Raw genomic sequence first — 457882 nt, 5'->3', positions numbered from 1 at the left:
CTGGCAACGGAAATTAACCGTACGGCGGATAACTTTGTCGCCAATCCGACGCCGGCTGACGAAGTCGCTTTTTTCCAGCTCTCCGGCGGTAGTACCGGGACGCCGAAGCTTATCCCGCGTACCCACAACGATTACGACTACAGTATCCGCCGCAGCAACGAGATCTGCGGTATTAACGCCGATACGCGCTATCTCAACGCATTGCCAGCGGCGCACAACTATGCGATGAGCTCGCCGGGCTCACTGGGCGTCTTTCTTGCCGGCGGCCGGGTGATCCTCGCCGCCGACCCGAGCGCCACGCTCTGTTTCCCGCTGATTGAAAAGCATCAGATAAACGTCGCTTCTCTGGTGCCGCCGGCGGTCAGCCTGTGGCTGCAGGCTATTCATGAATGGGGCGGCAACGCGCAACTGCAATCTCTGCAGCTGTTGCAGGTTGGCGGAGCGCGCCTGTCCGCGACGCTCGCCGCGCGTATCCCGGCGGAAATCGGCTGCCAGCTGCAGCAGGTGTTCGGCATGGCCGAGGGGCTCGTTAACTACACCCGCCTCAACGATAGCCCGCAGCGAATTATCAACACCCAGGGTTGCCCGATGTGCCCGGACGACGAAGTGTGGGTAGCGGATGCCGATGGCAACCCGCTGCCGCGCGGCGAAGTGGGCCGTCTGATGACCCGCGGTCCTTATACCTTCCGCGGCTACTACAACAGCCCGCAACATAACGCGGAAGCCTTTGATGCCGATGGATTTTACTGCTCAGGCGATCTGATTTCGATCGATGAAGATGGCTATATCACCGTCCAGGGGCGGGAAAAAGATCAGATCAACCGCGGCGGCGAGAAGATCGCCGCTGAAGAGATCGAAAACCTGCTGCTGCGCCATGAGGCGGTGATCCACGCCGCGCTGGTCAGCATTGAAGACAATCTGCTCGGCGAGAAGAGCTGCGCTTATCTGGTGGTGACCTCGCCGCTGCGCGCCGTTGCGGTACGTCGCTTTCTGCGCGAGCAGGGCGTGGCCGAATTTAAATTGCCGGATCGCGTGGAGTGCGTTGCCGCGCTGCCGCTGACGCCGGTGGGCAAAGTCGATAAAAAACAATTACGTCAGTGGCTGGCCGAAGGCAAGCTGGGCTGAAGGAGAACAGAAAATGGCAATCCCTAAATTACAGGCTTACGCGCTGCCGGAAGCCAGCGATATCCCGGCGAACAAAGTTAACTGGGCCTTTGAGCCGTCGCGCGCCGCGCTGCTGATCCACGATATGCAGGAGTATTTCCTCAATTTCTGGGGCGAAAACAGCGCGATGATGGAGAAAGTGGTGGCTAATATCGCCGCCCTGCGCGACTTCTGCAAACAAAACGGTATTCCGGTGTACTACACCGCCCAGCCGAAAGAGCAGAGCGATGAAGACCGCGCCCTGTTGAATGATATGTGGGGGCCGGGGTTGACCCGCTCGCCGGAACAGCAGCAGGTGATTGCCGCGCTGGCGCCGGATGAACAGGATACGGTGCTGGTGAAATGGCGCTACAGCGCGTTTCATCGCTCGCCGCTTGAAGAGATGCTGAAAGAGACCGGCCGCGACCAGCTGATCATCACCGGCGTTTACGCCCATATCGGCTGCATGACTACCGCCACAGATGCTTTTATGCGCGATATCAAACCGTTCTTTGTCGCCGACGCGCTGGCGGATTTCAGCCGCGAAGAACATTTGATGGCGCTGAAATACGTCGCCGGCCGTTCCGGACGCGTGGTAATGACCGAAGAGCTGCTGCCGCTGCCGGCCTCCAAAGCGGCGCTGCGCGCGCTGATCCTGCCGCTGCTCGACGAATCCGATGAACCGCTGGATGATGAAAACCTGATCGACTACGGCCTGGATTCGGTGCGCATGATGGCGCTGGCCGCCCGCTGGCGCAAAGTGCACGGCGATATCGACTTCGTAATGCTGGCGAAGAATCCGACCATCGACGCCTGGTGGGCGCTGCTCTCCCGCGAGGTGAAATAATGGCGGCGCTGGATTTTCGCGGTCAGACCGTGTGGGTGACCGGCGCAGGTAAAGGTATTGGCTATGCCACCGCGTTGGCTTTCGTCGAGGCCGGGGCCAACGTCACCGGTTTCGACCTTGCCTTTACCGGCGAAGGCTACCCGTTTGCCACCGAAACGCTGGACGTCGCCGATGCCGACCAGGTACGCGACGTGTGCACGCGTTTGCTCAACGGCATCGAACGACTGGATGTGCTGGTGAATGCGGCCGGGATCCTGCGCATGGGGGCGACCGATCAATTGAGCGCGGAGGACTGGCAGCAAACCTTCGCGGTGAACGTTGGCGGCGCGTTTAATCTGTTTCAGCAGACGATGGCGCAGTTCCGTCGTCAGCGTGGCGGGGCGATCGTCACCGTCGCTTCCGATGCCGCGCATACGCCGCGTATCGGCATGAGCGCCTATGGCGCTTCGAAAGCGGCGCTGAAAAGCCTGGCGTTGACCGTCGGACTTGAGCTGGCAGGCAGCGGCGTACGCTGCAACCTGGTGTCGCCTGGCTCCACCGATACCGACATGCAACGTACTCTGTGGGTCAATGACGATGCGGAACAGCAGCGGATCCGCGGATTTGGCGAGCAGTTTAAGCTTGGCATCCCGCTGGGCAAAATCGCCCGCCCGCAGGAGATCGCCAATACCATTTTGTTCCTCGCCTCTTCTCACGCCAGCCATATCACGCTGCAGGATATTGTGGTCGATGGCGGCTCGACGCTGGGGGCGTAAATGGCCTGGAAACGAGAGCTCACGCTTGCGGCATTGAACGCCAGTAGCGAAAACACCATGGTGGCGCATCTTGGCATCGTCTACACCCGGCTGGAAGAGGGGCTGCTGGAGGCGGAGATGCCGGTGGATGCGCGCACGCATCAGCCGTTTGGCCTGCTGCACGGCGGCGCTTCCGCGGCGCTGGCGGAGACGCTGGGCTCGATGGCCGGTTGGCTGATGACCGAGGATGGGCAGTGCGTGGTGGGCACCGAGCTTAACGCTAGCCACCATCGTCCGGTCTCCAGCGGGAAAGTACGAGGCGAATGCCGACCGCTGCATCTTGGCCGCCAGAGTCAGAGCTGGGAAATTGTGGTGTATGACGAAAGGGGGCGGCGCTGCTGCACCTGTCGTCTGGGTACCGCGGTGCTAGGCTAAGAAGCCGCTATTTCCCCGGCTTGCGCTGCGCTGAGCCGGGCTACGGATCGGCGCCTTCTCCGGGCTAGCAAATCGCACAGTGCTGTAGCCCCGGTAAGCGGTAGCGCCACCGGGGGTTTTGAGGCCGCCACCCGACAAAAAAACGACACCGTTCACGGTAATCCTTTCATTTATTTTCCTGTCTTAAGTGATCCCGCTAGCAATGTGAGATAAATCTCCGCCGCGGTGCATCATCCGCGCTGTTTCGAAGTTGTTAAATTCTGCGTTGTGTTCTAGAAACAAACTGTAACATCCTGATTACCCTACCGGTGGACCACAACAATGAATAATTCAGGGAAATACCTTATCTGGACACTGCTCTCCGTGATCGGAGCCTTTGCCCTCGGCTATATCGCCTTAAACCGGGGTGAGCAGATAAACGCGCTGTGGATTGTCGTCGCGGCGGTCTGCGTTTATCTGATCGCGTATCGTTTCTACGGCCTGTATATCGCCAAAACCGTCCTCGGCGTTGACCCAACGCGAATGACCCCGGCGGTGCGTCATAATGACGGCCTCGATTATGTACCGACCGATAAAAAAGTGCTGTTCGGTCACCATTTTGCCGCGATTGCCGGCGCAGGGCCGCTGGTGGGGCCGGTGCTTGCCGCGCAGATGGGCTACCTGCCGGGGATGATCTGGATCCTCGCCGGCGTGGTGCTGGCCGGCGCCGTGCAGGACTTTATGGTGCTGTTTGTTTCGACCCGTCGCGATGGCCGTTCGCTTGGCGAACTGGTTAAAGAGGAGATGGGGCCGACCGCTGGCGTACTGGCGCTGGTGGCCTGTTTTATGATCATGGTGATCATCCTCGCGGTACTGGCGATGATCGTGGTGAAAGCATTGACCCACAGTCCGTGGGGGACATACACCGTCGCCTTTACCATCCCGCTGGCGATTTTTATGGGCATCTATATTCGCTACCTGCGCCCGGGGCGCATCGGCGAGGTGTCGGTGATAGGCCTGGTGATGCTGGTGTTCGCGATCATTTCCGGCGGCTGGGTGGCGGAAAGCCCGACCTGGGCGCCGTGGTTTGATTACACCGGCGTACAGCTAACGTGGATTCTGGTGGGCTACGGCTTTGTGGCTGCGGTACTGCCGGTCTGGCTGCTGCTGGCGCCGCGCGACTATCTCTCCACGTTCCTGAAAATCGGCACTATCGTTGGTCTGGCGATTGGCATCCTGATTATGCGCCCGACGCTGACCATGCCGGCGCTGACGAAGTTCGTTGACGGCACCGGCCCGGTATGGACCGGCAACCTGTTCCCGTTCCTGTTTATCACCATCGCCTGCGGCGCGGTTTCCGGCTTCCACGCGCTGATCTCCTCCGGCACCACGCCGAAAATGTTGGCCAACGAAGGGCAGGCCTGCTTTATTGGTTACGGCGGCATGTTGATGGAATCCTTCGTCGCGATTATGGCGCTGGTGGCGGCCTGTATTATCGATCCGGGCGTCTACTTCGCGATGAACAGCCCGATGGCGGTGCTGGCGCCGGCGGGGACGACTGACGTCGTGGCCTCGGCGGCGCAGGTAGTGAGCGGCTGGGGCTTTAGCATTACCCCGGATACGCTGAATCAAATAGCCAGTGAGGTCGGCGAACAGTCGATCATTTCACGCGCCGGCGGCGCGCCGACGCTGGCGGTGGGGATGGCTTACATTCTGCACGGCTCGCTGGGCGGGCTGATGGATGTCTCTTTCTGGTACCACTTCGCCATTCTGTTTGAGGCGCTGTTTATCCTGACGGCGGTTGATGCCGGCACCCGCGCGGCGCGATTCATGCTGCAGGATCTGCTGGGCGTGATTAGCCCCGGGTTGAAAAAAACCAGCTCGCTTCCGGCTAACCTGCTGGCGACCGCGCTGTGCGTCCTGGCGTGGGGCTACTTCCTGCATCAGGGGGTGGTTGACCCGCTGGGCGGTATTAATACCCTGTGGCCGCTGTTCGGTATCGCCAACCAGATGCTGGCGGGGATGGCGCTAATGCTGTGCGCGGTGGTACTGTTCAAGATGAAACGCCAGCGCTATGCGTGGGTGGCGCTGCTGCCGACAAGCTGGCTGCTGATTTGTACGCTGACCGCCGGCTGGCAGAAATCGTTTAGTCCGGATACCAAAGTCGGCTTCCTGGCCATCGCCAATAAATTCCAGGCGATGATCGACAGCGGTACCATTCCGCCGCAGTATACGGAATCGCAGCTGGCGCAGCTGGTGTTTAATAACCGTCTCGATGCCGGGCTGACTATCTTCTTTATGATTGTGGTGGTGGTTCTGGCGCTGTTCTCGATTAAAACCGCGCTGGCGGCGCTGAAAGAGGATAAACCGACGGCGAAAGAGACGCCGTATGAAGCGATGCCCGCGGATGCGCAGACCTTAACGGCGCAGGCGAAGCGCGCGCATTAACCTGTTTGCCGGGGGGCGCTAGCGCTGACCCGGCCTACCTTTCTTCTCCTCCCTCTCCCTGTGGGAGAGGGCTGGGGTGAGGGAAATAAGCGAGAAACTCATTATGTTCGACACCCTTTCCAAAGCAGGAAAATATTTAGGCCAGGCGGCGAAGATGATGATCGGCGTGCCGGATTACGATAACTACGTCGAGCATATGCGGCTGACCCATCCGGATCGGACGCCGATGACCTATGAAGAGTTCTTTCGCGAACGCCAGGACGCGCGCTACGGCGGCAAGGGCGGGGCGAAGTGCTGCTAGCCTTCTTTCGGTAAGTAGAGGCTGATTTTCTTTATGCATCACGTCGCATACTTCACCTGACAGCATTACGTCATCATAGCAATCGTGTTCGATTTCAATATCTTCCAGAACGTCGTCGGTTTCGTCGTCGATCTCTGCCATCTGTAAACGCAGGTAAGAGGCAAAACGCAACCCGTCGAGGCGGCGCGGGAAGGCCTCTGCCGGGCGACAGAGGCTTGCAGAAAATAGGCGATCAGGCGTTCAAGCCGCCATCCACGTCGAGCCCCGTACCGGAGATCTGCCCGGCGGCCGGGCTGGCCAGGAAGGTGACCGCCGCGGCGATGTCTTGCGGCTGGCCGTAGTGACCGACCGCAATCATCTGGCGCTGGGCTTCCGCCTGTTCCCCATCCTCCGGGTTCATATCGCTGTTAGTCGGCCCTGGATGGACAAGGTTAACGGTGATCCCGCGAGGGCCTAAATCACGCGCCAGCCCACGGGTCAGGGAGTTGAGGGCGGACTTGGTCATGGCGTAAACCGCGATACCCGGCATGGCTACGCGGTTGGCCAGACAGCTGCCGATGTTGATGATCCGTCCGCCATCGGACATATGCACCAGCGCTTCCTGGATGGCGATAACCACCCCACGAATATTGACGTTGATAAGGGCGTCAATGTCCGCCAGTGTCATGGATTCCAGTGGACCGCCGCGGGCGATGCCAGCGTTGTTGACCAGAATATCCAGTCCGCCGAGGGCCCGGGCCGCATGGGTGACGGCATCCTGAATGGCCTGCGCGCTGGCGCTGTCGGCCTGCACCGCTTCGCCGTACCGACCCAGGGCCTTTATTTCATCGGCGACCGCCTGGGCTTTATCGGCCGATTTTTCATACGTAATAACCACATCGGCGCCGGCGCGCGCCAGCGACAGCGCAATAGCGCGACCCAACCCACGGCTGGCGCCGGTAACCAGCGCCTTCTTACCTGTTAAATCGATCTGCATGATGACCTCGTTGCGAGAGTGGTGAGAATCATCATTAGGTATAGACGGTCGGGGTGATTAACGGCTGAAGTATTCCACCTTCTCGAACGCCGCGCGCAGAACGTCAGGGTTAACGTCATCGGCAGGCTAAAGCGCTACCCCGGTGGGAAGCAGTCCTTATAGGTGTTGGGCTAACCTGATGTTATGTCTGGACATCCAGATGGCTAATATTATTTGGTTTTATCTTATGCTTTTTACGCAGTTGTCAGGCATCGGCGGCTGTGAAAAATTCGTTAAATCAGAATATTAATTGCCCCGGGGAGGGTGATGAGCGTGAATCGCCTTGAGATGCATAACATTAGCCTGGCCTTTTCCGGTTTTCAGGCGCTGAGCAAGGTGGCGTTTACCCTTAAGGGCGGAACGGTGCATGCGTTGACCGGCGCCAACGGCGCTGGCAAATCGACGCTGATGGCGGTGTTGTGCGGGACGCATGCCGATTACGAAGGCGAAGTGGTGATCAATAACCAGCCGGTTAGCATTCGTTCGCCGCGCGATGCAAAGCAACTGGGAATTCATCTGGTACAGCAAGAGGTGGATGTTGCGCTGGTTCCGGGGTTGAGCATTGCCGAAAATATCATGCTGGACAGGCTGGCTGAGCCGGGTGCGGTTTTTCGCTGGTCGTATGTGCGTCAGCAGGCGCGCGACGCGCTGGCGCAGCTTGATATTGCGCTGGATGTTCGACGTTCAATCGATAGCTGTACCCTTGCCGAAAAGCAGCAAATTCTGCTGGCTCGCGCACTGTCGCACCATTGCCGTTTTTTGATTCTTGATGAACCCACCGCGCCCTTGGATCAGCACGAAAGCGAACGCTTATTTACGGTGATTCGTCGTCTGCAGCAGCAGGGGATCGGCGTGGTCTTTATTTCGCACCGTATTCATGAACTCAAAGCGATTTGCGACACCCTGACGGTGCTGCGCGATGGCCGTTTAATCGAAAGCGGCCCGATGGCGCAGCTCAGCGGCGAGCAGATCGTCGAAAAAATGCTCGGTCACGAGCTGAGCGATATTTTCCCGCCTGCGCGTCCGCCGCACGGCGCAGAGGTGCTGTTGCAGGTTGAGGGTTTGCATGACGAGGCGCTGTTGCAGGATATCTCGCTACGCCTGCATAAGGGGGAAATTCTCGGTATCGCCGGCTTAGCAGGCGCGGGGAAAACTGAACTCTGCAAAGCCTTATTCGGCGCCAGTAAAAGCCGCCTGCGCCACGGCGAACTTAACGGCCGGCCGTGGCGGCCGCGCGACCCGGCTGATTCCGTCCTCCAGGGCCTGGCGCTGGTGCCGGAAGAGCGGCGCAAAGAGGGGATATTCATCGATGAGGCGATCGCCATGAATCTGGCGGTCAGCGCCGATAACAGCTTTTCGCGCTGGAGCCTGTTCGGCCATCGGCAGGCGTGGCGGTGGGCGCAGGAGGTTATTGCCCGTATCGGCGTGCGCGCCACCGGGCCGGGGCAGACGCTGCGCCGTCTCTCCGGCGGTAATCAGCAAAAAGTGGCCATCGGCAAATGGCTGCGCGGCAGTGCAAACGTGCTGATTTTCGACGAACCGACGAAAGGGGTGGACGTGAAAGCGAAAACCGATCTGTTTCAATTGATTGATGGCCTGGCGCGGGAAGGACGGGGCGTGATTTACGCCTCCGGCGAATTTTCCGAGCTGGTAGGCCTGTGCGATCGCATCTGCGTGCTGTGGGATGGGCGCATTGTGGCGGAAATTCCCGGCGCCGAGGCGCGGGAAGAGACGATTCTTTATTACTCCACCGGAGGAGCGGCAGCGTGAGCAAGGCCCTGGCAGTCAACGCGACGGTATCGGGCCGTCAGCGATTTTTCGATTTTCTCTATAAATGGGGCATGTTGCTGACCGTGGTGCTGCTGGTTGGCGTCTTTGGTTTAGCCTCGGATAACTTTCTTGACCCGTTTAACATCATCAACATTCTGCGCTCCATCGCTATTGTGACGGTGATTGCCATTGGGGTGTCGATTTCGCTCACCATCGGCGGCTTTGATCTGTCGGTGGGGTCGACGGCGTCGCTGGCGAATGCGTTAGTGATTTCGTTGTTTGTCTGGCACGGCCTGAACACCACTGAAGCCATTCTGATCACCCTCGCGCTCTGTACGCTGGTGGGGTTATTCAACGCGTTTCTGATCGTAGTGCTGCGCATTCCTGACATGCTCGCCACGCTTGCCAGCCTGTTTGTGATTCAGGGCGTGGCGATGACCTACAGCTACGGCGGCTCGATCACCGAAAACATGGTGCTGCCGAGCGGCGAAATGGCCGAAGGCACGATCCCGGCAGCATTTGGCGCGCTGGGGCAGGTACCGACCATCGTCATTATCATGCTGGTGGTAACGCTAATCGCGCAGCTGGCGCTGTCGTTCACCACCCACGGGCGGCGGATGTACGCCATCGGTGGTAATCCGGAGGCGGCGCGGCTCTCCGGGTTGCGGATCACGCGCTATAAAGTAGCGGCCTACGTGATTGCTTCGCTACTGGCCGGATTGGGCGGCATTTTACTGGCATCAAGAATTGGCTCTTCCCAGGTGAACGCCGGCGGCGGTTACCTGATGGATGCGGTCGCGGCGGCGTGGATCGGCTTTTCGCTGGCGGGCTCCGGCAAACCGAATGCGTTGGGGACGCTGGTGGGAGCGGTGATCCTCGGCGTGCTTTCCAATGGCCTGGTGATGCTCTCGGTGCCGTATTACGCGATGGACATTATTAAAGGGCTGGTGCTGGCTGGCGCGCTGGCACTGACCTATTTTCAGCGCCGTACCTAACATTTTACAGGGTAAACAAAATGAAAAAGATAGCACTTTCTCTCATGGCGCTGGGCCTGCTGCAGTCGATGGCAGCGCTGGCGCAGACCCCAACGCCGGTTCCGGCGGCGATCGCGGAGCATAATGGCCCGATCCGCATCGCGGTGATTCGCAATCTCGGTTCTGACGATAACACCACCCAGTTTGTCGCCGGGGCGATTCAGGAAGGTAAAAAACTCGGTTTTAAAGTTAGCACCTTCCTGAGCAACGGCGATGACGCGAAATTCCAGGACTTCGTCAATCAGGCTATTAGCCAGAAATACGACGGTATTATTCTTTCCCAGGGGCGCGATCCCTACTCGACCGCACTGGTGAAAAAAGCGGTCGATGCCGGGATAAAAGTGGCGGTATTCGATACCGCGGTGCAGGGAACTATCCCCGGCGTGACGGTTAGCCAGCAGGATGACGCCTCGTTGACCGAGCTCTCTTTTGGCCAACTGGTAAAAGACTTCAACGGCAAGGCCAACATTATCAAGTTATGGGTGGCAGGATTCCCGCCAATGGAGCGCCGTCAGGCGGCCTACCAGACGCTGCTTAAACAAAATCCGGGGATTAAAGAGCTGGAGTCGATCGGCGCCGTGTCATCCGACGTGCAGGGCGACACCGCCAACAAAGTCGGCGCGATTCTGGCCAAGTATCCCAAAGGTAAAATTGACGCCATCTGGGGCACGTGGGATGCCTTTAGCCAGGGAGCCTATAAGGCACTGAAAGAAAACGGCCGTAGCGAAATCAAACTCTACAGCATCGATATTTCCAATCAGGATTTACAGCTGATGCGGGAAGCCGGTAGTCCGTGGAAGGTTAGCGTGGCGGTCGACCCGAAACTCATCGGCGCCACCAACGTCCGCTTGATCGCCAATAAAATTGCCGGGGAAAGTACCCCGGCTACCTACGATTTCAAGGCGGCGGCGATTCCGCAGGCGCTGCTGGCGGCGCAGCCGGGGGCGGTCAACGTGGCGTCGCTGGGGAAAATAATCCCTGGCTGGGGGCAGACCGAAGATTTTATTGCCCCGTGGTTTGCCACCCTGGAAGCCCAACATAAATAATCAAGCGATTAACTGTACTGGCGTACGCGGGCGATAAGTTCGTCCACGCTATCGATACGCTCGGCGATGACGATCAGCGCTTTGCCGAGCGTTATCGCGTGGCGCAGACATTCGTGGCGCATGGCCGTGTCCTGAATCGAATCGATATCGGCGACGTGTGAAAGCCCGACGCTGCGGCGTATCAGTTCGGTACCACAGAATCCAATGGCATCGCACCATACTTTTTTCAGGAATACTGAGGCGTAACCGGGGCAGGCCAGCGCCGCATCGCGGGTTTTCTCCGCCGCCAGCGCCTGGAAACGCTCGCTGAAGGTGTGCCATAAGGTCTGAATATCGTTGAGCCGCTGTTCGCGCGCGGCGGCGGCATCGCGAATGCCGAGATGGCCAGGCAGACCACAGTAGTTAAGCAGCAAGTTGCCAATGGCGGTGCCGACGTCAAAACCGATAGGGCCGAAATAGCCAAATTCGGCATCGATGGCTTTAAGGCTATTTTCAGCGACGAAGATGGAGCCACTATGAATATCGCCGTGCAGCAGGGCTTCGGCCTGTGAGAAAAAGCGGTGCTTCAGCGCCGCGACCGCCAGCTTAAGCTGAGCGTCCTCACGTAGGGCGGCAACCTCTGCTTCCAGCTCCGCCGGATAGTTATTGCGCTCGTGGATCTGATACGGATCGTTAAAAAACAGATCCTCGGTGATCTCGCACATTTCCGGATTGATAAATTGCGCCACCTGCGCTTTTTTCTCATGCGGATGGAGATAGAAATCGCTGGTGTGGAACAGCGCCTGCGCCAGATACTCGCCCAACTGGCGCGCCGCCTGCGGATAGTAGACATTGCCGATAAGCTCGCCGCGCCAGATGCGGTGGTCGGACAGGTCTTCCATCACCATCACCGCCAGGGCGGGATCGAAATGGAGAATTTGTACCGTATGTTGCGGGCTGTGTTGGTAGTGCGCGACCAGGGTCTGCGCTTCGAGGCGCGCGCGGTCAAGGGTCAGCGGCCAGGATTCGCCGACGCAGCGCACATAGGGCAGCGCCTGCTTAACAATAATTCGGCTCACGCCCTGAGCATCGAAAATTTTGAACACCAGATTGAGGTTGCCGTCGCCTACCTCCTGCGCCGACACCAGCTCAGACGGATCGTCGAGCCCGCCAAATTGTTGTGCGTAAGCCACCGCATCGCTGGCCGTGAAGGTATGGTATTGCGACATTGCCTCGATCCTCAAAAGTGCTGAATTAAGCCGTTCAGACGTCTATACATCTGGATTTCATCCTGACACAATGTGATACAACAACGCAACAGGGATTTAACGATATGCAGACACTACAGACCACCAGCCTGCGGGTAAGCGAAAATCAGCTTTTTATTCTCGATCAACAGGCATTGCCGCAGGAAAAACGCTGGCTGGCGGCGGATAACGTTGCGCTGCTGGTGGACCATATTCATGCCCTGCGGGTGCGCGGCGCGCCGTTGATCGGTCTTTCCGCCAGCCTGCTGTTGGCGCTGTTAGCCCAGCGCGGTCTTTCCCGCGACGAGCTTGCTCAGGCGCTGGAAACATTGCGTGCGGCGCGGCCGACGGCGGTCAATCTGATGAACAATCTCGATCGGATGAAGCAGGCGCTGGCGCAGGAAAACTATCCGCAGGCGTTGGAGAGCGAAGCGCTGCGCCTGATTGCCGAAGATAAACAGCTGTGCGCCAGTATTGCCGAAGCCGGTAATACACTGGTGACGCCGGGTAGTCGCTTGTTGACCCACTGTAATACCGGCGGTCTGGCGACGGCCGGCGTTGGCACTGCGCTGGGGGTTATCGCCCTGGCCCATGAACAGGGCAAAGTGGCTAACGTCTGGGTCGACGAGACGCGGCCGCTGCTGCAGGGCGGGCGACTGACCGCCTGGGAGCTGGGTGAACTGGGCGTGCCGTATCAGCTGATTACCGACTCCATGGCTGCCAGCCTGATGGCGCAGGGGCAGGTTGATGCGGTATGGGTCGGTGCAGATCGTATCGCCGCTAATGGCGACGTGGCGAACAAAATCGGGACCTATTCGCTGGCGGTGCTGGCTCACTATCATCGCATTCCTTTCTACGTGGCGGCGCCGCAAACCACTCTCGATCGCCACTGCCCGAACGGCGCGGCGATCCCGATTGAACAGCGTGCGGCGCAAGAGGTGACTGGCGTAAAAGGCAGCTTTGGCGCGGTGCAGTGGGCGCCAGAAAACGCGCCGGTTTACAATCCGGCCTTTGACGTGACGCCAGCGTCGTTAATCAGCGGTTGGGTGCTGGATAGCGGCGTGGTTACGCCACAGCAGGTGGCAGACGGTATCTTCGCGCCGGTGGCGTAACGGTTAACCTCGATAAGGAACAATTATGTGGCAAGAGCGACTCGCACAACTGGTGACCACCTGTCACTGGATTGGCGCGAAAGGGTGGGCGCCGGCAACCGGCGGCAATATGTCAGTACGCGAGGATGCGCGCTGGTGTTGGTTAAGTGAATCGGGGCGCGATAAGGGCAGCCTGACCTGCGACGATTTTCTTCAGGTAGATATCCTAAACAATAATGCGCCGTCGGGGCGGAAACCGTCGGCGGAGACCGGGTTGCATACGCTGGTCTATCGTCTGTTTCCGGAAGCGAACGTCGTGCTGCACGTGCATACCGTGCACGCTACGGTGCTCTCACGCCTTGAAACCGGCAATACTCTTCAGCTGCAGGGCTATGAAATGCAAAAAACGCTGAGCGGGCAGCATAGCCATCTCGATAGCGTAGCGGTGGCGATTTTTGATAACGATCAGGATATCGAGGCGCTGGCGGCGCGGATTGAAGCGTATGCCCGTAGTCATCCTTTACGTTATGGATTTTTGATCCGCGGCCACGGTTTAACCTGTTGGGGCAGGGATGTTAGCGAGGCGCGGCGTCAGCTGGAAGGGCTCGAATTCCTTTTCGAATGCGAGCTGCTGCGCCGCCGCTATGCGTAAAGGCGATTAGGGTAAGCGCGGGTAGGCATCGGCGATAGCATCGCCGGTGAACTGCGCTATCCAGCCTTCCGGATTGTCAAAAATGCGAATGGCGGTGAAATTCGGCTCCGACCCCATATCGAACCAGTGTGGGGTATTCGCCGGAACGGAGATCAGATCGTTCTTTTCGCACAGCACCTGAAAAACTTCATCGCCGATATGCAGGCAAAATAGCCCGGCGCCTTCGACAAAGAAGCGCACTTCATCTTCGCCATGGGTATGCTCATTGAGGAATTTTGCCCGCAGCGCCTCTTTCTGCGGATTATCCGCTCGCAGGCTAATGACATCCCAGCTCTGGTAACCCTTTTCAGCGACCAGTTTATCGATCGCGTGTTGATAGGCCGCAATAACGGTTTCAGCGGTTGGCGCCGGGCCCAGGTAGCGATCGGCCTGCCAGCGCTCGAAGCGCACCCCTTTTGCGCTCAATTGCTGCTGGATTTCATCGGCGTTGCTGCTGTGCCAGCGTGGATGGCTGGCGTCGTTAACGGAAAAAATAGTTAATGCGCTCATGAGGGAAGTTGCTCCGGGTCGATGTCGTCAAAACGCTGAACCTGTGGATGATGGCTGGCCGGGTCGCGGTCGCCGCGTACCAGTTGCAGGGTGCGGAAACCTGCCGCTTCGGCGGCGTCCAGCTCCTGATGAATATCTGAGAGGAACAGAATGCGCGCCGGGTTATGCCCCAGTTGCTCAGCGATAGTGCGATAGGATTGAACTTCGCGTTTGGCGCCGACCAGGGTATCGAAATATCCACTGAATAGATGAGTAATATCACCTTCGTCGCTGTAGCCAAATAACAATTTCTGCGCGGCAACCGAGCCTGAGGAATATACATATAAATCAATGCCCATCGCCTTCCATTTCTCCAGCGCCGGGAGAACATCGGGATAAAGATGGCCGGTAAAATCACCGTTCAGATAGCCGTCGCGCCAGATAATGCCCTGCAGCGCTTTCAGCGCCGTCGATTTACGATCCTCGTCCATGAAGCGGAATAGCGTATCGATAAGCTGGGCGGTGCTGGCTTCGGGAGAGGCGATTTCCGTACGCAGATTGTCGAGAATGGTACTGACCGGCTCGACGTACTGCTGCGCGTTGACAAACGCGGCCAGCCGCTCGCGGGCGTAGGGGAATAAGACGTTATGGACGAAGCGAATGTCGCTGGTGGTGCCTTCAATATCGGTCACGATAGCGCGGATCATGGTATCTCCAGGGTGGATAGTGCGCCGTGCTGCCGGTGGCGTCGGTTTGCCGCCTGCCTGCGGCAAGCGAAATAACGTTAGCATTTAGACGTCTAAGCGTCTTGATTGCCAAATATTAACATCGTGTTATAGTGGCTTCAACAACAGCATTACAATCGGAACAAAGAGAATGAGCAATAAGCCACTGATTCCTGAGAGTAAACTCCCTGCATTAGGCACCACCATTTTTACCCAGATGAGCGCGCTGGCGCAGCAGCATCAGGCTATCAATCTATCACAAGGTTTTCCGGATTTTGACGGTCCGCGCTATTTGCAGGAGCGGTTGGCCTGGCATGTCGCCCAGGGGGCCAACCAGTACGCTCCCATGACCGGCGTAGCGGCGCTGCGCGAATCCATTGCCGATAAAACCGCTGAGCTTTATGGCTATCGCCCGGATGCGAATAGCGAAGTGACCGTGACCGCGGGCGCGACCGAAGCGCTGTATGCGGCGATTACCGCGCTGGTGAGGGCGGGTGATGAAGCGATCTGCTTTGACCCGAGCTACGACAGCTACGCGCCGGCGGTAGAGCTTTCCGGCGGGGTGCTGAAACGGATTGCTCTGCAGCCGCCGCATTTCCGCGTTGACTGGCAGCAGTTTGCCGCCACGTTAAGCGACCGCACCCGTTTGGTCATTCTTAATACGCCGCATAACCCGTCCGCCACCGTCTGGCAGCGGGAAGACTTCGCCGCGCTGTGGCAGGCTATCGCCGGGCGGGAAATTTACGTTATCAGCGACGAAGTATACGAGCATATCTGTTTTGCTGAGCAGGGGCATGCCAGCGTACTGGCCCATCCGCAGCTGCGGGAGCGGGCTGTGGCGGTTTCTTCTTTCGGTAAAACCTTTCACATGACCGGCTGGAAGGTGGGGTATTGCGTGGCGCCTGCCGCCATCAGCGCCGAGCTGCGTAAAGTGCATCAGTATTTAACCTTTGCCGTTAACACGCCGGCTCAGCTGGCGCTGGCGGATATGCTGCGCGCGCAGCCGGAGCACTACCGCGAGCTGCCAGCGTTTTATCGGCAGCGTCGGGATCTGTTTATCGATGCGCTACGCGATAGCCGGCTGGAGATTTTGCCTTGTGAAGGGACCTACTTTCTGCTGGCCGACTATAGCGCAATTTCTGATCTTGATGACGTCAGCTTCTGTCGCTGGCTGACCACTGAAGTCGGCGTGGCGGCGATCCCGCTGTCGGTATTCTGCGCCGATCCTTTCCCTCATAAGTTGATTCGTCTGTGCTTCGCCAAGCAGCCGGAGACCCTGCTGGCGGCGGCAGACCGTCTGCGTCGGCTGTAGCTATTTTACCGTCCACGCCTGAGAAAATTGACGGTCGCCGAATATCTCGGCCAGACCGTTAATTTGCTTCAGGCGCAGCACTTCATCGGCGTCCATCCCCAGCTCTTTACTGATTTTGCTATTGCTCCAGCCGAGATTGGCCAGCTCGCGGACAATTTCCGACATCGCGTGGATCTGATGGCGTCCGCGGGCCCGGTTGTGGCGGATAGTGGCGGCCATCAGGGCATCGCGCGGGTGGCTGTTCGCCGTCAGACAGGTTACCGGCAAATACCCCTTGAGCTGCTTTTTCAGCGACACTTTATTACTGGCCAGTTCGTGGCGGTGAAAACCGTCAACGATGGTATAACGCTTTGGCTGCTGATGCTGCACTACAATAGGTTGCGTAAAGCCGTTGGCCTCCAGCGAGGTTAGTAACAGCCGCTTTTCCGGTGGTGCAAGATTGTTAGGGTTGTAATCATTGGGAACCACTTCTCCCTCTTTAACCCATAGCACGCAGTCAACCGGCTGGTTGCGAAAAGGACTATGGCGATGCAAAGCCTGGCGAAAGCGGTTCAGTGCGTCGATTTTCTCCTCTTCCGGCAGCGCGGCCAGATACTCTTCTATCTGGGTAATTAGTCGTTGTTGCATAACAGTCCCCATTGTTGGCGTTTTTTACTTATACGCTCACAGTAGTTTTTATAGCGGGTGGCTTTAGTTGGGCTAAAAGAAAGCTGGCGACACCAGTAATCATTATTCAATAACACCTTGCAGACGCGTCGCCACGAAGGGATATCCCGGGTGCCGATGTCGCCCTCCTGGCAATCGGGAATATCGTCCATTCCCTGTTTTTGATACCAATGCAGGTAGACCGCGATTTTGTTGCGATAGTGCTCGGCAGTTGGTCGCGGCATGCTATCCAGCAGAAACAGGGCATAACTCTTCCAGCTGTGGTGCCCGGGTTTATCGAGTTTACGGTGACCATAAAATTTGTTGTCATATCCGGCATAAATACCGCCGCTGTGCACGCCGTTTACGCGCTGGCAAATGGCTGCCCAACGCTCAGGTTCCAGTACGTGATACAGCCAGAGCCCCTGGCGCTGCTCGGGGCCAAAAGGTTCGCAAATCCGCATATAGCGTAGCGGCACCCCGGCCTGATACATCAGATCGTAAAGGGGGTTATAGGTATGGCCGCTTTTGCTAAACCACGTCCAGATATCGGCGGTTTTCCAGTCATAGATCGGATAGATGTACCAGGTATGACCGCCCGGCGCCGATGTTGTCCATGGCTTGTCGTCGGCAAAGCGCAGTTTGCGCTGCGATGAGATGGTCATAAAACGATTAAGCGACTCATCTGCCCGGATACCCACCATCATCGCCGCCGGGCGGTTTTGCGAAAACCAGTCGGCGAAATCGCGAACGAACTCTTCGAAGCTCATTCCGCTACGATAAAACGGGAAATAGCCGGGATCGGTAATGGCGTCAGCGGGGGGCTGGCGTACCCAGTTGACGCCAGGTTCCCAGCATTGCCACTCCGGCGAAAACTGAGTCAGTGAATTTTGCGTGGTGAGCGGTAGGGCAACCCAATAAAATTTTTCAATAACATCCCGGTATTCGGCGCGGATATTTTCGCAATGCTGAATGGTACAGGAAAATTGCGCCTCCCAATCGATAAACAGCACGCTGAATTTTTTTCCCATTTGCCGGGCGCAAAGCGCCGCCAGGTGCAGCATGGTGGTGGAGTCTTTTCCGCCGGAGAAAGAGATGCAGATGCGTGAAAAATTTTCTAATACCCACTGTATCCGCTGCAGGCTAGCCTGAAGAACGGACTCGGGTAATGGAATTTTTATTAATGACATTACCATTAATCCTTTAATGTGATAGGTACGCTTTTTCGGGTAGTGTAGAACACATTAATGGTAAGGTTAATATGTATTAGTAATGTTTCACCTGGTTCACAAATTGAGGTTCACAATATATTTGGTGTATGAATGTATTGTGAGGTTTATTCGTTTGTATTTTTATGTCTGCCGATAAAAGCAGCAAATTTAGGGTTGTTAAGTGATGAACGATTGTAAATCATGTATGCCTTGATTGGAGGCACGGGATTGGGCTGAATGATTTCATGAAAATCAAATGAACCTTTAAAGTATTCCAGGACATGTCTGGCCATATAACCAATAAAATCGCTTTGATGAATCATGGTTAAAATAGCTATCAATGAGTTGCTCTGGAACGCAATTCTACGATTGGTAAATATACTTTCATTCTTATTTTGAAATAATTTCACACCTGGATCATTAGAAATATAATAAGTGAAGCCCTCCTTCTCAATCGCTTCCTGTGTATTAAGCAAGGCTTTTCTTGGATGGTCTTTTCGACAAATCAAAACCACCTCAATCTCCTGAAATGGTTGACATACGACGCTATGATTTGAGATTGGTGTTAAACTATAAACCAGATCCGCTTTACGATAGGCCATCAAATCATCGGCACTCTCCGAAGATAAAAGAAGATCGCGATGCTCGATTTGTAGGTTTGGATCCTGATATAAATCATTGATCAGATCCATTGTACCTGGGGCAACAAGCAATTGTGGGCTATAAATAACAAATCTTTTACTTAATTCAGAATGATTGGCAATATTAATCGTTTTTTCTAATTGGTTGAGATTCTGTTCCAAATGATGATGTAAATTCACACCAACGGTCGTCGGAGTTATCCCCTTCCCGGAGCGGACAAATAACGGATCGTTTAATTGATTTCGTAACTTTTGTAGTGATTGACTTACCGCAGAAGGCGTTATAAACAGCGTTTCTGCCGCTTTACTGATGCTAAGGTGTTGATAAATACACTCAAAAATAACCAACAGGTTTAGATCGAATTTTTTTAAATCATAAAGGTTGGCCATGCTTAACGTCCTGTTTATGTTGCGTCGAGGCGAACGGATTACTATTACTTATCGTAATAAATTTGAAGTGATGCCGTGAATTATCATTACTATAGCTAAATATACAATTAACCCCTACTTAATGTATACCAAGCGATCGCTTTCCGCCAGATCCTTTTGTGTCCTTAAGCTTCTGGCGGAAATGCGTTATTTTTTACTGCTGCTTTTCACCCATCATCACCTGCAGTTTCTCTTTATCGGGTAATCCCACCACCTGCTGTAGCATGCTGTCTTTATTCATATAGTAAATAGCCGGGGTGGCGTTAGCGCCGAGGTCATCCATCAACTGCTGATTGATATTTAGCGTCCTCATCAAGTCCGCAGGGATATCTGCCGGGACGTTGAGCTTCATTTTGCCGTTGGACTGTTCGTAATCATGCCAGGTTTGCGCCGGGTTTTTGCTTGCCAGAATCGCTGCCGCGGTGGCCGGGCTCTCAGGTTTTATCACGCCGACCAATAAAGTACGCAGTTGCACCTTACCGGATTCAACCCACGGCCGCGCCTGTTGCCAGAACTGTTTACAATAAGGACAGAAAGGGTCGGCAAACACATAAAGGACGATGGGGGCCTCTTTTTTGCCTTCCAGCAGCCAGTTAGCGGACTCGAGTTTTTTCCACATCGCCTGTCCCGCCGGGGTATAGAGCTCTTTCTGGAAAAGCTGTTCGCTCAGATTGTTGCCGTTTTCGTCGTACATGTAGCCGGAAATGGCGTGTTTACCGTCGGGAGTGAGATAAATAGCAACGCCCATATCCTGATACTTCCCGAGCCAGCCTTTGACGCCGCCCGGCGCCTCAAAGGGCTTAATGATAGTAATACCCTGTTTTTCTATTGCTTTTACGGGGGCGGGGAGGTCTTCGGCATAGCTACATAACGGCAGCAGGCTCAGGAAAAGTAGTCGTTTTAACATGAGTATTCCTTTTAATTCAGAAGATAATGCGAAGTAGTGGTCAAACCTATCGCAGTCATAGATAAGACCTGCCGGGCGTTTGGTTGCCCTTTAGTTCGGCGAATGATGTAATCCCTCATGCTGTTACATTAAGGTGTAGAGCGCAACATATTGCCAGCCATTCTGGCGCTGAAGCTACCTGCGGGTATTTCAGGTAACGGGGCCGCCTGAGAGGGCGGCCTTTTTACTTTCAGCGAAATGAGGCGAAAAACGGAGAAAAACCGCGATCGCGAAGGCAGGTTCACAAAGTTGTCTTGTTACGGTTGTTAGATAACGCTTATTGATTTGATAATGCAAACGCATTGGTCGAGTCAGGAAAAATTCGTTAACTTAGACCTCAACAAAAACACGGAGGAAGTATCGATGTCTTTAATTAATACCAAAATCAAACCTTTCAAAAACCAGGCATTCAAAAACGGTGAATTCATCGAAGTTACCGAAAAAGATACTGAAGGCCGCTGGAGCGTCTTCTTCTTCTACCCGGCTGACTTCACTTTCGTTTGCCCGACCGAGCTGGGCGACGTGGCTGACCATTACGAAGAGCTGCAGAAACTGGGCGTAGATGTGTACTCTGTTTCTACCGACACCCACTTCACCCACAAAGCGTGGCACAGCAGCTCTGACACCATCGCTAAAATCAAATACGCGATGATCGGCGACCCGACTGGCGCCCTGACCCGCAACTTCGACAACATGCGTGAAGATGAAGGTCTGGCTGACCGCGCGACCTTCGTCGTTGACCCGCAGGGTATCATCCAGGCAATCGAAGTTACCGCTGAAGGTATCGGCCGTGATGCGTCTGACCTGCTGCGTAAAATCAAGGCTGCTCAGTACGTTGCTTCCCACCCAGGCGAAGTGTGCCCGGCTAAGTGGAAAGAAGGTGAAGCGACTCTGGCTCCTTCTTTAGATCTGGTTGGTAAGATCTAATTCGTTTTATTCCCGCTAATCAACGGGCGTACCCGCGCCCGTTTTATTCCAACACCATGATGCAAGCGCATTCAGGCTGCCTGATAAAGGCCGCTTGCATGATGATGTTTTAAGCCCAGGAGATAAAAATGCTCGACACCAACATGAAAACCCAGCTCAAGGCCTATCTTGAGAAGCTGACCAAACCTGTTGAGCTGATTGCCACGCTGGATGACAGCGCTAAATCGGCAGAGATCAAGGAACTGTTGGCTGAAATCGCTGAACTGTCAGACAAAGTCACCTTTAAAGAAGACAACACGCTGGCGGTACGTAAGCCATCGTTCCTGATTACTAATCCAGGTTCTAACCAGGGGCCGCGTTTCGCAGGTTCTCCTCTGGGACATGAATTCACCTCATTAGTGCTGGCGCTGCTGTGGACCGGCGGTCATCCGTCGAAAGAAGCCCAGTCGCTGCTGGAGCAGATCCGCAATCTTGACGGTGATTTTGAATTTGAGACCTACTACTCGCTCTCTTGCCACAACTGTCCGGACGTGGTGCAGGCGTTGAACCTGATGGCGGTGCTAAACCCACGCATCAAACACACGGCAATTGATGGCGGAACCTTCCAGAATGAAATCACTGAACGCAACGTGATGGGTGTTCCGGCGGTGTTTGTGAATGGTCAGGAATTTGGTCAAGGCCGTATGACGCTGACTGAAATCGTTGCCAAAGTGGATACCGGCGCGGAAAAACGTGCGGCGGAAGAGCTGAACAAACGTGATGCTTATGACGTTTTGATTGTTGGTTCCGGCCCGTCTGGCGCCGCGGCGGCTGTTTACTCCGCGCGTAAAGGCATTCGTACCGGCCTGATGGGCGAACGTTTCGGCGGTCAGGTGCTGGATACCGTAGATATCGAAAACTATATTTCCGTACCGAAAACCGAAGGTCAAAAGTTGGCCGGCGCGCTGAAAGCGCACGTCAGTGAATATGATGTTGATGTGATTGATTCACAAAGCGCGGCAAAACTGATCCCGGCAGCTGTCGAAGGCGGCCTGCATCAGATTGAAACCGCCTCCGGCGCGGTGTTGAAAGCGCGCAGCGTGATCATCGCAACCGGCGCTAAATGGCGTAACATGAACGTCCCGGGTGAAGACCAATACCGGACTAAAGGCGTAACCTACTGCCCGCACTGTGACGGCCCGCTGTTTAAAGGTAAACGCGTGGCGGTGATTGGCGGCGGTAACTCCGGCGTTGAAGCGGCGATCGATCTGGCGGGCGTCGTTGAACACGTAACGCTACTGGAATTCGCACCAGAAATGAAAGCCGACCAGGTGCTGCAGGACAAAGTACGCAGCCTGAAAAATGTCGATATTATTCTCAACGCCCAGACCACCGAAGTGGTTGGCGATGGCAGTAAGGTGACGGGGCTGCAGTACCGCGACCGCGTCAGCGGCGATGAGCATCATGTCGCGTTAGCCGGTATTTTTGTCCAGATCGGTCTGTTGCCGAATACCAACTGGCTGGAAGGTACGGTTGAGCGTAACCGCATGGGTGAAATCATCATTGATGCCAAATGTGAAACCAACGTGAAAGGCGTGTTTGCGGCCGGCGACTGTACTACCGTGCCGTACAAACAAATTATTATCGCCACTGGCGAAGGCGCGAAAGCTTCTTTGAGCTCATTCGATTATCTGATTCGCACCAAAACCGCATAATCATAAAAAGTTGTAAGACATTCCCTGCACACAGCAAAGAGGTGACCTTGTGGTCGCCTCTTTTTTTGCTTATTTCACCGTTCCGTTATCTCACGACCATTACCGGAATATGCGCATGACGGATGACGCTTGAGGCGTTTGAACCCAGCAAATGGGTGCTGATCGACGGATTGCGTGAGCCAATCACCACTACGTCAGCTTTTATTTCATTGGCCAGTTCATTAACCATATCGCGGACGTTGCCGAAACGCACATGGCTCTTAATACGAGAGGGGTCGATGCTAAAATGGCCGACCATGGTCTGTAAGCGGGTCTCCGCTTCATGCTGCAGATGCTCTTCAAAGCGGCGCAGATCGGCAGTAAAACGGCTCATGGTGAAACTCGATGAACCGGGTAACACGTGAAGCAAATGAATAATGCCGTCCTGTTGGGCGAGAAACTCTGCATGGCGGACAGCCTTGTCGCTCAGCTCCATTTCAAAGACATCAACCGGCATAATGATAGTTTTATACATATGCATTTCTCCTTGTTTGTCTGTTTCTATATCAACATATTATACAAGGATAATGTGGCATTCAGGTCGCAAAACTGTATGCCCCGTCACGGGATGAGGTAAAAATTTGTCATAGCGGGAGGGAAACAGAAAGAGGATGGCGAGGCATCCTCTGAATAAAGCGTCAAACGCCTCAGGCAGCGGGAAACTTAGCGATGGAATTCGCCTGCGGCTTCCGGCTGGTACAACAATTCCAGTACTTCCAGGTGTGCCGATGCGCCACCGGGTAACTCCCAGTGAATGGAGGTGCCGACTTTCAGCCCAAGCAGCGCCGCGCCAACCGGCGCCAGAACGGAAAGCTGAGTGGCGCTATCGGTCGCCTGAGCCGGGAAGACCAGGGTCCGCACGCGCTCTTCACCGCTGGTTAAATCGCGGAAGCGGACTTTGCTGTTCATGCTCACGACATCGTGCGGCATCGCTTCCGGCGCCAACATTTGCGCGCGATCCAGTTCGTCGTTCAGGGCATCGGCGACCGGCGAATTCGCGTAAGCCGGTTGCTCAAGCAGTCTATCGATACGTTCAGCATCGAATTCATTAATAATGATTGCGGGTCTGGTCATTGCATACTCCATGTTATCCAGGAACCTTTTCCGTAAAAGAAAACCCTCGCCGAAAGGGGCAAGGGTTAATGTCCCTTCATCATACTGAGACTTGCCTGATGTTTGAAGTGATTAAGCGCACATTCAGCGCATCGTGAGCAAAAGCAGATGAAGTGGACGATAAGATGGCTGGTCCTGCTATCAAGAACCCACTTTATCCAGCACAAACTGCTTCGCACAGTTGCCCGGATGCGGCTGAGGCAGGAACGAATCTGCGCCCAACGGGGCATTGATAGCGCCAGCTTTAATGGAAATTTGCATTTCCGTTAAATAAGCCGGGTTGCCGTCGCAGGTTAATTTAAAGGCTTTGACGTTTTGCGCGCCATACGCTTTGGCGACGGCGGCATCAAAATCGCTACGGCTAACGGTTTGTCCGTAGTGCTTCGCCAGGAAATCACCGATTGCGCTTTGCTTCACTTCGCCATTCAGGCGCACCATCGTGCCGAAGTAGTTATCCGGATCGAAGCCGAAACAGACGCCATGCTTGGCATACTCATAGCGTTCCAGACAAGAGTTCCCGCCGGAACCCGGCATCACGCTGTTCAGCTTATTCGCCATTTCCAGCGACAGCCCGGTTTCCGCCGCCTGGCATTTACGCCCGGCTTTGACTTCCGGCATATTGGGGATAGGGCGCGTCGCGCAGCCATAGCGCATCCAGCGGCGCTCGTCGACGCCGCGCGAGGCGATCGACTTCGGCAGGCCCGGCCACAGGCCATGTACCGTCAGAAAATCGGCTTTATTACGTTCGTCCTGCTGTAGCCGACACTCCTCAGGCTCATTACGGTTACTATCCAGCATGCTTTGACAAAAACCGGTTTGCCAGGACAGTGCCAGCACGTAACGATCGAAATCACCGTATTTCGTCGCGGTAAGCGGTTCTGCGCCAACCTGCGTTGCGCCGAGTAAAAGGGCAATGGCGACGACATCCTTCCTGAACATTTTTATTCCTGATAGTGGGAGATGATTAATTGCTGGGATTTATTAAAGCATAAAAAAGGCGCCTGCTGGCGCCTTTTCAGTGTGGTTTGTGGTTTATTGAATCGCGGCGCCGGGGACCAGAATCTCGGTGGCGATGATCACCACCAACAGACCGACGATAACGGGAACCGAGGTGCGTTTAACGACTTCGAACGGAGAAATCTTCGCCATTCCCGCCACCGCGACCACCACGCCGGAAACCGGTGAAATAGTGCGGCCCAGATTCGACGCCTGCAGCATAGGGATCGACAGGTAGGCCGGGTTGATGCCGGAAGAGTGGGCAAGTTTCGGGATCATCTCAACGAAGGCGTAAAACGGCGCGTTGCCGGAACCGGTGGTCATCGCTGCCAGCATGGTCAGGATCACCAGCACCAGCATCAGAATGATACTGGCGGAACCGAACGAGGTGGCTATGGAGATAAGACCGTCGATAAAACCGATAGTGCTCAGCCCCTGGGCAAATACGCCCGCCGCGACCAATAGCATGACGACGCTGGCGAAGGCGTCAGCCATGCCGCGATAGGCGGCCTCCAGCCCGGCGAAGACCTTTTTAGTATCGAAACTGCGCAGAAATTCCAGTATCGAAGCCAGTACCATACAGAGCACCAGAATAGTGATGATGTGTAGCTCTGGCCCCCATTTGCCGTCAAAAATCAGCACCCCGATAATCGGCGTGAAAGGCAAAATGGCGTACAGCGCCGGGGCGGTGGTGGTTATCTCATTGACGTCGAGCATCTCGTGTGAGGCGTTCTCTTTTTTATCGAGGTAGCGCTGCCAGAAGAAGTGAGCGATAGCCATACAGACGATAGCGGCAATCGAGATAGGTAAAGTGGTTTTGAAAGCGAAATCTATCAGCGGCATTTCGGCAGCTTTGGCGGCCAGCACGACGTCACCGGAGGTCGGCGACAGGATCAACGCGGCAGGGGAGGCGCAAATCGCCGCCGCGGCGCCGCGGCTAATGCCGACGTTGACCATTACCGGGAACAGCGTCGCCATCAGCAGCACGCCGAGGCCGGTCGCCGAGGAGACCGCCAGCGACATCAGACAGGCGAGGAAGTAGGCGGCAATCATCAACAGATAAGGCGAGTTAATATATCGCAGCGGTTTAGAGGCCAGTTTAACCACCATATCGTTAGCGCCGATATGGGTCATGTAGGTGGCGAAACCGCAGAGCATCATTATCATCATGCCGAGGTCGCCGCCGCGGCTCATGAGCAGTATTTTAATATACTCAAAGATATCGGTCGCGGTATAACCCGTGCTGGCGGCGCTAGCCGGGAGAACCTTATGCCCCATGATGGCGCTGGCGATAAGCAAGATTAAACCGCCGACAAACAGCACGCCTGTCGCAGAATAGCCTTTTATAATGTAGCGGGCGACGCCCACAATAACCACGACCCCGATAAGGATCTCAACAAGCGTAAGCATACTTTACCCCTAAGCCATTAACCCAAAGAATCTGCTGATATCTAAAGCACTACAAAAATTAAGTGAGGGAATGTGCCCAAAAAACGGGCAGAACTTGCTGACCCAAATCAATAAAATACTGAGAATTGACTAATCGGAACCCGTGGCGCGGCTAACATCACAAAAGTCGTCTACCAGAGTGAAGTTTTTGCCACGGCGCAATTCAGGATTTTACCTTATTCCGTTAACAGTCTATTAAGATTACATTTGTTACTTTACTTCGTTTTTAAAATTGAAATCGGTAATAGAGAAGTGTTGAAACTACGCCAATTTGCATTGTTTATTGTCGCGCTGTCCGGCCTGTTGCTGTCGTCCGGCTATGCTAATGCTTCGTTCTCGTCAACGATCCGTGATGGCTACAATACGCTGACGGACAATGTCGCACAAACCTGGAACGAGCCTGAGCACTACGATCTGTACGTTCCGGCGATCACCTGGCACGCCCGCTTTGCCTATGACAAAGAGAAAACCGACAAGTATAACGAACGTCCGTGGGGCGCGGGTTTTGGCATGTCGCGTTGGGACGATAAAGGTAACTGGCACGGCCTGTATCTGATGGCGTTTAAAGATTCCTTTAATAAGTGGGAGCCGATTGGCGGCTATGGCTGGGAGAAAACCTGGCGTCCGCTAGCCGATGACAACTTCCACCTTGGCCTTGGTTACACCCTTGGCGTAACGGCGCGCGACAACTGGAACTATATCCCGATCCCGGTGGTGCTGCCCCTGGCCTCGATTGGCTACGGTCCGGCGACGTTCCAGATGACCTACATCCCCGGTACTTATAACAACGGCAACGTTTATTTTGCCTGGGCGCGCATACAGTTTTAATCGTTATAACGTAGTGACAAAAGTGATAAGTTCTTTGTCTTGTTGAAAAACAATGACTAACGTAACTGTCGGCTATAAAGATAGAGACTTTTATCACTTTTTAAGAAAGTTACGCTGGACAAAAGGCATCACAATTGATGTACTGGTATCCGACACAGCATTAGTGTCGTTTTTTAATTTAAAGGTAATTTTGATGTCTAAGATTAAAGGTAACGTTAAGTGGTTTAATGAGTCCAAAGGATTCGGTTTCATTACTCCGGAAGATGGCAGCAAAGATGTATTCGTACACTTCTCTGCAATCCAGTCCAACGGTTTCAAAACTCTGGCTGAAGGTCAGCGCGTAGAGTTCGAAATCACTAACGGTGCCAAAGGCCCTTCTGCTGCAAACGTAATGGCTATCTAACCAACACGTCAGTAGAATATAAAAACCCGCTCATAGCGGGTTTTTTTTTGCCTGACGTTAACGGGCGGCTGACTGTGAAAACAGCCAGAATGCCGTCGCGGTCATGGCGAAAGAACCAAGCAGGTTGACGAGAACGTTTAGCAACGCCCAGCTGAAACGTCCCTGCTGGAGCAGAAACACGACCTCCGCGGAAAAGGTGGAGAAGGTCGTCAGGCCACCACAGAAGCCGGTGGTAATAAGCAGTTTCCACATCGGATCAACATGCGTCAGGCGATTGAACCACGCCAACCCGGCGCCGATTATAAATGCGCCCAGCAGGTTAGCGACTAGCGTGCCAATGGGAATTGCATGATGCATTGGGTTAAATTTCATGCCCAGCCACCAGCGCAACACGCTGCCGGTTCCGCCGCCAACAAAAACGGCTAAAAGGAGTTGTAACACGGTCATTTCCTGCTATTTGGTTAGGTAGAGGGTCGAGTGTAGCGCGACACAGGCGTTTTTGGCTATGGATTCGCAAGTGGGAGAAAGAGATGCGGGTAGCAGCAGGGCAATTCGCCGTCACGGCGCAGTGGCAAACTAATGCGCAGATCTGCGTTGAGCTGATGTGTCAGGCGGCAGACTGCGGCGCTTCGTTACTGGTCTTGCCTGAGGCGTTACTGGCGCGGGCCGATAACGATCCGGATATGTCGGTAAAATCAGCGCAGGCGCTGGACGGCGGTTTCATGCAGCAACTGCTGGCCGAAAGCCGGCGTAATGACTTAACCACGATATTAACGCTGCACGTGCCCTCTGCTGAAGGGCGCGCGAGCAATACGCTGGTGGCGATATGCCGAGGGGCAATTTGCGCACAATACCAGAAGCTCCATTTGTACGATGCGTTTAATATGCAGGAGTCACGGCTGGTGGATGCCGGTGAGCAAATCCCTCCTTTAATAGAGGTAAATGGGATGCGAATCGGCTTAATGACCTGCTACGATTTACGCTTTCCCGAATTAGCGCTATCGTTAGCGTTACAGGGGGCCGATGTCCTGGTGCTTCCGACCGCCTGGGTGCGTGGGCCTATGAAGGAACATCACTGGGCGACGCTGCTGGCGGCAAGGGCGCTGGATACTACCTGCTATATTATTGCGGCAGGCGAGTGCGGAACGCGTAATATCGGCCAGAGCCGGATTATCGATCCGCTCGGTACCACTATTGCCGGCGCCGCCGCTCAACCGCAGCTGATTTTTGCTGAGATATCCGCAGATTATATTCGTCAGGTGCGTGAGAATTTGCCGGTGCTGCGTAATCGCAGATTTGCGCCACCGCAATTATTGTGACGTTTTTTTAAACAAGGCTTGATTCACCTTGTTACAGATTGCTATTGTGTCGGCGCGTCAAATAGCCGTTAATTGTATGCGTATATGTGTATGATGGCGTATTCGCAGCTTGAGCTTGTATAGAGAAGAAGGTTAGCTATGGGTGAGATTAGTATTACCAAACTGCTGGTAGTCGCAGCGCTGATTATTTTAGTGTTTGGTACCAAAAAATTACGCACGCTGGGTGGAGACCTGGGTTCGGCTATCAAAGGCTTCAAGAAAGCCATGAATGATGACGATGACAGTGCCAAAAAGACCAGCGCTGAGGAAGAAGCGCCGGCACAGAAACTCTCTCATAAAGAGTAATTAATCACGGGCTCCCGATGAACGGGGGCGCGTCGCGGCCGGGTGTGAAGCTCTGGCGGCAAAGAGGCGGCAGCGTATTCGTTGTCGCCTTTTTTATTGCCGGTACTCTGGCGATGAAAAGATGAAACGAAGTGTGACAACGGGAAGTTGGAAGTTGGGGGGAACTGGAGAAATCAGGCCGCCGCGAACGACGGCCAGAGAAAGGCAGAGGTTATTTTACTTCCATACCTTTTGCCTGCAGATCGGCATGATAGGAAGAGCGGACGAACGGGCCGCAGGCGGCATGGGTAAAGCCCATCGCCATGGCTTCAGCTTTCATCTCTTCAAACTCTTCCGGGCTGACGTAGCGCTGTACCGGCAGGTGGTGGCGGCTCGGCTGCAGATACTGACCCAGCGTCAACATGGTAACGCCATGACGGCGCAGATCGCGCATCACTTCGATGATCTCTTCATTGGTTTCGCCAAGACCGACCATCAGACCCGATTTGGTCGGGATTTCCGGATGCGCTTCTTTAAAGCGCTCCAGTAGCTTCAGCGACCAGTTATAATCTGCGCCCGGACGTACCTGACGATACAGGCGCGGTACGTTTTCCAGGTTGTGGTTAAACACATCCGGCGGCGTCACTTTCAGGATATCCAGCGCGCGATCCATACGACCACGGAAATCCGGTACCAGCGTTTCAATTTTGATATTCGGGCTCTTCTCGCGGATAGCGCTGATGCAGTCGGCGAAATGCTGCGCGCCGCCGTCACGAAGATCGTCGCGGTCAACGGAAGTCACCACCACATAGCGCAGCCCCATATCGGCGATGGTTTGCGCCAGTTTTTGCGGCTCGTTGGCATCAGGCGTCACCGGACGACCGTGGGCCACATCGCAGAATGGGCAACGGCGAGTACAGATAGCGCCGAGGATCATAAAGGTCGCGGTGCCGTGGTTGAAGCACTCGGCAAGGTTCGGGCAAGAGGCTTCTTCGCACACGGAGTGCAGGCCATTCTTACGCATCGCTGCCTTGATCCCCTGAATACGGGACGAGTCAGCCGGAAGTTTGATTTTCATCCATTCCGGTTTTCTGAGCAGAGCTTCACGCTCAGTTGCCACGTTTTTCACCGGGATAAGGGCCATTTTATCGGCGTCGCGGTACTTAACACCGCGTTCCATCACAATGGGTTTACTCATAGCGTGCGTGTTCCAGTTGCGAGTCACGAAGGAAAGCGAATTAATTCAATCAAATGTTGTATTTATCAACTATTTTTGAACTAAGGACAGGCAGTATATCATTGATACGGGGTTGAAAGCAGCCTGGTTGCCCGGCAAATTGTAAAATAGTTGTTGTTTTATCCTTTTCCCTCGCGTGCGGTTAGCGGGAATAAGTTTGCAGAATAGTGTCGATAATCTCTTTCAGTAACGGCTCCTGGGCGCTTTGCCGGTTGTAATGTAGCGAGATATCAATGCGCTGGTCTTGTAACGGCGGGAAAGGCATCGCCTGTAGAGGCCAGATCTTCGCCACCAGCGCGAACATACTCTCAGGCGTCAGCCCCAGCAAATCGCTATTATTCATCATCGCCGCCTGAGTCAACAGGTTATAGCTGCTAAAACCGCACCTCCGTCCCCCGATGAATTCATCAAGTTGCCGATGCAGGGCAGGGTAGCGCTGTCCTTCCGGCAGCAGCAGCGCAAACTCAAACTGCTGTAGATTTTCCCGCGTCAGCGGAAGAGGCAAAATTGGGTGATTTTCGCGGCAAAACATAACAACCGGCTCGGAAAACAGCACCTGATGCGCAATGGCCAGCCCGCTATGGTTATAGGTATCGATTAGCAAATCAACCTGCCGCTGGTTGAGCTGGCTGGCGGCATCGGTAATCGCAATATTGTGCAGCAATACTTGAGGAAACCGCGCTTTTAACGCGTTGGCGATGGTTGGCATCACCAATGCGCCGATGGTCGGCGCGGTAGCGATGGTGAGCACGCGCTGCTGCTGCGAGCTGCTGCCCAAATCCAGCGCATTGAGAAAGGCTTCCATCCCCTGGCTGATATATTGATGCAGGTGAGTCGCAAAAGCCGTCGGCGTCACCCCCTGTCCTTTTCGAATAAAGAGAGGGTCGGGGAACAGAGCCCGTAGTTTATTGATCGACTGGCTAATGGCCGAAGGCGTGATATTGAGCACCTTCGCCGCATTGACGATGCCTTTATGCACGTACACGGCTTCGAAGATAGTTAACAGATTAAGATCGATATTACGCAGAATACGAAAGATCTGCCGATCTTCTGGCTGTTCGTTGTTTTCCAATGGGGGATGATTGTCGGCCACTCGCGGATCCGGTCGTTGGGTCATAGGCTTATTATAGCGGGCGATGATGTGGCGTTGCGTGACAATTGATTGCAAATGTGAAGTATTAATAAGGAGTTGCGCTCTGAAGGTTCAGAGCGCGGTGCGCATCAAGCGGCGACATATTCATGCGGTGGGTTGTTCAGCAGCGCCAGCAGGTTGGCGACCAGCCGCGGCGCGACGTTTTCTGTAGCGGCCTGCGGCTGCCACTGGCGCATTTGCGTCATCTCCATGCCGGCATAGCCACACGGATTAATACGCAGGAACGGCGTCAAATCCATTGCCACATTCAGCGCCAGCCCGTGGAAAGAACAACCTTTACGAATACGCAGCCCCAGCGAGCAGATTTTCTGTTCACCAACGTAAACTCCCGGCGCATCGGCGCGAGGATGAGATTCAATCTGATACTCCGCCAGCGTATTGACCACGGTCTGCTCCAGCAGCGTCACTAATTCGCGCACGCCGAGTTTACGCCGTTTAAGATTCAGCAAGACATACATCACCTGTTGGCCTGGCCCGTGATAGGTCACCTGGCCGCCGCGGTCGCTCTGAATGACCGGGATATCACCGGGTACCAGTACGTGTTCGGCTTTGCCGGCCTGACCCTGAGTAAACACCGGGTGATGTTCTACTAGCCAGATTTCATCCAGCGTCGTGTCGTCACGACTGTCGGTAAATTCATGCATTGCCTGCGAGATGGGTTCGTAAGGTTGCAGGCCGAGTTGTCGAATAAGAATGGTATTGTGCTGCAAAACAACGTCTCCGCCGAGAGGGATGACTTAAGTGGGGAGAGTATATCACAGCGAAAGAAGGAGAATTACCCGGCGCTTGAGGCCGGGTAAGGCGAGGGATTACAGCACCATCCGCACGATTTCGATATTGCCCAGCTCTTCGTACAGGGCTTCGACCTGTTCGATGTGGGTGGCGTTAATGGTGATGGAGACCGAGTGGTAGTTACCTTTGCTGCTCGGTTTTACTGACGGAGAGTAATCACCAGGCGCATGGCGCTGTACCACTTCCACCACCTGATCAACCAGCTCAGGCAACGCCTGCCCCATTACTTTGTAAGTAAATGGCGTAGGGAATTCAAGCAGTTCGTTAAGTTTGGTTTTCATGTCAGCTCCGGTGTGACGACTAAAATAATAACTCCCACGTGATGTGGGAGTTATCAGGTTTCTTTGATGAATAGTATATGGGGATAGAAATCACACTTTCAAGTGTTCAATTTTTAACCAAACCAGTGATGGAACATTAACTTAATGTAATCAATGATTTTGCCGAAGAAATTACCTTCCGGAATTTCCTGCAGCACCACTAACGGACGCTGATCGATAGTTTTGCCATCCAGCTGGAAGTTAATGGTACCGACCACCTGGTTTTTCTGCAGCGGCGCGTGCAGTTCGGTGTTGTTCAGTACATAGCTGGCTTTCAGGTCTTTCATGCGCCCGCGCGGGATAGTCAGATAGACGTCTTTATCTACGCCCAGAGAAGCGCGATCGCTATCGCCGAACCAGGCCGGTTCAGAGGCGAACTCTTTACCTGCTTTAATGGGGTTCACGGTTTCGAAGAAGCGGAAGCCCCAGGTCAGCAGTTTCTTGCTTTCGGACTCACGACCTTTGTAAGTACGCCCGCCCATCACCGCGGAGATCAGGCGCATCTGGCCTTCGGTAGCGGAGGCAACCAGGTTGTAGCCGGCTTTGTCGGTATGGCCGGTTTTAATGCCGTCGACGTTGAGGCTGTTATCCCACAGCAGGCCGTTACGGTTCAGCTGGCGAATACCGTTGAAGGTGAACTCTTTTTCACGGTAGATGGAATACTCATTCGGTACGTCGCGGATCAGCGCCTGGCCGATCAGCGCCATGTCACGCGCGGAACTGTACTGGCCGTCGGCGTCCAGGCCGTGAACGGTCTGGAAATGGGTATTTTTCAGGCCCAACGCGTTTACGTAGTTGTTCATCAGGCTGACAAATGCGTCCTGGCTGCCGGCGACGTAGTCGGCCATCGCCACGCAGGCATCGTTACCGGATTGCAGGTTGATGCCGCGGATCAGCTGCGAAACCGGCACTTGCATGCCCGGCTTCAGGAACATCAGGGAAGAACCTTTAAACACCGGGTTACCGGTTGCCCACGCGTCGTTACCCACGGTGACCAGATCGGATTCTTTGAATTTGCCCGCCTTCATGGCCTGGCCTATGACATAGCTGGTCATCATTTTGGTCAGGCTCGCCGGATCGCGGCGGGCGTCGGCGTTGTTTTCCGCCAGCACTTTACCTGAGTTGTAATCGATAAGAACCCAGGATTCAGCATCGATCTGCGGAGCGCCTGGGATCATGGTTTTCATATTCAGGTCATCGGCGCGGGCAGCGGTAGACAGTGCCGCAACGGAGAGGGCCGTAACGAGTAAACGAGCGGTGAAAGAGGTCTTCATGGTTAGAACAACGGCATCCGTGATGAAATTAAAAAAAGTGCCTTACTATAACAAATGCGTTTCGCAGCGGCATCCTACATTGCATATGACTTTGTTAACGACTTTTACATATGCGGTGGCGGGAGGTGCCGCGGCGTCACGTTTAGTTGGCGCGAGTAATAAATGATTGTAGCTGCGCTTCGTTTTGCAGACGCTGTTGTACCGTCGTCGCTTGCGACTTACTGGCAAATGGACCCAGTTGAATCCGCCATACGGCGCCGTTTTGCATCACACGGCCGGGAACGGCGAACTGTTGGCTCAGGCGCTGCTGATATTGCTGGGCGCGAGCCTGGTCGCTAACGGCGCCGACCTGCACGACGAACTCACCGCTGGTGCCGGCGTTTGGCGCGGCCACAGCGGCGGTTGCTGCTGCTGTTGCGGTCGCGGCAGGCGCGACGCTACCTTGAATCGAGCCAGGCGCGGTAACCGGCGCGCTGGGCGTTGCAGGCGTTGCGGCGACGGCGGCAGGCGCAGCAGTAGCGGGTTCGCTACCTTCCAGTACGCCATTATTCAGCGGCGTCGGCGCGCCGAGGAATCCACTACCGTTAACCGGCGCGCCCACGTTATCTTCAGGCTTAAGCGTTGAGTTGCTAATGGCATGAACGTTTGATTGGTCGGCCGGTGAGATGGCCGCGGAACCATCGCCATCAAGGTTTGGACGCGAAGGCAAGGCATAGGTCTGTTTGGCGACGGTGGTGCACGCCATACCTGGGCCGGATAACGCGCCGTCCTGAGAGACAATAATTGGATCGATACGAACTTTAGTATTGTTAGAAGTGTTCAGGCGGTCCGCTGAGGCGCGGGACAGGGAAATGACCCGGTCATTGCCGTACGGGCCACGATCGTTAATGCGCACTACGATCATCCGGCCATTGGCCAGGTTAGTGATACGCGCATAGCTTGGGATAGGCAACGTAGGATGCGCGGCGGTAAGCTGTGTCGGATCGAACGCTTCGCCAGAGGCGGTCAGGTTGCTGTTCGGTTCGGCATCATAAATTGCCGCCAGACCGGTCTGGGTGAAGTTAGCCGGATCCTGGACGATTTTATAGCTTTTGCCGTCGCGCTCATAATCCTGATTGGCCGTGGCATTCAGCGTTTCGAAATGCGGATCGGCGCCGCTGATTTCTACCGTCGGACCATTACAGACAGCCGGCTGCGGGACGCTAACCGTCTTCTGCTGAACGTCTTCACCTGAACATGCCGCCAGCAGCCCTGCTGCTATGCAGATCCCCAGCCATTGCTTACGCATTGCGAACCCCTTAAACGCTTTTCGACAACATTTTTCTGTGGGTATGGATCGACATAACGATACCAAACCCGGCCATCAATACGATTAGGGCTGAGCCCCCGTAGCTGACCAGCGGCAAAGGTACCCCCACCACCGGCAAAATACCACTTACCATACCAATATTTACGAAGACATAAACGAATAAAATCAACATTAAACCGCCTGCCATGACGCGGCCAAAGGTGGTTTGCGCCTGGGCGGCGATCCATAGTCCACGCATGATAAGCAAAATGTACAATGCCAGCAGGATCAACACCCCGATAAGCCCCAGCTCTTCCGCCAGTACGGCGAAGATAAAGTCGGTATGGCGCTCCGGCAGGAATTCGAGCTGCGACTGAGTACCATGCAACCAGCCTTTACCGCGTAATCCGCCGGAACCGATAGCGATTTTGGACTGAATAATATGATAGCCCGCGCCCAGCGGATCGGTCTCCGGATCGAGCAGCATCATTACGCGCTGACGCTGGTAGTCGTGCATCAGGAAGAACCACAAAATCGGAATGAAGGCGGCGACAAGTACCACCGCGATGCCGATTAAGCGCCAGCTCAGGCCGGAGAGGAACAGAACAAACAGTCCGGAGAGGGCGATCAAAATAGAAGTGCCGAGGTCTGGCTGCGCCGCAACCAGCAGGGTCGGCAGGAAGATCAGGACCAGCGCGATGGCGGTATTCTTCAGTGAAGGCGGACAGACATCGCGGTTTATGAACCGCGCTACCATCAGCGGCACGGCTATTTTAGCAATCTCCGAGGGCTGAAAACGCACAATACCGAGATCGAGCCAGCGCTGTGCGCCTTTGGAGATAGCGCCGAAGGCGTCTACGGCAACCAGCAAAATAATACAGAAAATATACAGGTAGGGCGCCCAGCCCTCATATACCCGCGGTGGGATCTGCGCCATCACGATCATAATCACCACGCCCATGGCGATTTGGCCGATTTTGCGCTCCATCATGCCTACGTCCTGGCCGCTGGCGCTCCAGATAACCAGCGCGCTGTAGGTGAGCAGCGCCAGCAGAATGAGCAGCATCGTTGGGTCAAGATGGATTTTATCCCATAGCGATTTTTTGTTCGGATTATCGGTCATTATTGATCCTCCCCCGCCGTCACCGCCGGGTTCTCACTCGGCAGATTGGTGTTGTTATCACCCAGCATGATGTGATCGAGGATCTGGCGCATAATGGTACCGACCGCCGGGCCGGCGCCGCCATTCTCCAGGATCATCGCCACCGCGACCTGGGGGTTGTTGTAAGGCGCAAACGCCGTCATGAGCTTGTGGTCACGCAGACGCTCGGAAATTCGGTGCGCGTTATAGGTTTCGTTGGCTTTCAGGCCGAATACCTGCGCGGTACCGGACTTCGCCGCAATCTTATACGGCGCGCTGGCAAAGTATTTGTGCGCGGTACCGTTGCCGCGGTTGGCAACGCCATACATTCCGTCTTTAGCGATTTCCCAATAGCCGGAATGAATATCGCCGACCGGCGGTTCATGCGGCTGAACCCACGGTACCTGTTTACCGTCTTCAAGCGTGCTTTGCAGCAGGTGAGGGACTTTAACCACACCGTCATTTATCAGGATCATCAGCGCTTTGTTCATCTGAATCGGCGTAGCGGTCCAGTAGCCCTGGCCGATACCGACCGGGATGGTGTCGCCCTGGTACCAGGGTTTCTTAAAGCGCTTGAGCTTCCATTCGCGAGTTGGCATGTTGCCGGAGCGCTCTTCCGCCAGGTCGACGCCGGTGTAGTCACCGTAGCCGAATTTACTCATCCATTCGGAAAGGCGGTCGATGCCCATATCATAGGCGACCTGATAGAAATAGGTATCCGCGGACTCTTCCAGCGCCTTAGTGACGTTCAGGTGACCGTGGCCCCATTTTTTCCAGTCGCGATAGCGTTTTTCCGATCCAGGCAGCTGCCACCAGCCGGGGTCGAACAGACTGGTATTGCGGGTAATGACGCCGGCGCTCAAGGCCGAGACGGCGACGTAGGGTTTTACCGTCGAGGCCGGTGGATAGACCCCTTGTGTGGCGCGGTTAACCAGCGGGGTATTCGGATCGTTGAGGAGTCCGGAATAATCTTTACTGGAGATACCATCGACAAACAGGTTGGGATCGTAGCTCGGGGTTGAAACCAGCGCCAGAATCGCGCCGCTGCGCGGGTCGGTGACCACTACCGCCGCGCGGCTGCCCGCCAGCAGCGTTTCGATATACTGCTGCAGCTTCAAATCAAGGGTTAAGTAGATATCGCGTCCGGCCTGCGGAGGCACTTCTTTTAACTGGCGAATAACGCGGCCGCGGTTGTTGACTTCAACCTCTTCATAACCGGTTTGCCCGTGCAGCACGTCTTCATAATAGCGCTCGATTCCCAGCTTACCGATGTCGTGGGTCGACGCGTAGTTAGCCAGCTTGCCCTCTTTATCCAGGCGATCGACGTCTTTATCGTTAATTTTAGAGACGTAGCCGATAACGTGGGTCAGGGCGGAGTTATAGGGATAGTAGCGGCGCTTGTAGCCTTTGACTTCGACGCCGGGGAAGCGGTACTGGTTTACGGCGAAGCGCGCCACCTGGACTTCATTAAGATTGACCTTCACCGGAATCGAGGTGAAGCGGTGAGAGCGCGCGCGCTCTTTTTTAAAGCCGGCGATGTCGTCGTCGGTCAGGTCGACGACGTCGCGCAGCGCATCCAGCGTCTGCTGCACGTTATCGACTTTTTCTGGCATCATCTCTAACTGATAGATGGTGCGGTTCAGCGCCAGCGGCGTGCCGTTGCGATCGTAGATAATGCCGCGGCTGGGCGGAATGGGGACCAGCTTAATACGGTTTTCATTGGAACGCGTTTGATAGTCGTTGAAACGGACAATCTGTACGTTGTAGAGGTTGGCAATCAGCACGCCGGTAAGCAACAAAATGCCCGTAAAAGCGACCAGCGCCCGGCGTACAAACAGCGAGGATTCAGCCGTATAGTCGCGGAAAGAATTCTGTAATTTCATTCGCTGCTTAGTCTACCCAGGTCATCATTACTCACGGTGGTAAGGGTGGTTAGTCGTAATGCTCCACGCACGATACAGGCTCTCAGCCACCAGCACGCGAACTAACGGGTGAGGCAACGTGAGCGTGGAAAGGGACCAACTCTGTTCCGCTGCCGCTTTGCAGGCCGGAGAGAGACCTTCCGGGCCGCCAATGAGTAAACTGACGTCCCGGCCATCCTGCTTCCAGCGTTCCAGTTCTCGCGCCAGCTGCGGCGTATCCCAGGGCTTACCGGGAATATCCAGGGTCACGATACGGTTCTTGCCTGCGGCCGCCAGCATCATTTCGCCCTCTTTTTCGAGGATGCGTTTGATATCGGCATTTTTTCCGCGCTTACCGGCAGGGATCTCTACCAGTTCGAACGGCATATCTTTTGGAAAACGGCGCAGATATTCGCTAAAGCCGGTCTGAACCCAGTCCGGCATTTTGGTGCCAACGGCCACCAATTGTAGCTTCACGCATTAACTCCAGAGTTTTTCCAGCTCGTACAGACGACGGCTCTCTTCCTGCATGACGTGAACCATCACGTCGCCCAGATCGACCACGATCCAGTCGGCGGCGGCTTCACCTTCAACGCCCAGCGGCAACATCCCGGCGGCGCGGGATTCCTGCACCACATGGTCGGCGATGGACATCACGTGGCGCGTAGACGTGCCGGTGCAAATAATCATGCAATCGGTGATGCTGGATTTGCCATGTACATCAATGGCGACGATGTCCTGACCTTTCAGGTCATCAATTTTGTCGATAACAAAATCCTGGAGTGCTTTACCCTGCAAGTGTTCCCCCTGGGTGCGTGAAGAGTGATAACAATAACGAGCCTGACAGTATACCCGAAGTCATGGCAATGTCGGGAGAAAAGTCAGCTTTCAGCCCTTGAAAGCGGGCTATCATCCCATCCCTTGCCGACGAATGCATCGCCATTTTTGTAAAACAATTTCTGTAAGATGCGTATAGCGGGTGTAGCCTGGCTGCGGAGAATAGCAGCCTGCTCGGGGCTGTCAATGGGCGGTCATGAATTCTTATTCCGCGCGCCACTGCGCCTGGCTATTTAATACCCGCAGGGTTGTAAAATCGTCGCGTCGTTCGATAAGGCTCCAGCAGCCGTGGGCGAGGGGAAAATGCCACATTGCTGAGGCAGGCATCTGCAATAAGAGTGCGATTAACAGGCTTAAAGCGCCCTGGTGGCCGACGATCAGCAGGTTATCCCGCGGCTGATATTGCCCGAGGGTGGCGACAAAAGCCGCGATACGCTGCGCGAAGGCCTGGAAGCTTTCGCCGTTGGTCGGCGCGGCGTTCTGCCAGTCTTTGCACCATGCGGCGTAGTTCTGCGGATCTTCTTTTTGCAGATCGCGATGGTGGCGCATTTCCCAATCGCCAAAAAACATCTCATTCAACGAAGGAATCACTTGCCGTGGGATTAGCCGACCAGCGAGCACCAGGTCGGCGGTATGCTGGGTTCTCTCCAGCTCGCTGCACAATACCAGCTCGAAAGGTACCTCCCGCAGACAGTCACCCAGCGAGCGCGCCTGCTGGATACCGCGTTCGGTGAGCGGGGTGGGAGCGTGACCGCTATACAGCCCGTCGACGTTAGCCTGCGTTTCGCCGTGGCGAACCAGCCATAATTTCATGATGCACTCCGTGGAAATCGCGTAGCGTAACGATATCCCCGCAGCGGGTTCTCAGCAATAGAGCTTCTGCTGGTGAATGTAGTCCAGCACGGCCGCGGGCAGCATATCGGCGCAGGAGACCCCCTGCTGCAGACGCTGACGAATCAGCGTGGCGGAAATATCGAACCACGGCGTTTCCGCCAGATAGATAGCGCCGGCGGGGCGGTTATGTAACAGCTCGATATCGTGGGTGAGATGTTTATCAAGCCATTGCTGATCTTCTTCGCGCTTCATCGCCAGTGGATATCCCGGACGACGGCAGACGATCAGATGGGCGTTATCGAGGATCGTGGCGTAGTTATGCCAGGTGGGGAAGGTCAACAGCGAATCCTGACCAATAATAAACGCCAGCGGTCGTTCGGGACCCTGTTCCTGTCGCCACTCCTGCAACGTTTGCGCCGTCCAGGACAGGGTATCGCGCCGCAGCTCGCGCTCATCGAGGACAAACAGCGGTTTATCCGCTATCGCCAGCTCGAGCATATGTACGCGCTGGGCGCTGGTGGCCTCCGGCTGCGGACGATGCGGCGGGACGTTATTGGGGACGATGATCACCCGGTTAAGACCGATCTGGTTCGCCAGAATTTCTACCGGCTTCAGGTGGCCATAATGCACCGGATCGAAGGTGCCGCCGTACATCGCCTGCAACTGAGTCATATCAACCATCAATGAAAACGTCCGCCAGTGCTTTATGGCAGAGCAGTAACGAAAGACTTTCCAGCTCGGGCCATATTGACTGGCCATAATCTTGTTTGAAGGTGAGCTCGGCGCGGGTTAATAACGTGACGGCCTGGCGCAGTTGCTCGGCGCTGAGGCGCGTGAGCGCGTCGCCAACCAGTTGACGGCGGTTCTGCCAGACCCGGTGTTTATCAAACAGCGTACGCAGCGGCGTATGCGCCGACTGGCGCTTCAGGTTCACCAGCAGCAGCAGTTCGCGCTGCAGCGTGCGCAGCAAAATGGCGGGTTCGCAGCCTTCAAGGCGCAGTTGCTGCAGGACGTGCAGTACGCGCTTGCTCTTGCCGGCCAGCAGGGCATCGACCCAGTGATATGGCGTGAAGTGGGCGGCATCATTCACCGCCTGCTCAACGCGAGGCAACGTCAGCTTGCCGTCAGGCCACAGCAGCGAGAGTCGCTCCAGCGCCTGCGCTAACGCCAGCAGATTACCTTCATAGCAGTAGCACAGCAGTTGGCTGGCGGCTTCATCTAATTGCAGCTTGTTCTGCTTAGCGCGGGCGGCCAGCCAGCGCGGTAGCTGCGCATATTCCGGCGTCTGACAGCTGACCTGTACGGCGCGGCTGGCAAGCGCGGTTACCCATGCTGCGTTTTCCTGGGCTTTGGTAAGCTTATTGCCGCGGACAATCAGCAGCAGATCTTCATGCAGCATACCGACCAGCGTGGCTAGCTGTTCGTTAATCGCCGCATTCGGACCGTTTTCCGGCAGAATAAGCAGAAGCGTCTGGCGGCTGGAAAAGAGGCTCAGCGCCTGACTTAAGGAGAAAAGGGCGGGCCAGTCGGTGCTGGCATCGATGGTCGCGGTGTGATGTTCGGTAAAGCCCTGGGCGGCCGCGGCTTCGCGGATGGCATCCTGGCTTTCCTGTAACAACAGCGGATCGTTACCAAGCAATAAATACGTCGCGCGCAGCCCTTCAGTGAGCTGCGCGCGGAGTTGTTCCGGGTACAACCGAATCATCAGTTACCCAGCGTAGTGGAAACGCGGTTGCCGGAGGTCGAGGCGGCCGGGGTTCCAGACACCGGTTGCTCAGCCTCTTTGGTGGCTTCGACATCCGCAACATGCACGCTCGGCAATTTGCGGATCAGCTGTTCCGCGGCCTTGTCGTACATCTCACGAACAATCATGTCCTGCTCGGCATCTTTCGCCAGCGCCGCCTGCGGGTTATCGAAGAATGAACGATAAACCTTGGTATTGATCGGGTAAATGTCATGACCCGGGATCAATACGGTGGCGTTAACGGTCAGCACCATCTGGTATTCAGCAGTACGACCATCCTGGAAAATGGATGCCGTATCTTTCTGAATGGATGAGTTACCAAGACGCAGGGACGGAACGTCCTTACGCAGCGTATCGGCATCGATCAGCTCAACGCCATTCAGACGCAGCTGATTACGTACCGCACGGCTTAACGGACCGTTCGGATCGCTTGACTGGAAAATCATAGTTTTCATTGTGGTTGGAACCTGCGTATTGCTACGCAGATGCCAGCCGCAACCGGCGGTGATTAACACCGCCAGAGATAACAGCATTGTTGCCAGATATCGCACGCTTCCTCCCGCGCTTAGCCAACGACCAGATTGAGCAGTTTGCCCGGAACGTAAATCACTTTACGTACGGTCACGCCTTCAAGGTATTTTGCGACCAGATGTTCCTGGCCTGCACGTTCACGAACCTGCTCCTCGGTTGCATCTACCGCAACGGTAATTTTACCACGAACTTTACCGTTTACCTGGACGACGACCAGAGTCGTGTTTTCAACCATTGCACTTTCGTCCGCTACCGGCCACGGCGCGTTGTCGATATCGCCTTCGCCGCCCAGTTCTTGCCACAGGGTGAAGCAGGCATGCGGAGTGAACGGGTTGAGCATACGTACGACTGCCAGCAGAGCCTCACGCATCAGCGCGCGATCCTGCTCGCCTTCCTGCGGCGCTTTCGCCAGTTTGTTCATCAGCTCCATCACCGCGGCAATGGCGGTATTGAAGGTCTGACGACGGCCGATATCATCGGTCACTTTGGCAATCGTTTTGTGCACGTCGCGACGCAGCGCTTGCTGATCTTCGCTGAGGCTTGCCACGTCCAGGGCGACAGCCGGGCCCTGAGAGGTATGCTCGTAAACCAGTTTCCAGACGCGTTTCAGGAAGCGGTTCGCGCCTTCTACGCCGGATTCCTGCCACTCCAGGGTCATTTCCGCCGGAGACGCGAACATCATGAACAGACGTACGGTATCCGCGCCGTAGCGTTCAACCATCACCTGCGGGTCGATACCGTTGTTCTTCGACTTGGACATTTTGCTCATGCCGGTGTACACCAGCTCGCGGCCCTGCGGATCGAAGGCTTTAACGATGCGGCCTTTTTCATCACGCTCAACGGTAGCGTCAATCGGTGATACCCAGTTACGCTCGCCGTTTTCGCCGACGTAGTAGAACGCATCGGCCAGCACCATGCCCTGGCACAGCAGCTGTTTGGCTGGCTCATCGGAGTTCACCATACCGGCATCGCGCATCAGCTTGTGGAAGAAGCGGAAATAGAGCAGGTGCATAATGGCGTGTTCGATACCGCCGATATAGATATCCACCGGCAGCCAGTAGTTCGCGGCATTCGGGTCCAGCATGCCTTTATCGTACTGCGGGCAGGTATAGCGCGCGTAGTACCAGGAAGACTCCATAAAGGTGTCAAAGGTGTCGGTTTCACGCAGCGCCGGCATGCCGTTAACGGTGGTTTTCGCCCACTCCTGGTCGGCTTTGATCGGGCTGGTGATGCCGTCCATGACTACGTCTTCCGGCAGGATTACCGGCAGCTGATCTTCCGGCGTCGGCATCACGGTACCGTCTTCCAGGGTTACCATCGGAATTGGCGCGCCCCAGTAACGCTGGCGGGAAACCCCCCAGTCGCGCAGGCGGTAGTTAACTTTACGCTCGCCAACGCCCATCGCGGCCAATTTATCGGCGATGGCGTTGAAGCCCGCTTCGTAATCCAGGCCGCTAAATTCGCCGGAATTAAACAGCACGCCTTTTTCAGTCAGCGCCTGCTCGGAGAGATCCGGCTCGGAACCATCGGCGGCGAGGATAACCGGCTTGATGTTCAGGCCGTATTTGCTGGCAAACTCGTAGTCGCGCTGGTCGTGACCCGGAACGGCCATCACCGCGCCGGTACCGTACTCCATCAGCACGAAGTTCGCCGCCCATACCGGGATAGCTTCACCGGTCAGCGGGTGAATAGCTTTAAAGCCGGTGTCGACGCCTTTTTTCTCCATTGTCGCCATGTCGGCTTCGGCAACTTTGGTGTTACGGCATTCGTCAATAAAGGCGGCCAGCGCCGGATTGTTAGCCGCAGCCTGCTGGGCCAGCGGGTGACCCGCAGCGACCGCCAGGTAGGTGCAGCCCATAAAGGTATCCGGGCGGGTGGTGTAGACGGTCAGCTTATCGGCGTAGTCGTTGACGTCAAAGGAGATTTCCACCCCTTCAGAGCGGCCGATCCAGTTGCGCTGCATGGTCTTAACGGTGTCTGGCCAGTGGTCCAGATTGTCCAGATCGTTGAGCAGTTCATCGGCATAGGCGGTGATTTTAATAAACCACTGCGGGATTTCTTTACGCTCAACCTTGGTGTCGCAGCGCCAGCAGCAGCCGTCGATAACCTGTTCGTTAGCCAGCACGGTCTGGTCATTCGGACACCAGTTGACCGCGGAGGTTTTCTTGTACACCAGGCCTTTTTTATACAGCTCGGTGAAGAATTTTTGCTCCCAGCGGTAGTATTCCGGGGTGCAGGTCGCAATTTCACGGCTCCAGTCATAGCCGAAGCCCAGCTTTTTCAGCTGGTTTTTCATGTATGCGATGTTGTCGTAGGTCCACGGCGCCGGGGCGGTATTGTTTTTCACCGCCGCGCCTTCCGCAGGCAGACCAAACGCATCCCAACCGATTGGCTGCAGGACGTTTTTGCCCAGCATGCGCTGATAGCGCGCGATGACGTCGCCGATGGTGTAGTTACGCACGTGACCCATGTGTAGTCGACCAGAAGGATAAGGAAGCATCGACAGGCAGTAATACTTCTCTTTGCTCTCGTCTTCAGTTACTTCAAATGTACGATTTTCGTCCCAGTGAAGCTGGACTTTCGATTCTATCTCTTCCGGGCGGTATTGCTCTTGCATGGCAGCCAGTGGTCCTGTTTTCAATACAGCTACAAAATGTAGCCAATGGATGTGTTATTTCAGATCGGCATAGCATAGCCCAAACGTCCACGTCAAAACAGCCTTTCGCACATTAACATCGGCAAAAGCGACGCAGAATTTTTCACGAGTCTGTGGCGCGGCTGGCAAAGCAAACCGCAGATAACGTCTATTATTAGAAGCAGTTAATCACACCGGAGGCGAAATGATGAACAAGGTTGCTCAATATTACCGGGAACTGGTCTCCTCGCTCAGTGAACGGCTGCGCAATGGAGAGCGTGACATTGACGCGCTGGTGAAGCAGGCGAGGGAGAAAATCACCCAGGCAGGCGATCTGACGCAGAGCGAGGTCGAGTCGCTGATCGCGGCGGTAAAGCGCGATTTAGAAGAATTTGCCCGCAGCTATGAAGAGAGTCAGGAAGACGACAGCGACAGCGTATTTATGCGGGTGATCAAAGAGAGTCTGTGGCAGGAGCTTGCCGATATCACCGATAAAACCCAGCTTGAGTGGCGCGAAGTATTTCAGGATCTGAACCACCACGGGGTCTATCACAGCGGTGAAGTGGTAGGTCTTGGCAACCTGGTATGCGAGAAGTGCCACTATCACCTGGCGGTGTATACACCGGACGTATTGCCGCGGTGCCCAAAGTGCGGGCACGATCAGTTCCAGCGTCGGCCATTTGAGCCGTAAACGCTAAAAGCAGCGATGCGCATTGCGCTGCGCATCGCTGAGTCATTACAGAACGGTATTGATTTCCGCAATCTTAAAGTATTGATAACCGCCCATCTCGCTGGCGTATTTATATGAGGAGTTGAGGACCATCTTGTTGGCGCTGATGGTGCCGACATCACAGGTATTAAATTTCAACCAACCGCAGCCGCGACCACTGTTAACAACCTTTTTCGCGGTCATGGTTAAGGTGCCGTTCGCCTGAATTAATGAGTAGTTATAGATATTGCCTTTCAACTGGGTGTCCAGCAGCAGATCGCCGGTGCTGTAAATCGTCCCTTCATTAGTAACATCATAATAAGTTGTCAGAGAGACATTGGCCGCGGTGATAGTACCTGTGTTACTAATCGTGCCATGATCGGTAGTAATATCAGCGGCTTTCATATAACCGTTGTTATTCAGCCAGTAGCTATGCGCGGTAATGGCGTTGGTGGCCTCCATGCGACCACTGGTGCTTTGCGCCAGCGTGCCGTTGGTTTGCATATCAATATTTTCACCGCTAATAGTGCCCAGGTTATAAATCTCACCGGTATTGGTGGTGCTATCCTGCTTCAGCGATTTCACGGCCACTTTACCCGTCGCGCTGATAGTGCCGGTATTTTTAAAATTGGTGCCAATAAAGTTTAACGCAGTGTTTTTACCTTTGATCGTCCCGTCATTGGTGAAATTACCTAACGACGTGGCGGTAATCTGCGCATCGGAAGTGATTTTGGCACCAGCGTTGTTGGTTATCGCTCCGTTGCTGGCGGCTACCAGACTGGACGTCGCGCTAATCGTTCCGCTGTTCTGGATATTGCCGCTGGCATTGAGCACCAGCTGCTTTGTTGAACTGATCGTGCCCTTGCTGCCGTTATTGAGAGCGCCATAGGTAGTAATCATGGTCATATTCTTGGTCGTCAGCGTACCGTTATTAGTGAAATTTCCAGAGGCGGCGATGCTGGTAAGGTAACCATTACTGGCGATGGAGCCATCGTTGGTCAGTAATCCATTGTTGGTGATAGAAAGCGTCGAGTTGGCGGTGATTGACCCTTTGTTACGCACGCCAAAGCCTAAATTGTTACCGACCATACTGATACTGTTGGCTTTGATGCCGCCCAGGCTACTGATATCAATACTGTATACCGGGCTGATCATTTGCAGGACGGTAGCGCTTTTACCTGCGCTAGTCATGGCGCCAGTGCTGTTGTCGAAGGTGAAGTTACCGCCGCCGACCGTGGCGTTACCTGCGTTGACCATGCCATTGATGGCGACGGCGTCAGCCAGCAATGCGGCATAGCTGGTGGAGGCATCCATGCCCTTCTCGCCAATAGTAATTTTGCCATCGGTGATGGTATAGCTGCCGATAGCGCCTTCATCGGTCATATTGACCTGGCCTGTGGTTAATACCGCCTTGTTGGTATTAACGAAACTACAACCAGAGCAGGTAATGCCATTGGGGTTGGCAATCACGACATCGGCTTTTAGTCCGGCGACCTCAATAAAACCATTCAGGGAACTGGCTTTATTTGAGGTGACTTCATTCAGGATCACCGATGCGCCGCCATTAGTCAGATTGTTGTTTTTAGCAATATTGCCAAAAGTCGCATGATTAATATCGCTGTCGCTGTTATTGAGTATTAAACCGTTGCTGCCAACGTTAAATTCACGATACAGGTTGTGCGAAACGCCTGCAGCATTCGGCGCTTCAATATCAACCACCGTTGCGCCTGATAGATGGGTGTAAGTCGACGGATCGGCGTATACCACCGTCGAGCTTAACGCTGCTGCTAAAGCAACATAGGTTAATTTAAACTTAAACATGAATTTATTCCTTTAAATATAGTGAAAAATAGGTTGTGTTAATACTTCCACTTCAATGAGAAACCCATATTGAATGAGTCACTACTAAAGTTATCTGGTTTACTTAGCGGTGTGCCGATGAAAAAATCATATTGTGTTGAGAATATATCACCGCGCAATCCGCTAACGGCACCTGAAATCACTTTTCCTTGCCGATATTGTTCACTGCCGATAATACGACCAATATCTAATCCTAAATAAAATTGCTGTTCCGGGCCGGCGATATCCCAGATGAAATCATTACTCCAGTACCAGCCCTGATTGCCGGAGAGAGTATATTCGCCATCAAATCCACGGACCGTCCAGCGGTTGCCAATATTAAATTGGTTGTCCGAAGAGAGGATGTCCGGGCTATATTGCGCATTAACATGCGGTGCGTAACTAAATTTATCGCCGGTTACATCGAATTTCATCAAAGCCTGCAAGTCGGCGTGCACGACGCGTGAACGCTTGCTGAACAGGCCTGCTTTTTCTTCTGGCGTGGCGACGGAGCTTAGCCATGGAAGGCGGCGTTGTAGCCCCAGACTGGCGGCGACGACTTTTTTATCGAAATAACGTTGCTGGCGTAGCGTCAGCTCCCATGTCGGGTTCTGTTTGCGCATCACCCCGAGCTCCTCACCGCCAAAGTAGTAGCGTGAAGCGCTTTTTGCGATGCGTAAATCCAGCGATGTCTGTTGCTGACGAGTATGCGACAGGAGTCGCGACAGCGTAGCGCTGTAGTAGCGGTTTTTACTTTTATAGTCCGTTTGCGACCAGGCGCCTTTGAACAGCTGTCTATATTGACTCTGCGAACCGTAAAGACTTAATGACCAGTAGCCGAAGGGGATCGAGTAATAAAGACTGCCATTCTGGTTGCCGTCATTATGCTGATTAAATTCAATATCGCCGCCGCCGGAGACATAGAAAATATCGTTGAGCGTGGTGACATCATACAAATAGAGCGCGCCCCCGGCCTGATAGCGGCCGCTGGCGCGGCTGCCAGCATCATCAACCCAGGCACCGACCTGCCACTTTTTATCCAGACGCCGCGTAAGCTGCAGATTGCTTTCCGCCTCCCGCTGTCCCGGCAAGATTTGCATATTCGCTGAACTTCCCGGCAGGCGAAGCAGGTTTTCCATCCCCTGTTCCAGGTCAGAGAGGCGCAGAATATCTCCCTCACGCGCGGGGATATTGTTCCAGATGCTGGTGGTTTGCTCACTTGCGGTTGACCAGAGTATTTCACCGATTTTGCCATAAGCCAGCTCGAGCCTTAATGCCCCTTCCGCCAATGATTGTTCCGGGATGGTCACCAATGAAGTGATATAACCCCGGGCGATTAACTCATTTTGTAATGCCATGGCGAGATGCTGAATGCCGTTAATCCCCAGACAACGATGCAGAGCCTGAGCTGTAAGGTTGTCCAGAAGCTGATGAGTGAGCTTCGGCTCGGCAGAATCGATATAAATATTATTGATGAGCCTGCAGTTTTCTTCCTCCGGAAAGGTGAGCGTTTGTCGGTCGGTATTAATTTGTGAAGCCTGGGCGGCCTGATACTGTGGCGTCAACGCCGCCTGACGCGCTTTATCCTGCTCGTTTTGATTCGTTGTGGCCGAGGCAATGGTGCTGGCAATAGCCTGATGCTGGCATAATAATAAAATTAGTAGGGCGTGAAGCAGATTGTGTTTATTAAACATGAAGCAAGATCCATTTGTTTCATTGAATGGGTGTGTCGTGTTTTTAAGCGCGCAGGTGCATCTTTAGAAAAATTATTTTTATTTAAGCGTAATGTTATGTAGAGAAATTTTCCCAGAAGCCGTTTTTAACGGGGGGGTATGTTAGCTGTGGCGGTAACGCTTAGCTATGCGAAGGAAACTGAATTTTATATGAATTAAACTAATTTAGAATGTGAATTATTGGGCGCGGCGGCTGATTCATTTACTGACTTAATAGAGATAGTCTTAAAATAAACCACTAATATATGTATGCAAATACCGCAGGGAAAGAAGGCGCGCACATGAGGTGCGCGCTGGGATTTTAGTGCAGGATTTTGGCGAGGAAATCTTTCGCGCGTTCTGATTGCGGGTTGGCGAAGAAGGCTTCTTTATCGACATCTTCGACAATTTTACCTTCATCCATAAAGATGACCCGGTTGGCTACTTTACGGGCAAAGCCCATTTCGTGCGTCACTACCATCATGGTCATGCCTTCGTTAGCCAGTTCGACCATGACATCCAGCACTTCGTTGATCATCTCCGGGTCAAGCGCTGAGGTCGGCTCATCGAACAGCATCGCAATCGGATCCATACACAGCGCGCGGGCGATCGCGACACGCTGCTGCTGACCGCCTGAGAGCTGCGCCGGATATTTTTCCGCATGCGCCGCCAGGCCCACGCGCTCCAATAATTTGAGACCCTTTTTACGGGAAGATTCTTTATCGCGATTAAGAACCTTAATTTGCGCCAGCGTCAGATTGTCGATGATCGACAGATGCGGGAACAGTTCAAAGTGCTGGAATACCATGCCGACGCGGGAACGCAATTTAGCAAGATTGGTTTTCTTATCGTTAACCTGAGTGCCATCAACGATAATTTCGCCTTGCTGGACCGGCTCCAGGCCGTTAACGGTTTTAATCAGCGTCGATTTACCGGAGCCAGACGGCCCGCAGACCACGACGACTTCGCCTTTTTTCACTTCGGTGGAGCAATCGGTCAGCACCTGAAAGTGACCATACCATTTTGAAATATTTTTCAGGGTAATCATTACACAGTCCTTTTCTTCAACCAACTGACCAACAGCGATGCGCTGAGACTAAATACAAAATAAACGGCGCCTGCGAACAGGATCATTTCCACCTGGGTTCCGTCGCGCTCGCCAATAGTAGAGGCGGTACGGAAGAAATCAGCCAGACTCAGGACATACACCAGTGAGGTATCCTGGAACAGCACAATCCCCTGGGTTAATAGCAGCGGGACCATCGCGCGGAAGGCCTGCGGCAGGATCACCAGCTTCATCGATTGCCAGTGGGTCATCCCCAGCGCCAGCGCGGCGCTTGATTGACCGCGGGAAATGCTCTGGATACCGGCGCGAATAATTTCCGAATAGTAGGCCGCTTCAAACATCGAAAATGCCACCATTGCCGAAATCAGGCGAATATCGGTTTTCGGCGACAGCCCCAGCACGTTTTGCAGGAATCCGGGAACGATCAGATAGAACCACAGCAGCACCATCACCAGCGGAATCGAGCGGAAAACGTTAACGTAAGTTTTGGCAAACCACGCCAGCGGCAGGAAGCTTGACAGGCGCATCACCGCCAGAATGGTGCCCCAAACGATACCGAAAATAATCGCCGTGACGGTGATTTTCAGCGTAATGACCAATCCTGCCAGCAGGTAGGGCATGGAAGGAACAATTGAACTCCAGTCAAAATCGTACATTATTTGCCTCCCATATTGCCCGGCAGACGAACTTTACGTTCAACCACGTACATCACCAGCATAATGACGGCGTTGATGAAGACATAGGCGAGGGTGATCGCGGTAAACGATTCCCAGGCGTGGGCAGAGTAATCCAGTAACTTGCCGGCCTGCGCCGCCATATCCGCCAGGCCGATGGTGGAAGCGATGGCCGAGTTTTTTACCAGGTTCATCATTTCCGAGGTCATCGGCGGCACGATAACGCGATAGGCGTTCGGCAGCAGCACGTAGCGATAGGTTTGCGGCAGGGTCAGGCCCATCGCCAGGCCGGCATTTTTTTGCCCGCGCGGAAGGGACTGTATCGCGGCGCGGACCTGCTCGCAGACGCGGGCGGCGGTAAACAGCCCGAGGCACAGCATTGAGGAGACAAAGAACTGAATATTGGGATCCAGCTCGGATTTAAACCACATACCGACGTTTTCCGGCAGAAACTCCGGAATAACAAGGTACCAGGTAAAGAACTGCACGATCAGTGGAACGTTACGAAACAGTTCGACGTAACAGGTACCAATCCCGGCTAACCAGCGGTTAGGGACGGTACGCAGAATGCCGAACAGCGAGCCGACAAGGAAAGCGATAATCCAGGCGCTAATCGACAGTGCGACGGTAACCTGAAAGCCGCTCCATAACCAGCCTAAGTAAGTGGTGTTGCCGAACGGGGCGGGTTGCAGGAATATTCCCCAGTTCCAGTCTATTGACATAAATAAACTCCAGAAAAAAAAGGGTAGCAGCGCTACCCTCGAAGATTGTTGCCCTGCTTGTTTCGGTATTCGCGGCGGCTGGGGAACGACCAGCCGCCGTATAGTCTGTCCGTGCGAAGGCAACAATCGGGAGGGCTACTTTGTCGAGCCCCTGTTTTTTTAATTAGTTAAGAGCTTTATCATTCGGTGATTTGAACAGCGCCTTCATGTCGTCGGACAGTTCGAAGTTCAGGTTCAGATTTTTCGGCGGAATCGGGTTCTTGAACCAGGTGTCGAACCATTTTGCCGCTTCGCCGGAGGTCTGCGCCTGGGCGACGGTGTCATCGACCAGCGTTTTGAACGACGCGTCGTCTTTACGCAGCATGCAGCCATAGGCCTCTTTCGATTGCGGCGTACCGACGATTTCCCAGTTATCCGGTTTCTTCGCTTTTGCGCGCTCGCCGGCCAGCAGGGCATCATCCATCATAAAGGCCACCGCGCGGCCGCTTTCCAGAGTACGGAAGGAGTCACCGTGATCTTTCGCGCTGATGATGCGCATGTTCATTTTCTTCTCGTCGTTGAGCTTATGCAGCAGCACTTCCGAGGTGGTACCGGAGGTGACGACCACCGCTTTGTCTTTCAGATCCGGGAAGTCTTTAATCGGGCCGCCTTTTTTCACCAGCAGACGGGTGCCGACGACGAAGATCGTGTCAGAGAAGGCGGCCTGTTTCTGGCGCTCCAGGTTGTTGGTGGTGGAGCCGCACTCGAAATCATAGGTGCCGTTCTGCAGCAGCGGGATACGGTTCTGCGAGGTGACCGGAATCAGCTTCACCTGCAGATCGGGTTTGTTCAGTTTTTTCTTGATGGCTTCAACGATAGCGTTGGAGTAATCCTGAGAGTAACCCACCACTTTCTGTTGGTTATCGTAGTAGGAGAATGGTACGGACGATTCGCGGTGGCCGACGACGATCACCCCGTTTTTGGCGATTTTATCCAGCGTGCTCTGACCTGCGGCCGGGGCGGCATCTTCAGCGTGCGCCAGACCGGCGGTCACTCCCATGACCAGCATTGCGGCGGCCAGTTTACGTAATTGCATATCCAACTCCTTATCCTTAACGCCAGGGACGCTAGTGATACCCATTGTGATTGTGTGTATGTGTTGTTATTCCAGTTAGCTCTGCCGTAAGGCGGCGCTTTCGGGAATCGTCTGCAATCTTAAAGTGCAGTATTTGTATGAGCTTGTTAGCATTTAGTTTGGCTTAATGTAAAGATTTTGATGCGTTATTGTTTATTTTTGCGAAGCACTCCGCACCATTTATGGGCAAAAATGGTTTGTTGCACCAACATGGCGCGAAGTGCGAACGCTTTCGGTGCAACCCCGGTGCAACCGCGGTCAAAATCGTCTACAGGGGGAAATTAAGCAATGGGCGTGCCAGATTGGCGCAAGTGAGCGTAAAGCTGGGAAGAGTCACCGGCGACAAACGCCGCCGGGAGTTGGCCGGGCGGCAGCCCGGCGGAGAAGGTTAGCGACGACGCTGGCGCAGGCTCATCACCAGCGCGGCAAAGCCGAAGAGGGCGGTTAACGCCCACAGCGGCCAGTTGCCGGTACGGGCATACGGCGTCAGGCCGGTGGTTGGCGTGACCTTAGTGGTCAACACCGCGCGGGTAAACTGCGGGATCATGTCCTGAATTTCACCACGCGGGCCGATAACGGCGGTAATACCGTTGTTGGTGCTGCGCAGCAGCGGGCGCGCCAGCTCCAGCGCGCGCATCCGCGCCATCTGGAAGTGCTGCCACGGGCCGATCGATTTACCAAACCACGCATCGTTGGAGATGGTCAGCAGGTAATCGGTATCCGGGCGGAAATTATCGCGGACCTGTTCGCCGAGAATAATTTCGTAGCAAATTGCCGCCGTGAGTTTCAGGTTATGTGCCACCAGCTGCGGCTGCACGTAAGGACCGCGGCTGAACGAGGACATCGGCAAATCGAAGAACGGCGCCAGCGGGCGTAAAATCGACTCCAGCGGCACAAATTCGCCGAACGGCACCAGATGGTTCTTGTTGTAGCGGTTGGTCGAGTCGTAGCTGTACGGATTATCTTTACCCAGCGTAATTATGGTGTTGTAGGTATCGTAGCGGTTTTGTTTATTGAGCCGCGCATCGACAATACCGGTAATCAGCGAGCTATTTTTGGCCCGCATCAGGTCATCAACCATGCTGAGGAAATGCTGCTGATTGATTTCCAGATCCGGGATCGCAGATTCCGGCCAGATAATCAGCTGCGATTTACCCATATGCGGCTGGGTGAGATCGAGGTAGGTTTTCAGGGTATTAACCAGCTGGTTTTCATCCCATTTCATCGCCTGCGGGATATCGCCCTGCACCAGCGAGACTTCCGTCGCGCGTGCCGGCAGCAACTGGTACCACTGAATGTAACGCAGCGGGAAGGGCAGGGCAAACAGCACCGCGGCGATCAGCAGCGGTTTCCAGCTGCGTTGCACAATAGCCAGCGCCAGCAGACCGCTGACCACCATTAACAGAAAGTTTATCGCCTCAACGCCCATCACCGGCGCCAGACCTTTCAGCGGGCCGTCAATCTGGCTATAGCCGAACTGCAGCCACGGGAAACCGGTCAATACCCAGCCGCGGAGAAATTCGGTAATTTGCCAGACCGCAGGCGCGGCGATGGCCAGACGGATCCAGTTGGTTTTCGGCCACAGTTTCGCGAGGAGCCCAGCGAAAAGGCCGGTATACAGCGATAGATAGGCCGCCAGGAGGGCAACGAGGAAAACGTTAACCGGGCCCGGCATGCCGCCGAACTGCGCGATGCTAACGTAAACCCAGTTAATACCGGTGCCGAATAGCCCAAGCCCCCAGAAGTAGCCAATCCAGGCGCTCTGTAGCGGGCGACGGTTAAGAGTGAGCGCCTGCAGACCAAACAGCGAGACGATGGCCGCCGGCCAGAAGTCGTAAGGTGAAAAAGCCAGCGTTCCGCTGGCTCCGAATAACAGCGCCAGCAGCAGACGTACGCGCTGGCGTTCAAGTAAAGAGGCAAATACCATTTAGGTTAATCGTCCCGTTAAATTAGTCTTCCAGCTTCGGCTGCGGCGCATCATCAGGAAGCTTTACATGGACCTGAATAATACGTCTGCTGTCAGCCATTGCGACCTTGAATTGGTAACCATCAATGTCAATCGACTCGCCGCGGGCCGGCAGATGACCAAAGGCCTGCATCACCAGCCCGCCGATAGTATCGACCTCTTCATCGCTGAAGTGGGTGCCGTAGGCTTTATTGAAGTCTTCAATCGATGCCAGCGCGCGTACCGTCCAGGTATGACGGCTTAGCTGACGGAAATCGATATCTTCCTCTTCGTCATACTCGTCTTCGATTTCGCCGACGATAAGCTCAAGGATGTCTTCAATCGTCACCAGGCCGGAGACGCCGCCGAACTCGTCGATGACGATTGCCATATGATAACGTTGCGAGCGGAACTCTTTTAGCATGCGGTCAACCCGCTTGCTTTCAGGCACGACAACCGCCGGGCGTAACACTTTTTCCATGCTGAAAGCTTCGGCGTCGCTGCGCATAAACGGCAGCAGATCCTTAGCCATCAGAATCCCTTCAATGTGATCTTTATCTTCGCTAATGACCGGGAAACGCGAGTGGGCGGATTCGATGATCACATCGAGGCACTCGTCCAGCGGCTGGTTGCGTTTCAGGGTAATCATTTGCGAGCGCGGGATCATAATATCGCGGACGCGCTGGTCGGCGATATCCATTACCCCTTCGAGCATGTCGCGCGTATCTTCATCGATAAGCTCGTTTTGCCCGGAGTCACGGATCAGCGCCAATAATTCATCACGGTTTTTGGGTTCACCGTGAAAAAGTTGGCTGAGTAAGAGGGAGAAAAATCCCTTTTTGCTGTTTACTGTGTCACTACTGTGTGAATTGTCGTCGCTCATGGCGTCGTATGGGTTCTCGTGTTGATTTAATTGTCGCTCGTCGCGCGTAAACTCAGCGTCGTACGGCATGTTTAGCCTGATGGCGCTACGCCTGTCAGGCCTTCGATACGCATGAATGTAGGCCGGATAAGGCGCTCGCGCCGTCATCCGGCAAGTTACTATTCAGCAATCTTCTCGGCAATGTACGGATCCTCATAGCCCAGAGCAAGCATTATCTCTGTTTCGAGGCCTTCCATTTCTTCCGCTTCGTCGTCTTCGATATGATCGTAGCCCAGCAGGTGCAGGCTACCGTGCACGACCATGTGCGCCCAGTGGGCCTCCAGCGGTTTTTCCTGCTCTTTGGCTTCCTGTTCAACCACCTGGCGGCAGATGATCAGATCGCCGAGCAGCGGCATCTCAATGCCCGGCGGGGCTTCGAAAGGGAAGGAGAGGACGTTAGTCGGCTTATCCTTGCCGCGATAGGTCAGGTTCAGCTCGTGGCTTTCGGCGACATCCACCAGGCGAATCGTTAACTCTGACTCTTCCTGGAATTGCGGGATGACGGCATCCACCCAGCGTTGAAAGAGGGCTTCGTCCGGTAGACCGCTGGTGTCTTCGCAGGCCAGCTGTAAATCGAGAATCACCTGACTCATTTTTGCTCCTGTTCCTGGGCTTCGCGTTTGCGCTCGGCGGCCAGTTCTGCTTTACGTTTTTGTTCGGCTTCTTCCCATGCCTCATAGGCATTGACGATGCGGGCGACCACCGGATGGCGAACCACATCTTCGCTGTGGAAGAAGTTGAAGCTGATTTCATCGACTTCCGCCAGCACTTCAACGGCGTGACGCAGGCCTGATTTGGTATTACGCGGCAGGTCAATCTGGGTAACGTCGCCGGTGATAACCGCTTTCGAGTTAAAGCCGATACGGGTCAGGAACATCTTCATCTGTTCGATGGTGGTGTTCTGGCTTTCGTCGAGAATGATAAAGGCGTCATTCAGCGTACGCCCGCGCATATAGGCCAGCGGCGCGACTTCAATCACGTTGCGCTCAATCAGCTTCTCGACTTTCTCAAAGCCGAGCATCTCGAACAGCGCGTCATACAGCGGGCGCAAATAGGGGTCAACCTTCTGGCTTAAGTCGCCCGGCAGGAAGCCAAGCTTCTCGCCCGCTTCGACCGCAGGACGAGTCAGCAGAATACGCCGAATCTCCTGGCGTTCCAGAGCATCGACCGCCGCGGCAACCGCGAGGTAGGTTTTACCGGTACCCGCCGGCCCGACGCCAAAGGTAATGTCGTGGTCGAGGATGTTGGCGATGTACTGCGCCTGGTTTGGCGTACGCGGTTTGATGACCCCGCGTTTGGTTTTGATATTGATGGCCTTACCGTATTCCGGCACGCTCTCGGCGCTCTGTTCGAGCACCCGGGCTTCTTTAATAGCCAGATGGATTTGTTCCGGTTCAATATCCTGAATCTGGCCGCGCATTGGCGCGGTATCGACATACAGGCTTGTCAGAATATCGGCCGCGGCGTGCACGCAGATCGCGCGGCCGGTCAGTTTAAAATGATTGTCGCGGCGGTTGATCTCAATCCCCAACCGGCGCTCCAGCTGTTTGATGTTGTCGTCAAACGGGCCGCACAGCGCTAACAGGCGGGTATTGTCCGCTGGCTCCAGGGTAATTTCACGGGTTTCTATGTTCAAACTGTTCCTCTTATTACGCGTGTTGCCGGAGGGCGTTCGTCATCCGGCCAATAAGGAAATTATTCACGTCACGGGAATATGGCGCAAGCATTGCTGTAGATATAGGGGCGAGGAGGGGAAATGCAAGGCCTGTCGGAACCGACAGGCCTGCGGGGATTACGGCTGATAGATGCCGACGCCCAGATCGTTTTCTTTACGCGTACGCGCAATGACCGACTCCGGCGACTCCACGACGCGCAGCCCCATCTCGTCTTCGGTGCGGACGATTTTGCCGCGTAATGAGTTAGTGTAGACATCGACGATTTCCACGTCGACGAATTTACCGACCATATCCGGCGTGCCTTCGAAGTTCACCACGCGGTTGTTCTCGGTGCGCCCGGAGAGCTCCATCAGGCTCTTACGCGACGTGCCTTCTACCAGAATACGCTGGGTGGTGCCGAGCATGCGGCGGCTCCATGCCATCGCCTGCTGATTAATACGCTCCTGCAGAATGTACAGACGCTGTTTTTTATCGGCTTCAGAGACATCGTCGACCATATCCGCCGCCGGGGTGCCCGGGCGGGCAGAGAAGATAAAGCTGTAGCTGACGTCAAAGTTAACCTCGGCAATCAGCTTCATGGTTTTTTCGAAGTCTTCCGTCGTTTCGCCAGGGAAGCCGACGATAAAATCGGAGCTAATCTGGATATCCGGGCGCGCTTCGCGCAGCTTGCGGATAATCGCTTTATATTCCAGCACGGTGTGGGTACGGCCCATCAGGTTCAGTACGCGATCGGAACCGGCCTGTACCGGTAAATGCAGGAAGCTCACCAGTTCAGGGGTATCGCGATAGACCTCGATGATATCGTCAGTAAACTCAATCGGGTGGCTGGTGGTGAAGCGAATACGATCGATACCGTCGATGGCGGCGACCAGACGCAGCAGATCGGCAAAGTTGCCGGTCGTGCCGTCGTAGTTTTCACCGCGCCAGGCGTTAACGTTCTGCCCCAGCAGGTTGACTTCACGCACCCCTTGCGCCGCCAGTTGGGCGATTTCAAACAGAATATCGTCGCACGGACGGCTCACTTCTTCACCGCGGGTATAGGGCACCACGCAGTAAGTACAATATTTGTTGCAGCCTTCCATGATGGAAACGAAGGCGGTCGGCCCCTCGGCGCGCGGTTCCGGCAGACGGTCGAATTTTTCGATTTCCGGGAAGCTCACGTCGATAACCGGTTTATGGTTGTTGCGCACCGCGTCGATCATCTCCGGCAGGCGGTGCAGCGTCTGCGGGCCAAAAATAATGTCAACGTAATGGGCGCGCTGGCGAATCAGCTTGCCTTCCTGGGAGGCGACACAGCCGCCGACGCCGATAATGACGCCGGGTTTTTTCTCTTTTAGCAGTTTCCAGCGGCCAAGCTGATGGAACACTTTTTCCTGCGCCTTCTCGCGAATTGAGCAGGTGTTGAGCAGCAGCACGTCCGCTTCTTCGGCCACTTCTGTGAGTTGATACCCATGGGTGGCATCCAGCAGATCGGCCATCTTGGATGAATCGTATTCGTTCATCTGACAGCCCCAGGTTTTAATATGGAGTTTTTTTGTCATCGACTTGCTCATGCTCAATTATAAAGACGGGTATAAGTTAAGAATTAGAATTCGTTTGCAGGGTACGCATTGTAATGCTTTGGTTGCCACCTGACCAGTGCGACCACGATCCCCGCAAGGCGCAAAAAATCCGGTAAACTTAAGGAAATCAGCTTTAAGGATAATTGCCATGACAATTCATGCAACAGATATCGCCATCGTCGGCGGCGGAATGGTCGGCGGCGCGCTGGCGCTGGGGCTGGCGCAACACGGGTTTTCGGTAGCGGTGATAGAAAAACACGCGCCTCCGGCCTTTGATGGCGCTGCGGCGCCGGATGTGCGTATTTCGGCGATCAGCGCGTCGTCGGTCGGCCTGCTCAAAAGCCTCGGCGTCTGGGAGGCGGTGCGTGGTATGCGCGCGCATGCTTATCGGCGACTTGAAACCTGGGAGTGGGAAAGCGCGCACGTTGACTTTAATGCCGCCGAACTGAAGCTGCCTGAGCTTGGCTATATGGTGGAAAATAACGTGCTACAGCTGGCGCTGTGGCAGGCGCTCGAAGCCCATCCGCAGGTGACCTTGCGGGTTGGCGTGACGTTAAGCGAGCTTAATCGTGAGCCGCAGGGCGTTTCGCTGCGCCTGAGTGATGAGAGCGTTTGCGCGGCGCAACTGGCGATCGGCGCCGACGGCGCGAATTCGCAGGTGCGCGAGCTGGCCGGCATTGGCGTGCAGGCGTGGCAATATCAGCAATCCTGTATGCTAATTAGCGTGCAGTGCGCCGACGATCCCGGCGATAGTACCTGGCAACAGTTTACCCCCAGCGGGCCGCGCGCGTTCCTGCCGCTATTTGATAACTGGGCGTCGCTGGTGTGGTACGACACCCCGGCGCGCATCCGCCAGCTGCAGGCGATGTCGATGGCCCAACTGCAGCAGGAAATCACCGCGCATTTCCCAAAACGTCTGGGCAGCGTGACGCCAATGAGCGCCGGCGCCTTCCCGATAACCCGCCGTCATGCGTTGCAGTACGTGCAACCGGGACTGGCGTTGGTTGGGGATGCGGCGCATACCATTCATCCGTTGGCGGGGCAGGGGGTCAACCTTGGCTATCGCGACGTTGACGCGCTGCTGGATATTTTGGCGGAAGCCCGCGGTCGCGGTGAAGCCTGGTCCAGCCTGCCGGTGCTGAAGCGCTATCAGGCGCGGCGCCGGGCGGATAACTTTATTATGCAATCCGGCATGGATCTGTTCTATGCGGGCTTTAGCAACGATTTAGCGCCGGTGCGCGTGCTGCGTAATATTGGCCTGATGGCAGCCGAACGTGCCGGAGTATTGAAACGCCAGGCATTGAAGTATGCATTAGGATTGTAGTAAGTCTATTCCCATGGGACTGCGGGCAGGTTTTGCAGTCCCCGGCGGGGAAATAGCCATCAGCAGAAAGCAAAAAAGCTCACCGAAGTGAGCTTTTTTGTTAATGAGTGGCTGGGGTACGAGGATTCGAACCTCGGAATGCCGGAATCAGAATCCGGTGCCTTACCGCTTGGCGATACCCCAATTGTCTGCTGGTGTTTCGTGTGCCGGACTCAGTCCGGTGGCCTTACAGCCTGGCGATACCTCAACAGGTTGCGTTCACAGAGGAACGTCTTTTGAATTTGGCTGGGGTACGAGGATTCGAACCTCGGAATGCCGGAATCAGAATCCGGTGCCTTACCGCTTGGCGATACCCCAACAAATTTTTACGGATTTACCGATGTTAACCGATAGTCCTGAATATGGTGGCTACGACGGGATTCGAACCTGTGACCCCATCATTATGAGTGATGTGCTCTAACCAGCTGAGCTACGTAGCCAAATTGTCATGCTGTTTCTTCGATGGCTGGGGTACCTGGATTCGAACCAGGGAATGCCGGTATCAAAAACCGGTGCCTTACCGCTTGGCGATACCCCAATACCGTCGCGGCTAACCGCAAATATCGAAGAAATATGGCTGGGGTACCTGGATTCGAACCAGGGAATGCCGGTATCAAAAACCGGTGCCTTACCGCTTGGCGATACCCCATCCGTGCAACGCTTTTTAGTGAATGGTGCGGGAGGCGAGACTTGAACTCGCACACCTTGCGGCGCCAGAACCTAAATCTGGTGCGTCTACCAATTTCGCCACTCCCGCAAAAAAAGATGGTGGCTACGACGGGATTCGAACCTGTGACCCCATCATTATGAGTGATGTGCTCTAACCAGCTGAGCTACGTAGCCATCTTTTTTTCGCGTTACCTTATCGGCGTTGCGGGGCGCATTATGCGTATTGGGCCTGCGAGCGTCAACCACTTTTTCAAGGAAAATCGTCGTAATGTGACTGTTTGGTTAGGTTGCGAACAGCATGCTGCAATAATCGGCAAGAATTGATTATTTATCGTTTTTATTTGCCAAATTCGGCATAAAAAAACGGACCCCGTAGGATCCGTTATTCGCCAGAATGGCTTACTTATAAGCCGACTGGTGGACGCCGACCGCGCGTCCTGATGGATCGTTCATGGTTTTGAACGCTTCATCCCACTCGATGGCTTTCGCCGAAGAGCAGGCGACGGACGGGCCGCCGGGGACGCATTCCGCCGCGCTTGGCAGCGGGAACAGCTCTTCGAAGATTTCGCGGTACAGATAACCTTCTTTAGAGGTCGGCGTGTTGTACGGGAAGCGGAAGCTCGCCGTCTCCAGCTGCTGGTCGCTAATCTGTTTTGCCGCCACTTCTTTCAGCGTATCAATCCAGCTATAGCCTACGCCGTCGGAGAACTGTTCTTTCTGGCGCCAGGCGACGCTGGCCGGCAGATAGGACTCAAAGCATTCGCGCAAAATATGTTTTTCCATTTTGCCGTTGCCGCACATTTTATCCTGCGGGTTGATGCGCATCGCCACATCGAGGAATTTCTTATCGAGGAACGGTACGCGGGCCTCTACCCCCCAGGCGGACATCGCTTTGTTGGCGCGGGCGCAGTCAAACATGTGCAGCGCCTGCAGTTTTCGCACCGTTTCTTCATGCAGTTCTTTGGCATTCGGCGCTTTGTGGAAGTAGAGATAGCCGCCGAATACTTCATCGGAGCCTTCGCCGGAGAGCACCATTTTAATGCCCATGGCTTTAATTTTACGCGACATCAGGTACATCGGCGTCGAGGCGCGAATGGTGGTCACGTCATACGTTTCGATGTGATAGATAACGTCGCGGATCGCATCCAGCCCTTCCTGCACCGTAAAGTGAATTTCGTGATGCACGGTGCCGAGGTGGTTTGCGACTTCCTGTGCCGCTTTCAGGTCAGGGGAGCCTTCGAGGCCGACCGCGAATGAGTGCAGCTGCGGCCACCAGGCTTCGCTGCGCTCCTGATCTTCAACGCGGCGTGCGGCGTATTTTTTGGTAATGGCCGAAATCACCGAAGAGTCCAGGCCGCCGGAAAGCAGCACGCCGTAAGGGACATCCGACATCAGGTGGCTTTTCACCGACTCTTCCAGCGCCTGACGCAGTTCGTTTTTATCCGTGACGTTGTCTTTTACCGCGTCGTAGTCGAACCAGTCGCGCTGATAGTACTGGCGAATTTCACCATCCTGGCTCCACAGGTAGCTACCTGCAGGGAACTCTTTAATCGTGCGGCAAACCGGCACCAGCGCTTTCATTTCGGAGGCGACATAGAAGTTGCCGTGCTCATCGTGGCCCATATACAGCGGGATAATACCGATATGGTCGCGGCCAATCAGGTAAGCGTCTTTCTCGCTGTCATACAGCGCGAAGGCAAACATTCCCTGCAGTTCATCGAGGAACTCCGGCCCTTTTTCCTGGTACAGCGCGAGGATCACTTCACAGTCGGAACCGGTCTGGAACTGGTAGCGGTCGCCATATTCGGCGCGCAGCGCCTGGTGGTTGTAGATTTCACCGTTGACCGCCAGCGCATGGGTTTTTTGTTGGTTATAGAGCGGCTGGGCCCCGGCGTTGACGTCGACTATCGACAGACGTTCGTGGGCGAGAATCGCTTTATCGCTGGCATAAACGCCGGACCAGTCCGGTCCGCGGTGGCGCATCAGGCGGGAAAGTTCCAGTGCCTTTTTACGCAGTTCGCCTGCGTCAGTTTTAATATCCAGTACGCCAAAAATAGAACACATAGCCTTCTCCGTTACCCTGTCATGTGGTGATGTTGTGCAGACCTCGTCTCTTGCAAGGTCTTAGTGCGTGTTAAAGAAAATGCCGTAAAGGAGAGTGGGGCGCAAGAGATTTACCGGCGGAAAAGTAAAAAGTGCAATACTGATTGTTGAATGTTGAAAAATGCGTATGTTTGTCGCAGATTTATTGATGAATGTTTAGCAATAAGCCATTTTCATTAGATGAATCTATTTTTAGCGGCGCTATAAATAAAAAACCACGTCCTGGGACGTGGTTTCGGCTCAAAAAACGTCGATTTCGGCGACCGACGGATAAATCCACGACGGGCGGAACGGCATGCTATCGATATCGTCCAGCGTGGAGACTCCGGAGAGCACCAGAATGGTCTCAAGGCCCGCCTGGAAACCGGCGAGGATATCGGTACGCAGGTTATCGCCGACGATCACCGTTTGCTCGGAGTGGGCCTGCATTTTGTTGAGCGCGGAACGGATAATCCACGGGCTCGGCTTACCGACATAAAACGGTTTCCGGCCGGAGATTTTTTCAATCCCCGCACAGAGCGCGCCGCAAGCAGGGTAGTAGCCGCGGCCGTGAGTATCCGGGTTGGTGGCGATAAAGCGCGCGCCGTTGGCGACAAAGAAAGCCGCTTTATGCATCATTTCCCAGTTAAAGGAGCGGGTCTCGCCAACGATGACGAAATCAGGATTAACGTCGGTGATGGTGAAGCCAGCCTTATACAATTCGTGGATGAGCGCGCCTTCGCCAACCACGTAGGCCTTCTTACCTTCCTGGCGACGCAGGAAATCGGCGGTGGCCATGGCGGAAGTGTAGAACGCGGTATCCGGCACTTCGATACCGGCGGTGGCGAAGCGGTTGGCCAGGTCCTGTCCGGTTTGCGAAGGATAGTTGGTCAGCATCACCAGCGGCATACCTTTATCCAGGATGCGCTTGATAAATTCAGCGGCGCCGGGAACAGCCACGTTATCGTGCATCAGCACGCCGTCGATATCACAAATTACGTTTTGAATGGTCATGAACAGTCCAACATCATTAACGAAAGGCGAAACTATAAAGCTGGATTAACTTTCCAGCAAATGCTGTAGCAGGATGCCGTTGAGCATCGCGCGCTTGACCAGCGCAAAGGCGCCGATGGCTGAGCGGTGATCGAGCGTCGAGCGTACCACCGGCAGATTGTGGCGAAACGCTTTCAACGCCTGGCCGTTGATACAGCTTTCAATGGCCGGTAGCAGCACCTTTTCCGCCTCGACGATTTCACCGGCAATCACCACTTTTTGCGGGTTAAACAGGTTGATAGCGATGGCGATGGTTTTGCCCAGATGACGGCCAACGTATTCGACCACTTCGCAGGCCAGCGCATCGCCTTTATTTGCCGCTTTGCAGATAGTTTTGATATTGCAGTCATCAAGCGTGATACGGCTTTGATAGCCCTGCTCAAGCAGATGGCGGACACGGTGCTCAATAGCGGCGTTCGCGGCGACGGTTTCCAGACAGCCGAAGTTGCCGCAGTGACAGCGCTCGCCTAACGGGTCGACCTGGATATGGCCAATTTCGCCAACGTTGCCGTTACGGCCGATAAAAATACGCCCGTTGGAAATAATGCCCGCGCCGGTACCGCGGTGTACGCGCACCAGAATAGAGTCTTCGCAATCCTGGCTTGCGCCAAAATAGTGCTCGGCCAGCGCCAGGCTGCGGATATCGTGGCCGACAAAACAGGTGACGTTAAAGCGTTTTTCCAGCGCTTCGACCAGCCCCCAGTTCTCCACCTGAATATGCGGCATATAGCGGATAACGCCGCTTTCAGGGTCGACCAGCCCCGGCAGAATGACCGAAATGGCGATAAGCTCGCGGATTTTGCGCTGACAATTTTCAATAAAGGTGGCGATGATATTCAGCAGCGCGTGCTCGAGCGTTTCCTGGGTACGCTCCGGCAGCGGGAAGTGCTCTTCTTCCAGCGTTTTACTGCTTAAATCATAAAGGGTCAGGGTGGCGTCATAGCGGCCTAGCCGCACGCCGATAGCGTTGAAATTGCGGGTTTCCGCGATGATAGAGATGGCGCGGCGCCCCCCGGTGGAGGCCTGCTGATCGACTTCTTTGATCAGGCCGCGCTCAATAAGCTGACGCGTAATTTTGGTTACGCTGGCAGGGGCAAGCTGACTTTGTTCCGCTATCTGAATGCGCGAGATGGGACCATGTTGGTCAATCAGCCGATAGACGGCCGCGCTGTTCAGCTGTTTTACCAGATCGACGTTACCAATTTGAGCTTGTCCGCCTGCTGTCATACTTTTACTTACTCAGTGACGACCTCGTTACCATTAACGATGGTCTTGATGATTTTATAATCGCGGCTGAAAGCGGTCAGGTTAGCGACCATACCCGGCGCAATGCTACCGAGCTGCTTGTCCACGCCAATCGCGCGCGCCGGGTAGAGCGTCGCCATACGCAACACTTCATCCAACGCCACGCCGCAATGTTCAACGAGGTTACGTACCCCTTCAATCATGGTCAGCGAAGAACCGCTGAGAGTGCCGTTTTCATCCACGCACAGACCATTACGGTAGTATATTGTTTTACCAGCAAAAATGAACTGGTCAATATTAGCCCCTGCCGGCGCGGTGGCGTCGGTCACCAGGCATAGTTTATCGCCTTTCAGCCGTTTCGCGTTACGCACGTTGGCGTAGTCGACGTGCATGCCGTCAACGATGATACCGCAGTAGACATCCGGCTCGTCGAAAATGGCGCCGGCCAGGCCCGGTTCACGGCCGGTAATATACGGCATGGCATTATAAAGGTGCGTCGCAAAAGTGATACCGGCGCGGAAACCGATTTTCGCTTCTTTCAGCGTCGCGTTAGAGTGGCCTGCCGAAACCACGATGCCGGCGGCGACCAGTTTACGGATCACTTCCGGCTCGACGCGCTCAGGGGCCAGCGTCACTTTGGTGATAACGTCGGCGTTGTCGCACAGGAAATCAACCAGCGCGGCGTCCGGTTTACGCACGTAGTCCGGGTTATGGGTGCCTTTCTTGACGATATTCAGCCACGGTCCTTCCAGATGCAGACCCAGCGCCTGGTTGGGGTGTTTTTGCAGGTATTCGCGCATGACGCGGATGCCTTGCTTCATCAGATCATCGCTGGAAGTAATCAGCGTCGGCAGGAAGTTGGTGCAGCCGGAACGTTCGTTCGCTTTCTGCATAATTTCCAGCGTTTCGACGGTGACCGCATCCGGACTATCGTTGAACTGCACGCCGCCGCAGCCGTTCAGCTGGACGTCGATGAAACCGGGGGCAATAATCGCGCCGTTGACCGAGCGTTGCTCAATTTCAGACGGCAAATCAGCCAGCGGACAGAGACGTTCGATACGGCCATTGGCGATAACAACCGCATGGTCATCGAGAATTTCATGACCGGTGTAAACCCGGCCCTGGGTTAATGCATACATTACGACCCCCGGTATATACGCCCCACCAGCTCAACTCGCACTGTTCTGGCGTTGCATACAAAGAAAAAGATGGTCCCACGCCAGGGCGCGGGACGGACTACATTACAGACCTTTAATATTTTCAGCTTCTAATTCGTTGAAATATTTCAGGGTCTTCACTTTCAGTTCCATCGTGGACGGCTCGTCGCAGACCACAACCGCTTTCGGATGCAGCTGCAGACAGGTGATGGTCCACATGTGGTTGACGTTACCTTCTACCGCCGCCTGCAGCGCCAGCGCTTTCTGATGGCCCAGCACCAGAATCATCACTTCTTCCGCATCCAGCAGGGTACCCACGCCCACGGTCAGCGCATATTTCGGCACCAGATCCACGTCGCCATCGAAGAAACGAGAGTTGGCCACGCGGGTGTCATGGGTCAGGGTTTTAATACGGGTACGGGATGCCAGAGAAGAGGCCGGTTCGTTAAACGCGATATGACCATCGTTACCTACGCCGCCCATGAACAGGTGGATTTTACCGTAGGAGCGAATTTTTTCTTCATAACGACGGCATTCTGCATCGATATCCGGCGCATTACCATTCAGCAGGTTGATATTTTCAGCTGGAATATCAACATGGTCAAAGAAATTGCGGTGCATGAAGCTATGATAGCTTTCCGGATGCTCTTTCGGCAGGCCAACATACTCATCCATGTTGAAGGTAACAACGTGCTTGAAGCTAACCTGGCCTGCTTTATGCATTTCAACCAGCGCTTTGTAAGCGGTAAGAGGCGTACCACCGGTAGGCAGACCCAGTACGAACGGACGGTCCGCGGTCGGTTTGAACGCGTTAATGCGGTTAACGATATGACGGGCAGCCCATTTACCTACTTGTTCAGCTGTTACCAGGGGGATCAGTCTCATTCTTCACCTCTATAGTTAAATTAGAACCTGGCGGATTGGCGCCAGCATACTATGAAGAGTATTGCAGCAACTGCGCCGACCGGGGTCAATCCGTGTTGATTTTTTGAATGATAAAATAAGTTTTCGATGTTAGCCAGTCAAAGGGAGGGGTGAATACGATATTTGGTGATTATAGTCACAAAAAATACCCGTTTAATTTGCGATACGAATTAATTTTTCACACACTTTGCCGGTAAGTGATAAATCCGACCTTGTTACACAATAAAAAAGTGGCTTTGAAATGAGCCTCATCGGGGTCTCATAGGGGGAATAAGATGAATATTTTAGGTTTCTTTCAGCGGCTGGGTAGGGCTTTACAGCTCCCTATCGCAGTGCTGCCGGTCGCGGCATTGCTGCTGCGATTCGGGCAACCAGATCTGCTGAACGTACCCTTCATCGCGCAAGCGGGTGGGGCAATCTTTGACAACTTAGCGTTGATCTTCGCCATCGGCGTGGCATCAAGCTGGTCCAAGGATAACGCGGGTTCTGCGGCGCTGGCCGGCGCGGTAGGTTATTTCGTGATGACCAAAGCGATGGTCACCATTAACCCGGAAATTAACATGGGCGTACTGGCGGGTATCATTACCGGTCTGGTCGCGGGTGCTGTTTATAACCGCTGGGCCGGCATTAAACTGCCAGACTTCCTGAGCTTCTTCGGCGGCAAACGCTTCGTACCGATCGCTACCGGCTTCTTCTGTCTGGTGCTGGCCGCTATCTTCGGCTATGTCTGGCCGCCGGTGCAGCACGCTATTCATGCGGGCGGCGAATGGATCGTCTCTGCGGGCGCGCTGGGCTCCGGTATCTTCGGTTTCATCAACCGTCTGCTGATCCCAACCGGTCTGCATCAGGTGCTGAACACCATTGCCTGGTTCCAGATTGGCGAGTTCACCAACGCCGCGGGCGCGGTCTTCCACGGCGACATCAACCGCTTCTACGCCGGTGACGGCACCGCGGGGATGTTCATGTCCGGCTTCTTCCCGATCATGATGTTCGGTCTGCCGGGCGCGGCGCTGGCGATGTATCTGGCTGCGCCGAAAGAGCGTCGTCCGATGGTCGGCGGTATGCTGCTGTCCGTCGCCATCACCGCGTTCCTGACCGGTGTGACCGAGCCGCTGGAATTCCTGTTTATGTTCCTGGCGCCATTGCTGTACCTCCTGCACGCAATCCTGACCGGTATCAGCCTGTTCATCGCAACGGCGCTGGGTATCCATGCGGGCTTCTCCTTCTCCGCGGGCGCTATCGACTACGTGTTGATGTACAGCCTGCCGGCAGCCAGCAAAAACGTCTGGATGCTGTTGGTGATGGGCGTGGTGTTCTTCTTCGTTTACTTCCTGTTGTTCAGCGCGGTTATCCGCATGTTCAACCTGAAAACGCCGGGTCGTGAAGATAAAACCGACGACGTCGTGACTGAAGAAGCTAACAGCAACACCGAAGAAGGTCTGACTCAGCTGGCGACCAACTACATCGCAGCCGTAGGCGGTACCGATAACCTGAAAGCTATTGATGCCTGTATCACCCGTCTGCGTCTGACCGTCGGCGACTCGGCGAAAGTCAACGATGCCGCCTGTAAACGTCTCGGCGCCTCCGGCGTAGTGAAACTGAACAAACAGACCATCCAGGTCATCGTTGGCGCGAAAGCGGAATCCGTGGGCGACGCGATGAAGAAAGTGGTGGCGCGTGGCCCGGTTGCCGCAGCGGCTGCCTCGACTGACAGCGCGCCAGCCGCCGCGCCTGTGGCCAAACCGCAGGCGGTTGCCAACGCTAAAACCGTCGAAGCGCTGGTTTCCCCGATTACCGGCGAAGTGGTTGCGCTTGAGCTGGTACCGGATGAAGCCTTCGCCAGCAAAGCCGTCGGTGACGGTGTCGCGGTGAAACCGACCGATAACATCGTTGTCGCGCCGGCGGCCGGTACGGTGGTGAAAATCTTCAACACCAACCACGCGTTCTGCCTGGAAACCGATAACGGCGCGGAAATCGTCGTCCATATGGGCATCGATACCGTCGCGCTGGAAGGCAAAGGCTTTAAACGTCTGGTTGAAGAGGGCGCACAGGTGAAAGCCGGCGAGCCGATTCTGGAAATGGATCTGGCGTTCCTCAACGCCAACGCTCGCTCGATGATTAGTCCGGTCGTCTGCAGCAACAGCGATGATTACAGCGCGCTGGTGATTCAGGCAACGGGTAACGTTGTCGCCGGCCAAACGCCGTTGTTCGAGATTAAAGGCAAGTAAGGCTCCTGAGTAGAGTTTTGCCTCAGCGGCGCAGCGAAACCTGCGCCGCTTTTTTTTGCAGCAAATACCCCCATATCCAACAACAGATACGTATTTTGCGTAACTAATAGTTGTCTCTGCGTCCTGCTTGTAAGATCATGTGCCGTTATACGTTGTTTACGCTTTGAGGAACCCGTGATGAGTGAGGCAGAAGCCCGCCCGACTAACTTTATCCGTCAGATCATCGATGAAGATCTGGCTACCGGTAAGCACACCACCGTTCATACCCGCTTCCCGCCGGAACCGAACGGCTATCTGCACATTGGCCATGCAAAATCCATTTGCCTGAACTTCGGCATCGCCCAGGATTATCAGGGTCAATGTAATCTGCGTTTCGATGACACCAACCCGGTTAAAGAAGATATCGAATACGTAGAGTCGATTAAAAACGACGTGCAGTGGTTAGGTTTCCACTGGTCCGGCGATGTCTGCTACTCCTCTGATTACTTCGATCAGCTGCATCAGTATGCGGTTGAGCTGATCAACAAAGGTTTGGCTTACGTTGACGAGCTGTCCGCCGACGAGATCCGCGAATACCGCGGTACCCTGAAAGAGCCGGGTAAAAACAGCCCATACCGCGATCGCAGCGTGGAAGAGAACCTCGCGCTGTTCGAAAAAATGCGCACCGGCGGCTTCGAAGAGGGCAAAGCCTGCCTGCGCGCCAAGATCGATATGGCGTCGCCGTTCATCGTGATGCGTGACCCGGTGCTGTATCGCATTAAATTTGCGGAACACCATCAGACCGGCAACAAGTGGTGCATCTACCCGATGTACGACTTCACCCACTGCATCAGCGATGCGCTGGAAGGTATCACCCACTCGCTGTGTACCCTGGAGTTCCAGGACAACCGTCGTCTGTACGACTGGGTGCTCGACAACATCAGTATTCCGGTGCATCCGCGTCAGTATGAATTCTCGCGCCTGAATCTCGAATACACCGTGATGTCCAAGCGTAAGCTGAATCAGCTGGTGACCGAGAAGCACGTTGAAGGCTGGGATGACCCGCGTATGCCGACTATTTCCGGTCTGCGCCGTCGTGGTTATACCGCTGAATCCATCCGCGAGTTCTGCAAACGCATCGGCGTGACCAAACAGGACAACACCATTGAGATGGCGTCGCTGGAGTCGTGCATTCGTGAAGATCTGAACGAAAACGCCCCGCGCGCGATGGCGGTGATCGATCCGGTTAAACTGGTTATCGAAAACTATCCGCAGGGCGCAAGTGAAATGGTGGCGATGCCGAACCATCCGAACAAGCCGGAAATGGGCAGCCGCGAGGTTCCGTTCAGCGCTGAGATCTGGATCGATCGCGCGGACTTCCGTGAAGAAGCCAACAAACAGTACAAGCGTCTGGTGCTGGGTAAAGAGGTGCGTCTGCGCAACGCCTACGTGATCAAAGCGGAACGCGTTGAGAAAGATGCAGAAGGTAATATCACTACCATCTTCTGTACTTACGATGCCGATACCCTGAGCAAAGACCCGGCCGATGGCCGCAAGGTTAAAGGCGTTATCCACTGGGTGAGCGCGGCGCACGCGCTGCCGGTTGAAATCCGCCTTTACGATCGTCTGTTCAGCGTACCGAACCCGGGTGCGGCGGATGACTTCCTGGCGGTAATGAACCCGGAATCGCTGGTCATTAAGCAAGGTTTTGCGGAACCGAGCCTGTCGAAAGCGCAGGCGGGTAAAGCATACCAGTTCGAGCGCGAAGGTTACTTCTGCCTCGACAGCCGCTATGCCACCGAGAGCCATCTGGTCTTCAACCGCACCGTTGGCCTGCGTGACACCTGGGCTAAAATCGGCGAGTAATGCTCGCCGTATTCATGAAACGCCGCGCCCTGCGGCGTTTTTTTATTGCAGAATCAGTGGATTAAAAACTGATATTTTTTCGATGCGAATTAATCTTATTAAAACTCAGTAATAATTACCCATCTCTTCCTGCCTGCATATTTACATTTAACCGTTTCAGCTTTCATCAATTATCAGTTTTTTTCCGATATAACCATGACTTATCGTTAAAAATACTGAGAAGTAAGTCTGTAACAAAACGACATAAATTATGTGCGCTTTGTCATAATCTTAAGCTTTGCTCTGCGAAAGAGATTGATAATTCGCGTCACGAAAAATAGTCTATCCATAGTGGTTTCGCGGCCTTTTAACCGCACCGCTTTTCAAATTTTTTTATTTTTTTAGCGAGCTGCCTTTGGCAATCGCAATTTTAAAACGTCAAAGAGGATATGCACATGCGTACGTTTAGTGGCAAACGTAGTACGCTGGCGCTGGCTATTGCCGCCGTCACCGCGATGTCGGGTTGGGTTGTGGCTCCACAGGCCAGCGCAGCAGGCTTTATCGATGATTCTACCTTAACCGGCGGTATCTATTACTGGCAGCGTGAGCGCGACCGTAAAAACGTAGAAACCGACAAATACGAAACTAACCTTTCTCATTCTACCTGGAACGCCAACCTGGATTTCCAGTCCGGCTACGCGGCCGACATGTTTGGTCTGGATATTGCTGCCTTCACCGCGATTGAAATGGCGGAAAACGGCGACAGCGGCCACCCGAACGAAATTGCTTTCTCCTCCAGCAACCGTGCCTACAGCGAAGATTATACCGGCGATAAGAGCGGGATAAGCCTGTATAAAGCGGCGGCTAAATTTAAATTCGGCCCGGCGTGGGCGCGCGCGGGCTACATTCAGCCGACCGGACAAACGCTGCTGGCGCCGCACTGGAGCTTTATGCCGGGTACCTATCAGGGGGCTGAAGCCGGGGCGAACTTCGACTACGGCGATAACGGCGCGCTGAGTTTCTCCTATATGTGGACGAACGAATATAAAGCGCCGTGGCATATCGAGATGGATGATTTTTACCAGAACGATAAGAAAACCAAAGTTGACTATCTGCACTCTCTTGGCGCGAAGTACGATTTTAAAAACGATCTGGTGCTGGAAGCCGCATTTGGTCAGGCCCAGGGCTATATCGATCAGTACTTTGCTAAAGCCAGCTACAAATTTGATATCGCGGGTTCACCGTTGAGCACCAGCTATCAGTTCTACGGTACCCGCGATAAAGTCAGCAACGGCGGCGTCAACGATATCTACGACGGCACCGCGTGGCTGCAGGCGATCACTTTCGGTTATAAAGCGGCCGATGTGCTGGATCTGCGTCTGGAAGGGACCTGGGTGAAAGCCGATGGCCAGCAGGGCTACTTCCTGCAGCGTATGACGCCAACCTATGCCTCCTCTAACGGTCGTCTCGATATCTGGTGGGATAACCGCTCTGACTTTAACGCCAACGGCGAGAAAGCGGTGTTCTTCGGCGCGATGTACGACATGAAGAACTGGGATATGCCGGGCTGGGCGTTTGGCGCGTCCTATGTTTACGCCTGGGATGCGAAGCCTGGCAGAATGGCATCCCCGGATGCTTACTACGATCCTAACTATCGTCTCAAAGAATCCGCCTACAGCCTGGATGCCATCTACACCCTGCAGGAAGGCCGCGCGAAAGGAACGATGTTCAAACTGCACTTCACGCAATACGACAACCACTCCGACATCCCAAGCTGGAGCGGCGGTTACGGCAACATCTTCCAGGATGAGCGTGACGTGAAGTTTATGGTTATCGCGCCGTTCACCATTTTCTGATGCCTGCGCGGCGGGCGTGAGCCTGCCGCCCCTCCGGGAGAATAACTATGAAAAAACTGCTGCTCATCGCCATCATGGCATCGGGTCTGGTCGCCTGCGCGCAGTCGCCAGCGCCGAAAGAAGATTCCAAATTGAAAGATGCCTATAGCGCCTGTATCAACACGGCGGAAGGTAATCCGGACAAGATCGAAGCCTGTCAGAGCGTACTGAACGTATTGAAACAAGAGAAACCGCATCAGCAGTTTGCGACGCAGGAAAGCGTCAGAGTGCTGGATTATCAGGCCTGTATTCAGGCGACGCGCACCGGTAATGACCAGGCGGTCAAAGCGCGCTGCGATAAAATCTGGCAGGAGATTCGCAGTAATAACACCACGAAGTAAAGCAGACGGTTAAGCGAAAACGGGCGGAGCGCACACTCCGCCCGTGGCTATTTTAACGCGGTATTTCCGCCGACTGATAGCCGCGGCTTAGACGCATGAACAGCATGGCGGTGGCGGCGAATCCGCATAGCGCCGCGCACATCAGCCACCAGCCCGGCGCGCTTTTATCACCGGTGATTTCGACCAGCGCGGTGGAAATAGCCGGCGTCAGCCCGCCAAAGATAGCGGTGGCGAGGCTAAATGCCAGCGAAAAGCCCACGGTGCGGACGTAAACGGGCATCACTTCCGTTAGCGCCGCCACCATCGCGCCGTTATACATACCGAAAAAGAACGAGAACCACAGCAGCACCAGCGTCATGCGGGTGAAATCCGGCGCGGCGGTGAGCCATTGCATCACCGGCCAGGTGGTCAACAGCGCCAGGATGGTAATTCCCATCAGCACCGGGCGGCGGCCTATCTTGTCTGAGAGCGCCCCGCCAATCGGTAACCAGATAAAGTTAGAAATACCGACCAGCATCGTGACCAGCAAGCTTTCGCGCGCGCTCAGATGCAGTACCGCTCTGCCGTAGGTTGGGGTATAGACGGTAATAAAATAAAAGGTGGTGGTGGTCATCGCCACCAGTAAAGTGCCCGCGCTGATGATGCGCCAGTTTTTAACAATAGTGGTCAGTATCTCTTTCGTATCGGGACGATGCTTACGCTGCAGAAACGCTTCGGTCTCCTGCAGCGAACGCCGGAGTACGAAAATCAGCGGGATAATCAGGCAGCCGATAAAGAAGGGGATGCGCCAGCCCCATTCTGCAATCTCGTCGTGACCCAGCGTTTCGTTCAGCGCGTAGCCAATCAGCGCCGCCATGACGATGGCCACCTGTTGGCTGGCGGACTGCCAACTGGTATAGAACCCTTTTTTCCCCGGTTTGGCGATTTCCGACAGGTAGACCGACACACCGCCGAGCTCGACCCCGGCCGAGAACCCTTGCAGCAAACGGCCAATTAAGACCAGCACCGGCGCCAGCACGCCGATGGTTTGGTAGCCCGGCACCAGCGCAATCAGTAACGTGCCGCAGCCCATAATCGCCAGGGTGACCATCAGCCCTTTGCGGCGACCGATCCTGTCAATATAAGCCCCTAATACCACCGCGCCGATGGGGCGCATCAGGAAGCCGGAGCCAAACACGGCAAAGGTGAGCATCAACGCCGCGAACTCGCTCTCTGCCGGAAAGAAGGTTCTGGCGATATAGGTGGCGTAGAAACCAAACAGAAAGAAGTCGAATTGCTCGAGAAAATTACCGCTGGTTACGCGGAGAATTGCGCCGAAGGTACCGGCGCGCGAGGTTGGTTGGGTCATAGGGTTTGCTCTCCATTGTCTTTATCTTGTTGTTATAGAGGTAAGAGGGAGCGGGTTAGTCGCCTGCGACTGCCGCCTGTTTTCCGCGCCGCTTCTCAATCGCCCACTTGAGTAACGCCGCACAGCGATAAAATCCGTGGGCAAATTTTCCGTAAGGCAGCGTTAAAAACAGCGCCATCACCACCCCGAGATGGATAGCGAGCAGAATGCCCATCCACGAGGTGTCCCGGCCCGCCAGTAGCGCGAGCCCGGTAAAACTGGTCAGTAGCAACAGCAGGATAAAAGCGCGATCCATCGGTTTTTGCCGCGCGTCGCCGTGCAGCGGCGAGCGGCGCAGATTCAGCCATAGCAAACCCGCAGGGCCTACCAGCAGCCCGATGCCGCCGAGCGTGCCCAGCAGTACCGGTACGCTAAAGAACGGGTAGGGCGCCTCCCAACCGGCGAGATAGTGATAGCCCGTGGCCACAACCGTGGCGGCGAAACAGAGCATGAAACCGTAGAAAGTGAAGTGGTGAAAACGGCGGCGCATCAGGGTGAAGGCGTCATCGGCCTCGTTACAGCCTTTACCGTGTCCGCCGTCGAGATATTTCAACGTCAGCGCATCATGTGAGGCCCTGGCGATATCGCCAGCCTGCGGTTGGCCCGGCGAGATCTCGCGCCAGAAACGAATCACCCCGCTCATCAGCAATCCGATAGCTACGATGAAAACCGAACCGAACATCCACGCCAGCAGGTTATGCGGGAAAATCTGGTAGAAATCACCGGCCAGCGGCGGGTGCAACAGAGAGCCTTTGAGCCCCAGCGCCAACAGTAGAAACAGGACAAGACCCGCGACCAGCGCCAGCACCGTGGCGATCCCCGCACGGCGATATAAACTGCCGAAAGCGGCGGGCCGGGCGTAATGTTGATAGGTTTCCAGCCGCACTTCCGCCATCGCTTTGGGAACATTAATCGCAAACTCGTGCGGCGGGGCATACTGGCAGGCGTGCAGGCAGGCGCCGCAGTTGTGGCACAGGTTCGCCAGATAGTTAATATCCGCCTTGCCAAATTCCAGACGCTGGGTCATGGCCGGAAATACGGCGCAAAAGCCTTCGCAATAGCGGCAGGCGTTACAGACCTGCATCACCCGTTCGACTTCCGCTTCCGGCTCGGTGATGATTTGCGCCTCGATGATCAGCTTTTCAAGCGACTTCATGATGTTTCTCCTGCTGTGCCGCCAGGGCGGCTTGCTGACCGGCAATGCGGCCGAATGTGGTGCCAATCGACATGCCTACGCCGGCGGTATAGCCTTTGCCCAGTACGTTGCCGGCCATCATTTCGCCGGCGACAAACAGGTTGCGGCTCGGCTTACCGGCAAAGTGGACGGCGGCGTGTTGATTGACGTACAGCCCGAGGTAGGTGAAGGTGATCCCTGGACGCAGGGCATAACCATAATAAGGCGGCGTATCGATAGGCCGCGCCCAGTGGGTCTTCGGCGGCGTCAGGCCGGAGGTGGTGCAGTTATCAAGACGGGTATGGTCGAACTGGCCTGGCGTACAGGCGGCATTGTAGCTGGCGATGGTCTGTGACAAACGTTCGCCGTCCAGCCCCAATTGGCGCGCCAGTTCTGCGATGGTATTGGCCTGGGCGCCCGGAAATACCGGCGGCATAAATTGTCCAACGGCTTTGCTGTCGATGATCGAATAGCCGATTTGCCCCGGCTGGTGGGCGACCAGACGGCCCCAGATGGCGTAACGTTTGGGCCAGAAATCTTCCCCTTCATCATAAAAGCGCTCGGCATCGCGGTTCACCACCACCCCCAGCGACACGCAGTCGACGCGGGTACAGATGCCGCCGTCATAGAGCGGCGCCCGGGCGTCAATGGCGACGCAGTGCGACTGTGAAGGATCGCCGATGATATCGGCCCCGGCATCGATCATAAATTTGAGCAGCACTCCCTGATTAAAACGGGTGCCGCGGATGAGAAAGTTGTCTGCAGGCCATTCGCCGCGCTCATTTTGCCCCCAGGCTTCGCGCAGCCACTCGCGGTTAGATTCAAAACCGCCGGCGGCGAGCACGCAGGTTTTAGCGGCGATCCGCTCAGTGCCTGCCAGCGCGGCGACGAATTCGCCATCACGTAATTCAAGCGCCTGTACCGGGGTGTTATAGCGGATCTGTACGCCCATCTGTTCGGCGCTGCGGTAATAGGCATTGACCAGGGCTTTGCCGCCGCCCATAAAAAAGGCGTTAGTGCGGGCGACGTGCAGGGCGCCGGATAACGGCGGTTGAAAGTTAACGCCATGGCGGCGCATCCAGTCCCGACAGTGCGACGAGGTGCGGATCACCAGACGGGCCAGCGCTTCGTTGGTATTGCCGTCGGTAACGCGCAGCAGATCCTGCCAGTATTCTTCTTCCGGATAGCTGTCGACTAAGACATCCTGCGGCGCATCGTGCATACAACGCAGATTACGCGTGTGCTGAGAGTTACCGCCCCGCCATTCCCGCGGCGCGGCTTCCAGCAGCAGTACGGATGCGCCTGCTTCCCGGGCGGTTAAGGCGGCGCATAACGCGGCGTTGCCGCCGCCAATCACCAGTACATCCACCATTATCGGCTCCATTACGCTTTGACTAATTGTTAAATTTGTAATGGAAATGTAAGGTGCAGGGGCGGCAGGCGCTATGGCGTAAAGCTAAAGGGGGGTTTAGTGTGTGTAAAGACTGGCGCCCGGCCAGTTGCCGGATTCAACTAGCTGGCGCATGACTTTTGCCAGCATTACCCGTGCCGCAAGGCCTGCCGGGGTGAGTTCGTCATCGGAAAGACTGACCAGAAAATTCGGTCGGCTAAGTACCGGATTATCGACGCCGATCACTCTTAGCGCCTGGCTGTCGAGATGAGAAATCGCCGCGCCCGGCTGCAGCGTGGCGCCGAGCCCGTCACGAACGGCGCGCATCAGCAGGGCCAGGCCATCGATTTCAGCCACCACGTCAACGTTGATGGCGTGCTCCTGGCAAATAGCGTCCAGCCTGCCGCGCAGGCCATGCCCCTGGCTTGGCATAATCAGCGGGATGGCGGCCAGTTGGTTCGGGGAGATGCTATCGCCGGGCAGCGGCGCCAGCACGTCATGGGCGCCAATCAGGAACAGACGTTCCTCAAGAATGGGTCGGGCGCTCCAGCGCAGGATCTTCTCTTTCTGGAAAACGATGGCTAAATCGAGCTGGCGGGTGTTGATCATCCGTTCCAGATTGCCGGAGAGGCTCTCCACCAGGTGCAGGCGGACGTCGGCGTAGCTTTCGCGCATGGCGTTGATAAAAGGTACGCCCAGTACAGAAGCGGTGCTCGGCGCCATACCGACGCTGACGTGACCGGAAAGGCGCGCTTCACGCGCGGCGAGAATGGCATCGTCAGCATGGCGCAGCGCCAGTTGCGCCTGCGAGTAAAAGGCGAGGCCGGCGCTGGTGGGCATTACGCCGCGCGAAGTCCGTTGCAGCAGGCGGATAGCGAGTTCATTTTCCAGACGCGCCATTTGCTGGCTGAGCGCAGAGACGCCAATATTCAGATCGAGCGCGGCGCGGCCCATACTGCCGGTTTCCACAATGCGGACAAAATAGCGTAGCTGGCGCAGCTCCATATTGACTCTCCGTACAAGGCGTTATGCTCTGACAGAATACGCATGCCGGTGGATTTCGCCCATAAAAAAGCCAACCTTGAGGTTGGCTTTTTACAACAAACGAGACGGGAAATTATTTATTCACCGCATCGTGGGCATGTTCATCTTCGCGGCAGTCGCCTTCCGCACAGTGGCCGTACAGGTACAGGCTGTGGTTGGTTAAGCGGATGCCGTGTTGCGCAGCAATTTCACGTTGGCGGGATTCGATAGAATCATCGCTGAACTCGATCACTTTGCCGCAATCGAGGCAAATCAGGTGATCGTGGTGGTGCTGCTGAGTCAGCTCGAATACGGATTTACCGCCTTCGAAGTTGTGACGAGTCACGATGCCTGCATCGTCGAACTGGTTCAGCACGCGGTAAACGGTAGCCAGACCAATCTCTTCACCCATATCGATCAGGCGTTTATATAAATCTTCCGCACTGACGTGATGGTTATCCGGTTCCTGCAACACTTCCAGAATTTTCAGTCGGGGAAGTGTGACTTTCAGGCCAGCCTTCTTTAATGCGATATTGTTGTCAGTCATGCGGAATCTGTCCTGTTGCTAAAGATCGGCTTCCTTCAAAGGGAAGCAATACAGAGAATCACCCGATGTAATGCGTCTCATTATAGAGCTGCAACTCTGAAATGAAAACTGCAACCATCGCGCCTTGTAAGCTGTCAAAAACGAATTACCAGCTACAAACTGTGTCACGTGACCTCGTGGAATCAGAGGACATTGTACAGATATGTGATGAAAAGTTAAAAACTTGTAGCTATTAGTTTGATTGCTTTTATCTATTAATTCAGCGCAGCTTAATAGCTGCGCTGTTTGATTCTTAGGCGTTTTTGATTTCTTCCAGATGCAGCTCTTCGGAAATCTGCTTCACCCACTTCTCAACGCGCTCGTTGGTCAGTTCCGGCTGACGGTCTTCATCAATCGCCAGACCTACGAAGTGATCGTCGTCTGCCAGGCCTTTAGAAGCTTCAAAGTGGTAGCCCGCGGTCGGCCAGTGGCCAACGATGGTTGCGCCGCGCGGTTCAATGATGTCACGAATGGTGCCCAGCGCATCGCAGAAGTATTCTGCGTAATCTTCCTGGTCGCCGCAGCCAAACACGGCTACCAGCTTACCGTTGAAGTCGATCTCTTCCAGCGTCGGGAAGAAGTCGTCCCAGTCGCACTGCGCTTCGCCGTAGTACCAGGTTGGGATGCCGAGCAGCAGAATATCGTGGCTTTCCAGATCTTCTTTGCTGCTCTTGGCAATGTCGTGAACTTCAGCAACGTCTTTACCGAGCTGCTTTTGGATCATTTTTGCAATATTTTCGGTGTTGCCGGTGTCGCTGCCAAAAAAGATGCCGATGATTGCCATGAGTAAAATAACCTCTTGAAACTTAATGATGTGGTAGTGGCATTATGCCTACAGTTAACGGCAATCATAGCAGAACAGGGAAGGGCGCGGAAACAGCAATAACGTCCTGGTGCACACTCTGCTACATGAAAGCGATTTTTTTGCGTTTTTCAGACTTCGCCCTGATTACGCAGGCAGGCCAGTTGGTGCATCAGCATCTCTTCGATAAGATCGCTGCGGCTCATGTTGCGGGCTTCCGCCAGCTCATTAAGCGCGTCGACCGCATCGGCGTTGAGCTTCAACTCAACGCGCTTCAAGCCGCGAACTTTATCGCGTTTGAGCTGATTGCGTTTGTTGATGCGCAGTTGTTCATCGCGCGAAAGCGGATTGGTTTTCGGTCTACCCGGGCGACGCTCATTTGCGAACAAATCTAATGTCGTTCGGTCCGTTTGTTCTTTTGCCATGATTCAGAGTGACTTCGGGGAAACAAGCTGCCGGGCTATAGCCGGCGCAGATAGCGCGCCATAATACATCAGGCGAACCGCCGCGCCAACGACCGCGGGCATTATGCCGCGCGGTCGGGCGTTTTTTAGCCACTCAGGCTTCAATTGTGCTCAGATAACGGCGAATTGCGCGTAAAACCGCCTCGGGTTTTTCCGCATGCACCCAGTGTCCGGCGCCGGCAATGACGTGAGCGCGGGCCTGCGGGAACTGCGCCAGCAGCGCGTCGCGGTATTCATCGGTGACATAAGGGGAGTTGCCGCCGGGAATAAATTGCGCCGGGTGCGGCCAGGCTGGCACCGTTTCCCAGCCGACAATATGCGGGTATTGATCCCACAGCGCCGGCACGTTGAAGCGCCACGCGCCGTCGACAAAGGATTTCAGCAGAAACTGAATGACGCCTTCTTCATTTATATGCTCGCGCATCACCTGCGCCGCCTGCTGGCGGGTGCTGGCGGCGGATTCGCTGACGGCGTTAATCGCCGCGAAGATCTCATCGTGACGGCGGACGTGATAAGCCACTGGCGCAATATCAATCGCCACCAGCCCGGCGATGCGATCCGGCGCCAGCGCGGTCAGCGCCATCACCGCTTTGCCGCCCATTGAATGGCCGATAAAGGTCGCTTTCTCTATCTGATGATCGTCAAGAGTATCCAACAGATCCTGCGCCATCGCGCGGTAGGTCATCTCCGGCGAACGCGGCGATAAGCCGTGGTTGCGCATATCGACCTGCAATATATCGTAGTCGGCGACCAGATCGCGGGCGAGGATCCCAAGGTTGTCCAGGCTGCCGAACAGGCCGTGTACCAGGACGATTGGGGATTTATTGTGCGGGTTTTGTGCAGATTGCGCTCGGCTATTTAATTTCATGGCAAAGTTCTTTTTTTCGCTCCGTCGGGTTAGGGTATTATGTTGGACATTCTGCCATTAGGCTGCAAGACCCGGAAGCATTCTGAGTTTTACCGCCATCCTGGTTTGACGCTATTCGCGGTTGGGATTTGTCCTCTATCTGATGCCTTTTGCGCAGTAGTGTGAAAGACAAAGGATAGTTAATCCCGACGACTTGTATTCAGAAACAAAGAAATCGCACTGGATTAAGATGAAAACAATCGAAGTTGATGATGAGCTCTACCGCTATATTGCCAGCCACACTCTGCATATCGGCGAGAGCGCATCCGACATTTTACGGCGCATGCTGAAATTTACCGCCGTTTCTCAGCCTGCATCTGGCGCGCCTGCGGCGAAAGCCGCGCCGGCGGCTGCTCCTGCGGCGGCGCCAGTCGTCGAAGCGAAGCCGGCCAACCCGGTTAAAGATAAAGTCCGCGCCATGCGCGAACTGCTGTTATCTGACGAATACGCTGAACAAAAGCGCGCGGTTAACCGCTTCATGCTGGTATTGACTACGCTTTACTCGTTAGACAGTAAGGCTTTTTCAGAAGCCACTGAATCTCTGCACGGGCGCACCCGCGTATACTTCGCCGAAGATTCACGGACGCTGCTGAAAAGCGGTAATCAGACCAAACCGAAACAGGTTCCTGGTACGCCGTGGTGGGTTATCACCAATACTAATACCGGCCGTAAATGCAGCATGATCGAACACATCATGCAATCAATGCAGTTCCCTGCGGAGCTGATTGAAAAGGTTTGCGGCACGATCTAGTTAATTAAACTTTGCACCAGAAGGATCAGGCAATGGCAATCGATAAACGTGCGGGTCAGCCGGCACAACAGAGTGATTTGATTAACGTCGCCCAGCTGACCGCTCAGTACTATGTGCTGAAGCCGGAAGCGGGTAATGCGGAGCATGCGGTTAAGTTCGGCACCTCCGGCCATCGCGGTAGCGCAGGGCGCCACAATTTCAATGAGCAGCATATTCTGGCGATTGCGCAGGCGATTGCGGAAAACCGCGCGAAAAATGGTATCACCGGCCCGTGCTACGTGGGTAAGGATACCCACGCTTTATCCGAACCGGCATTCATTTCCGTGCTGGAAGTGCTGGCGGCGAACGGTGTTGATGTGATCGTTCAGGAAAACAACGGTTTCACTCCGACGCCGGCGGTCTCCAACGCGATTCTGGTGCATAACAAAAAAGGCGGCCCGCTGGCGGATGGTATTGTGATCACTCCATCGCACAACCCGCCGGAAGATGGCGGTATCAAGTACAACCCGCCAAACGGCGGCCCGGCTGATACCAACGTGACGAAAGTAGTGGAGAACCGCGCTAATGAACTGCTGGCCGCCGGTCTGCAGGGTGTGAAGCGTATCTCTCTCGACGCCGCGCTGGCGTCCGGCCACGTAAAAGAGCAGGACCTGGTGCAGCCGTTTATTGAAGGGCTGGCGGATATCGTCGATATGGCGGCTATCCAGAAAGCGGGCCTGAAACTGGGCGTCGATCCGTTGGGCGGCTCGGGTATCGAATACTGGAAACGTATCGGCGAGCACTACAAGCTGGATCTGACCATCGTCAACGATCAGGTCGATCAGACGTTCCGCTTTATGCACCTTGATAAAGATGGCGCGATCCGTATGGACTGCTCTTCCGAGTGTGCAATGGCGGGTCTGCTGGCGCTGCGCGATAAGTTCGATCTGGCCTTCGCCAACGATCCGGATTACGACCGTCACGGTATCGTGACTCCGGCTGGGCTGATGAACCCGAACCACTATCTGGCGGTGGCTATCAACTACCTGTTCCAGCATCGCCCACAGTGGGGCAAAGATGTTGCGGTTGGTAAAACGCTGGTTTCTTCGGCGATGATTGACCGCGTGGTTAACGATCTGGGCCGTAAGCTGGTGGAAGTGCCGGTAGGCTTCAAGTGGTTTGTTGACGGTCTGTTCGACGGCAGCTTCGGCTTCGGTGGTGAAGAGAGCGCCGGGGCATCGTTCCTGCGTTTCGACGGCACGCCGTGGTCCACCGATAAAGACGGTATCATCATGTGCCTGCTGGCGGCGGAAATCACCGCGGTCACCGGTAAGAACCCGCAGGAGCACTATAACGAGCTGGCGGAACGCTTTGGCGCCCCGAGCTACAACCGTCTGCAGGCCTCCGCCACTTCCGCGCAGAAAGCGGCGCTGTCTAAGCTTTCGCCGGAAATGGTGAGCGCCGATACGCTGGCGGGCGATCCGATCACCGCGCGTCTGACCGCGGCGCCGGGCAACGGCGCTTCTATCGGCGGGCTGAAAGTGATGACCGACAACGGCTGGTTTGCGGCCCGTCCGTCAGGCACCGAGGACGCCTACAAAATCTACTGCGAGAGCTTCCTTGGCGAAGAGCATCGCAAGCTAATTGAAAAAGAAGCGGTAGAGATTGTCAGCGAAGTGCTGAAAAACGCCTGATTGTCCTATCAGCATCAGGCCCCCTGCGGGCCTGATTTTTTTCGCAAGGAATGCGATGAAATTACAACGGAAGTCCCTTTTTTTGTTCTGGGCGTGGATGGATCTCTTTTTCGTCCTGCAATTCTTATGGTGGAATATTTCCCACCGCCGTCTTCCTTTCTACGACGATCTACTGGCGTATCTTCAGCTGCTGCACACTTACGGCGCAGCGGCGGCCTGGCTGTACCCGCTGAATGTTCTGCTGATTATCAGCATTCCGCTGTCGATGATCCTATTTTTCCGTCAGAGCCGCTATGCGCTGTGGTTGGCCTGGGGGCAGGCGCCGCTCAGGCTGGTATTTATGCAGCCTTCGCTGTCGCTGGGTCTGTGGCTGATTCAAGCCGCCGGCGTCAGGAATTTAGCGATCCTGGCAGGCTTCCTGCTGCTCTCTGAAGGGCTGAAAATCGCCACTCTCTGGTACTGCAGAGGCGAATTTCAGGGCATAAAGCGATAGCCAATCCCGGTTTCGGTCTGCAGATGCTGCGGCCGCGCCGGGTCAACCTCCAGCTTTTGCCGTAAGTGCCCCATATAAATCCGCAAATAGTGACTGTGTTCGACGGCGTTAGGCCCCCATACCTGATTCAGAAGCTGGCGCTGGGTGAGCACTTTGCCCGGATTGTTCAGCAGCGCCGCCAGCAGGCGAAACTCGATGGGCGTCAGGTGAATTTCTTCACTGCCGCGCACGATACGGCGGGCGGGGATATCGACGCTAATATCGGCAAAACGCACCACCGGCTCATCGGCCTGCGCGCTGCCGTGACGGCGCAGCGCGACGCGTAGCCGCGCCTGCAGTTCACCGATGCCGAACGGTTTACTGAGGTAGTCATCGGCGCCGGCGTCAAGGGCGGCGATTTTGTCATGCTCTTCGCTGCGCGCCGACAGCACGATAATCGGCATTTGGCTCCACTGGCGGACTTCGCGGATAAAATCATTACCATCCCCGTCTGGCAGGCCAAGATCGAGGATCGCTAAATCCGGTTTGCGGGTGGCGGCTTCGATTAGCCCGCGCTGCAGGGTTTCGGCTTCAAATACGCGCATGCCGTCAGCTTCCAGCGCGGTGCGCAGAAAGCGGCGGATAGCGTGTTCGTCTTCGATGATTAAAACGTTAATCACAATTCCTCGGTTAACTCTTCCAGTTCTGGGGGCGCTTCTCGCGGCAGTGTAACACGGAAACAGGCGCCGCCCTCCGGACGGTTGCTGGCGGTAATGCTACCGTCGTGCACCTCGACAATGGCCTGGCAAATGGCCAGCCCCAGGCCGACGCCGGGGATAGCAGACTCTTTATTACCACGGGCGAATTTATCAAAGATAGCCTGTTCCTGGCCTGCCGGGATCCCCGGACCATTATCCCAGACTTCAATGATTAACTGCTGCCTATCCGCTTCGGCGTGAATGCCAATCTGCGCCTGCGCGCCGGCGTATTTATGCGCGTTCTCCAGCAGATTAATCAGCACCCGTTCAAACAGCGGGCCGTCAACGTGGACCAGCAGCAGCGGGTCCGGCAGCGTCAGCTGGATGCGCTGGCCGCCAAGCCCAGGCTCCAGCATACGCAGGGCGCTGCCAACAACCTCTTCGAGGGTTAACCACTCTTTGTGCAGATTAAAACCGCCGGACTGGATACGCGCCATATCCAGTAGATTATTCACCAGCCGGGTGGTGTTGAGCACGTGCTGGCGAATTTCGTTGGCCTGCGGCGCGTGCTTCGAACCTTCACTGGCCAGATCGAGAGTGAGGATCTCCGCCTGGCCGAACAGGACCGTCAGCGGCGTCCGCAGATCGTGAGAGAGGGCGGCCAGCAGTGAGTTGCGCAGGCTTTCGCGTTCGCTGGTCAAGCGCGCCTGCTCTTCGCTGGCGGTCAGGGTCAGGCGCTCAAGGGCGCTGGCCACCAGCAGGGTAAAGGTTTCCAGCAGTCGCTGTTGTTCCGGGATCATCAGCTGACGCAGATTTTCCGGTTCGACCAGCAGCAGCCCCCAGGTGCGGGCGGCGCTTTGTAGCGGCAGAATTTGATACGGTACGCCGGGGAGAGTGTCGGTGCCGGCCCCGGCTGGCTGGCCTTTATCAAAACTCCAGCGGGCAATCGCATCATCCCACGAGAAAACGCCGGATTGCTGGGTCATCGGCTGCAGCTGCCCGTTCTCATCCGGCAGCAGTAGTTGGCTGCGGGCCTGAAAAGTGGAAGTAATAAAGCGTTCGCTGGTAGCGGCGATATCTTCGCGGCTGCGTCCGACCGCCAGCGCTTTCGACATTTCATACAGATGCCGGGTACGTCGCTCGCGATAACGCGCCACCCGCGCCTGGTAACGCATCCCGGCGGTCAGATTGCCGATCACCAGACCAACGGTCAGCATCACGCCGAACGTCAGCAGATACTGGACGTCGGAAACCGCCAGCGTACCGCGCGGAGCGACAAAAAAGAGATCGAAGCTAATGACGTTGATAAAGGTCGCCAGCACCGATGGCCAGCGGCCATACAGTAGAGCGATTATCACCACACCCAGTAGATACAGCATCACCAGGTTGGCGGCCTCAAAGGCCATCAGCCACTGCATGGCAACCACGGTGATAATGGCGCACAGCGCCACGGCCAGCAGACAGCCCTTCAACTGCTGGCGCCACTTATCGATCGCCGTGCGGTTGTCGTTCGCGCGGGCGGGCAGAGAAGCCGGTTTTTCATCCAGCGCGATCACCACCAGATCGAGGTCCGGGGCGCGGCGCGCCAGACGGTCGGCAAATCCGGCTCGTTCCCACCAGCGTCGCTCCCCCTGGCGACCAATCACAATTTTGCCGAGGTTATGTTCGCGAGCGTAATGCAGTACCGCTTTTTCTTCCGATGGATCGGAGAGGGTGGCGGTTTCGGCGCCTAACTCTTGCGCCAGCTTCAGCGCCGCGAGGATCGCCCGCCGTTTGGCCTCCGGTAGACGGTGCAGCGAGGGGGTTTCCACGTATACCGCGTGCCAGACGCTGCCGAGCCTGGCCGCCAGCCGGGCGGCGGCGCGAACCAGTTTTTCGCTGCCGGTGTTGTGGCCGATGCACAGCAGAATGGCGTCGCGGGTGTGCCAGACTTTTTCCTGCCCCTGGCGGTCGCGCCAGGCGCGCATTTGTTCGTCTACCCGGTCGGCGGTACGGCGCAGCGCCAGCTCGCGCAGGGCGATCAGATTACCTTTGCGGAAGAAGTTTTCGATGGCGCGTTCGGCCTGGCCGCCAATGTACACCTTGCCCTCATTCAGGCGCTGGCGCAGATCGTCCGGCGGCAAATCCACCAGAACTACATCATCAGCGGCGTCAAAGAAGGGGTCGGGGACGGTTTCGCGCACCTGCACGCCGGTAATACCGCTGACCACATCATTGAGACTTTCAAGATGCTGGACGTTGACGGTGGTGAAGACGTCGATACCGGCTTCGAGCAGTTCTTCGACGTCCTGCCAGCGTTTCGGGTGGCGCGAACCCGGCGCGTTGCTGTGCGCCAGTTCGTCCACCAGGATCAGCGCCGGACGGCGGGCCAGCGCGGCATCAAGGTCAAATTCATGGACGTAGCGTCCGCGATGGGAAATGCGTTTTTGCGGGAGGGTGCTGAGCCCCTCCAGCATGGCGGCGGTATCTTTGCGGCCGTGGGTTTCCGCCACGCCGATCAGAATATCCAGCCCCTGAGCGCGCAGCCGCTGCGCTTCCGCCAGCATTGCCCAGGTTTTGCCCACCCCGGCGCAGGCGCCGAAAAACACCTTCAGCTTGCCGCGATGCGGCGCAGCGGTTTGTTGCAGCAGACGGTCGGGGTCCGGACGCAGCGGCTCGTCACTCATTGATTAATCCTTTAGGGCATCCAGCGCCATATTCAGTTGCAGTATATTTACCACAGGTTGACCGAGAAAACTGAGCAACGGTTTTTGCGTCGCCTGATCCACTAGCTGTTTCACCTGCGCGTCGCTGAGATTGCGCGCTTTAGCGACGCGCGGTACCTGCCACAGCGCCGCGGCAGGGGTCAGGTTGTTATCCAGCCCGCTGGCCGATGCGGTAACCAGCTCGACCGGCACCGTTGGGTTCGCTTGCGGGTTCGCGGCGCGTAACGCCTGTACCCGTTCGCTAATCGCTTTATCCAGCGCCGGATTGCTGACCGCCAGATTACTGCCGCCAGAGGCCAGCGGATTATCCGCCACCTCTGCCGTCGCGGAAGGGCGGCCGTGGAAATAACCGGCTGCGGTAAAGTTCTGCCCGATCAGCGCGGAGCCGCGCACCTCGCCGTCGATTTGGATCAGCGAGCCGTTAGCCTGCTGCGGGAACCACCACTGCCCTAAGGCGGTAGTCAACAACGGATACAGGCCGCCAGTGAGCAGGGTTAACAGAATAAATAGCACAAATGCCGGACGAATCAATGACATGGTAGTTTCCTCACACCAGACCGGTCAGGGTCAGCAACAGGTCGATGGCTTTAATACCAACGAAAGGCACAATCAGGCCGCCGAGGCCGTAAACCCACAGGTTGCGGCGCAGCATCGCCGATGCCGACAGCGGACGATAGCTCACGCCCTTGAGTGCTAAAGGGATCAGGCAGACGATAATCAGGGCGTTGAAAATAACCGCGCTCATGATCGCCGAAGAGGGCGAGTGCAGATGCATCACGTTCAGCATCGCCAGCTGCGGATAGGCGGCGGCGAAGGCGGCCGGAATAATCGCGAAATACTTGGCGACGTCGTTGGCGATACTGAATGTGGTTAACGACCCACGGGTCATCAGCATCTGTTTACCGATATGCACCACTTCAATCAGCTTGGTCGGGTTTGAGTCGAGATCCACCATATTGCCCGCCTCTTTCGCCGCCTGGGTGCCGGAGTTCATCGCGACCGCTACATCAGCCTGCGCCAGCGCCGGGGCGTCGTTGGTGCCGTCGCCGGTCATCGCCACCAGCCGTCCTTCCGACTGATACTGGCGAATCAGCGCCAGCTTGGCTTCCGGCGTCGCTTCGGCCAGAAAATCATCAACCCCCGCTTCGGCGGCGATGGCGGCGGCGGTCAGGCGGTTATCACCGGTGATCATCACCGTTTTAATGCCCATTTTGCGCAGCTGGGCGAAACGCTCTTTAATGCCGCCTTTGACGATATCTTTAAGCGAAATAATCCCCAGTACGCGCTCGCCTTCCGCGACGACTAGCGGCGTGGCCCCCTGGCGGGCGACCTCTTCTACCTGCTTATCGACATCGGCCGGGAAGTGGCCGCCGTTAGCTTCGATATGGCGGCGAATCGCGTCTACCGACCCTTTGCGGATCATACGTTGGTCGATGTTGATACCGCTCATACGGGTCTGGGCGGTAAAGGGGACAAATGTGGCGTGCAGCGACTGCAGGTCGCGTTCGCGCAGATTAAAGCGCTGTTTCGCCAGCACCACGATGCTGCGGCCTTCCGGCGTTTCATCCGCCAGCGACGACAGCTGGGCGGCATCGGCCAGCACGCGCTCTTCGACGCCGCGCGCCGGCAGGAATGCCGAGGCCTGACGGTTGCCGAGGGTGATGGTGCCGGTTTTATCCAGCAACAGTACGTCGACATCGCCGGCGGCTTCCACCGCGCGACCGCTGGTGGCGATAACGTTGGCGCCGAGCATTCTGCTCATCCCGGCGACGCCGATAGCGGAAAGCAGGCCGCCGATGGTGGTCGGGATCAAGCACACCAGCAGCGCGACCAGCACGGTAACGCTAACCGCATTACCGCTCCACGCCGAGAAGGGCCAGATGGTGGCGGTAGCCAGCAGGAATACCAGCGTCAGGGCGATCAGCAGGATCGTCAATGCGATTTCGTTCGGCGTTTTACGGCGCTGCGCCCCTTCAACCATGGCGATCATCCGGTCGAGGAAGGTTTCACCAGGGTTGACGCTGCAGCGGATCACCAGCCAGTCAGAAAGGATCCGGGTACCGCCAGTTACCGAGGCGAAATCGCCGCCGGACTCGCGGATCACCGGCGCGGATTCCCCGGTGATGGCGCTTTCATCTACCGAAGCGCCGCCTTCGATCACTTCGCCGTCGCAGGGGATAATGTCGCCGGCTTCCACCAGCACGATATCGCCTTTGCGTAACTCTTCCGCCGGGACGTGATCCATCGGGGCATCGTGCTGGGGCGCGCGCAGCTTACGGGCGAAAGCGGTTTTCTTCACTCCTTTCAGGCTATTGGCCTGCGCTTTGCTACGTCCTTCGGCCATGGCTTCGGCGAAGTTGGCGAACAGTACGGTAAACCATAGCCACAGGCTGACGGCGGCGGTAAAACCGGCGTGACCCGCGAGATACCCCACGGCCATGGCCATCGCCAGCAGGGTGGTCAGCACGCTGCCGATCCAGACGATAAACATTACCGGGTTACGCCACTGCACCGAGGGGCTGAGTTTTTTCACCGCATCCAGCAGCGCCTGACGCACCAGCGTCGGCTCCAGCAGGGCTAATTGTTTGCGACTCATAACAGGCTGCTCCGCATCGCTTAAAGTAAAGAGAAGTGTTCCGCCACCGGGCCGAGCGCCAGTGCGGGGATAAAGGTCAGGGCGCCGACCAGCAGGACGGTGCCGATCAGCAGGCCGATAAACAGCGCATCGTGGGTGGCGAGCGTCCCGGAGCTGGCTGGCTGAATTTTCTTATTCACCAGCGACCCGGCAATCGCCATCACCGGGACGATCACCCCGAAGCGGCCCACCAGCATGCAGAACGCCAGCAGCAGGTTCCAGAAGGTCGTGCCGGCGCTTAAGCCGCCGAAGGCGCTGCCGTTGTTGTTGGCCGCCGAGGTGACCGCGTACAACACCTCGCTAAAGCCATGCGGCCCAGGATTCAGCATGGCGCTGCGTCCGGCTTCGGTCATCATCGCCAGCGCGGTGCCGAGCAGTACCAGCGTCGGGGTCACCAGAATCGCCAGCGCGATCATTTTCATTTCGCGCACGTCGATTTTCTTGCCGAGATATTCCGGCGTGCGGCCAATCATCAGCCCGGCGATAAATACCGCCAGCATGACGAACAGCAGCATGCCGTACAGCCCGGAGCCCACGCCGCCGAAGACCACCTCGCCAATCTGCATCAGCCACATCGGCACCATGCCGCCCAGCGCGGTGAAGGAATCATGCATCGCGTTGACCGCGCCGCAGGAGGCCGCAGTAGTGACTACCGCAAACAGGCTGCTGGCGAGAATGCCAAAGCGGCTCTCTTTCCCTTCCATATTCAGGCTGCTGTCGGCGCCAAGGCTGAGCAGATGCGGATTTCCGCGGGTTTCCGCCCACATCACCACCGCCACGCAGACCACGAAAATCAGCGCCATCGCCCACAGGATGGCGCGCCCCTGACGGCGATCGCCGACCGCTTCGCCAAAGGCAAAACACAGCGCCGCCGGGATCAGGAAGATCGCCAGCATCTGCACCAGGTTGGTTAACGCCGTCGGGTTCTCAAACGGATGCGATGAGTTGGCATTAAAGAAACCGCCGCCGTTGGTACCGAGCATTTTGATTGCTTCCTGCGAGGCGACCGGCCCCATCGGCAGCCACTGGCGAACGCCTTCCAGGCTGGTGAATGGCTGATAAGCCTGCAGGTTCTGCGGCACGCCCTGTTGCACAAAGAACAGCGCGATCAGCAGAGAAAGAGGCAGTAGCAGCCACAGCGTAATGCGGGTCAGGTCGACCCAGGCGTTGCCGAGGGTGCTGACTTTTTGTCGCGCCCAGGCGCGGGTCAGTACGAAGATCACCGCAATACCGGTCGCGGCCGACAGGAAGTTTTGCACCGCCAGGCCCGCCATCTGGCTGAGATAGCTCATGGTGGTTTCCCCGGCGTAGGCCTGCCAGTTAGTGTTGCTGACGAAGCTTACCGCGGTATTCAACGCTAAATCCCATGACAGGTTGGGGAAGTGCTGCGGATTGAACGGCAGCCACCCCTGACACATCAGCAGCGCCATCAGCGCCGCGAGACCAATAGCGTTAAACAGCACAATGGCTATCAGGTACTGCCGCCAGTCCATCTCCTGGCTGCGAATCCCCGCCAGCCGCCAGATACCGCGCTCAACGCCGGCAAGTCCAGGAAGCGGAACATCGTTGATCATTCGCGCCAGCAGCGAACCGAGTGGCCGCGCCAGCACCAGCAGTACCAGCAGGAAGCTGGCGATAAGTAAGAACCCTTGCGCGGCCATCAGAACGCCTCCGCATGTATCAGGGCATAGACCAGATACGCCAGCAGCAGGAACACCAGCGTTACGCCGGCAATGATGCCTGTAGTCACTTTCCACCTCCGGGTGTGTCTCTTATTGATATACCGAGAGGGTAGGAATTTCGGCGCAAAGATTTCGCAAAAATCGCCGCGGGCGGTGTAAAAAAAGTATAAAAATGGCTAAAGGCACAATTTAACTAATGATTAGTATTAATTTAACTTTTTTGTAACTAAGTTACGCCGTGAATGTAAATTAAGTATAAATAAGTGCTTTTTAGTGGTCGGATGAGTAGTAAAATTACAACCAGCGCGGTACTATTTGTGCAGACAAACATTGTGACATTTACCGGCGTTGCTTGCCGGCCTGACAAAGGGGAGAGAAATTATGGCGTTGTACAAAGCTTATCCTGCTCACATTATCCTGATGCGTCGCGCTTTCGCCGTCGTGGCCGGGGTTGCTGCGCTGCCGGTGATGCTGTTCTGGAAAGATCGTGCCCGTTACTACAGCTGGCTGCATCGCGTATGGGCGAAAACCAGTGAGCAGCCGGTATGGATGGCGCAGGCGGAAAAAGCCGCGCACGATTTCTACTAATCCGCGCTGCTGCGACGAATATAAAACCGCCGGTTGACGACCGGCGGTTTTTTTTCGTCTGCTGTCTACACTTAGCTTTCACGCGCCGTGGCAGAATTGGCAGGTGCTTATTTTGCCGCAGCGCGTTATTTTGCCGGCCTGAGTGATGAGTTTTGCTTACGGAGAGTGAGGAGTTTTATGGCCACCCATCTGGTCTGGTTTCGCATGGATTTACGCCTTCACGATAATCTGGCGCTGGCCGCCGCCTGCCGCGACCCGCAGGCGCAGGTGCTGGCGCTGTATATCGCCACGCCAGAGCAGTGGCGCCAACATTATATGGCGCCGCGCCAGGCGGCCTTTATCGCCAGCCATTTACGCAGCCTGCACGCGGCATTAGCGGAACGCGGTATTCCGCTGCTGGTAGAAGAAGCGGACGATTTCGCCGCCAGCATCGAGCTGCTGACGCGCTTCTGTAAACAGCACCAGGTGAGCCATCTATTTTATAACTATCAGTATGAGTTTAATGAGCGCCGGCGCGACGCCGGTGTTGAGAAAAGCCTGACAGACGTTACCTGTCAGGGGTTTGACGACAGCGTGCTGTTGCCGCCGGGCAGCGTTATGACCGGCAGCCGCGAGATGTATAAAGTCTTTACGCCGTTTAAAAATGCCTTTATCCGCCGCCTGCGTGAAGGGCTGCCGGAGTGCGTGGCGGCGCCTAAACCACGCTCGTCAGCCGCCCGTCAGGCGCCGCCGCTGCCTGAAATCAACTATCCGCAAACGGCATTTGACACCGATCTGTTCGCGGCGGATGAAAAAACGGCGCTGGCTCGATTGCGCGCGTTTTGCCAGCAGCCGGCGGCGGATTACGATCAGCAGCGCGATTTCCCGGCAATAGAAGGAACCAGCCGACTGTCGCCGTGTCTGGCGGTAGGCGTACTGTCGCCGCGCCAGTGCCTGCATCGCTTGTTACGGGAGCAGCCCGGCGCGCTGGATGGCGAAGCGGGCGCAAGCTGGCTGAACGAGCTTATCTGGCGCGAGTTCTATCGTCATCTGATGGTTTACTACCCGAAACTGTGTAAAGGCCGGCCCTTTGTCGCCTGGACCGACAAGGTCGCCTGGCGCAGCAATGAGGATGAACTGCGGGCCTGGCAACAGGGGCAAACCGGTTTCCCCATCGTCGATGCCGCCATGCGGCAGCTTAACGCCACCGGCTGGATGCACAACCGCCTGCGGATGATTGTCGCCAGCTTCCTGGCGAAAGACCTGCGCCTCGACTGGCGGCAAGGCGAGCGCTATTTCATGAGCCAACTGATAGACGGCGATTTGGCGGCCAACAACGGCGGCTGGCAGTGGGCGGCCTCGACCGGTACCGATGCAGCTCCTTATTTTCGTATTTTCAATCCGACGACCCAGGGCGAGAAATTTGATAAGCAGGGCGAGTTTATTCGCCGCTGGCTGCCGGAACTGGCGGAAGTGCCAGAGAAAGCGCTGCATCAGCCGTGGCTGTGGGCGGATAAACAGGGGGTAACGCTGAGGTACCCGCGCCCGCTGGTTGACCATAAGCAGGCGCGGCTGGAGACGCTGGCGGCCTGGGAAGCCGCCAGATAGTTTCTACTCTACCGCCAGTTGGCGGGTTTTGACCTTCACGGAGTGATACAGCCAGATGACCAGCACCAGGCCGACGCAGGCCAGCGCGCCCCAGGTGATCTGGCTGAAGACGTCGATATAGGCTTCAATCGAATAGTTAACCGCGCCGGCGGCATCAAACGACGCCTGCGACGTCTGGTCGGCGATGACGCCGGCCAGATAGTTGGCGATCGCCCCGGAAAGCAGCATATAGATACCGGTCAGCACCCCGGTGACGCCGGGGATTTCGATCCGGGTGATTTGCGACATCGCTACCGGATCGATAAACAGTTCGGCGAAACCCATCACCGCCAGCCCCAGTACCATTAGCGGCATGGAGGAGTGGCCATACGCGGCCGACCAGCGGGCGCTTAAGGTCAGAATGCAGAAGCCAGCGCTCATTAGCCCGAGACCGAGGGCGAATTTTCCCCAGATACGCACGGTGCGGTTGCCCTTGATGTTTTCTTTGACCAGCCATGCCAGCACCATACCGCAGAGCATCACCGCAAAGGCGTTAACCGACTGGAACATCGCGGTTGGTACTTCATAGCTCATGACGTGGCGGTTCACGAAACGGTCGATATACAGGCTTATAGAGCTGCCGCCCTGCTGGGCGAAGGCCCAGAACAGCAGGCTAAAACCGGTGAGGACGATAATCAGGCGCAGCTCTTTGCGCTGTTTGTCGTTCTCCGCGCGCAGATAAATGCGCGCCAGTACCGCCAGGCCAATCACCGTCGCGACGATCAGCGCATACACCGACCACTCCTGCCAGAACAAGACGGTAATCAGCAGCGGCGTCGACACCAGCAAAACCAGCAGCCAGCCCCAGTTTGGCAGGACAAAGGTCCGCGCGCGCAGCGCCTCGCGGTTAACGCCGGTGGTATGGCGAAAGTGGCGACCGCCGCAGAGGAAAATGACCAGTCCGGCAATCATGCCGACTGCCGCCAGCGCAAAGCCCATCGCCCAGCTGTACTCTTCCTGCACGTAGCCGCAGGCGATAGGTGCGATGATCGAACCAATATTGCCCGCGGCGTACATCAGCGAGAAGCCGCCATCGCGGCGCGGATCGGTCGGCTCATACAGTTCGCCAAGCAGGCAGCTGACGTTGGATTTAAACAGTCCGTAACCGCAAACGATGATTGCCAGCGATAAATAGAGGAAGGTGGGGGCGACTTCGCTGGCGCCGAGCACCAGGTGACCGATAGCCATGAGTAGCGCGCCGAGCATCACCGCCATGCGGTTGCCGAGCAGTTTGTCGGCGAGGAAGCCGCCGAGAATAGGGGTGACGTAGACCAGGGAGCAGTAGGCGCTAAACAGAGTATAGGCGTGGTTATCGTCGTACTTGAGCTGGTTGGTGAGGTACAGGATTAACAGCGCCCGCATGCCGTAAAAACTGAAGTATTCCCAAATTTGCAGCGCAACGACGAAATAGATCGCCCGTGGCTGTGAAGTTTGTCTGTTCATGTAACGTTCATTTCCTGGCCGTAAAACGAAAGTCGATCTTTCTGCATGAATAGCGTTTGTCTGGTGTTATTCATGGCCTAAATGGCTTTCTGGTTATTTAATATGCTTTATAAGTGCATAAATATACACTAATGCGCGGTGAGGGGAAGAGGCAATTTGGGCGATTACGCGAATGGCTGAAATGGACCCTTTGGCGTCGCTATCGACGACTCGGGCGGATGTGGTTATGTTATAGGTTTGTGCAAACTGATTTTCTGATGGAGCGGCAATGAAAAATAGCGAACTGGAACAATTAATTAACGAAAAACTGAATAGCGCGGCCATCAGTGATTACGCCCCGAACGGCCTGCAGGTGGAAGGGCGGGAGACGGTGCGGAAAATCGTCACCGGCGTGACCGCCAGCCAGGCGCTACTTGATGAAGCCGTTCGTCTGCAGGCGGATGCGGTGATTGTGCATCACGGTTACTTCTGGAAAGGCGAGTCGCCGGTGATCCGCGGCATGAAGCGCAATCGGCTGAAAACGCTGCTGGCCAACGATATCAACCTTTATGGCTGGCATTTACCGCTGGATGCGCATCCGGAACTGGGCAATAACGCCCAGCTGGCGCAGCTGCTGGGGATCAATGTCATGGGGGAAATCGAGCCATTGGTGCCGTGGGGCGAGCTGTCTATGCCGGTATCCGGGCTGGAACTGGCATCGTGGATTGAAGCGCGATTAGGGCGTAAACCGCTGTGGTGCGGCGATACCGGGCCGGACAAAGTTACCCGCGTCGCCTGGTGTACCGGCGGCGGCCAGAGCTTTATCGATAGCGCGGCCCGCTTTGGCGTCGATGCCTTTATTACCGGCGAAGTGTCTGAGCAGACGATTCATTCCGCCCGTGAGCAGGGGTTGCATTTTTATGCCGCCGGCCATCATGCCACCGAGCGCGGCGGTATTCGCGCCCTGAGCGAGTGGCTGACGGAAAATACCGACCTGGACGTCACCTTTATTGATATCCCTAACCCGGCCTGATGAGAGAGAAAAAAGTGCAGCGAGCGCGTTGTTATCTATTAGGTGAAACGGCGGTGGTCCTGGAGCTTGAGCCTCCGGTGACCCTGGAGAGCCAAAAACGTATCTGGGGCCTGACGCAGCGGTTGACCGATCGCGAAGAGGTGGTTGAAGTGATTCCGGGGATGAACAACATCACCGTTGTGCTGCGTCGTCCGCAGGAGATGGCGTGGGAGGCGATTGACAAGCTGCAGCGCTGGTGGGAAGAGAGCGATGCGCTGGAGCCGGAATCCCGCGAGATCAGTATCCCGGTTATCTACGGCGGCGAGGCGGGGCCAGACCTTGGCGATGTCGCGCGCCATAGCGGGTTGAGCGAAAAGCAGGTGGTCGAACTGCACTCTTCGGTGGAGTACATGGTGTGGTTTCTGGGTTTCCAGCCGGGGTTTCCGTACTTTGGCGGCCTGCCGGAGCAGCTGGCGATGCCGCGTCGCGCCGAGCCGCGCGTGCTGGTACCGGCGGGATCGGTTGGTATCGGCGGATCGCAAACCGGTATCTATCCGCTGGCGACGCCTGGCGGCTGGCAGCTGCTGGGTCGCACGCCGCTGGCATTATTCGATCCAAAACGTGAAGAGCCGGTGCTGCTGCGTTCTGGCGATCGCGTGCGCTTTGTGCCGCAGAAGGAGGGGGTATGTTGAAATTTAACCGCGCCGGCATGTACACCTCGGTCCAGGATGGCGGCCGGGAAGGCCAGCGCCAGTGGGGGATTAGCCGCTGCGGCGCGCTGGATAAACCGGCAATGACCATTGCCAATCTGCTGGTGGGCAATGCGCCGGAGACGGCGGCGCTGGAAATTACGCTGGGTCAGGTCGATGTACAGTTTACCCGCCATTGCTGGTTCGCGTTGACCGGAGCCGCCTGTGAAGCGACGCTCGACGGCGCGCCGGTCTGGTTGGGCTGGCGAATGGAAGCGAAGGCCGGGCAGCGGCTGGTGTTGAAAACTCCGCAGCATGGGATCCGCAGCTACCTGGCGGTGGCGGGCGGTATCGACGTGCCTGAAGTTTTAGGTTCCCGCTCTACCGATCTGAAAGTCGGTATCGGCGGAATCGAAGGGCGCCGGTTGCAGGATGGCGATCAATTGAAGATTGGGAAATCCTCCCGTCGCTTTAGCGCCTCGCGCGGCGTTAAACAGCTGCCGATAGGCAATATTATTCGCGCGCTGCCGGGGCCGGAGTATCACGAATTCGACAGCGTGTCGCAGGAGTCTTTCTGGCGCTCACCGTGGAAGCTGAGTCCGCAGAGCAACCGGATGGGCTACCGCCTGCAGGGTCAGCCGCTCAAGCGCACAACCGACCGGGAAATGCTCTCCCATGGCCTGCTGCCCGGGGTGGTACAGGTGCCGCATAACGGCCAGCCGATTGTGTTGATGAACGATGCGCAGACCACCGGCGGCTATCCGCGTATAGCCTGCATTATTGAAGCCGATATGTACCAACTGGCGCAAATTCCGCTGGGTCAGCCGATCCATTTCGTCCCATGTTCGCTGGAAGAAGCGCTGAAAGCGCGCGCCGATCAGCAGCGTTATCTTGAACAACTGGCCTGGAGATTAAGCGATGAAAATTGATTTAAATGCCGACCTCGGCGAAGGCTGCGCCAGCGATAGCGCGCTGCTGCAGCTGGTCTCTTCCGCCAATATCGCCTGCGGCTTTCACGCCGGTGATGCGCTGCTCATGCAGCAGTGCGTGCGCGAGGCGCTGAAAAACGGCGTTGCTATTGGCGCGCACCCAAGCTTCCCGGACCGGGAAAATTTCGGCCGCACCGCGATGCAGTTACCGCCAGAGACGGTCTACGCCCAGGTGCTGTACCAAATTGGCGCGCTGGCGGCGATCGTGCATGCCCAGGGCGGCGAGCTGCGGCACGTCAAACCGCATGGCATGTTGTACAACCAGGCGGCGAAAGAGCCGCTTTTGGCCGATGCTATCGCTCGCGCGGTGCGCGATGCCGACGCCGGGCTGGTGCTGGTCGGGCTGGCGGGGAGCGAGCTTATCCGCGCCGGACAGCGCTATCAGCTGACGACGCGCCAGGAAGTCTTCGCCGATCGCGGTTATCTCGCTGACGGTAGCCTGGTGCCGCGCAGCCAGCCGGGCGCGCTGATTGAGAGCGAAGAACAGGCGCTGGCGCAAACGCTGGAAATGGTGCAGCACAACCGGGTGCGCAGCCTGAGCGGCGAATGGGCGCATGTGAAGGCGGAAACGGTCTGCCTGCATGGCGATGGCGCTCATGCGCTCGATTTCGCCCGACGCTTGCGCGCTGCTTTCGCAGGGCGCAATATCGACGTCAGCGCGGACATTGATTAATAGTCCGCCTTAGTATTATTAATAATAATTAAATCAAATAACTAACAACACTCACAACTCAACAGGACGTTATTATGCAAGAGGTGATATCCCTCTGGCCGCTGATCGGCATTGCCGTGATTGTGGTCGGTTTTCTATTACGCTTTAACCCGGTGCTGGTGGTGATTATCTCCGGGATCGTCACCGGCGTGGCGGCGCATATGCCAATAGCCACTATTCTGGAGAAACTGGGCGAGGGCTTCCTCAATACCCGTAATCTGCCGTTTATTCTGCTGTTGCCGCTGGCGGTGATCGGGCTGCTGGAGCGCCATGGTCTGAAAGAGCGGGCGCAGGCGTGGATCGCGAAGATCCATAGCGCGACTGCCGGACGACTGCTGATCGTCTATCTTTTCGTGCGCGAAGCCACCGCCGCCCTGGGCTTGACCAGCCTCGGCGGACATCCGCAAATGGTGCGCCCGCTGCTGGCGCCGATGGCGGAAGGGGCGGCGGAAAAGCGCTTTGGCCCGCTGCCGGGCAATGTGCGCTACCGGCTGCGCGCAATGTCGGCGGCGACCGACAACGTTGGCCTGTTCTTCGGTGAAGATATTTTTGTCGCCTTTGGCGCGATCATCTTCATGCACAACTTTATGCTGGAGTCGGGCGGGATCCAGACGGAACCGTTGCATATTGCCCTGTGGGGGATCCCGACGGCGATCTGCGCCTTCCTGATCCACGCCGCGCGCCTGTGGCGCCTCGATCGCCATCTCCAGCGCGAGCTGGACCGGGTTAACGCCGGGCAGGCGAAAGGCGGTGCGGCATGAACTTCCAACAAACGTATTTATACTGGCTGGCCGGCGCGGTACTGCTGGTCGTGGCTATCATGTCCTGGCGCGACAAAAGCAATCCGCGGCGCCTGACAACCGGCCTGTTCTGGGGGCTGTACGGGCTGGTGTTCTTGCTCGGCGACTGGACGTATCAACTGGTGGGCGATAAGCGTACGGTGAATATCGCCGTCGGCGGGGTGGTGGTGGTACTGGCGCTGATCGCCGGTTTTGGCGGCGTGCGCCTCGGCAGCTACCATCAGCGTAGTCAGGAAGAGAAAACCGCCAGCGCGAAACGCCTCGGCAACAAACTTTTCTATCCGGCGCTGGCGATCCCGGTCGTCACCGTTATTGGCGTTCTGCTGTTTAACAATCTGCCCTCATGGCAGGTGGCGCTCTTCGGGCCGGGCAACCACGCGACGCTGATTACCCTGTTCTCAATGACTGCCGGTACGCTGATTGGCCTGGCGATGGCGATTCGTATGACCCATGAAACGGTGGCGCAGCCGATGCAGGAAGCGCGCCGTTTGCTGGATTCCGTCGGCTGGGCCTTTATCCTGCCGCAAATCCTCGCGGTGCTGGGGCTGCTATTTACCGCGGCGGGCGTCGGAACCAGCATTTCATGGCTGACCGAGCACTATCTGGCGGTAGATAACCGCTTTATCGCCGTGGCCGTGTACGCCATCGGCATGGCGGTGCTGACGATGGTGATGGGCAACGCCTTTGCCGCTTTCCCGATCGTGACCGCCGGGGTTGGCATTCCGATTTTAGTCCTGCAGCATGGCGGCAATCCGGCGGTAATGGCGGCGATTGGTATGTTTTCCGGCTACTGCGGCACGCTGATGACGCCGATGGCGGCGAACTTTAATATCGTGCCGGCGGCGCTGCTCGAACTGCCGGATAAAAACGCGGTGATTAAAGCCCAGGTACCGACCGGTATCCTGCTGCTGATCGTCAACGTATTCTTACTCTATTTCCTGATGTTCCTGTAAGGAGGGATGATGGCTGGCGTATTAATTACCGGTTTTGAGCCGTTCGGCGGCGAAACGGTTAATCCTTCATGGGAAGTGGTTAAGCAGCTTGATGGCGTGATTATTCGCGGGCAGCAGGTGGTGGCTAAACAGTTACCCTGCGTGTTCGGCGAGGCGCTAACGGTGCTGAACGCCGCGCTTGAAACCTATCAACCGCAGCTAACGATTGCCGTCGGGCAGGCCGGCGGCCGTGTCGATATTACCGTCGAACGTGTGGCTATCAACGTCGATGATGCGCGGATCCCCGACAATAAAGGCCAGCAGCCGATCGATGAGCCGATCGTCGCTAACGGCCCCGCGGCCTTCTTCAGCACGCTACCGATCAAAGCGATCGTTAACACGCTGCGCCAGCAGGGGATCCCGGCCTCGGTGTCGCAAACCGCGGGCACTTTTGTCTGCAATCACGTGATGTATGGTTTGCTGCATCAGCTGCAGGGAAAAAGCGGGCAGAAGGGCGGTTTTATCCATATTCCGTATCTGCCTGAACAGGCGGCGGCCCACCCTGGCGAGGCGAGTATGTCGGTCGCGACGGTACGCGCGGCGCTGGAAACGGCGATTGCCGTCGCTCTTGAACAGAATGACGATGTCAAAATTGGCGGCGGCGCCACGCACTAACAAAAGGACGAAACTATGCCTGAAGGCCCGGAGATCCGCCGCGCGGCGGATAACCTGGAGGCGGCTATCAAAGGCGAACCGTTAACCGAAGCCTGGTTCGCCTTTCCACAGTTGCAACCCTATCAAAGCCAGTTGATTGGCCAGCGGGTGACCCATATCACCACCCGCGGCAAGGCCCTGTTAACCCACTTCTCCGGCGGATTGACGCTGTATAGCCATAACCAGCTGTATGGCGTCTGGCGCGTGGTGGATGCCGGCGTTGAGCCGCAATCGAACCGCGTGCTGCGCGTCAGACTGCAGACCGCACGCAAGGCGATTTTGCTCTATAGCGCCTCGGAGATTGAGATATTGACGGCGCAACAGCTGGCCCATCATCCGTTTTTACAACGGGTCGGGCCGGATGTGCTGGATATGACGTTAACCGCCGGGCAGGTCAGAGAGCGGCTGTTATCGGCGAAATTTCGCAATCGCCAGTTTTCCGGCCTGTTGCTGGACCAGGCGTTTCTCGCCGGGCTCGGGAACTATCTGCGGGTAGAGATCCTGTGGCAGGTGGGGCTGACCGGGCAGCATAAAGCCGCCGAGCTCAATGAAACGCAGCTCGCTGCGCTGGCGCACGCGCTGCTGGATATCCCGCGCCTTTCTTACCGTACCCGCGGCCAGGTGGATGAAAACAAACATCATGGCGCGCTATTCCGCTTTAAGGTCTTTCATCGCGATGGCGAGGCCTGCGAACGCTGCGGCAGTATCATTGAGAAAACGATGCTGTCATCGCGACCCTTTTACTGGTGCCCTGGCTGCCAGCACTAATGCCAGTTGTTGAGCGATTAAAATTTTTTTGTACGCTTAAATAAAAAAAATCGGGGAAGATCCCCGATTTTTGTATTGCTCACCCCGACAGGGTAAAAATTACTTCTTGAGATCGGATTTGAAATCGCGCTTCTGGTAGCCGGTATACAGCTGACGCGGACGGGCAATTTTCATACCGTCGCTGTGCATTTCGTTCCAGTGGGCAATCCAGCCGACGGTGCGCGCCATCGCGAAGATGACGGTAAACATCGAGGATGGAATACCCATCGCTTTCAGGATGATTCCGGAGTAGAAATCAACGTTCGGGTACAGTTTCTTCTCGATGAAGTACGGGTCGTTGAGCGCGATATGCTCAAGTTCCATCGCCACTTCCAGCAGATCGTCCTTGGTGCCCAGCTCTTTCAGCACTTCGTGGCAGGTTTCACGCATAACGGTGGCGCGCGGATCGTAGTTCTTGTACACGCGATGGCCGAAGCCCATCAGGCGGAAAGAGTCATTCTTGTCTTTCGCGCGGCGCACGAATTCCGGAATGTGTTCAACGGAGCTGATCTCTTCCAGCATTTTCAGCGCGGCTTCGTTGGCGCCGCCGTGCGCCGGTCCCCACAGGGAGGCGATACCCGCAGCGATACAGGCGAACGGGTTAGCGCCGGAAGAGCCTGCGGTACGGACGGTAGAGGTTGATGCGTTCTGTTCGTGGTCAGCGTGCAGGATCAGGATACGGTCCATCGCGCGTTCCAGCACCGGGTTAACCTCGTAGGTTTCACACGGCGTGGAGAACATCATATTCAGGAAGTTACCCGCGTAGGAGAGATCGTTGCGCGGATACACGAAAGGCTGGCCGATAGAATACTTGTAACACATCGCTGCCATGGTCGGCATTTTGGACAGCAGACGATAGGCGGCGATTTCCCGGTGGCGCGGATTATTCACGTCCAGGGAGTCGTGATAGAACGCCGCCAGCGCGCCGGTAATACCGCACATCACCGCCATCGGGTGAGAGTCGCGGCGGAACGCGTGGAACAGACGGGTAATCTGTTCGTGGATCATGGTGTGGCGGGTAACGGTAGTTTTGAATTCGTCGTACTGCTGTTGAGTCGGTTTTTCGCCGTTCAACAGGATGTAACACACTTCAAGATAATTTGACTCGGTAGCCAGCTGATCGATCGGGAAACCGCGGTGCAGCAGGATCCCCTCATCGCCGTCGATAAAAGTAATTTTAGATTCACACGAGGCTGTTGAAGTGAAACCGGGGTCGAAGGTGAAGACACCTTTTGAACCAAGACTACGAATATCAATAACATCCTGACCGAGCGTGCCTTTTAGCACATCAAGTTCAATAGCAGTGTCACCACCCAGGGTGATTTTTGCTTTAGCATCAGACATTTATGGTCTCCTTAGCGCCTTTTATTGCTTAAGACTGCCGGGTGGTGGATTTGCATTCGGCCCGAACCTGACTACGTTACCAGATTGTTATGTTGCTCACAGCTCTGTGTCGCGAAAATTGCAGGGTACAGAGCGCAGGCGCTTGATGGTACGTCTTCAGCCCGGGAGTGAAACGGCAGCAAATCAGCGTTTTAGCAGCCCGAATATTAAAACCTGTATACCACTAATAACTGTCCTGATTACATCGGTCAATACCATCACACTGTTACATAACTTATTCTCAGGTGAAAGAGTGACCCCATAACTTTTGGGCATTATTGCATTAATCTAGTAATGGTTGTAACAAGAATGTTTAATATTTGTCAAATCAGGTGATTAAAATTTAAAATAATGTTGTAATCGTGACCTTGATCACTGTTCCGGACAAAACCCGACAAACTATATGTAGGTTAATTGTAATGATTTTGTGAACGGCCTATACTGCCGCCAGGTCTCCGGAACACCCTGCAATCCCGAGCCACCCAGCGTTGTTTGGTCACGCTTTTACTCCTGGAAAGGGGTTTTAACATGACTTCTGGTTATAGAAAGGACGCTGTCTGACCCGCAAGCAGACCGGAGGAAGGAAACAATAAGAACAGCATGTGGGCGTTATTCATGGTAAGAAATGTGAAAAAACAAAGACCTGTCAATCTGGATCTACAAACGATTCGATTCCCAATCACGGCGATAGCGTCCATTCTCCATCGCGTATCCGGTGTGATCACTTTTGTGGCGGTCGGTATTCTGCTTTGGTTGCTGGGCACCAGCCTTTCCTCTCCGGAGGGCTTCCTGACGGCCGCTTCCATCATGAATAGCTTCTTCGTGAAGTTCATCATGTGGGGCATCCTCACCGCGCTGGCGTATCACGCCGTTGTCGGTATCCGCCATCTGCTGATGGACTTTGGCTATCTGGAAGAAACCCTCGAAGCAGGGACACGCTCCGCCAAAATTTCTTTTGTTATTACTGTCGTGCTTTCACTTCTCGCAGGAGTCCTCGTATGGTAAGCAACGCCTCAGCACTGGGACGCAACGGCGTACATGACTTTATTCTGGTCCGTGCTACCGCCATCGTTCTGACCCTCTACATCATCTACATGGTTGGCTTCTTCGCCACCTCCGGTGAGATCTCCTGGGAAATCTGGACCGGATTCTTCTCCTCCGCGTTCACCAAAGTCTTTACCCTGCTGGCTCTCGTTTCCATCCTGATTCACGCCTGGATCGGTATGTGGCAGGTGTTGACGGACTACGTTAAACCACTGGCCGTGCGCTTAGTTCTGCAACTGATTATCGTTGTGGCGCTTGTGGCTTACGTTCTTTATGGATTTGTTGTGGTGTGGGGTGTGTAATGAAATTGCCAGTCAGAGAATTTGATGCAGTTGTAATTGGTGCCGGCGGCGCAGGTATGCGCGCGGCGCTGCAGATTTCCCAGAGCGGACAGACCTGTGCGCTGCTCTCTAAAGTTTTCCCTACCCGTTCCCATACCGTTTCCGCGCAGGGTGGCATCACCGTCGCGCTCGGTAATACCCATGAAGATAACTGGGAATGGCACATGTACGACACCGTAAAAGGGTCGGACTATATCGGCGACCAGGACGCCATCGAATATATGTGTAAGACCGGCCCGGAAGCGATTCTTGAGCTGGAACATATGGGCCTGCCGTTCTCCCGTCTTGATGATGGCCGTATTTATCAGCGTCCGTTTGGCGGCCAGTCGAAAAACTTCGGCGGCGAGCAGGCGGCACGCACCGCGGCGGCGGCCGACCGTACCGGTCACGCGCTGCTGCACACCCTGTATCAACAGAACCTGAAAAACCACACTACTATCTTCTCCGAATGGTATGCCCTCGATCTGGTGAAAAACCAGGACGGCGCGGTGGTCGGTTGTACCGCACTGTGCATCGAAACCGGCGAAGTGGTGTACTTCAAAGCCCGCGCTACCGTGCTGGCGACCGGCGGCGCAGGCCGTATTTATCAATCCACCACTAACGCCCACATCAACACCGGCGACGGCGTCGGTATGGCTCTGCGCGCGGGCGTTCCGGTGCAGGATATGGAAATGTGGCAGTTCCACCCGACCGGTATCGCCGGGGCAGGGGTGCTGGTCACCGAAGGTTGCCGCGGCGAAGGCGGTTACCTGCTGAACAAACACGGCGAGCGCTTTATGGAGCGTTATGCGCCGAACGCGAAAGACCTGGCGGGTCGTGACGTGGTGGCGCGTTCCATCATGATCGAAATCCGCGAAGGCCGCGGCTGCGATGGTCCGTGGGGCCCGCACGCTAAACTGAAACTGGATCACCTGGGTAAAGAAGTGCTGGAATCCCGTCTGCCGGGTATTCTTGAACTGTCTCGTACCTTTGCCCACGTTGACCCGGTTAAAGAACCGATTCCGGTTATCCCAACCTGCCACTACATGATGGGCGGTATTCCGACCAAAGTGACTGGCCAGGCGCTGACCGTGAACGAGAAGGGCGAAGATGTGGTGATTCCGGGCCTGTTCGCCGTTGGCGAAATCGCCTGTGTATCGGTACATGGCGCCAACCGTCTGGGCGGCAACTCGCTGCTGGACCTGGTGGTCTTCGGCCGCGCGGCGGGTCTGCATCTGCAGGAATCCATCGCCGAGCAGGGCGCGCTGCGCGCTGCCAGCGAGTCCGATGTCGAAGCTTCCCTGGACCGCCTCAACCGTTGGAACAACACCCGTTCCGGCGAAGACCCGGTCGCTATCCGCAAAGCGCTGCAGGAATGTATGCAGCATAACTTCTCGGTCTTCCGTGAAGGCGACGCGATGCATAAAGGTCTGGAACAGCTGAAAGAGATCCGCGAGCGTCTGAAAAATGCGCGCCTGGACGACACTTCCAGCGAGTTCAATACCCAGCGCGTCGAGTGTCTGGAGCTGGATAACCTGATGGAAACCGCGTATTCCACGGCGGTATCCGCTAACTTCCGTACCGAAAGCCGCGGCGCGCATAGCCGCTTCGACTTCCCGGAACGTGATGATGAAAACTGGCTGTGCCATTCCCTGTATCTGCCAGAGTCGGAATCCATGACGCGTCGAGCGGTCAACATGGAACCGAAACTGCGTCCGGCATTCCCGCCGAAGATTCGTACTTATTAATGCGGAGACAGGAATATGAAACTCGAGTTTTCAATTTATCGCTATAACCCGGATGTTGACGACGCTCCGCATATGCAGGATTACACCCTCGACGCGGAAGAAGGTCGCGACATGATGCTGCTGGATGCGCTTATCCAACTGAAAGAAAAAGATCCGTCGCTGTCGTTCCGCCGCTCCTGCCGTGAAGGGGTGTGCGGTTCCGATGGTCTGAACATGAACGGTAAAAATGGTCTGGCGTGCATCACGCCGATCTCCGCGCTGAATCAGCCGGGTAAGAAAATTGTTATCCGTCCGCTGCCTGGATTGCCGGTTATCCGCGATTTGGTGGTAGACATGGGGCAATTCTACGCACAATATGAGAAGATCAAGCCTTACTTATTGAATAATGGGCAAAATCCTCCGGCTCGCGAGCATCTGCAGATGCCTGAGCAGCGCGAGAAACTCGATGGTCTGTACGAGTGTATTCTGTGCGCATGTTGTTCGACCTCTTGCCCGTCGTTCTGGTGGAACCCGGACAAGTTCATCGGCCCGGCAGGCCTTCTGGCCGCGTATCGCTTCCTGATCGACAGCCGCGATACCGAAACCAGCGAGCGTCTGGAAGGTCTGAGCGATGCTTTCAGCGTATTCCGCTGTCACAGTATTATGAACTGCGTCAGTGTTTGTCCTAAGGGATTGAACCCAACGCGCGCCATCGGCCATATTAAGTCGATGCTGTTGCAGCGCAGCGCGTAAGCAACACGGTCTGTCCCGGATGGCGCTTGCGCTTATCCGGGCTACCAAAGCAGTAGCCCCGGCAAGTGTTAGCGCCGCCGGGGGACAGATAGCAGGAAATGTTTAAAAACCGCCAAATATGTACCAGTAATGCGTAGGCCTGATAAGCGAAGCGCCATCAGGCAATAGAGATAGCAGGAAACCTCTAAAAACTGCCCCTGATAGTTAGACAGTTTTTAAAGGTTCCTTAGCGGATAGAAACCACAACTCGTCCGCAACAAGTGAACCCCGGCACGTGCACTCGGTGTGCGTGGTAGTTTCTACGGCGAAATAAGCATAAAAATGCTTAAGGGATCACGATGCAGAACGGCGCAATGAAAGCCTGGCTGGACTCTTCTTACCTCTCTGGTTCGAACCAGAGCTGGATAGAACAGCTCTATGAAGACTTCTTAACCGATCCTGACTCTGTTGACGCCAACTGGCGTTCGATGTTCCAGCAGTTACCTGGCACCGGAGTTAAACCGGATCAATTTCATTCGAAAACGCGTGATTATTTCCGTCGACTGGCGAAGGATGCCTCACGTTACACTTCTTCGATATCCGACCCTGATACCAATGTGAAGCAGGTTAAAGTCCTGCAGCTCATCAACGCATACCGCTTCCGCGGTCACCAGCAGGCGAATCTCGATCCGCTGGGACTGTGGCAGCAAGAGAGAGTGGCGGATCTCGATCCGGCTTACCACGATCTCACCGAGGCCGATTTCCAGGAAAGCTATAACGTAGGTTCTTTCGCCATCGGAAAAGACACGATGAAGCTGGGCGACCTGATCGCGGCGCTTAAGCAAACCTACTGCGGCTCCATCGGCGCGGAATACATGCACATCACCTCTACTGAAGAAAAACGCTGGATCCAGCAGCGCATTGAGTCAGTAGCGGGCAAAGCGAGCTTCACCGCGGAAGAGAAAAAGCGCTTCCTGAGCGAACTGACCGCCGCGGAAGGCCTGGAGCGCTACCTCGGCGCCAAATTCCCGGGCGCGAAACGCTTCTCGCTGGAAGGCGGCGATGCGTTAATCCCGATGCTCAAAGAGATCATCCGTCACGCCGGTAAGAGCGGCACCCGTGAAGTGGTGCTGGGCATGGCGCACCGTGGTCGTCTGAACGTACTGGTCAACGTGCTGGGTAAAAAACCGCAGGACCTGTTCGACGAATTCGCGGGCAAACATAAAGAACACCTCGGCACCGGCGACGTGAAGTACCACATGGGCTTCTCTTCCGATATGGAAACCGAAGGCGGTCTGGTTCACCTGGCGCTGGCGTTTAACCCGTCGCACCTGGAAATCGTCAGCCCGGTGGTTATCGGCTCCGTACGCGCCCGTCTGGATCGTCTGGACGAGCCGAGCAGCAACAAAGTTCTGCCAATCACCATCCACGGCGACGCCGCGGTAGCCGGCCAGGGCGTAGTTCAGGAAACCCTGAACATGTCCAAGGCGCGTGGTTACGAAGTGGGCGGTACCGTGCGCATCGTTATCAACAACCAGGTTGGCTTCACCACGTCCAACCCGCTGGATGCGCGTTCTACGCCGTACTGCACCGATATCGGTAAAATGGTTCAGGCGCCGATTTTCCACGTTAACGCGGATGACCCGGAAGCGGTCGCTTTCGTTACCCGTCTGGCGCTGGATTTCCGTAATACCTTCAAACGCGATGTCTTCATCGACCTGGTGTGCTACCGCCGTCACGGCCACAACGAAGCCGACGAGCCGAGCGCAACCCAGCCGCTGATGTACCAGAAAATCAAAAAGCATCCGACTCCGCGCAAAATCTACGCTGACAAGCTGGAGCAGGACAAAGTCGCGACGCTGGAAGACGCTACCGAACAGGTTAACCTCTACCGCGATGCGCTGGATGCCGGCGATTGCGTGGTAGCGGAATGGCGTCCGATGAACATGCACTCCTTTACCTGGTCTCCGTACCTCAACCATGAGTGGGATGAGAGCTACCCGGATAAAGTTGAGCCAAAACGCCTGCAAGAGCTGGCCAAACGCATCAGTACGGTGCCGGAAACCGTTGAGATGCAGTCTCGCGTAGCGAAAATCTACGGCGACCGCCAGCTGATGGCCGCCGGTGAGAAGCCGTTCGACTGGGGCGCGGCGGAAAACCTGGCGTACGCCACCCTGGTTGACGAAGGGATTCCGGTACGTCTGTCCGGCGAAGACTCCGGTCGCGGTACCTTCTTCCACCGTCATGCGGTTATCCATAACCAGAGCAACGGCTCTACCTATACGCCGCTGCAGAACGTACACAACGGCCAGGGCCAGTTCCGCGTCTGGGACTCCGTGCTGTCTGAAGAAGCGGTGCTGGCGTTCGAATACGGTTACGCCACCGCGGAACCACGCACCCTGACCATCTGGGAAGCGCAGTTCGGCGACTTCGCCAACGGCGCGCAGGTCGTTATTGACCAGTTCATCAGCTCCGGCGAGCAGAAATGGGGCCGGATGTGCGGCCTGGTGATGCTGCTGCCGCACGGCTATGAAGGGCAGGGCCCGGAGCACTCCTCCGCGCGTCTGGAACGTTATCTGCAGCTATGCGCTGAGCAGAACATGCAGGTTTGCGTACCGTCCACTCCGGCACAGGTTTATCACATGCTGCGTCGTCAGGCGCTGCGCGGTATGCGCCGTCCGCTGGTGGTCATGTCGCCGAAATCTCTGCTGCGCCACCCGCTGGCGGTTTCCAGCATGGATGAACTGGCGAACGGCACCTTTATGCCGGCTATTGGCGAAATCGACGAGCTCGATCCGCAAGCCGTGAAACGCGTCGTACTGTGCTCTGGTAAGGTTTACTACGACCTGCTGGAACAGCGCCGTAAAAACGAGCAAAAAGATGTCGCCATCGTGCGTATCGAACAGCTCTATCCGTTCCCGCATCAGGCGGTACAGGAAGCGCTGAAAGCTTACTCGCACGTCCACGATTTTGTCTGGTGCCAGGAAGAGCCGCTCAACCAGGGCGCATGGTACTGCAGCCAGCACCACCTTCGTGAAGTAGTTCCATTTGGGGCCTCTCTGCGTTATGCAGGCCGCCCGGCCTCCGCCTCTCCGGCGGTAGGGTATATGTCCGTTCACCAGAAACAGCAACAAGATCTGGTCAATGACGCGCTGAACGTCGATTAATTAAAGGATACACAATGAGTAGCGTAGATATTCTGGTTCCCGACCTTCCTGAGTCCGTAGCTGACGCAACCGTCGCCACCTGGCACAAAAAACCGGGCGACGCGGTAGTCCGCGACGAAGTTCTGGTCGAAATCGAAACTGACAAAGTGGTACTGGAAGTACCGGCATCAGCGGACGGCATTCTGGATGCAGTACTGGAAGACGAAGGCGCCACCGTGCTGTCTCGTCAGATTCTGGGCCGCCTGCGTGAAGGCAACAGCGCCGGTAAAGCCGCTGATGCGAAAGCTGATACTAAAGAGTCCACCCCGGCTCAGCGTCAGCAAGCGTCTCTGGAAGAGCAAAGCAACGACGCGCTTAGCCCGGCTATCCGTCGCCTGTTGGCTGAACACAGCCTCGACGCGGCGGCGATTAAAGGCACCGGCGTTGGCGGCCGTCTGACCCGCGAAGACGTTGAGAAGCATCTGGCGAGCGCGCCGGCGAAAGCTGAAGCGAAAGCGCCAGCCGCTGCTGCGGCGCCGGTTGCGCAACTGGGCCACCGCTCTGAAAAACGCGTACCGATGACCCGTCTGCGCAAACGCGTTGCCGAGCGTCTGCTGGAAGCGAAAAACTCTACCGCCATGCTGACCACGTTCAACGAAGTCAACATGAAGCCGATTATGGATCTGCGTAAGCAGTACGGCGAAGCGTTCGAAAAACGTCACGGTATCCGTCTGGGCTTCATGTCCTTCTACGTGAAAGCGGTGGTTGAAGCGCTGAAACGCTACCCGGAAGTGAACGCTTCCATCGATGGCGATGACGTGGTTTATCACAACTACTTCGACGTGAGCATGGCGGTTTCTACGCCGCGCGGCCTGGTGACTCCGGTTCTGCGTGACGTTGACCTGCTGGGCATGGCGGATATCGAAAAGAATATTAAAGAGCTGGCAGTGAAAGGCCGTGACGGCAAGCTGACCGTAGATGACCTGACCGGCGGTAACTTCACCATTACCAACGGCGGCGTATTCGGTTCTCTGATGTCCACGCCGATCATCAACCCACCGCAGAGCGCCATCCTGGGTATGCATGCCATTAAAGACCGTCCGATGGCGGTGAATGGCAAGGTAGAAATTCTGCCGATGATGTACCTGGCGCTCTCCTACGACCACCGTCTGATCGATGGACGTGAATCGGTAGGCTTCCTGGTAGCGATTAAAGAGCTGCTGGAAGATCCGACTCGTCTGCTGCTGGACGTGTAGTCTGTAAGAGTATTACCTACCGTAGGCCGGATAAGGCGTTCGCGCCGCCATCCGGCGTTGATGAGATGCCTGATGGCGACGCTTGCGCGTCTTATCAGGCCTACAGGTTTAAAGATAATTATTACCTGAAGGATGGACTGAACACATGAACTTACATGAATATCAGGCAAAACAACTTTTTGCCCGCTATGGCTTACCGGCGCCGGTGGGTTATGCCTGTACTACTCCGCGTGAAGCAGAAGAAGCCGCTTCAAAAATCGGCGCGGGTCCGTGGGTAGTGAAATGTCAGGTTCACGCTGGTGGCCGCGGTAAAGCGGGCGGTGTGAAAGTAGTTAAGAGCAAAGAAGAGATTCGCGCTTTTGCTGAGCATTGGCTGGGCAAACGCCTGGTGACTTACCAAACAGATGCTAACGGCCAGCCGGTAAACCAGATTCTGGTTGAAGCGGCGACCGACATTGATAAAGAGCTGTATCTGGGCGCGGTTGTTGACCGTAGCTCCCGTCGCGTGGTGTTCATGGCGTCTACCGAAGGCGGCGTGGAAATCGAAAAAGTGGCGGAAGAAACCCCGCACCTGATCCACAAGATCGCTATCGATCCGCTGGCGGGCCCGATGCCTTACCAGGGTCGTGAACTGGCGTTCAAACTGGGTCTGGAAGGTAAACAGGTTCAGCAGTTCACCAAGATCTTCATGGGTCTGGCGACCATCTTCCTGGAGCGCGACCTGGCGCTGATCGAAATCAACCCGCTGGTTATCACCAAGCAGGGCGACCTGATCTGCCTCGACGGCAAACTGGGCGCTGACGGCAACGCGCTGTTCCGCCAGCCGGATCTGCGTGAAATGCGCGACCAGTCTCAAGAAGATCCGCGCGAAGCTCAGGCGGCGCAGTGGGAACTGAACTACGTTGCTCTCGACGGCAACATCGGTTGCATGGTTAACGGCGCAGGCCTGGCGATGGGCACCATGGACATCGTTAAGCTGCACGGCGGCGAACCGGCTAACTTCCTCGACGTTGGCGGCGGCGCCACCAAAGAGCGCGTAACCGAAGCGTTCAAAATCATCCTCTCTGACGACAACGTTAAAGCGGTTCTGGTTAACATCTTCGGCGGTATCGTACGTTGCGACCTGATCGCTGACGGCATCATCGGCGCGGTTGAAGAAGTGGGTGTTAACGTACCGGTTGTTGTACGTCTCGAAGGTAACAACGCCGAACTGGGCGCGAAAAAACTGGCTGACAGCGGCCTGAATATTATTGCAGCGAAAAGTCTGACGGACGCAGCACAGCAGGTTGTTGCCGCAGTGGAGGGGAAATAATGTCAGTTTTAATTAATAAAGACACCAAGGTTATCTGCCAGGGCTTTACCGGTAGCCAGGGTACATTCCACTCTGAACAAGCGATCGCTTACGGCACTCAGATGGTTGGCGGCGTAACGCCAGGTAAAGGCGGCACCACTCACCTGGGCCTGCCGGTATTTAACACCGTGCGTGAAGCCGTTGAAGCCACCGGCGCGACTGCGACCGTCATCTACGTTCCGGCGCCGTTCTGCAAAGACTCCATTCTGGAAGCTATCGACGCGGGCATTAAGCTGATTATCACCATCACTGAAGGTATCCCGACCCTGGATATGCTGACCGTGAAAGTGAAGCTGGACGAAGCTGGCGTTCGCATGATCGGCCCGAACTGCCCGGGCGTTATCACTCCGGGCGAGTGCAAAATCGGCATCATGCCGGGTCACATCCACAAGCCGGGTAAAGTGGGCATCGTTTCCCGTTCCGGTACCCTGACCTATGAAGCGGTTAAGCAGACCACCGACTATGGCTTCGGCCAGTCTACCTGCGTCGGTATCGGCGGCGACCCGATCCCGGGCTCCAACTTCATCGATATCCTGAAAATGTTCCAGGAAGACCCGCAGACCGAAGCGATCGTCATGATCGGTGAAATCGGCGGCAGCGCGGAAGAAGAAGCGGCAGCTTACATTAAAGAGCACGTGACTAAGCCGGTTGTCGGCTATATCGCGGGCGTTACCGCGCCGAAAGGCAAGCGTATGGGCCACGCAGGCGCCATCATCGCTGGCGGTAAAGGTACTGCTGATGAGAAATTTGCTGCGCTGGAAGCGGCCGGTGTGAAAACCGTTCGCAGCCTGGCGGATATCGGCGAAGCGCTGAAAGCTATTATCAAGTAAACCCTCACTGCTCTCAGGAGCAGACTAATGTCCGATTTCGACATGGTTGGCCACCGTCAGGTGGCCTTTTTTTTGCCTTGTCGTCAGCCGCAGGCGCTCTCTTACGTTAAAAAACGCTATTCTATTGATTTGATGAATATTATTGGGAATAATCACTCGCCGCTTGTCCGGGGGAGGGGAGGTGGTTAATTTTATGTGAAAATAAACAGGAAAACGCAGACGTTATTTTTTTGCATTTCGATTGGGAAAAATAGTGTGACCGGTCTAACATTATTAGGATCGCATCATTTCTTGCCTTAAATTGGTTAAAGTTAAAATTATATTACCTATAATTCTCATTTCCCCCTTTTTAGTAACCGCTAGCGGCAGACTTTAAACACATTTTTAACATCAATTTCACCGTTATTCTTTATTGCGCCACATAATTAACATAAGAAGAAAAAATTGATTTATATCAATGCTTAATCCTTGGAAAAAATCACCAAAAAACGTTAAATTGTCGCAAATCAAATTGGCCTATTCCGGGCATTTTCGCTATATATTGATCACCGTCGAAAAATGTAAAGCTGGAACAATAAAATCCTATTTATTGTAAGGTTATTGCGGCGTAATATATTAGAGAATCATTTGGTTTTTTCGTTAACGTATTTGTAACCTTTGCGAGGGCGCTGTTTCATCGCCAGATGAGCAGTAACGTACCAGGGAGCAAATAATTTTGTATTGGGGCATGCGTATGAACCTGAATTATTGGGTTCGTTCTCGGAGTCTTCATGCGATGAGCAAGGAGTCATGATGTTAGATATAGTCGAACTGTCGCGCTTACAGTTTGCCTTGACCGCGATGTACCACTTCCTTTTTGTGCCGCTAACGCTCGGTATGGCGTTCCTGCTGGCCATCATGGAAACGGTCTACGTCCTTTCCGGCAAACAGATTTATAAAGATATGACCAAGTTCTGGGGCAAGTTGTTTGGTATCAACTTCGCTCTGGGTGTCGCAACCGGTTTGACCATGGAGTTCCAGTTCGGGACTAACTGGTCTTACTACTCTCACTATGTGGGCGATATCTTCGGTGCGCCGCTGGCCATTGAAGGTCTGATGGCCTTCTTCCTCGAATCTACCTTTGTAGGTCTGTTCTTCTTCGGTTGGGATCGTCTGGGCAAAGTTCAGCACATGGCGGTGACCTGGCTGGTCGCTCTGGGGTCTAACCTCTCCGCGCTGTGGATCCTGGTGGCCAACGGCTGGATGCAGAACCCGATCGCATCGGATTTCAACTTTGAAACCATGCGTATGGAGATGGTCAGCTTCTCCGAGCTGGTCCTGAACCCGGTTGCTCAGGTTAAATTCGTCCACACCGTGGCTTCCGGCTATGTGACTGGCGCGATGTTCATCCTTGCCATCAGCTCCTGGTACATGCTTAAAGGCCGTGATTTCGCCTTTGCTAAACGCTCCTTCGCGATTGCTGCAAGCTTTGGTATGGCCGCTATCCTCTCCGTTATCGTCCTCGGCGATGAGTCCGGTTACGAAATGGGTGACGTGCAGAAAACCAAACTGGCGGCGATTGAAGCGGAATGGGAAACTCAGCCGGCTCCGGCTGCCTTTACCCTATTTGGTATTCCCGACCAGGAAGCGCAAACCAACCACTTCTCCATCCAGATCCCATACGCGCTGGGTATCATCGCTACCCGCTCGGTGGATAAGCCGGTTATCGGCCTGAAAGATCTGATGGCGCAGCATGAAGAGCGTATTCGTAACGGGATGAAAGCCTATGCGCTGCTGGAACAGCTGCGCGCCGGTTCGACTGACCAGGCGGTTCGCGATCGGTTCAATAACGTTAAGAAAGACCTCGGTTATGGTCTGCTGCTCAAGCGCTATACCCCGAACGTCGCTGACGCCACGGAAGAGCAGATCGCCAAAGCGACCAAAGACTCTATTCCGAGCGTAGCGCCGCTGTACTTCGCCTTCCGTATCATGGTGGCGTGCGGCGTACTGATGCTGTTGATTATCGGCGCCTCTTTCTGGACCGTGATTCGCAACCGTATTGGCGAGAAAAAATGGCTGCTGCGCGCCGCGTTCTTCGGCCTGCCGCTGCCGTGGATTGCCGTTGAAGCGGGCTGGTTTGTTGCCGAGTATGGCCGTCAGCCGTGGGCGATTGGTGAAGTGCTGCCAACCGCGGTGGCGAACTCGTCGCTGACCGCAGGCGATCTGATCTTCTCGATGTTGCTGATCTGCGGTCTGTATACGCTGTTCCTGGTGGCTGAACTGTTCCTCATGTTCAAGTTTGCCCGCAAAGGACCGAGCAGCCTGAAAACGGGTCGCTATCACTTTGAACAGTCCTCCGCGGCTATTCAGTCGGCACGCTAAGACAGGAGTCGTCAAATGATCGATTATGAAGTATTGCGTTTAATCTGGTGGCTACTGATCGGCGTTCTGCTGATTGGCTTCGCCGTCGCCGACGGTTTCGACATGGGGGTGGGCATGCTCACCCGTTTCCTCGGTCGTAATGACACCGAGCGTCGAATCATGATCAACTCCATCGCCCCGCACTGGGACGGAAACCAGGTGTGGCTTATCACCGCCGGCGGCGCGCTGTTTGCTGCCTGGCCGATGGTATACGCCGCCGCGTTCTCCGGCTTCTATGTGGCGATGATTCTGGTGCTGGCGTCTTTATTCTTCCGTCCGGTGGGCTTTGACTACCGCTCCAAGATTGAAGATACCCGCTGGCGCAACATGTGGGACTGGGGCATCTTCGTGGGGAGCTTTGTGCCGCCGCTGGTAATCGGCGTGGCTTTCGGCAACCTGCTGCAGGGTGTACCGTTCCATATCGATGAGTATCTGCGTCTGTACTACACCGGCAACTTCTTCCAGCTGCTGAACCCGTTTGGTCTGCTGGCCGGTATCGTCAGCGTGGCGATGATCCTGACGCAGGGCGCGACCTACCTGCAGATGCGTACCGTAGGCGAACTGCACCTGCGCACCCGCACCGTCTCCACGGTGGCGGCGCTGGTGACGCTGGTCTGCTTCGCGCTGGCGGGCGTTTGGGTCTACTACGGCATCGACGGCTACGTGGTGAAATCGGTGCTGGATCATACCGGCCCGTCTAACCCGCTGACCAAAGAAGTGGCGCGTGAAGCCGGCGCGTGGATGGTGAACTTTAACAACATGCCAGCGCTGTGGGCCATTCCTGCCCTGGGCGTGGTGCTGCCGCTGCTGACCGTCGCGTCAACAAAAGCAGATAAAGGCGCCATGGCGTTCCTGTTCTCCTCGCTGACGCTGGCCTGCATCATCCTGACCGCGGGTATCGCGATGTTCCCGTTCATCATGCCGTCCAGCACGATGCTGAATGCGAGCCTGACGATGTGGGATGCAACCTCCAGCCAGCTGACGCTGAATGTGATGACCTACGTGGCTATCGTGTTTGTGCCGATTATCCTCGGCTACACCACCTGGTGTTACTGGAAGATGTTTGGCCGCATTACCCGCGAAGACATCGAAAAGAACACCCACTCGCTGTACTAAGGTAAGGAGCTATATATGTGGTACTTCGCATGGATTTTGGGAACGCTGCTTGCCTGTGCCTTTGGGGTGATTACCGCGCTGGCGCTTGAGCACGTGGAAGCTACCAAAGCAGGTAAAGAAGAGCATTGATGAAAATTATCGCGACCCTTTACGCGATAATGGACAAGCGCCCGTTAAGGGCGCTTTCCTTATTAATGGCGCTGCTGCTGGCAGGCTGCATCTTCTGGGATCCGTCGCGCTTTGCGGCGAAGACCAGCGAGCTTGAAATCTGGCATGGTTTCTTGCTGATGTGGGCGGTGTGCGCCGGCGTCATTCACGGTGTGGGCTTTCGTCCGAAGGCCGTGCACTGGCAGGGGATTTTTTGTCCGCTTATCGCTGATATCGTTCTCTTCGCAGGCCTGATCTTTTTCTTCTTTTGAAAGATAAGAGTATAAGAGAAGTCTGTTAACCGCATGGGCTTGCATAAGCCCATAAAAATTTACTCGCCGTTTACTTTCTCCCATTCCAAACCACGATTCCCGCGCGTATAGTAGCGAAGTTTGAAAGCACTACTCTTTTTTTGCATTACCGGGATGTAAAGTGAATACAACGCTGTTTCGATGGCCGGTCCGGGTCTACTACGAAGATACCGATGCCGGTGGTGTGGTTTACCACGCCAGTTACGTCGCTTTTTATGAAAGAGCACGCACAGAGATGCTGCGCCACCATCACTTCAGTCAGCAGGTTCTGTTGGCTGAACGAGTTGCCTTTGTCGTTCGCAAAATGACGCTGGAGTATTTTGCGCCCGCCAGACTCGACGACATGCTCGAAATCCAGACGGAAATTACCTCGATGCGAGGCACCTCTTTGGTTTTCACGCAGCGAATCGTCAACGCCGAGAATACAGTTTTGAACGAAGCTGAAGTTCTCATTGTGTGCGTTGATCCACTCTTAATGAAGCCTCGTGCGCTTCCCAAGTCTATTGTCGCGGAGTTTAAGCAGTGACTGACATGAATATCCTTGATTTGTTCCTGAAGGCGAGCCTTCTGGTTAAACTTATCATGTTGATTTTGATTGGTTTTTCTATCGCTTCCTGGGCTATTATTATTCAGAGAACGCGTATCCTCAATTCCGCCAGCCGCGAAGCCGAAGCGTTTGAAGATAAGTTCTGGTCCGGCATTGAACTGTCTCGCCTGTACCAGGAGAGCCAGGGCCGTCGCGATAGCCTCGCCGGTTCCGAGCAGATTTTTTACAGCGGCTTTAAAGAGTTCGCGCGTCTGCATCGTGCCAACAGCCATGCGCCGGAAGCGATTGTCGAAGGGGCGTCGCGCGCGATGCGTATCTCGATGAACCGCGAACTGGAAACGCTGGAAACGCATATTCCGTTCCTTGGCACCGTGGGTTCCATCAGTCCGTATATTGGCCTGTTCGGTACCGTCTGGGGGATCATGCACGCCTTTATCGCCCTCGGCGCGGTGAAGCAGGCGACGCTGCAGATGGTTGCGCCGGGGATCGCGGAAGCGCTGATCGCCACGGCAATCGGTCTTTTCGCCGCCATCCCGGCGGTTATGGCCTACAACCGTTTGAACCAGCGCGTGAACAAACTTGAACTGAACTACGACAACTTTATGGAAGAGTTCACCGCCATTCTGCACCGTCAGGCGTTTACCAGCAGCGAAAGCAATAAGGGGTAAGCCATGGCCAGAGCACGTGGACGCGGACGTCGCGAACTGAAGTCCGAGATTAACATCGTTCCGCTGCTGGATGTCCTGTTGGTGCTGTTGCTGATCTTCATGGCGACAGCGCCGATCATTACGCAGAGCGTGGAAGTCGATCTGCCGGACGCCACGGAGTCGCAAGCGGTGAAAAGCAACGATGAACCACCGGTTATCGTTGAAGTCTCCGGAGTAGGGCAGTACAGCGTGAAAGTCGGTCAGGAAACGTTGTCCCAACTGCCGCCGGAGCAGGTCATTGCTGAAGCGAAGCGCCGACTCGAAGCGAATGAGAAGACGGTGTTCCTTATCGGCGGCGCGAAAGATGTGCCTTACGATGAAATTATTAAAGCGCTTAACCTGTTGCATAGCGCAGGGGTTAAATCGGTTGGCTTAATGACCAAGCCTATTTAATCGGCCCGCGAAGCGAGCGGCGGTGGATATCGATAGCATTCCGCCGCTGCTTTTAAGCGGCAACAGGCGAACAGTTTTTGGGAACCGATAGTGTCAAAGGCAACCGAACAAAACGATAAGCTTAAACGAGCGATCATAGTTTCAGTGGTGCTGCACATCATTCTGATTGCGCTACTGATCTGGAGTTCGTTCGATGAGCATCTGGATGCTTCTGCCGGCGGCGGCGGAGGTTCGTCCATTGATGCGGTGATGGTCGATCCTGGCGCGGTAGTCAACAACTACAACCGCCAGCAACAGCAGCAGTCCAGCGCGCGTCGCGCGGCCGAGCAGCGAGAAAAGCAGGCTCAGCAGCAGGCTGAAGAGCTGCGGGAAAAACAGGCCGCCGAGCAGGAACGCCTGAAGCAAATGGAACAAGAACGTCTGCAGGCGCAGGAAGCGGCGAAAGAAGCGAAAGAACAGCAGAAACAGGCTGAAGAGGCTGCAGCTAAGGCTGCCGCCGCGGCAAAAGCGAAAGCGGATGCCCAGGCGAAAGAGGCGCAGGAAGCTGCCGCCAAAGCCGCCGCCGATGCCAAAGCGAAGGCCGATGCTCAGGCGAAATTCGCGGAAGCGGCTGCCGCTAAGGCGGCTGCTAAAGCGGCTGCCGACGCCAAGAAGCAGGCGGAAGCCGAAGCGGCGAAAGCCGCCGCGGATGCGCAGAAGAAAGCCGAAGCGGAAGCGGCGAAAAAAGCTCAGCAGGATGCAGAGAAGAAAGCGCAGCAGCAGGCCGAGAAGAAAGCTCAGCAGGAAGCGGCGAAACAGGCTGCGGCAGAAAAGGCCGCCGCTGAAAAAGCCGCTGCCCAGAAAGCTGCCGCGGAAAAAGCTGCAGCCGAGAAGGCCGCTGCTGAAAAAGCCGCAGCTGCCGAAAAAGCCGCTGCCGCCAAAGCAGCCGCCAAGAAAGCCGCTGCAGCTAAAGAAGCAAGCGGTGTTGACGATCTGCTCGGTGACCTGAGCTCAGGTAAGAATGCGCCGAAAACCGGCGGTGGAGCTAAAGGCAATGGCCAGCCATCGAAAGATAGCGGCGCCTCTGGCGCCAACGGTGGGGCTACGGGCGCTGATATCAGCGCATACGCAAAGCAAATACAAATGGCTATTCAAAGCCGCCTGTATGATGCCAGCCTCTATCAAGGCAAGCGTTGCGTGTTGCATATCAATCTTAGGCCTGACGGTACATTGAAGGATATCACCTCTGAAGGAGGCGACCCTGCGCTGTGTCAGGCGGCATTAACGGCAGCACGTACTGCGAGTATTCCTAAACCGCCAAGTCAGGCTGTTTATGAGAAAATAAAAAATGCCACACTAGACTTTAAACTGTAATCGTTTTTCCCCGTGCAAGCGGGGAAAAACAATCTATGGTAGTCACAGGGTTTTGGTAGTTTTGTGTATTTGGGTTTGTTAACATTCTGCTAAATTATCGTGGGCTTTCCGCCCGGATAAGGGAGATATGATGAAGCAGGCATTACGAGTAGCATTTGGTTTTTTGATGCTGTGGGCGGCGGTGCTGCACGCAGAAGTACGCATCGAGATCACCCAAGGGGTGGACTCGGCGCGCCCCATCGGTGTGGTGCCATTCCAGTGGGCTGGCCCGGGCGCTGCGCCTGAAGATATTGGCGGCGTGGTAGCGGCTGACCTGCGCAATAGCGGCAAGTTTAATCCGCTGGATCGCTCGCGCCTGCCTCAGCAGCCGGGTAGCGCTCAGGAAGTGCAGCCTGCGGCATGGTCCGCGCTGGGCGTTGACGCCGTGGTCGTAGGCCAGGTGACGCCAAACCCTGACGGTTCTTACCAGGTTGCCTATCAGCTGGTGGATACCGGCGGTGCGCCGGGTACTATCCTGTCGCAAGGCTCTTTCAAAGTGACCAAGCAGTACCTGCGTTATGCCGGACATACTGCCAGCGACGCGGTATTTGAAAAGCTGACCGGGATTAAAGGCGCTTTCCGTACCCGTATCGCTTACGTGGTTCGCACCAACGGCGGCCAGTTCCCGTATGAGCTGCGCGTCTCTGACTACGATGGCTACAACCAGTTCCTGGTTCACCGTTCATCGCAGCCGCTGATGTCGCCGGCATGGTCTCCGGACGGTTCTAAACTGGCCTATGTGACCTTCGAAAGCGGCCGTTCCGCGCTGGTAGTCCAGACGCTGGCGAATGGCGCAGTCCGTCAGATTGCCTCCTTCCCGCAGCACAACGGCGCGCCGGCCTTCTCGCCGGATGGCAGCAAACTGGCATTCGCACTGTCGAAAACCGGTAGCCTGAACCTGTACGTGATGGACCTCGGATCCGGCCAGATTCGTCAGGTGACTAACGGTCGCAGCAATAACACCGAACCGAGCTGGTTCCCGGATAGCCAGAACCTGGCGTTTACTTCCGACCAGGCTGGCCGTCCTCAGGTGTATAAAGTCAACATCAACGGCGGTACGCCGCAGCGTATTACCTGGGAAGGTTCGCAGAACCAGGATGCTGACGTCAGCGCTGATGGTAAAATTATGGTAATGGTAAGCTCGGCCAACGGTCAGCAACACATTGCTAAGCAAGATCTGGAAGCGGGTGGTGTACAGGTTCTGTCATCAACGTTTTTAGATGAAACGCCAAGTCTGGCACCTAACGGCACTATGGTAATCTACAGCTCTTCTCAGGGGATGGGATCCGTGCTGAATCTGGTTTCTACAGATGGGCGTTTCAAAGCGCGTCTTCCGGCAACTGATGGACAGGTAAAATTCCCTGCCTGGTCGCCGTATCTGTGATAATAAATAATTGATTATTAAAGGAATCAAAGAAATGCAACTGAACAAAGTGCTGAAAGGGCTGATGATCGCTCTGCCGGTTATGGCAATCGCGGCGTGTTCTTCCAACAAGAACGCCAGCAACGACCAGAGCGGTGAAGGCATGCTGGGTGCCGGCACTGGTATGGACGCTAACGGTAACGGCGGCAACATGTCTTCCGAAGAGCAAGCGCGTCTGCAGATGCAGCAGCTGCAGCAGAACAACATCGTTTACTTCGATCTGGACAAGTACGATATCCGTTCTGACTTCGCTGCAATGCTGGATGCGCACGCTAACTTCCTGCGTAGCAACCCGTCCTACAAAGTGACCGTAGAAGGTCACGCGGATGAGCGCGGTACTCCGGAATACAACATCGCTCTGGGTGAGCGTCGTGCTAACGCCGTTAAGATGTATCTGCAGGGCAAAGGTGTTTCTGCTGACCAGATTTCCATCGTTTCTTACGGTAAAGAAAAACCTGCAGTACTGGGTCATGACGAAGCGGCATATGCCAAAAACCGTCGCGCCGTACTGGTTTACTAAGAGAATTGCATGAGCAGTAACTTCAGACATCATTTATTGAGTCTGTCGTTACTGGTTGGCATAGCGGCCCCCTGGGCCGCTTTTGCTCAGGCGCCAATCAGTAGTGTCGGCTCAGGCTCGGTCGAAGACCGCGTCACTCAACTTGAGCGTATTTCCAATGCTCACAGCCAGCTTTTAACCCAACTCCAGCAACAACTCTCCGATAACCAAAGCGATATTGATTCCCTGCGCGGTCAGATTCAGGAAAATCAGTATCAGCTCAATCAGATTGTCGAACGCCAGAAGCAGATTCTGCAACAGATCGACGGGCTGACGAGCGGTGGCGGAGCAGCTGCGGCAGGCGCGCAGACGCAGGCTCCATCGTCTTCTGGCGATCAGAGTTCGGCTGCCGCCAGTACAGCGCCGGCGGCCTCTTCTGGGGCGCCTGCGATGACCGGGGATGCCAACACCGATTACAACGCGGCTATTGCGCTGGTTAAAGATTCGTCCCGCCAGGATGACGCGATGGTGGCGTTTCAGAACTTCGTCAAGAAGTACCCGGATTCAACCTATCAGCCGAACGCCAACTACTGGCTCGGACAGTTGAACTACAATAAGGGGAAAAAAGACGATGCGGCATATTATTTTGCCTCGGTGGTGAAAAACTATCCGAAATCCCCGAAAGCGCCGGATGCGATGTTTAAAGTCGGCGTCATCATGCAGGACAAAGGTGACACCGCGAAAGCGAAAGCGGTTTACCAGCAGGTGGTCAGCAAATTCCCTGGCACCGATGGTGCGAAACAAGCGCAAAAACGTCTTAACGCCCTGGGTTGATTATGGCATGACCAGAAATCGCGTTATTTCTGGTCTTGTCGCGCGAATCCCAAGCAGTTAAGTGATCTTTATCGAAATTTTAGTTGCGCTGAAATCTGAAATCAGTAATATATGCCGCCGTTGCCAAGGGATATCGAACAAGCCCAAAGCGACGCCAGAGTGGGTCGTTAGCTCAGTTGGTAGAGCAGTTGACTTTTAATCAATTGGTCGCAGGTTCGAATCCTGCACGACCCACCAATCGTTCTGGTGGAACGCGATAGTAAAACGTGAAGGATAACGTTGCGTTAGCAACGGCCCGTAGGGCGAGGCAAAGCCGAGTCATCCTGCACGACCCACCACTAATTAGTTTTAATTGTAGTATCCAGCGTAGTATCGGGTGATTAGCTCAGCTGGGAGAGCACCTCCCTTACAAGGAGGGGGTCGGCGGTTCGATCCCGTCATCACCCACCACCGGGTCGTTAGCTCAGTTGGTAGAGCAGTTGACTTTTAATCAATTGGTCGCAGGTTCGAATCCTGCACGACCCACCATCTTAATGATGGGGTCGGTGGAAGCAGTATCGGTAGTATCCAGCGCAGTTTCGGGTGATTAGCTCAGCTGGGAGAGCACCTCCCTTACAAGGAGGGGGTCGGCGGTTCGATCCCGTCATCACCCACCACTCGGGTCGTTAGCTCAGTTGGTAGAGCAGTTGACTTTTAATCAATTGGTCGCAGGTTCGAATCCTGCACGACCCACCATCTAAAATGATGGTGCCGAGTACAAAATCTTTCAGGTAACACCCTTAGGGTCGTTAGCTCAGTTGGTAGAGCAGTTGACTTTTAATCAATTGGTCGCAGGTTCGAATCCTGCACGACCCACCAATCTTTAACGGTGGTTTCTGGTAGAACGTGAAGGATAACGTTGCGATAGCAACGGCCCGAAGGGCGAGGCAAAGCCGAGTCATCCTGCACGACGCACCATCCTGAATGATTACAGCAGTAAAATCCCGCAAGGGGTCGTTAGCTCAGTTGGTAGAGCAGTTGACTTTTAATCAATTGGTCGCAGGTTCGAATCCTGCACGACCCACCATTCAACATTGAACTTTGATGTTGAACGTGAAGGATAACGTTGCGTCAGCAACGGCCCGTAGGGCGAGGCGAAGCCGAGTCATCCTGCACGACCCACCAATGTAAAAAGGCGCCCTAAAGGCGCCTTTTTGCTATGCGTCATTCTCCACAATCAACTCCATGTTCGCACTACGCTTACCTTGACTCCATAGCGCACGAACCGGTAGCCCGGGAAGATGCGCAGCATCGTCCCCGGGGAATACAAAATTCATCACGACATTTCGCTTGCAATCGGCTATCTTGTTTAGCATATAAAACATAGTGACCGTATTAAGGCGATACATAGCGATATTTACGGTTTCAAAGTTAAGCCAGTAAAACGAGATTGCATGATGAGCGTAATGTTTGATCCTGAAACGGCGATTTATCCTTTCCCGCCAAAACCACAACCGTTGAACCATGACGAAAAAGCGTTTTACCGCGAGAAAATTAAACGCCTGCTGCGTGAACGCGACGCCGTGATGGTGGCGCATTACTACACCGATCCTGAAATTCAGCAACTGGCCGAAGAGACCGGCGGCTGTATTGCCGACTCGCTGGAAATGGCGCGTTTTGGCGCGCGTCACCCGGCCTCCACGCTGCTGGTTGCCGGAGTGCGTTTTATGGGCGAAACGGCCAAAATTCTTAGTCCGGAAAAGACCATTCTGATGCCGACGCTGAATGCGGAGTGCTCGCTGGATCTCGGCTGTCCCATTGATGACTTTAATGCGTTTTGCGATGCTCACCCGGATCGCACCGTGGTGGTCTATGCCAATACGTCAGCGGCGGTAAAAGCGCGCGCCGACTGGGTGGTGACCTCCAGCATCGCGGTGGAGTTGATTGAACATCTCGATAGCCTCGGACAAAAGATACTTTGGGCGCCGGACCGCCATCTTGGTCGCTATGTACAGCGCCAGACCGGGGCCGACGTGTTGTGCTGGCAGGGCGCCTGCATCGTCCATGATGAATTCAAAACCCAGGCGCTGGCGCGCATGAAGGGGCTCTACCCCGATGCGGCGATCCTGGTGCATCCGGAATCACCGCAGGCGATTGTCGACATGGCGGATGCGGTAGGATCAACCAGCCAATTAATTGCCGCGGCGAAAAGCCTGCCGCAGCGCCAGCTTATCGTGGCCACCGATCGCGGGATCTTCTATAAAATGCAGCAGGCGGTACCGGAAAAAGAGCTGCTGGAAGCGCCTACGGCAGGTGAGGGCGCAACCTGTCGCAGCTGCGCCCATTGTCCGTGGATGGCGATGAACGGCCTGAAAGCGATTGCGGAAGGGTTAGAGCAGGGCGGCGTTGAACACGAAATTCACGTTGACGCCAAACTGCGTGCCGGGGCATTAATTCCGCTTAACCGTATGCTGGAATTTGCGGCTACACTACGGGGATAACTCATTACCGCGTCGCGTTACGCTTAGGGGATAAAATGGATTTTTTCAGTACGCAGAATATTTTAGTGCATATACCGATCGGCGCCGGCGGCTACGATCTGTCGTGGATTGAGGCGGTGGGGACCATCGCCGGCCTGCTGTGCATCTGGCTGGCGAGCCTGGAAAAAATCAGCAACTACGCTTTCGGCCTGGTGAACGTAACGCTTTTTGCGATCATCTTCTTCCAGATCCAGCTGTACGCCAGCCTGCTGCTGCAGCTGTTTTTCTTCGCGGCGAACGTTTACGGCTGGTACGCGTGGTCAAGGCAGACCAGCGATAACGAAGCAGAACTGAAAATTCGCTGGCTGCCGCTGCCAAAAGCGCTGGCCTGGCTGGCGGGCTGCGTAGTGGCTATCGGCCTGATGACGGTGTTTATTAACCCGGTATTTGCCTTCCTGACCCGCATCGCCGTCAACCTGATGCAAATGCTCGGGCTACAGGTGGCGATGCCGACGCTGGAACCGGATGCTTTCCCATTCTGGGATTCCTGCATGATGGTGCTGTCGATTGCCGCGATGGTGTTGATGACGCGTAAATACGTGGAGAACTGGCTGCTGTGGGTGATCATCAACGTCATCAGCGTGGTGATTTTCGCTCTGCAGGGCGTGTACGCGATGTCGCTGGAGTATTTGCTGCTCACGTTCATTGCCCTGAACGGTAGCCGGATGTGGATTAACAGCGCGCGTGAGCGAGGTTCTCACGCGCTTTCACGTTAATGGTGATGATGATGTTCATGTCCGGAATGCGCCAGATTCAGGTGGCATTCCGGGCCGCTGCAGGGGCGATACTCCATCTGTACCGTCACATGCTCAATTTCATATTTATGCTCAATAAAATGCTGGATGCTATCAAGTAGCGCATCGTGATCGTGTGGCGGCACGACCTGTACATGTAGCGTCATCACCGGTTTTTCCCCTACCAGCCAGACGTGAACGTGGTGAACGTCGCGGACTTCAGGTATCGAGCGGCGTAGATCGCGGCCTAATGCTTCGACATCCAGCGAGCGCGGCGCCCCTTCCAGCAGCTCATTCATACTCTCCTGCAGCAGCCGCCAGGCGCTACGCAGCACTAAACACGACACCAGCACCGAGAGGATCGGGTCAATCGGCGTCCAGCCGGTCATCAGAATCACGATAGCGGCCACGATGGCGCCGACGGAACCCAACAAATCGCCCAGTACATGTAGCGCCGCCGCGCGAACGTTAAGATTACTTTCGGCGCTGCCGCGGTGCAGGATCCAGAAGGCGAGAATATTGGCCAGTAGTCCGGCGACGGCGATAACCATCATGGTTTTTCCCGCGACCGGCTGCGGATGGTTAAAACGCTGTACCGCTTCCCAGAAGATGAAAATGGTAATGACTACCAGGGCGATGGCGTTGACGAAGGCGGCGAGAGTGGTTAAACGCAGCCAGCCAAAGGTGTGGCGGCTATTTGGCGGCCGGCTGGCGAAGCGTACCGCCAGCAGAGCGAACAGGAGGGCGGCGGAGTCGGTGAGCATATGTCCGGCATCGGCCAGCAGGGCCAGCGAACCGGAAATGACGCCGCCGATGGCCTCAATAATCATAAAACCGGCTGTTACGATGAAAGCCCAAAGCAGCCGGTTGGCGTTACTGTTTTCGCCAGCAGGGGTTGGTGAATGTGTATGCGCCATGATGTCATCCCTTAATAGTTATCATTATTACACTATGACATCTTACCGAAATTCAGCGAACAAAGGGATCAAGGTGAGCACTGCCACCTTGATCCCTTATCTCATCCGTTTCAATTACTGCGAGGTGCCATCCGTTTTGCTGGCATCGTTGTTCATGCCATTGCCGCTTTCCATTTTTTTATCCGTATCCGGACAGCGTCCATCTTTGCACATGCTGTTTTTATGGACCTCGTCGCTCGACATCCCGTCATGATTCATTGTCGAACCATCAGGATGAAGCATGGTGCCGCCGGAGTTAATTTTGTCGTTATCGACATTATTAGGCGCCACGTTTTCACGGGCATCGGGCGCAACCTGTCCGGCATCAGCGGCGGAATTGGCCTGGCCGTTGTTCGATTGCGCGCCGCTATCGGCGGCCAGTGCGGCGCCGCTGGCTAAGCTTAAGGTGGCGGTGAGAAGTAGGGCTGTGAGTTTATTCATATTCATCGGATACTCCTGCTTAGTCGATTTGTTGGCTAAACGCGGCCAACAGAGATGTGCCAGGGATCTGCGGTGCTATGGTTTAACACTCCGCCTTAGCGTGAGGATTTAAAATATAATACTGAAAATAAACATTTAATTGGATGTTGCAGTTAAAAATTGTAGTTGGCTGGCGGGATTTCGCTACTTTATGGCGTATTTTTCCCTAATTCCAGGATTATTCCATCGTCAGTGTAAAATCACGTTTACACTTTTTGACCGAAGAGATAGATTGGAAGGATTGCATTTCATTGTATAAGTATGGCAACGCCTGGAAAGAAGATGAATTATCAGAACGACGATTTACGCATTAAAGAGATCAACGAATTATTACCTCCCGTTGCGCTCCTGGAAAAATTCCCCGCTACCGAAAATGCTGCCAATACCGTTGCACATGCTCGCAAAGCGATCCACAACATCCTCAAAGGCAACGACGATCGTCTGCTGGTGGTAATTGGTCCGTGCTCTATTCACGACCCTGCCGCGGCGAAAGAGTACGCCAGCCGCCTGCTGACGCTGCGTGAAGCGCTCAAAGGCGAGTTGGAAATCGTTATGCGCGTCTATTTTGAAAAACCGCGCACCACCGTCGGTTGGAAGGGGCTAATTAACGATCCGCATATGGATAACAGCTTCCGCATCAACGACGGGCTGCGTATCGCGCGTAAGCTGCTGCTGGAAATCAACGACAGCGGTTTGCCTGCGGCGGGCGAGTTCCTTGATATGATCACCCCGCAATATGTGGCGGACCTGATGAGCTGGGGCGCAATCGGCGCGCGTACCACTGAATCCCAGGTGCACCGTGAACTCTCTTCCGGCCTCTCGTGCCCGGTTGGCTTCAAAAATGGCACCGATGGCACCATCAAGGTCGCTATCGATGCGATCAACGCAGCTGGCGCGCCGCACTGTTTCTTATCGGTAACGAAGTGGGGCCATTCCGCTATTGTGAATACCAGCGGCAACAGCGATTGCCATATCATTCTGCGCGGCGGTAAAGAGCCGAACTATAGCGCTCAGCACGTTGCCGAAGTGAAAGTGGGTCTGGCAAAAGCCGGTCTGCCGGCGCAAATCATGATCGACTTCAGCCACGCTAACTCCAGCAAGCAGTTTAAAAAGCAGATGGAAGTCGGCGCCGACGTGTGCCAGCAGATTGCCGGCGGTGAAAACGCGATTATGGGCGTGATGATTGAAAGCCACCTGGTGGAAGGCAATCAGAGCCTGGAAAGCGGCGAACCGCTGACCTACGGCAAGAGCGTGACCGACGCCTGCATCGGCTGGGAAGATACCGAGACCATCCTGCGCCAGCTGGCGGATGCGGTTAAAGCGCGCCGCGGCTAGCCTGTGCTTTGCCATCGCTGGCTGCCTTCGCGTTGCGCCAGCGATAGCTAAAAATAAAAAAGCGTGGAAAATTCCACGCTTTTTTGTTGCCGAAATAATTCAGTTGCGTATTACTTCGCTTTACCCTGGTTGGCGACGGCCGCGGCCTTCGCAGCGATTTCGTCAGCATTGCCCAGGTAGTAGTGTTTGATCGGCTTGAAGTTTTCATCGAACTCATACACCAGCGGTACGCCGGTCGGGATGTTCAGTTCAAGGATCTCGTCTTCGCCCATGTTGTCGAGGTATTTCACTAGCGCACGCAGGGAGTTACCGTGAGCGGCGATAATGACGCGCTCGCCGCTTTTCAGGCGCGGCAGAATGGTTTCGTTCCAGTAAGGTACGACGCGGTCGATGGTCAGCGCCAGGCTCTCGGTGGTCGGCAGTTCCGCATCGGTCAGCTTCGCGTAACGCGGATCGTGGCCCGGATAACGTTCGTCATCTTTGGTCAGTTCCGGCGGGGTGACGGCAAAGCCGCGACGCCACTGTTTAACCTGCTCGTCGCCATACTTCTCAGCGGTTTCGGCTTTGTTCAGGCCCTGCAGCGCGCCGTAATGACGTTCGTTCAGTTTCCATGATTTCTCAACCGGCAGCCAGGCCTGATCCAGTTCGTCCAGCACGTTCCACAGGGTGTGGATGGCACGTTTCAGCACGGAGGTATAAGCAAAATCAAAGCTGAAGCCTTCTTCCTTCAGCAGTTTACCCGCCGCTTTCGCTTCGCTAACGCCTTTTTCAGACAGGTCAACGTCGTACCAACCGGTGAAACGGTTTTCGTTGTTCCATTGGCTCTCGCCGTGACGGACTAGTACCAGCTTAGTTACAGCCATTCTCTTACTCCTCCTACACGCAACCCGACTACTGTGGTGTATGTGTTTATTGATTGATAACTATTCTCATTATATTGCCGTGATTTACCTCACGGCAATGCTTATCCCTAACCATAGCGAAAATAGTGACGCAGTGTAAGATGCTTGTAAAACACAGGTTAGCTTTTTGTCTTTCAACGGTGCAAATTACAGCAAAAAGGCGAAAAAAAACCCTCCGCAGGGAGGGCTATGGCGTTATCTGGCGATCAACTGATATTCCGTCAGGCTAACGTACTCGGCGCCGGGCCGTAATACGCAATCTGGCTGCGGCCAGTGCGGATGATTGGGGGAGTCCGGTAGGAACTCGCTCTCCAGCGCCAGCCCTTGCCAGTCGCCGTAAGGTTGACTGCCGCGCGATGGCGTGCCGCCGAGATAGTTACCGGAATAAAACTGCAGCGCCGGGGCCGAGGTATACACCGTCAGCTGTAGCTTTTCATCCTGCGACCAGACATGCGCCGCCGGCTGGCGGGCGTCGCCTTTGGCCTGCAGCAGAAAGGCGTGATCGTAACCTTTCACTTTTTGCTGGTCAGCATCGGCAAGAAACTCTCCGGCAAGCACCTTCGGCGCGCGGAAATCAAAACTGGTGTACTCCACGTCGCGCAAATCGCCATACGGAATACCGTCGCTCTCTACCGGCAGATACCGATCGGCGAAGATCTGCAGGCGGTGGTGGCGCACATCGCCCTGCACGCCGTCGAGATTAAAATAGACATGGTTAGTCATATTGACCGGGCAGGGCTTATCAACGGTGGCGCGGTACTCAATGGCGATACGATTATCGTCAGTCAGGCGATAGCGCGCGGTTGCCTGCAGATGGCCCGGGAAGCCCTGATCGCCATCGGCGGAGTCGAGCGCAAATAGCGCCTGGCTGTCGTCGTGGCTGACAATTTGCCAGCGGCGCTTGTCGAAGCCGTCCGGCCCGCCGTGGAGCTGGTGGCCGGCCTCGTTCGACGGGGTTAAATTCACGATTTCGCCATCGAGCGTGAAGCGGCTGTTGGCGATACGGTTAGCGTAGCGGCCGACGGATGCGCCCAGAAATGCCGCCTGCTGGCGATATTGCTGCGGCGTGGCGCAGCCAAGTAACGCTTCGCGCAGGCTGCCATCGGCAAGGGGCACTTGCGCGGAGAGTAGCGTCGCGCCCCAGTCCATCACCGTTACGGTCATCCCGGCGTTATTACGCAGCGTTATCACGTTCCACGGCTGTCCGTCGGGCGCGAGTTCGCGGGTTGGCGTTAGCATTGGCCGGCTCCCTGGGATGGTTTGCAGACGTAAAAAGTCTCTTTAATGCCGGTTTTCGCTTCATACTGAGCGGCTACCGCCTGCTGTACTTTTTCAACCAATGCTTCCGGCATCAGGGCAACGATACAGCCGCCAAAGCCGCCGCCGGTCATCCGCACGCCGCCCTTGTCGCCGATAACCTCTTTGACAATCTCAACCAGCGTATCAATTTGCGGTACGGTGATTTCAAAATCATCGCGCATGGAAGCGTGAGACTCCGCCATCAGTTCGCCCATGCGCTGCAGGTCGCCGTTTGCCAGCGCCTTCGCCGCTTCAACGGTACGAGCGTTTTCGGTTAATACATGACGCACGCGTTTCGCCACAATCGGGTCCAGCTCGTGGGCCACGGCATTAAACTGCGCAAGCTCAACGTCACGTAGAGCGGGCTGCTGGAAGAAACGCGCGCCGGTTTCACACTGTTCGCGGCGGGTGTTGTATTCGCTGCCCACCAGCGTGCGTTTAAAGTTGCTGTTGATAATCACCACCGCGACGCCTTTCGGCATCGACACCGCTTTGGTGCCAAGTGTACGGCAGTCGATCAGCAGCGCATGATCTTTTTTACCCAGCGCCGAAATAAGCTGGTCCATAATGCCGCAATTACAGCCGACGAACTGGTTTTCCGCTTCCTGGCCGTTAAGGGCGATTTGCGCGCCGTCGAGCGGCAGATGATACAGCTGCTGGAACACGGTGCCGACGGCGACTTCCAGCGACGCCGAGGAGCTTAACCCCGCGCCCTGCGGTACGTTGCCGCTGATGACCAGATCGGCGCCGCCGAAGTGGCTATTGCGCTTTTGCAGATGTTTGACCACGCCGCGGACGTAGTTTGACCACTGTTGGGTGTCGTGGCTAACGATGGGCGCATCGAGGGAAAACTCGTCGCGCTGGTTGTCATAATCGGCGGCAATGACCCGCACGATACGGTCGGAACGCGGCGCGCAGCTGACTACGGTTTGATAGTCAATGGCGCACGGCAGCACGAAACCATCGTTGTAATCGGTATGTTCGCCAATCAGGTTGACGCGGCCCGGCGCCTGAATGACGTGACTGGCAGGGTAGCCAAACTGTTCAGCAAACAGCGCCTGGGTGTTCTCTTTCAGACTCATTGTTCAACTCCTGATTCACGAAAATGGATATCGCTAACGGCACGTAACTTTTCGGCGGCTTGTTCCGCCGTGAGATCGCGCTGGGTTTCGGCTAGCATTTCGTAACCGACCATAAATTTGCGCACCGTGGCGGAGCGCAACAGCGGCGGGTAAAAGTGAGCGTGCAGCTGCCAGTGTTGATTATCTTCGTTATTAAACGGCGCGCCGTGCCAGCCCATGGAGTAGGGGAAGGAGGTCTGGAACAGGTTGTCGTAACGGCTGGTCAGCTTTTTCAGCGCCAGCGCCAGGTCATGGCGCTGGGCTGCGGTTAAATCGGTCAGGCGCTGAATATGCGCTTTTGGCAGCAGCAGCGTCTCAAAGGGCCAGGCCGCCCAGTAGGGGACCACGGCCAGCCAGTGTTCGGTTTCTACAACGGTACGGCTGCCGTCGGCCAGTTCGCGTTGCACATAATCCACCAGCATCGGTGAACCCTGCTCAGCGAAATATTTTTTTTGCAGACGGTCTTCACGTTCCGCTTCATTAGGCAGGAAGCTGTTGGCCCAAACCTGGCCGTGAGGGTGCGGGTTGGAGCAGCCCATCGCCGCCCCTTTATTTTCGAAGACCTGGACCCAGGGGTAACTTTTCCCAAGGTCCGCGGTCTGCTCTTGCCACGTTTTAACCACGCCTTCCAGTGCTTCAATGCTCAGTTCCGGCAGCGTTTTGCTGTGGTCTGGCGAGAAGCAGATAACCCGACTGGTGCCGCGCGCGCTTTGGCAGCGCATCAGCGGATCGTCGCTCTCCGGGGCGTCCGGCGTATCGGTCATCAATGCCGCAAAATCGTTGGTGAACACGTAAGTGCCGGTGTAATTCGGGTTAGTGTCGCCGGTGACGCGGGTATTACCCGGGCACAAGAAACAATCCGCATCGTACGCGGGCAACGTTTGTTTTGCCGGCGTCTCCTGCGCCCCTTGCCAGGGGCGCTTGGCGCGATGCGGTGAAACCAGAATCCACTGCCCGGTTAACGGGTTATAACGACGGTGCGGATGGTCGACGGGGTTAAATTGCGTCATGGTATTTCCTTAGAGCCTTTCCTTTAGGCGATTAGTCCGGATAACCCTGCGGATGACGGGACTGCCAGTGCCAGGTGTCCTGCGCCATTTCGTCAAGGTTGCGCGTCACGCGCCAGTTCAGCTCGCGGTCGGCTTTGGCGGCATCAGCCCAGTAGGCTGGGAGATCGCCATCGCGGCGCGGCGCGAAGTGATAATTAATCGGTTTACCGCAGGCTTTGCTGAAGGCGTTGACCACGTCCAGCACGCTGCTGCCGACGCCTGCGCCAAGGTTGTAGATATGCACGCCGGCTTTATTCGCCAGTTTTTCCATGGCGGCGACGTGGCCGTCGGCGAGGTCCATCACGTGGATGTAGTCGCGCACGCCGGTGCCGTCTTCGGTCGGGTAGTCGTTACCGAAAATCGCCAGTGATTCGCGACGGCCGACGGCAACCTGCGCGATATACGGCATCAGGTTGTTCGGGATACCCTGCGGATCTTCGCCCATATCGCCTGATGGATGCGCGCCGACCGGGTTGAAGTAGCGCAGCAGCGCGATGCTCCAGTCCGGTTGGGCTTTCTGCAGGTCGGCGAGGATTTGCTCAACCATCAGTTTGCTTTTACCGTAGGGGCTTTGCGGGGTACCGGTCGGGAAACTTTCAACATAAGGGATCTTTGGCTGGTCGCCGTAGACGGTCGCGGAGGAGCTAAAAATAAAGTTTTTAACGCCGGCTGCGCGCATAGCGGAAACTAATTTCAGTGTACCGGTGACGTTATTGTCGTAATATTCCAGCGGCTTGGCGACGGACTCGCCGACGGCTTTCAGGCCGGCAAAATGGATCACCGCTTCAATGGCGTGATCGTGCAGAATTTCCGTCATCAGCGCTTCATTACGAATATCGCCTTCGACAAAGGTGGCTTTCTTGCCGCCGAGACGTTCAATGACCGGCAATACGCTGCGTTTACTGTTGCAGAGATTGTCGAGAATAATCACATCATGTCCCTGCAGCAGCAGCTGTACGCAAGTATGACTTCCAATGTAACCGCTACCACCTGTGACCAGTACTTTCATGATTCGCTCCAATAGGCTTATCGTGTGAGAAGAAGATAGCATACCAAAGAAGGCAAAAGTGTGACACAGGCTAAAATAGTGGAATCGTTTACACTTGGTGCAACATTAAGGCTGATTTTATATAAACTTTTATAAAACAGTTGGTTGTTGTGATTTTTGGTTATTTCTCTGAAAAAATACAGGGATCCGCAGACCCCTGTATAGCGCTATTCTGCCAGTGTGCCGAGGTGGTAAGTGTAACCGTCTCCACTACGAATAAACTCCAGACGGTGGGTAATGCAGTCAGGGGCATCTTCGGCATGATGCGATACAAACAGCAGCTGCGTGGCCCCTTCGCCAATCAAAACATCAACGAAACGACGTACCAGTTGACGATTCAGCGGATCTAATCCCTGTAAAGGTTCATCAAGTATCAGTAAGGTCGGGTGTTTAACCAGCGCGCGAACGATCAGCGCCAGCCGCTGCTGTCCCCACGACAAACTATGGAACGGGGCGTCGGCGGTGCGTTTATCAATGCCCAGAATATCCAGCCAGCGCTGGACCAGCTTGTGCTGTTTATCAGAGACCGCCTGATAAATGCCGATCGAATCAAAATAGCCGGAAAGGATCACGTTACGCACGTTAGTGCTGACGCGGTATTCCAGATGCAGGCTGCTACTGACATAGCCAATATGTTTTTTGATATCCCAGATGGTCTCGCCGCTGCCGCGACGGCGGCCAAACAGCGTCAGGTCGTTGCTGTAACCCTGCGGATGGTCGCCGGTGATCAGGCTCAGCAATGTGGATTTGCCCGCGCCGTTGGGACCGACAATTTGCCAGTGTTCGCCGGGATTCACCGTCCAGCTTAGCTGGTTAATGATCGCTTTATCGTTATACGACACCGTGCCGTCGTTAAGAATGATAAGCGGAGCGTTCTCCGCTAAATCGTGCCGCGCGGCGGGAGCATCCGGTTCCGGGAGCGTCATGCCAGTAAGCTTCTCGCTGTGCGCCAGTTGGGCAATCAGCGCCTGTTGCAGTAAGGCCTGTTTCTCGCCGATTTCGCTCAGCGTGCAATCCGCCAGCACGCCGGCATATTCAATAAATTCCGGGATCTCATCAAAGCGGTTGAGAACCAGTACCAGGGTGATGCCATCCTGATGCAGGCTGGCCAGCAGGTCGGCCAACTGTTGGCGAGAAGCGACATCCAGGCCATCAAACGGTTCGTCGAGGATCAGCAGGTCGGGATCGCTCATCAGCGCCTGACAGAGGAGCGTTTTGCGGGTTTCGCCCGTCGACAGATATTTAAAGCGCCGCGTCAGCAGGTGGCTAATACCAAACTGCTCCGCCAGCCGGGCACAGCGTTCCGGGTCGCGTTTTTCATCTTCGATGATTTCTGCGGTAGTGCGTCCGGTGTCTTCTTCGCCGGGGCTAAGCATATCGGTGTTGTTGCGTTGCCACTCGTCGCTGACCAGTTTCTGCAGCTGTTCGAAGGAGAGGCGAGTCGTACGCTGAAATGTGCTTTCGCGCTGCCCGTTGAGTAGAGTCAGTTCGCCGGCCAGCGCTCTGGCCAGCGCCGATTTACCGCTACCGTTACTGCCGACGAAAGCCCAGCTTTCGCCAGCACGCAGCGTGAGGCGATCGATATGTAAGGTTTTTATATCGCTAAGGCGAAACGTGCCTTGCGAAATTTGCAATGATGACATTGTGTATCCCACTTTTTGCAGCGTTGTACTTCAGGGATACGTCTTCACGGCAATAAAGTCAATGCCATTAGCATAAGGTGGCCAGAATGATGCGATCGGCATTGAAGTAAGCGATCGCCTGCGCGCCCTCCTGCAAACCGTCGATTTGCGCCGTTGACAGCGTGGCGCACAGGTTTTGCCCATCCGGCAACGCCATGATGACTTCACACCGATCCGGGCCGCGTTCAATGCGGCTAATGCGCCCGGTAAGCTGGTTGTCCGCCTGCTGCGCCACGGCGTTATCCAGCGTGATGCCGACCCACGGCGCTTTCAGCAACACCAGCACTTCCTGGCCTTCATCGAGCCCGAGACGGTCGGCGCTTTGTGCGGTAATGGCGACTTTAAAACGGGTTTGACCGTCCGCCAGCAGCACGTCGACATGTTGCTGTACCTGCTGGTGGTCGCGACCGGTGATGGTGCCGAACCACTGGTTGCGGGCGCTGGTTTGTAACGAGAAGCGGGAAATCGCCGCCAGCAAACTGTCGAGGGGCAGGGCGTCATCGTCGCTTAGTACGTCGAAGGCTTTTTGTTGAATCTGCGCCAACAGATCGTACAACTGAATCAACCGCTGGCCATAGCGGGTCAGCACCGCGCCGCCGCCGCCTTTACCGCCGGTGGCGCGGTCGACCAGCGACTGTTCGCTGAGCTGGTTCATTTCGTTGATCGCATCCCATGCGCTTTTATAGCTGATACCGGCGTTCTTCGCCCCCTGGCTAATTGAGCCAGTCCGATCAATCTGCTTGAGTAGGGCGATCCGGCGGGGATCGGCGAACAGGCGCTGCTGAAGTTTAAGCGTAAGAAGGATTTCGGCCTGCATAATCAATTCCTGACGTAAAAAGCGTATTGTGAACGATAGCGCCTATCTTGCAACAGCCATCTGCCGCGGCGGCGAGGCACCGCACAAATGGGGCGTGTTTTTCCGGCCAAAATGGTTACAATGAAATATTCGTACTATCTGGAGCCAACCATGTTAGAGCTGTTGAAAAGTCTGGTATTTGCTGTCGTCATGGTACCTGTGGTGATGGCGGTCATCCTCGGTCTGATTTACGGTCTCGGTGAAGTGTTCAACCTTTTCTCCGGCGCCGGTCATAAAGACAGCAGCCAGCAAAACCACTGATTTCCCCAACGCCCGGCCCGCCGGGCGTTTTCTTTTGTCCCCATCCTGATTACCCCTAATTGGCGCTGTGAAATTCTCACCATAGTCGTTATATTATTCATTACATAACGAATAAACAGGAGTTTCCAATGGCAGGTCAATGGTCGCGTTTACTTACCGGGGCGGTATTAACGCTCTGCGTTTCTGGTCATGCGCTGGCGCAGGACGGCAAAATAACCGTTTTTGCCGCGGCGTCGTTAACTAACGCTATGCAGGATATCGCCCAGGCGTATAAAAAAGAGCGTCATGTCGAGGTGGTTTCTTCCTTTGCCTCTTCCTCCACGCTGGCGCGCCAGATTGAAGCCGGCGCGCCTGCCGATCTATTTATTTCTGCGGATCAGAAATGGATGGACTATGCCGTAGACAAAAAATCAATCGATACGGCTTCCCGCACCACGCTGCTGGGCAATAGCCTGGTGGTGGTGGCGCCGAAAGCCAGCGATCGCGGCGATATCGCCATTAATGATAAAACCGACTGGGTCAGCCTGCTGCAAGGCGGGCGTCTGGCGGTCGGCGATCCGGATCACGTGCCGGCGGGGATCTACGCGAAAGAAGCGCTGCAGAAACTGGGGGCCTGGGAGACGTTGTCGCCGAAGCTCGCGCCGGCAGAAGACGTGCGCGGCGCGCTGGCGCTGGTGGAGCGCAACGAAGCGCCGCTGGGCATCGTCTACGGCTCTGATGCCGTCGCCAGCAAGGGGGTTAAAGTGGTGGGCACCTTCCCGGAGGATTCGCACAAAAAAGTCGAGTATCCGCTGGCTATCGTTGATGGGCATAAAAATGCTACCGTAACCGCGTTTTACGACTACCTCAAAGGCCCGGAAGCCTCGGCTATCTTTAAACGTTACGGATTCACCACACAGCAATGATTTTAAGCGATCCCGAATGGCAGGCGGTACTGCTGAGCCTGAAAGTTTCATCCCTGGCGGTGGTTTGCAGCTTACCTTTTGGGATCTTTTTTGCCTGGCTGCTGGTGCGCCGCCATTTTCCCGGCAAAGCGTTACTCGATAGTATTATACATCTACCGCTGGTGCTGCCGCCGGTGGTGGTCGGCTATCTGCTGCTGATTTCCATGGGGCGGCGCGGCTTTATTGGCAGTTGGTTATACGACTGGTTTGGTCTGACTTTCGCCTTCAGCTGGCGGGGGGCGGTACTGGCGGCGGCGGTGATGTCATTCCCGCTGATGGTGCGGGCGATTCGCCTCGCCCTTGAAGGGGTGGACGTAAAGCTTGAACAGGCGGCGCGCACCCTCGGGGCTAATCGCTGGCGGGTATTTTTCACCATCACGCTGCCGTTGACTCTGCCGGGCATTATTGTCGGTACGGTGCTGGCTTTCGCCCGTTCGCTGGGGGAGTTTGGCGCGACGATCACCTTTGTCTCAAACATTCCTGGCGAAACGCGCACCATTCCTTCCGCGATGTATACCCTGATTCAAACGCCAGGCAGCGAAGGCGCCGCCGCGCGGTTGTGCATCATCTCTATTGTCCTGGCGCTGGTATCACTGCTGGTCTCCGAATGGCTGGCGCGCCTTAGCCGTAAGCGGATGGGAAAATAACTATGCTGGAGCTCGATTTTAGCCAGACGCTGGGCAACCACTGTCTTGAAGTACATGAAACCCTGCCCGCCAGCGGCATTACCGCAATTTTCGGCGTCTCGGGCGCGGGCAAAACCTCGCTGATTAATGCGATCGGCGGGCTGACGCAGCCGCAGCAGGGGCGCATTGTGCTCAATGGTCGGGTACTCAATGACGCGCGACAGCGCATCTGCCTGGCGCCGGAGAAGCGGCGCATCGGCTACGTGTTTCAGGACGCGCGGCTGTTTCCGCACTACAAAGTGCGCGGCAACCTGAAATATGGGATGGCCAAAAGCATGGCCGCGCAATTTGATAAGCTGGTGGCGTTGTTGGGCATTGAGCACCTGCTTGAACGACTGCCCGGTAGTTTGTCCGGCGGGGAAAAACAGCGGGTGGCGATTGGCCGCGCCCTGTTGACCGCGCCGGAATTGCTGCTGCTGGATGAGCCGCTGGCCTCGCTGGATATTCCGCGCAAGCGCGAATTACTCCCCTATTTACAGAGACTGGCGCGCGAGATCCACATCCCGATGCTATATGTCAGCCACTCGCTCGATGAAATTCAGCACCTGGCCGATAACGTGCTGGTGCTGGAGGCGGGGAAAGTGAAGGCGTTTGGCGATCTCGAAACGGTCTGGAGCAGCAGCGTGATGCATCCGTGGCTGCCGCAGGAGCAGCAGAGCACGATTCTTAACGTCTCGGTCATCGCGCAGCATCCGCAATATGCGATGACCGCGCTGGCGCTGGGCGATCAGCAACTATGGGTTAATCAACTGGCGCGGGAGCCGGGCGAAGCGGCGCGTATTCGTATTCAGGCGTCGGATGTGTCGCTGGTGCTGGAGCATCCGCGCCAGACCAGTATCCGGAATATTCTGCGCGCGCAGGTCGTTGGCTGCGTGGAAACCAACGGCCAGATTGAGGTACAGCTTACGGTCAGCGGCAAAACGCTATGGGCGCGCATTAGCCCGTGGGCGCGGGATGACCTGGGGGTCAGCCCAGGCCAGTGGCTGTATGCGCAAATTAAGAGCGTGTCGATCGCGGCCTGATTACAGCAAGTTACGATTGATAAAGTCGGCGATGCTGGTGGTTTCGTTTTCGCCGATCACCACGTTGGCCCGCGCTTTTACTTCCTCAACCGCGTTACCCATCGCCACGCCGGTCCCGGCGGCTTCCAGCATGCTGAGGTCGTTGTAGTTATCGCCAAAAGCGATGACGTCCTGCATGGATAATCCTTGCGCGGCGACCCACTGCGCCAGGCGTTTGCCTTTGCTATTGCCGGCGCGGGCGATATCAACCTGATCGTGCCACGACCATTCACATTCCAGGCCCAGTTTCTGGCCGACGGTCTGCGCGAAGGCCTGCAGTTTCGGGATATTTTCGTCGGTAAGGGCGAATTTCCATACCGCTTGTACTTCACGCGCCGCCTGCGCCAGAGAATTCACCTGGGTGAAAACCGGGCGTTGTTCAACCGGCAACGACTGCGCCCAGTTAGTGGTGCGGATCACGTGGCCGGTCGGACGTTCATAAAGCATGGCGTTATCGACGTACATCAGACCGTGAATATCGTGTTCGGCGAGCATGTTGGTCAGGCTGAGGGCTTTATCCACCGGCATCGGATCGGACTCGAGAACCTTTTTTGCATGATAATCATACAAATAGGTACCATTACAACAAATTGCAGGTGTATCGAGAGCCAGTGCCTGATAAAAAGGATGGATAGCGACGTGATGTCGGCCGGTTACGACGATCACCTGATATCCAGCCTCCCGGGCGCGAGCCAGCGCATCGAGCGACGCCGGAAGAATCATTTTTTTCGAGGTCAGTAGGGTGCCGTCTAAATCGAGGGCGATCACGCGTGAGGTCATGTGTTGGTTCCGGTAAATGATGAAAAGTTGTCTGCCATGATGGTACACGGCTTCGTCTCAGGGGCAAATTTTTCAGCATCTACCGTTAAAAACGTCTATACCATTCATCGTTGCGTCGCGCGCCGGATGAAATGTATAACGATGTCCACGAGCAGTTTCACGAGCAGTGAGGAAAGGAGTAGTCATGAAACAAACCGTATATACCGCCAGCCCGGAGAGCCATCAGATTCACGTCTGGAGCCTCAATGCTGAGGGAAATCTGACATTGGTTCAGGTTGTTGATGCCCCGGGCCAGGTGCAGCCGATGGTGGTAAGTCCGAACAAAGAGTATCTCTATGTCGGCGTTCGTCCGGAGTTTCGCGTCCTGGCTTACCGCATTGCGCCAGATAATGGCGCGCTGACTTTCGCCGGTGAAGCTGCGCTGCCGGGGAGCCCGACGCATATCTCCACCGACCATCAGGGCCGTTTTGTTTTTAGCGCTTCCTACAATCAGGGTTGCGTGAGCGTGACGCCATTGATTGACGGCCTGCCGGGCGAAACGGTCACCGTCGTCGAGGGGCTGGAAGGCTGTCACTCGGCCAATATTTCGCCGGACAACCGCACGCTATGGGTACCGGCGCTGAAGCAGGATCGTATTTGCCTGTTTAACCTGAGCGACGACGGCTATCTGGCCGCACAGGAGCCGGCGGAAGTCACTACCGTTGAAGGCGCCGGTCCGCGGCATATGGTGTTCCATCCGAACCAGCAGTATGGCTACTGTGTGAATGAACTGAACAGCTCCGTTGACGTGTGGGAGCTTAAAGATCCGCACGGGAAAATTGAGTGCGTGCAGACGCTGGATATGATGCCGCCAGATTTCACCGGCGTGCGCTGGGCTGCGGATATTCATATTACGCCGGATGGCCGTCATCTTTATGCCTGCGATCGTACCGCCAGCATTATCACCATCTTCAGCGTTTCTGAAGACGGTAGCGTACTGTCTATTGAAGGCTACCAGCCGACCGAAGCGCAGCCGCGCGGCTTTAATCTCGATCACAGCGGTAAGTATTTGATTGCCGCCGGGCAGAAATCGCATCATATCGCAGTATATGAAATTGCCGGCGAGCAGGGGCTGTTAAAAGAGAAAGGGCGTTATGCCGTTGGTCAGGGACCGATGTGGGTAGTGGTTAACGCGCATTAATGTGCTACTGATGGAATAAAAAAACCTCGCGCCGCGAGGTTTTTTTATTCGGACTGACAGGCTTAAATATCATCCATCGTATAGCCGACGACAATTTCCAGCGTCTTGCGAATCACATCCGCGGTGACCACGTTATCGGTGGTTTCCAGGGCATTGATCAACCATAAAATAAGCGCCTTATTGCTCAGATGCCCATCTGAGCTGAGGATGCTGTCGATTGCCAGCGACATTACCGCAGATTCATCGACTAATTTATCTCCGGCGGCGCGGAAATATTCTGAGAGCGCTCTATCCTGCAGTCCTGCGTAAATATCTGATTGCTGATGCATAGTCTGTCTCATCATATTCTCACTTGTTTATTAAACTTGATTGGGGATCAGTGTATTTTTTTACCCGTCGGTTCGACGTTACCATCCACAACAACGGCTCTGTTTTCCCACTGGCCGTTAATCTTTTTAATGACCGGAGCGTGATTGCCGCGCGTCGTGAGTCTGACGCTAATTTCATCAATAACGGCAATAATTGCATTCCTTCGCTGGTGGTTCGTTTCCGCTGCCTGCATTAACCGAAGTTTGACTAGCAGCGTCGGAATATTAATTGGCCGGTTTGTTTTAAGAAGGGATAAAACCGCCTCGCCAATAATCTCATCGCTAACCCGTTCTGATTGACTGCTTTTCATCATCGTCCCTCTGCATGCCTCGTTGTTCCTGTAAGCCAGGTCAGGTGCAGGCCGACAGTCAGCGTTTACTCCTGACGCTCAAACAGCAGGCCAATCAACGTTTGATAATGATTTTCTTCTTCCGGAGCTCGTGCGACGTCAAGACGGCTCAGTAACTTGGTGCAGAGCGCTTTGCGGTTTAAATGCCGCCCTTCGGTGAGTATGTCCATCACGATTTCGCCCAGCGTCTCCTGCTGGGAAGGTAACGATGCTTTGTTGAAATACTGGGCTATCGCGTTCGCTGTATCTGGAATGTAACCATTCTGCTGCATATGCGCTCCTTTAATTTCACTCATCTGTTAACTGTGAGTAAACTTATACAATAATCTGTAACTTGTACATAGCGTGTTGCGCAATAAATTGTGATTGGAGTATAGTTCATTGAAAACTAACGATAAATTTGTTGTTTTTTTATTTTGTGTAAAATTGCGATGAGGATTCTAAGCGTGACAGTTTGTACAAGATTATACGGCCTGGCGGCGTTGTGTGTTCAATTTTTGTTAATATAAATACTTGTTTCGCAAGACGTATCGAACAGTAACTGCTACTGTGAATGCTTATACCTCTCATCTGGAATCGCTATGCTCACCACCATCATTTATCGCAGCCATATCTGCGACGATGTCTCATTCAAATCGCTCGAGTCGATGGTTGCTGCGGCTAACGAGAGAAATGGTCAGGCGGATGTCACCGGTATTTTACTTTTTAACGGTACGCATTTCTTCCAACTCATTGAGGGACCGGAAGAAAACGTACAGCAAATCTATCGGCATATTTGCGCGGACCCGCGTCATTACAACCTGGTGGAGCTTCTGTGCGATTACGCGCCGTCTCGCCGCTTTGGTAAGGTCGGCATGGAGCTGTTTGATTTAAGGGAACACGATCGCGACGCGGTATTACAGAACGTGCTGGATAAGGGGACGACAAAATATCAGCTGACTTACGACGACCGGGCGCTACATTTTTTCCGTACCTTTGTCGAAGCGACGGAAAAAGAGAATTATTATGAAATTCCGTCAGCTGATAGCTGGGATTTTACTGCTGATGAGAGCTCGTTTTACCCGGCCGCGCCCTGTATCGACCGCACTGAATCATGCTGTTTTGCTTTTCAGCCGGTGGTTGACCCTTTTGCCTGTGAAATAGTCTCCTGGGAAGCGCTGCTACGCACCGTTGATGGAGAGCCGCCTGCGGCCTACTTTGCCGGTTTGTCCGGCGATGAGGTTTACGTCGCGGATTTGCAATGTAAACGGGTTGCGTTGGCCATTGCCGGTAAATTAGGCCTGCGTGAACGTACGCTGACCATCAATCTGCTGCCGATGACGCTGGTGAAAGTGGCGGATGCGGTGCCATTCCTGCTAACGGAAATTCAGCGCAACGATCTGATCCCGGAACAGATTATTGTTGAATTCACCGAGCGTGAAGTGATCTCGCGGATGGATGAGTTTACCGATGCCGTACGCAAATTGAAGGGGGCGGGAATTCGCGTCGCTATCGATCACTTTGGCGCCGGTTTTGCCGGGCTATCGCTGCTGGCGCACTATCAACCGGATCGAATTAAAATTGATCAGCAGCTGATCCGCAACATCCATCGTGACGGGCCGCGTCAGGCTATCGTGCAGGCGATTATTAAATGCTGTCACTCGCTGGAAATTTCCGTATCGGTGGTTGGCGTTGAGCAGGCGGAGGAGTGGATGTGGCTGGAGGCGGCGGGTATTTCTCATTTTCAGGGAAATCTGTTTGCCAGTCCGCGACTGGGTGGCCTGCCGGCTATCGCCTGGCCGGGGAAAATATGATCCACTCTGAGATAGCGTAAACGCACTTTCATCCTTTTTCCCGCAAGCTGTGAGCTGCAACCTGATATCTTTATCTGTACAAGAAAAGAGAGTTGTACAGTATGCCTAAATTCGTTAGTTTAGGCGCTAAAGTATCAGGTTGAGAAAAGGCGGCTTATGGCTTTTTACAGTATCGGTGAAGTAGCCGAGCGTTGCGGAATCAATCCGGTCACCCTTCGAGCCTGGCAGCGGCGTTATGGTTTGCTGAAACCGCAGCGTAGCGAAGGCGGGCACCGTCAGTTTGATGAAGAAGATATTCAGCGAATCGAAGAAATTAAGCGCTGGATAGAGCGTGGCGTTTCAGTGGGCAAAGTGAAGGCGCTGCTTGAAGGCCAGCTACCTGCCGCCCGTGACGAATCCGCACAGTTGCAGGAAGAGATGATGAGTATCCTGCGCTATATGCAGCCGGCAAAAATCCGCGCCAAAATCACCGCATTAAGCCATCAGCATCCCGTCGACACCCTGCTTGATAGCCTGTTCGCGCCGGTGCGCCAGCGGCTGAAACTCGATCAAAATACCTCAATGGTCATTAGTAGCATGTTGGATGGCATATTGATTGATTGCGTGGCGTTGTTTTTAGCGGAATCGCGTAAAAAAAATGGTAAGGAGACGCTGCTGGTGGGGTGGGGGAATGAAGACCGCACCGGCCTATGGCTGGAAGCCTGGCGCCTTTCTCAGCGTGGCTGGCACGTCAACGTGCTGGCGGAACCGTTAGAATCTCCCCGCCCGGAGCTGTTTCCTGGGCAACATATCTTCGTCTGGACCGGGCGCCCCGCTTCGCCGCTGCAACTGGAGCTGCTGGGCCACTGGCAGGAACAGGGTTTCAGTATTCACTTCCACGGTAACGAATAAAAAAACCTGCCTTTTAAGTGAGGCAGGTTTCTGTTTGCTCACGCCGCGCGCGCTTACAGATGGATTTGACTCCAGGACTTAAATGTTTCGCTACGGCTGATATTAAAGAAATCTGTCCTGCCGCTGCAGCCAAGTTTTTTTATCAGATTCAAGCGGATTTGATAAATAGTCTTAATATGCAAGTTTAGCGAGCGACCAATACTGGCAATGGCTTCGCCATTACTGATGAGCTGAATGACTTTCTTTTCTCGCTCGGTAAACTGTATCAGTTCGCCAGGAGAAGTATGCGATTTATAATATCGGGTCGGTTGATTGAGAAATGTTTTTAATTCAGCAGGGGTCGATCTGGCGGGGATGCGTAACATTGGCAGCTCGCTAAGGAAATTAAGATCGTTGCCTTCAGTTAATAAAACAAAAACCGTCTCCCGGCGATTGTATTTATGCTGTAATACCGAAAAATAACTGTCGCTGGTAAAAAAGACATGTTTTTTACTGAAGCATCTTTCTGGCAGCGTACGCAGAATGAGGCTGATGCCGCTCAGAAGATAGTGGTTGTCAATCCACAGGTCATAGCGTTCGGAACAAATGTGCGTGTGTTTACTGAACATTTTGGTCTCCACGAAGCGGATGGACGGATTAATGATGAACACCACAGCGCAGAATATCCAGCGCCTGTAAATAGAGGTCGGCAAGGATTTCATTACTTTCTATTTGTAACCGTTGATTAATCTCGCTAATTAATTGAAGGTCATCCACGGTTTTATTTTCCTGCAATAAGCTATTTTCAATGTTTTTCAGCAATGCGCAGTTAGCTATAAACTGCACAGGGATCGTATTTTTGATATGCATAACCCTGAATCTCCCACGCGATAAATAAAAGCCGCTGGCGTAAACGATTTGCACATCGTTTACGCCAAAACATTGCGGACAGGCAACGGTAAAGCAGGAACCACCTCAAAATAACCGCGGCGTTGGCGCAGAGTGCTGACCCGAGCGCGCGCGTAAAATCGAGCTACCCGTCAACTATAGACGCTCAGGGAAAAGTTGTACAAATTTCTGCGAATTAATTTGTACAAATTAGCGATGGGTTAATGTGTTTTTGTTTATATTGTTGATATGTATGATTTTTATTTTCTTCTTTCTTGTACAGGTCAGGCGGTAAATCTCTCTGAAAAACGACGAATGCTCTCTGCGCGGGGTTATACTTGTCTGCCAGGAAAGAGAAAAAGGAGGGAATGCGATGAAACTATGGCCAATTCTGACCGGGGTTGCGGTATCGCTGGCGTTAGTCGCCTGTAAGACTCCCACGCCGCCTCACGGAGTAAAACCGATAAACCACTTTGACGCCAGCCGCTATCTGGGGCGCTGGTATGAAGTCGCGCGCCTGGAAAACCGTTTCGAACGAGGTCTGCAGCAGGTAACGGCAACTTACAGCATGCGTGATGACGGCGGCATTCGCGTACTTAATCGAGGATTTGATCCGCGAAACAACCGCTGGCGCGAAAGTGAAGGCAAAGCCTATTTCACCGGCGCTTCCACCACGGCAGCGCTGAAAGTCTCGTTCTTCGGTCCCTTCTATGGCGGATATAACGTGATCGCGCTCGACGAGGATTATCAATACGCGCTGGTGAGTGGGCCTAACCGCGACTATTTATGGCTGCTTTCGCGCACCCCGGATATTCCGTCCCACATCCGACAACAGTACCTTGCCCTGGCCGCTGAGCTCGGTTTCGCGGTTAACAAACTGGTCTGGGTGCCGCAGGCGAAGGCTTAAACTATCGCCTGCAGCAGGGTGTGCGCCGCATCGTTGAGCGCGGGCGTCGGCATACGGCCGATCAACGCAAACTGGTAGCCGCCGTGGCGCCACCAGCGCAGGTTCATGCCCTGACGCTGCTCATTTTGCGGCGGCGAGGCGGTTTGCCGGGCGGCGGGTGAAATACAAAGCGCGACCGGGCCGTAACCGGTATGCAGCCAGAGAATTTGCGTGATGGAGGTACTTTCGTAGCGCAGCATACGGACCATTTTCAGCTCCGCCTCAGGCAAGGCGAGCTGGCGTCGTTCTAGCAACAGTCCTGTATCCTGCGCCGAACGACGCAGGCCACGGTCGAGCATCTCAGGTGAATTATCAACATCGGCCACGGTTTCCGCGCTATATAGCGACATGTACTGGGCTTCAAGACGACGAATATTCTCGTCATCGTCCTCCTGCGGCGCAGGCCGCCAGAAGTAACTTGTTGCGCTACCAATAACCAACAGGCCCAGTGAGGCGGCGATCAGCGCGCGGCGGCTGAAGCGCGCCTGATTTTGCGCTTCACTTTCCGGCGCGGCGAGATAGGGCCCCAGTTTCGCCTGCATCCGCGCCACGGGTGCTTCATCAAGCAGGGCGGCGAAAGCATGTTGATAAGGCTGATGATTATTCATCAACGTGGCGGTGCGGCTGGCGAGCTGCGGGTCGCGGGCAAAGGTTTCGCTAAAACGGCGGGCGTCCTCCGCGCACATTTCGCCATCAAGCCAGGCGACAATGGCCTCGTCCTGCCAGGGTGGGGAAAAGCGAATAGGGTTCATGAGCGTTTCTCCTGCGCCGGGGGCGAAATCGCCGGCGTTTTGGCCAGCGTTTCCCGCGCGGCGGCCAGCCGACTCATAATGGTGCCAATAGGTACCGATAGCGTCTCGGCGGCTTCCTGATAACTAAACCCCTCGACATACACCAAAAAGACGGCATTACGCTGCGCCTCGGGCAGTTGATTAACCCGCAGCATAAGTTGCCGATAGCGCCACCGCGTATCGTCCTGTTCGCCCGGCTCGGGGGCGGCCAGCTCCTCACACTCGACAAACCCCTGGCCGAGGCGGACCTGGCGGGCGCGCAGCTCTGAAATCCAGATTGAGTGCAAAATGGAAAATAGCCACCTGTCGATGCGGGTGCCGGGGGTAAACTGCGCGCTCTTTTCGAGCGCGCGAAGGCAGGTGGCCTGCACCAGTTCCTCGGCGACGTCGCGGTTGTGCGAGAGTACGAGGCCGTAGCGCCACAGGCGAGGAAGATGGGCGGCCAGTTGGCTATCAACGATACGGTTAGCGATGTTCTTATCCTTATTGATTCTGGCGAATCACGACTATCAGGATTCAGGGTGTCCGTTTATTGCCGACTGAAGATCGCGGTACTCTTCGCAGCTTTGGCCGCAAATGCCGGCAATCGCCGCCAGCTGCTGCTTAGCCAGATCGGGGCGTCCTTTAACCATCCATGCCTCGCCAAGGTATTCGCGGGCTTTCGCGTAGTCCGGTTTCAGCGCCAGCGCCCGCTGATAATAGCCAATTCCTTCATCGGTTCTGCCGAGCTTACGCGTGGCGTAGCCGCGATAGTTCCACGCCTCAGGCGTATTGGCGTTGTGCAGCGTATCCAGCAGGTTAAGCGCGGTCTGATATTCCCCTTTTTTCGCCAGATGCCAGGCATAATTGGTTTTATCTTCATCGCTAAGGCTGCTGGTTTTTTGCGGAACGCATTTTTGGCTCACGCTGTCGTAGGCCTGACCGTTCGGGCAATCCGGGGTTTGTTTGCTCGGGCTGTTATCGCCCATGGCCAACGCCGCCGGGGTATATAACAAAAATAGCAGCGCCGGAACGACTAAGCGCCTGATGGGAGAAATTTGTGCGTTCATGGTGACCTCCTGGAGGGCGAGAGACGCGATAAAGCATCGCGTTGTCGGTTCTGAGGAGTAAACGCGCGAGCGGGAGGATTTATTCGCCGTTGGCGAAAATTATTAATTGGGGTTGTGGTGAGAGTATGCGTTAACAAGAAAAGCCCGCGCCTGGGGAGAGCGCGGGCCGATAATATTACTGTTTCGGAGCGGCAACCACAAAGCTGCCCACGCCGCGGTTGTTATATTCCCACATGCGGTTGAAGCCGTTGTCGTTAAGGTTACGCTGCGGGTTGCCTTTATCATCCTGCGCGCCAACGTTACCGCTGAAAGCGCGGTTAGAACCGACCGCCGCCGCCCATGGTTGAGCAATGTTAAAGCCTTCATTGATGACGCTATCGCGAATCACCACCTGGCCATTGCTGTTGCCGTCGACGTCCAGCGCGCGGCCCAGCTGCGCGACGTTATCGCCGGACGCGGTGAAGCGGCTATTGGTCGCCAGGAAGCCGTAGGTCATGCTTTTCAGCGTTGCTGGTGCGAAAACGTAGGCTTCTTTCTGCGTACGCGAGTTCACGACGCGGAAATCGGTATTATCGAATACCACCGCGCCGCGACCGGAAACGATATCCACATCGCCTTCAATATAGCTATTGGTCACCAGCGTGCGGGTCTGACGGTTGTCCTGCAGACGGTTCTGCACGCCGCTATTGGTCACAAAGAAGGTGTTCTGGCGGCCAAGAATGTTGACCTTGTTGATCTGCACCTGGTCGCCATCGCTGCGCAACGCCACCGCCTGGTGGGTACCGGCATCGACGCTATCGCCGAGATTGTTGGCGATAGTCAGGTTCTGCAGCTGCAGGCCATTGTTCTGCGACCAGAAGACCGCGGAACACATCACGCCCACGGTGGCGGCGGATTTGCTCTGGCAGCTGTCGAACATATACCACGCGGGCTTGCCCGGCATATATTTGCCGCCCGGATTGACCAGGTGACGCCAGCTATTGCGGTCCATTTCGGAATCAATCGCTTCGCTGATTTTGACGTCGACAGGGTTTTCACCGGTACCATAAATGGTCAGCGCGCCTGGCGCGGCAGGCACATAGACGGTACCCGCATATTCGCCCGGCATAACGGCGATGAACAGGCGACGCGCGGAGTGGCGGGCAATCGCCGCATCGACCGCGGCCTGAATAGTCGTGTGGGTCACGCCCTGGGCGCCCGCCGGGCCGACGATGAAATCAGGCTGCGCCGGCAGGCTGATCGCGGATGGCGTCCACGCGGCGGCATTCGGCGTCAGCGACTGGAAATAAGCTGCCTGAGTGAAGTTTTTCGCTTCATCGGCGCTAAGAATTGGCCGTGCGGTATTGCCCGGTGCAGTCTGCGTTGAGGGCTTTTGATCGGCAGGCGTCGAGCTACAGGCGGACAGCGTCACGCCGAAGGCCAGCGCCAGCGCCAGACGGGAAACGGAATATGTGTTCATGTTGCTCCGGGCGATAATATGCAAAGTTACATACCCTTTGTGCGCGACAGGGTATAAGTCCTTTAAAACCTGCTGTTTTATACTAACTTGAACGAAACGGGAAGATGCCAGTTCAAAAACTTCACTTCTTTACGCAATACCTGGTGACAGTGGAACGTCTGTAGTCACAAAAAAATAACATTTACCCGCGCTTTTATTGACATTACCGGCGTTATGAAAATAAATGTCTATACAACCCATGACAAGTTGAACGCTATGACTGAAGCCACCTCTGAACTCGTTATCTGGCGAAATGCGCGTCTCGCCACCCTGAACCCTGATTATTCCCAACCGTACGGCCTGCTGGAGCGCCATGCGCTGCTGGTGCGTAACGGCCGCATTGAGGCGATCGTCGACGATGCTGATGTCCCGGCGGGGCGTCGAATCGATCTCGAAGGCCGGCTGCTGACGCCGGGCCTCATTGACTGCCACACTCACCTGATTTTTGGCGGTAGCCGGGCGCAGGAGTGGGAGCAGCGGCTGAACGGCGTGTCGTATCAAACCATCAGCGCCAACGGCGGCGGCATTAACTCCACCGTGCGCGCCACGCGCGAAAGCAGCGAAGCTGAACTACTGGCGCTGGCGCAGCCGCGTCTTGCTCGCCTGCTGCGTGAAGGGGTGACAACGCTGGAGATTAAATCAGGCTACGGTCTCGATCTGCAAAACGAACGCAAAATGTTGCGGGTCGCCCGACAACTGGCTGACGACAATGGCGTGGAACTGTCGGCGACGCTGCTCTCCGCCCACGCCACGCCGCCGGAATATCATGGCGACGCCGATGGCTATATCTCGCTGGTCTGCGAGACCATACTGCCGACGCTGTGGCAAGAGGGACTGTTTGAAAGCGTTGACGTCTTCTGTGAAAACGTCGGCTTCAGCCCACAGCAAACCGAGCGCGTCTTTCAGGCCGCGCAGGCGCTGGGCATTCCGGTAAAAGGCCACGTTGAGCAGCTCTCGTCGTTGGGCGGCGCTCAGCTGGTGAGCCGCTATCACGGGCTTTCCGCCGACCATATCGAGTATCTGACGGAAGAGGGCGTGGCGGCGATGCGCGAAAGCGGCACCGTGGCAGCCCTGCTCCCCGGCGCGTTTTACTTCCTTAACGAAACCCGCAAACCGCCGGTGGAACTGCTGCGCAAGTACCAGGTGCCGATGGCGGTGGCGACCGATTTCAACCCGGGCACCAGCCCCTTCGCTAGCCTGCATCTGGCGATGAACATGGCCTGCGTCAAGTTTGGTTTAACGCCGGAGGAGGCCTGGGCCGGGGTGACTCGCCATGCCGCGCGGGCGCTGGGGCGACAGGAGAGTCATGGTCAGCTGGCGGCGGGCTTTGTCGCAAACTTCGCTATCTGGGATGCAGAACATCCGGTCGAGATGGTGTATGAGCCGGGGCGCGCGCCGCTCTGGGGGCGCGTGGTACGAGGAGAACTGCAATGATGCTGTGGCAAGCTACGCCCGCCAACCTTTGGCAGGGGCGTGATGATAGCGCGGAAGCGCCCAATGCGCTGCGCCTGTTCCAGACCATCGCCCGCGCGGAACGCTTCGCGCCGCAGGAGATGCCCGGCGATATCGCGCTGCTCGGCTTCGCCTGCGACGAAGGCGTACGGCGTAATAAAGGTCGTACCGGCGCCGGACATGGTCCGGAAACGCTACGCCGGGCGTTGGCCAATATGGCCAGCCATCAGGGCCATGACCGCTGCGTGGATATGGGCACGATTAGCGTCGACGGTGAACAGTTAGAAGCCGCGCATCAGGCGCTGCGCGAGGCGGTGGCCGCCTGTCAACGCGCCGGCAAACGCACGCTGGTGCTGGGCGGCGGCCACGAGACGGCCTTCGGCCACGGCGCTGGGGTACTGGATGCCTTCCCGGGCGAAAACGTGGGCATTATTAATCTCGACGCGCATCTGGATTTACGCTTTGCCGAATGCGCCAGCTCCGGGACGCCGTTCCGCCAGCTGGCGCTGGAGTGCGAGGCGCAGCAGCGAGGTTTTCACTATACCTGCATCGGCGTGAGCCGGGCGGCGAACACCCAGGCGCTGTGGGATGAAGCGGCGCGCCGCCAGGTGGCTATCGTTGAGGATCTGGAGGTGCTGGAGGCCTTCGAAACTCGCGTGTTGCCGGAGCTTGAGCGCAATATCGCGCAATTCGACCGTCTGTATCTGACTATCGATCTCGACGTGCTGCCGGCGCGCGAAATGCCGGCGGTTTCCGCGCCGGCGGCGCTGGGCGTGCCGCTGGCGACCCTGCTGCGGATCGTAGAGCCGTTGTGCCGCAGCGGTAAGCTACAGGCGGTGGATTTGGTCGAGTTTAATCCGCAATTTGACATCGACGGACAGGGCGCCCGCGCGGCGGCCCGTCTGGCATGGCAAATCGCCCATTGGTGGCGCTAGCGATCCGCGCTATTATTTTCGTTTCGCCGCTCCGCTTATTACGCATAAGGAAAGCCAGGCCATGTTTGCACAACAACCTCGTTCCGCGCCCGCGCCTTTCTATGAAAAGGTGAAGCAGGCGATCAGCGAAAAGATCCACCGCGGCGAGTGGCGTCCGCACGACCGAATTCCCTCGGAGGCTGAACTGGTCGCCCAGTTCGGCTTCAGCCGCATGACCATCAACCGCGCGCTGCGCGAACTGACGGATGAAGGCTTGCTGGTGAGGCTACAGGGAGTCGGTACCTTCGTCGCCGAGCCGAAAGGGCAGTCGGCGCTGTTTGAAGTGCGCAGCATAGCCGATGAGATTGCCTCCCGCCGTCACCAGCACCGCTGCGAGGTGCTGCTTTTAGAGGAGACCGAAGCGGACGTTATCCAGGCGGAGGCGCTCAACGTCGCCGAAGGCACGCGTATCTTCCATTCGCTGATGGTGCATTTCGAAAACGAGGTCCCGGTACAAATTGAAGATCGCTGCGTCAATGCCGCGGTGGTGCCGGACTATCTACTACAGGATTACACCGCCACCACGCCGCATGATTATCTGTCGCTGATTGCTCCGTTAACCGAAGGCGAACATATCGTCGAGGCGGTGCAGGCGACGTCAGAAGAGTGCGCGCTGCTGCGCATCATGCCGCACGATCCCTGTCTGCTTATTCGCCGCCGAACCTGGTCGACGACGCATATTGTCTCACACGCTCGCCTGCTGTTCCCCGGCGCGCGCTACCGGCTGCAGGGCCATTTCAGCTCGTAATTCTCCCTGGCGTCAGCAAAACGTGATTGCTGACGCAATATAACAAAATTGTATCATTTCTGTTAAATCCTGGCTTGCGTAGAGTTGTATAGACAAGTATATGTATCTACGTACACAACGTTAATTGTCAGGAGAAACCCCGATGTCGCAAAGCAAATATCGCCAGCTGGACGTACGTGCCCCGAGAGGCACGACGCTTACCGCCAAGAGCTGGTTGACCGAAGCGCCGCTGCGTATGTTAATGAACAACCTCGATCCCGATGTCGCCGAAAACCCGCATGAGCTGGTGGTCTATGGCGGTATCGGTCGCGCTGCGCGCAACTGGGAATGCTATGACGCTATCGTGAAGGCGCTGAAAAACCTGGAAAGCGACGAGACCCTGCTGGTGCAGTCCGGCAAACCGGTCGGCGTATTTAAAACGCATGAAAACTCGCCGCGCGTGCTGATCGCTAACTCCAACCTGGTCCCGCACTGGGCCACCTGGGAACACTTCAACGAACTGGATGCCAAAGGGCTGGCGATGTACGGCCAGATGACCGCCGGCAGCTGGATCTACATCGGTAGCCAGGGCATCGTGCAGGGCACCTATGAAACCTTCGTCGAAGCCGGTCGCCAGCACTATCAGGGCAGCCTGAAAGGCCGCTGGGTGTTAACCGCCGGTCTGGGCGGTATGGGCGGCGCGCAGCCGCTGGCCGCGACGCTGGCAGGCGCCTGCTCGCTGAACATTGAATGTCAGCAGAGCCGCATCGATTTCCGTCTGCGTACCCGCTACGTGGATGAACAGGCCACTTCTCTGGATGACGCCCTGGCGCGCATCAAAAAATATACCGCCGAAGGCCGCGCTATCTCTATCGCGCTGTGCGGCAACGCCGCGGATATCGTTCCGGAACTGGTGAAACGCGGCGTGCGCCCGGATATGGTCACCGACCAGACCAGCGCCCACGACCCGCTGCACGGCTATCTGCCGAAAGGCTGGAGCTGGGAAGAGTATCAGCAGAAAGCCGAATCCGATCCGCAGGGCACTATTCTGGCGGCCAAACGCTCGATGGCCGACCACGTTCAGGCGATGCTGGCCTTTAATGAAATGGGCGTACCGACCTTCGACTACGGCAACAACATCCGCCAGATGGCGCAGGAAATGGGCGTCAGCAACGCCTTCGATTTCCCGGGCTTCGTGCCGGCGTATATCCGCCCGCTGTTCTGCCGCGGTATCGGCCCGTTCCGTTGGGTGGCGCTGTCCGGCGATCCGCAGGATATCTACAAAACCGACGCGAAAGTGAAAGAGATCATTAAAGATGATAAGCATCTGCACCACTGGCTGGATATGGCGCGCGAGCGCATCAGCTTCCAGGGACTGCCGGCGCGTATCTGCTGGGTAGGTCTGGAGTGGCGGCAGAAGCTGGGGCTGGCCTTTAACGAAATGGTGCGTAGCGGCGAAGTCTCCGCGCCGATCGTGATTGGCCGCGATCACCTTGATTCCGGCTCCGTCGCCAGCCCGAACCGCGAAACCGAAGCCATGCGCGACGGCTCGGATGCGGTATCCGACTGGCCGCTGCTCAACGCACTGCTTAACACCGCCAGCGGCGCGACCTGGGTGTCGTTGCACCACGGCGGCGGCGTAGGCATGGGCTTCTCGCAGCACTCCGGGATGGTTATCGTCTGTGATGGTACCGATGAAGCGGCAGCGCGTATCGCTCGCGTCCTGCATAACGACCCGGCGACCGGCGTGATGCGTCATGCCGATGCGGGTTACGATATCGCCATTGAATGTGCGGCGGAACAGGGTCTGAATCTTCCGATGGTTGCGGCAACGCAGGGGAACGCTAAATGAAATCTTTAACGCTAATTCCGGGGCAACTGAGCCTGTCGCAGCTCCGCGACGTTTACAGCCACCCGCTGAACATCACCCTCGATAGCAGCGCGTTTGCGGCAATCGATGAGAGCGTGGCCTGCGTTAACGCCATCCTTGCCGAAGGGCGGACCGCCTACGGTATTAACACCGGTTTTGGCCTGCTGGCGCAGACCCGTATCTCGACGGAAGATCTGGAGAATCTGCAGCGTTCGCTGGTGTTATCCCATGCGGCGGGCGTTGGCGAGCCGCTGGACGATGACCTGGCGCGCCTGATTATGGTGCTGAAGATTAACAGCCTGTCCCGCGGCTTCTCCGGGATCCGCTTGAGCGTGATCCAGGCGCTGATTGGCCTGGTCAATGCCGGCGTGACGCCGTGGATCCCGGCGAAAGGTTCCGTCGGCGCCTCCGGCGACCTCGCGCCGCTGGCGCATATGTCGCTGACGCTGCTTGGCGAAGGCAAAGCGCGGGTACGCGGCGGCGAATGGCTGCCGGCGACGGAAGCGTTACGTCAGGCGGGGCTGGAGCCGATTACCCTGGCGGCGAAAGAAGGTCTGGCGCTGCTGAACGGCACCCAGGCGTCGACGGCTTTTGCGCTGCGCGGCCTGTTCGAAGCCGAAGATCTGTTCGCCTCCGCGGTCGTTTGCGGAGCGTTAACCACCGAAGCGGCGCTGGGTTCGCGTCGACCGTTCGATGCACGTATTCACGAGGTGCGCGGCCAGCGTGGCCAGATTGATGCGGCGGCGCTCTATCGCCATCTGTTGACCGATGAAAGCGCGATTTCGCAGTCGCACCATAACTGCGCCAAGGTGCAGGATCCGTACTCTCTGCGCTGTCAGCCGCAGGTGATGGGCGCCTGCCTGACGCAGATTCGTCAGGCGGCTGAGGTGTTGTTAGCCGAAGCGAACGCGGTCTCCGATAACCCGCTGGTCTTTGCCGCCGAAAATGACGTCATCTCCGGCGGTAACTTCCATGCCGAACCGGTAGCGATGGCGGCGGATAATATCGCGCTGGCGATCGCGGAAATCGGCTCGCTCTCCGAGCGCCGTATCGCGCTGATGATGGACAGCCATATGTCGCAGCTGCCGCCGTTCCTCGTCAAAAATGGCGGCGTCAACTCCGGCTTTATGATTGCTCAGGTCACGGCGGCGGCTTTGGCCAGTGAAAACAAAGCGCTGTCGCACCCGCATAGCGTTGACAGCCTGCCAACATCCGCGAACCAGGAAGACCATGTTTCCATGGCGCCGGCTGCCGGTCGTCGCCTGTGGGCGATGGCGGAAAACACCCGTGGGGTGCTGGCCGTCGAGTGGCTGGCGGCGGCGCAGGGGCTGGATATGCGCGAAGGGCTGACCACCAGTCCGCTGCTGGAAGAGGCGCGTCATCTGCTGCGCGAACGCGTGCCGCATTATACCCAAGACCGTTTCTTCGCTCCTGATATTGAAAATGCCACCGAGCTTTTGGCCGCACGTCACCTGACGCGTCTGCTGCCTGCCGTATTGCCTGGCCTGAATTAATCACCGTTGTTCTCTGTACCCGCGTCGGGGGGATGTCATCCCCCCGACCGTCCTACATCGCATATTTGTCGTCATATAAAAAAACCAGGACACCTGTATATGCAACAACAACACAAACCGCATCTGCTGCGCGGGCTGAATGCCCGACACATTCGTTTTATTGCGCTCGGTTCCGCTATCGGCACCGGGCTGTTCTACGGTTCGGCCTCCGCCATTAAGGCGGCGGGTCCGGCGGTGCTGCTGGCCTATCTGATAGGCGGCGCGGCGGTCTTTATGGTCATGCGCGCGCTGGGTGAAATGGCGGTGCGCAATCCGGTTTCCGGCTCCTTCGGCAGCTACGCTCGCCAGTATCTTGGGCCGCTGGCCGGATTTATTACCGGCTGGACCTACACCTTTGAAATGGTGATCGTGGCGCTGGCCGACGTCACCGCATTCGGTATCTATATGGGGTTGTGGTATCCCGATGTGCCGCGCTGGATCTGGATCCTTAGCATCATCTTCTTTATTGGCGCGATGAACCTGTGCAACGTGCGGGTGTTCGGCGAGATGGAGTTCTGGCTGTCGCTGATTAAAGTGGTGGCGATTATCGCCATGATGGCGGCGGGCGCAGGGATCATCTTCTTTGGCTTTGGCCATAGTTTCCCGGCCACCGGGCTGGAAAATCTGTGGAGCCACGGCGGCTTTGCGCCAAATGGCTGGCAGGGGATCATCGCTTCGCTTGGCATCGTGATGTTCGCTTTCGGCGGCGTGGAAATTATCGGCGTCACGGCGGCGGAAGCGCAGAACCCGAAGAAGGTCATCCCGCAGGCCATCAACACCATTCCGCTGCGTATTATTCTGTTTTACGTCTGCACCCTGGCGGTGCTGATGGCGATCTTCCCGTGGAATAGTTTTGGCGAGCAGGGCAGCCCGTTTGTGTTGATCTTCGATGGTCTCGGGATCCCGGCGGCGGCGACCGTGCTGAATATCATCGTGATTAGCGCCAGTATCTCGGCGATTAACAGCGATATTTTTGGCGCCGGACGCATGATGTACGGTATGTCGAAAGAGGGGCTGGCGCCGAAGTGCTTCCAGCGGATCGCCAGCAACGGCGTACCCTGGATGACGGTCGTGGTGATGGGCGTGGCGCTGCTGGTGGCGGTGGTGCTTAACTATCTGATGCCGGAACAGGTATTTGTATTGATTGCCTCGCTGGCGGCGTTCGCCACCGTCTGGGTGTGGCTGATGATCCTGCTCTCTCATTTCTCGATGCGCCGCGGGTTGTCGGCTGAAGAGCGCAGTAAGATCGAATTCCCGATCCCCTTCTGGCCGGTTGGCCCGCTGTTGACGCTACTGTTTATGGGGCTGGTAATCGCCGTGTTGGGAATGGTGGAAGAGACGCGCGTGGCGCTGTTAGCCGGGCTGGTGTGGCTGGGGCTGCTGACGGTGGTGTGGTACGCGCGCGTGCGTAAAACCGCGCTGCAGGTGGCCACGGAACAGTAAGGTCAATCTCCCCGGTGGCGCTGCGCTTACCGGGGCTACAAATGGCACTGACCATAGCGAGTAGCCCGGATAAGGCGCAAGCCGCTATCCGGGGGGATAATTAACTGAACAGGGCGGTGATGGAAGCGCTGGCGAGCGAATGGAAATGGACATTAAAGCCGACCATCGCGCCGCTCGCCTCGGCGTCGATATCAATCTTATCGATATCCAACGCGTGTACGGTAAAAATGTAGCGGTGGGTTTCCCCCTTCGGCGGCGCCGCGCCGCCGTAGCCGGCCTTACCAAAATCGGTGCGGGTCTGAATGGCCTCTTCCGGTAGCTCCGCCTGACCGGAACCGGCCCCCTGCGGTAAAACCCGGGTATCGGCAGGCAGGTTGGCTACCACCCAGTGCCACCAGCCGGAACCGGTCGGCGCATCCGGGTCGTAGCAGGTGACGACAAAGCTTTTGGTTCCTGCGGGAACGTCGTCCCACATCAGATGCGGCGAAAGATTATCGCCATCGTATCCCATACCGTTGAATACGTGACGATTAGGCAGCTTGCCGCCGTCTTGCAGATCGTGACTGGTCAGTTTCATGCTTCATCCTCATTGATAATGCGCTGATTAACAAAGAAGTGTAGCCGTCCCGACAGCGCAATTCCGCTGTTTATTCGCTAAAAAATGTTTCTTCTTGTACCGCCATATTGACCGCTCGGGTCAGGCGAGTCAGCTGTTGTGGGCTGATGATATACGGCGGCATCAGGTAAATCAGGCGGCCAAACGGGCGGATCCATACCCCTTGCTCAACGAAAAAGCGCTGCAGAGCGGCCATGTTGACCGGATGACGGGTTTCAACCACGCCAATCGCGCCGAGTACGCGCACGTCGGCGACCCATTCTGACTCGCGCGCCGGAGCCAGCTCGGCCTTCAGCTGGGCTTCAATCGCCGCTACCTGCTGTTGCCATTCGCCGCTCTCCAGCAGGCGCAGGCTTTCGCTTGCCACCGCGCAGGCCAGCGGATTGCCCATAAAGGTGGGGCCGTGCATAAAGCAGCCGGCTTCGCCATCGCTGATGGTTTCAGCTACCGTTCGGGTGGTGATGGCGGCGGAAAGGGTCATGGTACCGCCGGTCAGCGCTTTACCCAGACACAGAATATCGGCGGAGATACCGGCATGCTCGCAGGCGAACAGTTTGCCGGTACGGCCAAAGCCGGTGGCAATCTCATCGGCGATCAGCAAAATCCCTTCCCGGTCGCACATTTTACGCACTCGCTTTAGCCACTCCGGATGGTACATGCGCATCCCGCCGGCGCCCTGGACTACCGGTTCGAGGATCACCGCGGCGATTTCGTGGCGATGCGCGGCCATCATGCGGGCAAACGGCACCATATCCATCTCATCCCACTCGCCATCGAAGCGGCTTTGCGGCGCGGGGGCAAACAGGTTATCCGGCAGATAGCCCTGCCACAGGCTGTGCATCGAGTTCTGCGGATCGCAGACCGACATCGCGCCGAAGGTGTCACCGTGATAGCCGTTGCGGAAGGTCAGGAAACGACGGCGCGGTTGGCCTTTAGCCTGCCAGTACTGCAGCGCCATTTTCATCGCCACTTCTACCGCCACCGAACCGGAATCGGCGAGGAAAACGCACTCCAGCGATTCCGGCGTCATCGCCACCAGCTGGCGACAGAGCGCCACCGCCGACGGATGGGTGATCCCGCCGAACATCACGTGCGACATCTGGTCGATCTGCGCTTTCATCGCCGCATTCAGGCGCGGGTGATTGTAGCCGTGGATCGCCGCCCACCAGGAGGACATGCCGTCAACCAGCTGTTCGCCGCCGGCGAGGGACAGCTCGCAACCGTGGGCGGAAACCACCGGGTAGACCGGCAGGGGGGAAGTCATAGAGGTGTAGGGGTGCCAGATGTGGCGCCGATCGAAGGCGAGATCGTCCAGTGTCATAAGTGACTTGTAAACCATTTTGAAAACATTTAGGTTTACGAGTATAAACCGAACCGTAAATTAACAAAACCCTTTGGAGAGGCTAATGGCTCACCACGCACGTTGGACAATGTCGCAAGTAACTGAGTTATTTAATAAACCGCTCATCGATCTGCTATTTGAAGCGCAGCAAATCCACCGCCAGCATTTTGACCCGCGTCAGGTGCAGGTCAGTACGTTGCTATCGATTAAAACCGGCGCTTGTCCGGAAGACTGTAAATATTGCCCGCAAAGCGCACGCTACAAAACCGGCCTTGAATCCGAGCGCCTGATGGAAGTCGAGCAGGTGCTGGAATCGGCGCGTCAGGCGAAAAACGCCGGCTCGACCCGTTTCTGCATGGGCGCGGCGTGGAAGAACCCCAACGACCGCGATATGCCGTACCTGGAACAGATGGTCAAAGGCGTCAAGGCGCTGGGGCTGGAGTCCTGTATGACGCTCGGAACCCTTACCGATAGCCAGGCGCAGCGCCTGGCCGGCGCGGGGCTTGATTACTACAACCATAACCTCGACACCTCACCGGAATTTTACGGCAACATCATCACCACCCGTACCTATCAGGAGCGTCTGGATACGCTGGATAAGGTGCGCGATGCCGGGATTAAAGTGTGCTCCGGCGGCATCGTCGGGTTGGGGGAAACCGTGAACGATCGCGCCGGGCTGCTGCTGCAGTTGGCCAATCTGCCAACGCCGCCGGAAAGCGTGCCCATCAATATGCTGGTGAAGGTCAAGGGCACGCCGCTGGCGGATAACGACGATGTCGACGCCTTCGATTTCATCCGCACGATCGCCATTGCGCGCATCATGATGCCAACCTCCTACGTGCGTCTGTCCGCCGGGCGCGAGCAGATGAACGAGCAGACCCAGGCGATGTGCTTTATGGCCGGGGCTAACTCGATTTTCTATGGCTGCAAGCTGCTGACGACGCCTAACCCGGAAGAAGATAAAGACCTGCAGCTGTTCCGCAAGCTGGGGATCAATCCGCAGCAGACGGCGGTACTGGAAGGTGATAATGAGCAGCAGCAGCGCCTGGCGCAGGCCTTACTCACCCCCGACACTGAGGAATACTACAACGCGGCGGCGCTATGAGCTGGCAGCAACGAATCGATCGGGCGCTGGACGAACGGCGGGCGGCGGATGCTTTCCGCCGCCGCCTGCCGGTAAGCCACGGCGCCGGACGTTGGCTGGAGCGAGAAGGGGAGCGCTGGCTCAACTTCTCCAGTAATGACTACCTGGGCCTGAGCCAGCATGATGCGATTATCGCCGCCTGGCAGCAGGGGGCGGAACGTTATGGCGTCGGTTCTGGCGGATCGGGTCACGTTAGCGGCTATAGTCAGGCACATCGCGAGCTGGAAGAGGAACTTGCCGACTGGCTGGGCTACCCGCGCGCGTTGCTGTTTATCTCCGGCTTTGCCGCGAATCAGGCGTTGATTGCCGCGCTGGCGGAAAAAGACGATCGTATTGTGGCCGATCGCCTGAGCCATGCCTCCCTGCTGGAGGCGGCAAGCCTCAGCCCGGCGCAGCTGCGCCGCTTTACCCACAATGACCCGCAACAGCTCGCTCAACTGCTGGCGAAACCGCTGGACGGCCAGCAGTTAGTCGTTACCGAAGGGATTTTCAGCATGGACGGCGACAGCGCGCCGCTGGCTGACATTCAGGCGGCAGCCCGCAGCGCCGGAGCATTATTACTGGTTGATGATGCTCACGGAATCGGGGCGATTGGCGATGAAGGGCGCGGAAGCTGTCATACGCAGGCGGTTCGTCCGGAGCTGCTGGTGGTCACCTTCGGCAAGGCGTTTGGGGTGAGCGGCGCGGCGGTACTGTGCAATGAATCGATGGCCGACTATCTGCTGCAGTTTGCCCGTCATCTTATCTACAGCACCGCGATGCCGCCGGCGCAGGCGGTGGCGCTGAGCGCGGCCCTGCGGGTCATTCGCAGCGATGAGGGCCAGCAGCGGCGGGAAATCTTGAGCGCCCGCATCCGTCAGTTCCGCGCAGGAATGGGCGATGTTGCGCTGGGGCTGACCGATTCCCGGAGCGCGATTCAGCCGCTGATTGTCGGCGACAACGCGCGAGCGCTGGCCCTGGCCTCCAGCCTACGCGGGGCCGGCTGTTGGGCTACCGCTATTCGCCCGCCGACGGTTCCCGTCGGCGGCGCTCGCCTGCGCCTGACTCTGACTGCCGCTCATCAGGCTGAGGACATTGCTCGTTTACTGGAGGTGCTGCATGACCACGGTGAATAAGCTGGCGGTCGCCGCGGCGTTTGGTCGGGCGGCCAGCGGCTATACGCAACATGATGAGCTGCAGCGCCGCAGCGCTGAATTGCTGCTGCGCCAGTTGGCGCGGAGCGATTTTTCCCGGGTGCTCGATGCCGGCTGCGGCCCCGGCAGCATGAGCCGTTACTGGCGCGAAGCGGGAAGCGAAGTTACCGCGCTGGATCTCTCCGCCGGGATGCTGGCGCAGGCGCAACGCAACGACGCCGCGCAGCATTATCTGCAGGGCGATATCGAAGCGCTGCCGCTGCCGGATGCCTGCTTCGATCTGGCATGGAGTAACCTGGCGGTGCAGTGGTGTGACGAGCTAAGCGCGGCAATCGGCGAGCTGTACCGGGTGGTGCGGCCCGGCGGGCGAGTAGCGTTCACCACGTTGCTCGCCGGATCGCTACCGGAACTCAATCAAGCGTGGCGGGCGGTCGACGACCATCCCCATGCTAACCGTTTTCTCAGCGAACAGGCGGTAAGGGCGGCGCTGAGCGGCCTGCGCGCCGAAGGCGTCGTGCATCAGATTAGCTTACCGTTCGCCGACGCGTTAAGCGCCATGCGCTCGCTAAAGGGCATTGGCGCCACCCATTTACACCAGGGGCGGTCGTCTGCGCCGCTTAGCCGTGGCAAGCTGCGCGAACTGCAGCTGGCCTGGCCGCAACAGCAGGGCCAGTGCCCGCTGACGTATCATCTTTTTACAGGAGTCATTGAACGTGACTAAACGTTTCTTCGTTACCGGAACCGATACTGAAGTCGGTAAAACGGTCGCCAGCAGCGCGCTGCTGCAGGCGGCGAATCAGCTGGGATTTAACACCGCGGGCTATAAGCCGGTGGCTTCCGGTAGCGACCTGACCGCACACGGGTTACGCAATGAAGATGCGCTGGCCCTCCAGCGCAATAGCCGGGTAGCGCTGCGCTATGAACAGGTTAACCCTTATACCTTTGCCGAGCCGACCTCGCCGCATATTATTAGCGCCGATGAAGGACGACCAATCGCCGCGACCACGCTTTCCTGCGGCTTACGCGAGCTGGAACGCCTGGCCGATTGGGTGCTGGTGGAAGGGGCGGGCGGCTGGTTTACGCCGCTCTCGGAAACCCTGACCTTCGCCGACTGGGCGCAGCAGGAACAACTGCCGGTGATTTTAGTCGTCGGCGTTAAACTTGGCTGTATCAATCACGCGATGCTCACCGCCCAGGCGGTACGCAAGGCAGGGCTGCCGCTGGTGGGCTGGATCGCCAACGATATCCAGCCGCCGGGTAAACGCCATCGCGAATATCTGCAAACCTTAACGCGGGTATTGCCAGCGCCGCTGCTGGGGGAAATTCCCTGGCTTGCCGACGCATCGCAGCGTAAGGATCTCGCGCAGTACCTGGATCTGAGCCCACTGCAATAATCCCGCATAAGCCTGCGAGACGGCTCTATTTTTTGTTGACAGGACGATGAAATGTGGTCCAGAAAACGCAAAAAATCCAGCCGTCTTTAGCTGATAAATATCAAAAAAAATTCGATAATTTTTTTTAGTCGCGGGCTTTGGTCCGATGAGACTTTTCTGCCGGGTGGCAGACCTCGCGGCCTGCAGACAGTTATCCACTATTCCTGTGGATAACCTTGTGTATTAGAGTTAGAAAACTTGCGGTAAGCTAGAGAGTACGCGGCCTGCGAGCAAATTGGCGCGAAACCCGTCTTTTGGTAAATTATGTTTTATTTCAGCAAGTTAAATAAAAGCAATGGCTGTCAGAAAAGTGTCACCGGCTGCCATAAAAGATTCATTACCTTGCTTGACAAATGTTAAATGATAAATGTTTCTGGGGATAACCACACAGGCTGGTGGATTATTCCGCAAAGCGCGCATTTTACGCCCGCCGTCAGAGTACAACGCGTCCGTTTACCGCCATACAATAATGCGATACTGTTTTTATATCCAGTATTATTTATTGGCAAAAGTCAAACTGAAGGGTAGAATTAAACACCTGCTGGCCAATCCCATCTTCAGGTCCTGAAATATGAGCAAACCGTTCAAGCTGCACTCCGCATTCCGTCCTTCCGGCGATCAGCCCGAAGCCATCCGCCGCCTGGAAGAGGGGCTGGAAGATGGCCTTGCGCATCAGACCCTGCTTGGGGTAACCGGTTCGGGGAAAACCTTCACCATCGCCAACGTTATCGCTGATTTACAGCGCCCGACGATGGTGCTGGCGCCGAACAAAACCCTGGCGGCGCAGCTGTATGGCGAGATGAAAGAGTTCTTTCCCGAGAATGCGGTGGAGTATTTTGTCTCCTATTACGATTATTATCAGCCTGAAGCCTACGTTCCGAGCTCGGATACCTTTATCGAAAAAGACGCCTCGGTGAACGAACACATTGAGCAGATGCGTCTGTCGGCCACCAAAGCGCTGCTCGAACGGCGCGACGTGGTGGTGGTGGCTTCGGTTTCCGCCATCTACGGTCTTGGCGATCCGGATCTGTATCTGAAGATGATGCTGCACCTGACCACCGGCATGCTGATCGATCAGCGGGCGATCCTGCGCCGGCTGGCCGAACTGCAATACACCCGCAACGATCAGGCCTTCCAGCGCGGCACTTTCCGCGTGCGCGGCGAGGTTATCGATGTCTTCCCGGCGGAATCCGATGATATCGCGCTGCGTATTGAACTGTTTGACGAAGAGGTCGAACGGCTATCGCTGTTTGACCCGCTGACCGGCCACGTTGAATCGTCCATTCCACGCTATACCATCTATCCGAAAACCCACTACGTTACGCCGCGCGAGCGTATCGTTCAGGCGATGGAAGAGATCAAAGACGAGCTCGCTGACCGCCGCAAGGTACTGCTGGCGAACAACAAACTGCTTGAAGAGCAGCGGCTGAGCCAGCGCACTCAGTTCGACCTCGAGATGATGAACGAGCTGGGCTACTGCTCGGGAATTGAGAACTACTCGCGCTTTCTCTCCGGCCGCGGGCCGGGCGAGCCGCCGCCGACGCTGTTCGACTACCTGCCGGCGGATGGCCTGCTGGTTATCGATGAATCGCACGTGACTATCCCGCAAATCGGCGGTATGTACCGCGGCGACCGGGCGCGTAAAGAGACGCTGGTGGAATATGGCTTCCGCCTGCCGTCGGCGTTGGATAACCGGCCGATGAAGTTCGAAGAGTTTGAAGCGCTGGCGCCGCAGACTATCTACGTTTCGGCGACGCCGGGCGCCTATGAGCTGGAAAAATCCGGCGATGAGGTGGTAGATCAAGTCGTCCGCCCAACCGGGCTGCTGGATCCGGTCATCGAGGTGCGTCCGGTGGCGACGCAGGTCGACGACCTGTTATCAGAAATCCGTACCCGTGCGGCGATTAATGAGCGCGTACTGGTGACGACGCTGACCAAACGCATGGCGGAAGATTTAACCGAATACCTGGAAGAGCACGGCGAGCGGGTGCGCTATCTGCACTCCGATATCGATACCGTCGAGCGCATGGAAATTATTCGCGATCTGCGTCTTGGCGAGTTCGACGTGCTGGTGGGTATCAACCTGCTGCGCGAAGGGCTGGATATGCCGGAAGTATCGCTGGTGGCGATACTTGATGCCGATAAAGAGGGCTTCCTGCGTTCCGAGCGATCGCTTATCCAGACCATCGGCCGCGCGGCGCGTAACGTTAACGGCAAGGCGATCCTTTACGGCGATAAAATCACGCCATCGATGGCGAAGGCGATCGGTGAAACCGAACGCCGCCGCGAGAAGCAGCAGCGTTATAACGAAGAGCACGGTATTGTGCCGCAGGGGCTTAATAAGAAAGTGGTCGATATTCTGGCGCTGGGTCAGAACATCGCGAAGACCAAAGCCAAAGGCCGCGGTAAAGCCCGTTCTCCGGTGGAAGCCGATAGCGTCGAACTGACGCCGAAAGCGCTGCAGCAGAAGATCCACGAGCTGGAAGGGCAAATGATGCAGCACGCGCAGAACCTTGAGTTTGAGGAAGCGGCACAGATTCGCGATCAATTGCATCAGCTACGCGAACTGTTTATTGCGGCATCGTGAGGGCGATACGGGGAACGGTTAAAAAATGACGGCAATGCGTAATTTGCAATTGCCGTCACGCTATTATCTTAGGATCTTAATGTTGGCTTAATTTTCTTCAGCCAAACTATCCTCAGTTTAATGAGGATAGCGCCATGCAAAAACTGACTAACCGTGAATATCTGGCCATTGCGACCGCCTTTGTGATTGTGGTCGCCTTCTTCCATCAATGGGTATTAACCTTCTGACGCGAACTGCGCGGGAACAGCACCCAGGCTCGGACGCCCGGCCCGGGCTGGCGGTTATGCAAAAAGAATTGCGCATCGTGAAGTTGAGCGATGCGGGTGACAATGCTTAAACCGAGGCCTATTCCGCCATAGCGGCTGTCCATGCGGACAAATGCTTTACTCAGTTCGCCGCTCTTGGCCTCATCAATGCCCGGCCCTTCATCTTCTACTGCCAGAATCGGCGTATTTCCCGGTTTTACCGAAATCTTAATCTTCGACCCCGCGGGGCTATAGCGGTGCGCATTCTCCACCAGATTGCGTAAAATCACCCGCGCCAGCGTCGCATCTCCGGAAATGAGATCCTCGCCTGCGCCGCTTTCTATCTCCAGGGTCTGCTGGCGCGCTTCGAGCATTGTTTTCAGCTCATCCTGCAGGGGCTCAACCACATCTTCGCCCAAATGAACCTGCTGGTAACTCCCGGCGGAAAACGACTGCCCAACGCGCGCCAGTTGTAGCAGCTGAGAAATGCTGTTGGTCATCTGATCGAGACGTTGAATTAAGGGATCAACGCTGACGCCGTGAACCTTCGCCAGCAGTTCCAGATGCAGGCGCAGCCCGGCAAGAGGGGTACGCAGTTCGTGGGCGACGTCGGCGGTAAACAGACGCTCGCGATCGAGCGTCATGGTCAGCCGCGACACCAGTTGGTTAATCGCCATGGTCACTGCGGTCACTTCCGGCACCGACTCCTGCAGAATAATGGGTTGCAGATTATCCGGCGTCCGGCTTTCCAGCTCGCTCTGCAGGTTTGATAGCGGACGGGTGATTTTCTTCACCGCCACCAGGCTGATATACAGCGCCAGCCCGATGATCAGCAGGCTGGGTATCAGCAGGCTGGCGACCGCCTCGCGTACCTCATGCTCGACGTGCCTTTGATTGTTATGACCCTCAATGGCGCTGGCAACCAGCAGCTGGATTTGCTCTTTGCTTTCATGCCATAGCCAAAATACGCTGATCAGCTGGCAGACCACCAGAATCGCGCCGATGGTCAGCAGCAGGCGGTGGCGCATGGTCCAGGTTTCGGTCGCAAACAGTGCCATAGCGTTATTCTGACTCCGTATTATTCACCAGCATGTAGCCAAAGCCGCGGACGGTGCGGATCCGCGCTTTACCAATCTTGTCGCGCAGATTATGAATATGCACTTCGAGGGTATTGGTGGCCGGTTCGTTATCCCAGCTGTAGATATCATTGTAGAGAATTTCGCGATGCACCGGGCTGCCGGCCTTCATCATCAGGCGCGAGAGCAGGGCATACTCTTTTGGCGTCAGCTCCAGCGATTCGCCGGCCAGCCACACCTGACGACGGGTAACATTAAGGCGCAGGTTGCCGACGGTCAGCTCATTATCGCCCTGATTATTATGACGACGCAGCAGCGCGCGAATGCGGGCGTTGAGCTCTTCAAGCGCGAAAGGTTTCACCAGGTAATCGTCAGCGCCGGTATCCAGCCCGCTGATGCGGTCGCCCACGGTATCGCGGGCGGTGAGGATGAGCACCGGCTGGGTGAATTTCTCCCGGCGCATACGCGCCAGGAAATGCAGACCGTCTTCATCCGGCAGGCCCAGGTCGAGCACCACCAGACTGTAATGGTTGCTGGCTAGCGACAGCGCGGCTTCGTGCGCGGTGGCGACGCCATCGCAGACATAGCCTTCGCTTTGCATGGCCAGGATTAACCCTTGTAACAGGAGCGCATCGTCTTCAATGACTAAGATTTTCATCTGCCGGTCTCTCTACATGGCGTTAAAAGGTCGTCTTTTGCCTGATACTCGCGGGTGTCTACCCCGAGCAGGCCAAGCAGGGTAGAAAACAGATTATCTTGTGAATAATCGTTCGTCTTCGCGTGTTGTTGCAAACACTGGCTGGATACGCCATAGCGTTGCTGATAATCCGGCGACAGCCACAGCAGCATCGGCACGTGTTTTTGCGTGTCCGGCGCAATTGAGTAAGGCAGGCCATGCAGATACACGCCGTCTTCACCCAGCGATTCGCCGTGGTCAGACAAATACACCAGACTGGTGGTAAATTTATCCTGTTTTGATTGCAGCAATTTTATCGCTTTATCAACTACATAGTCGACATACAAAATGGTGTTGTCATAGGTATTGGTCAACTGTTGTTGCGTACAACTTTGGATTTCATTGGTATCGCATGTCGGAGTGAATTTTTTGAATTCAGCCGGATAGCGGTTGTAGTAGGTTGGGCCATGGCTACCAATGGTGTGCAGAACGATAATGCCATCCTGCTGTAAATTATCGATATAGCTATCCAGATTATGGAACAGCACGTCATCGTAGCACTCGCCATCAATGCACTGGCCGCTGAGGTTCAGGTTGGTGACGTTTTGGTGCGGCACGCGGTCGCAGGCGCCTTTACAGCCGCCATCGTTGTCGTTCCACAGCACCTGCACGCCGGCGCGTTGCAGAATATCCAGAACGCCTTCCTGATGGTGCGCCAGTTCTTCATCGTAATGCGCGCGCGGCATATTGGAGAACATGCAGGGGACGGAAATCGCGGTTGCGGTGCCGCAGGAGGTGGTTTTCGGGAAGTACACCACGTCGTCCTGTTTCAGGCGTGGGTTAGTTTCGCGATCGTAACCGCCCAGCGAGAAATTCTCGGCGCGCGAGGTTTCTCCCAGCACCACGATGGTCAGATTTTTACGCGCGCCGTTATGCATCACCGCTTTCTGTTTGGCATCTTCGCCGATCTTCACCAGCGGCAGGTTGTCCATCCGGTTATGCGCATACCATGAGTTCAGCGCCACAATGCTGTTGGAGGGACTTAACGATTTCACCAGCTCTTTATTGTTACGGAACACCGAGGCGTAATCTTTGTAGAACAGCGCCGCCACCAGCACAATCAGCAGTGCTGAAACGGCGATATTGAGCAGGCGCATCGCCGCGCCGCGCCAGAAAGAGGCCGGTTTACGAACTTTAATCCACCAGGCGACCAGAACCATCAATAGCCCGGAGAGGCCCAGTATGATGACCATTTTCGTCGACAGCAGAGCAAAGCTTTCCGCAGGTGTCGTATCGAAGATATTGGCGATCATCGAACGATCGATCACCACGCCGAAGGTCCAGATAAAGTACTGCGCCGAGGCGCTCAGCAGAATAAACAGGCTGATGACCACCCGGTCGAGTTTTAAGAACGAGGCGAGGGTGGTGATGATGTTCATCACGCTAATCGCCACGATCGGCATACTGAGGAAAACCAGCCAGTTATGGAGATTGTTTACCGGCAGCAGCGGGAAAACCTGGCGATAAAAGGCCAGGTTAAGAAAGATACCGATATAACAGGCAAAGAGAATCAAATAAGCCGTGCGGCCGAGTACCGGCCGACGTAAAGAAATAAACGACATAACGAATACCCGTAGTAGGAGATGCTCGTTATGTTGACAGCGATATTTTAAGACAACCTTAAGATTTTAATCTGAGGCGTCGTCTTGTTTAAAATAGTGCCGCTTGAGGATTAACCTAATGCCTGAATAGCCTGCTCCAGCGCCTGGCGAAGCAGTACGCGGTCATGCCGATAGGTGACATCGCTGGCATCCAGCGCGGTTTGAATCACCAGTCGTTCTTCCATACCCTTAACATCGGCTTTCGGCCCGACGATGGCGGCATCAATCACTTTTTTGCCGACGTAATGTTCCAGAATAGTAATTCTGTCCGCCAGCGTCAGATTGGCGGCTGGGCTATGTTCCTTACCCAGGTTATCGATAAACACCATGGGCGCCGGGGTCCGCCGCAGCGCCTGGGCCATTTCGTCGAGCAGTAAAATGGGCAGCAGGCTGGTGTAGAAGCTTCCGGGCCCAATCAGGATCAGATCGGCCTCGGCGATGGCCTCAACCGCTTCGCGAGTCGCCGGCACCGGTGGGCTGAGCATCAGTTCCTGAGGCACGTGATCCAACTGATCGATATTCACTTCACCATAAACTTCATGGCCTTCATGATCGAGCGCCACCAGATCGACTGGTTGTTCCGACATCGGAATCAGGAAAGCATCTACTTTAAGCAGATTTCTGATCAAATTGATGGCCTCTAAAGGCCGTACGCTCAGGTGATCCAGCGCCTTTAACATCAAATTTCCGAGGTTATGTCCGGAAAGCTCGCCATTGCCGCCAAAACGGTACTCAAACATTGCTGAAGCGACGCTGGGTTCGGCGATTAATTGATTAATGCAGTTGCGCATATCGCCCCAGGCGATCCCCCCTTCCGAGCGGCGAATTCGCCCCGTTGATCCGCCGTTATCGGTGGTGGTCACGATGCCGGTCAGGCGCGAGCCGAGCGACGAGAGCGACGACATCACCCGCCCCAGACCATGGCCTCCGCCAAGGGCGACGACGCGGTCCAGATCGGCGAAAGTGCGATTGCGCATACGAATTCCTTCTGTTCAATGTTCGGGTTTAGCGTATCCGATCTACCCCTAAAAGATAATGCCCGGTTTCCGTCAAACTGACCGATATCAATGTTAAAGTGTGATTTTTGGCTATTCTGTACTGAAAATGCAAGATATTAGCGATATATAGATGATTATATAGCGAAAATGAAAATGGCGAAACCATCGTGAAAGCGCTACTATCGGCATAACCAACTAACACTCTAGCCTTAGTACCTGTGTCGCAAGATATGGTGCTCTGGCCGCGGCAGCCGCGCTGTCGCCAGGGCGTGGAAAGAAATGACCACGCCTCCCGTACTTGGAAAGGTGTATATGGCCTCACAGCTTACTGATGCATTTGCGCGTAAGTTTTATTACTTGCGCCTGTCGATTACCGACGTGTGTAACTTTCGTTGCACCTACTGCCTGCCGGATGGCTACAAGCCCGGCGCCGTGACCAACAAGGGCTTTCTTAGCGTAGACGAAGTGCGCCGCGTGACGCGCGCTTTTTCCGCCCTTGGCACGGAAAAAGTCCGCCTTACCGGCGGCGAACCCTCTTTACGTCGCGACTTTACCGAGATTATTGCCGCCGTGCGTGAAAACAGCGCGATTCGTCAGATCGCGGTGACCACCAATGGTTACCGTCTGGCTCGCGATGTCGAACGCTGGCGCGATGCCGGGCTGACGGCGATAAACGTCAGCGTCGATAGCCTCGACGCTCGCCAGTTCCATGTCATTACCGGTCAGGATAAATTCCAGCAGGTGATGGACGGTATTGACGCCGCCTTTGCCGCCGGTTTTGAAAAGGTTAAGGTCAACACCGTGCTGATGCGTGATGTCAACCATCACCAGCTCGACACCTTCCTCGCGTGGATCAAACCACGTCGTATTCAGCTGCGTTTTATTGAGTTAATGGAAACCGGCGAGGGCAGCGACCTGTTCCGCCGTCACCACATTTCCGGCATGGTGCTGCGCGATGAACTGCTGCGTCGCGGCTGGATCCATCAGATCCGTCAGCGAAGCGATGGCCCGGCACAGGTCTTTTGCCATCCGGATTACGCCGGCGAAATCGGCTTGATCATGCCCTATGAAAAAGACTTCTGCGCCACCTGTAACCGTCTTCGCGTCTCATCCGTTGGCAAACTGCACCTGTGTCTGTTTGGCGAAGGCGGCGTAGATCTGCGCGACCTGATGGCCGAGGACGAGCAGCAGGCCGAGCTGGAAGCGCGGATAGCCGAAGCCTTAACCCATAAAAAGCAGACCCATTTCCTGCACCAGGGCAACACCGGTATTACGCAGAATCTATCGTATATTGGCGGATAATCGTTTTCGAAAGGAGCATTCAGATGAGCCAGGCTAGCGCTGAGTTTATCCCGACCCGTATTGCTATTCTTACCGTTTCCAACCGCCGCGGCGAAGAGGACGATACCTCCGGCCACTGGCTGCGCGATGCGCTGCACGAAGCGGGACATACCCTCGTCGATAAGGCGATTGTGAAAGAGAACCGCTACGCGATTCGCGCCCAGGTCTCGGCGTGGATTGCCAGCGATGAGGTGCAGGTGGTGCTGATCACCGGTGGTACCGGTTTTACCGACGGCGATCAGGCGCCGGAAGCGCTGCTGCCGCTGTTTGACCGCGAGGTCGAAGGTTTTGGCGAAGTGTTCCGTATGCTTTCGTTTGAAGAGATTGGCACCTCGACGCTGCAGTCCCGCGCCGTTGCCGGTGTTGCCAACCGCACGCTGATTTTCGCCATGCCGGGCTCGACTAAGGCCTGCGCCACCGCGTGGGACAATATTATCGCGCCGCAGCTGGATGCACGCACTCGCCCGTGTAACTTCATTCCTCATTTAAAGAAATAGTTTATGTCACAACTGACCCACATTAACGCCGCGGGCGAAGCCCACATGGTTGACGTCTCCGGCAAAGCGGAAACGGTACGCGAGGCGCGCGCTGAGGCTTACGTTGAAATGCAGGCCGCAACGCTTGCGATGATTATTGACGGCAGCCACCATAAAGGTGATGTGTTCGCCACCGCGCGTATCGCCGGGATCCAGGCTGCGAAACGTACCTGGGAGCTGATCCCGCTGTGTCATCCGCTGATGCTCAGCAAAGTAGAAGTGAACCTGCAGGCGCAGCCGGAACATAACCGCGTGCGCATTGAGTCACTCTGCCGCCTGACCGGTAAAACCGGCGTAGAAATGGAAGCGCTGACCGCGGCCTCGGTTGCCGCGCTGACGATTTACGATATGTGTAAAGCGGTACAGAAAGATATGGTGATTGGCCCGGTACGTCTGCTGGCGAAAAGCGGCGGTAAGTCCGGCGATTTTAAGGTGGAGGAAGCCCATGATTAACGTCCTGTTTTTTGCCCAGGTGCGCGAACTGGTTGGCACCGATACCCTGACTCTCGACGCCAGCGAATTGCCGACCGTTGAAGCCGTGCGTCAGCAGCTTGCCGCGCGCGGAGACCGCTGGGCGCTGGCGCTGGAAGAGGGAAAATTGCTGGCGGCAGTCAACCAGACGCTGACCTCGTTTGACCATCCGGTCGCGAGCGGCGACGAAGTGGCGTTTTTCCCGCCGGTCACCGGGGGCTAAGATGACGCAAACTCGTATCGTGGTTAGCCCGGCGCGCTTTTGCGTCGGCGATGAGTATCCGTGGCTGGCCGAGCGCGATGAAGACGGCGCGGTGGTCACCTTCACCGGCAAAGTGCGTAATCATAATCTCGGCGACAGCGTGAAAGCGCTGACGCTGGAGCACTATCCGGGCATGACCGAGAAATTGCTGGCGGAAATCGTCGAACAGGCGCGGGAGCGTTGGCCGCTTGGTCGGGTGACGGTTATCCATCGCATTGGCGAAATGTGGCCGGGCGAAGAGATTGTTTTTGTTGGCGTGACCAGCGCCCACCGCGGCAGCGCCTTCGCCGCCGGCGAGTTCATTATGGATTACCTGAAAACCCGCGCGCCGTTCTGGAAACGCGAGGCGACGCCGGAAGGCGAACGCTGGGTCGATGCCCGCGACAGCGATCATCAGGCGGCAGAGCGCTGGTAGTGTGATACGCTTACTGAGAGAAACTTGTTAATCAGGAGATAGTCATGGACAGATTCCCTCGTTCCGATTCAATTGTTCAGAGCCGCAGCGGCCTGCAGACCTATATGGCGCAGGTTTACGGCTGGATGACGGTCGGGTTGTTGTTAACCGCGTTTATCGCGTGGTTTGCGGCGAATACCCCGGCGGTCATGATGTTCGTCTTTTCAAGCAAAATCACTTTCTTCGGGCTGATTATCGCCCAACTGGCGCTGGTGTTTGTGCTCTCGGGGATGGTGCAGCGCTTAAGCGCGGGCATGGCGACAACGCTATTTATGCTTTATTCGGCGCTGACCGGGCTAACCTTAGCGAGCATCTTTATCGTTTATACCTATTCGTCTATCGCCAGCACTTTTGTGGTGACCGGCGGGATGTTCGGCGCGATGAGCCTGTATGGTTACACCACCAAGCGCGATCTGAGCGGCTTCGGCAGCATGCTGTTTATGGGGCTGATTGGTATCGTGCTGGCGTCGTTGGTTAACCTGTGGCTGAAGAGCGAAGCGCTGATGTGGGCGGTGACTTACATTGGTGTGGTGGTGTTTGTCGGCCTGACCGCCTACGATACCCAGAAGCTGAAAAACATCGGCGAGCAGATTGATACCCGCGATAGCGCCACGCTGCGTAAATATTCGATTCTCGGCGCTTTAACGCTGTATCTGGACTTCATCAACCTGTTCCTGATGCTGCTGCGTATCTTCGGCAACCGCCGTTAATGTTATCCCGGATAGCGGCGCGATGCGCCTTATCCGGGCTACCAATCCAGGCAATCCGCAAAAATGTCGCCCGGTGAGCGCAACCGGGCCGTTTCATCCGCGGGCCAGCTTGCGTTCGTTCTTCTGCCGCAGCTTTTTCGCCCGACTCTCCAGCACCAGATAGGCGACGGTCGCCAGCAGCAACGGCAGAAAATAGTACAGCGCGCGCCACGCCAGCAGAGCGGCGATTATCGCCCCCTTCGAAATCGACTCGCCGGAGAGCATGGCGATAAACACCGCCTCCAGCACGCCAATTCCGGCGGGAATATGAACGATAACACCGGCGATACTGCTCACCAGCAACACGCCCAGCACCAGAAAATAGTTAATCTCGCTGCCCAGGAGCAGCCAGATAATCGCCCCCATCACCATCCAGTTCGCCGCCGAAATCCCTATCTGTAGTAGAGCGAAACGAAAAGAGGGCAGCACCAGCCGCTGCCCCTTAATCGTCATGTGGCGGCGTTTAGCGAAGGCGCAAGCGAAAAGATAGAGTAGGGTAAAAAGCAGCAGAACGCTGCCAATAATACGTAGCGTAGTTTGACTGATGTACCAGTGCGGCGGCAGCGTCACCAGATTCGCGGTGAATATGACGCCGCCCAGAAGAATATAGCCCAGCCAGTTGGTGGTAATGCTAAGCGAGAAAATACGGGTAATGGTGCTGCCGTTCAGCCCCAGCCGCGAGTATAGCCGATAGCGCATTCCGATCCCGCCAACCCAGGTACTCAGCGTCAGGTTAAAGGCGTAGCAGATAAACGATACCAGCATCACCTGTTTTTTTGCCAGCTTATGGCCGCACCAGGCTCGCCCGAGCAGATCGTAGCAGCCATAAATCAGGTAACTGACGATAACCAACCCAACGGCGCTAAATAGCGCCAGACGATCGTAGCCGCGGATGACCTTCCATACATCCTGCCAGTCGACCTTTTGCGCGTAAATCACCAGCAATACGATGACGGCGATAAAAAAGAGCGCGGTCAGCACTCTTTTCGCCATCCGCCAGCGGGGATGCGATTTGCTCATAGCGGATTGTCTCTGGTTTGCGTTTCTACCCGGTCCTGGGTTTCAATTTCCGGCTGCACTGGCGGGCTGACCCTGGCTAATTGCGGGGTATGCGCCGGCAGCCAACCGACCCAGGCGGGGAAGTGGCGTAGAAAGTGGAAGGCCAGCACGCTGACGCCGAGCCGCCACCAGTTGCGTTTTGGCAGCATGGACTTATCTATCTGCTGGCAATCTCTGGCGATAAGGCCGTTGAGATTATCGCGCAGGGTCTGGTTGAACTCGCGGTCGTGGATAATCAGATTGGCCTCCAGATTCAGCGACAGGCTCAGCGGGTCGAGGTTACTTGAACCGACGGTGGCCCAGTGGTCGTCCGCCAGCGCTACCTTGCCATGCAGCGGACGGCGGCGGTATTCATACACCTGAACGCCGCCTTTAATCAGGTAGTGGTACAGCAGATGGGCGCCAAACTTAACAATCGGAATATCCGGCTCGCCCTGGACAATCAGCTTGACTCGTACGCCGCGCCGGGCGGCATTGCGCATGGCGTGCAGCAGACGGTAGCCGGGAAAGAAATAGGCGTTGGCGATGATGACCTCGCGGCGGGCGCTGGTCAGCATCTTCAGATAGTGACGTTCAATATCGTCACGATGTTCGTGATTATCACGCCAGATAAATAGTGCCTGCGCTTCGCCAGGGGTTTGGTTAATTTCCGGCTGATGGCGACGGCGACGCCACCAGCGGCGGGCTGCCTCGCTGGTGGGCAGGTTCTCCAGCTCGAATTGGAGAATATCGAGCACCACCGGCCCCTCAACCTGCACGGCATAATCCTGTTTCGCCTCCGGACCGTAATCGCTCATGTGCTCGGCAGAGTAGTTGATGCCGCCGACAAACGCCGTTGTGTCGTCAATCACCACGATTTTTCGATGCATGCGGCGGAATAAATTGGTACGCATACCCATTAGCCGGGGGCGCGGATCGTAGTAGCGGAAGACCACGCCAGCGGCGGTGAGTTCGCCAACAAACTCATCGCTGAGATCAGGCGAGCCGTAGCCGTCGAGCAGCACTTCCACCTGAATACCGCGGCGGGCGGCTTTCAGCAGCACCGCATGCAGGCGCCAGCCCACCTCATCTTCAAACCAGATAAAGGATTCGAGGATCACCTTGCGCTGCGCGCGGCCAATGGCGGCGAATAACGCCGGATAATACTGGTCGCCATTCTCCAGTAGGGTAATACGATTGCCTTCCTGCCAGCGACATTTCACAGATGTATCTCCACGCTCAGGGGCGCATGATCGGACAGATGCCGCCAGTGTTTAAGAGCCAGCGCCTTCGGATGGCTGGCATGAGCATTCTTAACGTAAATACGATCGAGGCGCAGCAGCGGGAAAGCGACCGGAAAGGTGCGCACCGGCCGCCCGCGGGCGCGAGTAAAAATCTCCTCAAGCCCCGCCTGCGCTTTTAAGGGCTGATTAGCCTGCTGGCGCCAGTCGTTGAAATCACCAGCTACTACCACCGGATCGCCTACCGGTAGCGTATTGACCCATTCCGCCAGCATCGTTAGCTGTGCCTGCCGCTGGTGCGCGCGAAGACCGAGATGCACGCAGATGACGTGGATCGTCACGCCGCTGCGCGGAGGTACGATGCGACAGTAAAGCAGGCCGCGTTTTTCGCCATTGCCGACTGAGATATCGCGATTTTCATAGTATTCAATGGGAAAGCGCGACAGTACCGCATTGCCGTGATGGCCTTCGGGGTAGACCGCGTTGCGCCCGTAGGCGTAATCGCTCCACATGGTGTCGGCAAGAAACTCGTAATGGGTGGTGTCAGGCCAGTTTTCGATATGCAAAGGGTGCACTTCGTGCGCGCCCATCACTTCCTGTAGGCAAACTATGTCGGCGCTGACGCTGCGAACGGCCTCGCGCAGTTCGGGCAAAATAAAACGCCGATTAAACGCCGTAAAGCCTTTATGAGTGTTAATTGTCAGCACGTTCACCGAAATTCGCGACGTTGGCTCAGCCATAATTCTCCAGTTAATGTCACTTTCCTGAATAAAATAGTGTAGTAGACGTCACAAAAAGATGCGGTGATACGGAATTTTCCGTAAAGTGCGGTACTCTGAGTAGCAGAGAAAAATCCTTCAGGAGAGAAGCCATGAAGTGGCAACAACGTGTACGCGTCGCAACAGGTCTTAGTTGCTGGCAGATTATGTTGCATCTACTGGTCGTGGCAGTACTGGTGATGGGTTGGATGAGCGGCGCGCTGGTGCGCGTCGGATTAGGGCTGTGCGTACTGTACGGCGTCACCCTGCTGGCGATGCTGTTTTTACAGCGTCACCATGAAGCGCGCTGGCGCGACGTGGGGGACTTCCTTGAGGAGCTCACCACAACCTGGTACTTCGGCGCCGCCATGATAGTGCTCTGGTTGTTGTCGCGCGTGCTGCACAACAACCTGCTGCTGGCCCTCGCCGGGCTGGTCATACTGGCAGGCCCGGCGGTGGTATCGCTGCTGGCGAAAGATAAAAAACTAGGCAATCTTTCTTCGGAACATCGCATACGCCGCTGAGCCGGTAGTGGCCGCTATGACTAATAGCGGCCACAAACTTCCCCACACAATCTTCAGACTCGCATCCTTCAGATAAATTTGTTTGGTGATATCGGTAAAGTGCCGGATAGGGTTGATCCAGGTGATGTCCTGCAGCCACTGCGGCATGTTTTCTACCGGTGAAACGTAGCCGGAAAGCAGAATCGCCGGCATCATAAAGACGAACACGCCGATAAATGCCTGCTGCTGGGTTGAACACAGCGAAGAAATCAATAAGCCAAAGCCCACCAGAGAGAGTCCGTAAATCAGCATGGTGAAATAGAACAGCAGCAGCGAGCCGGCAAATGGGATCTGATAGGCCCAGATGCCGATTGCCAGCACGATAGTCGCCTGCATCGTGGCGACTATCAGCGCCGGTACCGCTTTGCCAACGAATATTTGCCAGGTGGCGAGCGGTGAAACCAGCAGCTGATCGAGGGTGCCCTGTTCGCGCTCGCGAGCCACCGACAGCGACGTTACGATCATCACCCCGATGGTGGTGATCATGGCGATAAGCGACGGCACCACGAACCATTTATAGTCGAGATTCGGGTTGTACCAGTTGCGCACCACCAGTTCGCTGTTGTTCGGTTTCGCTTTGTCCTGCAGCAGATCCTGCTGATAGTTTTTAACAATCTGCTGTAGATAGTTAGCGGCGATTTGCGCGCTGTTGGAGTTACGCCCGTCGAGCAGTAGCTGTAGCGGGGCGGTTTGATAGTTGTCGAGATTACGCGAGAAATCCGCCGGGAAGCGCACCACGAGCAGGGCTTTTTGTTCATCGATGGTCGGCTGGATCTCCTGCGGGCTTTTCAGAAGCAGGACGTGGGTAAAGGCCTTTGCGCGGGCAAAGCGCTGGGTGAGCTCCACCGCGTGGCGGCCGCTATCTTCGTTATAGATAGCGATGGTAGCGTTGGTCACCTCAAGCGTGGCAGCAAAGGGAAACAGCAGTACCTGAATCAGCACCGGCATGATTAAAATCATCCGCGTTTGCGGTTCGCGCAGCAGCGACTGCAGCTCTTTGCGGATTAATGTCCATAAACGATGAAACATAGAACCTTCCTCATGTCGGACCCGGGCGACCGAAACCTATCGTAGGCCCGTTAAGCGTAGCGCCACCGGGCAAAATTCGAGCGCCAGGGTTAATCCAGACGCCGTTTGGTTTTAAGCCACGTCAGGCCGATAAACATCACCGCCGAAGCAATCAAAAACAGCACGTTCACCAGCAGCACCACGGGAATATTGCCCGCCAGAAACAGGCTTTGCAGGGTGTTAACGAAATAACGCGCCGGGATCACGTAGGTCACCGCGCGGATCACCGCCGGCATACTGTCTATCTGGAAAATAAACCCCGACAACATAATCGACGGTAAAAAAGCGGCGTTCAACGCGACCTGCGCGGCGTTAAATTGGTTGCGGGTAATGGTCGAGATCAGTAGCCCCATTCCCAGCGTACTGAGCAAAAACAGGCTGGTGATGACAAACAAAATTAGCAGCGAGCCGCGATAGGGCACGCCGAGAATAAATACCGATACCAGCATACACAGCAACATCGCCAGCATGCCAAGGAAATAGTAGGGAATTATCTTGCACAGCAGCAGTTCGGCGCGGGTGATTTCGGTGGATAGCAGCGCTTCCATGGTGCCGCGTTCCCATTCGCGCGCTACCACCAGAGAGGTCAATATCGCGCCGACCACGGTCATGATGATGGTAATTGCGCCGGGGATAATAAAGTGCTGACTGATGGCCGCTGGGTTAAACCAGTAGCGCATCTGCACGTCAATAAGCGGTTCAAAGGTTTCACCGCGGTCTTCCGCCCGCTGCTGTTGCCAGATCTGCCAGATACCTTCGACGTAGCCCTGCGCGAAGTTAGCGGTGTTAGGCTCGCTGCCGTCGGTAATCAACTGAATCGGCGCATTGGCGCCGGCGCGGGCCATCTGACGGTCAAAATCGACGGGAATGACGACCATCGCGCGAATGCGCCCGGCCTGCATCAGCTCAATCAACTGCTGGCGATTATCGCTGACGGTGGCGTCGATGTAGGGCGAGCCGGTCATGGTATGGACAAAGTCCAGCGCCTCTTCGCTCTGCTGTTCCAGCAATACGCCGACCCGCAGTTTACTGGAGTCGAGGTTAATGCCGTAGCCGAAGATAAACAGCAGGAGTAGCGGGATCACCACCGCAATCAGCCAACTGCTGGGATCGCGGACGATCTGCCGGGTCTCTTTGACGCACAGCGCGCGAACCCGTCGCCAGGAGAGAATGCTATTGCTCATGACCGTTTTCCTTGTCCCATTGGTTAATCAGGGTAATAAACGCCTGTTCCATGGTGGGATCCGCCTGACTGTCATTCGCCGCCTGCGCCTTCAGCGCGTCCGGCGTGCCGCTGGCGATAAGCTTACCGTGGTAGACCAGCCCGATGCGGTCGCAGTATTCCGCCTCATCCATAAAGTGGGTAGTCACCATCACCGTAACCCCTTTATCGACCATGCTGTTGATATGCAGCCAGAATTCGCGGCGAGTAAGCGGGTCGACGCCGGAGGTGGGTTCATCGAGAAACAGGATGTCGGGTTCATGCATCAGCGAGCAGGCCAGCGCCAGCCGCTGCTTGTAGCCGAGCGGTAGCTCATCGGCGGCGTGGCTGGCGATACTTTTCAGGCCGAAGGCATCGCTCATGCGCGCGATTTTTTCATTTTGCGCCCGGCCGCGTAGGCCGTAAACGCCGGAGAAAAAACGCAGGTTCTGCTCGACGCTGAGGTTGCCATACAGCGAGAATTTTTGCGCCATATAGCCCAGATGCTGGCGCGCTTTACCGGAGCTAACCTTGAGATCCATCCCCAGCACCAGCGCTTTTCCGTCGGTCGGCACCAGCAGGCCGCACATCATTTTGAAGGTCGTGGATTTACCGGCGCCGTTGGGGCCGAGCAGGCCGAAAATCTCACCGCGCTTAACCTGGAAATCGACGTGATCGGTGGCGGCGAAATCACCAAACTTTTTCGTTAACGACCGTGCTTCAATGACCGTTTCGTCTTTGCTGCCGTCCACGTGATGAATAATCTCTCCCAGCGGCGACTCGGCGGTTCCGGCGCCGCCTAACAGGTCGATAAAGGCGTCTTCAAAACGCGGCGCGGTTTCGGCCACCTGTAGCGGCGGCATGTCGTTATGTTGCTGAACTTCATCAATGCGGGCTTCCTTTTTCAGAATCAAACGCACCGATTTGCCCTGAATCACGCCATCGCTAATTTGCGGGAGTTTCAGCGCTCGCTGCAGCAGACGGCGGTTGTTTTCCTGCGGGCTGGAGACCAGAAAGCTGCGCCCGGCCATGGTTTGCGTCAGCGCCTTCGGTTCGCCCTGGTAAAGCAATTTACCTTCGTTCATCAGCAGCACATCGCGGCACTGCTCGGCTTCATCGAGATAAGAGGTGCTCCACAAAATTAGCATGCCGTCGCCGGCCAGTTCGTGGACCATCTGCCACAGCTCGCGGCGCGAGATAGGATCGACTCCGACGCCGGGCTCATCTAACAGCAGCACTTTCGGATCGCCTACCAGCGTACAGGCGAGCCCCAGTTTTTGCTTCATGCCGCCGGAGAGTTTGCCGGCTAATCGCCCGGTGAAAGGGCCAAGAGAAGTGAATTCCAGCAGGCGCTCGAATATTTTCTTCCGCGCCTCGCCGGTGACGCTGCGCAGATCGGCGTACAGGTTCAGGTTTTCCATCACCGTCAGATCTTCATACAGGCCGAATTTCTGCGGCATATAGCCGAGCGCCGCGTGCAGCGCGCTGTCGTCCTTGAGCGGATCGAAGCCGATAACGCTGGCGCTGCCCTCATCAGGCTTAAGTAAACCGGCCAGCATTCGCATCAGCGTCGTTTTACCCGCTCCATCGGGGCCGACGAGCCCTGTGACGTAGCCTGAGTGAATGGTACAGTTCAGCGGCGCGACCGCGGGTCGGTCCATACCGGGAAAACCGCGTGTCAGTCCGGTTAAAGTTATCGCGTCCTTACTCATGCCCGTTTCCGTTGCTGAAGGAGACGGTGACCGGCATGCCCTGACGCAGCGCGCCGTCGGCGTCGTTCACCACGATGCGCAGGCGGTAGACGAGATCGGTACGCAAATCCGGTGTTTCCACGGTCTTCGGCGTGAATTCGGCGCTGGGGGAGACAAAGCCGATTTTACCATGATAGGGCTTGTTCGGCCGGCTATCGGTATACAGCAGTACTTCGCGCCCCGGCTGCGCCTGGCCAAGGTTTTTCTCGTCAACGTAGGCGCGTACCCAAACCGGATGGGTTAACGATAGCGTCAACACCGTGCCGCCGGCGTTCAACATGGTGCCGGGCTCTACGGCTCGGGTCATCAGGGTACCGTCGGATGGCGCGGTCAGTACGGTATCGTGCAGGTCCAGTTTGGCCTGCGCCAGGGCTGCCTGCGCCTGTTCAAGGCTGGCTTTGGCCTGGGCAATTTCCTGCGGGCGGTTACCGGCGCGATATTGACGCAGTTTGTCCTGCGCCGATTTTAGGGTCGCCTGCGCCTGATCGCGTGAAGAACGGGCGTTTTCGAGGTCGTTGGCTGAAATCGCGCTGCTGGCGCGCAGGCCGAGCTGACGTTGATAAAAATTCTGCGCATAGACCCAGGCGGCCTGAGCCTGATTAACCGCGGCCGCCGCCTGCGCAATCTCTTCGGCACGGTAGCCCGCCATCATCAAATCGTACTGCGCCTGGGCGGTGGAGACGTTGGCCTGCGCCTGCTGCAGCGCGTTCTCATACGGCGCGCGGTCAAGTTCGCCGAGGGTTTGCCCGCGGCGAATTTCATCGCCTTCATCGACGTTCAGGGTTGCCAGCCGTCCGCCGACGCGGAAGCTCATATTCACAGTGCGAATATCGACATTGCCATAGAGAGTGAGATCTTTCGCCTGGCTGCTTTGATACCACCACCAGGCGCCGCCGATCGCGGCGAGCACGATGACGACCAGTAGAACGACGACGGGTTTTTTCATGATCCCAGGCTCCTTTGCGCTAACCCTTGCAGAATGAAATCGATATGACAGGTAATCACCTGAAAAATTTGTTCAGCCTTTTGTTGATCGAACTGCGCCCAGCCGGTACGCAGTAAAATGGTTTCCCGCCCGAGGCGGAAGGCCAGCACCTCGCCAAGCAGGGCGTGGGTGTGCAGAATCATTTGCGTATCGTTGGCATCGCGCCCGGTCCAGGCGGCGATAAGCCGCGTCAAATAGCTATGTAGCGGGGCGATAACCTGCTGGTGGATAAGCTGGTAAGCCGCCGTAGGGGAGAGCTGCTCGCGAGAGATAAATTTGCTGAGGTTGACCGTGTCGTCCTGGGTCAGCAGCAGACTCATATCGCGGCAGCTGCGCAGAATCAATTCCCGCAGCGCCGGTTTGTCGGGGGGCGTCTGGGCGAGCAGGGCTTCGGCCGCTTCGGCATGCGGGCGGAAATTCTCGCCGATACAGTCGGCAATCCACTGCGCGCAGGCGAGATACAGGTCGTCTTTCGAACCGAAATAATAGGTGATAGCAGCGATATTTTGCCCGGCCTGCGCGGCGATATCGCGGGTCGTCGCATGGAGGCCATACTCGCCGAATTGCGCGATGGCGGCGGCGATAAGCTGGCTTTTGGCTTGTTCGCCTTTACTGGTCACGGAGGTACTGTTCATCGCACTCTAAAAAATTAATCAATCGATTGATTAAGAATAGAGGCGATTCGCTGAACTGTCCATCATGATGAATACTAAAAGTTACCCGGCGCAAGCGTGCATTATTTTGCTGGTAATTCCTGCGGGGATATTTTATGCGGTTCGTCACAAAATCTGCTAGACTGCGCCCCTTCATGGCATTGTGGTTTTTGCCATCTCTATCGCAATAATCTCCCTGAAAACTACGCCCTTAAACGGGCCGGGGCGGTTCGGAGTTGTTATGTCTTTTGATTCCCTTGGCCTGAATCCCGATATCCTGCGCGCCGTCGCCGAGCAGGGCTACGTTGAGCCGACCCCTATCCAGCAGCAGGCGATCCCGGCAGTACTGCAGGGCCGCGATCTGATGGCCAGCGCCCAGACCGGGACCGGCAAGACCGCCGGTTTTACGCTGCCGCTGCTGCAGCGCCTGACCCAGGAGCAGCCGCACGCGAAGGGGCGCCGTCCGGTGCGCGCCCTGATCCTGACGCCGACCCGCGAACTGGCGGCGCAGGTGGGCGAAAACGTCCGCGACTACAGCAAATATCTGAATATCCGCTCGCTGGTGGTCTTCGGCGGCGTGAGCATCAACCCGCAGATGATGAAACTGCGCGGCGGCGTCGATATCCTCGTCGCCACCCCGGGCCGTCTGCTGGATCTCGAGCACCAGAACGCGGTCAGCCTGGATAAAGTTGAAGTGCTGGTACTGGATGAAGCCGACCGCATGCTGGACATGGGCTTTATCCACGACATCCGCCGCGTGCTGGCTAAACTGCCGCCGCGTCGTCAAAACCTGCTGTTCTCCGCTACCTTCTCCGACGAGATCAAAGCGCTGGCGGAAAAACTGCTGCATAACCCGCTGGAAGTCGAAGTGGCGCGCCGAAACACCGCCTCTGAGCAGATCACCCAGCACGTTCACTTTGTGGATAAGAAACGTAAGCGTGAACTGCTCTCGCAGCTGATTGGCGAAGGCAACTGGCAGCAGGTGCTGGTCTTTACCCGCACCAAGCACGGCGCCAACCATCTGGCGGAGCAACTGAATAAAGACGGTATCCGTAGCGCCGCTATCCACGGCAACAAGAGCCAGGGCGCGCGTACCCGCGCGCTGGCTGACTTTAAATCCGGCGGCATTCGTGTGCTGGTCGCCACCGACATCGCCGCGCGCGGGCTCGACATCGAAGAGCTACCGCACGTGGTTAACTATGAGTTGCCGAACGTGCCGGAAGATTATGTACACCGTATTGGCCGTACCGGCCGCGCGGCGGCGACCGGCGAAGCGCTGTCGCTGGTCTGCGTGGACGAGCATAAGCTGCTGCGTGATATCGAACGCCTGCTGAAAAAAGAGATCCCGCGTATTGCTATTGCCGGTTATGAGCCGGATCCGTCGATTAAAGCGGAGCCGATTCAAAACGGTCGTCAGCAGCGTGGCGGCGGAGGCCGCGGTCAGGGGCAGGGACAGGGACGCGGCGGTCAGAGCCAGGGCCGTAGCCAACAGGCGCCGCGCCGTCAGGATGGTGAAGCGCCGAAAGCGCGTACCCAGGACGGTAAACCACCGCGTCGTCGTCGCCCGCGTAAACCTGCCGGCGAATAAGACGCTGTCGCCTGGGACGATAAAGCGCTCAGGCATCATCACGGCTCGTCTGCCCGCGTGCGCGGCGGCGGGCCGTTTTTTTGCCGTTCATCGCGCTTTTTATCGAGCGCGATTCCACCCCTTACAGAAAGCAATACCTCCTGGCCGGCAAAAATGGCACAATAGTGGCTGTTTATACAGTATTCAGGTTTTCTCATGGCTTTGACCGCTGCGCTAAAAGCGCAAATCGCCGCCTGGTATAAGGCGCTTCAGGAACAGATCCCGGACTTTATCCCCCGAGCCCCGCAGCGGCAGATGATCGCCGATGTAGCGAAAACGCTCGCCGGGGAAGAGGGGCGGCATCTGGCTATCGAAGCGCCGACCGGCGTCGGCAAAACGCTGTCATATCTGATCCCCGGCATCGCCATCGCCCGTGAGGAACAAAAAACGCTGGTGGTCAGTACCGCCAACGTCGCGCTGCAGGATCAAATCTACAGTAAAGACCTGCCGCTGCTGCGCAAGATTATTCCCGACCTGCGCTTTACCGCCGCCTTTGGCCGCGGCCGCTACGTTTGTCCGCGTAATCTGGCGGCGCTGGCCAGCACCGAGGCGACGCAGCAGGACCTGCTGGCGTTCCTCGATGACGATCTGACGCCAAAAAACCAGGCCGAACAAAAGCTGTGCGCGACGCTGAAAACCGATCTCGACGGCTATAAATGGGACGGCCTGCGCGACCATACCGATAAGCCCATTGACGACGCCCTGTGGGGGCGGCTGAGCACCGATAAAGCCAGCTGTCTTAACCGCAACTGCCACTACTACCGTGAATGCCCGTTTTTCGTGGCCCGCCGCGAAATTCAGGAAGCGGAAGTGGTGGTGGCCAACCATGCGCTGGTGATGGCGGCGATGGAGAGCGAAGCGGTGCTGCCGGAGCCGAAAAACCTGCTGCTGGTGCTTGATGAAGGCCACCATCTCCCGGACGTCGCCCGCGATGCCTTAGAGATGAGCGCGGAGATAACCGCGCCCTGGTACCGGCTGCAGCTGGATCTGTTCAGCAAGCTGGTGGCGACCTGCATGGAGCAGTTCCGTCCGAAGACCGCGCCGCCGTTGGCCAATCCGGAACGGTTGAACGAACACTGCGAAGAGCTGTATGAGCTTATCGCCTCGCTCAATAATATTCTCAATCTCTATATGCCAGCCGCCCAGGAGGCGGAGCATCGCTTCCCGATGGGCGAACTGCCGCAGGAAGTCATGGAGATTTGTCAGCGGCTGGCCAAGCTCACCGAAATGCTGCGCGGGCTGGCAGAGCTGTTTCTCAACGATCTCAGTGAAAAGACCGGCAGCCACGACGTGGTGCGCCTGCATCGTATCCTGCTGCAGATGAACCGGGCCCTTGGCATGTTCGAAAGCCAGAGCAAGCTGTGGCGGCTGGCCTCAATGGCGCAGTCTTCCGGCGCCCCGGTGACCAAGTGGGCCACCCGTGAGATTCGCGACGGCCAGATCCATGTCTGGTTCCACTGCGTCGGGATCCGCGTCAGCGATCAGCTCGAACGCCTGCTGTGGCGCAGCGTGCCGCATATTGTCGTCACCTCGGCGACCCTGCGTTCGTTGAATAGCTTTTCGCGACTGCAGGAGATGAGCGGTCTGAAGGAAAAAGCGGGCGATCGTTTCGTGGCGCTGGACTCGCCGTTCAATCACGTCGAGCAGGGAAAAATTATTATTCCGCAGATGCGCTATGAGCCGCTTATTGATAACGAAGAGCAGCACATCGCCGAAATGGCGGCTTTTTTCCGTGAACAGGTCGAGAGCAAAAAGCATCTTGGTATGCTGGTGCTGTTCGCCAGCGGGCGTGCCATGAATCGCTTTCTGGAACATGTTACCGATCTGCGCCTGATGCTGCTGGTGCAGGGTGACCAGCCGCGCTATCGGCTGGTCGAGCTGCATCGTAAACGCGTTGAAGGCGGCGAGCGCAGCGTGCTGGTTGGCCTGCAATCTTTTGCCGAAGGGCTGGATTTAAAGGGCGAGCTGTTAAGCCAGGTGCATATCCATAAAATCGCCTTCCCGCCGATCGACAGCCCGGTGGTGATCACCGAAGGCGAGTGGTTGAAAAGCCTCAACCGCTATCCCTTTGAGGTGCAAAGCCTGCCGAGCGCCTCATTCAACCTGATTCAACAGGTCGGGCGCCTGATCCGTAGCCATCAGTGCTGGGGCGAAGTCATTATTTACGATAAGCGCCTGCTGACCAAAAATTACGGCGCGCGATTGTTAAATGCGTTACCGGTATTTCCCATAGAGCAGCCGGGCGTTCCCGAGGTTATAGTAAAAAGCAAAGCAAAACAGACGCGTCGCCGACGCCGCTAAGCGCATAAGCGGTCCGGTCGGCGGAGCCTACCGCTGGAGGGAGCAAGTCGATGGATTACACCAAAATCATCAAAGAAGTCGGGCGCGGCAAAAATCACGCTCGCGACCTGGATTTAACCACGGCCCGTGCGCTGTATACGCGGATGTTAAACGGCGAAGTGGACGATCTGGAACTGGGCGCTATTCTCATTGCGCTGCGCATCAAGGGCGAAGGCGAAGCCGAAATGCAGGGCTTCTATGAGGCGATGCAGCTACAGACCCTCCGCCTGACGCCACCGGTAGCGAAACCGATGCCGATTGTTATCCCCAGCTATAACGGCGCGCGCAAACAGGCCAACCTGACGCCGCTGCTGGCGGTACTGCTGCATAAACTCGGTTTCCCGGTGGTGGTTCACGGCGTCAGCCACGATCCAACCCGCGTCCTGACCGAGACCATATTTGCGCTGATGGGGATCCCGGCCACCACCCACGCGGGTCAGGCCCAGGCGCGTCTCGACAGCCATGAGCCGGTCTATATCCCGGTCGGCGCGCTGTGCCCGGCGCTGGAAAAGCAGCTGGCATTGCGTTGGCGGATGGGGGTGCGCAATAGCGCGCATACCCTGGCAAAGCTGGCGACGCCGTTCGCTGAAGACGCCGCGCTGCGGCTGTCGAGCGTCTCGCATCCAGAATATATCAGCAAGGTCGCGGCATTCTTTACGCAGATCGGTGGTCGGGCGTTGCTGATGCACGGTACCGAAGGCGAAGTCTATGCCAACCCGCAGCGCTGCCCGCAAATTAACCTGATTGATGCGGCGGGAACCCGAGTGTTGCATGAGCGGGCCGACGAGATTGCGCAGGAAAAAGTGGCATTGCCGGAATCCAAAGACCCCGAAACCACCGCGCGCTGGATTGAGCGCTGCGTGAGCGGTAGCGAGCCGGTTCCGCAGTCGCTGAAAATTCAGCTTGCCTGCTGCCTGGTCGCCACCGGTCAGGCGACTTCGCTCGCCCATGGCCTGGCGCAGGTTGCCGAACGCTGGTAAACGGACAAAAAAAAGCCCGTCCGGTGGCTCGGACGGGCAAACAAGGGTATTTAAAAGGTCTTTTCAGGGTTAATTCAGTGGCATTTCAGAGTGTTGCTGCGATTATTTGTAGATAACCGCGGTACCGCTAACTTTGTTGTTGGTGTTAGCGGAGGTGATGCTGTAGCCGGTTGCGCCAGCGGCATCTGCTTTAGCAGCCAGTTTGGCTTCCAGGCCATCCAGAGTCGTTGCGCCTTCAGCGGAAACGACGCCGATTTTATTCATGCTTTCTGCCTGTGCGGAGGTCACCGGCTGAGCGGCGAATGCGCCGAAAGACAGAGCGGAAAGGGCGATAGCAGCGGCAGCGTATTTGATGTTTTTCATAATTAATCTCTCGCAGTGTGTTCTGTAGGGGGACGATGTTCTGTCGATGTGATGAGTATCACGTTTTTTGCCGCGAGATAAAATCGAAGGAAATTCACAGTCTTAATCGAATTTTTTGAATGATTAATAATTTATTGATTATTAATAAATTATTTTCCGCTATTGCTACGGTCGAGGGACAAACTAGTTGCCATGGCAACTAAAGGCACATTTTGCTACTTTTTTCGCCAAAAAACGTGCGTGAAAAGATAGCGCAATCAGCGGTAATGAACGGTAAAGGAAGGTCAGCGCAGCTGGCTATCTTTGGAACCGCGGCGATTATATCCTGAATATGTATTGTTATGTAAATCTTTATCCTGCTGGCACTTCAGGCAGTATTTAACCCCGGGTAGCGCCTTGCGCCGCGCCTCCGGAATAGGCTCGCCGCATTCTTCACAAAATTTGTTGCTCTCGCCGCCAGGAAGCTCGCTACGGGCGCGGGCGACAGCATCGTTTACCGTGCTGTCAATTTGATCCTGGACGGCCCCATCGTTTGCCCAACCTGATGCCATGATGCGCTCCTCGTGTTTGCAATCTATAAACAGTATAGAAAATATGGGGGCGAAAAATGAGCAGCCAAGTCCCGGCAGCCGGGATTTCCGCCTGCGTATTCCCGGCGAGAGCGGAAGAATTATTTATAAATAATCGCCGTGCCGGCTAATTTATTGCCGCCGCCGGCGGCGTTAATTCGCCAGGCAATCGCCCCCTGCTGGTGGGCTTTTTGCGCCAGTTGCGCTTGTAAGTCGTCGAGGGTGCTGGCGCCGGAGGCGGAAACAGAGCCGGACGGGCGCAGCGGACCAACGGCCACCGGAGCGGTTTCAGCGGTGTTGGCCAAAGTGGATGAGGAGAGAAGGGCGAGCGCGATAAAAGCGGGTACGAACAGAAAGGTTCTCATGGCTATATCCTCATTAACAGCATGGGACATACCATAAGTTTAGGTCGTGATGCGCAGAACCACCGGATAAATAAGAGTGGGCAAACAACCACTTTACGCGCTTAATGCCGCCCGGGCATTCGCCCGCTGCGACATGCGTTAGCCTTATTACGTGAAAGTTAACGAGCGTCCGGGCGGATCATATCGAAGCGCTGGCTTTCATCAATGCTGTAGTAGGCCGTCGGCCCGCCGGCGCGTAAAATCGGCTGCGCTTTCGCGGTTTGATAGATCCCGTCTTCCAGCAGCGACTCATCAATATGTACGGCGACCACTTCGCCGAGCACCAGCCAGCTATCAATGGCTTCGCCGCTGGCGCGCGTCAACTGAATACATTGCGTCAGGCGGCATTCGAAGTGGACCGGGCTTTCCGCCACGCGCGGAGCGCGGACGATCCGGCTCGGCGCGGCGGTCAATCCCGCGCGCAGGAATTCATCTTCATGACGCGGAATAGAGGCGGAGGTTTCATTCATCGCTTCGGCGAGTGGCCGGGTAGCCAGATTCCAGACAAACTCTTTTGTTTCAACAATGTTCTGCACGCTGTCTTTCCAGCCGCCGCTGGCGAAACCGATGATCGGTGGCCGATAGTTAAAGCAGTTGAAGAAGCTGTAGGGGGCGAGATTGCGTTGCCCTGCGTTATCGAGCGATGCGATCCAGCCGATGGGGCGCGGCCCGACGATAGCATTCAGCGGGTCGTGCGGCAGGCCGTGGCCTTCGGCAGGTTGATAGAAGTACATAGAGCACCAGAAAACGAAATAAGAAGATATCCAGACTCCCTTATTTACCGCGCCGCCGTCAACGGGTATCTTACGCGGCTGTTGAAAGGAGATTGCCATGAAAGCCGAAAAACCGGGGTTGCACCCGCGTAACCGTCATCACCAACGCTATGATTTGCCAGCGCTGTGCCAGACTCATCCCGAGCTGCAAAGCTACATCACCCTGAATCCGGTCGGTGAGCAAACCATTGATTTTGCAAACCCACTGGCGGTGAAGGCGCTGAATAAGGCGCTGCTGGCGCACTTTTACGCGGTAAAACACTGGGATATTCCTGACGGCTTCTTGTGCCCGCCGGTGCCGGGACGCGCGGACTACATCCACCATCTGGCCGACCTGCTGGCGCAGGATAGCGGCGAGATCCCGAAAAATGCCACCATTCTCGATATCGGTACCGGCGCGAACTGCATCTATCCGCTGATTGGCGCGCATGAATACGGCTGGCGCTTCACCGGTAGCGAAGTCAACCCGCAAGCCTTTGCCAGCGCCCAGGCGATTATTAACGGCAACCCAGGGCTGACGCGGCAAATTCGTCTGCGTCGCCAGAAAGAGGGCCAGGCAATCTTTACCGGGATCATTCATAAGAATGAAACCTATGATGCGACTCTCTGCAACCCGCCGTTCCACGATTCCGCCGCCAGCGCGCGTGCCGGCGGCGAGCGTAAACGCCGTAATCTGGGGCTCGGTGAAGACAGCGTACTGAACTTCGGCGGCCAGCAGCAGGAACTGTGGTGTGAAGGCGGCGAAGTGGCCTTTATTTCGCAAATGATCCGCGAAAGCCAGCAGTTCGGCCGCCAGGTTAAATGGTTTACCTCGCTGGTCTCCCGCGGCGACAATCTGCCGCCGCTGTATCGCCTGCTGACCGAAGTCGGCGCGGTGAAAGTGGTGAAAAAAGAGATGGCGCAGGGGCAGAAACAGAGCCGCTTTATCGCCTGGAGCTTTATGGACGACGCAAAGCGCCGCCGTCCATTTTAAGTCTCTGCCGCCGGGTTTGCGTTGCCCGGCGGCGGCAATACCTGCCAGGTTTGTACCGGCGCACGCACGCCGGCGCGATCGAAATGCTGCTTCACCTGGGTATCGAGGGCAAAGCGTACCGCCCACTGCTTCAGCGGCAGCGTCGTAAAGCTGACGCGTAACGTAAACGCGGTATTGCTTAGTCCTACCAGCCCGGCGAACGACGGTTCGCCAATAATCAGCCCGCGGATCTCCTCCTGCGCCATCAGATCGTCGACCGCCGCCTTCAGCGCCTGATTGGCTTTATCCAAATCCTCCTGCCTGTCGACATCATAGTTGGCGACCACCGAACCGATCCCGCGCACAAAGTTGGCGAAGGTGGTTATCGAAGACCAGGGAATAATATGGTACGCCCCGGTATCCTGGCGCACGCCCACCGAGCGGATCGACATCCGTTCCACCGTGCCGGTTAATGGCCCGATGGTCACCAGATCGCCGGTGTTCATCCCGTTTTCAAACTGGATAAAGATGCCGGTAATAATATCTTTGACCAGCGTTTGGGCGCCGAAAGAGATGGCCAATCCTAATGCCCCGGCGCCCGCCAGCAGCGGCGCGATGTTCACCCCCACTTCCGACAATAAGATCATTATCGTAATAGTGGTAATGACCACCGCCAGCGCGTTGCGAAACAGCGTCAGCAGCGTTCTGGCGCGAGCGCTGGGCAGCGGGCGTCCATGAATGTCCGATGACAGGCGGTTCTCAATCAGGCTTGCCAGCAGGGTCCAGCCGACGGCGGAGAAGAACAGGATCAGCGCGATACGAATCAGGACATCCACCGTTTTCTGCCCGGCATCATTGTGAAGCCATTGCTGAAAATCAAACAGTCCCCAGGCGCTCAGCAACAGCATCACCGCCACGCATACTGTGAGGATCCGCGCGGCTTTCAGCGAGGCGGAGATCCAGCCGTTGAGCCGCTTTTGCAGCTCCGGGTAGTGGCGTTGCGTTTCTGGCGACAGGGTGATGGTTTTAGCTATCCAGCGTGACAAAATACCGGATACCAGCGCCGCGGCGCCGACAATAGCCAGGCTACGTAGCGTCGCGCCCATCATAAATTTGAGGCTGTTGCCGGGGTCAAAGAGCGAAAAGAAGAACAGCACGATAAAGTAAGCGCAGGCCAGCCAGTGCCAGACCAGCGCAAAAGCGCGAATAAACAGGCTGAAGAAGGGCAGCGAGCGGTCGGCAAGATGGATAAGCCCCTGAGTGATGGCGCTTTTGTTGTGGAAAATCAGATACAGCGCCCACACCGTAATGCACAACATTATGATGACGTTGGCCAGCGCGCCAATCTGCACGTTAACCTGATTGGAGATAATCGGCACCGCTACGATCAGCCCGTAACCAATCAGGCTACTCAAGGCGCTGAGGCGTAAGTTCCAGTACGTTGCGTGTTCGTTGCTGATATTGAAGGGGCGTAAATCGGCGATTCGCGGGCAAAAAATCACTCGCAGGATGGCTTTAAAAAACTCGATCAGCGCGAAGGCGTTAAGAAACAGGCTTTGTTGAAAAGCAATGGTTCGGTTGCCGCCGTTTAAACGATCGCTTAACAGCTGCCCGATAAACAGCGTTAGCGCCAGCAGCAGCAGGTCGATGATGAAAGCGCCAGCAATGGTGGCCGGTAACTGCAGCCAGTTATTGCGCTCACTGTTTTTGTGCCTTCCCCAATGGCCCATTTTGCGATACAGCGGCAGCGCCGCCAGGCGTACTAACCACCAGAAGGCAAATACCAGCCCGGACAGCAGCAGGAAGTCGCCAGCGGCATTGCGAAACGCATCGGCATGGAAAGGCTTATGGGGTGAGCCGGTGATATTGCGCCATAGCTGAGAAAACCGCGACGACAGGCGCTCGCTATACTGACGACTTACTTCCGTCACGCTTTCCAGAACGGTTTGCTCGTCTTTAACTTCTGGCGGGGTCAGCGTGGGGGCGGCGGCAGGCGGCTGGGTGGCGGCGGCTTTACGCAGCTCATCGATTAACTCCTGCCGCGACTGCGGATTATCCAGCACGTCAGCTAATGCCGCCCAGGCGGCTTTTTTCTGTTCGAGGTCAGGCTCGCTGGCTGTGCTTTTGTCGGTTGTCGCCGCCGGTATGCCGGGCAATGACGCCGCCGACAGCGGAGAAATCCACAGCGCAGCGAGTAACAGTAGGATCCACGGCATGGGCGCCTCCATTGCATCTCAAACTGCTAAGTATAGAAGGGGTCAGACGAGGAGGAGCGTTGGGATGAATCTGGAAAGCGGCTCTCCCCTTGCCGGGGAGAGCCGGGCGCATCAGGCTACGTGCTGTAAAAACTCGCGCAGACGCGGGCTTGGCGGGTTCTTAACCAGAACCTGCGGGTCGCCGTCTTCGGCGATGCGGCCTTTATCGATGAAGATCAGCCGCGACGCCACTTTTTCAGCAAAGCCGATTTCGTGGGTTACGATGACCATCGTCATGCCTTCTTCGGCCAGGTCCTGCATGACTTTCAGCACTTCATGGCGTAGTTCCGGGTCAAGCGCCGACGTCGGTTCATCAAACAGCATCATTTTCGGTTTCACCGCCAGCGCGCGGGCAATGGCGACGCGCTGCTGCTGACCGCCGGAAAGTTCGGATGGATAGTGGTGCGCGCGTTCCGCGAGACCCACCTTCGCCAGCAGCTCTTTCGCCAGCGTTTCCGCCGCCGCCTTCGACGCGCCGCGCACGCGCTGCGGGCCGAACATCACGTTCTCCAGCGCCGTCAGGTGCGGGAACAGATAGAACTGCTGGAATACCATTCCGGCTTCCTGGCGAATTAAGCGCTCGTCAACTTTCGGGTCGTTCACCTTCAGGCCATCGACGATAAGATCGCCGCTGGTGATCTCTTCCAGTTTGTTGATGCAGCGTAGCAGCGTGGATTTACCGGATCCGGACGGCCCGATGATCACGACCACTTCACCTTTGTCGATCTTCAGATCGATATCGTGCAGCACTTTAGTCGGGCCAAAGTGTTTGGAAACGTTTTTAAATTCAATCACAGGATTTTCATCCTTCTTTCAAGACGACGCAGAATGAAGCTCAACACCAGGGTGATGATCAGATAAATGACGGCGACGGCGCTCCAGATTTCCAGCGCGCGGAAGTTGCCGGCAATAATTTCCTGGCCCTGACGGGTCAGTTCGGCGACGCCGATAACGATGAACAGCGACGTATCTTTGATACTGATAATCCATTGGTTACCGAGCGGCGGCAGCATACGACGCAGCGCCAGCGGCAGGATCACGTGGCGGATAGTTTCGCGACGGGAGAGCCCCAGCGCCAGACCCGCTTCGCGGAAGCCTTTGTGGATGGACAGCACCGCGCCGCGGGTGATTTCCGCGATATAGGCGCCGGAGTTGATCATGATGGTCACCACCGCGGCGGTGAATGGGTCGATGCGTAAGTCGCTAAACGCCATCGGTAGCGCGAAGTAGATGAACATCACCTGCACCACAATTGGCGTGCCGCGGATGATTTCAATAAATACCAGCGCGACGTGGTTGGCTATCCAGCCGCCGAAACAGCGGGCGAAACCGGCCACCAGACCGATGATAAGGCCGCCAACCAGGCCGAGGACCGAAATCCACAGCGTCATTTTGGCGCCTTCCAGCAAAATAGGAATGGCGGGCCAGATGGCACTCCAGTCAAACTGCATAATGTGTTCCTGTTACTGTTACCGTGTCGAAAGCAGAGAAAGCCTCTGCGAATACGGCGCCGGGGAATGAAACCCTGGCGCCGTGGAGCCCGCGGCGGATTGGCCGCGAGAAGTAGGCCTAATTATTATTTTGGTTCAGTACCGAACCATTTTTTGTAAATTTCGTTGTAGGTGCCGTTTTCACGCAGCGTTTTCAGCGCGCCGTTCACTTTTTCGCGCAGTTCGTCGCTGCCTTTCGGGAAGGCGATACCGTAGCTTTGCGCTTCCAGCGATTCGCCTACCGCTTTGAACTTGCCCTGACCGGCGGTTTTAATGAAGTACAGGATGTTTGGCGTGTCGTGCAGTACCGCGTCAGCGCGGCCGGTGCCCAGCTCCATATAGGCGTTATCAATGTTCGGGAACTGGCGCAGATCTTTGGTTTTGATGTTGGCTTTCGCATAATCAACGGAGCCGGTGCCGCTCTTCACGGCGACCACTTTGCCGTTCAGATCTTTCACGTCTTTGATGTCATTGTTTTTCGCGTTCACCATCACCAGCAGGCCGCTTTTGTAGTAGCCGTCGGAGAAGTCGATTGCTTTTTTACGCTCGTCGGTGATGGTGATCCCCGCCAGCGCCAGATCGATGTTTTTGGTCTGCAGCGCGGGAATGATGCCGCTGAAGTCCATTGGTTTCAGGGTGTAGTCCAGTTTCAGCTCTTTGGCGACCGCGGCCCACAGGTCAATATCGAAGCCGACGTATTTATCACCTTGCTTAAATTCAAACGGAACAAACGCCGTATCGGTGGCGACTACCAGTTTTTTATCTGCGGCGTGAGACGAAACCGCAAAAGCCAGGGTCAGTGCAGCCAGTGACACTTTTAATACAGACTTCATAGTATTTCCTTTTTTATCCACGGGACGAGCCCCTGCGAGAACGTGTAGCCTAATGAAAAAATCGTGCCAGTTTTACAAGCCATTGTTTTTCAACAGGAGCTTTCATATCGTTTGCACAATTTCGGTTATCCGATAAAGCAAATGCACCGTAACAGGGCGTCATTTTGGTGCAATATAAACGTAGCGAATAACCAGAGCATTTTTAACGCAAACCCTGATGGGAAAACAATCTTGCTGTAACGATTGTGTGAGGTGATTATTACAATTGTTTTACTTTAGTACGTATTGTGTACAAGCGCCTGCACCAAAAGAGGGCGAGCTAAGCGATTACGGGGGGAAGAGTGGGAGAAATGAAAAATGCCGCCAGCGGGCGCTGACGGCTGCGGACATTTATTCGATATTCGCTTCGATGAACCACAGGAATTTATCCAGGTCACGGGAAGCCGCGGTAAAGATATCGGCGGTGTCTTCATCCTTCGCTTCGCTGATCGCTTTACGCACATCATTGGCCACGATGGCATAACGGTCGGCCAGTTCTTTCAGATGTTCCTGAACGGTGTGAATATCCAGCGGGTAGCTTTTCAGCGGGCTTTTGCTGTTGATGACCTGAGTGGTGCCCAGAGCGACGCCGCCCAGTTGAACGGCACGTTCAGCCATCGTATCAAGGTGATCGGTGAGCGCAGTGCGGAAACCATCCAGCATTTCATGAACGGCAATAAAGTTGGCACCGCGCATATTCCAGTGGGCCTGCTTGGTAATCAGCGACAGGTCGATGAACTGGATCACCTGGCGATTCAGCAGCTCAACGGTAGCTTTCTTCTCGTTGTCTGCGACATCGTTACGGGTATAGAGCAGGTTAGACGCTTTAGTTTTAACCAGTTTTGCGGTACTCATAGTTTCATATCCTCTTGATATTGATACTCGTCATACTTCAAATTTGAATTATGTAGAGCGTTTGTCCCAAATGACTTCGGGACTAATTATAGCAAGGGATATTGGATATGAGGCATCGGCTGTCCATATCAGTCCGATAGCGCAGAGTTGTTGGCTATTTAAAAAGATTTATAAAATCAGATAATTAAAAGTAAATAGCTGGCTCGCTATGAACGCGAGCCAGTGCGGTAACAAAATCTTAATTTATATCGACTTTCTCGATTTTGCTTTGCCGCTGCATGGTCAGCGTCGAACCCATTGAGGCGATGATAATCGCCCCTAACGCCAGAGTTTGCGTCAGGGTCAGCGTCTCGCCGAGGAACACCATTCCCGACAGCGCCGCCAGCGCCGGCTCCATGCTCATCAGCGTGCCGAAAGTGCGGGTGGGCATCCGCGTCAGGGCGATCATTTCCAGCGAGTAGGGCAGGGCGGTGGAGAGAATGGCGATGCCAAGCCCCAGCGGCAGCAGCGACCATTGCAGCAGCGTATCGCTGGCCTGGACGATACCGATGGGAACAAAAATCACCGCCGCGATGAGCGAGCCCATGGCCACCGTCGCCGGGCCGTGTTCTTCACCCGCGCGCTGGCCGGTAAGAATATAGACCGCCCAGAATGCGCCGGCGCCGAGCGCGAACAGCGCGCCGACTAAATCCACTTCCCCTACGTTTTGCCCAAGCGGCAGCAGGAACCACAGCCCGAGCACCGCCAGCGCCACCCAGACGAAATCAAGCGGGCGGCGTGAACCGAAGAGCGCCACCGCCAGCGGCCCGGTGAACTCCAGCGCGACCGCGACGCCGAGCGGGATCCGCTGCAGCGATAAATAGAAGAGATAGTTCATCGCCCCTAGCGCCACGCCGTAAAAGAACAGCGGCAGCCGCTGCTGCGGGGCAAAACGTAGTCGCCACGGCTTAAAAATAACGACTAAAATTAAAGTGCCGAGCGTCAGGCGCAAAGCGGTGACGCCCGGTGCGCCAATCAACGGGAAGAGCGATTTCGCCAGCGATGCGCCGCTCTGAATCGAGACCATGGCGATCAAAATAACCAGTATCGGCAACCACGCCGGAACTTTACGGGACGAGCCGGGCATCCTTTCTCCTGTCAGGGTTTGTCAAAAGAGGTAAAGGTTCCAGTGTACTGGAATAACCGCTTAACGGTTTAGCGATTGTTGAAAAAAGAGGGTGGAAAAACAGTACAATGGCGTAAAATACGTAGGGGAATGCCTTCACGGCTAAGAATAATCTGGATGCGCAGCGTTTGCTGCTGGCAATCGTTAAGCACTTTTTGCGCGAAAAGTGTTTGATTTCCAGATTGTTACGAAATCGTGGAAACTTTTGCTTACATGAAAAAGTATGTTAGACAATGTAAAGTCAAAAGAGTTTCCCAAAAGTTTTTGATATATTTAAGACTTAGGACTTATTAGAAACACATTTGAGGTGGTTATGAATAAAATTGCACGTCTTTCAGCACTGGCCGTTGTTCTGGCTGCATCCGTAGGTACTACTGCTTTCGCTGCAACTTCTACCGTTACCGGTGGTTACGCTCAGAGCGACATGCAGGGTAAAGCCAACAAAGCAGGCGGTTTCAACCTTAAGTACCGTTACGAGCAAGATAACAACCCGCTGGGCGTTATCGGTTCCTTCACCTACACCGAAAAAGACAACACCAGCAACGGTACTTACAACAAAGGTCAGTACTACGGCATCACCGCTGGTCCGGCTTACCGTCTGAACGACTGGGCGAGCATCTACGGCGTAATCGGTGTTGGCTACGGTAAATTCCAGAACAACAACTTCCCGAACCAGAAATCCGACATGAGCGACTACGGTTTCTCTTACGGCGCTGGTATGCAGTTCAACCCGATCGAAAACGTTGCCCTGGACTTCTCCTACGAGCAGTCTCGTATTCGTAACGTTGACGTCGGCACCTGGATTGCCGGTGTAGGTTACCGCTTCTAATCACTTCGGTGATATAAAAAATCCGCCTCAAGGGGCGGATTTTTTTTGCCTGTGATTCGGCAATACCGTTTAGTTGACGGTAAACTCGTCGCTGCCCAGATGGTTGTAGTCCACCTTCTGTAACTGGAAATTGGTGATATACACCGGTCCGGCTTTCTGTTCCGAGATAAAGCGATAGCGCGGGGTAATTTCCTGCGCGCTGATCCCGGTCCACTGCGCGAAGAAGCTGAGAAAATCATTCGCCGAGCGGCGGGCTTTAATCATCTTATGCGCTTTATCGTCGCTGGAGAGCACCATAAACGGCACCTGGAAGTTCTGCTGATATTTGTCATCATGGGCGAGATATTGCACCGCTTTACCGCGCTCTTTAAACGCCAGACCGTGATCGGAAAAATAGGTGAGCGAGAAAGTGCTGCCGGAATTCTGCAGCTGACCGTAGAGCTTCGCCAACAGCGCGTCGGTTTGCGTCACGCTGTAGAGATAGCATGAGGTCTCCTTTGACTGCACAAAGGTGGTGTATTTGCCTTTGGTACGATCGCAGGCCTGCGGGTGCGAGCCCATGATATGCAATACGATCAGCTGCGGCTGGCTGCGCTCGACTGATAAGACTTGCTCGGTCAGTTTCAGCAGTTGCTCATCCTGAGTATTTTTATTGGCTTCAAAATCACCGTTTTTCAGGAACTGCACCTCATCGGCACGTTTGGCGATGCTGGCGATAGCGGTGTCGTATTCACCAATTTGTCCCTGATTGGAGAACCACCAGGTCTGGAAGCCCGCGCGGTTGGCGAGGGTGACGAAGTTGTCCTGATACTGGGGTTTACCGTCAACCACCCGGTTGAGGGTCAGGCCAAGCGATTTCTGCGTGGAGCCGCTGGCGGCCACGTAGTTTTTAAACAGATAGCCGTTGACCGAGCTGGCGAACGGCGTGTTGTCCCAGTGGCCACCGAAAGCGCCAAGCGCATCGCGGCGTGCGCTCTCGCCAATCACCACGACATAAAGATGGTACTTCGGCTTCACCGCCAGCACGTGCCAGCTATCTTTCATGTTAGCCAACTGCGCCATCCGCGCCTGTTCATCCAGCACTTCGTTGTTATTAACGATCACGTCTTTTACGAAGCGCACGGCGGGATAACCGCTATCAATGACTTTAAAGACGCCGCCCCAGGCCAGATTCTGCACAGGCTGCAGGAAAAAGATGCCGATGCTAAACAGCAGTCCCAGATATTCCACTTTGCCAAGGCGCGCGGGCGGCTGCGGTTTGCGCCGTACGGCAATGACGCCGAGAGCGAAGATGAATACCGCCAGCAAATAGTTGTACCACGGGAAAATAGTGAGAATTTCCGTCGACTCTTCAACATTCGTGGCGTGCAGCGCCAGCAGCGTATTGAAGTTTGGCGCGCCGTAAGCCTGGCCGAAGGGATAGTACATCGCGGCCAGCAGGGAATAGAGGCCAACTACCCCTTTTTGAACGCGCGGGAAGGTGCGCCAAAGCAGATGGAGTACGCAGGTAAACGCAACGGTATAGAGCAAGCTAAATTCATACCCAAGCGCCAGATTAATCAACAGCGACTGTAAAAAGTAGAATCCTGTCCACGGGTTCAGGGCCAGTCTGCGGGCGGCCAGCGTTTCTTTCAGAGTGACATTCATAATTCGTAATCAACAAGACGCCATGTTCGTCCCCTGGCATCAAGGGGGTAAAACCTGCTGGACAGTGCGTGAAGAGGGTCTCTGCGAGCCGCAGTAGTGGCAGGGCTGACAAACGATAGGGCCTGCGAATGGTAAGGTCAACTGTTCATAACAGATTGTTTTGCGAGAAAGCTTACAAAACTTGAAAAAAGCGCTGAAAGACGAGGTAACCAGATAGGTTAGCGGGGAAAGATGACAAAAAAATGAAGCGGCGTACCGCGACGCCGCGTTAATGTTTAGGTTTGTCCTGCTGCGGTTTGCCGTTGATCATGTCGCACAGCATGCCGATCAGCATTAAGCGTACTTTGAAGGGTGAATGGCTAAACACGTTTAAGCACCTCTTGAATTCGTTCATGGTTATTCCTCCTGCCTTTTCGCGCCGTCAAATCCGTGATGGCTGTTTGCATTACATACAGATATAGCACAGGCTATATTTTATAGCTATGGCTAAAACGTTAATTTTTTGTGCTATGAGCGCAATCCATTACAATGTGGATCCTTTTATATGATGCTTGATGCGTCACACCAACGAGGAAGCACAATGAACCGTCGCGCAGGTAAGCCCATAACTAAAAAAGTGACGCAGCTGGTTAATGTCGAAGAACACGTAGAGGGGTTCCGTCAGGTGCGCGAAGCGCATCGCCGCGAGCTGATTGATGACTATGTGGAGCTGATTTCCGATCTGATTAACGAAGTGGGCGAGGCGCGCCAGGTGGATATGGCTGCGCGTCTTGGCGTTTCGCAGCCGACGGTGGCGAAAATGCTTAAACGTCTGGCGAGCGTCGGCTTGATCGAACAGATCCCCTGGCGCGGGATCTTCTTAACCCCGGAGGGGGAGAAGCTGGCCCATGAAAGCCGAGAGCGTCATCAGATTGTGGAAAACTTTCTGCTGGCGATTGGCGTGAGTCCGGAGATTGCCCGCCGCGATGCGGAAGGAATGGAACACCACGTTAGCGAAGAAACGCTGGCGCAATTCAAGCTGTTTACCCAGAGATTACACGCAGAATGAATCTCCCTTTTGTGCAGTCGCTTGCCCGTGACCGTTTCCTGCATCTTTTGTTACTTATCGCCGTTATCCTCAGCCTGTTCGTTCCTTTCGCGCCTCAGCGCTGGGGACAGGCTATCGACTGGCACACTATTATTACTCTCAGCGGGCTAATGCTGCTGACCAAAGGGATTGAACTGAGCGGCTATTTTGATGTGCTGGGGCGCAAAATGGCGCGCCGTTTCGTCACCGAACGCCAGCTGGCCATCTTTATGGTGCTGGCTGCCGCGCTACTTTCCACCTTTCTGACCAACGACGTCGCCCTGTTCATTGTCGTTCCGCTCACCTTGACGCTAAAAAAATGGTGCGCCATCCCGGTCAACCGGCTGATAATTTTTGAAGCGCTGGCGGTTAACGCCGGCTCTTTATTAACACCCATCGGCAATCCGCAGAATATCTTACTGTGGGGGCGCTCCGGGCTGTCTTTCCTCGCTTTTATCGGCCAGATGCTGCCGCTGGCGGCGGCGATGATGCTTACCCTGCTGGTGCTATGCTGGTGCTGTTTCCCCGCCGCGCGGCTCAATTATCAAAGTAGCGACAAAGCGCCGGAGTGGCGGCCGAAGCTGGTGTGGAGCTGTCTTGCTTTCTACCTTGTCTTTCTGGCGGCGCTGGAGATGAAACAGGAGCTGTGGGGGCTGGCGCTCATTGCCGTCGGATTCCTGTTGCTGGCGCGAGCGGTGATTATCAACGTCGATTGGTCGCTGCTGCTGGTGTTTATGGCGATGTTTATCGACGTTCACCTGCTGACGCAGCTGCCGGTGCTGCAGCAGTGGCTGAACGGCGTCGGCCAGCTCTCTCCCGGCGGGCTGTGGCTGACGGCAATCGGACTGTCGCAGTTTATCAGCAACGTGCCGTCGACTATTTTGCTGCTCAACTACGTGCCGCCAACGATGTTATTAGCCTGGGCGGTGAACGTCGGCGGCTTTGGCCTGCTGCCCGGATCGCTGGCTAATCTGATTGCGCTGCGGATGGCCGGCGACCGCCGGATCTGGTGGCGCTTTCATCTTTATTCCATTCCGCTGCTGATCTGGGCGGCGCTCACCGGTTACGCCTTGCTCGCGCTGTGGCGCTGATTTTCAGAGGATTGGGCAAGAAACGGGCAGGAACACCCCATTCGCGATGACGACGCTCGGGCTATAACTATCTGGCTGACGTTAATCATCCGAATGAGGACACTGCTATGCGTTATCAAAAACTGGGAAATACCGGCCTGTTTGTCTCTGAGCTGTGCCTTGGCACCATGACCTTCGGCGGCGAAGAGGGGATGTGGGGAAAAATCGGCCAGTTGCGCCAGGCGGAAGCCGAACAGCTGGTGGGGAGCGCGCTGGATGCGGGCATCAACTTCATCGATACCGCCAACGTCTATTCAGAAGGACGCTCGGAGGAGATCACCGGCCAGGCGTTAAAGAACCTGAAGATACCGCGTGAAAACGTGGTGGTGGCGACTAAAGTGTTCGGCGAAACCGGCACCGCCGGGGTGAACTCGCGCGGCAGCTCCCGCTATCACATCATGGGCAGCGTGAAAGAGAGCCTGCGCCGCCTGCAGCTCGATCATATCGATCTCTACCAATTGCACGGCTTCGATCCGGCGACGCCTATCGAAGAGACGCTGTCGGCGCTGGATACCCTGGTGCAGCAGGGGCACGTGCGCTACATCGGCGTTTCTAACTGGGCGGCCTGGCAAATCGCCAAAGCGCTGGGCATCGCGGAACGCCTTGGGCTCTCGCGCTTTGCTTCTCTGCAGGCTTACTACACGATTGCCGGGCGTGACCTGGAGCGCGAACTGGTGCCGATGATGCAAAGCGAAGGTCTCGGCCTGATGGTCTGGAGCCCGCTGGCGGGCGGTCTGCTGAGCGGTAAATATCGCCGCGATGGACAGGCGGAAGCGGGCGGTCGTCGCCTGGAGTTTGACTTCCCGCCGGTGAATAAAAATCGCGCCTTTGACTGCATTGACGTCATGCAGGTGATAGCCGAAGCGAAAGGGGTCTCGGTGGCGCAGATTGCGCTGGCGTGGCTGCTGCATCAGCCGGCGGTTACCAGCGTTATTATTGGCGCCAAACGGGCCGAACAGTTGCAGGATAATATTGCGGCCACCGCTATTCGCCTGAGTGAAGATGAGTTACGCCAGCTTGACGCGGTCAGCGCGCTGCCGCGCGAGTATCCGGGTTGGATGCTGGAGCGCCAGGGGGAATATCGCCGTAAGCAGCTTGACGCGCAGTAACGCCGTTTTTTCCGTGCTTATAAAGATCGCCGCTTGCGGCGATCTTTTTTGTTTGTATGGCTCACAGAAAACGATCCTGCTTTTGCTTCGGCGGTGGTTTTTTTGTATATGACTAGTCATAACTTTTAAATGACTAGTCATATACAGAGGCGAACTATGAAAGACAAACTACCGGTCGATTTTTTATGGGGCAATTCGGTCTCCAGCATGCAGACCGAAGGGGCGTGGAATGAGGGGGGGAAGGGGATGTCGGTGTACGATATCCGTGAACCGTCGGAGTTCGCCTCGGACTGGAAGGTGGCGACCGACTCTTACCATCGCTTCCGCGAAGATTTCGATTTAATGCAGGATCTGGGCATGAACTGCTATCGTTTCCAGATAGCCTGGAGCCGCGTCTGCCCGCAGGGTGATGGCGAGTTCAATGAAGAGGGGATTGCGTTCTACCATCAGTTTATTGATGAGCTCATTGCCCGCGGTATTGAACCGATGATTTGCCTCTATCACTTCGATATGCCCTTGTCGCTTGCAGAGCGCTACAACGGTTTTACCGACCGCCGGGTAATGGACGCCTTTATCCGCTACGGTCAGAAGATGATCGACTGCTACGGCGATAAGGTGAAGTACTGGCTGACCTTCAACGAACAGAATCTTTACCATTCGCCGGAGGCTTTTCTGATCACCGGCTATCTGCGTGGCGATAAAACGCTGCGCGAGCTTTACCAGATCCAGCACCACGTGATGATGGCCCACGTCCATCTCACCGACTATCTCCATCAGGCCAAACCGCAGTGTCTGATGGGCGGAATGCTGGCCCATGCGCTGGTCTATCCGGCGACCTGTAAGCCGCGCGATATTCTGTGCGCCCAGCAACTGGACGAGTTTTTAAACCAGAACCTGCTGCGCGCCTACGCGGGTGAGGGCTATAGTCCGGAGGTGATGCATTTTGTCGCTCGCGAAGGCTTTGACGATATCTATCGCCCTGAAGATATTGCGCTGATGGCGACGGTGAAGGTCGACTATCTGGCATTCAGCTACTACGCCAGCCGCACGCTCAATAGCGACGCGATTCCGCCGGGTACGGCGGTGAACAACTACATGTTGTTCGGCAACCAGGACAATTCGTATCTGAAAGCGACGGAATGGAACTGGCAGATCGATCCGCTGGGATTCCGCACGATCATTACCCGCTATTACAACGACTGGCGGCTGCCGGTCTTCCCAATTGAAAACGGGATTGGGGTGATCGAATCCTGGGACGGCGAAAATCAGGTCGCCGATGATTACCGCATTGCCTACCACCGTGACCACATTAACGCCATGAAAGCGGCAATGTTTGAGGACGGGGCGCAGGTGATAGGCTATCTCGGCTGGGGATTAATCGATATCCTTAGCTCGCAGGGCGACATGCGTAAACGCTACGGCGTGGTGTACGTCAATCGTGAAAACCACGATCTTAAGGATCTCAAGCGGGTACCTAAGAAAAGCTACGCGTGGCTGAAGCGGGTTATCCACAGTAATGGCGAAGAGATGTAACGGCGAGCGGGCGGTGTATGCCGCCCGCCAGCCATTCACAAAATGTTAAAGGATCGGAGAATGACGGCGAAGTATCTTAATATCGCGCGGGAAATAAAAAAGCGGATCATTAGCCAGCAGTATCCTGCCAGCGCGCCGTTACCCGACCAGTTTGCGCTGGCGGCAGAGTTCAATACCAGCCGGATGACCATCCAGCAGGCAATGCGTCAGCTGATTGTCGAGGGTCTTATCTACACCCGCAAAGGTCAGGGTACCTTTGTACGGAAAAATTTCCTCCAGCTATCGCAGTGGGAACTGCCCGGCAGCGACTATTTTGGCGCCACTAAAACCTGGGAGCATCTTGGCGAGGTGCAAAGCGAAGTGCTGCGCTTTGAGCTGCGTTTTCCCAGCGAGAAGGAGCAAAGTTCGCTGCTGATCGACGCCGATGCGCCGGTGTATGACTTCGTCCGCCTGCGGTTGCTTAACGGCGAGCCGGTCTCGCTGGATCTTACGGTAATGCCGGTGGCGCTGGTGCCGGGGCTCAATAAAAGCCATCTGCAGAGTTCGGTGTTTCGTTACGTGCAGGAGACGCTGGGGCTGAAGCTGATGGGGTCTTATCGGGTGGTGCGGGCGAAGAAGCCGGATGATCTGGATAAATTACATCTTAACTGCGAGCCGACCGATCCGGTGCTGGAGGTTGAGCAGGTGATTTATCTGGAAGATGGTACGCCGCTGGAGTACGCGCACTGCCACTACCGCTACGATCATGGCGGGGTCATTCTGGTCAATAACGGCTAGCGGGAAGATTTGCCCTGCTGGCGCTGCGAGCAGATAAAAAAACGGCGGGCACCTGGCCCGCCGTTTTCATGTGCTAGCTGAAATTAGTTCAGGCGCACCGGCATCCCTGAACGGTTCTGGATCGCCTGATCCATTACGCTCTGGTCAACGTCAGGCTGGCTGGTCACCGACTGCACGGCCTGAGTCAGGCTGATAGGCACGATTTCGCCGCCTTTGAACTGCGCTTCGGTGGTCGACAGCGGGTTGTGTACTTCGACGTAGCGGCTGCCATCCGGTTCGGTAGTGGCTTTCACCGGCTCATCGATAAACTGCACGCGGGTGCCGACCGGCACGTTCTCAAACAGGAATTTGATGTCTTCGTTACGCAGACGCACGCAGCCGTGGCTCACGCGCAGGCCGATACCAAAGTTGGCGTTGGTACCGTGGATAGCGTACAGACGACCGATATACAGCGCGTACAGGCCCATCGGGTTATCCGGGCCTGCTGGCACGACTGCCGGCAGCGGGTTGCCTTCCGCGGCGTATTCGGCGTGCATTTTCGCCGTCGGGGTCCAGGTCGGGCCCGCTTTCTTACGTTCAACTTTGGTCGTCCAGTTGATCGGCGTATCTTTGCCCAACTGGCCGATACCGATCGGCAGTACGATCACGGTATTGGTGCCTTTCGGGTAGTAGTACAGACGCATCTCGGCGCTGTTGATGACGATACCTTCATGCACGGTGTCCGGCAGAATCAGCTGTTGCGGAATATTCAGCACGGTGCCGCCTTTCGGCAGGTAGGTATCCACGCCCGGGTTCGCTTCCAGCATGTTGGACAGACCCATTTGGTATTTGGCAGCGAAATATTCCAACGGCTGTTTATTATCGTCTGGAATAGTAATGACCTGGTTCTGGCCAATCAGACGGCTGCCGTCGGTCGGCAGAGGATAGGTAACAGCTGAAGCTGTGTTGCAAAAGCCCACGATGGCGAAGGCTGCCGCTAAGAGTGTCGATAATTTCATATTCTTCATGTCGTGCGCGGTGTCAACGCCACACGGGCCTTGTTAGATATTCAGATAGTAGATGGGAGCGCATTATATGTGCTTTCCGATAAACAGGTAAATCAGATGTGTACGAAATCACAATTTTTTCCTGTTGCTACTAGTGTAGTGCGCTACGCGCCGCTTTCACGGCGAATTGTCTGGTTATCGAAACGCGGATTAATCTTCCAGCAGCCGCGACTGTAACGCTTCGCGCGCCTGCGGCGTCAGGCGATATTCCTGCTCCAGCCAGCGGTCGACATGACCGTAACGTTGTTCAATGCTGGACAACGCGGTCGCCAGATACGACTCCTGGACGGTCATGATGGCGGCGAGATTTTTACGTCCGTTATCATTAAGGCCTTCGCCGAAGGTGTCGAGCAGGAATCCTTCGACCTGCGCCAGCATCCCCTGGGTCAGCAGATACTCTTCCATGACCGTATTGCTATCGCAGCCGAGCGCGAACAACGTTAGGGCGCAGCCGACGCCGGTACGGTCTTTACCAACCGCGCAGTGCTGCAGTAGCGCGCCGTCGAAAGGTTCCATCAACCACTGAGTCAACTGGCGATAGGCGGCGTTATCAAACGGCAACTGACGGTAGAGCTGTAGCATAAACTGCTCGCCGTCCATGGTGTTGAGGGTCGCGGCGTTAAACTCGGTGACTTTCGCATTGACGCTGCTGGAAAGCGGATTGGCCGGAGCGTTGAGGTAGAAGGCCTCGCTATTTAGCCGGTCAGGGCTGCGATTGACCTCTGTCGGATCGCGATAATCCAGCACCCGGCTCAGCGGAATAGCGCTGAGATGATTGAGATCCTCCGGCGTCATGTTGTGCAGCGAACCCGAGCGCAGCAGTTTGCCAGAACGTACGCGCCGGCCATCGGCCGCGCGTTGACCGCCGAGGTCGCGAAAGTTGATGCCGCCTTGAAGCGAGATAAATGCAGGATGGCTGGTGCGGGTGGTCATAAATTCCCTCTGAATTGCGGATAATTATTATGTCTTAGCAATCGGTCATTTTGCGGTAAAACCCTGACCATATCATAGTTATTGGCGGGCTTTTTACCGCAGTCCGTGAAAAGTGAACCATTTGCTGGCATAATGTCTGGTTCATCACATCCCTAATTCTCTATTTTCAGGATATCCTCGTGCTAGTATCCAGCAACGTCACCATGCAGTTTGGCAGTAAGCCGCTGTTTGAAAACATCTCCGTCAAATTTGGCGGCGGCAACCGCTACGGCCTGATTGGCGCCAACGGCAGCGGCAAATCCACGTTTATGAAGATCCTCGGCGGCGATCTTGAGCCGACGCTGGGCAACGTGTCTCTCGACCCGAACGAGCGCATCGGTAAGCTGCGCCAGGATCAGTTCGCCTTCGAAGAGTTCACCGTGCTGGATACGGTTATCATGGGCCACGGCGAGCTGTGGGAAGTGAAGCAAGAGCGCGATCGCATCTACGCGCTGCCGGAAATGAGCGAGGAAGACGGCTATAAAGTGGCCGACCTGGAAGTAAAATACGGCGAGATGGACGGTTACTCCGCCGAAGCGCGCGCCGGCGAACTGCTGCTCGGCGTCGGTATTCCGGTGGAGCAACATTACGGCCCGATGAGCGAAGTCGCGCCGGGCTGGAAATTGCGTGTCCTGCTGGCGCAGGCGCTGTTCTCCAATCCGGATATCCTGCTGCTCGATGAACCGACGAACAACCTCGACATCGATACTATTCGCTGGCTGGAGCAGGTGCTGAACGAACGTGACAGCACCATGATCATCATTTCGCACGACCGTCACTTCCTGAACATGGTCTGCACCCATATGGCGGATCTCGATTACGGCGAACTGCGCGTGTATCCGGGCAACTATGACGAATATATGACTGCGGCGACCCAGGCGCGTGAGCGTCTGCTGGCCGATAACGCCAAGAAGAAAGCGCAAATTGCCGACCTGCAGGCCTTTGTTAGCCGCTTTAGCGCCAACGCTTCAAAATCGCGTCAGGCGACCTCTCGCGCTCGTCAGATTGATAAAATTAAGCTGGATGAAGTGAAAGCCTCCAGCCGTCAGAACCCGTTCATTCGCTTCGAACAGGATAAGAAACTGTTCCGTAACGCGCTGGAAGTGGAAGCGCTGGCGAAAGGTTTTGATAACGGCCCGCTGTTCAAAGGGGTTAATCTGCTGCTGGAAGTCGGCGAAAAGCTGGCGGTACTGGGGACCAACGGCGTCGGTAAATCAACGATGCTGAAAACGCTGGTTGGCGAACTGGAAGCGGACAACGGTACCGTTAAGTGGTCCGAAAACGCCCGTATCGGCTACTACGCGCAGGATCATGCCGAAGATTTCGAGAATGACCTGACGGTCTTTGACTGGATGAGCCAGTGGAAACAGGAAGGCGATGACGAGCAGGCGGTACGCAGTATCCTCGGTCGTCTGCTGTTTAGCCAGGACGATATCAAAAAGCCGGCGAAAGTCCTCTCCGGTGGCGAGAAAGGTCGCATGCTGTTCGGTAAGCTGATGATGCAGAAACCGAACATCCTGGTGATGGATGAACCGACTAACCACCTGGATATGGAATCGATCGAATCGCTGAACATGGCGCTGGAGATGTATCAGGGCACCCTGATTTTCGTTTCTCACGACCGTGAGTTCGTGAGTTCTCTGGCGACTCGCGTACTGGAGATCACTCCGGAACGCGTAATCGATTTCAGCGGCAACTACGAAGATTACCTGCGCAGTAAAGGTATCGAGTAATCCCTCTCCGTTACCCGGGTAGCGGCTGCGCCTTACCCGGGTAATCCGAGGTACCGTTTTTTGTCGGGTGGCGGCTAACGCCTTACCCGACCTACGGTCCTTGCCATTGTGAGCTTAAGGTCTCTATCTTGTACCCATGGCTTCTGAAACTGTCCGTTACCGGGGCGACCAAACCGCACAGTGTTGTTTGCGCCGGATGGCGGCTGCGCCTTATCCGGCCTACGGTCCGTGCCATTGTAAGCTTAAGGTCTCTATCTTGTACCCATGGCTTCTGAAACTGTCCGTTACCGGGGCGACCAAACCGCACAGTGTTGTTTGCGCCGGATGGCGGCTGCGCCTTATCCGGCCTACGGTCCGTGCCATTGTGAGCTTAAGGTCTCTATCTTGTACCCATGGCTTCTGAAACTGTCCGTTACCGGGGCGACCAAACCGCACAGTGTTGTAGCCCCGGTAAGCGGTAGCGCCACCGGGGATTTCGAGGTCACCAATACCGGCGGTTTCAGCGGGCCTTGGTCAGAGCATCCACTCCGTTCCTTCGACGCCATTCACCAGCAGTTGCCGTTTTTCTCCCGCCGGTAATGACAGCTTCAGCGCTTTCCAAGCCGGGCGATAGTTGCCGCGAGCATTGATATTCAGGTTTATGCTGTTGGCGCTGCAGGTCATTTCCCACTCCAGCCATAGCGCATCCCCCTCTTTATAGCCCCAGCTTTCGCCGTCGTCTTCAAACAACAGACCGCGGGTTGAGCCGGTACCTTTCAGCGGGAACAACTGCAGTTCGCGACGATCGTCTTTTTGCGCATCGACGTGGCTGATACGTTCACTGAGCGGCAGACCGGCGCCGGCGCGGACCAGCAGCGGCAGTTTTTCCAGCGGCGCGTCCAGCGTTACCCACTGACCGCCGGCAAACCACTGGTGGCTGTAAAAATCGTACCAGCCGTCCTGATTATCGGGCAGCCACAGCTGGCGCTGACGGGCGCCGGGCTCGACCACGCTTGCTACCAGCAGATCGCGCCCCAGCATGAAGTCATCACACTCGGCGAAGGTCTGGGTATCGTGCTGGTGATCGAGGAAGGTCGGGCGCAGCATGGGTTCGTCATCGGCATGCGCCTGCCATAACAGGGTGTACAAATAGGGCAGCAGACGGTAGCGCAGCTCGATGGCTGAGCGGATCGCCGGGGTGATTTCCGGGTACATCCAGGGTTCATTGACCGTCTGATCGTCATTCCACGAGTGAATGGTAAAGCGCGGATGCATCACGCCGTTTTGCACCCAGCGAACGAACAGTTCTGGCTCGGGTTTATCGCCGGAGAAACCGCCGACGTCATGGCCGACGTTAAACAACCCGGAGAGACTCATCCCTAATCCCATACGGGTGTTATAGCGCAGCGTATCCCAGTTGGTGCGGTTGTCGCCGCTCCAGGTCTGTACGTAGCGCTGCATCCCGGCGCAGCCGGAGCGGGAGATCAGATACGGGCGCTTTTGCGGCGCAAAGCGCTGCTGCGCTTCCAGCGAGGCGCGCATCATCAATAGCGGCATCACCGGACGAATATGCTTAATGGCGATTTCGCGGCCAAAACCGTAGCAGCGGGCTTCGCCGTCCCATACCTCATATTCGTTATTATCGTTCCAGGTCGAATCGATACCCATCTCCAGTAGCTGGGTGGTTACGCCTTCCTGCCACCAGGCCACGGTGTGCGGGTTGGTGAAGTCGAGATGCGAACCTTCATCGTCCCAGAAGCTGGAGCGCTCCGGCGTATCGGTTTGCGAATCGCGAATAAACAGGCCGCGTTCCGCCACTTCGCCATAGCGCGGGTGATCCTGCAGCAGGCACGGTTTGATATTGGCAGCCAGTTTCAGCCCGGCATCGTGGAACGACCGGCTCATCACTTTTGGCTGCGGCACCTTGTCGTAGTTCCAGTTAAAGACGTAGCGCTTGCCGTTGATTGAGGTATAGCCGGAAGAGAGCTGGAACGAATCACAGGGGATCGCGTGCTGCTCGCACAGGCGGATAAAATTCATCAGCTGATTTTGCGCATCCGGCGCGTCAGTATAGTGCATCGTTGAGCCGCTGTAGCCGAGGCTCCATTTTGGCCCAAAGAGGGTTTTACCGGTCAGACGGACGAACGCCTTGGTCACATCCAGCACTTGCTTACCGGTAAACAGGTAATAATCGATGTCGCCGGCTTCCGCCTGCCAGCGGCGATAGGCGGTGTGGTAGTTGTCGATTTCGTTACCCAGATCCAGCCAGCAGCTGCTCAGGTTGTCATAGAACAGGCCGTAGCTGATATCGCTGCGCTGCGTGATGGTAAACGGAATATGTTTATACAGCGGGTCTGTGCTGACGGCGTTGTAGCCCATAGCATCGAGGTTACGCATTTCGTAGCGCTTACCGTTACGCTGCAGGTCGCCGGCCTTTTCACCCAGACCATAGAAACGCTCATCTTTACGACGGCTGAGATAATGGGCGACGCCATCCCCGTGGGCATTTGCCAGATAGGCGCTGGTTGGGCGGTCATTGGCGAGCGTCTGCCACTCGCCGGCGTCGTCGCGATAGCTCCACTCCAGCCAAAGCGGCTGGTGGACGGTGACGCGCAGCTGGCTGGTGGCGATGGTCAGCGCGTCATCTTCTTTGGTCATCTGCCAGGCCGGGAGGCTAAAACCGCTGAGGTCATCCCGCGCGCGGCCTTCCCACGGCACATCCTGCTGCGGGGCGATACTCCAGGTGCGGTCCAGCGCTAATTGGCCCTGACGCTTCAGCAGGACGCGGAATAAATTCTCTTCCAGCACGTACAGACACAAAGTGTGCTGACCATCAACGGTCAATTCAACGTGATGCTCCAGCTGTTGGTGCAAACTCCAGTGTTTCAACGTCTTCATATTTTACATCCACTCTCAGGCGCGCTTGGCGCGACGTTCAGCAATAAATGCCACCAGGAAAACGGCGCCAATCAGGTCAAAGAACCCCATGGCGATAAACAGCGGGTTGAAGCCGATTTTGTCGGCGGTCACCCCGATTAATAATGAGAACAGGAAGCTGGCGATCCATGCCGCGGAACCGCGCATACCGTTGACCGTCGCCATTTGTCCCTTGTCGAAAGACTCCACCACCAGCGCGCTGAGCATGCAGGAGATGATCTGGTGGCCGAAACCGCCAATGGAGATCAGGATGATGGTGATATAGGGATCGCGGGTAATAGCGACCAGCGCCAGCGAGATCATCAGAAACGCGCCGGTAACGGAACTGGCGATGACCGAGTTGACTCGCGTACAGCCGAACCAGCGGACGTACAGGCGGGTGAGGTAGCCGCTGACCACGCTGCCAAGATCGGCGGCGAGGAACGGCAGCCAGGCGAACATCGCTATCTGTTTAAGATCCATACCGTGCTCTTTCGCCAGGTACAGCGGCACCCAGAAGCTCAGCACCGCCCAGGCGGGCTCGGCCATAAAAGCGGGGATGGCGATACCGTAGAAACGTTTGTTCTTCGAGACGGTTTTTAGCGCGGTAAAAAAGGGCAGCTTCACCGGCGGCGCTTCGTTATCCTGCTTGATGTACTCCAGCTCGCTTTGGCTGAGATTCGGGTGTTTTTCCGGGCTCTGATAGAACGCCCACCACAGCACGACCCACAGCAGCGCCAGCACGCCGGTAAACATAAACGCGCCCTGCCAGCCGAAGGAAGCGTGGGCGAAATAGATGATAGGCGGCGCCAGCATTGCGCCGATAGAAAAGCCGACGCCAGCCCAGCCGGCGGCGATCGGCCGTTCGGATTTCGGGAACCACTCGCCGATGGTTTTAGCGTTAGCCGGGGTGGCGGCCGCCTCCGCGCCGCCCATAAAGAAGCGTAAAATAGCCAGATGCAGCCAGCTGCCTGCTCCGGCGTGCGCGATACAGGCTACCGCCCACAATGTGGCGCAAACCATAAAGCCCAGCTTGAGCCCGATGACGTCGATAAGCCAGCCGCACAGCGGTTGAAAGATGGTATAAGCCAGCTGAAATGCGCCGACGATCCACGAATATTGCTCGGTGGTAATACCGAGAGTGGCTTTCAGTTCCGGGGCAATAATCCCCAGCGAGTTGCGTGTGATGTAGTTGACGGTGACGCCAAGTAAAAACAGCACCAGCACCCACCAGCGCAGGTTTTTCACCACCCGACGCGTTTTGCTGACTGCCATATCATTGTTGAGGCCTTGACTCATAGAACTCTCCACAAGACGTTGTAGGGGGAAGTGACGCTTCAGCCGCTGAGTCGTCACGTAATAGTTCTAACCATTTGAATTATTTGTTTTTATTTCAATATCTATTGGTATAACTAGTATGGAAGATATTGGACCAATTCAAAATAAGGGAGAAAGGCGGCGGGCAGTAGCGCTATTTATGCAAAATTTTTCATGAGATGACGGAGTTCTCATAATTTGCCGGAGTATTTGCTTGTTGGTCAGGGTTTGGCGACTATGAAAATTCTTTCATTTTTGAATTGGAGCTGGATCACAGAATGGATAAAAAGCTGCGAGTCGCCGAAATTGCCGCCCGCACCGGGCTGTCAGCCAGTACGGTTTCGCGCGTCTTAGCCGGAAAAGCGAATACCAGCGAAAAGGCCCGTCAGGCGGTATTGGCCTGCGCCCGCGAGCTGGGGGTGATGCAGGGATTGGCCGCCGGGCGGCTACTGTTGAATAATCTGCTGATTTTTGCGCCGCAGCGGGCCTTCGACGAACGCTCAGATATCTTCTACTACCGCGTCATCCAGAGTATCAATAACGCGCTGGCGCCGCATGAAGTGCGTCTGCGCTATTGCGCGCTGGAAGAAAACGACAGCGACGCCAATCTGTTTCTGGCCCGCATGAACGAGACCGATACCCAGGCGGCGGTATTGCTGGGGATCGACGATCGGCATATCCACGCGCTGGCGGCGGATCTTGGCAAACCTTGTGTATTAATCAACTGCCGGGATGAGGGAATGCGTCTCCCCTCCATTGCGCCTGACCATCGGCTGATTGGCCAGTGCGCCGCTCGTTATCTGTTTGATATGGGTCATCAGGCGGTAATGAACGTGATGTGCCTGCGCCGCTATACCATGGAGCTACGGCTGGTGGGGATTAAAGAGGCATGGCGCGCGCGTAACCTGCGGTTTACCAGTAGCCGCGACCTGATTAGCGTCGCTAATTTTAGCGCCAGAGAAACGGAAGAGCAGGTCGGGGCCTGGCTCGACGCTTTACAGGGGCGCCCGATACCGACGGCGTTCCTGGTGGGCGGCGATTTTATGGCCGCCGGTACCGTCAGCGCGCTGCAAAAACGAGGCTTGCGGGTGCCGCAGGATGTCTCGGTGATGAGTATCGACGGTTTTAATCTGGCGGCGATACAGGACGTGCCGCTAACGGCGATTCATGTGCCGCGGGATGAGCTCGGCAGCGAGGCGGTGCATCTTTTGCAGCAGCGTCTGCTGCGCCCGGAAGCGCCGCACGGCTCGCTGCTGCTGCACGGCGCCCTGGTGGTACGCGATTCGGTGCGGCGGATCCGGCCTGGCAAGAGCCATACCGCCGTAGAACAGCAAGGTCTGTATGATGATTAGATCTTCATGCCCAATGCGCGTTTGCCGTGATCGTTAAGATCGGCAACGGTGAAGCGCGCCTGCCAGTCGCATTCGTAATCTTCACGCGGAAAATCCCCCGGCGAGGCGCCTTTTTCCAGCGCGATTTTTACCTTCTGCGCATAGGCGAGATTCTTCTCGCACATCGGCGCGGCCGGGATGTACATGACGTTGCCCCAGCCCTGTTGATTTTCCACCGGCGCGACCGAGTGAATGACATCGCAGTGCCACCAGACAGAATCACCGGCATTCAGCGCGGGAATCGAGCTTAGCGCTTTGATGAGCAATGGATGCCATTGCTCAGAGATAGGCAACACCTTGCCCGGCGCGACGCCGCACAGTTCATCTTCCGGCACATCATCCAGCAGCGGACGCAGCAGTACGTAAGCCATCGCCTCCGGGATCGGCACCACGTGCAGTAGCCCTTGACCGGGGATCATGTCCGACAGCGCCGTCCAGCCCTGGAAGGTGCGGAACACCGAACATTTGGTGGTGTTATCGACGGTGTACTCTTCCACTTCGGTACGGTGCGCCGCGTCCCACGGATCGTAGGCGTCGATATTGCCATTAAAGACGTTGGCGAAAACCTGCTGATAGGCGGGAAGCAGCCAGCGCTCGAGCGCCCCGGAATCGGTATGCGCGCCCAGCCCCTTTGACGTGGTTCCCGGCGGGCGGCGGCGGATGCGGTCAGGGTAAATCACGCTGACATCCGGATCGAACCAGCGTTTGCCGTCCTGTTCGAAGCGCCACAGGCGGTTAAGGAAGGATTGTACCGCCGCCATTTCATCGCTCTGGCGCGCCTGCATTTGCGAGGGCGACCAGTAGATCGGATAGATCTCCGGGCGCGAAGCCTCCAGCGAGCCGAAGAAGCTGTCGCCAGGCCCTTTGTAAACGTCGTCGAAATGGTTCAGATCCAGGTATTCCAGCATCGCGTTATCCCAGGCCAGCGCCTGTTCGCGCGGGTAGTGGCCTTTGATAACCGCGCAACCGCGGCGCTTAATCGCCTCGCGCTGCGCATCGCTCACTTTACCCTGGGCGATATCGCTAAACGGGATCGTCGGCCAGACCTCCTGGCCTGCGGCTTTCAGGGCGTTAATCTCGTCCAGGCGCTCGCTGATACGCGCCGAGAGTTTATCGAACACTGCCTGAACATCGCCGATTTGCGCGCGTAGGGCCTGTTTCATCTGGCAAATCGCCGCTTTATGGTCGGCAGGTAATGTTTCGTGGGTAGGGAGAGCAGCCATAATTACCTCGCTGTATCTTTCATTCGAAAGTATTAAATCTTACAAACGTTAATTTAAGTTAAATTAAAGTTAATGCAAGTTTAAAATTATGCAGCGGCGCACAAAATGGAAAAGCCGGGGCGGATACCCCGGCACAGGATCAGTCGTTGAAAGGGGAGGTCTTATCGAGAACGGCCTGAATCACCTTCAACGCGCCGTCGTGGTTATTGTCATCGGTGGTGAAACCGGCGATGGCTTTGATGCTGTCGGCAGCGTTGGCCATAGCAAAAGCATATTTCACCAGTTTTAACATTTCGGCGTCATTGCCGCTGTCGCCAATTGCTACGCACTGCTGCGGCGAAAGGTTCCAGCGTTTGAGCAGGCGGCTGATGCCGTTGGCTTTATGCAGGCCGGGGATAATCAAATCGACAAAGCCAAAGCCGCTGGTGACCGGCTTCATGATCCCATCCAGCGAGACGTGCAATTTATCGATAAGCTGTGGGATATCGCTATCAGGCAGGTTGAGGGAGAATTTGAATAGCGTATCGTCGATGCGATGGTAATCGCTTACCCGCTGCAGACGATGGTAGTGCTTCGACATCAGCTCAACAAAAGCGTCCGGGGCTTTCTCGCTCACGTATGCGCTTTGCAGGCCGCAGGCGACAAAGTTGAGCTGCGGATCTTTCAGCAGTTCGCCAATCACTACCTGTGATTCGTGACGGGTCAGTTCGCCGTGGAACAACTGTTTGCCATGCTCGTAAACCAGAGCGCCGTTTTCTGCGACGAATGAAATCTGCTCGCGAATTTCCGGGAAAAATGAGATCAGCTGATAGTACTGGTTGCCGCTGGCGACAACAAATTCAATACCTTGCTGTTTAAGCTGCGCAAACTGCGCGAGGAAACGCGGGCGGTCATACTGCTTGGCGTCATTGAGAAAAGTTCCGTCCATATCGGTGACGATAACTTTAACGGTCATAAGAGGTGCTCCTGGCTTAACTTCGACCAGTAACATTCTAATTACAATGTGATGGGGAGCACAAATTTATTTCGAATGAAAGTTACCTATTCATCAGCATGCCCGTCAGCGTAGCTACCGGGCATGGAAGCAGTAACCCGGCTCAGCGCAGCGCCGGCCGGGTATTTTCCTTACAACGTATGCTCGGTACGGGCGATGATGTCGTCCTGGGTATCCGGCGACAGGGCGGTGAAGAACGCCGAGTATCCGGCGACGCGGACCACTAAATCGCGGTACTGGTCAGGGTGTTTCTTGGCTTCCAGCAGCGTTTCGCGTGACACGATGTTGTACTGGATATGCCAGCCTTTATGCACCTCGAAGAAGGTGCGCAGCAGCACCATCAGCTTCTGCTTATCAGACTCGTTCTCCAGCGTGGCAGGATTCAGCTTCTGGTTGAGCAGCACGCCGCCGAGGATCGCGCCGGTCGGCAATTTACCTACCGAACTGATAACCGCCGTTGGCCCCAGGTGATCGGTACCGGAGGCCGGGCTGGCCCCTTCCGCTAGCGGCGCGTGCGCTTTGCGGCCATCCGGCGTCGCCATGGTCTGCGCGCCGAACGGGACGTTAGCGGAGATAGACGACGTACCGGCGTAATAGTTACCGCCAATCGGGCCGCGGCCGTAACGCGGGTTATGGTACTGCTTCAGCTCGTCGATATAGGTCTGATAGGCGCGGGCCAGCAGAATGTCGACGCTGTCGTCGTCGTTACCGTACTTCGGCGCGCCGTTGATCAAGCGCTGACGTAACTGCTCGTGGGTCAGGCCGGCAAAATCTTCCGCCAGCGCCTTCGCCAGCTCCTGCTGGCCGATGACGCCCTGATCGAAGACCAGTTTTTTCACCGCCGCCAGGCTGTTGCCGAGGTTGGCAATCCCGACCTGCAGGCCGGAAACCCAGTCATATTTCGCGCCGCCTTGCTTGATGCTTTTCGCCCGTTCGATGCAGTCATCGACTAATGCTGAGCAAAGAATATCGTGGACGTTCTCTTCCAGCATGGTATCGACAACGTACTCAATCTCGATGGATTTACGGGTGTAGTAGCGGATCTGGGTGTCCCAGTCTTCCAGCACCTGGTCGAAGTTAGCGAAGTTACCTTTCGATAGCGCATGTTGCTGGGCAAGGAATACCTGGCCGCTGGTGGCATCGCGGCCGCCTTCCAGCGTCGCTAGCATCACCCGCGCGAAGTTAATAAAGCTCATGCCGGTGCAGCGATAGCCCCATTTGCCGCCGACCGCGGTTTCGATACAGCCGATAGCGGCGTAATCGTAGGCGTCCTGCGGCTCAATGCCGAGCTTGATAAATTCCGGGATGACGATTTCATCGTTATTAAACGCCGGCATGCCGAAACCGCAGCGGATCACCTGAACGCAGGCGTCGAGGAAGTCGTTGCTCATCCCGGCGTGGTAACGCACGCTGAGGTTCGGTTGGGTAGAGCGCAGGCGGCCGCAGGATTCGAGGATCGCGTACGACAGCGGGTTGACGGCGTCCTGCGGTTGACCGTCGACCAGATTTTGCCCGCCGATGGTGACGTTCTGGTACAGCGGGCTACCAGCGGAAGCTTTGGAATGCGAGCCTGAGCGAATTTTGTTGACCTCCAGCAGCTTCAGCCAGCAGCAATGCAGCAGCTCAATGGCCTGTTCGCGATCCAACGATGGCTGCAGTTCAACGTCGCGGCGGTAGTATGGATAGAGGTACTGGTCCATGCGGCCAAAAGAGACCGAGTGGCCGTTGGATTCAATCTGCAGGATCAACTGAATGAAGTAGCAGAGCTGCAGCGCCTGCCAGAAGGTTTTCGGCGGCTCGTGGGCGATAATTTCACAGTTTTCGGCGATCGCCAGCAGCTCGTCGCGGCGCAGTTCGCGCGGCTCCTGTGCCGCCATGTCGCGCGCCAGCGTAGCGAAGCGTTTGCAGTGTTCGCTCACTGCCGCGAGCACGATATCGATCGCCTTCAGGAACTGTTCGCCGTGCAGATCTTCCAGCACCGTCAGATTAATACGCGAGCGGCGTTCAGCGACCTTCGCGCGCATGCCGTCGAGCCCTTTTTCCAGCAGCAGCGGATAGTTGACCGCCAGGTGGGCATCGCCGGAAGTCATGTTACCTTCGGCTTTGATAATACCGGTAGCGAGCAGCGCTTTTTGTTCATCGGTAAACATGCCGTAGCAACGGTCCTGAACGGTCTGCCCGCGCCACCATGGGCACACTTCATGTAATACGCGCTTATTCTCTTCGCTGACCGAGAAGCCGGCGCCCGGACGGTCGGCGAGATCGTCGATCTCTTTCTCAATCCAGCTGACGGTATATTCCGGGAAAATCGGCGCGGCGCGAACTTCGCTGGCCTGGTTGCCGACGATCAGCTCATCGTGCTTGATCCAGATAGTGCGTTCCGCCAGGTGATGAGCCAGCGCCAGCGCGCGACGTACCGGGATCGGTTTATCGAGATGTTGCTGATAGGCGGCGGTATAGTGTTGGGCGCGCTCGGTACAAACCGGCGGCTTAACGATATGCACCAGCGCCATTTTATGCGCCTGAATGCGGGCGCTCAGAGTATCCAGTTTTAAGGTGGTCATAAGTTATCCTCGTAGGGTCGCCGTTAAACCTTTGCTTTGCGCGTACTGCTGCGCAAAGGCCAGCAGCTCAGGAGCGGCCAGCGGTTTGTCCGGTGCGGTATAGGGCTGACTGAGTAGTTGGTATTTATTCATTCCCAGCGTGTGGTACGGCAGGAAATGGATTTCGCTGACCTGAAGACGGTCGGCGGCAAAATCGGTAATCGCGGTAATATCGGCTTCGCTGGCGTTAAACCCCTGAATTAATGGGACGCGAATGATGATTTTTTTCCCTGCCTGCGCCAGGCGCTGCAGGTTATCCAGCACCCGGCGGGCGCTGCCGTCGGTCCACTGCTGGAAGACGGCGTCATCGACGTGCTTCAGGTCGGCCAGAAACAGATCGACAAACGGTAAAGAGGGTTCAATGTACTTCCACGGTACGTGCAGGCAGGTTTCCACGGCGGTGTGAATGCCCGCCTGATGGCTGGCTTCGAACAGCGCCTGCGCCAGCGTCGGGTTCATAAAGGGCTCGCCGCCGGAAAGGGTGATGCCGCCGCCGCTGCGATCGTAAAATGGTTTATCACGCAGCACCGTCGCCATAATTTCCGCCACGCTTTTTTCCTCGCCGCAGACCGTCAGCGCGGTAGTGGGGCAGCAGTCGCGTAGCGCGGCGATATGGTCGTCGTTGACGTTTTGCCGATGGATAATCAGGCCGTCCAGAGTACGGGTAATCACCTCCGGCGCCGCCTGCTGACACAGCTCGCAGCCGTCAAGACACAGCCGCGCGTCGTACAGCAGGTCTTCGCTGCGGGCGCGGCTTTCCGGGTTCTGACACCAACGGCAGCCCAGCGAACAGCCTTTAAGGAATACGACGGTACGGATCCCCGGGCCGTCATGGGTGGAGTAGCGCTGGATGTTGAAGATCATGATTTACCCTCTTATTTGCATATGAAGATTAAATAACTTTCGAATGAAAGTTATATTGACGCAAATCAACAATCAGAGTGGGTAGTAGAGAGGGGGAGAAAAAGAACGGCGTGGTTCACAAAATAACCGGCGACCTGCCTCGCCGGCGGCTGGAATTAGCGTGAACCACACACCTCGCATTGGGGGTGGCGCATCAGCTTCATTTCGCGAAACTGGCAGGTCATCGCGTCATACATCACGATTTTTCCCCTGGCGGGGGTGCCGTAACCGGTCAACAGTTTAATCGCCTCCATGGCCTGCAGCGAACCGATAGTGCCGACCAGCGGCGCCATCACCCCGGCTTCGACGCAGGTGAGGGCGTTTTCGCCGAACAGGCGGCTCAGGCAGCGATAGCATGGCTCGCCGTCCTGATAGGTAAAGACGCTGATTTGCCCTTCCATACGAATCGCCGCGCCGGAGACCAGCGGGGTTTTGTGCTGGAAGCAGCCGGCGTTAAGCTGATTGCGAATAGCAACGTTGTCGGTACAGTCCAGTACCAGATGGTGATCGGCAATCTGCGTTGCCAGCGCCGCGTCATCCAGCATTGCATTGATGGCGACCAGTCGAACGTGCGGGTTAATGCGCGCCAGCGCATCGCGGGCGGAATCGACCTTCGGCTGGCCGATGGTCGCGTCGCTGTGCAGCGTCTGGCGTTGTAGATTGGATAACGAAACGGTATCGAAATCGACGAGCGTGAGCTGACCCACCCCGGCCGCCGCCAGATATTGAGCGGCGGCACAGCCGAGCCCGCCGAGGCCGACGACCAGTACGCGAGCGGCTTTTAGCCGCTCCTGACCGTCGAAATCAAACCCCCGCAGCACGATCTGCCGGTTATAGCGCAGCATCTCCTCGTCGCTCAGCTCAACGGCCATTACAGCCCCCCAAAGAGATGATTAAAGGGCTCGACTTCGACCCATTCGCCCGCTTCGACGTTGCCGCGTTCGCGCTCCAGTACGACAAAGCAGTTACCGAGGCTGAATGAGCTGAAAATGTGCGAACCCTGATGCCCGGTGGTGCTCACCACCAGTTCGCCTTCCGGATTGCGCTGCAGCACGCCGCGCTGGAAGTCGAGGCGGCCCGGCGATTTTTTCAACCGGCTGGCGGCGCGCACGCGCAGACGCATCGGCTGGGTTTGGCCGCGGTTGCCGGAGAGCTTGGCCAGCAGCGGCTGAACCAGTTGATAGAAGGTTAAGGTGGCGGAAACCGGGTTGCCCGGCAGGCCGCAGAACCAGCTGTTGCTGAGCTTACCGAAGGCGAACGGTTTACCCGGCTTAATCGCCAGCTTCCAGAAGCCGATCTCGCCCAGTTCTTCTAGGATGGTTTTGGTGTAATCGGCTTCGCCCACGGAGACGCCGCCGGAACTGATCACTACATCTGCCTGCTGGTCGGCGGCGATAAAGGCGTCGCGCAGTTTCGCCGGATCGTCAGGAATAATACCGAGGTTGATCACCTCGCAGCCCAGCTGTTCGAGCATCAAATGTACCGCCAGGCGGTTGGTATCATAGATCTGGCCGTCGCCGAGCGGTTGGCCTGGCAGCTGGAGCTCATCGCCGGTCGAGAAGACCGCGACGCGCACTTTACGCAGCACCTCAACTTCAGCTATGCCCAGCGACGCCAGCACCGGCAGTTCCGCAACGGTAAGACGAGTCCCTGCCGGGAATACTACCGCGCCGTTGGCGATATCTTCGCCGCGACGGCGTATATTTTGCCCGGCTTTCACCGGCGCGATGAAGCGCACGCCCGCATCGCTTTGTTCCGTTTCTTCCTGCATAACCACGGCGTCGCAGCCTTCAGGCACCGGCGCGCCGGTCATGATGCGGATACAGGTGCCCGCCGGCCAGGTATCGTGGAACGGTTGGCCGGCAAAGGCCTTACCGGCAACCGGCAGCGCCGCGCCGTCGGCGACATCGGCCAGGCGCACGGCATAGCCGTCCATCGCCGAATTATCAAAACCGGGTACGTCCAGCGGCGAAACGACATCATGGGCGGTCACGCGCGAAAAGGCCTGCAGCAGCGGCAGGGTCTCCGTGGCCTGCAGCGGCGAAATACGGTCGAGCATCTGAGTCAGGGCTGTGTCGAGCGGCATCAGTCCGGCGGTAAAATCCATGGGTTACTCCTGCTGGCAAAACGTCGAAAACGCCTATTATGGCAGAAAAGCGCCGGCGACTGTATGCCACTGCGGTACGAGGCTTTACATCACCGGATGCTCTTTCTATATTCAAAAAATGTATAAAAGGTTAGTCAGTATAATGATATCTATAGAGTTTATGGCAAAGGAAAGATCGAATGGGTAAGGCGGTAATAGCAATCCACGGCGGCGCCGGCGCAATTAGCCGAGCGCAGATGTCGCCGGAGCGCGAACGCGAGTATGTAGCCGCGCTGTCGGCCATCGTCGATAGCGGACAAAAAATGCTGGCAGCAGGCGCCAGCGCACTGGATGCGGTGACCGAAGCGGTACGTCTGCTGGAAGAGTGCCCGCTATTTAACGCTGGAATAGGTTCCGTGTTTACCCACGATCAAACGCACGAACTGGATGCCTGCGTGATGGATGGCTATAGCCTGCAGGCCGGCGCGGTCGCGGGCGTAAAGCATCTGCGTAACCCGGTGCTGGCGGCGCGTATGGTGCTGGAAGAAAGTCCGCACGTGCTGCTTATCGGCGAAGGGGCGGAAAAGTTTGCCGCCTCGCGCGGGATGGCGCTGGTTGAAAACGAGTTATTTTCTACCACCGAGCGGCTTCTGCAGTTGCAGCAGGCGAAAGAGGGCGGCGAGATTATTCTCGACCACCATGCCGCGCCGCTCGACGAACGCCACAAAATGGGGACCGTTGGCGCGGTGGCGCTGGACCTGGCCGGTAATCTGGCGGCGGCGACCTCCACCGGCGGAATGACCAATAAACTGCCCGGTCGCGTCGGCGACAGCCCGCTGCCGGGCGCGGGCTGCTACGCCAATAACGCCAGCGTCGCGGTCTCCTGCACCGGCACCGGCGAAGTCTTCATGCGCACACTCGCCGCTTACGACATTTCAGCGTTGATGGAGTACGGCAACCTCAGCCTGTTTGAGGCCTGCGAGCGGGTGGTGCAGGAAAAACTGCCGGCGTTGGGCGGCAGCGGGGGCCTTATCGCCATCGACCGCGAGGGGAATGTCGTGCTGCCTTTCAATAGCGAAGGTATGTACCGGGCGTGGTGTTATGCGGGCGATACGCCGACGATTGGAATTTATCGCGAATAAAAGGAGAAGCGAGCTTGCCGCAAAGTCATGAAATTGATGAAGACGATGTGCTGGTGGTACGCGATCTTAACGTCGCCTTTAGCCAGCAGCGGCAGCGCGTTTCCGCGGTGCGTAACCTGTCGTTCAGCCTTCGCCGCGGCGAGACGCTGGCTATCGTCGGCGAGTCCGGTTCCGGAAAATCAGTGACCGCCCTGGCGCTGATGCGCCTGCTCGACGAGGCGGTCAGCGAGGTCAGCAGCGAGGCGTTGCTGCTACGTCGACGCAACCGTCAGGTGATTGATATTAATGCACAAACGGCGGGGCAGATGCGTCAGGTTCGCGGCGCGGACGTGGCGATGATTTTTCAGGAGCCGATGACCTCGCTGAACCCGGTATTCACCATCGGCGAACAGATTGCCGAATCTATCCGTCTCCATCAGGGGCTACGGCGTGACGAGGCGCTGCGGGAAGCCAAAAAGATGCTCGAGCGGGTGCGCATTCCGGAAGCGGCAGCGATGCTTTCACGCTATCCGCATCAGCTTTCCGGCGGCATGCGCCAGCGGGTGATGATCGCCATGGCGTTATCGTGTCGCCCGGCGGTACTGATTGCCGATGAACCCACCACCGCGCTGGACGTCACGATTCAGGCGCAGATCCTGCAGCTTATCGCCGCGCTGCAAAAAGAGATGGCGATGGGGGTGATGTTTATCACTCACGATATGGGCGTGGTGGCGGAGATCGCCGATCGCGTGCTGGTGATGTATCGCGGCGAAGCCGTAGAAAGCGGGCGCATCGACGATATTTTTCGCGCCCCGCAGCACCCTTATACCCGGGCGCTACTGGCGGCGGTGCCGAAGCTCGGCTCAATGCGCGGCAGCGATTTACCGCGGCGCTTCCCGCTGCTCAACGACGGTGTGACCCAGCAGCCGGAACAGAATACCGTGGTCGCCGGCAAACCGATTTTACAGGTGCGCGATTTAGTCGCGCGTTTCCCGATCCGCGGCGGTATTCTCAACCGCGTCACCCGCGAAGTACACGCGGTGGAAAAAGTGAGTTTCGATCTGTGGCCGGGCGAAACGCTGTCGCTGGTCGGCGAATCAGGCTGCGGTAAATCGACTACCGGGCGGGCGCTGCTGCGGCTGGTGGAAGCGCAGGGCGGCAGCATCACCTTTAACGGCCAGCGTATTGATGCGCTGTCCGGCGGCAAACTGCAGACGCTGCGCCGCGATATTCAGTTTATTTTTCAGGATCCTTACGCCTCGCTCGATCCGCGGCAGACGGTCGGTTATTCCATTATGGAGCCGCTGCGCGTGCATGGTTTGCTGGAAGGGGATGCGGCTCGCGAACGCGTCGGCTGGCTGTTGCAGCGCGTGGGGCTGGAGGCGGAACACGCGTGGCGTTATCCGCATGAGTTCTCCGGCGGCCAGCGGCAGCGTATCTGTATCGCCCGTGCGCTGGCGCTCAATCCGAAAGTGGTGATCGCCGATGAGTCGGTGTCGGCGCTGGACGTGTCGATTCGCGCGCAGATTATTAATCTGCTGCTCGATTTACAGCGTGAAATGGGCATCGCATTTCTGTTTATTTCCCATGACATGGCGGTGGTGGAGCGCATCAGCCACCGCGTAGCGGTGATGTATCGCGGGCGGATCGTGGAGATTGGCCCGCGTCGCGCCGTGTTTGAGAACCCGCAGCATCCTTACACCCGTAAACTGATGGCGGCGGTGCCGGTCGCCGACCCGGCGCATCGTCAACCGCAGCGCGTATTGCTCTCTGACGAGTTGCCGGGGAATATCTATAAACCGGGAGAAGAAATCGACAGCGCGCCGTTACAGCTGGTAGCGCCGGGACATTATGTCGCCCGCGAGCCCGCCGATGTACTGAGCCGATAACAACCTAACGCACTCTTGCAGGAGCATAACAACATGACTCAACCTGTTACACGCAAATGGCTACTGGCGCTTGGCATCGCCTCGACGCTGGCGGCGACGCCGGCCTTCGCCGCGAAAGATGTGGTAGTCGCAGTCGGTTCCAACTTCACGACCCTCGATCCCTATGACGCGAACGATACCTTATCGCAGGCGGTGGCGAAGTCGTTTTATCAAGGCCTGTTCGGCCTTGATAAAGAGATGAAGCTGCAAAACGTGCTGGCGGAAAGTTATACCGTTTCGGCTGATGGGCTGGTGTATACCATTAAGCTGCACAGCGGGGTGAAATTCCAGGATGGCACGGATTTTAACGCCGAGGCGGTGAAAGCGAATCTCGACCGCGCCAGCAATCCGGATAACCATCTCAAACGCTATAACCTGTACAAGAATATCGCCAGCACCGAGGCGGTGGATCCGACGACGGTCAAAATCACGCTCAAACAACCGTTCTCGGCGTTTATCAATATCCTTGCCCATCCGGCGACGGCGATGATTTCGCCAGCGGCGCTGAAAAAATATGGCAAGGAGATCGGCTTCCACCCGGTAGGTACCGGGCCGTATAAGCTTGACACCTGGAATCAGACCGATTTCGTCAAGGTCAGCAAGTTTGACGGTTACTGGCAGCCGGGGCTGCCGAAGCTGGATTCCATTACCTGGCGCCCGGTGGTCGATAATAACACCCGTGCGGCGATGCTGCAGACCGGCGAGGCGCAGTTCGCCTTCCCGATCCCTTACGAGCAGGCGCCGCTGCTGGCGAAAAACAGCAAGCTGGAACTGGTGGCCAGCCCGTCGATTATGCAGCGCTATATCAGCATGAACGTAACGCAGAAGCCGTTCGATAATCCGAAGGTGCGGGAAGCCATTAACTATGCGATTAACCGTCAGGCGCTGGTTAAGGTCGCGTTTGCCGGATACGCCACCCCGGCGACCGGCGTCGTCCCGCCTTCTATAGCTTACGCCCAGACCTACAGCGCATGGCCTTACGACCCGGCGAAAGCCCGTCAGTTGCTGAAAGAAGCCGGTTTCCCTAACGGCTTCAGCACTACGTTGTGGTCATCGCATAATCACAGCACCGCGCAGAAGGTGCTGCAGTTTACCCAGCAGCAGCTGGCGCAGGTGGGTATTAAAGCGCAGGTGACGGCGATGGATGCCGGACAGCGTGCGGCGCAGGTTGAAGGCAAGGGGCAGAAAGAGAGCGGGGTGCGGATGTTCTACACCGGCTGGTCAGCGTCGACTGGCGAAGCCGACTGGGCGCTGTCGCCGCTTTTCGCCTCACAAAACTGGCCGCCGACCCTGTTTAACACCGCGTTTTACAGCAACCCGCAGGTCGATAAAGACCTGAGCGAGGCGCTGAAAACGACCGATGCGCAACAGAAGACCAAACTCTATAAAGATGCGCAGGACATTATCTGGAAAGAGGCGCCGTGGGTGCCGCTGGTGGTAGAAAAGTTGGTGTCGGCGCATAGCAAAAACCTGACCGGGTTTTATATTCAGCCGGATACCGGTTTTAGCTTCGAGCAGGCGGATCTGACGCAGTGATAGTGCTTATGCTCACGCGTTCCCTCTGCCGAAATGGGAGGGGACGATGCTGAATTACGTTCTGAAGCGCCTGCTGGGGCTCATTCCGACGCTGTTTATCGTCGCCGTGCTGGTGTTCCTGTTTGTGCATATGCTGCCGGGCGATCCGGCGCGGTTGATCGCCGGGCCGGAAGCCGATGCGCAGGTGGTGGCGATGGTACGCCAACAGCTGGGGCTCGATCAGCCGTTGTACGTGCAGTTCTGGCACTACATCACCAATGTATTGCAGGGTGATTTCGGTATCTCGATGGCTTCGCGCCGCCCGGTGACCAGCGAAATCGCCAGCCGCTTCATGCCGACGCTGTGGCTGACGCTTGCCAGCATGAGCTGGGCGGTGCTGTTCGGCATGGCGGCGGGCATCGCCGCGGCGGTGTGGCGCAATCGCTGGCCGGATCGGCTGGGGATGGCGCTGGCGGTAACCGGTATCTCCTTCCCGGCGTTCGCTCTCGGCATGCTGCTGATGCAGGTCTTTTCCGTTGAGCTGGGCTGGCTGCCGACGGTCGGCGCCGACAGCTGGCGGCACTATATTCTGCCATCGTTGACCCTTGGCGCCGCGGTGGCATCGGTGATGGCGCGCTTTACCCGCGCGTCGTTCGTTGACGTGCTGCATGAGGATTACATGCGTACCGCGCGGGCTAAAGGGGTAAGCGAAACGCTGGTGGTGTTGAAGCATGGTCTGCGCAACGCGATGATCCCGGTAGTGACCATGATGGGTCTGCAGTTCGGTTTTCTGCTCGGTGGCTCCATTGTGGTGGAGAAGGTCTTCAACTGGCCGGGGCTTGGGCGACTGCTGGTCGATTCCGTGGAGATGCGCGACTACCCGGTGATTCAAGCGGAAGTGCTGCTATTTTCGCTGGAGTTCATTCTTATCAACTTAGTGGTGGACGTGTTGTATGCCGCCATTAACCCGGCTATCAGGTACAAATAAGGTGCGATTGCTCAACTGGAGAAGGGAAGCGGTTATCAACGCCATGCCGGGCGTTAAGCCCGGACAGATCCGCACGCCGTGGCATGAGTTCTGGCGGCGTTTTCGTCGCCAGCCGGTGGCGATGACGGCGGGGATATTTGTGCTGCTGCTGATTGTCGTCGCGATTATCGCGCCGTGGATAGCGCCGTATGACGCGGAAAACTATTTCGATTACGACCGCCTGAACGAAGGGCCGTCAATGGTGCACTGGTTCGGCGTCGATTCGCTGGGGCGCGATATTTTCAGCCGGGTGCTGGTCGGCGCGCAGATTTCGCTGGCCGCCGGGGTACTGGCGGTGCTGATTGGCGCGCTGATTGGCACCGTGCTCGGCCTGCTGGCCGGGTACTACGAAGGCTGGTGGGACCGCATCACCATGCGCATCTGCGACGTGCTGTTTGCCTTCCCCGGCATTCTGCTGGCGATTGCGGTGGTGGCGGTGATGGGCAGCGGGATGGCCAACGTGATTATCGCGGTGGCGATTTTTTCAATTCCGGCGTTCGCCCGCCTGGTGCGCGGCAATACGCTGGTGCTGAAGCAGCAGACGTTTATTGAGTCGGCGCGCAGTATCGGCGCCAGCGATACGACCATTCTGTTCAACCATATTTTGCCCGGTACGGTATCGTCGATCGTGGTCTATTTTACCATGCGCATCGGCGTGTCGATTATCTCCGCCGCCAGCCTGTCGTTCCTTGGCCTTGGCGCGCAGCCGCCGACGCCGGAGTGGGGGGCGATGCTGAATGAAGCGCGCGCGGATATGGTGATGGCGCCGCATGTGGCGTTATTCCCGGCGATCGCCATTTTCCTGACGGTGCTCGCGTTTAATCTATTGGGCGACGGCCTGCGCGATGCCTTGGATCCGAAGATAAAGGGGTAGGGGACGAGCACGGCGGTAGCAAAGTTGGTAGATACTGTTATCGGCTTGCAGCTGTTTCGCTCCAGGACAAAGGGTTGTCCTGTGCTGTTTCCGAGAACATTGCGCTCCCGATATTTCTTCTGCGTTATGGCTCTCATGGCGCAGGGAGCGCACAGAGGGCGGCCAGTCGCCGCCGCCCTCTGTACTCCCGGGCTCTGGCCGCCAAAATCGCCACTTCGTGGTTCCTTCGACTTATCCCGCCAGGCTTCGGGTCGGGCCGAGGCAGCGTATATGGACGCTCCCGGAATGCAATGCTTTCTTCAGTTCAGTAATAAAACGGGTAGGTGCAGCCATATATCCGGTTTCTGATGGGATTTCTTTATCCCGAACCATGATGAAATCCGCCAGGCAGGTACCAATCATCCTGTGCGAGCTGACTTGCCCTTGCTACCTCTCGGTGTATCCTGCCTGCGGTCTTACCTGTTTTGCCATCTTCTGAAGTCACCTGCACCTACCAGGACGTTAACTCTTTTTCAGCACCTCGTCAGATTGACTGACCTTGTGTCAGGCGAGCTGGCGAGGCTGATATTCAGTATTGTGTGTCAACATTGACCACATGATCCTGGCTGTTTTTGCCGCCATGGCGACAACAGCTACATTGCAGTGCTTCCGCTCAAGTAGTCCCTGAAGCCAGGCATTCTTCTCAACCGCGCCGTTCCGGTTGACCCAGGCGGTAAGTGCGCGTGCGCCGTGAACCAGCAGGTATCGGAAATATCCATCTCCACGTTTGCTGATCCCTCCCAGTTGCTGTTTCCCGCCGCTGGAATGTTCCTTTGGTGTCAGCCCCAGCCATGAAGCGAACTGCTTTGCAGTACTGAATTGTCGGGCATTACCCACTGCCGCTATCACATAAGTGGCCGTTAACATACCAACCCCCGGGATTTTGGCCATTCTCTGGCAGGCTTCCTGCGTTCTGTACCAGGAGGCCAGAGCTTGTTCTACCTGTTTAACTTGCTCCTCAAGTTCCCGGATATGTTTAGACTGTCTGTAGATGCTGGTTCTGACGAAGGGAGATAAACCATTTTCGTCGTCCTCCAGAATGGCTGGCAGCTCATGGGTTAAATGGCTTTGTCCGGCCGCAATCGTAATACCAAACTCAGCAAGTGTGGCTCTTAAACTATTGGAACAGGCGATCCGCTCACGGATAAGTATTCCCCGTTCAGTGTGTAACGCTAAAACGGCCTGCTGCTCTTCGGTTTTTATCTGTACAAAACGCATATTCGGGCGGGTGACCGCTTCGCAGATAGCTTCAGCGTCTGCTGCATCCGTCTTGTTCGTTTTCACATAAGGCTTTACATACTGCGGAGGGATGAGTTTTACCTCATGACCATAGCGGGTGAATAGTCGCGCGAAATGATGACTGGATGAGCAGGCTTCCATGCCAATCAGACAAGGCTCCAGTTGAATAACAAATTGAACAAACTTAGCCCGGGTGAGCTTTTTACGCAAAATAGTATGACCTTCGTGATCGACGCCATGAAGCTGAAAAACGTTCTTTGCCAGGTCGATACCAAGAGTTGATACTTTCATGTGGACGCTCCTCATTTTTTAGGACGTATTGCAACGATCCAGTCTGGTACTTTGATACCGTAAAATCTGGAGCGTCCATCTCATTATCCGTGCAAAACACGGCCCTCAGCCCGCATCCATGCGGGCTGCCCCGACCTTCCGGGAACGTCTCAGCGATTTTGAGGCCACCAACGGCGGCAGTTTCAGCAGCCATGGGGAAAGAGGTAGCCCGGATAAGGCGCAAGCCGCTATCCGGGAAGCGGGATTAGACCCGGGTACCCCACAGGTCGTATTCGTCGGCGTGCTCGACTTTCACCCGCAGTACGTCGCCCGGTTTAACGTTGGTTTCACCGTTCAGATAGACCGCGCCGTCGATTTCCGGGGCATCGGCCATGCTGCGGCCAATCGCGCCTTCTTCATCGACTTCATCGACCAGCACCATAATTTCGCGGCCCACTTTTTCTTGCAGACGCTCGGCGGAAATCTGCTGTTGCAGTTGCATAAAGCGGTTCCAGCGCTCTTCTTTCACCTCTTCCGGTACCTGATCCGCCAGTTCGTTGGCGGTGGCGCCTTCAACCGGGCTGTACTTGAAGCAGCCCACGCGATCGAGGCGAGCTTCTTTCAGGAAGTCGAGCAGCATCTGGAAATCTTCTTCCGTTTCGCCTGGGAAACCGACGATAAAGGTGGAACGCAGGGTCAGATCCGGGCAGATCTCGCGCCACTGTTTAATACGCGCCAGCTGACGGTCTGCGGAACCCGGGCGCTTCATCAGTTTCAGAATGCGCGGGCTGGCGTGCTGCAGCGGAATGTCGAGATACGGCAGGATCTTGCCTTCCGCCATCAGCGGGATCACATCGTCAACGTGCGGGTACGGATAGACGTAGTGCAGACGCACCCAAATGCCGAGTTTCGCCAGCTCTTCGCACAGGCTGACCATACTGGTTTTCACCGGCATGCCGTTGTGGAAACCGGTACGGTGCTTGACATCAACGCCATAGGCGGAGGTGTCCTGAGAAATGACCAGCAGCTCTTTCACCCCGGCGTCCGCCAGGCGTTTGGCTTCCGCCAGCACTTCGCCAATCGGACGGCTCACCAGATCGCCGCGCATTGACGGGATAATGCAGAAGGTGCAGCGATGGTTGCAGCCTTCCGAGATTTTCAAGTACGCGTAGTGGCGCGGCGTCAGCTTGACGCCCTGTTCCGGCACCAGGCTGAGGAACGGGTTATGCTTCGGCTTCGGCGTATAGTGGTGAACGTGCTCCAGCACCTGCTCGTAGCTATGCGGACCGGTAATTTCCAGCACCTTCGGATGCACTTCGCGGATTTGATCTTCTTTCGCGCCGAGGCAGCCGGTAACGATCACTTTGCCGTTTTCTTTTAAGGCTTCGCCGATCGCTTCAAGCGACTCCTGCACGGCGCTGTCGATAAAGCCGCAGGTGTTGACGATAACCATATCGGCGTTGTCGTAGCTGGGAACCACGTCATACCCTTCGGTACGCAGTTCGGTGAGGATACGTTCTGAGTCTACCAGGTTTTTCGGGCAGCCCAGGGAGACGAAGCCGATTTTCGGCTGGTGCGTGACATTGCTCATAGCTTAAAAAATGTTCATTTATTGGAATGGTCAGGGCAGGAATTCTACAGATCTTTGCGAAAAAGAGTATAGCCAGGGGGCGATGAATGATGAAAAAGCTGTACGGCAAAAAAACTCGGCCATGATATTCAGAACCATTATCTCATTTACATTGACCTTACGTTTAATAACATTCTGTTAACCTTGCCGATGGCCGGAGCCAAAACTGATAAAACCCATGCGGCAAGGAGCATAACAATGACCACGAGCAGTCCGCTGGCCCTCACGACATTACCCTTTACCCATCTGGATATTCCGCCGCAGCCATCGTCAATTCAGCATTCGCTGGAAGAGGGCAACGTCCTCTATTTACCGAATCTGGATTTTTCGCTGACTGCCGAAGAGCGCGAATTACTCAATACCGATTTAGTATCGCCGAAGCGTAAGAACATTAGCTACCAGCCGCAAAAGCGTGAAATTAAAGGCGTAGCGGACGCGGCGAAAGCCCCGGCGGCACTGCAGCTGACCGAACGTTACTATCAATCCACGTTGCGCCTGATTGATGCGCTACTGCCCGGATATCGCGAAGCGCTTTATCGCCCGCAAACCAGCCTGCGGCTGCATCCGATAACCGCCTGGCGCGACACGACCTCGTGGCGTAAAGATGATACCCGCCTGCACGTCGACGCTTTCCCGTCGCGCCCGGTTTATGGCGATCGCATTCTGCGCGTATTTTGCAACATCAATCCGCACGGTGAGCCGCGTTTGTGGCGCACCGGCGAACATTTTGAAACGCTCGCTGCGCGCTTCCTGCCGACGCTGAAACCGTGGTCGCCGTTCGCCAGCTGGCTGCAGTCGGCGGTGGGGATCACCAAAAGCAAACGTAGCCATTACGATCATCTGATGCTGGCGTTGCACGACAAAATGAAAAGTACGCCGGAATATCAACAGCACGGCGTACAGCAGGCGGTAGAGTTTGCCGCGGGGAGTACTTGGATCTGCTTTTCCGATCAAACGCCGCACGCGGCGATGGGCGGCCAGTTTATGCTGGAACAGACTTTCCAACTGCCGGTGAGCGCGATGCATAATCCGCAGTATTCACCGCTGAAGGTGCTGGAAAAGTTGATGAACCAGCCGCTGGTGAGATGAGCAACGCGGCGTGGCCTCTGAAGTTGTAACATTGTAAATAATGTTAATTGCTGTGGGATTATTGACCTTGCTCATAATTCCGCGCAAAAAATGACCATACTATGATTATGGTAATGGACGACAGAGGAGGACCGTGATGAGCGTTGACAGACGTTACACTAACCTTTTGAATAAGCTGATTAATGCCAATATCGATCTGGCGGCTTATCTCCAGCTTCGTAAAGCGAAAGGCTATATGTCAGTCAGCGAAAATGACCATCTGCGTGATAACTTGTTTGAGCTATGCCATGAACTGCGCGTACACGCGCCGCGTTTGCAGCACGCCATCGCGCCGGAAGAGATGGAAGCCTTCCGCCTTGCCGGCGAGTCCGTCGCTTCGGCGGCGGTTTGCCTGATGAGCGGGCATCATGATTGCCCGGCTTATATTGCCGTTAACGTAGAGAAGCTAGAACGCTGTCTGTCGGGATTGACGATGAATATTCACATACTGAATAAATCCGCGCCAATTGCCCACGCCTGAATCCAGGGGGAGGCGACTCCCCCTGTTAAAGTTTATGTAAAAATCCCTGCCTGACCGCCCACGCTGGCTACCCTTATCAGCAATGCTGACGAAAGGAGTGCGCCATGCGCCGATATCTCAAAATAACTCTCATGACTGTGCTGCTGCCCATGGCGGCGATGGCCGCCCCGCGCGTTGAGGTGCTGCAGGATAACCTCGACCACCCCTGGTCAATGGCATTTCTGCCGGACAATGAAGGCGTGCTGATTACCCTGCGCGGCGGCGAACTTAAACGCTGGCATCTCGATAAAGGATTATCGGCGCCCATTCGCGGCGTGCCGAAGGTGTGGGCCAACGGTCAGGGCGGCCTGCTGGATGTGGTGCTGGCGCCGGACTTTGCTCAGTCGCGCCGGGTATGGCTGAGCTATGCCGAAGCGGGCGAGGACGGCAAAGCGGGTACCGCGGTGGGGTACGGCCGCCTCAGCGCCGACCTGCAAAACCTGGAAGATTTTAAAACCGTTTTCCGCCAGCAGCCGAAGCTCTCCACTGGCAATCATTTTGGCGGGCGGATGGTCTTTGATGGCAAAGGGCATCTGTTTATTGGTTTAGGTGAAAACAATCAGCGCCCGACGGCGCAGGATCTGGATAAACTGCAGGGAAAAGTCGTGCGCCTGACTGACCAGGGGACAATACCCAAAGATAATCCTTTCGTCGGCCGTACAGGCATCAGACCGGAGATTTGGGCTTACGGTATTCGCAACCCGCAGGGAATGGCGATGAATCCGTGGAGCGATACGCTGTGGCTGAACGAGCACGGCCCGCGCGGCGGCGATGAGATCAATATTCCCCAGGCCGGGAAAAACTACGGCTGGCCGCTGGCGACGCACGGCATTAACTATAGCGGCCAACCTATCCCGGAGGCTAAAGGAAAGAGCACGCCGAATACCGAGGCGCCGCTGCATGTCTGGCCCGTTTCCCCGGCGCTGAGCGGCATGGCGTTTTACAACGCGCCGACTTTCCCGCAGTGGCGACATAAGTTGTTTATCGGCGCGCTGAAGGATGAGTCTTTGATTGTGCTCTCGGTTGACGGCAATACTCTCAGCGAGGAGACGCGGCTATTAAAAGATCGCGGCAAACGCATTCGCGATGTGCGCGTCGGGCCCGACGGTTACCTGTACCTGTTAACCGACGAGCCCGATGGTGAGCTACTCAAGGTCAGCCCGGAGTGAGCCCTCAGGTAACCGGGATCATGACCACATCGCGGAAGGCCTGACGCTGCTGGATTTGCTGGTACCAGCGCTGTAGATGGGGCCGCGGCTGCCAGCTGTCGACGATGGACAGCAGGTTATAAACGAACGGCGCCACCGCAACATCGCCAAGGCCGAACTCATCGCCGGAGAGCCAGGCATGCTTCGCCAGTTCATCGTCGAGCATGGCGAACAGCCCTTCGCAGGCGTTAATCCCCGCGTCGATTGCTGCCGGATCGCGCTGGGCCGGCGGCGTTCTGACCAGCCCCATTAATACCGGACGGTGCGCCGGCGACAGCGTGGCATTGGCCCAGTCCATCCATTTTTCCCCCTGCGCGCGCTGCGCAGGCGACTCTACCCACAGCCGGTTTTGCCCGTATTGAGCGGCAAGATAGCGAATAATGGCGTTGGATTCCCACAGCACCAGCCCATTGGTATCGTCTTTGAGTAGCGGCACCAGGCCGTTCGGGTTCATCGCCAGATACTCCGGGTCGTGATTGAGACCATACTCCAGCCCCGCCAGAATCTGCTGATAAGGAAGATCCAGTTCCGCCAACACCCAGCGTACTTTCTTCACGTTGGTCGAGTTATTTCTGCCCCATAACGTAATCATATCCGCTCCTGCATGTTATTTAATCGCCGTTGCAACATGGTGAGCAATCATGTTGGAATAAAGTTAATATTAAGGCAATCACGATCAAAAAAATTGCCTTGTTTTCAGCAGGCAGCGGCGTTATTGCGTAAACTTTAAAAACTTTACCAACTCGCTGTTTCTTTAAGGTCATTTGTACGCTTTACTCACCGCCTTGTGCTGTGCGGCAAGAGTGTTGCGGCATATTTTGTTTGGAAAGGATACTTGGGTGGCTCTTATGACGCATGATGCTTTTTCCCTTCGCGGCCTCGCGGCAGGCTGCGCGCTTTTACTTCTCGTGGCCCCTGCAGTGCAGGCGGCGGATCAACTTCCGGATGCGCCATCGATTGATGCGCGAGCCTGGATCCTGATGGACTATGCCAGCGGCAAAGTATTGAGTGAAGGCAACGCCGACGAGAAACTCGACCCGGCCAGCCTGACCAAAATCATGACCAGCTACGTGGTAGGCCAGGCGCTGAAAGCAGGCAAAATCAAACTGACCGATACGGTCACCGTCGGTCGCGATGCGTGGGCCACGGGCAACCCGGCGCTGCGTGGCTCCTCGGTGATGTTCCTGAAGCCAGGCATGCAGGTTTCGGTTGAAGACCTCAATAAGGGCGTGATAATCCAGTCTGGTAACGATGCCAGCATCGCCATTGCGGATTATGTCGCCGGCAGCCAGGATTCGTTTGTCAACCTGATGAACGGCTACGCGCAGAAAATCGGCCTGACTAACACCACCTTTAAAACCGTCCACGGCCTGGATGCGCCGGGGCAGTTCAGCACCGCTCGCGACATGGCGCTGCTGACCAAAGCGATGATTCATGATGTGCCGGAAGAGTACGCGGTACACAAAGAAAAAGAGTTCACCTTCAATAAAATCCGCCAGCCCAACCGCAACCGTCTGCTGTGGAGCACCAACCTCAATGCCGATGGCGTGAAAACCGGCACCACCGCCGGCGCGGGTTACAACCTGGTCTCTTCCGCAACGCAGGGCGATATGCGCCTTATCGCGGTGGTGCTGGGCACTAAAACCGACCGTATCCGCTTTAACGAGTCCGAAAAACTGCTGACCTGGGGCTTCCGTTTCTATGAAACCGTCACCCCAATCAAACCGGATGCCACCTTTATTTCCCAGCGCGTGTGGTTCGGCGACAGTAATGAAGTCAAACTGGGCGCCGGCGAAGCCGGTTCGGTGACCATTCCTCGCGGGCAGTTGAAAAACCTGAAAGCGAGCTACAGCCTGACGGAACCGCAGCTCACCGCGCCGCTGACGAAAGGGCAGGTGGTGGGCACCATCGACTTTAAGCTCAATGACAAAACCATTGAACAGCGCCCGCTGATCGTTATGGAAGAAGTGAAAGAGGGCGGCTTCTTCAGCCGCATGGTCGACTTCGTGCTGATGAAACTGCACGGCTGGTTCGGCAGCTGGTTCTCTTAACAGACAGACCGCGCCCGACGGGGCGCGGTTAGTACAGCAGTGATATTTGCTTTTCTTTTGCCAGCGCCAGCAGGTCGTCATCCGGACGAACGTCGCTGGCGATGACATCAAAACGCGATAACTCCCCCATCCGCGCCGGCCGCACTTTGCCAAACTTGCTATGATCGACCACCAGCACATGGTAGCGAGCATTATTCATGGCCCAGTGTTTCACCGGCAGCTCTTCCAGGTTATAGCAGGTCGCTCCCTGCTCGCAGTCGATACCGGCGGCAGAATAGTAGGCGATATCCGGGCTGAGGTGGCTCAGGGTATCCTGCAGACTGAGCGGCAAAAAGATGGCATTACTGGCGTGGAATTCGCCGCCGCACAGAATAGCGCGGCACAGCGGTTTTTCCTGCAGGGCGAGAAAGGTATTTAACGAGTAGCACACGCCGGTAAACGGCAGCTCGTTATCGATGGCGTCGATTATCCATGGCGTCGTGGTGCCGCAGTCAAAAAAGGCCATCTGATGCGCTTCAAGCAGCCCGGCGGCATGGCGCGCGGCGCGGCGCTTTTCATCCACCAGACGGGTTTTCTGATCGCTCAGCAGGTAGTGCGTGGCGCTACGCGGTTCCAGCACGATGTAACCGCCCAACAGCACCACCGGGCCGCTGTGGCCGTTCAAATCGCGACGAATGGTCATTTCTGATACGCCAAGCAGCGAAGCTGCTTCTTTCAGGTGAAGTTTATCGCTGCGCTTGAGTGCCTGAATGAGCTGGTTAATGCGTTCGTCACGACGAGTTTCCATATACCCTCTGAGCTAAAATCGCCCTGCAAGGGCAGGGCGTCAGCTTGATTTTACCCGGCGGCGAGGGGTTCGTCACCTGTCAGACGTTAGCCGCGTACCCAGCCTTTACGAATCGGCAGCGAGAAGCAGAGACGATACAGGCGCTGCAGCCATTGGTAGAGGCCATGACCGCCGCTCTGCCACAGCAGCTGCGCCCCGAGACAGCCGCACATGCCGGCCAGCAGCCCGCCCAACATATCCAGCGGCCAGTGTACTCCCAGATAGACGCGTGACCATGCAATCGCCGAAGCGATGACCAGCAGCAGCACGCCGGACCACACGCGGTGCCAGAACAAAAACGCCAGCGCGAAGGTAAAGATGACGGTGCCGTGATCGCTTGGGAATGAATCATCCGCCGCATGATGCAGGAAATTGTAGCCGACGCCGTCAACAAACGGCCGGTCATGCGGAAACAGATGACCGATAACCCACGAAATAGACAGGCTCAGGGCCAGGGCCAGCATGACCTTGAATACCAGTTGACGCTGGTTTGGCCCCCACAGCCACAGCGCCACCACCAGCAGCGGCACAATGATAATTAAGTCTTTGGCAATAAACGTGGCGACCTCAATTGCCCACCACGAGGAGGCCGGGGTGGCGTTAATCAGGGCAAACAGCGCGTAGTTGATATTTTCCAGCATGCTTCCAGTCTCTGGTTACGATAGCAATAAGCCGCTCACCTTATTGAAAGGTAACGATGGGGTAAAGCAGCATTGTCTTAATTATCAGTTTGTTACGAAATATAGCCGTGAGATGCCCTTGCCGGTATTTCGCCATAGCAAGTATATCGGCTGTAATCTCATTGAAACATAAACGAAATATAAATATTCGTTTCATGCCGGACTGCGGGCTGGCGATATTTTTCATTGTCACTCACAATTCACTATCTCCACGGGTCGACTTTCATTAAACTTTGCGCGATTTTTTTTTAATTAAGAGATTGCATGCAGAATTATTCGCTATCAGGTAAACGCCTCGGTCGTCAGGCGTTGCTGTTCCCGCTGTGCCTTGTGTTATATGAATTCTCCACCTATATCGGCAACGATATGATCCAACCGGGTATGCTCGCGGTGGTGCAGGAGTTTCAGGTCGGCAATGAGTGGGTCCCCACCTCTATGACTGCCTATCTGGCGGGGGGGATGTTTTTGCAGTGGCTGCTGGGGCCGCTATCGGATCGTATTGGCCGCCGTCCGGTGATGCTGACCGGGGTGGTGTGGTTTATCGTCACTTGTCTGGCGACGCTGCTGGCGCAGACCATTGAACAATTTACCCTGCTGCGTTTCCTGCAGGGCATCAGCCTGTGCTTTATCGGCGCGGTGGGCTATGCGGCTATCCAGGAGTCGTTTGAGGAGGCGGTGTGTATCAAAATTACCGCCCTGATGGCTAACGTCGCGCTGATTGCGCCGCTGCTCGGGCCGCTGGTCGGCGCCGCCTGGGTGCATATGCTGCCGTGGGAGATGATGTTCGTGCTGTTCGCCGTGCTGGCGGCCATCTCCTTTGTCGGGCTACAGCGGGCGATGCCGGAAACGGCGACGCGGATGGGGGAAAAACTGTCGGTAAAAGAGCTGGGGCGCGACTATCGTCTGGTGTTGAAAAACCTGCGCTTTGTCGCCGGGGCGCTGGCGACCGGTTTTGTTAGCCTGCCGCTGCTGGCGTGGATTGCGCAATCGCCGGTCATTATTATTAGCGGCGAGCAGGCCACCAGCTATGAGTACGGTATGCTGCAGGTGCCGATTTTCGGCGCGCTGATCGCCGGCAACCTGGTACTGGCGCGTCTGACTTCACGCCGTTCGGTACGCTCGCTGATTATTATGGGCGGCTGGCCGATAATGTTTGGCCTGCTTCTGTCGGCGGCGGCCACGGTGGTCTCGTCCCATGCTTATCTGTGGATGACCGCCGGTCTGAGCTTCTACGCTTTCGGGATTGGTCTGGCTAACGCCGGGCTGGTGCGCTTAACGCTGTTCGCCAGCGAGATGAGTAAAGGAACGGTTTCGGCGGCGATGGGCATGCTGCAGATGCTTATCTTTACCGTGGGCATTGAGCTTAGTAAGCATGCTTATGAGCTTGGCGGTAACGGCCTGTTCAGCCTGTTTAACCTGCTGGGCGGGGTGCTATGGCTGGGGCTGATTATTTACTTCCTGAAAGATAAAAGCGTCGGCAGTTCGCAGCAGGCGTGATACGTAGCAAACCCGGATGCCCAAAGGCATCCGGGGATTCATCAGGCGAACGGCGCTTCGCGATTCAATACCTTATCGATAATCTGCAATACGCCTTCTTCGTTATTATGCGGCGCATGATGGCTGGCGACGGCTTTGACCTCCGCTTTGGCATTCGCCATGGCGAAGCCAAAGCCGGCATGCTGCAGCATTTCAATATCATTGCCGCTATCGCCGAAGGCCACCACTTCATGATTATCAATACCCCAGCGCTCCTGCAAAATGCGCAGGCCGTTGGCTTTATGCACGCCAGGAATGATTAAATCGATACTGCCGTAGCCGGTGGCGACGGCGGTAACCATATCGCCCAGCGCCGCGTGTAGCTTCGGCTGAATTTGCGGAATCAGATGATCCGGCACGTTCAGGCCGAATTTGAGGATCGCGTCATCGAGATGGTTAAAATCATCCACCAGTTCGAGACGGTGATAGTACTTCGCCGCCACCGCTTTTAGCTCGTCATTATAGCTATTGAGCGTATAGGCGCTGCGTTTGCCGCAGGCGATAATTTCGATATGCGGCAGCGTTTGCAGGTGGTCGACGACGGCGTTGAAATGCGTCGTCGGCAGCTGGCAGTTAAAGATATCCTCTTTACCGCTTACTACCCAACCACCGTTTTCGGCGACGAAGGCGATTTCATCGACCAGCTCCGGGAAGAACGATATCAGCTGGTAATACTGGTTGCCGCTGGCGACCACGAAGCGAATGCCCTGTTCGCGCATGCGCTGATACTGCGCCAGAAAACGTGGGCGATTATAGGTTTTGGCATCGCTTAAAAAGGTGCCGTCCATGTCTACCGCAATCAGTTTGATGCTCATTAACTATTCTCCATCACAGGTTCGGGCTGCGGTTTAGCTACCGCGCGGGCTACCAGCGCCGCCACCATGACTAGTCCCAGTACTACCATCATGGCGCTACGCAGGCCAAAGTGTTCGCCAAGGAAGCCCAGCAGCGGCGGCCCGACGAGAAAAGCCAGATAGCCGGTAATCGCCACGACGCTTACACGTTTAGGCGCATCCGGGCCGGTATCGCTGGCGGCGGAAATGGTGAGCGGAAAACCAAGCGACGCGCCGAGCCCCCACAGCAGTACCGATACCCCGGCGACCCAGGTGCTGTCGACAAAAATAATCAGCCCGATGCCCAGCGCGCCCATTACCGCGCTGGCGCGTACCACGGCGACGCGGCTGTAGCGGTCAATAAACCAGCCGCCGGTGAAGCGGCCGAGGGTCATGCCGAGGGTGAAACCGGCGTAAATCAGCGAACCGGAAGTGGGGCTAAAGCCATGGCCGTCGACCATCAGCAGCGGCAGCCAGTCGTTGGCGGAACCTTCGGCAAAGGCCATCGCCAGCACGATTACGCCGATCAGCAATAGCTGCACGTCGCGCCAGACCGGTAGGCTTTTGGCCTCGCTATGGGCGGATTCGGCGGCGTTTTTGCCGGTACCGTCGGGGATGGCGCGAATGGCGATAAGGATAGGAGCAATCGCTACCAGCGCGGCGATCAGAATATGCGGCGCGGCGGGCAGGCCAAAACCGGTCACCGCCATACCGATGCCGGCGCCCACCAGGGTGCCGAAGCTATAAAAACCGTGCATCATCGGCAGCACGGTTTTATTCATTTCCCGTTCAACGGCGGCGCCTTCGACGTTAATCGCCACTTCCGCCGAGCCGAAGCTGGCGCCGAAGATAGCCAGCCCGAAGGCGAACAGCGGCGCGGAGGCGAGCCACAGCGCGAGGCTTAGCACCAGCATGCCCGCCACGGCGCATAGCATGGTGGTGCGGATGACTTTACGGGTGCCGAAGCGCTTAACCAGCCATGCAGAACAGAGAATGCCGCTCATCGAACCGATCGACAGGCCAAACAGCACCATCCCCATCTCAGCAGTGGAAAGGGTTAGTAAATCGCGAATCGCGGGCGTACGGGTGGCCCAGGAGGCCATCAATAAGCCGGGAATAAAAAAGAACATAAATAGCGCCCACAGCCGAAGCTGGAGGGCTTTGCGAGAAGTTTGCGCCGTCATCCATAAACGCCCGAGAAAGAAGAGTTGCAGACAACAGTAGCAAGGTTGTGTACATTTGTACACATTCCGCTATCGCTTGACCTGCATAGCGCACAGAGGGGAAAAAACACACCGATGACCCGCAGACCGAACGATCCGCAGCGGCGCGAGCGCATCCTGCAGGCGACGCTGGATACCATCGCCGCGCACGGTATTCACGCGGTGACGCACCGTAAAATCGCCAGCTGCGCCGGGGTACCGCTGGGCTCGCTGACCTATTATTTTAGCGGTATTGAGGCGCTGATTGAGGAAGCGTTTCGTAACTTCACCGTCGAAATGTCGGCGCAGTATCAGCAATTCTTCAACGGCGTAGGGAGCCGCGAGCAGGCCTGCGACGCTATCGCCGAACTTATCTTCAGCGCCCAGGTGACCACCGCGCGCAATATGGAGTTAATGTACCAGCTATACGCGTTTTGCAGCAGCCGACCGGCGCTGAAAGCGGTCATGCAGAGCTGGATGCTGCGCAGCCAGCAGACGCTGGAGCAGTGGTTCGAACCGGCGACGGCGCGCGGGCTGGATGCGTTTATCGAGGGTATGACGCTACACTTCGTGACCGATAGCGCGCCGCTGTCGAAAGCGGCCATTCGCCTGATGGTCGGGCGGCTGGCGGGGGAGAATAGCGCTAGCTAAGCGTTGCCCCCGCGGTGACGTTAACCACCGTGGCGGTCATCGCCGCCGCCGACGGTGAGGCGAGAAAGGTGATAACTCCGGCTATCTGCGCGAGCGTCGGCAACCGCTGTAGCATCGTGCCGTGCGCCGCACCGCCCAGCCACTGTTCAACGCTCAAGCCCAGCGCCTGCGCTTTAGGCGCAAACACCTCGGCAGTATAAGAACCCGCCAGCACCGCATCCGCTATCGCGTGTGACCGCACGCCGAGCACGCGGATATTTTTCGCTCCCAGTTCGCTGGCCAGCGCTTTGATAAAGGCTTCCATTGCGGCGCAGCCGACGATATGGCCAAGGTGTCCAGGAACGGCCATCGTCGCAGAAGGAGGAATAGTGGTAATTATGACGCCCTCGCGTTCGCCACCCATCCACGGCGCTACAGCCTTAGCAATAGTAAATTGGGCATCAAGAAAGGGGACAAAACCCTGGCGATACTCGGCAAGGGATAATTGTGCCAGCGTTTTCCCCTGATCGTGGAGAAAGCCGGTGGCATTAACTACGATATCAATCCCGCCGGTTCTCCCGGCCAGGTTGGCCACCTGCCCGGCGGTTTGCCCGCCATCCAGCACATCCAGTTGCAGAGTCTCGACGATACCTCCAGCGGCGCGAACCTCAGCCGCTGCCTTTTCCAGCTTATCCGCCTGCCGGGCGGCCAGAAAGATCCGCGCGCCTTCTTTCGCCATGGCAAGCGCCGCCGCGCGGCCAATCGCGCCGCTGCCGCCGAAAATTACCACGGTCTTATCTTTAAGCAACATGGAGAACGCCTTATGTGGGAGTGGATCAGCAAAGTATGGGTGAAAAAATAGACTGTGCAAGGGTGAAAAGCTGACATTTAACGATTGATTTTTTTATTAGTGGTTTATTTAACATGTTGATTTAATAGTAAAAAATTTAATTTATGACTGGATGATGAGCATGCTTTCGATTAGCCTTGGGTTACCTGATGTAGGGATAAGAGAGAGCCAATGAAACCAAAAAGATTCTCTTCAAGCTATGTTTGTAAAAAGATCTGCATTCATGCAATCAATATGTTTGAAGCCATCGGAACGGGCTGCTTCTCTATCGCCGCTTTTGTTTGTTTTGTTGCTCTGGATGGCTGGTTATTCAAGCTGGGTGGTTTCGCCATCTGTTTTACGCTGGTGTGCTTGATAAGCTTTATCGCCGATTATTTAAGAGGGGATATTTAAGTGGCATGTTGAGGACATATCAGTTATACAACATAGGGAGAACGTATCGTACTAATGAAAAAACTGCTTGTTAAATTAATTTGCGTAGAGTTTCTTTCTTAAGAATGTTATCGCTTTCCATGAAAGCGGGTAAGGTGTTGCTAATAGTGCAAAGGCGCAGCAAACTGCAGTGACAGCAAAGTAAGCCAGCCCATTACCGGTATCATTAGTCAGCGTCGCGTAGCTGCAAAAGATAATCAGGGCAATGATAATGATACAGGACATGTAAAAACGACGCCTCAGCTCTTTCAACAAGGCCTGCAGGCTTTGATCTTTACGTTGTGGACTCTCAAGTCCTTTACGCAGCACATTGATCTCTTCGCTGGTAAAACCGTGCTCCTGAAGTTTTTGTTCCTGCTGTACATCAATCATGTTTTTACCTTCAACCGATATACCTGTTAATCGTTGCGGATAATAATATCAACAATTATCACAGGATGATAGGCTCTGCAGTTCCAGTAACAATATTACCGGAACTGGTAATATACGTCGTGCAAATGACAAATGTAACAGAGTTCTCACCCCCTAAGCTAAAGGTTGGAGTGCTATGTTAGATAGTCATAGGCTTTTTCATGCTCCCGGATAATGAATTTTTTAAGTCTGAGAGTATATATTAACGTCAATATTAAGCTGGTTATGAACCATATGCAGCCAACGGTAATGATCGAGATGAGAAAGGTGACGATAGGTTTATTGTGAGTGGTATCTTTAATGGATTTCTTTATTTTCTCTTTGTCATCTGCATTGGTGAAGGATTCACAAATAAATTTCCCTAGTTGTGGTGTTATTATTTTGTCATTTGCCAGTTGCGTGGCCTCGCCAGAGATACAGCTTTTTTCTGTGAGATGCCAGGAGGGATGGAATGCGTGTTCTGATGCTTCTGTTTCTGAGATTAAAAACCATTCATCCGTTTCTTTAAGAATTAAAGATGTCCAGCCCGGACGTATTTGTAATAGCTTGACGCCATAATATGAACTGGTTGCGAAACTGGCTAAAAGAAATAATAACACGACAGAAAACAATATCACATTTGCGCGAGTCAGTCTGGGTATCTCCTTTGTTGATATTTTGATCATGAAAAAGCGAATTCTCCATGTGCTTAATTTGGCTTTTTTATATATATCATCGATGTCATCTAAAGGTTTGTTTAAGTAATTTAAAATGGCTTTTATGATGGGCAGGGCGGCAATAATCGTCCCTATCATTTCTTTACTGAATATATTAATAAGACTTTGAGTTAACATCTGAATTCCTTATCAGTAGAAGTAAAGTATCAACACTACGTTTTTACATAGCAGGATAAGTACGTCAATTCAATAGCAGTAACTATCGGACGTTGAGGAAGCGCTTTTCTGCGAGGAGAAAGCAAGACCAGACACTGCTGTTAAGACGGGCGCGGTTTTCACGGGAAGGTCATTGCATGCAGAAACGAGTTGTCTGCTAAGAGGTTGATTCTAAGGAAGCTGAACTTCAGGCAACAAAAAACCCATCAACCTTGAACCTAAACGGCGGGGTTGATGGGCTCCACAAAATGGGGACATCAAAGAAAAGCAGTGGCACTAGTTATGACTGACGTCCTGGGAAAAAGTTCTGTTCATCACCGATTTTTTTGCGAAAAAGTTAAAAATTTTCGGCCGGGGCTAGCCAAGGCCCGGCCAGATGATGACGATCAACGTACCGGCAAGGGTGAGCAGCACGTTGGCGATAGCGTAGGTGCCAGCGTAGCCGAGCGCGGGAATATTGCTCCGTGCGGTATCGCTGATAATTTCCATCGCCGGGGCGCAGGTACGCGCGCCCATCATCGCGCCGAACAGCATCGCGCGGTTCATGCGCAGCACATAGGCGCCGAACAGGAAGCAGATCACCACCGGCACCAGGCTGACGATAAGACCGGCGGCCAGCATTTGCCCGCCAATGGCGCCCAGACCGTTATTGATACCCGCGCCGGCGCTCAGGCCGACCCCGGCCATAAACACCATCAGGCCGAACTCCTTCACCATATTCAACGCCCCCTGCGGGATATAGCCGAAGGTCGGATGGTTAGCTCGCAGGAAACCGAGCATAATGCCGGCGAACAGCAGGCCGGCAGCGTTACCGATGCCGAAGCTGAACGAGCTGAACTGGAAGGTGATCATGCCGATCATCAGGCCGACGATAAAGAAGGCGCAGAAAGCCAGCAGGTCGGTCACCTGGCTGTGAATCGAAATAAAGCCGATACGGTCAGCGACGGTTTTTACGCGGCGGGCGTCGCCGCTCACCTGCAGCACGTCGCCTTTGTTAAGCACCACATTATCGTCGATTGGCATTTCAATCTGGCTGCGGATCACCCGGTTTAAGAAACAGCCGTGATCGGTCAGCTTCAGCTGCGCCAGGCGGCGGCCGACGGCGTTATGATTCTTAACCACAATCTCTTCGGTGACGATACGCATGTCGAGCAGGTCGCGGTCAAACACCTCTTTACCGTTACGGAAGCTTGGATCGAGACGGGCATGGGCGTCCGGGTAGCCAACCAGCGCGATATCATCGCCCATCTGTAGTACCGCGTCGCCATCCGGGTTCGCCAGGATACCGTTACGGCGAATACGTTCGATATAGCAGCCGGTCTGGCGGTAAATCCCCAGCTCACGAAGATTTTTGCCGTCCGCCCACGCGACCAATTCCGGGCCGACGCGGTAGGCGCGGATAACCGGCAGATAGACTTTACGCTTGGAGTCGGTATCCAGACCGCGCTCGCGGGCGATCTGCTGGGCGCTGGTCTGCAGATCCTGATGCTGCAGCTTCGGCATATAGCGCGCGCCGACGATCAGGCTCACCAGGCCAACCAGGTAGGTCAGGGCGTAGCCGAGGCTCAGGTGGTCAAGCGACTGCGCCAGCTGATCGCTGGGCATGCCGAAGTGGCGCAGGGTATCGCCGGCGCCCACCAGCACCGGGGTGGAGGTCATGGCGCCCGCCAGCATCCCGGCGGTCAGGCCTATGTCCCAGCCAAACAATTTGCCCAGCCCCATAGCGATTAACATCGCGCTGGCCACCATCACCAGCGCCAGCATCAGATAGTTTTTGCCGTCGCGGAAAAAAATCGAAAAAAAGTTGGGGCCAGCTTCGACGCCGACGCAGAAAATAAACAGCATAAAGCCAAGATTTAGCGCATCAGTGTTAATGGCGAAGTGCTGCTGACCTAATAATAAAGAAACGACTAAAACGCCAATGGAATTACCAAGTTGTACTGACCCGAGGCGAAGTTTCCCCAGGCAAAGACCCAGTGCGAGTACAACAAACAATAACAGGATGTAATTCCCGTTTAACAAATCTGCGACGTTTATATTCACGAAAGCCAACTTCTCGTTTACTAGTAAGTTGTTGAAGGAAATGGTTTTTTGGTCTAAGGTTGCTCAAGCGTTCGCACTATGCCGAACGTTATTCTGGCATCCCGTTAATACCGATAAAACAGTGCCGCTAGTTTAATCTTTCCTGGTTGCTGCGGCTAGTCACAATCGTTTTACTCTGACGGGAGCGTTATAAGCATGGACTGCCAGAATGCTATTTCTGACTGGATGAAGTGAAAGATAGTTAGAGGCGAAATCAGGAGGATGTCGTGAAATCTGAGCGCGCGTGGGCCGGTATAATTTGTGGGTTCTTTCTGTTTATTGTGGTCTGTTTATCGCTGTTGCTGCATATGAAAGGGGCTTTTCGGCAAACGGGCAACCCCGAGCTTGGGCTGCTTTTCTTTGTGCTGCCTGGGGCGGTGGCGAGCTGCTTATCCCCCGGCCGGCGCGTCATACGTCCGCTGATTGGCGCCATGCTGGCGGCACCGGTTTGTTTGGTGGTGATGCGGATGTTCTTTATTACTCATCGATCGTTCTGGCAAGAACTGGCGTGGTTATTTAGCGCGGTGTTCTGGTGCGCGCTTGGGGCGCTATGCTTTTTATTTATTAGCGTCTGGCTGGACGCCAGACGCAGGCACTCAATGGAAGAGTAAAAATTCTCAAGCGAACAGGCCGAGATTCTCTTTCGCCCAGGCTTCGAAATCCGTGCAGCCGCCGATGTGTTTCTGATCGACGAAAATCTGCGGTACGGTTTCTACCGGCTTACCGACGGTTTTTTCCAGATCGGCTTTGCTGATGCCTTCCGCGTGGATATCAATGTAGCGATAGCTGAAGTCATCGCGCTCGTTGCTCAGTTTCTCGGCCAGCTCTTTGGCGCGAACGCAATACGGGCAACCTGGGCGACCAAAAATAACGGTAAACATGCTTCTCTCCTTAAATCTCAGCCGGATGGCGAATGTGGCTATGATGCCGCGTTCCGTTAACAAGGGAAAGCAGGTTTTACCTTTTATAGCGATGGTTGCGGGTTATGCTTGATAAATATCATCTGCTGCAAGACCCTACACAGACGCGCCAGCGATGCGCGTGGCATGAGTATATTGAGGAGCGTTATGCGATCGCCTGCCGCATTACCCAAAAGCATTCTGATTGTTGAGCTCGTCGGCATGGCGCTGCTGACGCTGGCCTGGCTGTCGTTGAACCACTATGTTCAGCTGCCGGCGCCGTTTGCCAGCCCGACGGCGGCGCTTATCATGATCTTTGCCGGGATCCTGCTGATGATCCCGGCGGCGATAGCCTTAATGTGGCGAATAGCGAAAATTGTCGCGCCGCAGTTGACCGATAATAAGACCTCATCTTCTACCCCGTCCGAAAGAGAAAAACGCCATGACGCCGACCATTGATCTGCTGCGCCACCACCGTTCCATTCGCCATTTTACCGACGCGCCGATTAGCGACCAGCAGCGTGAGGCGATCATCGCCGGGGCGCAAGGGGCGTCCAGCTCCAGCTTTTTACAATGTACCTCGATTATTCGCATTACCGACCCGCAGATGCGTGAGCAGCTGGTTCCGTTGACCGGCGGCCAGCAGCACGTGGCGCAGGCGGCGGAGTTTTGGGTGTTCTGCGCCGATTTCAACCGCCACCTGCAAATTTGCCCACAAGCGCAGTTGGGGCTGGCTGAACAGCTGCTGCTGGGCGTCGTCGACACCGCGCTAATGGCGCAGAATGCCTTAATCGCCGCGGAATCCCTGGGATTAGGCGGCGTTTATATTGGCGGCCTGCGTAATAACATTGACGCGGTAACCGAGCTGCTGCAGCTGCCGAAACACGTTTTACCGCTGTTTGGCCTGTGCCTTGGCTGGCCTGCTGACGACCCGCAGGTTAAGCCGCGTATTCCGCCTGCGATGCTGGTGCATGAGAATCACTACCAGCCGCTTGATCAACAGGTGCTGGCGCAGTATGACGAACAGCTGGCGGATTATTATCTGTCGCGCGGCAGTAATACCCGCCGCGATACCTGGAGCGACCATATCCGCCGCACCATCATCAAAGAGAGCCGGCCGTTTATTCTCGACTATTTGCATAAACAGGGCTGGGCAACGCGCTGATTCCCTATACACTTCACCCTGCAAACGCAGTGTGCTGGCTGCCAGTTATTTTCTAAGAGGTGTTGGGTGAAAATCGCTATATTATCCCGGGATGGAACGCTTTATTCTTGCCGCCGCTTGCGTGAAGCCGCGCAAAAACGCGGGCATCAGGTCGAGATCCTCGATCCGCTCTCCTGCTATATGAGCGTCAGCCCGGTTGCCTCCTCAATTCACTACAAAGGGCGACAGTTGCCCCATTTTGATGCAGTCATTCCGCGTATCGGCACGGCCATCACCTATTACGGCACCGCCGCGCTGCGGCAGTTCGAGCTGCTGGGCAGTTATCCGCTAAACGAGTCGGTGGCGATTACCCGCGCCCGCGATAAGCTGCGCTCGTTGCAGCTGCTGGCGCGTCAGGGAATCGATCTACCGGTCACCGGTATTGCCCACTCGCCGGACGACACCAGCGATCTGATCGCGATGGTCGGCGGCGCGCCGCTGGTGGTGAAGTTAGTCGAGGGGACGCAGGGGATCGGCGTGGTGCTGGCGGAAACGCGGCAGGCGGCGGAAAGCGTGATTGACGCCTTCCGGGGTCTCAATGCGCACATTCTGGTGCAAGAATATATCGCTGAGGCAAAAGGGTGCGATATCCGCTGCCTGGTGGTTGGCGATGAAGTGGTGGCGGCGATTGAGCGGCGGGCGAAAGAGGGCGATTTCCGCTCTAACCTGCACCGCGGCGGCGTGGCCACCACGGCCACGATCAGCGACCAGGAGCGGGAGATGGCGATTAAAGCGGCGCAAACGCTGGGTCTGGACGTGGCAGGCGTGGATCTTCTGCGCGCCCACCGCGGCCCGCTGGTGATGGAAGTTAACGCCTCGCCGGGGCTGGAAGGGATTGAAACCACCACTCACGTCGATATTGCCGGGCGAATGATCGCGTGGATCGAGCGCCAGGCAACGCCTGGATATTGTCTAAAAATGGGAGGGTAGCGTCACTTCGTTATCCTTTCATGGAATGCGACGCATTTTTTGCGTAAGCTATGCGTCGTTTTTTATCCAGCAAGAGGTCACAGGCACTATGGATTCACTGGTCGTTCCGGGTCTTGATACGTTACGTCATTGGCTCGACGAGTTAGGCATCAGTTTTTTTGAGTGCGACTCCTGCCAGGCGTTGCACCTGCCGCATATGCAGAATTTCGACGGTATTTTCGATGCCAAAATCGACCTGCTGGACAACGTGGTGTTGTTTTCGGCGCTGGCGGAAGTGAAGCCCTCTGCGCTGCTGCCGCTGTCGGCGGATCTGTCGGCGATTAACGCCAGTTCGCTGACCGTAAAAGCGTTCCTTGATATTCAGGATGATAACCTGCCGAAGCTGGTGGTCTGCCAGGCGTTGCCCGTTGGCGCGGGCGTCACTCTCGAACAGTTTGCCTGGTTCTTCCGCCAGAGCGAAGAGCAGGTCTCGATGGTCATTCTGGAAGCCGGCGCCAATCAGCTGCTGTATAAAGCGGAAGAGCAGGAAGAAGAGGCCGCAGCCGAAGAAGTACAATACCATTTTCTGCACTAACTAATAAAAGCAGCCGCTGCGATGGCGGTTGCTTATTTATTCTGTCACAAACCCTCATTTAAAGAATTATTCACTGCTGTTTTACCGCTTCGCTTTTATCTCGTAGACCTTTATTGGCTGGAAATATGATCCAGGGCGTTTTTTTGCCTGGGCTATATCCTCTTATTCTGGCTACAGTTATTCTGGCGAGGCGTCCATTTGCGGGCAGCCAATCAGGGAGAGGTTTCCTCTCCTTATCTCAGGCAATGAAAAATATGCATGATTCTTGCATGCGTTCAGGTTCGTCTATTGCGTCCGTGAATTAACGGGCCTTGAGAAGGAAACAGAGATATGACCGCCTTGGGTAAAAAATGGTTAACAGGTGTGATTACGGGTGCGCTGATGGCCGTTTCTGCCGGCTCGCTCGCAGCGGAACAAAAAACGCTGCACGTCTATAACTGGTCTGATTATATTGCGCCGGACACGGTTGCCAATTTTGAAAAAGAGACCGGTATTAAAGTGGTGTATGACGTATTTGATTCCAACGAGGTGCTGGAAGGTAAATTAATGGCCGGCAGCACCGGGTTCGATCTGGTGGTGCCGTCGGCAAGCTTCCTTGAACGCCAGCTGGCGGCCGGAGTGTTCCAGCCGCTGGATAAAAGTAAACTCCCGAACTGGAAAAACCTCGACCCGAAAGTTTTACAACTGGTGGCGCGTCACGATCCCGATAACAAATATGCGATGCCGTACATGTGGGCGACTACCGGCATCGGCTATAACGTCGATAAAGTGAAAGCGGCGCTGGGTAAAGACGTACCGTTGAACAGCTGGGATCTGGTGCTCAAACCGGAAAACCTTGAGAAGCTGAAAAGCTGCGGCGTCTCCTTCCTTGATGCCCCCGAAGAGATTTTCTCGACGGTGCTGAACTATCTCGGCAAAGATCCAAACAGCACCAAAGCCGATGATTACACCGGACCGGCAACCGATCTGCTGTTGAAGCTGCGGCCCAATATCCGTTACTTCCACTCTTCGCAATATATTAATGACCTGGCAAACGGCGATATCTGCGTCGCTATCGGCTGGGCGGGCGATGTCTGGCAGGCGGCGAACCGGGCGAAAGAGGCGAAGAACGGCGTCAATATCTCCTACTTTATTCCGAAAGAGGGGGCGCTGGCCTTCTTTGATGTCTTCGCCATGCCGGCGGATGCCAAAAATAAAGACGAAGCCTATCAGTTCCTGAACTATCTGCTGCGCCCGGAGGTCATCGCCCACATCAGCGATCACGTCTACTACGCTAACGGCAACAAAGAGGCGACGCCGCTGGTCAGCGCCGACATCCGCAACAACCCGGCCATTTACCCGCCGGAGGATGTCTTCGCCAAGCTGTTCACCCTCAAGGTGCAGGATCCGAAGATTGACCGCGTGCGCACCCGCGCGTGGACCAAAGTGAAAAGCGGAAAATAACGCCGTCAGGCCCGGTACGCCGGGCCTGTAAAGGCCTGACCGACTGTTCGCTGGTGAACATAGAACTGAAGAATGTATGGCAACCGGGCCATACGGTGATTGTATTTGCCGGAGAGCACCCGAGTGAATGACGCAATGCCCCGCCCACAGGCGAAAGCCCCCAAAGCGCTGACCCCGCTGCTGGAAATCCGTAATTTAACCAAATCCTTCGATGGGCAACACGCCGTCGATGATGTCAATCTCACTATTTATAAAGGTGAAATATTTGCCTTACTGGGCGCGTCCGGCTGCGGTAAATCGACGTTGCTGCGCATGCTGGCAGGTTTTGAGTTGCCCACCGCCGGGCAGATTGTGCTGGATGGCGTCGACCTGGCGCGCGTGCCGCCGTATCAGCGGCCGATCAATATGATGTTCCAGTCTTACGCGCTGTTTCCCCACATGACTGTTGAGCAAAATATCGCCTTTGGTCTCAAGCAGGACAAGCTGCCGAAGGCGGAGATTAACGCTCGCGTCCAGGAGATGCTGGCGTTGGTGCACATGCAGGAGTTCGCCAAACGCAAGCCGCATCAGCTTTCCGGCGGCCAGCGTCAGCGCGTGGCGCTGGCGCGAAGCCTGGCGAAGCGGCCGAAACTGCTACTGCTTGATGAACCGATGGGCGCGTTGGATAAAAAACTGCGCGACCGGATGCAGCTTGAGGTGGTGGATATTCTTGAGCGCGTCGGCGTCACCTGCGTGATGGTCACCCATGACCAGGAAGAGGCGATGACCATGGCGGGCCGTATCGCCATCATGAACCGCGGAAAATTCGTGCAGATAGGCGAGCCGGAGGAGATCTATGAACATCCGACGACCCGCTATAGCGCCGAGTTTATCGGTTCGGTAAACGTCTTCGAAGGGCTGGTCAAAGAGCGACTGGAAGATGGTCTGGTACTGAATGCGCCGGGGCTGGTGCATCCGCTGAAAGTCGATCCGGATGCCTCGGTGGTGGATAACGTGCCGGTCTGGGTGGCGCTGCGTCCGGAGAAAATCATGCTCTGCGACGAACCGCCGGCGGACGGCTTTAACTTTGCGGTAGGCGAGGTTATCCATATTGCCTACCTCGGCGATCTGTCTATCTATCATGTCCGTCTGAAAAGCGGGCAGATGATTAGCGCCCAGCTGCAAAACGAACATCGCCATCGCAAAGGCATGCCGACCTGGGGTGATGAAGTTCGCTTGTGCTGGGACGCCGATAGCTGCGTTGTTCTGACGGTGTAAGGAGAGGGCGATGAGCACATTAGAACCTCCAGCCGGCGGCAAAAAGCCCGGCGGTTTTGCCCTGTGGCTGGCGCGCCAGCAGATGGCCCACGGGCGTAAGCTGGTGATTGCGCTGCCGTATCTGTGGTTAATCCTGCTGTTTTTACTGCCATTCCTGATCGTTTTTAAAATCAGCCTGGCCGAAATGGCGCGGGCGATCCCGCCCTATACCGAGTTACTGTCGTGGGCCGACGGTCAATTGACGTTGACGCTTAATCTCGGCAACTTCCTGCAACTGACCGACGATCCGCTGTACTTTGAGGCTTATCTGCAGTCGCTGCAGGTGGCGGCAATTTCCACCTTTTGCTGTCTGCTATTGGGCTATCCGCTGGCGTGGGCGGTGGCGCATAGCAAGCCCTCGACGCGCAATATCCTGCTGCTATTGGTGATATTACCTTCGTGGACCTCATTCCTCATTCGCGTTTACGCCTGGATGGGGCTGCTGAAAAGCAACGGGGTGCTCAATAACTTCCTGTTATGGCTTGGAGTTATCGATCAACCGCTGGAGATTTTGCATACCAACCTGGCGGTGTACATCGGTATCGTTTACGCCTACCTGCCGTTCATGGTGCTGCCGATTTATACCGCGCTGACGCGTATCGACTATTCGCTGGTGGAAGCGTCGCTGGATCTCGGCGCCCGGCCGTTAAAGACCTTCTTCCAGGTGATTGTTCCGTTAACGAAAGGCGGCATTATCGCCGGCTCGATGCTGGTGTTTATTCCGGCGGTGGGCGAGTTCGTCATCCCGGAGCTGCTCGGCGGACCTGACAGCATTATGATTGGCCGCGTGCTGTGGCAGGAGTTCTTTAATAACCGCGACTGGCCGGTAGCATCGGCGGTGGCGATTGTGATGCTGCTGCTGTTGATCGTGCCGATCATGTGGTTCCACAAACATCAGCAAAAACAGATGGGGGATCATGGATGAATGACTTACCGGTAGTACGTTCGCCGTGGCGAATTCTGATCCTCGTGCTCGGTTTTACCTTTCTGTATGCGCCGATGCTGATGCTGGTTATCTATTCATTTAACAGTTCGAAGCTGGTGACGGTATGGGCGGGGTGGTCGACGCGCTGGTATAGCGAGCTGTTTCATGATGACGCGATGATGAGCGCGGTGGGGTTAAGCCTGACCATTGCCGCCTGTGCGGCGACGGCGGCGGCGATCCTCGGTACGATTGCCGCGGTGGTGCTGGTGCGTTTTGGCCGTTTTCGCGGTTCCAACGGTTTTGCTTTTATGATCACCGCGCCGCTGGTGATGCCCGATGTGATTACCGGGCTGTCGCTGCTGCTGCTGTTCGTCGCGTTGGGGCATTCCATCGGCTGGCCATCGGATCGCGGCATGTTGACGATATGGCTGGCGCACGTCACCTTCTGTACCGCCTACGTGGCGGTGGTGATCTCTTCACGTCTGCGCGAGCTGGACAGGTCAATCGAAGAGGCGGCGATGGATCTCGGCGCCGCGCCGCTGAAGGTGTTTTTCGTGATAACCTTGCCGATGATTATGCCGGCGGTCATTTCCGGCTGGTTGCTGGCCTTTACCTTGTCGCTTGATGATCTGGTGATTGCCAGCTTCGTTTCCGGGCCGGGGGCGACGACGCTGCCGATGCTGGTCTTCTCCAGCGTGCGGATGGGCGTTAACCCGGAAATTAACGCCCTGGCGACCTTAATCCTCGGCGTGGTGGGAATTGTCGGTTTTATCGCCTGGTATTTAATGGCTCGCGCAGAAAAGCAGCGCGTGCGCGATATCCAGCGTGCAAGAAGGGGCTGAACCCACTAAAATCGCTAACAGAGCCTATTATCGGCGCCGCACACGTGGCGCCGTTTTCATGGATGACTTTACGTTGGGATTGTTTACAAAAACTCGATCGTCTCATGCTCGTCTTAACGTCCCTGTGCTGGTACAGGTGGCGGCCTTTGCTATTATCTTAATTCGCGGTCTCGACCTGTTAATGATCCTCAATCAGCTTGGCGTGCAGGGGATTGCCGATTTTATCCATCGTAGCGTGCAAACCTGGGCCCTGACGCTGGTGTTTCTGGCGAGTCTGGCGTTGGTGTTTATCGAGATCTGGTGCGCCTTTTCGCTGGTGAAAGGCCGTAACTGGGCGCGCTGGCTCTACCTGCTGACGCAAATTATCGTCATCTCTTATCTGTGGGCGGCCTCGATTGGCTATGGCTATCCGGAACTGTTCAGCGTGGCCGGGGAGTCAAAGCGGGAAATTCTCCATGCGCTGTTTCTGCAGAAGCTGCCGGATCTGCTGGTGCTGGCGCTATTGTTTATCCCGGCGTCGTGCCGACGGTTTTTCCGCTTGCAATAACGGTGATACAATCCCCGCCCCGGTTTTTTTGAAGGTCTTCTTATGCACTGCGCACTTTACGACGCGGGCCGCTGCCGTTCCTGTCAGTGGCTGGAATTGCCATTGACGCAACAGCTCGCCGATAAAATGGCGAACCTGCGCGAACTGCTGGCGGGTCAGCCGGTGATGACATGGCTTGCTCCGGTCTCAGGTCCGGAGACGGCGTTTCGCAACAAAGCGAAAATGGTCGTAAGCGGTAGCGTAGAGCGCCCGCTGCTCGGCATGCTGCATCGCGATGGCACGCCGGAAGATCTCACCGATTGCCCGCTGTACCCGCCGAGTTTCGCGCCGGTTTTCGCCGCGCTGAAGCCGTTTATCGCCCGCGCCGGACTCACCCCCTATAACGTTGCCCGCAAGCGCGGCGAGCTGAAGTATTTGCTGCTGACCGAAAGCCAGCAGGGCGGCATGATGTTGCGTTTCGTCCTGCGCTCTGCGGATAAGCTTGCACAACTGCGCGCCGCGCTGCCGTTGCTGCAGCAGCAGTTGCCGCAGCTTAAGGTGATTACCGCCAATATTCAGCCCGTGCACATGGCTATCATGGAAGGGGAGCAGGAGATTTTCCTCAGCGATCAACCGGCGCTGGCGGAGAACTTTAACGGCGTACCGCTGTGGATCCGCCCGCAAAGCTTTTTCCAGACCAACCCGACGGTGGCGAGACAGCTCTACGCTACCGCCCGCGACTGGGTGCGCGCGCTGCCGGTCAACCACATGTGGGATCTGTTTTGCGGCGTCGGCGGTTTTGGTCTGCACTGCGCCACCCCGCAGATGCGCCTTACCGGTATCGAAATCGCTCCGGAAGCCATCGCCTGCGCGAAGCAATCCGCGGCCCAGTTGGGGTTAAGCAATCTCCATTTTCAGGCGCTGGATTCCACGCAATTCGCGACGCATGAAGACGATATTCCACAGCTGGTGCTGGTCAACCCGCCGCGGCGCGGCATCGGCGCCGAACTGTGCGATTATCTAAGCCGCATGGCGCCGCCGTATATCATTTACTCGAGCTGTAACGCCCGGACAATGGCCGCAGATATTGACCGTCTGCAGGGCTATCGCGTTGAGCGTGTACAGTTGTTCGATATGTTCCCACATACCGCGCATTATGAAGTGCTGACGCTGCTGGTTCGTGAAGTTTAAACAAAATGTGAACTCTTTAAGCGGCTGAAATCGGGTAAGCTTTATGAAACGAGCGTGAAATTCGTGGAGCGAATCTGATGAGTAAAAAAATCCTGCTGGTGGAAGATGATGATGATATCGCGGCTTTGTTGCGCCTGAATCTGCAGGATGAAGGGTATCAAATCGTGCATGAAGCGGACGGCGCGCAGGCGCTGCGCCAGTTGGATAACGGCGTCTGGGACGCGGTGATTCTTGACCTGATGTTGCCTAACGTCGACGGGCTGGAGATTTGCCGCCGCATCCGCCAGCAAACGCGCTATCTGCCGGTGATTATTATTAGCGCCCGTTCTAGCGAAACCCAACGCGTGCAGGGGCTGGAGATGGGCGCCGATGATTATCTGGCGAAACCTTTTTCTCTGCTGGAGCTGATTGCCCGGGTGAAGGCGGTGTTCCGCCGTCAGGAAGCAATGGGACAAAATCTCTTGATGGATGCAGGACGTATCGCCTGCCACGGCCTGAATATCGACCCGCTGTCCCGGGAAGTCAGGCTGCGCGGTGAACTGGTAGACCTCACGCCGCGCGAATTCGATCTGCTGTATTACTTTGCCCGCCATCCCGGCGAAGTTTTTTCGCGCCTGGCGCTGCTGGATAGCGTCTGGGGCTATCAGCATGAAGGCTATGAACATACGGTCAACACGCATATTAATCGTCTGCGCACGAAAATAGAGCGCGACCCGGCAGAGCCGGACATTATTCTTACCGTCTGGGGGAAGGGCTATAAATTTGCCCCCTACAGCGCCGGGGCGCAGTCATGATCCGCCGACTCAGTCTCAGCCAACGGCTGTCGTTGGTGTTTATCGGCTTGCTGCTGCTGTGCGCGCTCTCCGTCTGCCTGCTCCAGCTCTATAGCAGCGCGCAGTACGGTAACGTCATGGTGCAGCGGCTTTCCGCCGGGCTGGCGCAGCAGATTGCCGCTCGCGAGCCGCTGCTCAACGCCCGCGGCGAGGTCGATCGCGCGGCATTGAAACCACTATTTGACCGTCTGATGGTGTTTAACCCAAGCGTCGAGCTGTACCTCGTTTCGCCGGATGGCGAGCTGCTGGCGGATGCCGCGCCGCCGGGGCACATTAAACGCCAGCGCATTGCCATGGCGCCGGTGCAGGCGTTTCTCTCCGGCGGCGCGTGGCCGATTTATGGCGACGATCCGCGCAGCATGGACCAGCAAAAAGTGTTTAGCGCCGCGCCGCTACGCCTTGACGGCCAGCTACGTGGCTATCTTTATATTATTCTGCAGGGCGAAACGTTTAATGAACTGGCGCAGAGCGCCTGGCAGAAGACGCTGTGGAGCTTGCTGCTATGGACCCTGCTGCTGGTGGTGCTATTTGGCCTGTTGGCCGGCGGCCTGGCGTGGTACTGGGTAACGCGCCCGGTACGCCAGCTGACGGCGCTGGTGGCGGCGGGGGATAGCGACAGCATTCGCGCAATCAAAGCGCTGGCGGCGCAGGCGCCGGACCCGTATCCCGGAAATGAAGTGGCGCTGCTGCATAACCGTTTTATCGAACTGGCGCAGCAGATCGCCGGGCAGTGGGATCGGCTGGCTGATAGCGATCGTCAGCGCCGGGAGTTTATTGCCAATATTTCGCATGACCTGCGTACGCCGCTGACTTCGCTGCTGGGGTATCTGGAGACGCTATCGCTTAAGGATGATCGCCTGACGGCGCAGGAGCGCAAGCAGTATCTGAATATCGCGCTACGCCAGGGAAATAAAGTTCGTCATCTCTCACAACAGCTATTTGAGCTGGCGCGCCTTGAACATGGCGGTATTAAGCCGCAGCCGGAAAAGTTTATCCTTGCCGAGCTGATTCAGGACGTGGCGCAAAAATTCGATCTGGCGATTGCCACCCGCGAAATCCGTCTGCGCCTGGAATTGGCGTCAGGTTTGCCGTTGGTTGAGGCAGACCTCTCGATGATGGAGCGGGTATTAACCAATCTGCTGGATAACGCCATTCGCCATACTCCGCACGGGGGTGAAATTCGTCTGTCGTCGCGCCTGCAGGGGACGCAGGTGGTGGTTGAGGTGGCCGATAGCGGCCCGGGCGTCGCCGGTGAATTACGGGCCAATCTGTTTGAGCGGCCATCGGTACTGGAACCGGGGCAGCAGAGCGCCTCACGAGGCGGGCTGGGGTTGATGATTGTTCGGCGGATGCTGCAACTGCACGGGGGCGATATTCGCCTGCTGGAAGTACCGGCAGGGGCCTGTTTCCAGTTTACCCTGCCGCTGTAAGGGGGAGCGTTGCCGTTTGACCCGGCTCAGGCGGTTGCGCCGTAAGCCGGGAAGCGCAGGTCTTACTCCGGGAACCACTGGTTGCTAATTTTCTGGTAGGTTCCGTCAGCTTTAATCGCTTTCAGCGCGGCGTTGAGTTTTTCCAGCAGCGCTTTATTATCCGGGCGCACCGCAATGCCAAGACCGGTACCGAAGTACTGCGGGTCGGTCACTTTCGGCGTCGCCGCGCCTAACTGCGGGTTGGTCTTCAGCCATTCGTTGACCACCGCGGTATCACCGAAGACGCCATCGATACGGCCGTTTTTCAGGTCGATAATGGCATTCTGATAGCTATCGTAAGCGACGGTTTTCACTTCCGGGTGCTTATCCTGCAGGTATTTCTGGTGCGTAGTGCCGTTTTCCATGCCGATACGCTTACCCTTCAGGTCATCAAAAGAGTGGTACGCGTCTTTTTTGGCGATCACCAGCGCCGAGTTGGCATAGTACGGGTCGGTAAACGCGACCTGTTTGCTACGCTCAGGCGTGATGTCCATGCCGGAAATTACCGCATCATACTTTTTAAATTTTAGCGCCGGGATCAGGCTGTCGAAAGCGTGGTTGGTAAAAGTACAGTCGGCCTGCATTTGCTTACAGAGCGCTTTAGCCAGATCGAGATCGAAACCGACAATCTGGTTATTCGCATCCATGGATTCAAATGGCGGATAGGTCGCGGAAACGCCAAAGCTGATTTTTTCCGCGGCAGCGGCGCCAAAGGCGAAAGAGCTAAGCAGAGCGGCCAGAACTAACTTTTTCATAGTGGGACTCCCGTCGGTCAATCTTATGATGTTGTGCCGGTTTACGGCTGAAGTTCACAATGCCATTAAATGAATTTATATGCAATAAAGTTGTATGTTTATTTTATTGATTATAAAAAAAACGGGTAAGCATTGGCACTTACCCGTTTCATTATTTACTGTTTATGCATTTCGTAATGTTAGTTACGACGCTCGAAGGCCAGCGCTTTTCTTTCCACCAGACGCATCAGCAGCGTCAGCAGGCCGTTCACCACCAGATAAATGATACCGGCTGCGCCGAAGACCATCACGTCATAGGTGCGCCCGTACAGCAGCTGACCATGACCCATCACTTCCATCAGGGTGATGGTGTAAGCCAGCGAGGTGCTCTTAAAGACCAACACCACTTCGTTAGAGTACGAGGAGAGGGCGCGTTTAAAAGCATACGGTAGCAGAATCGCCAGCGTATCCTTCTTGCTCATCCCCAGCGCGCTGCAGGACTGCCACTGGCCGTCCGGAATGGCGCGGATGGCGCCGTAGAACAGCTGGGTAGTATAAGCCGCGCTGTTTAACGATAAGGCGATCAGCGCGCACAGCCAGGGCTCAGAAATCAGATGCCACAGCACCGGGTAATTCTGCAATGACGGGAACTGTCCTGGCCCGTAGTAGATCAGGAAGATCTGCACCAGCAGCGGCGTCCCGGTAAACAGGGTGATATAGCCGCGGACGATCCACACCACCACCGGCGTTTTTAACGTCAGGACGATGGTAAAGATCAGCGCCAGGATCAGCGCCACGACGATCGATGCCGCGGTCAGCGTCAGGCTAGTATGCAGCCCTTTCAGCAGTTCGGGTAAGTAATCGAGCATCAACCTGGTCTCCGTTCGAAGCGCGTCGCACGCTGGTCAATACGCTTGAGGATGTATTGACTCAACAGGGTGATGACGAGATAAATCGCTGCCGCAATGATGTACCAGTTAAACGGCTCCTGAGTACGGGTAGCAATACTTTTGGTTTGCAGCATCAGGTCGTTGACGCTGATAAGGCTGACCAGCGCGGTATCCTTCAGCAGCACCAGCCACTGGTTGCCCAGACCCGGCAGAGCATGGCGCCACATCTGCGGCATCACCAGGCGAAAGAATATCGCCGCCTTCGACAAACCCAGCGCTTGTCCGGATTCCCACTGCCCCTGCGGCACCGCTTTCAAGGCGCCGCGCAGGGTCTGCGAGGCATAGGCGGCATACAGTAGGGAAAGCGCAATGGCGCCGCAGAGGAACGGGCTGACGTCGAAGTTCTCAATTTGCATCTGTACCGGAATCTGCACAAACCCAAGATTGAGAGTAAAACCGTCAGACAGCGTCAGCAGCAGCTGTGAGGAACCAAAGTAGATAAACAGCACCACCAGAATTTCCGGTAGGCCGCGTAAAATCGTGACGATGCCGGTCGCCAGCCATGCCACAGGACGCCATTTCACCGACTCCAGCACGGCGAAAAGCATCGCCAGCACCAGGCCGATGACCAGCGCGCAAACGGCAAGGCCGACGGTCATCCCGGCGGCGCTTGCTAATGGAAAAAATTCGTTCATTCAGCGTTACTTCTGGAACCATTTGCTATAGATGGTCTGGTACGTCCCATCTTTCTTCACTTTTTCCAGCGCAGCATTAAATTTCTGCTGCAGCTCGGTATTGCCCTGACGAACCGCAATGCCGAGGCCGGTACCGAAGTAGTCTTTATCCGTCACTTTATCACCCACTGGCGCCAGCTTCGGATTGCTCTTCAGCCATTCGGTCACTACCGCCGTGTCGCCGAAGACGGCGTCAATGCGGCCGTTTTGCAGATCCAGTTTGGCATTCTGGTAGCTGTCGTAAGGAACGGTGGTGATTTCCGGATGCTTATCAGTGATGAATTTCTGGTGGGTAGTGCCGTTCTGCACGCCAACTTTTTTGCCTTTAAGCTGGTCAATGCCGGTGAACTTGCCCTGCTGGCCGACGAACAGCGCCGAGTTTTCATAATACGGGGTGCTGAACAGCACCTGTTTTTCACGCTCAGGGGTGATATCCATACCGGCCATGACGGCGTCGAAGCGGCGGAATTTCAGCCCTGGGATCAGACTATCAAAAGCCTGGTTAGTAAAGGTGCAGGTCGCGTCCATCTCTTTGCACAGCGCGTTAGCCAGATCGACGTCAAAGCCGACGATTTTGTTGTTGGCGTCTACCAGCTCAAACGGAGGGTAGGAGGCCTCGGTGGCGAAACGGATGGTCTGGGCTGCGGTAGCGGAAAGGCTCATGCCCGCGAGCAGAGCGGCAATCAGTACTTTTTTCATCGTTATTTCCCCGAAAACATCAATGTGAAAGATAGTTTTTAAAGGCGTCGGTTTGCGGATGCGTGAAGCAGTTAGCATCCCCTTGCTCAACGATATGCCCGTTTTCCATATACACCACGCGGCTGGCGGTTTTACGCGCCACTTCCACTTCGTGGGTAACGATAACCTGGGTGATTCCGGTCTCCGCCAGTTCGCGAATGATGCTGACGATCTGGGCAGTGATTTCCGGATCCAACGCGGCGGTGGGTTCATCAAATAGCAGCACCTGAGGCTCCATCATCAGCGCGCGGGCAATCGCTACGCGCTGCTGTTGACCGCCTGACAGATGCAGCGGATAGCGGTCGCTGTAAGGTTTAAGGCGTAAACGCTCGAGTAGTTTTTCGGCGCGCGCCAGCGCCTGATCTTTGGTTAAGCCCAGCACGCGGCACGGGGCTTCGATCAGGTTTTGCACCACGGTCAGGTGTGGCCACAGGTTGTACTGCTGGAAGACCATCCCGACATTCTGGCGCAGCTCGCGAATAGCTTTGTCAGACGGCGCTTTGGTGAAGTCGAATTGATTACCGGCGATGTTTAAGGTACCGGAACGCGGCATCTCCAGCAGGTTGAGTACGCGAAGCAGCGAGCTTTTACCGGCGCCGCTTGGGCCGAGGAGCACCAGCGTTTCCCCCTGCGGGCAATCCAGCGTGATGTCGAACAGCGCCTGGTGCGCGCCGTAGAAGCAATTAATGCCGTTTAGTTTAATACTCATCTGGGCAGTCTGATACGAATAGCTATTGAGGCCGCAAATAGTACCTTTGACAGAATAGTTATGCAATATTTATGCGTTAAAAGTTAAATGTAAACCACATTTATCACTAAAGTTAGCACAAAATATGGGTTCGTGTGGTAGGGGGGAACAAATGTCGGCATTACCGCACGGAATACCGACATTTTACCGGGGTTATCGTTTCAGCGGGGTGGCTTTAACGCCGAAATCAGCGTTTCTCAAGACTCTGACGCAGCGTACCCGCCGGAGCGTGGCTGTTTATGCCAAGGTAGCGGACATCGTCAACCGCCCAGCACTGGCCTTCCTGAATCATCAGCACTTCATCTTTCCAGCTCTGCGTACCCTGTTTCAATTCGACGCGCAGCGGAATATTGCGCGCATCGCGGTTCGGGATGGTCGAGGCGCTGGCGACGTCGGCGCTATCCGCCGGGGTGGAGCTGCTGGAGAATGGATTTGATTGCAGCAGCGCGTTACGCGATGGATCCTGACGGGCGTCGTTCAGCAGTTTAGCCAGATCGTCGCTCAGATACGGGCGCAGCGCGGTGAGATCGTTATTTCGGTGCTGGATTTGATAATCATAGAACTGCTGCGCTACCTCGTCCGGGCCGCCCTCGATGCAGGAACCGCTGCGGGTGCCGTTGTCTTTATAAGCCGGGGTCACGGTGGTACAGGCGCTCAGCGCCAGTGCGCAAGGCAAAACAAGTGCAAGAATGTTGTAGCGCATGATGATTTCCTTATGAACTCACTACGTTGTTAGATTCTGCTAAAGCATAGCGTAAGCGCGCCAATTGTACTTGACGCAAAGAGCTAAGACCTTGATGTGACAACGACCATCGGCTGCCCGCGCTGTTTGCGCAGGCAGCCGGCGCATCAGAACTGATAACTATAGTTGACGCTGGCGAACCACAGGTAAGGGTGATCGTAGCTGCCGGCGATGAGTTCCGGTGATTTTACGTGGGAAGATTGCATGTGCAGATAAGAGACCGCGACGCCGATATTGCTGGCGGGGGTTATCTGGTATTGCGCGCCGGTGGCGAAGCGCCATTCATCGCCGGTTGGCAGGGAAAGCGCCGTGTCGCTTTGCGAATCATAAACCGTACTGTCGAAACCGACACCGGCGTTCAGACGCCACTGCTCGGTCGGCCGGTACTGTACGCCGACGGCGGTATGCCAGGAGTCCTTCAGGCGGTTATTTTTACTACTTTCGTGACCGGCAACGGTGATTTGCGGGCTGCCGAACTGGCTCCAGTCCTGCCAGCCGAGATCGCCCATCACCGACCACTGTTTATTGATGTCATGCACCAGGCTGAGCATGATCTGCTGCGGCGCGCGGACCTGGGCGGAGATAGGCAAATCATACGAAACGTTCGGTAAATTGGGGAAACGCGCTTTCCCCTTAACGTTAAAGTCATAATCGGTTTTACTGTTCCAGGTGATGCCAGCGCGGGTCTGTTCGGTTAACTGCATCAGCAGACCCAGACGGTAGCTCATCGCCCAGTCATGGTCTTTATCTTTCTCGTCATTACCGTCGACGTTACGCGTCAGCGATAAATAACCATAGTTCAGGTTGGCGGAGGCGCCGACAGAGAGACGATCGTTAAGTTTCCACGCCAGCGACGGGCTCAGCGTCATCGCCACCATGGTGCTTTTCTTGATAAGACGATCGCCGGCCCAGTTGCCAAAATCGATGCCTAAACCGTAGTTGCCGTACAGGCCGATCCCGGCATACACCTCATCATTAATCTTCTGCGCATAAAAGCCGCTGGCGTTAGGAAACAGATTCATCACGTTTCCAGGGCTATTGCCGCCGTGGTCATTATTCATCTGATAGGAGATATCGCCGCCCATCAGTTGCGCGCCGCCGGTAAACATATGGTCAGGCAACCGGGTCATGCCGGCAGGATTGGTGACGATGGTGGAGGCATCCTGCGCGCGGGCGGCCTGGCCTGCGCCTGCCAGGCCGACGTCTTCGGTGCCGATTTCATAAAAATAGAGCGCGCTGGCATGGGTAAAGCCAGAGCAGAGCAACCCAGAAATAAGAAATGCGATTTTTTTCATTTGCCACCTGCGGTAATTTAAACGCGAGCATCTTCTTATGCCCAAAAGTATAGAGGACATCTCTTTTTGGCGTCGAATTTATACTGATAGTCCAGGGGGATATATTGCGAGTCCGATAACGGAGTGGATTAACTATTTTAGACGTTATCCGGATTAGCATCCTGATGAAGGCGCATATTTGATATGACTAGTCGCGGATGGTAAATGAGAAAGGCGTATAAAAATAAATGTTCGCAGGAAAATTAAAAAGAAGCATTATCATCCTCAGATGATAATGCTCTTATAATGCGAAAAACTAATTATTTCTTCTTATAGATATTCGCGGATACGTGCAGTTTCTTGTCGGTATTGCCGGAAGAGAGAACTACAACGTCAGCGCCTTTTTCATCGGCTTTTTTGATCAGTTCTTCGCGCGCATCGCTTGGCGCAGTTTGACCGGTAGAGGAGATGGTACCAATTTTGTGGTATTGACCCTGTACTTTAGCGAAATCTTCTTTGCTCAGAATTTCTGCAGAAAATGCGTTCGCGGTTAAAAACAATGCTGCACCTGCCACTAAAGCTGCATATTTCATATTATTAATCTCCATTGTTTATCTTGCTATCATCATGCCCTTGTTTTAACTAACCAATGAGCGCCATCAGATTGAATCAAGCCCGTCTTTTTTTCAAGCGAAATGCTGCATTTTTATGACCTTTAATTAACGATTTTTTAAAGAAAAGATGACGTGGTTCTCATTGATAACGCTTGCTTTTTATTGCTCAATAGACTGTATCGGGGCGTAAGATCTTTTTCATCTGTCGTTAGCTGAAAATGACGTTAAGCGGCGAGTGGCTGAAGCGGCCGGCAACAGACATTCCCGGATTGATGGTTTATCATATAGAAAAGTTACCGCGGGCAGCTTAACGCATTGTCCAGATGCTGAAAAAGGAGTAGCTATGCCGACAGAACAACGGCTGGATCCGCGCGAAAATCGAACGATGCTGTGGGCCAGTCGCGAAAATGTGCAAAAACACGCGCTGTCGCGCAGCATGCCGTGGCTGGCGTTCGTCAATATTGCCTTTGCCTTGATGGTCATCTTCCGCAACGTTCTGTTCACCGAGTTCAATCATCAAAGATTGACTAATCCAGATATTATCCCTTATCTGGAGATGGCGCTTGGGGTCATTATCGTTTTCTCGCTGGCGCTTTGCGTGATGGTTATCTCCGGGCGAATATTAAGTGGTATTTATGCCACTAAAGTGATTTCTGCTATCTTATTGATCCTCAGCTTATGTTGGGCAATGAGTAGTTACTGTTTCATCATTTTATGGTCGCTGCCGTTCGCCTGGCCGCTGCTGGTTATTTTAATGACCACCGGTCTTGCCGCGCTCTATTATTTCCCGGTGGGCCTTGTAGCTTACCTTGTTCCTTTATGGGGTACTTCATTACTCGCTGGGGTGCAAATACATCACGGCGTCGATTTACGTTTTTTAATTCTTTGGGTAATTTGTACCGCTATTATGGTATACGGCCGTCAGATATTACAGCGCTGGTATGATGAAGCCTGGAATACCCATCAGGAGAATATGCAACTGATTAACCGGCTGGAAAACATGGCTAATCAGGATGCGTTGACGGCGACGGCTAACCGTCGGGCGCTGGACAATTTTTTGGCTCAGGCCTGGGAACGGAAAGAGCCGCTGGCGCTGATCATTCTCGATGTCGACTTTTTTAAACGTTATAACGACCACTACGGTCACCAGGCCGGTGATTACTGCCTCTCCTGCATCGCCTCAGTGCTGAAGATGTCGGTGCGCGCGCAGGATGATATGGTGGCGCGCTATGGCGGCGAGGAGTTTGTGATTGTCCTGCCGCTGCAATCATTAGATAGCGCTACGGCGGTGGCGCAGCGGATCCAACAGAAAATTCGCGAAGCGGCGCTGCCGCATGCCAAATCCGATGTTGGGCCGCTGGTGACGGTCAGTATGGGGATTGTCGCTTCAGAGGGAGGCACCCCGCCTTCAGAGTTGATCGCGCAGGCGGATGCGGCGCTGTATAAAGCTAAGCAAGAAGGGCGTAATCGATGGTCTTATTAGGAAAGCGCATTATCCAGCTTGCGCTTGCCGCGTTGCTGCTGGCAGGCTGTGCGCAGGAGCAGGGCATTGTCGACAAACAGGGTTATCAGCTGGATACCCGTCATCCGGCGCAGGCGGCTTATCCTCGTATTAAGGTCCTGGTCATTCACTATACCGCCGATAACTTTGATGTCTCGTTGGCGACCCTGACCGATAAAGAGGTCAGTTCGCACTATTTAATTCCCGAGCAGCCGCCGCTGCGCCACGGTAAACCGCGTATCTGGCAACTGGTGCCGGAGGAAGATTTAGCCTGGCACGCCGGCATCAGCTTCTGGCGCGGCAGCACGCGGATCAACGATACGTCGATTGGTATTGAGCTGGAAAATCGCGGCTGGCAAAAAAACGGCGATATAAAAAGTTTTACCCCATTTAATCCAGCGCAAATTGCAGCGCTTATCCCGCTGGCGAAAGATATCATCGCCCGCTATCACATTCAGCCGCAGAACGTCGTCGCCCATGCCGATATCGCGCCGCAGCGTAAGGACGACCCCGGCCCGCTGTTCCCGTGGCGAGCGCTGGCGCAGCAGGGGATTGGTGCCTGGCCCGATGATGCGCGTGTCGCCTTTTATCTGCAAGGGCGCCCGAGCTGGCAGCCGGTCGATCGCGGCGAATTGTTAGACCTGCTGTCGCGCTACGGCTATCAGGTCACTCCGGAGATGACCCCGGCGCAGCAAAAACGGGTGATCATGGCTTTCCAGATGCACTTCAGGCCATCACGCTGGGACGGCGTGGCCGATGCGCAAACGCAGGCCATCGCCGAGGCGTTGCTGGAAAAATATGGGCAGGGGTGAACATTTGGCAGCAAACAGGATGGTTTGCTGCCGTAATCGACGGTTTTAATCGTGCAGTTTACCGTGGTCTTTTAACCACGCTGCGGTGCGCGAAACGCCCTCATCCAGGGTAACGATCGGCTGATAGCCAAGTTCCTGCTGGGCGCGGGAGATATCGAGGGTAAAGTCGAAATTGAGCTTTGAGACGCCGTAATGGGTGAAGGCCGGTTCTTTTGCCGATTTATTACCGAAATGCTCCATGCTACGGGCGATAATATCCAGCATCGGATAGGGCACCGAACGGATTCGGCACTTGATGCCCAGCTCGTCAATAAGCTTCTGCACAATGCTTCGCAGCGTCCGCGGCTCGCCGTTGCTGATATTCCACGCCCGCGCGGAAGGTAAGTGGTCGCACTGCGGCTGACTGGCCAGCCACATCGCATGCACCGCATTTTCGTAGTAGGTCATATCCACCAGCGCGTTACCGCCGCGCGGCAGGAGCACGCTGCCGTAGTGGCGCATCATCTGCACCATTCGCGGAATAAAGACCTTATCATGCGGCCCGAACAGGCTTTGCGGGCGCAATATCGTAAAGCGGGTATGCGGGTTCGCCTGCGCCAACAGATTGATAACCTCTTCGCTGGCCGCCTTGCTGCGGGCGAATTCATTGGCGAAGCGGTGCGGGCGGAAATCTTCCTGAATATCGCGATGGTGGTGATAATCGAAATAGAGCGAAGGCGATGAAATATGGACGAAATTGCGTACGCCCCAGGCCACGGACCATTCGCCAAGGCGGCGCGTTGCGCGAACGTTGGCTAAATCGAAGGCTTGCTGGGTTCCCCACGGCGAGGTAAAGCTGGAACAGTGCCATAGCGTATCGATACCGGCGAGCATCACTTTAGCCTGCGAAGAGACCAGTTCGGTTAGATCAGCGGGAATAAACTCCGCGCCCATTTTGCTCAGAAGCTTACCCATCGCTTCGTTGCGCCCGGTCGCTCGCACGCTGATGCCCTTGTTGCGCAGATATTCCACCGCATTACGGCCTAATCCGCTGGTCGCACCGGTAACCAGTACCTTCATATCAATCTACTGTCCCAGAAAAGAATTTCGTGCGCATTTTTCCGTGATTCTCCCGAGTATGCAATGAGAATCATGAAAGAATAACGCTTAATCTTCGTTTTTGCCTGTGATTTGCTCGGCCTGGCGGGCGATGCGTCGCGCCATGCCGCGAAAAATAAACAGATGCGCCGGGATCATCAGCAGCCAGTAGAACAGGCCGGGCATGCCGTGTGGATGCCACCAGGCGCGAACGTCGAGCTCGCGATGGTCGCCTTTATCGCGAATGGTAAAGCTTAAACGACCAAGACCGGGAGCTTTCATGCCAAACAATAGGGTTAACTGTTGTTCTTCTTCCACAATAATCACTTTCCAACTGTCGACCGTATCGCCGGTTTGCAGATAGTCATGCCGCGGTCGCCCTTTGGCCAGGCGGTGGCCGACCAACAGGTCCATAGCGCCGCGGATTTTCCACAGGATATTGCCGAAGAAGTACCCCTCTTTGCCGCCGATTTGGTTCACCACTCGCCACAGCGCCTTACGGCTCGCCCGGGTGCTAACGGTGCAGCCTGCCTGCTTGGGGTAGTAGCCATACTCCGGCCGCCAGCGGGCGAAAGCCTGAGCGTCGTAGCCCCAATCGCTGGAGTTCACCAGCTGTTCTTCCTCTTTCAGGGTACGACGCACCGCCTGATCGAAGGGAATCAAGGTTTGCGGGATCAGCGCGCGTAGCGAACGATCGTCGGCGATCAGATCGTGCTTGAGCCCCTGAATCAGCGCTTTAGCGATGGTGGGGGGCACCGAGGTGATAACGTTGAGGAACCACACCGAAATCCAGCGGGTCGGAAAGGGGATAGGGATCAACAGGCGATGCTTACCGCTGACCGCCATAAAATGGGTGAACTGCTGCTGATAGCTGAGAACATCCGGGCCGGCGGCCTCGAAAACGCGGTGTTCACGGGCCGGATGGTTGAGTAACTCCACCAGATAGTAGAGTAGGTTTTCCAGCGCGATGGGCGTGGTGCGCGATCGAACCCAGCGCGGCGGCGTCAGCACCGGCAGGTTGTAAACCATGTCGCGCATCACTTCAAAAGCGGCGGATCCGGCGCCGACGATGATACCCGCCCGTAACTCGGTGACGGGGATCCCTGACTCGCGTAGAACATCGGCCGTCACCTGGCGGGCGCGCAGATGGTCGGACTGCTCCTGCGCCGGAGCCTGCAGCGAGCTGAGAAATATCACCTGGCGCACCGGCGTCTGACGCAAAGCATCGCGCACGTTAACGGCGACCCGGCGTTCATGGGCGATGAAATCACCGCCTTCGCCCATGCCATGCACCAGGTAGTAAAGGGTATCGACCCCGCGAAGCAGAGCAGGGAGATCCTGCGGCTGATTGAGGTCGATAGCGTGGCAGGTGACGCCGGGAAGATCGAGCTTCTGCAGCCTGTCGATATGGCGTGCCGCCGCCAACACCGGATAACCTCGCGCGCTTAATTCGCGCACCAGATGCTGGCCAATATAGCCGCTGGCGCCAAGCACCAGAATAGATTGCGACACGCCTGACTCCTTAGCGTTGTAAAAAGGCTTGCCAGTGACCGACCACTTCCGTCAACTGCTGGCGGTTAACATCGAGATGCATGACCAGACGCACGACAGGCGAGGCGTTGATCAACACGCCGCGGGCCTGCATGAATTCGCCGAGCGCCCGAGCCTGCTCCTCACCGACGCGCACGAACAGCATGTTGGTGTCGTGGCGCATCACGTCAGCGCCGACGGCGCGAAGCTGTTCCGCCATCCACGCGGCGTTGTCGTGATCCTCCTGCAGACGGGAAACGTTATTCTGCAGAGCATACAGACCGGCGGCGGCCAGAATGCCTGCCTGACGCATCCCGCCGCCGACCATTTTACGCCAGCGAATGGCGCGGCGGATGTACGCTTCGTTGCCCAGCAGCAGAGAACCGACCGGCGTACCGAGCCCTTTTGACAGGCAAATGGTGAACGAATCGCAGTACTGCGCGATATCGCGCAGCTCGCAGCCGTACTCTACAACGGCGTTGAAGATACGCGCCCCATCGACGTGTAGCGCCAGATTGCGCTGGCGGGTGAACGCCCATGCCTCTTGCAGATAGCCACGTGGCAGCACCTTACCGTTGTGCGTGTTCTCCAGGCTTAACAGGCGGGTGGGGGCGAAATGGATATCGTCGGGCTTAATTTTGGCCGCGACTTTATCCAGCGGCAGCGAACCGTCCGCCGCGGCATCGATCGGCTGCGGCTGAATGCTGCCCAGCACCGCAGCACCGCCGGCTTCATACAGATAGTTATGCGCGCCCTGGCCGACGATGTACTCTTCGCCGCGCTGACAGTGGCTAAGCAGGCCAACGAGGTTGGCCTGGGTGCCGGTAGGCAGAAACAGCGCCGCCTCTTTACCTGCGAGCTCAGCGGCATAGCGCTGGAGTTCATTGACGGTCGGGTCGTCGCCATACACATCGTCCCCGACAGGGGCGGCCATCATGGCCTCCAGCATGGCGCGCCCGGGGCGGGTTACGGTATCACTGCGAAGATCTATCACGGCATATCCTTGTTCTGATTCAGGGTGATAGCATTGTTTTACCTGAGCCAGTTGGTTTTCGCTAGTTCAATGACTTCGTCTCCGCGTCCGCTGATGATCGCGCGCAGCATATACAGGCTAAAGCCTTTAGCCTGCTCCAGCTTAATTTGCGGCGGGATAGCAAGCTCTTCCTTAGCGACAACTACATCGACTAATACCGGACCGTCGGTGCTAAAGGCGGTCTGCAGCGCCTCATCAACCTCAGAGGCTTTCTCGACGCGTATCCCTTTGATCCCGCAGGCTTCGGCAATGCGGGCGAAGTTGGTGTCGTGCAGTTCGGTTCCATCGGTCAGATAGCCGCCGGCTTTCATCTCCATCGCCACGAAGCCGAGAATGCTGTTATTAAAAATGACGATTTTTACCGGCAGCTTCATCTGCGCCAGCGATAAAAAGTCACCCATCAGCATGCTGAAGCCGCCATCACCGCACATCGCGATGACCTGGCGATGCGGCGCGGTCGCCTTGGCGCCAATAGCCTGCGGCATGGCGTTGGCCATCGAGCCGTGGTTAAACGAACCCAGCAGGCGGCGTTTGCCGTTCATTTTCAGATAGCGCGCCGCCCAGACGGTAGGGGTACCGACGTCGCAGGTAAAGATCGCGTCGTCGTCGGCAAAGCGGCTAATCTGCTGCGCCAGATACTGGGGATGGAGCGCTTTCTCGCTGGGTTTGGCGAGATCGTCAAGCCCTTTACGCGCTTCGCGATAGTCCTCCAGCGCTTTATCGAGGAAGCGGCGATCGGTTTTCTCTTCCAGCAGCGGCAGCAGCGCTTTCAGGGTCGATTTGATATCGCCCACCAGCGCCATATCCACCTTACTGTGCGCGCCGATGCTACCGGGGTTGATATCGATCTGGATAATTTTGGCGTCGGTGGGATAGAACGCGCGATAGGGGAACTGGGTGCCGAGCAGGATCAGCGTGTCGGCGTTCATCATGGTATGGAAACCGGAAGAGAAGCCGATAAGCCCGGTCATGCCAACATCGTAAGGATTATCGTATTCGACGTGCTCTTTGCCGCGCAGAGCATGGACGATAGGGGCCTTAATTTTCGCCGCAAACTCTACCAGCTCCTGGTGCGCGCCGGCGCAGCCGCTGCCGCACATCAGGGCAATACTACTCGAGTAACGGATAAGCTGCGCCAGCTTGTGCAGCTCTTCGTCCGCCGGGGTGACCGTGGGCTGCGGCGCATGATACCAGTGGCTGCTGGCGCTTTCCGGAGCCGGTTTCAGCGCTACGTCGCCGGGCAACACAACTACCGAAACGCCGCGGTTAATGACCGCCTTACGCATGGCGATAGCCAACACCTGCGGAATTTGCTCCGGAGTGGAGACCAGCTCGCAGTAGTGGCTGCATTCGCGGAACAGCTCTTGTGGATGGGTTTCCTGGAAATAACCGCTGCCGATTTCGCTCGAGGGAATATGGGCGGCGATGGCCAGCACCGGTACGTGGTTGCGATGGCAATCAAACAAACCGTTAATCAGATGAAGGTTGCCCGGCCCGCAGGAACCAGCGCACACCGCCAGCTCGCCGGTGAGTTGGGCTTCGGCACCGGCGGCAAAGGCGGCAACCTCTTCATGCCGGGTCGGCATCCATTCGATGGTCCCCATGCGGTTTAAACTGTCGCTCAAGCCGTTGAGGGAATCCCCGGTTACGCCCCAAATACGTTTAACGCCAGCTTGTTCAAGGGTTTTTGCAATATATGACGCCACGGTCTGTTTCATGGTTTTCCATCTCCTTTTTGTGATAACGCTATCAAGCTTAGATGAAACTACAGGTCGCGTTGCCGATTGCCCCTTATTTTTCGCTGGTTTTATTGGCGGAATATTGCGCATACTCTGGGAACACATAGGGTGTAAAACAGGAAGCACATCAAATGGTTAAGGGATTGTTAAACACAGTAAATAAAACGCTATCGCATGAAGATGCCGGTAAACTCTTGTTACGACTTGCCGTTGGCGGCTTAATGTTGTTTCACGGTCTGCATAAGCTAATCGACGGCGTGGATGGCATTAGCGGGATGCTGGTCGCGAAAGGGCTACCGGGGTTCATTGCCTACGGCGTGCTGGTGGGGGAAGTCGTCGCGCCTTGTTTACTTATTCTTGGCGTCTTGACGCGCCCGGCGGCGCTGGTGCTGGCGTTCACCATGGCGGTCGCCTGGTTGATGGTCGGGACGGGTAAAACTTTCGCGCTGGATGCCGTCGGCGCATGGGCGATTGAAAGCCTGGTCTATTTCTTTATCGGCGCGTTGGCGATTGCGCTATTAGGGGCTGGGCGTTATTCGTTGGCCGGCCAGTCGGCCTGGCGGTAAAAAAGTGCCGGGTAAGGCATTAATGCCTTACCCGGCCTACGGTCCGTGCGGCCTGCCTTTAATTTATTCACCACGCTGGCTGACACTACTGGTGCTGGTGATCTCAAAATCCCCCGGTGGCGCTGCAGCTTACCGGGGCTACAGCACGATGCGATTTGGTAGCCCGGAGAAGGCGCAACGCGCCGCGTCCGGGAAAACCCTTAAAAAGTTGCAAACCGATAACAGTGCGGCCTGCCTTTAATTTATTCACCATGCTGGCTGAAACTGTCGGTGTTGGCGGCCTCAAAATTGCTGAGACGTTCCCGGAAGGCCGGGGCAGCCCGCATGGATGCGGGCTGAGGGCCGTGTTTTGCAAGGACGCTGCCTCGGCCCGACCCGAAGCCTGCAGGGATAAGTCGAAGGTACCACGAAGTGGCGATTTTGGCGGCCAGAGCCCGGGGGTACAGGGGGCGGCGGCGACTGGCCGCCCCCTGTACGCTCCCTGCGCCATGAGGGGCATAACGCAGAAGAAATATCGGAGCGCAATGTGCTCAGAATTAGCACTAAGCACATGTTTTCCCCGACCAAAACCGTTGCAAACCGATAACAGTATCTACGGCCCTGTAGCCCCGGTAAGCACTAGCTCCACCGGGGATTTTGACCTCAGGCGAGAACCAGATCGCTCTGCGGGTGGCAGGAACAGGCCAGCACGTAGCCATCGGCGATTTCCGCATCGGTCAGCGTCATGGTGCTGGTAACGCTGTATTCGCCGGCGACCACTTTGGTTTTGCAGCAGCCGCAGACGCCAGCGCGGCAGGCGACGGTCACCGGTACCTTATTGCTTTCCAGCGCTTCCAGCAACGTGGTGCCGACCGGTGCGTAGAACGTTTTCGCCGGCTGCAGCTTAGTGAATTTCAATCCGTCGGTAGCGGCTTCCGCCACCGGGGTAAAGAACTTCTCTTTAAAGAAATGCGTCACGCCAAGCGCCCTCACTTCCTGTTCCACCATCTCCATATAAGGCGCCGGGCCGCAGGTCATCACGGTACGGCTGGCTAAATCCGGCACGCTTTGCAACAGCTCGCGGGTGAGGCGCCCGGCGATAAAGTCCGGCGTCGCGTCGTTTTCCGCCACCAGCGTGACCGGGTATTGACGCCACTCTTCGGCAAAAATCACATCCTTCGGCGAACGCACGTTAAAGATAACCTGCACATCCGCCTGCGGGCGGTACTTCGCCAACCAGCGGCGCATCGACATAATCGGCGTCACGCCGCAGCCGGCGGCCAGCATCAGAAAACGATCGCTTGTTTTATCTTCACAGGTAAATTCGCCCATCGCATCCGACAGCCAGATATAGTCGCCGCGTTTTACGTCGCGGGTTAACCACTGTGAGCCTGCGCCATCATCAATACGACGAACGGTCAGCGTAATGTATTCACTGACCCCGGGCGTTGAGGAGAGCGTGTAGGCGCGCAGCGTATCCGCCGAATGGCGCACGCTAACCAGCGCGTACTGCCCGGCGCGATAGGGATAGTAGTCGTGGCACAGCAACGAAATCGTCCATACGTCCGGCGTTTCCTGCTGAATATGATGAACCTGCATTCGCCACGGGCACTGTTGAGTTGGCATTGTCATGCGGTGACTCCTTATGCGCTCAGCAACTGCTGCATATCTTGTTCTACGGTAGTGACGGAACGCAGACCGAACTTCTCGTTGAGGACAGCCAGCAGGTCCGGGGTGAAGAAGCCTGGCGCGGTCGGGCCGGTGACGATGTTTTTCACCCCGAGCGACAGCAGCGTCAGCAGGATGACGATGGCTTTTTGTTCGAACCAGGAGAGCACCAACGATAGCGGCAGATCGTTTACGCCACAGCCCAGTTTTTCCGCCAGCGTTACCGCGAGAATAATCGCCGAGTAGGCATCGTTACACTGACCGGCGTCGACCAGACGCGGCAGGCCTTCGATATCGCCGAAATCCAGTTTGTTGAAGCGGTATTTACCGCATGCGAGAGTCAAAATCAGGCAGTCGTCCGGTACGCTGGTGGCGAAATCAGTGAAGTAGTTACGTTCGCCGCGCGCGCCGTCGCAGCCGCCGACGAGGAAGATGTGGCGCAGTTTTTCACGGCTGACCAGATCAATTAGCGTATCCGCCGCGCCGAGCAGCGTCTGGCGGCCGAAGCCGACGGTGATCAGATGCGGGATTTCGCTATACGGGAAGCCGGCCATTTGCTGCGCCTGGGTGATAACCGGGGAGAAATCTTCGCCTTCCAGATGGTTGACGCCCGGCCAGCCGACGATGCTGCGGGTCCAGATGCGATCGTCGTAAGCGCCGACGGTCGGGTCGATGATGCAGTTGGAGGTCATGACGATGGGGCCCGGGAAGCGGGCGAATTCAACCTGCTGGTTCTGCCAGCCGCTGCCGTAGTTACCGATCAGGTGTTTGAACTTACGCAGTTCCGGATAACCGTGCGCCGGCAACATTTCGCCGTGGGTATAGACGTTAACGCCGGTACCTTCGGTCTGCTCCAGCAGGTTATAAAGATCTTTCAGATCGTGGCCGGAGATCAGGATGCACTTACCTTCGGTGGCTTTAACGTTGACCTGAGTCGGCGTCGGGTGGCCATATTTCGTGGTTTCACCGGCGTCGAGGATGCTCATCACTTTGAAGTTCATCTGGCCGATTTCCATCGAACATTCCAGCAGAGCGTTCATATCGGCAGGCCAGGTCCCCAGCCACGCCATGATTTTATGGTACTGGGCGTAAATGTCGTTGTCGTACTGGCCGAGCACGTGCGCGTGTTCCATATAGGCCGCAGCGCCTTTCAGGCCGTACAGACACAGCAGGCGCAGGCCGAGGATATTTTCACCGATCGCGGCCTTGTCTTTATTTGGCGTATAGTCCGCCGCCTGACGTTGCAGATCGCCCAGATCATCGCTAACCAGCTGCAGATCGGCGACCGGGCTGTCGACGGCGGCGTTGGCGTCAATATTCAGGCATTGTGCTTTCAACGCCTCGCGCATCGCGATCGCCTGACGGGCGTAGCCGACGATACGCGGCGAGTCGAAGTTCACGTTGGTCAGAGTAGAGAAGAACGCCCGCGGGGCGAAATTATCCACCTCATGATCGATGATGCCGTATTCACGTGCCTTAACGGCCCATGCGGATAGGCCCTGCAGCGAAGCAATCAGCAGATCCTGTAAATCGGAGGTTTCAGCGGTTTTACCGCACATACCCTGCGCGTAAGAACAGCCATTTCCTGCCGGCGTACGGATAGTTTGTTCACATTGCACACAAAACATGATCACACCCTTTAAAGTTATATTTTAGATACATGTTTAAGGTTATGCCTGTGGCTGTACGGAGAAAAGGTATTTCTGACACAACTTAAAGGGAGATTGATTTAGCGCAATTTTGGCGGTAGGGATCTACCGCCACAGGGGGATCAGGCTGAGAAGAACGCCATCAGCACCGGCACCAGCAGGCTGAGGATAAAACCGTGTACGATGGCTGCAGGCACGATTTCCACGCCGCCGGAGCGCTGTAGCACCGGCAGAGTAAAGTCCATCGAGGTTGCGCCGCACAGCCCAAGCGCGGTGGAGCGGCTACGCATTACCATGCCCGGGATCAGCATAATAGCCAGCAGCTCACGGGCCAGATCGTTAAAGAATGTGGCGCTGCCTATGACCGGACCGTAGGATTCGGTCATCAGGATCCCCGAAAGGGAGTACCAGCCGAATCCGGACGCCATCGCCAGACCGGTTTTAATGGGCAGACCAAGAATAAGGGCATTAATCACTCCGCCAAATAATGAACTGCCTGCGACCACTACCGCGACAATCATGCCACGACGATTAAGGACTATTTGCCGTAATGTCATTCCATTATTACGTAGCTGAATACCGATAAGGAATAATAAGAAAATTAAAGTATATTCGCTGGCTTCGGTCGCATGTTGTAAAAAAGAGAGGCCGCTTAACCCCAACAGAAAACCAATTAGCACGACGCCAAGCAGCTGCAGCGACTCGAGAGCCATCGCCAGGCGCGAGGGTAATTTTTCAGGACGATGCTTAACCCGCCACGGCATTTTTTTATCCAGCCATAGCAGTGCTGCAATATTGCACAGAATAATTACCACAATGCTGACCGCGGAGTAATGCAGTATTGATAACAGATTGCTGCTGAGATTATCGAGGAAGGCAAGGCTAATCCCCATGAAAAAGAGGATGACGTAAACAATCCAGCTAAGCAGCCGGGTAATCAGTTTCAGTGCGGAAGGGTGACGCAGAGGAATCAGATAGCCGACAATCAACGGCAGCAGAATGATTAATAGTCCCGAAAACATGAACGGCAAGGTCCTTGCAAATTAAGAATAGCGCCAATGACACTACCCAATTCGCCAGGCCGAGTAAAGCTGTCGGCAAAAAGAAAAAGCCCGGCATCGCCGGGCTTCTTGCGAGGATTAGTCGCGTTTTTCGAGCAGGGTGCGGTACAGCACGCCGCCGAGGATACCACCGATGATTGGCATCACCCAGAACAGCCACAGCTGCTGCAGCGCCCAGCCGCCCTGGAAGATAGCGACCGCGGTGCTACGCGCCGGGTTTACGGACGTGTTGGTGACCGGAATGCTAATCAGGTGAATGAGGGTCAGCGCCAGGCCGATGGCGATCGGCGCAAAGCCCGCCGGGGCGTTTTTATCGGTCGCACCGTGGATAACCAGCAGGAATCCGCAGGTCAGCACGATTTCGATAACGATAGCGGACAGCATCGAGTAGCCGCCCGGGGAGTGTTCGCCGAAACCGTTTGAGGCGAAGCCGCTCGCGGCAGCGTCAAAACCGGCTTTACCGCTGGCGACAACGTACAGCACCGCGGCGGCAATAATACCGCCGACCACCTGGGCGATAATATAACCGATGACGTCTTTAGCCGGGAAACGACCGCCGGCCCACAGACCTAAAGTGACCGCCGGGTTAAAGTGACCGCCGGAAATATGACCCACGGCAAAAGCCATAGTTAATACGGTTAAACCGAAGGCCAGGGCGACGCCGGCAAAACCAATTCCTAATTCCGGGAACGCTGCTGCCAGCACTGCGCTGCCGCAGCCGCCGAATACGAGCCAGAATGTGCCGAAGCACTCTGCTGCTAATTTTCTGAACATAACCACCTCAAATAATAATGTAAACGAACACGTTATGACGTGCCGGTCTTTATTTATCGACGCAAAGGATGACGATAAAAATAAAGCGTCGCTATTTTAGGGACGAACGCCACCCTCGGACTAGTTAAATAAATTGATGTAATTTGATTTAGAGCAATGAGATGATTTTCCTTTCACCATGCATGATTTATGCAAGTGTAGAACACAACGCTGAAAAATAAACTACTACCGAAGATGAATTAATTTATTAATTATATGAAATCAAGAGCCGATACCTTACAAACTCATTTGCTTCTGGATTCCATTGTCGGCGTGGGAAGCAGGGGGTGCCATGTCGTCTGCGCCTCGCTATACTGCTGATTACTGAAGGAGAATGTGGGCCAGGCGGAGGGGATATGCATCTTGAGCGTGTAGAGATCGTCGGATTTCGCGGTATCAACCGTTTATCGTTGATGCTCGAGCAAAACAATGTGCTAATCGGCGAAAACGCATGGGGTAAATCCAGCCTGCTGGACGCTCTGACGCTGCTTTTATCGCCTGAGTTTGACCTGTACCATTTCGTGCGCGATGACTTCTGGTTTCCCCCCGGCGATATTCAGGGGCGGGAGCATCATCTACATATCATTTTAACTTTCCGCGAGAATGAACCCGGGCGCCATCGCGTGCGCCGTTTTCGTCCGCTTAGCGATTGCTGGGTGCCGTGCGATGACGGCTATCAGCGTATTTTCTATCGCCTTGAGGGCGAGCTGGCGGATGACGGCAGCGTGATGACCCTGCGTAGTTTTATTAACTGCCAGGGAGAGGCGCTGGAGCTGCATGATATTGACGATCTGGCGCGCCACCTGGTACGCCTGATGCCGGTGCTGCGCCTGCGCGACGCCCGCTTTATGCGCCGAATTCACAACGGTACCGTGCCGCATTCGCCGCAAATTGAAATTACCGCCCGGCAGCTGGATTTTCTCTCCCGCGAGCTGGTTAATCACCCGCAAAATCTCACCGATGGGCAAATCCGCGAAGGGCTGTCGGCGATGGTGCAACTGCTAGAACATTATTTCGCCGAGCAGAGCAGCGCGCAAAGCCGCAATCGCCTGATGCGCCGACGTTCTCATGATGAACAACGCAGCTGGCGCTATCTCGATATTATTAACCGAATGATTGATAAACCCGGCGGTCGTAGTCACCGGGTGATCCTGCTTGGGCTGTTCTCCACTTTATTGCAGGCGAAGGGGACCGTCCGCCTCGATCGCGATGCGCGGCCGCTGCTGCTGATTGAGGACCCGGAAACGCGTCTGCATCCGATCATGCTTTCGGTCGCCTGGCATTTACTGAATCTGTTGCCGCTGCAGCGAGTCACCACAACCAATTCCGGCGAACTTTTGTCTTTAACGCCGGTTGAACAGGTGTGTCGGCTGGTACGTGAATCGTCCCGCGTCTCGGCGTGGCGGCTCGGTCCCGGCGGGATGAATGCGGAAGATAGTCGCCGCATTGCGTTTCACATTCGCTTCAACCGCGCGTCATCGCTGTTCGCCCGCTGCTGGTTGCTGGTGGAAGGCGAAACGGAAACCTGGGTTATCAACGAACTGGCGCGCCAGTGCGGGCATCATTTCGACGCTGAAGGGGTGAAGGTTATCGAGTTTGCCCAGTCCGGGCTTAAGCCGCTGATTAAATTCGCCCGCCGGATGGGGATTGAGTGGCATGTGCTGGTTGACGGCGATGAGGCCGGTAAGAAGTATGCCGCTACGGTGCGCGGGCTACTCAACAACGATAACGAACTGGAACGCGTGCACTTAACCATGCTTCCGGCGATGGATATGGAACACTTTATGTATCGTCAGGGGTTCGACGATGTTTATCATCGGGTGGCGCAGATCCCGGATAATATGCCGATGAACATGCGCCGGGTGATCACTAAAGCCATACATCGTTCATCGAAACCCGATCTGGCGATAGAGGTCGCGATGGAGGCTGGGCGGCGGGGAATTGACGCCGTCCCGACGTTGCTGAAAAAGATGTTTTCCCGCGTGCTGTGGCTGGCGCGCGGGCGCGCTGATTAGCCCAGCGGCGAAAACCGTGCCATGTTACGCCGCAAGACAAAGCCGCAGCCCAACATCAATAAACATTAAGCATTGCTAAAATTCTGGCTTCTGTTCGCCGCCGCTTCCGTTAGAATCATCTTCCGGGCTGCGGGGAATAGATCAGGAATTTTTTATGACATTGAATGGAAAACGCAGGAAAGTCTGGTGGCTGTTGGCGCTGGTGGTGGTTATTGCGGCTATCTGGGGATGGCGGATTCTGAACGCGCCGTTGCCGCAGTATCAAACGCTGGTGGCGCGTAAAAGCGATCTGCAGCAGAGCGTACTGGCGACGGGCAAGTTAGATGCGCTGCGTAAAGTCGACGTCGGCGCGCAGGTCAGCGGCCAGTTGAAGACGCTGCGCGTCAATATTGGCGATAAAGTACAGAAGGACCAGTTACTGGGGGTTATCGACCCGGAGCAGGCTGAAAACCAGATTAAAGAAGTCGAAGCGACGCTCATGGAGCTGCGGGCGCAGCTTAAACAGGCGCAGGCCGAACGTAAGCTTGCGCAGGTAACCTTAGCGCGCCAGCAACAGTTGGCGCAGCGCCAGCTGGTATCACGCCAGGATCTGGATACCGCCGCCACCGATGTGGCGGTGAAAGAGGCGCAAATCGGCACCATCGAGGCGCAGATCAAGCGCAACCAGGCGACCCTCGACACCGCGAAAACCAACCTCGACTATACGCGCATCCTGGCGCCGATGTCCGGCGAAGTGACGCAAATTACCACCCTGCAGGGGCAAACGGTGATTGCCGCCCAGCAGGCGCCGAATATTCTGACCCTGGCTGATCTCAGTACCATGCTGGTGAAGGCCCAGGTTTCGGAAGCGGACGTAATCCATCTTAAGCCGGGGCAAAAGGCGTGGTTTACGGTACTCGGCGACCCCCTGACCCGCTACGAAGGTACGCTGAAGGATATTCTGCCGACGCCGGAAAAGGTCAATGATGCCATATTTTATTATGCGCGTTTTGAAGTCCCTAACCCGCAGGGGATCCTGCGTCTTGAGATGACCGCGCAGGTGCATATCCAACTGGCGGAAGTGAAAAATGTGATTACTATTCCGCTCAGCGCGCTGGGCGATGCCATCGGCGATAACCGCTACAACGTGCGTCTGCTGCGCAACGGGGAAGTGAAAGAGCGTGAAATTGTTATCGGCGCGCGTAACGATACCGATGTGGCGGTGGCGAAAGGGCTGGAAGAGGGCGATGAGGTCATTATCAGCGAAAGCTCGCCCGGAGCGGCAAAATGACGGCGCTGCTCGAACTGCGTGATATTCGCCGCAGTTACCCCTCGGGCGACGGCGAAGTTGAAGTGCTAAAGGGCATCACCCTCAGTATTGCCGCCGGGGAAATGGTGGCTATCGTTGGGGCTTCCGGTTCCGGTAAATCAACGCTGATGAACATCCTTGGCTGCCTTGATAAGCCCACCAGCGGTACCTATCAGGTTGCCGGGGTCGATGTGGCGCATTTGAGCGGCGATGAACTGGCCAGGCTACGCCGTGAGCACTTCGGTTTTATTTTCCAGCGTTACCATCTGTTGTCGCATCTGACGGCGGCGCAAAACGTCGAGGTTCCTGCCATCTATGCCGGTAAAGAACGACGGGTTCGCCTTGAACGCGCGCGCGATTTGCTCTCTCGTTTGGGGCTGGGCGAGCGGGCGGAATACTTCCCTTCGCAGCTCTCCGGCGGCCAGCAGCAGCGCGTGAGTATCGCCCGCGCCCTGATGAACGGCGGCGAGGTGATCCTCGCCGATGAACCGACCGGGGCGCTGGATAGCCGCTCAGGCGAAGAGGTCATGGCCATCCTGCATCAGCTTAAGGCGCAAGGGCATACGGTGATTATCGTCACCCACGACCCGCAGGTCGCGGCGCAGGCGGAAAGAATCATCGAACTGCGCGACGGTGAAATTGTGCGTAACCCACCGCCGTTATCGCTGGAGAAAGGCGGCGTGCTTCGCGCCGAAGACCGTGCGGAGCCTTCCATCTGGCGTCAGTTCAGCGGTGGTTTTCGCGAGGCGCTGGTGATGGCCTGGCGGGCGATGGCGGCGAATAAAATGCGTACGCTGCTCACCATGCTCGGCATCATCATTGGTATCGCTTCGGTAGTCTCTATCGTAGTCGTCGGCGATGCCGCGAAACAGTTGGTCTTAGCCGATATTCGCGCTATTGGCACCAATACCATCGATGTTTATCCCGGCAAAGATTTTGGCGACGACGATCCGCGTTATCAGCAGGCGTTAAAATATGACGATCTGCTGGCGATTCAAAAACAGCCGTGGGTGAGCTCCGCAACGCCGGCGGTATCGAAAAGCCTGCGCCTGCGCGCCAATAACATCGACGTGGCTGCCAGCGCCGAAGGCGTTGGCGCGCAATATTTCAACGTTTACGGCATGACGTTCAGCGAGGGAAATACGTTCAATGAGCTGCAGCTGAATAGCCGGGCGCAGGTGGTGGTGCTGGATAGCAACGCCCGTCGCCAGTTATTCCCCCATAAAGCAAAAGTGGTCGGCGAGGTGATTTTGGTCGGTAATATGCCGGCGACGATTGTCGGCGTGGCCGATGAGAAACAATCGATGTTCGGCAGCAGCAAAATTCTCCGCGTCTGGCTGCCTTATTCCACTATGGCCGGACGGGTGATGGGGCAATCGTGGCTTAACTCGATAACCGTCCGCGTGCAGGAGGGCTACGATAGCGCCGCCGCTGAGCAGCAGTTGGTGCGGTTGCTGGAACTCCGCCATGGCAAAAAAGATGTTTTCACCTGGAATATGGACAGTATCTTGAAAACGGCGGAAAGGACCACACATACTTTACAGCTGTTCCTGACCCTGGTGGCGGTGATCGCGCTGGTCGTCGGCGGGATTGGGGTAATGAATATCATGCTGGTGTCAGTCACGGAACGCACCCGTGAAATCGGTATCCGCATGGCGGTTGGCGCCCGGGCCCGGGATGTACTGCAGCAGTTTCTTATTGAAGCGGTACTGGTTTGCCTGGTGGGCGGCGCCATCGGAGTGAGTTTGTCGTTGATGATCGCGTTCATTCTGCAACTGTTCTTACCCGGTTGGGAAATCGGTTTTTCGCCGCTGGCGCTGTTGACCGCATTTTTGTGTTCGACGTTAACCGGGGTGCTGTTTGGCTGGTTGCCGGCGCGTAATGCGGCGCGATTAGACCCGGTGGATGCGTTGGCGCGGGAGTAATGAGATAAAAATGCCAGTCAGAAGGACTGGCATTTTATTAGCAGGATGTACACAATGAAGCAAAAGAGTTATGCAGCCGTTTCTGCTTCCACAGGAACAATCACGCTGGCGTGATTGCCTTTCGGCCCCTGGTGAACATCAAACCGAACGGATTGCCCGGCTTTTAGCGTTCTGTAACCATCCATCTGGATGGTGGAGTAATGGGCGAAAATGTCTTCGCCGCCGCCCTCAGGGCAAATAAAACCGAACCCTTTGGCATTGTTGAACCACTTAACAGTACCCATTTCCATACTTCGACATCCTTCGTAAATCTTTATAAGTAAGATGGAATGAACCGGTAGGGGAGTCACGAGTTGTACAATTGCTCGCCAACTCTCGCCAGTACAATTTAGAGAAATACGGAAATGCGTCAAGCAATTGACGAGGGTGAACGGTGAAAAATGCGTCAAAATTTGAAGCAGTTAACGCTATTGCTGGGGAATGTGACAGGCGTCGCGGATGGAAGCAATAGATGATAGTTATCTATGATCTATTGTAGATTTGTAACGTGCATAACCTCAGATCATCGACAGGCCGCGGCCTGTTGGCAACAGCAACCGATGACGAACATTGACGATGAGTAAGAGAGATTGGCTGGACTTCGATCAACTGGTAGAAGATGAAGTTCGTGATGCGCTTAAACCACCATCTATGTATAAAGTGATATTAGTCAATGATGACTACACTCCAATGGAGTTTGTTATTGACGTGTTACAAAAATTCTTTTCTTATGATGTAGAACGTGCAACGCAACTGATGCTCACGGTTCACTATGAAGGTAAGGCGATTTGCGGCGTTTTCACCGCCGAAGTTGCGGAAACCAAAGTCGCTATGGTGAACCAGTACGCGAAGGAGAACGAGCATCCATTGCTGTGTACGCTAGAGAAAGCCTGATTACAGGCATGAAAATTGGGGGAGGTGCCTATGCTCAATCAAGAACTGGAACTCAGTTTAAACATGGCTTTCGCCAGAGCGCGCGAGCACCGTCATGAATTTATGACCGTCGAGCACTTGTTGCTGGCTTTACTCAGCAACCCCTCGGCACGCGAAGCGCTGGAAGCCTGTTCCGTGGACCTGGTCGCTTTGCGTCAGGAACTTGAAGCCTTCATCGAACAGACCACTCCCGTCCTTCCGGCAACGGAAGAAGAGCGAGACACCCAGCCGACGCTAAGCTTCCAGCGCGTGCTGCAGCGTGCGGTTTTTCACGTCCAATCCTCCGGTCGCAGCGAAGTGACCGGCGCCAACGTACTGGTCGCGATTTTCAGCGAGCAGGAGTCGCAGGCCGCCTATCTGCTGCGTAAACATGAAGTCAGCCGCCTTGATGTGGTGAATTTCATCTCTCACGGCACGCGCAAAGACGAGCCCAGCCAGCCTTCGGAAAACAACGCGAGCCAGCCGGGTAACGAAGAGCAAGCAGGCGGGGAGGATCGTATGGAAAACTTCACCACCAATCTTAACCAGCTTGCGCGCGTGGGCGGCATCGATCCGCTGATTGGCCGCGATAAAGAGCTGGAGCGTGCCATACAGGTATTGTGCCGCCGCCGTAAGAACAACCCGCTACTGGTGGGTGAATCCGGCGTCGGCAAGACCGCGATTGCGGAAGGGCTCGCCTGGCGTATCGTCCAGGGCGACGTACCGGAAGTGATGGCGGATTGCACCATTTACTCGTTGGATATCGGTTCGCTGCTGGCTGGGACCAAATATCGCGGCGATTTTGAAAAACGCTTTAAAGCGCTGCTGAAACAGCTTGAGCAGGATACCAATAGCATCCTGTTTATCGATGAGATCCATACCATCATCGGCGCAGGCGCAGCCTCGGGCGGTCAGGTTGATGCGGCTAACCTTATCAAACCGTTGCTGTCCGGCGGCAAGATCAGGGTGATTGGCTCCACGACTTACCAGGAGTTCAGCAACATCTTTGAAAAAGATCGCGCGCTGGCGCGTCGTTTCCAGAAAATCGACGTGACCGAACCTTCTGTCGAAGAGACGGTGCAGATCATCAACGGCTTGAAACCGAAGTACGAAGCGCACCACGATGTGCGTTATACCGCCAAAGCGGTACGTGCGGCGGTCGAGCTGGCGGTGAAATACATCAACGATCGTCATTTGCCGGATAAGGCGATTGACGTGATCGACGAAGCGGGCGCGCGGGCGCGGCTGATGCCGGTGAGCAAACGCAAGAAAACGGTCAATGTGGCGGATATCGAGTCCGTGGTTGCGCGCATCGCGCGTATTCCGGAGAAGAGCGTCTCCCGCAGCGATCGCGATACGCTGAAGAACCTTGGCGATCGCCTGAAAATGCTGGTCTTTGGTCAGGATAAGGCGATTGAAGCGCTGACTGAAGCGATCAAGATGGCGCGTGCCGGGCTTGGCCATGAGCATAAACCGGTTGGTTCTTTCTTGTTCGCCGGGCCGACCGGGGTAGGGAAAACCGAAGTCACCGTGCAGCTGGCGAAAGCGCTGGGCATTGAGCTGTTGCGGTTTGATATGTCTGAGTATATGGAACGTCATACCGTTAGCCGCTTGATTGGCGCGCCTCCGGGATACGTCGGTTTCGATCAGGGCGGGCTGTTGACCGATGCGGTGATCAAACATCCGCACGCGGTGCTGCTGCTTGATGAGATCGAAAAAGCGCATCCGGATGTCTTCAATATCCTGCTGCAGGTGATGGATAACGGTACGCTGACCGATAACAACGGCCGTAAAGCGGACTTCCGCAACGTGGTGCTGGTGATGACCACCAACGCCGGGGTGCGTGAAACCGAGCGTAAATCGATTGGTCTTATCCAGCAGGATAACAGTACCGATGCGATGGAAGAGATCAAAAAGATCTTTACGCCGGAGTTCCGTAACCGTCTCGACAACATCATCTGGTTCGATCACCTCTCTACGACCGTGATCCATCAGGTGGTCGATAAGTTTATCGTCGAGCTGCAGGTACAGCTGGATCAGAAAGGCGTGTCGCTGGAAGTGAGTCAGGAAGCGCGTGACTGGCTGGCTGAGAAAGGCTATGACCGGGCAATGGGTGCGCGTCCAATGGCGCGGGTGATTCAGGACAACCTGAAGAAACCATTGGCGAATGAGCTGCTGTTTGGTTCGCTGGTGGACGGCGGTCAGGTCACCGTTGAGCTGGATAAAGCTAATAACGTGCTGACTTACGGCTTCCACAGCGCGCAAAAGCACAAACCGGAAGCGGCGCATTAAATAAATTCTGAATTGTTCAGTGATAAAGACCGGGCTGGTGACAGCCCGGTCTTTTTTTATTAGCGTTAAAACGGATGGATGTAACCACAAGGACGAAATGATGAAATGTGCAAAAACGTCGTGCTGCGCCTCGCTGGTGCTGCTTTCTTTTAATGCTCTGGCGCAATGTCCGGATATGACGGGTAGCTACCGCTTTAGCGGTGCTGATAGCCCGTTTTACCTGGTCAAAATCTCGGGGCAGTCAACCTATCACGCCTATTTTCCCGCCGGTTCGGATAAATATGTGCACTCTCGCAGCGTCGATGTGCCTGCGGAAAAACGCAAAGAGGAGCAAATTCCCGCGTGCGCCCTGTTGCTCAAAGGGGCAGGAATGCTGGTAAAAATGGAGAAGGGAAAGAAAATTAACACCATGAGCCAGTCACAAAACTATATGACGGAGAAAACTATTACTACCGATTATGGCTTAATGGTGTATTCCGGCTTTGCCTCAGACTTTATCGGTGTCGATAAACTGAGCGCCCATGTGCCGAAAGAAGCGCTAAACAATACCCTACCGATAGCTAAAGAGATGGCTGAGTAAATCGGCGCGGTAGGCAGAAATGAAAAGACCGGGCATTGCCCGGCCTTCAGCATCTGACGCCTTAGCGGCGGAAACAATTAGCGACTACGGAAGACAATGCGGCCTTTGCTCAGGTCGTACGGGGTCAGCTCAACAGTCACTTTGTCGCCCGTCAGAATGCGGATGTAGTTTTTACGCATTTTACCGGAAATATGCGCAGTTACCACGTGACCGTTTTCCAGTTCTACGCGGAACATAGTGTTAGGCAACGTTTCAAGTACGGTGCCCTGCATTTCAATATTGTCTTCTTTGGCCATCTAGTCCTCTGGGGTATCACTACCGTAGTTTTGAACCGGCAAGATAATGCCGAAGTTCAGCAAGTATGTAAAGTTTTACGTATACCCAAAATAGTTCGCGTCGCAGGATGGCGGTAAATAATTGCGCGCAGCCAGCGCCTGCAGCTTAATACATGACGGGTATAAATCGCCGAAGTAGTTTTGGCGCATTGCCCGGAATACACGCGGTAAAACCACATGACAGGCGCAAACGTAAAGGGCAGTGACAGAACGATGGGCGTTATCTGACTCTTAATATTCCCAAACGGCGGCGGGGCAACAGGCAGAAGCTACTCTACCGCGCAATTATACCACCGCGCTAAGAAATGTGCTGAAAACATTTATCCATTACCGGTAAATAGCACCCTTGGTACCCAAAATCGCTCCGGTAATCGATAGGTGCGTAATACGGAAAGGTAATCGAGATAATCGCGGCGCGGGATTTCAATCGCTCCTAAAGAGGCGGTATGCGCGTTAAGAACCTGACAGTCAATTAATCTGCCACCGTCCTGGGCAAAAGCCTGACAGAAGATCATTAGCGCGGTTTTGGAGGCATTTTCCGCCCGGCTGAACATCGACTCGCCGCAAAACAGCGCTCCCTGCGCCACGCCATACATGCCGCCGACCAGCCTATCCTCATCCCATACTTCGATGGAGTGAGCATGACCGAGTTCATGTAACTGGTGATAGGCCTGAACGATACCATGGGTGATCCAGGTGCCTTCATCGCGATGGCTGGCGCAGCCCTCGATAACCTGGCCGAAGGCGTGATTGAGCGTCACCCGATAGGGCGAACGTTGATGGAAACGTTTCATGCTCCGGCTATAGTGGAATTGCTCCGGCCACAGTACGGCGCGCGGATCGGGCGACCACCATAAAATAGGGTCGCCGGGAGAAAACCATGGAAAGATACCGCGCTGATAGGCCATCAACAAACGGGCTGGGCTGAGATCGCCACCCAGCGCCAGCAGGCCATTTGGTTCACGCAGAGCGCCTTCCGGAGAAGGGAAGGCGATAGAGTCACGAGAGAGCTGAACCAGACGCATTTTTGACCTCAATACGCACCAGCAATTGTTGACAATAATAGCTTACAGACGTTGCTTAAACTGGTAATAACGGCCCTGTTTCGCCAGCAGCTCTGCGTGACTACCTTGCTCAATAATTTGGCCGTTGTCCATGACTATTATCTGATTAAAACGCGCCAGCCCGCGCAGACGGTGAGTGACCATCAACACGGTTTTATCGCGCATCACTTCACTAAGTAAATCAAGGATCTGGCTTTCCGTTGTTGCATCCAGGCCTTCGGTGGGTTCATCAAGTAGCATTAATGGCGCATCGTGCAATAGCGCGCGGGCGATAGCCAGTCGACGTAATTCGCCGCCGGAAAGCTGACGTCCGCCTTCGCCGAGCCAGCTATTCAGGCCGCTATCTTCCAGCAATTTCTCCAGGCCGACGCGCTCCAGGATATCGGCAAGCCTGGCGTCGCTGGCCTGCGGCGCGGCGAGCAGCAGATTATCGCGCAGCGTCGCGCTGAAGAGATGCACCCGCTGCGGCACGACGCTCATCGCCTGGCGCAGGGTCGTTTCAGACAGCTCGCTAAGTGGCTGGCCATTTAGCTGAATCTGACCGTTGGCCGGATCCCAGGCGCGGGTCAATAGCTGCAGCAGAGTCGATTTACCGCAGCCGGTACGGCCAAGAATGGCGATATGCTCGCCTGCCGCGACCTGCAGAGAAATATCTTTTAGCGCCGGGGCCGACTGCTGCGGGTAGCTGAAGGTTACCTCATTCAGGGTAAGCGCTACCTGGGAGAAGCTTTGCGGCGCCTGATGGCTGAACGTCACCTCGGGCTGCTGCTCGGTAATCTGCGTAATGCGACGCGCGGACGCGATGACCTGGCCGAGATGCTGGAAGGCGCCGGTGACCGGCGCCAGCGCTTCAAATGCCGCTAAGGCGCAGAACACGAAGAGGGCGATCAGCGCCCCCGGCTGGCTATTACCGCCAACGCCTTCGGAGGCCATCCACAGCATGGCGATCACTGCGATGCCGCCAATCAGCAGCATCAGTGCCTGCGACAGGGCGGTGAGCTCAGCCTGGCGGCGCTGCGCCTCCTGCCAGCGCTGTTCCGTTTTTTCCATCTGTTTACGGTAGCGATCGCTGGCATTAAACAGCATTAACTCGGCTTGCCCCTGTAGCCAGGAGGTGAGTTGCTGGCGATACTGCCCGCGGAGTTGGGTGATCTGCTCCCCGGTCGGCTTACCGGCACGGTAAAACAGCGGTGGCAGCAGGAGTAGCGTCGCCAGCATAATTCCGCCAAGCGTTAGCGCCAGGGTGACATCGAGTACGCTTAAGCCGATGGTCACCACCAGGATGACCACCAGTGCGCCAACCAGCGGCGAGATCACGCGCAAATAGAGGTGATCCAGCGTATCGACATCTGCCACGATGCGGTTGAGCAACTCACCCTGACGAAAACGCGCCAGCCCGGCAGGGGAGAGCGGCAGTAGTTTGCTAAACGTGGCGACGCGCAGGTGCTGCAATACCCGGAAAGTGGCATCGTGGCTCACCAGACGCTCAAAGTAGCGGCCGGCGGTACGAATAATTGCCGCGCCGCGAACGCCTGCGGCAGGCAGCATGTAGTTAAAACTGTAAATCCCGGCGACCCCGACCACCGCAGAGGCCGACAGGAACCAGCCGGAAAGCGTTAATAGCCCGATACTTGCCAGCAGGGTGACGATAGCCAGCACCACGCCGAGGGTCAGCAGCCATTTGTGGCGTTTGTATAGCGCCAGATAGGGTAACAGTGCGCGCATTTAAATTTCCTCCTGGCGATGGGCTAACAGTGAGGCAAACGCGCCTCCAGCGGCAGAAAGCTGCGCATAGCCGCCTTGCTCGACAATCTGTCCATTCTGCATCACCCAAATAGCATCCCACTCGGCCAGTCCTGCCAGTTGGTGAGTAACCATCAGCGTGGTCTGCTGGGTAGAAGCGTTAGATAGCGCCTGCATCACACGCTGTTCGCTGTGAGCGTCAAGGCTGGCCGCTGGTTCATCAAGCAGCAACAGGCGGCACGGCACCAGCAGCGCGCGCGCAACGGCAATACGCTGAGCCTGGCCGACCGAGAGGCCGCCAGCCTGATCGCCTAACGGGGTATTAATACCTTGTGGCAATTGGGAAATAAACTCGCTGACCCAGGCCTTATCCATGGCCAGCTGCAGTTGCGATTCCGTGGCTTCTGGCCACGCTAGCAGCACGTTTTCACGCAGCGTGGCGGCGGGCAGTTGCGGGTTTTGACCGACCCAGCTAATTAGCCGACGCCAGCGTTCAGCATCGAGATCGCGCAGCTCCACGCCGTTAACCTGTAGCGAACCTTCATAGGGAAGAAAGCCTGTCAGCGTATTCAGCAGCGAGCTTTTACCGGAACCGCTCTGGCCGACCAGGACCACGCGCTCGCCAGCGTTCAGGGTAAAACTCAGCGGGCCTGCCAGCGTTTTGCCATCCGGCGATTTCACCATCAGATCGCGGGCTTCGAGGCGAATCAGTTCATGATCGCTTAGCGTTTTCTCGCCCCGTTCAGCCTGCGCCAGCGGCGTTTCCATAAAAGTCTTCAGGCTATCCGCTGCGCCAATGGCCTGCGCCTTGGCATGGTAAAATGTGCCTAAATCACGTAGCGGCTGGAAAAACTCCGGCGCCAGAATCAGGGTTAAAAAACCGGACATCAGCGTGACGCCGACGCCGTAGTGGCCGAAGTCGAGCTCGCCGAGGTAGGAAAAACCGAAATAGACCGCCACCAGCGCGATAGAGAGCGAGGTAAAGAACTCCAGCACGCCGGAGGAGAGAAAAGCCAGGCGCAGGACTTCCATCGTCCGCTGGCGGAAATCCTGCGACGCATCGCGGATATTGTTAATTTCCGCCTCGCCGCGGTTGAACAGACGCAGCGTCTCCATGCCGCGCAGACGGTCGAGGAAGTGACCGCTGAGGCGACCGAGCGCAAGGAAATTGCGCCGGTTAGCATCGGCGGCGCCCATCCCGACCAGCGCCATAAAGAGCGGGATCAGCGGGGCGGTGCCGAGTAAAATTAGCGCGGCCGCCCAGTTGCTGGGGAAGATAGTGATAACAATCAGCAGCGGCACGCAGGCGGCCAGCGTCATCTGCGGCAGATAGCGCGCGTAGTAATCATGCATATCGTCGATTTGCTCAAGGATGAGCGTCGCCCAACTGCCGGCGGGTTTTCCCTGAATCCAGGCTGGGCCCGCCTGCTGAAGACGGTCAAGCACCTGGCGGCGAATTTCATAACGGATATGCTGGCCGGCGTGGAAGCCGACGCGTTCGCGCAGCCACACCACCCAGGCGCGCAGGATCAGCACCAGCGCCAGCAAGGTAAACGGCAGCAGCAGCGCCGTCGCCGGGATATTTTCCATTATCATTCGGTGAAGTATACGCGCCAGGAACCACGCCTGAGCGACGATCAATAGACCGCTCACGACGCCCAGCAGGCGAGAAATCATCAACCAGCGACGGGAGATAATGCTTTTTTCTTTTAACCAGCGGGTTAACTCTTGTTGACGGGTTTTATTCATTGCGCGCTTAGCAGGTGTCGTTATGAGATTTTTGGGCACGGCAATGTTACAACGGGGCAAAAATAAAGGCGACTTTTCGTCGCCTTCTTTACCTTTGTTACTGACTTGTAAAGATTATTTGCAAGCGTCAGCTAACCCATCCAGATAGCGTTCCGCGTCCAGCGCCGCCATACAGCCGGTGCCGGCGGAGGTAATCGCCTGACGGTAGATATGGTCCATCACGTCGCCCGCGGCGAACACGCCAGGGATACTGGTTTGCGTGGCGTTGCCGTGGATGCCGGATTGTACTTTGATATAACCGTTTTCCAGCGCTAACTGACCTTCAAAGATAGCGGTGTTCGGGCTGTGTCCAATGGCGACAAACAGACCGGCGACGTCCAGCGTCTCAACGTTATCGCTATTTTTGGTATCGCGCAGACGCAGCCCGCTGACGCCCATCTGGTCGCCGGTGACTTCTTCCAGGGTGCGATCGGTGTGCAGCACGATATTGCCGCTTTCCACTTTATCCATCAGGCGCTTGATCAGGATTTTTTCCGCACGGAAGGTGTCACGACGGTGGATCAGATGCACTTCAGCAGCGATGTTGGACAGATACAGCGCTTCTTCAACCGCCGTGTTGCCGCCGCCGATGACCGCGACTTTCTGGTTACGATAGAAGAAACCGTCGCAGGTGGCGCAGGCAGAGACGCCGCGTCCTTTGAAAGCTTCTTCAGAAGGCAGCCCCAGATAACGGGCGGAAGCGCCGGTAGCGATAATCAGCGCGTCACAGGTGTACTCGCCGCTGTCGCCGACCAGGCGGAACGGACGGTTCTGCAGATCGACGCTGCTGATATGGTCGAAAATAATTTCAGTTTCGAACTTGGTGGCATGCTCGTGCATACGTTCCATGAGCAGCGGACCGGTCAGATCGTTTGGGTCGCCTGGCCAGTTTTCCACTTCAGTGGTGGTGGTCAGCTGACCGCCTTTTTCCATGCCGGTGATCAGCACCGGCTGCAGGTTTGCGCGCGCAGCATAGACCGCCGCGGTATATCCTGCAGGTCCAGAACCTAGAATAAGCAGTTTACTGTGTTTGGCTGTGCCCATGAGATCCCCATATTTTATTGGCATACATTGGGCTGGATTGTAGGGAATTTGCGGGCGTAAAAAAAGAGCGTAGCGATTTTGTTAACGATATGTGCAATAGAACCCGCCGATGGATTGGCGATTTAACGAGCGGAAAATATAATTAATTCTACTGTTAGCGCTCTGATTATAAGATGAAAACATGAGATTCAGAGGGGGTTGATGATGAATATCTGGCATCTTGTACTAAAAATCGATGTTTTGCTTTGACAATCCCCTGTGCTTTTGCGAAAACATTCATGGAAGAAGAAAAGCAGTGTTTCGCGTGCGGCGAATGTTCATGCACGCAAATGCCATTTTTATCCGGGTCAGCGAAATCTACGCATGGTGTGGACAGACGCCATGCGTGATGTCGGTGACTGCCATCAGGCAACGGGCTTCTCACGTACCCCTGGGTTACTCAACGTCGTACGGGTAATAACGGGATGGGCTCTGGCAGTGAAGGCGCAGAGTCAGAACAGGAGTAGGGAAGGAATACAGAGAGACAATAATAATGGTAGATAGCAAGAAACGCCCTGGCAAAGATCTCGACCGCATCGATCGTAACATTCTGAATGAACTGCAAAAAGACGGGCGTATTTCCAACGTCGAGCTTTCCAAACGGGTGGGACTTTCTCCGACGCCTTGCCTTGAGCGCGTGCGTCGGCTGGAAAGACAGGGTTTTATTCAGGGCTATACGGCGCTGCTCAACCCGCATTATCTGGATGCATCACTTCTGGTATTTGTTGAGATTACTCTGAATCGTGGTGCGCCGGATGTGTTTGAGCAATTTAACGCCGCAGTACAAAAACTTGAAGAAATTCAAGAGTGTCACTTGGTATCCGGTGATTTTGACTATCTGTTGAAAACCCGCGTACCGGACATGTCAGCGTATCGTAAATTGCTGGGCGAAACCCTGCTGCGCCTGCCGGGCGTAAACGACACCCGTACCTACGTGGTTATGGAAGAAGTCAAGCAGAGTAATCGTCTGGTAATCAAGACGCGCTAACACGGAACAGGTGCAAAATCGACGTAGTTTGATTACACTCCTGTTAATCCATACAGCAACAGTGCCGGGGAGACCCGGCGCTGTTGTCCGTTTTAGCAGCAGGCAGGAAATTGCCTGATACCTGGAGAGCCTTTCTTGAGCCAGGAATACACCGAAGACAAAGAAGTCAAACTAACGAAGCTAAGCAGCGGGCGCCGCGTTCTTGAGGCGTTACTCATCCTTTGCTCTCTTTTTGCCATCTGGCTGATGGCGGCATTACTGAGCTTTAATCCATCCGATCCCAGTTGGTCACAGACCGCCTGGCATGAGCCTATCCATAATCTGGGCGGCATGCCCGGCGCGTGGCTGGCGGACACGTTATTTTTCATCTTTGGCGTAATGGCCTACACCATCCCCGTGATCATCATCGGCGGCTGCTGGTTTGCATGGCGTCATCAGGAAAATGACGAGTATGTCGATTACTTCGCTGTTTCGTTGCGCCTGATCGGCGCGCTGGCGCTGATCCTCACCTCCTGCGGCCTGGCGGCAATTAACGCCGACGATATCTGGTACTTTGCCTCCGGCGGCGTCATTGGCAGCCTGCTTAGCACCACCTTACAACCCTTGCTGCACAGCAGCGGCGGCACTATCGCCTTGCTTTGTATCTGGGCCGCGGGTTTAACGCTGTTTACCGGCTGGTCATGGGTCAGCATTGCCGAGAAACTCGGCGGCGCAATCCTTTCTATTCTTACCTTTGCCAGTAATCGTACCCGTCGGGACGATACCTGGGTTGATGAAGGAGAATATGAAGATGATGAATATGAAGATGAAGAAGACGACGATACCGCACAGCCGCGGGAATCGCGTCGCGCCCGCATCTTACGCAGCGCGCTAGCGCGTCGTAAGCGTCTGGCGGAAAAGTTCGCCAACCCGATGGGGCGTAAAACCGATGCCGCGCTGTTCTCCGGTAAACGAATGGATGATGCGGAAGCAGTACAATACAGCGCCAGCGCCGCGCGTCCTGGCGATTTAGACCCTTACGATCCGCTACTGAACGGCCATACGGTGGCCGACCCGATCGGCGCCGCCTCCGCCGCTGTCGTTGCGCCGCAGGCATGGGCGGAGCAGGGGACAGGTCAGGCATACCAACCGGAGGCCGCTCACCTGCAACCACCGGTGTATCAGCCTGAATATGCGCCGCAGCAGCCGCCGGTTTATCAACCGGAAGCCGCGCATCCTCAGCAGCCGGCGTATCAGCCTGAGTATGCGCCGCAGCAGCCGCCGGTTTATCAACCGGAATCCGCGCATCCGCAGCAGCCAGTGTATCAGCCGGAATACGCCCCGCAACAGCCGCCGGTTTACCAGCCGGAAGCCGCGCATCCACAGCAGCCAGCGTATCAGCCTGAGTATGCGCCGCAGCAGCCGCCGGTTTATCAGCCGGAAGCCGCGCATCCACAGCAGCCGGCGTATCAGCCTCAGTATGCGCCGCAGCAGCCGCCGGTTTACCAGCCGGAAGCCGCGCATCCACAACAGCCTGTGTATCAGCCTGAGTATGCGCCGCAGCAGCCACCGGTTTACCAGCCGGAATCCGCGCATCCGCAGCAGCCGATATACCAGCCTGAACCGGCTGTTCAACAACCTGTTTATCATCAGGAACCGGCGCCAGCCGCTGAGCCTGAGACTCCTCAGGAAGAAACTAAACGCCCGCCGATGTACTACTTCGAGGAAGTCGAAGAGAAGCGCGCGCGCGAGCGTGAGTTGCTGGAATCCTGGTATCAGCCAATCCCTGAACCGGCGAGCCCGGTGGCGACCAAACCGATCACCACCCCGGCTGCCCCATCCGTGCCGTCCGTCGATGCCGCCGCCGTGACGGCCGTCGCCGCAGGCGTTCATCAGGCCACCACTTCTGGCAGCGCAGCCGCAGCCGCCTCAGTGGCGTCAACCGCCGCTGACGCAGCGCCAGTTTTCAGCCCGGCATCCAGCGGCCCGCGGGTACAGGTAAAAGAAGGCATTGGTCCGAAATTGCCGCGTCCGAATCGCGTCCGTGTGCCGACGCGTCGGGAGCTTGCTTCCTATGGCATTAAGCTGCCGTCTCAGCGTATTGCTGAAGAGCGCGCGCGTCGGGCCGAGCTTGAACATCATTACGATAATGAGCCGCTGAGCGACGATGAAGCCGATGCGTTGGAACAGGACGAGCTGGCGCGTCAGTTTGCCGCTACCCAGCAACAGCGCTATGGCGAGTCCTGGGAATCCGAAAGCGATGAGCAGGACGAAGACGCTGCCGCTGAAGCCGAACTGGCGCGCCAGTTTGCCGCGACCCAGCAGCAGCGCTATGCCAGCGAGCAGCCGCCGGGAGCCAATCCCTTCTCACCGGCGGACTATGAGTTCTCGCCGATGAAAACGCTGGTCAATGATGGTCCAAGCGAGCCGTTGTTTACGCCGACGCCGGAAGTGCAGCCCCAGCAACCGGCTCAGCATTATCAACAACCGGCAGCCGCGCCACAGCAGGGTTATCAACCTGCGCAGCCGCCCGTACACCATCAGCCGGTAGCTCCGCAACCGCAGGCTTATCAACCTGCGCAGCAGCCAATGCAGCAACAACAGCCGGTTGCTCAGCAGCCCGCGCCGTCGCCGCAGGATAGCCTTATTCATCCGCTACTGATGCGTAATGGCGACAGCCGTCCGCTGCAAAGACCAACAACGCCGCTGCCGTCGCTGGATCTCTTGACGCCACCGCCGAGCGAAGTTGAACCTGTTGATACCTTTGCGCTTGAGCAGATGGCGCGTCTGGTCGAAGCGCGTCTCGCCGATTTCCGCATTAAAGCGGATGTGGTGAACTACTCGCCGGGTCCGGTGATCACTCGTTTCGAGCTGAACCTCGCGCCGGGGGTGAAGGCCGCGCGTATCTCTAACCTGTCGCGCGACCTTGCGCGTTCGCTGTCGACCGTGGCGGTGCGTGTGGTGGAAGTTATTCCGGGTAAACCTTACGTTGGCCTGGAATTACCGAACAAAAAACGCCAGACCGTATACCTGCGCGAAGTGCTCGATTGTCCGAAATTCCGCGAGAACCCATCGCCGCTTACCGTGGTGCTGGGCAAAGATATCGCCGGCGATCCGGTGGTGGCCGATCTGGCGAAAATGCCGCATCTGCTGGTTGCCGGTACCACTGGTTCGGGTAAATCGGTCGGCGTGAACGCCATGATCCTCAGCATGCTCTATAAGGCGCAGCCGGAAGACGTTCGTTTCATCATGATCGACCCGAAAATGCTTGAGCTGTCGGTGTACGAAGGTATCCCGCATCTGCTGACGGAAGTTGTCACCGACATGAAAGACGCCGCCAATGCGTTGCGCTGGAGCGTCAATGAAATGGAGCGCCGTTATAAGCTGATGTCGGCGCTGGGCGTGCGTAATCTGGCGGGCTACAACGAGAAGATCGCTGAGGCCGCACGCATGGGACGCCCGATCCCGGATCCTTACTGGAAACCGGGCGACAGTATGGACGCCGTGCATCCGGTGCTGGAAAAACTGCCGTACATCGTGGTGCTGGTGGATGAATTCGCCGATCTGATGATGACCGTCGGTAAGAAGGTGGAAGAACTGATTGCGCGTCTGGCGCAGAAAGCGCGCGCGGCGGGTATTCACCTGGTGCTGGCGACCCAGCGTCCGTCGGTTGACGTGATTACCGGTCTTATCAAGGCCAACATTCCGACGCGTATCGCCTTCACCGTATCGAGCAAGATTGACTCGCGTACCATCCTTGACCAGGGGGGCGCAGAATCGCTGCTGGGCATGGGGGATATGCTCTATTCCGGGCCGAATTCCACCATGCCGGTTCGTGTCCATGGCGCATTTGTCCGTGACCAGGAAGTACACGCCGTGGTGCAGGACTGGAAAGCGCGCGGTCGTCCGCAGTATGTTGACGGTATTACCTCCGATAGCGAAAGCGAAGGCGGTGGTGGCGGCTTTGATGGCGGGGAAGAGCTGGATCCGCTGTTCGATCAGGCGGTCAACTTCGTAACCGAGAAGCGCAAAGCCTCGATCTCGGGGGTGCAGCGTCAGTTCCGTATCGGTTATAACCGCGCGGCGCGTATCATTGAGCAGATGGAAGCTCAGGGGATCGTCAGCGAGCAAGGCCATAACGGTAACCGTGAAGTCCTGGCGCCGCCGCCCTTCGAGTAAGTGCAAAGTTCGGTAAATAAGCGCAAAATCAGCCTGTTCTGCTATTCCGTTGCTCTCAACGGCTCTACAGTAGGGACAGAACAGGCTCCCGCGTCGGGAGTGACGCACAATAAGGATCAACAATGAAGAAACTTGCCATCACCTGTGCATTATTGTCTGGCTTCGTGGTAAGCCAGGTTTGGGCAGACGCTGCCGGCGACTTAAAAAGCCGTCTGGATAAAGTCAGCAGTTTCCATGCCAGCTTCACTCAGAAAGTGACCGACGCAAGCGGTAATGCCGTGCAGGACGGGCAGGGCGATTTGTGGGTGAAACGCCCGAATCTGTTCAACTGGCATATGACCCAGCCGGATGAAAGTATTCTGGTATCGGATGGGAAAACGCTGTGGTTCTATAATCCGTTTGTGGAGCAGGCAACCGCGACCTGGCTGAAAAACGCGACCAGCAACACGCCGTTCATGCTGATCGCCCGCAACCAGTCAGCGGACTGGCAGCAATACAACATCAAACAAAACGGCGATGATTTTGTGCTGACGCCGAAAAGCGGTAACGGCAACCTCAAGCAGTTCACAATCAATGTCGGCCGTGACGGTACTATCCATCAGTTCAGCGCCGTTGAGCAAGACGACCAGCGCAGCAGCTATCAGCTGAAGTCGCAGCAGAATGGCGCCGTCGACGCATCTAAGTTCACTTTTACGCCGCCGCAAGGGGTGACGGTGGACGATCAACGTAAGTAGAGGCGAATGTGAGCAACTTTTCGCTCGATTTTTCCGATAATGCATTTCAACCTCTGGCCGCCCGTATGCGGCCAGAAAATTTAGCGCAGTACATTGGCCAGCAGCACCTGCTGGCGCCGGGTAAACCGCTGCCGCGGGCGATTGAGGCAGGGCATCTGCACTCGATGATCCTGTGGGGGCCGCCGGGCACGGGTAAAACTACCCTTGCGGAAGTGATCGCTCGCTACGCCAATGCTGATGTCGAGCGTATCTCGGCTGTTACATCTGGCGTCAAAGAGATCCGCGAAGCTATCGAACGTGCGCGGCAAAATCGCAACGCTGGTCGACGCACTATCCTGTTTGTTGATGAAGTGCATCGTTTTAATAAAAGTCAGCAGGACGCATTTCTACCGCACATCGAAGACGGCACTATTACTTTTATTGGCGCGACGACCGAAAACCCGTCATTTGAACTTAATTCCGCTTTGCTCTCCCGCGCTCGCGTCTACTTGCTCAAATCATTGACCACGGACGATATCGAGCAGGTGCTCAACCAGGCGATGAGCGATAAAGCGCGAGGCTACGGTGGGCAAGATATTATCCTGCCGGATGAAACCCGCAAGGCGATTGCCGAGCTGGTCAACGGCGATGCGCGCCGGGCGTTGAACACGCTGGAAATGATGGCCGATATGGCTGAAAACGACGATTCGGGCAAGCGAGTGCTGAGAGCGGAACTGCTTACCGAAATTGCCGGCGAGCGTAGCGCGCGTTTTGATAATAAAGGCGACCGTTTTTACGATCTTATATCCGCGTTACATAAGTCCGTGCGCGGTAGCGCGCCGGATGCGGCGCTGTACTGGTACGCACGGATTATTACCGCAGGCGGCGATCCGTTGTATGTTGCTCGCCGTTGTCTGGCTATCGCGTCTGAGGATGTCGGCAACGCCGATCCTCGCGCCATGCAGGTAGCCATTTCCGCGTGGGATTGTTTTACTCGCGTTGGGCCGGCGGAAGGTGAGCGGGCTATCGCTCAGGCGATTGTTTATCTGGCCTGTGCGCCGAAGAGTAACGCGGTCTACACCGCCTTTAAGGCCGCGCTGGCAGACGCTCGCGATCGCCCTGATTACGACGTGCCGGTACATTTACGCAATGCGCCGACCAAACTCATGAAAGAGATGGGCTATGGCCAGGAGTACCGCTACGCGCACGATGAACCTAACGCCTACGCCGCTGGCGAGCAGTATTTCCCGCAGGAAATGGCGCAAACGCGCTATTATCAGCCAACAAACAGGGGGCTCGAGGGCAAAATCGCTGAAAAGCTCGCCTGGCTTGCCGAACTGGATCAAAATAGCCAGATAAAACGCTACCGCTAATTGTGGCGTTGCGGTAAGGTTATTACCTCTATTTCCGTGGTCGTAGTTTGCGGCCATTTTTCCTATTTAAATTCGATAAGCACAGGATAAGCATGCTCGATCCCAATCTGCTGCGTACCGAGCCAGACGCAGTCGCAGAAAAACTGGCACGCCGGGGCTTTAAGCTGGATGTAGATAAACTGCGCGCTCTTGAAGAGCGTCGTAAAGTTCTGCAGGTTCAAACCGAAAACCTGCAGGCGGAGCGTAACTCCCGATCGAAATCCATTGGCCAGGCGAAAGCGCGCGGGGAAGATATCGAGCCATTACGCCTGGAAGTGAACAAGCTTGGCGAACAGCTGGATGCCGCAAAGTCCGAGCTGGAAACGCTGCTGGCGGAAATTCGCGATATCGCGCTGGCGATCCCGAATATTCCTCACGATGACGTGCCGGTGGGCCGTGACGAAAACGACAACGTTGAAGTCAGCCGCTGGGGTACGCCGCGCCAGTTTGATTTCGAGGTGCGCGACCACGTGACGCTGGGTGAAATGCATGGGGGGCTGGATTTCGCCGCCGCCGTTAAGCTGACCGGTTCCCGTTTCGTGGTGATGAAAGGCCAGCTGGCCCGCCTGCACCGCGCGCTGGCGCAGTTTATGTTGGATCTGCACACCGAACAGCACGGCTATAGCGAGAACTATGTTCCTTATCTGGTGAACCAGGACACGCTGTACGGTACTGGCCAGTTGCCGAAATTCGCCGGCGACCTGTTCCATACTCGTCCGTTGGAAGAAGAAGCCGATAGCAGCAACTACGCGTTGATTCCGACCGCCGAAGTGCCGTTGACCAACCTGGTCCGCGACGAAATCATCGACGAAGACGATCTGCCGATTAAAATGACCGCCCATACTCCGTGCTTCCGTTCTGAAGCGGGTTCCTATGGTCGTGATACTCGCGGTCTGATCCGTATGCACCAGTTCGACAAAGTTGAAATGGTGCAGATTGTACGTCCGGAAGACTCCATGGCGGCGCTGGAAGAGATGACCGGCCACGCTGAGAAGGTTCTGCAACTGCTGGGTCTGCCGTACCGTAAGGTGGCGCTGTGTTCCGGCGATATGGGCTTTAGCGCCTGTAAAACCTATGACCTCGAAGTGTGGGTTCCGGCGCAGGATACCTATCGCGAAATTTCTTCCTGCTCCAACGTCTGGGATTTCCAGGCACGTCGTATGCAGGCGCGTTGCCGCAGCAAGTCCGACAAAAAGACTCGTCTCGTTCATACCCTGAATGGTTCTGGTCTGGCGGTTGGCCGTACGCTGGTTGCGGTGATGGAAAACTATCAGCAGGCCGATGGCCGTATCGAGATCCCGGAAGTTCTGCGCCCGTATATGCGTGGCCTCGAATATATCGGTTAATCTTTTCTGCTCTTTCCTTAAAAGCGCCTGCGGGCGCTTTTTTTATATCCTTATTGATACCGGGCAATAATCCCCTCAGTAAATCCGGTGATACTCCCTTTGGATTAATACAGCATAAAAAGCCAATAAAATCCGATATATATAAAATTATATAACGATTGTCAGCTTATTGTGAGCAACCAAAGCGAGTATCTATGAAAATCAAAGCCCCCGATGCTTTACTGGCTGCCGAAGTTAGCCGACGTGGTTTAATGAAAACCACGGCGATAGGCGGCCTGGCGATGGCCAGCAACGCATTGACCTTGCCCTTCACGCGTATTGCGCACGCCGCTGATACGCTGGCGCCAGTGAGTGAGAAAGTGGTCTGGAGTGCCTGCACCGTAAACTGCGGCAGCCGCTGTCCGCTGCGCATGCACGTGGTTGATGGTGCGATTAAGTACGTAGAAACCGATAATACCGGCGATGATAACTACGACGGTCTGCATCAGGTTCGCGCCTGTCTGCGAGGCCGCTCTATGCGCCGTCGGGTCTATAACCCTGACCGGCTGAAATATCCGATGAAGCGCGTCGGCAAACGCGGTGAAGGAAAATTCGAACAAATTAGCTGGGAAGAGGCGTTCGACACTATCGCCAGCAATATGCAGCGCCTGATTAAAGATTATGGCAACGAATCTATTTATCTGAACTACGGAACCGGTACGCTCGGCGGGACTCTGACTCGTTCCTGGCCGCCAGGAAAAACGCTGATTGCTCGTCTGATGAACTGCTGCGGCGGCTATCTCAATCATTATGGCGACTATTCATCGGCGCAGATTGCGGCTGGTTTGAATTACACCTATGGCGGTTGGGCCGATGGCAATAGCCCGTCGGATATCGAAAACAGTCAGTTGGTGGTGCTGTTTGGCAATAACCCTGGCGAAACGCGCATGAGCGGCGGCGGGGTGACTTACTACCTTGAACAGGCGCGGCAGAAATCCAATGCCCGCATGATCATTATCGATCCGCGTTATACCGACACCGGCGCCGGGCGTGAAGATGAATGGATCCCGATTCGACCGGGAACCGACGCGGCGCTTATTTCAGCGCTGGCTTGGGTGATGATTACTGAAAATCTGGTCGATCAGCCCTTCCTCGATAAATACTGCGTCGGCTACGACGAGAAAACCCTGCCTGCCGATGCGCCGGCGAATGGACATTATAAAGCTTACATCCTTGGTCAGGGTTCCGACGGTATCGCTAAAACGCCGGAGTGGGCATCCACCATTACCGGGATCCCGCGTGAGCGCATTGTGAAGCTGGCTCGCGAGATAGCGACGGCGAAACCGGCGTATATCAGCCAGGGGTGGGGACCTCAGCGTCACGCCAACGGCGAAATCGCCACCCGCGCCATCTCCATGCTCGCCATTCTGACCGGCAACGTTGGGATCAATGGCGGCAATAGCGGCGCGCGTGAAGGTTCATATAGCCTGCCGTTCGAGCGCATGCCGACGCTGGAAAACCCGGTAGAGACCAGCATCTCTATGTTTATGTGGACCGACGCGATTGAACGTGGTCCGGAAATGACCGCGCTGCGTGATGGCGTACGCGGCAAAGATAAGCTCGACGTGCCGATCAAGATGATCTGGAACTACGCGGGGAACTGCCTTATCAACCAGCACTCCGAGATCAACCGCACCCACGAAATCCTGCAGGACGATAAGAAGTGCGAAATGATCGTGGTCATCGACTGCCACATGACGTCGTCTGCGAAATACGCCGATATTCTGCTGCCGGACTGTACCGCCTCTGAGCAGATGGACTTCGCGCTGGACGCCTCCTGCGGCAATATGTCCTATGTCATCTTTGCCGACCAGGCAATCAAACCGCGTTTCGAATGCAAAACCATCTATGAGATGACCACCGAGTTGGCGAAACGCATGGGGGTGGCGGAGAAATTTACCGAAGGCCGGACTCAGGAAGGCTGGATGCGCTATTTGTATGAGCAGTCGCGTAAAGCGATTCCCGAACTGCCGGATTTCGATACTTTCCGCCAGCAGGGCATCTTCAAGCAGCGTGACCCGCAAGGTCATCATGTGGCGTATAAAGCCTTCCGTGACGATCCGCAGGCCAACCCGCTGACCACGCCATCGGGCAAAATCGAAATCTATTCCCAGGAGCTCGCTAAAATCGCTGCGACCTGGGAGCTGCCGGAAGGCGATGTCATCGATCCGCTGCCGATCTACACTCCTGGGTTTGAAAATTACAATGATCCGTTGACTGCTAAATATCCGTTACAGCTGACGGGATTCCACTACAAGTCTCGCGTCCACTCAACTTATGGCAACGTTGATGTCCTGCAGGCAGCCTGCCGTCAGGAAATGTGGATCAATCCGATCGATGCGAAGACGCGCGGCATCGTCAATGGCGATCGCATTCGTATTTTCAACGACCGCGGCGAAGTCCATATCGAAGCGAAAGTGACGCCACGTATGATGCCGGGCGTCGTCGCGCTGGGCGAGGGCGCCTGGTATAACCCGGACGCCTCACGCGTGGATCAGGCCGGCAGCATTAACGTGCTGACCACCCAGCGTCCGTCGCCGTTGGCGAAAGGCAACCCATCGCATACCAACCTCGTCCAGGTTGAAAAGCTGTAAGGAGTAACCGATGACAACTCAGTATGGATTTTTTATCGATTCCGCCCGTTGCACCGGTTGCAAAACCTGCGAGCTGGCCTGTAAAGACTACAAGAACCTGACGCCGGACGTCAGCTTCCGTCGTATCTATGAGTATGCCGGCGGCGACTGGCAGGAGGACAACGGTGTCTGGAATCAGAACGTTTTTGCCTACTACCTTTCCATCGCCTGTAACCACTGCGAAGACCCGGCGTGCACCAAGGTCTGCCCGAGCGGAGCGATGCACAAGCGCGAAGATGGTTTTGTGGTGGTCAATGAAGAGGTGTGCATCGGCTGTCGCTACTGCCATATGGCCTGCCCGTATGGCGCGCCGCAGTACAACGCCGCTAAAGGGCATATGACCAAATGCGATGGCTGTCACGAGCGTGTGGCACAAGGCAAGAAACCGATTTGCGTCGAGTCCTGCCCGCTGCGGGCGCTGGACTTCGGGCCGATTGCCGAACTGCGTGAAAAGCACGGCCAACTGGCCGCCGTGGCGCCGCTGCCGTCGGCGCACTTCACCAGGCCGAACATTGTGATAAAACCAAACGCCAACAGCCGTCCGTGCGGCGATACCACCGGCTATCTGGCCAATCCGAAGGAGGTCTAAAATGGGAAATGGATGGCATGAATGGCCGCTGATGATTTTCACGGTCTTCGGTCAATGCGTCGCCGGGGGCTTTATCGTTCTCGCGCTGGCGTTGATGAAGGGCGAACTTTCGCGCGAGCAGCAGCGGCGGGTGATAATGAGCATGTTTGGGCTGTGGGTGTTAATGGGGATCGGTTTTATCGCCTCCACCATGCACCTTGGTTCGCCAATGCGCGCGTTTAATTCGCTGAACCGCGTTGGCGCATCCTCGTTAAGCAATGAAATAGCCAGCGGCGCGCTTTTCTTCGCCGTCGGCGGGATTGGCTGGCTGCTGGCGGTGGTAAATAAACTTCCGTCTGGGCTGCGTAATCTGTGGCTGGCCGTCACCATGATCCTCGGCGTCATCTTTGTCTGGATGATGATCCGCGTATATAACACTATCGATACCGTACCCACCTGGTACACCATCTGGACACCGCTCAACTTCTTCCTGACCCTGTTTATCGGCGGGCCGCTGTTGGGTTACCTGCTGCTGCGTGTCGCGGGTGTGGACGGTTGGGCGATGCGTTTATTGCCAGTGATCATGCTGGTGGCGTTGGTGATTAGCGTGACCGTCGCGCTGATTCAGGGCAGCGAGTTGGCGACGATCCATAGTTCAATCCAACAGGCCTCGGCGCTGGTGCCGAATTATGGTTCCTTAATGGCATGGCGGACGGTCGCGTTAGTTCTGGCGTTGGTCTGCTGGATTGTACCGCAGCTTAAAGGTTATCAACCCGCATTGCCGCTGCTGGGGTTGGCGTTTGTGCTGGTGCTGGTCGGCGAGATGATTGGCCGCGGCGTATTCTATGGTCTGCATATGACCGTCGGTATGGCTATCGCCAGTTAATAACGTGAAATCACGCCGGAAGCCTATTCCGGCGTGATTAAAAAATGCGGTTGATTCATGAAATTTTTCTACTGATATTCCCACTATAGTTTTCCAATAAATTAATAAAAACAATGGAATAATATAAAGAATAATTCCGTTGCCGTTCCGCTGGATAAAAAACTTCTATCGTTGCCCTGAAAACCGCGTCAGGCCTGAATTCTGGCGGATTGACAATGTTTACAGCAGTGGCATGATGCGCACGAAATCTGAACTTCCTCACGGTTAATACCCATGACCATCTACACTCGCCCAGTGCAAATGTTGCTCTGTGGCCTGCTTCTGTTGACGCTGGCAATCGCGGTTTTAAATACGCTTGTCCCGCTCTGGCTCGCCCATGAAAATATGCCAACCTGGCAGGTTGGGATGGTCGGCTCCTCTTATTTTACCGGCAATCTGGTGGGCACGTTATTTGCCGGTTGGGTCATTAAACGTCTGGGGTTTAACCGTAGCTATTACCTGGCGTCATTAATTTTTGCCGTTGGCTGCGTTGGCCTGGGTATTACTCTCGGCTTCTGGACATGGCTGAGCTGGCGTTTTATTGCCGGGGTGGGCTGCGCGATGATCTGGGTGGTGGTGGAAAGCGCCCTGGTGTGCAGCGGTACCTCCCGCAGCCGCGGTCGACTGCTGGCGGCATACATGATGGTCTATTACGTCGGTACCGTGTTGGGTCAACTGATGGTCAGCAAATTACCGACCGATTTAATGAGCGTGCTGCCGTGGGTTACCGGTCTGGCGCTGGCGGCAATATTGCCGCTGCTGTTTACGCGTATTATGAGCCAGGCGGACGAACCGCATGAAACGGTACGTATCTGGCCGATGCTGAAACTGCGTCAGGCGCGCCACGGTGTGAATGGCTGCATTATCTCCGGTATCGTGCTTGGTTCACTATACGGCCTGATGCCGCTGTGGCTGAACCACCAGGGCGTCAGCGATTCCGGTATTGGTTTCTGGATGGCGGTGATGGTTAGCGCAGGCATTCTCGGGCAGTGGCCGGTCGGGCGTCTGGCTGACCGCTATGGCCGCCTGCTGGTGCTGCGCGTACAGGTCTTTGTGGTGATTCTGGGCTGTCTGGCGATGCTGAGCCAGGCGGCAATGGCGCCAGCGCTTTTTGTGCTCGGCGCATCCGGTTTTACTCTGTATCCGGTGGCGATGGCCTGGGCCTGCGAGAAGGTTGAACACCATCAACTGGTAGCGATGAACCAGGCGTTGCTGATGAGTTATACCATCGGCAGCCTGCTGGGGCCGACCCTGACGGCAATGCTGATGCAGAACTTCTCTGATAACCTACTGTTTATTATGATCGCCAGCGTATCGTTTATTTACCTGCTGACGCTGCTGCGCAAAGCCGGGCATCATCCGACGCCGGTGGCACACGCGTAAACATTCTGGCGCGCGGCGAAGGCCGCGCGTAGTCCGTTTATGAAATGAATGTTCCTGTGGGCAGACGGTATTGCGTTCATAGTGTGCCGTTATCGACGGGATTGGTTCTATTATAGTTGCGGGCCGTCGTGAGAGCACCTCCGGCCCGCTGTCGGTTTAGTACATCACCTTATGACCATACTGCTCAAGGATACCCTTCACCCGCTCCATGGTCTCTTTCTTCGGCGGATGTACGCCGTCAAGCTTGTACTCTTCGCCCATCGCGACCCATTTGTGTTTACCTAGCTCGTGGTAGGGCAGGAGTTCGATTTTCTCGACGTTGCCCATATCGCGGGTAAATTCACCCAGACGATGCGCGGAATCGTCATCATCAGACCAGCCGGGAACCACGACGTAGCGGATCCACACGTTAATCCCTTTCTTCGACAGATACTGGGCGAACTCCAGCGTACGATGGTTAGAAACGCCGACCAGGTTCTGGTGGATTTCATCGTTCATCTGCTTAAGGTCAAGCATCACCAGATCGGTGACTTCCAGCAGTTCGTCAATCACCGGATCGTAGCGACGTACGAAGCCGTTGGTATCCAGACAGGTGTGGATACCTTCTTTTTTACAGGCGCGGAACCAGTCGCGGACAAATTCCGCCTGCAGGATCGCCTCGCCGCCGGAGGCGGTGACGCCGCCGCCGGAAGCATTCATAAAGTGGCGATAGGTCACCACTTCTTTCATCAATTCTTCAACGGTGATTTCTTTACCGCCATGGGTATCCCAGGTGTCGCGGTTATGGCAGTAAAGGCAGCGCATCAGGCAGCCCTGGAAGAAGGTAATAAAGCGGATACCTGGGCCATCGACGGTGCCACAGGATTCAAAGGAGTGAATACGACCAATAGTTGACATTGCGGTGATATCTCCGGATTCGGCCCTCCAGGGCCTATGATGCACAGCTCAAACCGGCTGTGTTAAGTCTGTTTTGACAGGTACCCAAAGTATAGATAACTGGCAAAGCAGGCTGGGGCAGGGAATCACTTGTTAAAAAGGCCCCACTGATGTGGGGCCTTTATTGTACGCTTTTTCAGTCAGACAGGGAATTACATGGTCTGAGTGAAGGTACGGGTAATAACGTCCTGCTGCTGTTCTTTAGTCAGGGAGTTAAAACGTACCGCGTAGCCAGATACGCGAATGGTCAGCTGCGGATATTTTTCCGGGTTTTCCATCGCGTCGAGCAGCATTTCGCGGTTCATGACGTTCACGTTCAGGTGCTGACCACCTTCGATGGACGCTTCGTGGTGGAAGTAACCATCCATCAGACCAGCCAGGTTAGTCTTACGAACTTCGTCATCTTTACCCAGCGCGTTCGGTACGATAGAGAAGGTGTAAGAGATACCATCTTTAGCGTAAGCAAACGGCAGTTTAGCAACGGAGGTCAGAGAAGCAACAGCACCTTTCTGGTCGCGGCCGTGCATCGGGTTAGCACCTGGTCCGAACGGCGCGCCAGCGCGACGACCGTCTGGGGTGTTACCGGTTTTCTTACCATACACGACGTTAGAAGTGATGGTCAGAACAGACTGAGTCGGGATAGCGTTGCGGTAGGTATGCAGTTTCTGAATTTTCTTCATGAAACGTTCAACCAGGTCAACGGCCATGTCATCGACGCGAGCATCGTTGTTACCAAACTGCGGATATTCGCCTTCGATTTCGAAGTCAACAGCCAGACCGTCTTCGTCACGAATCGGTTTAACTTTCGCATATTTGATAGCAGACAGGGAGTCAGCAGCAACGGACAGACCTGCGATACCACACGCCATGGTGCGGATAACGTCACGGTCGTGCAGCGCCATCAGAGAGGCTTCGTAGCTGTACTTGTCGTGCATGTAATGAATGATGTTCAGCGCGGTGACGTACTGTTTAGCCAGCCAGTCCATGAAGTGATCCATGCGCTCCATAACTTCGTCGAAGTTCAGGACGTCGCCTTTGATCGGTTCAGATTTCGGACCAACCTGCATTTTCAGTTTTTCATCAACGCCGCCGTTGATAGCATACAGCATGGTTTTCGCGAGGTTAGCGCGAGCGCCGAAGAACTGCATTTGTTTACCAACAATCATCGGGCTTACGCAGCATGCGATAGCGTAATCGTCGTTGTTGAAGTCCGGGCGCATCAGGTCATCGTTCTCGTACTGCAGAGAAGAGGTATCGATGGATACTTTAGCGGCGAATTTCTTAAAGCTCAGCGGCAGTTTTTCAGACCACAGGATGGTGATGTTCGGCTCCGGAGACGGCCCCATGGTGTACAGGGTGTTCAGGAAGCGGAAGCTGTTTTTGGTTACCAGAGTACGGCCGTCAACGCCCATACCACCGATAGATTCCGTTGCCCAAATCGGGTCGCCGGAGAACAGTTCATCATATTCCGGGGTACGCAGGAAGCGAACCATACGCAGTTTCATGACCAGGTGGTCAACCATTTCCTGCGCGTCTTGCTCGGTGATTTTACCCGCCTGCAGGTCACGTTCGATGTAGATATCCAGGAAGCTGGAAGTACGACCGAAGGACATTGCCGCGCCGTTCTGAGATTTAACGGCGGCCAGGTAACCGAAGTAGGTCCACTGAATAGCTTCCTGAGCGGTAGTCGCCGGACCGGAGATGTCGTAGCCATATTTAGCCGCCATCTCTTTGATCTGACCCAGCGCGCGATGCTGTTCAGCAATTTCTTCACGCAGACGGATGGTTGCTTCCAGATCTTCGCCACTTTCCAGTTTCGCCTGCAGCGAGTTGAACTGGGCGAATTTGTCTTTCATCAGGAAGTCGATACCGTACAGCGCAACGCGACGATAGTCACCGATGATACGACCACGGCCGTAAGCATCCGGCAGACCGGTCAGTACGCCGGATTTACGGCAGCGCAGGATGTCCGGGGTATATACGTCGAAAACGCCCTGGTTGTGAGTTTTACGGTACTCGGTGAAGATTTTTTTCAGCATCGGGTCCAGTTCGCGATTGTACGCTTTGCAGGAACCTTCAACCATTTTGATACCGCCGAACGGGATAATCGCACGTTTCAGCGGGGCTTCAGTTTGCAGACCAACGATTTTCTCGAGCGCTTTCTCGATGTAGCCCGCGTCGTGAGAAGTGATGGTGGATGCGAGGGAAGTGTCGAAATCAACAGGCGCGTGAGTGCGGTTTTCCTGTTTAACGCCTTCCATTACGCTGTCCCACAGCTTGGTGGTCGCATCAGTTGCGCCAGCCAGGAAGGATTCGTCACCTTCATATGGGGTGTAGTTTTTCTGGATAAAGTCACGTACGTTGACTTCGTTCTGCCAGTCACCTTTCGCAAAACCTTCCCAGGCTGTGGCTAACTTTTCATTAAGCTCGGACATGTAACACCTACCTTCTTAAGTGGATTTTTTATTTACTGCCTGAGACAACCATTAATGATGATCGTCGCCACGCAGGTAAATGACCCAGTATGTCAACCCAACCAACAAACCACCGCCGATGATGTTTCCGATAGTGACTGGAATCAGGTTATCAGTGATGAAGTTCATAACGGTTAAGTGAGAAAAACTCTCCGGAGTTGAACCGATAGCGGTCCAGAATTCCGGGCTTGCAAAGTTGCGAATTACGATACCCATCGGGATCATAAACATATTAGCGATGCTGTGTTCAAAGCCGCTGGCGACAAACATCGCAACCGGCAACACCATGATCATCGCTTTGTCCATCAGGCTGCGGCCGGAGTAACTCATCCAGACAGCCAGACACACCATCAGGTTCGCCAGGATACCCAGGCAGACGGCTTCAATAAACGTGTGGTGCATTTTGTGGTCTGCAGTTTGCAGAACATTTAAGCCCCAGCCGCCGTTGGCAGTCATATATTCGCCTGATAACCACATTAACAGTACAAACAGCAGCGCGCCGATCAGGTTTCCAACATAGACGTTAAGCCAGTTTTTTGCCAGCTGACCCCAGGTAATACGCCCGCTGGCTTTCGCCACGACGATCAGTACGGTCGAGGTGAAAAGGTCAGCACCGCAGATGACGCAAAGAATCAGACCTAGTGAGAAGCATACCCCGCCGATAAGTTTGGCAATCCCGAAAGGCATTGCGGCAGTACCGGTGGTCGCCGTGATATAAAACACAAAAGCGATGGAGATGAAGACACCTGCGGTAATCGCCAGATAAAACGTCTTCAGCGGATGTTTTGTCGCTTTATAGACACCTGCTTCTTCGGCGACTTTCGCCATCGCGGCAGGGAGTAAAAGATCAAAAGGGTTGTCAGCTTTCACACTAACTCTCTCTTTATATAAGTTGGCGGTGTGATACTAACAAAGCATTATAGAAGGGAATTTGATGTAGATCATATCCTACCGGAGTCATAGGCCCATTTTGCGTGTGGAATTAGCCTGTTGTGGCTTTATCTTTTTGATTTTTAATGAAAAACTAAATTTTAATATTTGCAAATAATGTTGAAAATTTCCATGAGTGACCATTGTTTACGGTTAATTAAAATGGAGTATTTTTATTAAAATTAACAATCTAAATATCATCAATGTTTGGATTTTACTTATAGTTAACTTTGCACCTACAAAATGGCGTGGTTTTGGAGCAAATCATAAAAAAACGGAGCCGCTGGCGGCCCCGTAACGTTATGGTTTACCCCTAATGGGTTATTTGGCCCAGAAGGCCGCTTTTGCCCGCTGCAGCTTTTCGTAGGCCTTCAGTAAAGACTGATGTGCCGGGAAAGCGCGCAGATCGTTATCGACCGCCTGAAGGCCATAGAATGGCGCCTCTCCGCTCAGGGCGGCGCTAGCGGCTTCCACAGCATCCGCGCCATACATACGGATGAAGGCATTCAGGTACTGCAGCGGCTGGCGCTCTTCTTCCTGGCTAAGCAACAGCAGCGTTTGCAGGCAGCGATAATAGTTGGCGCGCTCAGGGCTGAAGATGGAGGCATTGAATTCCATGGTCCACTCTGTCCAAATCAACGCCTGTTCAAGGTCGCCGCCGGCCAAGGCCAGCATCGCTTTCAGCTCGCCGATACGCAGGGTATACCAGCCATTGTCTTTGCCGGTTGCCAGGCCTAATAGTTCGCGGACGCGCGTGAAATCATCAAGTCCTTCATCGTCCATTTGCTCGATGAGCGCCAGATAATCTTCTTTTTCCCACTCGCTACCCGGCAGGGAGAGAATAGTGTCGCGCAGGTGTGCGCCCATGCTGTTATTAGCGAGCCACAGGTCTTCCGCCGGATAAATATCGGACATCCCCGGAACGATGATCCGGCAGGCGTAGACGCTCAGATGTTCGTAGTCGGCGATATAGACTTCTTTATCTTCGGCTTTGAAGATAGCCATCAGGGTGGCGAACTCTTCTTCAGTGGTGCCGGAGAAATTCCAGTCAACGAACGGATAGTCGGCATCCTGTTTAAACATATCCCAGGAGATCAGGCCGCTGGAATCAATGAAGTGAGTTTCCAGGTTGGCGTGCTCGGCAACTTCTTCGTCATCAAAGGTCGGAGGGGTAAAAACGTCGAGATCTTTCAGACTGCGGCCTTGTAGCAGTTCGGTAACAGTACGCTCCAGCGCCACGCCGAAATCCGGATGGGCGCCGAAAGAGGCGAAGCAGGTGCCGTTAGCCGGGTTAAACAGGACTACGCAGATAACCGGATATTTACCACCAAGAGAGCCATCGTAGGCGAAGATCGGGAAACCTTCGGCTTCCAGTTTGGCGATAGATTCAACGACGCCCGGATAGCGCGCCATGACTTCAGCCGGGATCTCCGGCAGGCTGATGCTCTCTGCGATGATACGGTTTTTGATATGACGCTCAAAGACTTCAGACAAGCCCTGCACGCGCGCTTCATTCGGGGTATTACCCGCTGACATGCCGTTGGAAACGTACAAGTTGCCGACAATGTTCATCGGAATATAGACGGTTTCGCCGTCTGATTGACGGGTAAACGGCAGGCCGCAGACGCCGCGCTCGTCGTTGCCGGATTGCAGATCCACGAGCATGCTGGCGGTCAGTTGATCGTCCGGATCGTAAAAGGCGCGCAGGCGGGCATCCAGCAGGCCTTCCGGTACTTCATCATCTTCCGTCAGCGGGAACCACTTTTCGTTCGGATAATGAACGAAGGGACCGTTGGCGATGGTATCGCCTAACCAGAAGTCCGCGAAGAAGTAGTTGGTAGACAGACGTTCGAAATATTCGCCCAGCGCGGAAGCCAGCGCCGCCTTTTTAGTTGCGCCTTTACCATTGGTAAAGCACAGCGCGCACTCTTTATCGCGAATGTGAACGGACCACACGTGTGGTACCGGATTCAGCCACGAGGCCTCTTCGATATCAAATCCGAGGTCGAGCAGTTTCTGCTGGAAGCGAGCGATGGAATCTTCCAGGGCGGCATCTTTGCCGGGGATAAATGTCTGGGTCATAGCAATTCGTTTATTGTTGGCAGGATGCGCAATGATACGGGTTTTACCGGTAAGTGGCTATGTCGTTAGCCGCGGCAATGCATAAAAAGAGAAGAGCGGTAAATGGCATGCGGAGAAACTCCACATGCCGTAGCAAGTTACAGAATCGGCGTACAAATGCTAACGATCATTGCCGCGCCGGCAAGACTGGTACCGACGATGCCTGCCGCCATTACCGCGAAGCCTGCGCCCAGCGTAAAGGGCCCGGTTATCGCTCCGATGACAATCGTCGGAATGCTGACCAGTAAACCAACTGCCGCAGGAATGGACAACAGGCCAAAGCCGCCGCTCACATCAGACATTTCGTTATAGGTTAATTCACGCATAAATATTCCTTTAAAAGTGATTAATACCAGTCTTCATCGGCTGGTTCGAAAATTTTAATGATCTGGAAATACGACGGTAAATGACGGTGCTCTCGCGGAAACATAATTCATGAAGAATTAAGATAATATTCAAGTATTAAATGAGTTGACGGGGGGAGCTACGGCGAGATCGTTTCCTGTGAACGTAGATGATAATTATTTATGCCGTCAGTCCAAATCCGGAATGGACGGCGGAAGAGGGAGGAAAAAGCGATCTGCTCGCAGCGATTATGTCGGTTTAATGACGTCAAGCTGGTTGATTCTTTTGTGTGACGGTGGCCTCGTTTGTGGGCCGCTTAGTTTTACTCGTTGCGGTGTGTGTCACTGAATGATAAAACCGATAGCCACAGGAATAACTTATGCCCGCGACGGTTCGCGTGCAGACAATATAGCAACGTGGTGAGGGGAAATGGCTCAGGTCTATAACTTTAGTTCGGGCCCGGCAATGCTGCCGGCAGAAGTTCTCAAACTGGCGCAACAGGAACTGTGCGACTGGCACGGTCTGGGTACGTCGGTAATGGAAATCAGCCACCGTGGTAAGGAGTTTATCCAGGTGGCTGAAACGGCAGAACAGGATTTCCGCGATCTGCTTAATATCCCTTCCAACTATAAAGTGTTGTTCTGTCATGGTGGCGGTCGCGGACAGTTTGCCGGGATCCCGTTAAATCTGCTGGGTGATAAAACGACAGCAGATTATGTGGACGCCGGTTACTGGGCGGCAAGTGCGGTGAAAGAAGCGCAAAAATACTGCACGCCGAACGTTATCGATGCGAAAACTACCGTTGACGGCCTGCGAGCCGTTAAACCGATGAGCGAATGGCAGTTGACGCCGGGCGCGGCCTATTTGCACTTCTGCCCAAATGAAACCATCGATGGTATCGCTATTCACGAAACGCCGAATTTTGACAAAGATGTCGTCGTCACCGCGGATTACTCCTCCAGTATTTTGTCCCATGAAATCGACGTCAGCCGTTATGGCGTGATTTACGCTGGCGCGCAGAAGAATATCGGCCCGGCAGGGTTGACGCTGGTTATCGTGCGTGAAGACCTGCTGGGTAAAGCCAGCGTCGCCTGCCCATCAATTCTTGATTACACCGTGCTGAATGCCAATGACTCAATGTTTAACACGCCTCCGACCTTCGCCTGGTATCTGGCGGGGCTGGTATTCAAATGGCTGAAAGAGCAGGGCGGCGTGGCCGCGATGGATAAAATCAACCGCCAAAAAGCGGACCTGCTGTATGGCGTGATTGATAACAGTGATTTTTATCGTAACGATGTTGCCGCTGCCAACCGCTCGCGGATGAACGTGCCGTTCCAGCTGGCGGATAGCGCGCTGGACAAACTGTTCCTTGAAGAGTCTTTTGCGGCCGGTTTGCATGCGCTGAAAGGCCACCGCGTGGTGGGCGGTATGCGTGCTTCTATCTACAATGCGATGCCGCTGGCCGGCGTCAAGGCGCTCACCGACTTTATGCAGGACTTCGAACGTCGTCGCGGCTAATTGCTGAGCGCTTTATTTTCATCCCCGCGGCCGGTCTGCGGGGTTTTTATTCTGTTTTTTTGAGAGTCGAGTTTCATGGAATCCCTGACGTTACAACCCATTGCGCGCGTTGATGGCACCGTAAACCTACCCGGGTCAAAAAGTGTCTCTAACCGCGCTTTGCTGCTGGCGGCATTAGCCCACGGCACCACCGTGCTGACCAACTTGCTGGACAGCGATGATGTTCGCCATATGCTCAATGCGCTTAACGCCCTGGGAGTTCACTACACCTTGTCCGCCGATCGCACTCGTTGTGAAGTCACCGGCAACGGCGGTCCGCTTCAGGCCAGCAGCGCGCTGGAGTTGTTTCTCGGTAATGCTGGTACGGCGATGCGTCCGCTGGCGGCGGCGTTGTGCCTCGGCCACAACGATATTGTGCTGACCGGCGAACCGCGAATGAAAGAGCGACCGATAGGCCACCTGGTCGATGCGTTACGCCAGGGGGGCGCGCAAATTGAGTATCTGGAGCAGGAAAACTATCCGCCCCTGCGCCTGCGCGGTGGTTTCAACGGCGGCCAGGTGGAAGTTGATGGCAGCGTCTCCAGCCAGTTCCTTACCGCTTTACTGATGACTGCGCCGCTGGCGCCGCAGGACACGACGATCGCGATTAAAGGCGAGCTGGTATCTAAACCTTATATCGACATCACGCTGCACCTGATGAAAACCTTCGGCGTTAACGTTGAAAACCACAACTATCAGCGCTTTGTCGTACGCGGTGGGCAACAATATCAGTCGCCGGGCGATTATCTGGTGGAAGGGGATGCCTCCTCAGCTTCTTACTTCCTCGCTGCCGGCGCTATTAAGGGCGGTACGGTGAAAGTGACCGGTATTGGCCGCAATAGCGTACAGGGCGATATTCGATTCGCCGACGTGCTGGAAAAAATGGGCGCGACGGTTGTCTGGGGCGACGATTTTATCGCCTGTACACGCGGTGAGTTGAATGCCGTTGATATGGATATGAACCATATTCCGGATGCCGCCATGACCATCGCTACCGCGGCGTTGTTTGCGAAAGGTACCACGGTGCTGCGCAATATTTACAACTGGCGGGTGAAAGAGACCGATCGTCTGTTTGCGATGGCAACTGAACTGCGTAAAGTCGGCGCCGAAGTGGAAGAGGGCGAAGACTATATTCGCATCACGCCGCCTGATACGCTGAAATTTGCTGAAATCGGTACCTACAACGATCACCGCATGGCGATGTGCTTCTCGCTGGTGGCGCTGTCGGCAACGCCGGTCACTATCCTTGACCCGAAATGTACGGCGAAAACGTTCCCGGACTATTTCGAGCAGTTAGCGCGAATTAGTACCTTGGCGTAAATTCTGTCTCGTCCGATAAGGTAAAGCTTTGTCATCTTCCGGGCTGGTATTCCGCCAGCCCGCTATAATTGCGCAATTCTTCTACATTTAATTTCTACTATTCCGTAATTTGCACACAATGCTCACTTTCTGGCGCATTGATGCGTATAATGCGCGGCGTTTATATTCATGCGCCTTGCTAAAGGAGAATAAAGATGACGGCAAATGTTCCGGTAATCACCATTGATGGACCTGGCGGTGCGGGTAAGGGCACGTTGTGCAAGGCAATGGCGGAAGCGCTTGGCTGGCATCTGTTGGATTCCGGCGCTATCTATCGCGTTTTGGCGCTGGCGGCCTTACATCATCATGTTGACGTCGAGTCAGAAGAGGCGCTGGTTCCGCTGGCCGCTCATCTCGATGTACGTTTTATTTCTGCTGACGGCAACCTGGAAGTGGTGCTGGAAGGTGAGGATGTGAGTGCGGAGATCCGCACCCAGGAAGTGGCCAATACCGCCTCGAAAGTCGCTGCCTTCCCGCGCGTTCGCGAAGCGCTGCTGCGCCGTCAACGCGCCTTTCGCGAGCAGCCCGGCCTGATTGCCGACGGCCGCGATATGGGCACCGTCGTTTTCCCTGATGCGCCGGTTAAAATTTTCCTCGATGCGTCGGCGGAAGAACGCGCGCAGCGCCGCCTGCTACAGTTGCAGGAAAAGGGTTTTAGTGTTAACTTTGAACGTCTTTTGTCCGAGATAAAAGAGCGTGACGATCGCGATCGTAATCGTGCCGTGGCGCCGCTTGTCCCGGCCGCTGATGCATTAGTTCTCGATTCAACTGAACTAAGCATTGAGCAAGTAATTGAAAAAGCGCTACAATATGCGCGCGAAAAACTGGCTATCGCTTAACCGTTAAGCGGCAAAGCGTTGCGAGCCTCCGAATTATAGCAGTACCCCCGCAGCAACGGAGTGTTAGCGGGTATGTTAAACAACCCCATCCGGCACGGAGCCAGGTGGACGTTAAATATGAAACCTGAAGATTAAACATGACTGAATCTTTTGCTCAACTATTTGAAGAATCCTTAAAAGAAATCGAAACCCGCCCGGGTTCCATCGTTCGTGGTGTTGTTGTTGCTATCGACAAAGATATCGTACTGGTTGACGCTGGTCTGAAATCTGAGTCCGCCATCCCGGCTGAGCAGTTCAAAAACGCCCAGGGCGAGCTGGAAATCCAGGTTGGTGACGAAGTTGACGTTGCTCTGGATGCAGTAGAAGACGGCTTCGGTGAAACCCTGCTGTCCCGTGAGAAAGCTAAACGTCACGAAGCTTGGATCACGCTGGAAAAAGCTTACGAAGACGCTGAAACTGTAGTCGGTGTTATCAACGGCAAAGTTAAAGGTGGCTTCACTGTTGAGCTGAATGGTATTCGTGCGTTCCTGCCGGGCTCCCTGGTAGACGTTCGTCCGGTGCGCGACACGCTGCACCTGGAAGGCAAAGAGCTTGAATTCAAAGTCATCAAGCTGGACCAGAAACGTAACAACGTCGTTGTTTCTCGTCGTGCCGTTATCGAATCCGAAAACAGCGCAGAGCGCGATCAGCTGCTGGAAAACCTGCAGGAAGGCATGGAAGTCAAAGGTATCGTTAAGAACCTCACTGACTACGGTGCATTCGTTGATCTGGGCGGCGTTGACGGCCTGCTGCACATCACCGATATGGCCTGGAAACGCGTTAAGCATCCGAGCGAAATCGTAAACGTTGGCGACGAAATCACTGTTAAAGTGCTGAAGTTCGACCGCGAGCGTACCCGTGTATCTCTGGGCCTGAAACAGCTGGGCGAAGATCCGTGGGTAGCTATCGCTAAGCGTTATCCGGAAGGTACCAAACTGACCGGTCGCGTGACCAACCTGACCGACTACGGCTGCTTCGTTGAAATCGAAGAAGGCGTTGAAGGCCTGGTTCACGTTTCCGAAATGGATTGGACCAACAAAAACATCCACCCGTCCAAAGTTGTTAACGTTGGCGATGTAGTGGAAGTTATGGTTCTGGATATCGACGAAGAACGTCGTCGTATCTCCCTGGGTCTGAAGCAGTGCAAATCTAACCCATGGCAGCAGTTCGCGGAAACCCACAACAAGGGCGACCGTGTTGAAGGTAAAATCAAGTCTATCACTGACTTCGGTATCTTCATCGGCCTGGACGGCGGCATCGACGGCCTGGTTCACCTGTCTGACATCTCCTGGAACGTTGCAGGCGAAGAAGCAGTTCGTGAATACAAAAAAGGCGACGAAATCGCTGCAGTTGTACTGCAGGTTGACGCAGAACGTGAGCGTATCTCCCTGGGCGTTAAACAGCTGGCGGAAGATCCGTTCAACAACTACGTTGCTCTGAACAAGAAAGGCGCTATCGTAACCGGTAAAGTAACTGCAGTTGACGCTAAAGGCGCAACCGTAGAACTGGCTGACGGCGTTGAAGGTTACCTGCGTGCTTCTGAAGCATCCCGTGACCGCGTTGAAGATGCAACTCTGGTTCTGAGCGTTGGCGACGAAGTTGAAGCTAAATTCACCGGCGTTGATCGTAAAAACCGCGCAATCAGCCTGTCTGTTCGTGCGAAAGACGAAGCTGACGAGAAAGATGCAATCGCAACTGTTAACAAACAGGAAGATGCAAACTTCTCTAACAACGCAATGGCTGAAGCTTTCAAAGCAGCTAAAGGCGAGTAATCTTAGTTATTCAGGCCACAACGGTCTGAATAATGACGAGTTTACTTGACAGATTGCAGGATTCGTCCTGTAATCAAGCACAAAGGGCGGCTACGGCCGCCCTTGTTTAAGCTGTAAGCTAACTTTGCCTTGAAGGAAACCGGAGGAAAAATGACCAAGTCAGAATTGATAGAAAGACTTGCCAGCCAGCAATCTCATATCCCGGCGAAAGCGGTGGAAGATGCTGTTAAAGAAATGCTGGAGCATATGGCCTCAACGCTTGCTCAAGGTGAGCGCATTGAAATCCGCGGTTTCGGCAGCTTCTCTCTGCACTATCGAGCACCTCGCACCGGGCGTAACCCGAAGACTGGCGATAAAGTGGAACTGGAAGGTAAATACGTTCCTCACTTTAAGCCCGGGAAAGAACTACGCGACCGCGCCAATATTTACGAAGAGTAAGTTTTTCCGCATCAGGCAAAGACTTACTTAATAAAAAAGCACCTGAGGGTGCTTTTTTTATGTCTGTTTTTCGCGTCCGCTCGCAAAACTTTTGTTACCCGATAGCAAGCGCCAACATTTCCCGGATAGCGCGACGCAACTCCATTCTTTTATGCATGATCACGGCGGCGAATTGTCTGACACTCCCCGATAACAGGGAGGTGTTATGCGATTACCACATCTGGCAGGCTGCGCCATAATCGGAATTTCGCCGCTGCTTTGGCTACCGGCGCTACCGAATATGCTAAGCGTCTGGTGCTTGATTGGCGCTGCGCTAATCATTGCCACGCTGCGCAAACCTTGCACAACGTATGCCGCATTGACGTTGCTATTTTTCGTATGGGGAATATTACATGCCCGGCAAGCGCTGTGGCCCACTGAGCATATTCCCGGTCACAACCGACAGGCCATTATTGAGCTGGTAGGCGGTGATGGCCTGACGAGCTGGCAAGGTAAGATAATTCGTCTTGAGGGTCGGCGTTTACATCCTGCGGTTGGGATTACCCTCTACGGCAGCGAACTGCCTGAAGCAGGCTGCGTTGGGCAGCGCTGGATGATGACCATCCGCGCTCGTCCGGTACATGGGCAGTTAAATGAGGGCGGCTTCGATAGCCAGCGCTACGCTCTTGCACAGCATCGCCCGCTTAGCGGACGTTTTCTAAATGCCTCATCGCTTGATTCACGTTGTAGCTCCCGGGCTCGCTATCTGGCCTCGTTAAACCGCGCACTCGCTGAGTATCCATGGAAAACGGTGATGCTGGGGCTGGGAATGGGGGAGCGCCTGGCAGTTGCGGATGAGATAAAAAGATTAATGCAGGAGACGGGAACGTCCCATTTAATGGCTATCTCCGGTCTGCATATTGCGCTGGGGGCATCGCTTGGCTGGTTGCTGGTTCGCGGAATACAGTTCTTTCTTCCGTGCCGCTGGATAGGCTGGCGGATACCGCTGCTTGTCGGGTTAGGCTGTGCGCTGTTTTACGCCTGGCTTACCGGCATGCAACCCCCGGCGCTACGTACCTGTGCGGCCTTAACCGCAGGATGTCTGTTGCGGCTACAGGCCAGGCGCTGGTCGCCCTGGCAAATATTTTGCTGTTGTATTGCGGCAATACTGCTGGCCGATCCACTGGCGATAATTTCAGAAAGCCTGTGGTTATCGGTCTTTGCGGTTGCTGCGTTGATTTTCTGGTATCAGCTTGCGCCGCTTCGCCCTTACCGCTGTCATTCACCGTGGCGGCACCTGCTGGCGCTGAGCCACCTGCAGTGTGGCCTGATGCTATTATTGGCGCCGCTGCAGATAGCCCTGTTCCATGGTATTAGTCTGACATCACTGATAGCGAACCTGATTGCCGTTCCGCTGGTGACATTTCTAATAGTCCCGCTGATTTTAGCGGCCATGCTACTGCATCTCAGCGGTCCGGCATTGCTTGAAATGGCGTTATGGCAACTCGCCGATCGGTTGCTGGCAATCTTATTCTGGTTCTTACGCCATTTGCCTGCGGGATGGGTATCGCTTGACGAACGCTGGCTGGCGGTCAGTTTACTGCCGTGGCTGGCGCTTCTGGTATGGCGTTTTCAGGCCTGGCGTCAGATGCCGTTACTCTGTATTAGCGGCGTGGCGCTACTCAGTTGGCCTTTCTGGCGCGCCGCCTCACCGGGCGAGTGGCGGGTGACGATGCTGGATGTCGGACAAGGGCTGGCGGTGGTCATCGAGCGTCAGGGCGCGGCAATTTTGTACGATACCGGCCCGGCCTGGCCGGGAGGCGATAGCGGCGAGCGGCTTATCGTACCCTGGCTACGCTGGCGCGGTCTTCATCCGGAAGGCATAATATTGAGCCACGAACATCTTGATCATCGCGGTGGCCTGAATGCGATTATTCAGGCGTGGCCCAATCTCGTTATTCGTAGTCCGCTTAAAGCGCGCGGGCATCTACCCTGTCGCAGAGGGGAAACCTGGCGCTGGCGAGGGCTCCGATTTCAGGCGCTTTGGCCATTGCCTGCGGGTGAGCATAAAGGGAACAATGGTTCCTGTGTGGTTAGGGTCGATGACGGCAAGCGTAGCGTTTTACTTACCGGCGATATCGAAATCCCGGCCGAACAGCAGATGATAAGCCATTACTGGCAGCATCTTATGTCTACACTTATTCAGGTTCCGCACCACGGCAGCAACACTTCATCCGGCGTGACATTGTTGCAGCGGGTAGGGGGAGAGGCGGCTATCGCCTCGGCAGCGCGATACAATGCATGGAAGATGCCTTCCCAAAAAGTCGCGCAGCGCTATCGTGAGCAGGGATATCGGTGGTTTGATACGCCGCACTCGGGGCAAATAACGATTATTTTTTCTCCAGAAGGTTGGCAAATCCATAGCTTACGAGATCAACTTTTACCGCGTTGGTATCATCAGTGGTTTGGCGGGGACGCGCAGAACGGGTAGAATATGCGGCTATTTCAACATAAGCTGGTTTATTGAATGCAGAACGATAAAGATCTCTCCACGTGGCAGACCTTCCGCCGACTTTGGCCGATGATAGCGCCGTTTAAAGCCGGGCTAATCGTAGCGGCCGTGGCGTTGGTGCTTAACGCGGCAAGTGATACCTTCATGTTATCGCTTCTTAAACCGTTATTGGATGATGGTTTTGGTAAAACGGATCGCTCAGTGCTGTTATGGATGCCGCTGGTGGTGATCGGTTTGATGGTGCTGCGTGGCATCAGTAGCTATATCTCGAGCTACTGTATCTCCTGGGTTTCCGGCAAAGTGGTGATGACCATGCGTCGCCGCCTGTTCGGTCATATGATGGGCATGCCTGTCGCTTTCTTCGACAAACAGTCCACCGGGACATTGCTGTCGCGTATCACCTACGACTCCGAACAGGTCGCTTCATCTTCCTCCAGCGCGTTGATAACCGTAGTGCGTGAAGGGGCCTCAATTATCGGCCTGTTCGCCATGATGTTCTATTACAGCTGGCAATTGTCGCTAATTCTTATCGTGCTTGCGCCTATTGTCTCTGTGGCGATTCGGGTGGTTTCGAAGCGTTTTCGTAATATCAGTAAGAATATGCAGAACACCATGGGGCAGGTGACCACCAGCGCGGAACAGATGCTCAAAGGGCATAAAGAAGTGCTGATGTTCGGCGGTCAGGCGGTTGAAACCAAGCGTTTTGACAAAGTCAGTAATAAGATGCGCCTGCAGGGCATGAAAATGGTCTCCGCGTCCTCCATCTCCGACCCGGTCATTCAACTGATTGCCTCTCTGGCGCTGGCCTTTGTGCTCTACGCGGCGAGCTTCCCAAGCGTCATGGAAACGCTGACCGCCGGTACCATTACCGTGGTCTTTTCTTCGATGATCGCGCTGATGCGCCCGCTGAAATCCCTGACTAACGTCAACGCGCAGTTCCAGCGCGGTATGGCCGCATGTCAGACGCTTTTCTCCATTCTGGATTCCGAGCAGGAGAAAGATGAAGGCACTCGCGTGATTGAGCGCGCCAAAGGTAACCTGGAGTTCCACAACGTCACCTTTAGCTATCCTGGCCGCGAAGTTGCCGCGCTGCGTAACATCAATCTGAGTATCCCGGAAGGGAAAACCGTTGCGCTGGTAGGGCGTTCAGGCTCAGGTAAATCCACCATCGCCAGCCTGATTACCCGGTTCTACGACGTTGACGAGGGGCAGATTCTGCTGGATGGCCACGATTTACGCGAGTACAAACTGAGCTCCCTGCGCGATCAGGTGGCGCTGGTTTCGCAGAACGTGCACCTGTTCAATGATACCGTCGCCAATAACATCGCCTATGCGCGTACCGAAGAGTACACCCGCGAGCAAATTGAAGAAGCGGCGCGTATGGCCTATGCGATGGACTTTATCAACAAGATGGATAATGGACTGGATACGATTATCGGCGAGAATGGCGTGATGCTCTCCGGTGGTCAACGTCAGCGTATCGCTATTGCGCGTGCGCTGCTGCGCAATAGCCCTATCCTGATCCTCGATGAAGCCACCTCGGCGCTGGATACCGAGTCGGAACGCGCAATTCAAGCGGCGCTGGATGAACTGCAGAAAAACCGCACCTCGCTGGTTATCGCCCACCGTCTGTCGACTATTGAACAGGCTGACGAAATCGTGGTGGTAGAAGATGGTCGCATCGTTGAACGCGGCAGCCATCTGGATCTGCTGGAACATAAAGGCGTTTACGCGCAGTTACACAAGATGCAATTCGGTCAATGATAGCGCGCATCTGGTCCGGCGAATCGCCGCTATGGCGGCTATTGCTGCCGCTTTCCTGGCTGTATGGCCTGGTGAGCGCTTTTATCCGCCTCAGCTATAAACTGGGGTGGAAAAAAGCCTGGCGCGCGCCGGTGCCGGTGGTCGTGGTCGGTAATCTGACCGCCGGCGGCAACGGTAAAACGCCGGTGGTGGTTTGGCTGGTGGAACAACTGCAGCAGCGGGGCATACGCGTCGGCGTGGTATCTCGCGGCTACGGCGGCAAAGCCGACCGCTATCCGCTGCTGCTGGATAATGTCACCAGTACAGCGCAGGCGGGCGATGAACCGGTGTTAATTCATCAGCGTACCGGCGCGCCGGTGGCGGTTGCGCCACTGCGTAGCGAGGCGGTAAAAGCCTTATTAGCCGCTCACGATTTACAAATTATCGTCACCGATGATGGTCTTCAGCATTATAAGCTGGCGCGGGATAGAGAAATCGTTGTGATTGACGGCGTACGCCGCTTTGGCAATGGTTGGTGGTTGCCGGCCGGGCCGATGCGCGAGCGCGCATCCCGTTTGCAAAGCGTCGATGCCGTTATCGTCAACGGCGGCGTCGCACGTCCGGGGGAAATCCCGATGCAGTTGCGTCCCGGCATGGCGGTGAACCTGCTTACCGGCGAGCGTCGCGACGTTGCGACCCTCGACAACGTAGTGGCGATGGCCGGCATTGGCCATCCGCCGCGCTTTTTCGCGACGCTTGAAAGCTGCGGCGTGCATCCGGTGAAAACCGTGGCGCTGGCGGATCATCAGGCACTTAGTCAAAGCGCGGTCGCTGTACTGGCAAGCTCGCAGCAGACGCTGCTAATGACCGAAAAAGACGCGGTTAAATGCCGTGAATTTGCCGCCGCTAACTGGTGGTATCTACCGGTTGACGCCATAATGACCGATGAACGCGCACAGCGGTTGCTCGCGGACTTAGTGACGCTGGCGCAACGTTAACCTGCGTGCTGGTTTTGCTCGCCGCTGTGCTTGAATCCCCTACGGAGAACCTGCATGTCGGTATTGCAATTGTCGCTAAAAGAGGCTCGCCATCTTCATCTCGCGGCGCAAGGGCTACTGAAAAAGCCCCGGCGTCGCGCTCGCCAGACTGACATCCTTTCCACTATTCAGCAGATGTCGCTGCTGCAAATCGATACGATCAACGTGGTCGCCCGTAGCCCTTATCTGGTGCTGTTTAGTCGTCTTGGCAGTTATCCTCAGCACTGGTTGGATGATTCTCTGCGTAGCGGCGAGCTGATGGAGTACTGGGCGCATGAGGCCTGTTTTTTGCCGCGTAGCGATTTCGCCCTCGTGCGCCACCGGATGTTGAATCCTGACAAGATGGGTTGGAAATACCATAAAGAGTGGATGCACGAACACGCCGCCAGCATAGAAGAGTTGCTGGCGCATATCGCGCAAAATGGCCCGGTTCGCTCAGCGGATTTCTCCCATCCGCGTAAAGGAGCCAGCGGCTGGTGGGAATGGAAACCGCATAAACGTCATCTTGAAGGGTTGTTCACCGCCGGCAAACTGATGGTCGTTGAGCGGCGTAACTTTCATCGCGTCTATGATTTAACCCATCGGGCGATGCCGCACTGGGATGACGAGCGCGACGCGCTCTCCCGCCAGGAGGCCGAGTCTATTATGCTGCGTAACAGCGCGCGCAGCCTGGGCGTTTTTCGTCCGCAGTGGCTGGCCGATTATTATCGTCTACGCCAGCCAGCATTACCGGCGCTGCTGAAGGGCTGGCAGGATGAGGGGCTGGTGGTGCCGGTTATGGTTGAAGAACTGGGTGAAATGTGGCTGCATCGCGATCTGCAAGCGTCGCTGGAATCGGCATCCGGCGGTAAGTTAACCGCCAGCCACAGCGCCGTGCTCTCGCCGTTTGACCCGGTGGTGTGGGACCGTAAACGGGCCGAGCAGTTATTCAACTTCAGCTATCGACTGGAATGTTATACCCCTGCGCCGAAACGGCAATACGGCTACTTTGTGCTACCGTTGCTGCATCAGGGAAAACTGGTTGGCAGGATGGACAGCAAGTTGCACCGAAAGGACGGCATGCTTGAGATCTTTTCGCTGTGGCTGGAAGAGGGCGTGAAAGTGACCGCCGGGCTGGAAAGCGGACTCCAGCGGGCAATTAACGATTTTGCGCGCTGGCAAGGTGCAGAAGAGGTTGTGCTGCGCCAGCTACCCGCGACGCTATTTGCTAACCAGCGGCAAGGTTGGGGCGTTGAAGCCGCGTGATACGCCGGCTACCATCCTGTGATATGCTGCTGATAAATCTATTCGGTCCATCAGGAGGAATCATGGATCACCGTTTACTTGAAATTATCGCCTGCCCGGTTTGTAACGGTAAGCTGTATTACAGTCAGGATAAGCAAGAGCTTATCTGCAAAGCCGATAGTCTGGCCTTCCCGCTGCGCGAAGGGATCCCGGTACTACTTGAAAACGAAGCGCGCTCACTCGCGGTAGAAGAGAGCCAGCCATGAGTTTCGTCGTCATTATCCCTGCCCGATTTGCCTCCACGCGTCTGCCGGGGAAACCTCTGCAGGATATCAACGGTAAACCGATGATCGTCCACGTGCTGGAGCGCGCCCGCGAATCTGGCGCGGATCGCATTATCGTCGCCACCGATCATGAAGATGTCGCGCGTGCGGTTGAAGCCGCGGGCGGCGAGGTTTGCATGACCCGCGCAGACCATCAATCCGGCACCGAGCGTCTGGCGGAAGTCGTTGAAAAATGCGCTTTCAGCGATGACACCATCATCGTCAATATTCAGGGTGATGAACCGATGATCCCGTCGGCGATCGTGCGCCAGGTGGCGGAAAACCTCGCGGTCAGCACCAGCGGGATGGCAACGCTGGCGGTGCCTATCCACGATGCCGAAGAAGCGTTTAACCCGAATGCGGTCAAAGTGGTCATGGATGCCGACGGCTACGCGCTCTATTTCTCACGAGCGACGATTCCGTGGGATCGCGATCGCTTTGCAAAATCGCGTGAGCAAATTGGCGATTCCCTGCTGCGCCATATTGGTATTTACGGCTACCGCGCTGGTTTTATTCGCCGCTACGTCAGCTGGGCGCCAAGCCCGCTCGAACAAATTGAGATGCTCGAACAGCTGCGCGTATTGTGGTATGGCGAAAAAATTCACGTTGCGGTGGCGGAAGTGGTTCCTGGCACTGGCGTGGATACCCCGGAAGATCTGGAACGCGTCCGCGCCGAACTGCGTTAATTCTTGCCGTCCCCTTCGCCTGGAGGGGACATATTTCTGCCGCTAATTAGCCCATTTTTGATCTTATCCGCTGACAAGTCGCCCCCAGACGCTCATTATGAAAACAGTAGTCTTCATGAGGGTATCTATGATGGAACAGTTGCGAGCCGAACTGAGCCACCTGCTTGGCGAGAAGCTAAGCCGCGTGGAATGCGTTAGCGAGAAACCCTCGTCAGCGCTGTGGTCGCTGTATGATGCGCAGGGAAACCCGATGCCGCTGTTGGCGAAAAGCTTCACTACGCCGGGCGTGGCGCGCCAGCTGGCGTGGAAAATCTCAATGCTTGCCCGTAGCGGCACCGTTCGTATGCCGGTGGTGTACGGCGTCATGACACATGAAGAGCATCCGGGGCCTGACGTATTGCTGATTGAACGGTTACGCGGCGTTTCAGTAGAAGCGCCGGCGCGCACGCCCGAGCGGTGGGAGCAACTGCAGGATCAGATTGTCGAAGGATTACTGGCATGGCACCGCCACGACAGCGGCGGCTGTGTGGGAATGGTCGATAGCACCCAGGAAAACGTCTGGCCGCACTGGTATCGCCAGCGGGTAGAAATGCTGTGGAGCACGCTTAACCTCTATCATGACACCGGGCTGACAATGCAGGATAAGCGCATTTTATTCCGCAGTCGTGAAAGCCTGCCGCAATTGTTTAGTGATTTCAACGACAACTGCGTGCTGGTCCATGGCTGCTTTACGCTACGTAGCATGCTCAAAGACGCGCGCACCGATCAGCTGTTGGCGATGGTCGGGCCGGGGATGATGCTGTGGGCGCCGCGCGAGTATGAATTGTTCCGCCTCGCCGACGGCGGGTTAGGGGAGCAGCTGCTATGGCGTTATTTGCAGCGGGCGCCGGTCGCGGAGTCTTTCGTCTGGCGGCGCTGGTTATATCAGTTATGGGATGAAGTCGAAAGCCTGGTAAATACCGGGCGCTTCGATCGCGCCCGTTTCTCATTTGCCGCGAAATCAATCCTGCCCTGGATCGCCTGACGCTCCCTTTAGCCACTGCCAGCCCCGCCCCAGAGTCTCGTAAATCGCGCGTTCGCTGTGCATCAGCCAATACGGTGACGGCAGCGCGCGCTCCCAGGGGTTAAGCGCCGACTCTACCGCCAGCTGGTTGGCTGGCGCCGGTAACGGATTTAGCCCTGCATGGCGGAAAAATATCATCGCTCGCGGCAAGTGCGAGGCTGAGGTCACCAGCAGGAATGGCGCGCCGCCGATGGTTTTTTTGACTTCAGCCGCTTCCTGTTCGGTATCTTTTGGTCGGTCAAGGACGATAATGGCGCTGCGCGGTACGCCGAGGCTCTCGGCGACGCGCGCCCCCGCCTCGGCGGTGCTGACCGGATTGGTTTTGGCCGCCGCGCCGGTAAAAATCATTTTCGCGCCAGGGTTTTCCCGCCACAGGCGGATCCCTTCTGCCAGCCGCGGCAGACTGTTGTTGATCAGGTTGGAGCTCGGTGCCCACTGCGGGTTCCAGGTATAGCCGCCGCCCAGCACCACGACATACTCAACGGATTTGCCGCCGCGCCAGGTCGGGTAGCTTTTTTCTATCGGTTTTAATAACCCATCAGCCACCGGCTGCAGGCTTAATAGCGCCAGCAACAGCCAGCTTAAGGTGACCACCGTCTTGCCGGTTTTTTGAAAACGGCTGCGCCACAGCAGGGCGATGCCGACCGCCATCAGCAATAACAGCAGAGGAAGCGGCAACAGCATACCGCCAAAAACCTTTTTCAGCGTAAAAAGCATCCCGGATGGTTCCTTTTTTAACCATATAAGCAAAGTTCTGCGTGGATCTTATAACAGATCGCTTCATTATCGCCGTGGGTATGACAAAATAGCGGTTTTGTGTTGGCTTGTGGAGTCGTCCGTGCAGGATCGCAATTTTGATGACATCGCTGAAAAGTTTTCGCGCAATATTTATGGCACCACCAAGGGCCAACTGCGTCAGGCGATCCTTTGGCAGGATCTGGAACCGCTGCTTAAGCAGATGGGGCCAGGACCGTTGCGGGTGCTTGATGCCGGCGGCGGCGAAGGGCAAACGGCGATCCGCGTCGCGGAATTAGGCAATCACGTCACGCTATGCGATCTTTCCGCCGAAATGGTGGCTCGCGCTCAGCAGGCCGCCCGCGATAAAGGTGTGATCGACAACATGCATTTTGTACAATGCGCGGCGCAGGATATTGCTCAGCATTTGGAAAGCCCCGTCGATCTGATACTGTTTCATGCGGTGCTTGAGTGGGTCGCGGAACCGCAGGAAATGTTGCGCACGCTGTGGTCGGTGTTGCGCCCGGGCGGCGCGCTGTCGTTAATGTTCTACAATGCTAACGGCCTGCTGATGCACAATATGGTCGCCGGAAACTTCGACTACGTACAAATCGGCATGCCGAAAAAGAAAAAACGCACGCTGTCGCCGGATTATCCGCGCGATCCGCAGCAGGTTTACGGCTGGCTGGAAGATCTCGGTTGGCAGATAACCGGTAAAACCGGCGTGCGGGTGTTTCATGATTATCTGCGTGAGAAACGTAAACAGCATGACAGTTTTGCGGTGCTGCTGGAGCTGGAAACGCGCTACTGTCGTCAGGAGCCGTATATCAGCCTGGGCCGCTATATTCATGTCACTGCGCTTAAGAAAGATCCAGGCGCACAGCCGCAGATGCAAGGATAAACTATGAGTGAATTTTCCCAGACAGTCCCCGAACTGGTTGCCTGGGCCAGGAAAAATGATTTTTCCATCTCGCTGCCGGTCGACAGACTCTCTTTTCTGCTGGCTGTCGCCACGCTGAACGGCGAGCGGCTGGAAGGGGAAATGACCGAGGGAGAACTGGTGGACGCGTTCCGCCACGTTAGTGATGCGTTTGAGCAGACCAGCGAAACCATCAGCCAGCGCGCCAATAACGCCATCAACGATATGGTGCGCCAGCGTCTGCTGAACCGCTTTACCAGCGAAATAACGGAAGGGAATGCTATCTATCGCCTGACGCCGTTAGGTATCGGCATTACCGATTACTACATTCGCCAGCGTGAATTTTCCACCCTGCGTTTGTCGATGCAGCTGTCGATTGTGGCCGGCGAACTGAAGCGGGCTGCAGATTCCGCGGATGAGGGTGGCGATGAATTCCACTGGCATCGCAACGTTTTTGCGCCGCTGAAATATTCGGTGGCGGAAATCTTCGATAGTATCGATCTGACTCAACGCATCATGGATGAGCAGCAGCAGCAGGTGAAAGACGATATCGCCCAACTGCTGAACAAAGACTGGCGCGCGGCGATTTCTAGCTGCGAACTGCTGCTGTCCGAAACCTCCGGCACCCTGCGCGAATTGCAGGATACCCTGGATGCGGCGGGCGATAAGCTGCAGGCCAACCTGTTGCGTATCCAGGACGCTACCATCGCGCGCGACGATCTGCATTTTGTCGACCGTCTGGTGTTCGACCTGCAAAGCAAGCTCGACCGTATCGTCAGCTGGGGCCAACAGGCTATCGACCTGTGGATCGGTTACGATCGTCACGTACATAAATTTATCCGTACCGCCATCGATATGGATAAAAACCGCGTTTTCGCCCAGCGTTTGCGTCAGTCGGTGCAGACCTACTTCGATGCTCCGTGGGCGCTGACCTACGCCAGCGCCGATCGCTTGCTGGATATGCGCGATGAAGAGATGGCGTTGCGCGATGAAGAAGTCACCGGCGAGCTGCCGGCAGACCTCGAATTCGAAGAGTTCAACGAAATTCGCGAGCAGCTGGCCGCGCTGATTGAAGCGCAGCTGGCGGTCTACAAAGAGAAAGGTATGCCGCTGGATCTCGGCCTGGTGGCGCGAGAGTTCCTGGCGCAATATCCGCGTGCGCGCCATTTTGACGTCGCGCGAATCGTCGTTGACCAGGCGGTACAGCTGGGCGTCGCCCAGGCAGATTTCACCGGACTGCCGGCAAAATGGCAGCCGATTAATGATTACGGAGCCAAGGTACAGGCGCATGTCATTGACAAATATTGAACAAGTGATGCCAGCTAAGCTGGCGCAGGCGTTGGCCAATCCGTTATTTCCGGCGCTGGATAGCGCCCTGCGCGCAGGTCGTCACATTGGCCTGGATGAGCTGGATAATCACGCATTTTTGATGGATTTTCAGGATTACCTGGAAGAGTTTTATGCGCGCTACAACGTTGAGCTGATCCGCGCGCCGGAGGGGTTCTTCTACCTGCGCCCGCGCTCTACGACGTTGATTCCGCGCTCGGTATTATCAGAGCTGGATATGATGGTCGGCAAAATTCTTTGCTACCTCTACCTCAGCCCCGAACGTCTGGCTAATGAAGGCATCTTCACCCAGCAGGAGCTCTACGATGAACTCCTGACGCTGGCGGACGAAAGCAAATTGCTGAAGCTGGTGAACAACCGTTCCACCGGCTCCGACCTCGACCGCCAGAAGCTGCAGGAAAAAATGCGCGCGTCCCTCAACCGCCTGCGTCGCCTCGGCATGGTGTGGTTTATGGGCCACGACAGCAGTAAATTCCGCATCACCGAATCGGTGTTCCGCTTTGGCGCTGACGTGCGCGTCGGCGACGATCCGCGCGAAGCGCAGCTGCGCATGATCCGCGACGGCGAAGCAATGGCGCTGGAGAATCACCTGCAGCTCAATGACGAGAATGAAGAGAATCAGCCGGATAGCGGGGAGGAAGAATAATGATTGAACGCGGTAAGTTTCGCTCGCTGACGCTGGTTAACTGGAACGGTTTTTTTGCCCGGACCTTCGATCTTGATGAGCTGGTAACGACGCTCTCCGGGGGTAACGGCGCCGGTAAATCGACAACCATGGCGGCTTTCGTCACGGCGCTGATCCCCGATTTAACCCTGCTGCACTTCCGTAACACCACCGAAGCGGGCGCCACCAGCGGTTCGCGCGATAAAGGCCTGCACGGTAAACTGCGTGCCGGCGTCTGTTACTCGGTGCTCGACGTGATCAACTCGCGCCACCAGCGCGTGGTTGTCGGCGTACGTCTGCAGCAGGTTGCCGGGCGCGATCGTAAAGTCGATATTAAGCCATTTGCCATCCAGGGATTGCCAACCTCGATCCAGCCGACCCAACTGTTGACCGAAACGCTCAACGAGCGCCAGGCGCGCGTCGTGAGCCTCAACGAGCTGAAAGACAAGCTCGACGCGATGGAAGGGGTGCAGTTCAAACAGTTCAACTCGATCACCGAATATCACTCGCTGATGTTTGATTTGGGCGTGGTGGCCCGTCGTCTGCGCTCTGCATCCGATCGTAGCAAATACTACCGCCTGATTGAGGCCTCGCTGTACGGCGGGATCTCCAGCACCATTACCCGCTCGCTGCGCGATTACCTGCTGCCGGAAAACAGCGGCGTGCGTAAGGCGTTCCAGGATATGGAAGCGGCGCTGCGTGAAAACCGTATGACCCTGGAAGCGATTCGCGTAACTCAGTCCGATCGCGATCTGTTTAAGCACCTTATCAGCGAAGCCACCAACTACGTGGCGGCGGACTACATGCGCCACGCCAACGAGCGGCGAATCCATCTGGATAAAGCGCTGGAGTACCGTCGCGAGCTCTTTACCTCGCGTTCGCAGCTGGCGGCAGAGCAGTACAAACATGTCGATATGGCGCGCGAGCTGCAGGAACACAACGGCGCAGAAGGCGATCTGGAAGCTGATTATCAGGCCGCCAGCGATCACCTGAACCTGGTACAAACCGCGCTGCGTCAGCAGGAAAAAATCGAGCGCTACGAGGCGGATCTCGACGAACTGCAGATTCGTTTGGAAGAGCAAAATGAAGTGGTGGCGGAAGCCGCCGACCAGCAGGAAGAGAACGAAGCTCGCGCCGAGGCCGCCGAACTGGAAGTGGATGAGCTGAAAAGCCAGCTCGCCGATTACCAGCAGGCGCTCGACGTGCAGCAGACTCGCGCCATTCAGTACAATCAGGCGCTTCAGGCGCTGGAACGCGCGCGTGCGCTGTGTCACCTGCCGGATTTAACCGCCGACAGCGCCGACGAATGGCTGGAAACTTTCCAGGCGAAAGAGCTGGAAGCGACGGAAAAAATGCTGTCGCTGGAACAAAAAATGAGCGTGGCGCAAACCGCGCACAGCCAGTTTGAACAAGCGTATCAGTTGGTTGCGGCGATCAACGGCCCGCTGGCGCGTAATGAAGCCTGGGATGTGGCGCGTGAATTACTACGCGATGGCGTCAACCAGCGTCATCTGGCTGAGCAGGCTCATGGGTTGCGTAGCCGTCTCAACGAGCTGGAGCAGCGCCTGCGTGAACAACAGGACGCCGAGCGCCAACTGGCCGAGTTCTGTAAGCGCCAGGGCAAACGCTACGATATCGACGATTTGGAAACGCTGCATCAGGAGCTGGAAGCGCGTATCGCTTCGTTAGCCGACAGCGTTTCTAACGCTCAGGAACAGCGCATGGCTCTGCGTCAGGAACTGGAGCAGCTGCAGTCGCGTACCCAGACGCTGATGCGCCGGGCGCCGATTTGGCTGGCGGCGCAAAATAGCCTCAACCAGCTGTGCGAGCAGAGCGGCGAGCAGTTTGAATCAAGCCAGGACGTTACCGAGTACCTGCAGCAGCTGCTGGAGCGCGAGCGCGAAGCAATCGTTGAGCGCGATGAAGTCGGCGCCCGCAAGCGCGCCATCGACGAAGAAATCGAGCGTCTCAGCCAGCCGGGCGGTTCTGAAGACCCGCGTCTGAACGCGCTGGCGGAGCGCTTTGGCGGCGTGCTGTTGTCGGAAATCTACGACGACGTTAGCCTCGAAGATGCCCCGTACTTCTCCGCGCTGTATGGCCCATCGCGCCATGCGATCGTGGTTCCGGATCTGTCGCAAGTGGCGGAGCAGCTCGAAGGGCTGGAAGATTGCCCGGAAGACCTGTATCTGATCGAAGGCGATCCGCAGTCCTTCGATGACAGCGTTTTCAGCGTCGATGAGCTGGAAAAAGCGGTGGTCGTGAAAATTGCCGACCGCCAGTGGCGCTATTCGCGTTTTCCGACGCTGCCGCTGTTTGGCCGCGCCGCGCGTGAAAACCGCATCGAAACGCTGCACGCCGAGCGTGAAAGCCTCTCCGAGCGTTTTGCTACGCTGTCGTTTGACGTGCAGAAAACGCAGCGCCTGCATCAGGCCTTTAGCCGCTTCATCGGTAGCCATTTGGCGGTTGCCTTTGATGACGACCCGGAAGAAGAGATCCGCAAACTCAATAGCCGCCGCGGCGAACTGGAGCGCGCGCTGAATGCGCATGAAAGTGATAACCAGCAGAACCGCGTCCAGTATGAGCAGGCGAAAGAGGGCGTGTCGGCGCTTAACCGCCTGCTGCCGCGCCTGAATCTGCTGGCCGATGAGACGCTGGCCGATCGCGTAGATGAAATTCAGGAGCGTCTGGATGAAGCGCAGGAAGCGGCGCGCTTTATCCAGCAGCATGGCAATCAGCTGGCGAAACTGGAACCGATTGTCTCGGTACTGCAGAGCGACCCGGAACAGTTCGAACAGCTGAAAGAAGACTACGCCTATTCGCAGCAAATCCAGCGCGATGCGCGCCAGCAGGCTTTCGCGCTGGCGGAAGTCGTGCAGCGCCGCGCTCACTTCAGCTACTCTGACTCGGCGGAGATGCTCAGCGGCAACAGCGATCTTAACGAGAAGCTGCGCCAGCGCCTGCAACAAGCTGAATCCGAGCGTAGCCGCGCTCGCGAAGCGATGCGTAGCCACGTTGCGCAGTTGAACCAGTACAACCAGGTGCTGGCGTCGCTGAAAAGTTCGTATGACACCAAGAAAGAGCTGCTCAACGATCTGTATAAAGAGCTGCAGGATATCGGCGTGCGTGCCGATGCCGGCGCGGAAGAGCGCGCGCGCGCGCGTCGTGATGAGCTGCATATGCAGCTGAGCAACAACCGCTCCCGCCGTAATCAGCTGGAGAAAGCGTTGACCTTCTGCGAAGCGGAGATGGACAACCTGACCCGCAAACTGCGCAAGCTGGAGCGCGATTACTGCGAAATGCGCGAGCAGGTGGTGAGCGCTAAAGCGGGCTGGTGCGCGGTGATGCGTCTGGTGAAAGACAACGGCGTGGAACGTCGTCTGCACCGCCGCGAGCTGGCCTATCTCTCCGCCGACGAACTGCGTTCGATGTCGGATAAGGCGCTGGGCGCGCTGCGTCTGGCGGTCGCTGATAACGAGCACCTGCGCGACGTCCTGCGTATTTCGGAAGATCCGAAACGTCCGGAGCGCAAAATTCAGTTCTTCGTTGCCGTTTATCAGCATCTGCGCGAGCGTATCCGCCAGGATATTATTCGCACCGATGATCCGGTAGAAGCGATCGAGCAGATGGAAATCGAGCTCAGTCGTCTGACCGAAGAGCTGACCAACCGCGAGCAGAAGCTGGCGATCAGCTCACGCAGCGTGGCGAATATCATTCGCAAGACCATTCAGCGTGAGCAGAACCGTATTCGCATGCTCAACCAGGGGCTGCAGAGCGTATCGTTTGGTCAGGTCAACAGCGTGCGTCTGAACGTCAACGTGCGTGAAACCCACTCGACGCTGCTTGATGTCCTCTCCGAACAGCATGAGCAGCATCAGGATCTGTTTAACAGTAATCGCCTGACCTTCTCGGAAGCGCTAGCGAAACTTTATCAGCGCCTGAATCCGCAGATTGATATGGGGCAACGTACGCCGCAAACCATCGGCGAGGAGCTGCTCGACTACCGCAACTATCTGGAGATGGAAGTGGAAGTTAACCGTGGTTCCGACGGCTGGCTGCGCGCGGAGTCCGGCGCGCTGTCAACCGGTGAAGCGATCGGTACCGGGATGTCGATTCTGGTGATGGTGGTGCAGAGCTGGGAAGATGAATCCCGTCGTCTGCGCGGTAAGGATATCTCGCCTTGCCGTCTGCTGTTCCTCGATGAAGCAGCGCGTCTTGATGCTCGCTCTATCGCCACGCTGTTCGAACTGTGCGAACGTCTGGAGATGCAGCTGATTATCGCAGCGCCTGAAAATATCAGCCCGGAAAAAGGCACAACTTATAAACTGGTGCGTAAAGTGTTTAATAATCACGAACACGTACACGTTGTCGGCCTGCGCGGTTTTGCCGCGCCGGTGCCGGAAGCGCTGCCTGGAACCGCTGACGCCTCCTGAAAGGGTGCCGATTAATAGGAAAAAGGGTGACAATTTGTCGCCCTTTTTGTTTTTCTGTACAGTACGCTAACAAGGTATAGTCTTTAAACTTCTTTACATTTGGTAAGGCAAAAGCGTTTTCGCCTTTATATACTGAGAATAAGCCCCATTAGGCGGGCAGCAATGTGTTAACAGGGGGCAAGGGATGTTGCTAAAGAAACGGTATGGTCGACAATTGTCGGTGCTCAGCCTGAGCCTGGCTTTTGCATTTGCTCCGCTGTTCAATGTCCAGGCCGCAGAGCCTGAAGTTATACCCACAGATAGTTCCGCGACGGTGGGCGATCTGTCGTCGGCATTAGCCCAAAGCGACGGCCAGTCCGCAGCGGTCGCGCAAATGGCCGGCGAGAAGCCGCTGGCGGCGGATGCGGTGGCGAAAAGCCGTGCTGAAATCGAGGCCTTACTGCCGTCTGGTTATCATCCGGTTTATATCAATCCGCTGGTAGCGCTGTACGCTGCCCGCGACATGAAACCCATGTGGGAGAACCGCGAAGCGGTACAGGCCTTCCAGCAGCAGCTGGCGGAGGTCGCTATCGCTGGCTTCCAGCCGCAGTTCACCACCTGGGTGAGCCTACTGACTGATCCGTCAGTCAGCGGCCTGGCCCGCGATGTCGTGCTCTCCGACGCCATGATGGGGTATCTGCATTTTATTAGCGGTATTCCGATGCAGGGGAACCGTTGGCTGTACGGCTCAACACCTTACAAAATGACGACGCCGCCGCTCTCGGTCATCAACCAGTGGCAGCTGGCGCTGGATAACGGTTCGTTAGCGCAATTTATTGCCGGACTGGCGCCGCAACATTCACAATATGAAGCAATGCATCAGGCGCTGCTGACGCTGGTGGCGGATAATCGTCCGTGGCCGCAACTGACCAGCAACGCCTCGCTACGTCCGGGAGAGTGGAGCAACGATATTGGCGCGCTGCGTGAAATCCTGCAGCGTACCGGCATGCTGGATGATTCGGCGAAAATCGCCCTCCCGGGCGATGTGGTAAGCCCATCGGCGAAACCGAAATCGAAAACAAAACCTGCCGCGCGTGGCGTGTACGATCGCCAACTGGTCGAGGGCGTTAAACGCTTTCAGGCCTGGCAGGGGCTGGGCGCTGACGGCGTCATCGGCCAGTCTACCCGCGACTGGCTGAACGTCTCTTCGGCGCAGCGTGCCGGGGTGCTGGCGCTGAATATCCAGCGTCTGCGTTTGCTACCGAGTAAATTGTCCACCGGTATCATGGTCAATATTCCGGCGTTCTCGCTGGTCTACTATCAGGACGGCAGTCAGGTGCTGGCATCGCGGGTCATTGTCGGTCGTCCGGATCGTAAAACGCCGATGATGAGCAGCGCGTTGAACAACGTGGTGGTCAACCCGCCGTGGAACGTGCCGCCGACGCTGGCGCGCAAAGATATCCTGCCGAAGGTGCGCAACAATCCAGGCTATCTGGAACAGCATGGTTATACGTTGATGCGCGGCTGGAACAGCAAAGAAGCTATCGATCCGTATGGTGTCGATTGGTCTACCATCACCGAGAAGAATCTACCGTTCCGTTTCCAGCAGGCGCCGGGCGCGCGCAACTCGCTGGGGCGGTATAAGTTCAATATGCCAAGCTCGGATGCTATTTATCTCCACGATACGCCGAACCACAATCTGTTCCAGAAAGATGTTCGCGCGTTGAGCTCGGGCTGCGTTCGCGTCAATAAAGCATCTGAACTGGCGAATATGCTATTGCAGGATGCGGGCTGGAATGATTCACGCATTTCCGACGCGCTGAAGCAGGGGGATACGCGCTACGTCAATATTCGGCAAAATATTCCGGTTAATTTATATTATTTGACCGCCTTTGTTGGCGCTGATGGACGTACACAATATCGAACAGATATTTACAATTACGATCTCACCGCGCGATCCAGCGCACAAATTCTGCCAAAAGCGGAACAATTAATCAGGTAAATGAAGTAGTTCTGCGAAAAATGTTGTCCTAGCACTGAACGAAATCGGGCCATGGTCGTCTACAAGGCCCGTATTTCCTGGGGTGAGGCTGCCTTGACGTTGGCAATAATGCCCGGTAAGGTGCCTTTCGTGCGCCAGAAGTGCATATACATATAATCCGCAAAAATGTATTGCGGCGGTCAGTACGAAAACGCTCTCCTGCTGAGCTTTATTAGCGGTAAGGGAGCGTTAGCGCGTCGTCAGCCAAATACGTTGTAGCGGAATAGTATATTACGATTCATTTACCTGTAGACCTGATTATCATGGACAAATTTGACGCTAATCGCCGCAGATTGCTGGCGTTGGGTGGCGCTGCCCTCGGTGCTGCCGCCATTCTCCCTGCGCCGGCATTTGCCACCCTCTCGACCCCCCGACCGCGTATTTTGACGCTGAATAACCTGCACACCGGTGAATCACTCAAGGCGGAGTTTTTCGATGGTAGAGGCTATATTCAGGATGAATTAGCAAGACTTAACCATTTTTTCCGTGATTTCCGCGCGAATAAAATTAAGTCTATTGACCCAGGATTATTCGATCAGCTTTATCGCCTACAGGGACTACTCGGCACCAATAAGCCTGTCCAGCTCATCTCCGGTTATCGCTCCGTCGATACCAACGATGAACTTCGCGCACGAAGCCGTGGTGTAGCGAAACATAGCTATCACACCAAAGGCCAGGCGATGGATTTCCACATTGAAGGCGTTGCCTTAAGCAATATTCGCAAAGCGGCGTTATCTATGCGCTCAGGTGGTGTAGGATACTACCCACGTAGCAACTTTGTGCATATTGATACCGGTCCGGTACGGCACTGGTAACGAAAGGAGCATCATGAACTATCGTATTATTCCGGTCACGGCGTTCGCCCAGAACTGTTCTTTAATTTGGTGTGAACAAACCCGGCTTGCCGCTCTGGTCGATCCTGGCGGCGATGCCGAGCGCATCAAGGAAGAAGTCGCGGCGGCAGGCGTCAGCCTGATGCAGATCCTGTTGACGCATGGTCACCTGGATCACGTCGGCGCGGCAGCCGAGCTGGCGCAACATTACGGTGTGCCAATTATTGGACCGGAAAAAGAAGATGAGTTCTGGCTGGAAGGATTGCCGGCGCAAAGCCGCATGTTCGGGCTGGATGAATGTCAGCCTTTGCAGCCGGACCGCTGGCTGAATGAAGGGGATGTGGTAACCGTCGGCAATATCGCTTTGCAGGTATTGCACTGTCCTGGCCATACCCCGGGGCACGTGGTTTTCTTTGACGATGCCTCGCGTCTGCTGATTTCCGGCGATGTGATTTTCAAAGGAGGAGTAGGACGCAGCGACTTCCCGCGAGGCGACCACGGCCAGTTGATTGATGCGATTAAACGTAAACTGTTGCCTTTGGGCGACGACGTGACGTTTATCCCCGGTCATGGCCCGTTATCGACGCTGGGATATGAGCGCCTGCATAATCCGTTCCTGCAGGATGAAATGCCGGTCTGGTAATGCCTGACCTTAAGCAAGTAAAAAAGGCCGCGTTTGCGGCCTTTTTCTTATGCGTCAGGGCTGAGAATTACAGCACCGCGACGATGGCTTCGCACAGCGGCGCCATATTATCAGGCGTCATGCCGGCAACGTTGATACGCCCGGACGCGACCGCATAAATAGCGAACTCTTCACGCAGACGCAGCACCTGCTCTTTGGTCAGGCCGCTAAACGAGAACATCCCATTCTGTTTGGTGATAAAGGTAAAGTCGCGGCTGGCGCCTTTTTCCTGCAGAGTATTCACAAATAGTAAGCGCATGCGCTGAATACGCTGGCGCATATCGGTGAGTTCTTGTTCCCAGATGGCGCGCAGCGCGTCGTTGCTGAGAATCGTCGCCACCACCGAGGCGCCGTGCGCCGGCGGGTTTGAGTAGTTGGCGCGGATAACCGCTTTCATCTGGCTGAACGCGCGATCGACGGTGTCCTGATCGGCGGCAACCAGCGTACAGGCGCCAACGCGCTCGTTATACAGGCCGAAGTTTTTCGAGTAAGAGCTGGCGACCAGTAGCTCTTTATGCAGCGCGGCAAACGCGCGCAGGCCTTCAGCGTCTTCTTCCAGACCGCGGGCGAAGCCCTGGTAGGCGAAGTCAAACAGCGGCAGCCAGCCTTTTTCGGCGGACATTTGCGCCAGCTGTTGCCACTGTTCCAGCGTTGGATCGATGCCGGTTGGGTTGTGGCAGCAGCCGTGGAACAGCACAACGTCGCCCGCCTGCGCTTCGTTCAGGCTGGCCAGCAGACCGTCGAAATCAAGCTGGTGGTTAGCGGCATCGTAGTAAGCGTATTCACGCACTTCCAGCCCGGCAGCGCCGAAAACGCTTTTATGGTTCGGCCAGCTTGGGTTGCTTACCCATACCCGTTTAACGTCGGTGTTTTTGGCAAGGAAATCAGCCGCTACGCGCAGGCCGCCGGTGCCGCCTGGGGTTTGGGCGGTACGGGCGCGCTTATCGCCGATAATTGCGCTTCCTTTACCGAACAGCAGCTCCTGAGTGCAACGACCAAACTCCGGAATACCATCAATACCGAGGTAGTTTTTGGTGGTTTCATTTTCCAGCAGATATTGCTCGGCTTTTTTTACGCTGGTCAGAACAGGCGTTTTACCTGTCTCATCTTTGTAAACACCAATTCCGAGGTTAATTTTGCCTGGGCGGTCATCGGCACGAAACAGATCGGCCAGGCCCAGAATAGGGTCGGCAGGGGCGGCTGTAATGTTCTCAAACATGACGAGGTTCCATTGTGATTACTGAGGGAAATCCGCTATCAGGGTAACGGTAGATTTACAAATTGCCAACCGTTTGCGACAAAAAGCGAGAAGGTTTTTGCAAGTTACGATCTTCGTCTTAGTAACGCAGAAAAGCAGGACCGAAGTCCTGCTTTTTAGGCATATCACGAAGGGGTGTACTACAGATTAGAACTGGTAAACGATACCAACCGCAGCCTGGTCGTCGGTGGCAACGCCTGCTTCACGAGTATAGGAGTTGTCGTCCAGCTGGTTGAACTTGTACGCCGCGTACACGTTCATGTTTTTGTTGAAGTAGTACCAGGTACCCAGTTCAATGTATTTAACCAGGTCCGCATCGCCGCCGCCGAAGCCGCCGCGAGCCTGCAGATTTTTACCTTTAGTCTGCACGTAGCCGAGGGACGGACGCAGACCGAAATCGAACTGATACTGAACCACAGCTTCGAAGTTCTGAGTTTTGCCCGCGAAGTAGTTATCTTCTTCCGGGGTCATGTTGTAAGTCTGGGAGTACATAACAGCGGCGTAGATGTTGTTAGCATCGTACTTAGCAGAGGTTGCCCATGCTTCAGCTTTGTTACCGTTGCCGTCGCGCTTCTGGTCAACGCTACGGTTGGAGTTAGCGTAACCTGCGGACAGCGCGATACCGTTATCAAACGCGTAGGTTGCCGCGGTGCTGAAGCCGTCGCCATTCTGTTTACGAACAACGCGGTCGTGATCGTTTTTACCCTGGTACTGCAGCGCGAAGCTCAGACCGTCCACCAGACCGAAGAAGTCTGAGTTACGGTAGGTGGCCACGCCGTTGGTACGGCCGGTCATGTAGTTATCGGTGTAGTTCCAGCCGTCGCCGCCCCACTCAACCAGCATATCGGTTGCGGATTCGACGTCGTAGATGGCGCCGTAGTTACGGCCATAGTCGAATGAACCATATTCGCCCGCTTTCAGACCGGCGAAGGCCAGACGGGTTTTAGTGGTCTGGGAACCTTCAACGTTGGACGCATCCATGTTGTATTCCCACTGGCCGTAACCGATCAACTGGTCGTTGATTTGGGTTTCGCCTTTCAGGCCGATACGGGCATAGGTGGTGTCGTCGCTGCTGGTGTCACCATTGGTGGTCCAGACATGTTCGCCAACCATTTTTCCGTAGAAATCCAGCTTGTTACCATTTTTGTTATAGATTTCCGCAGCGTTGGCCGCACCGGCTACCAGCAGGGCAGGGATCACCACTGCCAGAATATTGCGCTTCATCATTATTTATTACCCTCATTAATATTTTTTATATGACACTTGCCACCGCCGCCAATAAATTCCGTCAATGAAAATTTACAGAACTATTGAAGATAGTTTGGTGTCTGAAGGCATCTTTCCATCGGTGGTGCCGTTTCGCTAGCCGGAAAATGCTACCAATATCGTAAAGTAGTAACAAAAAGAAAAAACATGTAACCAAATATTTATTTTTGGGAACTTTGTGAACTCAATCAAAATTCCGTTCCACTTTGCGAAGATTGTCACCTTCTTATATATATCTATATGAATTAGTTATGAATATTTTCGCTAAAGACAGATTTGATTATTTTTTGTCTCAGTTTGGCTCCTTTTTCGTTCAGGCGCCTTTTTTGCATAACGTGCGCGTAATGATTAAAAAATAGCCAATTCAATCAGTGTATTCATTTGTGTCTTAACATAAGGTGCGAAATCTACGTACTAAGGGTAAGGAAATAGTGAGTAACATAATTACGAATTGTGAAGGTTGATGTTTAAGTTTGTTGAAATTCGCTCACGAAAATTGACATAAAAAAAGGCCGGCTTGCGCCGACCTTGTCAGTGTTTTAACGAAACGCGATTAGAATGTGGCGTTACGTGGCGTACGTGGGAAAGGAATCACGTCGCGAACGTTCTGTACGCCGGTTACGTAGGCGATAAGACGCTCGAAGCCCAGACCGAAGCCGGAATGCGGGACGGTGCCGTAACGGCGCAGATCACGATACCACCAGTAGTCTTCTTTATTCAGACCCATTTCGGCCATACGCGCGTCCAGAACATCCAGACGCTCTTCACGCTGGGAGCCGCCGATGATTTCGCCGATGCCCGGCGCCAGAACGTCCATTGCGGCGACGGTTTTACCGTCTTCGTTAAGGCGCATGTAGAACGCCTTAATGTCTTTCGGATAGTTTTTCACGACCACCGGCGCTTTGAAGTGCTCTTCGGCCAGATACCGCTCATGCTCGGAGGAGAGATCCACGCCCCAGTACACCGGGTTTTCAAACTGCTTGCCGCAGTTTTCCAGGATAGTGACGGCGTCGGTGTAATCAACCTGGGCGAAATCAGCAGAGACAAAACGCTGCAGACGGTCGATGGCGTCTTTATCTACGCGCTCGGCAAAGAACTTCATGTCATCCGCACGCTCTTCCAGTACCGCCTTGAAGACGTACTTCAGCATGGCTTCTGCCAGACCGGCAACATCGTTGAGGTTGGCGAAGGCAACTTCCGGCTCCAGCATCCAGAACTCCGCCAGGTGGCGGCTGGTGTTGGAGTTTTCGGCGCGGAAGGTTGGGCCGAAGGTATAGATTTTGGACAATGCGCAGGCATAGGTCTCACCGTTCAACTGGCCGGAAACGGTCAGGAACGACTCTTTACCGAAGAAGTCTTTATCGAAATCGACTTTACCCTGGTCGTTACGCGGCAGGTTTTCCAGATCCAGCGTCGATACGCGGAACATTTCACCGGCGCCTTCGGTATCGGAAGCGGTGATAAGCGGGGTGGATACCCAGAAGAAACCCTGTTCGTCGAAGAAGCGATGCAGCGCCTGCGCCAGGGTGTGGCGTACGCGCGCTACCGCGCCAATCAGGTTGGTGCGCGGACGCAGGTGCGCCACTTCACGCAGATACTCGATGCTGTGGCGTTTCGCCGCCATCGGGTAGGTGTCCGGATCTTCAACCCAGCCGGTGACTTCCACGCTGGAGGCCTGGATTTCAAAGCTCTGGCCCTGACCCTGGGAGGCCACGACTTTACCGGTGACGATAACCGAACAGCCGGTGGTCAGGCGCAACACTTCCTGATTGTAATTGGGCAGAGAATTATTAATAACGGCCTGTACAGGATCAAAGCAGGAACCGTCATAGACGGCGAGGAAAGAAAAGCCAGCTTTAGAATCTCGGCGGGTACGCACCCATCCGCGCACGGTGACTTCGCTGTCAACGGCAACGCGGCCCTGGAGTACGTCGGCTACAGGCACAACGCTCATAATATTCTCTCTATATAGTCCAATAAAAAAGTCTCTTCCCCTTCAACGGGGGGATATCTATGTTACCTGTCATCTTCCATCAGACAAGCAGAATTCGCATCATAAAGGGATAATTTGACAATAAATAATAAAGAAAAAGGAGCCTGAGAGGCTCCTTGTTGAAATTAACTCGCCTTTTTAATCGGCGGCAGATCGAAGGCCTCACGCAGGGCACGGACGAAAGCCTTGTCGTGGCAGATGGTTTTACCCGGGCTATCGGAGAGTTTCGCCACCGGCTTGCCGTTACATTCTACTAGTTTTATGACGATATTCAGCGGTTTCACCTGTGGGATGTCGCAGGTTAACCGGGTGCCGATACCGAAACTGAGATTCACCCGCGAGGAGAAGTGGCGATACAGATCGACCGCTTTGCCGAGGTCGAGGTTATCGGAGAACACCAGCACTTTACTCATCGGGTCGATACCCAATTTCTGATAATGGGCGATAGCTTTCTCGCCCCACTCCAGCGGATCCCCGGAGTCATGGCGCAGTCCCTGATAGCGGGTGGCGAATTCAGGACCGAAATCACGCAGGAAAGCGTCCATGGTGATGCAGTCGGTCAGAGCAATACCCAGCCGATCCGGATATTCCGCCAGCCAGGCGGCAAGAGCCGCGCGCTGGCTGCTGGCAAGGTTTGGACTGATCTGCTGGTGCGCCTGGAACCATTCGTGCGCCTGGGTGCCCATCGGGGTTAAATTGAGTCGGCGGGCCAGATCGTAGTTGCTGGTGCCGACAAACCACGGCTCCTGCTGCAAGCGCTGCACGATAGCCTGCTGTACTTCACGGGAGAAGCGGCGGCGGGTGCCGAAATCCATCAGGCGGAATGCCGACATATCGATGGCGGCGGTCATGTCGGCGAAGTCGGCAAGCTTATGTTCGAGCGTCTCCAGCGCCAGATCGACGCCGATTTCCGGCGAACGGTAGTGGTGCACCAGTTCGCTGATGACCGCCAGCAGCGGCACTTCCCACATGATCACTTCGCGCCACGGCCCGGCGAGGCGAATATTCAGCTTGCCATGATCGTTGATGACGGTGACCTGGCTCGGGTCGTAGCGGAAGTCGCGTAGCCAGTCGAGATAGTCCTGCGAGAAGAACGGCAGGGTGGACAGCCAGTGATACTCATCGTCCTGCAGCTTCAGGTCGCGCATGGTTTCAACCTGCTCGCGAATCGCGTCGGCATAGATGCCGAGCAGATCGTCTCCGCGGCAGCGGAACTCTGCCGCCACCTCCACATCATAGTAGCGGTGGAAGACGGCCTGCTGCATATGCAGCTTATAGGCATCCGTATCAAGCAGCGAGTGCAGTACAGGAGAAGTGAATTGTGTCATGGTGCGCAGTAGCATCCTCTCACTGGGGCGTTCCATTCAAACCAAAGCAGAAAAAAGGAGGCGGAGTATACCTTTAATACCCGGTGCTGTCCTGCTGCGATGGCTCGACGGTAACGCTGACGGTCATTTGCGAGGCCTAGTTTAATATATTGAACACGGATCACACCACAAGCTTTGCGCCGGGTCGAGCGCATTTCGTGCCTCATGTGTTATCAATATGTAGCGATTTTCGTGTTGAACGTTGAAAAGATGAAGATTCTGCATAGCGCGATCTGCGCAACAGGAATAGACTGGAGCCGATACTTTACAGACACGCTAAAGGTTTTTTATGACACAACAGCCCCAAGCCAAATACCGCCACGACTACCGTGCGCCGGATTATCTGATTAGCGATATTGATTTGACCTTTGACCTGGATGCCGCGAAAACCGTTGTCACGGCCGAGAGTAAGGTTTCCCGTCACGCGGCTGCGTCTGATGTGCCATTGCGTCTGGATGGCGAAGACCTGACCCTGATTTCACTGCAGGTGAACGGCCAGCCGTGGAACGACTATAAAGAAGAAAACAATCAGCTGGTGATTAGCGGTTTGCCGGACAGTTTCACTCTGACTATTGTCAATGAAATTAGCCCGGCGGCGAACACCGCGCTGGAAGGCCTGTATCAGTCAGGCGAAGCGCTATGTACCCAGTGCGAAGCAGAAGGCTTCCGCCATATTACCTGGTACCTCGACCGCCCGGACGTGCTGGCGCGCTTCACCACCAAAATCATCGCCGATAAAGCGAAATACCCCTACCTGCTTTCTAACGGCAACCGCGTAGCGCAGGGCGAGCTGGACAATGGCCGTCACTGGATCCAGTGGCAGGATCCGTTCCCAAAACCCTGTTACCTGTTCGCGCTGGTGGCCGGCGATTTCGACGTGCTGCGTGATACCTTCACCACCCGTTCCGGGCGTGAAGTCGCGCTCGAGCTGTACGTTGACCGCGGCAATCTCGACCGCGCGCCGTGGGCGATGACCTCGCTGAAAAACTCAATGAAGTGGGACGAAACCCGTTTCGGTCTCGAATATGACCTCGACATCTATATGATCGTCGCCGTCGACTTCTTCAACATGGGCGCGATGGAGAACAAAGGCCTCAACGTCTTTAACTCTAAATATGTGCTGGCCCGTACCGATACCGCGACCGATAAAGACTACCTCGATATCGAGCGCGTCATTGGTCACGAATATTTCCATAACTGGACCGGCAACCGCGTGACCTGTCGCGACTGGTTCCAGCTCAGCCTGAAAGAAGGGCTGACCGTATTCCGCGATCAGGAGTTCAGTTCCGATCTCGGTTCGCGTGCGGTAAACCGTATCAACAACGTGCGTACCATGCGCGGGCTGCAGTTTGCCGAAGACGCCAGCCCGATGGCGCACCCGATCCGTCCGGATATGGTTATCGAAATGAACAACTTCTACACCCTGACGGTCTACGAAAAGGGCGCGGAAGTGATCCGTATGCTGCACACCCTGTTAGGCGAAGCCAATTTCCAGAAAGGGATGCAGTTGTACTTTGAACGCCACGATGGCAGCGCCGCCACCTGCGATGATTTCGTGCAGGCGATGGAAGATGCTTCGAACGTCGATCTGTCGCATTTCCGTCGCTGGTACAGCCAGTCCGGCACGCCGGTCGTGACCGTGCATGACGACTATAACCCGGAAACCGAGCAGTACACGCTGACTATCAGCCAGCGTACGCCGCCGACCGCGGAACAGGCCGACAAGCAGCCGCTGCACATCCCGTTCAGTATCGAGCTGTACGATAACGAAGGCAAAGCGATCCCGCTGCAGAAGGGCGGTCATCCGGTGCACCACGTGCTGAACGTGACCCAGGCGGAGCAGACATTCGTCTTTGATAACGTTTACTTCCAGCCGGTACCGGCGCTGCTGTGTGAATTCTCCGCGCCGGTCAAGCTTGAATATAAATGGAGCGACCAGCAGCTGACGTTCCTGATGCGCCACGCGCGTAACGACTTCTCGCGTTGGGATGCCGCGCAGAGTCTGCTGGCGACCTACATCAAGCTCAACGTTAATCGTCATCAGCAGGGACAGCCACTGTCGCTGCCGATCCACGTCGCTGACGCCTTCCGCGCGATCCTGCTCGACGAAAAAATCGATCCGGCGCTGGCGGCGGAAATTTTAACGCTGCCGTCGGCCAACGAAATCGCTGAGCTGTTCACCATCATCGATCCGATTGCCATCGCGGCGGTGCGCGAAGCGCTGACCCGTACGCTGGCGAAAGAGCTGGCCGATGAGCTGCTGGTGGTTTACAACGCCAACAAGCTCGACAGCTATCGCGTAGACCATGCCGATATCGGTAAACGTTCTCTGCGCAATACCTGCCTGCGCTATCTGGCTTTTGGCGATGTTGAGTTGGCAGATAAGCTGGTGCAAGCCCAGTATCATCATGCTGACAACATGACCGACGCGCTGGCTGCGCTGTCGTCGGCGGTGGCGGCGGAGTTGCCGTGCCGTGATGCATTGATGCAGGAGTATGACGATAAGTGGCACCAGGACGGTCTGGTGATGGACAAGTGGTTCATCCTGCAGTCCACCAGCCCGGCGGCCAATGTGGTTGAGACGGTACGCGGATTGCTCAAGCACCGTTCATTCACGATGAGCAACCCGAACCGTGTACGTTCGCTGATCGGCGCCTTCGCGAGTAGCAACCCGGCGGCGTTCCATGCCGAAGACGGCAGCGGTTACCAGTTCCTGGTGGAAATGCTGACCGAGCTCAATAGCCGCAACCCGCAGGTGGCGTCGCGTCTGATTGAGCCGCTGATTCGTCTGAAACGCTACGATGAGAAACGTCAGGCCAAGATGCGTGCGGCGCTGGAACAGCTGAAAGGGCTGGAGAATCTCTCCGGCGATCTGTTCGAGAAGATCGCCAAGGCGCTGGCGTAACGGCGGTGCAAATCCCGGATAGCGGCGCAAGCGCCTTATCCGGGTTCACTACGCTGGCTGAAACTGCCGGTGTTGGTGGCCGCAAAATCCCCGGTGGCGCACTCGCTTACCGGGGCTACAGCGCTTTGCGATTTGGTAGTCCGGCCGAGCGAAGCGCGGGCCGGGGACGTTAGTTAGCCATGACTAAACAAACGCGGCGTGCGCTCGCTGTCGCCGCGCTTCATCACCCGATCGAGCACCTGTGCTTCCAGTTCCGCCAGCTTCGCCGAGCCGAACCGCCGCGGACGTGGAATATCCACGTTCAAATCGAGGCCGATTTTCTTTTCTTCTATTAACAGCACCCGGTCGGCCATCGCCACCGCTTCACTCACATCATGAGTTACCAGCAACACGGTAAAGCCGTGCTCCTGCCAGAGCGAAACAATCAATTCCTGCATTTCCAGGCGGGTGAGGGCATCAAGCGCCCCTAGCGGTTCATCCAGCAGCAGCAGACGCGGGCGATGGATCAGCGCGCGGGCCAGCGCAACGCGCTGTTTTTGCCCGCCGGAAAGCGCGGCCGGCCACTCATCGGCTCTCTCTTCCAGCCCGACGCTGGCCAGCGCCTGGCGGGCGGCATCGCGCCACTGGCCCTTCAGCCCAAGCCCAACGTTGTCGATAACCGTCTTCCAGGGCAGCAACCGCGCGTCCTGGAACATCATGCGCGTATCCTCCTGAATCTGCGCAAGCGGCGTCGCGCCTGCCAGTAGTTCGCCGCCGTTGGGTTTTTCCAACCCGGCCAGCAGGCGCAACAGGGTGCTTTTACCGCCGCCGCTGCGGCCGACCACCGCGACAAATTGCCCGGTAGGAATATGTAAATCCAGCTCATTGAGAATGACATTGTCGCCGTAGCGTTTGCTGACCCCATTGAGTAACAGCGGGATCCCGGGATTAAGACGAGCAGTATTCATGCGTTAGCCTCCTGAAGACGGTACGCCGGGTTCCAGCGCAGCCAGACGCGTTCCAGCAGTTGCGCGCTGAAATCGGCGAGCTTGCCGAGTATGGCGTAAAGAATAATGGCGACCACCACCACATCGGTTTGCAGAAATTCGCGGGCGTTCATCGCCAGATAGCCAATCCCGGCATTAGCCGAGATGGTCTCAGCGACGATAAGCGTCAGCCACATCAATCCGAGGGCGAAGCGAATGCCGACCATAATCGAGGGCAGGGCGCCGGGGAGGATCACGTGGCGGAAAAGAGCGAATCCGGATAAGCCATAGCTACGCGCCATTTCCACCAGACCGCGATCGATATTGCGAATGCCGTGCCAGGTATTGATATAAATCGGAAACATCGTCCCCAGCGCGACAAGAAATATTTTGGCGCTTTCATCAATACCGAACCACAAAATCACCAGGGGGATCAGCGCGAGATGCGGCACATTGCGCAACATCTGGATGGAGGTATCCAGCAGGCGTTCGCCCCAACGCGAGAGCCCGCTAATGAGCCCGAGCGTCAGGCCGATGGAGCCGCCGATGGCGAAGCCAAGCAAGGCGCGCCAGGAACTGATCGCCAGATGTTGCCACAGTTCGCCGCTGGCGGAGAGCGTCCAGAAGGCTTTCAGTACCCCCTCCGGAGAGGGGAGAATACGGGTTGAGAGCCAGCCTACCGAGGACGCCAATTGCCAGATCAACACGGTGCCTACCGGTAAAAACCAGGGGGCGAGGCGTAACAGAAGTTTTTGCGAAGAGGCTGCCATAGTTCGCTCCCTAACTTTGCGCCGCTTTACGCGGGATAAATTCATTCGCTACCGCTTCCCCCTGCAGGCGCAGGTTTTGCGGCTGAGGGATCGTCGGAACGTTGACATCGAGCAGCGGGAACAGCAGTTCGCCGACTCGCCAGGCTTCCTCAAGGTGCGGGTAGCCGGAGAAGATAAAACTGTCGATGCCAAGTTCGGCGTATTCATTAATACGTTCAGCGACGGTGGCCGCATCGCCAACCAGCGCAGTGCCCGCGCCGCCGCGCGCCAGCCCGACCCCGGCCCACAGGTTCGGGCTGATCTCCAGTTTGTCGCGACGGCCGTTGTGCAGCGCCGCCATGCGGTGCTGGCCAACAGAATCGGTTTGCGCGAAGGCTGCCTGCGCGCGGGCGATGGTCTCGTCATCCAGATGGGAGATTAAGCTCTCCGCCGCTTGCCATGCCTCTTCATTGGTTTCGCGAACGATGACGTGCAAACGAATACCAAAGCGGACGCTGCGGCCGAGGCGCGCGGCTTTCTCACGCACCTGGGCGATTTTTTCCGCCACCTGCGCCGGCGGTTCGCCCCAGGTCAGATAGAGGTCGACCTGTTCGGCGGCCAGATCCTGGGCAACGTCCGAGGAGCCGCCAAAGTAGAGCGGCGGTCGCGGCTGTTGCTGCGGCGGGAAGAGCAGTTTCGCCCCGCGTACGTGCTGATGTTTGCCGTGAAAGGTCACGGTTTCGCCTTCCATCAGTTTGCGCCAGATATGGGTGAACTCGGCGGAGGCTTCGTAGCGTTCGGTGTGGTCGAGGAATACGCCATCGCCGGCTAATTCATTTGGATCGCTGCCGGTGACCAGGTTGAACAGGGCCCGGCCATTAGAGAGCCGATCAAGCGTAGCTGCCTGGCGCGCGGCGACGGTAGGCGATACCACACTTGGGCGCAGCGCGACGAGGAACTTCAGCCGCTGGGTGACGGGGATCATTGAAGCGGCAACCAGCCAGGCATCTTCGCAGGAGCGTCCGGTGGGAATAAGTACGCCGGTAAAGCCGAGTCGGTCGGCGGTCTGGGCGATTTGCTGCAGATAGCTGTAGTCTACCGGGCGCGCCCCTTCGTCAGTACCCAGATAGCGGCCGTCACCGTGGGTGGGTAAGAACCAGAACATATTCAGACTCATGATTTCGCTCCTTGTGCGGGGGCAGGCTGCCAGATACGGTTTTGAATAGTGATTTTTTTCGGTACCAGCTTGTTCTCATAGAACAGATCGGCGGTTTGCTGTTGACGAGCAGCCGTTTCAGCGCTTACCGGGGATATCGCGGTTGGCGGACGATGGTCGAGATAGCTGGCGATTACCGCTTCGGGTAGCCCCATCGTTTTAGCCAGCAGGGCAATACTTTCCTGGCGATGGCTGATGGTCAGGGCATCCGCCTGGCTAAAGGTCGCCAACACGCCTTCGATAAAGGCGCCGTTCTTTTCGGCATAAGGGCGGGCGGCAAGATAGAACGAACCGGTCTGCTTCAGGTCGCTACCATCTTTCAGTACCCGTACCCCGCCTTGCAGCAGCGCCGCAGAGTAATAGGGATCCCAGATAGCCCAGGCGTCGACATTACCCTGCTGAAATGCGGCGCGGGCATCGGCGGGGGCAAGATATACCGGCTGGATATCGCTGAATTTCAGGCCTGCCTGCTGCAGAGCGCGCAGCAGCAGATTGTGCGAGCTGGAGCCCTTCTGGAACGCCACCTTACGTCCTTTCAGTTCTGCCACGCTTTTGATTGGGCTGTTATCGGCGACCAGAATCACTTCCGCTTTCGGTTTCGCAGGTTCCGCGCCGATATACACCAGATCGGCGCCGGCAGCCTGAGCGAAAATCGGTGGAATATCGCCAGTACTGCCGATATCAATACTGCCGACGTTCAGCGCTTCCAGCATTTGCGGTCCGGCGGGAAACTCGACCCATGAAATCTTCGTTTGCGGATAGCGCTGCTCCAGCAGTTGATGGCTCTTCGCCAGCACCATACTGACGCTGCCTTTCTGGTAGCCGATGCGTAACGCTTCCGGCGCCTGCGGGGCCGCATGCGTAATAAAGGAAAGCATGAGTAGCCCGCCGAGGGTCAGGGCACGCAGAGGATTAAGCATGCTCAACCCCCTGTAATGTCTTTAGTCCGGAGATACGGCTGTTGCGGCGATTCAGCGCCTGCCAGAAGGTCTCCAGCGCCTGGTCGAGACGGTTTTGCAGATTCGGTGTGAACTGCGGCTTGTGTTGATAATCGGTGACCTGGCTATCATCGGCGAAAACGCCATGTAAGATTTCCTGCGCTTTCAGGGCATTAAGCACCGGTTTCAGAGCGTAATCGACCGCCAGCATATGGGCGATGGTGCCGCCTGTCGCCAGCGGCAGGACAATTTTGCCTTCCAGAGCGCGTTCCGGCAGCAGGTCGAGCAGCGTCTTCAGCGCGCCGGAAAAAGAGGCTTTATAGACGGGGGTGGCGATAATCAGGCCATCGGCGCCGGCCAGTTGTTCATTTAAGGTATGCAGAGCGGGGTTATCGAAGCGGGCGTAAAGCAGATCTTCGGGATCAAAATTCTGTAAATGCCAGTGATAGACTTCGATGTCGGCTGCGGCAAGTTTCTCTCTGGTGTACTCCAGCAATGCGCTTGAGCGAGAAGGGTAGCGGGGACTGCCCGCGAGTGTAATAACGCGCATACTCTCTCCTTATAACCAAATGTTTGCATTTATCTATAATTGATAACATTTTATGGCAGTGTGACAGAGGGCGTTTATTTCCCTAAATGATTTTTCCGGCGTTAAATTGCCAAAATGCGCATAACAGGCGGCAGAGAAGTAAACGTTTGCGTTGGACGCGTGATTTTTTGTCGCAGGTCAATTCCCTTTCGGGCGCGGATCGAACATAATACGCCCCCGGTTTGCACACCGGGAATCCAGGAGAGTTCATGTACTATCCCTTCGTTCGTAAAGCTCTTTTTCAGCTCGATCCTGAGCGCGCTCATGAAGTAACCTTCCAACAATTACGCCGCGTAACCGGCACGCCGCTGGAAATACTGGTTCGGCAAAAAGTACCGTCGAAACCCGTTACCTGCATGGGGCTCACTTTCAAGAATCCGCTGGGGCTGGCGGCCGGGCTTGATAAAAACGGCGAGTGCATTGATGCGCTCGGTGCGATGGGCTTCGGCTCAATTGAAATTGGTACCGTAACCCCGCGTCCACAGCCGGGCAATGACAAGCCGAGGATCTTCCGTCTCGTCGATGCCGAAGGTTTGATCAACCGCATGGGCTTTAATAACCACGGTGTTGATAACCTGGTCGAGAATGTGAAAAAAGCGCATTTTGACGGCGTACTGGGGATTAATATCGGTAAAAATAAAGATACCCCGGTTGAGCAGGGTAAAGATGATTATCTGATTTGTATGGAAAAAGTCTATCCATACGCTGGATATATCGCCATTAATATCTCCTCGCCGAATACCCCAGGGCTACGTACTCTACAATATGGTGAAGCGCTGGATGATTTACTCGGCGGTATTAAAAATAAGCAGCTCGAACTTCAACAGAAACATCAAAAATATGTTCCTGTGGCGGTGAAGATCGCCCCGGATCTTTCCGTCGAGGAATTGATCCAGGTGGCCGACAGCTTAGTTCGCCATAATATTGATGGCGTCATTGCTACCAATACCACCCTCGATCGTTCACTGGTCCAGGGGATGAAGCATTGTGATGAAACCGGTGGGTTGAGTGGTCGTCCATTACAATTAAAAAGCACCGAAATTATTCGTATGCTGGCGACGGAATTAAATGGTCGTTTGCCAATTATCGGAGTTGGCGGTATTGACTCGGTGATTGCCGCTCGTGAAAAGCTGGCTGCTGGCGCCACGCTGGTGCAGATTTATTCCGGGTTTATTTTTAAAGGCCCGCCGCTGATTAAAGAAATTGTTACACACATCTAATCTTTTCCGTCTCTGAATCTTCCCCAGGGCTTTATTTCCGGCCCTGGTTGTTTTATATTCCTTCATTGTTGCTTATTTAGACATTTTAGTCTTTTCTTAATTTTAGAAATTATTCTGTAGCAGGATGCCATTGCTTTGCAGAAGGAAGTGGAAGAGGACGGGGGTAGAAATGCGGATTAAACCTGACGATAACTGGCGTTGGTATTACGACGAAGAGCATGACCGCATGATGCTCGATCTGGCCAATGGTATGTTATTTCGCTCACGTTTTGCCCGGCGCATGTTAACGCCTGACGCTTTCGCACCGTCGGGATTCTGCGTCGATGACGCGGCGCTTTATTTTTCTTTTGAAGAAAAATGCCGCGAAATTGAATTAAACAAAGAGCAGCGTGCCGAATTAGTATTAAATGCCTTAACCGCGATCCGTTTTCTAAAACCGCAGATGCCGAAGAGCTGGCATTTCACCACGCATCAGCAGAACTGGCAACCCGCCAGCGGCGACGCTGCCAGCGTGTGGATCAGCGATACCGGCGAGCAGGTCAATTTGCTGGTGGTCGAACCGGGTGAAAACGCCACGCTTTGCCTGCTGGCGCAGCCTGGACTAACTCTGGCTGGCCGGGTGATGCAGTTAGGCGATGTGATAAAAATTATGAATGACAGGCTGCAGCCGGCGCAGAGCGCGGCCAGCTACAGCCTCGGACAGGCGGTTTAAGGCGCCAGGCGCAGCGCGGTTTTCGGTACGCAGCTGCAGCATAAAATGGTGCCATCCGCGGCGACCGCATTTTTCTTTAACGGACTCACTTCTCCCTCTTCGAGGCGGATACGACAGCTGCCGCAGATCCCGGCGCGGCAGGAATAAGGGATACGAATACCCTGTTGTTCCAGTTGCTCCAGCAGTACCTGCTGGTTATTGCCGGTAAACTGTTGCCCTTGCCACTCAATCTCAACCGTCGCTTTTGGCTGCGTATCCGCCGCCAGGGTATCGTCGCTATCGCCGGCGCCATAGGCTTTAGCCGGACCACGGGTCAGCACTTCCACTTCATCACCCACGCGGATCACGCCGCTGTTGCGGGCGATCAGATTCTGGCCAAAATCGACATCGCCATTATCCTGCGCGGTACGAAAACGCTTTAACGTCTCCAGCGGTTCGCCGGACGGATGCTTTTGCCCACGTTCCGGGCTGACGGTGGTGAAAATGCAGCGGCTGCAGGGTTTGGCGACGTCAAATACTACCTCGCCGATGCGAATGACTTTCCAGCTATCTTCATCCCACGCCGCCGCGCCGGTGACCACCAGATTAGGGCGAAATTGTTCTATGCTTACGCTGGCAGGGCACCGCTGCTGCAGGTCGCGAAGTGAGGCCTCGTTGGCGAGCAGGTAGGGATAACCGTCGGCGAAGGAGAGCGGCACCGCGTCGTGACGTTTTACTCGCCGGGTTAGCTGCGGCCCGAGCCAGCGCAGTTGGACGTCGCGGTTGAAGAAGCCGCTGAGCCACTGGTTGATGGCGGCCGGCGCGATCAAGGCGGTGAAATGGTTGCCCCAGACCTCCGTCGGCTCGCCCTGGGGAGCGAAATCATCAAAGCGCACCAGCGCGCTGCTGCCATCCGGCGCGGTCAAGTGCAGGCCGTCATGAAGCGGCGAAGGCAGGAATTTTACCATCTGCGGAAACTGCCGCGCGGTAATAAACGTACCGTCGGTTTCGGTCAGCATAAAGATGCGGTCGAAGGCCATGCCGCTAATATCGGCAAAGGCATGGGTGACGCCAATTCCGCGCATGGATTTGACGGGATGAATAAAAAGTTTCGATAGCGTTACCATACGCTGCCCCTGGGTTCAAAAATAAGCCTTTAACTTTATGACATAGGGCACATATTGGCTATAATGCGCACCAATTTTCTTTAAGTAAAAGTGACGATATGAAATCTCTGTTTGCCAGCACGGCTCGTGGTCTTGAAGAGCTGTTAAAAACTGAACTGGAAGGACTTGGCGCCACGGAGTGCCAGGTTGTCCAGGGCGGGGTTCATTTTCAGGGAGATACGCGACTGCTGTATCAAAGCCTGATGTGGAGCCGGCTGGCCTCGCGCATCATGCTGCCGCTGGGTGAGTGCAGCGTGTATAGCGATCTGGATCTCTACCTGGGGGTTCAATCGATTCCGTGGACGGAGATCTTTACCACTGACGCCACCTTTGCGGTGCATTTTAGCGGCCTCAACGAGGAGATCCGCAACAGTCAGTATGGCGCATTGAAAGTCAAAGACGCTATCGTCGATAGCTTCACGCGTAAAAACCTGCCGCGTCCGAATGTCGATCGTGAAAACCCCGATCTGCGTATCAACGTCTGGCTTAACAAAGAGACGGCGCATATCTCGCTGGATCTGAGCGGCGAAGGCCTGCATCTGCGCGGGTACCGTGACGGTACCGGCATGGCGCCGATCAAAGAAAACCTCGCGGCGGCAATCGTCATGCGCTCCGGCTGGGTGGCGGGAACGCCGCTGCTCGATCCGATGTGCGGTTCCGGCACGTTGCTGATTGAAGCGGCGATGCTGGCGACCGATCGCGCGCCGGGCCTGCACCGCGGCCACTGGGGCTTCGGCGGATGGGCGCAACACGATGACGCTATCTGGAAAGAGGTGAAAGCCGAGGCGCAAACGCGCGCTCGCCAGGGGCTGGCCGTTTATGAATCGCGCTTCTACGGCTCAGACGTCGACGAGCGCGTGATTGAACGCGCGCGCCGCAACGCCCGTCGCGCCGGAATTGGCGAGCTCATCAATTTTGAAGTGAAAGACGTCGCGCAGCTCAATAATCCGCTGCCGAAAGGCCCGTACGGCACCGTTATCAGCAACCCGCCGTACGGCGAGCGCCTGGAAAGCGAACCGGCGCTGATTGCCCTGCACAGCCTGCTGGGGCGGATTATGAAAAACCAGTTTGGCGGCTGGAACCTGTCGGTCTTCAGCGCCTCGCCGGAATTGCTGAGCTGCCTGCAACTGCGTGCCGATAAACAGTTTAAAGCCAAAAACGGCCCGCTGGACTGCGTACAGAAGAACTATCATCTGGCGGAAAGCGAAGGCGGCAAGCCGGCGATGCTGGCGGAAGATTTCGCCAACCGCTTACGTAAAAACCTGAAGAAGTTTGAAAAGTGGGCGCGTCAGGAAGGCATTGAATGCTATCGCCTGTACGATGCCGATTTGCCGGAATACAACGTGGCTATTGACCGCTACGGCGAGTGGGTGGTGGTGCAGGAGTATGCGCCGCCGAAAACCGTCGATGCGCACAAAGCGCGCCAGCGTCTGTTCGATATTATCGCCGCGACTATCGCGGTGTTAGGGATCGCGCCGAATAAGCTGGTGCTGAAGACCCGCGAGCGGCAGAAGGGTAAAAATCAGTACCAGAAGATGGCGGAGAAGGGCGACTTTATCGAGGTACAGGAGTATAACGCGCGTCTGTGGGTTAACCTTACCGACTATCTCGACACCGGTCTGTTCCTCGACCACCGTATTGCCCGTCGTATGCTGGGCCAGATGAGCAAGGGTAAGGATTTCCTCAACCTGTTCTCCTATACCGGCAGCGCCAGCGTCCACGCCGGTCTCGGCGGCGCGCGCTCCACCACGACCGTCGATATGTCGCGCACCTATCTGGAGTGGGCGGAACGCAACCTGCGTCTGAACGGCTTAACCGGCCGCGCGCATCGCCTGATGCAGGCGGACGTGCTGGGTTGGCTGCGGGAAAGTACCGAGCAGTTCGATCTGATCTTTATCGATCCGCCGACCTTCTCCAACTCCAAACGTATGGAAGATGCCTTTGACGTGCAGCGCGACCATATCCGTCTGATGACCGATTTAAAACGTCTGCTGCGTAAAGGCGGCACGATTATGTTCTCGAATAACAAACGCGGTTTCCGTATGGATCATGACGGGCTGGCGGCGCTTGGCCTGAAGGCGCAAGAAATTTCGCAAAAAACGCTGTCGCAGGATTTTGCCCGCAACCGTCAGATCCACAACTGCTGGCTGATTACCGCGGCCTGAAAGGAATAAAGAATGTCACTGATTAGTATGCACGGCGCCTGGCTTTCGTTCAGCGATGCGCCGCTGCTGGATAACGCTGAACTGCATATCGAAGATAACGAACGCGTCTGCCTGGTAGGGCGTAACGGCGCCGGCAAATCGACCCTGATGAAAATCCTCAACCGCGAGCAGGGTCTGGACGATGGGCGTATTATTTATGAACAGGATCTGATCGTCGCGCGTCTGCAGCAGGATCCTCCGCGTAATGTCGCCGGTACGGTGTACGATTTTGTCGCGGAAGGTATTGCCGAGCAGGCGGCGTACCTGAAGGCCTACCATGATGTTTCGCATCAGGTGATGACCGATCCGAGCGATAAAAATTTAAATGAACTGGCCCGCCTGCAGGAACAGCTGGATAACCTTGGGCTGTGGCAGTTAGATAGCCGTATTAATGAAGTGATCGAGCAGCTTGGCCTTAACGCCGACGCGCAGCTGGCGTCGCTCTCCGGCGGCTGGCTGCGTAAAGCGGCGCTGGGTCGTGCGCTGGTCAGCGGGCCGCGCGTGCTGCTGCTGGATGAACCGACTAACCACCTCGATATCGAAACTATCGACTGGCTGGAAGGGTTCCTCAAATCCTTTAAAGGCACCATCATCTTTATTTCGCACGACCGTTCTTTCATCCGCAATATGGCAACGCGCATCGTCGACCTCGATCGCGGCAAGCTGGTGACCTATCCGGGCAATTACGATCAGTATCTGCTGGATAAAGAAGAAGCGCTGCGCGTCGAAGAGTTACAGAATGCTGAATTCGACCGCAAGCTGGCGCAGGAGGAGGTGTGGATCCGTCAGGGGATTAAAGCACGCCGTACCCGCAACGAAGGCCGCGTCCGCGCGCTGAAGGCGATGCGTCGCGAACGCGGAGAGCGCCGTGAAGTGATGGGCAGCGCGAAGATGCAGGTCGAGGAGGCTTCTCGCTCCGGCAAAATCGTCTTTGAGATGGAAAACGTCAACTATCAGGTTGACGGCAAAGTGCTGGTCAAAGATTTCTCCGCACAAATCCAGCGTGGCGACAAGATTGCGCTGATTGGCCCGAACGGCTGCGGTAAAACCACGTTGCTGAAGCTGATGCTCGGCCAGCTACAGGCCGATAGCGGGCGTATTCACGTCGGTACCAAGCTGGAAGTCGCCTACTTCGACCAGCACCGCGCGGAGCTGGATCCGGATCGGACGGTGATGGATAACCTTGCGGAAGGTAAGCAAGAGGTGATGGTTAACGGTAAGCCGCGTCACGTGTTGGGCTATCTGCAGGACTTCCTGTTCCATCCAAAACGGGCGATGACTCCGGTACGCGCGTTGTCCGGCGGGGAGCGTAACCGCCTGCTGCTCGCGCGCTTGTTCCTGAAACCCAGTAACTTATTGATCCTCGATGAACCGACTAACGACCTTGATGTCGAAACGCTGGAGCTGCTGGAAGAGCTGATCGATGGCTACCAGGGCACCGTGATGCTGGTGAGCCACGATCGTCAGTTTGTCGACAACACCGTGACCGAGTGCTGGATCTTCGAGGGCGGCGGCCGTATCGGCCAATATATCGGCGGTTATCACGACGCGCGCGGACAGCAAGCGCAGTCGCTGGCGAATAAACAGACGATTGTAAAAAAACCAGCGGAAGTCGCTCAACCGAAAGCAGAAAGTGTCAAACGTGCCGCCAGCAAACTAAGCTATAACCTGCAGCGCGAACTGGAACAGCTGCCGCAGAAGCTGGAAGATCTGGAAACTCAACTGCAGACGCTGCAGGAAAAAGTTGCCGATCCTTCGTTCTTCGGCCAGCCGCATGACCAGACCCAGCAGGTGCTGGCGCAGTTAGCGGAAGCGGAACAGGCCCTGGAAGCGGCCTTTGAACGCTGGGAATATCTCGAAGGACTCAAAAACGGCGCTTAAGCTGAGGAGTGTTCATGTGCGATCATCATCATGCTGCGCGGCACATATTGTGCCCACAATGTGATCTGCTGGTGGCTTTGCCGCCGCTGGAGCATCGCCAGAAAGCCGCATGCCCACGCTGCGGCACCACGCTCACCACATCGTGGGACGCGCCGCGGCAGCGTCCCACGGCCTATGCGCTGGTGGCGCTGTTCATGCTGCTACTGGCAAACCTGTTCCCTTTTGTTTATATGAAAGTCGGCGGGATCAGCAGCGAAATTGAGCTGCTGGAAATACCAAACGTGCTGTTCACCGAGGATTACGCCAGCCTTGGTACGTTCTTTTTACTGTTTGTCCAACTGGTCCCGGCGTTTTGTCTGGTGACCATCTTATTGTTGGTCAATCGCGTTCATATGCCTTCACGCTTAAAGGCGTTTCTGGCGCGGATTTTGTTTCACCTCAAAAGCTGGGGGATGGCCGAGATTTTCCTCGCCGGGGTGCTGGTCAGCTTCGTTAAACTCATGGCCTACGGTGATATCGGCGTTGGACTGAGCTTTGTTCCCTGGTGTCTGTTCTGCCTGCTGCAGTTGCGGGCATTTCAGTGCGTCGATCGCCGCTGGCTGTGGGACGATATTGCGCCAATGCCGGTCATTAAGCAGCCGCTGCGCCCTGGCGTGCCGGGGCTGCGTCAGGGTCTGCGCTCCTGCTCGTGCTGCACGGCAGTGCTGCCAGCGGATGAGAAAGAGTGTCCGCGCTGTCACACCAAAGGTACCCCGCGGCGTAAAAACAGCCTGCAGTGGACGCTGGCGCTGCTGATGACGTCGTTTGTGCTCTATTTACCCGCCAATATTCTGCCGATTATGATTACCGATCTGCTGGGCGATAAAATGCCGTCGACAATCATGGCGGGCGTCGTTCTGCTGTGGAGCGAGGGCTCTTACCCGGTCGCGCTGGTTATCTTTATCGCCAGTATCATGGTGCCGACGTTAAAAATGATCGCTATCGGCTGGCTGTGCTGGAGCGCGAACGGAAACGGCGCGCGTGATTCAGAGCGTATGCACCTGATTTATGAAGTGGTTGAATTTGTTGGCCGTTGGTCAATGATCGACGTTTTTGTCATCGCGGTACTCTCGGCGCTGGTGCGCATGGGAGGCTTGATGAATATCTATCCGGCGATAGGCGCGGTGATGTTCGCGCTGGTCGTTGTCATGACCATGTTCTCGGCCATGATGTTTGACCCACGTCTATTGTGGGACCGTGAACCAGATCCAAGCCATGAGGAAATGCAACAGCATGGAAAATAAGAGCGGAGAAGCGAAAGTGCAGAAGGTGAAGAACTGGTCACCGGTCTGGATCTTTCCGATTGTGACTGTGCTCATCGGCGCATGGATACTGTTTTACCACTACAGCCATCAGGGGCCGGAGGTGACGCTTATTACCACCAACGCCGAAGGCATTGAAGGGGGTAAAACGCGTATCAAGAGCCGCAGCGTTGATGTCGGGGTGGTGGAAAGCGCTATCCTGACTGATGACCTGAAACACGTAGAAATTAAAGCGCGTCTGAACTCGGGCATGCAGAAGCTACTGCATAAAGACTCGGTGTTCTGGGTGGTGAAACCGCAGGTGGGGCGCGAGGGGATCAGCGGCCTCGGCACCTTGCTTTCCGGCGCCTATATCGAATTACAGCCGGGTAAAGAAGGCTCTGTGGCGCCGCAGTATCCGCTGTTGGATTCGCCGCCGCTGGCTTCACCGGATGCCAAAGGTATCCGTGTTTTGCTGGAAAGTAGCAAAGCCGGGCAACTCTCGCCTGGCGATCCGGTGCTGTTCCGCGGCTATCGCGTTGGTTCGGTTGAAACCAGCACCTTTGATACGCAGAAGCGTCGCATCACTTATCAGCTGTTTATCAACGCGCCGAACGACCGTCTGGTGACCACTAACGTTCGCTTCTGGAAAGATAGCGGTATTGCGGTTGATCTTACCTCTGCGGGAATGCGCGTTGAGATGGGATCGCTGTCGACGCTGTTTGGCGGCGGTGTAAGCTTTGATATTCCGGAAGGATTGGATCTCGGCGAGCCGGTGGCGAATAAAACGGAATACCACCTGTTTGACGATCAGAAGAGTATCCAGGATTCGGTGTTCACCCAGCATATCGATTACGTCCTGTTCTTTAAAGATTCGGTGCGTGGTCTGCAGCCGGGAGCGCCGGTTGAATTCCGCGGTATTCGCCTTGGTACCGTCGGCAAAGTACCGTTCTTTATCCCCGGTTTGAAACAGAGCCTGAACGATGATTATCGTATCCCGGTAGAAGTGCGTATTGAGCCGGAACGTCTAATCAACCAGCTGGGCGGCGACCCTAACATTCGCGCGCATATTGACGATCTGATCAACCGCGGCCTGCGCGGTTCGCTGAAAACCGGCAACCTGGTCACCGGGGCGCTGTATATCGATCTCGACTTCTATCCGAAAGCGCCTCCGCGCGGCAAGATTCAGGAGTTCGGCGGCTATCCGATCATTCCAACCGTCAGCGGCGGTCTGGCGCAGATCCAGCAGCGTCTGATGGATGCGCTCGATAAGATTAACAACCTGCCGATTAACCCACTGCTGGAGCAGGCGACCAGTACCCTGGCGCAGAGCCAGAAAACCATGCAGCGTGTCCAGACTACGCTCGACAACTTGAATAAGATCACTTCAAGCCAGTCGATGCAGCAGCTTCCTGCCGATATGCAGAGCACGTTGCGCGAGTTGAATCGCAGTATGCAGGGCTTCCAACCGGGCTCGGCGGCCTACAATAAGATGGTTGCGGATATGCAGCGGTTGGATCAGGTGCTTCGTGAACTGCAGCCGGTACTGAAAACCCTCAACGACAAGAGCAATGCGCTGGTATTTGAGGCCAAGGATAAAAAAGATCCGCAGCCGAAGGGAGCGAAACAATGAAAAAGTGGTTAGTGGCGGCAGCGGTATGCGTACTGACGGCCTGCAGCAGCGGTGGTGAGAGTAAAACTTACTATCAATTACCGGTAGCAAAGAGCGGCGCGCAAAGCGCCGTCAACCAGAGCAAGAATTTGCTGTGGGTTGAGCAGGTCAGTATCCCTGATTATCTGGCCGGCAATGGCGTGGTTTATCAGACGACCGATGTGCAGTATGTGATTGCTAATAACAATCTGTGGGCCAGCCCGCTGGACCAGCAGTTACGTACCACGCTGGTGGCGAATCTGAGTAACCAACTGCCGGGTTGGGTGGTGGCATCGCAGCCGTTAGGCAGCGAGCAGGATACGCTTAACGTCTCCGTAAGCGGTTTCCACGGTCGCTACGACGGCCGGGTCATCGTTAGCGGTGAATGGCTGCTTAAGCATCAGGGGCAGTTAATTAAGCGTCCGTTCAATATTGAACTTAAGCAACAGCAGGATGGCTACGACGCGATGGTTAAGACCCTGGCGCAGGCCTGGAGCCAGGAAGCCACCGCGATTGCGAGTGAGCTGAACCGCCTGCCATAAGTAAAATTAATACAATACAAGCCGCCGCGACCTGAAAAATCGCCGCGGCTTTTTTATTTGCCGCGTCAGGTTGATAGTTGTGCTGGCTCACGATTTTTGTACAAATGAACTTTCATATAGCTCACAAATATGACACTGGCGTGAATTTTGCGCATTGACGCTGCCTGCGTTTCGCGGTAAAGGTTATACGTGGTTGCATATTTAGTGACCACTGTTTTCTTTTCCACCAGATCAAATAATGAGGGAAACGAGGCATGAAGAGACAAAAACGAGATCGCCTGGAACGGGCACATCAGCGTGGATATCAGGCCGGCATTACCGGCAGATCGAAAGAAATGTGTCCCTACCAGACCCTTAATCAGAGGTCCCATTGGCTAGGAGGTTGGCGAGAAGCCATGGAGGACAGGGTGCAAACTGCCTGACTGTCTCTTTAAAAAAGAAGCCTTCGCTCTGCGAAGGCTTCGCCTTTTGTACTTCAGGACCTTTTGTACTTCAGGATAAGTACGGAAGGTAAATCAGAACGCGGAAGTATCCTGGAACAGACCGACTTTCAGGTCAGTTGCAGAGTAGATCAGACGACCATCAACCAGCACTTCGCCATCCGCCAGGCCCATGATCAGGCGACGGTTTACAATGCGTTTGAAGTGGATACGATAGGTGACTTTTTTCGCCGTCGGCAGAATCTGACCGGTAAATTTCACTTCGCCTACGCCCAGCGCGCGGCCTTTCCCTTCGCCGCCCAGCCAGCCCAGATAGAAGCCAACCAGTTGCCACATTGCGTCCAGACCCAGGCAGCCAGGCATTACCGGGTCGCCGATGAAGTGACAACCGAAGAACCACAGGTCAGGGTTGATGTCGAGCTCAGCTTCAACGTAACCTTTGTCGTAGTTGCCGCCGGTTTCGGTCATCTTGACGACGCGGTCCATCATCAGCATGCTTGGCGCCGGCAGTTGCGGGCCTTTCGCGCCAAACAGTTCACCACGACCAGAGGCAAGAAGATCTTCTTTTGTATAGGATTCGCGTTTATCTACCATGTTTTCAGTAAGCCTTATTTTGAGTTCGGGACGCAGGATAGCTAACACGTGTAAGCTGAACAAGTCCGATCAGTTCGAATTTGATCCGCCTAACCAGCGTAGCGGCCATGGAAAACGATGGCGAGTCTCTTGTTGCATCGCCTGCGCAATCCGTTCCTGAATAGTTTGTCGTAGCGTTTGTCCTTCGCCATCCCATTGCAGCTGGGTGAGAAGCGGCAGGGCTTCGGTAACGTCGTCAATGGCCCAGATAAAGAACTGCTCGTCAGCCACGGCCTGGCGAAGTTCCTGGGCGAGGCTCAGATGGCGGACGTTGGCAGAAGGGATAATGACGCCTTGCTTGCCTGTTAATCCGCGCTGCTGGCAGATAGTGAAGAAACCTTCAATCTTTTCATTCAGACCGCCGACCGGCTGGACGCGACCGAACTGATCGACCGAACCGGTAATCGCAATACTCTGGTTAATCGGCACATTGGCCAGCGCGCTGATGAGAGCGCACAGCTCGGCCATTGAGGCGCTATCGCCATCCACTTCGCTGTAGGACTGTTCGAAGGTCAGCGATGCGCTAAACGGCAGCTGCTGTTCAAGTTCAAGCTCGGACATGATAAACGCCTGCATGATCATCATGCCTTTGGCGTGAATATTGCCGCCGAGTTCAGCTTTGCGTTCTACATCGATGAATTCGCCGTCGCCGATATGCACTACGCAGCTGATGCGCGAAGGTTCGCCAAAGGCGCGCGGGTGGCCTGGAAATTCGATTACCGACAGGGCGTTGATCTGACCGATGCATTCGCCTTCGGTATCAATCATGATCTGATCGAGAAGAATTTCATCGCGCATCCGCTCGGCAAGATAGCCTTCACGCCATTCACGGCGCTCAAGCATGGTTTGCATCTCCGCGCCGCTAATCCATTCGCCTTCGCAGAAGGCTGCCGCTTCACGCAGCTGGCGGCTAATCCAGAGAGGGGAAAGCGGAAGCGTCTCCTGATCGCCGGTGTCTCGAGCGCCTTCTGCAATCAGCAGCGGCCATGCGTCTGCCGCCGGCCCCGGTAGCGAAAGCTGGCGAGCATTTTGCCAGACCCACTGACACCAGAGTTTCAGGGTCTCGGCATCGGCTATCTGCAGGTTGTCTTCATACTCGCTATAAATGGCCTGCGAGGCGAGTTCCGGTTCCATCTCCTGGAAATCAGCCAGCGCATCGCGCTCGCCGATCAGAATGATCCTCAGGTTCAGCGGCATGGAGGGAATGCTAACGGGAAGAGGGCGGGATTCGTCAATAGACAGCCAGTCAAAGCGCTGACGGGTCACCATGTTCTTCAGGCGCATCCACAGCAGCGGCTGGGCCAGCAGCGCGCGCAGGGAGAGCAACAGGACGCCGCCGTTCGCGCGATGCACCAGGCCCGGTTGCAGCGAAATTTCGCCGTTAAACTGGCGTACGCAGCCAAAGAGCTGTTCCGCTTCAATCCAGTCTGCGGATTCAACCGGACCGCTGCTGGCAAAATTGTCTTCCGCGCTTTGGGCTGGCGACAGGGTTACGTTGCCGCCGTTGACCTGATAGCGTACACCGAAGAGCGCTGTTGTGGGTTGCTGCAGGCTGCGGGCGGCTTCGGCTACCCAATGCAGATATTCCGGTTCTTCCGGCGCCTTTACCAGCATAAAAGATGAAATGGCTGGCGTGATCAGAAGCTGTTCCAGCGCATAAAATAAACGGGGCTGTAGATCGCCGGCGAGGGATGCCTCTGCCTCGGCGAGATTGACCTGGGTAAACAGCGCCTGATAACTTTCCGTATCAGGAGCGAGGTCGTTTCGGGTAAGTTTCGTAATGGTCAAAGTCGCTGTTTTTTAGTCAGATGTAAAACGAGCGATTATACCCGATGCCGCGTCTGAGCACACGGAGGATTGCGTTTATCCCGCTGATAATGGAATCGTCCACATCACGAAAGATGATTTATTCTCAGCACATCCAGAAAAAACTGATATCCTGAAATGAGTTACACGGTCACATTGAGATCGCAATGAAATATCAACAACTGGAAAACCTTGAAAGCGGCTGGAAATGGAAATATCTGGTAAAGAAGCACCGGGAAGGTGAGCTGATTACCCGCTACATTGAAGCCAGCGCTGCGCAAGCCGCGGTCGATGTCTTGCTGACGCTCGAAAATGAACCTGTTCTGGTGAATACCTGGATCGATCAGCATATGAATCCGGAGCTGGCTAACCGGATGAAGCAGACTATTCGCGCACGACGCAAGCGTCATTTTAACGCCGAGCATCAGCATACGCGGAAAAAGTCCATCGATCTGGAGTTCGTTGTCTGGCAACGCCTGGCCGGGCTTGCCCAACGGCGAGGAAAGACATTATCAGAAACCATCGTACAGCTGATTGAAGACGCCGAGCATAAAGAAAAATATGCCAGCAAGATGTCGAGCCTGAAGCACGATCTGCAGGTGCTCTTAGGAAAAGAATAAGTATTGTCGCGACGTTGCTTGTGATTTTTCCTTTGAGCTCAAAATCAGGCCAAAAAAAACCCCGCATCAGCGGGGTTTTTTATCGTAGAAAACTTAAGCCTGCGGCTGAGTTACTACGTCTTTGTAACCTTTAACTTCGATCGCTACGCGACGATCCGGAGCCAGGCAGTCGATCAGTGCAGCGCGAGCTTTCACGTTGTCACAGGTGTTGCCGGTAACCGGATCAGATTCGCCCATACCGCGAGCAGAGATCTTGTTAGCCGGGATGCCTTTAGCTACGAGGTAGTCAACAACGGACTGAGCACGTTTCTCAGACAGTTTCTGGTTGTACTGCTCGGAACCGATGCGGTCGGTGTAACCCAGAACAACTGCAGAACCGTCTTTCGGGTCCATGTTGCTCAGCTGGGTGTACAGCTGATCCAGAGCCTGCTGACCTTCTGGTTTCAGAGTTGCTTTGTTGAAGTTGAACAGTACGTCAGACTTCAGGGTGAAGGTCTTGGTGGTGACTTCTGGAGCCGGAGCCGGAGCCGGAGCTACAACCGGTGCATTGTCTTCCTGACCGAAACGGTAGGAAACACCAACGCTCAGCATGCCGTTGTCCGGACGAACGCCTACAGTGCCTGCGTCGCCGATGTTGTTAACCCACTGGTATTCCAGACGGGTAGCGATGTCACGGGTCATTGCCCACTCAACGCCGCCAGCGAATACTGGGGAAACGCCGGTGTCGTGGTTGTCGCCAGCGATGCTGTTGCTGGAGTCAGCGCGCCATACCATGCCGCCCAGACGGGTGTAGATGTCCAGATCGTCAGTGATCGGGTAACCCAGTTTAGCGGTCAGCTGAACGCCCTGAGCTTTGAATGCGCCGTTAACTTTGTCGCCTTTGTAAGGCATACGGCCCAGCCAGTCGTAACCCATTTCGAAACCGAGGTACGGGTTAACCTGATAACCACCGAACGCACCAGCGCCCAGCTGGCTTTCGTGGGTCGGGCCATTGTTGTTCAGGTTGCTGTTGTACCAGCCGGTGTCATGGAACTGGGACCAACCCAGTTTACCACCTGCATACCAGGTGTTATCTTTCGGAGCGGCCTGCGCTACGGTAGCGAAGCCAGCCAGTGCCACTGCAATCGCGATAGCTGTCTTTTTCATTTTTTGCGCCTCATTATCATCCAAAATTCGCCATGATGGTACATAAGACCTCACGGTTAAATCCTTCACCGGGGGCGTGACTCGTTGTTAACTATGCTGATACATGCAGCGTAAGCCGATCACCCCTGGCGATGTAAAGTCTACAACTTAGTTAGAAACTTACAAGTGTGAACTCGGTCAGGCATATGAAAAAAAAGGGTTGTATACACAATATTTAACAAATATGGTTAATTTGTGAACACGGTAAAAAGTCGCGAAACCGCACCACACCGGGATCTCTGTGAAATTAACCACTTTACGAGAATGGTTTTTGATGAGGCAAAAAAAATTCCAGGATTAATCCTAATTTCACTCAATGATATAAATTTGAGTGAATTTTTAGCCCACTTAATTGTCTCCCAGGCTGGCTTGTATTTCTCACCGGGCGCATGATAAAGCCCATCGCATGACCTTCTTCTGCGGCGAGCGCCAGGCGTTCATGCTCTTGTTCAGTAAGTTCATCCGTCAGCCAGCCAATAACCACGCTATAATTCCCGGTACGTAAAGCGCGAATCATCGATTCCAGAGTGTTGCAGGGCGACATCTGGTTAATTTGCATCACTTTTGATAGCGGCAGACCGGATGATTGTACCCATTCTTTACTCAGCTTCTGCTGCGGCGTGAGCCACAGTTGCCAGCGCGACTGCTGGCCCAACTGTTGTAATAAAGGTAGCAACAAAAGCTGCGTCATCATGGGTTGATCTTCGCGATAGACGATTTCACTAATCAGCCCAGTGGCTGAATGTTCGACGACGCTGTGCGAAGGGCGACGTACTGAAGCCGAAGTCAGTGGTGAACGATTTGCGTGAGCTGAAGTAAACATAGTCTATCTCGCCTGTGAGTTACTGTATGCATATACAGTATATCCACCAGGGGTTAACGTCAACCTCATTTTCCCACTTTTGCATATATTTTATGCACTCTACCCGGCTATGAATCAGAGCCGCGGCGACTTGTTTATATGAATTCACTGTCTCCATGCTGAAGCCGCAGGAGATATTTCCCTCTATTTATCTTTGCTTCACGGCTACCAGGCATGATGTCGATGGGGCCGATATGCTGTTTATCAATTAACATTGCTTAAGTATTCAGCGAGTCTCTGCAACACGATTTGCAGAATAACTTTTTCCTGAAAGCGCCTCGCAAAACGGCGAGCTGGTTGAAATGAAGCCAAAATTCATCTTGCTGCACAAAACGAACTCACTTATTTTCTTCAATAACGGATCCGTTAATAAAAATTACTTTTATATGCATGATTACTAAAGGAATGATCATGAAGAAACTATCAAAATTACGGTTCCTCCAGTTTCAGGAGTGCCTTTCTCCCTTAGGCAAAATCAGTAGCCGGCCTCTATTTGGCGGTTACAGTCTGGCGATAGACAATACCGTGTTTGCCATGGTGGCCGAAGGCGAAATCTATCTTAGAGTGTGTGAGCAAAGCGCAGAATATCGGGTCGAGCATCATAGCCCAATGTTAACTATGCGCAAAAATGGTCGGCCGGTAGCGCTAAAATATTACCGTATAGATGAAGCATTATGGCAGGACAGTAAAATGCTGTTTCACCTCTCGGAGCTGTCTTTGCATACGGCGCGTAGCGAAAAGCAGCATCAGCGTGATTCTGGCAGGCTAAAAGATTTGCCTAATATCAGTTTCCACATGGAATTGATGTTGATTCATGCCGGAATAACCGATGTGAAAATGCTGCGTACAATTGGTGCGGAAAAAAGCTGGTTAAAATTGAGGGAGCATAATAAAGGAATATCAATCAATGTCCTTGAGTCCCTGGCGGGCGCGATTGCCGGCACCCATTCCGCCGCGCTCCCGGCGCAGCGGCGCCAGGAGCTACGGGAGTGGGCTAATACGCAAGGGTACGGCGTGGAGGATTATTCTGGTTGACCGGCAATCCGGCGCTGCAGGCGACATATTTCCGGCAGCAGTGCGAGCAGTAGCCCAATCTGCTGCAGGACCAATGGTTCTTTGCTGTCGGCTCGCGGTTCCAGGTGTTGAATACGTGATTGCAGGTTGCTGAGCGCCTGCTGAACGCGCTGTTCGTCTGCGGGAGAATGATGCAGCGCATCATCGACGTAGCAGACGGCATCATCGAGTAACGCCAGTATTTCCGGCGTCGTCAGTTTCTCCCTGTGCGCCCCCAACGCGGAAATATAGCTGGTAAACGTATGGTTAAGGCACAGCAGGCGGAATGCGGTTTCACGCATTGTGTTGTCGGCTTTTGGCTCTGTGGATAAATTGGATACCACTGATGCCAGCTCGCTATCCCGGTTATGTGCATTACGTCGGGCGACGCGATACTCAAGACGGTTGTCGCGCCCCTGATGGTACTGCTCAAGAATAGCGTCCAGATAACGGCAGTTAGCGTTGATAGCCTGATCAAGTACCCGAGGTAAATTACGGAAGTTCCAGTCTGGCCAGATAAAGGTCACTGCCGCCCACGCGATAGCGCAGCCGATTAATGTATCGAGGATACGCGGTAAAGCGACTTCGAATCCCTCGCCCAACAGGTTAAAGCACAGCAGTACCAGCAGCGTGATAAACATAGTGGCATGCGCATACTGGACGTTGCGAAAGGCGAAAAACAGCACACCGGTTAGTACAATGAGCAATAGCTGGCCTTCGACCGAGGGAACCAGCAGCAGCACCGGTAACCCGATAGCGACCCCTACCAATGTCCCGATGATCCTTAACGCCAGGCGATGCCGGGTAGCGTTATAGTTCGGCTGGCAAACAAACAGGCTGGTCAGCAGAATCCAGTAACCGTGGTTGAGGCCGGTAAACTGAATGAAGGCATAGCCCGCGCACAGCACCAGTGACATGCGCACCGCATGGCGGAAAAGCGCCGATTCCGGTGTCATATTGCTGCGCAGCCGTAGCCAGATATCGCTAAAGCCGCTGGGGCGATCGTCTGCAAGCAGGTTTTCGGGATGGTTGCTGGCCAGCACGCTGGTTTGCACCGATTCGATGGTTGCCAATTGCGCATCTATGGCGCGTAGGTTATTGAGTAGAAAACCCAGCGCTTTGACCTGATCTTGAGGCGCGCCGCTGGCGCGAACGCGATCCAGCGCCGCGTCAAGATGCATAAAGGCGCGTTCAAAATGCGCATCATGCTGATACGGAACGCGTAAGAGGATGGCGCGGGAGAGTTTCTGACATGCCTGCGCCTGCATCGACAGCATCCGCTGGAAACGGAACATCACATCGCTGTAGCGGAAATGGTCGCGAAGTGTCTGATACTGAATATGCGACGAGCTGGCACGCTCATGAATGTCCTGAGCGACGAAATAGTACTGTAGGGTACGACGAGTACCGCGTTGCCCGCGGTCGCCGCGTAGGCGCGTCAGTAAAGACGCTTTCGTTTGGTTCAGCATCGCAACCAGTTTGCCGTTGGCGAGCGCCAGATCGTACAACGGCGCCTGACTTTCATCTTCGATATCCGGATCGAACAACCGTGATTTAAGTTCAAGATACTGCGCCAGCTGTTCATAGCTGCGCGCAAGGTTATCCTGCAGCGGACGAATGGGGAAAATAAGATGACCGGCGAGTGTTAATACGTTGTACCAGATGGCGCCAGCCAGCAAAAAGAGCGGCTGCAGGTACCAACTGTTATACAGAGTGACCCCTAACATGGTGTAGATAGCGATCAGTAAGGCGCCGAAAGCAATGGTGGCATAGCGTTGACCCAGACCGCCGAGCAAGATAAAGCCCGTCGTGGACAGGGTTAAGCCTATAGCAAACAGCCACGGCCACGGAAACAGTAATTCCACCGATGCGGAAGCAATAAAGAAGCAGACCAGCGTAATGGCGAGATTACGTAGCCGCCCGGTGAGGCGATCGTCGAGGTCGGTCAACGCCGCGGCTACCACCCCGAGCGTTAACGGGATCGTGAGTTTGACTTCGCCAATCCACCACGGCGCAACCGTGGTGCCACAAAGCGCAATAAAAATCCTGGCGTTATATAACCAGGCGCTATTCCATGTATAACGGCGGAGCAGGGGGCTTAACATAACAGTGATCCGTACAATTACTGAAAGCGGCGGCGGGCGTTGGCTTCGCGTGCGGCGCGAGCCGTTTCAACGGAGACCACGCGGCGTCCTACTGGCCAAAGCGCAATAGCGGCAATTTTAAAGTTGGCGATCCCGACAGGGATACCAATGATGGTCAGGCACTGGGCGATACCGCTGAAGATATGCATCAGGCACAGCCACCAGCCAAAGAACATGAACCACAAAATATTCAAAATAGTGCCGCCCGCGTTCAGTAAGCTGTTTTTTGCTTCAGGTTCCAGTTCATCAACATGAATGGCTTCATTACCGTAGGGGAAAAGCGATAACCTGGTGATTTCCCAACATGAACGGGTCAGCGGTAACGTGAAAATCAAAACAATACTGACCAGCGTCGCCAGTAGCCAACCGAGCGTGGTGGCGAAACCGCCAAGAACAAAGTTTAAAATATTCAGAATGGTACGCATAAACCCTCTGGTTAACCCTATGGATAATAAGACCCGACAATTGTAACGTTTTTTTGCGCTGGAGCACCTGCTCGCGGGCGGTTAAACTTAAAAACATTCAAACTGATTGAAATTTGGCGATATATGGAACTTAAAGCGACAACATTGGGCAAACGCATGGCGCAGCATCCTTATGATCGGGTGCAGTTGCTGAATGCCGGGGTTAAAGTCTCCGGCGATCGTCATGAGTATCTTATACCTTTCAATCAGTTATTGTCGGTTCAATGTAAGCGTGGCCTGGTGTGGGGCGAGCTGGAGTTCGCACTGCCTGAAAGCAAAGTTGTGCGTTTGCATGGTACCGAGTGGGCCGAGACGCAACATTTCTATCATCATCTCAATAATCTCTGGCAGCAGTGGAGCGCGGAGATGAGTGAAATTGCCGCGCAATTACTGCGCCAACAGTTAAGTGAAATTGAACGCGCCAGCGCCGAAGGTAAGTGGCTGACCCGCCAGCAGGTCGCCGATGTTCAGGCGAAGATACGCCGGGCCTTAACCGGACTGCCTTTCCCTGAGAGCCGTCTGGATGAATTTGATAACTGCCGCGAACTGTGGCGCCAGTGTCAATGCTGGCTTAGCGATATCGACGAGGCTCGCCTGGCGCATAATCAAGCCTATACCGAAGCCATGCTGGAACAGTATCGCGCTTTCTTCGATAAGGTCGAGTCTTCACCGCTCAACCCGGCGCAGGCGCGGGCGGTGGTTAACGGCGAGCGTTCGTTGCTGGTGCTTGCCGGCGCCGGTAGCGGAAAAACCTCGGTGCTGGTCGCCCGTGCAGGGTGGTTGTTAAATCGCGGCGAGGCGGCAGCCGATCAGATCCTGCTCCTGGCGTTTGGCCGTCAGGCTGCTCAGGAAATGGATGAACGTATTCAGGAGCGATTGGGAACCGACGAGATTGCTGCGCGGACCTTTCATTCACTGGCGTTACATATTATTCAGCAGGGTAGTAAGAAGGTTCCGGCGATCAGTAAGCTGGAAAACGATACCGCCGCCCGGCAAAAGCTTTTGTTGAAGGCCTGGCAGCAGCAGTGTCAGGAGAAAAAAGCGCAGGCTAAAGGCTGGCGTCAGTGGTTGATGGATGAGATGGAGTGGCAGATTGACGAAGGCGATTTCTGGCAGGATCGCGCGCTGCTGCGTCGCCTGGCCGGCCGTCTTGACCGCTGGGTTAGTTTGATGCGTATGCATGGCGGCTCGCAGGCGGAGATGATCGCCAGCGCGCCTGAAGAAGTACGCGACCTCTTTAATAAGCGTGTGAAACTGATGGCCCCGCTACTGAAAGCCTGGAAAACGGCGTTGAAAGAGGAGAATGCCGTTGATTTCTCCGGGCTTATTCACCAGGCCGTTAACATACTGGATAAAGGCCGTTTTGTGAGCCCCTGGAAACATATTCTGGTGGATGAATTTCAGGATATCTCTCCACAGCGCGCTGAATTGCTGGCGGCGCTGCGCCGGCAAAATAAACAGACCACGTTATTTGCGGTGGGTGACGACTGGCAGGCTATCTATCGCTTTAGCGGCGCGCAGCTCTCTTTAACCACGGCATTTAACCACTACTTTGGCGAAGGGGACTGTTGCGCGCTGGATACCACCTATCGATTTAATGGTCGTATCGGCGAGATCGCCAACGGTTTTATTCAGCAAAACCCGCATCAGTTGGCTAAACCGCTGAATAGTCTGACCGCTGGCGATAAGAAAGCGGTGACCCTGCTGCCCGACGATAAACTCGACGATCTGCTCGACAAGTTGAGCGGCTACGTTAAACCGCAACAGCGGATTTTGCTGCTGGCGCGCTATCACCATCTGAAACCCGCCGCGCTGGAAAAAGCCGCGACCCGCTGGCCGCATCTGCAGCTAGATTTTATGACAATTCATGCCAGCAAAGGCCAGCAGGCTGACTTTGTTATTGTGTTGGGCTTGCAGGAGGGTGATGACGCCTTCCCGGCGCCGGCAAGAGAGTCGGTGATGGAACAGGCATTGCTCCCACAGCCGGAAGATTTCCCTGATGCTGAAGAGCGTAGGCTACTGTATGTGACGATAACCCGCGCCCGCCTGCGGGTCTGGCTGCTGTTCAATAAAGAACGACCATCGCCGTTTGTTGAGATCTTGCAGGAGTTGGGCGTGCCGGTGGCGCGAAAGCCCTGATCATCGGCGGCCGTCTGGCCGCCGTGGGAATTACTTCAGGCGCTCGGCAAGGTAACGCTGGTAATCAGGGATGAGAATATCGATAGGCTGGTTGAAATCCGGCGACTGAATAATAAAGTCAGCGGTGGCGGCATTCGTGGCAACCGGGATATTCCACACCGTCGCCAGACGCAGGAGCGCTTTGACGTCAGGATCGTGGGGCACCGCATTCAGCGGATCCCAGAAGAAGATCAGCACATCAATTTTCCCTTCAGAAATCAGCGCGCCCACCTGCTGGTCGCCGCCCATCGGGCCGCTCAGCATCGCTTTCACTTCCAGCCCGGTGGTGCGTGAGACCAGGTTGCCGGTGGTCCCGGTTGCATAGAGCTGGTGCTGAGCCAGTAGCGCCTGGTGACGTTCGACCCATTTCATCAGCAGATCTTTGCAGTGATCGTGTGCTACCAGCGCGATATGTTTGCGTGCGGGCAAGGTGCGTGTTGTCAGTTCCATAATGGGGTTCCACTTATATTAACTTGCAGACAGATTACTGGAAGTGACTGATGCTGCAAGCGTTGGGGAGAAAATTTTTGCTGTATCTGTGAGTTAGTCTGGATGGCTGCTTTACCCGTATTAGCTTACACTAGGGCTAAAGAGCAGGAGGATTATGATGAAAGAGAACGATATTGCCGGCATTCTAACCGCGACGCGGACGATTGCGCTGGTAGGCGCCAGCGACAAGCCCGATCGCCCGAGCTATCGGGTAATGAGATATCTGTTGGAACAGGGCTATCATGTCATTCCTGTTTCGCCCAAGGTGGCGGGCAAAACGCTGCTCGGTCAACAAGGCTATGCCACCCTGGCGGAGGTACCTGAAAAGGTCGATATGGTCGATGTGTTCCGCAATTCCGAAGCGGCGTGGGGCGTGGCGCAAGAGGCCGTCGCCATCGGAGCGAAGACGTTGTGGATGCAGCTTGGCGTTATTAATGAACAGGCAGCGGTTATGGCGCGTGAAGCGGGGTTAAATGTGGTCATGGACCGCTGCCCTGCGATTGAAATTCCGCGGCTTGGGCTAGCGAAGTAAAATAAAAAACCCCGTGTTAACGGGGTTTTTAACAAAGCATCGGGAACAAAGGCCAGTCAGTTCCGCAGCCGCGGCGCCTGCAGCTGTTTACGGATAGTCTGCGCCAGTTCGTCCATCGATGGCTGCTCAGGATGCTCATCGCTGGCTTCACTACTGAGCTGCGCTTCCGCGAGGTAGGTGTGGACCGGCTGGCCGTCCTCATCTTCCATCACAACATGATACCAGGGGGCCGCGCGCAGTTCATCGTTGGCGCCGATTTCATCCGCGGCGGGCTCGTCAAGCGAATACTCTGGATCGATATCAACGATTACGCCAAGGTAGCCGAGTAGCGTATGGCGAACCTGTTGGCCGATACCGAATTTGCTGGCAATCATAGTCACCTCCCGGGAAACGCTGGCGCCCACTGTATCCATCATCTTCAAATGTTCTTGAGTCATGAGAATAACGTGTGGGCGATGTTCCGCTTTTCAAGTTACATGACGCGACAGGCAAACCCTTTCAGATACAGTCCTTCCGGGTAGGTTGCGATCACCGGGTGATCGGCAGCCTGACGGAACTGCTCTATAAATTGTACATCACGCCCGGCGTCTATTGCGGCATCGGCGATGATTTTCTGAAATAAATCGGTGGTCATCAGGCCGGAACAGGAGAAAGTCAACAGCACGCCGCCGGGGTTCAACAGCTGGATCGCCAGCATGTTGATGTCTTTATAGCCGCGGCAGGCGCCCATCAGTTGGCTTTTGTTTTCGACGAATTTTGGCGGATCCATGACGATGACATCGAATTTTTCCCCCTGATCGCGATATTTACGCAGCAGTTTGAATACGTCATCGCGCACGAATTCAGCTTTGGACAGATCCAGCTTATTGAGCTCAACGTTCTGCCGGGCGACGTCCAGCGCCTCCTGTGAAGTATCAACGCTAGTGACCTGACGGCAGCCGCCCATCAGCGCAGAAACCGCGAATCCACCGGTATAAGAGAAGCAGTTGAGGACGCGCTTATCGGCGACGTAGCGGCGGGTCGCCAGACGGCTATCGCGCTGATCGAGATAGTAGCCGGTTTTATGGCCGCCCTGGATATCTACCAGCAACTGCATACCGTGCTCGGTAATGGGCAGCAGCGCCGGTGGCAGTTCGCCTACCACCGGGCCCTGCGCCAGATCCAACCCTTCTTTTTTACGCACCGCCACATCGCTGCGATCGTAAATAGAGCATTGCGGGAACAGGGTCTGCAGGGCGCTGACAATGGCCGCACGCTGATATTCGGCGCCGGCGCTCAACAACTGCAGGACGAAGAAATCGCCAAAGCGATCGATTGTCACGCCAGGCAGGCCGTCGGATTCCCCGGCGATTAAACGATAGCTGTCAAGACCATCGCGCTCTGCCAGCCATTGACGCCAGGTTTGCGCCTGCTGCAGGCGACGCTCGAAAAAAGCATTATCGATAGCTTCATGACGATCGAAACTCCAGACACGGGCGCGGATCTGCGAGGAGGGCGAATAGGCGCCGCGAGCGAGCCATTTCCCTTGGGAATCAACGATATCAATCGTCTCGCCGGAACGAGCTTTACCTTCCATCCGGGCGACGGCGCCGGAGAAAATCCATGGATGGCGACGCAGCAGGGATTTCTCGCGTCCTTTGGCTAATACTAAGCGTGGGATAATGGAATCTGTCATTGGGCTACCTTTAAGCGACGGAGCGTCGGCACCGAAAAATGGCGCGTAGATTAGCATAACTGGCTGGGGCAAGCACCATTCCTGCCGCCGCCGGGCGGATGTTTTAGCGTCAGGCAAAAGTGAGTATGCTGGAGAGAATTTGCTATTCTCTGCAACAGGATAGCGTAGTAGAGGGGGTAATATGGCGAAGGTATGCACGATGGCATGGGTTCACGGAGTCGTTCAGGGCGTGGGATTCCGCTATTCAACGCAGCGTGAAGCGCTGCAGCTGGGGCTTACAGGTTATGCGCGAAATCTGGATGATGGCAGCGTGGAAGTGCTGGCCTGCGGGGAGGTGGAGCAGGTGGAGAAACTGGTTGCCTGGCTTAAGGCCGGCGGGCCGCGTAGCGCAAGGGTCGACAGGGTGTTAACCGAGCCCCATCAACCCACCAGAGAGTGGCAGAAATTCGCTATTCTCTATTAAATGCATTTTACGGGCTTCGGCAGACCGGCGATTTTAGTCGCCTGTTTAGCCGGGCCTTTGGGGAATAATCGGTACAGGTAGCGGCTGTTGCCTTTCTCTTCACCGAATTTATTCGCCATTGCTTTGACCAGCATACGGATAGCTGGCGAAGTGTTGAACTCCAGATAAAAATCGCGCACGAAGCGCACCACTTCCCAGTGTTCGACGGACAGGGTGATCCCTTCCTGAGCGGCGATAACTTCCGCCATCGCTTCACTCCACTGAGTCGTTTCTTTCAGATAGCCTTCGCTATCGGTCTCTATTTCACTGCCTTCAAAGATAAACATGATTTTTCACATAATGCGGAAACTGCGCGCAGTGTAGCAAAAAATAAGGCCCCGCATAAGCGAGGCCTGGTGTTGCAGGAGAGAAGGTTAGTCTCTGCTGGCGAAGCCGAGGATGCTCAGCAGGCTGACGAAGATGTTGTACAGCGAAACATACAGGCTAACGGTGGCGCGAATGTAGTTGGTCTCGCCGCCGCGGATGATGTTGCTGGTTTCAAACAAAATCGCGCCGGAAGAGATAAGGATGAACACCGCGCTGATGGCCAGGTGCAGAGCCGGCAGCTGCAGGAAGATGTTCGCCACCATACCAATCAGGACGACCACCACGCCCGCCATCAGCATGCCGCCGAGGAAGGACATGTCTTTGCGCGTCGTCAACACGTAAGCCGAGCAGCAGAAGAAGACCAGCGCGGTGCCGCCCAGCGCCAGACCGATCAAATCGCCCATGCCTGCGGACAGGTAAGCGTTCAGCATTGGCCCCAGGATGTAGCCGAGGAAGCCGGTAAAGGCGAAGGCCGCCAGAATACCGCTTGGTTTATTAGCCAGTTTGTAGGTCAGGAACATCAGACCATACATGCCCACCAGGGTGAGGATGAGCCCCGGAGACGGCAGCATCAGCACAGTGCTGGCGGTGGCGGTGATCGCCGAAAACGCCAGCGTCAGGCTGAGCAGAAAATAGGTGTTACGCAGAACTTTGTGCGTGCTGAGCAGCGATGAACGGTCACGCGATGAGGTAATTATACGATCCATGAGTCACTCTCTTATGACAGATGTAATTAGTTATGAAGCATAAGAAAAGCGAGCCGAAAGCCATAATGCTTTTACCCATCTTTACTCAGATCCCGGTGCCGGTGGGGTAGGGTTTTATTCTGATAAAATAGGTTAAGACAGTATGTTTATGCGTTCAACGACGGAAAGCAGATCTGAATCTTATAGGTCACTGAAAAATATTGCCTTAATGCCAGTCAGCGACTAAGTGTGGAAGGGGTATCAACGAAGCATAAAGGCAAGGGAAATGAAACGAAAACAATATAACCACATCACACACGCATTATTGGTTCTGGGTTTACTCGGCAGCGCGGCCACGGCAATCGCCGCCCAGGTCCCGCAGGGTACCGAACTTGCAGCAAAACAGGAGCTCGTCAGGAACAACGGTAATGAACCCGCTTCGCTCGACCCGCATAAGGTCGAAAGCGACGTCGAGTATAATATCATCAGCGATCTGTTCGAAGGGTTGGTGAGCGTTTCACCGCAGGGTGAGATTCAGCCGCGACTGGCGCTGAAGTGGGAGAATAAAGATAACCTCGTCTGGACTTTCCATCTGCGTCCTGGCATCACCTGGTCCGATGGGACAGCGATTACCGCGCAGGATATCGTCTGGAGCTGGCAGCGGCTGGTCACGCCGACCACCGCTTCGCCGTACGCCAGCTATCCGGGTAATATGCATATCGTTAATGCCCGCGATATCTCGGAGGGAAAACAGTCGCCGGAAACTCTCGGCGTAAAAGCGCTGGACGATACCACGCTGCAGATCACGTTAGATCAGCCTAACGCCGCCTTCCTCGCAATGCTTGCTCACCCGTCGTTGGTGCCTATTGATAAGGTGCTGGTGGAGCGCTTTGGTGACAAATGGACTAAACCGGAACATATCGTCACCAGCGGCCCTTATACGCTTTCGAAGTGGGTCGTCAACGAGCGCATCGTGGCGCAACGCAACCCTAAGTACTGGGATAATGAACATACGGTAATTAATAAAGTGACCTATCTGCCGATTACCTCCGAAGCGGCGGATGTGAATCGCTATAAAGCCGGTGAGATAGATATTGTTTATACGCTGCCGGTGAACCAGTTTGCGTTACTGAAGAAAACGATGGGCTCGCAGCTGAATGTTTCTCCGCAGCTGGCGACCTACTATTACGAACTCAATACCACTAAACCGCCCTTTAATGACCCCAGAGTGCGCCGGGCGCTCAACATGGGGCTGGATAAAGATATCATCGCCGATAAGGTGATGGGGCAGGGACAGCGTCCGGCATGGCTAATTAGCCAGCCCGATATTGGCGGCGTCACGCTGAAACAACCGGATTACGCCAGCTGGCCGCGCGACAAACGCATTGCCGAGGCAAAAAAACTGCTTAACGAGGCGGGCTTTAACGAAAGACATCCTTTAGTCTTTAACCTGCTTTATAACACCTCGGAGACGCACCAGCGCATTGCCATCGCCGCCAGTTCAATGTGGAAGAAAAATCTCGGCGTAGAGGCGAAGCTGCAGAACCAGGAGTGGAAGACGATGCTGGATACCATGCATACGCATAATTTTGATGCCGTGCGTTATGCCTGGATCGCCGATTATGACGATGCGGCGTCATTCCTGAATAACTTCCGCACCGGCGATAGCGAAAACACCAGCCAATACAGTAACCCGGCCTATGATAAAGCGCTGCATGATGCGGCGAAGGCGGCGGATACCGCCGCGCGAGGCAAATTCTATCAGCAAGCGGAGGATCTGTTGGCTGAGGATGTGCCCGCGATTCCGGTTTATCACTATGTGCGTACCCATTTAGTGAAGCCGTGGGTCGGCGGGTTCGAGCCGGATAAGCTGGGCTATTACTACACCAAAGATATGTACATCATAAAACATTGAGTCAAAGGTCGTTCTTAACGCCGAATTTCTGCGCAAACTGCCTGAAATTCAGACGAATAACGCAGATTTGTTTGTTTTTAAGGCAGTTGAACAAAATGATGCTTTACAGCATCGGCAGAGGTGTTTATAGTGCGCCCCATACCGGAAGCGTGGCCGAGCGGTTGAAGGCACCGGTCTTGAAAACCGGCGACCCGAAAGGGTTCTAGAGTTCGAATCTCTACGCTTCCGCCAAATTAAACAAGGGGTTACCGAAAGGTAGCCCCTTGTTGCTTTGGGCTGTTGGTATAGTGTTGGTATATTCACTTGGTCTATTTTCACTTGCCGGTTGCTTTTTTTGTTAAATTTTTTGGCTTTAGGCTAGCGCAGCTAGGGTTAGTTGGCAGCGTACCTACCTGTCTTTTTTGGCTACTCGTCCTCACCGTTTTATACGTGTTTTATTGCATCAAAAACAATCTTGCGCTAACAAACATCGAGGAAAAGGAGAAGCATATGAATAAAAATCTACATATCATGGTTTTATCATTTTTTGACACAGTATCAACCGCCATCATGGGGCTAGTGGTCAACTCAGTCAGCGGTGCAACCCCGTTAACCTAAAGCCAAAATTTGCATTCCCCATGTCAGTGGGATTGAGTTTCTTTGCATTACGTTACTTTTTAATCTTCCTTATCTAATGGTGGGACGTCTAAAGTCGGTGATAGCTTCACTATCCTATCGTAAGTTACTACCTGGCTTTCTGTTTTGTGTCCACTAAACATCTGCTTCTCTTTGCTACTACCTTCATAGACTGAAATTGCTTTGGCTTTAATATCGTGGAACGTACCCGGAACAGGGCGACCCAGTTTCACCGCGGCTTGCTTTTTCGCATTATTCCACCATGTATTGAATGTTTTTTTATTCATCCGCCCATACATGCGCAACGGTGAGAGGGTGAACGACGATCGCCTGCAGCTGGATAACAACGTAATCATGATGGACTCGCTGGCAGCGGTAAAGGTGCTGATTAAGCGAGTAGACGAACTGGAGGAGAAATTATCTGCATTAGAAATCCAGTAATCGTGTTTATTTGTCCAGACCCCAACTGACAATTTGTGCATGCAGAATGCAATCAAATCTGACAGTCCGCTTTGAGCGAGGAGCGGACATTGTGCTTAAATAATGATGACTCTGGCAGGATAGGTTTTCAATGCCTGGAAGGTAGCCACTAATTCAGGTGACGTAAATGTGTAGCAATCCCCCACTTTAGGCCAATACATTTTCCATTAATCAGGTCGATAACAGAATAACTTGCATTGGGATGAGCATAGCGAGGGAAACTATCGACAGTCCCTTCTTTAAGAATTGCCAGAGTGCCCTGACTGACATGCCCGTGAGACACAATACATATTGTTTGTTGATGTGTTGAGGTATCTTCCAGGTTTTGTAAAAAACGCATAACTCGCTGAGAAGCATGCGCCAGTGACTCCCCCCCTGGTGGACAATACTCTGCATCAAGCCTGAATAATGCATTTGCATAGTTTGGATGTTTTTGTCTGAGTAGTTCTAACGGCATACCTTCAAACTGACCATAGGCCTGCTCTTTAAGGGCCGGTTCAGCCGTCAGTGAACAATGAAAGTGTTCAGCCAGGCTTTGCCCCATTTGCCAGGCACGCCCAAGCGGAGAAGCGTAAACACGCTCTATTTGATACTCACTTGCACTAAACGCTGCTAGTAGGACGGATGTTTCACGCAAACCCCGACAGGTCAAGGAGCTATCGCTGTGCCCCTGAATAATTCCTTCCCAATTCCACTCTGTTTCTGCGTGTCGAACAAGTATCAATTTCATCGTTAGCTGGCCATGCTCGTTGTTGATCAAAATGTCCCAACTGCGCGATGTCAAACACACACCATTGAAGCAGCGGAAGGCTTTCCTGTTGTGGAAATAATGAACAAGTGTAGCTTATTGCCGTTATGCAGCGGCTCTGGGTGTGGGGCGCTGAATTTTATCCGTAGTTAACTTCCGCCTTTGGCACGGAGCGGACTTTCAGATTATGTTTGGCTCTGTGACTTAAGAGTGTCAGATCAGATCTAAGATACAACAAATAATGTCATTAAATGACATGCTATCACCCAGTAACCGTCTGCAGGGGTTACCGGGTGGGGATAGTCTTCGATACCGGGTATTTGGGGGCAGATTTTGGGGCAAAACGCGCCGTATTCAGCCCCGAAAATGACAGAGGTATACTATCTGCAGAGAAGTGGATAACTTACTGAAAAATATGGACGTGATAATGTCTAAATATACCAGTGTATTTTCATAACGTATTGATTTTAAATAATTTTTACGCAGCCTTGAAAACCGGCCACCCGAAAGGGTTCTAGAGTTCGAATCTCTACGCTTCCGCCAAATATGAAAAGGGGTTACCGAAAGGTAACCCCTTTTTGCTTTGGGTTCCTCCGGCACATCCCTGCTTCAACCTCTCTCGTCATTAATGAATCGCCTCCTCCCAGTAGGGCGGCATCCCAATCTTTTCAACCATAAAGTCGATAAAGGCTCGGACTTTATGCGGCACTCTCCTGTTTTGTGGGTACAGCATCCAGATGGCGGTTTCGCTGGGGAACATACTAAATTCCCACTCCGGGAAGACGCGTTGAATAAGCCCTTGTTCTTCAGCCTGCTGCGATAGCCAGTTCGGTAAAATCGCAATCCCGGTGTGATTGACGCAGGCATAAAGCATGGCGGCGCTATCGCTAACGCTCAGTCGGTAGTGAATCGGGATGCGCTGCCATTCATCTTCTGAACCCGTCTTACGGGTATACCAACCGGCGCCATGCAGACGAGAAAACATCACGATATTGATCTGCTGCTGGTCGGCGCCCGGCGTGGCAGAAGGGCGGTTTTCCGCAATCCACTGCGGGCTGGCCCAGGCTGAGCGCGTCTGCGAAGCCAGTTTACGGGCATGAATCGAGGAGTCAGGCAAAATGCCAATGCGAATACTCAGGTCGATGCGCGCTTCAATCAGATCCTGCACTTCATCGTTAAAACTGATATCCAGCGAAATGTTGGGGTGCAGGCGAAGAAATTCATCAACAAAAGGCATAACGTGCAGACGGCCAAAGGTACTGGGTACGCTTAACCGCAGCAGGCCGGAAGGTTGTTTATCCAGTGCGGAAGTTAACTGGCGGGTTTCTTCCCATTGTAATAACAGTTGTTGGGCGTGCGAGTAAAAAAAAGCTCCAGTTTCGGTTAATGCTAATCCGCGGGTAGAGCGGTTAAACAACGTCACCTGTAAATACGCTTCCAGCTCGGAAATATGGCGAGAGACGGTGGATACTTCGATATTTAAGAATTTGGCGGCGGCGCTGAAACTTTGATGATCGGCGGCGCTGACGAAGGTTCTGATTGCGGATAAATGGTTCATCTGTTTTACGTCTCATTGATGATGAATGTTTCTCAGCAACCTGTTCTGGTGTAGCCGACTACAATAGCGGTCCTGATGTCACAGCTTATCACTTTGTTTCTCGAATTATTCCCGGCAATATCTATGGATAATGATTCTCAGGATATAAAAAAGGCTTCCCTGACTGCGGGAAGCCGGATAGTTGATAGTGATATTTTATTTTGCGCTGACGCGCCAGACGGTATTACCGACATCGTCGGCAATGATTAACGCTCCTTCGTTATCCTGCGCGAGTCCGACCGGCGCGCCGTACAGTTCTTTCTCATCGCGGGAGACAAAGCCGGTGACCACGCTCTCAGGTTTACCGACCGGCTTGCCGTCTTTAAAGGCGACAAAGCTGACTTTGTAGCCATTCAGCGGCGAACGGTCCCAGCTCCCATGTTCGCTGATAAACACGCCGCCCTGATAGGTCTGCGGCAACATTTTTCCGGTATAAAACAGCATTCCCAGTGGCGCAACGTGGGAACTCAGGGCATAATCCGGTTTGATCGCTTTGGCGACCATGTCCGGGCGCGGCGGCTGTACGCGGCGATCCACATGCTGTCCGAAATAGCTCCACGGCCAGCCATAAAATCCGCCATCCTGCACCGAAGTTAAATAATCAGGCACCAGGTCGGCGCCGATCTCATCGCGCTCATTGGCAATGGCCCAAAGCTTGCCCGTCTGCGGTTCCCAGCCGAGTCCGGTAGGATTCCTGATACCGCTGGCGAAGATACGGCTTGCGCCGGTTGCCGTATCAACCTCCAGAACGGTGGCGCGACGATATTCGATATCCAGCCCATTCTCGGTGATATTACTGTTCGAGCCGACGCCCACATACAGCTTCTTACCATCCGGGCTTGCCAGTAACGCTTTGGTCCAGTGGTGATTGACGGTGCTGGGCAGGTCAGCCAGCTCGCTCCCCGCATCGCTGATATGTGTCGCCCCCGGCTGGTAGTGATAACGCATGATATTGCCGGTATTGGCGACGTATAGATTATCGCCAATCAGCTGGACACCGAAAGGCGAGTGCAGGTGTTCAAGGAAAATATGTTTTTCCCAGCCGCTGGCGTTTTTACGCAATAGCGTAATGCGATTCCCGCCTTTTCCACCTTTGCCTGACTGATTTTTCACTATCCCGGCAATCAGCTGCTTCGGCGTAGTCAGCGGCTCCTCGCCAGGACCGTTGCTTTCAACGACCAGTACATCGTCGTTTGGCAGGACATAGACCATTCTGGGATGCAGGAATCCATCGGCTATTTTTTCTATTTTCAGCCCCTGGGCAACCGCCGGTTGTCCATCTCTCTTCCAGCCCACGCCGCGGGGAACCTGCATCGGCGGCAACAGGAAATCCTGGGCCTTCGGCATTACGGGATCCGGCCCTACCTGCTGATCCGGGCTAAGTTTCGCTTTCTCATCGCATCCGGACAGGGCAAGCGCCGTGGCGAGCATAACGGGCAGGGGCAGTAGTAATTTATTCATGGCGAATCCCCTTATTATTAGCCAGGCAGGCTGAGCTGATAATATTGGCGACCAGCAGGCAGATAACGGTAATCGATGAATAGATTACGTTCTGCGGCGCAATCGCCCAGGCGTCGCGGCTATGAACAAAACAGTTTACCAACGCGGCAATAATAGCGATAAGGTTTAGCCAGAAATCAATTTTTGCCGCCGGGCGTCGAGGAGTAAAAAACCACACCTGCGCCAGATTAATCAATCGCGGAATGATGGCAAAAATAAGGCCAAGGGCAATAAGCCAGCTGGCGCTTTTTCCCCACATCACGTTCGTACTGTAGAGATAAATAATATCGAAGATGAGACCGGCGATAAAAAAGCCGTAGGGCACCGGATTGAGTAGATTATATATGACCATCGCAAGGCTATTACCTCGGTCATGAGAGCGTTCACTCATTGTCAATTCCTTGTCAGGGGGAATAAGGTAGGATGAAAATAATGCTGACGTTCAAGCCGGAATAATGAATACCGCTTAGCAGATAAAATTATACATATTGTTAACAATTTCAGTATGCCAATCGCGGGAAATCTGTTTTGCGCAAATGGTCATACTGGCTACGGTAAGATTGTTGCAGAAGGGAGGAGGCGGGCCAGATGCTGGCCGCGCCATCGTACGTTTAACTTTCTATTCGGGCAGCCAGCTGCTGGGCCATTTCGGCGAAAATCCGCGCTGCAGCTTTTGGCCGGGCGCCTTTGCGCTGCATTAACACCGCGGTTCTCTCAAGCGCCGCTTCTTTAAGCAATCGGGTCGTCAGGCCGGTACGCTGGGCGGCGACCTTCAGCGGCAGAATGGACAGTAATTGGGTTCGCTGGATGATATCGAGGATGGCGTTGATCGAATGCATTTCAATGGTCACCTGCGGGTGGAAACCGGCTTGCTGTAAGCAGTGGTCAATTTGCAACCGGGTGGCGAAATGATGATTAAGCAGAATAAACTCCTCCGCGGCCAGCTGGCTCAACGAAAGGGAGTCTTCGCGGGCCAGCGGGTGATGGTCCGCGACAACTAGCGCCAGCACCTCCTGTAGCAATGGGGTGGAAACGATGTCCGGCGCAATTCCGCCAGCAAAGGCAATACCAATATCCAGCTCATTTTCCAGCAGCATGCCTTCCATTTTCTCCTGCGACATCTCCTGTATATCCAGCGTGATATGCGGATAACGCGCATGAAATTCCGCCACTAATGGGACGACGAAATAGGAAGTAAAGGTGGGCGTCACGGCAATGCGTAGAGAACCGCGACTGAGGTCTTCGACATCATGAATAGCCCGTTGGCCCTCATCCAGCAGTTGAAATGCCTGACGGGCATACTGCAAAAACACTTCTCCCGCGTCCGTAAGATGAATATGCCGGCCGCTGCGGTCAAAAAGCTGCGCATCCAGGCTCTCTTCTAACATCCTGATTTGCTGTGAGAGCGCAGGCTGCGAAATGTGCAGGGCTTCCGCCGCGCGGGTAAAGCCCTGATGTTCGGCGACGGCGAGGAAATATCTGACATAGCGAATATTCACACGTTCAACTCATAAGTTTTTTGAATGAATTTGATTATAAACAAGACTTTTATTTTATGCCACGCGGCGCGTAACCTCCCTGACATTCCACAGCGAGGTAGACATTATCATGAAAGAAATCATTGATGGTTTTCTTAAATTTCAACGTGATGCATTTCCTGAACGCGCTGAACTGTTTAAAAGTTTAGCCTCCCGGCAGAGCCCCCGTACGCTGTTTATTTCATGCTCCGATAGCCGGATGGTTCCTGAGTTGGTTACCCAGCGAGAACCCGGCGATCTGTTTGTCATCCGTAATGCCGGCAATATCGTCCCTTCTTACGGTCCGGAGCCCGGCGGCGTGTCGGCATCGGTGGAATATGCCGTTGCCGTCCTGAAGGTCACGGATATTGTGATTTGCGGTCACTCCGATTGCGGGGCGATGACGGCGATTGCGCAGTGTAGCTGTCTGGATCATGTCCCCGCCGTTAAGCACTGGTTGCAATATGCGGATTCGGCAAAAGTGGTGAACGATGCCCGCGAGCATCGCGACCCGCAGGCCAAAACCGCGGCGATGGTGCATGAAAACGTGATTGCCCAGTTGGCGAATATTCAAACCCATCCGGCGGTGCGTCTGGCGCTTGAGGAAGGACGTCTGGCGCTACACGGCTGGGTGTATGACATTGAAACGGGAGAGATTGCCGCCTATGACGGCAATGCCAGAGCTTTTATTTCGCTGGCCGGTCATCCGGATACCCGAGCGGTGCCGGTTTACGGTTAGTCATTTCATTTCACTACGATATAACGAGGTAACACCATGATTCAGTCTCAAGTTAGCCGCGAAGTTCGTCTGGAGTTAGCGAATAAAATTTTGCTGATTAAAGCCAAAAAGGATCTCTCCTTTGCACAGCTTGTTGAAGGCACCGGTTTATCAGAAGCCTTCGTGACGGCCGCGCTATTGGGCCAGCATCCGCTGCCTGCCGAAGTCGCGAAAATGGTAGGCGCAAAACTGGAGCTCAGCGACGATGATATTTTGCTGCTGCAAACCATCCCGGTCAGAGGTTCTATTGAAGACCGCGTACCAACGGACCCGACGATGTATCGCTTCTATGAAATGCTGCAGGTCTACGACACCACCCTGAAAGCGCTCATTCATGAAAAATTCGGCGACGGGATCATCAGCGCGATTAATTTTAAGCTGGATGTGAAAAAGGTCAGCGATCCGGAAGGCGGACATCGCGCGGTGATCACGTTCGATGGAAAATATCTGCCAACGAAACCTTTCTGATGACAATTAACCGTTAACAGCACGGGCCTGAACCACGATCCAGGCCCGTTATTATCTGGCGGGCTGATAACGCATTTGCAATGTGGCGGGCAGATAACGCTGCAGCGGCTGTGGCGTTTTACCATCAATCAACTGACTGATGAGATCGTAGCAGTGCCAGGCCAACTGGCGGTTGTCCTGCTGGATGGTGTCGATGCGCAGCGATAGCGAATCATACAGATAGTGGTCATCGAAGCTGGCTAAATGGATCCCGGAATCCAGCAGGTTATGCTGGCTCATATAGCGTAGTACCCCTTCCAGCAAGCCGCAGGCGGCGGTAAACAACGCCTTAGGCGGCCGCCCGAGGCGGGCGCACAGCGCGGCAAACATCTCATAGCCTGAGCTTGGGTGATAGTTGCCGTTGATGATCCACTCCGGGCGCAACTCAACGCCTGCCTGGGCTAATCCCTGACTAAATCCGGCCAGCCGATCGCGCGAAGGCGAGAGCCGCGGCTGCCCGCCGAGAAACCAGAACTCATCCGGGTGTTGCCCGGCGATACGGGCGATAAGTTCCGCCGTCGGCGCCAGTGAGTCGGTCATCACCAACGGCAGGGCGCTATCGTTTGGATTGCGATCGAACAGCACCACCGGCAGCTGTTCGCTGAGCTTCAGATAGTCGGCGTCGCTGTGCATACAAGAGGCGACAATCAGGCCATCGACCTGACGGGCAATCATATTATTGACCACCATGCTCTCCTGACCGGGATTCTCATCGGTGCAAGAGATAAGCAGCTGTACGCCGGCTTCGCGGCACAGGGTTTCCAGCTCGTGAGAAAAAACGGCAAAACCATAGTTAGTGATCTCGGGTACCACCAGACCAATGGTATGGCTGCGGCTATCGCGCAGTGAACGGGCGTGAATGCTAGGCTGGTAGTGCTGCTCGCGGGCGATAGCCAGCACCCGTTCGCGCGTCTCCTGCGCCACGCGCAGCTCTTTGCCGCGACCGTTCAAGACCAGGCTGGCGGTGGCTTTAGAGACGCCAGCCAGTTCGGCGATATCTTTTATGGTAATGCGTTTGGGTTTCATCACGAGCCTGGGGCCTGAAAGCAAAACGCTTATTCTACCATGCATGGCCGCAGCGGCCAGCAGCAGAATGCCCCCGGCGTCGCGCCGCTGAATACCAGCTCTCCTGGATAATCGGCAAAGAAGCGGCTGCTCATCACCCCGGCGCCATCATTAATAAAAATTTCGACGCTGGAACGATCGATGAGGATCTGCAGTTTATGCGCCGCGCCGCGCCAGTAACGGTAATCGACAGTATCAGCTACCAGGCTTCGACGGGCCAGGCGTACGCCGCGGCTGTCCAGCGAAAGCTGCAGCGCGCCTGCAAAATCCAGCCTCAGCGCATCGCCTGGCATGACCTCGAAGGCCAGTTCCATCGGCTGCAGCGCCAGCGGTTCGGTCTGCCAGCCTTGCGCCTCGCCGCGCAGCGCCGCCAGTTCGCGCACGGGATTTTGATACAGCGTGCCGTGGCGCCAGCTGAGTTCCCGCAGGCAGGTCATTTGATGGATCCAGCCGTGGGCCCGCGTAGGTTGCTGCATCTCTTCTCCGTCGGGAACGCCCATCCAGCCAACCAGTAGGCGCCGACCATCTTCCGCCAGGGTGGTTTGCGGCGCATAGAATTCGAAGCCGCTATCCAGCTCTTCGAGCGCGCCGTGGCTAAAAGTCGCGTCAGCATTGTCGAAATGCCCGTGCATCCAGACCGCCGGATAGGTGTTCAGGAAGCGCTGGGCTTCTCGCGGTAGCCCCTGTGGGCAACTGAGTAAAATATGCTGGTCGCCGAGCGGGAACAGATCCGGGCATTCCCACATATAGCCGCCATCGTTCAGGCCGTTAAGTCCGCTACCGGCAATTTCGCCATGGCTGCTCCACTGCATTAAATCAGCGGAGCTGAATAGCAGCACCTTACCGCGGTCGGCCAGATCGCGCGCGCCCAGCACCATCAACCAGCGATCGCCGTCGCGCCAGACTTTGGGATCGCGCACGTGTCCGCTATAGCCGGCTGGCAGCGCCAGCACCGGGCCCTGCTTGCGAAAAGTACCGTCGGGATTTTGCGTCGCCAGACACTGCCAGGCGGTACGGCTGCCATCGTTAAATTTCACATTACCGGTGTAGCACAGCGTCAGGACGCCGTTGTTATCTACCGCACTGCCGGAGTAACAGCCGTTACGGTCGTACTCCTCGTCTGGCAGCAGGGCAATCGGTTCGTGCCGCCAGTGCAGTAGATCCGCTGAACTCCAGTGTCCCCAGCCTTTATAGCGATGATCGCAGGCGAAGGGATTCCACTGATAAAACAGATGATAACGGCCATTGAAGTGGATAAAACCGTTTGGATCGTTCAGTAGCCCACATACCGGCGCCAGATGCCACTGCGGATAGTGGTCATCCCGCCGCGCGCGCGGCTGGTGGTTCATGACGGCCTGCAGGACCGCCGGTAACAAAGAAGGCTGCGTCATTATTCAGCATCCGTTTTGTATTTGAGCGTCAGCGAAACGATAAAGGCGACCACAAACGCGATAGCCAGCCCGATGATGTAGTTAAGCAGGGAACTGGCCTGCACGATAGCCATGCCGGGGATGGCCGTCAGGCCGACGGCGGTCATATAGACGTGCATGGAGACCACCCAGGCGCCACCCGCCGCGCCGCCAATCAATGCGGCGATAAATGGCTTAACGAAGCGCAGGTTGATGCCGAATATCGCCGCTTCGGTGATGCCAAGCATCGCCGAAAAGGCTGAGGGGAGGGCAATGGCTTTCACTTTTACATCTTTGGATTTAAACCACACCGCCAGACAGGCGCCGCCCTGGGCAATGTTAGCCATTGCCCAGATAGGCAGCAGGAAATTGACGCCGATCGACGGGTTGCCGAGCAGCCCGGCTTCGATAGCATGGAAGCTGTGGTGGATACCGGTGATAACAATAACCGAGTACAGCCCGCCAAACAGGAGTCCCGCCAGCCAACCGGCGTGGGCAATGAGCGTGCTGAGAATAAAGGAGATGCCGTCGCCGAGGGCACGACCGACCGGACCGATTATCAACAGGGCGATAAAACCGGAGATAATAACCGTCAGGAACGGCGTGAGGATCAGATCCAGCGCGTCGGGAATCAGGCGTCGCAGTTGCTTCTCAAGCAGGCTCATAAACCACACCGCCAGCAGCACCGGGAACACCGTCCCCTGATAACCGATCATCGCCACCTCGAGGCCGAAGAAATTCATGGTGTGGAAACCCGAAGCCACTCCCCAGGCGTTGGTCAGCGCCGGGTGGGTAAGAATACCGCCGAGGGTTGCGCCAAGATAAGGGTTGCCGCCGAATTCACGCGCGGCGGTAAACCCGATCAGGATTGGCAGAATAATAAAAGCGGCCGAACTACAAATATCGAGGATCAGGTATATGGCGTTGCCCGGGTCGACCCAGCCGTAGGTTTTCACCATCCCCAACAATCCCATCAGCAGGCCGGAGGCGACGATAGCCGGGATAATGGGCACAAAGATGTTCGATAGCAGGCGGGCGATCCGTTGGAACGGATTCAGTTTTTTCGCCGCCAGATCTGCGGCTTCGGATTTGCTCGACTCGCTAATACCGGCTGCCTGAATAAAGGCGGCATACACTTTATTGACCACGCCGGTACCGAAGATGATTTGCATCTGGCCGGCGTTGCGAAAGCAGCCTTTTACCCCCTCAATTTTGCCGATGGCCTGCTGGTCGGCGAGCGCGTCATCGACCAGTACCAGACGCAAGCGGGTGGCGCAGTGCGCGGCGCTGGCGATATTTTCTTTGCCGCCAAGCAGCGGCAGCAGCGTGCGAGAAATCTGTTGAAAATCCATAGTACCCTCTACAAAGTCTGTCATCATCATGGGCAATTGGGGATGTCCGAATCCCCGAACCGCCGCTTTGCTAATTTTGCTAAAACGTTTTAATTATTTTGCCTGCCTGCATCGTTAAAACTGGCGGTTCACATCGGCCTGGTACGGTAAGGCGGTCATCGCGCCTTTGGCGGTGGTCGCCAGCGCGCCGCAGGTTTGCGCCAGCGCGACGATTGGCTCCAGCGCGGCGACATCGTCAGGGAAGCCGTGAGCGGCGAGGCTGGCGAGTAGCCCGGCAACAAAGGCATCACCGGCTCCGGTGGTATCAACGCTGACCACCGGACGGGCCGGGAAGTGAATATGCTGTTGCTGGAACAGCGCTTGCACCCCGGCTTTTCCTTGCGTGACCAACAGCAGTTTTGGCTGAAAGCGCTCGCGGAATCGCGCAATACCGCTGGCGATATCATCGCCACCGCTAATAAAGGCCAGTTCCTCTTCCGATAGTTTCACTACGTCAGCCAATGCCAGCGCCTGTTCGAGACAACGCCGTAACAACAGGGGATCCTGCCACAGATCGCTGCGGATATTCGGGTCGAAGCTGACGCTACCGCCGGCGCGTTTAATCTGTTCCATTGCCATAAAGGCGCTGCTGCGGCTGGGCTCGGCGCTGAGGGCGATAGAGCAGACGTGCAGCCACTGGCCGGCCGCGAAAGGGGGGAGATCGTCTGGTTGTAGAAAAAGATCGGCGCTCGGACGGACCATAAAGGTAAAGGTGCGTTCGCCGTGTTCATCCAACGCGACCACGACGGTTGAGGTGCGTTGGGTGGGGTCTAAAGAAAGGTGGCGGATATCCACGTTCTCTTGTCGTAGCGTCTGGCGCATAAAGCGGCCAAAAGGGTCATCGCCGACCCGACCGATGAACCCGCTATTGCCGCCAAGCCGCGCGACGCCGACAGCGACGTTAGCCGGTGCGCCGCCCGGACATTGTAATAAGCGGCCATCACCCTCAGGCAGCAGGTCGACGACCGCATCGCCGAGTACCCATACTTTACTTGTCATACTGAAATTCCTTCTTGCTAAACTTTGTTAAACCGGTTTAGCTAATTTAAACATAACCCCTAACCCAACGGAACGCGGAAGTGATGAAAATGCGATCGGCTACGATAAAATGTGATCCAGCCGCGATATTGCGCGCTTAGCGCTAGCTATTTTTCCTTTACTACAAATAGGCAAATGAACTGTCATTTTCCCTACCAATAATAAGGGGGAGGGAAGTCTGGTCGATAGAGCGCTTATTGTCGGATGAAAAACCCTCATATATCTATTTATTAATATTAACTTGCTGTCAGGGTGCGGCTAAAAAATATATTCCTGATGGCTTTATGCCAGGGTTTGACACCGTTAATTACTTCTCATTTTTTATTATTACCACGTGATAATAAGCCCGTTTCGTTAAAATAATGTTAGAAAAATAACCCGGGGAAAATACCCATTTAGGGTAATACATCAGGCCGTAAATGTTATAAAAAATTTATCCATATCTGGAGGCGTTCAGCCACGAGTAGGGGCGGAAAAATAGCGTCAGGCGTCGCGATATAGGGTGAATTGAACGCATCTTGCTCAATTGGTTGAGCTGAAAAAACAGGCTAACCAAAGTCGTTTTTGTTCAATTTTTATACTCATTCCGTCACTGCCATCCGAGTATTAGATCTAATATCCTTGTATTACACCATGGTTATTTTTTGCGGTGAAAACTAATGATTTACGTTGAATTTAACGCTTGTTCAGATTTTTATTCTTCAATTTTTATAATGTTATTTTTTTGTTCTAAATGTGCCAGAAAAAACTAATTGCAATGGTTGATAACACTTTTTTTAAGATAATTCATTTACTTGTGATCGTTAAATGATCGAATGTTGGCTATAAAGTGATCGAAATGGGGTGTTGTTACCGGTATTATTTTTTGTTTTTGTGATCTATATCTCATTATATTCAAAATTTCCCCATACTTAATTGTGTGTGCTAATGATTCGGGAGTAGAGTTGCGCCGCCTTAAGAATATTCTTATAGAATTTCTAAAAATAGTTTCATGGCAATTCAACTCTCTAGAAGCAAATTCTTTACATCCTCCACTCCAGTTTGCACCTGTAACAAACTATTAACAGTGGGGCGAATTTGACGATTAGCTGAATTTTTAGCTATCGCGAGTGAGCGTTTTAATTGCCGTCTTGGGGAAATGACTGAGGTCACGGGCGATTAAGTATCACGCCCCGTGTATGTTTTCTAACATGGCTTATCGGGATAGGGATTATGGGTACCTCCGAATTACTTAAGCATATTTATGACTTCAACCTGTCGTATTTATTTTTAGCACAGCGGCTGATCAACGATGAAAAAGTATCCGCAATGTTTCGTTTGGGAATTGACGAAACCATGGTTGATACCCTGGCGCAGCTGACGTTACCGCAGATGGTGAAACTGGCTGAAACTAATCAGCTGGTGTGTAATCTGCGCTTCAGCGACCATCAGACTATCGAGCAATTGACCAAAGAGTCGCGCGTTGATGACCTCCAGCAGATCCATACCGGTATCCTGCTTTCCAGTCACCTGCTGCAAGAGCTCCGCGCCAAAGAAGGCGCTGCGGCGAAGAAAAGTGTTTGATAATGGCTGAGAAAAGTATTGTTCAGGAAGCGAAGGATATTCAGCTCGCCATGGAGCTGATATCTCTCGGCGCGCGTCTGCAGATGCTGGAGAGTGAAACTCAGCTCAGCCGCGGGCGCTTAATTAAACTCTACAAAGAGCTGCGCGGAAGCCCGCCGCCGAAAGGGATGCTGCCGTTCTCGACCGATTGGTTTATGACCTGGGAGCAGAATATTCATTCGTCGATGTTCTACAACGCCTATTTGTTCCTGCTGAAGAGCGGCAAATGCAGCGGAGTGGAAGCGGTGATCAAAGCCTATCGCCTGTACCTCGAACAGTGTCCGCAAGAAGCGGGCGAAGCGCCGCTACTGGCGTTGACCCGCGCCTGGACGCTGGTGCGCTTTGTTGATAGCGGTATGCTGCAGCTCTCCGCCTGCAATAGCTGCGGCGGCTCATTCATCACCCACGCGCACCATCCGCAGCACGATTTCGTCTGCACGTTATGCCAACCGCCGTCACGCGCCGTAAAAAGACGTAAACTTTCTCCGCAACTGGCCGATATAACCTCTCAACTGCTGGACGAGCAGGCTAAACGCGTCATGTAAGTCGCCGTTCCGACGACTTACGGCAATCCATTTTCGACGTGTAATACGCAGGGGCGGCATGCCGCCCCCCATTCCCCGCCTGGTTTACGCCAGGGCGCGTTTGCCTCGCCCGCCATCCACATTGTTAATTTGAGGTATGCGTGTGCTAGTGATATTGGGTTATCTCGTGGTCCTGGGAGCGGTATTTGGCGGCTATTTGCTGGTGGGGGGCCACCTGGGCGCGCTGTACCAACCGGCGGAATTCCTGATTATCGGCGGCGCCGGCATCGGCGCGTTTATCGTCGGCAACAACGGAAAGGCCATCAAATCCACGCTGCGGGCGTTGCCCAAAATGGTACGTCGTTCCAAATACAGCAAGGCGCTGTATATGGATCTGATGGCGCTGCTGTTCCTGCTGCTCGCTAAATCTCGTCAACAGGGAATGCTGTCGCTTGAGTTCGATATCGACAATCCTCAGGAAAGTGAAATTTTCGCTAATTATCCGCGCATCCTTGCCGATAACCATCTGGTGGAGTTCATAACCGATTATTTACGCCTGATGGTGAGCGGCAACATGAATGCTTTTGAAATTGAAGCGCTGATGGACGAAGAGATCGAAACCTTCGAACAGGAGAGCGAAGTGCCCGCCGGCAGCCTGGCGATGGTCGGCGACTCTCTGCCGGCATTTGGTATTGTCGCGGCGGTAATGGGGGTGGTGCACGCGCTGGCCTCGGCGGACCGTCCGGCGGCAGAGCTCGGGGCGCTTATCGCCAACGCGATGGTGGGGACTTTCCTCGGCATTCTGCTGGCCTATGGATTTATCTCGCCGCTGTCGACGCTGCTGCGGCAAAAAAGCGCCGAGACGGTCAAGATGATGCAGTGCATCAAGGTGACATTGCTCTCCAGCCTCAACGGCTACGCGCCGCAAATCGCCGTCGAATTCGGCCGCAAAACGCTGTATACCACCGAGCGCCCGTCGTTTGTTGAGCTCGAAGAGCACGTGCGCCAGGTGAAAGCGCCCGCCGCGCAGGCGACGGAAAGCGAAGAAGCATGAAACATAATCACCCGGTGGTACTGGTCAGAAAACGCAAATCGCACCAGCCCGCCCATCACGGCGGTTCATGGAAGATTGCCTATGCCGATTTTATGACGGCAATGATGGCTTTCTTCCTGGTCATGTGGCTGCTGGCGATCGCCAGCCCGCAGGAGCTGACGCAGATTGCCGAATATTTTCGCACGCCGCTGAAAGTGGCGCTGACCAGCGGCGATAAAAGCAGCTCGGAAAGCAGCCCGATCCCCGGCGGCGGCGAAGACCCGACCCGTGAAGTCGGGCTGGTCAGCAAACAGATTAATACCGCGGATAAACGCGCCGAAGAGCTACGGCTTAACAAACTGCGTGACAAGCTCGATCAGTTGATTGAGTCAGACCCGCGCCTGAAGGCGCTACGTCCGCATCTGCTGATCAACATGATGGACGAAGGCCTGCGCATTCAGATTATCGATAGCCAGAATCGCCCGATGTTTAAAACCGGTAGCGCCCAGGTGGAAAGCTATATGCGCGATATCCTGCGGGCGATAGCGCCAATCCTCAATGATTTGCCGAACAAGATAAGCCTCTCCGGCCACACCGATGACATCCCCTACGCCAGCGGCGAACGCGGTTACAGTAACTGGGAACTGTCGGCGGATCGCGCCAACGCCTCGCGCCGCGAGCTGATTGCCGGCGGCCTGGCGGAAGGGAAGGTGCTGCGGGTGGTCGGTATGGCGGCGACCATGAGCCTGAAACAGCACGGCGCTGATGATGCCATCAACCGCCGCATTACCGTACTGGTGCTTAACAAAGAGACCCAGCAGAGCATTGAGCATGAAAATGGCGAAAGCAATGCGCTGGAGATTAGCCAGCCGGATGCGCTGCCAAAGCTGGTCGCGCCCGCGCCGGTTAACCGTGATTCACACCCAGAGGTGACCCCATGAGCATGGATATTAGCGCTTTTTATCAGACTTTTTTTGATGAAGCAGACGAGCTGCTGGCAGACATGGAGCAACACCTGCTGGAGCTGGATCCGCAGGCCCCCGATATCGAACCGCTGAACGCGATTTTTCGCGCGGCGCACTCGATCAAAGGCGGCGCGGCGACGTTTGGCTTTTCCGTATTGCAGGAAACCACCCATCTGCTGGAGAACCTGCTCGACGGCGCCCGGCGCGAAGAGATGCGCTTGAGCACCGAAATTATCAATCTGTTTCTGGAAACCAAAGATATTATGCAGGAGCAACTGGACGCCTATAAAACCTCGCAGCAGCCTGACGCTGAGAGCTTTGACTATATCTGCCAGGCGCTGCGGCAGCTGGCGCTGGAAGCACAGCAGCAGGACGCGCCAGCCGCGCCGCCCGTCGTGGCTCAGCCTGCGCCGACGGCCGTCGCCGGCGGTATGCGCGTAAGCTTAACCGGGCTAAAAGCCAATGAAATTCCGCTGATGCTGGAAGAGCTTGGCAATCTCGGCGAGGTACAGGATCCGCTGCAAACTGACAATAGCCTTGAGGTGACCCTGCTGACCACCGCCAGCGAAGAAGACATCTGCGCGGTGCTCTGTTTCGTCCTTGAGCCGGAACAAATCAGCTTTACCACGCCGCCAACGACTGCCGCTAAGCCATTGGCGTCGGCCGAAGTTGTGCCGCCGCCTGTCGCCCAGCCGCAGCCTGCTGCCGTCGAGCCGCCCAAAGCGCCGAGAGCGAAGGCCAGCGAATCGACCAGCATTCGCGTGGCGGTAGAGAAAGTTGACCAGTTGATTAACCTCGTCGGCGAACTGGTGATCACCCAGTCAATGCTGGCGCAGCGCTCTGGCAATCTGGATCCGGTAACCCATGGCGATCTGCTCAACAGCATGAGCCAGCTGGAACGTAATGCCCGCGACCTGCAGGAATCGGTGATGTCGATTCGCATGATGCCGATGGAATATGTATTCAGCCGCTACCCGCGGCTGGTGCGCGACCTGGCCGGCAAGCTCAATAAGCAGGTGGAACTGACGCTACAGGGCAGCTCTACCGAACTTGATAAGAGCCTGATCGAGCGCATTATCGACCCGTTGACCCACCTGGTGCGCAATAGCCTCGACCACGGTATTGAAGATCCGCAAACCCGTCTGGCGGCAGGTAAGTCCGAGGTGGGCAATCTGATTCTTTCCGCTGAACATCAGGGCGGCAATATCTGCATCGAAGTGATCGATGACGGCGCCGGGCTTAATCGTGAAAAAATTCTCGCCAAAGCGGCGGCGCAGGGGCTGGCGGTCAGCGACAGCATGAGTGATGAAGAGGTCGGAATGCTCATTTTCGCGCCGGGCTTTTCGACCGCGGAACAGGTGACCGACGTCTCTGGCCGCGGCGTCGGCATGGACGTCGTGAAACGGAATATTCAGGAGATGGGCGGTCACGTAGAAATCCATTCCCGGGCGGGCAAAGGGACCTCGATTCGTATTTTGTTGCCGCTAACGCTCGCCATCCTCGACGGCATGTCGGTCAAGGTCAATGAAGAGGTCTTTATTCTGCCGCTCAATGCGGTGATGGAATCGCTGCAGCCGCAGGCTGAAGACCTGCATCCGATGGCCGGCGGCGAGCGGATGCTGCAGGTCCGCGGCGAGTATCTGCCGCTGGTGGAGCTCTATCGGGTGTTTGATGTCGCCGGGGCGAAAACTGAGGCCACCCAGGGCATCGTGGTGATTCTGCAAAGCGCCGGCCGCCGCTATGCGCTGCTGGTGGATCAGCTGATCGGCCAGCATCAGGTAGTGGTAAAAAACCTGGAAAGCAATTATCGCAAAGTGCCGGGAATTTCCGCGGCGACGATCCTCGGTGACGGCAGCGTGGCGCTGATCGTCGACGTGTCGGCGCTGCAAATGCTCAACCGGGAAAAGCTGCTGAGCGCAGCGGCCGCGTAACGACTCATCTCATAAAATTAACAGGTGCAGACCATGGCAGGATTAGCAACCGTCAGCAAACTGGCTGGCGAAACGGTAGGTCAGGAGTTTTTAATTTTTACCCTCGGCAATGAAGAATACGGCATCGATATTCTGAAAGTGCAGGAGATCCGCGGCTATGACCAGGTGACGCGTATCGCCAACACCCCGGATTTCATCAAAGGCGTCACCAATCTGCGCGGGGTGATCGTGCCGATTATCGACCTGCGGGTAAAATTCGCCCAGCAGGGCGTCTCTTATGATGAAAACACGGTGGTTATCGTGCTTAACTTTGGCCAGCGGGTGGTGGGGATCGTGGTCGACGGCGTCTCCGACGTGCTGTCGCTCACCGCTGAACAGATCCGCCCGGCGCCGGAATTCGCGGTAACGCTGGCGACCGAGTATCTCACCGGTCTTGGCGCGCTCGGCGAACGCATGTTGATTCTCGTCGATATCGAAAAGCTGCTCAGCAGCGAAGAGATGGCGCTGGTCGATAACGTCGCCAAAAGCCACTAAGCAACGGGGCGCGCTCGGTCGCGCCCGATAAAAATAGTCCCCGCTGGCATAAAGTTCCCCTCCCGCGCGCCGATAACCCTTTCAGTCACATACGTAAAGCCTGGCCGTTCAGGCTTCCAGGAAGGGGAAACATGTTTAATCGTATTAAGGTCGTCACCAGTCTCTTGTTAGTGCTGGTGCTATTTGGCGCATTGCAGCTGATTTCGGGCGGTCTGTTTTTTTCGTCGCTGAAAAGCGATAAAGAGAACTTCACCGTCCTGCAAACCATCCGTCAGCAGCAGTTGCTGCTAAGTGAAAGCCGGGTCGATCTGCTACAGGCGCGTAACTCCCTGAACCGCGCAGGGATCCGCTACATGATGGATACCAACAAAATCGGCAGCGGCGCGACTATCGACGAGCTGCTGGCGAAAGCGAAAGAAGAGCTGGCCCGCGCCGAGCGCAACTATGCCGCCTATGAAAAAATCCCGCAGGACCCGCGTCAGGATCCGCAGGCGACGGAAAAGCTTAAGCAGCAGTATGGCATCCTGTACGGCGCGTTGTCGGAGCTTATCCAACTGCTGGGCGAGGGTAAAATCAACGCCTTCTTCGACCAGCCGACGCAAAAATACCAGGACGATTTCGAGCAGACTTATAACGCCTATCTGCAGCAAAACGGCAAGCTGTACCAAATCGCCGTTGACGGTAGCAACAGCTCTTATAGCTCGGCGATCTGGACCTTAATTGTGGTCATCATCGTGGTGCTGGCGGCGATCGTCGGCGTGTGGATGGGTATCCACCATATCCTGGTGCGCCCGCTGAACCGCATGATTGAACACATCAAACGGATCGCGTCCGGCGACCTGACCCAGCCTATCCCGGTGACCAGCCGCAATGAAATCGGCGTGCTGGCCGCCAGCCTCAAGCACATGCAGAACGAGCTTATCGAAACGGTGAGCGGTGTGCGTCAGGGGGCGGATGCCATCTATAGCGGCGCGTCGGAAATCGCCGCCGGGAATAACGATCTCTCATCGCGCACCGAACAGCAGGCGGCATCGCTGGAAGAGACCGCCGCCAGTATGGAACAGCTGACGGCGACGGTGAAACAGAACGCCGAAAACGCGCGTCAGGCCAGCCAGCTGGCGCTGAGCGCCTCCGAAACCGCGCAGAAGGGCGGCAAAGTGGTGGCCAACGTGGTGGAAACCATGCACGACATCGCCAGCAGCTCGCAGAAAATTGCCGATATCACCGGCGTTATCGACGGCATCGCCTTCCAGACCAACATCCTGGCGCTTAACGCCGCGGTAGAAGCGGCGCGCGCTGGTGAACAGGGCCGCGGCTTCGCGGTCGTGGCGGGCGAAGTCCGCAACCTGGCGCAGCGCAGCGCCCAGGCGGCCAAAGAGATCAAAGCGCTGATCGAGGACTCGGTCAACCGCGTGGATATGGGCTCGGTGCTGGTGGAAAGCGCCGGCGACACCATGGGCGATATCGTCAATGCGGTCACCCGCGTGACCGACATCATGGGCGAAATCGCCTCTGCTTCCGATGAGCAGAGCCGCGGCATCGACCAGGTCGGCCAGGCGGTAGCGGAAATGGATCGCGTCACCCAGCAGAACGCCTCGCTGGTGGAAGAGTCGGCCTCCGCCGCCGCCGCGCTGGAAGAGCAGGCCAGCCTGCTGACGCAGTCGGTTGCCGTCTTCCGTCTGAAGTCGGAAGGGCAGGAAGAGTATAAAGCGCCGGTCAGCAATAAAACCGCGCCTGCCGCCATCGCTACGCATAAAAAAACCAGCGCCAGCGACTACCAGGATAACTGGGAGACGTTCTAACGGGTACCGGCCGCCGCATCCCTACACGCGGCGGCCTCTCTTGCGTTGTAAGCCGGCCGAGACCGGCTACCAAGGAGATTGCTATGTTTAACCGAATCCGTATCTCTACCAGTCTTTTCCTGCTGCTGATCTCCTTTTGCATCATGCAACTGATCAGCACCGGGCTCTCTTACGTCGCGCTGCGCGCCGACAACCACAATCTTGAACGTATTACCGTCAGTAGCCAGCAGCGCGATGCGCTTAGCCTGAGCTGGGTATCGCTGCTGCAGGCGCGAAATACCCTTAACCGCGCCGGTACCCGCGCGGCGCTGAAGGTGCCGCAGGAGCAGGTGGATGCGCTGATGGGCGGCGCCCGCAGCTCGCTGCAAAAAGCCGATCTCTACTTTAACCAGTTCCTCGACACGCCTCGCGCGGATGAGCAGGAGCAGCAGTTGGCCGATGCCACGCGCGACAGCTACGAGAATCTGCGCGGCGCGCTGCGCGAGCTGATCGTGTTCCTCGAAAATCGCAACCTGCAGGCCTTTATGGACCAGCCGACGCAGAAAATACAGGACCGCTTCGAGGCCGACTTTGTGCAATATCTGCAGCTGGCGAAGGCGACGACCGATGAAGCCAGCGCCTCCAGCCAGCGGGCCTACGGCTGGTCAATCTGGTTGGTTGCCGGGGCGGTGCTGATGCTCTTGGTGGTCACCCTCAGCGCGATGTGGTGGCTGCGAACCATGCTGGTGCAGCCGCTGAATATTATTCGCGGCCACTTTGAACGTATCGCCAGCGGCGATCTTTCCGCACCGATTGCGGTCTATGGGCGCAACGAAATCAGCCAGCTATTTGCCAGCCTGCAGCGCATGCAACAGTCGCTGATTGGTACCGTCGGCGCGGTGCGCGACGGTGCGGAGTCGATTCTTATCGGCCTGCAGGAGATTTCAGAAGGCAACAACGATCTCTCCTCGCGCACCGAACAGCAGGCGGCTTCGCTGGAAGAGACCGCCGCCAGTATGGAGCAGCTAACGGCGACGGTAAAACAGAATGCCGATAACGCCCGCCAGGCATCGCAGCTGGCGCGTGATGCTTCTTCAACCGCCGCCAAAGGCGGCGAGCTGGCGGATGATGTGGTCACCACGATGCACGACATCGCCAACAGTTCGCAAAAAATCGGCGCGATTACCAGCGTCATCGACGGCATCGCCTTCCAGACCAATATTCTGGCGCTCAACGCGGCGGTGGAGGCGGCGCGCGCCGGTGAGCAGGGGCGCGGCTTTGCGGTGGTGGCCGGAGAAGTGCGCAACCTGGCCAGCCGCAGCGCCCAGGCGGCAAAAGAAATTAAGCTGCTGATCGACGAATCCGTCAGCCGCGTCAAACACGGCTCGGTGCTGGTGGAAAATTCCGGCGCCACTATGCAGGACATCGTGCGCTCGGTAACCCGGGTCACCGACATCATGGGCGAAATCGCCTCCGCCTCCGATGAGCAAAGCCGCGGCATTGAGCAGGTGACGCAGGCGGTAACCCAGATGGATCAGGTCACGCAACAGAACGCCGCCCTGGTGGTGGAATCCGCTTCCGCCGCCGCTGCGCTGGAAGAGCAGGCGATTACCCTCGCCGATGCAGTGGCGGTATTCCGTCTGGCGGATGACAACTTCGTCGCGCCGGAAACCTCATCCACGGTAAAGGAGACCCTGGATTGTCAAACCGCATAAACCGCTCGTTTTTTGCCGGTGAGCCGGCATGAAGCAGACAACATCAATCGCGCCGCGCGAAAGCGGCTCGGCGCTGGCGCAGATGGCCCAGCGTCTGCCGCTCTCCGACGCGCATTTTCGCCGCATCAGCCAGCTTATCTATCAGCGTGCCGGGATCGTGCTGGCGGCGCATAAGCGCGAGATGGTGTACAACCGGCTGGTGCGCCGCTTACGGCTGCTGGGCATACATGATTTCGGCGACTACCTGGCGCTGCTGGAAAGCGACCCGCACAGCGCCGAGTGGCAGGCGTTTATCAATGCGCTGACCACCAACCTGACGGCCTTTTTTCGCGAGGCGCACCACTTTCCGATTCTGGCGGAGCATGCGCGCTCGCGTCCGGGCGGCTATAGCGTGTGGAGTACCGCCGCTTCGACCGGCGAAGAACCTTATTCCATCGCCATCACGCTCGGCGATGCGCTGGGGGAGCGCGCCAGCAGTTGCCAGGTCTGGGCCAGCGACATTGATACCCAGGTGCTGGAGAAAGCCGAAGCGGGGATTTATCGCCATGAAGATCTGCGTACCCTGACGGCCGGGCAGATGCAGCGCTATTTTCTGCGTGGCACCGGGCCGCATCAGGGGCTGGTGCGCGTGCGTCAGGAGCTGGCGGCGCGGGTCAACTTCCAGCCGCTGAATCTGCTGGCGCCAGAGTGGGCGCTGCCGGGGCCGTTCGACGCGATTTTTTGCCGCAACGTGATGATCTATTTCGATAAGCCGACGCAGGAGCGCATCCTGCGCCGCTTTGTCCCCTTGCTTAAACCGGAGGGGCTGCTGTTTGCCGGTCACTCCGAGAATTTCAGCCAGATCAGCCGGGATTTCTACCTGCGTGGACAGACCGTGTATGGGCTGACCAAGGAGAAGTGATGAGTAAAATCAGAGTGTTATGTGTTGATGATTCGGCCCTGATGCGCCAGCTGATGACCGAGATCGTCAACGGCCACGCCGATATGGAGATGGTGGCGGTGGCCCCGGACCCGCTGGTCGCACGGGATCTGATCAAAAAATTTAACCCACAGGTGCTGACGCTGGACGTCGAAATGCCGCGCATGGACGGCCTCGATTTCCTCGAAAAGCTGATGCGCCTGCGGCCGATGCCGGTGGTGATGGTTTCGTCGCTGACCGGTAAAGGTTCGGAAATTACCCTGCGCGCGCTGGAACTGGGGGCGGTGGATTTCGTCACCAAACCGCAGCTCGGGATCCGCGAAGGCATGCTGGCCTACAGCGAACTGATCGGCGAAAAGATCCGCACCGCCGCGCGAGCGCGGCTGCCGCAGCGCGCCAATGGCCAGCCGCCGGCGATTTTAAGCCACGGACCGCTGCTGAGCAGCGAGAAGCTGATCGCCATTGGCGCTTCCACCGGCGGCACCGAAGCGATTCGTCAGGTGCTTCAACCGTTGCCGGCCACCAGCCCGGCGCTGCTGATCACCCAGCATATGCCGCCGGGATTTACCCGCTCGTTCGCCGAACGGCTGAATAAGCTGTGCCAAATCACGGTGAAAGAGGCGGAAGAGGGCGAACGCGTGCTGCCGGGACACGCCTATATCGCGCCTGGGGATCGCCATCTGGAGCTGGCGCGTAGCGGCGCTAACTATCAGGTCAAGCTGCACGACGGCCCGGCGGTGAATCGCCATCGTCCCTCGGTGGATGTGCTGTTTCGCTCGGTGGCCCGCCACGCCGGGCGCAATGCGGTGGGGGTGATCCTCACCGGCATGGGCAACGACGGCGCGCAGGGGATGCTGGAGATGCATCGCGCCGGGGCCTATACCCTGGCGCAGAGCGAAGCGAGCTGCGTGGTGTTCGGCATGCCGCGCGAGGCCATCGCCAGCGGCGGGGTCAGCGAAGTGGTTGAACTGGAGCGCATGAGCCAACGCATGCTGGCGCAGATAGCCGGCGGCCAGGCGCTGCGAATTTAAATTCACGCCGCCAGGAGTCCCGGCGGCGTGGTGTGAAGTGAGTTAAAAATGACACTGTTCAGGGGTAGTAATGGCAGATAAGAATCTCCGTTTTCTGGTCGTCGACGACTTTTCCACCATGCGTCGTATCATCAGAAATTTGCTTAAAGAGCTCGGCTTCAACAACGTCGAAGAGGCGGAAGATGGCGCGGACGCGCTAAATAAGCTGCGGGCCAGCAGCTTTGATTTCGTGGTCTCCGACTGGAACATGCCCAACGTCGACGGTCTGGAGCTGCTGCAGACCATTCGTGCCGATGCCGCGTTGGCGGCGATGCCGGTACTAATGGTGACGGCGGAAGCGAAAAAAGAAAATATTATTGCCGCCGCGCAGGCAGGCGCCAGCGGTTATGTGGTGAAACCTTTTACGGCGGCGACGCTGGAAGAAAAGCTCAACAAGATTTTCGAAAAATTGGGCATGTAAGGAGAGGGCGATGAGAGAGATTCCAATGCCTGCCAGCGATGCAGCGACCGCGGGAGAGATAATCTCCCGTATCGGCCAGCTCACCCGCATGCTGCGCGACAGCATGCGCGAGCTGGGGCTCGATCAGGCGATTGCCCAGGCGGCCGAGGCGATCCCGGATGCCCGCGACCGCCTTGATTACGTTGTCACCATGACGGCGCAGGCGGCGGAACGGGCGTTGAGCTGCGTGGAGGCGGCGCAGCCGCGCCAGGCCGAACTGGAGTCCGGCGCCAGCGCGCTAAAATCGCGCTGGGATGAGTGGTTCGCCAATCCGATCGAACTGGACGACGCGCGCGCGCTGGTGACCGATACCCGTGAGTATCTGGATCAGGTGCCGGGCCATACATCCTTTACCAACGCCCAACTGATGGAAATCATGATGGCTCAGGATTTCCAGGACCTGACCGGTCAGGTTATCAAGCGCATGATGGACGTGGTGCAGGAAATTGAAAAACAGCTGCTGATGGTGCTGATGGAAAACATGCCGGAACCGCCGGTGAAAGAGAAACGGGCCAACGATAGCCTGCTCAACGGCCCGCAGCTTGATCAGAACGGCGTCGGCGTTATTGCCAACCAGGCGCAGGTTGACGATCTGCTCGATAGTCTCGGTTTCTGAATATGACGGGGCGCAGTTGCTGCGCCCCTGCCGCCTTTCCCTCATCCGTGAAATAACCCCTCTTTTTCGCCGTTGTTCCGCCAATGACTTCGCCAATTTTTTGGCATGCTGACCGCCATTCTTTACCCTCCCGACACAGGAACTGCAGGCTTGGCGGAAGACAGCGATCTGGAAAAAAGCGAGGCCCCCACCGCCCACCGGTTGGAGAAGGCGCGTGAAGAGGGCCAGATCCCGCGCTCGCGCGAGCTGACATCGGTGCTGATGCTGGTGGCCGGGCTCGCCATTATCCTGATGTCCGGCAGCAATATCACTCGCCAACTGGCGGAGATGCTGACGCAGGGCCTGCACTTTGACCACGGAATGGTCAGCAATGACAAACAAATGCTGCGCCAGCTAGGAATGCTGCTGCGTCAGGCGGTACTGGCATTGCTGCCGGTAATGGCCGGGCTGGTGCTGGTGGCGCTGGCCGCGCCAATGCTGCTTGGTGGCATTTTATTCAGCACCAAGTCGCTCAAATTCGATCTTAAACGGCTGAATCCGCTTTCCGGCCTAAAACGTATGTTCTCCACTCAGGTGCTGGCGGAGTTGTTAAAAGGGATCCTCAAAGCCACGCTGGTCGGCTGGGTAACCGGGCTGTACCTGTGGCACAACTGGGCGGCGATGCTGCATCTGATGACCCAACAGCCGCTCGACGCGTTGGCCAATGCGCTGCAGATGATCCTCTACTGCGGTTTTCTGGTGGTGCTCGGGTTGACGCCGATGGTGGCGTTTGACGTTTTTTATCAGCTGTGGAGCCACTTCAAAAAGCTGAAGATGACCAAACAGGATATCCGCGACGAATTCAAAGACCAGGAAGGCGACCCGCACGTTAAAGGGCGGATCCGCCAACAGCAGCGGGCGATTGCCCAGCGGCGGATGATGGCCGATGTGCCGAAAGCGGACGTGATCGTCACTAACCCGACCCACTATGCCGTGGCGTTGCAGTACAACGATAAAAAAATGAGCGCGCCGAAGGTGCTGGCTAAAGGGGCGGGGGAGATTGCGCTGCGCATTCGCGAACTGGGGGCGCAACACCGTATCCCGATGCTCGAAGCGCCGCCGCTGGCCCGCGCGCTCTATCGCCATAGCGAGATCGGCCAGCATATTCCCGCCACCCTCTATGCCGCGGTCGCCGAAGTGCTGGCCTGGGTTTATCAACTGCGCCGCTGGCGGCGCGAGGGCGGCTTGATCCCGAAAAAACCTCAACGTTTACCGGTGCCGGAAGCACTGGATTTTGCAAAAGAGAGTGACTCTGATGGCTAATTTGGCCTCCCTGCTGCGTTTGCCGGGGAATATTAAAGATACACAATGGCAGGTGCTGGCCGGCCCAATCTTGATCCTGCTGATTTTGTCGATGATGGTGCTGCCGCTGCCGGCGTTTATTCTCGACCTGCTTTTCACCTTCAATATCGCATTGTCGATCATGGTGCTGCTGGTGGCGATGTTTACCCAGCGCACGCTGGACTTCGCCGCGTTTCCAACCATTCTGCTGTTCTCGACGCTGCTGCGCCTGTCGCTCAACGTCGCCTCGACGCGCATCATTTTGATGGAAGGGCACACCGGGGCCGCCGCCGCGGGACGGGTCGTGGAGGCCTTCGGCCACTTCCTGGTCGGCGGTAATTTCGCCATCGGTATCGTGGTGTTTATTATCCTCGTGTTGATCAACTTCATGGTTATCACCAAAGGTGCCGGGCGTATCGCCGAGGTGGGGGCGCGTTTCGTGCTCGACGGCATGCCGGGTAAACAGATGGCGATCGATGCCGACATGAACGCCGGGCTTATCGGTGAAGAAGAGGCGAAAAAACGCCGCGCGGAAGTCACGCAGGAAGCCGATTTCTACGGCTCGATGGACGGCGCCAGTAAATTTGTCCGCGGTGATGCCATCGCCGGGCTAATGATTATGGTGATTAACGTGGTCGGCGGACTGCTGGTCGGCGTGGTGCAGCACGGTATGGAGCTGGGCGCGGCGGCGGAAAGCTACACCTTGCTGACCATCGGCGACGGGCTGGTGGCGCAAATCCCGGCGCTGGTGATCTCTACCGCCGCCGGGGTCATCGTGACCCGGGTGGCGACCGATCAGGATGTCGGCGAACAGATGGTCGACCAGTTATTCAATAACCCAAAGGTCATGCTGCTGTGTGCCGCGGTACTTGGGCTGCTGGGGCTGGTGCCGGGGATGCCGAACCTGGTCTTCCTGCTGTTTACCGCCGCGCTGCTCGGGCTGGCCTGGTGGCTGCGCGGGCGCGAAAAACAGACGCCGAAAGCCGCCGACGAACCCATCGTGCAGGAGAATACCCAGGCCGCGGAAGCCAGCTGGGCTGATGTCCAGTTGGAAGATCCGCTGGGCATGGAAGTGGGCTACCGGCTGATCCCGATGGTCGATTTTCAGCAAAATGGCGAGCTGCTTGGGCGTATCCGCGGGATCCGCAAGAAATTCGCCCAGGAGATGGGCTATCTGCCGCCGGTGGTGCATATTCGCGATAACCTTGAACTGGCGCCCGCCCGCTACCGCATTCTGATGAAAGGAGTGGAAATCGGCAGCGGCGAAGCGCAGCCGGGGCGCTGGCTGGCGATTAACCCCGGCAACGCTATCGGCGAGCTGGCGGGAGATAAAACCATCGATCCGGCCTTCGGTCTGGAGGCGGTGTGGATCGATAGCGCATTGCGCGAGCAGGCGCAAATCCAGGGCTATACGGTAGTGGAGGCCAGTACGGTGGTGGCGACCCATCTCAACCATCTCATCGGTCAGTTCGCCAGCGAACTGTTTGGCCGCCAGGAGACGCAGCAACTGCTCGATCGCGTGTCGCAGGAGATGCCGAAGCTGACCGAAGATTTCGTACCGGGCGTGGTGTCGCTGACCACGTTGCATAAGGTGTTGCAGAATCTGCTGGCCGAGCGGGTATCGATCCGCGATATGCGTACCATTATCGAGACGCTGGCGGAGCATGCGCCGACGCAAAGCGATCCCTACGAGCTGACCACCGTCGTGCGCGTGGCGCTGGGGCGGGCGATTGCCCAGCAGTGGTTCCCCGGCAATGGCGAAATTCAGGTTATCGGCCTGGATACCCAACTGGAACGACTGCTGCTACAGGCGCTGCAGGGCGGCGGCGGTCTCGAACCGGGCCTTGCCGACCGCCTGCTGGAGCAGGCGCGGCAGGCGCTGCAGCGCCAGGAGATGCTTAGCGCGCCGCCGGTGCTGTTGGTTAACCACGCGCTGCGCCCGCTACTGGCGCGCTTCCTGCGTCGTAGCCTGCCGCAGATGGCGGTGCTTTCCAACCTGGAGATCAACGACGATCGCCAGATTCGCATGACCTCAACCATTGGAGCGGCCTGATGACGCGCTTTCTTCCTTTATTGTGCCTTTTATTGCCGGTTGCCGCCGGCGCGGTGTCGGGCTCATGGATTGCCGAAGGGCCCGGCGTCACTCTTGAACAGGGCGGGATGAGTGATTCTTCCGCCGCGCTGCTGCCGCCCAATACGCTGCCTGGTGGCAATGCGCGCATCGAGACCGTTAGCTGGCGCTATCGTCTGCTGTCAGCGGAGCCGGCGGGTCTGCAGGTGCATTTGTGTAGCCTGAATCGCTGTATTCCGCTGACCAGCGCCAGCGGCACCAGCCACGCGTTGGCAGGCGAGGCGGCAGAAGGGCCGCTGCGTTTTGTCTATTCCGTACAGACCCGCGGGCCGTTAAACCCGCCGCTGCGGGCGATTGCCAATCAGGTTATCGTTAATTATCAGTAGTTGCGGGGAAATGTTTTGTATTAATACAGAGCACATTGCGCTCCCGAAATGTCTTCCGCGTTATGTCTCTCCTGGCGCAGGGAGCGCACAGGGGGCGGCCAATCGCCGCCGCCCCCTGTACCCCCGGGCTCTGGCCGCCAAAATCGTCACTTCGTGGTACCTTCGACTTATCCCGTCAGGCTTCGGGACGGGCCGAGGCAGCGTATATGGACGCTCCCGGAATGCAATGCTTTCTTCAGTTCAGTAATAAAACGGGTAGGTGCAGCCATATATCCGGTTTCTGATGGGATTTCTTTATCCCGAACCATGATGAAATCCGCCAGGCAGGTACCAATCATCCTGTGCGAGCTGACTTGCCCTTGCTACCTCTCGGTGTATCCTGCCTGCGGTCTTACCTGTTTTGCCATCTTCTGAAGTCACCTGCACCTACCAGGACGTTAACTCTTTTTCAGCACCTCGTCAGATTGACTGACCTTGTGTCAGGCGAGCTGGCGAGGCTGATATTCAGTATTGTGTGTCAACATTGACCACATGATCCTGGCTGTTTTTGCCGCCATGGCGACAACAGCTACATTGCAGTGCTTCCGCTCAAGTAGTCCCTGAAGCCAGGCATTCTTCTCAACCGCGCCGTTCCGGTTGACCCAGGCGGTAAGTGCGCGTGCGCCGTGAACCAGCAGGTATCGGAAATATCCATCTCCACGTTTGCTGATCCCTCCCAGTTGCTGTTTCCCGCCGCTGGAATGTTCCTTTGGTGTCAGCCCCAGCCATGAAGCGAACTGCTTTGCAGTACTGAATTGTCGGGCATTACCCACTGCCGCTATCACATAAGTGGCCGTTAACATACCAACCCCCGGGATTTTGGCCATTCTCTGGCAGGCTTCCTGCGTTCTGTACCAGGAGGCCAGAGCTTGTTCTACCTGTTTAACTTGCTCCTCAAGTTCCCGGATATGTTTAGACTGTCTGTAGATGCTGGTTCTGACGAAGGGAGATAAACCATTTTCGTCGTCCTCCAGAATGGCTGGCAGCTCATGGGTTAAATGGCTTTGTCCGGCCGCAATCGTAATACCAAACTCAGCAAGTGTGGCTCTTAAACTATTGGAACAGGCGATCCGCTCACGGATAAGTATTCCCCGTTCAGTGTGTAACGCTAAAACGGCCTGCTGCTCTTCGGTTTTTATCTGTACAATACGCATATTCGGGCGGGTGACCGCTTCGCAGATAGCTTCAGCGTCTGCTGCATCCGTCTTGTTCGTTTTCACATAAGGCTTTACATACTGCGGAGGGATGAGTTTTACCTCATGACCATAGCGGGTGAATAGTCGCGCGAAATGATGACTGGATGAGCAGGCTTCCATGCCAATCAGACAAGGCTCCAGTTGAATAACAAATTGAACAAACTTAGCCCGGGTGAGCTTTTTACGCAAAATAGTATGACCTTCGTGATCGACGCCATGAAGCTGAAAAACGTTCTTTGCCAGGTCGATACCAAGAGTTGATACTTTCATGTGGACGCTCCTCATTTTTTAGGACGTATTGCAACGATCCAGTCTGGTACTTTGATACCGTAAAATCTGGAGCGTCCATCTCATTATCCGTGCAAAACACGGCCCTCAGCCCGCATCCATGCGGGCTGCCCCGGCCTTCCGGGAACGTCTCAGCGATTTTGAGGCCACCAACACCGGCAGTTTCAGTAGCCATGGGGACAAGATAGAGATCTTAAGCTCACAATAGCACGGACCGTAGGCCGGATAAGGCGCAGCCGCCATCCGGCGCGAAAATGGCTCGTTACCCGCGGTTATTGCCCGGCGGCGCTACGCTTGCGCGGGCCTACAGATCACATGCCGGCGTAGGTCAGGTAAGCGTAGCGCCACCTGACAAAAAACGGCGCTACGGGTAATCGTCACCAGCGGGGAAAATACAGAGAAAGGCGTTCAGACGCCGATTTTACGGCCCAGCAGACTCGCGGCGCGCGACTGGCCATCCGGCCCGTACAGCGATTTATTATTCTTGCTAAGAATTGCCAGCGCCTGCTGGTTATGGGCGATCTGTTGATTGAGCAACAGACCGTTATGCTGATTCTTTTCACGCAGGCACTGGCTTAACTGCTGGATCTGCCGCCAGCTTTCGCCGAAGCTTTCATGGCCGGGGTAAGGCGCGCGTAGCGCAAGGTTAGCTTCCAGCGCCGGCCGCTGTTGCTCAAGCCAGGCCACCGTCGCCAGCAGCTGGCTCTTGCTATCGGTGACGCGCTGCAGAGCCACGCCAGGCAGCTCATCCGCACACAGCAACTGTTGCTCTTGCGCCAGCACGTCATCCAGCGTCCGCAGGGTTTCCGCCAGTTTATCCAGCAGAGTGCGTAATCTGTCCATCATCAGGCCTTATCTGTTTTGCTACCGGCAAGGCGCTGGATATCGTTGTGCGCATCCTGCAGCAGGGCGTCGGCGATTTTGCCCGCGTCCATTTTCAGTTCGCCGCTGCGAATCGCCTGTTTGATGGCCTCAACCCGGTTCATATCAATATCCTGGGTGCCTGGCTGCATCAGCCGCGCCTGCGCATCGCTCAGTTTCACTTTGGTGGCGCTAACGGCGGTTTCCGCCACGGCGGCCTTACGCGGCTGAAGCGGGTTGTCGGCCGGGGTTTCACGCGGCTGCACCGTGGAAACCGGCTGTAACCGCTGGGTGCGATCGATACTCATGGTCCATCTCCAAAATGGGTTTCTAATGGGGTTATCGGCAGGGGCTGGCAAACCTTTACTTTTTTATAACGTAATACGGATGGATCCATCCTCCCCGGCGATACCGCTGACGATTTTGCCGGAAACCATGCGTACGCGCACGCTATCTTCGGCCGCCGCGTTATTCATCGCCTTACCGGCACCGCTGATGCTAAAGCCGTCGCCCTCGGCCATGACCTGCACCGGCTGACCGGCTTTAATCACCCACGCGCGACGCAGCATCGACAGCGTCAGCGGTTGCCCTGGGCTGATATTACGCAGCGTCACGGCGCCCAGCGCTTTCTTGCTGTCGGTCAGCGTACGCGGCGGCAGGGTATCGAGCCTGCCTGATTTTAGCACCACATCCGCCGGGGTCAGCGGCGTTCCGCCGCTAATACCGCGCGCCGCCGTCAGATAACGGCCAAATACCTGCACCTGGGTCTGAATAAACCGCCGCTCCTGTCCGCAGCGGGCGGAGACGCTGATATTACCGCCGATTCGCGCATTGGGCGCCAGCGACAGCTGCGGTAATTCACACGGCGGCCACTGGGCGGGCGGCGTGCGTACCAGCACTTTCACCTGTACGGCATTATCGTCGAATTTGCTTTTAATGAAGCTTTCGATTTGCGTCGCCAGCGTGTCGGCGCGGGCGCTCAGGCTGCACAGCAGGCCGACCAGCAGGATTTTACTTTTCATCGCGTTCCCCTCACGCCACCCGGAAAGGGGGTTAAGTGTAACGGCTGCCCTGAGGGACTAAACAGATAAATAGCGCTCCATTTTGCCCCTATTCCCGCGATAGGTTGGCGCAGGGGGCGTTTATGCTGTCGGCTCCAAATTCTAACCTTGCGGAGGGAGCATGCTCGACAAACTGGACGCTGCTCTGCGTTTTGGCCAGGAGGCGCTGAACCTGCGCGCCCAGCGCCAGGAAATACTGGCCTCCAATATCGCCAACGCAGACACGCCGGGCTATCAGGCGCGGGATATCGATTTCGCCAGCCAACTGAATAAAGTCCTGCAACAGGGGCGGGTAAACGGCAACGGCATGGCGCTGAACCTGACGGCGGCGCGTCATATTCCGGCGCAAACCATGCAGCCACCGGAGCTGGATCTGCTGTTTCGGGTGCCGGACCAGCCGTCGATGGACGGCAACACGGTGGACATGGATCGCGAACGCACCAACTTCGCTGACAACAGCCTGAAATATCAGACCGACCTGACGCTGCTCAACGGTCAGATCAAAGGGATGATGTCGGTGCTGCAACAAGGATAAGGCGAATGTCTTTACTCAATATTTTTGATATCTCCGGCTCAGCGCTCTCGGCCCAGTCGCAGCGGATGAACGTCAGCGCCAGCAATATGGCCAACGCCGATAGCGTCACCGGCCCGGATGGCGAACCCTATCGCGCGAAGCAGGTGGTGTTCGAAGTGGCCGCGGCGCCAGGCCAGCAGACCGGCGGCGTGCGCGTCTCACAGGTGGTTGACGATCCGGCGCCCGCGCGGATGGTTTATCAACCGGGTAATCCGCTGGCCGATGCTAAGGGCTACGTGCGGATGCCGAATGTCGATGTGGTGAGCGAAATGGTTAACACCATCTCCGCCTCCCGCAGCTATCAGGCCAACGTCGAAGTGCTCAACACCACTAAGTCGATGATGATGAAAACCCTGACGCTGGGTCAGTAACCGGAGATCCCGATGGCTATCGCCGCAACCACCAATGAATCGACCAATAACGCGGTTCTTGATTCCGCCAGCAAAAGCAGCACCAGCCAGGATTTGCATAACAGCTTCCTGACGCTGCTGGTGGCGCAGTTGAAAAATCAAGACCCGACCAACCCGATGCAGAACAACGAGCTGACCTCGCAGCTGGCGCAGATTAATACCGTACAGGGCATCGAAAAACTCAACACCACCCTTGGCGCGATCTCGGGGCAGATCAACAGCAACCAGTCGCTGCAGGCCAGCGCGCTGATCGGCCACGGCGTGATGGTACCGGGTAATAACATTCTGGTCGGCAGCAAAGAAGGCCAGGTCAGCACCACGCCGTTTGGCGTCGAACTGGAGCGCGCCGCCGATCAGGTCACGGCAACCATTACCAACGCCAACGGCCAGGTGGTGCGGACCATTGAGATTGGCGGCCTCACCGCCGGGGTGCACGCCTTTACCTGGGACGGCTCGCTGGATGATGGTACCGCCGCGCCGGACGGCGCCTATAAAGTGGCGATTAACGCCAAGGGCAACGGCGAGCAACTGGTGGCGCGCAGCCTGCACTTCGGCATGGTTAACGGCGTGATTAACGACAGCAACGGCGCGAAGCTGGATCTCGGCCTTGCCGGTAACGCTAGTCTCGAAGAAGTGCGGCAGATCCTGTAATTCGCACCTGATTTTATCGATATCCTCAATATTTGGAGAGTAACATGGCCTTTTCTCAGGCAGTCAGCGGCTTAAATGCGGCGGCCACCAATCTCGACGTGATTGGCAACAATATCGCTAACTCCGCGACCGCGGGTTTCAAATCCGGCAGCGTGTCGTTCGCCGATATGTTCGCCGGTTCGCAGGTCGGACTGGGGGTTAAAGTCTCCGGAATCACCCAGAACTTTAAAGGCGGCACCACCACCGGCACCAGCCGCGCGCTGGATGTGGCGATTAACGGCAACGGCTTCTTCCGCATGCAGGATAAAGACGGCGGTATTTTCTATACCCGCAACGGCCAGTTTAAGCTGGACGAAAACCGTAATCTGACCAATATGCAGGGGCTGCAACTGACCGGCTATCCGGCCGCCGGCACGCCGCCGACCATTCAGCAGGGCGCCAACCCGGTACCGCTGAGCATTCCCGAAGGGATGATGAATGCCAAAGCATCGACTTCCGGCGAAATGGTCGCCAACCTCAAGTCCACGCATAAAGTGCCGGAGAACAAAACCTTCGACCCGGCGAAGCAGGACAGCTACAACTACGTCAACACCATCACCGCCTACGATTCGCTGGGTAACGCCCACAACATCAACGCCTATTTCGTGAAAACCGACGATAACAAATGGCAGGTCTATACCCAGGACGGCAGCGCGGCTGCGGTCAGCGCGGGCACCATGGAGTTCAATACCAGCGGCAACCTGGTGAGCGTTAACGGTCAGGCGGGCGAGTTCAGCATGACCATTCCGATGAGCGCGAAAGACGGCGCCCCGGCGCAGAACTTCACGCTTAGCTTCGCCGGTAGTATGCAGCAGAACGTCGGTAGCGACTCGGTGAGTAAAGTGGCGCAGGATGGTTATGCCGCCGGCGAATACACCAACTTCCAGATTAACGATGACGGTACCGTCGTCGGTATCTACTCCAACCAGCAGACCCAGGTCCTGGGGCAGATTGTGATGGCCAACTTCTCCAACCCGGAAGGGCTGGCGTCGCAGGGCGATAACGTCTGGCAGGAGACCGGCGCGTCCGGCCAGCCGCGTGTAGGACTCTCCGGCGGCGGCGGTTTTGGCAAGCTGACCAGCGGCGCGCTGGAGTCGTCCAACGTCGACCTGAGCCAGGAACTGGTGAACATGATCGTCGCCCAGCGTAACTATCAGTCCAACGCCCAGACCATCAAGACGCAGGATTCGATCCTGCAGACGCTGGTCAGCCTGCGCTAACGGAACTGAGTTATGGATCACGCGATTTATACCGCGATGGGCGCCGCGCGCCAGACGCTGGAGCAGCAGTCGATTACCGCCAACAATCTCGCCAACGCCTCGACGCCGGGCTTTCGCGCCCAGCTCGCCGCGCTGCGCGCGGTGTCGGTAGACGGGCCGAGCCTCGCCACCCGCACGCTGGTGGCGGCCTCGACGCCGGGCGCCGATATGAGTCAGGGGGCGCTGAACTACACCGGGCGCCCGCTGGACGTGGCGCTGCAGCAGGACGGTTTTCTGGCGCTCAGCCTGCCGGGCGGCGGCGAAGCCTATACCCGCAACGGTAGCATTCAGGTTTCGGCCAACGGTCAACTAACGGTGCAGGGGATGCCGCTGCAGGGCGACGGCGGGCCGATTGAGGTGCCGCCGTCGGCGGAAATCACTATCGCCGCCGACGGCACCATTTCGGCGCTGAATCCCGGCGATCCGCCGAACACCATCGCGCAGATTGGTCGCCTGAAGCTGGTGAAAGCCGATGCGCGCGAAGTGATGCGCGGCGATGACGGCCTGTTCCGCCTGACCCCGGAAACCCAGCAGCGCCGCGGCAACCAGTTGGCCAACGACCCGCAGGTGCGGGTCATGCCGGGCGTGCTGGAGGGCAGTAACGTCAAGCCGATGGAGACCATGGTCGATATGATCGCCAACGCCCGTCGCTTTGAAATGCAAATGAAGGTCATCCACAGCGTGGATGAGAACGAACAGCGGGCGAATTCTCTGCTGTCAGTAAGCTGATAGCCAGTCGGCCCGCGGCCAAAGGAAATAACCAATGATTCCCTCTTTATGGATTGCGAAAACCGGTCTTGATGCGCAGCAGACCAATATGGACGTGATCGCCAACAACCTGGCGAACGTCAGCACCAACGGTTTTAAACGCCAGCGCGCGGTGTTTGAAGACCTGCTGTATCAGACCATGCGTCAGCCGGGGGCACAGTCCTCCGAACAGACCACGCTGCCTTCCGGCCTGCAGATCGGTACCGGCGTCCGCCCGGTCGCCACCGAGCGTCTGCATAGCCAGGGCAACCTGTCGCAGACCAACAACAGCAAAGACGTGGCGATTAAAGGCCAGGGCTTCTTCCAGGTGCTGCTGCCGGACGGCAGCCAGGCCTACACCCGCGACGGCTCGTTCCAGATCGATCAGAACGGCCAACTGGTGACCGCCAGCGGCTTCCAGGTGCAGCCGGCGATCACTATTCCGGCCAACGCGTTGACTATTACCATCGCCCGCGATGGCATCGTGAGCGTCACCCAGCAGGGGCAGACCGCCGCCCAGCAGGTCGGGCAACTGACGTTAACCACCTTTATTAACGACAGCGGCCTCGAAAGCGTGGGCGAGAACCTGTACCAGGAAACTGAGAGCTCCGGCGCGCCGAATGAGAGCACGCCGGGCCTGAACGGCGCCGGCATGCTCTACCAGGGTTATGTCGAGACCTCTAACGTCAACGTGGCGGAAGAGTTGGTCAATATGATCCAGACCCAGCGCGCCTATGAGATCAACAGCAAAGCGGTCTCGACGTCGGATCAGATGCTGCAGAAGCTGACCCAGCTGTAATGTTTGATGACGGGCGTCGCCTGCCGCGCCCGTCGCTTTTTTGGTGTAACAAAGGCGATACCCCGTGGTAACCACACATTCGATGGCCACCCTGCCGCGCCAGGGACAACGCTTGCTGGCGGGCATGGTGATGCTGACGCTGAGCGGCTGCGCGTACATTCCGCATAAACCGTTGGTCGATGGCTCGACCTCGGCGCAGCCCGCACCGCCGACCGCGCCGGTACCGAACGGCTCTATTTTTCAGGCCGCGCAGCCGATGAACTACGGCTATCAGCCGCTATTTGAAGACCGCCGCCCGCGCAACGTTGGCGACACGCTAACCATCGTGCTGCAGGAAAACGTCAGCGCCAGCAAGAGTTCTTCCGCCAATGCCAGCCGTAACGGTTCCAGCAAGTTTGGCGTCGCCACCGCGCCGCGCTACTTAGACGGCCTGTTGGGCAACGCCCGCGCCGATATGGATATTTCCGGCGATAACAGTTTCGGCGGCAAAGGCGGGGCGAATGCCAATAACACCTTCAACGGCACCATTACCGTCACCGTTAATCAGGTACTGAGCAACGGCAACCTGCACGTGGTGGGGGAAAAACAGATCGCCATTAACCAGGGCACCGAATTCATTCGCTTCTCCGGGGTGGTTAACCCGCGCACCATCAGCGGTAGCAACTCGGTCACCTCAACGCAGGTGGCGGACGCGCGCATCGAGTATGTCGGCAACGGCTACATCAATGAAGCGCAGACGATGGGCTGGCTGCAGCGGTTCTTCCTCAACGTCTCCCCGTACTAATGGGCGGGCCATTTGCGGTGTTACTGAAAAGAGATTCACATGGTTAAAAAACTCATCATTGCGCTATTAATCGGCGCGGCCAGCTTACCGGCGACGGCGGAGCGTATTCGCGATCTGGTGACGGTACAGGGCGTGCGCGATAACGCCTTAATCGGCTACGGCCTGGTGGTGGGGCTCGACGGCTCCGGCGACCAGACCATGCAAACGCCGTTTACCACCCAAAGCCTGAGCAACATGCTATCGCAGCTCGGCATTACCGTGCCGCCCGGCACCAACATGCAGCTAAAAAACGTCGCCGCGGTGATGGTCACGGCGAAGCTGCCGCCCTTCGCGCGCGCGGGGCAGAATATCGATGTGGTGGTCTCATCAATGGGCAACGCCAAAAGCCTGCGCGGCGGGACCTTGCTGATGACGCCGCTCAAAGGGGTGGATAACCAGGTTTATGCGCTGGCCCAGGGCAACGTGCTGGTGGGCGGCGCCGGCGCGGCGGCGGGCGGCAGCAGCGTACAGGTCAATCAGTTGGCCGGCGGACGCATCAGCAACGGCGCCACCATCGAGCGCGAACTGCCGACTACTTTCGGCAGCGGCGGGGTGCTCAACCTGCAGCTCAATGATGAAGATTTCACACTCGCGCAGCAGATTAGCGATGCGATTAATCGCCAGCGCGGCGGCGGCACCGCATCGCCGCTCGATGCGCGTACCATTCAGGTACTGGTGCCGCAGGGCAATAGCTCGCAGGTGCGATTCCTCGCCGAAATCCAGAATATCAACGTTAACGTTGGCGCCATGGACGCCAAAGTGATTATCAACTCGCGTACCGGTTCGGTGGTGATGAATCGCGAGGTGATTCTTGATTCCTGCGCGGTGGCTCAGGGCAACCTGTCGGTGGTGGTCGACCGACAAACCAGCGTCAGCCAGCCGACGACGCCGTTCGGCGGCGGCCAGACGGTGGTCACGCCGAACACCCAGATTTCAATGCAGCAGCAAGGCGGTTCGCTGCAGAAAATCAACGCCAGCGCCAACCTCAACAACGTGGTGCGCGCGCTGAACGCGCTGGGGGCGACGCCAATCGACCTGATGTCGATTCTGCAAGCCATGCAAAGCGCCGGCTGCCTGCGCGCCAAACTGGAAATTATCTAATGGCCAGCGATGTTATGGCGATGTCGGGCGCCGCCTATGACGCCCAGGCGCTGAACGGCCTGAAGCGCGATGCCGCCGCCGATCCGCAGGGCAACCTCAAGCAGGTGGCGCAGCAGGTCGAAGGCATGTTTGTACAGATGATGCTAAAGAGCATGCGCGCCGCGCTACCGCAGGATGGCGTACTCAGCAGCGACCAGACCCGGCTCTATACCTCGATGTACGATCAGCAGATTGCCCAGCAGATGTCGCAAAAGGGATTAGGGCTCGCCGACATGATGGTCAAGCAGATGAGCAATGCCAACGCGGTCCCCAGCGAAACGGCGGGCACCGCGCCGATGGCGCTGGATAATGAGGTGCTGCAGACGCTACCGAATCAGGCGCTGGAGCAGATGATCCGCCGGGCGCTGCCGAAAGCGCCGCCAGCCGCCGCGCCGCTATCGCTAAACAACGGCAACTTCGTTGCCCGTCTGTCAATGCCGGCGCGCGCCGCCAGTGAGCGCAGCGGGATCCCGCATCAGCTGATTGTCGCCCAGGCGGCGCTGGAATCCGGCTGGGGGCAGCGCGAAATCCCGACCGCTGACGGTACCCCGAGCTACAACCTGTTTGGTATTAAGGCCGGGGGCAACTGGAAGGGGCCGGTTACCGAGATCACCACCACCGAATTTGAACAGGGGGTGGCGAAGAAGGTGAAGGCCAAATTCCGCGTCTACGATTCGTATTTCTCGGCGATTGCTGATTACGTCAAGCTGCTGACCAACAACCCGCGTTATGCCTCGGTTGCCGAAGCGTCTACTCCGGAGCAGGCGGCGCACGAGCTGCAGCGCGCGGGCTACGCCACCGACCCGCAGTACGCCAGCAAGCTGGTCAGCGTGATTCAGCAGATGAAGCACGCCGGGGCGCAGGCGGTGAAAGCCTATGCCGCGGATATTAACGATCTGTTCTAGGTTCGAAGGTCGCGCCTTCTCCCGGCTCGCGCTCCCGGTTAATTCTGCTGCGATATGTTTTCCCGGAGGCGGCGCATTGCGCCTTGTCCGGGCTACCACATCGCACAGTGCTGTAGCCCGGTAATCGGTAGCGCCATCCGGCATAAAAGCGGCTGCGGAATTTTGCAGGCAGATTTACTCAAGTTTTTACTTCTCTGACCGATAACAAGGGCGAGCTGAGCGAATTGACTTGGCAGCATAAGGAACCCTGATGTCCAATAGCTTAATCAATACGGCGATGAGCGGACTGAATGCGGCGCAGGTGGCGCTCAGTACCGTCAGCAACAATATCTCTAACTACAACGTGGCGGGTTATAACCGGCAGACGGCGATTCTGGCCCAAAACGGCGGCCTGGCCACTATGAACGGTTTTATCGGTAACGGCGTGACCGTGACCAGCGTGAACCGCGAATATAACCAGTTCATCACTAACCAGCTGCGCGGCGCGCAGAGCGCGGCCGGTTCGCAGAACGCCTACTACGAAAAGATTTCGCAGATCGATAATCTGCTGGCCAGCAAAACTAATACCCTGTCGGGGAGCCTGCAGGATTTTTTCACCAATTTGCAGAACCTGGTGAGCAACGCCGGCGACGACGCGGCGCGCCAGACGGTACTGGGTAAGGCTAACGGCCTGGTCAACCAGTTTAATAATACCGATAAATATCTGCGCGACATGGACAGCGGCGTTAATCAGCAAATTAACGACACCGCCCAGCAGATTAACAGCTATAGCCAGCAGATTGCCCGTCTTAACGATGAGATTACCCGCCTGCGCGGCAGCGCCAGCGGCGAACCGAACGCGCTGCTCGATCAGCGCGATCAGCTGGTTAGCGAACTCAACCAACTGGTGGGCGTTCAGGTAACCCAGCAGGACGGCGACGCCTATACCGTCTCCTTCGCCAACGGCCTGACCCTGGTGCAGGGCAACAACAGCTATCAGGTGGAAGCGATCCCTTCCAGCAGCGACCCTTCGCGCCTGACTCTCGGCTATAACCGCGGCAGCGGCGCCAGCGAAGTGCCGGAAGGGCAGATCACCAGCGGCAGCCTGAGCGGCGTGCTGCGTTTTCGCAGCGAGACGCTGGACGGCGTGCGCAATCAGCTCGGGCAACTGGCGCTGGCGATGGCCGATAGCTTTAACCAGCAGCACCGCGAGGGCTTCGATCTCAACGGTGAGCAGGGGGGCGATTTCTTCAGTTTCAGCGGCGCGCGGGTGGTTGATAACACGCGCAATACCGGCGATGCCTCGCTGTCGGTCTCCTATACCGATACCAGCAAGGTAAAAGCCAACGACTACCGCGTGGAGTATGACGGCGCCAACTGGCAGGTCAGCCGTCTGCCGGACAACGTCAAAGTCAACGCCACCGCCGGTAAAGATGCAGACGGTAACCCTACGCTGAGCTTTGATGGTCTCGAAGTCAGTATTGATGGCAACCCGCAGCAGAAAGATAGCTTTACGGTGAAGCCGGTCAGCGACGTGGCGGGCAACCTGAAAGTGGCGATTACCGATTCAGCGAAAATCGCCGCCGCCGGTAAAGATGACAGCGGCCGCGGCGATAACGATAACGCTAAAAAACTGCTCGACCTGCAGACCAAAAACCTGGTGGATGGCAAAGCGACGCTCAGCGGCGCCTACGCCGGGATCGTCAGCGGCGTGGGCAACCAGACCGCCGCCGCGAAGGTGAGCAGCGAATCGCAGTCCAGTATCGTCACCCAACTGGCCCGTCAACAGCAGTCGCTCTCCGGGGTAAACCTCGACGAAGAGTATGGCGAGCTCCTGCGTTTCCAGCAGTACTACATGGCGAACGCCCAGGTGATCCAGACCGCCAGCTCGCTGTTCGACGCGCTGCTGAATATTCGTTGATTGTATTGAGGAACTGACAGCATGCGCATGAGCACCAGCATGATGTACCAACAGAACATGACCGGCATCACCGGCAATCAGTCGCTGTTTATGAAGGCCGCCGAGCAGCTTTCAACCGGCAAGAAGGTGATTAATCCCTCCGACGATCCGCTGGCGGCATCGCGGGCGGTGATGCTGTCGCAATCGCAGGCCGAGAACAATCAGTATACTCTGGCGCGCACATTCGCCCGCCAGAGCGTATCAATGGAAGAGACCGTGCTTTCCGGAGCCACCTCGACGATATCTGATATCAAGGCGCTGATCGTTAACGCCGGTGGCACCGAGAGCGATAACGACCGCGATTCGCTGGCGACCCAGCTACAGGGGCTGAAGGATCAACTGCTCAACCAGGCCAACAGTACCGATGGCAACGGACGCTACCTGTTTGGCGGCTATGAGAATGATAAGCCGCCGTTTGTCGATACTAACGGCAAGATTAGCTATCAGGGCGGCAATAAAACCGTGGAACAGAAGGTTGACGCCAACCGTACGATGACCATCGGCCATACCGGTAATTCGGTATTTATGGCGCTGACCAGCAATCCGAAGCCGGAGCCGGACGGCAGCGCGCCGGTCGCCGATGTGTTCGCCAGTATCGATATTGCGCTGGAGGCGTTGAAAACGCCGCTGCAGGAGGCCGATGACGCCACCAAACAGCAGGTGAACGATGCGCTGGCGAAGGCCAACCGTGGCCTCGATAACTCCTACAACAAGGTATTGAGCGTGCGCGCTGAGCTGGGCAACCAGCTACAGGAGATGGATCAGCTCGATAGCATCGGCAAAGAGCGTGATATGACCAACCAGCTGCAGATGAGCGCCCTGACCGATGCTGACCTTGCGGAATCTATCTCTTCTTATTTTATGCAGCAGGCGGCGCTGCAGGCATCTTATAAAACCTTCAGCGATATGCAGGGCATGTCGCTGTTTCAGATGAATCGCTAATCACGAATAACCACTTTTTCATTTAGCACCTTGGCACCACATCCCGTTCTCTCTGTGTACGCGGGGTGAGGTGCCCTTTTTTTCGGGGGCCTGATTAGAGAAGAGAGCGGGTGGGCTCTCAGCGACAAATTCACCACATCGTAGCGTGTAAACTCAAACCGGATCCCAACCTTCACACCGTATCCTCTTCAGGAGAATCCAGGATGTTTACTCATATGCGTATCGCCAAACCCGTCACCGATCTTGCACGGTCCTGTTTGATGTACTGCCAGGGACTGGGCTTACACAAAATTGCTGAATTCAACGATCACGATGGTTTTAATGGAATAATGTTAGGGCGACAGGGGCTCGGCTGGCATATAGAATTTACCTGGTGCCAGTATCATCCCGTGCAACCCTTGCAGACGGAGGAAGATTTACTCGTGCTGTATTACCCGGATAAGAAGGAGTGGTCGGATGCTTGCGCCAGAATGCGCGAAGCGGGCTTTACCTTGACGAATTCTTTTAACCCTTACTGGGATGTCAATGGCCAGACGTTCGTTGATCCAGATGGCTACAGGGTGGTACTCCAGAATAAAGCGTGGGGATAAAGACTCGCGCCTCAATGCGCTAATTCTTCCTCAGCAAGCCCCAATACAGGGATGTTCATTTAAACAGTCTAATGCCTTTCGCCACAATTTTTTTAAATTCAGGGCATTGAATATGTTCCGGCGCAGTACAGCGGGCGGCGTGTTTTAGCCCCTGGCTTAACAGCTGTAACCGACGAATGGTGTTATCAATTTCCTGCGCGCGCTGCTCAAGCCGTTGGTTATCAATGGCTATCTTGCCGTCAGCGTTAAATATCCCGGCTATTTCAGAAAGCGAAAAGCCGGCGGCCTGTCCCAGCACGATCAGTTCCAGCTTATTCAGCACATTTTCATGGTACTGCCTTCGCAGGCCATGACGACCAATCGGTTTGATCAAACCTTTCTTTTCATAAAAACGCAGCGCTGAAGGCGTAATGCCGGACAGCGTCGCGACCTCGCGGATATCCAGTTCTTTCATGATTGACTTAAACCTCACTTTAAGTTGCACACTGGTCAACAGAGTAGCATTGGCTCATAAAAAGGAAGAATAAATTGAAGATGATTGTTGCTGTGCAAATTTTGCTGACGGGCCTCGGCGCCACGTTAGTCATGGATTTATGGTCGCTCTTTCAGAAGCATATACTCAAGATTGCGCCGCTGAACTATGCGCTGGTCGGTCGCTGGGCGTTATGGCTTTGGCGGGGGAAAGTGCGGCATAACACCATCGCCGCAACCCCTCCGCTAGAGGGTGAGCGTTTTATCGGCTGGTTATGCCATTATCTGATCGGTATCGCTTTTGCGGCGGTGCCGCTTGTGTTGAGCGGCGCCGATTGGTTTTATGCCCCCACTCTGGCGACAGCGCTGCTGTCAGGGGTCGTAACCTTATTCGCGCCGTTCTTGATCCTGCAGCCCGCATTTGGTTTTGGCGTCGCGGCCTCACGGACTCCCCGACCGTGGCTGGCGCGTTCGCTGAGCCTGGTGGCGCACCTGGCCTACGGCATCGGGCTGTATCTGGCAGCGAGCGCTTACAGAGTTATGGTGATGTCAGCTGATCTTTAATCTCATCAAACAGGGCAATTAAATGATCGGCCACCACTCTGACGCGCCGCGAGTGGGCTAAATCGGAATGCATCACCAGCCATAGGGTTTGGTCGACGCCGATATCCGCATTCACGCACTGCAGGCCATTTTTCCGCGCCATAAAGTGTGGCAACACGCCCAACCCCAGGCCGGCTGAAACCGCCGACAGCTGCGCCAGCAGCGTGTTGGCTTCCACCCGGCACGGCCTGCCGCGAAGCGTCCGAGTTATCCAGCGCGCGGCGGGCAGATGCTGGTGTGATTCTGGCCAGCCTATGTAGTGAGCGTGATTGAACGCGACGTCGGTAGAGCCTGCTTGTCCGGTATCGGCGCTGTACAGACCAAACCCCACCTTCCCGAGACGCTTCAGCGTCAGGTTGCCGCTTTCCGGTTTGACCATTCGAATGGCTAAATCGGCATCCCGTCGATGCAGGTTGACGGATTGCACGCCGCTGAGCACCTCGACCCGCAGGTCGGGATATTTTTCCATCAAGCCGTTGAGTGAAGGCAGAATAAAATGCGCCGCCAGATTGTCCGAGGTAGCCAGCCGGACCAGCCCGGCAACATTCCCCTGCAGCCTCGCCGTCTCGCCAAAAGCGAGCCCTGCATGCTCGAGCGCCTCTGCTCGCGCCAGCAGCGCCTCGCCATCATCCGTTAGCCGGTAGCCGCTTTGATGCCGGCTGAAAAGGGGGACGGCCAATGATTTTTCCAGCCGGTCGAGTCTTCTTGACAGGGTTGCGATGCCCATATCCATAGTTTCTGCCGCGCCGCTTAGCGTACCTGAGCGGGCCACAGCCAGAAAAATCCGCGTATCGTCCCAGTTAAAATCTGCTTTCATTATTTTCCATTTTTGGAAAACGGCTCTCCGTTTTCATGGCTGTTTTATCACTTCTCCTGGAATGATACTGCACTGCACCTCAAGAGAAGGCAATAAGCAACGACGCGGAAACTCTCGCGTATCAGGCAAGCCAACTCCTTTTCAGCCATTTTCACCGGGATACAGAAGACATGAACGACCTTGTTTTACAGGCCAACCCAACGCCAATGCGCGCATGGCTCGCCGTAGCTGCGCTGGGCGTCAGCGCATTTTCGATTGTGACCAGCGAACTGGCGCCGGTCGGTATGCTCAGCGCGCTGGCAAACGATTTGCATCAGTCGCAGGCGGGAGCGGGTCTTGCCGTCACCGCTTATGGCTGGGTAGCCGCGCTGGCCGCCTTACTGGCCGGCGCGATCCCCGCCCGGATTTCACGTAAGGCGTTGTTGATTGTGTTGATGTTAATCCTCGCATTTTCTTGTCTGGCGGCGACCCAGTCGCACACTATGCAGACATTTATGACGGCGCGGATGACAGGGGCGCTGGCGCATGGCGCATTCTGGGCGCTAATAGGCACCGTGGCGGTACAACTGGTACCGGTTGATAAACTGGGGCTGGCCACCTCGGTGATTTTCGCCGGTGTTTCGGCGGCCAGCGTGTTGGGCGTGCCGCTATCGAGCTTTATTGCCGACATGGTCGGCTGGCGACAGGCATTCAGCGCGATTTCACTGCTCTCACTAGCCACCGCCGTGGCTTTGCTCTGGACGCTTCCCACGCTGGCGGCTCCGCAGCCGTTAGGGCTGAAGGTTTACGTTGGGATAGTTAAGAATCCGCTACTGCTTTCATTGTTCGGCGCTACAGCCTGCGTTATTTCCGCGCATTTTGCAGCTTTCACCTATCTTGAGCCGTTGCTCACGCAAACCCGAGGTATACCGACATCGGCGATTTCCGCGCTGCTGCTGATGTCAGGACTTTCCGGGCTGCTGGGAAATATCATCGCCGGCAAACTCATCGATCGACATATCAGGTTGCTGATTATGACATCACTGCTGCTCAGCGCAGGCGCGCTGGGGATGCTGGGGATGAAGAGCCTGTCCTCGCTTCCTCTTTGGTTCACCGCGGTATTGCTCGGCATATGGGGCGCGGGCATGGCTATCGTGTTCGTTGGCTTGCAAACCTGGCTGCTACAAAGCGCAGGAGAGGCGACGCAGCCCGCATCCGCCTTATATGTCGCTATTTTCAATGCTGCCATCGGCACTGGCGCGCTTGTCGGCGGCCTGGTATCGGCAAGGTTTGGTCTTTCGTCACTGGCATTACTGGCGGCGGTGGCGATGATCTGCGGCATGGCGCTGGTCTGGAAGCTGAAAAGCCCAAGAGCGATATAACGCTTTACTCATCGAATAGTCATCGGTAAATGGACAACGTGAGCGGGTCTGGCAGACGTAAGGTTTGCCAGATATCTGGCTGCGACGGGTGGCGTTATTTTATAACTTATTGAAATTTAATTTGTTTTTGTTTTTTCTCAACGTTCTCCTTCTTTACCGACTTTAAACATCTGTGATTCACCTCTTATTTACATCATTTAAACCAATCGTTAACTGGATAAAAACGCGACAGCCTCGTTATAGTAGTTTTGTAAAATAAAACACGGTTGTACATGGTGCAACAAAAGCGAGGTGTTCATGGAGATCGTTACCGCACCGCATCTTGCGGTCAGAAACGAGTGGCTTGCGTTACATCGTGAGGCGCCACTACAACCCGAGCTGCCCATCATTGATGCGCATCATCATCTCTGGGATAGGCAAACCGGACGCTATCTCACCCATGAGTTCAGCGACGATATCCAGACCTCAGGGCATCGCGTTTACTCATCGGTCTACGTGCAATGCCGCTCTATGCTACGCCGCCACGGGCCGGAAACGCTGAAACCGCTTGGTGAAATCGAGTTTGCCAGCGGGATAGCCGCGATGTTCGCCAGCGGACATTATGCAAACGCTCTCGGATGTGAAGCCATCATCGGCGGCCTTAGCTTGCTGGCGGGCGATGCGATGCAGCCTGCCATCGAGAGCGCGCTGGCTTTATCAGGCGGGCGGTTGCGCGGAATGCGTAATCCACTGGCCTGGCATCCGGATCCGCGGGTCACGTCCAGCCCGGTTACGCCACCGGCAGGACTGGCGCTGAGCGACCCGTTCCGTCGGGGCGCTCTCTGCCTTGCGAAAAATGGATTGTCGCTTGATGTGTGGGTTTACCACACGCAACTGGATGAAATTGCCGAGCTGGCGCGGCACATACCAACGCTTCAGATTGTGCTCGATCACTGTGGCGGGCCAGTCGGCGTTGGACCCTATTCAGAAAGGGATCCAGACATGTTTCAGCAGTGGCGAAACAGTATGCGACATCTGGCGGAACTACCGAACGTATGCGTAAAAATTAGCGGATTTGGTATGACGGTCAGGGGATTTCCCTTCGCAGCGGCAGAAACACCACCGGATTCGCAAATGCTGGCACAGGCCTGGCAACCGTGGTTTGAGACCATCGTTTCGCTTTTCGGTGCGGAACGCTGCATGTTCGCCAGCAACTTTCCGGTCGATAAAGGCATGTTCAGCTACGGCGTTTTCTGGAACGCCTGCAAACGCCTGGCGCAACAGATGTCGCCTGGCGAACAGGCGCAGTTGTTCTGGCGCACTGCCGCAACCTGTTATCGGTTAACCTCTGTGGAGAATATCAATGACCAGTAAAAGCGAGCTGAATCAATTTACTGCGACTAAATCGACGCCTGACACATTGCCACAACGCGTTGCTGAGAGGCGGACGCTGGCGTTGGGCGGCCTTGGCTGGACATTTGAAAGCTACGACTCCTTCCTGCTTTCGCTGCTATTGCCGGTACTGGGCGTGGTGTTCGGTATTAATAAAACCGAGCTTGGGCTGTTTATCAGCGTCACGGCCGGGGGGCAGATTATTGGCGGGATCCTGTTTGGTTTTATCGCCGACAAAATTGGCCGTGTAAAAACGGCGCTGACCTGTATCGCCATCTATTCACTCTTTTCCGGCCTGTTAGCCTTTACGCACGATCAACAACATTTCGCGCTTTTACGTTTTTGCGGCGCGCTGGGTATGGGCGGAATGTGGACATCGGGCGCGGCGCTGATTGCGGAAACCTGGCGGCCAGAGCGGCGCGCGCGCGGCGGGGCGCTGATGCAAATGGGGTTGCCCGTTGGCGCAATTCTGTCCATCAGCCTGACGGCAATCGTGAGCTCGGTTAATGGCGGCCTGGAGCAGGGCGCATGGCGCTATCTGTTTATGATCGGTGCGCTGCCGGTGTTCATTATGAGCGTGGTGGCCTGGTTCACGCCGGAATCGCAGGTTTGGCTTGCTCGTCAACAGGCGAAGGCGACGAGTAGTCAACCTGTCGCAAAGCTGGGTAAACACAATCTGAGAGGTCTGCTGCTGGCCTTTGTCTTTATCTTTTTTATTCAGTATCTGTTCTGGGGCGTATTTACCTGGACACCCACCTATCTGCGAGAAGTAAAACACCTGGATTTTCTGCACAGTCTGAAATTTGTACTTGCGCTGCAGGCTGGGGCCATCGCCGGTTTTCTGGTGTTTTCGGTGCTGGCGGATAAGTGGGGACGCCGTCCGATGTTCCTGATTTATCTGTTAACGGGCGCCATTGCCGTCGCGCTTTACCTTGTGACCACGCAACCCTTCATTCTGATGGTGGCGATTTTCATGGCCGGTTTTGGTGTTAATGGTATTTTTGCGGGATCGGGACCCTTCCTTGCAGAAATCATTGGAGACACGTCATCGCGCGGTTTCCTGATGGGGCTTGCCTACAATGGCGGCCGGCTGGGCGGATTTATCGCGCCGCTACTGATTGGCGCCGTCGCCAACGCCGGCGGTTTCACCGCGGGACTGGCGACGACCGTGGTCGCCTTCCTTGCGGCGATGCTGGTGGTGTGGCGAGCGCCGGAAACCAGGGGCATCAAGCTGAAGTAACGTATTTCATCTCTACATCGTTTTCCTGATAAACATAATGAAACCCTGCGAGGAAACAATGACCGATCAATTACCGAATAGCGCTATCGACAACGACGCGCTGGAAAAAGATACCATGCGGCGGGTTATCTGGCGCATCCTGCCCTTTTTGATTGTCAGCTACCTGGTCTCGATTATTGACCGGGGCAATATTGGTATGGCGGCGCTACAGATGAATGAGGATCTGGGCTTGAGCAAGGCGGCTTTTGGCTTCGCCAGCAGCTTGTATTTTGTCGCCTACTTTATATTTGAAGTTCCCAGCAACCTGGCGATGCAGAAGGTGGGCGCGCGATTGTGGCTCCCGCGGATAATGATCAGTTGGGGCGTGGTATCGATGTGCATGGCGCTGGTGCAAAATACAACCACCCTTTATATCGTGCGTTTTCTGCTGGGAGCGGCGGAAGCGGGCTTTTTCCCGGGCGTGGTGCTCTATCTTACCTGGTGGATCCCTTCGCGTTACCGTGCGCGCATTATTGCCTCTTTTATGGTGGCCATTCCACTGGCTAACTTTATCGGTTCACCGCTTTCAGGGTTGATCCTGACGCTGGATGGCTGGTTCGGGTTACGCGGCTGGCATCTGTTATTCATCATTGAGGGGCTGCCTGCGGTGCTGCTGGGGATAGCCGCATTTTTTATCCTGCGTGACCGCCCACATCAGGCTGGCTGGTTGAACGAGCGGCAGAAAGCGTGGCTGGAAAATACGCTTCAGGCAGAGCGCCAACAGCAGAAACAGATCGGTCACATCAGCACATGGCAACTGTTAAAGCATCGCCAAATCTGGCTGATGGCGCTGATATACGCGGGCGCGTCGTCTGCTGGCACCACGCTTAGCGTCTGGTCTCCACAGCTACTGAAGTCTTTCCATCTTGATAACCTGACTACCGGGCTGCTCAATGCTATCCCCTATGGTCTGGCCTCGGTGCTGATGATTGTCTGGGGGCGGAGTTCGGATCGCACCAATGAACGCCGCTGGCACACGGCTCTCACCCTCTTTATGATTGCGGCTGGCGTGTTCGCGGCGTTCATCAATCTGTCGCTGCCGATTACCATTGTTATTCTCAGTACCATATTAATTGGCGCTTATTCGGCGAAGGGGCCATTCTGGGCGCTGGCTTCAGGCTGGATGAGCAGCACGTCAGCCGCTGCGGGGCTGGCGGCAATCGGCGCGATAGCCAACCTGATTGGCGGAGTGGTGATGGTGAATGCCTATGGTGTGATTAGCGAACAGACAGGAAGCCATACGCTGGCGATGCTACCGCTGGCTGGCTTGTGCCTGGCAGGCGGCATCGCGGTGCTGATCATGGGACGCCGTTACTCGCAGCCTGCCGGTCAGGAAAAACCGGTCACCCATTAATAAGCACAGGCGGGATTGTTCCCGCCTTTTCAACATACGTTATTCTTTTATACCGTAAAACGTTTCGCAGAAGGATTTACTGGCCCCTAACTTGATCGACAGGCGGTTGGCCGTCTCGCGCATTAGCTGGCTGAGGCCGCTCTCTTTGCGGTCCGCAGTCAGACGCGATGACGGTCCTGTCAGCGCCAGTGCCGCGATGGGGTTATCGTGGACGCCAAAAACCGGCATCGCGAAGGCGGAGGTGTGCGGATCGCGCGCGCCAGAGGTATAGAACGGCAGCGTTTCTTCGTCTTCCGGCAGCGCCTCACCCAGTCCCCAATGACGTAAAACTTTGCTGATCGCGGAACCATCCAGTGGGAACTGGCTGCCGGGCAGGTTGCTATGGCGTAATCCCTCTGAAGCTTCGGCGCGGAACAGACACAGTCGTTGGCCGCCCTCTATCACATACCAGCTCGCGCTCTCACTGGAGGCCTGAGACAGCGCCTGCAATTCCGGCTGTACAATTCTCGCAAGCTGAAATGATTGCTCATAAAGCTTGCCGAGATAGAGCAGACGGTGGCCGAGCGTATAGGTGCCATCGTCATGCCGGATAATGTAGCTCATACGCTCAAGCGAATTCATTAAGCGATAAACGGTGGTTTTGTGGTATCCCGAAAGCTGGGCCAGCTCAGTTAACGTCAGGCTGTCATTACCGGGACGGAAGCAATCCAGTAAAGCGAGCGCCTTTTCAACGGCAATTACGCCTTCATTCCCCATCATTTTCTCCTTTTGGCCGAACAAAATTGTACCTGAATTTTGTGATTAACATCGTGTTTACATCACAAACACGCTCTCAGCGCTGGCGAAAAGAGAAGCAATGCTCGTATAGTTGTTTTATATAGTACATCTGTGTTGTACATAGTAAAACAAATGGAGACTAACCATGCCTGCATCACAACAGAAATTAATAAATGTGGATATTGAGCGCGTTAGCGCGGAGGAGGTCCGTCAGGCTGCTGAATATCAGGCGGCGATTCTCGCTGACGTGGCCGGACGCCGCGGCACATTACATGGCCGTATCAAGCCACTGGCGCCACATATGGCTGTGGCCGGCCCGGCGATTACCGTAGAGGTCCGCCCGGGAGATAACCTGGCGATTCACGCTGCGATGGCCGTCGCTAAACCTGGCGATGTGCTGGTGATAGACGGCAAAGGCGATCTCTCCTGCGCTTTACTCGGTGAGATCATGGCCACGCAGGCGCAGGCCAGCGGCATCGCAGGTATCATCATTGACGGCGCAGTTCGCGATGCTGAAACCTTAAGTAAACAAAACTTTCCTGTTTTCGCTGCCGGTCTTAATCCGTGTGGTCCCACCAAGTTCATTCCCGGCCGGGTCAATCATGCTATCTCGGTCGCGGGCGCCGCGGTGCAGGCGGGTGACCTGGTGGTAGGGGATATTGACGGCGTGGTGGTTATCCCCCGCGATGAAGTACGCGCCATCATTGAGTTGGCGAAAGGTAAACTGGAAGGGGAAGTCAAACGTCTGTCGGCCATCCACGACGGCGATCTTCGCCCACACTGGCTGGAGAACGCGTTGCGTCAGGCGGGTATGCTGAGCGAAGGGGAGGCATTGCCATGAGCGATAAAAAAGTCGTACTGGTAACCGGCAGCGATTTGGCTGAAGCCGCGCTCGGCATGCTGGAAGATTATGAACTCGTATTTGCTGGCCGCCAACCAACAGAAAACCAATTGATAGCATTATGTCAGCAGCATAATCCGGTCGCCATATTAGTGCGCTATGGCAAGATTACGGCATCTGTGATGGATGCCGCTCCGGCGTTGAAGGTCATTTCCAAGCATGGCAGCGGCATTGATGTCATTGACGTCGAAGCGGCGGCGGCGCGCGGCATCATGGTTCGCGCGGCGACAGGCGCTAACGCCGCGGCGGTTTCAGAACACGCCTGGGCATTAATTCTGGCCTGCGCCAAGTCAATCATTCCGCTTGACCGCCGCCTGCGCGAAGGGCACTGGGATAAATCGACGCATAAATCGCTCGAACTGGAGGGCAAAACGCTGGGGCTGATTGGTCTGGGCGCGATTGGCAGCCGCGTGGCGAAAATTGCCGTCGCCTTCGGTATGAAGGTGCTGGCTTACGATCCGTATGCCGCCACGGTTCCTCCCGGATGCGAACGTGTTGATGTACTCAAAGACCTTCTCACGCAGGCTGATGTTGTCTCCCTTCATTGTCCCTTAACGCAGCAAAATCGGGGAATGATAAATGCCGTTACCCTGGCACAGTGTAAACCCGGCGCCATCCTGGTCAATACCGCGCGGGGCGGATTAATCGACGATGCAGCGCTGGCAGCGGCGCTAAAAGGAGGGGGGTTGCGTTGGGCGGCGCTCGATAGCTTTAACAGCGAACCACTCACCACGCCGCACATCTGGGAGCGGGTCGAAAATGTCATTCTATCTCCGCACGTTGGCGGCGTAAGCGACGCCTCTTACGTCAAAATGGGTACCGCCGCCGCGGCCAATATTTTACAGGTAGTGCAGGATTCATCGCAGACTGAAACAGCGTACTAACTTGTCTTTCAGCAGCTCCGCTCTTTCGGGGCTGCTGTGCTTTTTGCAAAGAGCAAGCTGAGTGATGCTGTGAGCAATGTTATTGCTCCGCAAAATTAACCAGCGCTTCGCCATCGAGGCGATAGCGGACCCATTCGCTTTGCGCCGCGGCGCCAATACTGAGGTAAAAATCAATGGCCGGCTGGTTCCAGTCCAGCACGCTCCACTCAAGGCGTCCGCAGCGGCGCGCAACCGCATACCGGGCAATGGTTTTTAGCAGCGCTCGACCCGCGCCCTGGCCGCGATAGTCCGGTGAGATATACAAATCTTCCATATAAATACCGTTGCGTCCGAGCCAGGTTGAATAGCTGGTGAAGAACACGGCATAGCCCGCCGTTTTACCGTCAATTTCACAGATCAGCGCTTCGGTTTTACTGTCGTCGCCAAACAGGGTTTCGCGGATCTCTTCGGGGGTGGTGACCACTTCCTGCGGGGCTTTTTCGTACACCGCCAGTTCATAAATCATGTTGTAGATGGCGGAAGCGTCATCCGCACGGGCCTGTCTAATCGTAATACTCATTAGTTTTCCTGTCGTTTTCACACGTTAACGATATTGATGACGCTAAGCATAGGGGGTATTGTCAGAAGAATTAAGTGCAATGAAATCACCCAATGATGAATATTATGCATCCGGCGCTCAGACGCCTCGATCTCAATCTGCTGCTCGTTTTTGATGCTATCTATCGCCACTGTTCCGTTCGTCTTGCCGCCGATGAGCTGGCGATGAGTACCTCTGCGTTGAGCCACGCGCTGTCGCGGCTGCGCGTGGGGCTGAACGATCCGTTGTTTTTTCGCGAAGGACATCGGATGTGCCCGAGCGTCTATGCCACTCAGCTCGCGCCCTCCATCGATTCAGTATTGAAATTGCTTAATCAGGAACTCACGCGACAGCCAGAGTTTATTGCCGCCGACAGCACCGAGCGGATCCAGATAGCTATTACCGATTTCACCGCGTTATGCATTTTCCCTGCGCTGATGCAAAAGCTGCAGCATGAAGCGCCGGGATTGCGTTTTGAACTCCGTTATTTGCCGCATAGCCCGGCACTGACGGAGCTGCTGGCGGGAGAGGTGGATCTGGCGCTGGGCTTCAGCACCGCTGAAGATATCCGTCATCATGAACTGGAGGAAATTGACTGGTTTGAGGATGAGTACGTGGTTATCAGCAATACCCGTCGCACGGCGCTGACGCTGGCGGATTATCTCGCCGCGCGGCATCTGGTGGTCACGCCGTGGAATGAAAAGCAGGGAGTGTTGGATTTACGCCTGCAGGAATTAGGCTATACGCGGCAGATAGCGCTCAAAACCCCTTCGATGCTCAGCGCGCCGTTTATTGTGGCGCAAAGCGATCTGTTAATGGCGATTCCTCGTTATGCCGCAGAGAAGTTCCTTCATGCCGCCCCGATCGCGATTTTTCCTTTGCCGTTCGCCATAAGCCCGTTCACCGTGAAGATCTATTCCCATAAACGCGGCGGGCAGCGAGGAGCAACCAAATGGCTTAAGACGGCGCTACAAAGCCTGGCGTTGGCAGCGAATGCCGGGAGTTTTTAACCTCAAAGAACCGAACTTAAAATAACTATCGCTATGGTAACCGTCGCGACAAAACCGGTCTGAAAGGCGAGCGTTCGGATAACGGGGATCCCGGCGGTATGCGCAATATAATGGACAATGCGCGCGAGCAAATAAACTTTAGCCGCAATTAACGTTATGGCGTTATTGACGTTAAGCAACGCGGCGACCACCACCAGTGGGGCAAAAATAACGAGGTTTTCTACCGCGTTGGCGTGCGCCTTTTGCGCACGCTGCGCCCAGGGCGCCAGCCCGGTTGATGGCGAATGGCCGTTTCCCGCCGCGGGCGCGACGTTAGCGCGCGCGGCTCGGGCAATAATATAGGGGATCCACATCATAACCGTTAGCAGACAAATTAACGCAAGGATAATCAGTTCAGGATTATTTTTCATGGCAATTGACTCTGGTAATTAATAACGATAGAGGAAAGTCTATGGCTAAGGTTAAAATAGAACCATATGCAAAAATGACAATTTCAATACCATTAACGACATGAAGATAAATATTCTGACTCTGGATGGCGTTTTCGACACCGGCTTAGCGACGTTGCTGGATACGTTCGCCGCGGCCAATGATATGGCGCGACGCCAGAGCATGAATATTTCTCGCTTTGAGGTGCAAATGATTGCCGTGACCGGGCAGGTTAAATCAGCCCATGGGTTGAGTATTCCTGCTCATCAGGCATCGGGTTTGGATTATCCCGACTGGATTGTGGTGCCGGCGATCAACGTTCACGCACGACAATCGCCACCGGATGGCTGGCACGATATTGCTGACGCTAAGCGGTTTTTGCAAAACATGGCGAAGCGCGGCGTTAAAATTGCCGCCGCCTGTTTAAATACCTTCATCCTGGCGGATAGCCGTTTGCTCAATGAGCAGACCGCCGCTGCGTCATGGCTCAATGCGGCTGCGCCGATCCTTCCCGGCGCAATGATGGGCCATGTGGAGCTGGCGCTGTGGCTGATTCGCCAGAGCAGCCCGCCGCTTGCGGATTTGCTGGCAAAAGCGATGGCGGCTGATATCCGCCATCCTCAGGTTTCACGCCTGCCGGCAGGTTATCCTCAGCATGCCGATGACCTGATCAACCGCTTTGCGCACTGGTCGCGAGCGCATCTGGCGCAGGGATTTTCCCTGCAGGCGGCTGCCGGCGCGCTTAACGTGCATCCACGCACCTTACAGCGCAGAATGGAGGCCGCGCTGGGGAAATCACCGTTGGCTTTTTTCCAGCAATTGCGGGTCGAACGAGTAAAGCAGCTGCTTGCCGAGGGGAAAGATATTGAGACGATTACCGCTGACGTGGGTTATTCGGAAGTGTCGACGCTGCTGGCGTTGCTGCGCCGTCAGACTGGAAAGGGAATACGGGCGCTGCGTCATGCTGTGTGATTTTATTTATAAGTCAGGGTAAGATGCGGTAAGTTATTATTCTGAGCAGGCTACCAGTGAATGCGACCAAAAGTAACATCACTATTTAATAGCACCTTTATTACTTTTTTTTGACGCTATAACTATTTTAATAATACCATAAATTATTATTGTAACTATACTGCATAGAAACCAGCATCCTGGAATTGCAAAGTAATAAAATGTAAAAAGAGAAATGATAATGACATAAACTTTAAGGTCGTTAAGTATTTCTTTAAAAAAAGGAGATAAACAGGGCATTACATCACCTTTTTAATCTTTAAAAATACCATGCTGCTGATAATGATAGCACCTATGAATGATAATATAACCAAAAAGATAAACCATGAATTAAACGAATCGATAAAAACTGATTTTTCCATAAAGTTGATAACTTCATCAGCCTTTAATAGGCGAAACGCTAATTCAAACATCAGGGTAACCAGGATGATAAATGATAGGATGAAAGAAAAAATAATAAAAATCCATTTTTTCATAATTCATTCCTCATGATATGGTGCTAATTACACCTCGTGTTTTTATCATGAAAAGGGAATTCAGGCAATGTCTTTATGGAAAGGTTCAGACGGCAGCGATTTCTGCAAGAAAACTCAGGGATATATCGCCTCAGTTATATTTGGCACTCTATAACAATAATATGGAAATGCTTTATTTTCTTGTCAGCGATAAAATTGATAGAGCTTTGATAAATGCAATAGGGCTTCGCGGAGAAGAGCGCATTCTTTCCGTAATGAAAAGCTTAGCATATTAATCGTCATTGAATAAGTTTGAGTTACGTAGGGTGGGAAATATTCACAGCATCTACCCGCGGTACTTTTTTGTCGGGTGGCGGCTAGCGCCTTACCCGACCTACGGAACGTACCATTGCGAACTGAAACTGCCGGTGTTGTTGGCCTCAAAATCCCCCGGTGGCGCTGCCGCTTACCGGGGCTACTGCGCTTTGCGATTTGGTAGCCCGGAGTAGGCGCAACGCGCCGCGTCCGGGAAAAACCATTAAAAAAGTTGCAAACCGATAACAGTATCTACCACGGCATGTGATCTGTAGGCCCGCGCAAGCGTAGCGCCGCCGGGCAATAACCGCGGGTAAAGAGCTACTTTCGCGCCGGGTGGCGGCTGCGCCTTATCCGGCCTACGGTCTACGACTCGTACCATTGAGAACTGAAACTGCCGGTGTTGGTGGCCTCGAAATCCCCGGTGGCGCGAGCGCTTACCGGGGCTACGGCACTGTGCAATTTGGAATTATGTTGCGCAAAGAACAATTGCTAGTCAGGATTATTTCTTTTTCTTCACCACTTTCCATTTTCCGCCAGCGGCGGTGTCGGCCAGCACGATTTTAAATCGGTTACTTTCCCAGTGGGGCAGGCCTAATACACGCCGCGCTATACGGTTACCTTTCGCCTTAATCATGATGTCGCTCCTTATTTTATTAAAGATGCACTAAACCCACGCAGGAAAATATTCTGCGTTTCCCGAGGTTTTAATTTTATAAAAAAATAAAATTCACTAACAATTAAATTCAGGCTTTATTGTAGGGTGGCTATTTTTTAATTCAAGCCGCTATGAACATTCGGACCTTGGTAGCAATAAAAACGTTTTTCCAGGCTTTTATCCCAGTAAACGTTTTTTATTGCCATTTTGTCCGGCGAAAAAGAAGGAAATAACGGCAGGGTTAAAACGTCATACCGCCGATAACGGCCGCCAGGCGATCGAACATTTCGCCAAACAGGTGTTCGCAGAAGGGGGCCAGCATCGGCATCATCATGCCGAGGGTCATAATGCCAAAGGTCATGGTCACCGGGAAACCGATCACGAATACCGACAGCTGCGGCGTCATGCGGTTGAGCAGACCCAAAGCGATATTGAGCGTGAGCAACAGACAAATCAGCGGTAACGCCAGCATCATGCCGTTGATAAAGATTAACGAACCCAGTTGGGCGAGCGCCAGGAAACCGTTGCCGTTTAGCGGCTGGCTCTGGATCGGCAGGGTATGGAAGCTGTCGGCCAGCAGCGAGATAAGCCACAGGTGGCCGTCAAAGCTTAAAAACAGCAGCATTGCCAGCAGGTTCAGCAGCCGCGCCAGCACCGGCATATTGGGGCCGCCGCTGGGGTCGAAGAAGGTGGCGAACGATAGCCCCATCTGCATGCCGATGACTTCGCCGGCGAGCCGTACCGCGGCGAAAGCCAGCTGCATCGTCAACCCCAGCGCCGCGCCGATCAGGATCTGCTGAATCGCCAGCCATAAACCGGCAGCAGAGATAATGGGGATCGCGTTGACGGGCAGCGTTGGGGCGATCAGTATCGCAATCAGGCCGCCGAGGCCGATTTTCACCTTTTTGCTTATCTGCTTTTCACTCAGTACCGGCGCGGTGCTGATGAGGGCCAGAATACGCAGCAGCGGCCAGAAATACTGGCTGAGCCATTCGCTAAGCTGGGCGCTGTCAAAGGGGATCACGGCTAGCCGATAATATTAGGCAGGTTGCTGAATAACGTGCGCATATAGTCCAGCAGCAGGTTCAGCATCCACGGCCCGGCGATAATAATCGTCGCCACCACCGCGAGAATTTTGGGGATAAACGACAGGGTCATCTCGTTAATCTGGGTGGCGGCCTGCAGCAGGCTGACCACCAGCCCGCTGATTAGCGCCGCCAGCAGCAGCGGGGCGGCCAGCGCCAGGGCGACCTTCATCGCTTCGGTGCCAATGGCCATCACGGATTCTGGCGTCATGATTGTTCTCCGGCGGTTTAGGAATAGAAGCTCTGCGCCAGCGAGCCGAGCAGCAGCTGCCAGCCATCCACCAGCACAAACAGCATTAGCTTAAACGGCAGCGAGATCGTCGCCGGCGGCACCATCATCATCCCTAGCGCCATCAGCACGCTGGCGACCACGAGATCGATAATCAGGAACGGAATAAACACCGTAAAACCAATCTGGAAAGCGGTTTTCAGTTCGCTGGTGACGTAGGCGGGCAGCAGAATACGCATCGGTACCGCCTCCGGCCCGGCCAGCGGCGGCTGGTTGGCCAGGCGAGCGTACAGCGCCAGGTCGCTTTCGCGGGTCTGGCGCAGCATAAATTCGCGCAGCGGCTGCGCGCCTTTATCCAGCGCCGCATCAAGGCCGATTTTGTCCTGACTAAAGGGCAGGTACGCCTCCTGATAGACCTTGTCGAACACCGGCGACATGATAAAGAAGGTCAGGAACAGCGCCAGCCCGAGCATCACCTGGTTCGGCGGCGCGGAAGGCGTGCCCAGCGCGTTACGCAGCAGACCCAGTACGATGATAATGCGGGTAAAACTGGTCATCATCAGCAGCATCGCCGGCAGGAAGGTCAGCGAGGTCAACAGCACCAGCGTCTGCACCGGCAGCGACCAGCTCTGGCCGCCGTTAGCCAGCGGCTGACTGATAAGCCCCGGCAGCTGTGCGAAGGCGGCAGGGCTCAGCAGCAGTAACGCGGCGGCGAGCCACGGCGCCCGACGGCGAAGGCAAGCGAACAGAGTAGGGAACATGGCTATTTTTCCGGGCGTTTGAGGACGTTTTGCATCAGCTGGCGGAAGTCGTTAGCAGGCGTGACCGCCGTGTTATCTTCATCACGCGGCGGCGCCGGGAACTGATGAAGCGGGGTGATCTGCTGGGCGGTGACGCCCAGCACCAGCAGGGTATTATCGACTTCTACCACCACCACGCGCTCGCGTTGGCCAACCTGGCAGCTGGCGCGCAGGTTAAGCAACCGGCCGTTGCGCGCCTGCGGCGCAAAGCCGAGACGGCGGAACAACCAACCGGCCAGTAGGATCAGGAGCAGAATCGCGCCGAGCGCGCTGCTTACCTGCATGAGCGCCGAGCCGCCGGATATTGCCGGTTCGGTAACCGGTTGGCTGGTCTGCACGGTAACGGGGGCGGTCATTAGCGGCTCAACCGACGCATACGTTCGGACGGAGTAATGATATCGGTAATGCGCACGCCGAATTTGTCGGCCACCACCACCACTTCGCCCTGGGCTATCAGATAGCCGTTGATCAGGATATCCAGCGGTTCGCCCGCCAGGCCATCCAGCGCGACAACCGATCCCTGCGACAGGCGCAGCAGCTCTTTAATCGTCATTTTGGTGCGCCCCAGTTCAACGGTCAGCTTCACCGGAATATCGAGGATCAGATCGATATCCTGCAGGCTGCCGAGCGCATCCTGGGCCTCCAGCGATTTGAACACCCCATCGGTGGTGGCGCTGGATTTCTCAGACGACTGTTGTTCATTAAGCGCATCAGCCCACAGATCGTCTACGGATTCCTTTCCTGCGCCAGACGGTTGCTTAGGATCACTCATTGGGCTGTTCCTCACTCAGAGCATTCAAAATAGGGTTTATCAAGTGTTCAACACGAAGGGCGTACTGCCCGTTTAAGGTGCCATATTGGCTGGTCAGCACCGGCACGCCGTCGACATGGGCGATAATGCGATCCGGTTTATCTATCGGTAAAACGTCGCCAGGCTGCAGCTTAAGAATTTTCGACAAGCGCATCGGGATATCGACGAAGTTGGCAATCAGCTCCAGCTCGGAGTGCTGCACCTGCTTGACCAACGTTTCGCGCCACTGGCTATCTTCCTGGCGGGAATTCTCCAGCGGCGGATTGGTCAGCAGTTCACGCAGCGGCTCAATCATGGCGAAAGGAATACAGATATTAAATTCACCGCTTAGCGCGCCAATCTCCACCTGGAACGGCGTGGTCACCACGATATCGTTCGGCGAGGTGGTGATGTTGGTGAATTTGACCTGCATCTCCGCACGCACGTATTCGACGTCAATCTTATAGATTGCGCTCCATGCGTCGCCGTAGGCGTCCAGCGCCAGGCGCAGCATGCGTTTGATGACCCGCTGTTCGGTGGGCGTGAATTCTCGGCCTTCGACCTTGGTCGGGAAACGCCCGTCGCCGCCGAACAGGTTATCGACGGCGATAAACACCAGGCTCGGCGCGAAGACAAACAGCGCCGTGCCGCGCAGCGGGTTCAGGTGTACCAGATTAAGGTTGGTCGGCACCGGCAGGTTGCGGGCAAACTCGTGGTACGGCTGAATTTTAATCGGCCCGACGGTGATGTCCGGGCTGCGGCGCAACAGGTTGAACAATCCCATGCGGAACTGCCGGGCAAAACGCTCGTTGATAATTTCCAGCGCCTGCAGGCGTTCACGCACCACGCGGCGCTGGGTATTCGGATCGTAAGGCTTAACCTCGCTCTCTTTACCGCCGACAACCGTCTCGGGCTCGTCGCCCGTGTTGTCGCCGTTGAGCAAGGCGTCGATCTCTGCCTGTGAAAGAATGCTATCGCCCATGGTGATTACCGCAGTATGAAGGCGGTGAACAACACATCGCTGACCACCTGCTTCGGTTGTCCCTTAACCAGCGGCGCGCTCAGCGTCTCTTTGATCTGCGCGACCAGCTGCTGCTTGCCCTGCTCATTCGCCAGGTGACCGGCCTCCTGACGCGAAAGCAGCATCAGCAGACGGCTACGCACCTCCGGCAGGAAATCATTAAGCTGGCGGCGGGTTGCTTCATCCGGCAGGCGCAGCGTCAGGCCGATATACAGTACGCGGTCCGGATCGTTGTCCGGGGTCACCAGATTGACGGTAAAGGTATCCAGCGGCATAAATACCGGCGGCGCGGGCGGTTTTGCCTTTTCGATGGCGGTTTGCGCGCCGCCGTCGCGCTGTTGCAGCAGCCACCAGCTGTAACCTGCGGCAGCACAGGCGGCCACGGCCACGATCGTCAGCAGGATGATCAATAAGGGGCGTTTGGGCGCGGTTGCCGGAAGGGAGTTTTGAGACATAGCCAAATCAAATTCCTGTTGTTCCGCCCGCCGCGTTGCTGACGGGCATCACGCGCGGCGGCGCCGCACGTATGACATATAAAGGTATTATCGCGGCTAACGCGCGAGGCAATAGCCGGAATAAACGGGCAAATGGGGGCCAGATTGGCCGTTTAGCGCCCCTCAGGCGAAAATATCGACGCCGTTGACCTGGCTGACCATTCGCTGCAGGGCTGCCGGGGCGCTGACTGGCTCAATCGGCGCGCCATCGTTGCCGCCGCCGTGGCGTTCCGCGTAGCTGGCGCGGCCTTCACCGTTGCCGTTTTGCTGCTGCCATTGCGGCGTCGCTTCGCCGCCAACGCTGCTCTGACCGAGGTTGATTCCGCTCTCCGCCAGCGCGTGACGTAGCTGCGGCATAGCCGCCTCGACCGCAGCGCGTACCTGACCGTGTGCGGAAGCGATATGCAGCTGCGCCTGTTTATCGTCGAGCTGTAGAGTGATCTGCAGCGCGCCCAGCTCCTGCGGATGCAGGCGCAGTTCGGCGCTCTGCTGGCCATTGCGGTGGAACATCAGCACCTGCTGGCTCAGCGCCTGCTGCCATTCCGGGCTACCAAGCTGGGCATTAAGCTGCGGCGTCGGCGGCGCGGTTACCAGCGCACTGGCGGGCGTGGCGCTCTGGCTGGGGCTGGCGGCGGCGAAAGCGACGGCGGCTGGCTGCGCCGGAGTATTCTCCGCCGGACGTTCGGCCATATCGTGCTGCGGCGTGGCCGCGGCCTGCGCGACAGGGGAGGGCAGATTTTGCCCGCTAAGGGGATCCGTGCCCGGCTGCGGCTTCGCCGCCGCTTCGCCTTCCGGCAGGTTCGCGACATGCTGAATAGCTGCATTGCCGATGTGGAGCGCGGTTTTATCGCCGCTGGGCGCTGGTTGTTGAGCCAGCGGTAGCGCGGTCTGCGGCGGCGGGGCGACGATTGCCGCCGGCAGCATGGCGTACAGCGCCTGCAGCGTCGCCGGATCTAAGGTTTTCGCCTCGCTGAGCGGCGGCGTATGCGGGCCGCTATCCTCTTTTTTCGCTGTTGCGTCGACGGCGTTTCCCGCCGATGGCGGTAACGCATTGACCAGCAGCGCGCCGCGTTCGCCGAGCGCCGCCAGCAGCTGGTTAAGCTGGTTACGGCTTAGCGGCGGGGCGCTTTCATCATCGGCGCTCAGCGCCGCGGGCGGCAGCGTGCCGCTTTGCGCGGGCGTGAAGCGCGCGCCGAGCAGTTGCGCGAAGGCAGACGACAGCTGAACGTCGTCGAGCGCCAGATCCGCCAGGGCGCTGGCGTCGCCGGGCAGGCTAAGGGCGGGCAAAGCATTGAGATTCATGAAGCGGTATTCCTTTGTGTACTGCGTTGCGCGAACTCATCCATCAATTTTTGATTGCGTTTGTTTTCCAACTGCAGCTCGGCGTTTTGCGCGCGCGTGTGCAGAGTGTCGTAGGCGTTCAGCCGCTGCTGATGGTCCTGCCACTGCTTCACGGCGTGCTCCACCTTTTGTCCCCACTGCAGCAGCTGCTGGCGCTGTTGTTCGATGGCCTGTTCGAGGGTGGCGATAAACTGCTGGTAGTTCTGCCAGCGAGAGCTTTCCATGCCGCCGGAAAGGGTGCTGTTGAGCTTTTGCCGGTACTCGTCCTGATAGTTAAGCAACATCGTCAGCTGTTGCTCGGCGGCCTGTTGCGCCTGGCGCGCCTGGCCCAGACGCTGCGCCGCCTGTTCGACGGCCTCCTGGGCCAGATTGCGCAGGGTAATCAAAGGGGACTGTGCTTTCATCGCGTGGCGTCTCCGATGGCGTTAAACAATCAGCTGCTGTAGCTGCTGACAGGCTTCGTCATAACCGCAGCGCTCGAAAATTCCCTGCTGCAGATAGGTCTCCATTTGCGGATACAGGGCAATGGCTTTATCCAGCAGCGGGTCGCTACCGGCGGCATAGGCGCCGACGCTTATTAAATCGCGGTTACGCTGGAAGCTGGCCAGCATCTGCTTAAAGGTACGTACCCGGCGATAATGTTCGTCATCGATAAGCGACGTCATCGCGCGGCTGATCGAGGCTTCAATATCGATGGCCGGGTAGTGACCGGCTTCCGCCAGCCGTCGGGAAAGCACCACGTGGCCATCGAGGATCGCGCGTGCCGAATCGGCAATCGGATCCTGCTGATCGTCCCCTTCGGTCAGTACGGTATAGAAGGCGGTGATCGAACCGCCGCCGCTGATACCGTTGCCCGCGCGTTCAACCAGCGCCGGCAGTTTGGCGAATACCGAAGGCGGATAGCCCTTGGTAGCCGGCGGTTCGCCGATCGCCAGCGCGATTTCACGCTGCGCCATCGCATAGCGGGTGAGCGAATCCATGATCAGCAGCACGTGCTGGCCGCGGTCGCGAAAATCTTCGGCAATGCGGGTGGCGTAAGCAGCGCCCTGCATGCGCAGCAGGGGTGATACGTCTGCCGGGGCGGCGATCACTACCGAACGCGCGCGACCTTCGGCGCCGAGAATATTCTCGATAAAGTCTTTGACTTCCCGGCCGCGCTCGCCGATCAGGCCGACGACGATGACGTCGGCCTGGGTGTAGCGCGCCATCATGCCCAGCAGTACGCTTTTACCAACGCCGGAGCCGGCGAACAGCCCCATACGTTGGCCGCGCCCAACGGTCAGCAGACCGTTAATGGTGCGCACGCCGACGTCCAGCACCTGCTCGATAGGGGTACGCTGCAGCGGGTTAAACGGCGCGGTAATCAGCGGCGCGCGATAGCCGGTTTCCGGCGCGGGCAGGCCGTCAAGCGGCCTGGCGCCGCCGTCGAGCACGCGTCCCAGCAGCGCCGGGCCCAGCGGCAGTTGTTTACCGGCGTGCTGGCCGTCCGCCGTGCTACGGGCGTAAACCCGCGCCCCAGGTACGATCCCTTCGACCTCTTCCAGCGGCATCAGATACAGCCGCTGATCGTTAAAGCCGACCACTTCGCTTTCCACTTCCTGCACGCCATCGCCGCCGTCGCGCTCGATAAGGCAGGTTGCGCCGAGCGGCAGCTGCAGACCGGTGGCCTCCAGCACCAGGCCGGTGGCGCGGGTCAGCCGACCGTAGCGTCGCACGGTCGGCGTACGGGCGATACGCTGCTCCAGCGTTTCAAGTGAATTCAGCCAGCGGCCAAGACGGGCGGTCATCACAGCGCTCCCGGCGCGGCGAGGCGACACAATTCATGCCAACGGGTGGCGAGACTGGCGTCGAGATCGCCCTCTTCGGCGCTGACCTTACAGCCGCCGGGATGCAGATCGCCGTCCGCCAGCAGCCGCCAGCCGTGCAGGCTGAGGGTGGTACCTAACTGCTGCTCAACGCGCTCATAATCTTGCGGGTGTACGCGCAGCTGCGGCTTGCCGTTGAACATCGGCTCTTGCTGGATCAGCTGTTGAATTTGCGTCAGCAGGGCGGTGCCGTCACAGACCGGCGGCTGGCCAAGCACCTGTTTTGCGGCAGTCAGCGCCAACTGCATCAGACGTGAGGCGATGACCGAATCGAGCGCATCAAGGGTGTGCTGAAACTCGCTCACCAGCTGCTGCCAGTGGTCGGTCAGCGGCTGTTGCTGCTGCTGAGCTTCCAGTAGCCCCTGCTGGCGGCCCTCCTCAAGCCCCTGCTGAAATCCGGCTTCATAGCCTTTTTGCTGGCCATCGGCATAGCCGGATTGCTGACCTTGCTGCTCGGCCTGTAGGCGCAGGGCGGCAAGCTGCTGCTGCAGTTCCGCCTGAGCGTCAGGCTGCAAGGCTTCGTTATCCAGCGTCGGTAGCGGCGGTTCGAAAGCCGGGGCCGCGTCGCCAAGGTCGTTGAGCGACCAGGGCTGCCAGGGCATGGAATTAATGCGATCAGACATAGGTGTCCTCGCCGCCGCCAATGATCATTTCGCCGCTTTCCGCCAGCCGTCTGACTATCAGCAGAATCGCTTTCTGTTCGTTTTCCACCTGCGACATGCGCACCGGCCCACGGTTGGCGAGATCGTCGCGCAGAATATCGGCCGCGCGCTGCGACATGTTTTTGAGGAACTTCTCGCGCAGCGGCTGCTCGGCGCCCTTCAGGGCAATCAGCAGCGATTCGCTGTCCACGTCCTGCAGCAGGCGCTGGATACTGCGATCGTCGACCTCCACCAGGTTTTCGAACAGGAACATCTCGTCGATGATCTTCTGCGCCAGCTCGCCATCGTATTCGCGCATCGCGTCGATAACGGCTTCTTCCTGCTGGGTTTTCATCAGGTTGATAATCTCGGCGGCGGTACGCACTCCGCCCATTTTGCTGCGCTTGAGGTTCTGGCCGTCGAGCAGGTTGTTGAGCACTTCGGTCAACTCCGCCAGCGCCGCCGGCTGCACGCCGCCGAAGGTGGCGATACGCAGCATCACGTCGTTGCGCAGGCGCTCATCGAACTGCGCCAGAATATCCGCCGCCTGGCCGCGCTTGAGGTGTACCAGGATGGTGGCGATGATCTGCGGGTGTTCATCGCGGATCAGGTCGGCGGCGCTCTGCGGCTCCATAAAGTTGAGCGTTTCCATCCCGGAGGTGGTTTCGCGGGATTCGAGAATATCCTCCAGCAGGCTGGCGGCGCGCTCTTCGCCCAGCGCTTTCACCAGCACCGACCGCAGATAGTCGCTGGCGTTGACGCTCAAGGCGGCGAACTGTTCGGCATCGTCTTCAAATTCAGAGAGGATCTCGCCGAGCTGTTTATGCGAGACCTGGCTCATGCCGGCCATGGTGCCGCTCAAAAGCTGGACTTCGCGGGAGGAGAGGTGCTTGAGCACCTCCGCCGCGCGGTCTTCGCCCAGCGTCATTAATAAAATGGCGCTTTTATCGGTTCCGGTCAGGCTCATAGTTCGTTACTCATCCATTGGCGGATTACCAGAGCGACGACCCGCGGATCTTTATCCGCCAGTTCGCGGATGCGTTGGCTCTGGACTTCTGCGCTGACGCGCTGCTGCGATTTACGACGCAGCGCCAGCTCCTCATTGCTTGGTTTATGGCTGTCGTTCGCCTTAGCGACCGGCGCGCTGGCGGCGGCCACCGCGGCTTGCTGTGCGGCTTGACGCTGCTGCAGCTGCGGCTTAATCAGCTTGCGCCATAATACCCAGCCGACCAGCAGTACCAGCAGGTAACGTCCTAGTTCGAGCAGCAAATCGATAAACGCCTGGCTCTGCCAGAACGGCAGTTCGCCGCCGGTCATCTGATTGTCGGTAAATGGCGTATTGACCACCTGCAGGCTATCGCCGCGGGTGCTGGAGTAGCCCATCGCTTCGCGCACCAGCGCTTCAATTTGCGCCAGTTGTTCTTTACTCATCGGCTGCGCTTTGCCGTCGGCGTTGAGGCTATAGTTCACCACCACGGCGACCGACAGGCGTTCCACCGTCCCGGCTTTCTGTTGGGTATGGCGGATGGTGCGATCGAGTTCGTAGTTGGTGGTGGCGTCGCGTCGGGTGCTTAACGGGCCGCTGTTGGCCGCGGCGCTGCGGGTGTTAGTCGCGTTGTTGGCGTTATTGGCCGCCGGTTTAGCGCTTTCAATCGGCGCCGTTGCCGGCGCGCTCGGCTGGTTGGATAACGCCCCAGGGACGCCGCCCACCTGCGGACCGCCAATTTGCTCGTTGCTACTGGTTTGCTGCGAACGGATCGCCGCTTTCTCGGGCTGCTGGTTCGGCTGATACTGTTCGTCGGTCTGCTCGCGGGAGGCGAAATCGATCTGCGCGGTCACCTGAGCGCGGACGTTGGCGCTGCCGACCACCGGCGCCAGGATAGTTTCAATGCGTCGCTGATAGCCGTTTTCCACTTCGTTGGCATATTTCAGCTGCGAGGCATTGAGGTCACGCCCGGTGCCGTCGGACTGCGTCAGCAGGCGTCCGGCCTGATCGACCACGGTGACGTTGCCCGCCGGCAGGCCGGCGACGCTACTCGATACCATATAGACGATAGCGTTGATTTGACCATCATCCAGCGCACGACCCGGCTGCAGCGTCAGGGTGACAGAGGCGGAAGGGGATTTTTGCTCGCGGACGAACAGCGAGGGCTTCGGCAGCGCCAGGTGCACCCGCGCATTCTGCACCGGCCCCAGCGACTCGATAGTGCGTGAGAGTTCGCCTTCGAGAGCGCGCTGATAGTTAATCTGTTCGCTGAACTGGCTGATACCGAATTTTTCCTGATCCAGCAGTTCGAAGCCGACGGCGCCGCCCTTCGGCAGCCCTTGCTGCGCCAGACGCAGGCGGGTTTCATGCACTTTTTCCGCCGGGATCATCAGCGCCGCGCCGTTCTCGGCGAAGCGGTAGGGGATGTTCATCTGCGTCAGTTGGGTGACGATAGCGCCGCCGTCGCGATCGTTCAGATTGCTGTACAGCACGCGATAATCCGGGCTTTTCGCCCACAGCAGCAGCGCGACAATAATGGCAATCGCGGCGGAGGCGGCCACCAGCAGCGGAATTTTTGGATTGGCGCGCAGACGACTCCAGATGGCCTGCAGGCCGTTGTCGCGGCTTTCGCCGGCGGATAACGAGGCACTCATGGTAGGCGGTATCCTTCGCTGGCGTTCAGACGGCGACGCGCGCTGGCGTGCTGACGAACGGTATGGATAGCGTTATGTGACAAAACAGACTCCCTGATACACATCTTTTCTCAATAGCGGCGCTCCCATTTCTGGGCAGGCCATTATTCGTCTTATCAGATGATTCTGATTGCCCGATAAGCCGGGTTTTTTGCAGCTAATTAACCGCTTTAAGCAAAAATCACTGTGTTAGGGTGTGCAGCATTGGAGAAATACAGGGTGAAATAGCGCCTGGCGATCACGAGAGTATTGAGGAAAAGATGGCGATTCAGGGTATTGAAGGCGTACTGCAACAGATGCAGGCGATGGCGATTCAGGCGGGAAAAAACGGGCAGAATAGCGTACCGCAAGGAGTCAGTTTTGCCAGTGAACTCACCGCCGCGCTGGGTAAAATCAGCGATACTCAGCAGGCCGCGCGTCAACAGGCGCAGAACTTCGAGCTGGGCGTGCCGGGCATCAGCCTTAATGATGTGATGGTCGATTTACAGAAATCTTCAGTTTCATTGCAGATGGGCGTGCAGGTGCGTAATAAGCTGGTGGCGGCCTATCAGGACATTATGAATATGCCAGTTTAGTCATAAAATCTCGGCGCTACTTCTTCCTGCAAACCGCTATGCTTAACGCTGGCGGTTTTGTCTATTTACGGCGACAACGGCAAAAAATTGCGCGCCTCTGCATTGATTTTAACCCATCAACCGGTGAATGAATGAGTCTGAAATATCACTACAATCGATAGGGGATACAGATCAATAGCCGTTCATCGATCGATACAAACGATCTGACTACTACCACTACAAACTGTATGGTCTTGCCAAAATAATTCTAATTTGGAATAGCAGATGTCCGAAAAAGTAGACCATCAATTGCGGCGTAAGGTATGGATAGGGATTTTTCTCGGTTTGTTGGTCTTTTGGGGAGCGATAGCGACGATGGTGGCCTACGCGTTGGCGTAGTCCGAACAGCTTAGACTGTTATTTAGTATCGGCTTGTCAGCCAGAAGACAGGCATTGTTGAGTTATCGGGGTGAGGCGAATATTTAAATTTGGATGGCAATTCACTATCGTTTTTCGGCTCTGTAGCAAATAATTTGCGCAAATTTTGCTCCGCGGAGGCGTTATGCTGTGGCTTCAGACCGTTGTATTTTTTGTCGTTTTAGCTTTTGTTGCGATAGCGATGTTTCATGAAACCTGGCGACAGGATAGCGAGTAATCGCCGCTTTTACTCTTCTTGATATGCCCCCTCCTTACCAACAACTAAACTTAGATCGTGTCTAACAATCGTCTGGAGGTTGTTGTGAATAGATCCCACGATGAATACGACGAGCGGGAGCTGTACCATATGGTCTGCCGTTGGGAGGATGAAGGCGGGGCGGTAGCGTAACGCATCTCCTTTAAACTGACAGCATTCTGGCGGATCAGGCGTGAAGCCGTTGTAGGATATGAACGCGCGCGCTTGACCCCTGGCAACTTCAGGGGCAATATTCCACGGACTGTGGTAACCCCGGCAGTGGCATTACATCTGAGCATTTGGCTGAGCAACGCAATGGGTATCTTCAGTCGGAAATATTGGAAAAATATATAACCAGCATGGAGGAGCCGGGCGTGGGAAAGCAGCTAACTGAAGATGATCTTCGTGAACATGGCTTCACCGAAAAAGAGATTGCGCGCCTGCGTGAAATCCTGGCGCGACAAGAAAGCCAAAACAAAAGCTATTTTGATTTAATCGATGAACTTCGCAAAAGACTTTGGGCTGGAGTCTTAGGTTTTTTTATTGTTTTTATAGTGCTCATTCATTGGTGTTATAATTATGATTCAATTAATCATTTTGCCTATTTTTTCATTTTATTATTCGGTTTCTCGGTAGTTTACAAACTAACTCCGTTTCCAATGGCGCTCAAAGCATACAAATTGTATCTAAAAATAAGATAGTCATTTATCTTTAACTTCATACATCGTGTTACCTATCTGTATCCCTTTTACCGTTTTGGCTGAGCGATATAACGGGTATCTTCAGTCGGAAACGTTGGAGAAATATATAACCAGCATGGAGGAACCTGGCGTGGGAAAGCAGCTAACAGAAGATGATCTTCGTGAACATGGCTTCACCGATAAAGAGATTGCCCGCCTGCGCGAAATCCTGACGCGACAAGAAAGTAACAATGAAACCTATGCTACTTTGATCGACAGTTTACGAAAACGTTTTTGGGGCGGCGTTATTATTGTTTGTATTGCCTTTGCCATAGTCGTTTCGTGGATTTTTAACTTCGAAAGTAATGATTTTACTTATCCGCTAATCATTATTTTTATCCTGATTGCTGTTTGGAAATTAACACCTTTCCCGATGGCTTTTAAAGCATATCTTATCTACTTGAAAATCGAGTGATTACTTATTATCAATTTCATATATGGTATTGCCTGTTTGTATTCTTTTACTGTTGATGAAACACCTTAAAGAGCCAACGCAGGGGCACTCATTTCCCGAAGAATACATCCATGTTTTATCCCGTGAGTAATATCATATTAATCCGGTCAAGATAACACAGTATATTTTACAGGCATATTTCCCTAAGCCCGTGAGTGGCTTATTTTAGCTGGCGCGATGTTTGGAATATTTAATTGATGAATGTATGAAGCGTAAATGAAATAATTGATTATATATTATTGCTTATTCACTCCTGTAAAATCCGCCGATGGCTTACCAGGCAACACTCTGCATTGCCCTGGTGAGACCCATCATGCGCTTCCTGACCGGATATCAGGCTGTGACGCTGTTGTTGTTATTGTAATTCTTCGCTTTTGCTCTTGATGGCGACCACATTATCGGACTGCAGTTCGCCAAGCAGGAGCGAGCGATCGTCGAACTGGCCGTAAGCGTTGTTGACCGCGTTCTGGCGGGTGGATTGATCGATCAGCGTTTTTAATTGTTCCATCCGCTGTTGCAATAGCCCTTTCAGTACTCCCTCATTGTCGATAATCTGCTTCAACTTAGCGTTGAGCATCTCTTGCAGAGCCAGAGATGGCCCCGCTTTGCCGGTAAATTCGGCGGTTTTCTCGACCGCCG

General features: G+C 55.8%; 428 protein-coding genes, 15 tRNA genes, 1 pseudogene and 1 riboswitch (2 of these 445 running past the window's edge). Of the genes and pseudogenes, 226 read left to right on the top strand and 218 right to left on the bottom strand.

Annotation, left to right across the window (positions count from 1 at the left end):
- The 6 genes from entE to KGA69_RS23665 all read left to right on the top strand — a co-directional run.
- On the top strand, positions 1-1125 hold the 3' portion of the coding sequence (entE, locus tag KGA69_RS23690; RefSeq protein WP_049061501.1) for a (2,3-dihydroxybenzoyl)adenylate synthase EntE. 483 nt of this gene lie to the left of the window's left edge; 1125 of the gene's 1608 nt are visible here — the last part of the coding sequence; the start codon falls outside the window, past its left edge; it ends in the stop codon at positions 1123-1125.
- Between the two features lie 13 nt (positions 1126-1138).
- Positions 1139-1990 carry an enterobactin biosynthesis bifunctional isochorismatase/aryl carrier protein EntB gene (entB, locus tag KGA69_RS23685; protein WP_015367768.1) on the top strand — a complete coding sequence of 284 codons (852 nt, stop codon included), beginning with the start codon at positions 1139-1141 and terminating at the stop codon, positions 1988-1990.
- Positions 1990-2745: a 2,3-dihydro-2,3-dihydroxybenzoate dehydrogenase EntA gene (entA, locus tag KGA69_RS23680; protein ID WP_213292699.1), complete on the top strand. Its 756-nt coding sequence runs from the start codon at positions 1990-1992 to the stop codon at positions 2743-2745. The genes entB and entA overlap by 1 nt, the downstream gene beginning before the upstream one ends.
- A complete protein-coding gene (gene entH / locus KGA69_RS23675) occupies positions 2746-3159 on the top strand; it encodes a proofreading thioesterase EntH (protein WP_047049345.1) in 414 nt (137 codons plus the stop codon).
- Between the two features lie 321 nt (positions 3160-3480).
- The gene (gene cstA / locus KGA69_RS23670) at positions 3481-5586 is read left to right on the top strand and encodes a pyruvate/proton symporter CstA (protein WP_047049343.1); all 2106 of its coding nucleotides are present in this window, start codon (positions 3481-3483) and stop codon (positions 5584-5586) included.
- A 103-nt stretch (positions 5587-5689) separates the two neighbouring features.
- Entirely contained in the window at positions 5690-5887 is a 198-nt protein-coding gene (locus tag KGA69_RS23665; RefSeq protein WP_045392899.1) for a YbdD/YjiX family protein, read from the top strand.
- Between the two features lie 232 nt (positions 5888-6119).
- On the opposite strand, the gene KGA69_RS23660 is transcribed toward KGA69_RS23665, so the two are convergent.
- A complete protein-coding gene (locus KGA69_RS23660) occupies positions 6120-6863 on the bottom strand; it encodes an SDR family NAD(P)-dependent oxidoreductase (RefSeq protein ID WP_045392902.1) in 744 nt (247 codons plus the stop codon).
- Between the two features lie 306 nt (positions 6864-7169).
- Between KGA69_RS23660 and KGA69_RS23655 the strand changes: the two genes are divergently transcribed.
- From KGA69_RS23655 to KGA69_RS23645, 3 genes are read left to right on the top strand one after another with little or no spacing between them, the layout of a single operon-like run.
- The gene (locus KGA69_RS23655) at positions 7170-8672 is read left to right on the top strand and encodes a sugar ABC transporter ATP-binding protein (RefSeq protein ID WP_213292698.1); all 1503 of its coding nucleotides are present in this window, start codon (positions 7170-7172) and stop codon (positions 8670-8672) included.
- Positions 8669-9667 (top strand): ABC transporter permease, encoded by a 999-nt coding sequence (locus tag KGA69_RS23650; protein ID WP_032714059.1) that lies wholly within the window; start codon positions 8669-8671, stop codon positions 9665-9667. The genes KGA69_RS23655 and KGA69_RS23650 overlap by 4 nt, the downstream gene beginning before the upstream one ends.
- Positions 9668-9687: 20 nt before the next feature.
- The gene (locus KGA69_RS23645; RefSeq protein WP_045392908.1) at positions 9688-10752 is read left to right on the top strand and encodes a sugar ABC transporter substrate-binding protein; all 1065 of its coding nucleotides are present in this window, start codon (positions 9688-9690) and stop codon (positions 10750-10752) included.
- An 8-nt stretch (positions 10753-10760) separates the two neighbouring features.
- On the opposite strand, the gene mtnK is transcribed toward KGA69_RS23645, so the two are convergent.
- The gene (mtnK, locus tag KGA69_RS23640) at positions 10761-11960 is read right to left on the bottom strand and encodes an S-methyl-5-thioribose kinase (protein ID WP_045392911.1); all 1200 of its coding nucleotides are present in this window, start codon (positions 11958-11960) and stop codon (positions 10761-10763) included.
- A gap of 104 nt (positions 11961-12064) precedes the next feature.
- Between mtnK and mtnA the strand changes: the two genes are divergently transcribed.
- Together mtnA and KGA69_RS23630 are read left to right on the top strand one after the other, a co-directional pair.
- Positions 12065-13090: an S-methyl-5-thioribose-1-phosphate isomerase gene (gene mtnA, locus KGA69_RS23635; protein ID WP_047049332.1), complete on the top strand. Its 1026-nt coding sequence runs from the start codon at positions 12065-12067 to the stop codon at positions 13088-13090.
- Positions 13091-13115: 25 nt separating this feature from the next.
- Positions 13116-13721 carry a methylthioribulose 1-phosphate dehydratase gene (locus KGA69_RS23630; protein WP_047050113.1) on the top strand — a complete coding sequence of 202 codons (606 nt, stop codon included), beginning with the start codon at positions 13116-13118 and terminating at the stop codon, positions 13719-13721.
- A 6-nt stretch (positions 13722-13727) separates the two neighbouring features.
- Here the strand turns inward: KGA69_RS23630 and KGA69_RS23625 are convergent, their stop codons facing one another.
- Positions 13728-14270 carry a 1,2-dihydroxy-3-keto-5-methylthiopentene dioxygenase gene (locus KGA69_RS23625; RefSeq protein WP_045392919.1) on the bottom strand — a complete coding sequence of 181 codons (543 nt, stop codon included), beginning with the start codon at positions 14268-14270 and terminating at the stop codon, positions 13728-13730.
- Positions 14267-14956: an acireductone synthase gene (mtnC, locus tag KGA69_RS23620; RefSeq protein ID WP_045392922.1), complete on the bottom strand. Its 690-nt coding sequence runs from the start codon at positions 14954-14956 to the stop codon at positions 14267-14269. The genes KGA69_RS23625 and mtnC overlap by 4 nt, the downstream gene beginning before the upstream one ends.
- Before the next feature lie 184 nt (positions 14957-15140).
- Here mtnC and KGA69_RS23615 point away from each other — a divergent pair, with 184 nt between their 5' ends.
- The gene (locus KGA69_RS23615) at positions 15141-16286 is read left to right on the top strand and encodes a pyridoxal phosphate-dependent aminotransferase (RefSeq protein ID WP_213293155.1); all 1146 of its coding nucleotides are present in this window, start codon (positions 15141-15143) and stop codon (positions 16284-16286) included.
- Here the strand turns inward: KGA69_RS23615 and KGA69_RS23610 are convergent, their stop codons facing one another.
- From KGA69_RS23610 to dsbG, 4 genes are all read right to left on the bottom strand, one after another.
- The gene (locus KGA69_RS23610; protein ID WP_045392928.1) at positions 16287-16913 is read right to left on the bottom strand and encodes an IbrB-like domain-containing protein; all 627 of its coding nucleotides are present in this window, start codon (positions 16911-16913) and stop codon (positions 16287-16289) included.
- Positions 16898-18121 carry a phosphoadenosine phosphosulfate reductase gene (locus KGA69_RS23605; protein ID WP_045392931.1) on the bottom strand — a complete coding sequence of 408 codons (1224 nt, stop codon included), beginning with the start codon at positions 18119-18121 and terminating at the stop codon, positions 16898-16900. Before KGA69_RS23605 ends, KGA69_RS23610 begins: the two co-directional genes overlap by 16 nt.
- A gap of 146 nt (positions 18122-18267) precedes the next feature.
- Positions 18268-19173 carry a DNA-binding transcriptional repressor CitR gene (gene citR / locus KGA69_RS23600; RefSeq protein ID WP_063447449.1) on the bottom strand — a complete coding sequence of 302 codons (906 nt, stop codon included), beginning with the start codon at positions 19171-19173 and terminating at the stop codon, positions 18268-18270.
- A gap of 193 nt (positions 19174-19366) precedes the next feature.
- Complete coding sequence (gene dsbG, locus KGA69_RS23595; RefSeq protein ID WP_045392937.1) at positions 19367-20119, bottom strand: thiol:disulfide interchange protein DsbG; 753 nt, start codon at positions 20117-20119, stop codon at positions 19367-19369.
- A 402-nt stretch (positions 20120-20521) separates the two neighbouring features.
- Between dsbG and ahpC the strand changes: the two genes are divergently transcribed.
- Together ahpC and ahpF are read left to right on the top strand one after the other, a co-directional pair.
- Complete coding sequence (ahpC, locus tag KGA69_RS23590; protein ID WP_004859485.1) at positions 20522-21085, top strand: alkyl hydroperoxide reductase subunit C; 564 nt, start codon at positions 20522-20524, stop codon at positions 21083-21085.
- Positions 21086-21213: 128 nt separating this feature from the next.
- Complete coding sequence (ahpF, locus tag KGA69_RS23585; protein WP_045392939.1) at positions 21214-22779, top strand: alkyl hydroperoxide reductase subunit F; 1566 nt, start codon at positions 21214-21216, stop codon at positions 22777-22779.
- 85 nt (positions 22780-22864) lie between these two features.
- Here the strand turns inward: ahpF and uspG are convergent, their stop codons facing one another.
- The 4 genes from uspG to dcuC all read right to left on the bottom strand — a co-directional run bounded on the left by uspG (position 22865) and on the right by dcuC (position 26337).
- On the bottom strand, positions 22865-23293 hold the full coding sequence (gene uspG, locus KGA69_RS23580; protein ID WP_015367746.1) for a universal stress protein UspG: 429 nt from the start codon (positions 23291-23293) through the stop codon (positions 22865-22867).
- Positions 23294-23481: 188 nt separating this feature from the next.
- The gene (gene rnk, locus KGA69_RS23575; protein ID WP_015367745.1) at positions 23482-23892 is read right to left on the bottom strand and encodes a nucleoside diphosphate kinase regulator; all 411 of its coding nucleotides are present in this window, start codon (positions 23890-23892) and stop codon (positions 23482-23484) included.
- A gap of 180 nt (positions 23893-24072) precedes the next feature.
- Positions 24073-24870, bottom strand: coding sequence for a ribonuclease I (gene rna, locus KGA69_RS23570; protein ID WP_045392942.1), 798 nt, complete (start codon positions 24868-24870; stop codon positions 24073-24075).
- 93 nt (positions 24871-24963) lie between these two features.
- Positions 24964-26337, bottom strand: coding sequence for an anaerobic C4-dicarboxylate transporter DcuC (gene dcuC, locus KGA69_RS23565; RefSeq protein ID WP_045392945.1), 1374 nt, complete (start codon positions 26335-26337; stop codon positions 24964-24966).
- Positions 26338-26628: 291 nt separating this feature from the next.
- Between dcuC and pagP the strand changes: the two genes are divergently transcribed.
- Together pagP and cspE are read left to right on the top strand one after the other, a co-directional pair.
- Positions 26629-27204, top strand: a complete 576-nt coding sequence (gene pagP, locus KGA69_RS23560; protein WP_161799856.1) for a lipid IV(A) palmitoyltransferase PagP — start codon at positions 26629-26631, stop codon at positions 27202-27204.
- A 193-nt stretch (positions 27205-27397) separates the two neighbouring features.
- Positions 27398-27607, top strand: coding sequence for a transcription antiterminator/RNA stability regulator CspE (gene cspE / locus KGA69_RS23555; RefSeq protein ID WP_012542460.1), 210 nt, complete (start codon positions 27398-27400; stop codon positions 27605-27607).
- Between the two features lie 57 nt (positions 27608-27664).
- Here the strand turns inward: cspE and crcB are convergent, their stop codons facing one another.
- On the bottom strand, positions 27665-28048 hold the full coding sequence (crcB, locus tag KGA69_RS23550; protein WP_045381622.1) for a fluoride efflux transporter CrcB: 384 nt from the start codon (positions 28046-28048) through the stop codon (positions 27665-27667).
- Positions 28049-28137: 89 nt separating this feature from the next.
- Between crcB and KGA69_RS23545 the strand changes: the two genes are divergently transcribed.
- Positions 28138-28926: a deaminated glutathione amidase gene (locus KGA69_RS23545; RefSeq protein WP_213292697.1), complete on the top strand. Its 789-nt coding sequence runs from the start codon at positions 28138-28140 to the stop codon at positions 28924-28926.
- Positions 28927-29064: 138 nt separating this feature from the next.
- Entirely contained in the window at positions 29065-29271 is a 207-nt protein-coding gene (gene tatE / locus KGA69_RS23540; protein ID WP_045381457.1) for a twin-arginine translocase subunit TatE, read from the top strand.
- A 211-nt stretch (positions 29272-29482) separates the two neighbouring features.
- On the opposite strand, the gene lipA is transcribed toward tatE, so the two are convergent.
- The 15 genes from lipA to leuS all read right to left on the bottom strand — a co-directional run bounded on the left by lipA (position 29483) and on the right by leuS (position 44919).
- Positions 29483-30448, bottom strand: coding sequence for a lipoyl synthase (lipA, locus tag KGA69_RS23535; RefSeq protein WP_015367739.1), 966 nt, complete (start codon positions 30446-30448; stop codon positions 29483-29485).
- Between the two features lie 181 nt (positions 30449-30629).
- The gene (locus tag KGA69_RS23530) at positions 30630-31526 is read right to left on the bottom strand and encodes a YbeF family transcriptional regulator (RefSeq protein ID WP_266098917.1); all 897 of its coding nucleotides are present in this window, start codon (positions 31524-31526) and stop codon (positions 30630-30632) included.
- Positions 31527-31708: 182 nt separating this feature from the next.
- On the bottom strand, positions 31709-32350 hold the full coding sequence (gene lipB, locus KGA69_RS23525) for a lipoyl(octanoyl) transferase LipB (protein WP_047049299.1): 642 nt from the start codon (positions 32348-32350) through the stop codon (positions 31709-31711).
- A gap of 99 nt (positions 32351-32449) precedes the next feature.
- Positions 32450-32713 (bottom strand): DUF493 family protein YbeD, encoded by a 264-nt coding sequence (gene ybeD / locus KGA69_RS23520; RefSeq protein ID WP_015367736.1) that lies wholly within the window; start codon positions 32711-32713, stop codon positions 32450-32452.
- Positions 32714-32826: 113 nt separating this feature from the next.
- The gene (dacA, locus tag KGA69_RS23515) at positions 32827-34026 is read right to left on the bottom strand and encodes a D-alanyl-D-alanine carboxypeptidase DacA (RefSeq protein ID WP_015367735.1); all 1200 of its coding nucleotides are present in this window, start codon (positions 34024-34026) and stop codon (positions 32827-32829) included.
- Between the two features lie 142 nt (positions 34027-34168).
- Positions 34169-35314, bottom strand: a complete 1146-nt coding sequence (gene rlpA, locus KGA69_RS23510; RefSeq protein ID WP_049061571.1) for an endolytic peptidoglycan transglycosylase RlpA — start codon at positions 35312-35314, stop codon at positions 34169-34171.
- Between the two features lie 10 nt (positions 35315-35324).
- Entirely contained in the window at positions 35325-36437 is a 1113-nt protein-coding gene (gene mrdB, locus KGA69_RS23505) for a peptidoglycan glycosyltransferase MrdB (protein ID WP_008805635.1), read from the bottom strand.
- Positions 36437-38338, bottom strand: a complete 1902-nt coding sequence (gene mrdA, locus KGA69_RS23500) for a peptidoglycan DD-transpeptidase MrdA (protein ID WP_045381467.1) — start codon at positions 38336-38338, stop codon at positions 36437-36439. Before mrdA ends, mrdB begins: the two co-directional genes overlap by 1 nt.
- 27 nt (positions 38339-38365) lie before the next feature.
- A complete protein-coding gene (gene rlmH / locus KGA69_RS23495; protein ID WP_015367732.1) occupies positions 38366-38833 on the bottom strand; it encodes a 23S rRNA (pseudouridine(1915)-N(3))-methyltransferase RlmH in 468 nt (155 codons plus the stop codon).
- 3 nt (positions 38834-38836) lie between these two features.
- On the bottom strand, positions 38837-39154 hold the full coding sequence (gene rsfS, locus KGA69_RS23490) for a ribosome silencing factor (RefSeq protein WP_002894623.1): 318 nt from the start codon (positions 39152-39154) through the stop codon (positions 38837-38839).
- Positions 39155-39397: 243 nt separating this feature from the next.
- A complete protein-coding gene (locus KGA69_RS23485) occupies positions 39398-40006 on the bottom strand; it encodes an adenosylcobalamin/alpha-ribazole phosphatase (RefSeq protein ID WP_213292696.1) in 609 nt (202 codons plus the stop codon).
- A 51-nt stretch (positions 40007-40057) separates the two neighbouring features.
- Positions 40058-40708, bottom strand: a complete 651-nt coding sequence (nadD, locus tag KGA69_RS23480) for a nicotinate-nucleotide adenylyltransferase (RefSeq protein WP_049061570.1) — start codon at positions 40706-40708, stop codon at positions 40058-40060.
- On the bottom strand, positions 40701-41732 hold the full coding sequence (holA, locus tag KGA69_RS23475; protein WP_213292695.1) for a DNA polymerase III subunit delta: 1032 nt from the start codon (positions 41730-41732) through the stop codon (positions 40701-40703). Before holA ends, nadD begins: the two co-directional genes overlap by 8 nt.
- Positions 41732-42322 carry an LPS assembly lipoprotein LptE gene (lptE, locus tag KGA69_RS23470; protein ID WP_047068301.1) on the bottom strand — a complete coding sequence of 197 codons (591 nt, stop codon included), beginning with the start codon at positions 42320-42322 and terminating at the stop codon, positions 41732-41734. Before lptE ends, holA begins: the two co-directional genes overlap by 1 nt.
- Positions 42323-42336: 14 nt before the next feature.
- A complete protein-coding gene (leuS, locus tag KGA69_RS23465; RefSeq protein ID WP_080986123.1) occupies positions 42337-44919 on the bottom strand; it encodes a leucine--tRNA ligase in 2583 nt (860 codons plus the stop codon).
- Between the two features lie 226 nt (positions 44920-45145).
- On the opposite strand from leuS, the gene KGA69_RS23460 reads away from it, so the two are divergent.
- A complete protein-coding gene (locus KGA69_RS23460; protein ID WP_049061573.1) occupies positions 45146-45628 on the top strand; it encodes a zinc ribbon-containing protein in 483 nt (160 codons plus the stop codon).
- Between the two features lie 45 nt (positions 45629-45673).
- Here KGA69_RS23460 and KGA69_RS23455 read toward each other — a convergent pair whose 3' ends face one another.
- The 11 genes from KGA69_RS23455 to miaB form a co-directional block, all read right to left on the bottom strand.
- The gene (locus tag KGA69_RS23455) at positions 45674-47467 is read right to left on the bottom strand and encodes a filamentous hemagglutinin N-terminal domain-containing protein (protein WP_045392969.1); all 1794 of its coding nucleotides are present in this window, start codon (positions 47465-47467) and stop codon (positions 45674-45676) included.
- Between the two features lie 38 nt (positions 47468-47505).
- Positions 47506-49179 carry a ShlB/FhaC/HecB family hemolysin secretion/activation protein gene (locus KGA69_RS23450; protein WP_213292694.1) on the bottom strand — a complete coding sequence of 558 codons (1674 nt, stop codon included), beginning with the start codon at positions 49177-49179 and terminating at the stop codon, positions 47506-47508.
- Positions 49180-49519: 340 nt separating this feature from the next.
- Complete coding sequence (locus KGA69_RS23445) at positions 49520-50245, bottom strand: amino acid ABC transporter ATP-binding protein (protein ID WP_015367722.1); 726 nt, start codon at positions 50243-50245, stop codon at positions 49520-49522.
- Complete coding sequence (gltK, locus tag KGA69_RS23440) at positions 50245-50919, bottom strand: glutamate/aspartate ABC transporter permease GltK (RefSeq protein ID WP_045381494.1); 675 nt, start codon at positions 50917-50919, stop codon at positions 50245-50247. Before gltK ends, KGA69_RS23445 begins: the two co-directional genes overlap by 1 nt.
- The gene (locus KGA69_RS23435) at positions 50919-51659 is read right to left on the bottom strand and encodes an amino acid ABC transporter permease (protein WP_045392974.1); all 741 of its coding nucleotides are present in this window, start codon (positions 51657-51659) and stop codon (positions 50919-50921) included. The genes gltK and KGA69_RS23435 overlap by 1 nt, the downstream gene beginning before the upstream one ends.
- 163 nt (positions 51660-51822) lie before the next feature.
- Entirely contained in the window at positions 51823-52734 is a 912-nt protein-coding gene (locus tag KGA69_RS23430; protein ID WP_015367719.1) for an amino acid ABC transporter substrate-binding protein, read from the bottom strand.
- Between the two features lie 427 nt (positions 52735-53161).
- Positions 53162-54700 (bottom strand): apolipoprotein N-acyltransferase, encoded by a 1539-nt coding sequence (gene lnt, locus KGA69_RS23425; RefSeq protein ID WP_047049272.1) that lies wholly within the window; start codon positions 54698-54700, stop codon positions 53162-53164.
- 22 nt (positions 54701-54722) lie between these two features.
- A complete protein-coding gene (gene corC / locus KGA69_RS23420; protein WP_213293154.1) occupies positions 54723-55601 on the bottom strand; it encodes a CNNM family magnesium/cobalt transport protein CorC in 879 nt (292 codons plus the stop codon).
- A gap of 158 nt (positions 55602-55759) precedes the next feature.
- Positions 55760-56233, bottom strand: a complete 474-nt coding sequence (gene ybeY, locus KGA69_RS23415; RefSeq protein ID WP_042893289.1) for an rRNA maturation RNase YbeY — start codon at positions 56231-56233, stop codon at positions 55760-55762.
- A complete protein-coding gene (locus KGA69_RS23410; protein ID WP_045392978.1) occupies positions 56230-57276 on the bottom strand; it encodes a PhoH family protein in 1047 nt (348 codons plus the stop codon). The genes ybeY and KGA69_RS23410 overlap by 4 nt, the downstream gene beginning before the upstream one ends.
- A 156-nt stretch (positions 57277-57432) precedes the next feature.
- Positions 57433-58857: a tRNA (N6-isopentenyl adenosine(37)-C2)-methylthiotransferase MiaB gene (gene miaB / locus KGA69_RS23405; protein WP_045381508.1), complete on the bottom strand. Its 1425-nt coding sequence runs from the start codon at positions 58855-58857 to the stop codon at positions 57433-57435.
- Positions 58858-59026: 169 nt separating this feature from the next.
- Here miaB and ubiF point away from each other — a divergent pair, with 169 nt between their 5' ends.
- Entirely contained in the window at positions 59027-60202 is a 1176-nt protein-coding gene (gene ubiF, locus KGA69_RS23400; RefSeq protein ID WP_213292693.1) for a 3-demethoxyubiquinol 3-hydroxylase, read from the top strand.
- Positions 60203-60310: 108 nt separating this feature from the next.
- On the opposite strand, the gene KGA69_RS23395 is transcribed toward ubiF, so the two are convergent.
- From KGA69_RS23395 to nagB, 12 genes are all read right to left on the bottom strand, one after another.
- A tRNA-Gln gene (locus KGA69_RS23395) sits at positions 60311-60385 on the bottom strand.
- A gap of 99 nt (positions 60386-60484) precedes the next feature.
- Positions 60485-60559 (bottom strand) — tRNA-Gln (locus tag KGA69_RS23390).
- A 45-nt stretch (positions 60560-60604) separates the two neighbouring features.
- Positions 60605-60681: transfer RNA gene (locus tag KGA69_RS23385), tRNA-Met, on the bottom strand.
- 23 nt (positions 60682-60704) lie between these two features.
- Positions 60705-60779 (bottom strand) — tRNA-Gln (locus KGA69_RS23380).
- Between the two features lie 36 nt (positions 60780-60815).
- Positions 60816-60890: transfer RNA gene (locus KGA69_RS23375), tRNA-Gln, on the bottom strand.
- 23 nt (positions 60891-60913) lie between these two features.
- Positions 60914-60998, bottom strand: a tRNA-Leu gene (locus KGA69_RS23370).
- Between the two features lie 9 nt (positions 60999-61007).
- A tRNA-Met gene (locus KGA69_RS23365) sits at positions 61008-61084 on the bottom strand.
- 225 nt (positions 61085-61309) lie between these two features.
- On the bottom strand, positions 61310-62974 hold the full coding sequence (asnB, locus tag KGA69_RS23360; RefSeq protein ID WP_015367711.1) for an asparagine synthase B: 1665 nt from the start codon (positions 62972-62974) through the stop codon (positions 61310-61312).
- Positions 62975-63253: 279 nt separating this feature from the next.
- Positions 63254-64006, bottom strand: coding sequence for an HAD-IIA family hydrolase (locus tag KGA69_RS23355; RefSeq protein WP_045392984.1), 753 nt, complete (start codon positions 64004-64006; stop codon positions 63254-63256).
- A gap of 45 nt (positions 64007-64051) precedes the next feature.
- Entirely contained in the window at positions 64052-65272 is a 1221-nt protein-coding gene (nagC, locus tag KGA69_RS23350; protein ID WP_015367709.1) for a DNA-binding transcriptional regulator NagC, read from the bottom strand.
- Between the two features lie 8 nt (positions 65273-65280).
- Positions 65281-66429, bottom strand: a complete 1149-nt coding sequence (nagA, locus tag KGA69_RS23345) for an N-acetylglucosamine-6-phosphate deacetylase (RefSeq protein WP_015367708.1) — start codon at positions 66427-66429, stop codon at positions 65281-65283.
- 102 nt (positions 66430-66531) lie between these two features.
- Entirely contained in the window at positions 66532-67332 is an 801-nt protein-coding gene (gene nagB / locus KGA69_RS23340) for a glucosamine-6-phosphate deaminase (RefSeq protein WP_015367707.1), read from the bottom strand.
- Positions 67333-67646: 314 nt separating this feature from the next.
- Here nagB and nagE point away from each other — a divergent pair, with 314 nt between their 5' ends.
- The 4 genes from nagE (at position 67647) to chiQ (ending at position 73659) form a co-directional block, all read left to right on the top strand.
- The gene (gene nagE / locus KGA69_RS23335) at positions 67647-69599 is read left to right on the top strand and encodes a PTS N-acetyl glucosamine transporter subunit IIABC (protein WP_047050118.1); all 1953 of its coding nucleotides are present in this window, start codon (positions 67647-67649) and stop codon (positions 69597-69599) included.
- Positions 69600-69776: 177 nt separating this feature from the next.
- The gene (glnS, locus tag KGA69_RS23330) at positions 69777-71444 is read left to right on the top strand and encodes a glutamine--tRNA ligase (RefSeq protein WP_045381516.1); all 1668 of its coding nucleotides are present in this window, start codon (positions 69777-69779) and stop codon (positions 71442-71444) included.
- A 434-nt stretch (positions 71445-71878) separates the two neighbouring features.
- Entirely contained in the window at positions 71879-73279 is a 1401-nt protein-coding gene (chiP, locus tag KGA69_RS23320; RefSeq protein ID WP_045392987.1) for a chitoporin ChiP, read from the top strand.
- Positions 73280-73326: 47 nt separating this feature from the next.
- Positions 73327-73659: a ChiQ/YbfN family lipoprotein gene (chiQ, locus tag KGA69_RS23315; protein WP_045392989.1), complete on the top strand. Its 333-nt coding sequence runs from the start codon at positions 73327-73329 to the stop codon at positions 73657-73659.
- A 52-nt stretch (positions 73660-73711) separates the two neighbouring features.
- Here chiQ and KGA69_RS23310 read toward each other — a convergent pair whose 3' ends face one another.
- From KGA69_RS23310 to ybfF, 8 genes are all read right to left on the bottom strand, one after another.
- On the bottom strand, positions 73712-75007 hold the full coding sequence (locus KGA69_RS23310; RefSeq protein WP_045392992.1) for an MFS transporter: 1296 nt from the start codon (positions 75005-75007) through the stop codon (positions 73712-73714).
- A 55-nt stretch (positions 75008-75062) separates the two neighbouring features.
- On the bottom strand, positions 75063-76202 hold the full coding sequence (gene tcuB / locus KGA69_RS23305) for a tricarballylate utilization 4Fe-4S protein TcuB (protein WP_045392995.1): 1140 nt from the start codon (positions 76200-76202) through the stop codon (positions 75063-75065).
- Entirely contained in the window at positions 76189-77592 is a 1404-nt protein-coding gene (tcuA, locus tag KGA69_RS23300; RefSeq protein WP_045392998.1) for an FAD-dependent tricarballylate dehydrogenase TcuA, read from the bottom strand. Before tcuA ends, tcuB begins: the two co-directional genes overlap by 14 nt.
- A 96-nt stretch (positions 77593-77688) precedes the next feature.
- A complete protein-coding gene (tcuR, locus tag KGA69_RS23295) occupies positions 77689-78615 on the bottom strand; it encodes a tricarballylate utilization LysR family transcriptional regulator TcuR (protein ID WP_045393001.1) in 927 nt (308 codons plus the stop codon).
- A gap of 112 nt (positions 78616-78727) precedes the next feature.
- Positions 78728-79180, bottom strand: coding sequence for a ferric iron uptake transcriptional regulator (gene fur / locus KGA69_RS23290; RefSeq protein ID WP_015367698.1), 453 nt, complete (start codon positions 79178-79180; stop codon positions 78728-78730).
- A gap of 292 nt (positions 79181-79472) precedes the next feature.
- Positions 79473-80003 (bottom strand): flavodoxin FldA, encoded by a 531-nt coding sequence (gene fldA, locus KGA69_RS23285; protein ID WP_015367697.1) that lies wholly within the window; start codon positions 80001-80003, stop codon positions 79473-79475.
- Between the two features lie 149 nt (positions 80004-80152).
- Positions 80153-80446, bottom strand: coding sequence for a LexA regulated protein (gene ybfE / locus KGA69_RS23280; RefSeq protein ID WP_015367696.1), 294 nt, complete (start codon positions 80444-80446; stop codon positions 80153-80155).
- 133 nt (positions 80447-80579) lie between these two features.
- Positions 80580-81353 carry an esterase gene (ybfF, locus tag KGA69_RS23275; RefSeq protein WP_045393004.1) on the bottom strand — a complete coding sequence of 258 codons (774 nt, stop codon included), beginning with the start codon at positions 81351-81353 and terminating at the stop codon, positions 80580-80582.
- A gap of 229 nt (positions 81354-81582) precedes the next feature.
- On the opposite strand from ybfF, the gene seqA reads away from it, so the two are divergent.
- The 3 genes from seqA to KGA69_RS23260 are packed head-to-tail and all read left to right on the top strand — an operon-like array spanning position 81583 to position 84309.
- Positions 81583-82143 (top strand): replication initiation negative regulator SeqA, encoded by a 561-nt coding sequence (seqA, locus tag KGA69_RS23270; RefSeq protein ID WP_045393006.1) that lies wholly within the window; start codon positions 81583-81585, stop codon positions 82141-82143.
- A 32-nt stretch (positions 82144-82175) separates the two neighbouring features.
- Positions 82176-83816 (top strand): phosphoglucomutase (alpha-D-glucose-1,6-bisphosphate-dependent), encoded by a 1641-nt coding sequence (pgm, locus tag KGA69_RS23265; RefSeq protein WP_015367693.1) that lies wholly within the window; start codon positions 82176-82178, stop codon positions 83814-83816.
- 55 nt (positions 83817-83871) lie between these two features.
- Positions 83872-84309 (top strand): hypothetical protein, encoded by a 438-nt coding sequence (locus KGA69_RS23260; RefSeq protein WP_045393008.1) that lies wholly within the window; start codon positions 83872-83874, stop codon positions 84307-84309.
- On the opposite strand, the gene kdpE is transcribed toward KGA69_RS23260, so the two are convergent.
- From kdpE to kdpF, 6 genes are read right to left on the bottom strand one after another with little or no spacing between them, the layout of a single operon-like run.
- On the bottom strand, positions 84291-84968 hold the full coding sequence (gene kdpE, locus KGA69_RS23255) for a two-component system response regulator KdpE (RefSeq protein WP_045393011.1): 678 nt from the start codon (positions 84966-84968) through the stop codon (positions 84291-84293). The two genes, KGA69_RS23260 and kdpE, sit on opposite strands and share 19 nt — an antisense overlap.
- On the bottom strand, positions 84965-87652 hold the full coding sequence (gene kdpD / locus KGA69_RS23250) for a two-component system sensor histidine kinase KdpD (protein ID WP_063447456.1): 2688 nt from the start codon (positions 87650-87652) through the stop codon (positions 84965-84967). The genes kdpE and kdpD overlap by 4 nt, the downstream gene beginning before the upstream one ends.
- Positions 87653-87655: 3 nt before the next feature.
- The gene (kdpC, locus tag KGA69_RS23245) at positions 87656-88228 is read right to left on the bottom strand and encodes a potassium-transporting ATPase subunit KdpC (protein ID WP_045393015.1); all 573 of its coding nucleotides are present in this window, start codon (positions 88226-88228) and stop codon (positions 87656-87658) included.
- 10 nt (positions 88229-88238) lie between these two features.
- Positions 88239-90287: a potassium-transporting ATPase subunit KdpB gene (gene kdpB, locus KGA69_RS23240; RefSeq protein ID WP_045393018.1), complete on the bottom strand. Its 2049-nt coding sequence runs from the start codon at positions 90285-90287 to the stop codon at positions 88239-88241.
- A gap of 20 nt (positions 90288-90307) precedes the next feature.
- Entirely contained in the window at positions 90308-91987 is a 1680-nt protein-coding gene (kdpA, locus tag KGA69_RS23235) for a potassium-transporting ATPase subunit KdpA (RefSeq protein WP_045393021.1), read from the bottom strand.
- Positions 91987-92076, bottom strand: a complete 90-nt coding sequence (gene kdpF, locus KGA69_RS23230) for a K(+)-transporting ATPase subunit F (protein WP_020079348.1) — start codon at positions 92074-92076, stop codon at positions 91987-91989. Before kdpF ends, kdpA begins: the two co-directional genes overlap by 1 nt.
- Before the next feature lie 313 nt (positions 92077-92389).
- Between kdpF and KGA69_RS23225 the strand changes: the two genes are divergently transcribed.
- Both KGA69_RS23225 and phrB read left to right on the top strand, forming a co-directional pair.
- The gene (locus tag KGA69_RS23225) at positions 92390-92596 is read left to right on the top strand and encodes a DUF2517 family protein (RefSeq protein WP_015367687.1); all 207 of its coding nucleotides are present in this window, start codon (positions 92390-92392) and stop codon (positions 92594-92596) included.
- 177 nt (positions 92597-92773) lie between these two features.
- The gene (gene phrB / locus KGA69_RS23220; protein WP_045393024.1) at positions 92774-94183 is read left to right on the top strand and encodes a deoxyribodipyrimidine photo-lyase; all 1410 of its coding nucleotides are present in this window, start codon (positions 92774-92776) and stop codon (positions 94181-94183) included.
- A 3-nt stretch (positions 94184-94186) separates the two neighbouring features.
- Here the strand turns inward: phrB and dtpD are convergent, their stop codons facing one another.
- On the bottom strand, positions 94187-95665 hold the full coding sequence (gene dtpD, locus KGA69_RS23215) for a dipeptide permease DtpD (protein ID WP_213292692.1): 1479 nt from the start codon (positions 95663-95665) through the stop codon (positions 94187-94189).
- A gap of 268 nt (positions 95666-95933) precedes the next feature.
- On the opposite strand from dtpD, the gene ybgI reads away from it, so the two are divergent.
- The 8 genes from ybgI (at position 95934) to nei (ending at position 102260) form a co-directional block, all read left to right on the top strand.
- Positions 95934-96677 (top strand): radiation resistance protein YbgI, encoded by a 744-nt coding sequence (gene ybgI, locus KGA69_RS23210; protein WP_032707631.1) that lies wholly within the window; start codon positions 95934-95936, stop codon positions 96675-96677.
- 14 nt (positions 96678-96691) lie between these two features.
- A complete protein-coding gene (gene pxpB / locus KGA69_RS23205) occupies positions 96692-97348 on the top strand; it encodes a 5-oxoprolinase subunit PxpB (protein ID WP_004176857.1) in 657 nt (218 codons plus the stop codon).
- The gene (gene pxpC, locus KGA69_RS23200; protein ID WP_213292691.1) at positions 97342-98274 is read left to right on the top strand and encodes a 5-oxoprolinase subunit PxpC; all 933 of its coding nucleotides are present in this window, start codon (positions 97342-97344) and stop codon (positions 98272-98274) included. The genes pxpB and pxpC overlap by 7 nt, the downstream gene beginning before the upstream one ends.
- The gene (gene pxpA / locus KGA69_RS23195; protein WP_213292690.1) at positions 98264-99007 is read left to right on the top strand and encodes a 5-oxoprolinase subunit PxpA; all 744 of its coding nucleotides are present in this window, start codon (positions 98264-98266) and stop codon (positions 99005-99007) included. The genes pxpC and pxpA overlap by 11 nt, the downstream gene beginning before the upstream one ends.
- Positions 99008-99081: 74 nt before the next feature.
- On the top strand, positions 99082-99807 hold the full coding sequence (locus KGA69_RS23190) for a DUF969 domain-containing protein (RefSeq protein WP_045393033.1): 726 nt from the start codon (positions 99082-99084) through the stop codon (positions 99805-99807).
- Entirely contained in the window at positions 99804-100799 is a 996-nt protein-coding gene (locus tag KGA69_RS23185; protein WP_045393036.1) for a DUF979 domain-containing protein, read from the top strand. The genes KGA69_RS23190 and KGA69_RS23185 overlap by 4 nt, the downstream gene beginning before the upstream one ends.
- 9 nt (positions 100800-100808) lie before the next feature.
- Entirely contained in the window at positions 100809-101453 is a 645-nt protein-coding gene (gene pcp, locus KGA69_RS23180; RefSeq protein WP_045393039.1) for a pyroglutamyl-peptidase I, read from the top strand.
- A gap of 15 nt (positions 101454-101468) precedes the next feature.
- Entirely contained in the window at positions 101469-102260 is a 792-nt protein-coding gene (gene nei, locus KGA69_RS23175; RefSeq protein ID WP_045393042.1) for an endonuclease VIII, read from the top strand.
- A 99-nt stretch (positions 102261-102359) separates the two neighbouring features.
- Here the strand turns inward: nei and gltA are convergent, their stop codons facing one another.
- Positions 102360-103643, bottom strand: a complete 1284-nt coding sequence (gene gltA, locus KGA69_RS23170) for a citrate synthase (protein WP_015367676.1) — start codon at positions 103641-103643, stop codon at positions 102360-102362.
- 639 nt (positions 103644-104282) lie between these two features.
- Here gltA and sdhC point away from each other — a divergent pair.
- The 29 genes from sdhC (at position 104283) to pnuC (ending at position 127092) form a co-directional block, all read left to right on the top strand.
- On the top strand, positions 104283-104687 hold the full coding sequence (gene sdhC / locus KGA69_RS23165; RefSeq protein ID WP_020079340.1) for a succinate dehydrogenase cytochrome b556 subunit: 405 nt from the start codon (positions 104283-104285) through the stop codon (positions 104685-104687).
- A complete protein-coding gene (sdhD, locus tag KGA69_RS23160; protein ID WP_015367674.1) occupies positions 104681-105028 on the top strand; it encodes a succinate dehydrogenase membrane anchor subunit in 348 nt (115 codons plus the stop codon). The genes sdhC and sdhD overlap by 7 nt, the downstream gene beginning before the upstream one ends.
- Positions 105028-106794 (top strand): succinate dehydrogenase flavoprotein subunit, encoded by a 1767-nt coding sequence (gene sdhA, locus KGA69_RS23155; protein ID WP_032707635.1) that lies wholly within the window; start codon positions 105028-105030, stop codon positions 106792-106794. The genes sdhD and sdhA overlap by 1 nt, the downstream gene beginning before the upstream one ends.
- A gap of 15 nt (positions 106795-106809) precedes the next feature.
- Entirely contained in the window at positions 106810-107526 is a 717-nt protein-coding gene (gene sdhB / locus KGA69_RS23150) for a succinate dehydrogenase iron-sulfur subunit SdhB (RefSeq protein WP_020079339.1), read from the top strand.
- 338 nt (positions 107527-107864) lie between these two features.
- Positions 107865-110672, top strand: coding sequence for a 2-oxoglutarate dehydrogenase E1 component (sucA, locus tag KGA69_RS23145; RefSeq protein WP_045393045.1), 2808 nt, complete (start codon positions 107865-107867; stop codon positions 110670-110672).
- A gap of 14 nt (positions 110673-110686) precedes the next feature.
- Positions 110687-111907 carry a 2-oxoglutarate dehydrogenase complex dihydrolipoyllysine-residue succinyltransferase gene (gene odhB, locus KGA69_RS23140; RefSeq protein WP_020079338.1) on the top strand — a complete coding sequence of 407 codons (1221 nt, stop codon included), beginning with the start codon at positions 110687-110689 and terminating at the stop codon, positions 111905-111907.
- A 145-nt stretch (positions 111908-112052) separates the two neighbouring features.
- Positions 112053-113219 (top strand): ADP-forming succinate--CoA ligase subunit beta, encoded by a 1167-nt coding sequence (gene sucC / locus KGA69_RS23135; RefSeq protein WP_015367670.1) that lies wholly within the window; start codon positions 112053-112055, stop codon positions 113217-113219.
- Positions 113219-114088, top strand: a complete 870-nt coding sequence (gene sucD / locus KGA69_RS23130; protein WP_015367669.1) for a succinate--CoA ligase subunit alpha — start codon at positions 113219-113221, stop codon at positions 114086-114088. The genes sucC and sucD overlap by 1 nt, the downstream gene beginning before the upstream one ends.
- Positions 114089-114115: 27 nt before the next feature.
- Positions 114116-114277: a hypothetical protein gene (locus tag KGA69_RS23125; protein WP_080758832.1), complete on the top strand. Its 162-nt coding sequence runs from the start codon at positions 114116-114118 to the stop codon at positions 114275-114277.
- 603 nt (positions 114278-114880) lie between these two features.
- Positions 114881-116449 carry a cytochrome ubiquinol oxidase subunit I gene (gene cydA / locus KGA69_RS23120; RefSeq protein WP_213293153.1) on the top strand — a complete coding sequence of 523 codons (1569 nt, stop codon included), beginning with the start codon at positions 114881-114883 and terminating at the stop codon, positions 116447-116449.
- Between the two features lie 15 nt (positions 116450-116464).
- On the top strand, positions 116465-117604 hold the full coding sequence (cydB, locus tag KGA69_RS23115) for a cytochrome d ubiquinol oxidase subunit II (protein WP_047049210.1): 1140 nt from the start codon (positions 116465-116467) through the stop codon (positions 117602-117604).
- Between the two features lie 15 nt (positions 117605-117619).
- Positions 117620-117733 carry a cytochrome bd-I oxidase subunit CydX gene (gene cydX, locus KGA69_RS23110; RefSeq protein ID WP_004100325.1) on the top strand — a complete coding sequence of 38 codons (114 nt, stop codon included), beginning with the start codon at positions 117620-117622 and terminating at the stop codon, positions 117731-117733.
- A complete protein-coding gene (ybgE, locus tag KGA69_RS23105; protein ID WP_045393047.1) occupies positions 117733-118023 on the top strand; it encodes a cyd operon protein YbgE in 291 nt (96 codons plus the stop codon). The genes cydX and ybgE overlap by 1 nt, the downstream gene beginning before the upstream one ends.
- 160 nt (positions 118024-118183) lie before the next feature.
- Positions 118184-118588, top strand: a complete 405-nt coding sequence (gene ybgC, locus KGA69_RS23100; RefSeq protein WP_004859689.1) for a tol-pal system-associated acyl-CoA thioesterase — start codon at positions 118184-118186, stop codon at positions 118586-118588.
- Positions 118585-119277 (top strand): Tol-Pal system protein TolQ, encoded by a 693-nt coding sequence (tolQ, locus tag KGA69_RS23095; RefSeq protein WP_015704769.1) that lies wholly within the window; start codon positions 118585-118587, stop codon positions 119275-119277. The genes ybgC and tolQ overlap by 4 nt, the downstream gene beginning before the upstream one ends.
- 3 nt (positions 119278-119280) lie before the next feature.
- The gene (gene tolR / locus KGA69_RS23090) at positions 119281-119709 is read left to right on the top strand and encodes a colicin uptake protein TolR (RefSeq protein WP_015367661.1); all 429 of its coding nucleotides are present in this window, start codon (positions 119281-119283) and stop codon (positions 119707-119709) included.
- 90 nt (positions 119710-119799) lie between these two features.
- Positions 119800-121062: a cell envelope integrity protein TolA gene (gene tolA / locus KGA69_RS23085; protein WP_213292689.1), complete on the top strand. Its 1263-nt coding sequence runs from the start codon at positions 119800-119802 to the stop codon at positions 121060-121062.
- Positions 121063-121192: 130 nt separating this feature from the next.
- The gene (tolB, locus tag KGA69_RS23080; RefSeq protein WP_015367659.1) at positions 121193-122485 is read left to right on the top strand and encodes a Tol-Pal system beta propeller repeat protein TolB; all 1293 of its coding nucleotides are present in this window, start codon (positions 121193-121195) and stop codon (positions 122483-122485) included.
- Between the two features lie 34 nt (positions 122486-122519).
- Positions 122520-123044, top strand: a complete 525-nt coding sequence (pal, locus tag KGA69_RS23075) for a peptidoglycan-associated lipoprotein Pal (protein WP_002895068.1) — start codon at positions 122520-122522, stop codon at positions 123042-123044.
- 9 nt (positions 123045-123053) lie between these two features.
- Positions 123054-123857, top strand: a complete 804-nt coding sequence (gene cpoB, locus KGA69_RS23070) for a cell division protein CpoB (protein WP_045398365.1) — start codon at positions 123054-123056, stop codon at positions 123855-123857.
- A gap of 161 nt (positions 123858-124018) precedes the next feature.
- Positions 124019-124094 (top strand) — tRNA-Lys (locus tag KGA69_RS23065).
- 137 nt (positions 124095-124231) lie between these two features.
- Positions 124232-124307, top strand: a tRNA-Val gene (locus KGA69_RS23060).
- Positions 124308-124309: 2 nt separating this feature from the next.
- Positions 124310-124385: transfer RNA gene (locus KGA69_RS23055), tRNA-Lys, on the top strand.
- Between the two features lie 52 nt (positions 124386-124437).
- A tRNA-Val gene (locus KGA69_RS23050) sits at positions 124438-124513 on the top strand.
- A gap of 3 nt (positions 124514-124516) precedes the next feature.
- A tRNA-Lys gene (locus KGA69_RS23045) sits at positions 124517-124592 on the top strand.
- Between the two features lie 47 nt (positions 124593-124639).
- A tRNA-Lys gene (locus KGA69_RS23040) sits at positions 124640-124715 on the top strand.
- A 132-nt stretch (positions 124716-124847) separates the two neighbouring features.
- A tRNA-Lys gene (locus KGA69_RS23035) sits at positions 124848-124923 on the top strand.
- 370 nt (positions 124924-125293) lie between these two features.
- The gene (gene nadA, locus KGA69_RS23030) at positions 125294-126337 is read left to right on the top strand and encodes a quinolinate synthase NadA (RefSeq protein WP_049060501.1); all 1044 of its coding nucleotides are present in this window, start codon (positions 125294-125296) and stop codon (positions 126335-126337) included.
- 35 nt (positions 126338-126372) lie between these two features.
- Positions 126373-127092, top strand: a complete 720-nt coding sequence (pnuC, locus tag KGA69_RS23025) for a nicotinamide riboside transporter PnuC (RefSeq protein ID WP_015367656.1) — start codon at positions 126373-126375, stop codon at positions 127090-127092.
- Here pnuC and zitB read toward each other — a convergent pair.
- Together zitB and KGA69_RS23015 are read right to left on the bottom strand one after the other, a co-directional pair.
- A complete protein-coding gene (gene zitB / locus KGA69_RS23020) occupies positions 127089-128027 on the bottom strand; it encodes a CDF family zinc transporter ZitB (protein ID WP_063447346.1) in 939 nt (312 codons plus the stop codon). The genes pnuC and zitB overlap by 4 nt on opposite strands.
- Before the next feature lie 114 nt (positions 128028-128141).
- Positions 128142-128513, bottom strand: coding sequence for a YbgS-like family protein (locus tag KGA69_RS23015; RefSeq protein WP_015367654.1), 372 nt, complete (start codon positions 128511-128513; stop codon positions 128142-128144).
- A 315-nt stretch (positions 128514-128828) separates the two neighbouring features.
- Between KGA69_RS23015 and aroG the strand changes: the two genes are divergently transcribed.
- Entirely contained in the window at positions 128829-129881 is a 1053-nt protein-coding gene (gene aroG / locus KGA69_RS23010; RefSeq protein ID WP_015367653.1) for a 3-deoxy-7-phosphoheptulonate synthase AroG, read from the top strand.
- Positions 129882-129991: 110 nt separating this feature from the next.
- On the opposite strand, the gene gpmA is transcribed toward aroG, so the two are convergent.
- The 7 genes from gpmA to modE all read right to left on the bottom strand — a co-directional run bounded on the left by gpmA (position 129992) and on the right by modE (position 137799).
- Positions 129992-130744, bottom strand: coding sequence for a 2,3-diphosphoglycerate-dependent phosphoglycerate mutase (gpmA, locus tag KGA69_RS23005; protein ID WP_015367652.1), 753 nt, complete (start codon positions 130742-130744; stop codon positions 129992-129994).
- A 234-nt stretch (positions 130745-130978) separates the two neighbouring features.
- The gene (gene galM / locus KGA69_RS23000; protein WP_045395086.1) at positions 130979-132022 is read right to left on the bottom strand and encodes a galactose-1-epimerase; all 1044 of its coding nucleotides are present in this window, start codon (positions 132020-132022) and stop codon (positions 130979-130981) included.
- Positions 132016-133164 (bottom strand): galactokinase, encoded by a 1149-nt coding sequence (gene galK / locus KGA69_RS22995; RefSeq protein ID WP_045395085.1) that lies wholly within the window; start codon positions 133162-133164, stop codon positions 132016-132018. Before galK ends, galM begins: the two co-directional genes overlap by 7 nt.
- Positions 133161-134213 (bottom strand): galactose-1-phosphate uridylyltransferase, encoded by a 1053-nt coding sequence (gene galT / locus KGA69_RS22990; RefSeq protein ID WP_045395084.1) that lies wholly within the window; start codon positions 134211-134213, stop codon positions 133161-133163. The genes galK and galT overlap by 4 nt, the downstream gene beginning before the upstream one ends.
- Before the next feature lie 31 nt (positions 134214-134244).
- A complete protein-coding gene (galE, locus tag KGA69_RS22985) occupies positions 134245-135261 on the bottom strand; it encodes a UDP-glucose 4-epimerase GalE (RefSeq protein ID WP_045364697.1) in 1017 nt (338 codons plus the stop codon).
- Positions 135262-135467: 206 nt separating this feature from the next.
- Positions 135468-136943, bottom strand: coding sequence for a molybdate ABC transporter ATP-binding protein ModF (gene modF / locus KGA69_RS22980; protein WP_045395083.1), 1476 nt, complete (start codon positions 136941-136943; stop codon positions 135468-135470).
- Between the two features lie 67 nt (positions 136944-137010).
- Positions 137011-137799, bottom strand: a complete 789-nt coding sequence (gene modE, locus KGA69_RS22975; RefSeq protein ID WP_047049194.1) for a molybdenum-dependent transcriptional regulator — start codon at positions 137797-137799, stop codon at positions 137011-137013.
- Positions 137800-137949: 150 nt separating this feature from the next.
- On the opposite strand from modE, the gene KGA69_RS22970 reads away from it, so the two are divergent.
- From KGA69_RS22970 to modC, 4 genes are all read left to right on the top strand, one after another.
- On the top strand, positions 137950-138099 hold the full coding sequence (locus tag KGA69_RS22970) for an AcrZ family multidrug efflux pump-associated protein (protein WP_045395091.1): 150 nt from the start codon (positions 137950-137952) through the stop codon (positions 138097-138099).
- Between the two features lie 128 nt (positions 138100-138227).
- Positions 138228-139004: a molybdate ABC transporter substrate-binding protein gene (gene modA, locus KGA69_RS22965; RefSeq protein ID WP_045395081.1), complete on the top strand. Its 777-nt coding sequence runs from the start codon at positions 138228-138230 to the stop codon at positions 139002-139004.
- A complete protein-coding gene (gene modB / locus KGA69_RS22960; protein WP_015367643.1) occupies positions 139001-139690 on the top strand; it encodes a molybdate ABC transporter permease subunit in 690 nt (229 codons plus the stop codon). Before modA ends, modB begins: the two co-directional genes overlap by 4 nt.
- Positions 139691-139692: 2 nt before the next feature.
- On the top strand, positions 139693-140751 hold the full coding sequence (gene modC, locus KGA69_RS22955) for a molybdenum ABC transporter ATP-binding protein ModC (protein WP_045395080.1): 1059 nt from the start codon (positions 139693-139695) through the stop codon (positions 140749-140751).
- Here the strand turns inward: modC and KGA69_RS22950 are convergent, their stop codons facing one another.
- Entirely contained in the window at positions 140752-141570 is an 819-nt protein-coding gene (locus KGA69_RS22950; RefSeq protein WP_213292688.1) for a pyridoxal phosphatase, read from the bottom strand.
- Positions 141571-141754: 184 nt separating this feature from the next.
- Between KGA69_RS22950 and pgl the strand changes: the two genes are divergently transcribed.
- Positions 141755-142750, top strand: a complete 996-nt coding sequence (pgl, locus tag KGA69_RS22945) for a 6-phosphogluconolactonase (protein ID WP_015367640.1) — start codon at positions 141755-141757, stop codon at positions 142748-142750.
- Positions 142751-142812: 62 nt separating this feature from the next.
- On the opposite strand, the gene KGA69_RS22940 is transcribed toward pgl, so the two are convergent.
- From KGA69_RS22940 to ycgZ, 3 genes are all read right to left on the bottom strand, one after another.
- A complete protein-coding gene (locus tag KGA69_RS22940; RefSeq protein ID WP_045395077.1) occupies positions 142813-143079 on the bottom strand; it encodes a biofilm development regulator YmgB/AriR family protein in 267 nt (88 codons plus the stop codon).
- Between the two features lie 47 nt (positions 143080-143126).
- On the bottom strand, positions 143127-143429 hold the full coding sequence (locus tag KGA69_RS22935) for a hypothetical protein (protein WP_045395090.1): 303 nt from the start codon (positions 143427-143429) through the stop codon (positions 143127-143129).
- A 65-nt stretch (positions 143430-143494) separates the two neighbouring features.
- Positions 143495-143740 (bottom strand): regulatory protein YcgZ, encoded by a 246-nt coding sequence (ycgZ, locus tag KGA69_RS22930; protein WP_015367637.1) that lies wholly within the window; start codon positions 143738-143740, stop codon positions 143495-143497.
- Between the two features lie 309 nt (positions 143741-144049).
- Between ycgZ and KGA69_RS22925 the strand changes: the two genes are divergently transcribed.
- Together KGA69_RS22925 and KGA69_RS22920 are read left to right on the top strand one after the other, a co-directional pair.
- Positions 144050-145261 carry a diguanylate phosphodiesterase gene (locus tag KGA69_RS22925; RefSeq protein ID WP_213292687.1) on the top strand — a complete coding sequence of 404 codons (1212 nt, stop codon included), beginning with the start codon at positions 144050-144052 and terminating at the stop codon, positions 145259-145261.
- 156 nt (positions 145262-145417) lie between these two features.
- A complete protein-coding gene (locus KGA69_RS22920; RefSeq protein ID WP_015704784.1) occupies positions 145418-146152 on the top strand; it encodes a MerR family transcriptional regulator in 735 nt (244 codons plus the stop codon).
- Between the two features lie 53 nt (positions 146153-146205).
- Here the strand turns inward: KGA69_RS22920 and KGA69_RS22915 are convergent, their stop codons facing one another.
- A complete protein-coding gene (locus KGA69_RS22915) occupies positions 146206-146760 on the bottom strand; it encodes a helix-turn-helix transcriptional regulator (protein ID WP_045395089.1) in 555 nt (184 codons plus the stop codon).
- Positions 146761-146788: 28 nt separating this feature from the next.
- A complete protein-coding gene (locus KGA69_RS22910; RefSeq protein WP_045395075.1) occupies positions 146789-147001 on the bottom strand; it encodes a hypothetical protein in 213 nt (70 codons plus the stop codon).
- 391 nt (positions 147002-147392) lie between these two features.
- On the opposite strand from KGA69_RS22910, the gene blc reads away from it, so the two are divergent.
- Entirely contained in the window at positions 147393-147926 is a 534-nt protein-coding gene (gene blc / locus KGA69_RS22905; RefSeq protein WP_045395074.1) for an outer membrane lipoprotein Blc, read from the top strand.
- Here blc and KGA69_RS22900 read toward each other — a convergent pair.
- From KGA69_RS22900 to KGA69_RS22885, 4 genes are all read right to left on the bottom strand, one after another.
- The gene (locus tag KGA69_RS22900; protein ID WP_045395073.1) at positions 147923-148717 is read right to left on the bottom strand and encodes an anti-sigma factor family protein; all 795 of its coding nucleotides are present in this window, start codon (positions 148715-148717) and stop codon (positions 147923-147925) included. The two genes, blc and KGA69_RS22900, sit on opposite strands and share 4 nt — an antisense overlap.
- Entirely contained in the window at positions 148714-149247 is a 534-nt protein-coding gene (locus tag KGA69_RS22895; protein ID WP_045395072.1) for an RNA polymerase sigma factor, read from the bottom strand. The genes KGA69_RS22900 and KGA69_RS22895 overlap by 4 nt, the downstream gene beginning before the upstream one ends.
- A gap of 18 nt (positions 149248-149265) precedes the next feature.
- The gene (locus KGA69_RS22890; RefSeq protein ID WP_045395071.1) at positions 149266-149805 is read right to left on the bottom strand and encodes a tetratricopeptide repeat protein; all 540 of its coding nucleotides are present in this window, start codon (positions 149803-149805) and stop codon (positions 149266-149268) included.
- 175 nt (positions 149806-149980) lie between these two features.
- Positions 149981-151264 carry a putative acyl-CoA thioester hydrolase gene (locus KGA69_RS22885; RefSeq protein ID WP_049059575.1) on the bottom strand — a complete coding sequence of 428 codons (1284 nt, stop codon included), beginning with the start codon at positions 151262-151264 and terminating at the stop codon, positions 149981-149983.
- Positions 151265-151477: 213 nt separating this feature from the next.
- On the opposite strand from KGA69_RS22885, the gene hutI reads away from it, so the two are divergent.
- From hutI to KGA69_RS22850, 6 genes are all read left to right on the top strand, one after another.
- Positions 151478-152737, top strand: a complete 1260-nt coding sequence (hutI, locus tag KGA69_RS22880; RefSeq protein ID WP_213292686.1) for an imidazolonepropionase — start codon at positions 151478-151480, stop codon at positions 152735-152737.
- Positions 152734-153690, top strand: a complete 957-nt coding sequence (gene hutG, locus KGA69_RS22875; RefSeq protein ID WP_047049171.1) for a formimidoylglutamase — start codon at positions 152734-152736, stop codon at positions 153688-153690. The genes hutI and hutG overlap by 4 nt, the downstream gene beginning before the upstream one ends.
- 61 nt (positions 153691-153751) lie before the next feature.
- The gene (locus tag KGA69_RS22870) at positions 153752-154477 is read left to right on the top strand and encodes a histidine utilization repressor (protein ID WP_045395067.1); all 726 of its coding nucleotides are present in this window, start codon (positions 153752-153754) and stop codon (positions 154475-154477) included.
- Between the two features lie 142 nt (positions 154478-154619).
- Entirely contained in the window at positions 154620-156308 is a 1689-nt protein-coding gene (hutU, locus tag KGA69_RS24190) for a urocanate hydratase (protein WP_015367623.1), read from the top strand.
- Positions 156305-157840, top strand: coding sequence for a histidine ammonia-lyase (gene hutH / locus KGA69_RS22855; RefSeq protein WP_063414752.1), 1536 nt, complete (start codon positions 156305-156307; stop codon positions 157838-157840). Before hutU ends, hutH begins: the two co-directional genes overlap by 4 nt.
- A gap of 99 nt (positions 157841-157939) precedes the next feature.
- On the top strand, positions 157940-159322 hold the full coding sequence (locus tag KGA69_RS22850; RefSeq protein ID WP_015367620.1) for an amino acid permease: 1383 nt from the start codon (positions 157940-157942) through the stop codon (positions 159320-159322).
- A 100-nt stretch (positions 159323-159422) separates the two neighbouring features.
- Here the strand turns inward: KGA69_RS22850 and KGA69_RS22845 are convergent, their stop codons facing one another.
- On the bottom strand, positions 159423-159899 hold the full coding sequence (locus KGA69_RS22845) for a kinase inhibitor (protein WP_015367619.1): 477 nt from the start codon (positions 159897-159899) through the stop codon (positions 159423-159425).
- A 70-nt stretch (positions 159900-159969) separates the two neighbouring features.
- Positions 159970-161259 carry an adenosylmethionine--8-amino-7-oxononanoate transaminase gene (bioA, locus tag KGA69_RS22840; protein ID WP_045395066.1) on the bottom strand — a complete coding sequence of 430 codons (1290 nt, stop codon included), beginning with the start codon at positions 161257-161259 and terminating at the stop codon, positions 159970-159972.
- Between the two features lie 85 nt (positions 161260-161344).
- Between bioA and bioB the strand changes: the two genes are divergently transcribed.
- The 5 genes from bioB to uvrB all read left to right on the top strand — a co-directional run bounded on the left by bioB (position 161345) and on the right by uvrB (position 167577).
- Positions 161345-162385: a biotin synthase BioB gene (gene bioB / locus KGA69_RS22835; RefSeq protein ID WP_213292685.1), complete on the top strand. Its 1041-nt coding sequence runs from the start codon at positions 161345-161347 to the stop codon at positions 162383-162385.
- Complete coding sequence (bioF, locus tag KGA69_RS22830) at positions 162382-163539, top strand: 8-amino-7-oxononanoate synthase (protein ID WP_213292684.1); 1158 nt, start codon at positions 162382-162384, stop codon at positions 163537-163539. Before bioB ends, bioF begins: the two co-directional genes overlap by 4 nt.
- Positions 163523-164278: a malonyl-ACP O-methyltransferase BioC gene (bioC, locus tag KGA69_RS22825; RefSeq protein WP_045395063.1), complete on the top strand. Its 756-nt coding sequence runs from the start codon at positions 163523-163525 to the stop codon at positions 164276-164278. The genes bioF and bioC overlap by 17 nt, the downstream gene beginning before the upstream one ends.
- Positions 164271-164951, top strand: a complete 681-nt coding sequence (gene bioD, locus KGA69_RS22820) for a dethiobiotin synthase (RefSeq protein ID WP_045395061.1) — start codon at positions 164271-164273, stop codon at positions 164949-164951. The genes bioC and bioD overlap by 8 nt, the downstream gene beginning before the upstream one ends.
- A gap of 610 nt (positions 164952-165561) precedes the next feature.
- The gene (gene uvrB / locus KGA69_RS22815) at positions 165562-167577 is read left to right on the top strand and encodes an excinuclease ABC subunit UvrB (protein WP_045395058.1); all 2016 of its coding nucleotides are present in this window, start codon (positions 165562-165564) and stop codon (positions 167575-167577) included.
- 205 nt (positions 167578-167782) lie between these two features.
- Here uvrB and pmrB read toward each other — a convergent pair whose 3' ends face one another.
- The 4 genes from pmrB to yvcK form a co-directional block, all read right to left on the bottom strand.
- The gene (pmrB, locus tag KGA69_RS22810) at positions 167783-168880 is read right to left on the bottom strand and encodes a two-component system sensor histidine kinase PmrB (RefSeq protein WP_045395056.1); all 1098 of its coding nucleotides are present in this window, start codon (positions 168878-168880) and stop codon (positions 167783-167785) included.
- A 4-nt stretch (positions 168881-168884) separates the two neighbouring features.
- The gene (pmrA, locus tag KGA69_RS22805; protein ID WP_032705592.1) at positions 168885-169556 is read right to left on the bottom strand and encodes a two-component system response regulator PmrA; all 672 of its coding nucleotides are present in this window, start codon (positions 169554-169556) and stop codon (positions 168885-168887) included.
- Positions 169553-171196: a phosphoethanolamine transferase EptA gene (gene eptA, locus KGA69_RS22800; RefSeq protein ID WP_045395055.1), complete on the bottom strand. Its 1644-nt coding sequence runs from the start codon at positions 171194-171196 to the stop codon at positions 169553-169555. The genes pmrA and eptA overlap by 4 nt, the downstream gene beginning before the upstream one ends.
- 110 nt (positions 171197-171306) lie before the next feature.
- Positions 171307-172212 (bottom strand): uridine diphosphate-N-acetylglucosamine-binding protein YvcK, encoded by a 906-nt coding sequence (gene yvcK / locus KGA69_RS22795; RefSeq protein WP_045395054.1) that lies wholly within the window; start codon positions 172210-172212, stop codon positions 171307-171309.
- Positions 172213-172420: 208 nt separating this feature from the next.
- Positions 172421-172558, top strand: a riboswitch (molybdenum cofactor riboswitch).
- Here yvcK and moaA point away from each other — a divergent pair.
- The 6 genes from moaA (at position 172546) to KGA69_RS22765 (ending at position 176007) form a co-directional block, all read left to right on the top strand.
- Entirely contained in the window at positions 172546-173535 is a 990-nt protein-coding gene (gene moaA / locus KGA69_RS22790) for a GTP 3',8-cyclase MoaA (RefSeq protein ID WP_063447328.1), read from the top strand. Its footprint overlaps the riboswitch before it by 13 nt.
- Positions 173536-173558: 23 nt before the next feature.
- Positions 173559-174071 carry a molybdenum cofactor biosynthesis protein B gene (moaB, locus tag KGA69_RS22785; RefSeq protein WP_045395052.1) on the top strand — a complete coding sequence of 171 codons (513 nt, stop codon included), beginning with the start codon at positions 173559-173561 and terminating at the stop codon, positions 174069-174071.
- Positions 174072-174074: 3 nt separating this feature from the next.
- A complete protein-coding gene (gene moaC / locus KGA69_RS22780; protein WP_015367605.1) occupies positions 174075-174563 on the top strand; it encodes a cyclic pyranopterin monophosphate synthase MoaC in 489 nt (162 codons plus the stop codon).
- Positions 174556-174804, top strand: coding sequence for a molybdopterin synthase sulfur carrier subunit (gene moaD / locus KGA69_RS22775; RefSeq protein ID WP_015367604.1), 249 nt, complete (start codon positions 174556-174558; stop codon positions 174802-174804). The genes moaC and moaD overlap by 8 nt, the downstream gene beginning before the upstream one ends.
- 1 nt (position 174805) lies before the next feature.
- Positions 174806-175258, top strand: a complete 453-nt coding sequence (moaE, locus tag KGA69_RS22770; RefSeq protein ID WP_045395051.1) for a molybdopterin synthase catalytic subunit MoaE — start codon at positions 174806-174808, stop codon at positions 175256-175258.
- Between the two features lie 44 nt (positions 175259-175302).
- A complete protein-coding gene (locus KGA69_RS22765; protein WP_045395050.1) occupies positions 175303-176007 on the top strand; it encodes a Bax inhibitor-1/YccA family protein in 705 nt (234 codons plus the stop codon).
- A gap of 93 nt (positions 176008-176100) precedes the next feature.
- Here KGA69_RS22765 and KGA69_RS22760 read toward each other — a convergent pair whose 3' ends face one another.
- From KGA69_RS22760 to KGA69_RS22750, 3 genes are read right to left on the bottom strand one after another with little or no spacing between them, the layout of a single operon-like run.
- Positions 176101-177066 carry a lysylphosphatidylglycerol synthase domain-containing protein gene (locus KGA69_RS22760; protein ID WP_045395049.1) on the bottom strand — a complete coding sequence of 322 codons (966 nt, stop codon included), beginning with the start codon at positions 177064-177066 and terminating at the stop codon, positions 176101-176103.
- Positions 177063-178307: a cardiolipin synthase ClsB gene (clsB, locus tag KGA69_RS22755; protein ID WP_015704806.1), complete on the bottom strand. Its 1245-nt coding sequence runs from the start codon at positions 178305-178307 to the stop codon at positions 177063-177065. The genes KGA69_RS22760 and clsB overlap by 4 nt, the downstream gene beginning before the upstream one ends.
- Positions 178304-179065 carry an endonuclease/exonuclease/phosphatase family protein gene (locus tag KGA69_RS22750; protein WP_045395048.1) on the bottom strand — a complete coding sequence of 254 codons (762 nt, stop codon included), beginning with the start codon at positions 179063-179065 and terminating at the stop codon, positions 178304-178306. Before KGA69_RS22750 ends, clsB begins: the two co-directional genes overlap by 4 nt.
- Before the next feature lie 131 nt (positions 179066-179196).
- Between KGA69_RS22750 and KGA69_RS22745 the strand changes: the two genes are divergently transcribed.
- Complete coding sequence (locus tag KGA69_RS22745; RefSeq protein ID WP_047049141.1) at positions 179197-179607, top strand: YbhQ family protein; 411 nt, start codon at positions 179197-179199, stop codon at positions 179605-179607.
- Here the strand turns inward: KGA69_RS22745 and KGA69_RS22740 are convergent.
- From KGA69_RS22740 to cecR, 5 genes are all read right to left on the bottom strand, one after another.
- Positions 179569-180675 carry an ABC transporter permease gene (locus KGA69_RS22740; protein WP_049059646.1) on the bottom strand — a complete coding sequence of 369 codons (1107 nt, stop codon included), beginning with the start codon at positions 180673-180675 and terminating at the stop codon, positions 179569-179571. The genes KGA69_RS22745 and KGA69_RS22740 overlap by 39 nt on opposite strands.
- Before the next feature lie 89 nt (positions 180676-180764).
- Positions 180765-181898: an ABC transporter permease gene (locus tag KGA69_RS22735; protein WP_042895141.1), complete on the bottom strand. Its 1134-nt coding sequence runs from the start codon at positions 181896-181898 to the stop codon at positions 180765-180767.
- Positions 181888-183627 carry an ATP-binding cassette domain-containing protein gene (locus KGA69_RS22730; protein WP_045395046.1) on the bottom strand — a complete coding sequence of 580 codons (1740 nt, stop codon included), beginning with the start codon at positions 183625-183627 and terminating at the stop codon, positions 181888-181890. Before KGA69_RS22730 ends, KGA69_RS22735 begins: the two co-directional genes overlap by 11 nt.
- Positions 183620-184612, bottom strand: coding sequence for a secretion protein HlyD (gene hlyD, locus KGA69_RS22725; protein WP_045395045.1), 993 nt, complete (start codon positions 184610-184612; stop codon positions 183620-183622). Before hlyD ends, KGA69_RS22730 begins: the two co-directional genes overlap by 8 nt.
- Complete coding sequence (gene cecR, locus KGA69_RS22720; RefSeq protein ID WP_045395044.1) at positions 184609-185286, bottom strand: transcriptional regulator CecR; 678 nt, start codon at positions 185284-185286, stop codon at positions 184609-184611. The genes hlyD and cecR overlap by 4 nt, the downstream gene beginning before the upstream one ends.
- A gap of 259 nt (positions 185287-185545) precedes the next feature.
- Between cecR and rhlE the strand changes: the two genes are divergently transcribed.
- The 3 genes from rhlE (at position 185546) to ybiB (ending at position 190251) form a co-directional block, all read left to right on the top strand.
- Positions 185546-186892, top strand: a complete 1347-nt coding sequence (gene rhlE / locus KGA69_RS22715) for an ATP-dependent RNA helicase RhlE (RefSeq protein ID WP_045395043.1) — start codon at positions 185546-185548, stop codon at positions 186890-186892.
- A 195-nt stretch (positions 186893-187087) separates the two neighbouring features.
- Complete coding sequence (gene dinG / locus KGA69_RS22710; protein WP_063447324.1) at positions 187088-189232, top strand: ATP-dependent DNA helicase DinG; 2145 nt, start codon at positions 187088-187090, stop codon at positions 189230-189232.
- A 50-nt stretch (positions 189233-189282) separates the two neighbouring features.
- Entirely contained in the window at positions 189283-190251 is a 969-nt protein-coding gene (ybiB, locus tag KGA69_RS22705) for a DNA-binding protein YbiB (protein WP_045395041.1), read from the top strand.
- A gap of 102 nt (positions 190252-190353) precedes the next feature.
- On the opposite strand, the gene ybiJ is transcribed toward ybiB, so the two are convergent.
- The 4 genes from ybiJ to KGA69_RS22685 all read right to left on the bottom strand — a co-directional run bounded on the left by ybiJ (position 190354) and on the right by KGA69_RS22685 (position 192321).
- Complete coding sequence (gene ybiJ / locus KGA69_RS22700; protein ID WP_045395040.1) at positions 190354-190614, bottom strand: DUF1471 family protein YbiJ; 261 nt, start codon at positions 190612-190614, stop codon at positions 190354-190356.
- Positions 190615-190898: 284 nt separating this feature from the next.
- Complete coding sequence (locus KGA69_RS22695) at positions 190899-191165, bottom strand: DksA/TraR family C4-type zinc finger protein (RefSeq protein ID WP_213292683.1); 267 nt, start codon at positions 191163-191165, stop codon at positions 190899-190901.
- A 119-nt stretch (positions 191166-191284) separates the two neighbouring features.
- On the bottom strand, positions 191285-191548 hold the full coding sequence (locus tag KGA69_RS22690) for a YdgH/BhsA/McbA family protein (protein ID WP_113373909.1): 264 nt from the start codon (positions 191546-191548) through the stop codon (positions 191285-191287).
- A gap of 158 nt (positions 191549-191706) precedes the next feature.
- Positions 191707-192321 (bottom strand): flavin reductase family protein, encoded by a 615-nt coding sequence (locus KGA69_RS22685; RefSeq protein WP_087860024.1) that lies wholly within the window; start codon positions 192319-192321, stop codon positions 191707-191709.
- A 97-nt stretch (positions 192322-192418) separates the two neighbouring features.
- Here KGA69_RS22685 and rlmF point away from each other — a divergent pair, with 97 nt between their 5' ends.
- A complete protein-coding gene (gene rlmF / locus KGA69_RS22680; protein WP_045360006.1) occupies positions 192419-193333 on the top strand; it encodes a 23S rRNA (adenine(1618)-N(6))-methyltransferase RlmF in 915 nt (304 codons plus the stop codon).
- On the opposite strand, the gene ybiO is transcribed toward rlmF, so the two are convergent.
- The 6 genes from ybiO to rhtA all read right to left on the bottom strand — a co-directional run bounded on the left by ybiO (position 193330) and on the right by rhtA (position 199910).
- Positions 193330-195528 carry a mechanosensitive channel protein gene (gene ybiO / locus KGA69_RS22675; protein WP_045395037.1) on the bottom strand — a complete coding sequence of 733 codons (2199 nt, stop codon included), beginning with the start codon at positions 195526-195528 and terminating at the stop codon, positions 193330-193332. The two genes, rlmF and ybiO, sit on opposite strands and share 4 nt — an antisense overlap.
- A 111-nt stretch (positions 195529-195639) precedes the next feature.
- On the bottom strand, positions 195640-196362 hold the full coding sequence (gene glnQ / locus KGA69_RS22670; RefSeq protein WP_045395036.1) for a glutamine ABC transporter ATP-binding protein GlnQ: 723 nt from the start codon (positions 196360-196362) through the stop codon (positions 195640-195642).
- Positions 196359-197018 carry a glutamine ABC transporter permease GlnP gene (glnP, locus tag KGA69_RS22665; RefSeq protein WP_045364618.1) on the bottom strand — a complete coding sequence of 220 codons (660 nt, stop codon included), beginning with the start codon at positions 197016-197018 and terminating at the stop codon, positions 196359-196361. Before glnP ends, glnQ begins: the two co-directional genes overlap by 4 nt.
- Positions 197019-197143: 125 nt before the next feature.
- Complete coding sequence (glnH, locus tag KGA69_RS22660; RefSeq protein WP_015367580.1) at positions 197144-197890, bottom strand: glutamine ABC transporter substrate-binding protein GlnH; 747 nt, start codon at positions 197888-197890, stop codon at positions 197144-197146.
- Between the two features lie 390 nt (positions 197891-198280).
- Positions 198281-198784, bottom strand: a complete 504-nt coding sequence (dps, locus tag KGA69_RS22655; protein ID WP_015367579.1) for a DNA starvation/stationary phase protection protein Dps — start codon at positions 198782-198784, stop codon at positions 198281-198283.
- A 238-nt stretch (positions 198785-199022) separates the two neighbouring features.
- Positions 199023-199910 carry a threonine/homoserine exporter RhtA gene (gene rhtA, locus KGA69_RS22650; protein WP_045364611.1) on the bottom strand — a complete coding sequence of 296 codons (888 nt, stop codon included), beginning with the start codon at positions 199908-199910 and terminating at the stop codon, positions 199023-199025.
- A 352-nt stretch (positions 199911-200262) separates the two neighbouring features.
- On the opposite strand from rhtA, the gene ompX reads away from it, so the two are divergent.
- Positions 200263-200778 carry an outer membrane protein OmpX gene (gene ompX, locus KGA69_RS22645; protein WP_015367577.1) on the top strand — a complete coding sequence of 172 codons (516 nt, stop codon included), beginning with the start codon at positions 200263-200265 and terminating at the stop codon, positions 200776-200778.
- A gap of 69 nt (positions 200779-200847) precedes the next feature.
- Here ompX and KGA69_RS22640 read toward each other — a convergent pair whose 3' ends face one another.
- Complete coding sequence (locus KGA69_RS22640) at positions 200848-202425, bottom strand: phosphoethanolamine transferase (protein WP_047050343.1); 1578 nt, start codon at positions 202423-202425, stop codon at positions 200848-200850.
- Positions 202426-202693: 268 nt separating this feature from the next.
- Positions 202694-202819, bottom strand: coding sequence for a manganase accumulation protein MntS (gene mntS / locus KGA69_RS22635; RefSeq protein WP_045395034.1), 126 nt, complete (start codon positions 202817-202819; stop codon positions 202694-202696).
- A gap of 186 nt (positions 202820-203005) precedes the next feature.
- Here mntS and mntR point away from each other — a divergent pair, with 186 nt between their 5' ends.
- The 5 genes from mntR to KGA69_RS22610 all read left to right on the top strand — a co-directional run bounded on the left by mntR (position 203006) and on the right by KGA69_RS22610 (position 208040).
- On the top strand, positions 203006-203473 hold the full coding sequence (mntR, locus tag KGA69_RS22630; RefSeq protein ID WP_015367574.1) for a manganese-binding transcriptional regulator MntR: 468 nt from the start codon (positions 203006-203008) through the stop codon (positions 203471-203473).
- Complete coding sequence (locus KGA69_RS22625; protein WP_045395033.1) at positions 203470-204582, top strand: anion transporter; 1113 nt, start codon at positions 203470-203472, stop codon at positions 204580-204582. Before mntR ends, KGA69_RS22625 begins: the two co-directional genes overlap by 4 nt.
- A gap of 107 nt (positions 204583-204689) precedes the next feature.
- Positions 204690-205730, top strand: coding sequence for an aldo/keto reductase (locus KGA69_RS22620; RefSeq protein WP_213292682.1), 1041 nt, complete (start codon positions 204690-204692; stop codon positions 205728-205730).
- A gap of 156 nt (positions 205731-205886) precedes the next feature.
- Positions 205887-207263, top strand: coding sequence for a glycoside hydrolase family 1 protein (locus KGA69_RS22615; RefSeq protein WP_213292681.1), 1377 nt, complete (start codon positions 205887-205889; stop codon positions 207261-207263).
- A gap of 60 nt (positions 207264-207323) precedes the next feature.
- Positions 207324-208040: a GntR family transcriptional regulator gene (locus tag KGA69_RS22610; RefSeq protein WP_045395027.1), complete on the top strand. Its 717-nt coding sequence runs from the start codon at positions 207324-207326 to the stop codon at positions 208038-208040.
- 83 nt (positions 208041-208123) lie between these two features.
- Here the strand turns inward: KGA69_RS22610 and ldtB are convergent, their stop codons facing one another.
- On the bottom strand, positions 208124-209038 hold the full coding sequence (gene ldtB, locus KGA69_RS22605) for a L,D-transpeptidase (RefSeq protein ID WP_015367569.1): 915 nt from the start codon (positions 209036-209038) through the stop codon (positions 208124-208126).
- 198 nt (positions 209039-209236) lie between these two features.
- Complete coding sequence (locus tag KGA69_RS22600) at positions 209237-210019, bottom strand: tyrosine-protein phosphatase (RefSeq protein ID WP_047049100.1); 783 nt, start codon at positions 210017-210019, stop codon at positions 209237-209239.
- Positions 210020-210198: 179 nt separating this feature from the next.
- On the opposite strand from KGA69_RS22600, the gene KGA69_RS22595 reads away from it, so the two are divergent.
- Positions 210199-211791 carry an ABC-F family ATPase gene (locus KGA69_RS22595; protein WP_015367567.1) on the top strand — a complete coding sequence of 531 codons (1593 nt, stop codon included), beginning with the start codon at positions 210199-210201 and terminating at the stop codon, positions 211789-211791.
- 513 nt (positions 211792-212304) lie between these two features.
- Here the strand turns inward: KGA69_RS22595 and KGA69_RS22590 are convergent.
- Positions 212305-214668, bottom strand: coding sequence for a glycoside hydrolase family 31 protein (locus tag KGA69_RS22590; protein ID WP_045395023.1), 2364 nt, complete (start codon positions 214666-214668; stop codon positions 212305-212307).
- Between the two features lie 15 nt (positions 214669-214683).
- Entirely contained in the window at positions 214684-215985 is a 1302-nt protein-coding gene (locus KGA69_RS22585; protein ID WP_045374148.1) for an MFS transporter, read from the bottom strand.
- Between the two features lie 296 nt (positions 215986-216281).
- Between KGA69_RS22585 and KGA69_RS22580 the strand changes: the two genes are divergently transcribed.
- Positions 216282-217355, top strand: a complete 1074-nt coding sequence (locus KGA69_RS22580; RefSeq protein WP_045395021.1) for a LacI family DNA-binding transcriptional regulator — start codon at positions 216282-216284, stop codon at positions 217353-217355.
- Here KGA69_RS22580 and KGA69_RS22575 read toward each other — a convergent pair.
- The 6 genes from KGA69_RS22575 to moeA all read right to left on the bottom strand — a co-directional run bounded on the left by KGA69_RS22575 (position 217352) and on the right by moeA (position 225224).
- Positions 217352-218617 (bottom strand): DUF1479 domain-containing protein, encoded by a 1266-nt coding sequence (locus KGA69_RS22575; protein WP_213292680.1) that lies wholly within the window; start codon positions 218615-218617, stop codon positions 217352-217354. The genes KGA69_RS22580 and KGA69_RS22575 overlap by 4 nt on opposite strands.
- Before the next feature lie 139 nt (positions 218618-218756).
- Positions 218757-219572, bottom strand: coding sequence for a Cof-type HAD-IIB family hydrolase (locus tag KGA69_RS22570; protein ID WP_213292679.1), 816 nt, complete (start codon positions 219570-219572; stop codon positions 218757-218759).
- Between the two features lie 170 nt (positions 219573-219742).
- Positions 219743-222175: a formate C-acetyltransferase/glycerol dehydratase family glycyl radical enzyme gene (locus tag KGA69_RS22565; RefSeq protein WP_213292678.1), complete on the bottom strand. Its 2433-nt coding sequence runs from the start codon at positions 222173-222175 to the stop codon at positions 219743-219745.
- Between the two features lie 3 nt (positions 222176-222178).
- A complete protein-coding gene (locus KGA69_RS22560; RefSeq protein WP_032711275.1) occupies positions 222179-223078 on the bottom strand; it encodes a glycyl-radical enzyme activating protein in 900 nt (299 codons plus the stop codon).
- Between the two features lie 155 nt (positions 223079-223233).
- Complete coding sequence (gene moeB, locus KGA69_RS22555; RefSeq protein ID WP_047049086.1) at positions 223234-223989, bottom strand: molybdopterin-synthase adenylyltransferase MoeB; 756 nt, start codon at positions 223987-223989, stop codon at positions 223234-223236.
- Positions 223989-225224, bottom strand: a complete 1236-nt coding sequence (gene moeA, locus KGA69_RS22550) for a molybdopterin molybdotransferase MoeA (protein ID WP_213292677.1) — start codon at positions 225222-225224, stop codon at positions 223989-223991. Before moeA ends, moeB begins: the two co-directional genes overlap by 1 nt.
- Positions 225225-225403: 179 nt before the next feature.
- On the opposite strand from moeA, the gene iaaA reads away from it, so the two are divergent.
- The 5 genes from iaaA to gsiD are packed head-to-tail and all read left to right on the top strand — an operon-like array spanning position 225404 to position 231668.
- Entirely contained in the window at positions 225404-226345 is a 942-nt protein-coding gene (gene iaaA / locus KGA69_RS22545) for a beta-aspartyl-peptidase (protein ID WP_047049081.1), read from the top strand.
- Positions 226346-226359: 14 nt separating this feature from the next.
- Complete coding sequence (gsiA, locus tag KGA69_RS22540; protein WP_213292676.1) at positions 226360-228213, top strand: glutathione ABC transporter ATP-binding protein GsiA; 1854 nt, start codon at positions 226360-226362, stop codon at positions 228211-228213.
- 33 nt (positions 228214-228246) lie between these two features.
- Entirely contained in the window at positions 228247-229788 is a 1542-nt protein-coding gene (gene gsiB, locus KGA69_RS22535; RefSeq protein ID WP_213292675.1) for a glutathione ABC transporter substrate-binding protein GsiB, read from the top strand.
- A 46-nt stretch (positions 229789-229834) separates the two neighbouring features.
- Positions 229835-230755, top strand: a complete 921-nt coding sequence (gene gsiC / locus KGA69_RS22530; RefSeq protein WP_047078243.1) for a glutathione ABC transporter permease GsiC — start codon at positions 229835-229837, stop codon at positions 230753-230755.
- A 1-nt stretch (position 230756) separates the two neighbouring features.
- On the top strand, positions 230757-231668 hold the full coding sequence (gsiD, locus tag KGA69_RS22525) for a glutathione ABC transporter permease GsiD (protein ID WP_045395003.1): 912 nt from the start codon (positions 230757-230759) through the stop codon (positions 231666-231668).
- A gap of 543 nt (positions 231669-232211) precedes the next feature.
- Here gsiD and KGA69_RS22520 read toward each other — a convergent pair.
- Both KGA69_RS22520 and rimO read right to left on the bottom strand, forming a co-directional pair.
- Complete coding sequence (locus KGA69_RS22520; protein ID WP_045398393.1) at positions 232212-233237, bottom strand: IS110 family RNA-guided transposase; 1026 nt, start codon at positions 233235-233237, stop codon at positions 232212-232214.
- A 244-nt stretch (positions 233238-233481) separates the two neighbouring features.
- Positions 233482-234807 carry a 30S ribosomal protein S12 methylthiotransferase RimO gene (gene rimO / locus KGA69_RS22515; protein WP_047049075.1) on the bottom strand — a complete coding sequence of 442 codons (1326 nt, stop codon included), beginning with the start codon at positions 234805-234807 and terminating at the stop codon, positions 233482-233484.
- Between the two features lie 237 nt (positions 234808-235044).
- On the opposite strand from rimO, the gene KGA69_RS22510 reads away from it, so the two are divergent.
- From KGA69_RS22510 to KGA69_RS22500, 3 genes are all read left to right on the top strand, one after another.
- Positions 235045-235935 carry a Kdo hydroxylase family protein gene (locus KGA69_RS22510; protein ID WP_063447694.1) on the top strand — a complete coding sequence of 297 codons (891 nt, stop codon included), beginning with the start codon at positions 235045-235047 and terminating at the stop codon, positions 235933-235935.
- A gap of 136 nt (positions 235936-236071) precedes the next feature.
- Complete coding sequence (gene bssR / locus KGA69_RS22505; RefSeq protein WP_045364588.1) at positions 236072-236455, top strand: biofilm formation regulator BssR; 384 nt, start codon at positions 236072-236074, stop codon at positions 236453-236455.
- 104 nt (positions 236456-236559) lie between these two features.
- Positions 236560-237663 (top strand): PQQ-dependent sugar dehydrogenase, encoded by a 1104-nt coding sequence (locus KGA69_RS22500; protein WP_045396371.1) that lies wholly within the window; start codon positions 236560-236562, stop codon positions 237661-237663.
- Positions 237664-237667: 4 nt separating this feature from the next.
- On the opposite strand, the gene KGA69_RS22495 is transcribed toward KGA69_RS22500, so the two are convergent.
- A complete protein-coding gene (locus tag KGA69_RS22495) occupies positions 237668-238294 on the bottom strand; it encodes a glutathione S-transferase family protein (RefSeq protein WP_045396367.1) in 627 nt (208 codons plus the stop codon).
- A 256-nt stretch (positions 238295-238550) separates the two neighbouring features.
- Here KGA69_RS22495 and dacC point away from each other — a divergent pair, with 256 nt between their 5' ends.
- Complete coding sequence (gene dacC, locus KGA69_RS22490; protein ID WP_047064992.1) at positions 238551-239753, top strand: serine-type D-Ala-D-Ala carboxypeptidase; 1203 nt, start codon at positions 238551-238553, stop codon at positions 239751-239753.
- Positions 239754-239781: 28 nt separating this feature from the next.
- Here the strand turns inward: dacC and deoR are convergent, their stop codons facing one another.
- Positions 239782-240540: a DNA-binding transcriptional repressor DeoR gene (deoR, locus tag KGA69_RS22485; RefSeq protein ID WP_015367546.1), complete on the bottom strand. Its 759-nt coding sequence runs from the start codon at positions 240538-240540 to the stop codon at positions 239782-239784.
- Positions 240541-240626: 86 nt separating this feature from the next.
- A complete protein-coding gene (ybjG, locus tag KGA69_RS22480; protein ID WP_045396360.1) occupies positions 240627-241220 on the bottom strand; it encodes an undecaprenyl-diphosphate phosphatase in 594 nt (197 codons plus the stop codon).
- 303 nt (positions 241221-241523) lie between these two features.
- On the opposite strand from ybjG, the gene kdeA reads away from it, so the two are divergent.
- Positions 241524-242756, top strand: a complete 1233-nt coding sequence (gene kdeA, locus KGA69_RS22475; protein ID WP_015367543.1) for a multidrug efflux MFS transporter KdeA — start codon at positions 241524-241526, stop codon at positions 242754-242756.
- Positions 242757-242797: 41 nt separating this feature from the next.
- Here the strand turns inward: kdeA and KGA69_RS22470 are convergent, their stop codons facing one another.
- Together KGA69_RS22470 and KGA69_RS22465 are read right to left on the bottom strand one after the other, a co-directional pair.
- The gene (locus KGA69_RS22470; RefSeq protein WP_045396350.1) at positions 242798-243610 is read right to left on the bottom strand and encodes a Cof-type HAD-IIB family hydrolase; all 813 of its coding nucleotides are present in this window, start codon (positions 243608-243610) and stop codon (positions 242798-242800) included.
- A complete protein-coding gene (locus KGA69_RS22465) occupies positions 243610-244812 on the bottom strand; it encodes an MFS transporter (protein ID WP_213292674.1) in 1203 nt (400 codons plus the stop codon). The genes KGA69_RS22470 and KGA69_RS22465 overlap by 1 nt, the downstream gene beginning before the upstream one ends.
- A gap of 114 nt (positions 244813-244926) precedes the next feature.
- On the opposite strand from KGA69_RS22465, the gene KGA69_RS22460 reads away from it, so the two are divergent.
- Positions 244927-245481, top strand: a complete 555-nt coding sequence (locus KGA69_RS22460; protein ID WP_045396344.1) for a TetR/AcrR family transcriptional regulator — start codon at positions 244927-244929, stop codon at positions 245479-245481.
- Here KGA69_RS22460 and KGA69_RS22455 read toward each other — a convergent pair.
- Entirely contained in the window at positions 245474-246271 is a 798-nt protein-coding gene (locus tag KGA69_RS22455) for an SDR family NAD(P)-dependent oxidoreductase (RefSeq protein ID WP_213292673.1), read from the bottom strand. The two genes, KGA69_RS22460 and KGA69_RS22455, sit on opposite strands and share 8 nt — an antisense overlap.
- Before the next feature lie 210 nt (positions 246272-246481).
- On the opposite strand from KGA69_RS22455, the gene KGA69_RS22450 reads away from it, so the two are divergent.
- Positions 246482-246703 carry a hypothetical protein gene (locus KGA69_RS22450; RefSeq protein ID WP_049061528.1) on the top strand — a complete coding sequence of 74 codons (222 nt, stop codon included), beginning with the start codon at positions 246482-246484 and terminating at the stop codon, positions 246701-246703.
- 75 nt (positions 246704-246778) lie between these two features.
- Here the strand turns inward: KGA69_RS22450 and KGA69_RS22445 are convergent, their stop codons facing one another.
- The 3 genes from KGA69_RS22445 to KGA69_RS22435 all read right to left on the bottom strand — a co-directional run bounded on the left by KGA69_RS22445 (position 246779) and on the right by KGA69_RS22435 (position 250068).
- Positions 246779-247114, bottom strand: coding sequence for a hypothetical protein (locus KGA69_RS22445; RefSeq protein WP_213292672.1), 336 nt, complete (start codon positions 247112-247114; stop codon positions 246779-246781).
- A gap of 173 nt (positions 247115-247287) precedes the next feature.
- Positions 247288-247986 carry a DUF6216 family protein gene (locus tag KGA69_RS22440; RefSeq protein ID WP_213292671.1) on the bottom strand — a complete coding sequence of 233 codons (699 nt, stop codon included), beginning with the start codon at positions 247984-247986 and terminating at the stop codon, positions 247288-247290.
- Positions 247987-248382: 396 nt separating this feature from the next.
- Positions 248383-250068 carry an aspartate:alanine antiporter gene (locus tag KGA69_RS22435; protein ID WP_045374103.1) on the bottom strand — a complete coding sequence of 562 codons (1686 nt, stop codon included), beginning with the start codon at positions 250066-250068 and terminating at the stop codon, positions 248383-248385.
- A 266-nt stretch (positions 250069-250334) separates the two neighbouring features.
- Between KGA69_RS22435 and KGA69_RS22430 the strand changes: the two genes are divergently transcribed.
- The gene (locus tag KGA69_RS22430) at positions 250335-250718 is read left to right on the top strand and encodes an inner membrane protein YbjM (RefSeq protein ID WP_047065001.1); all 384 of its coding nucleotides are present in this window, start codon (positions 250335-250337) and stop codon (positions 250716-250718) included.
- Positions 250719-250724: 6 nt separating this feature from the next.
- On the opposite strand, the gene KGA69_RS22425 is transcribed toward KGA69_RS22430, so the two are convergent.
- The gene (locus KGA69_RS22425; protein WP_045396328.1) at positions 250725-250988 is read right to left on the bottom strand and encodes a GrxA family glutaredoxin; all 264 of its coding nucleotides are present in this window, start codon (positions 250986-250988) and stop codon (positions 250725-250727) included.
- A gap of 186 nt (positions 250989-251174) precedes the next feature.
- Here KGA69_RS22425 and KGA69_RS22420 point away from each other — a divergent pair, with 186 nt between their 5' ends.
- The 12 genes from KGA69_RS22420 (at position 251175) to KGA69_RS22365 (ending at position 262200) form a co-directional block, all read left to right on the top strand.
- On the top strand, positions 251175-251465 hold the full coding sequence (locus KGA69_RS22420) for a YbjC family protein (protein ID WP_045396326.1): 291 nt from the start codon (positions 251175-251177) through the stop codon (positions 251463-251465).
- A complete protein-coding gene (gene nfsA / locus KGA69_RS22415; RefSeq protein WP_047050388.1) occupies positions 251449-252171 on the top strand; it encodes a nitroreductase NfsA in 723 nt (240 codons plus the stop codon). Before KGA69_RS22420 ends, nfsA begins: the two co-directional genes overlap by 17 nt.
- 66 nt (positions 252172-252237) lie before the next feature.
- The gene (gene rimK, locus KGA69_RS22410) at positions 252238-253140 is read left to right on the top strand and encodes a 30S ribosomal protein S6--L-glutamate ligase (protein ID WP_045374099.1); all 903 of its coding nucleotides are present in this window, start codon (positions 252238-252240) and stop codon (positions 253138-253140) included.
- An 88-nt stretch (positions 253141-253228) separates the two neighbouring features.
- The gene (locus KGA69_RS22405) at positions 253229-253714 is read left to right on the top strand and encodes a type III secretion system chaperone family protein (RefSeq protein WP_015367528.1); all 486 of its coding nucleotides are present in this window, start codon (positions 253229-253231) and stop codon (positions 253712-253714) included.
- 330 nt (positions 253715-254044) lie between these two features.
- Positions 254045-255157: a spermidine/putrescine ABC transporter substrate-binding protein PotF gene (potF, locus tag KGA69_RS22400; protein WP_032711260.1), complete on the top strand. Its 1113-nt coding sequence runs from the start codon at positions 254045-254047 to the stop codon at positions 255155-255157.
- A gap of 123 nt (positions 255158-255280) precedes the next feature.
- On the top strand, positions 255281-256414 hold the full coding sequence (potG, locus tag KGA69_RS22395) for a putrescine ABC transporter ATP-binding subunit PotG (RefSeq protein ID WP_015367526.1): 1134 nt from the start codon (positions 255281-255283) through the stop codon (positions 256412-256414).
- Between the two features lie 10 nt (positions 256415-256424).
- Positions 256425-257378: a putrescine ABC transporter permease PotH gene (gene potH / locus KGA69_RS22390; RefSeq protein ID WP_015367525.1), complete on the top strand. Its 954-nt coding sequence runs from the start codon at positions 256425-256427 to the stop codon at positions 257376-257378.
- On the top strand, positions 257375-258220 hold the full coding sequence (gene potI, locus KGA69_RS22385) for a putrescine ABC transporter permease PotI (protein WP_015367524.1): 846 nt from the start codon (positions 257375-257377) through the stop codon (positions 258218-258220). Before potH ends, potI begins: the two co-directional genes overlap by 4 nt.
- Before the next feature lie 58 nt (positions 258221-258278).
- Complete coding sequence (locus KGA69_RS22380; protein ID WP_045396319.1) at positions 258279-258767, top strand: YbjO family protein; 489 nt, start codon at positions 258279-258281, stop codon at positions 258765-258767.
- A 42-nt stretch (positions 258768-258809) separates the two neighbouring features.
- On the top strand, positions 258810-259937 hold the full coding sequence (gene rlmC / locus KGA69_RS22375; protein ID WP_213292670.1) for a 23S rRNA (uracil(747)-C(5))-methyltransferase RlmC: 1128 nt from the start codon (positions 258810-258812) through the stop codon (positions 259935-259937).
- Positions 259938-260014: 77 nt separating this feature from the next.
- Complete coding sequence (locus KGA69_RS22370) at positions 260015-260731, top strand: response regulator transcription factor (RefSeq protein ID WP_015704857.1); 717 nt, start codon at positions 260015-260017, stop codon at positions 260729-260731.
- Positions 260728-262200 (top strand): sensor histidine kinase, encoded by a 1473-nt coding sequence (locus KGA69_RS22365; RefSeq protein ID WP_063415068.1) that lies wholly within the window; start codon positions 260728-260730, stop codon positions 262198-262200. Before KGA69_RS22370 ends, KGA69_RS22365 begins: the two co-directional genes overlap by 4 nt.
- A gap of 62 nt (positions 262201-262262) precedes the next feature.
- Here KGA69_RS22365 and artJ read toward each other — a convergent pair whose 3' ends face one another.
- The 8 genes from artJ to yahO all read right to left on the bottom strand — a co-directional run bounded on the left by artJ (position 262263) and on the right by yahO (position 268692).
- Positions 262263-262994 (bottom strand): arginine ABC transporter substrate-binding protein ArtJ, encoded by a 732-nt coding sequence (gene artJ / locus KGA69_RS22360; RefSeq protein ID WP_015367519.1) that lies wholly within the window; start codon positions 262992-262994, stop codon positions 262263-262265.
- Positions 262995-263173: 179 nt separating this feature from the next.
- Complete coding sequence (gene artM, locus KGA69_RS22355; RefSeq protein WP_015704859.1) at positions 263174-263842, bottom strand: arginine ABC transporter permease ArtM; 669 nt, start codon at positions 263840-263842, stop codon at positions 263174-263176.
- Positions 263842-264558, bottom strand: a complete 717-nt coding sequence (gene artQ, locus KGA69_RS22350) for an arginine ABC transporter permease ArtQ (RefSeq protein WP_015367517.1) — start codon at positions 264556-264558, stop codon at positions 263842-263844. Before artQ ends, artM begins: the two co-directional genes overlap by 1 nt.
- 6 nt (positions 264559-264564) lie before the next feature.
- Positions 264565-265296, bottom strand: coding sequence for an arginine ABC transporter substrate-binding protein ArtI (gene artI, locus KGA69_RS22345; RefSeq protein ID WP_015367516.1), 732 nt, complete (start codon positions 265294-265296; stop codon positions 264565-264567).
- Positions 265297-265315: 19 nt separating this feature from the next.
- Positions 265316-266044, bottom strand: coding sequence for an arginine ABC transporter ATP-binding protein ArtP (artP, locus tag KGA69_RS22340; RefSeq protein WP_045396312.1), 729 nt, complete (start codon positions 266042-266044; stop codon positions 265316-265318).
- A gap of 226 nt (positions 266045-266270) precedes the next feature.
- Positions 266271-266786 carry a lipoprotein gene (locus KGA69_RS22335; protein ID WP_045396309.1) on the bottom strand — a complete coding sequence of 172 codons (516 nt, stop codon included), beginning with the start codon at positions 266784-266786 and terminating at the stop codon, positions 266271-266273.
- Between the two features lie 146 nt (positions 266787-266932).
- Positions 266933-268120 carry an OmpP1/FadL family transporter gene (locus KGA69_RS22330; protein WP_045396305.1) on the bottom strand — a complete coding sequence of 396 codons (1188 nt, stop codon included), beginning with the start codon at positions 268118-268120 and terminating at the stop codon, positions 266933-266935.
- A 299-nt stretch (positions 268121-268419) separates the two neighbouring features.
- On the bottom strand, positions 268420-268692 hold the full coding sequence (gene yahO, locus KGA69_RS22325) for a DUF1471 family periplasmic protein YahO (RefSeq protein WP_045396302.1): 273 nt from the start codon (positions 268690-268692) through the stop codon (positions 268420-268422).
- Positions 268693-269056: 364 nt separating this feature from the next.
- Here yahO and KGA69_RS22320 point away from each other — a divergent pair, with 364 nt between their 5' ends.
- Positions 269057-270196 (top strand): GGDEF domain-containing protein, encoded by a 1140-nt coding sequence (locus KGA69_RS22320; protein WP_045396296.1) that lies wholly within the window; start codon positions 269057-269059, stop codon positions 270194-270196.
- Complete coding sequence (locus KGA69_RS22315) at positions 270184-271026, top strand: N-acetylmuramoyl-L-alanine amidase (RefSeq protein ID WP_045396293.1); 843 nt, start codon at positions 270184-270186, stop codon at positions 271024-271026. The genes KGA69_RS22320 and KGA69_RS22315 overlap by 13 nt, the downstream gene beginning before the upstream one ends.
- Positions 271027-271071: 45 nt before the next feature.
- Here the strand turns inward: KGA69_RS22315 and KGA69_RS22310 are convergent, their stop codons facing one another.
- From KGA69_RS22310 to poxB, 4 genes are all read right to left on the bottom strand, one after another.
- Positions 271072-272085, bottom strand: a complete 1014-nt coding sequence (locus KGA69_RS22310) for an NAD-dependent epimerase/dehydratase family protein (RefSeq protein ID WP_045396289.1) — start codon at positions 272083-272085, stop codon at positions 271072-271074.
- 87 nt (positions 272086-272172) lie between these two features.
- Positions 272173-273615, bottom strand: coding sequence for an SDR family oxidoreductase (locus KGA69_RS22305; protein ID WP_045396285.1), 1443 nt, complete (start codon positions 273613-273615; stop codon positions 272173-272175).
- 10 nt (positions 273616-273625) lie between these two features.
- Complete coding sequence (gene ltaE / locus KGA69_RS22300) at positions 273626-274627, bottom strand: low-specificity L-threonine aldolase (protein WP_045396282.1); 1002 nt, start codon at positions 274625-274627, stop codon at positions 273626-273628.
- A gap of 38 nt (positions 274628-274665) precedes the next feature.
- Positions 274666-276384 (bottom strand): ubiquinone-dependent pyruvate dehydrogenase, encoded by a 1719-nt coding sequence (gene poxB, locus KGA69_RS22295; protein WP_213292669.1) that lies wholly within the window; start codon positions 276382-276384, stop codon positions 274666-274668.
- 152 nt (positions 276385-276536) lie between these two features.
- Between poxB and KGA69_RS22290 the strand changes: the two genes are divergently transcribed.
- Entirely contained in the window at positions 276537-276971 is a 435-nt protein-coding gene (locus KGA69_RS22290) for a DoxX family protein (RefSeq protein ID WP_045396278.1), read from the top strand.
- A gap of 642 nt (positions 276972-277613) precedes the next feature.
- Here KGA69_RS22290 and hcr read toward each other — a convergent pair.
- The 4 genes from hcr to aqpZ all read right to left on the bottom strand — a co-directional run bounded on the left by hcr (position 277614) and on the right by aqpZ (position 282102).
- Entirely contained in the window at positions 277614-278582 is a 969-nt protein-coding gene (gene hcr, locus KGA69_RS22285) for an NADH oxidoreductase (protein ID WP_063447685.1), read from the bottom strand.
- A gap of 11 nt (positions 278583-278593) precedes the next feature.
- The gene (gene hcp / locus KGA69_RS22280) at positions 278594-280246 is read right to left on the bottom strand and encodes a hydroxylamine reductase (RefSeq protein ID WP_045396269.1); all 1653 of its coding nucleotides are present in this window, start codon (positions 280244-280246) and stop codon (positions 278594-278596) included.
- A gap of 143 nt (positions 280247-280389) precedes the next feature.
- The gene (locus KGA69_RS22275; protein ID WP_045396267.1) at positions 280390-281289 is read right to left on the bottom strand and encodes a LysO family transporter; all 900 of its coding nucleotides are present in this window, start codon (positions 281287-281289) and stop codon (positions 280390-280392) included.
- 117 nt (positions 281290-281406) lie between these two features.
- Positions 281407-282102, bottom strand: a complete 696-nt coding sequence (gene aqpZ, locus KGA69_RS22270) for an aquaporin Z (protein WP_015367500.1) — start codon at positions 282100-282102, stop codon at positions 281407-281409.
- A 395-nt stretch (positions 282103-282497) separates the two neighbouring features.
- Between aqpZ and KGA69_RS22265 the strand changes: the two genes are divergently transcribed.
- The 3 genes from KGA69_RS22265 (at position 282498) to macB (ending at position 287369) form a co-directional block, all read left to right on the top strand.
- A complete protein-coding gene (locus KGA69_RS22265) occupies positions 282498-284156 on the top strand; it encodes an ATP-dependent endonuclease (RefSeq protein WP_045396265.1) in 1659 nt (552 codons plus the stop codon).
- A gap of 154 nt (positions 284157-284310) precedes the next feature.
- Entirely contained in the window at positions 284311-285426 is a 1116-nt protein-coding gene (gene macA / locus KGA69_RS22260) for a macrolide transporter subunit MacA (protein ID WP_213292668.1), read from the top strand.
- Positions 285423-287369 carry a macrolide ABC transporter ATP-binding protein/permease MacB gene (gene macB / locus KGA69_RS22255; RefSeq protein ID WP_045396260.1) on the top strand — a complete coding sequence of 649 codons (1947 nt, stop codon included), beginning with the start codon at positions 285423-285425 and terminating at the stop codon, positions 287367-287369. The genes macA and macB overlap by 4 nt, the downstream gene beginning before the upstream one ends.
- Positions 287370-287437: 68 nt before the next feature.
- Here the strand turns inward: macB and cspD are convergent, their stop codons facing one another.
- Positions 287438-287659: a cold shock-like protein CspD gene (cspD, locus tag KGA69_RS22250; protein ID WP_015367495.1), complete on the bottom strand. Its 222-nt coding sequence runs from the start codon at positions 287657-287659 to the stop codon at positions 287438-287440.
- A gap of 325 nt (positions 287660-287984) precedes the next feature.
- Here cspD and clpS point away from each other — a divergent pair, with 325 nt between their 5' ends.
- From clpS to KGA69_RS22235, 3 genes are read left to right on the top strand one after another with little or no spacing between them, the layout of a single operon-like run.
- Positions 287985-288302: an ATP-dependent Clp protease adapter ClpS gene (gene clpS, locus KGA69_RS22245; protein ID WP_015367494.1), complete on the top strand. Its 318-nt coding sequence runs from the start codon at positions 287985-287987 to the stop codon at positions 288300-288302.
- Positions 288303-288332: 30 nt separating this feature from the next.
- Positions 288333-290612, top strand: coding sequence for an ATP-dependent Clp protease ATP-binding subunit ClpA (gene clpA, locus KGA69_RS22240; RefSeq protein WP_015367493.1), 2280 nt, complete (start codon positions 288333-288335; stop codon positions 290610-290612).
- A gap of 19 nt (positions 290613-290631) precedes the next feature.
- Positions 290632-291192, top strand: a complete 561-nt coding sequence (locus KGA69_RS22235; RefSeq protein ID WP_213292667.1) for a hypothetical protein — start codon at positions 290632-290634, stop codon at positions 291190-291192.
- 77 nt (positions 291193-291269) lie between these two features.
- On the opposite strand, the gene infA is transcribed toward KGA69_RS22235, so the two are convergent.
- The 5 genes from infA to trxB form a co-directional block, all read right to left on the bottom strand.
- Positions 291270-291488 (bottom strand): translation initiation factor IF-1, encoded by a 219-nt coding sequence (gene infA / locus KGA69_RS22230; protein ID WP_001040187.1) that lies wholly within the window; start codon positions 291486-291488, stop codon positions 291270-291272.
- Positions 291489-291847: 359 nt separating this feature from the next.
- The gene (gene aat / locus KGA69_RS22225) at positions 291848-292552 is read right to left on the bottom strand and encodes a leucyl/phenylalanyl-tRNA--protein transferase (protein WP_015704873.1); all 705 of its coding nucleotides are present in this window, start codon (positions 292550-292552) and stop codon (positions 291848-291850) included.
- Positions 292553-292594: 42 nt separating this feature from the next.
- Positions 292595-294316, bottom strand: coding sequence for a heme ABC transporter ATP-binding protein/permease CydC (cydC, locus tag KGA69_RS22220; protein ID WP_213292666.1), 1722 nt, complete (start codon positions 294314-294316; stop codon positions 292595-292597).
- Positions 294317-296083 (bottom strand): heme ABC transporter permease/ATP-binding protein CydD, encoded by a 1767-nt coding sequence (cydD, locus tag KGA69_RS22215; protein ID WP_049053734.1) that lies wholly within the window; start codon positions 296081-296083, stop codon positions 294317-294319.
- Between the two features lie 114 nt (positions 296084-296197).
- The gene (gene trxB / locus KGA69_RS22210) at positions 296198-297166 is read right to left on the bottom strand and encodes a thioredoxin-disulfide reductase (protein ID WP_015367489.1); all 969 of its coding nucleotides are present in this window, start codon (positions 297164-297166) and stop codon (positions 296198-296200) included.
- A gap of 532 nt (positions 297167-297698) precedes the next feature.
- Between trxB and lrp the strand changes: the two genes are divergently transcribed.
- The 9 genes from lrp to KGA69_RS22165 all read left to right on the top strand — a co-directional run bounded on the left by lrp (position 297699) and on the right by KGA69_RS22165 (position 311370).
- Positions 297699-298193 carry a leucine-responsive transcriptional regulator Lrp gene (gene lrp / locus KGA69_RS22205; RefSeq protein WP_000228469.1) on the top strand — a complete coding sequence of 165 codons (495 nt, stop codon included), beginning with the start codon at positions 297699-297701 and terminating at the stop codon, positions 298191-298193.
- 135 nt (positions 298194-298328) lie between these two features.
- Positions 298329-302351: a DNA translocase FtsK gene (gene ftsK, locus KGA69_RS22200; RefSeq protein ID WP_213292665.1), complete on the top strand. Its 4023-nt coding sequence runs from the start codon at positions 298329-298331 to the stop codon at positions 302349-302351.
- 122 nt (positions 302352-302473) lie between these two features.
- Entirely contained in the window at positions 302474-303085 is a 612-nt protein-coding gene (gene lolA / locus KGA69_RS22195) for an outer membrane lipoprotein periplasmic chaperone LolA (RefSeq protein WP_015367486.1), read from the top strand.
- Between the two features lie 8 nt (positions 303086-303093).
- Positions 303094-304437 carry a replication-associated recombination protein RarA gene (gene rarA / locus KGA69_RS22190; RefSeq protein ID WP_015704877.1) on the top strand — a complete coding sequence of 448 codons (1344 nt, stop codon included), beginning with the start codon at positions 303094-303096 and terminating at the stop codon, positions 304435-304437.
- A gap of 92 nt (positions 304438-304529) precedes the next feature.
- The gene (serS, locus tag KGA69_RS22185; RefSeq protein ID WP_015367484.1) at positions 304530-305822 is read left to right on the top strand and encodes a serine--tRNA ligase; all 1293 of its coding nucleotides are present in this window, start codon (positions 304530-304532) and stop codon (positions 305820-305822) included.
- Between the two features lie 194 nt (positions 305823-306016).
- Positions 306017-308455, top strand: a complete 2439-nt coding sequence (gene dmsA, locus KGA69_RS22180) for a dimethylsulfoxide reductase subunit A (protein WP_015367483.1) — start codon at positions 306017-306019, stop codon at positions 308453-308455.
- 10 nt (positions 308456-308465) lie between these two features.
- Positions 308466-309083: a DMSO/selenate family reductase complex B subunit gene (locus KGA69_RS22175; protein WP_032711291.1), complete on the top strand. Its 618-nt coding sequence runs from the start codon at positions 308466-308468 to the stop codon at positions 309081-309083.
- Between the two features lies 1 nt (position 309084).
- Positions 309085-309948: a dimethyl sulfoxide reductase anchor subunit family protein gene (locus tag KGA69_RS22170; RefSeq protein WP_047077249.1), complete on the top strand. Its 864-nt coding sequence runs from the start codon at positions 309085-309087 to the stop codon at positions 309946-309948.
- A 273-nt stretch (positions 309949-310221) separates the two neighbouring features.
- Positions 310222-311370: an MFS transporter gene (locus KGA69_RS22165; RefSeq protein WP_045389472.1), complete on the top strand. Its 1149-nt coding sequence runs from the start codon at positions 310222-310224 to the stop codon at positions 311368-311370.
- Positions 311371-311526: 156 nt separating this feature from the next.
- On the opposite strand, the gene pflA is transcribed toward KGA69_RS22165, so the two are convergent.
- From pflA to KGA69_RS22140, 5 genes are all read right to left on the bottom strand, one after another.
- The gene (pflA, locus tag KGA69_RS22160; protein WP_015367479.1) at positions 311527-312267 is read right to left on the bottom strand and encodes a pyruvate formate lyase 1-activating protein; all 741 of its coding nucleotides are present in this window, start codon (positions 312265-312267) and stop codon (positions 311527-311529) included.
- A 191-nt stretch (positions 312268-312458) separates the two neighbouring features.
- Complete coding sequence (gene pflB, locus KGA69_RS22155; RefSeq protein ID WP_015367478.1) at positions 312459-314741, bottom strand: formate C-acetyltransferase; 2283 nt, start codon at positions 314739-314741, stop codon at positions 312459-312461.
- Between the two features lie 51 nt (positions 314742-314792).
- Entirely contained in the window at positions 314793-315650 is an 858-nt protein-coding gene (gene focA / locus KGA69_RS22150; RefSeq protein ID WP_015367477.1) for a formate transporter FocA, read from the bottom strand.
- Between the two features lie 381 nt (positions 315651-316031).
- Positions 316032-317792 carry a 30S ribosomal protein S12 methylthiotransferase accessory factor YcaO gene (gene ycaO, locus KGA69_RS22145; protein ID WP_045395749.1) on the bottom strand — a complete coding sequence of 587 codons (1761 nt, stop codon included), beginning with the start codon at positions 317790-317792 and terminating at the stop codon, positions 316032-316034.
- A gap of 137 nt (positions 317793-317929) precedes the next feature.
- Positions 317930-318157, bottom strand: coding sequence for a hypothetical protein (locus tag KGA69_RS22140; protein WP_045395746.1), 228 nt, complete (start codon positions 318155-318157; stop codon positions 317930-317932).
- Positions 318158-318605: 448 nt separating this feature from the next.
- Here KGA69_RS22140 and serC point away from each other — a divergent pair, with 448 nt between their 5' ends.
- From serC to KGA69_RS22080, 12 genes are all read left to right on the top strand, one after another.
- A complete protein-coding gene (gene serC, locus KGA69_RS22135; protein WP_045395743.1) occupies positions 318606-319694 on the top strand; it encodes a 3-phosphoserine/phosphohydroxythreonine transaminase in 1089 nt (362 codons plus the stop codon).
- Positions 319695-319769: 75 nt separating this feature from the next.
- Complete coding sequence (aroA, locus tag KGA69_RS22130; protein WP_045395741.1) at positions 319770-321053, top strand: 3-phosphoshikimate 1-carboxyvinyltransferase; 1284 nt, start codon at positions 319770-319772, stop codon at positions 321051-321053.
- 194 nt (positions 321054-321247) lie between these two features.
- Positions 321248-321931 carry a (d)CMP kinase gene (gene cmk, locus KGA69_RS22125; RefSeq protein ID WP_045395738.1) on the top strand — a complete coding sequence of 228 codons (684 nt, stop codon included), beginning with the start codon at positions 321248-321250 and terminating at the stop codon, positions 321929-321931.
- A gap of 137 nt (positions 321932-322068) precedes the next feature.
- Positions 322069-323742 carry a 30S ribosomal protein S1 gene (gene rpsA / locus KGA69_RS22120; protein ID WP_015367470.1) on the top strand — a complete coding sequence of 558 codons (1674 nt, stop codon included), beginning with the start codon at positions 322069-322071 and terminating at the stop codon, positions 323740-323742.
- Between the two features lie 150 nt (positions 323743-323892).
- The gene (gene ihfB / locus KGA69_RS22115; RefSeq protein WP_004100704.1) at positions 323893-324180 is read left to right on the top strand and encodes an integration host factor subunit beta; all 288 of its coding nucleotides are present in this window, start codon (positions 323893-323895) and stop codon (positions 324178-324180) included.
- Positions 324181-324385: 205 nt separating this feature from the next.
- Positions 324386-326650, top strand: a complete 2265-nt coding sequence (locus KGA69_RS22110) for a ComEC family protein (protein ID WP_213292664.1) — start codon at positions 324386-324388, stop codon at positions 326648-326650.
- A 36-nt stretch (positions 326651-326686) separates the two neighbouring features.
- The gene (gene msbA, locus KGA69_RS22105) at positions 326687-328435 is read left to right on the top strand and encodes a lipid A ABC transporter ATP-binding protein/permease MsbA (RefSeq protein ID WP_032707692.1); all 1749 of its coding nucleotides are present in this window, start codon (positions 326687-326689) and stop codon (positions 328433-328435) included.
- Positions 328432-329412, top strand: coding sequence for a tetraacyldisaccharide 4'-kinase (gene lpxK / locus KGA69_RS22100; protein WP_213292663.1), 981 nt, complete (start codon positions 328432-328434; stop codon positions 329410-329412). Before msbA ends, lpxK begins: the two co-directional genes overlap by 4 nt.
- A gap of 54 nt (positions 329413-329466) precedes the next feature.
- The gene (locus KGA69_RS22095; protein ID WP_213292662.1) at positions 329467-330696 is read left to right on the top strand and encodes a winged helix-turn-helix domain-containing protein; all 1230 of its coding nucleotides are present in this window, start codon (positions 329467-329469) and stop codon (positions 330694-330696) included.
- Between the two features lie 62 nt (positions 330697-330758).
- Positions 330759-330941, top strand: coding sequence for a protein YcaR (gene ycaR / locus KGA69_RS22090; protein ID WP_042892909.1), 183 nt, complete (start codon positions 330759-330761; stop codon positions 330939-330941).
- Positions 330938-331684, top strand: coding sequence for a 3-deoxy-manno-octulosonate cytidylyltransferase (kdsB, locus tag KGA69_RS22085; RefSeq protein WP_213292661.1), 747 nt, complete (start codon positions 330938-330940; stop codon positions 331682-331684). The genes ycaR and kdsB overlap by 4 nt, the downstream gene beginning before the upstream one ends.
- A 130-nt stretch (positions 331685-331814) precedes the next feature.
- A complete protein-coding gene (locus tag KGA69_RS22080) occupies positions 331815-332708 on the top strand; it encodes a YcbJ family phosphotransferase (RefSeq protein ID WP_045395760.1) in 894 nt (297 codons plus the stop codon).
- On the opposite strand, the gene elyC is transcribed toward KGA69_RS22080, so the two are convergent.
- Positions 332685-333464: an envelope biogenesis factor ElyC gene (elyC, locus tag KGA69_RS22075; protein WP_047077864.1), complete on the bottom strand. Its 780-nt coding sequence runs from the start codon at positions 333462-333464 to the stop codon at positions 332685-332687. The genes KGA69_RS22080 and elyC overlap by 24 nt on opposite strands.
- A 121-nt stretch (positions 333465-333585) precedes the next feature.
- On the opposite strand from elyC, the pseudogene cmoM reads away from it, so the two are divergent.
- The 7 genes and pseudogenes from cmoM (at position 333586) to KGA69_RS22040 (ending at position 344338) form a co-directional block, all read left to right on the top strand.
- Positions 333586-334390, top strand: a pseudogene (cmoM, locus tag KGA69_RS22070) (tRNA uridine 5-oxyacetic acid(34) methyltransferase CmoM).
- Positions 334387-335709 (top strand): chromosome partition protein MukF, encoded by a 1323-nt coding sequence (mukF, locus tag KGA69_RS22065; protein WP_015367460.1) that lies wholly within the window; start codon positions 334387-334389, stop codon positions 335707-335709. Before cmoM ends, mukF begins: the two are co-directional and overlap by 4 nt.
- A complete protein-coding gene (mukE, locus tag KGA69_RS22060) occupies positions 335690-336394 on the top strand; it encodes a chromosome partition protein MukE (RefSeq protein ID WP_015367459.1) in 705 nt (234 codons plus the stop codon). Before mukF ends, mukE begins: the two co-directional genes overlap by 20 nt.
- Positions 336394-340842, top strand: coding sequence for a chromosome partition protein MukB (mukB, locus tag KGA69_RS22055; protein ID WP_047045610.1), 4449 nt, complete (start codon positions 336394-336396; stop codon positions 340840-340842). The genes mukE and mukB overlap by 1 nt, the downstream gene beginning before the upstream one ends.
- 184 nt (positions 340843-341026) lie before the next feature.
- Positions 341027-342823, top strand: coding sequence for a L,D-transpeptidase (gene ldtD / locus KGA69_RS22050; RefSeq protein ID WP_063447559.1), 1797 nt, complete (start codon positions 341027-341029; stop codon positions 342821-342823).
- A gap of 302 nt (positions 342824-343125) precedes the next feature.
- On the top strand, positions 343126-343677 hold the full coding sequence (locus KGA69_RS22045) for a YcbK family protein (protein WP_015367456.1): 552 nt from the start codon (positions 343126-343128) through the stop codon (positions 343675-343677).
- Positions 343678-343690: 13 nt separating this feature from the next.
- Complete coding sequence (locus KGA69_RS22040; RefSeq protein ID WP_015367455.1) at positions 343691-344338, top strand: MBL fold metallo-hydrolase; 648 nt, start codon at positions 343691-343693, stop codon at positions 344336-344338.
- Positions 344339-344405: 67 nt separating this feature from the next.
- Here KGA69_RS22040 and KGA69_RS22035 read toward each other — a convergent pair whose 3' ends face one another.
- The 4 genes from KGA69_RS22035 to pncB form a co-directional block, all read right to left on the bottom strand.
- Positions 344406-345596 (bottom strand): amino acid aminotransferase, encoded by a 1191-nt coding sequence (locus KGA69_RS22035; protein WP_213292659.1) that lies wholly within the window; start codon positions 345594-345596, stop codon positions 344406-344408.
- Between the two features lie 186 nt (positions 345597-345782).
- Entirely contained in the window at positions 345783-346862 is a 1080-nt protein-coding gene (gene ompK35 / locus KGA69_RS22030) for a porin OmpK35 (RefSeq protein WP_045395704.1), read from the bottom strand.
- A gap of 592 nt (positions 346863-347454) precedes the next feature.
- Positions 347455-348855 carry an asparagine--tRNA ligase gene (gene asnS / locus KGA69_RS22025; RefSeq protein WP_045395701.1) on the bottom strand — a complete coding sequence of 467 codons (1401 nt, stop codon included), beginning with the start codon at positions 348853-348855 and terminating at the stop codon, positions 347455-347457.
- A gap of 164 nt (positions 348856-349019) precedes the next feature.
- Positions 349020-350222 (bottom strand): nicotinate phosphoribosyltransferase, encoded by a 1203-nt coding sequence (gene pncB / locus KGA69_RS22020; protein WP_049059588.1) that lies wholly within the window; start codon positions 350220-350222, stop codon positions 349020-349022.
- A gap of 328 nt (positions 350223-350550) precedes the next feature.
- Between pncB and pepN the strand changes: the two genes are divergently transcribed.
- Positions 350551-353166, top strand: a complete 2616-nt coding sequence (gene pepN, locus KGA69_RS22015) for an aminopeptidase N (protein ID WP_047065518.1) — start codon at positions 350551-350553, stop codon at positions 353164-353166.
- Positions 353167-353339: 173 nt separating this feature from the next.
- Here pepN and ssuB read toward each other — a convergent pair whose 3' ends face one another.
- From ssuB to ssuE, 5 genes are read right to left on the bottom strand one after another with little or no spacing between them, the layout of a single operon-like run.
- A complete protein-coding gene (gene ssuB / locus KGA69_RS22010; RefSeq protein ID WP_045395671.1) occupies positions 353340-354113 on the bottom strand; it encodes an aliphatic sulfonates ABC transporter ATP-binding protein in 774 nt (257 codons plus the stop codon).
- Complete coding sequence (ssuC, locus tag KGA69_RS22005; protein WP_015367447.1) at positions 354110-354901, bottom strand: aliphatic sulfonate ABC transporter permease SsuC; 792 nt, start codon at positions 354899-354901, stop codon at positions 354110-354112. The genes ssuB and ssuC overlap by 4 nt, the downstream gene beginning before the upstream one ends.
- Before the next feature lie 10 nt (positions 354902-354911).
- Entirely contained in the window at positions 354912-356057 is a 1146-nt protein-coding gene (ssuD, locus tag KGA69_RS22000) for an FMNH2-dependent alkanesulfonate monooxygenase (protein WP_045395668.1), read from the bottom strand.
- Complete coding sequence (locus KGA69_RS21995) at positions 356054-357016, bottom strand: sulfonate ABC transporter substrate-binding protein (RefSeq protein WP_045395665.1); 963 nt, start codon at positions 357014-357016, stop codon at positions 356054-356056. The genes ssuD and KGA69_RS21995 overlap by 4 nt, the downstream gene beginning before the upstream one ends.
- Positions 357009-357584: an NADPH-dependent FMN reductase gene (ssuE, locus tag KGA69_RS21990; protein WP_045395662.1), complete on the bottom strand. Its 576-nt coding sequence runs from the start codon at positions 357582-357584 to the stop codon at positions 357009-357011. The genes KGA69_RS21995 and ssuE overlap by 8 nt, the downstream gene beginning before the upstream one ends.
- 248 nt (positions 357585-357832) lie before the next feature.
- Between ssuE and pyrD the strand changes: the two genes are divergently transcribed.
- Both pyrD and zapC read left to right on the top strand, forming a co-directional pair.
- Positions 357833-358843, top strand: a complete 1011-nt coding sequence (gene pyrD, locus KGA69_RS21985; protein ID WP_020079247.1) for a quinone-dependent dihydroorotate dehydrogenase — start codon at positions 357833-357835, stop codon at positions 358841-358843.
- Between the two features lie 169 nt (positions 358844-359012).
- On the top strand, positions 359013-359555 hold the full coding sequence (zapC, locus tag KGA69_RS21980) for a cell division protein ZapC (protein WP_045395659.1): 543 nt from the start codon (positions 359013-359015) through the stop codon (positions 359553-359555).
- Here zapC and KGA69_RS21975 read toward each other — a convergent pair.
- Positions 359552-360661 carry a YcbX family protein gene (locus KGA69_RS21975; protein WP_045395655.1) on the bottom strand — a complete coding sequence of 370 codons (1110 nt, stop codon included), beginning with the start codon at positions 360659-360661 and terminating at the stop codon, positions 359552-359554. The two genes, zapC and KGA69_RS21975, sit on opposite strands and share 4 nt — an antisense overlap.
- 98 nt (positions 360662-360759) lie before the next feature.
- Between KGA69_RS21975 and rlmKL the strand changes: the two genes are divergently transcribed.
- The 6 genes from rlmKL (at position 360760) to rmf (ending at position 368680) form a co-directional block, all read left to right on the top strand.
- Positions 360760-362865 (top strand): bifunctional 23S rRNA (guanine(2069)-N(7))-methyltransferase RlmK/23S rRNA (guanine(2445)-N(2))-methyltransferase RlmL, encoded by a 2106-nt coding sequence (gene rlmKL, locus KGA69_RS21970; protein ID WP_047050527.1) that lies wholly within the window; start codon positions 360760-360762, stop codon positions 362863-362865.
- 12 nt (positions 362866-362877) lie between these two features.
- Positions 362878-364785, top strand: a complete 1908-nt coding sequence (locus KGA69_RS21965) for an ABC transporter ATP-binding protein (protein WP_045395648.1) — start codon at positions 362878-362880, stop codon at positions 364783-364785.
- A 14-nt stretch (positions 364786-364799) separates the two neighbouring features.
- Entirely contained in the window at positions 364800-366068 is a 1269-nt protein-coding gene (gene pqiA / locus KGA69_RS21960) for a membrane integrity-associated transporter subunit PqiA (protein ID WP_032711301.1), read from the top strand.
- The gene (gene pqiB / locus KGA69_RS21955) at positions 366058-367698 is read left to right on the top strand and encodes an intermembrane transport protein PqiB (RefSeq protein ID WP_042892880.1); all 1641 of its coding nucleotides are present in this window, start codon (positions 366058-366060) and stop codon (positions 367696-367698) included. The genes pqiA and pqiB overlap by 11 nt, the downstream gene beginning before the upstream one ends.
- Positions 367695-368258, top strand: a complete 564-nt coding sequence (gene pqiC / locus KGA69_RS21950; RefSeq protein ID WP_015367436.1) for a membrane integrity-associated transporter subunit PqiC — start codon at positions 367695-367697, stop codon at positions 368256-368258. The genes pqiB and pqiC overlap by 4 nt, the downstream gene beginning before the upstream one ends.
- Before the next feature lie 254 nt (positions 368259-368512).
- Complete coding sequence (gene rmf, locus KGA69_RS21945) at positions 368513-368680, top strand: ribosome modulation factor (protein WP_015704906.1); 168 nt, start codon at positions 368513-368515, stop codon at positions 368678-368680.
- 93 nt (positions 368681-368773) lie between these two features.
- Here the strand turns inward: rmf and fabA are convergent, their stop codons facing one another.
- The gene (gene fabA / locus KGA69_RS21940) at positions 368774-369292 is read right to left on the bottom strand and encodes a bifunctional 3-hydroxydecanoyl-ACP dehydratase/trans-2-decenoyl-ACP isomerase (RefSeq protein WP_015704907.1); all 519 of its coding nucleotides are present in this window, start codon (positions 369290-369292) and stop codon (positions 368774-368776) included.
- Between the two features lie 69 nt (positions 369293-369361).
- Positions 369362-371119 carry an AAA family ATPase gene (locus tag KGA69_RS21935; protein ID WP_047077856.1) on the bottom strand — a complete coding sequence of 586 codons (1758 nt, stop codon included), beginning with the start codon at positions 371117-371119 and terminating at the stop codon, positions 369362-369364.
- A 185-nt stretch (positions 371120-371304) separates the two neighbouring features.
- Here KGA69_RS21935 and matP point away from each other — a divergent pair, with 185 nt between their 5' ends.
- Positions 371305-371757 carry a macrodomain Ter protein MatP gene (gene matP, locus KGA69_RS21930; protein ID WP_015367432.1) on the top strand — a complete coding sequence of 151 codons (453 nt, stop codon included), beginning with the start codon at positions 371305-371307 and terminating at the stop codon, positions 371755-371757.
- A gap of 93 nt (positions 371758-371850) precedes the next feature.
- On the opposite strand, the gene ompA is transcribed toward matP, so the two are convergent.
- Together ompA and sulA are read right to left on the bottom strand one after the other, a co-directional pair.
- Positions 371851-372903 carry a porin OmpA gene (gene ompA / locus KGA69_RS21925; protein ID WP_080473199.1) on the bottom strand — a complete coding sequence of 351 codons (1053 nt, stop codon included), beginning with the start codon at positions 372901-372903 and terminating at the stop codon, positions 371851-371853.
- Between the two features lie 352 nt (positions 372904-373255).
- The gene (sulA, locus tag KGA69_RS21920; protein WP_020079240.1) at positions 373256-373765 is read right to left on the bottom strand and encodes an SOS-induced cell division inhibitor SulA; all 510 of its coding nucleotides are present in this window, start codon (positions 373763-373765) and stop codon (positions 373256-373258) included.
- Between the two features lie 450 nt (positions 373766-374215).
- Between sulA and KGA69_RS21915 the strand changes: the two genes are divergently transcribed.
- Complete coding sequence (locus KGA69_RS21915; RefSeq protein WP_045395642.1) at positions 374216-374839, top strand: TfoX/Sxy family DNA transformation protein; 624 nt, start codon at positions 374216-374218, stop codon at positions 374837-374839.
- On the opposite strand, the gene yccS is transcribed toward KGA69_RS21915, so the two are convergent.
- Together yccS and KGA69_RS21905 are read right to left on the bottom strand one after the other, a co-directional pair.
- Positions 374827-376962 (bottom strand): YccS family putative transporter, encoded by a 2136-nt coding sequence (gene yccS, locus KGA69_RS21910; RefSeq protein ID WP_047045644.1) that lies wholly within the window; start codon positions 376960-376962, stop codon positions 374827-374829. The two genes, KGA69_RS21915 and yccS, sit on opposite strands and share 13 nt — an antisense overlap.
- 17 nt (positions 376963-376979) lie before the next feature.
- Complete coding sequence (locus tag KGA69_RS21905) at positions 376980-377426, bottom strand: YccF domain-containing protein (RefSeq protein ID WP_045395640.1); 447 nt, start codon at positions 377424-377426, stop codon at positions 376980-376982.
- Between the two features lie 123 nt (positions 377427-377549).
- On the opposite strand from KGA69_RS21905, the gene helD reads away from it, so the two are divergent.
- A complete protein-coding gene (helD, locus tag KGA69_RS21900) occupies positions 377550-379604 on the top strand; it encodes a DNA helicase IV (RefSeq protein ID WP_045395638.1) in 2055 nt (684 codons plus the stop codon).
- A gap of 30 nt (positions 379605-379634) precedes the next feature.
- Here helD and mgsA read toward each other — a convergent pair whose 3' ends face one another.
- Positions 379635-380093, bottom strand: a complete 459-nt coding sequence (mgsA, locus tag KGA69_RS21895; RefSeq protein WP_045395636.1) for a methylglyoxal synthase — start codon at positions 380091-380093, stop codon at positions 379635-379637.
- Positions 380094-380250: 157 nt separating this feature from the next.
- Here mgsA and KGA69_RS21890 point away from each other — a divergent pair, with 157 nt between their 5' ends.
- Positions 380251-380664 (top strand): CoA-binding protein, encoded by a 414-nt coding sequence (locus KGA69_RS21890; RefSeq protein ID WP_032714178.1) that lies wholly within the window; start codon positions 380251-380253, stop codon positions 380662-380664.
- Between the two features lie 56 nt (positions 380665-380720).
- Here the strand turns inward: KGA69_RS21890 and hspQ are convergent, their stop codons facing one another.
- Positions 380721-381038, bottom strand: a complete 318-nt coding sequence (hspQ, locus tag KGA69_RS21885) for a heat shock protein HspQ (RefSeq protein WP_015367415.1) — start codon at positions 381036-381038, stop codon at positions 380721-380723.
- 98 nt (positions 381039-381136) lie between these two features.
- Entirely contained in the window at positions 381137-382339 is a 1203-nt protein-coding gene (rlmI, locus tag KGA69_RS21880; RefSeq protein WP_015367414.1) for a 23S rRNA (cytosine(1962)-C(5))-methyltransferase RlmI, read from the bottom strand.
- A gap of 181 nt (positions 382340-382520) precedes the next feature.
- On the opposite strand from rlmI, the gene yccX reads away from it, so the two are divergent.
- Positions 382521-382802, top strand: a complete 282-nt coding sequence (gene yccX, locus KGA69_RS21875) for an acylphosphatase (RefSeq protein WP_045395634.1) — start codon at positions 382521-382523, stop codon at positions 382800-382802.
- On the opposite strand, the gene tusE is transcribed toward yccX, so the two are convergent.
- A complete protein-coding gene (tusE, locus tag KGA69_RS21870) occupies positions 382799-383128 on the bottom strand; it encodes a sulfurtransferase TusE (RefSeq protein WP_045360166.1) in 330 nt (109 codons plus the stop codon). The two genes, yccX and tusE, sit on opposite strands and share 4 nt — an antisense overlap.
- Positions 383129-383215: 87 nt before the next feature.
- Positions 383216-383875, bottom strand: coding sequence for an FtsH protease modulator YccA (gene yccA, locus KGA69_RS21865; protein ID WP_015704916.1), 660 nt, complete (start codon positions 383873-383875; stop codon positions 383216-383218).
- A 265-nt stretch (positions 383876-384140) separates the two neighbouring features.
- Between yccA and KGA69_RS21860 the strand changes: the two genes are divergently transcribed.
- Both KGA69_RS21860 and KGA69_RS21855 read left to right on the top strand, forming a co-directional pair.
- Complete coding sequence (locus KGA69_RS21860) at positions 384141-385769, top strand: ABC transporter substrate-binding protein (RefSeq protein WP_045395632.1); 1629 nt, start codon at positions 384141-384143, stop codon at positions 385767-385769.
- Between the two features lie 143 nt (positions 385770-385912).
- Positions 385913-386000 (top strand) — tRNA-Ser (locus tag KGA69_RS21855).
- Between the two features lie 425 nt (positions 386001-386425).
- Here the strand turns inward: KGA69_RS21855 and KGA69_RS21850 are convergent.
- A complete protein-coding gene (locus tag KGA69_RS21850) occupies positions 386426-386671 on the bottom strand; it encodes a site-specific integrase (RefSeq protein ID WP_080941167.1) in 246 nt (81 codons plus the stop codon).
- A 28-nt stretch (positions 386672-386699) separates the two neighbouring features.
- On the opposite strand from KGA69_RS21850, the gene KGA69_RS24260 reads away from it, so the two are divergent.
- Complete coding sequence (locus KGA69_RS24260; RefSeq protein ID WP_259678439.1) at positions 386700-386825, top strand: hypothetical protein; 126 nt, start codon at positions 386700-386702, stop codon at positions 386823-386825.
- 148 nt (positions 386826-386973) lie between these two features.
- Here KGA69_RS24260 and KGA69_RS21840 read toward each other — a convergent pair whose 3' ends face one another.
- The 5 genes from KGA69_RS21840 to cynR form a co-directional block, all read right to left on the bottom strand.
- The gene (locus KGA69_RS21840; RefSeq protein WP_072049909.1) at positions 386974-387594 is read right to left on the bottom strand and encodes a histidine phosphatase family protein; all 621 of its coding nucleotides are present in this window, start codon (positions 387592-387594) and stop codon (positions 386974-386976) included.
- 643 nt (positions 387595-388237) lie between these two features.
- Positions 388238-389170, bottom strand: a complete 933-nt coding sequence (locus KGA69_RS21835) for a LysR family transcriptional regulator (protein WP_045397740.1) — start codon at positions 389168-389170, stop codon at positions 388238-388240.
- Positions 389171-389365: 195 nt separating this feature from the next.
- A complete protein-coding gene (locus KGA69_RS21830; protein ID WP_213292658.1) occupies positions 389366-390670 on the bottom strand; it encodes a PQQ-dependent sugar dehydrogenase in 1305 nt (434 codons plus the stop codon).
- On the bottom strand, positions 390663-391100 hold the full coding sequence (locus tag KGA69_RS21825) for a DUF2231 domain-containing protein (RefSeq protein WP_213292657.1): 438 nt from the start codon (positions 391098-391100) through the stop codon (positions 390663-390665). Before KGA69_RS21825 ends, KGA69_RS21830 begins: the two co-directional genes overlap by 8 nt.
- Positions 391101-391320: 220 nt before the next feature.
- Complete coding sequence (cynR, locus tag KGA69_RS21820; RefSeq protein WP_213292656.1) at positions 391321-392208, bottom strand: transcriptional regulator CynR; 888 nt, start codon at positions 392206-392208, stop codon at positions 391321-391323.
- Between the two features lie 109 nt (positions 392209-392317).
- On the opposite strand from cynR, the gene KGA69_RS21815 reads away from it, so the two are divergent.
- Both KGA69_RS21815 and cynS read left to right on the top strand, forming a co-directional pair.
- Positions 392318-392965 carry a carbonic anhydrase gene (locus KGA69_RS21815; RefSeq protein ID WP_045397749.1) on the top strand — a complete coding sequence of 216 codons (648 nt, stop codon included), beginning with the start codon at positions 392318-392320 and terminating at the stop codon, positions 392963-392965.
- 36 nt (positions 392966-393001) lie between these two features.
- Entirely contained in the window at positions 393002-393472 is a 471-nt protein-coding gene (gene cynS, locus KGA69_RS21810) for a cyanase (RefSeq protein ID WP_045397751.1), read from the top strand.
- 51 nt (positions 393473-393523) lie between these two features.
- Here cynS and KGA69_RS21805 read toward each other — a convergent pair whose 3' ends face one another.
- The 4 genes from KGA69_RS21805 to KGA69_RS21790 form a co-directional block, all read right to left on the bottom strand.
- Positions 393524-394537, bottom strand: a complete 1014-nt coding sequence (locus tag KGA69_RS21805) for a LacI family DNA-binding transcriptional regulator (protein ID WP_045397754.1) — start codon at positions 394535-394537, stop codon at positions 393524-393526.
- A gap of 29 nt (positions 394538-394566) precedes the next feature.
- Positions 394567-395967 carry a sucrose-6-phosphate hydrolase gene (locus tag KGA69_RS21800; protein ID WP_213292655.1) on the bottom strand — a complete coding sequence of 467 codons (1401 nt, stop codon included), beginning with the start codon at positions 395965-395967 and terminating at the stop codon, positions 394567-394569.
- Positions 395967-397337, bottom strand: a complete 1371-nt coding sequence (locus KGA69_RS21795; protein WP_213292654.1) for a sucrose-specific PTS transporter subunit IIBC — start codon at positions 397335-397337, stop codon at positions 395967-395969. The genes KGA69_RS21800 and KGA69_RS21795 overlap by 1 nt, the downstream gene beginning before the upstream one ends.
- A gap of 114 nt (positions 397338-397451) precedes the next feature.
- Entirely contained in the window at positions 397452-398375 is a 924-nt protein-coding gene (locus KGA69_RS21790) for an aminoimidazole riboside kinase (protein ID WP_045397763.1), read from the bottom strand.
- Between the two features lie 1251 nt (positions 398376-399626).
- On the opposite strand from KGA69_RS21790, the gene flhD reads away from it, so the two are divergent.
- The 15 genes from flhD to KGA69_RS21715 all read left to right on the top strand — a co-directional run bounded on the left by flhD (position 399627) and on the right by KGA69_RS21715 (position 415341).
- On the top strand, positions 399627-399977 hold the full coding sequence (gene flhD, locus KGA69_RS21785) for a flagellar transcriptional regulator FlhD (protein ID WP_015367348.1): 351 nt from the start codon (positions 399627-399629) through the stop codon (positions 399975-399977).
- A gap of 2 nt (positions 399978-399979) precedes the next feature.
- A complete protein-coding gene (flhC, locus tag KGA69_RS21780) occupies positions 399980-400561 on the top strand; it encodes a flagellar transcriptional regulator FlhC (protein WP_045397765.1) in 582 nt (193 codons plus the stop codon).
- A gap of 142 nt (positions 400562-400703) precedes the next feature.
- Positions 400704-401594 carry a flagellar motor stator protein MotA gene (gene motA / locus KGA69_RS21775; RefSeq protein ID WP_015704927.1) on the top strand — a complete coding sequence of 297 codons (891 nt, stop codon included), beginning with the start codon at positions 400704-400706 and terminating at the stop codon, positions 401592-401594.
- Complete coding sequence (gene motB, locus KGA69_RS21770; protein WP_042892855.1) at positions 401591-402514, top strand: flagellar motor protein MotB; 924 nt, start codon at positions 401591-401593, stop codon at positions 402512-402514. The genes motA and motB overlap by 4 nt, the downstream gene beginning before the upstream one ends.
- Positions 402511-404469 (top strand): chemotaxis protein CheA, encoded by a 1959-nt coding sequence (gene cheA, locus KGA69_RS21765; RefSeq protein ID WP_045397768.1) that lies wholly within the window; start codon positions 402511-402513, stop codon positions 404467-404469. The genes motB and cheA overlap by 4 nt, the downstream gene beginning before the upstream one ends.
- A gap of 33 nt (positions 404470-404502) precedes the next feature.
- Complete coding sequence (gene cheW / locus KGA69_RS21760; protein WP_015367343.1) at positions 404503-405003, top strand: chemotaxis protein CheW; 501 nt, start codon at positions 404503-404505, stop codon at positions 405001-405003.
- A 131-nt stretch (positions 405004-405134) separates the two neighbouring features.
- A complete protein-coding gene (locus tag KGA69_RS21755) occupies positions 405135-406805 on the top strand; it encodes a methyl-accepting chemotaxis protein (RefSeq protein ID WP_047065481.1) in 1671 nt (556 codons plus the stop codon).
- Positions 406806-406888: 83 nt separating this feature from the next.
- Positions 406889-408499, top strand: a complete 1611-nt coding sequence (locus KGA69_RS21750) for a methyl-accepting chemotaxis protein (protein WP_049060369.1) — start codon at positions 406889-406891, stop codon at positions 408497-408499.
- Positions 408500-408527: 28 nt separating this feature from the next.
- Positions 408528-409400 (top strand): protein-glutamate O-methyltransferase CheR, encoded by an 873-nt coding sequence (cheR, locus tag KGA69_RS21745; RefSeq protein ID WP_213292653.1) that lies wholly within the window; start codon positions 408528-408530, stop codon positions 409398-409400.
- Positions 409400-410449 carry a protein-glutamate methylesterase/protein-glutamine glutaminase gene (locus KGA69_RS21740; RefSeq protein ID WP_045397782.1) on the top strand — a complete coding sequence of 350 codons (1050 nt, stop codon included), beginning with the start codon at positions 409400-409402 and terminating at the stop codon, positions 410447-410449. Before cheR ends, KGA69_RS21740 begins: the two co-directional genes overlap by 1 nt.
- 70 nt (positions 410450-410519) lie before the next feature.
- Positions 410520-410909, top strand: coding sequence for a chemotaxis response regulator CheY (gene cheY / locus KGA69_RS21735; protein WP_015367338.1), 390 nt, complete (start codon positions 410520-410522; stop codon positions 410907-410909).
- Positions 410910-410919: 10 nt separating this feature from the next.
- A complete protein-coding gene (cheZ, locus tag KGA69_RS21730) occupies positions 410920-411564 on the top strand; it encodes a protein phosphatase CheZ (protein WP_015367337.1) in 645 nt (214 codons plus the stop codon).
- A gap of 150 nt (positions 411565-411714) precedes the next feature.
- Complete coding sequence (gene flhB / locus KGA69_RS21725; protein ID WP_015367336.1) at positions 411715-412866, top strand: flagellar biosynthesis protein FlhB; 1152 nt, start codon at positions 411715-411717, stop codon at positions 412864-412866.
- Positions 412859-414937 carry a flagellar biosynthesis protein FlhA gene (gene flhA / locus KGA69_RS21720; RefSeq protein WP_213292652.1) on the top strand — a complete coding sequence of 693 codons (2079 nt, stop codon included), beginning with the start codon at positions 412859-412861 and terminating at the stop codon, positions 414935-414937. Before flhB ends, flhA begins: the two co-directional genes overlap by 8 nt.
- Entirely contained in the window at positions 414937-415341 is a 405-nt protein-coding gene (locus KGA69_RS21715; protein WP_049060193.1) for a flagellar protein FlhE, read from the top strand. The genes flhA and KGA69_RS21715 overlap by 1 nt, the downstream gene beginning before the upstream one ends.
- Before the next feature lie 479 nt (positions 415342-415820).
- On the opposite strand, the gene KGA69_RS21710 is transcribed toward KGA69_RS21715, so the two are convergent.
- From KGA69_RS21710 to flgA, 4 genes are all read right to left on the bottom strand, one after another.
- A complete protein-coding gene (locus KGA69_RS21710; RefSeq protein ID WP_213292651.1) occupies positions 415821-416846 on the bottom strand; it encodes an IS110 family RNA-guided transposase in 1026 nt (341 codons plus the stop codon).
- Between the two features lie 426 nt (positions 416847-417272).
- Positions 417273-417707 carry a flagella synthesis protein FlgN gene (locus tag KGA69_RS21705; protein ID WP_063447711.1) on the bottom strand — a complete coding sequence of 145 codons (435 nt, stop codon included), beginning with the start codon at positions 417705-417707 and terminating at the stop codon, positions 417273-417275.
- 2 nt (positions 417708-417709) lie between these two features.
- Positions 417710-418033, bottom strand: coding sequence for a flagellar biosynthesis anti-sigma factor FlgM (gene flgM / locus KGA69_RS21700; RefSeq protein ID WP_045397841.1), 324 nt, complete (start codon positions 418031-418033; stop codon positions 417710-417712).
- 63 nt (positions 418034-418096) lie between these two features.
- Positions 418097-418747, bottom strand: a complete 651-nt coding sequence (gene flgA, locus KGA69_RS21695) for a flagellar basal body P-ring formation chaperone FlgA (RefSeq protein ID WP_213292650.1) — start codon at positions 418745-418747, stop codon at positions 418097-418099.
- A gap of 160 nt (positions 418748-418907) precedes the next feature.
- Between flgA and flgB the strand changes: the two genes are divergently transcribed.
- The 12 genes from flgB to KGA69_RS21635 all read left to right on the top strand — a co-directional run bounded on the left by flgB (position 418908) and on the right by KGA69_RS21635 (position 429604).
- Positions 418908-419321, top strand: coding sequence for a flagellar basal body rod protein FlgB (gene flgB / locus KGA69_RS21690; protein ID WP_213292649.1), 414 nt, complete (start codon positions 418908-418910; stop codon positions 419319-419321).
- 5 nt (positions 419322-419326) lie between these two features.
- On the top strand, positions 419327-419731 hold the full coding sequence (gene flgC, locus KGA69_RS21685) for a flagellar basal body rod protein FlgC (RefSeq protein ID WP_015367329.1): 405 nt from the start codon (positions 419327-419329) through the stop codon (positions 419729-419731).
- A 12-nt stretch (positions 419732-419743) separates the two neighbouring features.
- Positions 419744-420421, top strand: a complete 678-nt coding sequence (gene flgD, locus KGA69_RS21680) for a flagellar hook assembly protein FlgD (protein WP_015367328.1) — start codon at positions 419744-419746, stop codon at positions 420419-420421.
- Between the two features lie 44 nt (positions 420422-420465).
- On the top strand, positions 420466-421680 hold the full coding sequence (gene flgE, locus KGA69_RS21675) for a flagellar hook protein FlgE (RefSeq protein ID WP_015367327.1): 1215 nt from the start codon (positions 420466-420468) through the stop codon (positions 421678-421680).
- A 12-nt stretch (positions 421681-421692) separates the two neighbouring features.
- Positions 421693-422448, top strand: a complete 756-nt coding sequence (locus KGA69_RS21670; protein ID WP_213292648.1) for a flagellar basal body rod protein FlgF — start codon at positions 421693-421695, stop codon at positions 422446-422448.
- A 34-nt stretch (positions 422449-422482) separates the two neighbouring features.
- Positions 422483-423265, top strand: a complete 783-nt coding sequence (gene flgG / locus KGA69_RS21665; protein WP_015367325.1) for a flagellar basal-body rod protein FlgG — start codon at positions 422483-422485, stop codon at positions 423263-423265.
- Positions 423266-423347: 82 nt separating this feature from the next.
- A complete protein-coding gene (gene flgH, locus KGA69_RS21660; protein WP_015367324.1) occupies positions 423348-424049 on the top strand; it encodes a flagellar basal body L-ring protein FlgH in 702 nt (233 codons plus the stop codon).
- Between the two features lie 39 nt (positions 424050-424088).
- A complete protein-coding gene (locus tag KGA69_RS21655) occupies positions 424089-425189 on the top strand; it encodes a flagellar basal body P-ring protein FlgI (protein ID WP_015367323.1) in 1101 nt (366 codons plus the stop codon).
- Positions 425189-426133: a flagellar assembly peptidoglycan hydrolase FlgJ gene (gene flgJ / locus KGA69_RS21650; RefSeq protein WP_045397847.1), complete on the top strand. Its 945-nt coding sequence runs from the start codon at positions 425189-425191 to the stop codon at positions 426131-426133. Before KGA69_RS21655 ends, flgJ begins: the two co-directional genes overlap by 1 nt.
- A 250-nt stretch (positions 426134-426383) precedes the next feature.
- The gene (gene flgK, locus KGA69_RS21645; RefSeq protein ID WP_015704937.1) at positions 426384-428033 is read left to right on the top strand and encodes a flagellar hook-associated protein FlgK; all 1650 of its coding nucleotides are present in this window, start codon (positions 426384-426386) and stop codon (positions 428031-428033) included.
- A gap of 21 nt (positions 428034-428054) precedes the next feature.
- On the top strand, positions 428055-429014 hold the full coding sequence (gene flgL, locus KGA69_RS21640) for a flagellar hook-associated protein FlgL (protein ID WP_045397850.1): 960 nt from the start codon (positions 428055-428057) through the stop codon (positions 429012-429014).
- A 203-nt stretch (positions 429015-429217) separates the two neighbouring features.
- The gene (locus tag KGA69_RS21635) at positions 429218-429604 is read left to right on the top strand and encodes a VOC family protein (protein ID WP_045397852.1); all 387 of its coding nucleotides are present in this window, start codon (positions 429218-429220) and stop codon (positions 429602-429604) included.
- Between the two features lie 55 nt (positions 429605-429659).
- Here KGA69_RS21635 and KGA69_RS21630 read toward each other — a convergent pair whose 3' ends face one another.
- Positions 429660-430058, bottom strand: a complete 399-nt coding sequence (locus KGA69_RS21630) for a helix-turn-helix domain-containing protein (RefSeq protein ID WP_369075379.1) — start codon at positions 430056-430058, stop codon at positions 429660-429662.
- A gap of 80 nt (positions 430059-430138) precedes the next feature.
- Between KGA69_RS21630 and KGA69_RS21625 the strand changes: the two genes are divergently transcribed.
- A complete protein-coding gene (locus KGA69_RS21625; protein ID WP_045397855.1) occupies positions 430139-430639 on the top strand; it encodes a DUF2938 domain-containing protein in 501 nt (166 codons plus the stop codon).
- Here KGA69_RS21625 and KGA69_RS21620 read toward each other — a convergent pair.
- Complete coding sequence (locus KGA69_RS21620) at positions 430614-431495, bottom strand: LysR family transcriptional regulator (RefSeq protein WP_045397858.1); 882 nt, start codon at positions 431493-431495, stop codon at positions 430614-430616. The two genes, KGA69_RS21625 and KGA69_RS21620, sit on opposite strands and share 26 nt — an antisense overlap.
- Before the next feature lie 170 nt (positions 431496-431665).
- On the opposite strand from KGA69_RS21620, the gene KGA69_RS21615 reads away from it, so the two are divergent.
- The 4 genes from KGA69_RS21615 to KGA69_RS21600 all read left to right on the top strand — a co-directional run bounded on the left by KGA69_RS21615 (position 431666) and on the right by KGA69_RS21600 (position 436860).
- Complete coding sequence (locus tag KGA69_RS21615; RefSeq protein ID WP_213292647.1) at positions 431666-432856, top strand: MFS transporter; 1191 nt, start codon at positions 431666-431668, stop codon at positions 432854-432856.
- A gap of 297 nt (positions 432857-433153) precedes the next feature.
- Positions 433154-434209, top strand: coding sequence for an amidohydrolase family protein (locus KGA69_RS21610; protein WP_045397865.1), 1056 nt, complete (start codon positions 433154-433156; stop codon positions 434207-434209).
- Positions 434199-435467, top strand: coding sequence for an MFS transporter (locus tag KGA69_RS21605; RefSeq protein ID WP_045397868.1), 1269 nt, complete (start codon positions 434199-434201; stop codon positions 435465-435467). Before KGA69_RS21610 ends, KGA69_RS21605 begins: the two co-directional genes overlap by 11 nt.
- 58 nt (positions 435468-435525) lie before the next feature.
- Positions 435526-436860 (top strand): MFS transporter, encoded by a 1335-nt coding sequence (locus KGA69_RS21600; protein ID WP_213292646.1) that lies wholly within the window; start codon positions 435526-435528, stop codon positions 436858-436860.
- A gap of 39 nt (positions 436861-436899) precedes the next feature.
- On the opposite strand, the gene KGA69_RS21595 is transcribed toward KGA69_RS21600, so the two are convergent.
- A complete protein-coding gene (locus tag KGA69_RS21595; protein WP_047065455.1) occupies positions 436900-437616 on the bottom strand; it encodes an IclR family transcriptional regulator in 717 nt (238 codons plus the stop codon).
- 166 nt (positions 437617-437782) lie between these two features.
- Between KGA69_RS21595 and KGA69_RS21590 the strand changes: the two genes are divergently transcribed.
- Both KGA69_RS21590 and KGA69_RS21585 read left to right on the top strand, forming a co-directional pair.
- Complete coding sequence (locus KGA69_RS21590) at positions 437783-438478, top strand: RraA family protein (protein ID WP_047043665.1); 696 nt, start codon at positions 437783-437785, stop codon at positions 438476-438478.
- Positions 438475-439422, top strand: coding sequence for a hydroxyacid dehydrogenase (locus KGA69_RS21585; protein ID WP_063447712.1), 948 nt, complete (start codon positions 438475-438477; stop codon positions 439420-439422). The genes KGA69_RS21590 and KGA69_RS21585 overlap by 4 nt, the downstream gene beginning before the upstream one ends.
- Before the next feature lie 79 nt (positions 439423-439501).
- Here KGA69_RS21585 and KGA69_RS21580 read toward each other — a convergent pair whose 3' ends face one another.
- Complete coding sequence (locus tag KGA69_RS21580; protein ID WP_045397879.1) at positions 439502-439981, bottom strand: GNAT family N-acetyltransferase; 480 nt, start codon at positions 439979-439981, stop codon at positions 439502-439504.
- A 92-nt stretch (positions 439982-440073) separates the two neighbouring features.
- Here KGA69_RS21580 and KGA69_RS21575 point away from each other — a divergent pair, with 92 nt between their 5' ends.
- Positions 440074-441009: a LysR family transcriptional regulator gene (locus KGA69_RS21575; RefSeq protein ID WP_213292645.1), complete on the top strand. Its 936-nt coding sequence runs from the start codon at positions 440074-440076 to the stop codon at positions 441007-441009.
- Positions 441010-441011: 2 nt separating this feature from the next.
- Here the strand turns inward: KGA69_RS21575 and KGA69_RS21570 are convergent, their stop codons facing one another.
- Entirely contained in the window at positions 441012-441419 is a 408-nt protein-coding gene (locus KGA69_RS21570) for an MAPEG family protein (protein ID WP_213292644.1), read from the bottom strand.
- A 100-nt stretch (positions 441420-441519) separates the two neighbouring features.
- Here KGA69_RS21570 and KGA69_RS21565 point away from each other — a divergent pair, with 100 nt between their 5' ends.
- Positions 441520-442410, top strand: a complete 891-nt coding sequence (locus KGA69_RS21565; RefSeq protein ID WP_213292643.1) for a helix-turn-helix domain-containing protein — start codon at positions 441520-441522, stop codon at positions 442408-442410.
- A gap of 278 nt (positions 442411-442688) precedes the next feature.
- On the opposite strand, the gene KGA69_RS21560 is transcribed toward KGA69_RS21565, so the two are convergent.
- The 15 genes from KGA69_RS21560 to fliF all read right to left on the bottom strand — a co-directional run bounded on the left by KGA69_RS21560 (position 442689) and on the right by fliF (position 454783).
- Entirely contained in the window at positions 442689-442925 is a 237-nt protein-coding gene (locus KGA69_RS21560) for a hypothetical protein (protein ID WP_045397890.1), read from the bottom strand.
- A 796-nt stretch (positions 442926-443721) separates the two neighbouring features.
- The gene (gene sra / locus KGA69_RS21555; protein ID WP_072251507.1) at positions 443722-443856 is read right to left on the bottom strand and encodes a stationary-phase-induced ribosome-associated protein; all 135 of its coding nucleotides are present in this window, start codon (positions 443854-443856) and stop codon (positions 443722-443724) included.
- Positions 443857-444118: 262 nt separating this feature from the next.
- On the bottom strand, positions 444119-444901 hold the full coding sequence (fliR, locus tag KGA69_RS21550) for a flagellar biosynthetic protein FliR (RefSeq protein WP_045397375.1): 783 nt from the start codon (positions 444899-444901) through the stop codon (positions 444119-444121).
- Positions 444902-444903: 2 nt separating this feature from the next.
- The gene (gene fliQ, locus KGA69_RS21545; protein ID WP_015367302.1) at positions 444904-445173 is read right to left on the bottom strand and encodes a flagellar biosynthesis protein FliQ; all 270 of its coding nucleotides are present in this window, start codon (positions 445171-445173) and stop codon (positions 444904-444906) included.
- Between the two features lie 17 nt (positions 445174-445190).
- Positions 445191-445952 (bottom strand): flagellar type III secretion system pore protein FliP, encoded by a 762-nt coding sequence (fliP, locus tag KGA69_RS21540; protein ID WP_045397378.1) that lies wholly within the window; start codon positions 445950-445952, stop codon positions 445191-445193.
- 2 nt (positions 445953-445954) lie between these two features.
- Positions 445955-446347 carry a flagellar biosynthetic protein FliO gene (fliO, locus tag KGA69_RS21535; protein ID WP_047050585.1) on the bottom strand — a complete coding sequence of 131 codons (393 nt, stop codon included), beginning with the start codon at positions 446345-446347 and terminating at the stop codon, positions 445955-445957.
- Positions 446347-446763, bottom strand: a complete 417-nt coding sequence (gene fliN, locus KGA69_RS21530) for a flagellar motor switch protein FliN (RefSeq protein ID WP_015367299.1) — start codon at positions 446761-446763, stop codon at positions 446347-446349. The genes fliO and fliN overlap by 1 nt, the downstream gene beginning before the upstream one ends.
- Positions 446756-447763 carry a flagellar motor switch protein FliM gene (gene fliM / locus KGA69_RS21525; protein ID WP_015367298.1) on the bottom strand — a complete coding sequence of 336 codons (1008 nt, stop codon included), beginning with the start codon at positions 447761-447763 and terminating at the stop codon, positions 446756-446758. The genes fliN and fliM overlap by 8 nt, the downstream gene beginning before the upstream one ends.
- Positions 447764-447768: 5 nt before the next feature.
- The gene (gene fliL / locus KGA69_RS21520) at positions 447769-448257 is read right to left on the bottom strand and encodes a flagellar basal body-associated protein FliL (RefSeq protein WP_045397383.1); all 489 of its coding nucleotides are present in this window, start codon (positions 448255-448257) and stop codon (positions 447769-447771) included.
- A 162-nt stretch (positions 448258-448419) separates the two neighbouring features.
- Positions 448420-449598 carry a flagellar hook-length control protein FliK gene (locus KGA69_RS21515; protein ID WP_213292642.1) on the bottom strand — a complete coding sequence of 393 codons (1179 nt, stop codon included), beginning with the start codon at positions 449596-449598 and terminating at the stop codon, positions 448420-448422.
- Complete coding sequence (gene fliJ / locus KGA69_RS21510) at positions 449595-450041, bottom strand: flagellar export protein FliJ (protein ID WP_045397390.1); 447 nt, start codon at positions 450039-450041, stop codon at positions 449595-449597. Before fliJ ends, KGA69_RS21515 begins: the two co-directional genes overlap by 4 nt.
- A gap of 21 nt (positions 450042-450062) precedes the next feature.
- Positions 450063-451424 carry a flagellar protein export ATPase FliI gene (gene fliI, locus KGA69_RS21505; RefSeq protein ID WP_213292641.1) on the bottom strand — a complete coding sequence of 454 codons (1362 nt, stop codon included), beginning with the start codon at positions 451422-451424 and terminating at the stop codon, positions 450063-450065.
- Complete coding sequence (fliH, locus tag KGA69_RS21500; RefSeq protein WP_047065439.1) at positions 451424-452125, bottom strand: flagellar assembly protein FliH; 702 nt, start codon at positions 452123-452125, stop codon at positions 451424-451426. Before fliH ends, fliI begins: the two co-directional genes overlap by 1 nt.
- The gene (gene fliG / locus KGA69_RS21495) at positions 452118-453110 is read right to left on the bottom strand and encodes a flagellar motor switch protein FliG (protein ID WP_015367292.1); all 993 of its coding nucleotides are present in this window, start codon (positions 453108-453110) and stop codon (positions 452118-452120) included. Before fliG ends, fliH begins: the two co-directional genes overlap by 8 nt.
- Positions 453107-454783, bottom strand: coding sequence for a flagellar basal-body MS-ring/collar protein FliF (gene fliF / locus KGA69_RS21490; RefSeq protein ID WP_045397400.1), 1677 nt, complete (start codon positions 454781-454783; stop codon positions 453107-453109). Before fliF ends, fliG begins: the two co-directional genes overlap by 4 nt.
- Before the next feature lie 299 nt (positions 454784-455082).
- On the opposite strand from fliF, the gene fliE reads away from it, so the two are divergent.
- The 4 genes from fliE to KGA69_RS21470 all read left to right on the top strand — a co-directional run bounded on the left by fliE (position 455083) and on the right by KGA69_RS21470 (position 457204).
- On the top strand, positions 455083-455397 hold the full coding sequence (fliE, locus tag KGA69_RS21485) for a flagellar hook-basal body complex protein FliE (protein ID WP_045375469.1): 315 nt from the start codon (positions 455083-455085) through the stop codon (positions 455395-455397).
- 264 nt (positions 455398-455661) lie between these two features.
- Positions 455662-455775, top strand: coding sequence for a YmiA family putative membrane protein (locus KGA69_RS21480; protein ID WP_072048039.1), 114 nt, complete (start codon positions 455662-455664; stop codon positions 455773-455775).
- Between the two features lie 648 nt (positions 455776-456423).
- Complete coding sequence (locus tag KGA69_RS21475; RefSeq protein WP_045397403.1) at positions 456424-456750, top strand: hypothetical protein; 327 nt, start codon at positions 456424-456426, stop codon at positions 456748-456750.
- A gap of 130 nt (positions 456751-456880) precedes the next feature.
- Positions 456881-457204 (top strand): hypothetical protein, encoded by a 324-nt coding sequence (locus KGA69_RS21470; protein WP_223683770.1) that lies wholly within the window; start codon positions 456881-456883, stop codon positions 457202-457204.
- Between the two features lie 394 nt (positions 457205-457598).
- Here the strand turns inward: KGA69_RS21470 and fliT are convergent, their stop codons facing one another.
- Positions 457599-457882, bottom strand: partial view of a flagella biosynthesis regulatory protein FliT gene (gene fliT / locus KGA69_RS21465; protein ID WP_045397410.1) — the 3' portion only. The gene runs 124 nt beyond the window's last position; the window shows 284 of its 408 coding nt (coding positions 125-408); its start codon lies off the right edge, out of view; the stop codon is at positions 457599-457601.

Origin of the sequence: Klebsiella sp. A52 (genome assembly GCF_018388785.1) — a bacterium.
In the GTDB taxonomy this organism is placed as follows: Bacteria; Pseudomonadota; Gammaproteobacteria; order Enterobacterales; family Enterobacteriaceae; genus Klebsiella; species Klebsiella aerogenes.
The sequence above is the reverse complement of the archived record's forward strand: the minus strand, read 5'-3'. Positions and strand labels throughout refer to the sequence as shown.

What these genes read in the sequence shown, in the direction of transcription:
- KGA69_RS23645 (WP_045392908.1), top strand. Translation starts at nt 9,688, where the DNA reads ATGAAAAAGATAGCACTTTCTCTCATGGCGCTGGGCCTGCTGCAGTCG.
- nagC (WP_015367709.1), bottom strand. Translation starts at nt 65,272, where the DNA reads ATGACAGCAGGCGGACAAGCTCAAATTGGTAACGTCGATCTGGTAAAA.
- KGA69_RS21740 (WP_045397782.1), top strand. Translation starts at nt 409,400, where the DNA reads ATGAGTAAAATCAGAGTGTTATGTGTTGATGATTCGGCCCTGATGCGC.
- ybfE (WP_015367696.1), bottom strand. Translation starts at nt 80,446, where the DNA reads ATGGCAAAAGAACAAACGGACCGAACGACATTAGATTTGTTCGCAAAT.
- KGA69_RS21480 (WP_072048039.1), top strand. Translation starts at nt 455,662, where the DNA reads ATGTCCGAAAAAGTAGACCATCAATTGCGGCGTAAGGTATGGATAGGG.
- asnB (WP_015367711.1), bottom strand. Translation starts at nt 62,974, where the DNA reads ATGTGTTCTATTTTTGGCGTACTGGATATTAAAACTGACGCAGGCGAA.
- KGA69_RS22510 (WP_063447694.1), top strand. Translation starts at nt 235,045, where the DNA reads ATGACCACGAGCAGTCCGCTGGCCCTCACGACATTACCCTTTACCCAT.
- blc (WP_045395074.1), top strand. Translation starts at nt 147,393, where the DNA reads ATGAAACTATGGCCAATTCTGACCGGGGTTGCGGTATCGCTGGCGTTA.
- hspQ (WP_015367415.1), bottom strand. Translation starts at nt 381,038, where the DNA reads ATGATTGCCAGCAAATTCGGTATCGGCCAACAGGTTCGCCATACGCTA.
- iaaA (WP_047049081.1), top strand. Translation starts at nt 225,404, where the DNA reads ATGGGTAAGGCGGTAATAGCAATCCACGGCGGCGCCGGCGCAATTAGC.
- KGA69_RS22445 (WP_213292672.1), bottom strand. Translation starts at nt 247,114, where the DNA reads ATGATTGATGTACAGCAGGAACAAAAACTTCAGGAGCACGGTTTTACC.
- pmrB (WP_045395056.1), bottom strand. Translation starts at nt 168,880, where the DNA reads ATGGCACTGTTTGCGACCGAAACCTGGACCATGCGCCACCGCCTGCTG.
- nadA (WP_049060501.1), top strand. Translation starts at nt 125,294, where the DNA reads ATGAGCGTAATGTTTGATCCTGAAACGGCGATTTATCCTTTCCCGCCA.
- KGA69_RS22450 (WP_049061528.1), top strand. Translation starts at nt 246,482, where the DNA reads ATGAAACCAAAAAGATTCTCTTCAAGCTATGTTTGTAAAAAGATCTGC.
- KGA69_RS23610 (WP_045392928.1), bottom strand. Translation starts at nt 16,913, where the DNA reads ATGCAACAACGACTAATTACCCAGATAGAAGAGTATCTGGCCGCGCTG.
- entH (WP_047049345.1), top strand. Translation starts at nt 2,746, where the DNA reads ATGGCCTGGAAACGAGAGCTCACGCTTGCGGCATTGAACGCCAGTAGC.
- KGA69_RS22730 (WP_045395046.1), bottom strand. Translation starts at nt 183,627, where the DNA reads ATGAGTAAGGACGCGATAACTTTAACCGGACTGACACGCGGTTTTCCC.
- KGA69_RS21795 (WP_213292654.1), bottom strand. Translation starts at nt 397,337, where the DNA reads ATGGATTTTCAACAGATTTCTCGCACGCTGCTGCCGCTGCTTGGCGGC.
- KGA69_RS22165 (WP_045389472.1), top strand. Translation starts at nt 310,222, where the DNA reads ATGACCATCTACACTCGCCCAGTGCAAATGTTGCTCTGTGGCCTGCTT.
- ybfF (WP_045393004.1), bottom strand. Translation starts at nt 81,353, where the DNA reads ATGAAATTAAATAGCCGAGCGCAATCTGCACAAAACCCGCACAATAAA.
- KGA69_RS22465 (WP_213292674.1), bottom strand. Translation starts at nt 244,812, where the DNA reads ATGACGGCGCAAACTTCTCGCAAAGCCCTCCAGCTTCGGCTGTGGGCG.
- KGA69_RS21975 (WP_045395655.1), bottom strand. Translation starts at nt 360,661, where the DNA reads ATGGTAACGCTATCGAAACTTTTTATTCATCCCGTCAAATCCATGCGC.
- mrdB (WP_008805635.1), bottom strand. Translation starts at nt 36,437, where the DNA reads ATGACCGATAATCCGAACAAAAAATCGCTATGGGATAAAATCCATCTT.
- lnt (WP_047049272.1), bottom strand. Translation starts at nt 54,700, where the DNA reads ATGGTATTTGCCTCTTTACTTGAACGCCAGCGCGTACGTCTGCTGCTG.
- dps (WP_015367579.1), bottom strand. Translation starts at nt 198,784, where the DNA reads ATGAGTACCGCAAAACTGGTTAAAACTAAAGCGTCTAACCTGCTCTAT.
- KGA69_RS22330 (WP_045396305.1), bottom strand. Translation starts at nt 268,120, where the DNA reads ATGAAAAAAATCGCATTTCTTATTTCTGGGTTGCTCTGCTCTGGCTTT.
- hutI (WP_213292686.1), top strand. Translation starts at nt 151,478, where the DNA reads ATGAAAATAAATGTCTATACAACCCATGACAAGTTGAACGCTATGACT.
- KGA69_RS22585 (WP_045374148.1), bottom strand. Translation starts at nt 215,985, where the DNA reads ATGAGTCAAGGCCTCAACAATGATATGGCAGTCAGCAAAACGCGTCGG.
- KGA69_RS22935 (WP_045395090.1), bottom strand. Translation starts at nt 143,429, where the DNA reads ATGAAAAGCAGTCAATCAGAACGGGTTAGCGATGAGATTATTGGCGAG.
- KGA69_RS21815 (WP_045397749.1), top strand. Translation starts at nt 392,318, where the DNA reads ATGAAAGAAATCATTGATGGTTTTCTTAAATTTCAACGTGATGCATTT.
- mrdA (WP_045381467.1), bottom strand. Translation starts at nt 38,338, where the DNA reads ATGAAATTACAGAATTCTTTCCGCGACTATACGGCTGAATCCTCGCTG.
- yccX (WP_045395634.1), top strand. Translation starts at nt 382,521, where the DNA reads ATGGCGAAGGTATGCACGATGGCATGGGTTCACGGAGTCGTTCAGGGC.
- KGA69_RS22110 (WP_213292664.1), top strand. Translation starts at nt 324,386, where the DNA reads ATGCGATTACCACATCTGGCAGGCTGCGCCATAATCGGAATTTCGCCG.
- gltK (WP_045381494.1), bottom strand. Translation starts at nt 50,919, where the DNA reads ATGTACGATTTTGACTGGAGTTCAATTGTTCCTTCCATGCCCTACCTG.
- KGA69_RS22735 (WP_042895141.1), bottom strand. Translation starts at nt 181,898, where the DNA reads ATGAGCAATAGCATTCTCTCCTGGCGACGGGTTCGCGCGCTGTGCGTC.
- flgD (WP_015367328.1), top strand. Translation starts at nt 419,744, where the DNA reads ATGGCTATCGCCGCAACCACCAATGAATCGACCAATAACGCGGTTCTT.
- dinG (WP_063447324.1), top strand. Translation starts at nt 187,088, where the DNA reads ATGGCTTTGACCGCTGCGCTAAAAGCGCAAATCGCCGCCTGGTATAAG.
- cydB (WP_047049210.1), top strand. Translation starts at nt 116,465, where the DNA reads ATGATCGATTATGAAGTATTGCGTTTAATCTGGTGGCTACTGATCGGC.
- KGA69_RS22035 (WP_213292659.1), bottom strand. Translation starts at nt 345,596, where the DNA reads ATGTTTGAGAACATTACAGCCGCCCCTGCCGACCCTATTCTGGGCCTG.
- entB (WP_015367768.1), top strand. Translation starts at nt 1,139, where the DNA reads ATGGCAATCCCTAAATTACAGGCTTACGCGCTGCCGGAAGCCAGCGAT.
- artQ (WP_015367517.1), bottom strand. Translation starts at nt 264,558, where the DNA reads ATGAACGAATTTTTTCCATTAGCAAGCGCCGCCGGGATGACCGTCGGC.
- tcuB (WP_045392995.1), bottom strand. Translation starts at nt 76,202, where the DNA reads ATGAAGTCGCTTGAAAAGCTGATCATCGAGGCGCAAATCATCACCGAG.
- KGA69_RS21800 (WP_213292655.1), bottom strand. Translation starts at nt 395,967, where the DNA reads ATGACGCAGCCTTCTTTGTTACCGGCGGTCCTGCAGGCCGTCATGAAC.
- macB (WP_045396260.1), top strand. Translation starts at nt 285,423, where the DNA reads ATGACGGCGCTGCTCGAACTGCGTGATATTCGCCGCAGTTACCCCTCG.
- citR (WP_063447449.1), bottom strand. Translation starts at nt 19,173, where the DNA reads ATGGCCAACCTTTATGATTTAAAAAAATTCGATCTAAACCTGTTGGTT.
- bioA (WP_045395066.1), bottom strand. Translation starts at nt 161,259, where the DNA reads ATGACACTGGACGATCTCGCCTTCGATCGGCGCCACATCTGGCACCCC.
- serS (WP_015367484.1), top strand. Translation starts at nt 304,530, where the DNA reads ATGCTCGATCCCAATCTGCTGCGTACCGAGCCAGACGCAGTCGCAGAA.
- KGA69_RS21890 (WP_032714178.1), top strand. Translation starts at nt 380,251, where the DNA reads ATGAAAGAGAACGATATTGCCGGCATTCTAACCGCGACGCGGACGATT.
- KGA69_RS23450 (WP_213292694.1), bottom strand. Translation starts at nt 49,179, where the DNA reads ATGTTTAATAAACACAATCTGCTTCACGCCCTACTAATTTTATTATTA.
- trxB (WP_015367489.1), bottom strand. Translation starts at nt 297,166, where the DNA reads ATGGGCACAGCCAAACACAGTAAACTGCTTATTCTAGGTTCTGGACCT.
- eptA (WP_045395055.1), bottom strand. Translation starts at nt 171,196, where the DNA reads ATGTCGTTTATTTCTTTACGTCGGCCGGTACTCGGCCGCACGGCTTAT.
- KGA69_RS22740 (WP_049059646.1), bottom strand. Translation starts at nt 180,675, where the DNA reads ATGTTTCATCGTTTATGGACATTAATCCGCAAAGAGCTGCAGTCGCTG.
- tatE (WP_045381457.1), top strand. Translation starts at nt 29,065, where the DNA reads ATGGGTGAGATTAGTATTACCAAACTGCTGGTAGTCGCAGCGCTGATT.
- potI (WP_015367524.1), top strand. Translation starts at nt 257,375, where the DNA reads ATGAATGACTTACCGGTAGTACGTTCGCCGTGGCGAATTCTGATCCTC.
- mtnK (WP_045392911.1), bottom strand. Translation starts at nt 11,960, where the DNA reads ATGTCGCAATACCATACCTTCACGGCCAGCGATGCGGTGGCTTACGCA.
- sulA (WP_020079240.1), bottom strand. Translation starts at nt 373,765, where the DNA reads ATGTTTACTTCAGCTCACGCAAATCGTTCACCACTGACTTCGGCTTCA.
- serC (WP_045395743.1), top strand. Translation starts at nt 318,606, where the DNA reads ATGGCTCAGGTCTATAACTTTAGTTCGGGCCCGGCAATGCTGCCGGCA.
- ybjG (WP_045396360.1), bottom strand. Translation starts at nt 241,220, where the DNA reads ATGCTGGAAAATATCAACTACGCGCTGTTTGCCCTGATTAACGCCACC.
- KGA69_RS21840 (WP_072049909.1), bottom strand. Translation starts at nt 387,594, where the DNA reads ATGAAATTGATACTTGTTCGACACGCAGAAACAGAGTGGAATTGGGAA.
- ompK35 (WP_045395704.1), bottom strand. Translation starts at nt 346,862, where the DNA reads ATGATGAAGCGCAATATTCTGGCAGTGGTGATCCCTGCCCTGCTGGTA.
- KGA69_RS22610 (WP_045395027.1), top strand. Translation starts at nt 207,324, where the DNA reads ATGACGGCGAAGTATCTTAATATCGCGCGGGAAATAAAAAAGCGGATC.
- cydD (WP_049053734.1), bottom strand. Translation starts at nt 296,083, where the DNA reads ATGAATAAAACCCGTCAACAAGAGTTAACCCGCTGGTTAAAAGAAAAA.
- motB (WP_042892855.1), top strand. Translation starts at nt 401,591, where the DNA reads ATGAAACATAATCACCCGGTGGTACTGGTCAGAAAACGCAAATCGCAC.
- KGA69_RS21590 (WP_047043665.1), top strand. Translation starts at nt 437,783, where the DNA reads ATGCCTGCATCACAACAGAAATTAATAAATGTGGATATTGAGCGCGTT.
- KGA69_RS22040 (WP_015367455.1), top strand. Translation starts at nt 343,691, where the DNA reads ATGAACTATCGTATTATTCCGGTCACGGCGTTCGCCCAGAACTGTTCT.
- KGA69_RS22970 (WP_045395091.1), top strand. Translation starts at nt 137,950, where the DNA reads ATGTTAGAGCTGTTGAAAAGTCTGGTATTTGCTGTCGTCATGGTACCT.
- rmf (WP_015704906.1), top strand. Translation starts at nt 368,513, where the DNA reads ATGAAGAGACAAAAACGAGATCGCCTGGAACGGGCACATCAGCGTGGA.
- sra (WP_072251507.1), bottom strand. Translation starts at nt 443,856, where the DNA reads ATGATTAAGGCGAAAGGTAACCGTATAGCGCGGCGTGTATTAGGCCTG.
- KGA69_RS21605 (WP_045397868.1), top strand. Translation starts at nt 434,199, where the DNA reads ATGACCAGTAAAAGCGAGCTGAATCAATTTACTGCGACTAAATCGACG.
- KGA69_RS21515 (WP_213292642.1), bottom strand. Translation starts at nt 449,598, where the DNA reads ATGAATCTCAATGCTTTGCCCGCCCTTAGCCTGCCCGGCGACGCCAGC.
- poxB (WP_213292669.1), bottom strand. Translation starts at nt 276,384, where the DNA reads ATGAAACAGACCGTGGCGTCATATATTGCAAAAACCCTTGAACAAGCT.
- yahO (WP_045396302.1), bottom strand. Translation starts at nt 268,692, where the DNA reads ATGAAATATGCAGCTTTAGTGGCAGGTGCAGCATTGTTTTTAACCGCG.
- gpmA (WP_015367652.1), bottom strand. Translation starts at nt 130,744, where the DNA reads ATGGCTGTAACTAAGCTGGTACTAGTCCGTCACGGCGAGAGCCAATGG.
- KGA69_RS22335 (WP_045396309.1), bottom strand. Translation starts at nt 266,786, where the DNA reads ATGCGCTACAACATTCTTGCACTTGTTTTGCCTTGCGCACTGGCGCTG.
- fliL (WP_045397383.1), bottom strand. Translation starts at nt 448,257, where the DNA reads ATGTCTCAAAACTCCCTTCCGGCAACCGCGCCCAAACGCCCCTTATTG.
- sucD (WP_015367669.1), top strand. Translation starts at nt 113,219, where the DNA reads ATGTCAGTTTTAATTAATAAAGACACCAAGGTTATCTGCCAGGGCTTT.
- KGA69_RS22275 (WP_045396267.1), bottom strand. Translation starts at nt 281,289, where the DNA reads ATGTTTTCGGGACTATTAATCATTCTGCTGCCGTTGATTGTCGGCTAT.
- cydA (WP_213293153.1), top strand. Translation starts at nt 114,881, where the DNA reads ATGTTAGATATAGTCGAACTGTCGCGCTTACAGTTTGCCTTGACCGCG.
- flgJ (WP_045397847.1), top strand. Translation starts at nt 425,189, where the DNA reads ATGGCCAGCGATGTTATGGCGATGTCGGGCGCCGCCTATGACGCCCAG.
- ihfB (WP_004100704.1), top strand. Translation starts at nt 323,893, where the DNA reads ATGACCAAGTCAGAATTGATAGAAAGACTTGCCAGCCAGCAATCTCAT.
- glnH (WP_015367580.1), bottom strand. Translation starts at nt 197,890, where the DNA reads ATGAAGTCTGTATTAAAAGTGTCACTGGCTGCACTGACCCTGGCTTTT.
- dacC (WP_047064992.1), top strand. Translation starts at nt 238,551, where the DNA reads ATGACGCATGATGCTTTTTCCCTTCGCGGCCTCGCGGCAGGCTGCGCG.
- ycaR (WP_042892909.1), top strand. Translation starts at nt 330,759, where the DNA reads ATGGATCACCGTTTACTTGAAATTATCGCCTGCCCGGTTTGTAACGGT.
- ybgI (WP_032707631.1), top strand. Translation starts at nt 95,934, where the DNA reads ATGAAAAATAGCGAACTGGAACAATTAATTAACGAAAAACTGAATAGC.
- modB (WP_015367643.1), top strand. Translation starts at nt 139,001, where the DNA reads ATGATTTTAAGCGATCCCGAATGGCAGGCGGTACTGCTGAGCCTGAAA.
- KGA69_RS22940 (WP_045395077.1), bottom strand. Translation starts at nt 143,079, where the DNA reads ATGCATCAGCAATCAGATATTTACGCAGGACTGCAGGATAGAGCGCTC.
- KGA69_RS22405 (WP_015367528.1), top strand. Translation starts at nt 253,229, where the DNA reads ATGGATTCACTGGTCGTTCCGGGTCTTGATACGTTACGTCATTGGCTC.
- KGA69_RS23625 (WP_045392919.1), bottom strand. Translation starts at nt 14,270, where the DNA reads ATGAGCGCATTAACTATTTTTTCCGTTAACGACGCCAGCCATCCACGC.
- aat (WP_015704873.1), bottom strand. Translation starts at nt 292,552, where the DNA reads ATGCGTCTGGTTCAGCTCTCTCGTGACTCTATCGCCTTCCCTTCTCCG.
- KGA69_RS22500 (WP_045396371.1), top strand. Translation starts at nt 236,560, where the DNA reads ATGCGCCGATATCTCAAAATAACTCTCATGACTGTGCTGCTGCCCATG.
- KGA69_RS21755 (WP_047065481.1), top strand. Translation starts at nt 405,135, where the DNA reads ATGTTTAATCGTATTAAGGTCGTCACCAGTCTCTTGTTAGTGCTGGTG.
- sdhC (WP_020079340.1), top strand. Translation starts at nt 104,283, where the DNA reads ATGTGGGCGTTATTCATGGTAAGAAATGTGAAAAAACAAAGACCTGTC.
- tolB (WP_015367659.1), top strand. Translation starts at nt 121,193, where the DNA reads ATGAAGCAGGCATTACGAGTAGCATTTGGTTTTTTGATGCTGTGGGCG.
- fliJ (WP_045397390.1), bottom strand. Translation starts at nt 450,041, where the DNA reads ATGAAAGCACAGTCCCCTTTGATTACCCTGCGCAATCTGGCCCAGGAG.
- KGA69_RS21575 (WP_213292645.1), top strand. Translation starts at nt 440,074, where the DNA reads ATGATGAATATTATGCATCCGGCGCTCAGACGCCTCGATCTCAATCTG.
- nagB (WP_015367707.1), bottom strand. Translation starts at nt 67,332, where the DNA reads ATGAGACTGATCCCCCTGGTAACAGCTGAACAAGTAGGTAAATGGGCT.
- KGA69_RS22925 (WP_213292687.1), top strand. Translation starts at nt 144,050, where the DNA reads ATGCTCACCACCATCATTTATCGCAGCCATATCTGCGACGATGTCTCA.
- KGA69_RS21905 (WP_045395640.1), bottom strand. Translation starts at nt 377,426, where the DNA reads ATGCGTACCATTCTGAATATTTTAAACTTTGTTCTTGGCGGTTTCGCC.
- KGA69_RS22460 (WP_045396344.1), top strand. Translation starts at nt 244,927, where the DNA reads ATGACCCGCAGACCGAACGATCCGCAGCGGCGCGAGCGCATCCTGCAG.
- rlmI (WP_015367414.1), bottom strand. Translation starts at nt 382,339, where the DNA reads ATGACAGATTCCATTATCCCACGCTTAGTATTAGCCAAAGGACGCGAG.
- fliN (WP_015367299.1), bottom strand. Translation starts at nt 446,763, where the DNA reads ATGAGTGATCCTAAGCAACCGTCTGGCGCAGGAAAGGAATCCGTAGAC.
- flhA (WP_213292652.1), top strand. Translation starts at nt 412,859, where the DNA reads ATGGCTAATTTGGCCTCCCTGCTGCGTTTGCCGGGGAATATTAAAGAT.
- KGA69_RS22455 (WP_213292673.1), bottom strand. Translation starts at nt 246,271, where the DNA reads ATGTTGCTTAAAGATAAGACCGTGGTAATTTTCGGCGGCAGCGGCGCG.
- KGA69_RS22570 (WP_213292679.1), bottom strand. Translation starts at nt 219,572, where the DNA reads ATGACCGTTAAAGTTATCGTCACCGATATGGACGGAACTTTTCTCAAT.
- KGA69_RS21565 (WP_213292643.1), top strand. Translation starts at nt 441,520, where the DNA reads ATGAAGATAAATATTCTGACTCTGGATGGCGTTTTCGACACCGGCTTA.
- cstA (WP_047049343.1), top strand. Translation starts at nt 3,481, where the DNA reads ATGAATAATTCAGGGAAATACCTTATCTGGACACTGCTCTCCGTGATC.
- KGA69_RS21995 (WP_045395665.1), bottom strand. Translation starts at nt 357,016, where the DNA reads ATGCTTAATCCTCTGCGTGCCCTGACCCTCGGCGGGCTACTCATGCTT.
- KGA69_RS22615 (WP_213292681.1), top strand. Translation starts at nt 205,887, where the DNA reads ATGAAAGACAAACTACCGGTCGATTTTTTATGGGGCAATTCGGTCTCC.
- kdpB (WP_045393018.1), bottom strand. Translation starts at nt 90,287, where the DNA reads ATGAGTCGCAAACAATTAGCCCTGCTGGAGCCGACGCTGGTGCGTCAG.
- cynS (WP_045397751.1), top strand. Translation starts at nt 393,002, where the DNA reads ATGATTCAGTCTCAAGTTAGCCGCGAAGTTCGTCTGGAGTTAGCGAAT.
- KGA69_RS21710 (WP_213292651.1), bottom strand. Translation starts at nt 416,846, where the DNA reads ATGAAAGTATCAACTCTTGGTATCGACCTGGCAAAGAACGTTTTTCAG.
- ssuD (WP_045395668.1), bottom strand. Translation starts at nt 356,057, where the DNA reads ATGAGTCTGAATATGTTCTGGTTCTTACCCACCCACGGTGACGGCCGC.
- ssuC (WP_015367447.1), bottom strand. Translation starts at nt 354,901, where the DNA reads ATGGCAGCCTCTTCGCAAAAACTTCTGTTACGCCTCGCCCCCTGGTTT.
- KGA69_RS22320 (WP_045396296.1), top strand. Translation starts at nt 269,057, where the DNA reads ATGCCGACAGAACAACGGCTGGATCCGCGCGAAAATCGAACGATGCTG.
- pxpC (WP_213292691.1), top strand. Translation starts at nt 97,342, where the DNA reads ATGTTGAAATTTAACCGCGCCGGCATGTACACCTCGGTCCAGGATGGC.
- dsbG (WP_045392937.1), bottom strand. Translation starts at nt 20,119, where the DNA reads ATGTTAAAACGACTACTTTTCCTGAGCCTGCTGCCGTTATGTAGCTAT.
- KGA69_RS22590 (WP_045395023.1), bottom strand. Translation starts at nt 214,668, where the DNA reads ATGAAGACGTTGAAACACTGGAGTTTGCACCAACAGCTGGAGCATCAC.
- KGA69_RS22310 (WP_045396289.1), bottom strand. Translation starts at nt 272,085, where the DNA reads ATGAAGGTACTGGTTACCGGTGCGACCAGCGGATTAGGCCGTAATGCG.
- ahpC (WP_004859485.1), top strand. Translation starts at nt 20,522, where the DNA reads ATGTCTTTAATTAATACCAAAATCAAACCTTTCAAAAACCAGGCATTC.
- KGA69_RS22900 (WP_045395073.1), bottom strand. Translation starts at nt 148,717, where the DNA reads ATGAACCCTATTCGCTTTTCCCCACCCTGGCAGGACGAGGCCATTGTC.
- pgm (WP_015367693.1), top strand. Translation starts at nt 82,176, where the DNA reads ATGGCAATCGATAAACGTGCGGGTCAGCCGGCACAACAGAGTGATTTG.
- KGA69_RS22170 (WP_047077249.1), top strand. Translation starts at nt 309,085, where the DNA reads ATGGGAAATGGATGGCATGAATGGCCGCTGATGATTTTCACGGTCTTC.
- cecR (WP_045395044.1), bottom strand. Translation starts at nt 185,286, where the DNA reads ATGAACAGTACCTCCGTGACCAGTAAAGGCGAACAAGCCAAAAGCCAG.
- KGA69_RS22910 (WP_045395075.1), bottom strand. Translation starts at nt 147,001, where the DNA reads ATGCATATCAAAAATACGATCCCTGTGCAGTTTATAGCTAACTGCGCA.
- lolA (WP_015367486.1), top strand. Translation starts at nt 302,474, where the DNA reads ATGAAGAAACTTGCCATCACCTGTGCATTATTGTCTGGCTTCGTGGTA.
- flgK (WP_015704937.1), top strand. Translation starts at nt 426,384, where the DNA reads ATGTCCAATAGCTTAATCAATACGGCGATGAGCGGACTGAATGCGGCG.
- chiQ (WP_045392989.1), top strand. Translation starts at nt 73,327, where the DNA reads ATGAAAAAACTGCTGCTCATCGCCATCATGGCATCGGGTCTGGTCGCC.
- rhlE (WP_045395043.1), top strand. Translation starts at nt 185,546, where the DNA reads ATGTCTTTTGATTCCCTTGGCCTGAATCCCGATATCCTGCGCGCCGTC.
- moaA (WP_063447328.1), top strand. Translation starts at nt 172,546, where the DNA reads ATGGCCTCACAGCTTACTGATGCATTTGCGCGTAAGTTTTATTACTTG.
- rna (WP_045392942.1), bottom strand. Translation starts at nt 24,870, where the DNA reads ATGTTCAGGAAGGATGTCGTCGCCATTGCCCTTTTACTCGGCGCAACG.
- KGA69_RS21635 (WP_045397852.1), top strand. Translation starts at nt 429,218, where the DNA reads ATGTTTACTCATATGCGTATCGCCAAACCCGTCACCGATCTTGCACGG.
- KGA69_RS22640 (WP_047050343.1), bottom strand. Translation starts at nt 202,425, where the DNA reads ATGAATGTCACTCTGAAAGAAACGCTGGCCGCCCGCAGACTGGCCCTG.
- fldA (WP_015367697.1), bottom strand. Translation starts at nt 80,003, where the DNA reads ATGGCAATCATCGGCATCTTTTTTGGCAGCGACACCGGCAACACCGAA.
- pflA (WP_015367479.1), bottom strand. Translation starts at nt 312,267, where the DNA reads ATGTCAACTATTGGTCGTATTCACTCCTTTGAATCCTGTGGCACCGTC.
- dtpD (WP_213292692.1), bottom strand. Translation starts at nt 95,665, where the DNA reads ATGAACAGACAAACTTCACAGCCACGGGCGATCTATTTCGTCGTTGCG.
- kdpD (WP_063447456.1), bottom strand. Translation starts at nt 87,652, where the DNA reads ATGAGTGACGAGCCGCTGCGTCCGGACCCCGACCGTCTGCTGCAACAA.
- dacA (WP_015367735.1), bottom strand. Translation starts at nt 34,026, where the DNA reads ATGAAGACCTCTTTCACCGCTCGTTTACTCGTTACGGCCCTCTCCGTT.
- KGA69_RS23430 (WP_015367719.1), bottom strand. Translation starts at nt 52,734, where the DNA reads ATGCAATTACGTAAACTGGCCGCCGCAATGCTGGTCATGGGAGTGACC.
- modA (WP_045395081.1), top strand. Translation starts at nt 138,228, where the DNA reads ATGGCAGGTCAATGGTCGCGTTTACTTACCGGGGCGGTATTAACGCTC.
- KGA69_RS22440 (WP_213292671.1), bottom strand. Translation starts at nt 247,986, where the DNA reads ATGTTAACTCAAAGTCTTATTAATATATTCAGTAAAGAAATGATAGGG.
- infA (WP_001040187.1), bottom strand. Translation starts at nt 291,488, where the DNA reads ATGGCCAAAGAAGACAATATTGAAATGCAGGGCACCGTACTTGAAACG.
- KGA69_RS22470 (WP_045396350.1), bottom strand. Translation starts at nt 243,610, where the DNA reads ATGAGCATCAAACTGATTGCGGTAGACATGGACGGCACCTTTTTAAGC.
- pgl (WP_015367640.1), top strand. Translation starts at nt 141,755, where the DNA reads ATGAAACAAACCGTATATACCGCCAGCCCGGAGAGCCATCAGATTCAC.
- cspD (WP_015367495.1), bottom strand. Translation starts at nt 287,659, where the DNA reads ATGGAAATGGGTACTGTTAAGTGGTTCAACAATGCCAAAGGGTTCGGT.
- cpoB (WP_045398365.1), top strand. Translation starts at nt 123,054, where the DNA reads ATGAGCAGTAACTTCAGACATCATTTATTGAGTCTGTCGTTACTGGTT.
- corC (WP_213293154.1), bottom strand. Translation starts at nt 55,601, where the DNA reads ATGAGCGACGACAATTCACACAGTAGTGACACAGTAAACAGCAAAAAG.
- artI (WP_015367516.1), bottom strand. Translation starts at nt 265,296, where the DNA reads ATGAAAAAAGTACTGATTGCCGCTCTGCTCGCGGGCATGAGCCTTTCC.
- zitB (WP_063447346.1), bottom strand. Translation starts at nt 128,027, where the DNA reads ATGGCGCATACACATTCACCAACCCCTGCTGGCGAAAACAGTAACGCC.
- KGA69_RS22080 (WP_045395760.1), top strand. Translation starts at nt 331,815, where the DNA reads ATGGAACAGTTGCGAGCCGAACTGAGCCACCTGCTTGGCGAGAAGCTA.
- KGA69_RS21600 (WP_213292646.1), top strand. Translation starts at nt 435,526, where the DNA reads ATGACCGATCAATTACCGAATAGCGCTATCGACAACGACGCGCTGGAA.
- pxpA (WP_213292690.1), top strand. Translation starts at nt 98,264, where the DNA reads ATGAAAATTGATTTAAATGCCGACCTCGGCGAAGGCTGCGCCAGCGAT.
- moeA (WP_213292677.1), bottom strand. Translation starts at nt 225,224, where the DNA reads ATGGATTTTACCGCCGGACTGATGCCGCTCGACACAGCCCTGACTCAG.
- yvcK (WP_045395054.1), bottom strand. Translation starts at nt 172,212, where the DNA reads ATGCGCAATCGCACTTTCGCCGATCTGGACCGCGTCGTCGCCCTTGGC.
- rlpA (WP_049061571.1), bottom strand. Translation starts at nt 35,314, where the DNA reads ATGCGTAAGCAATGGCTGGGGATCTGCATAGCAGCAGGGCTGCTGGCG.
- bioF (WP_213292684.1), top strand. Translation starts at nt 162,382, where the DNA reads ATGAGCTGGCAGCAACGAATCGATCGGGCGCTGGACGAACGGCGGGCG.
- KGA69_RS22760 (WP_045395049.1), bottom strand. Translation starts at nt 177,066, where the DNA reads ATGAGCAAATCGCATCCCCGCTGGCGGATGGCGAAAAGAGTGCTGACC.
- dmsA (WP_015367483.1), top strand. Translation starts at nt 306,017, where the DNA reads ATGAAAATCAAAGCCCCCGATGCTTTACTGGCTGCCGAAGTTAGCCGA.
- asnS (WP_045395701.1), bottom strand. Translation starts at nt 348,855, where the DNA reads ATGAGCGTTGTGCCTGTAGCCGACGTACTCCAGGGCCGCGTTGCCGTT.
- chiP (WP_045392987.1), top strand. Translation starts at nt 71,879, where the DNA reads ATGCGTACGTTTAGTGGCAAACGTAGTACGCTGGCGCTGGCTATTGCC.
- fliF (WP_045397400.1), bottom strand. Translation starts at nt 454,783, where the DNA reads ATGAGTGCCTCGTTATCCGCCGGCGAAAGCCGCGACAACGGCCTGCAG.
- fliM (WP_015367298.1), bottom strand. Translation starts at nt 447,763, where the DNA reads ATGGGCGATAGCATTCTTTCACAGGCAGAGATCGACGCCTTGCTCAAC.
- pmrA (WP_032705592.1), bottom strand. Translation starts at nt 169,556, where the DNA reads ATGAAAATCTTAGTCATTGAAGACGATGCGCTCCTGTTACAAGGGTTA.
- KGA69_RS23605 (WP_045392931.1), bottom strand. Translation starts at nt 18,121, where the DNA reads ATGTCATTAATAAAAATTCCATTACCCGAGTCCGTTCTTCAGGCTAGC.
- KGA69_RS23310 (WP_045392992.1), bottom strand. Translation starts at nt 75,007, where the DNA reads ATGACCCAACCAACCTCGCGCGCCGGTACCTTCGGCGCAATTCTCCGC.
- ycgZ (WP_015367637.1), bottom strand. Translation starts at nt 143,740, where the DNA reads ATGCAGCAGAATGGTTACATTCCAGATACAGCGAACGCGATAGCCCAG.
- KGA69_RS22370 (WP_015704857.1), top strand. Translation starts at nt 260,015, where the DNA reads ATGAGTAAAAAAATCCTGCTGGTGGAAGATGATGATGATATCGCGGCT.
- KGA69_RS21585 (WP_063447712.1), top strand. Translation starts at nt 438,475, where the DNA reads ATGAGCGATAAAAAAGTCGTACTGGTAACCGGCAGCGATTTGGCTGAA.
- cheY (WP_015367338.1), top strand. Translation starts at nt 410,520, where the DNA reads ATGGCAGATAAGAATCTCCGTTTTCTGGTCGTCGACGACTTTTCCACC.
- yccA (WP_015704916.1), bottom strand. Translation starts at nt 383,875, where the DNA reads ATGGATCGTATAATTACCTCATCGCGTGACCGTTCATCGCTGCTCAGC.
- matP (WP_015367432.1), top strand. Translation starts at nt 371,305, where the DNA reads ATGAAATATCAACAACTGGAAAACCTTGAAAGCGGCTGGAAATGGAAA.
- fliQ (WP_015367302.1), bottom strand. Translation starts at nt 445,173, where the DNA reads ATGACGCCAGAATCCGTGATGGCCATTGGCACCGAAGCGATGAAGGTC.
- nfsA (WP_047050388.1), top strand. Translation starts at nt 251,449, where the DNA reads ATGACGCCGACCATTGATCTGCTGCGCCACCACCGTTCCATTCGCCAT.
- fliG (WP_015367292.1), bottom strand. Translation starts at nt 453,110, where the DNA reads ATGAGCCTGACCGGAACCGATAAAAGCGCCATTTTATTAATGACGCTG.
- clpA (WP_015367493.1), top strand. Translation starts at nt 288,333, where the DNA reads ATGCTCAATCAAGAACTGGAACTCAGTTTAAACATGGCTTTCGCCAGA.
- gsiC (WP_047078243.1), top strand. Translation starts at nt 229,835, where the DNA reads ATGCTGAATTACGTTCTGAAGCGCCTGCTGGGGCTCATTCCGACGCTG.
- pcp (WP_045393039.1), top strand. Translation starts at nt 100,809, where the DNA reads ATGGCTGGCGTATTAATTACCGGTTTTGAGCCGTTCGGCGGCGAAACG.
- KGA69_RS22885 (WP_049059575.1), bottom strand. Translation starts at nt 151,264, where the DNA reads ATGAACACATATTCCGTTTCCCGTCTGGCGCTGGCGCTGGCCTTCGGC.
- moaD (WP_015367604.1), top strand. Translation starts at nt 174,556, where the DNA reads ATGATTAACGTCCTGTTTTTTGCCCAGGTGCGCGAACTGGTTGGCACC.
- mntR (WP_015367574.1), top strand. Translation starts at nt 203,006, where the DNA reads ATGAACCGTCGCGCAGGTAAGCCCATAACTAAAAAAGTGACGCAGCTG.
- fliP (WP_045397378.1), bottom strand. Translation starts at nt 445,952, where the DNA reads ATGTTCCCTACTCTGTTCGCTTGCCTTCGCCGTCGGGCGCCGTGGCTC.
- hcr (WP_063447685.1), bottom strand. Translation starts at nt 278,582, where the DNA reads ATGACAATGCCAACTCAACAGTGCCCGTGGCGAATGCAGGTTCATCAT.
- msbA (WP_032707692.1), top strand. Translation starts at nt 326,687, where the DNA reads ATGCAGAACGATAAAGATCTCTCCACGTGGCAGACCTTCCGCCGACTT.
- fliE (WP_045375469.1), top strand. Translation starts at nt 455,083, where the DNA reads ATGGCGATTCAGGGTATTGAAGGCGTACTGCAACAGATGCAGGCGATG.
- ybeD (WP_015367736.1), bottom strand. Translation starts at nt 32,713, where the DNA reads ATGAAAACCAAACTTAACGAACTGCTTGAATTCCCTACGCCATTTACT.
- nei (WP_045393042.1), top strand. Translation starts at nt 101,469, where the DNA reads ATGCCTGAAGGCCCGGAGATCCGCCGCGCGGCGGATAACCTGGAGGCG.
- aroG (WP_015367653.1), top strand. Translation starts at nt 128,829, where the DNA reads ATGAATTATCAGAACGACGATTTACGCATTAAAGAGATCAACGAATTA.
- KGA69_RS21830 (WP_213292658.1), bottom strand. Translation starts at nt 390,670, where the DNA reads ATGAATAAATTACTACTGCCCCTGCCCGTTATGCTCGCCACGGCGCTT.
- KGA69_RS21625 (WP_045397855.1), top strand. Translation starts at nt 430,139, where the DNA reads ATGATTGTTGCTGTGCAAATTTTGCTGACGGGCCTCGGCGCCACGTTA.
- hutG (WP_047049171.1), top strand. Translation starts at nt 152,734, where the DNA reads ATGATGCTGTGGCAAGCTACGCCCGCCAACCTTTGGCAGGGGCGTGAT.
- KGA69_RS23485 (WP_213292696.1), bottom strand. Translation starts at nt 40,006, where the DNA reads ATGAAATTATGGCTGGTTCGCCACGGCGAAACGCAGGCTAACGTCGAC.
- sucA (WP_045393045.1), top strand. Translation starts at nt 107,865, where the DNA reads ATGCAGAACGGCGCAATGAAAGCCTGGCTGGACTCTTCTTACCTCTCT.
- KGA69_RS23655 (WP_213292698.1), top strand. Translation starts at nt 7,170, where the DNA reads ATGAGCGTGAATCGCCTTGAGATGCATAACATTAGCCTGGCCTTTTCC.
- KGA69_RS21850 (WP_080941167.1), bottom strand. Translation starts at nt 386,671, where the DNA reads ATGAATAAAAAAACATTCAATACATGGTGGAATAATGCGAAAAAGCAA.
- KGA69_RS22620 (WP_213292682.1), top strand. Translation starts at nt 204,690, where the DNA reads ATGCGTTATCAAAAACTGGGAAATACCGGCCTGTTTGTCTCTGAGCTG.
- KGA69_RS22045 (WP_015367456.1), top strand. Translation starts at nt 343,126, where the DNA reads ATGGACAAATTTGACGCTAATCGCCGCAGATTGCTGGCGTTGGGTGGC.
- ahpF (WP_045392939.1), top strand. Translation starts at nt 21,214, where the DNA reads ATGCTCGACACCAACATGAAAACCCAGCTCAAGGCCTATCTTGAGAAG.
- artM (WP_015704859.1), bottom strand. Translation starts at nt 263,842, where the DNA reads ATGCTCGATTACTTACCCGAACTGCTGAAAGGGCTGCATACTAGCCTG.
- KGA69_RS23015 (WP_015367654.1), bottom strand. Translation starts at nt 128,513, where the DNA reads ATGAATATGAATAAACTCACAGCCCTACTTCTCACCGCCACCTTAAGC.
- aqpZ (WP_015367500.1), bottom strand. Translation starts at nt 282,102, where the DNA reads ATGTTCAGAAAATTAGCAGCAGAGTGCTTCGGCACATTCTGGCTCGTA.
- KGA69_RS23125 (WP_080758832.1), top strand. Translation starts at nt 114,116, where the DNA reads ATGTCCGATTTCGACATGGTTGGCCACCGTCAGGTGGCCTTTTTTTTG.
- ompX (WP_015367577.1), top strand. Translation starts at nt 200,263, where the DNA reads ATGAATAAAATTGCACGTCTTTCAGCACTGGCCGTTGTTCTGGCTGCA.
- KGA69_RS22175 (WP_032711291.1), top strand. Translation starts at nt 308,466, where the DNA reads ATGACAACTCAGTATGGATTTTTTATCGATTCCGCCCGTTGCACCGGT.
- cydC (WP_213292666.1), bottom strand. Translation starts at nt 294,316, where the DNA reads ATGCGCGCACTGTTACCCTATCTGGCGCTATACAAACGCCACAAATGG.
- KGA69_RS21915 (WP_045395642.1), top strand. Translation starts at nt 374,216, where the DNA reads ATGAAGAAACTATCAAAATTACGGTTCCTCCAGTTTCAGGAGTGCCTT.
- tusE (WP_045360166.1), bottom strand. Translation starts at nt 383,128, where the DNA reads ATGTTTATCTTTGAAGGCAGTGAAATAGAGACCGATAGCGAAGGCTAT.
- KGA69_RS21615 (WP_213292647.1), top strand. Translation starts at nt 431,666, where the DNA reads ATGAACGACCTTGTTTTACAGGCCAACCCAACGCCAATGCGCGCATGG.
- ompA (WP_080473199.1), bottom strand. Translation starts at nt 372,903, where the DNA reads ATGAAAAAGACAGCTATCGCGATTGCAGTGGCACTGGCTGGCTTCGCT.
- KGA69_RS22750 (WP_045395048.1), bottom strand. Translation starts at nt 179,065, where the DNA reads ATGGCTGAGCCAACGTCGCGAATTTCGGTGAACGTGCTGACAATTAAC.
- KGA69_RS22095 (WP_213292662.1), top strand. Translation starts at nt 329,467, where the DNA reads ATGTCGGTATTGCAATTGTCGCTAAAAGAGGCTCGCCATCTTCATCTC.
- KGA69_RS22495 (WP_045396367.1), bottom strand. Translation starts at nt 238,294, where the DNA reads ATGATTACGTTATGGGGCAGAAATAACTCGACCAACGTGAAGAAAGTA.
- KGA69_RS22845 (WP_015367619.1), bottom strand. Translation starts at nt 159,899, where the DNA reads ATGAAACTGACCAGTCACGATCTGCAAGACGGCGGCAAGCTGCCTAAT.
- rlmF (WP_045360006.1), top strand. Translation starts at nt 192,419, where the DNA reads ATGAAAGCCGAAAAACCGGGGTTGCACCCGCGTAACCGTCATCACCAA.
- mukB (WP_047045610.1), top strand. Translation starts at nt 336,394, where the DNA reads ATGATTGAACGCGGTAAGTTTCGCTCGCTGACGCTGGTTAACTGGAAC.
- sdhB (WP_020079339.1), top strand. Translation starts at nt 106,810, where the DNA reads ATGAAACTCGAGTTTTCAATTTATCGCTATAACCCGGATGTTGACGAC.
- nadD (WP_049061570.1), bottom strand. Translation starts at nt 40,708, where the DNA reads ATGGTTGATATGACTCAGTTGCAGGCGATGTACGGCGGCACCTTCGAT.
- ubiF (WP_213292693.1), top strand. Translation starts at nt 59,027, where the DNA reads ATGACAATTCATGCAACAGATATCGCCATCGTCGGCGGCGGAATGGTC.
- ssuB (WP_045395671.1), bottom strand. Translation starts at nt 354,113, where the DNA reads ATGAATACTGCTCGTCTTAATCCCGGGATCCCGCTGTTACTCAATGGG.
- flgE (WP_015367327.1), top strand. Translation starts at nt 420,466, where the DNA reads ATGGCCTTTTCTCAGGCAGTCAGCGGCTTAAATGCGGCGGCCACCAAT.
- KGA69_RS21595 (WP_047065455.1), bottom strand. Translation starts at nt 437,616, where the DNA reads ATGGGGAATGAAGGCGTAATTGCCGTTGAAAAGGCGCTCGCTTTACTG.
- seqA (WP_045393006.1), top strand. Translation starts at nt 81,583, where the DNA reads ATGAAAACAATCGAAGTTGATGATGAGCTCTACCGCTATATTGCCAGC.
- ldtB (WP_015367569.1), bottom strand. Translation starts at nt 209,038, where the DNA reads ATGAAATTATCGACACTCTTAGCGGCAGCCTTCGCCATCGTGGGCTTT.
- KGA69_RS22695 (WP_213292683.1), bottom strand. Translation starts at nt 191,165, where the DNA reads ATGGCATCAGGTTGGGCAAACGATGGGGCCGTCCAGGATCAAATTGAC.
- fur (WP_015367698.1), bottom strand. Translation starts at nt 79,180, where the DNA reads ATGACTGACAACAATATCGCATTAAAGAAGGCTGGCCTGAAAGTCACA.
- mntS (WP_045395034.1), bottom strand. Translation starts at nt 202,819, where the DNA reads ATGAACGAATTCAAGAGGTGCTTAAACGTGTTTAGCCATTCACCCTTC.
- pal (WP_002895068.1), top strand. Translation starts at nt 122,520, where the DNA reads ATGCAACTGAACAAAGTGCTGAAAGGGCTGATGATCGCTCTGCCGGTT.
- KGA69_RS21630 (WP_369075379.1), bottom strand. Translation starts at nt 430,058, where the DNA reads ATGAAAGAACTGGATATCCGCGAGGTCGCGACGCTGTCCGGCATTACG.
- tolR (WP_015367661.1), top strand. Translation starts at nt 119,281, where the DNA reads ATGGCCAGAGCACGTGGACGCGGACGTCGCGAACTGAAGTCCGAGATT.
- hutU (WP_015367623.1), top strand. Translation starts at nt 154,620, where the DNA reads ATGTCGCAAAGCAAATATCGCCAGCTGGACGTACGTGCCCCGAGAGGC.
- KGA69_RS21705 (WP_063447711.1), bottom strand. Translation starts at nt 417,707, where the DNA reads ATGGACAGATTACGCACTCTGCTGGATAAACTGGCGGAAACCCTGCGG.
- sdhA (WP_032707635.1), top strand. Translation starts at nt 105,028, where the DNA reads ATGAAATTGCCAGTCAGAGAATTTGATGCAGTTGTAATTGGTGCCGGC.
- modE (WP_047049194.1), bottom strand. Translation starts at nt 137,799, where the DNA reads ATGCAGGCCGAAATCCTTCTTACGCTTAAACTTCAGCAGCGCCTGTTC.
- hutH (WP_063414752.1), top strand. Translation starts at nt 156,305, where the DNA reads ATGAAATCTTTAACGCTAATTCCGGGGCAACTGAGCCTGTCGCAGCTC.
- rlmC (WP_213292670.1), top strand. Translation starts at nt 258,810, where the DNA reads ATGCACTGCGCACTTTACGACGCGGGCCGCTGCCGTTCCTGTCAGTGG.
- hlyD (WP_045395045.1), bottom strand. Translation starts at nt 184,612, where the DNA reads ATGAAAAAACCCGTCGTCGTTCTACTGGTCGTCATCGTGCTCGCCGCG.
- lpxK (WP_213292663.1), top strand. Translation starts at nt 328,432, where the DNA reads ATGATAGCGCGCATCTGGTCCGGCGAATCGCCGCTATGGCGGCTATTG.
- fliI (WP_213292641.1), bottom strand. Translation starts at nt 451,424, where the DNA reads ATGACCGCCCGTCTTGGCCGCTGGCTGAATTCACTTGAAACGCTGGAG.
- tcuA (WP_045392998.1), bottom strand. Translation starts at nt 77,592, where the DNA reads ATGGTGGATGTACTGGTGATTGGCGGCGGCAACGCCGCGTTATGCGCC.
- KGA69_RS22315 (WP_045396293.1), top strand. Translation starts at nt 270,184, where the DNA reads ATGGTCTTATTAGGAAAGCGCATTATCCAGCTTGCGCTTGCCGCGTTG.
- potH (WP_015367525.1), top strand. Translation starts at nt 256,425, where the DNA reads ATGAGCACATTAGAACCTCCAGCCGGCGGCAAAAAGCCCGGCGGTTTT.
- galT (WP_045395084.1), bottom strand. Translation starts at nt 134,213, where the DNA reads ATGACGCAATTTAACCCCGTCGACCATCCGCACCGTCGTTATAACCCG.
- rnk (WP_015367745.1), bottom strand. Translation starts at nt 23,892, where the DNA reads ATGACCAGACCCGCAATCATTATTAATGAATTCGATGCTGAACGTATC.
- KGA69_RS22575 (WP_213292680.1), bottom strand. Translation starts at nt 218,617, where the DNA reads ATGGCTGCTCTCCCTACCCACGAAACATTACCTGCCGACCATAAAGCG.
- ybiJ (WP_045395040.1), bottom strand. Translation starts at nt 190,614, where the DNA reads ATGAAAAACATCAAATACGCTGCCGCTGCTATCGCCCTTTCCGCTCTG.
- flgM (WP_045397841.1), bottom strand. Translation starts at nt 418,033, where the DNA reads ATGAGTATCGATCGCACCCAGCGGTTACAGCCGGTTTCCACGGTGCAG.
- galM (WP_045395086.1), bottom strand. Translation starts at nt 132,022, where the DNA reads ATGCTAACGCCAACCCGCGAACTCGCGCCCGACGGACAGCCGTGGAAC.
- KGA69_RS23185 (WP_045393036.1), top strand. Translation starts at nt 99,804, where the DNA reads ATGAACTTCCAACAAACGTATTTATACTGGCTGGCCGGCGCGGTACTG.
- pflB (WP_015367478.1), bottom strand. Translation starts at nt 314,741, where the DNA reads ATGTCCGAGCTTAATGAAAAGTTAGCCACAGCCTGGGAAGGTTTTGCG.
- miaB (WP_045381508.1), bottom strand. Translation starts at nt 58,857, where the DNA reads ATGACAAAAAAACTCCATATTAAAACCTGGGGCTGTCAGATGAACGAA.
- KGA69_RS23190 (WP_045393033.1), top strand. Translation starts at nt 99,082, where the DNA reads ATGCAAGAGGTGATATCCCTCTGGCCGCTGATCGGCATTGCCGTGATT.
- modC (WP_045395080.1), top strand. Translation starts at nt 139,693, where the DNA reads ATGCTGGAGCTCGATTTTAGCCAGACGCTGGGCAACCACTGTCTTGAA.
- cmk (WP_045395738.1), top strand. Translation starts at nt 321,248, where the DNA reads ATGACGGCAAATGTTCCGGTAATCACCATTGATGGACCTGGCGGTGCG.
- pepN (WP_047065518.1), top strand. Translation starts at nt 350,551, where the DNA reads ATGACACAACAGCCCCAAGCCAAATACCGCCACGACTACCGTGCGCCG.
- KGA69_RS22380 (WP_045396319.1), top strand. Translation starts at nt 258,279, where the DNA reads ATGGATGACTTTACGTTGGGATTGTTTACAAAAACTCGATCGTCTCAT.
- KGA69_RS22560 (WP_032711275.1), bottom strand. Translation starts at nt 223,078, where the DNA reads ATGATCTTCAACATCCAGCGCTACTCCACCCATGACGGCCCGGGGATC.
- kdeA (WP_015367543.1), top strand. Translation starts at nt 241,524, where the DNA reads ATGCAGAATTATTCGCTATCAGGTAAACGCCTCGGTCGTCAGGCGTTG.
- nagE (WP_047050118.1), top strand. Translation starts at nt 67,647, where the DNA reads ATGAATATTTTAGGTTTCTTTCAGCGGCTGGGTAGGGCTTTACAGCTC.
- leuS (WP_080986123.1), bottom strand. Translation starts at nt 44,919, where the DNA reads ATGCAAGAGCAATACCGCCCGGAAGAGATAGAATCGAAAGTCCAGCTT.
- KGA69_RS21825 (WP_213292657.1), bottom strand. Translation starts at nt 391,100, where the DNA reads ATGAGTGAACGCTCTCATGACCGAGGTAATAGCCTTGCGATGGTCATA.
- glnP (WP_045364618.1), bottom strand. Translation starts at nt 197,018, where the DNA reads ATGCAGTTTGACTGGAGTGCCATCTGGCCCGCCATTCCTATTTTGCTG.
- KGA69_RS21965 (WP_045395648.1), top strand. Translation starts at nt 362,878, where the DNA reads ATGTCACTGATTAGTATGCACGGCGCCTGGCTTTCGTTCAGCGATGCG.
- KGA69_RS22625 (WP_045395033.1), top strand. Translation starts at nt 203,470, where the DNA reads ATGAATCTCCCTTTTGTGCAGTCGCTTGCCCGTGACCGTTTCCTGCAT.
- KGA69_RS22765 (WP_045395050.1), top strand. Translation starts at nt 175,303, where the DNA reads ATGGACAGATTCCCTCGTTCCGATTCAATTGTTCAGAGCCGCAGCGGC.
- KGA69_RS21750 (WP_049060369.1), top strand. Translation starts at nt 406,889, where the DNA reads ATGTTTAACCGAATCCGTATCTCTACCAGTCTTTTCCTGCTGCTGATC.
- cydX (WP_004100325.1), top strand. Translation starts at nt 117,620, where the DNA reads ATGTGGTACTTCGCATGGATTTTGGGAACGCTGCTTGCCTGTGCCTTT.
- flhD (WP_015367348.1), top strand. Translation starts at nt 399,627, where the DNA reads ATGGGTACCTCCGAATTACTTAAGCATATTTATGACTTCAACCTGTCG.
- flgH (WP_015367324.1), top strand. Translation starts at nt 423,348, where the DNA reads ATGGCCACCCTGCCGCGCCAGGGACAACGCTTGCTGGCGGGCATGGTG.
- gsiB (WP_213292675.1), top strand. Translation starts at nt 228,247, where the DNA reads ATGACTCAACCTGTTACACGCAAATGGCTACTGGCGCTTGGCATCGCC.
- gltA (WP_015367676.1), bottom strand. Translation starts at nt 103,643, where the DNA reads ATGTCTGATGCTAAAGCAAAAATCACCCTGGGTGGTGACACTGCTATT.
- macA (WP_213292668.1), top strand. Translation starts at nt 284,311, where the DNA reads ATGACATTGAATGGAAAACGCAGGAAAGTCTGGTGGCTGTTGGCGCTG.
- ycaO (WP_045395749.1), bottom strand. Translation starts at nt 317,792, where the DNA reads ATGACCCAGACATTTATCCCCGGCAAAGATGCCGCCCTGGAAGATTCC.
- mukE (WP_015367459.1), top strand. Translation starts at nt 335,690, where the DNA reads ATGTCATTGACAAATATTGAACAAGTGATGCCAGCTAAGCTGGCGCAG.
- KGA69_RS21655 (WP_015367323.1), top strand. Translation starts at nt 424,089, where the DNA reads ATGGTTAAAAAACTCATCATTGCGCTATTAATCGGCGCGGCCAGCTTA.
- KGA69_RS23355 (WP_045392984.1), bottom strand. Translation starts at nt 64,006, where the DNA reads ATGACCATTCAAAACGTAATTTGTGATATCGACGGCGTGCTGATGCAC.
- mgsA (WP_045395636.1), bottom strand. Translation starts at nt 380,093, where the DNA reads ATGGAACTGACAACACGCACCTTGCCCGCACGCAAACATATCGCGCTG.
- KGA69_RS22420 (WP_045396326.1), top strand. Translation starts at nt 251,175, where the DNA reads ATGCGATCGCCTGCCGCATTACCCAAAAGCATTCTGATTGTTGAGCTC.
- KGA69_RS21835 (WP_045397740.1), bottom strand. Translation starts at nt 389,170, where the DNA reads ATGAACCATTTATCCGCAATCAGAACCTTCGTCAGCGCCGCCGATCAT.
- KGA69_RS21715 (WP_049060193.1), top strand. Translation starts at nt 414,937, where the DNA reads ATGACGCGCTTTCTTCCTTTATTGTGCCTTTTATTGCCGGTTGCCGCC.
- KGA69_RS22365 (WP_063415068.1), top strand. Translation starts at nt 260,728, where the DNA reads ATGATCCGCCGACTCAGTCTCAGCCAACGGCTGTCGTTGGTGTTTATC.
- KGA69_RS23455 (WP_045392969.1), bottom strand. Translation starts at nt 47,467, where the DNA reads ATGTTTAAGTTTAAATTAACCTATGTTGCTTTAGCAGCAGCGTTAAGC.
- bssR (WP_045364588.1), top strand. Translation starts at nt 236,072, where the DNA reads ATGAGCGTTGACAGACGTTACACTAACCTTTTGAATAAGCTGATTAAT.
- pnuC (WP_015367656.1), top strand. Translation starts at nt 126,373, where the DNA reads ATGGATTTTTTCAGTACGCAGAATATTTTAGTGCATATACCGATCGGC.
- rpsA (WP_015367470.1), top strand. Translation starts at nt 322,069, where the DNA reads ATGACTGAATCTTTTGCTCAACTATTTGAAGAATCCTTAAAAGAAATC.
- fliO (WP_047050585.1), bottom strand. Translation starts at nt 446,347, where the DNA reads ATGACCGCCCCCGTTACCGTGCAGACCAGCCAACCGGTTACCGAACCG.
- ybiB (WP_045395041.1), top strand. Translation starts at nt 189,283, where the DNA reads ATGGATTACACCAAAATCATCAAAGAAGTCGGGCGCGGCAAAAATCAC.
- KGA69_RS21790 (WP_045397763.1), bottom strand. Translation starts at nt 398,375, where the DNA reads ATGACAAGTAAAGTATGGGTACTCGGCGATGCGGTCGTCGACCTGCTG.
- KGA69_RS22140 (WP_045395746.1), bottom strand. Translation starts at nt 318,157, where the DNA reads ATGCGTGAATTAACCTATAACGAAATGTCTGATGTGAGCGGCGGCTTT.
- artJ (WP_015367519.1), bottom strand. Translation starts at nt 262,994, where the DNA reads ATGAAAAAGTTAGTTCTGGCCGCTCTGCTTAGCTCTTTCGCCTTTGGC.
- glnS (WP_045381516.1), top strand. Translation starts at nt 69,777, where the DNA reads ATGAGTGAGGCAGAAGCCCGCCCGACTAACTTTATCCGTCAGATCATC.
- odhB (WP_020079338.1), top strand. Translation starts at nt 110,687, where the DNA reads ATGAGTAGCGTAGATATTCTGGTTCCCGACCTTCCTGAGTCCGTAGCT.
- moaB (WP_045395052.1), top strand. Translation starts at nt 173,559, where the DNA reads ATGAGCCAGGCTAGCGCTGAGTTTATCCCGACCCGTATTGCTATTCTT.
- pyrD (WP_020079247.1), top strand. Translation starts at nt 357,833, where the DNA reads ATGTACTATCCCTTCGTTCGTAAAGCTCTTTTTCAGCTCGATCCTGAG.
- KGA69_RS22685 (WP_087860024.1), bottom strand. Translation starts at nt 192,321, where the DNA reads ATGTACTTCTATCAACCTGCCGAAGGCCACGGCCTGCCGCACGACCCG.
- cheW (WP_015367343.1), top strand. Translation starts at nt 404,503, where the DNA reads ATGGCAGGATTAGCAACCGTCAGCAAACTGGCTGGCGAAACGGTAGGT.
- KGA69_RS22890 (WP_045395071.1), bottom strand. Translation starts at nt 149,805, where the DNA reads ATGAACGCACAAATTTCTCCCATCAGGCGCTTAGTCGTTCCGGCGCTG.
- KGA69_RS22565 (WP_213292678.1), bottom strand. Translation starts at nt 222,175, where the DNA reads ATGACCACCTTAAAACTGGATACTCTGAGCGCCCGCATTCAGGCGCAT.
- flhC (WP_045397765.1), top strand. Translation starts at nt 399,980, where the DNA reads ATGGCTGAGAAAAGTATTGTTCAGGAAGCGAAGGATATTCAGCTCGCC.
- galE (WP_045364697.1), bottom strand. Translation starts at nt 135,261, where the DNA reads ATGAAAGTACTGGTCACAGGTGGTAGCGGTTACATTGGAAGTCATACT.
- KGA69_RS23460 (WP_049061573.1), top strand. Translation starts at nt 45,146, where the DNA reads ATGAACAAGGTTGCTCAATATTACCGGGAACTGGTCTCCTCGCTCAGT.
- KGA69_RS22850 (WP_015367620.1), top strand. Translation starts at nt 157,940, where the DNA reads ATGCAACAACAACACAAACCGCATCTGCTGCGCGGGCTGAATGCCCGA.
- rhtA (WP_045364611.1), bottom strand. Translation starts at nt 199,910, where the DNA reads ATGCCCGGCTCGTCCCGTAAAGTTCCGGCGTGGTTGCCGATACTGGTT.
- phrB (WP_045393024.1), top strand. Translation starts at nt 92,774, where the DNA reads ATGGCCACCCATCTGGTCTGGTTTCGCATGGATTTACGCCTTCACGAT.
- KGA69_RS22580 (WP_045395021.1), top strand. Translation starts at nt 216,282, where the DNA reads ATGGATAAAAAGCTGCGAGTCGCCGAAATTGCCGCCCGCACCGGGCTG.
- uvrB (WP_045395058.1), top strand. Translation starts at nt 165,562, where the DNA reads ATGAGCAAACCGTTCAAGCTGCACTCCGCATTCCGTCCTTCCGGCGAT.
- KGA69_RS21620 (WP_045397858.1), bottom strand. Translation starts at nt 431,495, where the DNA reads ATGAAAGCAGATTTTAACTGGGACGATACGCGGATTTTTCTGGCTGTG.
- rlmKL (WP_047050527.1), top strand. Translation starts at nt 360,760, where the DNA reads ATGAAATCTCTGTTTGCCAGCACGGCTCGTGGTCTTGAAGAGCTGTTA.
- kdpC (WP_045393015.1), bottom strand. Translation starts at nt 88,228, where the DNA reads ATGTCATTGATTCGTCCGGCATTTGTGCTATTTATTCTGTTAACCCTG.
- yccS (WP_047045644.1), bottom strand. Translation starts at nt 376,962, where the DNA reads ATGTTAAGCCCCCTGCTCCGCCGTTATACATGGAATAGCGCCTGGTTA.
- tcuR (WP_045393001.1), bottom strand. Translation starts at nt 78,615, where the DNA reads ATGGAGCTGCGCCAGCTACGCTATTTTGTCCGCATTGTGGAAACCGGC.
- flgA (WP_213292650.1), bottom strand. Translation starts at nt 418,747, where the DNA reads ATGAAAAGTAAAATCCTGCTGGTCGGCCTGCTGTGCAGCCTGAGCGCC.
- KGA69_RS23665 (WP_045392899.1), top strand. Translation starts at nt 5,690, where the DNA reads ATGTTCGACACCCTTTCCAAAGCAGGAAAATATTTAGGCCAGGCGGCG.
- fliH (WP_047065439.1), bottom strand. Translation starts at nt 452,125, where the DNA reads ATGTCTGATCGCATTAATTCCATGCCCTGGCAGCCCTGGTCGCTCAAC.
- moeB (WP_047049086.1), bottom strand. Translation starts at nt 223,989, where the DNA reads ATGGCCGTTGAGCTGAGCGACGAGGAGATGCTGCGCTATAACCGGCAG.
- artP (WP_045396312.1), bottom strand. Translation starts at nt 266,044, where the DNA reads ATGAGTATTAAACTAAACGGCATTAATTGCTTCTACGGCGCGCACCAG.
- uspG (WP_015367746.1), bottom strand. Translation starts at nt 23,293, where the DNA reads ATGTATAAAACTATCATTATGCCGGTTGATGTCTTTGAAATGGAGCTG.
- ybiO (WP_045395037.1), bottom strand. Translation starts at nt 195,528, where the DNA reads ATGCCGTGGATCCTACTGTTACTCGCTGCGCTGTGGATTTCTCCGCTG.
- KGA69_RS22265 (WP_045396265.1), top strand. Translation starts at nt 282,498, where the DNA reads ATGCATCTTGAGCGTGTAGAGATCGTCGGATTTCGCGGTATCAACCGT.
- KGA69_RS22290 (WP_045396278.1), top strand. Translation starts at nt 276,537, where the DNA reads ATGGTTAAGGGATTGTTAAACACAGTAAATAAAACGCTATCGCATGAA.
- kdsB (WP_213292661.1), top strand. Translation starts at nt 330,938, where the DNA reads ATGAGTTTCGTCGTCATTATCCCTGCCCGATTTGCCTCCACGCGTCTG.
- lipA (WP_015367739.1), bottom strand. Translation starts at nt 30,448, where the DNA reads ATGAGTAAACCCATTGTGATGGAACGCGGTGTTAAGTACCGCGACGCC.
- KGA69_RS22425 (WP_045396328.1), bottom strand. Translation starts at nt 250,988, where the DNA reads ATGTTTACCGTTATTTTTGGTCGCCCAGGTTGCCCGTATTGCGTTCGC.
- kdpA (WP_045393021.1), bottom strand. Translation starts at nt 91,987, where the DNA reads ATGGCCGCGCAAGGGTTCTTACTTATCGCCAGCTTCCTGCTGGTACTG.
- cheR (WP_213292653.1), top strand. Translation starts at nt 408,528, where the DNA reads ATGAAGCAGACAACATCAATCGCGCCGCGCGAAAGCGGCTCGGCGCTG.
- flgC (WP_015367329.1), top strand. Translation starts at nt 419,327, where the DNA reads ATGTCTTTACTCAATATTTTTGATATCTCCGGCTCAGCGCTCTCGGCC.
- KGA69_RS21670 (WP_213292648.1), top strand. Translation starts at nt 421,693, where the DNA reads ATGGATCACGCGATTTATACCGCGATGGGCGCCGCGCGCCAGACGCTG.
- bioB (WP_213292685.1), top strand. Translation starts at nt 161,345, where the DNA reads ATGGCTCACCACGCACGTTGGACAATGTCGCAAGTAACTGAGTTATTT.
- KGA69_RS21610 (WP_045397865.1), top strand. Translation starts at nt 433,154, where the DNA reads ATGGAGATCGTTACCGCACCGCATCTTGCGGTCAGAAACGAGTGGCTT.
- KGA69_RS21570 (WP_213292644.1), bottom strand. Translation starts at nt 441,419, where the DNA reads ATGAAAAATAATCCTGAACTGATTATCCTTGCGTTAATTTGTCTGCTA.
- flgL (WP_045397850.1), top strand. Translation starts at nt 428,055, where the DNA reads ATGCGCATGAGCACCAGCATGATGTACCAACAGAACATGACCGGCATC.
- KGA69_RS21805 (WP_045397754.1), bottom strand. Translation starts at nt 394,537, where the DNA reads ATGAAACCCAAACGCATTACCATAAAAGATATCGCCGAACTGGCTGGC.
- aroA (WP_045395741.1), top strand. Translation starts at nt 319,770, where the DNA reads ATGGAATCCCTGACGTTACAACCCATTGCGCGCGTTGATGGCACCGTA.
- KGA69_RS23260 (WP_045393008.1), top strand. Translation starts at nt 83,872, where the DNA reads ATGAAATTACAACGGAAGTCCCTTTTTTTGTTCTGGGCGTGGATGGAT.
- lrp (WP_000228469.1), top strand. Translation starts at nt 297,699, where the DNA reads ATGGTAGATAGCAAGAAACGCCCTGGCAAAGATCTCGACCGCATCGAT.
- KGA69_RS21580 (WP_045397879.1), bottom strand. Translation starts at nt 439,981, where the DNA reads ATGAGTATTACGATTAGACAGGCCCGTGCGGATGACGCTTCCGCCATC.
- KGA69_RS23435 (WP_045392974.1), bottom strand. Translation starts at nt 51,659, where the DNA reads ATGTCAATAGACTGGAACTGGGGAATATTCCTGCAACCCGCCCCGTTC.
- zapC (WP_045395659.1), top strand. Translation starts at nt 359,013, where the DNA reads ATGCGGATTAAACCTGACGATAACTGGCGTTGGTATTACGACGAAGAG.
- dcuC (WP_045392945.1), bottom strand. Translation starts at nt 26,337, where the DNA reads ATGCTTACGCTTGTTGAGATCCTTATCGGGGTCGTGGTTATTGTGGGC.
- fabA (WP_015704907.1), bottom strand. Translation starts at nt 369,292, where the DNA reads ATGGTAGATAAACGCGAATCCTATACAAAAGAAGATCTTCTTGCCTCT.
- KGA69_RS22920 (WP_015704784.1), top strand. Translation starts at nt 145,418, where the DNA reads ATGGCTTTTTACAGTATCGGTGAAGTAGCCGAGCGTTGCGGAATCAAT.
- cheZ (WP_015367337.1), top strand. Translation starts at nt 410,920, where the DNA reads ATGAGAGAGATTCCAATGCCTGCCAGCGATGCAGCGACCGCGGGAGAG.
- KGA69_RS23660 (WP_045392902.1), bottom strand. Translation starts at nt 6,863, where the DNA reads ATGCAGATCGATTTAACAGGTAAGAAGGCGCTGGTTACCGGCGCCAGC.
- elyC (WP_047077864.1), bottom strand. Translation starts at nt 333,464, where the DNA reads ATGCTTTTTACGCTGAAAAAGGTTTTTGGCGGTATGCTGTTGCCGCTT.
- KGA69_RS23445 (WP_015367722.1), bottom strand. Translation starts at nt 50,245, where the DNA reads ATGATTACCCTGAAAAATATTTCAAAATGGTATGGTCACTTTCAGGTG.
- mukF (WP_015367460.1), top strand. Translation starts at nt 334,387, where the DNA reads ATGAGTGAATTTTCCCAGACAGTCCCCGAACTGGTTGCCTGGGCCAGG.
- potF (WP_032711260.1), top strand. Translation starts at nt 254,045, where the DNA reads ATGACCGCCTTGGGTAAAAAATGGTTAACAGGTGTGATTACGGGTGCG.
- KGA69_RS22870 (WP_045395067.1), top strand. Translation starts at nt 153,752, where the DNA reads ATGTTTGCACAACAACCTCGTTCCGCGCCCGCGCCTTTCTATGAAAAG.
- ldtD (WP_063447559.1), top strand. Translation starts at nt 341,027, where the DNA reads ATGTTGCTAAAGAAACGGTATGGTCGACAATTGTCGGTGCTCAGCCTG.
- ybgE (WP_045393047.1), top strand. Translation starts at nt 117,733, where the DNA reads ATGAAAATTATCGCGACCCTTTACGCGATAATGGACAAGCGCCCGTTA.
- mtnA (WP_047049332.1), top strand. Translation starts at nt 12,065, where the DNA reads ATGCAGACACTACAGACCACCAGCCTGCGGGTAAGCGAAAATCAGCTT.
- clpS (WP_015367494.1), top strand. Translation starts at nt 287,985, where the DNA reads ATGAGTAAGAGAGATTGGCTGGACTTCGATCAACTGGTAGAAGATGAA.
- bioC (WP_045395063.1), top strand. Translation starts at nt 163,523, where the DNA reads ATGACCACGGTGAATAAGCTGGCGGTCGCCGCGGCGTTTGGTCGGGCG.
- moaC (WP_015367605.1), top strand. Translation starts at nt 174,075, where the DNA reads ATGTCACAACTGACCCACATTAACGCCGCGGGCGAAGCCCACATGGTT.
- sdhD (WP_015367674.1), top strand. Translation starts at nt 104,681, where the DNA reads ATGGTAAGCAACGCCTCAGCACTGGGACGCAACGGCGTACATGACTTT.
- KGA69_RS23225 (WP_015367687.1), top strand. Translation starts at nt 92,390, where the DNA reads ATGGCGTTGTACAAAGCTTATCCTGCTCACATTATCCTGATGCGTCGC.
- KGA69_RS22745 (WP_047049141.1), top strand. Translation starts at nt 179,197, where the DNA reads ATGAAGTGGCAACAACGTGTACGCGTCGCAACAGGTCTTAGTTGCTGG.
- ybeY (WP_042893289.1), bottom strand. Translation starts at nt 56,233, where the DNA reads ATGAGTCAGGTGATTCTCGATTTACAGCTGGCCTGCGAAGACACCAGC.
- KGA69_RS22520 (WP_045398393.1), bottom strand. Translation starts at nt 233,237, where the DNA reads ATGAAAGTATCAACTCTTGGTATCGACCTGGCAAAGAACGTTTTTCAG.
- nagA (WP_015367708.1), bottom strand. Translation starts at nt 66,429, where the DNA reads ATGTATGCATTAACCCAGGGCCGGGTTTACACCGGTCATGAAATTCTC.
- galK (WP_045395085.1), bottom strand. Translation starts at nt 133,164, where the DNA reads ATGAGTCTGAAAGAGAACACCCAGGCGCTGTTTGCTGAACAGTTTGGC.
- holA (WP_213292695.1), bottom strand. Translation starts at nt 41,732, where the DNA reads ATGATTCGGTTGTACCCGGAACAACTCCGCGCGCAGCTCACTGAAGGG.
- KGA69_RS23630 (WP_047050113.1), top strand. Translation starts at nt 13,116, where the DNA reads ATGTGGCAAGAGCGACTCGCACAACTGGTGACCACCTGTCACTGGATT.
- helD (WP_045395638.1), top strand. Translation starts at nt 377,550, where the DNA reads ATGGAACTTAAAGCGACAACATTGGGCAAACGCATGGCGCAGCATCCT.
- KGA69_RS22950 (WP_213292688.1), bottom strand. Translation starts at nt 141,570, where the DNA reads ATGACCTCACGCGTGATCGCCCTCGATTTAGACGGCACCCTACTGACC.
- KGA69_RS21560 (WP_045397890.1), bottom strand. Translation starts at nt 442,925, where the DNA reads ATGAAAAAATGGATTTTTATTATTTTTTCTTTCATCCTATCATTTATC.
- cspE (WP_012542460.1), top strand. Translation starts at nt 27,398, where the DNA reads ATGTCTAAGATTAAAGGTAACGTTAAGTGGTTTAATGAGTCCAAAGGA.
- flgG (WP_015367325.1), top strand. Translation starts at nt 422,483, where the DNA reads ATGATTCCCTCTTTATGGATTGCGAAAACCGGTCTTGATGCGCAGCAG.
- mtnC (WP_045392922.1), bottom strand. Translation starts at nt 14,956, where the DNA reads ATGATCCGCGCTATCGTGACCGATATTGAAGGCACCACCAGCGACATT.
- KGA69_RS22690 (WP_113373909.1), bottom strand. Translation starts at nt 191,548, where the DNA reads ATGAGAACCTTTCTGTTCGTACCCGCTTTTATCGCGCTCGCCCTTCTC.
- deoR (WP_015367546.1), bottom strand. Translation starts at nt 240,540, where the DNA reads ATGGAAACTCGTCGTGACGAACGCATTAACCAGCTCATTCAGGCACTC.
- pqiB (WP_042892880.1), top strand. Translation starts at nt 366,058, where the DNA reads ATGGAAAATAAGAGCGGAGAAGCGAAAGTGCAGAAGGTGAAGAACTGG.
- hcp (WP_045396269.1), bottom strand. Translation starts at nt 280,246, where the DNA reads ATGTTTTGTGTGCAATGTGAACAAACTATCCGTACGCCGGCAGGAAAT.
- flgB (WP_213292649.1), top strand. Translation starts at nt 418,908, where the DNA reads ATGCTCGACAAACTGGACGCTGCTCTGCGTTTTGGCCAGGAGGCGCTG.
- KGA69_RS22600 (WP_047049100.1), bottom strand. Translation starts at nt 210,019, where the DNA reads ATGACCACCCGCACCAGCCATCCTGCATTTATCTCGCTTCAAGGCGGC.
- KGA69_RS22915 (WP_045395089.1), bottom strand. Translation starts at nt 146,760, where the DNA reads ATGTTCAGTAAACACACGCACATTTGTTCCGAACGCTATGACCTGTGG.
- modF (WP_045395083.1), bottom strand. Translation starts at nt 136,943, where the DNA reads ATGTCATCATTGCAAATTTCGCAAGGCACGTTTCGCCTTAGCGATATA.
- ssuE (WP_045395662.1), bottom strand. Translation starts at nt 357,584, where the DNA reads ATGCGCGTTATTACACTCGCGGGCAGTCCCCGCTACCCTTCTCGCTCA.
- cheA (WP_045397768.1), top strand. Translation starts at nt 402,511, where the DNA reads ATGAGCATGGATATTAGCGCTTTTTATCAGACTTTTTTTGATGAAGCA.
- sucC (WP_015367670.1), top strand. Translation starts at nt 112,053, where the DNA reads ATGAACTTACATGAATATCAGGCAAAACAACTTTTTGCCCGCTATGGC.
- entA (WP_213292699.1), top strand. Translation starts at nt 1,990, where the DNA reads ATGGCGGCGCTGGATTTTCGCGGTCAGACCGTGTGGGTGACCGGCGCA.
- pncB (WP_049059588.1), bottom strand. Translation starts at nt 350,222, where the DNA reads ATGACACAATTCACTTCTCCTGTACTGCACTCGCTGCTTGATACGGAT.
- KGA69_RS23545 (WP_213292697.1), top strand. Translation starts at nt 28,138, where the DNA reads ATGCGGGTAGCAGCAGGGCAATTCGCCGTCACGGCGCAGTGGCAAACT.
- moaE (WP_045395051.1), top strand. Translation starts at nt 174,806, where the DNA reads ATGACGCAAACTCGTATCGTGGTTAGCCCGGCGCGCTTTTGCGTCGGC.
- pqiC (WP_015367436.1), top strand. Translation starts at nt 367,695, where the DNA reads ATGAAAAAGTGGTTAGTGGCGGCAGCGGTATGCGTACTGACGGCCTGC.
- rimO (WP_047049075.1), bottom strand. Translation starts at nt 234,807, where the DNA reads ATGAGCAATGTCACGCACCAGCCGAAAATCGGCTTCGTCTCCCTGGGC.
- pqiA (WP_032711301.1), top strand. Translation starts at nt 364,800, where the DNA reads ATGTGCGATCATCATCATGCTGCGCGGCACATATTGTGCCCACAATGT.
- KGA69_RS21860 (WP_045395632.1), top strand. Translation starts at nt 384,141, where the DNA reads ATGAAACGAAAACAATATAACCACATCACACACGCATTATTGGTTCTG.